Origin of the sequence: Pseudomonas migulae (assembly GCF_043225285.1) — a bacterium.
Classification (GTDB): Bacteria; Pseudomonadota; Gammaproteobacteria; order Pseudomonadales; family Pseudomonadaceae; genus Aquipseudomonas; species Aquipseudomonas migulae_C.
Genome location: NZ_CP171224.1, coordinates 1,078,277 through 1,535,986 on the forward strand (window position 1 = coordinate 1,078,277; position 457,710 = coordinate 1,535,986).

At 59.8% G+C, this 457,710-nt stretch carries 403 protein-coding genes, 6 tRNA genes, 8 pseudogenes and 1 riboswitch (2 of these 418 only partly in view); of the genes and pseudogenes, 187 read left to right on the forward strand and 230 right to left on the reverse strand.

Going from position 1 to position 457,710, the window contains the following annotated elements; genetic code table 11:
• Window positions 1-68, reverse strand: the 5' portion of a protein-coding gene (locus tag ACF6ZU_RS04995) for a DUF4389 domain-containing protein (protein ID WP_392890787.1). 280 nt of this gene lie to the left of the window's left edge; 68 of the gene's 348 nt are visible here — the first part of the coding sequence; it begins with the start codon at window positions 66-68; its stop codon lies beyond the left edge, outside the window.
• Between the two features lie 20 nt (window positions 69-88).
• The gene (locus ACF6ZU_RS05000; protein ID WP_392890788.1) at window positions 89-1,114 is read right to left on the reverse strand and encodes an NAD(P)H-dependent glycerol-3-phosphate dehydrogenase; all 1,026 of its coding nucleotides are present in this window, start codon (window positions 1,112-1,114) and stop codon (window positions 89-91) included.
• 196 nt (window positions 1,115-1,310) lie between these two features.
• On the opposite strand from ACF6ZU_RS05000, the gene ACF6ZU_RS05005 reads away from it, so the two are divergent.
• From ACF6ZU_RS05005 to ACF6ZU_RS05030, 6 genes are all read left to right on the forward strand, one after another.
• Entirely contained in the window at window positions 1,311-3,434 is a 2,124-nt protein-coding gene (locus ACF6ZU_RS05005) for a TonB-dependent receptor plug domain-containing protein (protein WP_392890789.1), read from the forward strand.
• On the forward strand, window positions 3,435-4,367 hold the full coding sequence (locus ACF6ZU_RS05010) for an ABC transporter substrate-binding protein (RefSeq protein ID WP_392890790.1): 933 nt from the start codon (window positions 3,435-3,437) through the stop codon (window positions 4,365-4,367). It abuts the gene before it with no gap.
• The gene (locus tag ACF6ZU_RS05015; RefSeq protein ID WP_392890791.1) at window positions 4,364-6,265 is read left to right on the forward strand and encodes an ATP-binding protein; all 1,902 of its coding nucleotides are present in this window, start codon (window positions 4,364-4,366) and stop codon (window positions 6,263-6,265) included. The genes ACF6ZU_RS05010 and ACF6ZU_RS05015 overlap by 4 nt, the downstream gene beginning before the upstream one ends.
• A 247-nt stretch (window positions 6,266-6,512) precedes the next feature.
• Entirely contained in the window at window positions 6,513-7,028 is a 516-nt protein-coding gene (gene fabA / locus ACF6ZU_RS05020; protein ID WP_392890792.1) for a 3-hydroxyacyl-[acyl-carrier-protein] dehydratase FabA, read from the forward strand.
• An 11-nt stretch (window positions 7,029-7,039) separates the two neighbouring features.
• Window positions 7,040-8,260 (forward strand): beta-ketoacyl-ACP synthase I, encoded by a 1,221-nt coding sequence (fabB, locus tag ACF6ZU_RS05025; RefSeq protein WP_392890793.1) that lies wholly within the window; start codon window positions 7,040-7,042, stop codon window positions 8,258-8,260.
• A gap of 401 nt (window positions 8,261-8,661) precedes the next feature.
• The gene (locus ACF6ZU_RS05030; RefSeq protein WP_392890794.1) at window positions 8,662-8,850 is read left to right on the forward strand and encodes a hypothetical protein; all 189 of its coding nucleotides are present in this window, start codon (window positions 8,662-8,664) and stop codon (window positions 8,848-8,850) included.
• A 67-nt stretch (window positions 8,851-8,917) separates the two neighbouring features.
• Here ACF6ZU_RS05030 and ACF6ZU_RS05035 read toward each other — a convergent pair whose 3' ends face one another.
• The 8 genes from ACF6ZU_RS05035 to ACF6ZU_RS05070 form a co-directional block, all read right to left on the reverse strand.
• A complete protein-coding gene (locus ACF6ZU_RS05035; RefSeq protein ID WP_392890795.1) occupies window positions 8,918-9,865 on the reverse strand; it encodes a hypothetical protein in 948 nt (315 codons plus the stop codon).
• A gap of 208 nt (window positions 9,866-10,073) precedes the next feature.
• Window positions 10,074-10,616: a DUF2058 domain-containing protein gene (locus ACF6ZU_RS05040; protein ID WP_262163732.1), complete on the reverse strand. Its 543-nt coding sequence runs from the start codon at window positions 10,614-10,616 to the stop codon at window positions 10,074-10,076.
• Between the two features lie 28 nt (window positions 10,617-10,644).
• Window positions 10,645-11,478, reverse strand: coding sequence for a nucleoside triphosphate pyrophosphohydrolase (gene mazG / locus ACF6ZU_RS05045; protein ID WP_392890796.1), 834 nt, complete (start codon window positions 11,476-11,478; stop codon window positions 10,645-10,647).
• A 127-nt stretch (window positions 11,479-11,605) separates the two neighbouring features.
• Complete coding sequence (relA, locus tag ACF6ZU_RS05050) at window positions 11,606-13,849, reverse strand: GTP diphosphokinase (RefSeq protein WP_392890797.1); 2,244 nt, start codon at window positions 13,847-13,849, stop codon at window positions 11,606-11,608.
• Between the two features lie 122 nt (window positions 13,850-13,971).
• Window positions 13,972-15,324 (reverse strand): 23S rRNA (uracil(1939)-C(5))-methyltransferase RlmD, encoded by a 1,353-nt coding sequence (gene rlmD / locus ACF6ZU_RS05055; protein ID WP_392890798.1) that lies wholly within the window; start codon window positions 15,322-15,324, stop codon window positions 13,972-13,974.
• Window positions 15,324-16,226: a cysteine synthase CysM gene (gene cysM / locus ACF6ZU_RS05060; RefSeq protein WP_392890799.1), complete on the reverse strand. Its 903-nt coding sequence runs from the start codon at window positions 16,224-16,226 to the stop codon at window positions 15,324-15,326. The genes rlmD and cysM overlap by 1 nt, the downstream gene beginning before the upstream one ends.
• 459 nt (window positions 16,227-16,685) lie before the next feature.
• Complete coding sequence (locus ACF6ZU_RS05065; protein WP_392890800.1) at window positions 16,686-18,110, reverse strand: histidine kinase sensor domain-containing protein; 1,425 nt, start codon at window positions 18,108-18,110, stop codon at window positions 16,686-16,688.
• Entirely contained in the window at window positions 18,097-18,819 is a 723-nt protein-coding gene (locus ACF6ZU_RS05070) for a response regulator transcription factor (protein ID WP_392890801.1), read from the reverse strand. Before ACF6ZU_RS05070 ends, ACF6ZU_RS05065 begins: the two co-directional genes overlap by 14 nt.
• Before the next feature lie 214 nt (window positions 18,820-19,033).
• Between ACF6ZU_RS05070 and ACF6ZU_RS05075 the strand changes: the two genes are divergently transcribed.
• From ACF6ZU_RS05075 to ACF6ZU_RS05090, 4 genes are all read left to right on the forward strand, one after another.
• Complete coding sequence (locus ACF6ZU_RS05075) at window positions 19,034-21,787, forward strand: response regulator (RefSeq protein WP_392890802.1); 2,754 nt, start codon at window positions 19,034-19,036, stop codon at window positions 21,785-21,787.
• Window positions 21,788-21,987: 200 nt separating this feature from the next.
• The gene (locus ACF6ZU_RS05080; protein ID WP_392890803.1) at window positions 21,988-22,980 is read left to right on the forward strand and encodes a 2-hydroxyacid dehydrogenase; all 993 of its coding nucleotides are present in this window, start codon (window positions 21,988-21,990) and stop codon (window positions 22,978-22,980) included.
• 77 nt (window positions 22,981-23,057) lie between these two features.
• The gene (locus ACF6ZU_RS05085) at window positions 23,058-23,492 is read left to right on the forward strand and encodes a hypothetical protein (RefSeq protein ID WP_392890804.1); all 435 of its coding nucleotides are present in this window, start codon (window positions 23,058-23,060) and stop codon (window positions 23,490-23,492) included.
• Complete coding sequence (locus ACF6ZU_RS05090; protein ID WP_392890805.1) at window positions 23,492-23,896, forward strand: META domain-containing protein; 405 nt, start codon at window positions 23,492-23,494, stop codon at window positions 23,894-23,896. The genes ACF6ZU_RS05085 and ACF6ZU_RS05090 overlap by 1 nt, the downstream gene beginning before the upstream one ends.
• A 143-nt stretch (window positions 23,897-24,039) precedes the next feature.
• On the opposite strand, the gene ACF6ZU_RS05095 is transcribed toward ACF6ZU_RS05090, so the two are convergent.
• A complete protein-coding gene (locus ACF6ZU_RS05095; RefSeq protein ID WP_392890806.1) occupies window positions 24,040-24,507 on the reverse strand; it encodes a TlpA disulfide reductase family protein in 468 nt (155 codons plus the stop codon).
• 114 nt (window positions 24,508-24,621) lie between these two features.
• Between ACF6ZU_RS05095 and arsC the strand changes: the two genes are divergently transcribed.
• The 3 genes from arsC to ACF6ZU_RS05110 are packed head-to-tail and all read left to right on the forward strand — an operon-like array spanning window position 24,622 to window position 25,995.
• On the forward strand, window positions 24,622-24,975 hold the full coding sequence (gene arsC / locus ACF6ZU_RS05100) for an arsenate reductase (glutaredoxin) (RefSeq protein ID WP_392890807.1): 354 nt from the start codon (window positions 24,622-24,624) through the stop codon (window positions 24,973-24,975).
• Window positions 24,972-25,568, forward strand: coding sequence for an NAD(P)H:quinone oxidoreductase (gene wrbA / locus ACF6ZU_RS05105; protein ID WP_150634163.1), 597 nt, complete (start codon window positions 24,972-24,974; stop codon window positions 25,566-25,568). Before arsC ends, wrbA begins: the two co-directional genes overlap by 4 nt.
• Before the next feature lies 1 nt (window position 25,569).
• Window positions 25,570-25,995: a DUF2069 domain-containing protein gene (locus ACF6ZU_RS05110; RefSeq protein WP_392890808.1), complete on the forward strand. Its 426-nt coding sequence runs from the start codon at window positions 25,570-25,572 to the stop codon at window positions 25,993-25,995.
• A gap of 97 nt (window positions 25,996-26,092) precedes the next feature.
• Here ACF6ZU_RS05110 and ACF6ZU_RS05115 read toward each other — a convergent pair whose 3' ends face one another.
• Together ACF6ZU_RS05115 and ttcA are read right to left on the reverse strand one after the other, a co-directional pair.
• Window positions 26,093-26,767: a DNA-3-methyladenine glycosylase I gene (locus ACF6ZU_RS05115; RefSeq protein WP_392890809.1), complete on the reverse strand. Its 675-nt coding sequence runs from the start codon at window positions 26,765-26,767 to the stop codon at window positions 26,093-26,095.
• A gap of 131 nt (window positions 26,768-26,898) precedes the next feature.
• On the reverse strand, window positions 26,899-27,723 hold the full coding sequence (ttcA, locus tag ACF6ZU_RS05120) for a tRNA 2-thiocytidine(32) synthetase TtcA (protein ID WP_392890810.1): 825 nt from the start codon (window positions 27,721-27,723) through the stop codon (window positions 26,899-26,901).
• A gap of 279 nt (window positions 27,724-28,002) precedes the next feature.
• Here ttcA and ACF6ZU_RS05125 point away from each other — a divergent pair, with 279 nt between their 5' ends.
• Both ACF6ZU_RS05125 and ACF6ZU_RS05130 read left to right on the forward strand, forming a co-directional pair.
• On the forward strand, window positions 28,003-28,605 hold the full coding sequence (locus tag ACF6ZU_RS05125) for a Yip1 family protein (protein WP_007899096.1): 603 nt from the start codon (window positions 28,003-28,005) through the stop codon (window positions 28,603-28,605).
• 143 nt (window positions 28,606-28,748) lie between these two features.
• Window positions 28,749-29,243, forward strand: a complete 495-nt coding sequence (locus tag ACF6ZU_RS05130) for a SprT family zinc-dependent metalloprotease (protein WP_392890811.1) — start codon at window positions 28,749-28,751, stop codon at window positions 29,241-29,243.
• Window positions 29,244-29,364: 121 nt separating this feature from the next.
• Here the strand turns inward: ACF6ZU_RS05130 and ACF6ZU_RS05135 are convergent, their stop codons facing one another.
• Both ACF6ZU_RS05135 and ACF6ZU_RS05140 read right to left on the reverse strand, forming a co-directional pair.
• Window positions 29,365-30,546, reverse strand: a complete 1,182-nt coding sequence (locus ACF6ZU_RS05135; RefSeq protein ID WP_392890812.1) for a CaiB/BaiF CoA transferase family protein — start codon at window positions 30,544-30,546, stop codon at window positions 29,365-29,367.
• A gap of 144 nt (window positions 30,547-30,690) precedes the next feature.
• Window positions 30,691-32,025 (reverse strand): dicarboxylate/amino acid:cation symporter, encoded by a 1,335-nt coding sequence (locus tag ACF6ZU_RS05140; protein ID WP_392890813.1) that lies wholly within the window; start codon window positions 32,023-32,025, stop codon window positions 30,691-30,693.
• A gap of 337 nt (window positions 32,026-32,362) precedes the next feature.
• Between ACF6ZU_RS05140 and ACF6ZU_RS05145 the strand changes: the two genes are divergently transcribed.
• The gene (locus ACF6ZU_RS05145; protein WP_392890814.1) at window positions 32,363-33,361 is read left to right on the forward strand and encodes an AraC family transcriptional regulator; all 999 of its coding nucleotides are present in this window, start codon (window positions 32,363-32,365) and stop codon (window positions 33,359-33,361) included.
• Between the two features lie 103 nt (window positions 33,362-33,464).
• On the opposite strand, the gene ACF6ZU_RS05150 is transcribed toward ACF6ZU_RS05145, so the two are convergent.
• From ACF6ZU_RS05150 to ACF6ZU_RS05160, 3 genes are read right to left on the reverse strand one after another with little or no spacing between them, the layout of a single operon-like run.
• Window positions 33,465-34,811, reverse strand: a complete 1,347-nt coding sequence (locus ACF6ZU_RS05150) for an ATP-binding protein (protein ID WP_392890815.1) — start codon at window positions 34,809-34,811, stop codon at window positions 33,465-33,467.
• Window positions 34,808-35,485, reverse strand: coding sequence for a response regulator (locus ACF6ZU_RS05155; RefSeq protein WP_054054836.1), 678 nt, complete (start codon window positions 35,483-35,485; stop codon window positions 34,808-34,810). Before ACF6ZU_RS05155 ends, ACF6ZU_RS05150 begins: the two co-directional genes overlap by 4 nt.
• Before the next feature lie 51 nt (window positions 35,486-35,536).
• A complete protein-coding gene (locus tag ACF6ZU_RS05160; RefSeq protein ID WP_392890816.1) occupies window positions 35,537-35,839 on the reverse strand; it encodes a hypothetical protein in 303 nt (100 codons plus the stop codon).
• 142 nt (window positions 35,840-35,981) lie between these two features.
• Here ACF6ZU_RS05160 and ACF6ZU_RS05165 point away from each other — a divergent pair, with 142 nt between their 5' ends.
• Both ACF6ZU_RS05165 and ACF6ZU_RS05170 read left to right on the forward strand, forming a co-directional pair.
• The gene (locus ACF6ZU_RS05165; protein ID WP_392890817.1) at window positions 35,982-36,773 is read left to right on the forward strand and encodes a dienelactone hydrolase family protein; all 792 of its coding nucleotides are present in this window, start codon (window positions 35,982-35,984) and stop codon (window positions 36,771-36,773) included.
• Window positions 36,774-36,926: 153 nt separating this feature from the next.
• On the forward strand, window positions 36,927-37,652 hold the full coding sequence (locus ACF6ZU_RS05170) for a 4'-phosphopantetheinyl transferase (RefSeq protein ID WP_392890818.1): 726 nt from the start codon (window positions 36,927-36,929) through the stop codon (window positions 37,650-37,652).
• Window positions 37,653-37,779: 127 nt separating this feature from the next.
• Here the strand turns inward: ACF6ZU_RS05170 and ACF6ZU_RS05175 are convergent, their stop codons facing one another.
• Entirely contained in the window at window positions 37,780-39,390 is a 1,611-nt protein-coding gene (locus tag ACF6ZU_RS05175) for an ATP-binding protein (RefSeq protein ID WP_392890819.1), read from the reverse strand.
• Entirely contained in the window at window positions 39,387-40,109 is a 723-nt protein-coding gene (locus ACF6ZU_RS05180; RefSeq protein ID WP_392890820.1) for a response regulator, read from the reverse strand. The genes ACF6ZU_RS05175 and ACF6ZU_RS05180 overlap by 4 nt, the downstream gene beginning before the upstream one ends.
• A gap of 733 nt (window positions 40,110-40,842) precedes the next feature.
• On the opposite strand from ACF6ZU_RS05180, the gene ACF6ZU_RS05185 reads away from it, so the two are divergent.
• Window positions 40,843-43,737: a ribonucleoside-diphosphate reductase subunit alpha gene (locus tag ACF6ZU_RS05185; protein WP_392890821.1), complete on the forward strand. Its 2,895-nt coding sequence runs from the start codon at window positions 40,843-40,845 to the stop codon at window positions 43,735-43,737.
• 276 nt (window positions 43,738-44,013) lie between these two features.
• Here the strand turns inward: ACF6ZU_RS05185 and flgE are convergent, their stop codons facing one another.
• Genes flgE through flgB form a run of 4 tightly spaced genes read right to left on the reverse strand, consistent with a single transcriptional unit; the run spans window position 44,014 to window position 46,978 of the window.
• Window positions 44,014-45,354: a flagellar hook protein FlgE gene (flgE, locus tag ACF6ZU_RS05190; protein WP_392890822.1), complete on the reverse strand. Its 1,341-nt coding sequence runs from the start codon at window positions 45,352-45,354 to the stop codon at window positions 44,014-44,016.
• 31 nt (window positions 45,355-45,385) lie between these two features.
• Complete coding sequence (gene flgD / locus ACF6ZU_RS05195; RefSeq protein ID WP_392890823.1) at window positions 45,386-46,108, reverse strand: flagellar hook assembly protein FlgD; 723 nt, start codon at window positions 46,106-46,108, stop codon at window positions 45,386-45,388.
• 15 nt (window positions 46,109-46,123) lie between these two features.
• Window positions 46,124-46,567, reverse strand: coding sequence for a flagellar basal body rod protein FlgC (gene flgC, locus ACF6ZU_RS05200; RefSeq protein ID WP_262163700.1), 444 nt, complete (start codon window positions 46,565-46,567; stop codon window positions 46,124-46,126).
• Between the two features lie 3 nt (window positions 46,568-46,570).
• Window positions 46,571-46,978 (reverse strand): flagellar basal body rod protein FlgB, encoded by a 408-nt coding sequence (gene flgB / locus ACF6ZU_RS05205; protein ID WP_392890824.1) that lies wholly within the window; start codon window positions 46,976-46,978, stop codon window positions 46,571-46,573.
• 890 nt (window positions 46,979-47,868) lie between these two features.
• Between flgB and ACF6ZU_RS05210 the strand changes: the two genes are divergently transcribed.
• The gene (locus ACF6ZU_RS05210) at window positions 47,869-48,081 is read left to right on the forward strand and encodes a hypothetical protein (RefSeq protein ID WP_392890825.1); all 213 of its coding nucleotides are present in this window, start codon (window positions 47,869-47,871) and stop codon (window positions 48,079-48,081) included.
• Window positions 48,082-48,469: 388 nt separating this feature from the next.
• Here the strand turns inward: ACF6ZU_RS05210 and cheR are convergent, their stop codons facing one another.
• Both cheR and ACF6ZU_RS05220 read right to left on the reverse strand, forming a co-directional pair.
• Window positions 48,470-49,297, reverse strand: a complete 828-nt coding sequence (cheR, locus tag ACF6ZU_RS05215; RefSeq protein WP_392890826.1) for a protein-glutamate O-methyltransferase CheR — start codon at window positions 49,295-49,297, stop codon at window positions 48,470-48,472.
• A gap of 46 nt (window positions 49,298-49,343) precedes the next feature.
• Complete coding sequence (locus ACF6ZU_RS05220) at window positions 49,344-50,276, reverse strand: chemotaxis protein CheV (protein WP_038979445.1); 933 nt, start codon at window positions 50,274-50,276, stop codon at window positions 49,344-49,346.
• An 81-nt stretch (window positions 50,277-50,357) separates the two neighbouring features.
• Between ACF6ZU_RS05220 and flgA the strand changes: the two genes are divergently transcribed.
• The 4 genes from flgA (at window position 50,358) to ACF6ZU_RS05240 (ending at window position 52,966) form a co-directional block, all read left to right on the forward strand.
• Window positions 50,358-51,119, forward strand: coding sequence for a flagellar basal body P-ring formation chaperone FlgA (gene flgA / locus ACF6ZU_RS05225; RefSeq protein WP_392890827.1), 762 nt, complete (start codon window positions 50,358-50,360; stop codon window positions 51,117-51,119).
• A 165-nt stretch (window positions 51,120-51,284) separates the two neighbouring features.
• A complete protein-coding gene (gene flgM / locus ACF6ZU_RS05230; RefSeq protein WP_392890828.1) occupies window positions 51,285-51,611 on the forward strand; it encodes a flagellar biosynthesis anti-sigma factor FlgM in 327 nt (108 codons plus the stop codon).
• 48 nt (window positions 51,612-51,659) lie between these two features.
• Complete coding sequence (locus ACF6ZU_RS05235) at window positions 51,660-52,127, forward strand: flagella synthesis protein FlgN (protein ID WP_392890829.1); 468 nt, start codon at window positions 51,660-51,662, stop codon at window positions 52,125-52,127.
• A gap of 92 nt (window positions 52,128-52,219) precedes the next feature.
• Window positions 52,220-52,966: a flagellar brake protein gene (locus tag ACF6ZU_RS05240; RefSeq protein WP_392890830.1), complete on the forward strand. Its 747-nt coding sequence runs from the start codon at window positions 52,220-52,222 to the stop codon at window positions 52,964-52,966.
• A gap of 205 nt (window positions 52,967-53,171) precedes the next feature.
• On the opposite strand, the gene ACF6ZU_RS05245 is transcribed toward ACF6ZU_RS05240, so the two are convergent.
• The 4 genes from ACF6ZU_RS05245 to ACF6ZU_RS05260 form a co-directional block, all read right to left on the reverse strand.
• Window positions 53,172-54,542 carry an MFS transporter gene (locus ACF6ZU_RS05245; protein WP_392890831.1) on the reverse strand — a complete coding sequence of 457 codons (1,371 nt, stop codon included), beginning with the start codon at window positions 54,540-54,542 and terminating at the stop codon, window positions 53,172-53,174.
• A gap of 70 nt (window positions 54,543-54,612) precedes the next feature.
• Window positions 54,613-55,854, reverse strand: coding sequence for a glutamine synthetase family protein (locus tag ACF6ZU_RS05250; protein WP_392893704.1), 1,242 nt, complete (start codon window positions 55,852-55,854; stop codon window positions 54,613-54,615).
• Between the two features lie 311 nt (window positions 55,855-56,165).
• Window positions 56,166-56,858 carry a sensor histidine kinase gene (locus tag ACF6ZU_RS05255; protein ID WP_392890832.1) on the reverse strand — a complete coding sequence of 231 codons (693 nt, stop codon included), beginning with the start codon at window positions 56,856-56,858 and terminating at the stop codon, window positions 56,166-56,168.
• On the reverse strand, window positions 56,855-58,459 hold the full coding sequence (locus ACF6ZU_RS05260; protein ID WP_392890833.1) for a response regulator: 1,605 nt from the start codon (window positions 58,457-58,459) through the stop codon (window positions 56,855-56,857). Before ACF6ZU_RS05260 ends, ACF6ZU_RS05255 begins: the two co-directional genes overlap by 4 nt.
• A 241-nt stretch (window positions 58,460-58,700) precedes the next feature.
• Here ACF6ZU_RS05260 and ACF6ZU_RS05265 point away from each other — a divergent pair, with 241 nt between their 5' ends.
• Window positions 58,701-62,837: a CheR family methyltransferase gene (locus ACF6ZU_RS05265; RefSeq protein WP_392890834.1), complete on the forward strand. Its 4,137-nt coding sequence runs from the start codon at window positions 58,701-58,703 to the stop codon at window positions 62,835-62,837.
• A gap of 8 nt (window positions 62,838-62,845) precedes the next feature.
• On the opposite strand, the gene ACF6ZU_RS05270 is transcribed toward ACF6ZU_RS05265, so the two are convergent.
• Together ACF6ZU_RS05270 and ACF6ZU_RS05275 are read right to left on the reverse strand one after the other, a co-directional pair.
• A complete protein-coding gene (locus tag ACF6ZU_RS05270) occupies window positions 62,846-63,385 on the reverse strand; it encodes a hypothetical protein (protein WP_392890835.1) in 540 nt (179 codons plus the stop codon).
• Between the two features lie 149 nt (window positions 63,386-63,534).
• A tRNA-Ser gene (locus ACF6ZU_RS05275) sits at window positions 63,535-63,606 on the reverse strand.
• A gap of 97 nt (window positions 63,607-63,703) precedes the next feature.
• On the opposite strand from ACF6ZU_RS05275, the pseudogene ACF6ZU_RS05280 reads away from it, so the two are divergent.
• Window positions 63,704-64,917, forward strand: a pseudogene (locus ACF6ZU_RS05280) (tyrosine-type recombinase/integrase).
• A 105-nt stretch (window positions 64,918-65,022) separates the two neighbouring features.
• On the opposite strand, the gene ACF6ZU_RS05285 reads toward ACF6ZU_RS05280, so the two are convergent.
• The 3 genes from ACF6ZU_RS05285 to ACF6ZU_RS05295 form a co-directional block, all read right to left on the reverse strand.
• Entirely contained in the window at window positions 65,023-65,937 is a 915-nt protein-coding gene (locus ACF6ZU_RS05285) for an SMEK domain-containing protein (RefSeq protein ID WP_392890836.1), read from the reverse strand.
• Window positions 65,938-66,056: 119 nt separating this feature from the next.
• A complete protein-coding gene (locus ACF6ZU_RS05290) occupies window positions 66,057-66,599 on the reverse strand; it encodes a hypothetical protein (RefSeq protein ID WP_392890837.1) in 543 nt (180 codons plus the stop codon).
• 594 nt (window positions 66,600-67,193) lie between these two features.
• Entirely contained in the window at window positions 67,194-67,841 is a 648-nt protein-coding gene (locus tag ACF6ZU_RS05295) for a recombinase family protein (RefSeq protein ID WP_392890838.1), read from the reverse strand.
• Between the two features lie 408 nt (window positions 67,842-68,249).
• Between ACF6ZU_RS05295 and ACF6ZU_RS05300 the strand changes: the two genes are divergently transcribed.
• The gene (locus ACF6ZU_RS05300; RefSeq protein ID WP_392890839.1) at window positions 68,250-69,512 is read left to right on the forward strand and encodes an ATP-binding protein; all 1,263 of its coding nucleotides are present in this window, start codon (window positions 68,250-68,252) and stop codon (window positions 69,510-69,512) included.
• Between the two features lie 466 nt (window positions 69,513-69,978).
• On the opposite strand, the gene ACF6ZU_RS05305 is transcribed toward ACF6ZU_RS05300, so the two are convergent.
• The 3 genes from ACF6ZU_RS05305 to ACF6ZU_RS05315 form a co-directional block, all read right to left on the reverse strand.
• Entirely contained in the window at window positions 69,979-71,031 is a 1,053-nt protein-coding gene (locus ACF6ZU_RS05305) for a hypothetical protein (RefSeq protein ID WP_392890840.1), read from the reverse strand.
• A 295-nt stretch (window positions 71,032-71,326) separates the two neighbouring features.
• Window positions 71,327-74,050: an N-6 DNA methylase gene (locus tag ACF6ZU_RS05310; RefSeq protein ID WP_392890841.1), complete on the reverse strand. Its 2,724-nt coding sequence runs from the start codon at window positions 74,048-74,050 to the stop codon at window positions 71,327-71,329.
• 659 nt (window positions 74,051-74,709) lie between these two features.
• Window positions 74,710-74,786 (reverse strand) — tRNA-Arg (locus tag ACF6ZU_RS05315).
• 292 nt (window positions 74,787-75,078) lie between these two features.
• On the opposite strand from ACF6ZU_RS05315, the gene ACF6ZU_RS05320 reads away from it, so the two are divergent.
• Window positions 75,079-75,312: a hypothetical protein gene (locus ACF6ZU_RS05320; RefSeq protein WP_392890842.1), complete on the forward strand. Its 234-nt coding sequence runs from the start codon at window positions 75,079-75,081 to the stop codon at window positions 75,310-75,312.
• A 22-nt stretch (window positions 75,313-75,334) separates the two neighbouring features.
• Window positions 75,335-75,514 carry a PA3371 family protein gene (locus ACF6ZU_RS05325; protein WP_392890843.1) on the forward strand — a complete coding sequence of 60 codons (180 nt, stop codon included), beginning with the start codon at window positions 75,335-75,337 and terminating at the stop codon, window positions 75,512-75,514.
• Here ACF6ZU_RS05325 and phnN read toward each other — a convergent pair.
• Window positions 75,489-76,061: a phosphonate metabolism protein/1,5-bisphosphokinase (PRPP-forming) PhnN gene (gene phnN, locus ACF6ZU_RS05330; protein WP_392893706.1), complete on the reverse strand. Its 573-nt coding sequence runs from the start codon at window positions 76,059-76,061 to the stop codon at window positions 75,489-75,491. The two genes, ACF6ZU_RS05325 and phnN, sit on opposite strands and share 26 nt — an antisense overlap.
• A gap of 123 nt (window positions 76,062-76,184) precedes the next feature.
• Window positions 76,185-76,340 (reverse strand): hypothetical protein, encoded by a 156-nt coding sequence (locus tag ACF6ZU_RS05335; protein ID WP_392890844.1) that lies wholly within the window; start codon window positions 76,338-76,340, stop codon window positions 76,185-76,187.
• Between the two features lie 110 nt (window positions 76,341-76,450).
• Here ACF6ZU_RS05335 and ACF6ZU_RS05340 point away from each other — a divergent pair, with 110 nt between their 5' ends.
• The gene (locus ACF6ZU_RS05340) at window positions 76,451-76,777 is read left to right on the forward strand and encodes an Arc family DNA-binding protein (protein ID WP_003178899.1); all 327 of its coding nucleotides are present in this window, start codon (window positions 76,451-76,453) and stop codon (window positions 76,775-76,777) included.
• A 113-nt stretch (window positions 76,778-76,890) separates the two neighbouring features.
• Here ACF6ZU_RS05340 and mgtE read toward each other — a convergent pair whose 3' ends face one another.
• Complete coding sequence (mgtE, locus tag ACF6ZU_RS05345) at window positions 76,891-78,333, reverse strand: magnesium transporter (RefSeq protein WP_392890845.1); 1,443 nt, start codon at window positions 78,331-78,333, stop codon at window positions 76,891-76,893.
• Window positions 78,334-78,653: 320 nt separating this feature from the next.
• Between mgtE and ACF6ZU_RS05350 the strand changes: the two genes are divergently transcribed.
• Window positions 78,654-79,139: a cell envelope protein SmpA gene (locus tag ACF6ZU_RS05350; RefSeq protein WP_392890846.1), complete on the forward strand. Its 486-nt coding sequence runs from the start codon at window positions 78,654-78,656 to the stop codon at window positions 79,137-79,139.
• Window positions 79,140-79,191: 52 nt separating this feature from the next.
• Here ACF6ZU_RS05350 and ACF6ZU_RS05355 read toward each other — a convergent pair.
• From ACF6ZU_RS05355 to ltaE, 7 genes are all read right to left on the reverse strand, one after another.
• Window positions 79,192-79,268 (reverse strand) — tRNA-Arg (locus ACF6ZU_RS05355).
• A 72-nt stretch (window positions 79,269-79,340) separates the two neighbouring features.
• Window positions 79,341-79,417 (reverse strand) — tRNA-Arg (locus tag ACF6ZU_RS05360).
• A gap of 108 nt (window positions 79,418-79,525) precedes the next feature.
• Window positions 79,526-79,616, reverse strand: a tRNA-Ser gene (locus ACF6ZU_RS05365).
• Window positions 79,617-79,678: 62 nt separating this feature from the next.
• On the reverse strand, window positions 79,679-79,867 hold the full coding sequence (gene csrA, locus ACF6ZU_RS05370; RefSeq protein ID WP_002554426.1) for a carbon storage regulator CsrA: 189 nt from the start codon (window positions 79,865-79,867) through the stop codon (window positions 79,679-79,681).
• A gap of 187 nt (window positions 79,868-80,054) precedes the next feature.
• Complete coding sequence (locus ACF6ZU_RS05375; RefSeq protein ID WP_031319071.1) at window positions 80,055-81,296, reverse strand: aspartate kinase; 1,242 nt, start codon at window positions 81,294-81,296, stop codon at window positions 80,055-80,057.
• Window positions 81,297-81,387: 91 nt separating this feature from the next.
• Entirely contained in the window at window positions 81,388-84,006 is a 2,619-nt protein-coding gene (gene alaS, locus ACF6ZU_RS05380) for an alanine--tRNA ligase (RefSeq protein ID WP_392890847.1), read from the reverse strand.
• A 146-nt stretch (window positions 84,007-84,152) separates the two neighbouring features.
• Window positions 84,153-85,157 carry a low-specificity L-threonine aldolase gene (ltaE, locus tag ACF6ZU_RS05385; RefSeq protein ID WP_392890848.1) on the reverse strand — a complete coding sequence of 335 codons (1,005 nt, stop codon included), beginning with the start codon at window positions 85,155-85,157 and terminating at the stop codon, window positions 84,153-84,155.
• Between the two features lie 196 nt (window positions 85,158-85,353).
• A riboswitch (FMN riboswitch) is annotated at window positions 85,354-85,524 on the forward strand.
• Between the two features lie 102 nt (window positions 85,525-85,626).
• Here ltaE and ACF6ZU_RS05390 point away from each other — a divergent pair.
• Window positions 85,627-86,136: a 6,7-dimethyl-8-ribityllumazine synthase gene (locus tag ACF6ZU_RS05390; protein WP_392890849.1), complete on the forward strand. Its 510-nt coding sequence runs from the start codon at window positions 85,627-85,629 to the stop codon at window positions 86,134-86,136.
• A gap of 148 nt (window positions 86,137-86,284) precedes the next feature.
• Here ACF6ZU_RS05390 and astE read toward each other — a convergent pair whose 3' ends face one another.
• From astE to ACF6ZU_RS05425, 7 genes are all read right to left on the reverse strand, one after another.
• On the reverse strand, window positions 86,285-87,295 hold the full coding sequence (gene astE, locus ACF6ZU_RS05395; protein WP_392890850.1) for a succinylglutamate desuccinylase: 1,011 nt from the start codon (window positions 87,293-87,295) through the stop codon (window positions 86,285-86,287).
• Window positions 87,296-87,307: 12 nt separating this feature from the next.
• A complete protein-coding gene (locus ACF6ZU_RS05400) occupies window positions 87,308-87,595 on the reverse strand; it encodes a topoisomerase II (RefSeq protein WP_095171555.1) in 288 nt (95 codons plus the stop codon).
• A gap of 20 nt (window positions 87,596-87,615) precedes the next feature.
• Window positions 87,616-88,962: an N-succinylarginine dihydrolase gene (astB, locus tag ACF6ZU_RS05405; RefSeq protein ID WP_392890851.1), complete on the reverse strand. Its 1,347-nt coding sequence runs from the start codon at window positions 88,960-88,962 to the stop codon at window positions 87,616-87,618.
• Between the two features lie 165 nt (window positions 88,963-89,127).
• The gene (gene astD, locus ACF6ZU_RS05410) at window positions 89,128-90,597 is read right to left on the reverse strand and encodes a succinylglutamate-semialdehyde dehydrogenase (RefSeq protein ID WP_392893707.1); all 1,470 of its coding nucleotides are present in this window, start codon (window positions 90,595-90,597) and stop codon (window positions 89,128-89,130) included.
• Complete coding sequence (gene astA, locus ACF6ZU_RS05415) at window positions 90,594-91,619, reverse strand: arginine N-succinyltransferase (RefSeq protein ID WP_392890852.1); 1,026 nt, start codon at window positions 91,617-91,619, stop codon at window positions 90,594-90,596. Before astA ends, astD begins: the two co-directional genes overlap by 4 nt.
• Before the next feature lie 73 nt (window positions 91,620-91,692).
• Window positions 91,693-92,712 (reverse strand): arginine/ornithine succinyltransferase subunit alpha, encoded by a 1,020-nt coding sequence (gene aruF / locus ACF6ZU_RS05420; RefSeq protein WP_392890853.1) that lies wholly within the window; start codon window positions 92,710-92,712, stop codon window positions 91,693-91,695.
• Window positions 92,713-92,904: 192 nt separating this feature from the next.
• Window positions 92,905-94,125, reverse strand: a complete 1,221-nt coding sequence (locus ACF6ZU_RS05425) for an aspartate aminotransferase family protein (protein ID WP_392890854.1) — start codon at window positions 94,123-94,125, stop codon at window positions 92,905-92,907.
• A 287-nt stretch (window positions 94,126-94,412) separates the two neighbouring features.
• Between ACF6ZU_RS05425 and ACF6ZU_RS05430 the strand changes: the two genes are divergently transcribed.
• Window positions 94,413-99,089 carry a dermonecrotic toxin domain-containing protein gene (locus ACF6ZU_RS05430; RefSeq protein WP_392890855.1) on the forward strand — a complete coding sequence of 1,559 codons (4,677 nt, stop codon included), beginning with the start codon at window positions 94,413-94,415 and terminating at the stop codon, window positions 99,087-99,089.
• Window position 99,090: 1 nt separating this feature from the next.
• On the opposite strand, the gene argR is transcribed toward ACF6ZU_RS05430, so the two are convergent.
• The 7 genes from argR to acs all read right to left on the reverse strand — a co-directional run bounded on the left by argR (window position 99,091) and on the right by acs (window position 107,123).
• On the reverse strand, window positions 99,091-100,071 hold the full coding sequence (gene argR / locus ACF6ZU_RS05435) for a transcriptional regulator ArgR (RefSeq protein WP_392890856.1): 981 nt from the start codon (window positions 100,069-100,071) through the stop codon (window positions 99,091-99,093).
• 242 nt (window positions 100,072-100,313) lie between these two features.
• Window positions 100,314-101,078: an ABC transporter ATP-binding protein gene (locus ACF6ZU_RS05440; protein WP_392890857.1), complete on the reverse strand. Its 765-nt coding sequence runs from the start codon at window positions 101,076-101,078 to the stop codon at window positions 100,314-100,316.
• 27 nt (window positions 101,079-101,105) lie between these two features.
• Window positions 101,106-102,218, reverse strand: coding sequence for a M14 family metallopeptidase (locus tag ACF6ZU_RS05445; RefSeq protein WP_392890858.1), 1,113 nt, complete (start codon window positions 102,216-102,218; stop codon window positions 101,106-101,108).
• 1 nt (window position 102,219) lies between these two features.
• Entirely contained in the window at window positions 102,220-102,918 is a 699-nt protein-coding gene (locus ACF6ZU_RS05450; protein ID WP_392890859.1) for an ABC transporter permease, read from the reverse strand.
• Window positions 102,915-103,604, reverse strand: a complete 690-nt coding sequence (locus tag ACF6ZU_RS05455; protein ID WP_007951063.1) for an ABC transporter permease — start codon at window positions 103,602-103,604, stop codon at window positions 102,915-102,917. Before ACF6ZU_RS05455 ends, ACF6ZU_RS05450 begins: the two co-directional genes overlap by 4 nt.
• Before the next feature lie 91 nt (window positions 103,605-103,695).
• Window positions 103,696-104,469: an ABC transporter substrate-binding protein gene (locus tag ACF6ZU_RS05460; RefSeq protein ID WP_392890860.1), complete on the reverse strand. Its 774-nt coding sequence runs from the start codon at window positions 104,467-104,469 to the stop codon at window positions 103,696-103,698.
• Between the two features lie 698 nt (window positions 104,470-105,167).
• Entirely contained in the window at window positions 105,168-107,123 is a 1,956-nt protein-coding gene (gene acs, locus ACF6ZU_RS05465) for an acetate--CoA ligase (RefSeq protein WP_392890861.1), read from the reverse strand.
• Window positions 107,124-107,610: 487 nt separating this feature from the next.
• On the opposite strand from acs, the gene ACF6ZU_RS05470 reads away from it, so the two are divergent.
• The 5 genes from ACF6ZU_RS05470 to ACF6ZU_RS05490 all read left to right on the forward strand — a co-directional run bounded on the left by ACF6ZU_RS05470 (window position 107,611) and on the right by ACF6ZU_RS05490 (window position 112,008).
• A complete protein-coding gene (locus tag ACF6ZU_RS05470; protein ID WP_150633304.1) occupies window positions 107,611-107,874 on the forward strand; it encodes a DUF2790 domain-containing protein in 264 nt (87 codons plus the stop codon).
• 237 nt (window positions 107,875-108,111) lie between these two features.
• On the forward strand, window positions 108,112-108,465 hold the full coding sequence (locus ACF6ZU_RS05475) for a hypothetical protein (protein ID WP_392890862.1): 354 nt from the start codon (window positions 108,112-108,114) through the stop codon (window positions 108,463-108,465).
• A 517-nt stretch (window positions 108,466-108,982) separates the two neighbouring features.
• Window positions 108,983-110,233, forward strand: coding sequence for a ribonucleotide-diphosphate reductase subunit beta (locus ACF6ZU_RS05480; RefSeq protein ID WP_045057829.1), 1,251 nt, complete (start codon window positions 108,983-108,985; stop codon window positions 110,231-110,233).
• A gap of 417 nt (window positions 110,234-110,650) precedes the next feature.
• Entirely contained in the window at window positions 110,651-111,184 is a 534-nt protein-coding gene (locus ACF6ZU_RS05485; protein ID WP_392890863.1) for a Bro-N domain-containing protein, read from the forward strand.
• Between the two features lie 110 nt (window positions 111,185-111,294).
• Window positions 111,295-112,008, forward strand: a complete 714-nt coding sequence (locus ACF6ZU_RS05490; RefSeq protein ID WP_392890864.1) for an HNH endonuclease — start codon at window positions 111,295-111,297, stop codon at window positions 112,006-112,008.
• A gap of 244 nt (window positions 112,009-112,252) precedes the next feature.
• On the opposite strand, the gene ACF6ZU_RS05495 is transcribed toward ACF6ZU_RS05490, so the two are convergent.
• Together ACF6ZU_RS05495 and ACF6ZU_RS05500 are read right to left on the reverse strand one after the other, a co-directional pair.
• Window positions 112,253-112,669, reverse strand: a complete 417-nt coding sequence (locus tag ACF6ZU_RS05495; protein WP_392890865.1) for a helix-turn-helix transcriptional regulator — start codon at window positions 112,667-112,669, stop codon at window positions 112,253-112,255.
• Window positions 112,666-113,691: pseudogene (locus tag ACF6ZU_RS05500) on the reverse strand (HipA domain-containing protein); the annotation flags it as partial. The pseudogene ACF6ZU_RS05500 and the gene ACF6ZU_RS05495, both read right to left, overlap by 4 nt.
• A 250-nt stretch (window positions 113,692-113,941) precedes the next feature.
• Between ACF6ZU_RS05500 and ACF6ZU_RS05505 the strand changes: the two are divergent.
• Window positions 113,942-114,931: a hypothetical protein gene (locus ACF6ZU_RS05505; RefSeq protein WP_392890866.1), complete on the forward strand. Its 990-nt coding sequence runs from the start codon at window positions 113,942-113,944 to the stop codon at window positions 114,929-114,931.
• Between the two features lie 6 nt (window positions 114,932-114,937).
• Here the strand turns inward: ACF6ZU_RS05505 and ACF6ZU_RS05510 are convergent, their stop codons facing one another.
• Complete coding sequence (locus ACF6ZU_RS05510; RefSeq protein WP_392890867.1) at window positions 114,938-115,753, reverse strand: sulfite exporter TauE/SafE family protein; 816 nt, start codon at window positions 115,751-115,753, stop codon at window positions 114,938-114,940.
• A gap of 112 nt (window positions 115,754-115,865) precedes the next feature.
• Between ACF6ZU_RS05510 and ACF6ZU_RS05515 the strand changes: the two genes are divergently transcribed.
• The 3 genes from ACF6ZU_RS05515 to ACF6ZU_RS05525 all read left to right on the forward strand — a co-directional run bounded on the left by ACF6ZU_RS05515 (window position 115,866) and on the right by ACF6ZU_RS05525 (window position 117,553).
• Window positions 115,866-116,633: an AraC family transcriptional regulator gene (locus ACF6ZU_RS05515; RefSeq protein ID WP_392890868.1), complete on the forward strand. Its 768-nt coding sequence runs from the start codon at window positions 115,866-115,868 to the stop codon at window positions 116,631-116,633.
• Between the two features lie 93 nt (window positions 116,634-116,726).
• Window positions 116,727-117,044 carry a multiprotein-bridging factor 1 family protein gene (locus ACF6ZU_RS05520; protein WP_392890869.1) on the forward strand — a complete coding sequence of 106 codons (318 nt, stop codon included), beginning with the start codon at window positions 116,727-116,729 and terminating at the stop codon, window positions 117,042-117,044.
• Window positions 117,045-117,232: 188 nt separating this feature from the next.
• Window positions 117,233-117,553, forward strand: a complete 321-nt coding sequence (locus tag ACF6ZU_RS05525) for a helix-turn-helix domain-containing protein (RefSeq protein ID WP_150654117.1) — start codon at window positions 117,233-117,235, stop codon at window positions 117,551-117,553.
• A 38-nt stretch (window positions 117,554-117,591) separates the two neighbouring features.
• Here ACF6ZU_RS05525 and ACF6ZU_RS05530 read toward each other — a convergent pair whose 3' ends face one another.
• Together ACF6ZU_RS05530 and ACF6ZU_RS05535 are read right to left on the reverse strand one after the other, a co-directional pair.
• Entirely contained in the window at window positions 117,592-119,034 is a 1,443-nt protein-coding gene (locus ACF6ZU_RS05530) for an amidase family protein (RefSeq protein ID WP_392890870.1), read from the reverse strand.
• A 245-nt stretch (window positions 119,035-119,279) separates the two neighbouring features.
• Entirely contained in the window at window positions 119,280-120,320 is a 1,041-nt protein-coding gene (locus ACF6ZU_RS05535) for an MBL fold metallo-hydrolase (protein ID WP_392890871.1), read from the reverse strand.
• Window positions 120,321-120,533: 213 nt separating this feature from the next.
• On the opposite strand from ACF6ZU_RS05535, the gene ACF6ZU_RS05540 reads away from it, so the two are divergent.
• From ACF6ZU_RS05540 to ACF6ZU_RS05550, 3 genes are all read left to right on the forward strand, one after another.
• Window positions 120,534-121,142: a TetR/AcrR family transcriptional regulator gene (locus ACF6ZU_RS05540; protein WP_392890872.1), complete on the forward strand. Its 609-nt coding sequence runs from the start codon at window positions 120,534-120,536 to the stop codon at window positions 121,140-121,142.
• A gap of 156 nt (window positions 121,143-121,298) precedes the next feature.
• Window positions 121,299-122,357, forward strand: coding sequence for a diguanylate cyclase (locus tag ACF6ZU_RS05545; RefSeq protein ID WP_392893709.1), 1,059 nt, complete (start codon window positions 121,299-121,301; stop codon window positions 122,355-122,357).
• A gap of 205 nt (window positions 122,358-122,562) precedes the next feature.
• Window positions 122,563-123,882 carry a methyl-accepting chemotaxis protein gene (locus ACF6ZU_RS05550; protein ID WP_392893710.1) on the forward strand — a complete coding sequence of 440 codons (1,320 nt, stop codon included), beginning with the start codon at window positions 122,563-122,565 and terminating at the stop codon, window positions 123,880-123,882.
• Between the two features lie 6 nt (window positions 123,883-123,888).
• On the opposite strand, the gene ACF6ZU_RS05555 is transcribed toward ACF6ZU_RS05550, so the two are convergent.
• Window positions 123,889-124,830, reverse strand: coding sequence for a LysR family transcriptional regulator (locus ACF6ZU_RS05555; protein WP_392890873.1), 942 nt, complete (start codon window positions 124,828-124,830; stop codon window positions 123,889-123,891).
• A 15-nt stretch (window positions 124,831-124,845) separates the two neighbouring features.
• Between ACF6ZU_RS05555 and ACF6ZU_RS05560 the strand changes: the two genes are divergently transcribed.
• Complete coding sequence (locus tag ACF6ZU_RS05560) at window positions 124,846-125,553, forward strand: CTP synthase (protein ID WP_392890874.1); 708 nt, start codon at window positions 124,846-124,848, stop codon at window positions 125,551-125,553.
• The gene (locus ACF6ZU_RS05565) at window positions 125,550-125,873 is read left to right on the forward strand and encodes an antibiotic biosynthesis monooxygenase family protein (protein ID WP_392890875.1); all 324 of its coding nucleotides are present in this window, start codon (window positions 125,550-125,552) and stop codon (window positions 125,871-125,873) included. Before ACF6ZU_RS05560 ends, ACF6ZU_RS05565 begins: the two co-directional genes overlap by 4 nt.
• Window positions 125,874-126,000: 127 nt before the next feature.
• On the opposite strand, the gene ACF6ZU_RS05570 is transcribed toward ACF6ZU_RS05565, so the two are convergent.
• Window positions 126,001-126,327: a DUF2025 family protein gene (locus tag ACF6ZU_RS05570; protein WP_392890876.1), complete on the reverse strand. Its 327-nt coding sequence runs from the start codon at window positions 126,325-126,327 to the stop codon at window positions 126,001-126,003.
• 220 nt (window positions 126,328-126,547) lie between these two features.
• Between ACF6ZU_RS05570 and ACF6ZU_RS05575 the strand changes: the two genes are divergently transcribed.
• From ACF6ZU_RS05575 to ACF6ZU_RS05585, 3 genes are all read left to right on the forward strand, one after another.
• Window positions 126,548-127,675, forward strand: a complete 1,128-nt coding sequence (locus ACF6ZU_RS05575) for a glycerophosphodiester phosphodiesterase (protein ID WP_392890877.1) — start codon at window positions 126,548-126,550, stop codon at window positions 127,673-127,675.
• 117 nt (window positions 127,676-127,792) lie between these two features.
• Window positions 127,793-128,101, forward strand: a complete 309-nt coding sequence (locus ACF6ZU_RS05580; protein WP_392890878.1) for a PepSY domain-containing protein — start codon at window positions 127,793-127,795, stop codon at window positions 128,099-128,101.
• Window positions 128,102-128,258: 157 nt separating this feature from the next.
• Window positions 128,259-128,564, forward strand: coding sequence for a PepSY domain-containing protein (locus ACF6ZU_RS05585; protein WP_392890879.1), 306 nt, complete (start codon window positions 128,259-128,261; stop codon window positions 128,562-128,564).
• Window positions 128,565-128,627: 63 nt separating this feature from the next.
• Here the strand turns inward: ACF6ZU_RS05585 and ACF6ZU_RS05590 are convergent, their stop codons facing one another.
• Complete coding sequence (locus ACF6ZU_RS05590; RefSeq protein ID WP_392890880.1) at window positions 128,628-129,062, reverse strand: hypothetical protein; 435 nt, start codon at window positions 129,060-129,062, stop codon at window positions 128,628-128,630.
• Between the two features lie 291 nt (window positions 129,063-129,353).
• Between ACF6ZU_RS05590 and ACF6ZU_RS05595 the strand changes: the two genes are divergently transcribed.
• The 4 genes from ACF6ZU_RS05595 to ACF6ZU_RS05610 all read left to right on the forward strand — a co-directional run bounded on the left by ACF6ZU_RS05595 (window position 129,354) and on the right by ACF6ZU_RS05610 (window position 134,077).
• A complete protein-coding gene (locus ACF6ZU_RS05595) occupies window positions 129,354-130,376 on the forward strand; it encodes a transporter (RefSeq protein ID WP_392890881.1) in 1,023 nt (340 codons plus the stop codon).
• Between the two features lie 240 nt (window positions 130,377-130,616).
• Entirely contained in the window at window positions 130,617-132,230 is a 1,614-nt protein-coding gene (locus tag ACF6ZU_RS05600) for an inorganic phosphate transporter (protein WP_392890882.1), read from the forward strand.
• A 261-nt stretch (window positions 132,231-132,491) separates the two neighbouring features.
• A complete protein-coding gene (locus tag ACF6ZU_RS05605; RefSeq protein WP_392890883.1) occupies window positions 132,492-133,358 on the forward strand; it encodes a hypothetical protein in 867 nt (288 codons plus the stop codon).
• Window positions 133,355-134,077, forward strand: coding sequence for a TylF/MycF/NovP-related O-methyltransferase (locus ACF6ZU_RS05610; RefSeq protein ID WP_046031989.1), 723 nt, complete (start codon window positions 133,355-133,357; stop codon window positions 134,075-134,077). Before ACF6ZU_RS05605 ends, ACF6ZU_RS05610 begins: the two co-directional genes overlap by 4 nt.
• A 134-nt stretch (window positions 134,078-134,211) precedes the next feature.
• On the opposite strand, the gene ACF6ZU_RS05615 is transcribed toward ACF6ZU_RS05610, so the two are convergent.
• On the reverse strand, window positions 134,212-135,108 hold the full coding sequence (locus ACF6ZU_RS05615) for a LysR family transcriptional regulator (protein ID WP_392890884.1): 897 nt from the start codon (window positions 135,106-135,108) through the stop codon (window positions 134,212-134,214).
• 121 nt (window positions 135,109-135,229) lie between these two features.
• Here ACF6ZU_RS05615 and ACF6ZU_RS05620 point away from each other — a divergent pair, with 121 nt between their 5' ends.
• On the forward strand, window positions 135,230-135,988 hold the full coding sequence (locus tag ACF6ZU_RS05620) for an SDR family NAD(P)-dependent oxidoreductase (RefSeq protein ID WP_392890885.1): 759 nt from the start codon (window positions 135,230-135,232) through the stop codon (window positions 135,986-135,988).
• 235 nt (window positions 135,989-136,223) lie between these two features.
• On the opposite strand, the gene ACF6ZU_RS05625 is transcribed toward ACF6ZU_RS05620, so the two are convergent.
• On the reverse strand, window positions 136,224-136,670 hold the full coding sequence (locus tag ACF6ZU_RS05625) for a multidrug/biocide efflux PACE transporter (RefSeq protein WP_392890886.1): 447 nt from the start codon (window positions 136,668-136,670) through the stop codon (window positions 136,224-136,226).
• A gap of 88 nt (window positions 136,671-136,758) precedes the next feature.
• On the opposite strand from ACF6ZU_RS05625, the gene ACF6ZU_RS05630 reads away from it, so the two are divergent.
• Window positions 136,759-137,613, forward strand: coding sequence for a LysR family transcriptional regulator (locus ACF6ZU_RS05630; RefSeq protein ID WP_392890887.1), 855 nt, complete (start codon window positions 136,759-136,761; stop codon window positions 137,611-137,613).
• Window positions 137,614-137,712: 99 nt separating this feature from the next.
• Here the strand turns inward: ACF6ZU_RS05630 and ACF6ZU_RS05635 are convergent, their stop codons facing one another.
• The 3 genes from ACF6ZU_RS05635 to ACF6ZU_RS05645 form a co-directional block, all read right to left on the reverse strand.
• The gene (locus ACF6ZU_RS05635) at window positions 137,713-138,948 is read right to left on the reverse strand and encodes an RNA polymerase sigma factor (RefSeq protein ID WP_392890888.1); all 1,236 of its coding nucleotides are present in this window, start codon (window positions 138,946-138,948) and stop codon (window positions 137,713-137,715) included.
• A gap of 48 nt (window positions 138,949-138,996) precedes the next feature.
• Complete coding sequence (locus ACF6ZU_RS05640) at window positions 138,997-139,341, reverse strand: YciI family protein (protein WP_392890889.1); 345 nt, start codon at window positions 139,339-139,341, stop codon at window positions 138,997-138,999.
• A gap of 67 nt (window positions 139,342-139,408) precedes the next feature.
• Entirely contained in the window at window positions 139,409-139,834 is a 426-nt protein-coding gene (locus ACF6ZU_RS05645; RefSeq protein ID WP_392890890.1) for a YybH family protein, read from the reverse strand.
• 140 nt (window positions 139,835-139,974) lie between these two features.
• Between ACF6ZU_RS05645 and ACF6ZU_RS05650 the strand changes: the two genes are divergently transcribed.
• Window positions 139,975-140,460 carry a GNAT family N-acetyltransferase gene (locus ACF6ZU_RS05650; protein ID WP_392890891.1) on the forward strand — a complete coding sequence of 162 codons (486 nt, stop codon included), beginning with the start codon at window positions 139,975-139,977 and terminating at the stop codon, window positions 140,458-140,460.
• A gap of 113 nt (window positions 140,461-140,573) precedes the next feature.
• Here ACF6ZU_RS05650 and ACF6ZU_RS05655 read toward each other — a convergent pair whose 3' ends face one another.
• The 3 genes from ACF6ZU_RS05655 to ACF6ZU_RS05665 form a co-directional block, all read right to left on the reverse strand.
• Window positions 140,574-141,062 (reverse strand): GNAT family N-acetyltransferase, encoded by a 489-nt coding sequence (locus ACF6ZU_RS05655; protein ID WP_392890892.1) that lies wholly within the window; start codon window positions 141,060-141,062, stop codon window positions 140,574-140,576.
• A gap of 44 nt (window positions 141,063-141,106) precedes the next feature.
• Window positions 141,107-141,592 carry a GyrI-like domain-containing protein gene (locus ACF6ZU_RS05660; protein WP_392890893.1) on the reverse strand — a complete coding sequence of 162 codons (486 nt, stop codon included), beginning with the start codon at window positions 141,590-141,592 and terminating at the stop codon, window positions 141,107-141,109.
• Window positions 141,593-141,659: 67 nt separating this feature from the next.
• Window positions 141,660-142,322, reverse strand: coding sequence for a LysE family translocator (locus tag ACF6ZU_RS05665; RefSeq protein ID WP_392890894.1), 663 nt, complete (start codon window positions 142,320-142,322; stop codon window positions 141,660-141,662).
• Window positions 142,323-142,462: 140 nt separating this feature from the next.
• On the opposite strand from ACF6ZU_RS05665, the gene alaC reads away from it, so the two are divergent.
• Window positions 142,463-143,674, forward strand: a complete 1,212-nt coding sequence (gene alaC / locus ACF6ZU_RS05670; RefSeq protein WP_392890895.1) for an alanine transaminase — start codon at window positions 142,463-142,465, stop codon at window positions 143,672-143,674.
• Window positions 143,675-143,799: 125 nt separating this feature from the next.
• Here alaC and ACF6ZU_RS05675 read toward each other — a convergent pair whose 3' ends face one another.
• Together ACF6ZU_RS05675 and ACF6ZU_RS05680 are read right to left on the reverse strand one after the other, a co-directional pair.
• Complete coding sequence (locus ACF6ZU_RS05675; RefSeq protein ID WP_392890896.1) at window positions 143,800-145,152, reverse strand: GntP family permease; 1,353 nt, start codon at window positions 145,150-145,152, stop codon at window positions 143,800-143,802.
• 82 nt (window positions 145,153-145,234) lie between these two features.
• Window positions 145,235-145,768 (reverse strand): gluconokinase, encoded by a 534-nt coding sequence (locus ACF6ZU_RS05680; RefSeq protein WP_392890897.1) that lies wholly within the window; start codon window positions 145,766-145,768, stop codon window positions 145,235-145,237.
• Between the two features lie 215 nt (window positions 145,769-145,983).
• Here ACF6ZU_RS05680 and ACF6ZU_RS05685 point away from each other — a divergent pair, with 215 nt between their 5' ends.
• The 3 genes from ACF6ZU_RS05685 to ACF6ZU_RS05695 all read left to right on the forward strand — a co-directional run bounded on the left by ACF6ZU_RS05685 (window position 145,984) and on the right by ACF6ZU_RS05695 (window position 148,514).
• Complete coding sequence (locus ACF6ZU_RS05685) at window positions 145,984-147,015, forward strand: LacI family DNA-binding transcriptional regulator (RefSeq protein WP_392890898.1); 1,032 nt, start codon at window positions 145,984-145,986, stop codon at window positions 147,013-147,015.
• Between the two features lie 140 nt (window positions 147,016-147,155).
• On the forward strand, window positions 147,156-147,788 hold the full coding sequence (locus ACF6ZU_RS05690) for a glutathione S-transferase family protein (protein WP_392890899.1): 633 nt from the start codon (window positions 147,156-147,158) through the stop codon (window positions 147,786-147,788).
• Window positions 147,789-147,947: 159 nt separating this feature from the next.
• Window positions 147,948-148,514 carry a hypothetical protein gene (locus ACF6ZU_RS05695; RefSeq protein ID WP_392890900.1) on the forward strand — a complete coding sequence of 189 codons (567 nt, stop codon included), beginning with the start codon at window positions 147,948-147,950 and terminating at the stop codon, window positions 148,512-148,514.
• A 198-nt stretch (window positions 148,515-148,712) separates the two neighbouring features.
• Here ACF6ZU_RS05695 and ACF6ZU_RS05700 read toward each other — a convergent pair whose 3' ends face one another.
• The 6 genes and pseudogenes from ACF6ZU_RS05700 to ACF6ZU_RS05725 all read right to left on the reverse strand — a co-directional run bounded on the left by ACF6ZU_RS05700 (window position 148,713) and on the right by ACF6ZU_RS05725 (window position 154,298).
• Window positions 148,713-149,282 (reverse strand): methyl-accepting chemotaxis protein, encoded by a 570-nt coding sequence (locus ACF6ZU_RS05700; RefSeq protein WP_392893712.1) that lies wholly within the window; start codon window positions 149,280-149,282, stop codon window positions 148,713-148,715.
• Window positions 149,256-150,038, reverse strand: a pseudogene (locus tag ACF6ZU_RS05705) (PAS domain-containing protein); the annotation flags it as partial. The gene ACF6ZU_RS05700 and the pseudogene ACF6ZU_RS05705, both read right to left, overlap by 27 nt.
• A gap of 618 nt (window positions 150,039-150,656) precedes the next feature.
• Entirely contained in the window at window positions 150,657-151,670 is a 1,014-nt protein-coding gene (locus tag ACF6ZU_RS05710; protein ID WP_392890901.1) for an ABC transporter substrate-binding protein, read from the reverse strand.
• Window positions 151,667-152,200: a sigma-70 family RNA polymerase sigma factor gene (locus ACF6ZU_RS05715; RefSeq protein WP_392890902.1), complete on the reverse strand. Its 534-nt coding sequence runs from the start codon at window positions 152,198-152,200 to the stop codon at window positions 151,667-151,669. The genes ACF6ZU_RS05710 and ACF6ZU_RS05715 overlap by 4 nt, the downstream gene beginning before the upstream one ends.
• 231 nt (window positions 152,201-152,431) lie before the next feature.
• Entirely contained in the window at window positions 152,432-153,223 is a 792-nt protein-coding gene (locus ACF6ZU_RS05720) for a phosphate/phosphite/phosphonate ABC transporter substrate-binding protein (RefSeq protein ID WP_392890903.1), read from the reverse strand.
• Between the two features lie 133 nt (window positions 153,224-153,356).
• The gene (locus ACF6ZU_RS05725; protein ID WP_392890904.1) at window positions 153,357-154,298 is read right to left on the reverse strand and encodes a fatty acid desaturase; all 942 of its coding nucleotides are present in this window, start codon (window positions 154,296-154,298) and stop codon (window positions 153,357-153,359) included.
• A 404-nt stretch (window positions 154,299-154,702) separates the two neighbouring features.
• On the opposite strand from ACF6ZU_RS05725, the gene ACF6ZU_RS05730 reads away from it, so the two are divergent.
• Together ACF6ZU_RS05730 and ACF6ZU_RS05735 are read left to right on the forward strand one after the other, a co-directional pair.
• A complete protein-coding gene (locus tag ACF6ZU_RS05730; protein ID WP_392890905.1) occupies window positions 154,703-155,140 on the forward strand; it encodes a GNAT family N-acetyltransferase in 438 nt (145 codons plus the stop codon).
• A gap of 59 nt (window positions 155,141-155,199) precedes the next feature.
• Entirely contained in the window at window positions 155,200-156,018 is an 819-nt protein-coding gene (locus tag ACF6ZU_RS05735; protein ID WP_392890906.1) for a class I SAM-dependent methyltransferase, read from the forward strand.
• A 138-nt stretch (window positions 156,019-156,156) separates the two neighbouring features.
• Here ACF6ZU_RS05735 and def read toward each other — a convergent pair whose 3' ends face one another.
• The 3 genes from def to ACF6ZU_RS05750 form a co-directional block, all read right to left on the reverse strand.
• Window positions 156,157-156,696: a peptide deformylase gene (gene def, locus ACF6ZU_RS05740; RefSeq protein WP_392890907.1), complete on the reverse strand. Its 540-nt coding sequence runs from the start codon at window positions 156,694-156,696 to the stop codon at window positions 156,157-156,159.
• Window positions 156,693-157,655, reverse strand: a complete 963-nt coding sequence (locus ACF6ZU_RS05745) for a YihY/virulence factor BrkB family protein (protein ID WP_392890908.1) — start codon at window positions 157,653-157,655, stop codon at window positions 156,693-156,695. Before ACF6ZU_RS05745 ends, def begins: the two co-directional genes overlap by 4 nt.
• Before the next feature lie 169 nt (window positions 157,656-157,824).
• Complete coding sequence (locus ACF6ZU_RS05750) at window positions 157,825-158,016, reverse strand: CsbD family protein (RefSeq protein WP_392890909.1); 192 nt, start codon at window positions 158,014-158,016, stop codon at window positions 157,825-157,827.
• Window positions 158,017-158,216: 200 nt separating this feature from the next.
• Here ACF6ZU_RS05750 and ACF6ZU_RS05755 point away from each other — a divergent pair, with 200 nt between their 5' ends.
• Window positions 158,217-158,594: a hypothetical protein gene (locus tag ACF6ZU_RS05755; RefSeq protein ID WP_392890910.1), complete on the forward strand. Its 378-nt coding sequence runs from the start codon at window positions 158,217-158,219 to the stop codon at window positions 158,592-158,594.
• 178 nt (window positions 158,595-158,772) lie between these two features.
• On the opposite strand, the gene fadD1 is transcribed toward ACF6ZU_RS05755, so the two are convergent.
• Window positions 158,773-160,473 carry a long-chain-fatty-acid--CoA ligase FadD1 gene (gene fadD1 / locus ACF6ZU_RS05760; RefSeq protein WP_392890911.1) on the reverse strand — a complete coding sequence of 567 codons (1,701 nt, stop codon included), beginning with the start codon at window positions 160,471-160,473 and terminating at the stop codon, window positions 158,773-158,775.
• Window positions 160,474-160,847: 374 nt separating this feature from the next.
• A complete protein-coding gene (fadD2, locus tag ACF6ZU_RS05765; RefSeq protein WP_392890912.1) occupies window positions 160,848-162,536 on the reverse strand; it encodes a long-chain-fatty-acid--CoA ligase FadD2 in 1,689 nt (562 codons plus the stop codon).
• Between the two features lie 215 nt (window positions 162,537-162,751).
• Here fadD2 and ACF6ZU_RS05770 point away from each other — a divergent pair, with 215 nt between their 5' ends.
• Together ACF6ZU_RS05770 and ACF6ZU_RS05775 are read left to right on the forward strand one after the other, a co-directional pair.
• Window positions 162,752-163,696, forward strand: coding sequence for an alpha/beta hydrolase (locus ACF6ZU_RS05770; RefSeq protein WP_392890913.1), 945 nt, complete (start codon window positions 162,752-162,754; stop codon window positions 163,694-163,696).
• A gap of 33 nt (window positions 163,697-163,729) precedes the next feature.
• Window positions 163,730-164,200, forward strand: a complete 471-nt coding sequence (locus ACF6ZU_RS05775) for a MaoC family dehydratase (RefSeq protein WP_008151121.1) — start codon at window positions 163,730-163,732, stop codon at window positions 164,198-164,200.
• A gap of 115 nt (window positions 164,201-164,315) precedes the next feature.
• Here the strand turns inward: ACF6ZU_RS05775 and ACF6ZU_RS05780 are convergent, their stop codons facing one another.
• The 4 genes from ACF6ZU_RS05780 to ACF6ZU_RS05795 form a co-directional block, all read right to left on the reverse strand.
• Window positions 164,316-165,176, reverse strand: coding sequence for an efflux RND transporter periplasmic adaptor subunit (locus ACF6ZU_RS05780; RefSeq protein ID WP_392890914.1), 861 nt, complete (start codon window positions 165,174-165,176; stop codon window positions 164,316-164,318).
• An 11-nt stretch (window positions 165,177-165,187) separates the two neighbouring features.
• Window positions 165,188-165,394: a DUF1656 domain-containing protein gene (locus ACF6ZU_RS05785; protein ID WP_392890915.1), complete on the reverse strand. Its 207-nt coding sequence runs from the start codon at window positions 165,392-165,394 to the stop codon at window positions 165,188-165,190.
• Window positions 165,381-167,369: an FUSC family protein gene (locus ACF6ZU_RS05790; protein WP_392890916.1), complete on the reverse strand. Its 1,989-nt coding sequence runs from the start codon at window positions 167,367-167,369 to the stop codon at window positions 165,381-165,383. The genes ACF6ZU_RS05785 and ACF6ZU_RS05790 overlap by 14 nt, the downstream gene beginning before the upstream one ends.
• 156 nt (window positions 167,370-167,525) lie before the next feature.
• The gene (locus ACF6ZU_RS05795; protein ID WP_392890917.1) at window positions 167,526-167,993 is read right to left on the reverse strand and encodes a PA2169 family four-helix-bundle protein; all 468 of its coding nucleotides are present in this window, start codon (window positions 167,991-167,993) and stop codon (window positions 167,526-167,528) included.
• Window positions 167,994-168,197: 204 nt separating this feature from the next.
• Between ACF6ZU_RS05795 and ACF6ZU_RS05800 the strand changes: the two genes are divergently transcribed.
• Window positions 168,198-168,434 carry a DUF3820 family protein gene (locus tag ACF6ZU_RS05800; protein WP_003213031.1) on the forward strand — a complete coding sequence of 79 codons (237 nt, stop codon included), beginning with the start codon at window positions 168,198-168,200 and terminating at the stop codon, window positions 168,432-168,434.
• Between the two features lie 9 nt (window positions 168,435-168,443).
• Complete coding sequence (locus ACF6ZU_RS05805; protein WP_392890918.1) at window positions 168,444-169,625, forward strand: aminotransferase class V-fold PLP-dependent enzyme; 1,182 nt, start codon at window positions 168,444-168,446, stop codon at window positions 169,623-169,625.
• Between the two features lie 2 nt (window positions 169,626-169,627).
• On the opposite strand, the gene ACF6ZU_RS05810 is transcribed toward ACF6ZU_RS05805, so the two are convergent.
• The 4 genes from ACF6ZU_RS05810 to zwf form a co-directional block, all read right to left on the reverse strand.
• The gene (locus ACF6ZU_RS05810; RefSeq protein WP_392890919.1) at window positions 169,628-170,353 is read right to left on the reverse strand and encodes an intradiol ring-cleavage dioxygenase; all 726 of its coding nucleotides are present in this window, start codon (window positions 170,351-170,353) and stop codon (window positions 169,628-169,630) included.
• 278 nt (window positions 170,354-170,631) lie between these two features.
• A complete protein-coding gene (locus ACF6ZU_RS05815; protein WP_150772393.1) occupies window positions 170,632-171,297 on the reverse strand; it encodes a bifunctional 4-hydroxy-2-oxoglutarate aldolase/2-dehydro-3-deoxy-phosphogluconate aldolase in 666 nt (221 codons plus the stop codon).
• A gap of 17 nt (window positions 171,298-171,314) precedes the next feature.
• The gene (pgl, locus tag ACF6ZU_RS05820; protein ID WP_392890920.1) at window positions 171,315-172,028 is read right to left on the reverse strand and encodes a 6-phosphogluconolactonase; all 714 of its coding nucleotides are present in this window, start codon (window positions 172,026-172,028) and stop codon (window positions 171,315-171,317) included.
• Window positions 172,015-173,484, reverse strand: coding sequence for a glucose-6-phosphate dehydrogenase (zwf, locus tag ACF6ZU_RS05825; RefSeq protein ID WP_392890921.1), 1,470 nt, complete (start codon window positions 173,482-173,484; stop codon window positions 172,015-172,017). The genes pgl and zwf overlap by 14 nt, the downstream gene beginning before the upstream one ends.
• Window positions 173,485-173,711: 227 nt before the next feature.
• Between zwf and ACF6ZU_RS05830 the strand changes: the two genes are divergently transcribed.
• Window positions 173,712-174,572: a MurR/RpiR family transcriptional regulator gene (locus ACF6ZU_RS05830; protein ID WP_392893714.1), complete on the forward strand. Its 861-nt coding sequence runs from the start codon at window positions 173,712-173,714 to the stop codon at window positions 174,570-174,572.
• Window positions 174,573-174,697: 125 nt separating this feature from the next.
• Here ACF6ZU_RS05830 and ACF6ZU_RS05835 read toward each other — a convergent pair whose 3' ends face one another.
• From ACF6ZU_RS05835 to edd, 11 genes are all read right to left on the reverse strand, one after another.
• Entirely contained in the window at window positions 174,698-175,552 is an 855-nt protein-coding gene (locus tag ACF6ZU_RS05835; protein WP_392890922.1) for a D-hexose-6-phosphate mutarotase, read from the reverse strand.
• Window positions 175,553-175,667: 115 nt separating this feature from the next.
• Complete coding sequence (locus ACF6ZU_RS05840; RefSeq protein WP_392890923.1) at window positions 175,668-177,014, reverse strand: carbohydrate porin; 1,347 nt, start codon at window positions 177,012-177,014, stop codon at window positions 175,668-175,670.
• 204 nt (window positions 177,015-177,218) lie between these two features.
• A complete protein-coding gene (locus ACF6ZU_RS05845; protein WP_392890924.1) occupies window positions 177,219-178,379 on the reverse strand; it encodes an ABC transporter ATP-binding protein in 1,161 nt (386 codons plus the stop codon).
• A 2-nt stretch (window positions 178,380-178,381) separates the two neighbouring features.
• Window positions 178,382-179,227: a carbohydrate ABC transporter permease gene (locus ACF6ZU_RS05850; protein WP_392890925.1), complete on the reverse strand. Its 846-nt coding sequence runs from the start codon at window positions 179,225-179,227 to the stop codon at window positions 178,382-178,384.
• On the reverse strand, window positions 179,220-180,128 hold the full coding sequence (locus ACF6ZU_RS05855) for a carbohydrate ABC transporter permease (protein WP_090187348.1): 909 nt from the start codon (window positions 180,126-180,128) through the stop codon (window positions 179,220-179,222). The genes ACF6ZU_RS05850 and ACF6ZU_RS05855 overlap by 8 nt, the downstream gene beginning before the upstream one ends.
• 148 nt (window positions 180,129-180,276) lie before the next feature.
• On the reverse strand, window positions 180,277-181,578 hold the full coding sequence (locus tag ACF6ZU_RS05860) for an ABC transporter substrate-binding protein (RefSeq protein WP_392890926.1): 1,302 nt from the start codon (window positions 181,576-181,578) through the stop codon (window positions 180,277-180,279).
• Between the two features lie 117 nt (window positions 181,579-181,695).
• A complete protein-coding gene (locus tag ACF6ZU_RS05865; protein ID WP_392890927.1) occupies window positions 181,696-182,955 on the reverse strand; it encodes an AGE family epimerase/isomerase in 1,260 nt (419 codons plus the stop codon).
• Window positions 182,956-183,170: 215 nt separating this feature from the next.
• Window positions 183,171-184,640 (reverse strand): ATP-binding protein, encoded by a 1,470-nt coding sequence (locus tag ACF6ZU_RS05870; protein WP_392890928.1) that lies wholly within the window; start codon window positions 184,638-184,640, stop codon window positions 183,171-183,173.
• Window positions 184,630-185,361, reverse strand: coding sequence for a response regulator (locus ACF6ZU_RS05875; RefSeq protein ID WP_008031015.1), 732 nt, complete (start codon window positions 185,359-185,361; stop codon window positions 184,630-184,632). The genes ACF6ZU_RS05870 and ACF6ZU_RS05875 overlap by 11 nt, the downstream gene beginning before the upstream one ends.
• A 179-nt stretch (window positions 185,362-185,540) precedes the next feature.
• Window positions 185,541-186,500 carry a glucokinase gene (locus tag ACF6ZU_RS05880; protein WP_392890929.1) on the reverse strand — a complete coding sequence of 320 codons (960 nt, stop codon included), beginning with the start codon at window positions 186,498-186,500 and terminating at the stop codon, window positions 185,541-185,543.
• Window positions 186,497-188,323 carry a phosphogluconate dehydratase gene (edd, locus tag ACF6ZU_RS05885; RefSeq protein WP_392890930.1) on the reverse strand — a complete coding sequence of 609 codons (1,827 nt, stop codon included), beginning with the start codon at window positions 188,321-188,323 and terminating at the stop codon, window positions 186,497-186,499. Before edd ends, ACF6ZU_RS05880 begins: the two co-directional genes overlap by 4 nt.
• Window positions 188,324-188,543: 220 nt before the next feature.
• Here edd and gap point away from each other — a divergent pair, with 220 nt between their 5' ends.
• The 10 genes and pseudogenes from gap to ACF6ZU_RS05935 all read left to right on the forward strand — a co-directional run bounded on the left by gap (window position 188,544) and on the right by ACF6ZU_RS05935 (window position 199,609).
• Window positions 188,544-189,545, forward strand: a complete 1,002-nt coding sequence (gene gap, locus ACF6ZU_RS05890) for a type I glyceraldehyde-3-phosphate dehydrogenase (protein ID WP_059402992.1) — start codon at window positions 188,544-188,546, stop codon at window positions 189,543-189,545.
• A gap of 228 nt (window positions 189,546-189,773) precedes the next feature.
• Entirely contained in the window at window positions 189,774-190,238 is a 465-nt protein-coding gene (locus ACF6ZU_RS05895) for a methylglyoxal synthase (RefSeq protein WP_392890931.1), read from the forward strand.
• A 77-nt stretch (window positions 190,239-190,315) separates the two neighbouring features.
• The gene (locus ACF6ZU_RS05900) at window positions 190,316-190,834 is read left to right on the forward strand and encodes an RNA polymerase sigma factor (protein ID WP_392890932.1); all 519 of its coding nucleotides are present in this window, start codon (window positions 190,316-190,318) and stop codon (window positions 190,832-190,834) included.
• Between the two features lie 82 nt (window positions 190,835-190,916).
• Window positions 190,917-191,882 (forward strand): FecR family protein, encoded by a 966-nt coding sequence (locus ACF6ZU_RS05905; protein ID WP_392890933.1) that lies wholly within the window; start codon window positions 190,917-190,919, stop codon window positions 191,880-191,882.
• Window positions 191,883-192,004: 122 nt separating this feature from the next.
• Window positions 192,005-194,569, forward strand: a complete 2,565-nt coding sequence (locus ACF6ZU_RS05910) for a TonB-dependent receptor (RefSeq protein WP_392890934.1) — start codon at window positions 192,005-192,007, stop codon at window positions 194,567-194,569.
• 114 nt (window positions 194,570-194,683) lie between these two features.
• Window positions 194,684-195,292: a biliverdin-producing heme oxygenase gene (locus ACF6ZU_RS05915; RefSeq protein WP_392890935.1), complete on the forward strand. Its 609-nt coding sequence runs from the start codon at window positions 194,684-194,686 to the stop codon at window positions 195,290-195,292.
• Window positions 195,293-195,401: 109 nt separating this feature from the next.
• On the forward strand, window positions 195,402-195,794 hold the full coding sequence (locus tag ACF6ZU_RS05920; RefSeq protein WP_392890936.1) for a YbaN family protein: 393 nt from the start codon (window positions 195,402-195,404) through the stop codon (window positions 195,792-195,794).
• A gap of 475 nt (window positions 195,795-196,269) precedes the next feature.
• Window positions 196,270-197,229: pseudogene (locus ACF6ZU_RS05925) on the forward strand (chemotaxis protein); the annotation flags it as partial.
• 378 nt (window positions 197,230-197,607) lie between these two features.
• Window positions 197,608-198,135 (forward strand): annotated as a pseudogene (locus tag ACF6ZU_RS05930) (methyl-accepting chemotaxis protein); the annotation flags it as partial.
• 142 nt (window positions 198,136-198,277) lie between these two features.
• Entirely contained in the window at window positions 198,278-199,609 is a 1,332-nt protein-coding gene (locus ACF6ZU_RS05935) for a CoA transferase (RefSeq protein WP_392890937.1), read from the forward strand.
• 112 nt (window positions 199,610-199,721) lie between these two features.
• On the opposite strand, the gene ACF6ZU_RS05940 is transcribed toward ACF6ZU_RS05935, so the two are convergent.
• Both ACF6ZU_RS05940 and arcD (ACF6ZU_RS05945) read right to left on the reverse strand, forming a co-directional pair.
• Window positions 199,722-200,585 (reverse strand): DNA-3-methyladenine glycosylase family protein, encoded by an 864-nt coding sequence (locus ACF6ZU_RS05940; RefSeq protein WP_392890938.1) that lies wholly within the window; start codon window positions 200,583-200,585, stop codon window positions 199,722-199,724.
• Entirely contained in the window at window positions 200,582-202,009 is a 1,428-nt protein-coding gene (gene arcD / locus ACF6ZU_RS05945) for an arginine-ornithine antiporter (protein ID WP_392890939.1), read from the reverse strand. The genes ACF6ZU_RS05940 and arcD (ACF6ZU_RS05945) overlap by 4 nt, the downstream gene beginning before the upstream one ends.
• Window positions 202,010-202,468: 459 nt before the next feature.
• On the opposite strand from arcD (ACF6ZU_RS05945), the gene arcD (ACF6ZU_RS05950) reads away from it, so the two are divergent.
• From arcD (ACF6ZU_RS05950) to ACF6ZU_RS06005, 12 genes are all read left to right on the forward strand, one after another.
• Complete coding sequence (arcD, locus tag ACF6ZU_RS05950) at window positions 202,469-203,896, forward strand: arginine-ornithine antiporter (protein WP_392890940.1); 1,428 nt, start codon at window positions 202,469-202,471, stop codon at window positions 203,894-203,896.
• A gap of 35 nt (window positions 203,897-203,931) precedes the next feature.
• Window positions 203,932-205,188, forward strand: coding sequence for an arginine deiminase (gene arcA, locus ACF6ZU_RS05955; RefSeq protein ID WP_392890941.1), 1,257 nt, complete (start codon window positions 203,932-203,934; stop codon window positions 205,186-205,188).
• 69 nt (window positions 205,189-205,257) lie between these two features.
• Window positions 205,258-206,268: an ornithine carbamoyltransferase gene (locus ACF6ZU_RS05960; RefSeq protein WP_392890942.1), complete on the forward strand. Its 1,011-nt coding sequence runs from the start codon at window positions 205,258-205,260 to the stop codon at window positions 206,266-206,268.
• Window positions 206,269-206,456: 188 nt separating this feature from the next.
• The gene (gene arcC, locus ACF6ZU_RS05965; protein ID WP_392890943.1) at window positions 206,457-207,386 is read left to right on the forward strand and encodes a carbamate kinase; all 930 of its coding nucleotides are present in this window, start codon (window positions 206,457-206,459) and stop codon (window positions 207,384-207,386) included.
• A 12-nt stretch (window positions 207,387-207,398) separates the two neighbouring features.
• On the forward strand, window positions 207,399-207,761 hold the full coding sequence (locus ACF6ZU_RS05970; RefSeq protein WP_392890944.1) for a DUF5064 family protein: 363 nt from the start codon (window positions 207,399-207,401) through the stop codon (window positions 207,759-207,761).
• Between the two features lie 194 nt (window positions 207,762-207,955).
• The gene (locus ACF6ZU_RS05975) at window positions 207,956-209,464 is read left to right on the forward strand and encodes a sigma-54-dependent transcriptional regulator (RefSeq protein WP_392890945.1); all 1,509 of its coding nucleotides are present in this window, start codon (window positions 207,956-207,958) and stop codon (window positions 209,462-209,464) included.
• A 438-nt stretch (window positions 209,465-209,902) separates the two neighbouring features.
• On the forward strand, window positions 209,903-210,286 hold the full coding sequence (gcvH, locus tag ACF6ZU_RS05980; RefSeq protein ID WP_392890946.1) for a glycine cleavage system protein GcvH: 384 nt from the start codon (window positions 209,903-209,905) through the stop codon (window positions 210,284-210,286).
• An 11-nt stretch (window positions 210,287-210,297) separates the two neighbouring features.
• Window positions 210,298-213,150 carry an aminomethyl-transferring glycine dehydrogenase gene (gene gcvP, locus ACF6ZU_RS05985; RefSeq protein WP_392890947.1) on the forward strand — a complete coding sequence of 951 codons (2,853 nt, stop codon included), beginning with the start codon at window positions 210,298-210,300 and terminating at the stop codon, window positions 213,148-213,150.
• A gap of 201 nt (window positions 213,151-213,351) precedes the next feature.
• Window positions 213,352-214,728, forward strand: a complete 1,377-nt coding sequence (locus ACF6ZU_RS05990; protein WP_392890948.1) for an L-serine ammonia-lyase — start codon at window positions 213,352-213,354, stop codon at window positions 214,726-214,728.
• Window positions 214,729-214,762: 34 nt separating this feature from the next.
• Window positions 214,763-215,887, forward strand: a complete 1,125-nt coding sequence (gene gcvT / locus ACF6ZU_RS05995) for a glycine cleavage system aminomethyltransferase GcvT (RefSeq protein WP_392890949.1) — start codon at window positions 214,763-214,765, stop codon at window positions 215,885-215,887.
• 406 nt (window positions 215,888-216,293) lie between these two features.
• Complete coding sequence (locus ACF6ZU_RS06000) at window positions 216,294-216,506, forward strand: cold-shock protein (RefSeq protein ID WP_007977299.1); 213 nt, start codon at window positions 216,294-216,296, stop codon at window positions 216,504-216,506.
• A gap of 95 nt (window positions 216,507-216,601) precedes the next feature.
• Window positions 216,602-217,090, forward strand: a complete 489-nt coding sequence (locus ACF6ZU_RS06005) for an RDD family protein (protein ID WP_392890950.1) — start codon at window positions 216,602-216,604, stop codon at window positions 217,088-217,090.
• Window positions 217,091-217,222: 132 nt separating this feature from the next.
• On the opposite strand, the gene nadA is transcribed toward ACF6ZU_RS06005, so the two are convergent.
• The 19 genes from nadA to ACF6ZU_RS06100 form a co-directional block, all read right to left on the reverse strand.
• Window positions 217,223-218,281 carry a quinolinate synthase NadA gene (gene nadA / locus ACF6ZU_RS06010; protein WP_008027802.1) on the reverse strand — a complete coding sequence of 353 codons (1,059 nt, stop codon included), beginning with the start codon at window positions 218,279-218,281 and terminating at the stop codon, window positions 217,223-217,225.
• Window positions 218,282-218,554: 273 nt separating this feature from the next.
• Window positions 218,555-218,630, reverse strand: a tRNA-Lys gene (locus ACF6ZU_RS06015).
• Between the two features lie 63 nt (window positions 218,631-218,693).
• Window positions 218,694-219,386 (reverse strand): 7-cyano-7-deazaguanine synthase QueC, encoded by a 693-nt coding sequence (gene queC, locus ACF6ZU_RS06020; protein ID WP_392890951.1) that lies wholly within the window; start codon window positions 219,384-219,386, stop codon window positions 218,694-218,696.
• 1 nt (window position 219,387) lies between these two features.
• A complete protein-coding gene (gene queE, locus ACF6ZU_RS06025) occupies window positions 219,388-220,035 on the reverse strand; it encodes a 7-carboxy-7-deazaguanine synthase QueE (RefSeq protein WP_392890952.1) in 648 nt (215 codons plus the stop codon).
• A 166-nt stretch (window positions 220,036-220,201) separates the two neighbouring features.
• Window positions 220,202-221,041, reverse strand: a complete 840-nt coding sequence (gene ybgF, locus ACF6ZU_RS06030) for a tol-pal system protein YbgF (protein ID WP_392890953.1) — start codon at window positions 221,039-221,041, stop codon at window positions 220,202-220,204.
• 6 nt (window positions 221,042-221,047) lie between these two features.
• Complete coding sequence (gene pal / locus ACF6ZU_RS06035; protein WP_008027793.1) at window positions 221,048-221,545, reverse strand: peptidoglycan-associated lipoprotein Pal; 498 nt, start codon at window positions 221,543-221,545, stop codon at window positions 221,048-221,050.
• A 52-nt stretch (window positions 221,546-221,597) separates the two neighbouring features.
• Entirely contained in the window at window positions 221,598-222,878 is a 1,281-nt protein-coding gene (tolB, locus tag ACF6ZU_RS06040) for a Tol-Pal system beta propeller repeat protein TolB (protein ID WP_392893716.1), read from the reverse strand.
• 17 nt (window positions 222,879-222,895) lie between these two features.
• Window positions 222,896-223,975 carry a cell envelope integrity protein TolA gene (gene tolA / locus ACF6ZU_RS06045; RefSeq protein ID WP_392890954.1) on the reverse strand — a complete coding sequence of 360 codons (1,080 nt, stop codon included), beginning with the start codon at window positions 223,973-223,975 and terminating at the stop codon, window positions 222,896-222,898.
• Window positions 223,975-224,427, reverse strand: coding sequence for a protein TolR (tolR, locus tag ACF6ZU_RS06050; protein WP_162491085.1), 453 nt, complete (start codon window positions 224,425-224,427; stop codon window positions 223,975-223,977). Before tolR ends, tolA begins: the two co-directional genes overlap by 1 nt.
• A 23-nt stretch (window positions 224,428-224,450) precedes the next feature.
• The gene (gene tolQ, locus ACF6ZU_RS06055; RefSeq protein WP_392890955.1) at window positions 224,451-225,146 is read right to left on the reverse strand and encodes a protein TolQ; all 696 of its coding nucleotides are present in this window, start codon (window positions 225,144-225,146) and stop codon (window positions 224,451-224,453) included.
• A complete protein-coding gene (gene ybgC, locus ACF6ZU_RS06060) occupies window positions 225,136-225,603 on the reverse strand; it encodes a tol-pal system-associated acyl-CoA thioesterase (protein WP_392890956.1) in 468 nt (155 codons plus the stop codon). The genes tolQ and ybgC overlap by 11 nt, the downstream gene beginning before the upstream one ends.
• Before the next feature lie 127 nt (window positions 225,604-225,730).
• On the reverse strand, window positions 225,731-226,792 hold the full coding sequence (gene ruvB / locus ACF6ZU_RS06065) for a Holliday junction branch migration DNA helicase RuvB (RefSeq protein ID WP_008027785.1): 1,062 nt from the start codon (window positions 226,790-226,792) through the stop codon (window positions 225,731-225,733).
• A complete protein-coding gene (gene ruvA / locus ACF6ZU_RS06070; RefSeq protein ID WP_008027783.1) occupies window positions 226,793-227,407 on the reverse strand; it encodes a Holliday junction branch migration protein RuvA in 615 nt (204 codons plus the stop codon).
• A 114-nt stretch (window positions 227,408-227,521) separates the two neighbouring features.
• Window positions 227,522-228,046: a crossover junction endodeoxyribonuclease RuvC gene (gene ruvC / locus ACF6ZU_RS06075; protein ID WP_258699405.1), complete on the reverse strand. Its 525-nt coding sequence runs from the start codon at window positions 228,044-228,046 to the stop codon at window positions 227,522-227,524.
• A gap of 155 nt (window positions 228,047-228,201) precedes the next feature.
• Window positions 228,202-228,948 carry a YebC/PmpR family DNA-binding transcriptional regulator gene (locus ACF6ZU_RS06080; protein ID WP_392890957.1) on the reverse strand — a complete coding sequence of 249 codons (747 nt, stop codon included), beginning with the start codon at window positions 228,946-228,948 and terminating at the stop codon, window positions 228,202-228,204.
• Window positions 228,949-229,067: 119 nt separating this feature from the next.
• Window positions 229,068-230,843: an aspartate--tRNA ligase gene (gene aspS, locus ACF6ZU_RS06085; protein WP_392890958.1), complete on the reverse strand. Its 1,776-nt coding sequence runs from the start codon at window positions 230,841-230,843 to the stop codon at window positions 229,068-229,070.
• A 109-nt stretch (window positions 230,844-230,952) separates the two neighbouring features.
• Window positions 230,953-231,174, reverse strand: a complete 222-nt coding sequence (locus ACF6ZU_RS06090; protein WP_010457489.1) for an FmdB family zinc ribbon protein — start codon at window positions 231,172-231,174, stop codon at window positions 230,953-230,955.
• Window positions 231,175-231,310: 136 nt separating this feature from the next.
• Window positions 231,311-231,649 (reverse strand): ribbon-helix-helix domain-containing protein, encoded by a 339-nt coding sequence (locus ACF6ZU_RS06095; protein ID WP_392890959.1) that lies wholly within the window; start codon window positions 231,647-231,649, stop codon window positions 231,311-231,313.
• A gap of 259 nt (window positions 231,650-231,908) precedes the next feature.
• Complete coding sequence (locus ACF6ZU_RS06100; RefSeq protein ID WP_392890960.1) at window positions 231,909-232,376, reverse strand: Dps family protein; 468 nt, start codon at window positions 232,374-232,376, stop codon at window positions 231,909-231,911.
• Between the two features lie 309 nt (window positions 232,377-232,685).
• Here ACF6ZU_RS06100 and ACF6ZU_RS06105 point away from each other — a divergent pair, with 309 nt between their 5' ends.
• Window positions 232,686-233,288, forward strand: a complete 603-nt coding sequence (locus ACF6ZU_RS06105; protein WP_392890961.1) for a cold shock domain-containing protein membrane protein — start codon at window positions 232,686-232,688, stop codon at window positions 233,286-233,288.
• 72 nt (window positions 233,289-233,360) lie between these two features.
• On the opposite strand, the gene ACF6ZU_RS06110 is transcribed toward ACF6ZU_RS06105, so the two are convergent.
• Window positions 233,361-233,567 carry a SlyX family protein gene (locus ACF6ZU_RS06110; protein WP_392890962.1) on the reverse strand — a complete coding sequence of 69 codons (207 nt, stop codon included), beginning with the start codon at window positions 233,565-233,567 and terminating at the stop codon, window positions 233,361-233,363.
• Window positions 233,568-233,570: 3 nt separating this feature from the next.
• Complete coding sequence (locus ACF6ZU_RS06115; protein ID WP_392890963.1) at window positions 233,571-233,996, reverse strand: HIT domain-containing protein; 426 nt, start codon at window positions 233,994-233,996, stop codon at window positions 233,571-233,573.
• 911 nt (window positions 233,997-234,907) lie between these two features.
• Between ACF6ZU_RS06115 and ACF6ZU_RS06120 the strand changes: the two genes are divergently transcribed.
• A complete protein-coding gene (locus ACF6ZU_RS06120; protein ID WP_392890964.1) occupies window positions 234,908-236,254 on the forward strand; it encodes an OprD family porin in 1,347 nt (448 codons plus the stop codon).
• A gap of 77 nt (window positions 236,255-236,331) precedes the next feature.
• Here ACF6ZU_RS06120 and ACF6ZU_RS06125 read toward each other — a convergent pair whose 3' ends face one another.
• On the reverse strand, window positions 236,332-237,174 hold the full coding sequence (locus tag ACF6ZU_RS06125; RefSeq protein WP_392890965.1) for a mechanosensitive ion channel family protein: 843 nt from the start codon (window positions 237,172-237,174) through the stop codon (window positions 236,332-236,334).
• Window positions 237,175-237,312: 138 nt separating this feature from the next.
• Complete coding sequence (locus ACF6ZU_RS06130; protein WP_018926510.1) at window positions 237,313-237,798, reverse strand: YajQ family cyclic di-GMP-binding protein; 486 nt, start codon at window positions 237,796-237,798, stop codon at window positions 237,313-237,315.
• Window positions 237,799-237,938: 140 nt separating this feature from the next.
• Here ACF6ZU_RS06130 and ACF6ZU_RS06135 point away from each other — a divergent pair, with 140 nt between their 5' ends.
• The 3 genes from ACF6ZU_RS06135 to ACF6ZU_RS06145 are packed head-to-tail and all read left to right on the forward strand — an operon-like array spanning window position 237,939 to window position 241,522.
• Complete coding sequence (locus ACF6ZU_RS06135) at window positions 237,939-238,856, forward strand: putative 2-dehydropantoate 2-reductase (protein WP_392890966.1); 918 nt, start codon at window positions 237,939-237,941, stop codon at window positions 238,854-238,856.
• Between the two features lie 45 nt (window positions 238,857-238,901).
• Window positions 238,902-240,938, forward strand: a complete 2,037-nt coding sequence (locus ACF6ZU_RS06140; RefSeq protein WP_392890967.1) for a sensor histidine kinase — start codon at window positions 238,902-238,904, stop codon at window positions 240,936-240,938.
• Between the two features lie 2 nt (window positions 240,939-240,940).
• Entirely contained in the window at window positions 240,941-241,522 is a 582-nt protein-coding gene (locus ACF6ZU_RS06145) for a cob(I)yrinic acid a,c-diamide adenosyltransferase (protein WP_392890968.1), read from the forward strand.
• Window positions 241,523-241,617: 95 nt separating this feature from the next.
• Here ACF6ZU_RS06145 and ACF6ZU_RS06150 read toward each other — a convergent pair whose 3' ends face one another.
• The 4 genes from ACF6ZU_RS06150 to secA all read right to left on the reverse strand — a co-directional run bounded on the left by ACF6ZU_RS06150 (window position 241,618) and on the right by secA (window position 247,412).
• On the reverse strand, window positions 241,618-242,568 hold the full coding sequence (locus tag ACF6ZU_RS06150) for a Nudix family hydrolase (protein ID WP_392890969.1): 951 nt from the start codon (window positions 242,566-242,568) through the stop codon (window positions 241,618-241,620).
• Entirely contained in the window at window positions 242,565-243,197 is a 633-nt protein-coding gene (locus tag ACF6ZU_RS06155; protein ID WP_392890970.1) for a glutathione S-transferase family protein, read from the reverse strand. The genes ACF6ZU_RS06150 and ACF6ZU_RS06155 overlap by 4 nt, the downstream gene beginning before the upstream one ends.
• A gap of 139 nt (window positions 243,198-243,336) precedes the next feature.
• Window positions 243,337-244,554, reverse strand: a complete 1,218-nt coding sequence (gene argJ, locus ACF6ZU_RS06160; protein ID WP_392890971.1) for a bifunctional glutamate N-acetyltransferase/amino-acid acetyltransferase ArgJ — start codon at window positions 244,552-244,554, stop codon at window positions 243,337-243,339.
• A gap of 122 nt (window positions 244,555-244,676) precedes the next feature.
• Window positions 244,677-247,412 carry a preprotein translocase subunit SecA gene (gene secA / locus ACF6ZU_RS06165; protein ID WP_392890972.1) on the reverse strand — a complete coding sequence of 912 codons (2,736 nt, stop codon included), beginning with the start codon at window positions 247,410-247,412 and terminating at the stop codon, window positions 244,677-244,679.
• 307 nt (window positions 247,413-247,719) lie between these two features.
• Here secA and ACF6ZU_RS06170 point away from each other — a divergent pair, with 307 nt between their 5' ends.
• Window positions 247,720-248,175, forward strand: coding sequence for a DUF721 domain-containing protein (locus ACF6ZU_RS06170; protein ID WP_392890973.1), 456 nt, complete (start codon window positions 247,720-247,722; stop codon window positions 248,173-248,175).
• Between the two features lie 121 nt (window positions 248,176-248,296).
• On the opposite strand, the gene ACF6ZU_RS06175 is transcribed toward ACF6ZU_RS06170, so the two are convergent.
• A complete protein-coding gene (locus ACF6ZU_RS06175) occupies window positions 248,297-249,784 on the reverse strand; it encodes a helicase HerA-like domain-containing protein (protein WP_392890974.1) in 1,488 nt (495 codons plus the stop codon).
• Between the two features lie 318 nt (window positions 249,785-250,102).
• Here ACF6ZU_RS06175 and ACF6ZU_RS06180 point away from each other — a divergent pair.
• From ACF6ZU_RS06180 to ACF6ZU_RS06200, 5 genes and pseudogenes are all read left to right on the forward strand, one after another.
• Window positions 250,103-250,942: pseudogene (locus ACF6ZU_RS06180) on the forward strand (cache domain-containing protein); the annotation flags it as partial.
• A gap of 309 nt (window positions 250,943-251,251) precedes the next feature.
• Window positions 251,252-251,848: pseudogene (locus tag ACF6ZU_RS06185) on the forward strand (methyl-accepting chemotaxis protein); the annotation flags it as partial.
• A gap of 188 nt (window positions 251,849-252,036) precedes the next feature.
• On the forward strand, window positions 252,037-253,158 hold the full coding sequence (locus ACF6ZU_RS06190) for a glycosyltransferase family 4 protein (protein ID WP_392893719.1): 1,122 nt from the start codon (window positions 252,037-252,039) through the stop codon (window positions 253,156-253,158).
• On the forward strand, window positions 253,151-253,927 hold the full coding sequence (locus tag ACF6ZU_RS06195; protein WP_392890975.1) for a DUF2334 domain-containing protein: 777 nt from the start codon (window positions 253,151-253,153) through the stop codon (window positions 253,925-253,927). The genes ACF6ZU_RS06190 and ACF6ZU_RS06195 overlap by 8 nt, the downstream gene beginning before the upstream one ends.
• On the forward strand, window positions 253,924-254,919 hold the full coding sequence (locus ACF6ZU_RS06200) for a YbhN family protein (protein ID WP_392890976.1): 996 nt from the start codon (window positions 253,924-253,926) through the stop codon (window positions 254,917-254,919). Before ACF6ZU_RS06195 ends, ACF6ZU_RS06200 begins: the two co-directional genes overlap by 4 nt.
• Window positions 254,920-255,901: 982 nt before the next feature.
• Here ACF6ZU_RS06200 and ACF6ZU_RS06205 read toward each other — a convergent pair.
• Window positions 255,902-256,075 carry a hypothetical protein gene (locus tag ACF6ZU_RS06205; RefSeq protein ID WP_392890977.1) on the reverse strand — a complete coding sequence of 58 codons (174 nt, stop codon included), beginning with the start codon at window positions 256,073-256,075 and terminating at the stop codon, window positions 255,902-255,904.
• 87 nt (window positions 256,076-256,162) lie between these two features.
• A complete protein-coding gene (gene purU / locus ACF6ZU_RS06210; RefSeq protein WP_262172206.1) occupies window positions 256,163-257,011 on the reverse strand; it encodes a formyltetrahydrofolate deformylase in 849 nt (282 codons plus the stop codon).
• 339 nt (window positions 257,012-257,350) lie between these two features.
• Here purU and mvaT point away from each other — a divergent pair, with 339 nt between their 5' ends.
• Window positions 257,351-257,728 carry a histone-like nucleoid-structuring protein MvaT gene (mvaT, locus tag ACF6ZU_RS06215; RefSeq protein WP_007933316.1) on the forward strand — a complete coding sequence of 126 codons (378 nt, stop codon included), beginning with the start codon at window positions 257,351-257,353 and terminating at the stop codon, window positions 257,726-257,728.
• A gap of 87 nt (window positions 257,729-257,815) precedes the next feature.
• On the opposite strand, the gene sbcB is transcribed toward mvaT, so the two are convergent.
• Window positions 257,816-259,246, reverse strand: coding sequence for an exodeoxyribonuclease I (gene sbcB, locus ACF6ZU_RS06220; protein WP_392890978.1), 1,431 nt, complete (start codon window positions 259,244-259,246; stop codon window positions 257,816-257,818).
• Window positions 259,247-259,430: 184 nt separating this feature from the next.
• Here sbcB and ACF6ZU_RS06225 point away from each other — a divergent pair, with 184 nt between their 5' ends.
• The 7 genes from ACF6ZU_RS06225 (at window position 259,431) to ACF6ZU_RS06255 (ending at window position 266,733) form a co-directional block, all read left to right on the forward strand.
• On the forward strand, window positions 259,431-260,156 hold the full coding sequence (locus ACF6ZU_RS06225; protein ID WP_392890979.1) for an RDD family protein: 726 nt from the start codon (window positions 259,431-259,433) through the stop codon (window positions 260,154-260,156).
• Window positions 260,153-261,130: a stage II sporulation protein M gene (locus ACF6ZU_RS06230; protein WP_392890980.1), complete on the forward strand. Its 978-nt coding sequence runs from the start codon at window positions 260,153-260,155 to the stop codon at window positions 261,128-261,130. Before ACF6ZU_RS06225 ends, ACF6ZU_RS06230 begins: the two co-directional genes overlap by 4 nt.
• Window positions 261,117-262,661: a DUF4129 domain-containing protein gene (locus ACF6ZU_RS06235; protein ID WP_392890981.1), complete on the forward strand. Its 1,545-nt coding sequence runs from the start codon at window positions 261,117-261,119 to the stop codon at window positions 262,659-262,661. Before ACF6ZU_RS06230 ends, ACF6ZU_RS06235 begins: the two co-directional genes overlap by 14 nt.
• Complete coding sequence (locus tag ACF6ZU_RS06240) at window positions 262,658-263,821, forward strand: DUF4350 domain-containing protein (protein WP_392890982.1); 1,164 nt, start codon at window positions 262,658-262,660, stop codon at window positions 263,819-263,821. Before ACF6ZU_RS06235 ends, ACF6ZU_RS06240 begins: the two co-directional genes overlap by 4 nt.
• A complete protein-coding gene (locus ACF6ZU_RS06245) occupies window positions 263,818-264,819 on the forward strand; it encodes an AAA family ATPase (RefSeq protein ID WP_392890983.1) in 1,002 nt (333 codons plus the stop codon). The genes ACF6ZU_RS06240 and ACF6ZU_RS06245 overlap by 4 nt, the downstream gene beginning before the upstream one ends.
• Window positions 264,816-266,147 (forward strand): DUF58 domain-containing protein, encoded by a 1,332-nt coding sequence (locus tag ACF6ZU_RS06250; protein WP_392890984.1) that lies wholly within the window; start codon window positions 264,816-264,818, stop codon window positions 266,145-266,147. Before ACF6ZU_RS06245 ends, ACF6ZU_RS06250 begins: the two co-directional genes overlap by 4 nt.
• A 409-nt stretch (window positions 266,148-266,556) precedes the next feature.
• The gene (locus ACF6ZU_RS06255) at window positions 266,557-266,733 is read left to right on the forward strand and encodes a DUF6124 family protein (RefSeq protein WP_392890985.1); all 177 of its coding nucleotides are present in this window, start codon (window positions 266,557-266,559) and stop codon (window positions 266,731-266,733) included.
• A 164-nt stretch (window positions 266,734-266,897) separates the two neighbouring features.
• Here the strand turns inward: ACF6ZU_RS06255 and ACF6ZU_RS06260 are convergent, their stop codons facing one another.
• Together ACF6ZU_RS06260 and ACF6ZU_RS06265 are read right to left on the reverse strand one after the other, a co-directional pair.
• Window positions 266,898-267,257: a PilZ domain-containing protein gene (locus ACF6ZU_RS06260; protein ID WP_392890986.1), complete on the reverse strand. Its 360-nt coding sequence runs from the start codon at window positions 267,255-267,257 to the stop codon at window positions 266,898-266,900.
• 226 nt (window positions 267,258-267,483) lie between these two features.
• Window positions 267,484-267,864, reverse strand: coding sequence for a tol-pal system YbgF family protein (locus ACF6ZU_RS06265; protein WP_392890987.1), 381 nt, complete (start codon window positions 267,862-267,864; stop codon window positions 267,484-267,486).
• Window positions 267,865-268,021: 157 nt separating this feature from the next.
• Between ACF6ZU_RS06265 and pyk the strand changes: the two genes are divergently transcribed.
• Window positions 268,022-269,473: a pyruvate kinase gene (gene pyk, locus ACF6ZU_RS06270; RefSeq protein WP_392890988.1), complete on the forward strand. Its 1,452-nt coding sequence runs from the start codon at window positions 268,022-268,024 to the stop codon at window positions 269,471-269,473.
• A gap of 243 nt (window positions 269,474-269,716) precedes the next feature.
• Complete coding sequence (locus ACF6ZU_RS06275) at window positions 269,717-271,015, forward strand: hypothetical protein (protein WP_392890989.1); 1,299 nt, start codon at window positions 269,717-269,719, stop codon at window positions 271,013-271,015.
• Window positions 271,016-271,191: 176 nt separating this feature from the next.
• Here the strand turns inward: ACF6ZU_RS06275 and ACF6ZU_RS06280 are convergent, their stop codons facing one another.
• The 3 genes from ACF6ZU_RS06280 to ACF6ZU_RS06290 are packed head-to-tail and all read right to left on the reverse strand — an operon-like array spanning window position 271,192 to window position 274,005.
• Window positions 271,192-271,941, reverse strand: coding sequence for an enoyl-CoA hydratase-related protein (locus ACF6ZU_RS06280; protein WP_392890990.1), 750 nt, complete (start codon window positions 271,939-271,941; stop codon window positions 271,192-271,194).
• A 29-nt stretch (window positions 271,942-271,970) separates the two neighbouring features.
• Window positions 271,971-272,906: an iron-sulfur-binding ferredoxin reductase gene (locus ACF6ZU_RS06285; RefSeq protein ID WP_392890991.1), complete on the reverse strand. Its 936-nt coding sequence runs from the start codon at window positions 272,904-272,906 to the stop codon at window positions 271,971-271,973.
• Complete coding sequence (locus ACF6ZU_RS06290; RefSeq protein ID WP_392890992.1) at window positions 272,899-274,005, reverse strand: diguanylate cyclase domain-containing protein; 1,107 nt, start codon at window positions 274,003-274,005, stop codon at window positions 272,899-272,901. The genes ACF6ZU_RS06285 and ACF6ZU_RS06290 overlap by 8 nt, the downstream gene beginning before the upstream one ends.
• Window positions 274,006-274,461: 456 nt before the next feature.
• On the opposite strand from ACF6ZU_RS06290, the gene ACF6ZU_RS06295 reads away from it, so the two are divergent.
• The 6 genes from ACF6ZU_RS06295 (at window position 274,462) to ACF6ZU_RS06320 (ending at window position 288,380) form a co-directional block, all read left to right on the forward strand.
• Complete coding sequence (locus ACF6ZU_RS06295; RefSeq protein ID WP_392890993.1) at window positions 274,462-275,985, forward strand: fumarate hydratase; 1,524 nt, start codon at window positions 274,462-274,464, stop codon at window positions 275,983-275,985.
• A 170-nt stretch (window positions 275,986-276,155) separates the two neighbouring features.
• Entirely contained in the window at window positions 276,156-280,799 is a 4,644-nt protein-coding gene (locus tag ACF6ZU_RS06300) for a SpvB/TcaC N-terminal domain-containing protein (RefSeq protein ID WP_392890994.1), read from the forward strand.
• Window positions 280,796-283,627, forward strand: coding sequence for an RHS repeat-associated core domain-containing protein (locus tag ACF6ZU_RS06305; RefSeq protein ID WP_392890995.1), 2,832 nt, complete (start codon window positions 280,796-280,798; stop codon window positions 283,625-283,627). Before ACF6ZU_RS06300 ends, ACF6ZU_RS06305 begins: the two co-directional genes overlap by 4 nt.
• A gap of 69 nt (window positions 283,628-283,696) precedes the next feature.
• A complete protein-coding gene (locus ACF6ZU_RS06310) occupies window positions 283,697-285,463 on the forward strand; it encodes an ATP-binding protein (protein ID WP_392890996.1) in 1,767 nt (588 codons plus the stop codon).
• The gene (locus ACF6ZU_RS06315) at window positions 285,457-286,791 is read left to right on the forward strand and encodes a sigma-54-dependent transcriptional regulator (RefSeq protein WP_392890997.1); all 1,335 of its coding nucleotides are present in this window, start codon (window positions 285,457-285,459) and stop codon (window positions 286,789-286,791) included. The genes ACF6ZU_RS06310 and ACF6ZU_RS06315 overlap by 7 nt, the downstream gene beginning before the upstream one ends.
• 266 nt (window positions 286,792-287,057) lie before the next feature.
• Complete coding sequence (locus ACF6ZU_RS06320; RefSeq protein ID WP_392890998.1) at window positions 287,058-288,380, forward strand: MFS transporter; 1,323 nt, start codon at window positions 287,058-287,060, stop codon at window positions 288,378-288,380.
• A gap of 115 nt (window positions 288,381-288,495) precedes the next feature.
• Here ACF6ZU_RS06320 and ACF6ZU_RS06325 read toward each other — a convergent pair whose 3' ends face one another.
• Window positions 288,496-289,251 carry a hypothetical protein gene (locus ACF6ZU_RS06325; protein WP_392890999.1) on the reverse strand — a complete coding sequence of 252 codons (756 nt, stop codon included), beginning with the start codon at window positions 289,249-289,251 and terminating at the stop codon, window positions 288,496-288,498.
• 243 nt (window positions 289,252-289,494) lie between these two features.
• On the opposite strand from ACF6ZU_RS06325, the gene ACF6ZU_RS06330 reads away from it, so the two are divergent.
• Entirely contained in the window at window positions 289,495-290,124 is a 630-nt protein-coding gene (locus tag ACF6ZU_RS06330) for a flavin reductase family protein (RefSeq protein WP_392893720.1), read from the forward strand.
• On the opposite strand, the gene ACF6ZU_RS06335 is transcribed toward ACF6ZU_RS06330, so the two are convergent.
• Both ACF6ZU_RS06335 and ACF6ZU_RS06340 read right to left on the reverse strand, forming a co-directional pair.
• Window positions 290,125-290,355: a hypothetical protein gene (locus ACF6ZU_RS06335; RefSeq protein ID WP_392891000.1), complete on the reverse strand. Its 231-nt coding sequence runs from the start codon at window positions 290,353-290,355 to the stop codon at window positions 290,125-290,127.
• 41 nt (window positions 290,356-290,396) lie between these two features.
• Complete coding sequence (locus ACF6ZU_RS06340) at window positions 290,397-290,750, reverse strand: putative quinol monooxygenase (RefSeq protein WP_392891001.1); 354 nt, start codon at window positions 290,748-290,750, stop codon at window positions 290,397-290,399.
• Window positions 290,751-291,084: 334 nt separating this feature from the next.
• Here ACF6ZU_RS06340 and ACF6ZU_RS06345 point away from each other — a divergent pair, with 334 nt between their 5' ends.
• Complete coding sequence (locus tag ACF6ZU_RS06345) at window positions 291,085-292,014, forward strand: AraC family transcriptional regulator N-terminal domain-containing protein (protein ID WP_392891002.1); 930 nt, start codon at window positions 291,085-291,087, stop codon at window positions 292,012-292,014.
• Between the two features lie 132 nt (window positions 292,015-292,146).
• On the opposite strand, the gene ACF6ZU_RS06350 is transcribed toward ACF6ZU_RS06345, so the two are convergent.
• The 6 genes from ACF6ZU_RS06350 to ACF6ZU_RS06375 form a co-directional block, all read right to left on the reverse strand.
• Complete coding sequence (locus ACF6ZU_RS06350) at window positions 292,147-293,202, reverse strand: ABC transporter ATP-binding protein (protein WP_392891003.1); 1,056 nt, start codon at window positions 293,200-293,202, stop codon at window positions 292,147-292,149.
• 16 nt (window positions 293,203-293,218) lie between these two features.
• Complete coding sequence (locus ACF6ZU_RS06355; RefSeq protein WP_008034315.1) at window positions 293,219-294,067, reverse strand: ABC transporter permease; 849 nt, start codon at window positions 294,065-294,067, stop codon at window positions 293,219-293,221.
• Complete coding sequence (locus ACF6ZU_RS06360) at window positions 294,064-294,972, reverse strand: ABC transporter permease (RefSeq protein ID WP_392891004.1); 909 nt, start codon at window positions 294,970-294,972, stop codon at window positions 294,064-294,066. The genes ACF6ZU_RS06355 and ACF6ZU_RS06360 overlap by 4 nt, the downstream gene beginning before the upstream one ends.
• A 194-nt stretch (window positions 294,973-295,166) precedes the next feature.
• A complete protein-coding gene (locus ACF6ZU_RS06365) occupies window positions 295,167-296,270 on the reverse strand; it encodes an ABC transporter substrate-binding protein (RefSeq protein WP_392891005.1) in 1,104 nt (367 codons plus the stop codon).
• Window positions 296,271-296,565: 295 nt separating this feature from the next.
• Window positions 296,566-298,014 (reverse strand): aldehyde dehydrogenase family protein, encoded by a 1,449-nt coding sequence (locus ACF6ZU_RS06370; protein WP_392891006.1) that lies wholly within the window; start codon window positions 298,012-298,014, stop codon window positions 296,566-296,568.
• The gene (locus ACF6ZU_RS06375) at window positions 298,011-299,648 is read right to left on the reverse strand and encodes a 5-guanidino-2-oxopentanoate decarboxylase (protein WP_392891007.1); all 1,638 of its coding nucleotides are present in this window, start codon (window positions 299,646-299,648) and stop codon (window positions 298,011-298,013) included. Before ACF6ZU_RS06375 ends, ACF6ZU_RS06370 begins: the two co-directional genes overlap by 4 nt.
• A 160-nt stretch (window positions 299,649-299,808) precedes the next feature.
• On the opposite strand from ACF6ZU_RS06375, the gene ACF6ZU_RS06380 reads away from it, so the two are divergent.
• The gene (locus ACF6ZU_RS06380) at window positions 299,809-300,693 is read left to right on the forward strand and encodes a LysR substrate-binding domain-containing protein (protein WP_392891008.1); all 885 of its coding nucleotides are present in this window, start codon (window positions 299,809-299,811) and stop codon (window positions 300,691-300,693) included.
• Between the two features lie 15 nt (window positions 300,694-300,708).
• On the opposite strand, the gene ACF6ZU_RS06385 is transcribed toward ACF6ZU_RS06380, so the two are convergent.
• The 4 genes from ACF6ZU_RS06385 to ACF6ZU_RS06400 form a co-directional block, all read right to left on the reverse strand.
• Window positions 300,709-301,731, reverse strand: a complete 1,023-nt coding sequence (locus ACF6ZU_RS06385; RefSeq protein ID WP_392891009.1) for an alpha-xenorhabdolysin family binary toxin subunit B — start codon at window positions 301,729-301,731, stop codon at window positions 300,709-300,711.
• A gap of 34 nt (window positions 301,732-301,765) precedes the next feature.
• Window positions 301,766-303,004, reverse strand: a complete 1,239-nt coding sequence (locus tag ACF6ZU_RS06390) for an alpha-xenorhabdolysin family binary toxin subunit A (protein ID WP_392891010.1) — start codon at window positions 303,002-303,004, stop codon at window positions 301,766-301,768.
• Window positions 303,005-303,318: 314 nt separating this feature from the next.
• On the reverse strand, window positions 303,319-303,933 hold the full coding sequence (locus ACF6ZU_RS06395) for an NAD(P)-dependent oxidoreductase (protein ID WP_392891011.1): 615 nt from the start codon (window positions 303,931-303,933) through the stop codon (window positions 303,319-303,321).
• A gap of 41 nt (window positions 303,934-303,974) precedes the next feature.
• On the reverse strand, window positions 303,975-304,853 hold the full coding sequence (locus tag ACF6ZU_RS06400; protein ID WP_392891012.1) for an MBL fold metallo-hydrolase: 879 nt from the start codon (window positions 304,851-304,853) through the stop codon (window positions 303,975-303,977).
• Between the two features lie 213 nt (window positions 304,854-305,066).
• Here ACF6ZU_RS06400 and ACF6ZU_RS06405 point away from each other — a divergent pair, with 213 nt between their 5' ends.
• Window positions 305,067-305,972 (forward strand): LysR family transcriptional regulator, encoded by a 906-nt coding sequence (locus ACF6ZU_RS06405; RefSeq protein ID WP_392891013.1) that lies wholly within the window; start codon window positions 305,067-305,069, stop codon window positions 305,970-305,972.
• Window positions 305,973-306,071: 99 nt separating this feature from the next.
• Window positions 306,072-306,248: a hypothetical protein gene (locus ACF6ZU_RS06410; protein WP_167362940.1), complete on the forward strand. Its 177-nt coding sequence runs from the start codon at window positions 306,072-306,074 to the stop codon at window positions 306,246-306,248.
• Between the two features lie 9 nt (window positions 306,249-306,257).
• Here the strand turns inward: ACF6ZU_RS06410 and ACF6ZU_RS06415 are convergent, their stop codons facing one another.
• The gene (locus ACF6ZU_RS06415) at window positions 306,258-307,154 is read right to left on the reverse strand and encodes a helix-turn-helix domain-containing protein (protein ID WP_392891014.1); all 897 of its coding nucleotides are present in this window, start codon (window positions 307,152-307,154) and stop codon (window positions 306,258-306,260) included.
• A 188-nt stretch (window positions 307,155-307,342) separates the two neighbouring features.
• On the opposite strand from ACF6ZU_RS06415, the gene pobA reads away from it, so the two are divergent.
• Together pobA and ACF6ZU_RS06425 are read left to right on the forward strand one after the other, a co-directional pair.
• On the forward strand, window positions 307,343-308,527 hold the full coding sequence (gene pobA, locus ACF6ZU_RS06420; protein WP_392893721.1) for a 4-hydroxybenzoate 3-monooxygenase: 1,185 nt from the start codon (window positions 307,343-307,345) through the stop codon (window positions 308,525-308,527).
• A 79-nt stretch (window positions 308,528-308,606) separates the two neighbouring features.
• Window positions 308,607-310,124: an MDR family MFS transporter gene (locus ACF6ZU_RS06425; RefSeq protein ID WP_392891015.1), complete on the forward strand. Its 1,518-nt coding sequence runs from the start codon at window positions 308,607-308,609 to the stop codon at window positions 310,122-310,124.
• A gap of 133 nt (window positions 310,125-310,257) precedes the next feature.
• Here ACF6ZU_RS06425 and ACF6ZU_RS06430 read toward each other — a convergent pair whose 3' ends face one another.
• From ACF6ZU_RS06430 to ACF6ZU_RS06445, 4 genes are all read right to left on the reverse strand, one after another.
• On the reverse strand, window positions 310,258-311,106 hold the full coding sequence (locus ACF6ZU_RS06430) for a cache domain-containing protein (protein ID WP_392891016.1): 849 nt from the start codon (window positions 311,104-311,106) through the stop codon (window positions 310,258-310,260).
• A 119-nt stretch (window positions 311,107-311,225) separates the two neighbouring features.
• Complete coding sequence (locus tag ACF6ZU_RS06435) at window positions 311,226-312,101, reverse strand: ATPase (protein ID WP_392891017.1); 876 nt, start codon at window positions 312,099-312,101, stop codon at window positions 311,226-311,228.
• 107 nt (window positions 312,102-312,208) lie between these two features.
• Window positions 312,209-313,201 carry an NAD-dependent epimerase/dehydratase family protein gene (locus tag ACF6ZU_RS06440; protein WP_392891018.1) on the reverse strand — a complete coding sequence of 331 codons (993 nt, stop codon included), beginning with the start codon at window positions 313,199-313,201 and terminating at the stop codon, window positions 312,209-312,211.
• Window positions 313,202-313,255: 54 nt separating this feature from the next.
• Window positions 313,256-314,149, reverse strand: a complete 894-nt coding sequence (locus ACF6ZU_RS06445; RefSeq protein ID WP_392891019.1) for a LysR family transcriptional regulator ArgP — start codon at window positions 314,147-314,149, stop codon at window positions 313,256-313,258.
• Between the two features lie 95 nt (window positions 314,150-314,244).
• Here ACF6ZU_RS06445 and ACF6ZU_RS06450 point away from each other — a divergent pair, with 95 nt between their 5' ends.
• From ACF6ZU_RS06450 to ACF6ZU_RS06495, 10 genes are all read left to right on the forward strand, one after another.
• Window positions 314,245-314,646 carry an ACT domain-containing protein gene (locus tag ACF6ZU_RS06450; protein WP_392891020.1) on the forward strand — a complete coding sequence of 134 codons (402 nt, stop codon included), beginning with the start codon at window positions 314,245-314,247 and terminating at the stop codon, window positions 314,644-314,646.
• Between the two features lie 6 nt (window positions 314,647-314,652).
• Window positions 314,653-315,255: a LysE/ArgO family amino acid transporter gene (locus tag ACF6ZU_RS06455; protein WP_150631170.1), complete on the forward strand. Its 603-nt coding sequence runs from the start codon at window positions 314,653-314,655 to the stop codon at window positions 315,253-315,255.
• Window positions 315,256-315,431: 176 nt separating this feature from the next.
• Window positions 315,432-316,028, forward strand: coding sequence for a superoxide dismutase (locus ACF6ZU_RS06460; RefSeq protein WP_008034365.1), 597 nt, complete (start codon window positions 315,432-315,434; stop codon window positions 316,026-316,028).
• A gap of 945 nt (window positions 316,029-316,973) precedes the next feature.
• Window positions 316,974-319,025, forward strand: a complete 2,052-nt coding sequence (locus ACF6ZU_RS06465; RefSeq protein WP_392891021.1) for a putative bifunctional diguanylate cyclase/phosphodiesterase — start codon at window positions 316,974-316,976, stop codon at window positions 319,023-319,025.
• Between the two features lie 241 nt (window positions 319,026-319,266).
• Window positions 319,267-320,619: an imelysin family protein gene (locus ACF6ZU_RS06470; RefSeq protein WP_392891022.1), complete on the forward strand. Its 1,353-nt coding sequence runs from the start codon at window positions 319,267-319,269 to the stop codon at window positions 320,617-320,619.
• Window positions 320,620-320,906: 287 nt separating this feature from the next.
• Complete coding sequence (locus ACF6ZU_RS06475; RefSeq protein ID WP_392891023.1) at window positions 320,907-322,334, forward strand: di-heme oxidoredictase family protein; 1,428 nt, start codon at window positions 320,907-320,909, stop codon at window positions 322,332-322,334.
• Between the two features lie 27 nt (window positions 322,335-322,361).
• On the forward strand, window positions 322,362-323,426 hold the full coding sequence (locus tag ACF6ZU_RS06480; protein ID WP_392891024.1) for an imelysin family protein: 1,065 nt from the start codon (window positions 322,362-322,364) through the stop codon (window positions 323,424-323,426).
• A 14-nt stretch (window positions 323,427-323,440) separates the two neighbouring features.
• On the forward strand, window positions 323,441-324,538 hold the full coding sequence (locus tag ACF6ZU_RS06485; protein WP_392891025.1) for a DUF1513 domain-containing protein: 1,098 nt from the start codon (window positions 323,441-323,443) through the stop codon (window positions 324,536-324,538).
• 196 nt (window positions 324,539-324,734) lie between these two features.
• On the forward strand, window positions 324,735-325,883 hold the full coding sequence (locus tag ACF6ZU_RS06490) for an efflux RND transporter periplasmic adaptor subunit (protein WP_392891026.1): 1,149 nt from the start codon (window positions 324,735-324,737) through the stop codon (window positions 325,881-325,883).
• A gap of 13 nt (window positions 325,884-325,896) precedes the next feature.
• Window positions 325,897-328,935, forward strand: a complete 3,039-nt coding sequence (locus ACF6ZU_RS06495) for a multidrug efflux RND transporter permease subunit (protein ID WP_392891027.1) — start codon at window positions 325,897-325,899, stop codon at window positions 328,933-328,935.
• A 153-nt stretch (window positions 328,936-329,088) separates the two neighbouring features.
• Here the strand turns inward: ACF6ZU_RS06495 and ACF6ZU_RS06500 are convergent, their stop codons facing one another.
• The 5 genes from ACF6ZU_RS06500 to colR form a co-directional block, all read right to left on the reverse strand.
• Window positions 329,089-329,316, reverse strand: a complete 228-nt coding sequence (locus ACF6ZU_RS06500; RefSeq protein ID WP_392891028.1) for a hypothetical protein — start codon at window positions 329,314-329,316, stop codon at window positions 329,089-329,091.
• Between the two features lie 2 nt (window positions 329,317-329,318).
• Complete coding sequence (locus ACF6ZU_RS06505; protein WP_392891029.1) at window positions 329,319-330,032, reverse strand: lipopolysaccharide kinase InaA family protein; 714 nt, start codon at window positions 330,030-330,032, stop codon at window positions 329,319-329,321.
• Window positions 330,033-330,036: 4 nt separating this feature from the next.
• Window positions 330,037-330,705, reverse strand: coding sequence for a class I SAM-dependent methyltransferase (locus ACF6ZU_RS06510; protein ID WP_392891030.1), 669 nt, complete (start codon window positions 330,703-330,705; stop codon window positions 330,037-330,039).
• A gap of 162 nt (window positions 330,706-330,867) precedes the next feature.
• A complete protein-coding gene (locus ACF6ZU_RS06515; protein WP_392891031.1) occupies window positions 330,868-332,151 on the reverse strand; it encodes a sensor histidine kinase in 1,284 nt (427 codons plus the stop codon).
• The gene (colR, locus tag ACF6ZU_RS06520) at window positions 332,141-332,824 is read right to left on the reverse strand and encodes a two-component system response regulator ColR (RefSeq protein ID WP_008032118.1); all 684 of its coding nucleotides are present in this window, start codon (window positions 332,822-332,824) and stop codon (window positions 332,141-332,143) included. The genes ACF6ZU_RS06515 and colR overlap by 11 nt, the downstream gene beginning before the upstream one ends.
• Before the next feature lie 219 nt (window positions 332,825-333,043).
• On the opposite strand from colR, the gene ACF6ZU_RS06525 reads away from it, so the two are divergent.
• Complete coding sequence (locus ACF6ZU_RS06525; protein ID WP_392893723.1) at window positions 333,044-333,787, forward strand: phosphatase PAP2 family protein; 744 nt, start codon at window positions 333,044-333,046, stop codon at window positions 333,785-333,787.
• A 575-nt stretch (window positions 333,788-334,362) separates the two neighbouring features.
• Here the strand turns inward: ACF6ZU_RS06525 and groL are convergent.
• From groL to ACF6ZU_RS06545, 4 genes are all read right to left on the reverse strand, one after another.
• Complete coding sequence (gene groL, locus ACF6ZU_RS06530) at window positions 334,363-336,006, reverse strand: chaperonin GroEL (RefSeq protein WP_262172151.1); 1,644 nt, start codon at window positions 336,004-336,006, stop codon at window positions 334,363-334,365.
• Between the two features lie 49 nt (window positions 336,007-336,055).
• Complete coding sequence (locus ACF6ZU_RS06535; protein WP_110964697.1) at window positions 336,056-336,349, reverse strand: co-chaperone GroES; 294 nt, start codon at window positions 336,347-336,349, stop codon at window positions 336,056-336,058.
• Window positions 336,350-336,597: 248 nt separating this feature from the next.
• The gene (locus ACF6ZU_RS06540; protein WP_392891032.1) at window positions 336,598-337,074 is read right to left on the reverse strand and encodes an FxsA family protein; all 477 of its coding nucleotides are present in this window, start codon (window positions 337,072-337,074) and stop codon (window positions 336,598-336,600) included.
• A 66-nt stretch (window positions 337,075-337,140) separates the two neighbouring features.
• The gene (locus ACF6ZU_RS06545) at window positions 337,141-337,872 is read right to left on the reverse strand and encodes a HugZ family protein (RefSeq protein WP_392891033.1); all 732 of its coding nucleotides are present in this window, start codon (window positions 337,870-337,872) and stop codon (window positions 337,141-337,143) included.
• 164 nt (window positions 337,873-338,036) lie between these two features.
• Between ACF6ZU_RS06545 and ACF6ZU_RS06550 the strand changes: the two genes are divergently transcribed.
• A complete protein-coding gene (locus tag ACF6ZU_RS06550) occupies window positions 338,037-338,795 on the forward strand; it encodes an SDR family oxidoreductase (RefSeq protein ID WP_392891034.1) in 759 nt (252 codons plus the stop codon).
• Window positions 338,796-338,888: 93 nt separating this feature from the next.
• Here ACF6ZU_RS06550 and apbC read toward each other — a convergent pair whose 3' ends face one another.
• On the reverse strand, window positions 338,889-339,983 hold the full coding sequence (gene apbC / locus ACF6ZU_RS06555) for an iron-sulfur cluster carrier protein ApbC (protein WP_392891035.1): 1,095 nt from the start codon (window positions 339,981-339,983) through the stop codon (window positions 338,889-338,891).
• A 155-nt stretch (window positions 339,984-340,138) separates the two neighbouring features.
• Here apbC and metG point away from each other — a divergent pair, with 155 nt between their 5' ends.
• The 8 genes and pseudogenes from metG to ACF6ZU_RS06595 all read left to right on the forward strand — a co-directional run bounded on the left by metG (window position 340,139) and on the right by ACF6ZU_RS06595 (window position 346,968).
• Window positions 340,139-342,190 carry a methionine--tRNA ligase gene (metG, locus tag ACF6ZU_RS06560; protein ID WP_392891036.1) on the forward strand — a complete coding sequence of 684 codons (2,052 nt, stop codon included), beginning with the start codon at window positions 340,139-340,141 and terminating at the stop codon, window positions 342,188-342,190.
• 131 nt (window positions 342,191-342,321) lie between these two features.
• Window positions 342,322-342,891 (forward strand): electron transport complex protein RnfA, encoded by a 570-nt coding sequence (locus tag ACF6ZU_RS06565; protein WP_392891037.1) that lies wholly within the window; start codon window positions 342,322-342,324, stop codon window positions 342,889-342,891.
• Between the two features lie 17 nt (window positions 342,892-342,908).
• Window positions 342,909-343,283: pseudogene (gene rsxB / locus ACF6ZU_RS06570) on the forward strand (electron transport complex subunit RsxB); the annotation flags it as partial.
• 640 nt (window positions 343,284-343,923) lie between these two features.
• On the forward strand, window positions 343,924-344,907 hold the full coding sequence (locus tag ACF6ZU_RS06575; protein WP_392891038.1) for an RnfABCDGE type electron transport complex subunit D: 984 nt from the start codon (window positions 343,924-343,926) through the stop codon (window positions 344,905-344,907).
• Window positions 344,904-345,515 carry an RnfABCDGE type electron transport complex subunit G gene (locus ACF6ZU_RS06580; protein WP_392891039.1) on the forward strand — a complete coding sequence of 204 codons (612 nt, stop codon included), beginning with the start codon at window positions 344,904-344,906 and terminating at the stop codon, window positions 345,513-345,515. Before ACF6ZU_RS06575 ends, ACF6ZU_RS06580 begins: the two co-directional genes overlap by 4 nt.
• The gene (locus tag ACF6ZU_RS06585) at window positions 345,508-346,017 is read left to right on the forward strand and encodes an Rnf-Nqr domain containing protein (RefSeq protein ID WP_392891040.1); all 510 of its coding nucleotides are present in this window, start codon (window positions 345,508-345,510) and stop codon (window positions 346,015-346,017) included. The genes ACF6ZU_RS06580 and ACF6ZU_RS06585 overlap by 8 nt, the downstream gene beginning before the upstream one ends.
• 25 nt (window positions 346,018-346,042) lie before the next feature.
• Window positions 346,043-346,681: an endonuclease III gene (gene nth / locus ACF6ZU_RS06590; protein WP_392891041.1), complete on the forward strand. Its 639-nt coding sequence runs from the start codon at window positions 346,043-346,045 to the stop codon at window positions 346,679-346,681.
• Between the two features lie 107 nt (window positions 346,682-346,788).
• A complete protein-coding gene (locus ACF6ZU_RS06595) occupies window positions 346,789-346,968 on the forward strand; it encodes a PA3496 family putative envelope integrity protein (RefSeq protein ID WP_007898493.1) in 180 nt (59 codons plus the stop codon).
• Between the two features lie 85 nt (window positions 346,969-347,053).
• Here the strand turns inward: ACF6ZU_RS06595 and ACF6ZU_RS06600 are convergent, their stop codons facing one another.
• Entirely contained in the window at window positions 347,054-347,680 is a 627-nt protein-coding gene (locus ACF6ZU_RS06600; RefSeq protein WP_084322710.1) for a response regulator transcription factor, read from the reverse strand.
• 489 nt (window positions 347,681-348,169) lie between these two features.
• Between ACF6ZU_RS06600 and ACF6ZU_RS06605 the strand changes: the two genes are divergently transcribed.
• Window positions 348,170-348,805: a hypothetical protein gene (locus ACF6ZU_RS06605; protein ID WP_392891042.1), complete on the forward strand. Its 636-nt coding sequence runs from the start codon at window positions 348,170-348,172 to the stop codon at window positions 348,803-348,805.
• A 143-nt stretch (window positions 348,806-348,948) separates the two neighbouring features.
• Here ACF6ZU_RS06605 and ACF6ZU_RS06610 read toward each other — a convergent pair whose 3' ends face one another.
• Window positions 348,949-350,166: an argininosuccinate synthase gene (locus ACF6ZU_RS06610; protein ID WP_017738284.1), complete on the reverse strand. Its 1,218-nt coding sequence runs from the start codon at window positions 350,164-350,166 to the stop codon at window positions 348,949-348,951.
• A gap of 129 nt (window positions 350,167-350,295) precedes the next feature.
• Window positions 350,296-351,204, reverse strand: a complete 909-nt coding sequence (locus ACF6ZU_RS06615) for an OmpA family protein (RefSeq protein ID WP_392891043.1) — start codon at window positions 351,202-351,204, stop codon at window positions 350,296-350,298.
• Window positions 351,205-351,361: 157 nt separating this feature from the next.
• Here ACF6ZU_RS06615 and pyrC point away from each other — a divergent pair, with 157 nt between their 5' ends.
• Window positions 351,362-352,408, forward strand: a complete 1,047-nt coding sequence (gene pyrC / locus ACF6ZU_RS06620; RefSeq protein ID WP_392891044.1) for a dihydroorotase — start codon at window positions 351,362-351,364, stop codon at window positions 352,406-352,408.
• Window positions 352,405-353,082 (forward strand): ribonuclease T, encoded by a 678-nt coding sequence (gene rnt / locus ACF6ZU_RS06625; RefSeq protein WP_007938919.1) that lies wholly within the window; start codon window positions 352,405-352,407, stop codon window positions 353,080-353,082. Before pyrC ends, rnt begins: the two co-directional genes overlap by 4 nt.
• 187 nt (window positions 353,083-353,269) lie before the next feature.
• On the opposite strand, the gene ACF6ZU_RS06630 is transcribed toward rnt, so the two are convergent.
• Window positions 353,270-353,872, reverse strand: coding sequence for a peroxiredoxin (locus ACF6ZU_RS06630; protein WP_008032158.1), 603 nt, complete (start codon window positions 353,870-353,872; stop codon window positions 353,270-353,272).
• A 314-nt stretch (window positions 353,873-354,186) separates the two neighbouring features.
• On the opposite strand from ACF6ZU_RS06630, the gene ACF6ZU_RS06635 reads away from it, so the two are divergent.
• Both ACF6ZU_RS06635 and bfr read left to right on the forward strand, forming a co-directional pair.
• Window positions 354,187-354,405 (forward strand): bacterioferritin-associated ferredoxin, encoded by a 219-nt coding sequence (locus ACF6ZU_RS06635; protein ID WP_008057530.1) that lies wholly within the window; start codon window positions 354,187-354,189, stop codon window positions 354,403-354,405.
• 199 nt (window positions 354,406-354,604) lie between these two features.
• The gene (gene bfr / locus ACF6ZU_RS06640) at window positions 354,605-355,081 is read left to right on the forward strand and encodes a bacterioferritin (RefSeq protein ID WP_060539557.1); all 477 of its coding nucleotides are present in this window, start codon (window positions 354,605-354,607) and stop codon (window positions 355,079-355,081) included.
• A 175-nt stretch (window positions 355,082-355,256) separates the two neighbouring features.
• On the opposite strand, the gene grxD is transcribed toward bfr, so the two are convergent.
• The 3 genes from grxD to ACF6ZU_RS06655 form a co-directional block, all read right to left on the reverse strand.
• Window positions 355,257-355,598, reverse strand: coding sequence for a Grx4 family monothiol glutaredoxin (grxD, locus tag ACF6ZU_RS06645; RefSeq protein WP_194692629.1), 342 nt, complete (start codon window positions 355,596-355,598; stop codon window positions 355,257-355,259).
• A gap of 97 nt (window positions 355,599-355,695) precedes the next feature.
• Entirely contained in the window at window positions 355,696-357,801 is a 2,106-nt protein-coding gene (locus ACF6ZU_RS06650; protein WP_392891045.1) for a molybdopterin oxidoreductase family protein, read from the reverse strand.
• Between the two features lie 134 nt (window positions 357,802-357,935).
• The gene (locus tag ACF6ZU_RS06655) at window positions 357,936-358,226 is read right to left on the reverse strand and encodes a hypothetical protein (RefSeq protein ID WP_392891046.1); all 291 of its coding nucleotides are present in this window, start codon (window positions 358,224-358,226) and stop codon (window positions 357,936-357,938) included.
• A gap of 407 nt (window positions 358,227-358,633) precedes the next feature.
• On the opposite strand from ACF6ZU_RS06655, the gene argF reads away from it, so the two are divergent.
• Both argF and ACF6ZU_RS06665 read left to right on the forward strand, forming a co-directional pair.
• On the forward strand, window positions 358,634-359,554 hold the full coding sequence (gene argF / locus ACF6ZU_RS06660) for an ornithine carbamoyltransferase (RefSeq protein WP_392891047.1): 921 nt from the start codon (window positions 358,634-358,636) through the stop codon (window positions 359,552-359,554).
• On the forward strand, window positions 359,551-360,660 hold the full coding sequence (locus ACF6ZU_RS06665) for an ABC transporter ATP-binding protein (RefSeq protein ID WP_392891048.1): 1,110 nt from the start codon (window positions 359,551-359,553) through the stop codon (window positions 360,658-360,660). The genes argF and ACF6ZU_RS06665 overlap by 4 nt, the downstream gene beginning before the upstream one ends.
• A gap of 108 nt (window positions 360,661-360,768) precedes the next feature.
• On the opposite strand, the gene ACF6ZU_RS06670 is transcribed toward ACF6ZU_RS06665, so the two are convergent.
• The gene (locus ACF6ZU_RS06670) at window positions 360,769-361,551 is read right to left on the reverse strand and encodes a PhzF family phenazine biosynthesis protein (protein ID WP_392891049.1); all 783 of its coding nucleotides are present in this window, start codon (window positions 361,549-361,551) and stop codon (window positions 360,769-360,771) included.
• A gap of 15 nt (window positions 361,552-361,566) precedes the next feature.
• The gene (gene ybaK / locus ACF6ZU_RS06675; protein ID WP_392891050.1) at window positions 361,567-362,037 is read right to left on the reverse strand and encodes a Cys-tRNA(Pro) deacylase; all 471 of its coding nucleotides are present in this window, start codon (window positions 362,035-362,037) and stop codon (window positions 361,567-361,569) included.
• 370 nt (window positions 362,038-362,407) lie between these two features.
• Between ybaK and ACF6ZU_RS06680 the strand changes: the two genes are divergently transcribed.
• From ACF6ZU_RS06680 to ACF6ZU_RS06730, 11 genes are all read left to right on the forward strand, one after another.
• Entirely contained in the window at window positions 362,408-363,259 is an 852-nt protein-coding gene (locus ACF6ZU_RS06680; protein WP_392891051.1) for an MIP/aquaporin family protein, read from the forward strand.
• 75 nt (window positions 363,260-363,334) lie between these two features.
• On the forward strand, window positions 363,335-364,840 hold the full coding sequence (glpK, locus tag ACF6ZU_RS06685; protein ID WP_392891052.1) for a glycerol kinase GlpK: 1,506 nt from the start codon (window positions 363,335-363,337) through the stop codon (window positions 364,838-364,840).
• A gap of 95 nt (window positions 364,841-364,935) precedes the next feature.
• Window positions 364,936-365,691 (forward strand): DeoR/GlpR family transcriptional regulator, encoded by a 756-nt coding sequence (locus tag ACF6ZU_RS06690; RefSeq protein ID WP_007916700.1) that lies wholly within the window; start codon window positions 364,936-364,938, stop codon window positions 365,689-365,691.
• 275 nt (window positions 365,692-365,966) lie between these two features.
• Complete coding sequence (gene glpD, locus ACF6ZU_RS06695; protein ID WP_392891053.1) at window positions 365,967-367,505, forward strand: glycerol-3-phosphate dehydrogenase; 1,539 nt, start codon at window positions 365,967-365,969, stop codon at window positions 367,503-367,505.
• Between the two features lie 433 nt (window positions 367,506-367,938).
• Window positions 367,939-368,853: a glutamate/aspartate ABC transporter substrate-binding protein gene (locus tag ACF6ZU_RS06700; RefSeq protein WP_392891054.1), complete on the forward strand. Its 915-nt coding sequence runs from the start codon at window positions 367,939-367,941 to the stop codon at window positions 368,851-368,853.
• 193 nt (window positions 368,854-369,046) lie between these two features.
• Window positions 369,047-369,793, forward strand: coding sequence for an amino acid ABC transporter permease (locus tag ACF6ZU_RS06705; protein ID WP_392891055.1), 747 nt, complete (start codon window positions 369,047-369,049; stop codon window positions 369,791-369,793).
• Complete coding sequence (locus ACF6ZU_RS06710; protein WP_392891056.1) at window positions 369,793-370,464, forward strand: amino acid ABC transporter permease; 672 nt, start codon at window positions 369,793-369,795, stop codon at window positions 370,462-370,464. Before ACF6ZU_RS06705 ends, ACF6ZU_RS06710 begins: the two co-directional genes overlap by 1 nt.
• Window positions 370,461-371,195 carry an amino acid ABC transporter ATP-binding protein gene (locus ACF6ZU_RS06715; RefSeq protein WP_008056645.1) on the forward strand — a complete coding sequence of 245 codons (735 nt, stop codon included), beginning with the start codon at window positions 370,461-370,463 and terminating at the stop codon, window positions 371,193-371,195. Before ACF6ZU_RS06710 ends, ACF6ZU_RS06715 begins: the two co-directional genes overlap by 4 nt.
• A gap of 152 nt (window positions 371,196-371,347) precedes the next feature.
• Window positions 371,348-373,249 (forward strand): ATP-binding protein, encoded by a 1,902-nt coding sequence (locus ACF6ZU_RS06720; protein WP_392891057.1) that lies wholly within the window; start codon window positions 371,348-371,350, stop codon window positions 373,247-373,249.
• Window positions 373,250-373,293: 44 nt separating this feature from the next.
• Window positions 373,294-374,574, forward strand: a complete 1,281-nt coding sequence (locus ACF6ZU_RS06725) for a sigma-54-dependent transcriptional regulator (RefSeq protein ID WP_392893725.1) — start codon at window positions 373,294-373,296, stop codon at window positions 374,572-374,574.
• A gap of 8 nt (window positions 374,575-374,582) precedes the next feature.
• Window positions 374,583-374,912, forward strand: coding sequence for a GlpM family protein (locus tag ACF6ZU_RS06730; RefSeq protein ID WP_392893727.1), 330 nt, complete (start codon window positions 374,583-374,585; stop codon window positions 374,910-374,912).
• 130 nt (window positions 374,913-375,042) lie between these two features.
• On the opposite strand, the gene ACF6ZU_RS06735 is transcribed toward ACF6ZU_RS06730, so the two are convergent.
• The 4 genes from ACF6ZU_RS06735 to ACF6ZU_RS06750 form a co-directional block, all read right to left on the reverse strand.
• Window positions 375,043-375,951 carry a hypothetical protein gene (locus ACF6ZU_RS06735; protein ID WP_392891058.1) on the reverse strand — a complete coding sequence of 303 codons (909 nt, stop codon included), beginning with the start codon at window positions 375,949-375,951 and terminating at the stop codon, window positions 375,043-375,045.
• Window positions 375,948-376,643, reverse strand: a complete 696-nt coding sequence (locus tag ACF6ZU_RS06740) for a hypothetical protein (RefSeq protein ID WP_392891059.1) — start codon at window positions 376,641-376,643, stop codon at window positions 375,948-375,950. Before ACF6ZU_RS06740 ends, ACF6ZU_RS06735 begins: the two co-directional genes overlap by 4 nt.
• Before the next feature lie 99 nt (window positions 376,644-376,742).
• A complete protein-coding gene (locus ACF6ZU_RS06745) occupies window positions 376,743-377,408 on the reverse strand; it encodes a DsbA family oxidoreductase (protein ID WP_392891060.1) in 666 nt (221 codons plus the stop codon).
• A 796-nt stretch (window positions 377,409-378,204) separates the two neighbouring features.
• A complete protein-coding gene (locus tag ACF6ZU_RS06750) occupies window positions 378,205-379,236 on the reverse strand; it encodes an alpha/beta fold hydrolase (RefSeq protein ID WP_392891061.1) in 1,032 nt (343 codons plus the stop codon).
• 207 nt (window positions 379,237-379,443) lie between these two features.
• Between ACF6ZU_RS06750 and ACF6ZU_RS06755 the strand changes: the two genes are divergently transcribed.
• Window positions 379,444-384,747 (forward strand): dermonecrotic toxin domain-containing protein, encoded by a 5,304-nt coding sequence (locus tag ACF6ZU_RS06755; protein WP_392891062.1) that lies wholly within the window; start codon window positions 379,444-379,446, stop codon window positions 384,745-384,747.
• Window positions 384,748-384,875: 128 nt separating this feature from the next.
• Here ACF6ZU_RS06755 and metE read toward each other — a convergent pair whose 3' ends face one another.
• Window positions 384,876-387,188: a 5-methyltetrahydropteroyltriglutamate--homocysteine S-methyltransferase gene (gene metE / locus ACF6ZU_RS06760; protein ID WP_392891063.1), complete on the reverse strand. Its 2,313-nt coding sequence runs from the start codon at window positions 387,186-387,188 to the stop codon at window positions 384,876-384,878.
• Window positions 387,189-387,296: 108 nt separating this feature from the next.
• Between metE and metR the strand changes: the two genes are divergently transcribed.
• Window positions 387,297-388,214, forward strand: a complete 918-nt coding sequence (gene metR, locus ACF6ZU_RS06765; RefSeq protein ID WP_392891064.1) for a transcriptional regulator MetR — start codon at window positions 387,297-387,299, stop codon at window positions 388,212-388,214.
• A gap of 121 nt (window positions 388,215-388,335) precedes the next feature.
• Here the strand turns inward: metR and ACF6ZU_RS06770 are convergent, their stop codons facing one another.
• From ACF6ZU_RS06770 to ACF6ZU_RS06780, 3 genes are read right to left on the reverse strand one after another with little or no spacing between them, the layout of a single operon-like run.
• Window positions 388,336-388,833 carry a GNAT family N-acetyltransferase gene (locus ACF6ZU_RS06770; RefSeq protein WP_392891065.1) on the reverse strand — a complete coding sequence of 166 codons (498 nt, stop codon included), beginning with the start codon at window positions 388,831-388,833 and terminating at the stop codon, window positions 388,336-388,338.
• Window position 388,834: 1 nt separating this feature from the next.
• Window positions 388,835-389,473: a LysE family translocator gene (locus ACF6ZU_RS06775; protein ID WP_392891066.1), complete on the reverse strand. Its 639-nt coding sequence runs from the start codon at window positions 389,471-389,473 to the stop codon at window positions 388,835-388,837.
• A gap of 22 nt (window positions 389,474-389,495) precedes the next feature.
• Window positions 389,496-389,930, reverse strand: coding sequence for an NUDIX domain-containing protein (locus tag ACF6ZU_RS06780; protein WP_392891067.1), 435 nt, complete (start codon window positions 389,928-389,930; stop codon window positions 389,496-389,498).
• A gap of 355 nt (window positions 389,931-390,285) precedes the next feature.
• Between ACF6ZU_RS06780 and ACF6ZU_RS06785 the strand changes: the two genes are divergently transcribed.
• From ACF6ZU_RS06785 to ACF6ZU_RS06795, 3 genes are read left to right on the forward strand one after another with little or no spacing between them, the layout of a single operon-like run.
• Window positions 390,286-392,160 carry a putative bifunctional diguanylate cyclase/phosphodiesterase gene (locus ACF6ZU_RS06785; RefSeq protein WP_392891068.1) on the forward strand — a complete coding sequence of 625 codons (1,875 nt, stop codon included), beginning with the start codon at window positions 390,286-390,288 and terminating at the stop codon, window positions 392,158-392,160.
• A gap of 38 nt (window positions 392,161-392,198) precedes the next feature.
• Complete coding sequence (locus tag ACF6ZU_RS06790; RefSeq protein WP_392891069.1) at window positions 392,199-393,158, forward strand: cytochrome-c peroxidase; 960 nt, start codon at window positions 392,199-392,201, stop codon at window positions 393,156-393,158.
• Window positions 393,155-394,966 (forward strand): DAHL domain-containing protein, encoded by a 1,812-nt coding sequence (locus ACF6ZU_RS06795; protein ID WP_392891070.1) that lies wholly within the window; start codon window positions 393,155-393,157, stop codon window positions 394,964-394,966. The genes ACF6ZU_RS06790 and ACF6ZU_RS06795 overlap by 4 nt, the downstream gene beginning before the upstream one ends.
• Before the next feature lie 114 nt (window positions 394,967-395,080).
• Here ACF6ZU_RS06795 and ACF6ZU_RS06800 read toward each other — a convergent pair whose 3' ends face one another.
• Both ACF6ZU_RS06800 and ACF6ZU_RS06805 read right to left on the reverse strand, forming a co-directional pair.
• Window positions 395,081-396,406 carry an APC family permease gene (locus ACF6ZU_RS06800; protein ID WP_392891071.1) on the reverse strand — a complete coding sequence of 442 codons (1,326 nt, stop codon included), beginning with the start codon at window positions 396,404-396,406 and terminating at the stop codon, window positions 395,081-395,083.
• 245 nt (window positions 396,407-396,651) lie between these two features.
• Complete coding sequence (locus ACF6ZU_RS06805) at window positions 396,652-397,473, reverse strand: carbon-nitrogen hydrolase family protein (protein WP_392891072.1); 822 nt, start codon at window positions 397,471-397,473, stop codon at window positions 396,652-396,654.
• Between the two features lie 126 nt (window positions 397,474-397,599).
• On the opposite strand from ACF6ZU_RS06805, the gene ACF6ZU_RS06810 reads away from it, so the two are divergent.
• Entirely contained in the window at window positions 397,600-398,400 is an 801-nt protein-coding gene (locus tag ACF6ZU_RS06810; RefSeq protein WP_392891073.1) for a response regulator transcription factor, read from the forward strand.
• Between the two features lie 169 nt (window positions 398,401-398,569).
• Window positions 398,570-400,189, forward strand: coding sequence for an FMN-binding glutamate synthase family protein (locus tag ACF6ZU_RS06815; RefSeq protein ID WP_392891074.1), 1,620 nt, complete (start codon window positions 398,570-398,572; stop codon window positions 400,187-400,189).
• Between the two features lie 18 nt (window positions 400,190-400,207).
• On the opposite strand, the gene ACF6ZU_RS06820 is transcribed toward ACF6ZU_RS06815, so the two are convergent.
• Window positions 400,208-401,716: a glucosyltransferase domain-containing protein gene (locus ACF6ZU_RS06820; RefSeq protein ID WP_392891075.1), complete on the reverse strand. Its 1,509-nt coding sequence runs from the start codon at window positions 401,714-401,716 to the stop codon at window positions 400,208-400,210.
• A gap of 1 nt (window position 401,717) precedes the next feature.
• On the reverse strand, window positions 401,718-402,659 hold the full coding sequence (locus tag ACF6ZU_RS06825) for a glycosyltransferase family 2 protein (RefSeq protein WP_392891076.1): 942 nt from the start codon (window positions 402,657-402,659) through the stop codon (window positions 401,718-401,720).
• 262 nt (window positions 402,660-402,921) lie between these two features.
• Here ACF6ZU_RS06825 and ACF6ZU_RS06830 point away from each other — a divergent pair, with 262 nt between their 5' ends.
• Window positions 402,922-404,046 (forward strand): OpgC family protein, encoded by a 1,125-nt coding sequence (locus tag ACF6ZU_RS06830; RefSeq protein ID WP_392891077.1) that lies wholly within the window; start codon window positions 402,922-402,924, stop codon window positions 404,044-404,046.
• A gap of 491 nt (window positions 404,047-404,537) precedes the next feature.
• Here the strand turns inward: ACF6ZU_RS06830 and ACF6ZU_RS06835 are convergent, their stop codons facing one another.
• The 4 genes from ACF6ZU_RS06835 to ACF6ZU_RS06850 all read right to left on the reverse strand — a co-directional run bounded on the left by ACF6ZU_RS06835 (window position 404,538) and on the right by ACF6ZU_RS06850 (window position 409,203).
• Window positions 404,538-404,987, reverse strand: a complete 450-nt coding sequence (locus tag ACF6ZU_RS06835; RefSeq protein ID WP_392891078.1) for a hypothetical protein — start codon at window positions 404,985-404,987, stop codon at window positions 404,538-404,540.
• 531 nt (window positions 404,988-405,518) lie between these two features.
• Complete coding sequence (locus tag ACF6ZU_RS06840) at window positions 405,519-406,625, reverse strand: NADH:flavin oxidoreductase/NADH oxidase (protein ID WP_392891079.1); 1,107 nt, start codon at window positions 406,623-406,625, stop codon at window positions 405,519-405,521.
• A 267-nt stretch (window positions 406,626-406,892) separates the two neighbouring features.
• Window positions 406,893-408,602: a single-stranded-DNA-specific exonuclease RecJ gene (recJ, locus tag ACF6ZU_RS06845; protein ID WP_392891080.1), complete on the reverse strand. Its 1,710-nt coding sequence runs from the start codon at window positions 408,600-408,602 to the stop codon at window positions 406,893-406,895.
• A gap of 58 nt (window positions 408,603-408,660) precedes the next feature.
• Complete coding sequence (locus tag ACF6ZU_RS06850) at window positions 408,661-409,203, reverse strand: YaeQ family protein (RefSeq protein WP_392891081.1); 543 nt, start codon at window positions 409,201-409,203, stop codon at window positions 408,661-408,663.
• A 146-nt stretch (window positions 409,204-409,349) separates the two neighbouring features.
• On the opposite strand from ACF6ZU_RS06850, the gene ACF6ZU_RS06855 reads away from it, so the two are divergent.
• Both ACF6ZU_RS06855 and ACF6ZU_RS06860 read left to right on the forward strand, forming a co-directional pair.
• Complete coding sequence (locus ACF6ZU_RS06855) at window positions 409,350-410,549, forward strand: CaiB/BaiF CoA transferase family protein (protein WP_392891082.1); 1,200 nt, start codon at window positions 409,350-409,352, stop codon at window positions 410,547-410,549.
• A complete protein-coding gene (locus ACF6ZU_RS06860) occupies window positions 410,503-411,456 on the forward strand; it encodes a TIGR02285 family protein (RefSeq protein ID WP_392891083.1) in 954 nt (317 codons plus the stop codon). Before ACF6ZU_RS06855 ends, ACF6ZU_RS06860 begins: the two co-directional genes overlap by 47 nt.
• A 173-nt stretch (window positions 411,457-411,629) precedes the next feature.
• Here ACF6ZU_RS06860 and ACF6ZU_RS06865 read toward each other — a convergent pair whose 3' ends face one another.
• From ACF6ZU_RS06865 to xerD, 6 genes are all read right to left on the reverse strand, one after another.
• The gene (locus tag ACF6ZU_RS06865) at window positions 411,630-411,914 is read right to left on the reverse strand and encodes a DUF3509 domain-containing protein (protein ID WP_392891084.1); all 285 of its coding nucleotides are present in this window, start codon (window positions 411,912-411,914) and stop codon (window positions 411,630-411,632) included.
• Window positions 411,915-412,416: 502 nt separating this feature from the next.
• Window positions 412,417-412,629 carry a hypothetical protein gene (locus ACF6ZU_RS06870; RefSeq protein ID WP_392891085.1) on the reverse strand — a complete coding sequence of 71 codons (213 nt, stop codon included), beginning with the start codon at window positions 412,627-412,629 and terminating at the stop codon, window positions 412,417-412,419.
• 745 nt (window positions 412,630-413,374) lie between these two features.
• Entirely contained in the window at window positions 413,375-414,784 is a 1,410-nt protein-coding gene (gene thrC, locus ACF6ZU_RS06875; RefSeq protein ID WP_223481673.1) for a threonine synthase, read from the reverse strand.
• 66 nt (window positions 414,785-414,850) lie between these two features.
• Window positions 414,851-416,155 carry a homoserine dehydrogenase gene (locus ACF6ZU_RS06880; protein ID WP_262171979.1) on the reverse strand — a complete coding sequence of 435 codons (1,305 nt, stop codon included), beginning with the start codon at window positions 416,153-416,155 and terminating at the stop codon, window positions 414,851-414,853.
• Between the two features lie 134 nt (window positions 416,156-416,289).
• Window positions 416,290-417,021: a bifunctional protein-disulfide isomerase/oxidoreductase DsbC gene (dsbC, locus tag ACF6ZU_RS06885; RefSeq protein WP_392891086.1), complete on the reverse strand. Its 732-nt coding sequence runs from the start codon at window positions 417,019-417,021 to the stop codon at window positions 416,290-416,292.
• A gap of 253 nt (window positions 417,022-417,274) precedes the next feature.
• Entirely contained in the window at window positions 417,275-418,171 is an 897-nt protein-coding gene (gene xerD / locus ACF6ZU_RS06890; protein WP_008025604.1) for a site-specific tyrosine recombinase XerD, read from the reverse strand.
• A gap of 107 nt (window positions 418,172-418,278) precedes the next feature.
• Between xerD and ACF6ZU_RS06895 the strand changes: the two genes are divergently transcribed.
• On the forward strand, window positions 418,279-420,090 hold the full coding sequence (locus ACF6ZU_RS06895) for a cation:proton antiporter (RefSeq protein WP_392891087.1): 1,812 nt from the start codon (window positions 418,279-418,281) through the stop codon (window positions 420,088-420,090).
• A 100-nt stretch (window positions 420,091-420,190) separates the two neighbouring features.
• On the opposite strand, the gene ACF6ZU_RS06900 is transcribed toward ACF6ZU_RS06895, so the two are convergent.
• The 6 genes from ACF6ZU_RS06900 to ffh all read right to left on the reverse strand — a co-directional run bounded on the left by ACF6ZU_RS06900 (window position 420,191) and on the right by ffh (window position 424,267).
• Window positions 420,191-420,604: an acyl-CoA thioesterase gene (locus ACF6ZU_RS06900; protein WP_392891088.1), complete on the reverse strand. Its 414-nt coding sequence runs from the start codon at window positions 420,602-420,604 to the stop codon at window positions 420,191-420,193.
• A 91-nt stretch (window positions 420,605-420,695) separates the two neighbouring features.
• Complete coding sequence (gene rplS, locus ACF6ZU_RS06905) at window positions 420,696-421,046, reverse strand: 50S ribosomal protein L19 (RefSeq protein ID WP_003175895.1); 351 nt, start codon at window positions 421,044-421,046, stop codon at window positions 420,696-420,698.
• A gap of 45 nt (window positions 421,047-421,091) precedes the next feature.
• Window positions 421,092-421,865, reverse strand: coding sequence for a tRNA (guanosine(37)-N1)-methyltransferase TrmD (gene trmD, locus ACF6ZU_RS06910; protein WP_154503229.1), 774 nt, complete (start codon window positions 421,863-421,865; stop codon window positions 421,092-421,094).
• Window positions 421,847-422,383 carry a ribosome maturation factor RimM gene (rimM, locus tag ACF6ZU_RS06915; RefSeq protein ID WP_392891089.1) on the reverse strand — a complete coding sequence of 179 codons (537 nt, stop codon included), beginning with the start codon at window positions 422,381-422,383 and terminating at the stop codon, window positions 421,847-421,849. The genes trmD and rimM overlap by 19 nt, the downstream gene beginning before the upstream one ends.
• Before the next feature lie 5 nt (window positions 422,384-422,388).
• Window positions 422,389-422,640, reverse strand: coding sequence for a 30S ribosomal protein S16 (rpsP, locus tag ACF6ZU_RS06920; RefSeq protein ID WP_003198088.1), 252 nt, complete (start codon window positions 422,638-422,640; stop codon window positions 422,389-422,391).
• 250 nt (window positions 422,641-422,890) lie between these two features.
• Window positions 422,891-424,267 carry a signal recognition particle protein gene (gene ffh, locus ACF6ZU_RS06925; RefSeq protein WP_008042378.1) on the reverse strand — a complete coding sequence of 459 codons (1,377 nt, stop codon included), beginning with the start codon at window positions 424,265-424,267 and terminating at the stop codon, window positions 422,891-422,893.
• 195 nt (window positions 424,268-424,462) lie between these two features.
• On the opposite strand from ffh, the gene ACF6ZU_RS06930 reads away from it, so the two are divergent.
• The 3 genes from ACF6ZU_RS06930 (at window position 424,463) to ACF6ZU_RS06940 (ending at window position 428,080) form a co-directional block, all read left to right on the forward strand.
• Complete coding sequence (locus ACF6ZU_RS06930; protein WP_392891090.1) at window positions 424,463-425,275, forward strand: inner membrane protein YpjD; 813 nt, start codon at window positions 424,463-424,465, stop codon at window positions 425,273-425,275.
• A 12-nt stretch (window positions 425,276-425,287) separates the two neighbouring features.
• Window positions 425,288-426,520, forward strand: a complete 1,233-nt coding sequence (locus tag ACF6ZU_RS06935; protein ID WP_392891091.1) for a transporter associated domain-containing protein — start codon at window positions 425,288-425,290, stop codon at window positions 426,518-426,520.
• Between the two features lie 243 nt (window positions 426,521-426,763).
• A complete protein-coding gene (locus ACF6ZU_RS06940; RefSeq protein ID WP_392891092.1) occupies window positions 426,764-428,080 on the forward strand; it encodes an MFS transporter in 1,317 nt (438 codons plus the stop codon).
• 87 nt (window positions 428,081-428,167) lie between these two features.
• On the opposite strand, the gene purT is transcribed toward ACF6ZU_RS06940, so the two are convergent.
• The 5 genes from purT to ACF6ZU_RS06965 all read right to left on the reverse strand — a co-directional run bounded on the left by purT (window position 428,168) and on the right by ACF6ZU_RS06965 (window position 431,431).
• The gene (gene purT, locus ACF6ZU_RS06945; protein WP_392891093.1) at window positions 428,168-429,349 is read right to left on the reverse strand and encodes a formate-dependent phosphoribosylglycinamide formyltransferase; all 1,182 of its coding nucleotides are present in this window, start codon (window positions 429,347-429,349) and stop codon (window positions 428,168-428,170) included.
• A gap of 100 nt (window positions 429,350-429,449) precedes the next feature.
• On the reverse strand, window positions 429,450-429,917 hold the full coding sequence (locus ACF6ZU_RS06950) for a preQ0 transporter (RefSeq protein WP_392891094.1): 468 nt from the start codon (window positions 429,915-429,917) through the stop codon (window positions 429,450-429,452).
• 123 nt (window positions 429,918-430,040) lie between these two features.
• Complete coding sequence (locus ACF6ZU_RS06955; protein ID WP_392891095.1) at window positions 430,041-430,256, reverse strand: DUF1289 domain-containing protein; 216 nt, start codon at window positions 430,254-430,256, stop codon at window positions 430,041-430,043.
• Window positions 430,253-430,777, reverse strand: a complete 525-nt coding sequence (locus ACF6ZU_RS06960) for a gamma carbonic anhydrase family protein (RefSeq protein ID WP_392891096.1) — start codon at window positions 430,775-430,777, stop codon at window positions 430,253-430,255. The genes ACF6ZU_RS06955 and ACF6ZU_RS06960 overlap by 4 nt, the downstream gene beginning before the upstream one ends.
• Window positions 430,778-430,831: 54 nt before the next feature.
• A complete protein-coding gene (locus ACF6ZU_RS06965) occupies window positions 430,832-431,431 on the reverse strand; it encodes a CoA pyrophosphatase (protein WP_392891097.1) in 600 nt (199 codons plus the stop codon).
• Window positions 431,432-431,577: 146 nt separating this feature from the next.
• Here ACF6ZU_RS06965 and ACF6ZU_RS06970 point away from each other — a divergent pair, with 146 nt between their 5' ends.
• Entirely contained in the window at window positions 431,578-432,129 is a 552-nt protein-coding gene (locus tag ACF6ZU_RS06970) for an NUDIX hydrolase (protein WP_392891098.1), read from the forward strand.
• Between the two features lie 51 nt (window positions 432,130-432,180).
• Window positions 432,181-432,684, forward strand: coding sequence for a murein L,D-transpeptidase family protein (locus ACF6ZU_RS06975; protein ID WP_392891099.1), 504 nt, complete (start codon window positions 432,181-432,183; stop codon window positions 432,682-432,684).
• Window positions 432,685-432,872: 188 nt separating this feature from the next.
• Here ACF6ZU_RS06975 and ACF6ZU_RS06980 read toward each other — a convergent pair whose 3' ends face one another.
• Both ACF6ZU_RS06980 and purL read right to left on the reverse strand, forming a co-directional pair.
• Window positions 432,873-433,184 (reverse strand): NGG1p interacting factor NIF3, encoded by a 312-nt coding sequence (locus tag ACF6ZU_RS06980; protein WP_392891100.1) that lies wholly within the window; start codon window positions 433,182-433,184, stop codon window positions 432,873-432,875.
• A gap of 5 nt (window positions 433,185-433,189) precedes the next feature.
• On the reverse strand, window positions 433,190-437,086 hold the full coding sequence (gene purL, locus ACF6ZU_RS06985; RefSeq protein ID WP_392891101.1) for a phosphoribosylformylglycinamidine synthase: 3,897 nt from the start codon (window positions 437,084-437,086) through the stop codon (window positions 433,190-433,192).
• Between the two features lie 274 nt (window positions 437,087-437,360).
• On the opposite strand from purL, the gene mltF reads away from it, so the two are divergent.
• On the forward strand, window positions 437,361-438,821 hold the full coding sequence (gene mltF, locus ACF6ZU_RS06990) for a membrane-bound lytic murein transglycosylase MltF (protein ID WP_392891102.1): 1,461 nt from the start codon (window positions 437,361-437,363) through the stop codon (window positions 438,819-438,821).
• Between the two features lie 123 nt (window positions 438,822-438,944).
• Here the strand turns inward: mltF and pdxJ are convergent, their stop codons facing one another.
• From pdxJ to lptF, 8 genes are all read right to left on the reverse strand, one after another.
• Window positions 438,945-439,688, reverse strand: coding sequence for a pyridoxine 5'-phosphate synthase (gene pdxJ, locus ACF6ZU_RS06995; RefSeq protein WP_392891103.1), 744 nt, complete (start codon window positions 439,686-439,688; stop codon window positions 438,945-438,947).
• A 112-nt stretch (window positions 439,689-439,800) separates the two neighbouring features.
• Complete coding sequence (recO, locus tag ACF6ZU_RS07000; RefSeq protein WP_392891104.1) at window positions 439,801-440,490, reverse strand: DNA repair protein RecO; 690 nt, start codon at window positions 440,488-440,490, stop codon at window positions 439,801-439,803.
• 167 nt (window positions 440,491-440,657) lie between these two features.
• Window positions 440,658-441,560, reverse strand: a complete 903-nt coding sequence (gene era, locus ACF6ZU_RS07005) for a GTPase Era (RefSeq protein ID WP_008026691.1) — start codon at window positions 441,558-441,560, stop codon at window positions 440,658-440,660.
• Window positions 441,553-442,242 carry a ribonuclease III gene (gene rnc / locus ACF6ZU_RS07010; RefSeq protein WP_392891105.1) on the reverse strand — a complete coding sequence of 230 codons (690 nt, stop codon included), beginning with the start codon at window positions 442,240-442,242 and terminating at the stop codon, window positions 441,553-441,555. The genes era and rnc overlap by 8 nt, the downstream gene beginning before the upstream one ends.
• 184 nt (window positions 442,243-442,426) lie before the next feature.
• On the reverse strand, window positions 442,427-443,281 hold the full coding sequence (lepB, locus tag ACF6ZU_RS07015; protein ID WP_392891106.1) for a signal peptidase I: 855 nt from the start codon (window positions 443,279-443,281) through the stop codon (window positions 442,427-442,429).
• A gap of 5 nt (window positions 443,282-443,286) precedes the next feature.
• On the reverse strand, window positions 443,287-445,086 hold the full coding sequence (gene lepA / locus ACF6ZU_RS07020) for a translation elongation factor 4 (RefSeq protein WP_008026688.1): 1,800 nt from the start codon (window positions 445,084-445,086) through the stop codon (window positions 443,287-443,289).
• Between the two features lie 247 nt (window positions 445,087-445,333).
• A complete protein-coding gene (gene lptG / locus ACF6ZU_RS07025) occupies window positions 445,334-446,395 on the reverse strand; it encodes an LPS export ABC transporter permease LptG (RefSeq protein ID WP_392891107.1) in 1,062 nt (353 codons plus the stop codon).
• Complete coding sequence (lptF, locus tag ACF6ZU_RS07030) at window positions 446,388-447,506, reverse strand: LPS export ABC transporter permease LptF (RefSeq protein WP_392891108.1); 1,119 nt, start codon at window positions 447,504-447,506, stop codon at window positions 446,388-446,390. Before lptF ends, lptG begins: the two co-directional genes overlap by 8 nt.
• Before the next feature lie 460 nt (window positions 447,507-447,966).
• On the opposite strand from lptF, the gene ACF6ZU_RS07035 reads away from it, so the two are divergent.
• The 5 genes from ACF6ZU_RS07035 to rlmF all read left to right on the forward strand — a co-directional run bounded on the left by ACF6ZU_RS07035 (window position 447,967) and on the right by rlmF (window position 454,774).
• The gene (locus tag ACF6ZU_RS07035; RefSeq protein ID WP_392891109.1) at window positions 447,967-449,457 is read left to right on the forward strand and encodes a leucyl aminopeptidase; all 1,491 of its coding nucleotides are present in this window, start codon (window positions 447,967-447,969) and stop codon (window positions 449,455-449,457) included.
• A gap of 164 nt (window positions 449,458-449,621) precedes the next feature.
• Window positions 449,622-450,050, forward strand: coding sequence for a DNA polymerase III subunit chi (locus ACF6ZU_RS07040; RefSeq protein ID WP_392891110.1), 429 nt, complete (start codon window positions 449,622-449,624; stop codon window positions 450,048-450,050).
• A gap of 8 nt (window positions 450,051-450,058) precedes the next feature.
• Window positions 450,059-450,448, forward strand: coding sequence for a DNA polymerase III subunit chi (locus tag ACF6ZU_RS07045; RefSeq protein ID WP_392891111.1), 390 nt, complete (start codon window positions 450,059-450,061; stop codon window positions 450,446-450,448).
• Window positions 450,449-450,669: 221 nt separating this feature from the next.
• The gene (locus ACF6ZU_RS07050; protein ID WP_392891112.1) at window positions 450,670-453,516 is read left to right on the forward strand and encodes a valine--tRNA ligase; all 2,847 of its coding nucleotides are present in this window, start codon (window positions 450,670-450,672) and stop codon (window positions 453,514-453,516) included.
• 232 nt (window positions 453,517-453,748) lie between these two features.
• The gene (gene rlmF, locus ACF6ZU_RS07055; protein WP_392891113.1) at window positions 453,749-454,774 is read left to right on the forward strand and encodes a 23S rRNA (adenine(1618)-N(6))-methyltransferase RlmF; all 1,026 of its coding nucleotides are present in this window, start codon (window positions 453,749-453,751) and stop codon (window positions 454,772-454,774) included.
• A gap of 197 nt (window positions 454,775-454,971) precedes the next feature.
• On the opposite strand, the gene ACF6ZU_RS07060 is transcribed toward rlmF, so the two are convergent.
• Window positions 454,972-455,253 (reverse strand): HU family DNA-binding protein, encoded by a 282-nt coding sequence (locus ACF6ZU_RS07060; RefSeq protein ID WP_007905514.1) that lies wholly within the window; start codon window positions 455,251-455,253, stop codon window positions 454,972-454,974.
• A 394-nt stretch (window positions 455,254-455,647) separates the two neighbouring features.
• Between ACF6ZU_RS07060 and yejK the strand changes: the two genes are divergently transcribed.
• On the forward strand, window positions 455,648-456,652 hold the full coding sequence (gene yejK, locus ACF6ZU_RS07065) for a nucleoid-associated protein YejK (protein ID WP_253431611.1): 1,005 nt from the start codon (window positions 455,648-455,650) through the stop codon (window positions 456,650-456,652).
• A complete protein-coding gene (locus ACF6ZU_RS07070; protein WP_392891114.1) occupies window positions 456,652-457,002 on the forward strand; it encodes a glutaredoxin family protein in 351 nt (116 codons plus the stop codon). Before yejK ends, ACF6ZU_RS07070 begins: the two co-directional genes overlap by 1 nt.
• Before the next feature lie 121 nt (window positions 457,003-457,123).
• Here ACF6ZU_RS07070 and ACF6ZU_RS07075 read toward each other — a convergent pair whose 3' ends face one another.
• Window positions 457,124-457,710, reverse strand: the 3' portion of a protein-coding gene (locus tag ACF6ZU_RS07075) for a glutathione S-transferase family protein (protein WP_392891115.1). The gene runs 349 nt beyond the window's last position; 587 of the gene's 936 nt are visible here — the last part of the coding sequence; its start codon lies off the right edge, out of view — the gene reads right to left on this strand; it ends in the stop codon at window positions 457,124-457,126.

The following is a 457,710-nucleotide window of genomic DNA, read 5'->3' on the forward strand; positions in this document are numbered from 1 at the left end:
AAGACGATCATCCACAACACCCGCAGCAGGATGGATTCGTACCTGGCCTCTGTTTTCGGATCGTTCATAGCCCGCTCTCCCTGATCAATCAGTTGAAACCACTGGTGGAAATAAAATCGACATCGGTCTTCGGTTCGCCGCGCATCAGCAATTCAATCACCTGATTCAGCGTGCGCCCTTCGAACAGGATCGCATGCAGCCCGGCGACCAGCGGCATGTAGACGCCAACTTCCTGGGCCTTGGCCTTGAGCACTTTCAGGGTGTTCACGCCTTCGGCGACTTCGCCCAGACGCGTCACCGCGTCCTCCAGGCTCAAGCCCTGGCCGAGGGCGAACCCGACCTGATAGTTGCGGCTTTTCGGCGATGAGCAGGTCACGATCAAATCACCGACACCCGCGAGCCCGAGAAACGTCATCGGGTTGGCGCCCTGATTCACCGCGAAGCGAGTCATTTCCGCCAATGCCCGGGTGATCAGCATGCTCTTGGTGTTTTCGCCCATGCCCAGCGCCACCGCCATGCCGGCGATGATCGCGTAGACATTCTTCAGCGCACCACCCAATTCCACACCGAAGCGGTCGTTGCTGGCGTACACGCGGAAAGTGCGGCCGTGCAGCGCTTCCTGAACCCGCTGGCAGAGCTCTTCGTCTTCGCTGGCAACCACGGTGGCGGTCAGCGCGTGTTCGGCGATTTCCCGCGCCAGGTTCGGCCCGGACAACACGCCGATGCGCGCTTGCGGGGCGATCTCTTCGAGGATCTCGCTCATCAGTTTGAACGTATGGGCTTCGATACCTTTGGTCAGGCTGACCAGCAGTTTGCCGCTCAACCGTTCGGCGTGCGGGACCAGCACCGCGCGCAACGCGCTGGACGGCAGCGCGACGAAGCACAGGTCGCACGCCTCCAGCGTGGCTTGCAGGTCTGTGACCGCTTCCACACCGGGGAGAATCTTGATGCCCTTGAGGTAACGCGGGTTCTCGCGATTGACCCGGATGGCTTCGGCCTGCTCCGGGTCTCGCATCCACTGCCGGACCTGATGACCGTTTTCGGCCAGCAGATTGGCCACGGCGGTACCAAAACTTCCGCCTCCCAGGACCGCAATCGGGCGCTGTTCAGTCATATGCAATCCGTTAATCCATACCAGTGGCGATGCCGGCATTATACGGAGCGGCCCAGTGTCGGCCAGCCCCCGCATCAATTACCGGCACTTGTAGGAAGAAGACCAATAAATCCGAGGAAAATGCCGCCATCGTGACTGGAAAAGTCGACCGGCTCGGTTAACATGCGCGCCAGTTATTTACTATCAAGGATGTGTTGTGTCGTTTGCTGCTGCTTCACCCCGCTCGCCGCTGGTTCTGGCGCTGATCATCAGCCCGCCATTGCTGGCCGACGACTTGTTCCTCGACAGCGACCCGCTGCCGCACGTGCTGACGGCTACGCGCCTGAAACAGTCGCCGGCGGCGGTTCCTGGGAGCATGACGGTGATCGACAGTGAATTGATCGACGCCAGCGGCGCCCGGGACATCAGCGAGTTGCTGCGCCTGGTGCCGGGAATGATGGTCGGCAACATCAACGGCAATCAGGCCGCCGTGAACTACCACGGCACCAATGCCAGCGAGGCGCGGCGCATGCAGGTCCTGATCGATGGGCGCTCGGTGTACCGCGCCGGCCTGGCCACGGTGGACTGGAGCGATATTCCGGTGGCCATGGAAGACATCGAGCGCATCGAAGTCTTTCGCGGGCCGAACACGGTCAGCTACGGCGCCAATGCGTTGATGGCTGTGGTCAACATCATCACGCGCAACCCGGCCGACAGCCACGGCACGCGGATGAAAGTCACCCGTGGCCAACGCGGTATCGACGATTTCTACGCCAGCCAGGGTGTGGGTTGGGACGATGGCGACTTGCGCCTGTCGCTGTCCGGCCAGCAGGACGACGGCTTCGACTCGGACCGCACGGGTGCCGACTACCGCGACAGTCGCCGCTTGAACCGCTTCAACCTCGCCGTCAGCCAGACGCTCGACGAACGGCAAAGTATCGATTGGCAGTTGAATGCCAAGGACGGCGCCAACCAGCGGCCGTACACCTACCGCCCGGTGTTCTCGGGGATTACCGCCGCCGGGAACAATTCCGACGTAATCGCCAAGGACTATGCAGGTTCCTTGCGCTGGAACCTCGACATCAATCCCGATCACAGCCTGTACGTTCAAGGTTCGGCCCAGCATTGGGATCGCCAGCAGACCTGGCGCGCTTGTGACGCCGAGGTCTCGTTCAGCCCCGAGCTGACCCGCCTCTGGCAACTGAACCCGAATTACACCGAACGCCTGGCGCGCAACATCGAACGTTTCCTCGGTCCCGGGGCACCGGCCGGCACGGCGGCGGAACAAGCGCTGGCCAATCAGGTACTGAACCAGTGGCGCAACGGTGCGCGGCAAACCCTGTGCGGCGACATCGACCAAAGCACCCGGGAATCGCGCTACGACCTCGAATTGCAGGACACCCTCAGTCTGTCAGACAGTCTACGACTGGTCAGCGGCTTGAACTATCGTTACGACCGGGCCGATTCCGAGACCTACTTCAACGGCACGCTCGATGACACTACGTGGCGGGCCTTCGGCCAACTCGAGTGGCGGGCGAGCGAACACTGGCTGTTACAGGGCGGTGCGATGTTCGAAGACACGCGATTGACCGGCAGTTCGCTGACCCCGCGTGTGGCGGTCAACTACCTGATTACACCGCGCCACGGTTTGCGCGCGGTGTATTCAGAGGCCATTCGCTCGCCGGACATGTTCGAGAACAACGTCAACTGGAGCTATCGGGTGACCAACCTGCAACCCGCGGCCTACGGCCAGAGCAGCGCCCGCTATTTCGTCAGGACCCGCGGCCCTGGCGACCTTGAGCAGGAACGCATGCGTTCAAGAGAGCTGGGCTACAACGGTCTGTTCGCCGAGTGGGGGCTGGCGGTGGACGTGAAGGTGTTCCACGACGAAATCACCGGCATGATCAGCGAACCGCTGCGCAACAATCAGTACATCGCCAGCAACGCCAACAGCTCGCGCTTCACCGGGGCGGAAACCCAGCTCGACTGGCACTTGAGCAGTGCCGACCGGTTACGCCTGACGTACGCCTACGTCGATGCCCAGGCGAGCAATCCACTGGATGCCCGCCAGACCGCACGCAACAGTGGCTCAGCCGGCTGGCTGCGCAACTGGGGTCAGGGCTGGAACAGCGCCCTCTTCTATTATGGTGACGACGCACTCAACGGATATCGCTTCGAACGGGTCGACACCCGTATCGCCAAGCGTATCAGCCTTGGCAAGGCCAGCCTGGAACTGGCCGGCGTGCTCCAGCAACGACTCGACCACCAGCCCACCACGTTCGTCGACAACAACTATGACCAGCGACGGGTGATGTACTTCAGCGCGGAGCTGGCGTTCTAGATGTCGCCCCGCTCGTCACGGAAGACGCCAACCCTTGGCAGCCTGCTGGCCGGGGTGTGCCTGGTGTTTGCCGGTTGGCTGGGAAGCCTGTCGGCCAGCGCCGCGGACATTCTGTTGACCGGCGCTGAAGACAGTTCCGGTATACAGGCCTTTGCGACGGCCCTTGGCGATCTGCGCCCTGGCGACTCGGTACGCTTTGAGCCTTTGGCGAACTTGCCGGCACCAAGCAAGTTGCCCGCCAGTACCCGGCTGATCCTGCTGGACCTGCCGAGCCTCGACTGGCGCCTGCAAGAAGTCCAGGGCCCGGCGACGCTGGTGCTGCGCATCAGTCGCCTGCAGGCTCGTCAACGCCTGGGGGCGACCCTGCCCGAACATCTGAGCCTGCTCTGGAGCGATCCGCCACCGGACCGGCAATTGCGCCTGGCCCGACTTCTGTTGCCCCAGGCCAAACGGGTCGGTGTGCTGTACGACAATCACAGTGAATTCCTGCTGAGCGAACTGCGCCAGGCGGCCCGCCCGCTGGGCCTTGAGATCGTCACCCAACGCTGGGACAACACCAATGACAGTCGTCCCTTGCAAACGCTGCTGAAAAATAGCGATGTGCTGTTGGGCCTCGACGATCCCGACTTGTACAACCCGAAAACCGCGAAGAACCTGCTGTTGAGCAGCTATTCACGGCAGACCGCGCTGATCGGCCCGAACGCCGGATTCGTCAGGGCCGGGAGCCTGACCAGCAGTTACAGCGATCAGAGCGACTGGCTGGCGATTCTCGACGAATTGCTCGACTTGCCAACGGCCGCCTGGCCGCGCACGCATTACGCCAACCGCTTCAAAGTCTTGAGTAACCCGCAAGTGGCTCGTTCATTAGGTATTGAACAGATTAATGAAGCGCTGGTCGCAACACAGTTGGCCGAAGGAGAAAGCCGCCCATGACCTTCCGTCGCCGTTGGGACATCAATACCCGCACCCAGATCATCAGCCTCGGCCCCGCCCTGCTGCTGACCTTGCTGCTGATCAGCTTCTTTACCTTCGTGCGAATTCAGGATTTGCGTCAGGAGCTCAACCACACTGGCCAACTGATCGCCAACCAACTGGCGCCAGCGGCGGAATACGGGGTGATTTCCGGCAACAACGAAGTGCTGGAAAGCTTGCTCAAGGCCACCCTGGCCACGCCGAATGTGCGTTTTCTGGAGGTCCAGGACAGCGCCAACCGGATCCTGGTGTACGTCGAACACCCGGCGCAAACCCACACACTGTCGCAACAGGTCGAAGTGTTCCAGGCGCCGGTGCGCCTGCAACGGATCGCGCTGCACAATGATTTTTTCCAGGGCAGCAAAGTCGCCACCACCGCCCCCGCAGAGGATTACCTGGGGCGGGTGATCGTCGGGCTGTCGAATGACGCCTTCAGCAAGCGCCAGCAGGAAATCCTGTTCAAGGCCGGCATCCTGGCGCTGTTCGCCCTGCTGTTTACCTTCCTGATTGCCCGGCGCCTGGCCGGCAGCCTGTCGCAACCGATCCGCGACATCGGCAACGCGGTCAAGGCGATCCAGAGCGGCGACTACAAGACGCCGCTGCCGATCGTCGACGACACCGAACTCGGCGCGCTGTCACAACACATCAACAACCTCGCCAGCGGCCTCGAACAGGCCAGCCGCGAACAGCATCAAGCCATGGCGCAGTTGATCCAGACCCGTGAAGAAGCGGAAAAGGCCAACAACGCCAAATCGGATTTCCTGGCGATGATGAGCCACGAACTTCGTACACCCATGAATGGCGTGCTCGGCATGCTGCAACTGCTGGAAACCACCGAGATGACCGAGGAGCAGGTCGAGTACGCGGCGTTGGCCTCGGAGTCCACCGAACACCTGCTCAAGGTCATCAACGACATTCTCGACTTCTCGCGCATCGAGCGCTCGGAGCTGGAACTCGAGCACATTCCGTTCAATCTCGCGGAACTGATCAACAGTTGCGCCCAGTCGTTCCAGCACAGCGCGGCGCAACGCGGCCTCGAACTGGCGCTATTGATTCCCGAAGACATGCAGGCCTTGCAGGTTCAGGGCGACCCGACACGCATCCGGCAAATCCTGGTGAACCTGGTGGGCAATGCGCTGAAGTTCACCGAAGAGGGGCGCGTCTCCATCGAACCGCAATGGCAGTCGCTGGATCACGAACTCCTGTGGTTCACCTGCACCGTGCGCGACAGCGGGATTGGGATTTCGGCCGAAAGCCTGGAGCTGATGTTCAACGCCTTCCAGCAGGCCGACAGTTCCATTTCGAGGCGTTATGGTGGTACCGGGCTGGGTCTGCCGATTGCCCGCACCCTCGCGGAACGCATGGGCGGGACATTGCGCGCCCAGAGCGAGGAAGGTCGCGGCTCGGTGTTCACCCTGGAAATCCCGCTGGCGCTCTATAAACAGACGCTGCCGGTGCGCACGCCACGCGCGTCGACCGGCAGCGGCGACGGCGAAGGTCGCAACGTGCTGCTGGTCGAGGACAACCCGGTCAACCAGACGGTCATTGAGGCGATGTTGCGCAGCCTGGGCTTCACTGTCAGCGTCGCCACCGACGGTGCCCAGGCGGTCCGCAGCGCCGAAAGCCTGATTTTCGAAGCGATTCTGATGGACTGCCGATTGCCGATCATCGACGGCTATGAAGCCACCCGGCAGATCCGCCAACTGCCCGGCTGCACCGATCTGCCGATCATCGCCCTGACGGCGAACGCCTTGCAGGGCGACCGTGAAATCTGTCTGTCCGCGGGCATGAACGATTACCTGGCCAAGCCGTTCAAACGCACTGACTTGCAGCAAATTCTGCAGCGATGGGTGCAGTAGTGCAGGCCTTTCGACCATCTGCGACTGGCGTGAAAGGCGAAAGTGCGGCAGTCTTAGGCACCCGAACAGGCCCGAAAAGGGGCTTGAATAAAAATTTCAGTGCACAAGTGTACTTTCATGTCCTTGGTGCTGTGACTTTCACCACAACGCAATAGTCTATGAGTAGGCTGCTGACTCGAGGCATGAACGCTTCGATCGGCCGGGAAGATTTGCCCCACCTGCCGCATGGGACTATTGAGGAGCTCGCATGACCAAACAAAACGCCTTTACCCGGGAAGACCTGCTGCGCTGCAGTCGCGGTGAGCTGTTCGGCCAGGGTAACGCGCAATTGCCCGCCCCGAACATGCTGATGGTGGATCGCATCACCCATATCAGCGAAGAGGGTGGCAAGTACAGCAAAGGTGAATTGGTCGCCGAGCTGGATATCACTCCGGACCTGTGGTTTTTCGCCTGTCACTTCGAAGGTGACCCGGTGATGCCAGGCTGCCTGGGCCTCGACGCCATGTGGCAACTGGTCGGTTTCTTCCTCGGCTGGCAAGGTCTGCCGGGCCGCGGCCGTGCGCTGGGCTCGGGCGAAGTGAAATTCTTTGGCCAGGTCCTGCCGACCGCGAAGAAAGTCACCTATAACATTCAGATCAAGCGTGTGTTGAAAGGCAAGCTGAACCTGGCGATTGCCGATGGTTCGGTCAGCGTCGACGGCCGCGAGATCTACACCGCCGAAGGCCTTCGGGTCGGCGTTTTCACCTCCACTGACAACTTCTAAGGGTTATTCGCATGCGCCGCGTCGTTATCACTGGTCTGGGCATCGTTTCGTGCCTCGGCAATGACAAAGAGACCGTCTCCGCTAACCTGCGTGCAAGCCGCCCTGGCATCCGGTTCAACCCGGAATATGCTGAAATGGGTCTGCGTAGCCAGGTTTCCGGCTCCATTGACCTCCCACTCGAAGAGCTGATCGATCGCAAGATCTATCGCTTCGTCGGCCACGCGGCGGCTTACGCCTACCTGGCCATGAAAGACGCCATCGCCGACTCCGGCCTGACTGAAGATCAGGTTTCCAACCCGCGTACCGGCCTGATTGCCGGCTCCGGTGGCGCATCGACCCTGAACCAGATGGAAGCGCTGGACATCCTGCGCGAGAAAGGCGTGAAGCGCGTTGGCCCATACCGCGTGACGCGGACCATGAGCAGCACCGTTTCCGCTTGCCTGGCCACCCCGTTCAAGATCAAGGGCCTGAACTACTCCATCGCTTCTGCCTGCGCCACCAGTGCTCACTGCATCGGTACCGCCATGGAACAGATCCAGATGGGCAAGCAGGACATCGTGTTCGCCGGCGGCGGTGAAGAAGAGCATTGGAGCCAGTCGTTCCTGTTCGACGCCATGGGCGCACTGTCCAGCAAGCGCAATGACACCCCGGAACAAGCCTCCCGCGCCTACGACGCCGACCGTGACGGTTTCGTCATCGCTGGTGGCGGCGGCATGGTCGTGGTTGAAGAGCTGGAACACGCTCTGGCCCGTGGCGCGAAGATCTATGCCGAAATCGTTGGCTACGGCGCAACGTCCGACGGCTACGACATGGTTGCCCCAAGTGGCGAAGGCGCTATCCGCTGCATGCAGCAGGCGCTGTCCACCGTCGACACCCCGATCGACTACCTGAACACCCACGGCACTTCGACTCCGGTCGGCGACGTCGCGGAAATGAAAGGTGTACGTGAAGTGTTCGGCGACAAGGCTCCAGCCATCAGCTCCACCAAGAGCCTGTCGGGTCACTCCCTGGGCGCCGCCGGCGTTCACGAAGCGATCTACTGCATGCTGATGATGGAAGGCAACTTCATTGCCGGCTCCGCCAACATCGACGAGCTGGACCCGGAAGTGGCCGACCTGCCGGTGCTGACCAAGACCCGCGAAAACGCCACCATCAACACCGTGATGAGCAACAGCTTCGGTTTCGGTGGCACCAACGCCACGCTGGTACTGAAGCGCTGGCAGGGTAAGTAATACCCCGCCGCTTCGCTGCACACAAAAACGCCCCGACTGGTTCGGGGCGTTTTTTTTATGCTCGAAAAAAACCTGATGGCAAAACACAACACCTGTAGGAGCCGGCTTGCCGGCGATTGCGGCGGGTCAGCCAACACTCACGCGGATGTGCGTAAGTCATCGCCGGAAAGCCGGCTCCTGTAGGTTGTGTGCATGGCGGACCGGCCAGAAAACATGAAGCTTTTGTCATGAAACTCAAAGCCCTGCGACCGAATGTCGCGTATTCCGTGGGCTGCAGCACTTTTGCAAAATCCACAAAGGTCCCTTACCAAACTCAGTCGTTTACTTAGCAAGCTAACCAAACATATAACAGAGTCCTGCACACGCCTTGCTGCAGATATCAAAGAGATTGGAGCTAGCAGATGACTGTAAAAGTAACTGAACGCGACGATTCACATAAATCCCATGAAGGCGTAGCCGCCGGTATCCGGATCTGGGATGTACACCAACAAGACATGCTCGTGGGGATGTTTCATTCCGAGACCGACGCCCACAGCTACAAGGCCGAACTGGAACTGCAGGAACACAAGCGAGAAGCCGCGAACGGCTGAGGCGAACACCAAGGACTGACTGCAGCCTGCTTGCCCCATGCAAGCAGGCTTTCGCCCTTCGAACCGTTCACTCGACAGGAATACACGCCACATAGACGTTGTCGTCGATAACCTCCAAGGGAAAATCATCGACGATCCACCCGTTCTCAAGCTTCACGACCTCGCACTGGCCGCGGCCCATGCCATCGTTCCTGACGGAAAACTGAATCGATAACGGGTGATGCTTGTCATCATCGAATGTCATGCCGCACGCGATCAGAAAATCAATCTTTGCATCCACAAGCTCGAATTCGTCGTCTCGCTCACCGTCTCTTTGCGCGACATAGTCGAGGCACAAATTGATGCTGAACGGACAACCCGGAACAAGACTGTTCACGAACATTTGGCCATAACCACCAAAGTAACTGTGTTCCGACTGCACGCTGCTGAGCTTTTTAACTTTAACCAGCACCTCATCGAACAACTTGAATATCCAATACCCATCCTCGGAAGCAAAGTGCTCTCCAAAATCGATGCCGGACACATAGCGCTTTGGCCACATCGACATGAGTGGGGTGTCAGTTTCATAATCCTTGTTGGTCGTGGTGAGCAAGTAATTGATAACGTCGTAATAGCTACCTTCGCCCTCTCCTACCTTGATCAACGTTGCACAACTTCCTGCGAGCAAGACGATCCTCCCAAATCGTTCAACGGGCAGATCTGCCATCAATGACCTTACGTAAACTGGAACCTTCTCCAGATAAGTGGTTGTCAGCTCGTGCAGCTCCTGTTCACTGTCGACTTCACGCCAGGGAACATTCCAGAAAAACTCGGGCAAGGTGAAAAACAGGCAACTCGAATGCGGGTAACTTTCACGAGCCGCAAGTGCTGCAAGTTCAAGTTTTCGGCGCACATAGGCAGCACGCACATCCAGCTCACTAACCACGTAATCAGTAATTGACTGCCGTGGAGTGCGGACATTTGAGAAATTCATTTCAAACGTGGGGTGACGCAATGAAGCAATAGTTACATACATATCAATATCCCTATTTATTATTTATTTCAAGCTGTCTCCCCATACAAAAAACACTTATCCATTTGATGCGCACTCAAAAATACAGCGCGCACCTTCAATAAGAATTGATTAATTTTCAGCAAAAGAAAACCCGAAAGATCGTATCGATACAATCTTTCGGGTTCAATTTATTAATGACTCAGATACCAACAAACATGTAACAACTCAACTACCACATCAGATCATCAGGAATCTGATAGGCCGCATACGGATCGTCCTCGGCTGCCGCTTCCTCAGTCTGCACGTTCAGTTGAACGATGCGCTGCGGATCGCGCTCCTGGATCTTCAGGGCCGCTTCGCGGGGGATTACTTCATAACCGCCGGCATGGTGCACGATCGCCAGCGAACCGTTGCTGAGCTTGTTGCGCATCAGCGTGTTGACGGAGAGGCGCTTGACCTTCTTGTCATCAACGAAGTTGTAGTAATCCTCGGTGGTCAGCTTCGGCAGGCGCGAGACCTCGATCAGTTGCTTGATCTGCGCGGCACGGGCCTTGGCCTCGGCTTTCTCCTGCTGCTGACGGTTCAGCTCCTGGTCGCGCTTGACCTTTTCGGCCATCGCTTCCTGAGCGGCACGCTGCTGGGAGTCATCGAGTTCGATCTGGCCTTTGTGGGCCAGACGCTGCTGTTTCTGCTTCTCTTTGCCGACCTGTTTGGCCTGCTTTTGGTTGACCAGCCCTGCCTTTAGCAACTGGTCGCGAAGGGAAATGCTCATGGTGCTTATTTCTCACTTAGGCCACTGCTCAACCGCAGCTGGGCAAATTCTTTTCCTGACGTTTGGCTTCGCCCCACAGGGCGTCCAACTCTTCGAGGGTGCAATCTTCTATGGGACGGTGGGTGTCGCGCAATGCCTGTTCGATAAAACGGAAGCGTCTTTCGAATTTGCTGTTGGCGCCGCGCAAGGCGGTTTCCGGGTCGACCTTCAAATGCCGCGCCAGGTTGACCACGGAAAACAGCAAGTCACCGACCTCGTCGGCAATCGCTGCCGAATCGTTGTCGGCCATGGCTTCGAGCACTTCATCGAGTTCTTCGCGGACCTTGTCCAGCACCGGCAAGGCGTCCGGCCAATCGAAACCGACCTGCCCGGCACGCTTCTGCAATTTCGCCGAACGGGACAATGCCGGCAGCGCCGCAGGCACGTCATCGAGCAAGGACAGTTGTTCCGGCGCGGCGGACTTCTCGGCACGCTCCTCAGCCTTGATCGCTTCCCAGCGTTGCTTGACCTGTTCTTCACTCAGGCGCGGCACATCCAGCGGCGCGTACAGATCACCGGTGGGAAACACATGGGGATGACGACGGATCAGCTTGCGGGTAATGCTGTCGATGACGCCGGCGAATTCGAAACGCCCTTCTTCCCGGGCCAGCTGGCTGTAATAAACCACCTGGAACAGCAAGTCGCCCAACTCGCCCTGCAAATGATCGAAGTCGCCGCGCTCGATGGCATCGGCCACTTCGTAGGCTTCCTCAAGGGTGTGCGGGACGATGGTCGCGTAGGTTTGCCTGATGTCCCACGGGCAACCGAACTGCGGGTCGCGCAGGCGGCTCATCAGGTGTAGCAAGTCTTCAAGTTTGTACATCAATCACTCTCTGCCCCGCTCACTGTAGGAGCGAGTTTGCTCGCGAAGAACCCGAGAGCGCTGCGCTCATCCAGAAAGCACGCGTCATCGTTAACGTCCATCGCGAGCAAGCTCGCTCCTACAGGTCTTATGGCGTGCGGTTACGCCGGGTTTCGATGATGTTCGGCAACTGGGATATCCGCCCGAGCAAGCGACCCAACGCATCCAGCCCCGGAATCTCGATGGTCAGGGACATCAGCGCGGTGTTGTCCTCCTTGTTCGAGCGGGTATTGACCGCCAGCACGTTGATCCGCTCGTTGAGCAGCACCTGCGAGACGTCACGCAGCAAACCGGAACGGTCGTAGGCGCGGATGATGATGTCCACCGGGTAGGTGAGCACCGGCACCGGCCCCCAGCTGACCTGGATGATCCGCTCAGGCTCGCGTCCGGCCAGTTGCAGCACCGAGGCGCAGTCCTGACGGTGAATGCTCACGCCACGGCCCTGGGTGATGTAACCGACGATCGCATCGCCCGGCAACGGCTGGCAGCAGCCCGCCATTTGCGTCATCAGGTTGCCGACGCCCTGGATCTGGATGTCGCCGCGCTTGCCCGGTTTGTAGCCGGTGGCCTTGCGCGGAATCAGCTCCAGCTGCTCGTTGCCACGTTCCGGCTCGACCAGTTGCTGCGCCAGGTTCACCAGTTGCGCCAGGCGCAAATCGCCGGCGCCCAGTGCGGCGTACATGTCCTCGGCGGTCTTCATGTTGGCCTTGTCGGCCAGCTTGTCGAAGTCCACCGCGGGCAGGCCCAGGCGACTGAGTTCACGTTCGAGCAAGGTCTTGCCGGCCGCGACGTTCTGATCGCGGGCCTGCAATTTGAACCAGTGGACGATCTTCGCCCGCGCCCGCGACGTGGTGATGTAACCCAGGTTCGGGTTCAGCCAGTCGCGGCTCGGCGTGCCGTGCTTGCTGGTGATGATCTCGACCTGTTCACCGGTTTGCAGGCTGTAGTTCAGCGGGACGATGCGCCCGTTGATCTTCGCGCCACGGCAGTTGTGACCGATCTCGGTGTGCACGCGGTAAGCGAAGTCCAGCGGCGTCGCGCCTTTCGGCAAGTCGATGGCGTGGCCGTCCGGGGTGAAGATGTACACCCGGTCCGGTTCGATATCGACCCGCAGCTGTTCGGCCAGACCGCCAATGTCGCCCAGTTCTTCGTGCCACTCGAGGACCTGACGCAGCCAGGAGATTTTCTCTTCGTAGTGGTTGGAACCGGATTTGACGTCGGTGCCTTTGTAGCGCCAGTGCGCACAGACCCCGAGTTCGGCTTCTTCGTGCATGGAATGGGTGCGGATCTGCACTTCCAGCACCTTGCCTTCAGGTCCGATCACCGCGGTGTGCAGCGAGCGGTAGCCGTTCTCTTTCGGGTTGGCGATGTAGTCGTCGAACTCTTTCGGGATGTGTCGCCACAAGGTGTGGACGATGCCGAGCGCGGTGTAGCAGTCGCGCATTTCCGGCACGAGCACGCGAACGGCACGCACGTCGTAGATCTGGCTGAACTCCAGCCCCTTGCGCTGCATTTTGCGCCAGATCGAATAGATGTGTTTGGCCCGGCCGCTGATGTCGGCCTCGACGCCGGTGGCCTGCAATTCGTTCTTGAGCTGGCCCATCACGTCGGCGATGAAACGCTCGCGATCCAGGCGCCGCTCATGGAGCAACTTGGCGATCTGCTTGTACTGGTCAGGCTCAAGGTAACGGAAGGACAGGTCCTCCAGTTCCCACTTGATGTGACCGATACCGAGACGGTGGGCGAGCGGCGCGTAGATGTCGAAGACTTCCCGGGCGACACGGTTGCGCTTCTCGTCGTCGGCGGTTTTCACCGCACGGATCGCGCAGGTGCGCTCGGCCAGTTTGATCAGCGCGACGCGTACGTCGTCGACCATGGCCACGAGCATTTTGCGCAGGTTTTCCACCTGGCCCTGAGTGCCCAGCACCAGGGATTGACGGGGGCTCAGGCTGGCGCTGATCGCCGCCATGCGCAACACGCCGTCGATAAGTTTGGCGACCACCGGACCGAAGCGCTGGCTCACGGCCGGCAGTTCGATCTGGCCTTCGCGCACGCCGCGGTACAGGACCGCGGCGACCAGCGAATCCTGATCGAGTTTGAGGTCGGCGAGAATCTCGGCGATCTCAAGGCCCGTGCTGAAACTCGAGGTCCCTTCGGACCAGAGGTTTTTCGCCGCATTGGCCTGTTGTTCAGACGTACGAGCGAACTCGCACGCTTCCTTCAAGGCTTCGCGATCCAGTGCCAGATCGACACTGACCGCATGATCGAGCCAGGCCTCGAGGTTGATACTGCCGTCGGTGTTGATCGGCTGGTGTGCTCTCACCTGTACCATCTTGCTTTACCTTCCCTACGACGCAGATTCAATGCGTCAAATCGCTGACCTTCGTTGCCGGTGCACTCGCGGGGCCATGACGAGTGCTGCGCGGGCCGGTCAGTCGGACCAGACGAGCCATCCTAGCTCGCTTCAAATAACGCCATGGCCTCGACATGCGCCGTCTGAGGAAACATATCGAGAATCCCGGCACGTTTTAACCGGTAGCCCTGCTTGATCAATTCAACGGTGTCGCGCGCCAGCGTGGCCGGGTTGCACGACACATACACCAATCGTTCCGCGCCCAGTGACTTGAGCTTGCGCACGACCTCGAAAGCACCGTCACGCGGTGGGTCCAAGAGTACCGCACAAAAGCCTTCGCGCGCCCATTCGGCATCGGTCAAAGGCTGGGACAAATCGGCCTGAAAAAACCGGGTGTTATGCAGATTGTTACTAGCAGCATTCGCAGCCGCCCGCTCGACCATGGTCTGCACACCTTCGACCGCCACCACTTCACGAACGGCTTTGGCCAGCGGCAAGGCGAAGTTACCCAATCCACAGAATAGATCGAGAACGCGGTCATCCGCTTTCGGCTTCAACCAGTCCAGCGCCTGGGCAACCATGGCTTCGTTGACACCGGCATTGACCTGAATGAAATCCCCCGGCCGGTAGGCCAGTTCCAGATCCCACTGCTCCAGTCGATAGCCCAGTGACTGCTCGGCATCGACCGGTTGAGGTTCGCCCTCGCCATGCAACCACAACTGGGCTTCATGGAACGCACAGAAATCCTTGAGGATCGTCAGATCGGCTTCCGACAGCGGCGCCATGTGCCGCAACAGGACGGCCAACGACGAACCGCTGAACAATTCCACGTGCCCCAGCGCCTTCGGGTTGCTCAAGCGTCGCAACATCTCCGGCAAGCGGGTCATGATCGGCTGCAAAGGCTGTACCAGCACCGGGCATTCGTTGATCGCCACGATGTCCTGACTGCCTGCTGCGCGGAATCCGACTTCGAGTTTTTTCGCCTTCATGTCCCAACGTACCGCCACCCGGGCGCGACGGCGGTAACCGAATTCCGGACCGCTCAACGGCGCTGCCCACTCTTCGGGTTCGACACCCGCGACCTTCGACAGTTGCTCGGCGAGCATGCGCTGTTTCAGGGCGAGTTGTTCGACGTGGGGCAGATGCTGAACACTGCAACCACCGCAGCGACCGGCATGGGCGCAGGGTGCCGGGCGACGCAGTTCGCTGGCCTGGAACACACGTTCGGTGCGCGCCTCGACGACTTTGCCGTGGGCACCCAGCACGCGCGCCTCGATTTCTTCACCGGCCAAAGCGCCGATGACGAACCAGGTGCGCCCTTCAAAAAACGCGATACCGCGACCGTCATTGGCCAGGCGCTCGATGGTCAGGCGCTGCTTCTTGCCGGTCGGAATTTGCGGGGCCTTGCTGCCGCCGGTGGGCTGGAAGCGCAGGCCTCTCTCATGCTTGGCCATCAGTTGGGCGCGTCGAAAATGCCGGTCGACAGGTAACGGTCGCCACGGTCGCAGATGATCGCGACGATCACCGCGTTTTCAACTTCTTTGGACAGGCGCAGCATCGCTGCCACGGCACCGCCCGAGGACACGCCACAGAAGATGCCTTCTTCGCGGGCCAGGCGACGGGTCACGTCCTCGGCTTCGCTTTGCGCCATGTCGACGATGCGGTCCACGCGATCGGCCTGGTAAATCTTCGGCAGGTATTCCTGCGGCCAGCGACGGATGCCCGGAATCGCCGAGCCTTCCATCGGTTGCAGGCCGATGATCTGCACGCTGTCGCTCTGCTCTTTCAAGTAGCGCGACACGCCCATGATGGTACCGGTGGTGCCCATCGAGCTGACGAAATGAGTGATGGTGCCCTCGGTCTGGCGCCAGATTTCCGGGCCGGTGGTGGTGTAGTGCGCTTCCGGGTTGTCACCGTTGGCGAACTGGTCCAGCACCTTGCCACGGCCTTCGGCTTCCATTCGCTGAGCGAGGTCGCGCGCGCCTTCCATGCCTTCTTCCTGGGTCACCAGGATCAGTTCGGCGCCATACGCCGTCATCGCGGCTTTGCGCTCGGCGCTGGAGTTGTCCGGCATGATCAGGATCATCTTGTAACCCTTGATCGCGGCAGCCATCGCCAGGGCGATTCCGGTATTGCCGGAGGTCGCTTCGATCAGCGTATCGCCGGCATGGATCTGCCCGCGCAACTCGGCGCGGGTAATCATCGACAGCGCCGGACGGTCCTTGACCGAACCCGCCGGGTTGTTCCCTTCGAGCTTGAGCAAAAGGGTGTTGCTGGTGGCGCCGGGCAGGCGCTGCAAACGGACCAGCGGAGTGTTGCCGACGCAATCGGCGATGGTTGGGTACTGCAAGGTCATGGCGTATTCGCAATCCAGACTGCGGGGGCGCCTATCATACCGGCAAACGTTCGCAGGCCATATCACGCAAAGTGCGGTGCTTATGGCTTATGGGAATAAGGAATCAGTTCAACTCTAATCTGTTAATGCGGAGTAGACAGGGCAATTGCTGAAGCTCTCAGCCTGAACATCTTCCGATGGGCGCAATTTGTGTCAGCGGTGCTGACACTTTCCGGACGTATGTGGATGCCTCCGAATAGCTCAACGTTTAGCGGTTCTTTTATAGGGTGAAAATGATCAGGTTGTGCGCCCAAGAAACTGTCGCACCGGTGGTGCGACTTTTACTTCAGATTGGCAGGTCTTACAGATCGACGTTGCTTAGTTCTGATATTTACCTCACCAGCGGTGAGACTTTCTCGTGATGTTGACCCTGAGGGCCCCATCGCGAGCAGGCTCGCTCCTACAGGGGATCAGATGCGGTCACACACTTTGCGGCCTGCACGCACCCATTGTAGGAGCGAGCCTGCTCGCGATGGCGTCATCACTGATGCCACCGGCATCCGCCAACAACCGCATGTTGAGCCGCAGCCCCGCCCCGGTGTTTTCAGCCCAAAGCTGCCCGCCCTGGCGCTGCACCGCATTTCTCGCAATGCTCAATCCCAACCCGAAGCCACCATTACCGGGACGCGAACCATCCAGCCGGGTGAACGGCGAGAAGATCCGCTCCAGGTCCTCTTCAGCCACCCCGCCGCCCTCATCCTCCAGCCACAGATGCCAGTACCGGCCTTCACGCCTTCCATCCAGACGCACAACGCCGCCCTTCGGCGAATGACGAATGGCATTGCGCAGAATGTTTTCCAGGGCCTGAGCCAGGGTGTTGAGATTGCCGCGCACCCAGCAGGATGAATCCACCAGGCACTGTAATTGATCAGTGGGGCAGCAGCTTTCATAGCAGGCGTTCTCCGTGAGCATTTCCCACAGCGCCTGAATCTGGATCGCTTCGTCGGGCAACGGCGAGCGTTCGGTGTCGAGCCAGGCCAGTTGCAGCGTGTCCTCGACCAGGCGTTGCATGCCGTCGACTTCACGGCCGATGCGTTCGCGCAGTTGCGCCAGGCTTTGCTCGCCCTCGCTGGCTACACGCAAGCGGCTCAACGGCGTGCGCAATTCATGGGACAAGTCGCGCAGCAGCTGTTGTTGCAGGGCCACCGTGCTTTGCAGGCGTTCGGACATGTGATCGAACGCGCGGCCCAGTTCACCCAGTTCATCGGAACGGTTGGTGGTGTGCTGTGACAAACGCACGCCCAATTGATCGGCGCGCCAGGCATTGGCCTGCTCGCGCAGTTGATTGAGCGGAACCACCAGCAAGCGATACAGCCCGACACACAACAGCAAGGTAAACAGCCCCGGGATCACACCGTTGGTGATCACCCGCCAGAACACTCGATAGCGCCCGGGCATGAAGCGCTTGGGCAGTTCGATCACCAGGCTTCCGGCGGATGAGTCGCCGGGAAACGGCACGCGCAGCCAGGGCAGTCGTTTTTTGTGGATGGGCCAGTCCAGGCCGCGCAGAAAGGTCAGGCGCTCGATTTCCTGGTCCGTCAACGGATAGCTGCTCAACGACTGTAAATCGCCGCCAATGACGCCCGCCCAGCCTTTTTCACGCTCGCGCATCGACTGCAGCCAGTCATCGACACCTGCACTCTGCCCCTGTAGCCACGCCTGCTCGGCTTCGGTGGCGTAGCGCGTCAGGGTGCCGCGGGCCTCGTCCGACAGAAACTGGTTGCGTTCCTCCATGTAGCGGCCCCAGGACCAACTGAGCCAGATCATCAGCAGACAGAACGCCACCAGCAGACAGGCGAGTTTCCAGAACAACGAATGCCTGCCCGGCAGGTCAGACCACTTCATGATCGGCACTCAACACGTAGCCCTTGCCCCAGACCGTGCGCACTTCCCGCTCGGTGTAGCCGATGGCCTTGAGCTTGCGACGGATCTGGCTGATGTGCATGTCGAGACTGCGGTCGTGGGCCGCATATCCCCGCTGCAGGACGTGCTGATAAAGGAAGGCCTTGCTCAATACCTCATCGCCGTTGCGGTTGAGCGTGTCGAGCAAACGGTATTCGCTGCGGGTCAGGCCGGCGGCGTGCTCACCGAAGAACACCTCGAACCGCTCCTCGTCGAACTGCAGGCTGTCCGCCGCCGGCTCAACCGGTTCCGGTGCGGGCCGGCGATCCAGCGCCACGCGCCGCAGGATCGCTTCGATGCGCACGCGCAATTCGGCCATGCTGAAGGGCTTGGGCAGGTAATCATCGGCACCGAGGCGGAAACCGCTGATGCGATCCGCTTCGGCCCCCAGCGCCGACATCAGCACCACCGGCGTGGAATGGCTCTGGCGCAATTGGGTCAGTATGTTCAAGCCATCCATACCCGGCAGCAGGATGTCCATCAGCACCACATCGAACGCCTGTTCGCGGGCGATCGCCAGGCCTTCCTGCCCGTTCTGGCACCAGGTCACCTGGAAACCGCTGCGGCCCAGTTGCTCGTGCACATAGGCACCGAGCACCAGATCGTCTTCGATGGAAAGGATTCGGGGATGGCCAACAGAGATGGGAGTCATGAGTATCTGCAAATAATTCTCAGTTGACGATTATTCAAGATTGCCTCGCCGGGGGCAACCCAAGGTTTGCCCGCGAGGCCTGAGCGGCGATCAGCCCGACGAATGACGACATCAATTTTACGAAGAATGCCCGCCTGCAAATCGCTACACTGCCCCAGTGGCGCGTGCCGGACGTACGCGCAGGTTCCTAAATGGCTGGATGCAGGAGAGAGGCGTGCTCAAGAAACTGGGAATTAAAGGCCGCGTGCTGTTGCTGACCTTGCTTCCGACCAGCCTGATGGCTCTGGTGCTGGGCGGCTATTTTACCTGGATGCAGCAATCGGACCTGCAAACCCAACTCATGCAGCGCGGCGAAATGATCGCCGAACAACTCGCCCCCCTCGTCGCCCCGGCCATGGGCCACAGGGACACCGAGCTGCTGGAACGCATCGCCACCCAATCCCTGGAAACCCCCGACGTCCGTGCGGTGACCTTCCTCGCCGCAGACCGTTCGCCCCTCGCCCACGCCGGCCCGACCATGCTCAACCAGGCGCCCTTGGGCAATGGCTCGCAGATGCTGCGACGCAGTGGCAACGATGCGACGCGTTACCTGCTGCCGGTGTTCGGCAAGCACCGCAACCTCGCCGGCGACCTGATTCCCGAAGAAGCCGACCGCCTGCTGGGCTGGGTCGAACTCGAACTGTCCCACAACGGCATGCTGCTGCGCGGCTATCGCAGCCTGTTCGCCAGCCTGCTATTGATCGGCGCGGGCCTGCTCGGCGCGGCGCTGCTGGCCTTGCGCATGGGCCGCACGATCAATCGGCCGCTGAGCCAGATCAAACAAGCGGTGGCGCAACTCAAGGACGGTCACCTGGAAACGCGCCTGCCACCGCTCGGCAGTCAGGAACTGGATGAATTGGCGTCCGGCATCAACCGTATGGCCGGCACCCTGCAGAATGCCCAGGAAGAATTGCAGCACAGCATCGACCAGGCCACCGAAGACGTGCGCCAGAACCTGGAAACCATCGAAATCCAGAACATCGAGCTGGACCTGGCGCGCAAGGAAGCCCTGGAGGCGAGCCGGATCAAATCCGAATTCCTCGCCAACATGAGCCATGAAATCCGCACGCCGCTCAATGGCATTCTCGGCTTCACCCACTTGCTGCAAAAAAGCGAACTGACCCCGCGTCAGCTCGACTACCTGGGCACCATCGAAAAGTCCGCCGACAGCTTGTTGGGGATCATCAACGAGATCCTCGACTTCTCGAAAATCGAGGCCGGCAAACTGGTGCTCGACCATATTCCGTTCAACCTGCGCGACCTGCTGCAGGACACCCTGACCATCCTCGCCCCCGCCGCCCATGCCAAACAGTTGGAACTGGTGAGCCTGGTGTACCGCGACACGCCGCTGTCGCTGGTGGGCGACCCGCTGCGACTGAAGCAGATCCTCACCAACCTGGTGAGCAACGCGATCAAGTTCACCCGCGAAGGCACCATCGTCGCCCGCGCCATGCTCGAAGAAGAACACGAAGACAGCGTGCAACTACGCATCAGCATCCAGGACACCGGCATCGGCCTGTCGACCGAGGATGTGCGCGCGTTGTTCCAGGCTTTCAGCCAGGCCGATAACTCGCTGTCGCGGCAACCCGGCGGCACCGGTCTGGGCCTGGTGATTTCCAAACGCCTGATCGAACAGATGGGCGGCGAGATCGGCGTCGACAGTACGCCGGGGGAAGGCTCGGAATTCTGGATCAGCCTGAGCCTGCCGAAAACCCGTGACGATGCCGAGGACCTGCCCGCTGCGCCGTTGCTCGGGCGTCGGGTCGCGGTACTGGAAAACCACGAACTGGCCCGTCAGGCGTTGCAGCATCAGCTGGAAGACTGTGGCCTGGAAGTCACGCCGTTCAACACCCTGGAAAGCCTGACCAATGGCGTCACCGGCGCACACCAGACCGATGTGGCCATCGACCTCGCGGTGCTCGGCATCACCAGCAACGACATGCCGCCAGAACGTCTCAACCAACACATCTGGGACCTCGAACACCTCGGCTGCAAAGTGTTGGTGCTATGCCCGACCACCGAACAGACGCTGTTCCACCTCTCGGTACCCAACCCGCACAGTCAGCTTCAGGCCAAACCGGCGTGCACCCGCAAGCTGCGCCGAGCGTTGTCCGATCTGGTCAATCCGCGCCAGCAACGCAGCGATCCCGGCGAACCGGTATCGAGCCGTGCGCCGAAGGTGCTGTGTGTCGACGACAATCCGGCCAACCTGCTGCTGGTGCAAACCCTGCTCGAAGACCTCGGCGCCAAAGTGCTTGCGGTGGAAAGTGGGTACGCCGCGGTCAAGGCGGTGCAGAACGAGACCTTCGACCTGGTGTTGATGGACGTGCAGATGCCTGGCATGGACGGACGCCAGAGCACCGAAACCATTCGCCAATGGGAAAGCGAACGGCATAGCACACCGCTGCCGATCGTGGCCCTCACCGCCCACGCCATGGCCAACGAAAAACGCGCGCTGCTGCAGAGCGGCATGGACGATTACCTGACCAAGCCGATCAGCGAACGGCAACTGGCCCAGGTGGTGTTGAAGTGGACCGGCCTTGCGTTGCGCAATCAAGGGCCGGAGCGCTCCGGCGACAGCCATGGCAACGCCCAGGACTTGCAGGTGCTGGACCATGAGGAGGGTTTGCGCCTGGCCGCCGGCAAGGCGGATCTGGCGGCGGACATGCTGGCGATGTTGCTGGCGTCGTTGGAAGCCGACCGAGAGGCGATTCGCGTGGCCCGGGAAACCAACGATCACAACGCGCTGATCGAGCGGGTCCATCGCCTGCACGGCGCGACCCGTTACTGCGGCGTGCCGCAACTGCGCGCGGCCTGCCAGCGCAGTGAAACCCTGCTCAAGCAACAGGACCCGAAAGCCCCTGTCGCCCTGGAAGACCTCGACCGCGCGATCAATCGCCTGGCGGCGCATGCGCGTATAAATGCTTGATGCAACGCAATGGCGTTGATCGCCATCAGCGCTAGTCTCAACGCAATCCCCCTGTAGGAGCTGGCTTGCCAGCGATGACGACCTCGAAGACGATGCAAAATTCGAGGGCCCCATCGCTGGCAAGCCAGCTCCTACAGGGATCGAGGTGAGCCTGAGGTTTTCAGTACGAGGCACACCGCGTGATTTTCCAGGAGGACGCCATGCGCACCATTCTTTTCAGCAGCCAGACCTACGACCGCGACAGTTTTCTCGCCGCCGACCTCCCCGCCGGCATCGAGCTGCACTTCCAGTCGGCACGCTTGAGCCTGGACACTGCAGCACTGGCGGAACACCACGAGGTGGTCTGTGCCTTCATCAACGATGACCTCAGCGCGCCGGTGCTCGAACGCCTGGCGGCGGGCGGCACACGCCTGATCGCCCTGCGTTCGGCCGGTTACAACCATGTCGATCTGGCAGTGGCCAAGCGCCTGGGATTGTCGATCGTGCGGGTCCCGGCCTACTCGCCCCATGCGGTGGCCGAACATGCGGTCGCGCTGATCCTGGCGCTCAACCGCCGCTTGCACCGCGCCTACAACCGAACCCGCGAAGGCGATTTCAGCCTCCACGGGTTGACCGGCTTCGACCTGGTGGGCAAGACGGTCGGGGTGGTCGGCACCGGGCAGATTGGCGCGACCTTCGCGAAAATCATGAACGGTTTCGGCTGCCAGCTCCTGGCCTATGACCCCTACCCCAATCCGCAGGTCGAAGCCCTAGGCGCTCGTTATATGAGCCTCCCGCAACTGCTGGCCGAGTCGCAGATCATCAGCCTGCACTGCCCGCTCAACGAGCAGAGCAAACACCTGATCAACCGCGAGTCGCTGGCGCACATGCAACCCGGTGCCATGTTGATCAATACCGGGCGCGGCGGTCTGGTGGATACGCCGGCGCTGATCGACGCGTTGAAGGACGGCCAGCTGGGGTATCTGGGGCTGGATGTCTATGAAGAAGAGGCACAGCTGTTCTTCGAGGACCGTTCCGACCTGCCACTGCAGGACGACGTGCTGGCGCGCTTGCTGACCTTCCCTAACGTGATCGTCACCGCTCACCAGGCCTTCCTGACCCGTGAAGCCCTGGGCGCCATTGCGGCGACAACGTTGCAGAACATTGCGGCCTGGGCGGCCGGACACCTGCAAAATCAGGTCGACGCTGGCTGAACCGGATCGAAGGTCATCTCCCTGCGCGGTGCGGCGTCGATGTCCGTGCTAGCATGCCGCGCATATTTGGAGGACCCATGGTCGAACACGATTTCCGCTATAGCCTGATGAACCCGCAACACACCCTCACCGAATGCCGCGCCCTCGTGCCGGGGCGTTATCAAGTCACCGGCAACGGCGGCTCGATTCGCAACAATGACGTGCTGGTCGTGACCCTCAAAGGTGCCAAGGACTTGTCCATGCGCCTGACCGTCGAAACGGTTCGCCACCTGATCAACCCGCCCGGCCAATGGGTTGCGGTCGCCAGTGGCCCGGTGTTCGGCGAGCTGGCGATCCACACCTGGAACGTCAACTGCGACAGCTGTGCCAAAGAACTGAGCTTCGAGTTCGCGGTCGACGCCAAGCTGGGCAACAAGGCTGAAAAGCCTGCCGCCAACGCGCGGATTGCCGAGCTGGGCTGGAAGTCCGTCGGCGAAAAACACCTGTGCCCGAAATGCCAGGAGCCCGCGTGATGAAACGCCTCGCTCTGACCGCCATGGTCGGTGCCAGCCTGCTGGGCTGCGCCGCCGAGCCGGTGCAACTGCAACAGAACCGCAGCTACATTCTCGAATGGATCGGCGAGCGTCCGCTGATGGATTACAGCCACCTGACCGTCACCCTCGGTGAGGATGGTCGGGCTTATGGCAATGGCGGCTGCAACCACTGGTTCGCGCCGTATACGCTCGATGGCGACAAACTGAGTTTCGGCAAGGTCGGCAGCACTCGCAAGCTGTGTGCGCCGGCCATCATGGAACAGGAAAAACGCTTCCTCCAGGCCCTGGAAAACGTCCAGCGCTGGGATGTTTCGCCGATCGATCAGATGCGCTTCTGGCCGGCCGAAGGCAAGCCGCTGCGTTGGTGGCTTGAAGAAGGCTGAGACCCTGCCGGCCAGCCAACGATGATTTCGCCTGACACACACCTGTAGGAGCCGGCTTGCCGGCGATGGCGGCGGGTCAATCGACATTGATGTCGTCTGATACACCGCAATCGCCGGCAAGCCGGCTCCTACAGGTCCGTGAGTCAGTTGGTTGCTTTTAGTGCTTCGAGCTTTGCCATCACCCCCGCCGCCGTCTGCTCGCCCATCAACTGTTCACGCACCTTGCCCTTGTTATCGATGATGTAAGTCACCGGCAACGCCTCGCTGCGCGGCAGTTCGAACAGCTCCGCCGGATCCTGCGCCAGCACGGTGAATTTGATGCCCAGCTTCTCGCTGGCGCTTTTCAGTTCTTCACCCTGCACATTGTCGAAGTTGACCCCGAACACGCCGATCTTCTTGTCCTTCAACTGCTCGGCCAGCCCGTTCAGCTCCGGGATTTCGGTCCGGCACGGGCCGCACCATTCGGCCCAGTAATTGAGCACCAGCCATTGTTTGTCCAGACGTTCGGCCGCGACTTTCTGGCCGTTCTGATCGATGCCATAGTCGTTGCCGCAGCCCCCCAGCATCAGCGTCCCGAAGATCGCCAGTGCCGCTGCCAGTCGCCTTGTCATGTCGTGTTCCTTGTTCAAAATTGAATGCGCCTGCGACCCATCGCCTCCCAAGGTTCTGGATTACGCGCTGCACGGTTAGAATAGCCGCCACCTTACGCAAGATGCGACCCGCACATGACCGATCTGACGCTTTATCACAACCCGCGCTGCTCGAAATCCCGCGGTGCGCTCGAACTGCTCGAAGCCCGTGGCCTGACCCCGACCGTGGTCCGCTACCTCGAGACCCCGCTGGACGCCGCGCAATTGCAGAGCCTGCTGAAAAAGCTCGGCCTCAGCGCCCGGCAGCTGCTCCGCACCGGCGAGGACGAATACAAAACCCTCAACCTCGCTGATGCCAGCCTGAGCGAGGCGCAATTGATCGCGGCCATCGCGGCGCATCCGAAACTGATGGAGCGACCGATTCTCGAAGTCGGCGACAAAGCCGTCATCGGCCGTCCGCCGGAGAATGTACTGGAGTTGCTGCCGTGAGTGCGCCGTACATTCTGGTCCTGTATTACAGCCGCAGCGGCTCGACCAATGAAATGGCGCGGCAGATTGCACGTGGTGTCGAGCAGTCCGGGATGGAAGCGCGACTGCGTACCGTGCCGGCGATCTCCACCGAGTGCGAAGCGGTGTCGCCGGATATTCCGGATGAAGGCGCGCTGTACGCCAGCCTCGACGACCTGAAGAACTGCGCGGGCCTGGCACTTGGCAGCCCGACGCGTTTCGGCAACATGGCCGCGCCGCTCAAGTACTTCCTCGACGGCACCAGCAACCTGTGGCTGACGGGCGCGCTGGTGGGCAAACCGGCTGGCGTGTTCACCTCTACCGCCAGCCTGCACGGCGGTCAGGAAACCACGCTGCTGTCGATGATGCTGCCGCTGCTGCACCACGGCATGCTGATCACCGGCCTGCCGTACAGCGAATCCGCATTGCTGGAAACCCGTGGCGGCGGCACCCCGTACGGCGCCAGTCATCACGCCGGCGCCGATGGCAAACTGGGTTTGAATGAACATGAAGTGGCGCTGTGCCGGGCCCTGGGCCTGCGGCTGGCGAAGACCGCGCAAAAACTGGTGAGCTGAGATGGCGAAAAAGCCGAAGATCCTGCCGTCCATCGAATGGCTCGAACCGCGGGTTCGGGCGATGCGTGTCATCAGCCTGTTGTGCTATTTCGGCCTTGTGGGGCTGCTCTGCGCCTACTACCTGGCGGTCGCCGACCTGCATGGCGCGCGGCCGTGGGTGATTCTGCTGATCGAACTGGTGCCGCTGCTGTTGCTGGCGCCAGGGATGATCGTCGGCAGCGCACGCGGGCATTCGTGGATGTGTTTTGTGGTGAACCTGTATTTCATCAAGGGCGCACTGGCGGCGTATGACCCGAACCGGCAGGTGTTCGGTTTGCTGGAAATGGGCGCGAGCCTGGCGGTGTTCTGCTCGGCACTGTTGTATGTGCGGTGGCGGTTTCAGTTGAATCGCAAACTGGCTGGCGAGGGCGAGATTTCCGTCGCCTGACAGATCGCCATCGCGAGCAGGCTCGCTCCTACAGGTTTTGTGGACGACACAATTCCCCTGTGGGAGCGAGCCTGCTCGCGATGGAGTCGACGCGGTCTCAATGATTGGCTGTGTAGGCGAGCATCATCGAAATCTGGCTCATCGGCCGCCCGCCGCTTTCTTCATGCCACTGGTTGAACACGCCCTGCACCGTGGCCAGGTCCCGCAGGCTGGTCGGCACTTTGTCGATGACTTTCTGCGCGTTCAGCGCCGCCACCACGTCATAGCTCGGCACAAAGGTGTCCTTGCCGACCATGCGCAGGAATCGCGGAGCCGACAGCCCACCCAATTGATGGCCGCGCTTTTTCAGGTACGTCCACAACCCGACAATATCGGTCACCGGCCAATCGGCGATCAACGCACCAAAGCTACCCCGTCCATGGGCCTCGTCCAGCACGAACTGCGCATTGCGCGGCACGCTCTTGAGCTTGCCCAGGTGGCGGATGATCCGCGCGTCCTGCATCAGGCGCTCAAGGTGTTCGGCGCTCATCAGCACGACTTTTTCCGGGTCGAACTTGAAGAACACTTCTTCGAAGGCCGGCCACTTGGCATCCACCAGGCTGTGCTTGAGCCCGGCGCGGAACACGCGCAGCGCCATGGTCGAGAGGTAGCGGTCGTCGCTGATCTTGCGCAATTGCGCGGGAGTCTTGGGAACGGGCAGATGGGCTTCCAGTTCGGCTGCGGAACCGAAGCGGTTCAGACAGTATTCGTGCAGCCACTTGTAATCGCGCATGCCCTCTCCTGATGAGTAGGTAAATAGACCACTGTGGGAGCCAGCCCGCTGGCGATGGCGGCGGATCAGTCAACAATGAAGTGTCTGACCCACCGCAATCGCCAGCAGGCTGGCTCCCACAGTGATTGTGTTTAGAGGTTTACAACGTTTACGAACCGCGACATCGCGGTCTCGTCGATACGCAGGCTGGTGAAGTCGAACAGGTTGCGGTCCGCCAATTGCGAGGGGATCACGTTCTGCAAGCTGCGGAAGATGCTTTCGGTACGGCCCGGGGTCTTGCGTTCCCAGTCCAGCAACATCTCCTTGACCACCTGACGCTGCAGGTTTTCCTGCGAACCGCAGAGGTTGCACGGGATGATCGGGAATTGCTTGAGGTCCGAATAGGCCTGAATGTCTTTCTCGTTGCAGTAAGCCAGCGGGCGGATCACCACGTTGCGGCCGTCGTCGGCGCGCAGTTTCGGCGGCATGGCCTTGAGCGAACCGTTGAAGAACATGTTGAGGAAGAACGTCTCGACGATGTCGTCGCGATGGTGACCGAGGGCCATCTTGGTCGCGCCGATTTCATCGGCAAAGGTGTAGAGCGTGCCGCGACGCAGGCGCGAGCACAGCGAGCAGGTGGTCTTGCCTTCCGGGATCAGCTCCTTGACCACCGAGTAAGTGTCTTTCTCGACGATGTGGTACTCGATGCCCAGCTCTTTCAGGTAGGCCGGCAGCACATGCTCCGGGAAGCCCGGCTGCTTCTGGTCCATGTTCACGGCGACGATTTCGAACTTGATCGGCGCGACCTTCTGCAAATGCATCAGCACATCGAGCATGGTGTAGCTGTCCTTGCCGCCGGACAGGCAGACCATGACCCTGTCGCCGTCTTCAATCATGTTGAAATCGGCGACAGCCTCACCGGCCTGTCGGCGAAGGCGCTTTTGCAGTTTGTTCTGGTTGACCGTGAGAGTGCCCATGACGCGGAATCCGTGAGGTGTGACGAAAGGCCGGCATTTTACGCAAAAACGCGCTGTCGGCGAAGTACCCACGATCCCCCTGTGGTTGACAGTGCCAGCAGCGATTAACAGCCCTGTTTACAGCGCGATTTGCTCTAAAGCCCTGCAACCTGCGGGGTTAAGACCTTTCTATACTGCGAATTAAGGTCGCACACATATCCAGACCTTTACTTACGAGGCCACTTTGGCCTGTAGGCGCTCCACTGGGGGGCGACGGTAAAAACAAGAGGAGTGACTGGCATGATCCATCACGTAGTGGGGCTCTTCACCCACCCCGACCAGGAATGGAAAGAAATCCGTGGCGACCAAGAGGAAAGCATCAGCCACATGTACCTGACCCACACGCTGATTCTGGCGGCGATCCCCGCCGTGTCGGCGTTTATCGGCACCACACAGGTCGGCTGGGTCATCGGCAGTCGAGCGCCGGTGATGCTGACGACAGAAAGCGCGCTATGGATGACGATCATGTCGTACCTGGCGATGCTCGGGGGCGTTGCTGTCATGGGCGCGTTTATCCACTGGATGGCTCGCACCTATGACGCGAATCCGAGCCTGGCCCGTTGCGTTGCGTTTGCGACCTATACCGCGACCCCGCTGTTCATTGGCGGCCTCGCGGCGCTGTACCCACATATGTGGCTGGGGATGATCGTCGGGACGGCGGCCATCTGCTACACGGTGTACCTGTTGTACGTAGGCTTGCCTACTTTCATGAACATTCCATCAGACGAGGGATTCCTGTTTTCCAGTTCGGTGCTTGCGGTGGGCCTGGTGGTGCTGGTGGCCATCATGGCGTTTACCGTGATTGTCTGGGGACTCGGCGTGGGGCCGGTCTATACGAATTAGCAACACATCAAAAAAACCAGATCTGCCAATACAGGCCGCCGCAAGGCGGCCTTCTCATGCCCGGCGATGACCATTCGGCACTTCCACGATTCGCAAGGCCCCAGGGTTGCGGCATACTCGACGTCTCTGGAGATCCATCAAGCATGCCCGAGCAACTCAATACCCGCGTCGAAGACTGTTTCCAACAAGCTGAATCCTTTTTCAAACGAACCTTCAAACGCCCCGTGGTGAGCCTCAAGCTGCGCGGGCAAAAAGCCGGGGTCGCGCACCTGCACGAGAACCTGCTGCGCTTCAATCCGCAGCTGTACCGGGAAAACACCGAAGACTTCCTCAAGCAGACCGTGGCCCACGAGGTTGCGCACCTGATCGCTCACCAGTTGTTTGGCGACCGTATCCAGCCCCACGGCGAAGAGTGGCAATTGATCATGCGCGGCGTGTACGAACTGCCGCCCAATCGTTGCCACACCTATGACGTCAAGCGGCGGAGCGTGACCCGCTACATCTACAAGTGCCCGTGCGCGGACAGCGATTTCCCGTTTTCGGCGCAACGCCATAGCCTGGTGCGGCAGGGGCGGCGGTATTTGTGCCGACGGTGCCGGAGCACGCTGGTGTTCAGTGGAGAGATGCGGGTCGAATAGGTCGGATTTGTGGTGTTTGGGCCGGCCTCATCGCCAGCAGGCTGGCTCCCACAGGGGATCATCGATACGCCACAGATCTATTGTGGGAGCCAGCCTGCTGGCGATGGCGGCCTGACAGGCACTAGAGAATCACTTTGGCACGCCTCAGTTCCTCTATCCGCTGCGCACCAAACCCCAACTCCCCCAGCACCTGGTCTGTATGCTCCCCCAGCGCCGCACCGATATGCCTCGGCGCCGGCAACCCCTCGGAAAACTTCAATGGGCAGGCCATCTGCGCCTGGCTCGACCCGTCCCCGCGCGGCACGTCGGTCACCAGTTCCCGTGCCTGCAACTGCGGATGCTGAACGGCCTCGCTCAACCTCAAAACCGGTTCAACACAGGCATCGAGCTCGGCAAACAGCGCGCACAACTCGGCAAAGTCGTGCTTCTCGAACTCGGTCTGCAGCGCGTCCTTGAGCTTCTTCCGCTGGGCCGGTTGAGGCGACAAGCCCAGCGCCGCCAGTTCCTCCAGCCCCAACGCCGTGCACAGTTGCTTCATGAAATCCGGTTCCAGGCTGCCCACCGACAGCCAGCGACCATCCCGCGAACGGTAGTAGTCGTAGAAGCTGCCGCCATTGAGCACCTGGTCTTCCCTGCACGGCTCCTCGCCGCAGGCCAGGTATCCGGCACCGGCCATGGCGTTCAGGCTGAACGCACAGTCGGTCATGCTCACGTCCAGATGCTGGCCCATCCCGGTGTGCTGCCGGGCGATCACCGCCGCCAGCAGGCCGATCACGCCGTGCAACGAGCCGCCGGCGACATCCGCCACTTGCATGCCCAAGGGCAACGGCCCGCTGTCGGCGCGCCCGGTGTAGCTCGCCAGTCCCGCCAGTGCGAGGTAATTGATGTCGTGGCCGGCGCGATCCCTGTAGGGGCCGGTCTGCCCGTAACCGGTGATCGACACGTAGATCAGCTTCGGGTTGATCGCCTTCAGCGCGCCATAACCCAGGCCCAGGCGCTCCATCACGCCGGGGCGGAACTGTTCCAGGACGATGTCGTAGTCCTGCAGCAACTGCTTGATGATTTCCAGCGCCGCAGGCTGCTTGAGGTCCAGCGCAAGGCTGCGCTTGTTGCGGTTGAGGTAGGCGTGACTGGCCGACACGCCCTGGTCGTGGGGCGGCAGTACGCGCAGCAGGTCCAGGCGGGTCGGCGACTCGATGCGCAGCACTTCGGCGCCCATGTCGGCCAGCAACAGCGAGGCAAACGGCCCCGGCAGCAATGTCGAGAAATCCAGAACCTTGAGTGATGCCAGTGGACCGAGCATGAGTGATCTCCAGTGCGATGCCTCAAGCCTAGGCAGCTGATGGCATTGCAGCAATCACCTGATGTGTCAGCAACTGTGACCGTTACGCTCAAATGGCAGGCATGAAAAAACCCGCCGAAGCGGGTTTTTCCTTTACAGCGAGTGTTACTTGACGTTGCTTGGGGTTGCGCCTTCGGCTACGCCCAGGTCGTCTTCAACGCGCTCGTCGGAGATACCGCGACCGCCCGAAGCCAGCTCGGATTGCAGTACGTCGGTGTCCAGTTCCTTGACCCACTTGGCCACAACGATGGTGGCAACAGCGTTACCCACCAGGTTGGTCAGTGCGCGGGCTTCGGACATGAAACGGTCGATGCCGAGAATCAGCGCCAGACCGGCGACCGGCAGGTGGCCCACAGCGGACAGGGTGGCGGCCAGAACGATGAAGCCCGAACCGGTCACGCCAGCGGCGCCTTTGGAAGACAGCAGCAACACCACCAGCAGGGTGATCTGGTGCGTGATGTCCATGTGGGTGTCAGTGGCCTGGGCAATGAACACCGCGGCCATGGTCAGGTAGATCGCGGTACCGTCGAGGTTGAACGAGTAACCGGTCGGGATCACCAGACCCACGACGGATTTCTTCGCGCCCAGACGCTCCATCTTGATCAGCATGCGCGGCAGTACCGATTCCGAAGAGGAAGTACCCAGCACGATCAGCAGCTCTTCACGGATGTAGCGAATCACTTTCAGCACGCTGAAGCCGTGAGCGCGAGCGATACCGCCCAGCACGATCAGGATGAACAGCAGGCAAGTGATGTAGAAGCACGCCATCAACTGACCCAGTTGCACCAGCGAACCGACACCGTAGGCACCGATGGTGAACGCCATGGCACCGAAGGCACCGATTGGCGCGAGCTTCATGATCATGTTGATGATGTTGAACATCACGTGGGCGAAACGATCGATGAAGTCCAGGATCGGACGGCCGTAGGCACCCAGGCGATGCAGGGCAAAACCGAAGATCACCGAGAACATCAGCACTTGCAGGATGTCACCGGTCGCGAACGCACCGAAGATGGTGTTCGGGATCACGTTCAGCAGGAAGCCAACGACGCTTTGATCAGCACCGGCAGCTACATACTGGGCCACTTTGGAGGCATCCAGAGTGGTCACGTCGATGTGCATGCCGTTGCCCGGCTGGACGATGTTGACCACCACCAGGCCGACCAGCAGTGCGATGGTCGAAACGATTTCGAAGTAGAGCAGCGCGTAACCGCCGGTCTTGCCGACCGACTTCATGTTCTGCATGCCGGCGATACCGCTGACGACGGTGCAGAAGATGATCGGGGCGATGATCATTTTGATCAGCTTGATGAACCCGTCACCCAGTGGCTTGAGGGCCACACCGGTCTGCGGATAGAAATGACCGATCAGAATGCCGATGATGATGGCAACGATCACCTGGAAATACAGGGATTTGTACAGTGGCTGACGAGTCGTCATTGCAAAGTTCCTCAAGGGTGCGCGGTGACAACATCCACCTGTTGCCCGCGACACCAGAATTGCGAACCCTCCTGCACTGGAGGGATTTGTTTTTTCGAGCTGCTCGACGGCAGGCATCTGCTCGTTGTATCGCAAGTGGCGTGCCACCTTTGCCAAAAACCCTGCAAGCCTTTTGACATCAGGGGTTACAGGTTCAACGTGCCACGAACGCATGACAAAACCGTGGCGGATTTCCGCCCATCCGCCAAACCTCGTCCTGCAATTTGGCGGATATCCGCCTTGTTCATCATCAGGCAGCGTGACTACCATCCGTCGTTCAATGACGGATCTGCCTGTTATGCGCGAACGCACCATTGCCAGTCACTTTGCCCGTGCCGTCCTCGGTGGCGCGCGCCGCTTGGGTCATGATTGTTCGGACCTGCTGCAACAACTCGGCATCAGCCCCGAGCTGCTGGACGAACCGCGTGCGCGAATTGCGCCGGAACAGTTCACCCGATTGATCCAGGGCCTGTGGCAGGCCCTCGACGATGAATACCTCGGTTTCGGGCCGGTGCCGAGTAAAACCGGCTGTTTCGCCATGATGTGTCACGCGGTGATTCACTGCCGCAACCTCGATAAGGCGCTGCATCGCGGCTTATTGTTTTATAGCCTATTCCCCGGAGGTCCGCGCCTGACCCTGACCCGCGAAGACGACTTGATCCGCCTGAGCCTCGACGACTCGCGGTTCCGCGACCCGGACCATTTCCTCACGGAAAGCCAGCTCATGGTCTGGCATCGGTTGGGCAGCTGGCTGATTGGCCAGCGCATCCGCCTCGAGCAAGCCACGTTCAGCTACCCGAAGCCCGCACACGGGGCGGAATACGAGTTGCTATTCCCCTGCCCGATGGTGTTTTCCGCCGGGCAGAGCAGCCTGCTGTTTCACAGTCGCTACCTGAACATGCCGCTGCTGCAGGATGAGCGGACGCTCAAGCATTTCCTCGAACGCTCGCCCGCCGACCTGCTGTCGCGCCCCGACGACGGCGACAGTCTGAGCAGCCAGCTGCGCCGCTTGCTCAGCCGTGACAGCGCACGCTGGCCAGACCTCGAAGCGGTGGCCGCGCACCTGCACATCAGCCCGCAGACACTGCGCCGGCATTTGCGGGAAGAAGGGGCGAGTTTTCAGGAATTGAAGGATCAGTTGCGCCGGGACATCGCGATTTATCACCTGGGGCGGGCGGATCTGTCGTTGCAACAGATTGCCGAGCAGCTCGGATTTTCCGAGCCGTCGGCGTTTCATCGGGCGTTCAAGAAGTGGACCGGGCTGACACCCGGCGCCTACCGCGCCCAGGAAAATTGAAACGCCACGATCCCCTGTAGGAGCCAGCTTGCTGGCGATGGCGATTTCAAAGACGCCATCGCCGGCAAGCCGGCTCCTACAGGGGGCGTCGGTGTTCCAGCCATCAAACCACCGGAAAATGAATCCGGAACGCCGCGCCACCCATCGGTGAATCACCCAGCGTCAGCTTGGCGTTGTAACTTTCGATGATGTCCTTGACCACCGCCAGCCCGATCCCCTGTCCCGGATGCTGGCGATCCAGCCGTTCGCCACGCTGCAGGATCCGCGCGCGCTGGTCCGGCGGCACACCCGGCCCGTCGTCCTCGACGCACAACTCGATGCCGCTGAGGGTTTCACGCACGCTGATGCGCACTTCGCCGAGGCACAGGCGATAGGCGTTTTCCAGCAGATTGCCCATCATCTCCAGCAAGGCGCCCTGCTCGATCGGCACGTAGCAGTGCTCCGGCAGATCGAAAGCCACCCGCACACGTTTGTCGCGGTAGACCTTGTCCAGCGTGTCGCACAGGCTTTGCAGCACCGGGCGCAGCCGCACCTGATGGCGCACCAGACCGCTTTTGCGCAGGCTGGCGCGCTGCAATTGATAGCTGATCTGCTGGCTCATGCGTTCGATCTGGGTTTGCAGCACCCAGGCCTGATCACGATCTTCCGGGCGCTGCGCCATGTCCTCACTGACCCCTTGCAACACGGTCAGCGGGGTTTTCAGGCTGTGGGCCAGGTCGTCGAGGGAGTCGCGGTAGCGGCTGCGCTGCTCACGCTCGCTGTGCAACAGACGGTTGAGGGAGCCGGTCAGGCGCAGCAGTTCCCGCGGGTGTTGTTCGCTGAGGCTTTCGCGGGTGCCGCTTTCAATTTCGTCGAGTTCCTGGCTGAGCCGCCGCAGCGCCTGTAACCCCCAGGTCAGGCCGATCCACAGCAAGGCGAGCAGCACCAGCAACGCGGCGCCGAACCCCAGGTAGAGATTTTCCCGCAGGCCTTCGAGGGTGACTTCGTATTCGCGCACCGGTTGCAACGTGACAATGCTGAACGCCGCGCTTTTGCCGCCGAGCAGTTTGACCTCGACGTCATAAACAAAATATTCCTGGCCGTCAGCTTCGCTGATCCGCGCGAATTCGTTGCCGCGCCCGTCGTAGCGCGGTTTGTAGTTGATGTTCTCTTCGCGGGTGCCTTTCGAGCGCCACACCAGGTGACCTTCGCGATCATAGATGTAGCCGAGCAGGCGGCTGTCGGTGAGGTTGAAGCGTTCATCGGGCAGTTGCGCCGGCATCTGCAGGCGGTTGCCCTCGACCCGGGCGGCGGAGATCAGCGTGGTGACGTCCGACGCCAGGCGCTGCTCGATGGAATCCTGCAACGCCAGGCTGAACGCGCCCTGCATCGCCGGCAGCAACGCCAGCATGAACAACACCGCCAACAGGGTGGCGGCGAGCATCAAGCGGACACGAAGCGAACGAATCAAGTGCAGCGCTCATTGAACAGGTAGCCGAGGCCACGCACGGTGTCGATCGGCTTGAACCCGGCCGGCCCTTCGAGTTTGCGCCGCAGGCGGCCGACCAGCACTTCGATCACGTTCGGATCGCGCTCGTCGTCGTCCGGGTAGAGCTGCTCCATCAAGCGGTCCTTGGCCACCACTTGCTGGTGATGGCGCATCAGGTATTCGAGGATCCGGTATTCATAGGCGGTCAGCGCCAGCGGCTGATCGTCGAGGGACGCCTGTTTGCGATTGAGGTCGAGCAACAGCGGTCCGGCGACGATGGTCGACTGGGTGAAGCCGCTGGAGCGGCGCAGCAAGGCATTCAGGCGCGCGTCCAGCTCTTCGAACTGGAACGGCTTGACCACGTAATCGTCGGCACCGGCGGCCAGGCCTTCGACCTTGTCCTGCCAGTTGCCGCGCGCGGTGAGGATCAGGATCGGAAAGGTCTTGCCCCGGGAGCGCAACTGGCGGATCAGGTCGAGGCCGCCCATGCCGGGCAGGCCGAGGTCGATCACCGCCAGGTCATGGTTGAACTGCTCGGTCTGGTACAGCGCCTCTTCGGCGTTGGCCACGGATTCGACCACGTGGCCGCTGTCCGTCAGGCGGGTTTGCAGGTGATGGCGCAGCAGCGCTTCATCTTCGACGACCAGCAGTTTCATAACGCTCTCCCAGGCAAATCAACCTCTCCAGAGGTACAGCGACGCGTAGCTTCAGGACAGATCATAGCGGCCCATGAGGTCTTCCTGACGGAGTTTAATGCCATTGTGCGAGACCGACACGTTGGCGTAACCGGCGCGGTAATCGGCCGGCAGGTTCTGTTGGCCCAAAGGCGCACCCCAGGCACTGTCATGACTGACCACGTCGATCGCGCTGAAGCGGTTCAAGAGGTGGGATTTTTTCAGCCTCTCACCGGTCTTCCCGACAAGGCTGTCGAGATTATCGCCGGAAGCGAACGCCGCGGTGCTCGCGCTCAACACAGTGAAGGCCAGAAGCAGGTTTTTAAAGCCAGTCATCAGGGAATGTCCTCATGCGCAGGTGCTTGGGTACGACGCTACATTACGCAACGGCCCCTGAACTCCCCCTGAACACAGTCTGAACCTGAGCTGAATCAAATCGACTAGGCTGTTTTAACGACTTTTTGCAGGAGAACCGATCATGCGCATATTCCTCGCCGCACTGTTGCTGGCCTTGAGCGGGCTCAGCCAGGCCGCCATCAAGACCCAGGAAATTCCTTATCAGAGCCCCGACGGCACCAAGCTGATTGGGTATTACGCTTACGACGACGCCATCAAAGGTCCACGCCCCGGCGTGGTGGTCGTGCATGAATGGTGGGGGCTCAACGAGTACACCAAGCGTCGCGCCCGTGACCTCGCGGGTCTGGGCTACAGCGCCCTGGCCATCGACATGTACGGCGACGGCAAGAACACCGAGCATCCCAAGGACGCCATGTCCTTTATGCAGGCGGCCTTGAAGGACAGCGCCGCCTCCAGTGCTCGCTTCCAGGCCGGCCTCGACCTGTTGAAGAAACAGGCGCAAACCGATCCGGACAAGATCGCCGCCATCGGTTACTGCTTCGGCGGTGGCGTGGTGTTGAATGCGGCGCGCCAGGGCTTACCGCTCGCGGGGGTGGTGAGCTTCCACGGCTCGCTGGCGACCCAGACCCCGGCCACACCGGGTAGCGTGAAGGCGAAGATTCTTGTGGAGCACGGCGCCCTGGACAGTATGGTGACGGCGGAAAATGTCGCGGCATTCAAGAGCGAGATGGACAAAGCCGGGGCGGACTATCAATTCGTCAACCTGGAGGGGGCCAAGCATGGGTTCAGCAATCCGGATGCGGATCGGTTGAGTCATGGTGACCATGGCGGGCCGGACATTGGTTACAGCAAGGCAGCGGATGAGAAGTCCTGGACGGATATGCAGGCGTTCTTCAAGAAGATATTTGGTTGATCGGATAGACCACAGCGCGGCCATCGCGAGCAGGCTCGCTCCCACATTTGAAATGCATTCCAATGTGGGAGCGAGCCTGCTCGCGATTGGCCGCGCCGCGGTTCTGAACCTTTGCACTACCCAGCCCGAGGGCAACCCGGCAAAATGCCCGACATGAATGCCCTCCCCGCCCTGCCCGTCTGCTGCACTCCACTCGATGCCCATTGGCCGCTGCCGTTCGTGCTGCCCGATACGGTGCTGCTGAGCACGCACTTCGACACCTCGCAATTGGCCAGCGATGACTTTCAGCGCAGTGCCATTGAACCGCCGGCGACCATCCAGCGTTCGGTGGCCAAGCGTCAGGCCGAGTTTCTCGCCGGGAGAATTTGCGCCCGGGCGGCGCTGCAGCAACTGGAAGGACTGAATGTCGTCCCGGCCATCGGCGAAGACCGCGCGCCGGTCTGGCCGGCGCACATCAGTGGCTCGATTACCCACAGCACCGGCCGGGCGGCGGCGATCGTCGCGCAGAAACGCCATTGGCGCGGCCTGGGCATGGACCTGGAAAACCTGCTCAACCCTGAGCGGGCGGAACGCCTGGCCGGGGAAATCCTCACGCCACCCGAGTTGCAGCGGATGGCCGCAGGCCGTCGCGATCAACTGGCGCTGCTGGTGACGCTGACCTTTTCGGTGAAGGAAAGCCTGTTCAAGGCGCTGTACCCGATCGTCCGGCAGCGCTTTTATTTTGAACATGCCGAAGTGCTGGAGTGGACCGAGGCTGGGGAGGTGCGGCTGCGGTTGCTGACCGACCTGTCCAGTGAATGGCGCAACGGTACCGAGCTGGATGCGCAGTTCGGGGTGAAAGATGGGCAGTTGTTGAGTCTGGTCAGTATCAAGGCCTGAAGATATGCAGTGTCGAATCGGGCCTCATCGCGAGCAGGCTCGCTCCCACACTGGATCTATGCCGGACCCAAAATCCCCTGTGGGAGCGAGCCTGCTCGCGATGGCGGCAGATCATTCACCCCCCATCTCAACGCTTCTCCTGATTGCGCGGCCAGCTCAAGCTGAAGCAAGCCCCACCCAGGCTCTTGCTCTTGCTGATCAGCGCCCGCCCGTCATGCCAATGAATAATCCGCCGCACGATCGACAACCCCAGCCCGTGCCCGCCCGACGCGCGCGTGCGGCTGTCATCCAGGCGCAGGAACGGGGTGAAAATTTTCTCCCAGGCTGATTCCGGAACGCCTGGCCCGTCATCTTCAATGTCGACCCGGCAACGCTGCTGCCCCACCTGATAACTGACGGTCACCCGCGATTGCGCGTGGCGCATGGCGTTGCTCACCAGGTTCTGAATCGCCCGGTGCAGATAGCGCGGCTCGGCCTCGACCCAGGCATCGTCGCAATCGGCCGCCGACAGGCACAACCCGCGCTGCACCGTGACATCTGCACGCAGGGGCGCGAGTTCTTCGATCACCTGATTGACCAGCGCATCCAGGTCGATGCGCTGGAAATTCAGCGCCGGCGAACCCTGTTCCAGTCGTGCATAGGTGAGCATCTCGTCCACCAGCCGGTCCAGGTCCTCAATGTCGTGGTCCATGCCTTCGCAATATTTTTCCAACGCCTGCGGTGTGGTCGCCGAACCGATCATCTCCAGGCCAAAACGCAGGCGCGCCACCGGCGTGCGCAACTCGTGGGACACCGCGCGCACCAGCTCCCGCTGCACCGCCAGCAACTGCTGCAAGTGCTCCGCCATGCCGTTGAACGCCGACGCCAGGCGCCCGACCGAGTCGGCCCCGCGTGCCGGCACTCGGGTTTCCAGGCTGCCCTTGGCGATGCGCGTGGCGGCGGCTTCGAGGCCACGCAAGCGGCGCTCCAGCTGCCGCACCAGTAAATAGACGATCAAGCCGATCAGGCTCAAACCGAGGGCTGCAATCAGCACCAGCCATTCCGGCGGGTAAGGGTTCATCTGGTACAACGGGCCGATTTCCAGCACCCACGGCGTGCCAACCATGCCGGCAAACACCCGGATCGAATCGCCCTCCTTGCCCAGCGCCATCACCGTGTCGCCTTCCGACACGCGGCGGCTCTGGTCTTCATCCATGTCGGCCTCAGAGACCGTGACCAACCGCAGATCGAAACCGAAGCCCTTCTCCTCCTTGATTTGCGCCAGACGCTTGGGCTGCTCGGCCACCGGCACGCGCACCAGCTCGTCGGCGAGCAGGTAAATCGTCGCCCGGGCCAGTTGTTCGCTGATCTGCTGCACTTCACCGGTGAGCACCAACTGCTCCTGATCGCTGACCAGACGATAAACCTTCGCCGCATGGGGACCGGTCTGCTCGACCAGTGCCTGGCCGCGCAACACGCGGGTGCGCTGGGTCAGGTCGAGGTCGGTCTGGGCGAAGGTCTTCAGCGCCAGCGGAATCCCGAGCAAACGCTCCCACACCAGCAAGGCGCGGTGACGCTGGGTTTCGTTCATCGGTTGCAGGTTGTCGGCCATCAGCGAGAACGTGCCGTGGGCCAGGCGCTCGCGGTACTGCTCGCTGCGCACCTGGTTGAGCATGTGCAACGCCAGCACGCCGAGCACCGCCACCAGAATCAGCGCCGCGCACATGCCGCCATAGATGCGCAGGAAGATCGAATTCACAGCGGCTGATCTACGCAGGCTTCAGGCACGAACAGGTAGCCTTTGCTGCGAATGGTCTTGATCAGTCGCGGGTGGTCCGGGTCGTCGCCGATTTTCGGCCGGATGCGCGAGATGCGCACGTCGATTGAACGGTCCTGGCCGTCATAGCCGATGCCACGCAACGCGGTGAAGATCTCTTCGCGGGAAAGGATGCGTCCGGCATTGGACACCAACAGCCACAGCAGGTCGAACTCGGCGCTGGTCAATTCGATGCCGCTGTCTTGCAGCCAGGCTTCACGCAGGGCGTTGTCGACCACCAGCGGGCCGAATTGCAGGCGTCGCAGTTTTTCCGGGACCGGCTCGGCTGTTTCACTGCGTCGCAGTAGTGCCTGGATGCGCGCCAGCAACAAGCGCGGGCGCACCGGTTTGCACACGTAATCATCGGCGCCCAGGTCGAGGCCGAGGATCTGGTCGGTGTCATCGGTGCGCGCAGTGAGCATCAGGATCGGGCCGTCATATTTGTCGCGGACCTTGCGGCAGATGCTCAGGCCGTCTTCGCCCGGCAGCATGAGGTCGAGGATCACCAGGTCCGGTTTTTCCTTGATGATGCGCGCCGCAGCCAGGGCGCCATTGCCCTCGATCGACACACGCAGGCCATTGGCCTCCAGGTAATCGCGGGTCAGTTCGGCCAGACGCTGGTCGTCTTCCACAATCAATACCTGCCAGGCTTCTTGCTCCACGGTGACCTCTGCTTGCCAACAACACTTATAAGGAAGGATCCGCCCGTCTTTTTGTAATGATTGGGGAGGATAAGAATGCGTCTGTACCGGCCGATTGTATAAACGCCACTCGTCCAGAACACAAGCCGGCAAATGCGTTCGGACAACCCGGTTTTTTGTGATAGGGTTCGCGCCCTTAAAAATCTGGAAGGCTGTTTTCGCTCGTTGAAAATCGTTGAAAATCGCCTCGGTCCAGTAGCGTCGCGGCCTACGCGCCCGTTCCACCTTTCACGCACAATTTACGCACAGGTTTATCCACAGGTAGTACGTTGCAACACCTTCCAAAACGCACTATCTTGTACCCCGGCGCTAAAAAACCCCTACATGTAGGGTTTTCACCAAAAAGCCCAACCACATTTCGGACCCGGAACTCAAGCGCTTTATTGCCTGTTTCCGGTTGAACCAAGCGTCAATTTAAAAGCCCAAACCGCTCATGCGGATGGCACCGTTTTTTCAGGCCGGTACGGCAGGAACGGTACGGGTGTTGCAGTCATTACTGCTACCCGGAATGGAATCCGGCGAAGGGCCCAGGCTCGTCGCCAAAAGACTTCGGCAAGGACGCGGCATCATTAGCCTTTTCCTACTGTCCCGAAGTTGTTATGCCCGACGCCCGTCGGTTGTAGTGCTTCAGGACAGAACGGTGGGCACCATGAAGGTGCTCAAACAAACATAGAGAATGTGGAGACACACCCCCATGCAAACCGACACAACTCGCGAGAACCCGCAGGGCACCTTGCCGCAGGCCGCTGATTCGAATTCGGATCTGTCCGCCACCGCGCCTGGCCAGCTGCGCGTGATCAAGCGTAACGGCACTGTCGTTCCTTACACCGATGACAAGATCACCGTCGCGATCACCAAAGCGTTTCTCGCAGTTGAGGGCGGCACCGCTGCCGCTTCGTCGCGAATTCATGACACCGTTGCCCGCCTGACCGAACAGGTCACCGCGACCTTCAAGCGTCGCATGCCATCGGGCGGCACCATTCACATCGAAGAAATCCAGGACCAGGTCGAACTGGCCCTGATGCGTGCCGGCGAGCAGAAAGTGGCTCGCGACTACGTGATCTACCGTGACGCCCGTTCGAAAGAACGCGCCGTGCGCGCACCGGCTGAAGAAGCCGTCAACGCTCACCCGTCGATCCGCATCACCCGCGCCGACGGCTCCTTTGCTCCTCTGGACATGGGCCGCCTGAACACCATCGTCACCGAAGCGTGCGAAGGCCTGGAAGAAGTCGACGGCGACCTGATCCAGCGCGAAACCCTGAAGAACCTGTACGACGGCGTGGCCCTGACCGACGTCAACACCGCCCTGGTGATGACCGCCCGTACCCTGGTCGAGCGCGAGCCGAACTACTCGTTCGTCACCGCCCGCCTGCTGATGGACACCCTGCGCGCAGAAGGCCTGAGCTTCCTGAACGTGGCCGAAAGCGCGACCCACCACGAGATGGTCGACCTGTACGCCAAGGCGCTGCCGGCCTACATCGCCAAGGGTATCGAATTCGAATTGCTGAACCCGGTCCTGGCCACCTTCGACCTGGAAAAACTCGGCAAGGCGATCAACCACGAGCGCGACCAGCAGTTCACTTACCTGGGCCTGCAAACCCTGTACGACCGTTACTTCATCCACAAGGACGGTATCCGCTTCGAACTGCCACAGATCTTCTTCATGCGCGTGGCCATGGGCCTGGCGATCGAAGAGAAGCAGAAAGAAGACCGTGCGATCGAGTTCTACAACCTGTTGTCGTCCTTCGACTACATGGCGTCGACCCCGACCCTGTTCAACGCCGGCACCCTGCGTCCACAGCTGTCGAGCTGCTACCTGACCACCGTGCCGGATGACCTGTCGGGCATCTACCACGCGATCCACGACAACGCCATGCTGTCGAAATTCGCGGGCGGCCTGGGCAACGACTGGACGCCGGTTCGTGCACTGGGTTCGTACATCAAAGGCACCAACGGCAAATCCCAGGGCGTGGTTCCGTTCCTGAAAGTGGTGAACGACACCGCCGTTGCCGTTAACCAGGGTGGCAAGCGCAAAGGCGCTGTCTGTGCCTACCTGGAAACCTGGCACATGGACATCGAGGAGTTCATCGAACTCCGCAAGAACACCGGTGATGACCGTCGTCGTACCCACGACATGAACACCGCCAACTGGATCCCTGACCTGTTCATGAAGCGTGTCTTCGATGACGGCAAATGGACCCTGTTCTCGCCGTCCGAAGTACCGGACCTGCACGACCTGACCGGCAAGGCCTTCGAAGAGCGCTACGAGTACTACGAAGCCCTGACCGAGTACCCGGGCAAGGTCAAGCTGTTCAAGACCATCCAGGCCAAAGACCTGTGGCGCAAAATGCTGTCCATGCTGTTTGAAACCGGCCACCCATGGCTGACCTTCAAAGACCCGTGCAACCTGCGCAGCCCGCAGCAGCACGTCGGCGTGGTCCACAGCTCGAACCTGTGCACCGAGATCACCTTGAACACCAACAAGGACGAGATCGCCGTTTGCAACCTGGGCTCGATCAACCTGCCGAACCACATCGTCGACGGCAAGCTGGACACCGCCAAGCTCAAGCGCACCATCGATGTAGCCGTTCGCATGCTCGATAACGTGATCGACATCAACTACTACTCGGTACCGCAGGCGAAGAACTCCAACTTCCGCCACCGTCCGGTCGGCCTGGGCATCATGGGCTTCCAGGATGCGCTGTACCTGCAGCACATTCCTTACGGTTCCGATGCCGCCGTGCAGTTCGCCGACGCCTCCATGGAAGCGGTCAGCTACTACGCGATCCAGGCTTCCTGCGACCTGGCCGACGAGCGCGGCGCCTACGAGACGTTCCAGGGTTCGCTGTGGTCCAAAGGCATCCTGCCGCTGGACTCGCAACAGATCCTGATCGAGCAGCGTGGCCAGAAGTACATCGACGTTGACCTGAACGAATCCCTGGACTGGGCACCGGTTCGCGCCCGTGTTCAGAAAGGCATCCGTAACTCCAACATCATGGCCATCGCACCGACCGCGACCATCGCCAACATCACCGGCGTCTCGCAGTCGATCGAACCGACCTACCAGAACCTCTATGTGAAATCGAACCTGTCGGGCGAATTCACCGTGATCAACCCGTACCTGGTTCGCGACCTCAAGGCTCGCGGCCTGTGGGACTCGGTCATGATCAACGACCTGAAGTACTACGACGGTTCGGTGCAGCAGATCGAGCGCATCCCGCAAGAACTCAAAGAGCTCTACGCGACTGCCTTCGAAGTGGACACCAAGTGGATCGTCGACGCGGCAAGCCGTCGCCAGAAGTGGATCGACCAGGCTCAGTCGCTGAACCTGTACATCGCCGGCGCTTCGGGCAAGAAGCTGGACGTGACCTACCGCATGGCCTGGTACCGTGGTCTGAAAACCACTTACTACCTCCGTGCCCTGGCCGCGACCAGCACCGAGAAGTCGACCATCAACACCGGCAAGCTGAACGCTGTTTCCAGCGGCGGCAACCACGGTGACGATTCGGTCCTGGCAGCGCCAGCCGGCCCTGCTCCAGTGCCAAAGGCCTGCGCCATCGACGAGCCGGATTGCGAAGCTTGCCAATAAGCTGAGCCGGTAACACGAAACCCCCGACAGTTCTCTGGATTGTCGGGGGTTTTCTTTTGCCTCAGGGAAATGGGTGACTGTACCAACGCCATCGCGAGCAGGCTCGCTCCTACAGGTGATCGCGTTACACCAGCACCCACGATCAACTGTGGGAGCGAGCCTGCTCGCGATTAGGGCATCACAAACAACTGAAAACGATGGCCCCACGACAAATCCCAGCCACAAAAAAGCCCCTCTTCCGAGGGGCTCCTTGTACTGCGATTCAGCTAGCCAACATCAAGTCATCTGAATGATGGTCTGCATGATGGTGCTCTGGGTCGAGATGGTCTTGGCGTTCGCCTGGTAGTTGCTCTGCGCCTTGATCAGGTCGACCAGTTCGTTGGTCAGGTTGACGTTGGACTCTTCCAGCGAGTTGGACTGGATCGAACCCAGCGAGCCGGTTTCCGGCGCGTCGTAGCCCGGGATACCCGAAGCGTAGGTCTCTTTCCAGCTGGTGCCGCCAACCGCTTGCAGGCCTTGTTCGTTGGTGAAGCTGGCCAACGAAATCTGGCCGATCGGCTTGGTCTGGTTGTTGCTGAAGTTGGCCAGCAACACACCGCTGCCGTCGATGGTCAGGTTGGTGATCTGGCCAGTGGCGTAGCCGTTCTGCGTCGGAATCGAACGCGCAGTGTCGGCGTTGAATTGCGTAGTGTTCGCCATGGACGTGGTGATACCCGCCGGGTTCGCGGCGGCACCGTTGGCTGTCCAGACACCGCCGGTCACGGTACCTGGCGTCCAGTTCGTGATCTTCAGGTCACTGCTGATGGTGAAGGTCGGCGGAACGGTCACAGGAACAACCGGGGTGCTGACCTGCACCAGCTTGCCGTTCGGGTCAAAGGTCATGGTCGAAGGGATCGGGTCAACCGCACCGGTGCCGGTAGGCGGAGTACCGTCAGGGTTGCGACCATCGATCAGGGTGTAGGTCTGCCAAGTGTTCGAGCCCGTCTTGACCATGTATTGATCCATGGTGTGCTGGTTACCCTGACTGTCGAAAATCGGGGTGCTGAACTGCTTGGTGAAGGTTTCCTGCTTAGCCGGGTCGAACTTGTTGGCGGCGACAGTCTGGTCGATTACCAGAGCCGTGGAGTTCAGGTTGATGGTCGACGACACGAGGCTGGTGGATTTCGGTGCCAGGTTCGAGGTGTCGATGCGCAGGTCAGTCAGGATGCCATTGACGATCTTGCCATTGGCATCTACGCCATAGCCCTGCAGGCGTGCGGTGCCGTCGGTGTTGGTGACGAAACCTTCTTTGTCGACCTTGAACGTACCGGCACGGGTGTAGGACAGCGAGCCGTTGTTGTTCAGCACGAAGAAGCCCGAACCGTTGATGCCCATGTCCAGTACGTTGCCGGTGTTGTTGATGTCACCCTGGGTGAACTGCTGGGAAACGTTGGCCAGGCGCACGCCGTTACCGACTACTTTGGAGCCGGAACCCAGCTTGGTGGCCGAGTACACGTCTTCGAATTCCGCACGGGACGATTTGAAACCGGTGGTCGCGACGTTGGCGATGTTGTTGCCGGTCACGTCCAGTTGTTTGTTGGCTGCATAGAGACCGCTAAGGCCGATATTGAAAGACATATTCCACTCCTTTGTGCCGTGTTAGTCGGCTCTACATACCAATGGTTTGTACTTTGGACAGACCGATGCTGCCCAGCCCGGCCAGGTTCAGCATCAACTCACCGCCGGTCTGGCTGATGGTCACGCTGCTGACGGTCGCGGGCAGGTAAGTCACCAGCGAGGTCGCCTTGCCGTCATAAGTCGCGGTGGCAGTGAAGTTGTACGTACCGGCCTTGGCCACTACGCCAGCATCGTCCTTGCCGTCCCAGATGAAACTGGCGCTGCCGGATTTTTGCGAGCCCATGTCGATGGTGCGGATGACCTTGCCGTCGGCATCGGTAATCTTGAGGGTGACCGGGTCTGCCGACGCCGGTACCGAAACGCTGCCGTTGAAGCTCTTGGCGGTATCGACGACAGCCTTGTCGCCCGGCGCGATGACCGAACGGCCGACCAGCGACGAAGCCTGCAATGCCTGCGACGAGTTGTAGTTGCCGGCAATGCCGCTCACGGTGTCGTTGAGCGTGGTGATGCCTTCCAGGCTACTGAACTGCGCCAGCTGGGCAACGAACTCGCCGTTGTCCTGTGGCTCAAGCGGATTCTGGTTCTTCAGTTGCGTCACCAGCAACTGCAGGAACGCGTCTTTGCCCAGGGCTTTTTTGCCGGTGGCGCTGTTCGTCGCGGACGCCAGGCCGTCGGCACTGGTGTTGGTCTTGATCGACGAATTGGCCAGGATGTCGTTGAGGCTAAGGCCGCTGGTGGTATCGGTAACACTCATCTGAGTCGCCCCTTATCACTGACCGAGGGTCAGGACCTTCTGCATCATGGTTTTGGCGGTGTTCATCATTTCGGCGTTGGTCTGGAACGAACGGCTCGCGGAAATCATGTCGGCCATTTCTTCCACCACGTTGACGTTCGGGTAGTAGACGTAGCCCTTGGCGTCGGCCGCCGGATGGTTCGGTTCGTAGCGGGCTTCAAGGTTGCTCTGGTCTTCGACCACGCCCAGCACCTGCACGCCCTGGCCTGCGGCGTCCTGGTTCTGGAACAGCGAATCGCTGCCGCCGCTCTGGCCGCCCTGGAACATGGTGGCGAACACCGGGTGACGAGCGCGATAGGTCTTGTCGATGCTCGACGAAACGGTTTCGGCGTTGGCGATGTTCGAGGCCACGGTGTTCAAGCGTGTGGTCTGGGCACTCATGCCGCTACCGGCAATGTTGAAAACGCTGGACAGAGACATGACTTACTCTCCACGCAGGGCGGAAATCAGCCCTTTGAATTTGCTGTTGAGCAGGGTGAAGCTGGCCTGGAAGTTGACCGCGTTTTCCGCGTAGTTCGACTGTTCCAGTTGGGCGTCCACGGTGTTCTGGTCGATCGACGGTTGCATCGGCGTGCGATACATCAGCGACTCGTCACCATTGCCCAGGCCTTCAGCTTCGATATGACGGCTGTTGGTCATGTTCAAGGCGAAAGTGCCGTTCTTGGTTTTCTCGCTCTGCTCGGCGAGCACTTTCGAGAAATCCAGATCCCGAGCCTTGTAGTTCGGGGTGTCGGCGTTGGCGATGTTGTTGGCCAGGACTTCGGCACGCTGGGCGCGGAAGCCCAGGGCTTGTTCGTGGATACCGAGCGCTTTATCGAAGCTGATGCTCATGTCGGGAAACCTTCGGGTGACCTGATTTTTCGTACGATGGACATAGCAAGTGGCGTGCCAATTTATAAAAGCCCATAAACCGGGGCTTTGCGGGTAGGGGCAAGGCGGCAATGCCAGAAAAGCGGCAACGGGTTTCCGCCGTCTGCCGCTTTTCTGCCGCTTTCGGTTTGGGGGTTTTGGGTTTTGGGTTTTGGGTTTTGGGTTTTGGGTTTTGGGTTTTGGGTTTTGGGTTTTGGGTTTTGGGTTTTGGGTTTTGGGTTTTGGGTTGTGTGTACATATCCGTTGCTGCGGTAACGGCGGCTATTGGTTTCGCTCTTACAGCGAGTCACTTGGAAAAACGGAACGCCGCCCGGCCCTAAGTAACCAAGCGCTCTTGCCCCTTTCGTTCGGTGCCTCGCTAAGGCTCGGCATGCCCTCGCTCCGGTCCTGCTCCGTGGGTCCGCCGCCATCGGCCATCCATGGCCGGGGGCGGCTAACCCGGCATCCATGCCGGGTTGCCCACTGCGCAGAACCTCCACTCGGCCTCTCGAGGGGGCGACCACCGCCACAGCCGCCGAGGCGGCCTGATAGCCGACCTGGCTCATTTTGCGTATGCGTTCCCCTGTGGGAGCGAGCCTGCTCGCGATGGACGTTAACGATGACGCGGCCTGTCTGGATGAACGCAGTGTCTGGGCGTTTTTCGCGAGCAGGCTCGCTCCTACACGGGATCGGGTTCACACGGTCAAAATTGTAGGAGCCGGCTTGCTGGCGATGGACGTCAACGATGACGCGGGCTGTCTGGATGAACGCGGTGTCCGGGCGTTTTTCGCGAGCAGGCTCGCTCCCACACGGGGATTGGGTTCACACGGTCGAAAGTGTAGGAGCCAGCTTGCTGGCGATGGACGTCAACGATGACGCGGGCTGTCTGGATGAACGCGGTGTCCGGGCGTTTTTCGCGAGCAGGCTCGCTCCCACACGGGGATTGGGTTCACACGGTCGAAAGTGTAGGAGCCAGCTTGCTGGCGATGGACGTCAACGATGACGCGGGCTGTCTGGATGAACGCGGCGTCTGGGCGTTTTTCGCCAGCAAGCTGGCTCCTACAGGGAATCGCATACGCTTTTGATCTTCACCACTCATCAGGCCGAGCGTTAGCTCGCCTTGGCTTTTGATCTTGCGGTGCACGCCCCCTCGAGAGGCCGAGTGGAGGTTCTGCGCAGTGGGCACCGCGGCAAGGATGCCGCGGTAGCCGCCCCCGGCCATGGATGGCCGATGGCGGCGGGCCCACGGAGCAGGACCGGAACGAGGGCATGCCGAGCCATAGCGAGGCACCGAACGAAAGGGGCAAGAGCCCTTGGTTACTTAGGGCCGGGCGGCGTTCCGTTTTTCCAAGTGACTCGCCGTAAGGGCGAAACCAATAGCGGCCGTTACCGCAGAAATGGATATGCCCCCCAAAGCAGACAAAAAAAGCGGGAGCCCCAAGGACTCCCGCTTTTCAAACCCTCACCAACCCATCACTTCGCCTGGTAAATGATCCCCGGACTGCACTGAACCATCTGGTAATGATCCGGCAACCCATTCAGCGCCTCAGAGGCTCCCAGGAACAAATAACCACCCGGCTTCAACGTACTGTGGATCCGCAACAGAATGTCTTTCTTCACCTCGGCAGAGAAGTAGATCAACACGTTGCGGCAGAACACGATGTCGAACTTGCCGAGGCTCGCGTAGCTGTCCAGCAGGTTGAACGAGCGAAATTCCACCCGGCTCTTGATCGGCGCCTTGATGGCCCAGCGTCCCGGCCCTTTCGGGTCGAAATAACGCTGCAGGCGCTCGGGCGACAAACCGCGACCGATCGCCAGGCTGTCGTACTCGCCGGTCTTGCAGTTGGTCAGCATGGAACCCGACAGGTCAGTGGCAACGATCTGCACGCCCATCTTCAACTGGCCCATGTTGACCCGCTCGAACTCGTCGATGGACATCGACAGCGAATACGGTTCCTGACCCGACGAACACGCTGCCGACCAGATCCGCAGACGCTGCCCGGGAGCGGCCTTGATCGCCTCCGGCAGCACCTTGTTCTTCAACACTTCAAACGGATAGGTGTCACGAAACCACAAGGTTTCGTTGGTCGTCATGGCATCGACCACCATCTCGCGCAAACCGCTGCGCGGCTGGGTCTGGATGCGCTGGACCAGCTCACCCAGGGACTTGATGCCTTGCTGTTCCATCAGTTTGTTGAGACGGCTCGAAACCAGGTACTGCTTGTTTTCACCCAGCAAAATGCCACAGGCTTTTTCCAGGAAGACCCGGAACTGTTCGAAATCCAAATTACCCGTAGACAATGATGCCGCCTCTTAAATCGTATTAACCGCCAGGGGCAGAAGGCCCCTAGCTGATGTCTGCTGCTTTGATCCGGTCAACCACCCGGGATGCCAGGTCATCAGGGCGAAATTTGGCCAGGAAGTCATCGGCACCGACTTTCTTGACCATCGCCTGATTGAACACACCCGACAACGAAGTATGCAGGATGATATGAAGCTTTTGCATGCGCGGGTCGTTGCGGATCTCGGCCGTCAGGGTGTACCCGTCCATCTCCGGCATCTCGATGTCGGAGATCATCATCAGGAACTCTTCTTCCGGCTTCTTGCCCTCGTCGACCAGCTTGCGCAGGTAATCCAGCGCTTGCTTGCCGTCGTTCAACGCCACCACTTCGACGCCCACCGTCTGCAGGCAACGCGTGACTTGCTTGCGCGCCACCGACGAGTCATCGACCGTCAGCACCCGCAGCGACAGCGCCTTGTGCTGGGTTTCGACGTCAACCACACCGACGGAAATCGCTTCCGGGGTAGGCGCCACTTCCGCCAGCACTTTCTCGACGTCGATGATTTCGACTAACTGATTGTCCACCCGAGTCACAGCTGTCAGGTAATGATCGCGACCGGTGCCCTTGGGCGGCGGATGAATCTCTTCCCAGTTCATGTTGACGATGCGCTCCACCGAGCGCACCAGGAAACCCTGGGTCTTGGTGTTGTACTCCGTGATGATCACGAACGGGTTGCTTTGATCTTTAAGCGCTCCGGAACCGGTCGCCATTGCCAGATCAAGGATCGGAATGGTCGCCCCCCGGATGTTTGCCACACCGCACACGACAGGACTGGACTTGGGCATCAGGGTCAGCTTGGGGCATTGCAGCACCTCGCGAACCTTGAACACGTTGATCCCGTACAGCTGCTGCCCGTCGAGACGGAACAACAACAGCTCCAGGCGATTCTGCCCTACCAGTTGCGTGCGCTGGTTTACCGAATCCATTACACCAGCCATGCCCAGACTCCTACACCAACGCTAAGTGTGTTGCGACGCACATTCATCACTAAACGGCACGGCGCTTGCTTTTTAACTCTTATGAACACAGAACCGACATTTTTCCGACGCCTGACATCCACCTTCCGCAAATTGCTTTGTGCGATGTCGGCCGTCTGCCTGTTCAACGCTGGCAGCCCTGCCCTTGCTGACGCGGTTACCTTGCCTGACATGCTTATCGGCGTCACCCAGGGCTTTCTTGAATTCACCGTAGAAGACTATCTGGCTACCAGTCAAACGGAAGGTCGCTACGAAATACAGGTCAACCAGCTCGATCCGCGACTGCGCATGCCCATGTGCGACAAGGAATTGACAGCCAGCCTGGAGAGTCCGGCCAAGCCGTTGGGCCGGGTCACGGTCAAGGTTCGCTGCGAGGGTTCTTCGCCCTGGACGGTGTTCGTGCCCGCTCAAGTCCGCCTGTTTCGCGACGTTGTGACCACCACTCGCCCCCTGCGCCGCGCCGACATTGTCGAGCCCGGTGATGTCCTCCTGCGCGAACGCGATATCAGCCTGATCAGCCAGGGCTACCTGACGACCCTGGACCAGGCGGTCGGGCAGCGACTTACCCGACCAATGGTCGCCGATCAGGTGATCACCCTGGTTCATCTCGAACAGGCGGAAGTCATTCGCAAGGGCGATCAGGTGGTGATTACCGCCCGCAGTGGTACGCTCAGCGTGCGCATGCCCGGCGAAGCACTGGCCAATGGCGGCATGAGCGAACAGATTCGTGTGAAAAACCTCAACTCCAAACGGGTCATCAAGGCGCAAGTCACTGCGCCGGGCCAGGTGGAAGTGTCTATGTAGGCACTCTGATCCTGAAGAAGTGGCGTTGCCCGAGGCTGTTCCCTAAACTGTGCCGCACGCAGGAGAAGTGCTGGCGCAAGCAGGCTCATTGATAAATGGGTCTAAAGTTTTCACAGGGAGAGCCGAAAACATGGCAAGCGTCCAAATACTCAGAGGTTTTTTACCATGGTCATCGATTTCAGCCGTTTGAACAGTTCTTCGTCACTGACGGGCAGTACACGTACCAGCGTCGCCAAGGAAACCGCCGAAAACGGCAAATCCGCAGCGCTGAATACCCCGGCCGAACAGGCCAGCACCGTCAAAAGCGGGGAATCGGTACACCTCAGCAATGAGGCTCAACAGTTGCAACAGGTCACTGACAAGCTGCGCGATCAGCCTGCCGTCGACAAAGCCCGCGTGGCAGAGTTGAAAGCAGCGATTGCCGATGGCAGCTACAAAGTCGACAGCAACCGTGTAGCCAGCAAACTGCTCAACTTCGAAGCCCAGCGCTAGGCCACGGCCCGCGCCAGGCTTTTGGACGCTTAAACCCCAAGGCCAGCCATGCACGACACTAATTTACTGCAACTGATCACCGACGACTTCGCTCCAGCGCAGCACTTGCTGGAGTTACTGCAAACCGAATCCATCGCCTTGCACGGTCGCGACATGCCTCTGCTCGAAGAGATTCTGGCGCAGAAACAGGCAATGATCATTCTGCTCGAACAGCATGGCCGCAAGCGCAGTGAAATTCTCGCCAGCCTCAATCTGCCAATCAATCGCAATGGACTGGTGGAACTGGCCAGCCATTCGAGCGTTGGCGAAGAGTTGCTGGCGCAGAGCGATGTGCTGACCGACCTTCTGGCTCAATGCCAGGCTGCTAACCTCAATAATGGCCAGTCGATTCTGGTTCAGCAGGCCGCTACGGCCAACCAGCTGAAAATCCTCACCGGCGGCGAACCGCCAGCCCTCTATGATGCTCGCGGATCAACCGCCAAGCTTGCGAAGCCACGCCCGCTCAGTCAGGCTTGAGCCCGCAAATGACCACGCCCTATCAAGACTCGCAACATGCTGGCACTATAGTGGCCAGCCGTAGTCATATTTTGTCTGGAGATTGATAAACCGTGTCCAATGCCTTAAACGCGGAAGATGCCCCGCAGCCACCCAAGGTGCTCGCTACACCGTTGGAAATCTCCGGCAACCTGCGCCAGCTGCAAGACAGCCATGACCCGTTGATCATCACCTTCCATGAGCGCAACCAGCGCTTCCAGACTTATCTGGTGGACGTGAATCGCGAAGAAGGCACGATTGCCTTCGACGAAATGATCCCTCGTGACGGCGAACGCTATCTGATGGCTGGCGAATCCTTCAAGGTCGAAGGTTTCCACGAAGGCGTACGCATTGCCTGGGGCAGCAGCGCCCAATTTACCATCGACGAGTCCGGTGGCAGCCGCTGCTATCGTGGCCCGCTGCCAGATGAAGTGGTTTATCACCAGCGTCGCAATGCCTTTCGCGCAGCCCTGAAGCTGGCCCAACTGGTCGACGTCGACCTGGATGGTGAAAAGCTCAAGGCACCGATCCGCGGCAAACTGCTGGACATCTCCGCCACCGGCTGCAAGTTGCGCTTCGACGGCGACATCACCGACAGGCTGCAACTGGGCCAGGTATACGACCGTTTCGCCGCCGACCTGCCTTTCGGCAAAATGACGGCACCGGTTGAACTGCGTTACCTGCACTTCGAAGAAAAGATCTCCACCACGTTCGCCGGCATCCGCTTCCATAACATGACCGGGCTGGTGCAGCGTCAGGTTGAACGGTTCGTCTATCAGCTTCAGCGTGAAGCACGTCGTTTCGACAAAGACGACCTGTAATCAGCATCGCAATAAAAAACGGGCAGTCCCTTGCGGTGACTGCCCGTTTTTTATTGGGGCAACCCAATACCTGTAGGAGCCAGCTTGCTGGCGATGGACGCAAGCACGCCGCGTTGATCCAGACAGCACGCGTTATCGTTGACGTCCATCGTCGGAACGCCGCCCGCAGCAAGCTGGCTCCTACGGGTGTTGCGCACGCCCGGAATTACGGGCGGGCCTCGGTGAAGCTTTGCTCGCGACCGGTGTCCGGATCTTCCGGTGGGACGTCGGTTGGCGCCTCGGGCTCAGGTTCAGGACTTGGCTCTGGCGTGACCGGATTATGCATCTGCTCTTGCACCACTTGTTCATCCACCCGCGGGTCGAGACAGGCCACCAGCGGCGAACTCGACATGCTGTCCGGCATGGCCACGTGATGCAGCGGCGCATCGTCCACCTGGTGCAGGTTGGTCACCGCTTTCGGGCGGATCCGCCATACCAGCACCACCGCGAAGAAACTGAAGAAGGCATAGAGCATATGACTGCCGAACATCTTCATCAGCACACCGGCGACCAGCGGCCCGATACTGGCGCCAACACCGTAGGTCACCAGCAGCATCGCCGTCAGCGACACCCGCCGATCGGCTTCGACGTGGTCATTGGAGAACGCCACGGCCAGCGGGTACAGGCAGAACTTCACCAGCGAGCAGATGAAGCCGGTGATGAACAACACCTCCAGCGGCACCTGTTTCATGATCGCCAACGGCAACGCAGCCAACGCCAGGACTAACGCAAAACAACGGATCAGCAGCGCCCGGTCATAACGGTCGGACAACCAGCCCAGTGGCCACTGCACCAGCAGACCGGCAAAAATGCAGCTACCCATGAACAGACCGACTTGTTCGGTGGACAACCCTTGCTGCGAGGCATACAGCGGCGCCAGGCCGTAGAAAGAACCGATGATCAGCCCCGCCCCCAGCACCGTACTCAATGATTGCGGTACGCGCTTGATGAAGAACCGAGGTTCCATCGGCGCAGGGCGCAAAGGCGCCGGGTGAATCCGTCGGGTCAGCGCCACCGGCACCAGGCACAAGGCGAAACACAACGCGACCAGCATCAACAGCTCCAGGCCGAGCGCCGGGTGCATGACCAGAATCAGTTGGCCCAACACCAGCCCCAGGTAGGACGCGATCATGTAGCCGCTGAACACCGTCCCGCGTTGCGAGGCTTCGGCCTGCTCATTGAGCCAGCTTTCGATGACCATGTACTGGCACATCATGCCGAGGCCGACGATGACCCGCAGGAAGATCCAGGCCGGCAGGAAGTCCACCAGGCCATGGCCCAGCACCGCCGCACCGACGATCCCGGCGCACGCCGAATAGGCTCGAATATGCCCGACGCGGGCGATCAGCCGGTGGCCGATCTTGCCGCCCAGCACCAGGCCGAAATAGTTGGCGGCCATCAGCGCACCGACCCACAGGCTGTCGACGTGGTCGGCCGCCAGGCGCAAGCCCAGGTAAGTACTCAGCAAGCCAGAGCCGATCAACATCATCAGCGAGGCGAAATACAGCGCTCGAAAGGGTTTCCAGATTTGGCGCATCGGCGTTCCGAGCGGCTCCTTGCGGTGAGAAACGGGCTATCCGCAAAGATAGCCCGAAGACGAAGGTTCGTCAGGCCTGGGCCGCAAGAACACGGCGCTCCCAGGGGGTAATTTCATCAAAGAAGCTGGTCAGCTCCATGGTCTTCGAAGCGACGTAGCCTTCGATGAACTCCTTGCCAAACAGTTCCTTCGCCAATTGGCTACGTTTCAGACGTTCGAGAGCGGCATGCAAGGTACACGGCAACGAAAGATTATCCGGCACCTCGAATTCACCCTGGATCGCCTCGCTCGGCTCCAGCTGGTTTTCAATGCCATGCAAACCCGCGGCGAGGCTCGCGGCAATCGCCAGGTACGGATTCGCATCGGCCCCAGGCAAGCGGTTCTCGACCCGACGAGCGACCGGCGAACTGGCCGGAATGCGCAAACCGGCCGCACGATTGTCGTGGGACCAGCAGGCATTATTGGGGGACGCGAATGGATGGCACAAGCGCTGATAGGAGTTCACGTTCGGTGCAAATAATGCGGTGAAATCAGCCATCCCGGCCTGCTGTCCACCGATGAAGTGACGGAAGGTCGCGGTCGGCTGCCCGGCCTCGTCGCTGAACACGTTACGCCCGCTGCCGATTTCAACGACGCTCTGGTGAATGTGCATCGAACTGCCCGGCGTGTGCGCCAGCGGCTTGGCCATGCAGACCACGGTCAGCCCGTGCTTGAGCGCGACTTCCTTGAGCAGGTGCTTGAACAGGAGCGTCTGGTCGGCCAGCAGCAGCGGATCGCCGTGCAACAGGTTGATCTCGAACTGGCTGACACCCATCTCGTGCATGAACGTATCCCGGGGCAAGCCCAGTGCCGCCATGCATTCGTAGACTTCGCTGAAGAACGGACGCAAACCGTTGTTGGAGCTGACGCTGAAGGCGGAATGCCCTTCTTCGCGGCGACCGTCCAGGCCCACCGGCGGCTGGAAGGGTTGCGACGGGTCGCTATTGGGCGCGAAGACAAAGAATTCCAGCTCGGTGGCGACCACCGGGGCCAGGCCGAGCGCGGCATAACGCGCAATGACCGCCTTGAGCTGGCCACGGGTCGACAGGCTGGAGCTTTCGCCGCTCAGTTCGTCGGCATCGCAAATGGCCAGGGCGCGGGGTTGCTTGCTCCAGGGCAAACGGTGGATCTGCGCAGGATCAGGGACCAGCGCCAGGTCGCCATCATCGCTGCCGTAAAAACGCGCAGGCGGATAACCGCCCATGATGCATTGCAGCAGCACACCCCGCGCCATCTGCAACCGCCGTCCTTCGAGAAACCCCTCAGCCGTCATGACCTTGCCACGGGGCACGCCGTTCAGGTCCGGCGTTACACATTCAATCTCATCAATGCCGGTCAATCGCTGTGCGAGTGAGCCCTGGCCATCGGTTGTCATGACGCAAATCCTTGTTGTTGTGCGAGCCGCGAACGGCGACCCGTACAAAATAGGCTCCGCCTGTTCGGGATATCAAGCACCGCCACACAAATCTCCAACACTCACCACGATCCCTGTAGGAGCCAGCTTGCTGGCGATCCAGACGACGCGGACATTCATACACACCGCGTCATCGTTCATCGCCGGCAAGCCGGCTCCTACAGGGATTTCTAAGGGAGGTAGAGGCGGAACACGCCACCGCCCAACGGCCCACCATTGCTGATTTCAGTGCGCCCGCCAATGCCATTGCGCTGATGCAACGCGGCGATCCGCCCGGCGAAATACAGGCCCAGGCCAGTACTGCCGCTGCTGTGGTTGATCCCCTGCACGTAATCGGCCTGACGCTCGATCATCTCGGCCGGATAACCCTCACCATCATCATTGATCGTCAGCACCAGTTGCCCGGCATCATCGCTGACGCTGATCAACACCGAGTGGCGCGCATAGCGGATGGCGTTGTTGATGCAGTTGGCCAGCACCGAGGCAACCAGTTCGCGATCGAAAAAGCCCAGCGGGCTCAGGGGGTCTACTTCATATGTCGCCATCAGGCCGCGACTGGCGAACACGTCCTGATGACAGGCCAGCTGCGCCTCGATGAAATCATCCAGCTCGTGGTAGGCCGGTTGCAACGGCATCTGGTTGACGCCGAGTTTGTAAAGCCCCAGCAACTGCACAAGCATGTCGTTGAGGTGGGCGAACTCGAACTCGATCACGCCCTGCTCCGGGGAATGCCGATCAGGGTCGGGCAAACGCGCCAGCCAGTGGCTGTGGGCCTGCATCAACATCGCCAGGGAGTTCTTCATGTCATGCACGGTGGAGGCGATCACCGTGGAGAAATCCAGTGCCAAGTTGTCTTGGGTCATGCGCCGAACGCCTTGATTTTCAGTTTCTGATAACGCGCGTATCGCGCATCGGTGTCGGGCATCATGCCGACCATTTTCAGGCAGGCCCGGCACTCTTCCAGTTCCACCGACGTCACCGTGATGTCGGCGCCGTGCAACAGCGACTGCGCCATGTTCAGCGCGATACTGATGTTTTTCGGTTGCAACGCCAGGGCCTTGCGGAATATCTCGCGTGCCTCGGGCAGGTTGCCGGTCTTGTAAATGCGCACGCCCTGGCGGTTGAGGTCTGCCGCCGCGTTGCAGGCATTGAGGATGTTCGGGTCGTCGGTCAGCTTGACGATGTTCTGCATCACCACCGGATCGTCACCGTAGATTTCCATGCAGTTTTTCAGCATCGAGGCGCCGGCATCATGCTGCCCGAGCATTTGCAGTTGCTTGGCCACCAACAGGGCCGCTTCGGCGCTCATGAATTGCTCCATGCCATCGAGGCGCAACATCGCTTGCTCGGTGAGCTTCTCCGCAGTCTCGGCATCGTTGAGCAGCAGGCTGGTGGCTTTCATCAGTCGCGCCCGAATCTGCAGGCCCGGATCGGAAGGGTTTTCCTTGGCCACGGCGCTCAGCGTCGTGTTGATCTCCAGCCGCGTGCGGGTATCCAGGCCTTTCTCACTGCCCTTGCTGATCAAGGCATGGGCCAGGCCGAGGTTGCTTTCCGCGTCCTTGAAACGTGACTGGGCCCCCTGGCTCACCGCCTGCCGGTAGGCTCTGGACGCCGTGTCGTAATCTTCGTTGGCCATCGCCAGCTTGCCCAGCAGCGCCTGCCGGCGCACGGCCAGCGGCGACAAGCGAATCGCCTCCTCCAGCACCTGCTGCGCGCCCTTGGTGTCGCCTTCGGCAACCAGCACGTCCGCCATGCCGTCGTAGATCGCCGGCATCATGGGGAATACTTTCAGGGCTTTTTCGTAAACGCCTTTGGCCAGGCTGATCTGACCGCGCTTGAACATCAACTTGCCCAACCCGGCAAACGCCCACGGCAAAGGCCGGTCGGCGATGATGCTGTCGTACAGACGCTCCAGTGCCTCGTTCTGATTCAGATCGCGCAAGGCATCGGCGCGGTAGCGCAGGCACAACGGCGAATAGCGGATGTCTTTTTTGCACAGCTCGATGCAGGCATTGAGCACTTCAACCGGCTTGCCCCGATCGAGGGCCTGCAGGATCGGCTTGAGCAAGGTCTTGCGCTGCTCCAGACGCTCCAGGCGCTGGGCCAGGCCCGAGCGGTTGAACGGCTTGGTCAGGTACGCATCGGGCTCGTGCTCCAGGGCACTGAGCACCATCGCCTGACTGGTCTCGGCGGTGACCATGACAAACACCGCTTCGTGACTGATCAGCTTCTCGAGCATCAGGTCTTCGAGTACCTGCTGACCATTTTTCTTGCCATCGCCGAGGTGGAAATCCTGCAGGATGAAATCGTAGGGCTTCTGCGAACACATGCGCAGCGCCTGCTCGCCCGAGTCGGCGGTGTCCACGTCCTTGACGCCCAGCTCACGCAGCATGGAGCGAACCGAACTGCGGAAATCCGAGAAATCATCGACGATCAGAAAGCGCTTTTGGTGATACGACAGCATCGAAGATTTCCAGGCAATTTGAAGTAGAAGATCATGACTGTCCGGGTTATCGGCCAGCAGGGCCATTCTCTTGAAGAAATGGGAATGCATTCATCCGGCACGAGTCCAAATTTCAAGGGCTCCTGAAGGTGGTTTAAATATTTGAAGGCGTTATTGAAAAACGGGATTATCCTGATTTATTGCAACGCGTCAGCCCCCTCGTTTCAGATCAAGACGCTCCCTGTTGGCAAAGGCAGAAAGTATGAACACCACACCCAATCGCTCGGCAACATCCAATGAGCGTAAGGCGCTGCGCCCCAGCACCCTGGACTTTCCAGTGGTGGGCATTGGCGCGTCGGCGGGCGGGCTGCAAGCGATCAAACTGTTTTTCGAAAACATGCCGCAGGACAACGGCATGGCGTTCGTGATCATTCTTCACCTCTCTCCCGACCACCAGAGCATCGCCGACAAGATCGTCCAGGAATCGACGCAGATGCCGGTGTTGCAAGTCACCGAAACGGTGTCCATCGAGAAAAATCACGTCTATGTCATCTCACCGGCACAACGCCTGTCGATGAACGATGGTTTTCTTGAAGTCAGTACCAGCGACGCACGGGAAACCCGTCACGCCTCGATCGATCTGTTTTTCCGCGACCTGGCGGACGTGCACCGCGAACGGGCCTTCTGCCTGGTCCTGTCGGGCACCGGCTCCGATGGCGCCGTCGGCCTGTCGCGGATCAAGGAACAGGGCGGCATCACGCTGGCCCAGGCACCGGAAGACGCGGAGTTTGACGGTATGCCCCGGGCCGCCATCGACACGCGCATGGTTGACCTCGTGCTGCCGGTCGTGGAAATGCCACAAAAACTGCTGGAACTATGGCGCAACTCTCAGGAAATCAGCTTGCCCAACGTCAACGACCCCGAATTGCAAACCATCGCTGCCATTTCCGAACGTGAAGCGCTGATCGCCGAACAATTGCTGCACGACATTCTCATCCAGTTGCGCACCGGCACCGGTCACGATTTCAAGCACTACAAACGCGCCACCGTGCTGCGCCGGATCGAACGGCGGATGCAGGTCACGGCCCAGCCCGACCTGAAAGCCTATTTCCTTTATCTGCAAAACAACCCCGAAGAAACCAAGGCGCTGCTCGGCGACATGCTGATCGGCGTGACCAACTTCTTCCGCGATCGCGAAGCCTTCGAAGCGCTGGAGCGCGATGTCGTGCCGCAACTGGTCAGCGCTGCCGTATCGGCGCAGCCGGAAAAAGAAGAAATCCGCGTCTGGTCCGCCGGCTGCTCCACCGGCGAAGAAGCCTACAGCCTGGCCATGCTGGTCAGTGATCAGTTGCAGCTGGACGCCAGCAAGGCGTCGTTGCAACTGTTTGCCACCGACATCGACGAACGCGCGATCAGCGTCGGCCGCGCCGGGCTGTACCCGCAAGCGATCGTGACTGACGTGCCGCCAACGCGCCTGCGGCATTACTTCCTCAAGGAGGACGACCACTACCGGATCCGCAAGGAAATTCGCGAAAAAGTCCTGTTCGCCAAACACAGCCTGCTGTCCGATCCGCCGTTCTCGCAGATCGACCTGATCGTCTGCCGCAACCTGCTCATTTACCTGGATCGCGAAGTGCAGCGCGAGATCCTGCAAATGTTCCATTTCGCCCTGCGCCCGGGCGGTTTCCTGTTTCTCGGCTCTTCCGAAAGTGCCGACGCGTGCCACGAGCTGTTCGCCCCGGTGGACAAACGCAACCGCATCTTCCGCGCCAAGACTGGCACGGCCAACAGCCGCCGCACGCCGACCATGCCCCGCGGCGGCTACGTACGCACCAACGTTTCCCAGCATGTGCCGCCAAACAGCGTGCAGCGCAAGATGTCGGTGGGCGACATTCACCAGCGGGCACTCGAACAGTCCGCGCCGCCGAGCATGATCGTCGACGGCAACGCCGACATCCTGCACATGAGCGAAAGCGCCGGGCGTTTCCTGCGGCATGTCGGCGGCGAGATGTCGCGCAACCTGCTGACGCTGATCCTGCCGGAGCTGCGCCTGGAATTGCGCACCACCCTGTTCCAGGTCCAGCAGAGCAACCAGTCGGTGAAATCCCGCGAGGTATCGATCAAGCGCGATGAGCGGCGTTATCTGATCGATCTGGTCGCTTATCCCTACAAGGAGGAAGGCTCGGACAGCGAGTACACGCTGGTGATTTTCGAAGAGGTCGAAGTCGATCCTTCCGAGCTGGCGGCGACCACCGTGCTGCAAACCGAAAACCAGGTGCTGTCCAACCTCGAGCGTGAATTGCAACGCACCAAGCTGCACCTGCAAGACACCATCGAGCAGTCGGAAGTCTCCAGCGAAGAGCTCAAGGCTTCCAACGAGGAAATGCAGGCGATCAACGAAGAGCTGCGCTCGGCCACGGAAGAACTGGAAACCAGCAAGGAAGAATTGCAGTCGATCAACGAAGAGTTGCTGACGGTCAATTTCGAGCTGAAAACCAAGGTCGAAGAAACCGACAAGATCAACGACTACCTGACCAACCTGATCGCCTCCACCGACATCGCCACGGTGTTCGTTGACCGCAGCATGCGCATCAAGTGGTTCACTCCGCGCGCCACCGACATCTTCAGCATGTTGCCGGTGGATACCGGGCGCTCCCTGCTCGACATCACCCATCGCCTGCATTACGACAACCTGGCCGGTGATGCGGCGCTGGTGTTCGAATCGCTGAACATGATCGAGCGCGAAGTCAGCAGCACCGACAACCGCTGGTACATCGCTCGCCTGTTGCCTTACCGCTCCAGCGAAGACCACATCGACGGCACCGTGCTGACGTTCATCGACATCACCAAGCGACGGGCTGCCGAAGAAGAACTGCGCCTGGGCGAAGAACGCATGCGCTTGGTCGCCGAAAGCACCCGCGACTACGCGATCATCACCCTCGATGAACACGGCGTGATCACCACCTGGAACAAGGGCGCCGAGCTGATTTTCGGCTACAGCAAGGCCGAGGCCGAGGGCGCCTATTACGACTTCATTTTCTCCCCCGAGGACCGTGCGGCGGGCGCGCCTGAAACAGAACTGCAAACCGTGCGCGCCCATGGCCGCAGCGATGATGAGCGCTGGCACCTGCACAAGGATGGCAGCCGGTTCTTTTGCAGCGGCGAAGTGACCCTGCTCAGCGGCGACAACCTTCAGGGCTACGTGAAAATCGCCCGGGACCTGACCGGCCACAAGCGCCAGCACGAGGAACAGACCCAGGAGCTGGCCGAGACCCGCAACACCAACTACCTCAAGGACGAGTTCTTTGCGGTCATGTCCCACGAACTCAAGCATCCGCTGAACCTGATCCAACTCAACGCCGAATTGCTGCGACGCCTGCCGGTGACCAAATCGCTGGCGCCGGCGGCCAAGGCCGTCAGCACCATCTGCGATGCCGTCACCAGTCAGGCGCGGATCATCGACGATCTGCTGGATGTGGCGCGGATTCGTACCGGCAAGCTCAAGCTGCAACCGGTCGCCGTCGACCTCGTCAGCGTGCTGCGCGATGTCTACACCGTCGTGCTCAACGACCAGCATGACGTCACCGTTGAATTGCTGGTGCCGTCCGACGCGCTGATGGTCCAGGCCGACCCGACACGCCTTGAGCAAATCATCTGGAACCTGGTGAACAACGCACTGAAGTTCACGCCGCCCAAGGGCCGTGTGCAATTGATCGCCAGCCAGGCAGGGGAGATGGTGCGCCTCGACATCAAGGACAACGGTGCCGGTATTGCCCCCGAAAATCTCGACCACGTGTTCGATTTGTTCGGTCAGGCAGAGAAACAGCACATCACTCACAACCGCGAAGGGCTGGGGATCGGTTTGTCACTGGTTCGTCAGTTGACCGAAGCGCAGCACGGTTCGGTGGAAGTCAGTTCTGCCGGCATCGGCAGCGGCTGCACATTCACTGTCTACCTGCCACTGGCCAGTACCCACGATGAATCACAGCCTGCCATTCAACCCGAAGAAGCGTCAGGAAGACTGCGCGGCTTGACGATTCTTTTGGTGGACGATTCCGCCGATGTGCTGGAAACCCTGAAAATGCTGCTGGAGATGGAAGACGCACAGGTGATTGCCTTCAATCTCCCGACAGCGGCGCTGGACGCGGCGAAAAGCACTCGGTTCGATCTGATCATTTCCGATCTCGGCATGCCGGTGATGAACGGTCACGAGCTGATGAGTGCCCTGCGCCAATTGCCGCTGGTCAAGGATGTGCCGTCCATCGCCCTGACCGGCTACGGCGCCCACAGCGACATTCAGAAGTCACGGCAATCGGGCTTTGACCAGCACATCGGTAAACCGGTGTCCTACGATGACCTGATCGACACGATCGAGACGCTGCGACGCACCCAGCGCTGAAAGTCGGTTCAACTCAGATAGGCGCGCTGCACGCAGGCGCGCCGGTCGATCGCCTGCCGGAGCCGTTCCTTGTGATCGGCCCAGACCTTGGGATCCACCTTGGTCGAGCGCATCAACACGAGCATGGCTTCCTTGGCGGCCAGGTATTCCGACCAGGCATCCTCGGACTTGAGCTTCAAGCGCTCACGGTCGGTCATCTCCATCCGGCGTAGCGCGACAACCGACTCATCGGTGATCACCGGGCTCAGCGTCAACTGCACGCGGTGCGGTGCAGCAAACGCCTGGGTATCCGCGACAATTTCCCGTGCCCGCTGAGTACCCCACTTCAAGGCTGCACAGTAAAGCTCACCGGCGTTTCGGTTATGGGACTCTTCGCATATCACCCAACCATCAGCGCCATACACACCGATAAAGACCTGAGTCACGCCTTCAACGTTGACCCGTGCATGCACCTCGATCTGCACGCCGTTGCTCAGCACCTCTTCGTGGGTGTGCAGAGGAAGTCGTGTGTTGGTCCATAACCAGAACTGGGCGCCTCTGCGTCGCATCGATTTCGCTCCCTGAGTGATGATTGGAGTAAGGCACAGCAATGGGTGTCTTTCCAATGTCGATCGTCGGGTGATCACCCATAAAAAAGCCCCGCCGGACACGTGGTCCTGACGGGGCTTTTTTGACAGCTGAGAGAGCTGGAAATGGATGGTGTCCCAGGGCAGGTTCGAACTGCCAACCTTCCCCTTAGGAGGGGGATTTTTAACCCAGTAGCCGCGACCAAACCCCAGCAAATATTGGCCTAGCAGTCCAAAAGCGTCCGTCAAAACAGGTCTGTACAATTTTTTCTGCAACCACTATGCACCCATGGAATTTACGTGAAAGAGAAACTGACCGCCAAATTGCTGGCTCGCATACAGGTCACTGGCCGCGAGCATGAGATTCACGACACCGCCATAAATGGTCTATTTGTGCGAGTGACCGCCGCTGGAGCCAAGTCATACGTTGTTACCTGGGCTCGGGGCCGGAAAAAACACTGGGACGGGTCGGCATCCTGACGCTAGACAAAGCTCGTGAGGAGGCTATTCAGTATCTTTCAGAAGCCCGCAAGCACGGGGAACCTGTAGCCGTTTCCCAAGGCAGACAAGGTGCGGCACTCCCTTCTCTTCGCGACTTCATCACCGATACCTATTTGCCATGGTTTAAAGCTCACCACAAGGGCCACGAAAAAACCGAACACACGCTTAACAACTTCTTCGAAACAGTTATGTCTCAGCGAATCGATTCGGTAACTGGGCGGGATCTAGAGCAAATTCGGACAGCCTGGTTACAATCGGGCAACAAGCCATCGACAGTGAATCGTAAGATGGGCAGCATTAGTGGCGTTTTTAGCAGAGCCGTTGAATGGGGGTACATAGAAACAACTCCACTAGCCAAGCTGAAGCAAATGAAGGTTGATAGCAAAGGCTTAGTTCGATATCTCAGCCCCGATGAAACACTGCGACTCCATACGGCATTGGATGCTCGGCAAGATGAGGCACGCAAAGACCGGGATAGTGCCAATGCGTGGAGGATAGAGCGAAAGAAAAGCCCGCTGAAAAGCTTACAATCCGAGACTTTCACCGACCACCTGAAGCCAATGGTTTTAATAACACTGAACACGGGCCTCAGACGAGGAGAACTATTCGATCTCGAATGGCAGAACGTAAATTTCACAACAAAAATATTAACAGTGGTGGGCGACAAGACGAAAACCCTTGAAACTCGCCACATCAAAATGAACAAAACCACATTCGACACATTGACGCTCTGGCAAAACCAAACAAAAAATGAAGTTGGATATGTTTTCCCTGCAAAAAATAATGAACGACTAGAAGACGTAAAAAGTGCTTGGAAAAACTTGCTGATACGCGCAAAAATCGTAGGCTTCCGCTGGCATGATATGCGTCATGATTTTGCATCGCGCCTGGTCATGAAGGGCGCCCCTCTAGTCGCGGTGCGCGAGCTTCTAGGGCATACAGACTTTAAGATGACTTTGCGGTATGCACACCTCGCACCAGATGCCACAGCCGCTGCGATAGATCTGATTTAGCTAAATCTTAGATGCACGCTTGCGAGAATTAAAGCTGATACTAGCGACGCTTGCACTAATACGTGCAAACGTCGTTTCGCTGACACTGCAACGCAATATATCAAATCACACTCTAGTTAGCTTCATTGAAAAACCCAACGAGTACTCTTCAGAAATATTGTTAACAGCACTTACTATATGCTTTTTGAGCTCATCTATTTTATTGCTCTGCTCAAAGTTCAAGTTGCAAAATTCCTTATATGTCGCAGAGTGCACGACTGCATCAATATCAGAAATACAGTCTTGCACCTGACGCAGAAATTTAATAATAGTAGGATTGGAGTACTCAGAGATAGTTTTCGTCACAGAGCGCCCCTTTATAGAGCCCTTACCGATAATCTCTTGAACCTCTGACAAGCCTTGCTTCATGCCCTCAACGCTGCCTTCACACGCCATAGAATGCTTAATCGCACTCCTATTCATCACGCCCAGCACAACATTTAGGCAATTAACATCCGAATATGGCATCAATAACAAAGAGGAGCCCTGATGTTTTCTAATCGCATTGATAGCGATCGACAAAGAGTCCACATCGGCATCAGACACTAGCTTGGCAACTAGGCAATCAGAGTCTAATATTTCGCAATATGCCGGGCAGCTTTTCCAACCCTTCTGCGCAGAGTTAACACCCCATACGTACAACTTCCCATAGCTATCCAATAGCGACTTACCTTGCTCGTTTTTCTTCTCAAAGGCAGCGATAGTTTTACGGAGCTTAACAGAGCCAGCATTTGCAGTGACTTGTACCGCAACCAGGCTCTTATCATCATACAAATCAAATGCTTCTTGATTTACTTTTTTGAGGTGCGCATCTTTAAACTTACCATATCCGGCAGCAGTAAAAAGCTCTCTCGCTAAAATCTCTACAATTCGAGACGCCTCGCCGAATCCAGAGGATTTTTGCATCTCTAAAAAATGTTTGAGCAATGCTATCTCGGTAGATAGTATTTTTGAAAGCCCAGAAATAGTTAAATCAGCCATTTGCCACCCAGCATCCAAGCTAAGAAATTAGAACCTCAGCGACAATTTACTATTCAAACGCCGAGAGTTTTGACGAAACTACGAATTCGCACGAAATAAAAATTTGGACAATCTGCGCCTCAGCCTTCACCTTCAGTCATGGAAAGGAACATCTCATAAGTTGACTTCCAGCTAGGATTTTTTTCTTTAAATATCGAAAAACTATCAAGTGACTCCATTCTTTTATATACCTCCTTCAGGTCCACGTCGGGGATCTCCTCAAAAAAACCAGACTGAATAATTTTCTCTCCCTTTGTAAATATCTTAGTTTTGCCAGCAAAAAACTGAGGATGAGTGAGAATAGTCGTTGTAATCGTTTTATCTCTGACACTAAGCGTATCCCAAGCTATAAAGTGAGCCCTCAACTTAGAAAGGATGGGCTCACTTGGGTGTTGGGCCGCTGTTACCGCGTTCTTTATATTCATCTCACTATTAGGAAAAGCCGAGATGTTAATACAGCTGTGCGCATCAGCGAGTGCAGTTTTCTCTGCCGCCTCCGTAATCAACTCTTCAATTATCTGAGTTGATGTCTTTCCGCTGACATTTGCCAAGCCTTCTAGGAAAGCTTTGGAGATTGGGCTCACCCTAAGGTGAATCGTCTCAGATTTTTTTCGACCGGCCATGATTTCTCCCCACAGATGGTGTTGCCGATTGGAGAATACACACAAGGCAGACGTGGCACAACGGCAAACGTGGCGCACACCAACATGGCACCACAAATGTGTTAACCAGAATGTGGCGCTACAATATTGTGGCACCACTGGATCGGCTGATAGGTTGACGCCTCTAGCTCAGGAAGCAGTCCCATGAATCAGCAGCACGCAGTCCCTCCTCTGTCCGTCGGTGTAGAAGACGGCGCACGAATGATCGGTGTAGCGAGGTCAATGTTCTATGAAATCCTAGCCCGTGGAGAGCTCAGAAGCTTCAAGCTTGGCCGGCGGCGTCTGGTTTTAGTCTAAGACATGGAGGTGTATATCAATCGCCAGGCCAAGGAAAACAGCACATGAGCCTACGTATCATCGATCAGGCTGGAAACGTACTGGGTACGCTTTACCTGTCAGGAACGGTCCTCTTGGCAGATTTGGAGTCACTACGTCGGCTCGGTGCATATCGGGTGGAACTGATCAAACACTGAGCGAATTGATATGTCCTAACGGGAGGCTTTTTTGTTAGCCAAAGGGGACTGCGAACGTCCTACAGAAATCTCAGGTCGGAAGCTACAGTCCGAGCTCTTTTTTGATTCTGTAAACCGTCGCCTCCCCTGCACCAGCCGCTGTAGCAACCTCTCCAATTGTCATATGCGTAACAGACTGCCCCTTCAGCAGTTTCTCAACAGTCGCCCATTTTTCCGTATTTCTCCTTTTCCCAGGCGCCTTCCAACTTGGATCGGCGGCTTTCTTGTTAGCGATGCCTTGCCGTACGCGCTCCACTCGCTTCTCCTGATCTAGCCGGGCCATCGTAGCCATTAGATCGATAAGCATGTTATTGACAACGTAAAGCACCGAACTAGCTATGTCAGTACCACTATGAACCGACTTTTCGAAAAGCTCCCAGCTAGTAGGTAGATCGACCACGACAAGACGCAGGCCCTTCGCACTGATAGCCCGTTTGAGAGCTTCCCAATCTTCTTGGCTCAATCTAGAAAGGCGATCTACCGACTCAACGCAGAGAATGTGTCCAGGCTTCGCAGCGATGAGGAGACGATGTAGCTCCGGTCGATGCAGCTTCGTGCCGCTGAAATTCTCGGTGTAGATATCGACAACCTGATAGCCGCGCTCGCTCGCGAAAGCTACCAAGGATTCACGGGCACGATTTGCATCTTGATCCTTTGTAGATGCTCGCAAGTAGAGATGGGCGGATACCATGATAAACCTATCGTTTAGAAGTACATATCTATAGATCAACGATAATCTATCATTAAGACTTAATCAAGCATCTAAATGATAGAAGCAATCTACTCAGCTGATTTTCTCGTATAGGTAGACTCAAACGAGAGCTGTGCGTAGTCACCACTCCTTCGCGCTGAAGTCGGCAATGGGAAGCCCCACAACTCTACTCCAGAATTTGGATACAGATTTTACGTGCCCGCTTTTTAAACAAGACCCGCCTGCAGTTCAGGTATTGCCAAATTTCGAGAGAAAGCGCTGCATTGCCAACAGGCGCTTAGTGCCTAGCTTCCATCACAAGCATAGGTATTGACAGAATACTCCCTGCTTGCTAGTAGCATTAGTCCATATTGAAGAACGTATGCTCAACAACGAGGTTTGACTGAAATGGAAATCACTGACGAATGGGTCGAGATGTTTTTTTCTGCGGTAGATGAAAATCGTGTTTTGAAAAGGCGGGAGTCAAGTACGGTTGAATTTAAACGAGTATTCGATTGGGTAACTAAAGAGTTTAAATCGAATATAGGAAGAACGGCAGCGGCTTTTGCAAACAGGGATGGAGGGGTTATAGTATTCGGAGTTGCAGATCAACCGCACACTCTGATAGGCATTGACAACTTCGACAGAGTAGATGACGCAGAAATCTCAGCCTTCTTAAACGAGCATTTCGCGCCGTCAATTGAATTCAGCCGCCATACCGTTAAAGTCGATGACGTAACGTTTGGGGTATTGCAAATAGCACCGGCCCGTGTAAAGCCAGTTGTTTGCATAAAAGACTCTGCCAAAACGTTTGATTCCGATATCTACTACCGCTATTCAGGCAGGTCTTCAAAAATAAAATCTTCTGACCTTTTTATTATGATCCAGGAAGGCCGCGAGGCGGCTCAAAGGAAATGGGTTGATCTGATCACAAACGCAGTGAAAATAGGCGTCGAAAACATTGGCTTACTGAACGTAGCTTCAGGTGAATTAAAATCTTCTAATAATAATACTTTCCTGATCGACGAATCCATCTTGGACAAAATAAAGATCTTGGATAGGTTTTCCGAAAGTGATTCCGGCGCTCCCGCAGTGCGGGTGATAGGAGACGTTATTGACGCTGCTAGGGTCGTAGAACGAGCACGTAATATTCACGAAGAGGATGTATATCTTTCATTTCTTACAGAAACACTACACGCACCCGGGTTAGACTATGTCTCCGCTATAATGAGAATGACATCAGAGTACTATCCTATTTATTTCTTTCTGAACAGCGCCAATGTTCCACTTGATCAACGTGCAAATAGGGTAAATGATATAGTAAGTAGGTTCAAAGTGAAATTGAAGATACTGAAGCGCATTGCAGATGATAAACTGCTTGACGGGAAACGCAAATCATATCCAATATCTAATACGCCGCTAGGGATTCAGCGACGTATGGTTCTTGAAGGTTATCGCTCTGGAGTCCCACTCGAGATTGAAACAGAGCAGGAGTGCAAGGTAGCACTGGAAGCCGTTTTCAGCCTAGACACTGGTGATTTTGACCGAGCCTTTGTGAAAGCGGAACTTTATAGCATTTACAATCGCTATTACCCATTTACCGTAGACGCCACGAATTATTTGTTTCGCTGGGCAATCACATATTTGGACAGAGTATTGGATAGACAGTAAGGCTCTAATAACTGAAGTTCTCATTAAAGAATCAATTGGATTTTAACGGATGAAGAGGATTTTCCGACCTGATAGCATAGAGACTTTTCCTTGTGGGTTTCTTGCAAATGCAGATGATGGCGTTTGAAAGATCAGGTAGTTGGCAATCAACATGCTGAATGCTGATTGTTTTCGCGCTTCGCAATAATTAAACAACCTGCATTATATTTTTTTCGGAGCACTGCACCCCTTATTACCAATCAATAGCCTCAAACTAATATAAAGACCCCAATCAGGCGCCCGCTGATCAGATTTACACTAATGCGGACAATAATGAATGCGCGCTTGGCTCTGATGCGCAGATTAATTGAATCTTCTTGAATGGCGAACTTCCAATAGAAATCGTTGCAATAGCATTAATCTCCATTCACGCTAGTGCACGACTTCGCTATCAAAATTTACGCTCGCTAATAACTTTTGCAGATATTCAACAAATCGCGCACGCCCTATCAGGAAACCTCAAATAAGAAAATATCTGCCTCCGAAATTTTTTTGAATCTATTTCGCCCCCATGAAGCACGTTAAATGCGGTTTCATATATGATATCCTTAAATACAGGCCAGCTCTGTGGGTTTTTAAGCATCGCTTGGCAATACTTCAAATTGATGAGAGGCTCGTATTTAACATAGAAAAGTTTATTGTAGGTATTGCTTTGCTTTGTACGCTCCAATGCCATATAACCGACGACCATCGTTTTTCTTATGCTCTTCAAAACTTTCCGAGATTTATTATTATATTCTATAAACCTAGTTAAGCTGTCCATGTACGCTAAATACTTAGACTCTCTGTTAGGGTTTTTAATGTACGGGCGGGTATGAGTTATATTGGCCCATTGCTCGATCAAAAATTTATGGCTGCGCCGGATGAGAGTGTCAAAATCAAGAGAAGCGTCGATACCCAAGATCTTGTTTACCACGGATACTTTTCTATCTATCCGGACGGGTCGGATCTCGAGATACTGCGTGATCACATCGACCAGGTACTCTTCAATCTTGACTAAAACTTCATCGGACTTCATCTCCTCCTGTACTTCCCACTGAGGCAGAAGGTCCTCGTGGCGTATCGACATGCCGCCAGCTATGTATTTCTTTCCCAGTTTGCGATTTTGATATGCACCACCGTAGAACAGATTTCGACAATGGAACAGCCCTATGCGGTTTTTACCTTTTACCGGGGCGATATGGCAAAGTTCTACATCACCTTTTGGCCTATCTTTGAGAAGGTCCATAGTTTCTGTAAACGACGCTAAAGTATGACCTTGGAGAATTTGTACCGTTTTTGCTCGCTTGCATTGAGCGACCAGATAGCGGACCTCAGGGTTTAGTCTTAAGTTTGCTCTCCGCTTCTCCAAGCGCGTCTTAAGACCTTTTTCTTTACGATGATAGTTTTTTCTACAACGTTTACTGCAGAACTTCTGATTGGTTTTCGGCTTAGAGTTGATATCCATACGTATATTGCAGTGCATACAGTGCTTAGTCATGACTACCATTCTTGATTGTGTAGTCATTATTTACAGTTTTATTACAAGGCGTCCCCATATCCGTACTAGCTTCAGCTGAAGCTAGTTGTGAAGCCTCACAATCATCGTGTGCTGTATATTAACCCACGGGCGCTGTATGCCTGTACAAACATCAATTAACGCAGGGTTGCGTTTGTGAACGAATGCGGCGAGCGAGGTGTAAATCATGCAATATCGGATCGCTTAGTAGTGTATTACCTTCTGTAAGCGGTGCTAGGAGCAGCATGGCTGTATGCCACTCCTAGCGAATTACTAGTCAGCCCTCATTCAGTGTGTCTTCATCAGGTTCAATATCCGGGAGCTCCTCACCAAATCTCCCATCTATTGCATCACTAAATAGCATTAGAGCACTTTTGAGACTGGTCGCAGCGCTAGCTTGAGCGCTACGCGCTTCGAAAATCTGCGCTACGAGTTCTCTTTGGACCTCAATATCAGTGGGGAATAGAATCTCTAATGCTTCAAAATCCTCTTTTTGCGTTCTACGTCGATTGCTGTGCCCTGTTGTGATAGCCCGGAATGCACGTTGGTAGTAACGGCTTCGCAGTAAGCACCAGAGAAAACCTGAATCAAGTCTTTCGTCAACGACCCGGTAAATTGGAAACTCTTTAGTAACGAGCGCCCCATCGAAATCATGTGGAACAACTGATATACAACCTTTCCAGAGATCGATAGAGGAGAATACGACGTCTCCCCTCCTAGCCGCATACCATGTGGAAGAGCTGTCAGCGAAATACATACCCAACCATTCAGGAGGATTTCTACCTTTTCCTGCTTCTCTAGCACGAATTTCACCAGTTTGGGCAATGGTCATAACTTTCACCATTACGTCTGGTAGATCTTCAGGTCGAGTTAAATCTTCACGACGGGACATAACATTACGGATTAAAGTCCTGGTCCAACCTGGAGGTGTAACAGACTGCTCCTCACGTTTAAAAAGATGATATTTTGGATCAAGCCGATGGCTTGAATGTGCATTCCACATATCTGCGGCATATATAGCCATGCAATCTGGGTTTGTGCCTCCTCTGTAGGCCTCCTGATCGCCAGAGAATGTTCTGTATTCACCTAAAATTGTGTCCGCCTGATTTTCGTCTAAGAGACCACCAGCAGCACCTTTGTACAAATCGTTTTTTTCAGTAGGGGCACCTGTAGTGCTGTAGCCTACATAATTAGCCTCGGCTAGAAACGTCTTGTAATTTAATTTTAGAAGCCCTGCGTGAATAGATGCATCTACTGAAAGGCCGGACGACTCAGCCGCACTGAACTCTCTTGTAAAGCGAGACAATTCTTGTGCGGAGAACTTTCTGAAAAATAGGATGGAGGTCTTATTTTGAGCGCCAGATCTCCGGAATGCGTAATCCGGCAAGGATACGATTGCTTCGATTTTACCCGTTTGCGCCAGGAGCCTTCGGACTGCCGGACAGTTCGAGATTTCGCCAGCATTGTTGAACATGCCATCAGGTAAAACCAGCCCAAGTCGTCCATTAGGTTCGAGTAAATCGATGCAACGCTCTAAAATTACTTGCTCAGATTGGACTCTATCGCGGCCCGTCGCTAGCACGAATGCTTCCAGATGGTTCTCGCCAAGAAGATCCTCATCCCCTTCTTTAACCTCATCACCAAATGGCGGATTCCCAACAATGTGAGTGAATCTTCCTCGTGGCGGATTCAATCTTGGCCGAGAATACACAGCATCTAGACAGCTCTTGTCTCCTTCAATGTTTGTATGCCCGTCATGATGAAGTAGCAGGTTGATTTTACAGATTCTTGCTAATACATCGTGTATTTCTATTCCGTAAACATGACTTAAGGCAAAGTCGTTTCGAAGGCGTTCGCGACGAGCTGCTGGGTAGTTACGGTCAATAGAGTGCCAAACTTGCAGTAAAACTTCTAACAGAAATCCGCCACTACCTGCCGTTGGATCCAGTACGTAGTCACCCTGCTTGATATCTAGCATCGCAACGGTGAAACGGGCGATCTGCCGCATTGTGAAGTACTGTCCGAGCTCCCCTCTGAAAACAGATCCAAAAAAGTTTTCGAATGCAGCACCAATGTTGTCAACATCTGTGTCCACAAAAGAAATGGCCTGCAAAGCACGCACGACTTCGGCTATCTTTTTATCTGGTAGCATAATTCTATCGCTATCATCAAAAATCGCAGCGTCTTGTTCCTTTGCTGCTTCGAATAACCCATGGACTCTATTTGCCACGGCAGCGCTTGTTTCGCCGGTGCCGACTTGAAACTTACGTATCGCTCCGACTTGGGTCCATCGCTCGTCTTGGACCTTAGCAAAAAGAAGTTTGCTCCACTCATCGAACGCACGGAGCGGATCCCGCTTTCCCCCAGACCAAATACGGGAATGGGCAAACCGAATCTTCGCTTCAATTACGGCTTTTCGCTCAGGTGCGATGTCACCAGGAGCGCCAACTACATGAGCATATTGGGGTTGAACGCCATATTGAGATACTAAACGTTCCCTTGGGCCGAGTTGGTTAACACTCCTTTCCATCGAGTCAAAACTTGCGACGTCAAATAAAATAGACTCGTCACCACTGTCAAACATGCCCCACGGCGCTCTAAGGGAGTTAGCGTTCCCAAATAGCTGTTCAATTCCGTCCCTGCGTTCTGTCTGGCTGAGACGGGCACGTTTAGTTTCAACTACTAAGTAGGGAGCTCTACAGGTGTCATCAGAGTAAACGACAATATCTGCTAGGTCGCTCGGAGTTCGTCGAGGTACGGTTACTTCGGTTTTTATACGATTTGGTGGGTAGTCTTTTTCTAGTACTAGAAAAGCCACCATATGAGCACGAATCCACTCTTCTGGATCAGAGAAGCTTTCTGATCGTTTGTTACCCAGCAAGTAGGTAACACGATTATTCTTTATCTCTATAAACCCACGATTTATTGCTTCTTGAATTAATGAGTCCGCTTCAGCCTCAGCTTGTGAGGCGTAAAATGTTGTAGATTGCCGGAAATTCAATTTTGCTGCCTTTTAGGGTGGCGTACTCTCAAATTATATTTAGGCCTTAGCAGCTGTACAAACCTTTTTTGGTGTAAGTATTGCTTTGATGGACTCTTGTGCACAAATAGGGCCCTTAGGGCTCCAATACCCAGAACAATCCGCGCTTTTGCACCTTGGCGCTCTTCTGCCTATCACCATCATCAGGCTTGATTCCCCACCGATCACGGGCACTGACGTATAGGGAGAATGGCCGTTGCAGCTGGTATGGTGAAATCAACGGTGGTTGCCAGGAATAGGTCAGTACTGGATGAAATATCAGGCGTGGCCAGGGAGTGGGGGCTGAGCGGTTGGTTTCGCTCCGTACGTGTGCGGAAGCGGTTTCAAAAGTTATCCAGTAGGTCAGATTGCAGCATTCATTAAAAAGCCCGGCGAGAAATCCTCGCCGGGCTTTTTAATGAATGCTGCCACCCTGCTGTCACAGGAAGCTGGTGACCAGCTCTTACTAGACGAAAAGCCTTGAGTTTGTTGGGTGCACCACGCGAGATTCGAACCACGACTCCTGCCGACTGGGGCTGACCATAGTGAAATTTATTGATTTGAAATTATCGCTTGCACCCGCCATGCACCCATGAGCTTTTTGCTTTTTGCGCGAGAACTGCTGTAAGCCTTGAAAAATATGGTGTCCCAGGGCAGGTTCGAACTGCCAACCTTCCCCTTAGGAGGGGGATGCTCTATCCAATTGAGCTACTGAGACACAAGTCGCGGGCGAAAAATCGCGGTGCGATGGACGGCGAGCATGTTAACGGGCAGGCCTGCGTTTGTCATGTCGTCCTTGGGCTTTTTAAGTGTAGGCAGGCGCCCCTGGGCAGCGCGGGATTTGTTCACCGTGCAAATTGCATCACCGCAAAAAGCCATCATTGCAAATTGCAATGAAGGGGTTTCTTGTGATTATCCTAATTTACTGTTTTTAAAGGATTTAATAGGCGTTAGACTCTTGGCACGTCGGCTGCTTCAGCTGTTCTCAAAGAACAACGGAGGCCAGCCTCATGAACAGTGCCCTTTTACTCTCGAACGCAATCGCTCTGGCGGTCCTGCTGGGTTTTCATTTTGCCCCCGAGAGCGGCGCGGAGCCGGTCGCCCAGCGCATGCCGCATTACCTCCAGGTACAAAGAGCGCCGCAACTGGCAGTGTTGAGCGATCGACACGGCTTTGCCGGCCAGGAAGTCAGCCAGGACAACATTCCGCTGCCGACTCCGTCTTCGGAACGCCTGGTATTTTGAACAATTCCTTCAGGAGCACAGCATGTCCAAATCAGCTGCAGGATTTTTCGTCCTTGCCCTACTGAGCGGCATTCTTCACTTGTCGCTGGTCGAGGACGAGATGGTCACCCTGCCATTGATTGCATGCGGTGTGTTCAGCGCCTTTTTCGTGCTGGCGTTGATTGCCGGTCGAAAATTCAAGTTTGACCCGGTGTTGCGCTGACTCGCAGCAGACTCAACAAATGGGCGACCGTAATGGCGAGGTCGCCCGAGTTGTCGAGACGGTGAATCCTGGTCTCACCGACAGAGTCATCCACCAGGAATAACTGATTTCTGCGTAATCTCGCCTCTATCTCTGCAAGGCTTTCCCGACCGCGTCGCAGCAAACGCTCGCGCAGCACGTCTTCTTCGACCGTCAACAGAATCGGCAGCAGCGTTGGATAGCGATCCAGCGCCTGGGCCAGGTGGCCGCGAGAGCCGTTGACCAGAACGTCGTATCCCTCCTTGAGCCATTGATCGATCGAAACCGGAATTCCATAATCCAGACCGTTGGCTTTCCAGCACAGCGCGAAGTCGCCTTCTGCCTTGCGGCGCGCGAATTCCTCCCGGGTCACCCCGATGGCGTCCTCTCCCACGGATTCGGCTGACCGGGTAATGACCCGGCGCACCACTTCACAGCGTTGCGCCTGCAATGGCTTGCGAGCCGCCTCGATGAGACTGTCCTTGCCGGACCCGGAGGGCCCCATCAAGTAAATCAGCCTGCCATCCATCCTGAAATAAGCCCCCATGTCGTAGTTGCCACTAGTAAATCGGCCATTTGCCACTATCCTGTACAAGGTAAGGAATCGTGATAAACCCGCAGAGCATGATGCACCTTCAGGAGTCCTCGGACATCACTTGTCGGGCAGCATGACGCGGCCAGCAATGCGGACCACGGCAGATTTTTCAGACCAGTCCGCATTTCTGATAATTGGTGCTGGCATAACGCCGTCATCCAGTTCAATATTTGTCACAGAATTGACGCCAATGAACTGGCTAATTTGAGGCATGATGCGAGCCTCTATCAATTCAGGTTGAACATTTGGCCAGAGTCCTTGTCCTATCTGACATCGCGCGGCCAATCCCGAGAACCGCTCCCCTGAACTAACCGGTTAAATATATGCGCCCATTGAAACAGGCAATTTATTCCAGCCGTACGGCTGACAAGTTCGTCGTACGTCTGCCAGACGGAATGCGTGAACGCATTGCCGAGGTGGCTCGCAATCATCATCGCAGCATGAACTCCGAGATCATTGCGCGCCTTGAGCAGAGTCTTATTCAGGAAGGCGCACTGGGCGAAGAGTTGAGCATGCGTCTCGACAGCCCGGAGCTGTCACTGCACGAACGTGAACTGCTGCAACGCTTCCGCCAGCTGTCCCATCGTCAGCAAAACGCCCTGGTTTCGCTGATCGCCCACGACGCCGAAATGGCCGCAGACGCATCCTGATTCATCCGAAAGCTCGAGCCAGCATTATCGCTGGCTTTTTTTTGCCTGAAATTCGGGCATAAAAAAACCCGCCACCCAATGCAATCGAGTGGCGGGTTTGTTTTGACTGGGGATCAGAGCAGGAAGATGGTCGCCAGGCCAAGGAAGATGAAGAAGCCACCACTGTCCGTCATGGCCGTGATCATCACGCTGGCCCCCATCGCCGGATCGCGCCCCATCTTCGCCAGGGTCATGGGGATCAACACCCCCATCAACGCTGCCAGCAACAGGTTAAGCGTCATGGCGGCGGTCATCACCACCCCCAGCGACCAACTGCCATACAACAGGTAGGCAACGACACCGATCACACCGCCCCACACAAGACCGTTAATCAGGCCGACGGCCAATTCCTTGCGCATCAGGCGCGACGTGTTACCGGTGCTCACCTGGTCCAGGGCCATGGCCCGAACGATCATGGTGATGGTCTGGTTACCCGAGTTGCCGCCAATACCCGCCACGATCGGCATCAAGGCCGCCAGCGCCACCAGCTTCTCGATCGAGCCTTCGAACAATCCGATCACGCGGGAGGCAATGAATGCAGTGATCAGGTTGATTGCCAGCCAGGCCCAGCGGTTGCGCAGGGATTTCCACACCGAGGCGAAAATGTCTTCTTCTTCGCGCAGACCCGCCATGTTGAGAACTTCGTTTTCGCTCTCTTCACGAATCAGGTCGACCATTTCATCGATGGTCAGACGGCCGATCAGCTTGCCGTTCTTGTCGACCACCGGGGCCGAGATCAAGTCGTAACGTTCGAACGCCTGGGCGGCATCGTAGGCGTCTTCGTCCGGGTGAAAACTTACCGGATCGCTGGCCATGACTTCCGACACTTGTTTGTCAGGGTCGTTGACCAGCAGACGTTTGATCGGCAACACGCCCTTGAGCACACCGTCGTAATCGACCACGAACAGTTTGTCGGTGTGGCCCGGCAGCTCCTTGAGACGACGCAGGTAGCGCAAAACCACTTCGAGACTGACATCCTCACGGATCGTCACCATCTCGAAGTCCATCAGCGCACCGACCTGCTCCTCGTCGTAGGACAACGCGGAGCGGACGCGCTCACGCTGCTGGCCATCGAGGGTTTCCATCAGCTCGTGGACGACGTCTCGCGGCAGCTCGGAGGCCAGGTCAGCGAGTTCGTCGGCATCCATGTCCTTGGCCGCAGCCAGGAGCTCGTGATCGTCCATGTCGGCGATCAGGGTTTCACGAACCGAGTCGGATACTTCAAGCAGGATGTCGCCGTCGCGATCGGCCTTGACCAATTGCCAGAGCGTCAGACGATCGTCCAGCGGCAAGGCTTCGAGGATGTAGGCAACGTCGGCGGAGTGCAGGTCATCGAGCTTGCGTTGCAGCTCGACGAGGTTCTGCCGGTGAACCAGGTTCTCGACCCGGTCATTGTGCGGGCCTTCCTGGCGGTGAGTCAGGTCTTCAATCACCCGCTGCCGCTGCAACAGCTCAACGACTTGAGCGAGGCGGTCCTGCAGGCTTTCTTGCGTTTTCTTTACTTCAACTTCGGACATAGGCGAACTCCACTCCCAGCAGCGGGGCACGCCGGAAGGATCAATCAGTCAATTCATGATTGGAAAAACGGTTTACTGAATTTCTACTGGGTAAGTCCATGGAGGTATTCCACAAGCCCCGGCGGGGCTGACGGGCGCAATGATACACCGCCCGACGTTTTTAAACGTTAAAAAATCTCGGCTGAAACAAGCGCTTGCGAGACAAACCTGAGCGCCGTCCTGATCCATGAAAATGCGACGACTCATTCTGAAAAGAAAACACACCGGCACAGGAAAATGCACCGGCTACCCTTGAGTCAGACCGTCATGGAGGACGTTTGATGCTATTGAATGCACATTGTTTTTTGCTGATCGCCCTGCTCTGCCTGCCCCTCGACGCATGGGCCACGACCGTTCACCGCTGCGAGTCAGCCAATGGCCGCATTACCTTCACCACCTTGAGCTGTGAGACCGGAGACAGCCTTTCGCTACAGGAGGTGCGCACCTTCACACCCGGCACCACGATCGCGCTCATGCCTGAGGCAGACCTACGCGAAACATCCAGTATGAAAAACACAAGGAAAGCGCCGACAGTCGTCGGCCAGAGCGAGGACAAGTGCGGCAACCTGATCAACGCCAGGGAACGCCGCGAAGCAATCATCAATCAGCGAGTGGTCGCAGGAATGAGCCAGGAGGATGTAGAAAGCGCGCTCGGCAAGCCCGACAAGATCACGGTTCGGAATTCGTCATCGAGCTATCGCTACGACCTCAAACACGGTCGTAGCGCACTGGTCGATTTTGATGAGAAAGGATGCACGAAGGGATAAGCCAAATCCCAGACGGCAAAAAGCCCGCGTAAAACGCGGGCTTTTTGGTGTTTGGTGCACTCGACAGGATTCGAACCTGTGACCGCTCGGTTCGTAGCCGAGTACTCTATCCAGCTGAGCTACGAGTGCAATTTGTGTTTTTAGACCAGATCACAACTGGTTGAAGCAGAGTAGCTCACATTACTGCAAACAACTCTTAAATGGTGCACTCGACAGGATTCGAACCTGTGACCGCTCGGTTCGTAGCCGAGTACTCTATCCAGCTGAGCTACGAGTGCATTTGTTGCCGCGCATTATAGGCCGTCGAATCTTTTTGTAAAGCGCTTTTTTCTAGTAATTTCAACAACTTACCGAAGAAGCCAGATTACAACGTACTACGCAAATAATGGCGGAGAACGGGGGATTCGAACCCCCGACACCCTTTTGAGGTGTACTCCCTTAGCAGGGGAGCGCCTTCGGCCACTCGGCCAGCTCTCCGCAACACGGGGCGTATATTAACCAGCTTCTTCCCCGTTTGCAAACATAAAAAACGATAAAAATTAATGGCTTGGTTCTTCGTCCTTCTCTTTCTTTATACGCAGGTAAATTTCCTCACGGTGGACCGCAACCTCTTTCGGGGCGTTGACACCGATACGCACTTGATTTCCTTTGACGCCGAGCACGGTCACGGTGATTTCGCCATCACCAATAATCAGGCTTTCTGCGCACCGACGAGTCAGAATCAGCATACCTTTCTCCTCACGCATTTCATTTCAGGGACAACAGTCTGCAAAAAAAAGGCACTCGACCTACAACCTGAACGGTCGTAGCCCTACATGCCTGAGTATTGACTAGCGCGGGCAAAAGAACAGCTTCGGGCCACACCATTCAAAAAAACAAAAGGGCGCGGTCAGACCGCGCCCTTCGGTTAACGCATCACTCGCCCTGTCGGGCCGGTGCGTCGAGTTCGAAAGCCGTGTGCAGAGCGCGCACAGCCAGTTCCAGGTACTTCTCTTCGATCACCACGGAAACCTTGATTTCCGAGGTCGAGATCATCTGGATGTTGATGCTTTCTTTCGCCAGTGATTCGAACATGCGGCTGGCCACGCCTGCGTGGGAGCGCATGCCGACACCGACGATCGAGACCTTGGCGATCTTGATGTCGCCAACGACTTCACGGGCACCGATCTCGCGAGCGGTGTTTTCCAGCACGGTCTGTGCGGCCTGGAAGTCATTGCGGTGCACGGTGAAGGTGAAGTCGGTGGTGTTATCGTGCGCAACGTTCTGCACGATCATGTCGACTTCGATGTTCGCGGCGCTGATCGGGCCGAGAATCTTAAATGCAACGCCCGGGGTGTCTGGCACGCCACGGATGGTCAGCTTGGCTTCATCGCGGTTGAAAGCGATGCCGGAAATGATCGGCTGTTCCATGGTTTCCTCTTCATCAATAGTAATGAGGGTGCCCGGACCCTCCTTGAAGCTGTGCAGTACGCGCAGCGGAACGTTGTACTTGCCGGCGAACTCGACCGCACGGATCTGCAACACCTTGGAACCGAGGCTGGCCATTTCCAGCATCTCTTCGAAGGTGATCTTGTCCAGGCGCTGAGCCACGGACACCACACGCGGGTCGGTGGTGTAGACGCCGTCGACATCGGTGTAGATCTGGCATTCGTCAGCCTTCAAGGCTGCCGCCAGCGCCACGCCGGTGGTGTCGGAACCGCCACGACCGAGGGTGGTGATGTTGCCGTGCTCGTCGACGCCCTGGAAACCGGCGACAACCACCACGCGACCTGCTTTCAGATCACCGCGAATCTTCTGGTCATCAATCTGCAAGATACGCGCTTTATTGTGTGCGCTGTCCGTCAGGATCCGCACCTGGTTGCCGGTGTAGGACACCGCTGGCACGCCGCGCTTGATCAGCGCCATGGCCAACAGTGCAATCGTCACCTGCTCACCGGTGGAAACGATCACGTCCAGCTCACGTGGAACCGGCTGGCCGTCGCCACTGATTTGCTTGGCCAGATCGATCAGACGGTTGGTTTCGCCGCTCATTGCAGACAGCACAACCACCAGGTCATCGCCGGCATCGCGGAATTTCTTAACCTTGTCGGCGACCTGCTCGATTCTCTCGACAGTGCCGACCGAGGTGCCTCCAAATTTCTGTACGATCAAAGCCATTTCAAAGCCGCCTCTGCCCATGAAGGGCGCCCAAATAATCACTCAAACAGCGTTCCGGCCCGCCACTAGACTGCGGGCCGGACACACTGCCTTATAAACCCTGCTCTACAAATGGAACAGTCAGAGCCAATGCCGCATCCAGTGCGCCAGCGTCAGTACCACCGCCCTGCGCCATGTCTGGACGACCACCGCCCTTCCCGCCCACTGCCGCAGCGGCTTGCTTCATCAAATCACCGGCTTTGAGTTGGCCAGTCAGGTCTTTGGTCACGCCTGCAACCAGAACGACCTTATCCTCATGGACACTGCCGAGCAGGATCACTGCGCGGCCGAGTTTGTTTTTCAGTTGATCGACCAGCGCCAGCAGCGCTTTGCCGTCCTGACCGTCCAGACGCACGGCCAGCACTTTCACGCCTTTGACGTCCAGAGCGGAAGCCGACAGATCGTCGCCCGCCGCACTGGCCGCCTTGGCCTGCAACTGCTCGAGTTGCTTCTCCAGCAGACGGTTGCGCTCCAGCACAGCCGACAGCTTGTCGATCAGGTTGTCGCGGCTGCCCTTGACCAGGCTGGCCGCTTCCTTGAGTTGTTCTTCCGCTGCGTTCAAGTAGGCCAGTGCCGCGGCACCGGTGACTGCCTCGATACGACGCACACCCGAAGCCACACCGCCTTCGCTGATGATTTTCAGCAGACCGATGTCGCCGGTACGGTTAGCGTGGATGCCGCCGCACAGCTCGACGGAGAAATCGCCGCCCATGCTCAGCACGCGCACGTTGTCGCCGTACTTCTCGCCAAACAGCGCCATGGCGCCTTTTTGCTTGGCGGTTTCGATGTCGGTTTCTTCGGTTTCAACGGCGGTGTTCTTGCGAATCTCGGCGTTGACGATGTCTTCCAGCGCTTTCAGCTGTTCAGGCTTGATGGCTTCGAAGTGGCTGAAGTCGAAGCGCAGGCGCTGACTGTCGACCAACGAACCTTTCTGCTGAACGTGATCGCCCAGCACCTGGCGCAATGCAGCGTGCAGCAAGTGGGTGGCCGAGTGGTTCAGCGAGGTCGCGTGACGCACGTCGGCTTCGACGTGAGTCTCGACCGGCGAACCAATGGTCAGACTGCCCAAGGCCTGCACGCCGTGATGCAGGAACGCGCCACCGGTCTTGGTGGTGTCGCGCACGTCGAAACGGCCGTTATTCGATTGCAGGTAACCGCAATCGCCAATCTGACCCCCGGATTCAGCGTAGAACGGGGTCTGATCGAGAACGATCACGCCCTCTTCGCCTTCACTCAAGACGTCGACCGACTTGCCATCTTTATAGATAGCGACAATTTTCGCCGAACCACTGGTGGCGTTGTAGCCGGTGAATTCGGTGGCCACGTCAACCTTGACCAGGGTGTTGTAGTCCAGGCCGAACGAACTGGCGGAACGGGCACGGACGCGCTGGGCTTCCATTTCGCGTTCGAAGCCGGCTTCGTCGACGGTCAGGTTGCGCTCGCGGGCGATGTCCGCGGTCAGGTCCATCGGGAAACCGTAGGTGTCGTAGAGTTTGAACACCACGTCGCCCGGCACCACGGTGCCTTTGAGCTCCAGCAGATCCTGCTCGAGAATCTTCAGGCCGTGCTCCAGGGTCTTGGAGAACTGCTCTTCTTCAGCCTTGAGCACGCGCTCGATGTTGGCTTGCTGCTTCTGCAGTTCCGGGAAGGCTTCGCCCATCTCGGCCACCAGCGCGGCAACGATCTTGTAGAAGAAGCTGCCGGTCGCGCCCAGCTTGTTGCCGTGACGGCACGCACGACGGATGATCCGGCGCAGGACGTAACCGCGACCTTCGTTGGACGGGATCACGCCGTCGGCGATCAGGAAACCGCACGAACGAATGTGGTCGGAAACCACCTTCAACGAAGACTGGTCGCCATTTTCGCAGCCGATTGCTTCAGCCGAAGCTTTCAGCAGGTTCTTGAACAGGTCGATGTCATAGTTGGAATTGACGTGTTGCATCACCGCACTGATCCGCTCCAGGCCCATGCCGGTATCCACCGACGGCGCTGGCAACGGATGCAACACGCCATCGGCGGTGCGGTTGAACTGCATGAATACGTTGTTCCAGATCTCGATGTAACGGTCACCGTCTTCTTCTGGCGAACCCGGTGGGCCGCCCCAGATGTGGTCGCCGTGATCGTAGAAAATCTCGGTGCAAGGACCGCACGGGCCGGTATCGCCCATGGTCCAGAAGTTGTCGGACGCGTATGGCGCGCCTTTGTTGTCGCCGATGCGGATCATGCGCTCGACCGGTACACCGATCTCTTTGGTCCAGATGTCATACGCTTCGTCGTCGGAGGCGTAGACGGTGACCCAGAGTTTTTCCTTCGGCAGTTTCAGAACGCCGGTCAGGAAGGTCCAGGCGAAGGTGATCGCGTCGTGCTTGAAATAGTCACCGAAGCTGAAGTTACCCAGCATTTCGAAGAAAGTGTGGTGACGAGCGGTATAACCGACGTTTTCCAGGTCGCTGTTCTTGCCACCGGCACGCACGCATTTCTGGCTGCTGGTCGCACGGGTGTACGCACGTTTTTCCTGGCCCAGGAAGCAGTCCTTGAACTGGTTCATCCCCGCGTTAGTGAACAGCAGGGTTGGGTCGTTGCCCGGAATCAAAGAGCTGGAGGCTACACGGGTGTGGCCTTGTTCTTCGAAGAAGCGAAGGAAGGCTTCACGGATTTCTGCGCTTTTCATTAGGTTCTTCCACGGAGGCTGCGGCCAAAGGCCTGTGCGAAACGTCAACAGACGAAGCGACGGCAAAGGGCCGCATTATATCGGCCCTGCGCGCGGGGTACAGCGTGTTTATACGATAGAAACGGTCAATTGGACGGCTAACGCTGTCAGTTGCGCGAAAACTCGACGAATGTCGCGATGACTTGCTCGATTTGCGCGCGGCTGACGTCCATGTGCGTGACCATTCTAAGACGACCGGCGGCACTGAGCTTGATGCCACGCTCAGCGGCAAACGCCTTGATCGCTTCAGCCTTGTCGCCGATCTGCACGTAGACCATGTTGGTCTGTACCGGCTCGACCTCATACCCGGCGTCTCGCAGTCCGTCAGCCAGGAACTGCGCGTTGGCATGGTCGTCGGCCAGACGCTCGACGTTGTGATCCAGCGCATACAGCCCCGCCGCCGCGAGCAGGCCGGCCTGGCGCATGCCGCCACCGACCATCTTGCGCAGGCGCCGCGCCTTGCCGATCAGCTCGACCGAGCCACACAACACCGAACCAATCGGCGCGCCCAGACCTTTGGACAGGCAGACCGACACCGAATCGAAATGCTGGGTGATCTCCCGCGCATCGACGCCCAGTTTGACCGCTGCGTTATACAGGCGAGCGCCGTCAAGGTGCAGTTGCAAGCCGTGTTCCCGCGTGAAGCGCCGAGCCCGGGCCAGATACTCCAGCGGCAGGACTTTGCCCTGCATAGTGTTTTCCAGTGCCAGCAAGCGGGTGCGGGCGAAATGGAAGTCGTCCGGTTTGATCGCCGACGCCACCTGAGACAGGTCCAGCGAGCCATCGGCCTGCACTTCCAGCGGTTGCGGCTGGATCGAACCGAGCACCGCCGCACCGCCGCCTTCGTATTTGTACGTGTGGGCCTGCTGGCCAACGATGTATTCGTCACCGCGCTCACAGTGCGCCATCAACCCCAGCAGATTGCTCATGGTGCCGGTCGGCACGAACAACGCCGCCGCGAAACCCAAGCGTTTCGCCAATTCCGCTTCCAGACGGTTGACCGTCGGGTCTTCGCCGTAGACGTCGTCACCGGTGGCCGCGTTGGCCATCGCGTCGAGCATCCCGGGGGTCGGTTGGGTGACGGTGTCGCTGCGAAGATCGATAACGCTCATGAATCTGGCCTCGGTAAGCAGGGGAAATCCCTTTCAGGAAGGAATTACTGCGGTCATGACGATGAATAATCAACCCTAGGCCGAGGAAAAGGCTCGATTATCCAGTCAAAAAATCGATGGCAATCATCTGAAAGCATGAATGCACCTGCGGGAAATATGTGTTAAAAACGCTGCGCCGCCAGACAATCTGTCGGCAAAACGTTCTCAGGGCGGGGTGCAACTCCCCACCGGCGGTAATTGCGCGCAATGCGCATAGCCCGCGAGCGCTTGGCGACAGCACGGCTTCGGCGGTGACTGGCGACAAGGTCAGCAGACCCGGTGTGATCCCGGGGCCGACGGTCATAGTCCGGATGAAGAGAGAACGGGATTGGCGCCAAAGGGCCGTCCGCAGGCATTCGTGCGAGCGTGCGTACCCTTAAATCCCATTCGATTCATATGCCCTGTTTTATACATAAACAGGAGTCAGAACATGCAACCCACCGCAATCGACAGCAAAAGCAAAAACCATCAGGGCGAGCGCGTTGCGTTCATCCAGGCCTGCTGGCACAAGGAAATCGTCGACCAGAGCCGTAAGGGCTTCGTCGCAGAAATGATTGCCCAGGGTTATCAGGAATCCGACATCGATTTCTTCGAAGTCGGCGGCGCCTTTGAAATGCCATTGCACGCCAAGTTGCTGGCCAAGACCGGCCGTTATGCCGGTATTGTCGCGGCAGCCCTGGTGGTGGACGGCGGGATCTACCGTCACGAATTCGTCGCCCAGTCGGTGGTCAGTGGCCTGATGCAGGTTCAGCTGGAAACCGAAGTGCCGGTGTTCTCGGTGTCCCTGACCCCGCACCACTTCCACTCCGGTGAAGAGCACCAGAAGTTCTTCTTCGAGCATTTCGTGCACAAGGGCCAGGAAGCGGCGAAGACCTGCGCGGATACGCTGCAAAAGATTCGGGCGTTGCGTCGCAGCGAGCCGCGTGCGGTAGCGGTCTAAGACAGGTATTGGCTTCAATCAAACCCAACTGTAGGAGCGAGCTTGCTCGCGATGGTCGTTAACGATAACGCGGGAAGCCTGGCTCCCCGCGGCGTTCTCGGGTTCATCGCGAGCAGGCTCGCTCCTACAGGGTGGATTTGTGTCGCGGTCAGGCCAGGTTTTCGTCGGTGGCCGGGACGATCAGGATGCCGGCGCGCAGGCCGTTCTTGACCTTGGGGTTCGGGAAGATGATCCGGGCGCCCTCTTCCTCGATGATCCAGCGGGTCTGGGCGATGTCTTCGGCCAGCAGATAACCCACTTCCAGTTCCGAAAAATTCTCGATGTCCGCTGGCAGGTTCAAGCGGAAGCTGTCGCTGTGCTTGATGATTTCCCGTGCCACGCTGAACAGCTGCAAACCGTCCAGCGACGCTTCTTCCAGCTCAGGCTCGTTGCCTTCGATGATCTGCTTCAGACGGGTTTCCAGCAGGCCGACGTTGACCCCGTCGTTCTGTCCGAACGGCCGCGCCTTGCCCAACTCGAGCGTGAAAGACTCGGCCCCCAGCTTGTCGTAGGTGTAGGAACTGAACACGATCGACGGCTTGTTCTGCAGCAGCACCGCTTCCATGCCGGCAGCCCGCAGGCGCGCCAGTTCCAGACGTGAATGCTGGCGATCTTCCTTCCACGGGTACAACGCGAACTGCTCGATCTTCGAGCCACGAATGGCAGTGTGCAGGTCGTAATGCAGGCGCCCGCGATCAGGCAGGCTGAAGAAACTGGCAGCCAGCCGCTCCAGCTCGCAGGCGCGCAGGGCTTCGGAGCCACTGGTTTGTTCGTGACGGCCGTTGAACAGCCGATTGACGTCCTGCTCGACGAAACGCTCGCCCTTGCGAATCGCTTCCGGGTTGCCGAACAGGAACAGAATACGCGCGCGCGGCTTCAAGTCGCCGCGGGCGATGTCGTGCAACAGGCGATCGAGCAACTCGATCGGCGCTGTTTCGTTGCCGTGGATCCCTGCTGAAAGCAGCAGGTCCAGGCCATTGTCGCGGGCTTCAGGTGGCCGGACTTCCAGCGCACCTTCGCTCAACCAGCGCATCCGCACGCCTTCGACAGTCAGTTGAGTCTTCTCCGCCGGTTCACGGCCGGCGAGGGTCAGTTCAAGCAGTTTGCCGAGGGCGAGCATAGAGCGGATTCCTTAGTGGTCGTGGTTGCAATCCGGGCCGTGCACGTGGTCTTCGTCACCGACTTCAGCCGGTTCCATTTCCAGTTGCAGACTTACCAGATTAGTCGCCAATGGGCGCAGCAGCAGGTTGGCGTATTCAGCGTCACCTTCTTCGACGTCCACGCCGATCAGCAGTTGGCCGCGGCCGTCATGCTGAATCCACAGCTCTTTGCCTTGCCAAATGACCGCGACGCGGGTGCAGGAAGTTTCCAGTTGCGTGCCGTCGGTGTCTTCAAGGATCAGCTGCAGGGTATCGCTCATGTGTTTTACGCTCTCGACGTTCAATTGATCTGGAATGGATAAACCGCGCCCAGTTTAAGGATTTGCGTCAGTTCATCCAGTGCCGTCCGGCACTCAAGCAGCAATTGCGGGTCTGCAAGGTCGGTTTCGGCCATGCGGTCGCGGTAGTGCTTTTCGACCCATGCGGTCAGCGTGCCGTACAACGGTGCCGTCATGATAACCCCTGGGTTGACCGCCGCCAGTTCGGTTTCATTGAGCGCCACGCGCAAGCGCAGGCACGCCGGGCCACCGCCGTTCTGCATGCTTTGCTTGAGATCGAAGACTTTGACTTCGCGGATCAGGCCGCCAGAGCTGGTCAGGCCTTGCAGGTATTGCCAGACACGCTCGTTGCCACGGCATTCTTCCGGCACGATCAACAGCATCGAACCGTCCGGACGCGACAGCAGCTGGCTGTTGAACAGGTAGGAACGCACGGCGTCTTCCACCGTGACCGCTGAACGCGGTACGCAGACCGACTGGAAGTTCCCGCCGACCTTGGCGAGCTTGCCTTGCAGCTCGGCCAGCATCGAGTCGGTGTCGAGGAACGCGTCCTCGTGATAGAACAGCACCTCGCCGTTACCCACCGCGATCACGTCGTTGTGGAACACGCCCTGATCGATCACCAACGGGTTTTGCTGGGCGTAGACCACGCCGTCGTCGCTCAGGCCATGCAGACGGGCAACCGCTTGCGAGGCTTCGAGGGTCTGACGTGCCGGGTATTTCTGCGGGGCCGGGTAGCGGGTGTCGAACGCGCTGCGACCGAACACGAAGAACTCGACGCCGGCTTCGCCATATTCACGGCAGAAACGCGTGTGGTTGGCCGCGCCTTCGTCACCGAACTGCGCCACCGCCGGCAAGGCGGCGTGGTGAGCGAAGTGCTTCTGGTCAGCGAACATCGCGCCCAGCACGCGGCTGGTGGTCGGGTGTTCGATGCTGCGGTGGTATTTGCAATTGAGGTTGGCGGCGGTGAAATGCACGCGACCGTCGGCAGTGTCGGCACTCGGGCTGACCGTGGCGGCGTTGGCCACCCACATGCTCGACGCCGAGCAACTGGCAACCAGCAGCGGCATCGCGTCCTTGGCGGCGCGCTCGATCACTTGCGCGTCGGTGCCGCTGAAACCCAGGCGGCGCAAGGCGGCCACGTCCGGACGTTCCTGTGGCGCCAGCACGCCTTGCTGGAAGCCCATTTCCATCAGCGCTTTCATTTTCGCCAGGCCTTGCAGCGCGGCTTCCTTCGGGTTCGAGGATTGCTGGCTGTTGCTCTGGGACGCGACGTTGCCGTAGGACAGGCCGCCGTAGTTATGGGTCGGCCCCACTAGACCGTCAAAATTGACTTCATAGGATTTCATCAGCGAGGCTCCACGAGAATCTGTTGTTATAGGCTTCAGTAACTATTCTTTGAGACCGCGTCGCGGCTATCGCGAGCAGGCTCACTCCTACAGGGTCGGTGGTGTTCATACATTTTTATGTAAGACACAAATCACTGTAGGAGCGAGCCTGCTCGCGATTGGGCGCTACGCCATTTTCACGCCAGGCGTGAGAGTGGCAGGCAACACCAGGCTCGGTGTTTCCAGCGAGGCCACCGGGTACGCGCAGTAGTCCGCCGCGTAGTAGGCGCTGGCGCGGTGGTTGCCCGAGGCGCCGACGCCGCCGAACGGTGCGCTGCTCGCGGCGCCGGTCAATTGCTTGTTCCAGTTGACGATACCGGCACGGCTTTCCAGCCAGAACTGCTGGTAACGCGCCTCGGAATCCGACAGCAGACCGGCCGCCAGGCCATAGTCGGTGTCGTTGGCTTCGGCGATGGCCGCTTCAAAATCAGCGTAGCGGATCACTTGCAACAGCGGGCCGAACAGCTCTTCGTCAGGACGATCGGCCACAGCGGTCACGTCCAGAATGCCTGGTGTCAGCAACGCGGCCTGCGCCTGCGGCTGAGTCATTTCCAGCAACGCCACCGCGCCGTTGGCCAGCAGGTGTTCCTGCGCGTCCATCAAGGCTTTCGCCGCGCCGAGGGAAATCACCGAGCCCATGAACGGCGCCGGTTGCTGATCGAATGCGCCGACTTCAATCGTCGCGCTGACCGCCACCAGCCGCGCCAGCAGCGTGTCGCCCCAGGCGCCCTGCGGCACCAGCAAGCGGCGAGCACAGGTGCAGCGCTGGCCGGCGGAAATGAATGCGGACTGAATGATGGTGTAGACGGCAGCATCCAGGTCAGCGACCTGATCGACCACCAGCGGGTTGTTACCGCCCATCTCCAGCGCGAGGATCTTGTCCGGACGACCGGCAAATTGCTGGTGCAGATGATTGCCGGTGCGGCTCGAACCGGTGAAGAACAGACCGTCGATGCCTGGATTGGCCGCCAGGGCGATACCGGTTTCACGAGCGCCCTGCAGCAGGTTCAACACACCCGCCGGCAGGCCGGCTTCGATCCAGCACTTGACCGTCAGCTCGGCGACTTTCGGGGTCAGCTCGCTCGGCTTGAACAGCACGCTGTTACCGGCCAGCAGCGCCGGCACGATGTGGCCGTTCGGCAAGTGCCCAGGAAAATTGTAAGGACCGAACACCGCAACCACGCCATGTGGCTTGTGGCGCAACACGGCGGTGGCGTCGCCCAACGGGCCGCTCTTCTCGCCGGTGCGCTCGCGGTAGCTCTGCACCGAAATCGCCACCTTGTTGACCATGCTGGTCACTTCAGTCGCGGCTTCCCACAGGGGCTTACCGGTTTCTTCGCCGATGCAGCGCGCCAGTTCGTCCGCGTTGTTTTTCAGCGCAGCGGCAAAGGCTTCCAGCACGCTGATGCGCTCGTCCAGCGTGCGGCGGGCCCAGCCCGGGAACGCCTGACGCGCGGCTTGCACGGCGGACTCAACCTGAGCGGCGGTGGCGCCCTCGCCGGCCCACAGCACTTGCTGGGTCACCGGGTTCAGCGACTGGAAGGCTTCGCCCTGACCGGCCAGCCATTCACCTGCGATGTATAACGAATTCATTATTTCGACTCCCGGGCAGCAGACAACGGAACGGCGCGCACCTGATCGCCGGCGTTGAGTTGAAGACGTTTGGCGGTCAGCGGATCGACCACCAAAGTACCGGCGGCGAAGCGGGCTGGCGCGGCAGTGATCCGGCAGTCTTCGCGCTTGCGGTTGTGAATCAGGAACGGCGTGGCGTCGTCACCCGGTGTGCCGATGGCCAGCACCAGTGCCTGGCTGTCGCGCACCGCGCGGATCTTGCCGGTTTCGCATTCCACCGCCGGGCCGGCGTCGAAGATGTCGACGTAACCCTGGTAGCTGAAACCTTCGCTCTTGAGCATCGACAGCGCCGGCTCGGTGTCGGGGTGAACCTGGCCGATCACGTTGCGCGCATCCGGCGACAGGAAGCAGGTGTACAGCGGGAATTTCGGCATCAGTTCGGCGATGAACGCCTTGTTGCCCACGCCCGTCAGGTAATCCGCCTGGCTGAATTCCATCTTGAAGAAGTGCCGGCCGAGGCTTTCCCAGAACGGCGAGCGCCCGGCTTCATCGGACACACCGCGCATCTCGGCGATGATCTTGTTGCCGAACAGCTGCGGGAATTCGGCGATGAACAGCATCCGCGCCTTGGCCAGCATGCGACCGTTGAGGCCCGTGCGGAAATCGGCGTGCAGGAACAGCGAGCACAATTCCGAGTTGCCGGTCAGGTCGTTGGCGAGGAACAGCGTCGGGATTTCGCGGTAGATGTTCAGCTCTTGCGAAGCGCTGACCGTCAGGCCCACCCGGAAGTTGTACCAAGGCTCGCGCAGACCGACCGCGCCGGCGATGGCGGAAATGCCCACCACACGGCCGTTGTCGTCTTCGAGCACGAACAGATAGTCCGCGTCGCCGCGCCCGGCTTCGCCGCGAAAGGTCTTCTCGGCCCAGCCGACCCGATGGGCCAGCCGCTCTTCGTTGGCCGGCAAGGTAGTCAGGCCGGTGCCAGTGCTGCGGGCCAGGTCGATCAGAGCGGGTAAATCGCTGCTGCGTACGGGACGAACGATCATGCTATCTCCTCAAACGGGCCGCTTGCGCCACCCGTGAAACTCGCTGCTTTTCAGGCATTTTTTGACGCAGGCGTTAAACCGCCACCAGGCGCACGCTGGCACCTTCACCGACGCCCAGGGCTTCGGCCGCTTCCAGATCCAGGGTCACGGGTTTGCCCGGCGCGTAATCGAGCTCGAGCAATACGGCGCGGTAATCCTGCAACTGGGCGTTGGCCACCAGGTACTGACGGCCGACGCCTTTGACCGTCTCGCCGATTTTCACCGGCACCACGCGGCTCTGGGCGATCGAACGGATCCCCGAAACGCGAGCGTGCAAGGTCGGGCCGCCGTCGAAGATGTCGATGTAGTGATCGGTTTCGAAGCCTTCGCGCATCAGGATGTCGAAGGTGATCTGCGCCCGAGGGTGCACCTGGCCCATCGCTTCTTGCGCGGAATCCGGCAGCAATGGCACGTAGATCGGGTAATGCGGCATCAGCTCGGCGAGGAACGTACGGCTCTTGAGACCGCACAGACGCTCGGCTTCAGCGTAGTTGAGGTCGAAGAAGTTGCGACCGATGGCGTCCCAGAACGGCGAGTCGCCGTTTTCATCGCTGTAGCCGACGATCTCGGTCACCACGGAATCGGCAAAACGCTCCGGGTGGCTGGCGACGAACAGCAGACGACCACGGGAGTTGAGCTCAGCCCACGGCGAACCCACCAGCTCGCGCTGCACGTAGAAGCTGGTCAGCAAGCTGTTGCCGGTCAGGTCGTGGCACTGGGAGAGCACGTGAATCTTGTTATGAATCTTCAGCTCGCGGGAAGCGTGCACGAAGGTTTCATTGCGGAAGCTGTAGAACGGCTCGGAATAACCGGCCGAAGCGACGATGGCCGAGCAACCGGCGAGTTTGCCGGTGGCGGTGTCTTCGAGGACGAAGAAATAGCTCTCTTCGCCGTTGAAGCTGACTTCAGCGGCAAACGAGGCTTCGCTCGCGGCGATCTTGTCGCTCAGGCGTTCAACGTCATCCGGCAAGGAAGTGACACCAATCGGGCTGTCCGCAGCCAGACGCTGTACCTCGCCCAGATCAGCCATTTGCGCGGGGCGCATCACCAGCATGGTGTCACTCCTTTCTCATACTCTTGAGGAAAATAAGCCGACCCCTTGTAGGAGCGAGCCTGCTCGCGATGGTGGGTCAGCCACATTGGTGTCGACTGACACTCCATCGCGAGCAGGCTCACTCCCACAGAAAAGCGGGGCCGGCATCAAAATTTGGATCGACGCCTGAATTGTCAGGCGTCGAAGGGTCTATCAGGCTTGCGTCAGTTTTGCCGCAGCGCGCTCGAAACGATCCAGGCCGGCATCGATATCGGCGTCTTCCACCACCAGGCTTGGCGCGAAACGCACCACATCCGGGCCGGCTTGCAGCACCATCAGGCCTTCACGCTCGGCAGCGTTGAAGACGTCCTTGGCCTTGCCTTTCCAGGCATCGCTCAGCACGCAACCGATCAACAGGCCCATGCCGCGGACTTTGGTGAACAGGCCGTATTTCTCGCCGATCTGTTCCAGGCGCGCCTTGAACTTGTCGTGCTTGGCGTTGACGCCGGCCAGCACTTCCGGGGTGTTGATCACGTCAATCACCGCTTCGGCAACGGCGCACGCCAGCGGGTTGCCGCCGTAGGTGGTGCCGTGGGTGCCGACGACCAGGTGCTTGGCCAGCTCTTCGGTGGTCAGCATCGCTGCGATCGGGAAACCGCCGCCCAGGCTCTTCGCGCTGGTCAGGATGTCCGGGATCACGCCGTAATGCTGGTAGGCAAACAGATGGCCGGTACGGCCCATGCCGGTCTGCACTTCGTCGAAAATCAGCAGCGCGTTGTGCGCGTTGCACAGGTCACGGGCGCCTTGCAGGTATTCGAGTTCAGCCGGGATCACACCGCTTTCGCCCTGAATCGGCTCCAGGATGACCGCACAGGTCTTGTCGGAAATGGCCGCTTTCAGCGCCGCCAGATCGTTGTACGGCACGTGGGTGATGCCGGTGATTTTCGGACCGAAACCGTCGGAATACTTCGGCTGGCCACCGACGTTCACGGTGAACAGGGTGCGGCCGTGGAAGCTGTTGACCGTGGCGATGATTTCGTACTTCTCGGTGCCGGCACGGTCGAAACCGACGCGACGGGCCAGCTTGAGGGCAGCCTCGTTGGCTTCGGCGCCGGAGTTGCAGAAGAACGCACGCTCGGCAAAGGTCGCGTTGATCAGCTTATGGGCCAGGCGCAAGGCCGGCTCATTGGTGAACACGTTGGACACGTGCCACAGCTTGTTCGCCTGTTCAGTCAAGGCACCGACCAGCGCCGGGTGCGCATGGCCCAATACGTTGACGGCAATCCCGCCGGCGAAGTCGATCAGCTCGCGGCCAGACTGGTCCCAGACGCGGGAACCGGCGCCACGCACTGGAATGAAGGCGGCAGGCGCATAGTTGGGAACCATTACCTGGTCGAAATCGGCGCGTTCTACCGCAGCGTGCTCAACGGACATCGGAGTCTCCTGAAGAGGAACACCCGCCTGAAACTGGCGAGCGATGGGGGGATTGTAAGGACAGTTTTCAGCCCGGCCTTGCCGCCAAGCGACAACTTCTTATAGCGCAAACCCCGGTTTTAACCGGGTTTACGGCAATGCGACATATAGGGTCGCAAAGGCGCAGTTTAAACCGGCCGCGCAGTTTACAGGCGGGGTTGTCGAGCGGTGCGGTAAATATGTACCGCACGCTCTGTCTGAACCTTTGTTTTGCTGGGGTCCTTTCCGATCGCTAAGGGACTAGCGCAATGCATCAGCAAGAATCCGAGCTCAACGCTCTGCCGGACGCGCACTTTCATCACGCGCTCAACAACTTGCCCAACTGGGTACTGAATGCCTCGCCCGCTACACGCGCCGCGCTGAAAGGCGCACGGTTGCATGTTCCTGATGGGCACGCCAACGCCACTCGTCAGCAACGGCAGTCGGTAAAAAGGACCAGCGAAGCGTACTGGACCGCACGCCATCAGCTGGAAACTCGCCTGTCGAAAATGCTAAATGCCCGGGACTTTGCCGAGTCACGCCTCACGGCAGCATTGAAAACCCGATTCGGCCTCGAACTGGACGTCAAGAGCACGTTCCTGCGCCTATACATCCCTCAGAGTATTCCGTGGTTTCCTATTAAGTCCGGCGCTGCGCGCACCTGGACGGTATCGCTGCTCGATGCCGCGCTGCACAACTTTCAGGACGCGGAAACCCAGGCGAACGCCTATGAGCCCGACTCGACCTTCATCACGCGGCCCTCACCCAGCGGACAGTTCGACACCCTCCCCGCGATCAAGCGCCGACTGTCTATTCAGGATTTCACCCGTCTGTGTAGGGAACTGGACATCGGCGGTCAGTACGAGACGTACCTGAAAGAGTTTCTCGGGTTTACCCAACCGGTGACTGCGGCCGTGCTGGAGTCCAGCGTCATTGATACGCACAAGGCAGCTCTCAGGGCAGCGGTGGAGCTGGCCGTCATGCGCGGCGACCTGCCGAGCGACAGCCATCAGCCGGGGATGGATTTTCAGGGTCTTCGTGGTCATGACCTGACGATAATGTCCTCATCGCTGACCGGCATCGTGGTGTTCAGGCCCGAACCTGGAAGCGCAACGCAATCAATGCCGATCATTGCCTACATCCCCGACGATCCGGAGCACCCGCTCAAGCAGTACCCGGACTCGCTGGCGTTCATCAAAGACCTGACCCGCAAGCTGCGCTCACCGGCTTATCAGGTGTTCTTCAGCCGATTTGTCGATCACCAGGAACGCGGGCATTTTTTTGCAGACCTGTCCCGGCGCCTGAGCAGCGTGACCTGGCATGAACACCAGCACGGCGATCCGCTGCCCAGTTGGCGCGACACACCCGTCGACAAACCCAGGCTGGAGTACGCGGTAACCCCGATCAAAACGGATCTCTGGACTCACCTCTACCAACGGCAAGTGAACAAGATCCTCAATGACGCCCGCACCCTCGCCGTATCCACCGCCAGCGCCGACCGAGCCGCGCGCTGGGCCCGATGGGATGCCTTCAGTAAGGTCGCGACCTCGATTCTGGAAATCGCAGCATTCGTCGCCCTGCCCTTCGTGCCGTTCCTCGGAGAACTGATGCTGGCCTACATGGCCTACCAGGTACTCGACGAAACCTTCGAAGGCATTGTCGACTGGGCCGAAGGCCTGAAGACCGAAGCCTTCGGCCACCTCATGAGCCTGGTTGAGTCGGTGGTGCAACTCGGCACGTTTGCCGTGGGCGGCGCACTGGCTGCCGATGCGTTCCGGCGCTTGATGTCCAGCGAAGCGGTGGCGCTGTTCTCGACGCTCAAACCGGTCGAAACCAGCGGCGGCAAAACCCGTTACTGGCAACCGGATCTCGCGCCTTACGAACAGTCGGTCGATTTGCCGCCATCCGCCAAACCCGATCCGCGCGGCATTTATCAGCACGCGGGCAAAACCCTGGTGCGCCTGGAAGACAGGCTGTATGCGGTGAAACCCGACGCCACGTCCGGGCGCTTTCAGATTGAGCACCCGCAGCGAGCCGAGGCGTATCGACCGTCGCTGCGGCACAACCAGCATGGCGCCTGGCAAACCACACTGGACCAACCTCTGACGTGGGATCGGGAAACCGTGATGCGTCGTCTCGGGCACAGTGTCGAGTCCCTCAGCAGTGCCGAGCGCGAGCAGATCCTGCGCATCAGCGGCTTTCACGACAACGTGTTGCGCGAGGCGCACGTCGAGAACCTGCGCCCACCTTCATTGCTCACCGACACGATCAAACGCTACACAATCGATCGCGATATTCAGACGCTGACCAAACAGCCCGACCACCCGGATCACTACCAGGCTCTGAACCAACGCCTTTCACTGTTCGAGTCTCGCTACCGTGAACTTGAAAAAACTGCTGACCGTCAGGTACTGCTGTTGCAGGGTGAAGTCCGGGGATTGCCCACCGACATCGCACAAGAACTGGTGGACAACGGCTCCGGCACCGAACTGATGCAACTGCACAACGGGCGCGTGCCTCAACGCCTGAAAGACGTGGCCGTGAAAGCCATGGAGGCCGTGCGTGTCGCCAGGGCTTACGAAGGCTTTTTTCTCCACGGCATGGACTCGGTGGACACTCACCGACTGGCGTTGCACAGCCTCGAATCGCTGCCCGGCTGGCCGGCCCGCTTGCGTATCGAAATCCGGGAATTTTCCGCGACGGGATCCGTGCGCGACAGCATTGGACCGGACGGCGCGCCACTGCTCAAGACTCTGATCCAGGCCGATGACGGTAGCTATCAGCTCCAGGGCGACAACGAGTCCGTCGGCGATTTCTATCACGCCTTGCTTCAGGCGCTACCGGACACGGAGCGCACAGCGCTGAGGGTTTCTGGCAAAGACGCCGAGGCGTTCAAACGACGCCTCGCCGAGCAGGCGATCAATCAACCGCAATTGCGCACGCTGTTCGCGAAAAACCCGCTGCGAAAACCCTTTTATGATCCGACTACCATGCGCTTGCCCGGCGGCACGGAAGGTTACCCACGTAGTCACGGTGAGACGCCAACCCTCAATGACCGGGTTCGCGAGGTGTATCCCGACCTATCCACCGAGGAGCTGAGCGCCGTCGTATCCGACCTGCGGCGCCAGCCCGGTGGCGTGCGAAATGAGCTGACACGACTGGCTCGCGAGCTCGAACAATTACATGAGGACCTCGAACACTGGGTTCTGGATGCACCTACTGCCCATCACGAAACGGGGGTTGCACTCGGCGATATTGAGTTGCAGGCCGTACGGAACAATCGCCGCTTGCTGGCTCAGGAAATCCAGCGTTGCTGGCGACGCCAGTCTGACCGTGACTTCGATGCGCCCGAAGGCGCCGAGCGTTATGTTCTGCGCTTCACGGATCCCGTTCCGGGAGATCTGCCGAACCTGACGGCGAACTTCAATCACGTCTCGCTGCTGGCACTTGAAGGTCATCATGGGACGCAAGGCGTGCCTGGCTTTCTGTCGCGATTCACCGGGCTTCATCGATTGGAGTTACGCCGTTTCTCGCTGAACTCGCTGCCCGAGGCCATTGGGCAAATGGCCGATCTTGAGGCTCTGGTCCTGAGCGAGTGCGCCACTAGAATCGATGCCGTCGCCTGGTCAAAGCTGTCATCGATAAAGAAACTGAGGGTGCTCGATCTCTACAAGAACTCAATCGAAGGCCTACCCCGGATCGATTCCATGCCGGCGCTCGCTCATCTGGACCTGAGCGAAACCGGACTGGCCGGCATCCCCGGCGGCGCCCTGCAAAGCACCCGCCTCAACACGCTCTTGTTGATGAACAACAACCTCACCGAGTTGCCTGCCGAACTGTTCGAGAGCCCGGTGTATGAAAAGCGCGGGGTGCATCTGGCTGACAACCCGCTCAGTGAACAGGCACGAAACCTGATCAAGCAGTATTACTTCGAGACTTCGTACGATATGGATGTCATGGCGCCCGAAGCGGACATCCATCGCGTCAATGCACTGTATCCACAACTGGGATACGACCAGGCCAGCGACTTCGTCTATGAGTTGCCCGGCACATTGGCAGGGGGACGCGTAGAACTAGCGAAGCTGGAAGCAGAACTCACGCAGTTGAGCCAGGACCTCTCTGCCTGGACGGCTGACGTGCCGGCCCGGCACCCGCTGACAAGCCAACCGTTCACGGCCGAGCAATTGGCGATCGAGCACGCCAACCGCGACGGATTCAAGCAAGCGCTGGAGCGCTGCTGGCGGCATGAGTCTGAACTGGATGATTTCAATGACTCGCTTGAGCCCACGTATGAGCTGTTGATCGTCGATCTGATCAATGGGGAATTACCGGCCCTCAGCGCCGACTTCGGCCACGTGTCCGCACTGGAGTTGCAAAGCATCAATGGCACAACCCGTATCGGGCGTTTCCTGGAGTCGTTCCCCAACCTGCAAACCTTGCGTTTGCGCGAATGCCATCTCGGTGACATTCCCGAGGCCGTGTTCAAGATGGGTCGATTGCGCTCACTGTCACTGCCTCAATGCCGCATCGGTTTGTCCACGGTTTCAGTCAACGCGCTGGCCGGTCTGGAACAACTCGATTATGTCGACCTGAGCTTCAACCCGCTCGGGCATACGCCTGATCTGAGGCAGATGCCAGAACTCTCGACCGTCCTCCTCAACAACACCGGCATCACCGACATACCACCCGGCCTGTTTCAATTGAAAGAACTGGACTGGGCCGACCTGAGCATGAATGCGATTACGGAAGTCTCCGGCGAACTGCTGGAACTGCCCGTGGAAACGGCGGAGAACATCACGTTGCGTGGCAATCGGTTTTCCGCGGAAAGCCTGGGGCGGTTGATCGGTTACTTCGAACGCACCCGCGTGGATTTTGGAGTGGAAGAGGTAATCAACCTGGGGGAAATGGACGTTTCGACGTCTGAAGGGTCCGAGATCGAAGTTTGAATCAGCCGCGCTCGGACGGTACCGACGACAACTCGAACGGGCTGCTGCTGCGTCGCTGGTTGCGATCTTCCCGCGGCGTGGCGCCGAAGAAGTTGCGGTAGGCGCTGGAAAAATGCGGCCCCGAAGAGAAGCCACACGACAGGCCGATCTGGATGATCGACTTGCTGGTTTGCATCAACATCTGCCGGGCCTTGTTCAGGCGCAGTTCCAGGTAATACTGGCTCGGCACGCGGTTGAGGTATTGCTTGAAGATCCGCTCCAGCTGCCGGCGGGACACGCACACATGCTGGGCGATTTCGTCGGTGGTCAGCGGCTCTTCGATGTTGGCTTCCATCAGCAACACGGCTTGAGTGAGCTTCGGATGGCTGGAGCCGAGGCGGTTCTGCAGCGGAATGCGCTGGCGTTCGCCGCCTTCGCGGATGCGCTCGACCACCAGTTCTTCCGACACGGCACCCGCCAGTTCGGCGCCGTGATCACGGGCCAGCACCGCCAGCAACAGATCGAGAACCGACAGGCCACCGCACGCCGTCAGGCGATCGCGATCCCAGTCGAACAGATGACTGGTGGCGATGACTTTCGGGAAACGCTCGGCGAAATCGTCCTGCCAGCGCCAGTGCACGGCCGCGCGATAACCGTCGAGCAAACCGAGTTGTGCCAACGGATAAACGCCGGCGGACAAACCACCGATCACGCAACCGGATCGCACCAGTTGTTTCAGCGCGCTGCTGAGCGCCGGCGCGAGGGTGGTCGGCGGCTCATCGGCGAGCAGGAACAGTTTCTGGAAATTTTCGAGCTTGCCGGCCCAGGGCTCACCCGGCAATTGCCAGGCGCTTTCGGTCGACGGTTCGGCCTGCAAGAACGACAGTTCGTAGACCACGTCCGGATGCACACGCTGGGCAACACGCAAGGCCTCCTCAGCCAGCGCAAGCGTCAGTGCTTTAGTGCTGGGCCAAATCAGGAAACCAATTCGATGGGCAGTCATGGGCGGGCAATCCGAAACGAAACAGTGATGAAGGCATGGGCCAATGCTAGCCCGTAAATGAACGCAAATCTCAAAACCGGTAACGATCTCCTGTAGGAGCCGGCTTGCCGGCGATAGCGGTGTAACTGTGCCAGAGATGCAAACTGACACTCCGCCATCGCCGGCAAGCCGGCTCCTACAGATCGGGGCCGGCCTCTAAATTGCGAAGCATGCACTATCCCGGTGCACAACGGCAGTCCTGATTATTTCAGGCTGCCCGAGAGGAATTGCTGCAGACGTTCGGACTGTGGATTGACCAGCACCTCACGCGGGTTGCCGCTTTCTTCGACGACGCCTTTGTGCAGGAACACCAGCTGGTTCGACACTTCACGGGCGAAGCCCATTTCGTGAGTCACCACCACCATGGTCCGGCCTTCCTGGGCCAGGGCCTGCATCACCTTCAGCACGTCGCCAACCAGTTCCGGGTCGAGGGCCGAGGTCGGTTCGTCGAACAGCATCACTTCCGGTTCCATCGCCAGGGCACGGGCAATCGCCACGCGCTGCTGCTCGCCGCCGGACATGTGGCCCGGGTAAGCGTCCTTGCGATGCGCCACACCGACCTTGTTCAGGTAGTGCTCGGCTTTCTCGCGGGCTTCGGCCTTGGACATGCCAAGCACGTGGACCGGCGCTTCCATGATGTTTTCCAGCGCGGTCATGTGCGACCACAGGTTGAAATGCTGGAACACCATCGACAGGCGCGAACGCATGCGTTGCAGCTGCTTCGGGTCGGCAGCCTTCATCGCGCCGTCCTTGTTCGCCACCAACTTCAGCTCTTCGTTGTTGAGCAGGATCTTGCCCGCGTGCGGCTGCTCCAGCAGGTTGATGCAGCGCAGGAAGGTACTTTTGCCGGAGCCACTGGAGCCGATGATGCTGATCACATCGCCAGCCGCCGCTTTCAGGGACACGCCCTTGAGCACTTCGTGACTGCCATAGCGTTTATGCAGGTCTTGGACTTCAAGTTTGTACATGCGGTCGGTTCTCACAAAAACAGTCAGTCAGTCGTTGAGCAAGCGCCCGTGACGCAGCGCTTCGCGCCCCGCCACCTTGGCCAGCCAGAAACCGGGTTGGGCATAACGCAGCCGTTCAATGGCAAACAGCACCCCGGACGTACCAGCACACACCGTGCTGACGCGATCCGATAACGGATCGATCACTTCGAAAATCTCGTCGCCGGCTTCGATCCACTCACCGGGTTTACGCAGAAAACTGATCACGCCCGGATGCGGCGCGAACAGCAATTCGGTGCCTTCGAACGGCATGCCTTCGCAGGCGTCCTGCGCCGGTGCAGGCCATTCACCGCTGATCAGGCCTTGCTCGGCGAGGAACGCAAGAATGCCTTCGGCATACGCCTCGGCGTCGGCGCGAGCGGTGTCGGCCTGACCACCTAATTCAATGGTAGTCGCCAGACAGGCCAGTGGAATCTGCGCGTCCGGGAACTGACGCGACAGGCGCAGCCACGGTAGCGAGCAAGCCTCATCGAACGAGCTGCCACCGGAATCTTCCGCCAACAGACCGACCTTCACATTCAGGTGCGCGGCGAGCGAACGCCACTGCGGCCAGTGTTGCGGCAAGGCGTACATGTGCAGCGCGGCTTCGGCGTCGCAGTGCAAATCCAGCACGACATCGGCGGTGCAGGCATGGCTGAGCAAGATGCGCTGCATGCCTTGCAACTGGCTGCTCGCTTCCGGCAATGCCGCCAGGTGATCGCTCATGGCCTGGCGGATCAAGCGGATGTTGGCGTGCGGATCGTCACCCAGATGGCCTTCGAGTTGGGCGGCCACCGGCGCGCTCAGCTCGACGAAATCACGGTTGAAATTCTTGCCGCTGCCCGCTTCGAAACGGCCTTGATGATTGCCTTGCAGCAACTGGCCGAGGCCCAGCGGATTGGCCACCGGCACCAGCTCGATCACACCGTTGAGCTGGCCTTGGGCTTCGAGTTCGGCCAGACGCTTTTTCAGCTCCCAGGCCGTGCGCATGCCCGGCAACTCATCGGCGTGCAGGCTGGCCTGGATGTAGGCCTTGCGCTCGCCAGAGCCGAAGCGAAACACCGAAATCTGGCGCTCGCTGCCGAGGTGGCTCCACGGCAATGCATGATCGATGCGTTCCATATCAGTGCTTCCGCGGGGCCAGGTAGCCCAGCCAGCGGCGCTCGGCCAGTTTGAACAGTTTCACCAGAATGAAGGTCAGGCACAGGTAGAACACGCCGGCGGTGATGTACGCCTCGAACGGCAGGTAGAACTGGGCGTTGACCGTGCGCGCGGCACCGGTGATGTCGATCAGGGTCACGATGGACGCCAGACTGGTGGTCTGCAGCATCATGATCACTTCGTTGCTGTACTGCGGCAGCGCCCGGCGCAAGGCCGACGGCAGCAGGATGCGCTTGTACATCTTGAAGCGCGACATGCCCATGGCCTTGGCCGCTTCGATCTCACCGTTCGGCGTGGCCCGCAGGCTGCCGGCGATGATTTCGGCGGTGTAGGCGCTGGTGTTGATCGCGAAGGCCAGGCACGCACAGAACGTCGCGCTGGACAGCCACGGCCACAGGAAGCTTTCGCGCACCGCTTCGAATTGCGCCAGGCCGTAGTAGATCAGGAACAGCTGCACCAGCATCGGCGTGCCGCGGATCACGTAGGTGTAGAGCCAGGCCGTCATGTTGACCGCGGCGTTTTTCGACACGCGCATCAGGCCCAGCGGCAACGCACACAGCAGGCCGAAGAACAGCGACAGCGCGAGCAATTTGAGGGTGGTCACCAGGCCGCCGAAGTACAGCGGCAGGGCCTCCCAAATGACGTTGTAGTCGAAGATCATAGATCAGCCGCCCTTACGCCTACCGAGTAGCGCTTCTCAAGGTGACGCAATGCCAGCAACGAGACGCTGGTGATCACCAGGTACATCGCCGCCACTGCGAGGAAGAAGGTGAAAGGCTCGCGGGTGGCATCTGCCGCCTGCTTGGCCTTGAACATCATGTCTTGCAGACCCACCACCGAAATCAGCGCGGTGGCCTTGGTCAATACCAGCCAGTTGTTGGTGAAGCCCGGAATCGCCAGGCGAATCATCTGCGGCACCAGCACCCGGAAGAACACCTGGAAACTGCTCATGCCGTAGGCCATGCCGGCTTCGGCCTGACCTTTGGGAATCGCCATGAACGCGCCACGGAAGGTTTCCGACAGGTACGCACCGAAGATGAAGCCCAGGGTGCCGATACCGGCGGCCAGCGGGTTCAGGTCGATGTAGTCGTCATAGCCGAGCATCGGTGCGACGCGGTTGAGCAGGTCCTGACCACCGTAGAAAATCAGCAGGATCAGCACCAGGTCGGGAATCCCGCGGATCACCGTGGAATACAGATCGCCCAACCACGCCAGCCAGCGCACCGGCGACAGACGCAGCGCAACGCCGATCAGCCCCAGGACGATGGCCAGGGCCATGGACGACAAGGCGAGCTGAAGCGTCAGCCATGCGCCATCGAGGATGACAGCCCCGTAGCCTTTCAACATGATTCAGGTCCTCGAAAGTTGGGATGAAAAAATGGCGCAAACCTCAGAGATCCTGTTGCTTGCGCCATTTCGGACTTGTCGCTCGGACGTGTTACTTGCCGTAGATATCGAAGGCGAAGTACTTGTCCTGGATTTGCTTGTATTTGCCGTTCTCACGAATGGCGGCGATCGCGGTGTTGATCTTGTCTTTCAGCGCGTCACCCTTGCGAACCGCGATACCTACGCCGTCGCCGAAGTATTTGACGTCGGTGAAGGCCGGGCCCACGAAAGCAAAACCTTTGCCGGCGTCGGTTTTCAGGAAACCGTCATCCAGCAGCGTAGCGTCTGCCACGGTGCCGTCGAGGCGACCGGCGGCCACGTCGAGGTAAATTTCGTTCTGCGAGCCGTACGGCTTGATCTCGGCACCCAGCGGGGCCAGGACTTCGCGGGCGAAACGCTCGTGGATCGAACCACGTTGCACGCCGATGTTCTTGCCCTTCAGCTCGGTCAGGCCTTCGCTGACCTGAGTGCCGGCCTTCATGACCAGGCGAGCCGGGGTGTTGTAGTACTTGTTGCTGAAGTCCACGGACTTCTTGCGATCTTCAGTGATCGACATGGACGACAGGATCGCGTCGATCTTGCGCACTTTGAGAGCAGGGATCAGGCCGTCGAATTCTTGCTCGACCCACACGCACTTGACCTTCATCTCTTCGCACAGGGCGTTGCCGATGTCGTAGTCGAAACCAACGATGCTGCCGTCCGGCGCTTTCGACGCGAACGGAGGGTAAGCCGCTTCGATGCCGATTTTCAGAGGCTTTTCATCGGCGAAGGTTGGCAGGGACAGCACGGACAGTGCCAGGGCGCCAAGCAGCACGAGTTTCTTCATCTTGGGACTCCATCGGTAAAGGGCTAAAACGGCAGAGTGAGCGACAGCCCAATATGCGAATGAGTGGAACCGGAAAGCGATGCTGCGTCCTACAAACCTGTGCGAATTTTCCACACGGGCAACGACGAGCGAGTGATCGGCATTCTAACGACAGGCCCGAAGCCGATATTTCTTCAATGCGACAACAAATTACAGAAGCACCGAGAATGCCGCTTAGGCACGTTGACAGCCTTGCAATTTCATGCAAGAGCAAAAGACAGTGAACCGATCTATGCTGCAAATTGCGGGCCTATTATTGGCAAAGCCTTCTAATCCGGCAAGCTTGGCGTGGGTTCTTATTTTTTTGAGCGGGCGGAATGCACCATTGCGGGGTTATGGCGTTTCGCAATGCCCCGACTCGGCGCGGGCGGTTACATATTCAGTTACTTGAAGGGTGGAAGGTAACAGTGGGAATTGCCCTACAGGTGAAGCCGATAATTATTGGCTGGTGTTTCTGGGGTGTTTGAGCGGGCCTCATCGCGAGCAGGCTCGCTCCCACAGGGATTTTCAGTGAACGCAGAATTTGCGTACGACAAAGATCCACTGTGGGAGCGAGCCTGCTCGCGATGAGGCCCGAGCCACCAACACAAAACCATCAGACATAAAAAAGCCCCACCAGGCTCAACACCTGGCAGGGCTCCAATAACGCCAAACGCTACTTACGCCACATTCATCGTCTTGTGCGTATCAATCAAATGCTGCACCACACCCGGATCCGCCAGGGTCGAGATATCCCCCAACCCATCATATTCAGCGGTCGCAATCTTGCGCAGAATGCGGCGCATGATCTTGCCCGAACGGGTCTTCGGCAGCCCCGGCGCCCACTGGATAACATCCGGCGAAGCAATCGGGCCGATCTCTTTACGTACCCAGTTTTTCAGCTCGATACGCAGTTGTTCGCTTGGCTCTTCGCCACCGTTCAAGGTGACGTAGACATAAATGCCCTGCCCCTTGATGTCGTGCGGCACGCCGACCACGGCAGCCTCGGCGACTTTCGGGTGCGCCACCATCGCGCTCTCGATCTCGGCGGTGCCCATGCGGTGGCCGGAGACGTTGAGCACGTCGTCCACACGCCCGGTGATCCAGTAATAACCGTCCTCGTCACGACGGGCACCGTCACCGGTGAAGTACATGCCGCGGAAGGTCTTGAAGTAAGTGTCGACGAAACGGTCATGGTCGCCGTACAGCGTGCGCGCCTGGCCTGGCCACGAATCGAGAATCACCAGGTTGCCCTCGGCGACGCCTTCGATAATGTTGCCCAGGTTGTCCACCAGTGCTGGCACCACGCCGAAGAACGGACGTGCCGCCGAGCCCGGCTTCAGCGCGTGAGCGCCTGGCAACGGGCTCATCATGTTGCCGCCGGTTTCGGTCTGCCACCAGGTATCGACGATCGGGCAACGGGATTGGCCGACGTTCTTGTAGTACCAGTCCCACGCTTCCGGGTTGATCGGCTCACCGACCGAACCGAGCAGACGCAGGCTGCTGCCGTCAGCACCTTCAACAGCGGCCTTGCCCGACGCCATCATCGCGCGGATCGCGGTCGGCGCGGTGTAGAGGATGTTGACCTTGTGCTTGTCGACAATCTTCGCCACCCGTGTGATGTCCGGGTAGTTCGGCACGCCTTCAAACAGCACCGTGGTCGCGCCGTTGGCCAGCGGGCCGTAGACGATGTAGCTGTGGCCGGTGACCCAGCCGACGTCGGCGGTGCACCAGTAGATTTCGCCCGGGCGGTAGTCGAACACGCGCTCGTGGGTCATGGCTGCGTACAGCAAGTAGCCGCCGGTGGTGTGCTGCACGCCCTTCGGCTTGCCGGTGGAACCGGAGGTGTAAAGGATGAACAGCGCTTCTTCGGCGCCCATCTCTTTCGGCGCGCAGACACTGCCCGCCACTTTCATCAGGTCTTCAAACCAGATGTCGCGATGCTGGTTCCACTTGATGTCGCCACCGGTGCGCTTGCACACGATGACTTTCTGAATGCTGTTGGTTTCCGGGTTGGTCAGCGCGTCGTCGACGTTGGACTTGAGCGGGATCTTCTTGCCGGCACGAATGCCTTCGTCCGCGGTGATCACTACTTTCGAACGGCAGTCGATGATGCGACCGGCCAGGGCTTCCGGCGAGAAACCACCGAACACCACCGAGTGAATCGCGCCGATCCGGGTGCAGGCCAGCATGGCGACCACGGCTTCGGGGATCATCGGCATATAGATAGTCACCACGTCGCCGCGGTGCACATCCTGGCCGCGCAAGGCGTTGGCGAACTTGCAGACTTGTTCGTGCAACTCGCGGTAGGTGATGTTGCGGCTTTCGGAAGGGTCATCCCCTTCCCAGATGATCGCGATTTGATCGCCGCGCTCGGCCAGATGACGGTCGAGGCAGTTGTAGGAAACGTTCAGGGTGCCGTCGGCGAACCATTTGATGTCGACATGGTGATCGTCGAAGGAAGTCTGTTTCACCGTGGTGAAAGGCTTGATCCAGTCGAGGCGCTTGGCTTGCTCGCGCCAGAAACCGTCAGGGTTGACGACCGACTGCTGGTACATGGCTTTGTAGGTTGCCTCGTCGGTCAGCGTGTTGGCTGCTACCTCGGGACGAACGGGATACAGAGAAGCCGCACTCATCTTTCTTACCTCGGTGGAATAGTTGTTTTTGTATGACCCTGTTGTAGCCCGGGCCGGGCCTATAGAACCATTCGACGATGGTAGTAACAAGCCCCTACAAAACGTCGTGACAAGCCCTTCCAGACACACAAAACCCCTGTAGGAGCCAGCTTGCTGGCGATGGTCGTCAACGATAACGCGCCAATCCTGACACCCCGTGTCGCTCTCGGGTTTATCGCCAGCAAGCTGGCTCCTACAAGGAATGATCGGTTCTCCAACAACGTTATTCGGTGATTGTTACGAAATCTGTCAAAGGTGTTTATCAAAACCCCACCTATATGAATGCCACCCCCACGCCTAAAATCCGCATCGCCAACAAGGCAAACCCTGATTAACCAAGTTGCAGCCCCCACGAAGGCAGTTAATCAAAAACACCGGTAACCAAGTTCCACACGCAACCCCAAAAAGGTTGCGTGCCCCCACTCGACCTCTAAAAGGTAAAACCGAAATGAAAGCTTTATTAGTTCTGGCCCTCTCCAGCCTGTGCGCAACCGCCATGGCAGACGAGGTCCCGACTGATGTCGCACAGCAACAACCGGCCATCGAGGAATACACTTACTCCACTCACCTCGATATCGCCAAAGTTGTCTCCATGAGTGAAATCCCCAATGTGTGCGAAGTTGTCCCCATGAAAATGGAATACGACGACTCCAAAGGCCAACGCCACATTCTGCGCTACAGCGTCATGGGTAACGGCTGCTCCAACGGCTAACCCCCGCACTCCCCCAAAACGGTTCGACCCAACGCCCGATCATCACACCGACCTGTAGGAGCCAGCTTGCTGGCGATAGCAGTCGACGCAATGTTCAAGGCAGTCAAAGCGCCGAACCGTATGGATCGATTTATACGATAGTTTTCAGCATTTATTTGCGCTTTTTAATCGAATCCATCGGCGTAGTATGAATTCCACACCAAGGCATACAACGCCAACAAATCTGGAGCAACGACCATGAAAACCAAACTAATCCTCGCCCTGACCCTGTCTGTACTGGCCGCCAACACCTTCGCCGCCGACGGTTACGACCGCACCGGCTCGGCCACTTTCACCACCGAAGCCTCTGTCGCTTCTGACGGCTACGACCACACCGGCTCGGCCAAAGTCGCTGCCGACGGTGCTGACCATGTTGGCGCAAGCAAACTCGCTGCCGATGGTGCTGACCACGTTGGCGCAAGCAAATTCGCTGCAGATGGTGCTGACCACGTTGGCGCAAGCAAACTCGCTTCCGATGGTGCTGACCACGTCGGTGCAGGCAAACTCGCCGCCGATGGCGCAGACCACGTCGGTGCCGCTCGCCTGAGTTGATCATCGAGCGTGACTGACAGCCCGACTCCGGTCGGGCTTAGTTGTGTCTGAGGCCAGCGAAAACCGATTCAAAACACAAGATGTAGTGAAAAACCGGATTTTCTGGCTGTTTTTTGAACAAAAAAGTAGCACGTCAAAATTTAAGAAAAAAAATCTGCGCCCGCGATCTCCAGCCAAAGCCCTGTAAACCCTCGCTCCGACCGAAAAACCCTCCTTCTCGACCGCTCCATGCGCGGATTCGCCCCACCACGGCCGCAAAAATTTCCCTATAATGCCGCCTTAAACGGGCCTGCAATATTCCCTTACAGGGGATGACAGCCAGTCCGAAGCCCAGGCCGACGTCGTCAACGACTACAGCGCCATCAGCGGCTCTCGGAACCCCGTACAAAATTATGTTTATTTGCCTGCGTGTACCGCTGCAAAAAACGCTATCCAACGCGGCCAGTACGGCCGTGTGAAAAACCAACCAATCAGTTTTCACACGGGCATCTGGCCCTCACGCAGGAGACGACACGTCATGCTGAGCTGGGACGAATTCGATAAGGAAGACAGCGGCGAAACCGTGGTTAAAGGCGCCAACGCCGGCCACGCGACAGAAGCCAACATGGACCGCCTCGACACCGCTGGTGGTGTTGCCGCTCAAGAAGCTCGCGCCGTGACCGCGTCCGACTCCGCCGCCATCGCTCGCGCCAAGGCAGCCCTGGACAACCTCGACGTCGCCGAAGGCCTCGCCGAACTCGAAGGCGCCTCCGCCCGCGTCGCCGTCGACGAAAAGCGCATGATCAACTGCCGCGCCGACCTCAACCAACTCGTACCGTTCAAGTACGACTGGGCCTGGCAGAAGTATCTGGACGGTTGCGCAAACCACTGGATGCCGCAAGAAGTCAACATGACCGCCGACATCGCCCTCTGGAAAGACCCGGAAGGCCTGACCGACGACGAACGCCGCATCGTCATGCGCAACCTCGGCTTCTTCTCCACTGCCGACTCCCTGGTTGCCAACAACCTGGTACTGGCCGTGTACCGTCTGATCACCAACCCGGAATGCCGCCAGTACATCCTGCGCCAGGCGTTCGAAGAGGCGATCCACACCCACGCCTACCAGTACTGCATCGAATCGCTGGCCATGGATGAAGGCGAGATCTTCAACATGTACCACGAGATCCCATCGGTCGCGAAAAAAGCCACCTGGGGCCTGAAATACACCCGTTCGATCTCCGATCCGAAGTTCGAAACCGGCACCGTCGAAACCGACAAAGAACTGCTGCGCAACCTGATCGCCTACTACTGCGTTCTGGAAGGCATCTTCTTCTACTGCGGTTTCACCCAGATCCTCTCCATGGGCCGCCGCAACAAAATGACCGGCGTCGCCGAGCAGTTCCAGTACATCCTGCGCGACGAATCCATGCACCTGAACTTCGGCATCGACGTGATCAACCAGATCAAAATCGAAAACCCGCACTTGTGGGATGCCGAGATGAAGGAAGAGGCTTCGCAGATGATTCTGCAAGGCACTCAGCTCGAGATCGAATATGCGCGGGATACCATGCCTCGTGGGGTGTTGGGCATGAATGCGGCGATGATGGAGGACTATCTGAAGTTCATCGCGAATCGTCGTCTGTCGCAGATTGGGTTGAAGGAAGAGTATCCGGGGACTACGAATCCGTTCCCTTGGATGAGCGAGATTATGGACTTGAAGAAGGAGAAGAATTTCTTTGAGACTCGTGTGATCGAATACCAAACTGGTGGTGCGCTTAGCTGGGATTGATTTCCGAGCTCGCCACGATTTGACGATTGCAATCTGAATCGTCTAATCGAAAAAGCAAAAGCCCCGATCTGATCGGGGCTTTTTTTGTTGGGGGATGAATAACCCTTTTCAATCCCTACGTCGCTACGCCAAAACTCCTACAGATCTTCCAGCCACTTCCGCATTGATGCCCACTCAAAGCACCTCTAAGCTCAATTGCAGGTGCCTAAGAAACGCCCAACGTAGAAGCCACTCCGTCACACAGTAATCGCGCATGTCTCGAAGACATGCGTACGACTTTCTGTTTGAAGAGAACGCTTGTTGGGATTTCTTTAAGTCCTCTACGTCGGGTTTTGGCCCCCTCAAAATTCACACGTAGAGGTAATGGATATGCCGACACAACGCCCCTCCACACTTCCTCCCTCTCGGAGGTTGGTCATGCCTGATCCATTCATTCCAACGCGCTTTACACGCCATAACCTCCATCTACATGCCCTGCTCCTGGAAAATCAACCATGGTTCTGCGCCCGCGATTTGGGTCGCTTAATGGGCTTTCATCTGAATGATCGTGTGGTCAGCAAATTGGACGAGGATCAACGGCATACATTGCTGATCGACTACCACGGCCAACCTGAAAAGCGGCTGATGCTCAGTGAGTCCGGCGCGTATGCGTTGTTGGTCTATCACTACGCACCGGGGAATCGGCTGTTGCGTGAATGGTTGACCCATCAGGTGGTGCCAGCCTTGCGCGATGCGGGACAGTCGAAGAAAGCGGATCGGCCAATGTTGAGTTTGTTGGACTGGCCAGAGATGTCGTTGAGTCTGTTGCATTGGCAGGATGAAGGTTGGATTCGGCTACGAGACATGCCCTTTCTGTTACTCGGTCGCACACGCCGGCGCGTGCCTGCGGTTAAGCCTTGGTGGCGAAAGGTTTTGGAGGCGCTTCAGTCTTCAAAGCATTCTGTTGGTTAGGTTTTGTAGGATCAACTGAAAGAAGCGTCGGCATTTTCTGTAGGAATTTTCGTAGACAGTCGTAATGGCCACTCAGTATCGTCCGAGGGTTATCAGCCCTCGGCGATTCTATGGACACGGAAAAGAGCAACAGCGATTGGAGTGATGCGGAGATTCAGGCTGCGGTCGACGCCTATCTCAGCATGCTGTCACGCGAGCAAAGCGGTCAGAAGGTCAATAAAGCACACGAGAATCGAGTCCTCCGCGAAGGTGCCTTATCAGGCCGTACCAAAGGCTCTATTGAGTTTCGGATGCAGAACATTTCTACGGTGTTGGAAGAGCTGGGGCGAGCGCGCATCGAGGGCTACAAACCCGCCAAGAACGTCGGCGCGAATGTTGCGCGCAGCATTCGTGAAGCGCTGAACGCGCCGAGTACGTTAACGCCGGAAGATTTTTCCCCGACCGCCGATGAGGCAACGCTAGAACAACGTGCTGCCAAACTTGAGAAGCAACTGTTCAAAGGCGAGCCGAAGGGGATTTTGAAACCACAACAAGTGTCGAGCTCGGGCAACGCTTTTGTACGCGATCCAGAGGTTAGAGCCTGGGTGCGGAAAGAGGCCAAGGGTATCTGCGAGGGTTGCGAAAAACCGGCTCCGTTTGAGAAGGACGGCAAGCCGTTTCTTGAAGTTCATCACGTTAAGCATTTGGCGCAGGAAGGTTCGGATCGCCCGAGCAATGCGGTGGCGCTCTGTCCGAATTGTCATCGCCGTTGCCACCATTCGAGTGATCGGGATGAGTTCACTGCTTCGCTGTTTCAGAAGGTGAAGCGGTTGAAGATTGAATGATTAGGCTTGGAAAACCTACGCTCACGAAGGCGCCTAGTTCTAGGGGTTGCGCTGCAATCTCGATATAAAGAGAAAACACTTAGAGTCATTCAGGACCCGTCCTACAGCCACAGTTAGCCACGTTCGTTAACGTCGCGCAGCCCCTTTTCCGGGACTGCCGATGGATGAACGAAAGGATGATCAGTGGCTGGCAACAAGGACATTCCGCGGGTTAAGAATCCACCCTCCGGTGATGGGCATCACGTCACCTATCGCCATCCTTGGTCTTCGTTGTGGCTCGCGACGTAGCCACTCTATTAAGCTGTCCTGCGGACTTGCGTTTAGGATTGGCGCCGCGAACGGGCGCTTTGGAAACCGGCTTTTGCTGCCCAAGCGGCGGCGTGTAAAGGGTTGTGGCAGCCATGGTTAGCCCCAGGCGCAACCCGAATTTTCTCAAGATGGCGTCGATGGTGCTGATGGTCGGATTACCCTTGTCCTTTTCGATCTGGTACAGGGCCTTGGTCGACATGTTGCACATGGCAGCAAAGGTTTCCTGATCCAGACCGGTCACCTCAAGCCGTAGCCGGCGGATAGAGGTTCCCAGGGTTTCGGTCCCTATCCCGTGCTGCGTCACGATGTCGTCAATCAGTTCCCTGCGCCCCTCGTTGGTGTTCTCTTTCATTGCAGCCCCCATTCAACCAGGCGCTTATCCAGATTGTTCATTGGAATAGACTGGGCGCGCCTCACTTCCTCTGGAAGATCGACCAGCAGATCCGGCAAAGCTCTAAATGCCTCAGCGGCTTCGAGCAGACGCTCGAAAAGCATGTCAGGGCTCACCACGTCCTGGAAGTATCCGCAGATCGTTCTCCAGTCAGGACTTCCCATATGCTCGGGCATCCACTTGGTGACTCGAGTAACGCCTTCCGGATCGAGCACCATCGGTGCAAGGTCGTATATTGGCGCCAGCTCGAATTTGTCCCGATACCTGAAAATGGCCATGTTGCGCCCATGGTTATCCGAATTCCCCAGGATACGGTTCAGCAGGTCACGGCGCAGGTACTCAAATACCAGTTCCTCAAGCTCTCCCTCCTGCCCATTCTTACGCCACAGGTGAATCAGGCGGCTGAGCACATCCTCATGATTCATCCTCGAACCAGGCTCGGTGTTCCCACACACTGAATAAATCGACTCGACCGGAATCCTCTCCACCACGCCGTTGGCGACTCGCCTATCAAAGCGCGGCATCCACAGACTTGGCTTATCAGCTTCCTCCAGCACCAGTTCATCTGTGGATATCGTGTTCAAACCGAGCTGGGATATCGCTTTGTAATAGTGGTACTCGGCCCGCAGGATGTTTTTGTCGCGCTCAGTGGCTTGGTTGCGAGCAAACTTCACCAACCAATGGCGACGCGCAAGCTCGTCAGAAAGCATCGCGTCGGCATGAAGCGCTCCATCCTCATCCTCAACCATAATCAGCTTTGGAGCTTCCCCCTGAGCGCCCGTCGCACCGCCTAACGCAGCGCCAGATTCATAGGCGTATTCGAGGAAGTCATTTGTTCTGTCTACGACTTCTTTGCGCGCAAAGGCCTCCCTGCGAGTCTGATCGATATGCTCGAAAGACTCCTTCACGCGCAAGTGCCCAATGGGGGAAGGCGTGCAGCGACTCAGGAGGAAAAAGCTCATGTCCATGCCATCAGGCTTTTCCCTAATCGGAACTATGATGCCGACTACGGCGGCTCAACCCTTCCCTTTCAGCAATATAATTCTGACTATCTAGGGAGCCCACCTAAAAACCGGTATTTTAATGCCGATTATATCGGTCTGGTTGGCTGCGTTGGTTTTGAGAGTCGCGAGCAGGCTCGCGCAGATTTTGCACCAAGTCGAAAACAGTCAGTGCAACCCGCTCCACCTCCCGCTATTAATATCCTTCCCCACTCAAGGACCCGAGCCCCACATGAAATTCGACCTCGCCTACTGCCTCAGCCTCGACGACAAGTTGTCGATCTATGACGTGCGCGATTTGAATTTCGACGAGACGATGGATTTCGATTCCGCCAAGGAACATTTCCAATGCCCCAACGACGCATGCAGGGCGGCCTTCGATGCGGCAAACGTGCTGACGACATTCAACGCCAAAAACGTGAATTACGTTCGCACCCCGCACTTCAAGAACACGCCCAGCACCCGGCATGTGGCGTATTGTCCTTATGTCAGTCTCAAGGCGCCGGTGTCGGGTGTGGATGCGGACGGTGCGGAAACGGATGACAGTCGCGAGGAGCATTTTCCGTCGGAGTTGTTGCTGACTCGACGTCAGTATGTACGTAAGCCGGCGAACCCGGCGGTGGCGGCAGATTTCACGCGGGACGATCCGAAACCTCTTACAACGCCCAACGATACCGAGCACCCGACCCACGAATCAGCACCGGACAAGACCAGCGTCTTCGCCCATCCGGTGGAGTGTTTTGTGTCGAACTTCGAGGACAAGGAGCTGCTCAAGCGCGTGCCGCTGAAGATTGGCGAGCACACGGCGCCTTATGGGTCGTTCTTCAAGAAGATCGAATACCTGACGGACAACAAGGGGCTGATTTACTGGGGCAAGATCAAGGAGATCAAGGATTACACGCAGAGCTTTCGCATCGATTTCGAGCAGAAGGTCTGGTTCAAGCAAGCGGATGAGGCGAAGAAGAAGCCTTATTCGGTCAACGTTTACCTGAGCAAAAAGTTGATCGAGAACTACCGCAAGCGCAAAGCGTTTCTGGAAGAGATCAAGCACGCCATCGAGAGTGACGCGGAGTTGTATTGCTTCTTTTATGGCGTGACGCCGGAGTTGAAGCAGGTGCCGAGTAAGAAAAACCCCGAGCAGACGTTCGGGGTGTTCAGTGCGAATATCGAGAACCTGGATCACTTCATTATTCGTGAGGCGCCGGGGTTGGCGGCGAAGTAACGGTGTTCAATTCAGGCACATGCTGAGCATCACCAACACCAGCAAACCGATGTACACACGCGCATGTATCCGATCCGGAATCCGCCCCATCCACGGCGTAGCCAATCGAATCCCCACCAACGACCCCATCGTCAAAACCGCAAACGCCAGCAGATCCACATAACCGACAAACCACGCCCCCAAATCAAAATCGTTAACCCCCGCCATCGCCATGTAAGTCACCGTCCCGGCCAACGCTACGGGCAGGCTTAGTGGATTAGCCATCGACGTCGCCTGACTCATGCTCAACCCGCATCGCCGCAACAACGGCACGGTCATGACGCTGCCGCCTACGCCGAGAAACGTGGCGATGGCGCCGACTCCTACGCCGCCACCGGACACTTCCGCCCTCCCCAATCGCCGTGGGATTGCGTTATCTGCGTGTGTAAGAAAACCGCGTCTGAACAGGCAATCCACAATGGTCACGCCCAGGTAGGCAATGAACGCATACCGAATCACCTCGCCACTCACCCACATCGCCGCCACGGCACCGACCACCGCGCCCAAACCGATGAACCCGCCCAACGGCCACAGGTAATGGCGAATCAGATGACCGGCGCGGTGATGTTTTCCGGTGGCGACCAGGGCGTTGACGATCATCACGCAGGTCGAGGTGGCGACGGCGATGTGCATCGCCGATTGACCGATGGGGTCGTCGGCACCGTGGCTGGCCATGAGCATGCGGTACAGCAATGGCACGACGACGAAGCCGCCGCCGAAGCCGAACAGCACGGCGGTGATGCCGGTCATGCAGCCGAAGAGTGTCAGCAGGAGGTAGAACATTGCGCGTCGTCCGTTGGTTGGGAGCGGTCGACGATAGAGCGATACGGCTTGGCCTGCTTAAGCAAGTCAGCCAATAATGTTTGTGTTTACGCCAACTGCTGGAAGCCGCTTGATGCGCAATGTTTCGATTGATGTGCTGGATGACACGCCACGGTCGGTGGTGGCGATCGGTACGGATTATTCCTACGGGCATGTGTTGCCAAGTCATACACACCGACGGGCGCAGTTGTTGTACGGCGCCACCGGGGTGATGCAGGTCGGCACGCATGACGGCAATTGGGTGGTGCCGCCGCAGCGGGCAGTATGGATTCCGGCGGGGGTGGCGCATGAGGTGTTGATGCTGGGGGTGAGCACTCGCAGCTTGTACATCAAGCCGGGTGCTGTGGACTTGGGCGGGCGTTGTCAGGTGATCAGTGTTTCGCCGTTGATGCGGCATTTGCTGATGGAGGCGGTGGAGGTTCCGCTGACATACGACGAGGCCGGGCGCGATGGCGCGTTGATCGAATTGCTGCTGCATGAGCTGGCGCGCAGTGCTCACTTGCCGTTGCACATTCCGCTGCCGGTCGATGCGCGGCTGCTTGGGTTGTGCCAGGGCTTTTTGCAGCGGCCCGATGTTCATCAATCGCCGCAGCAATGGGCGGATCAGATGCACGTCAGTCTGCGCACATTTAATCGGCTGTTTCGCCAGCAGACCGACTTGAGTTTCAGCCAGTGGCGGCAGCGCGCCTGCGTGGTGCTGGCCCTGGCGCGATTGGCGGTGGGCGAGCCGGTGACGCGGATTGCGCTGGATTTCGGTTATGACAGCCCGGCAGCCTTTTCGACGATGTTTCGCCGGGTGTTGGGTCAGGCGCCGTCCGTCTGGTTGGCGGGGGCGAAATAGCAGAATTGAAAAAATGAATTTGATCCGGGCGCAAAACAACTGTACAAAAACACAGTACATTTTGAATCAGCACTCTCGAGCCCGGAGAACACCATGGCCTCTTATGCGATGAAAATCACCCTGGAACGTATCGCCCTCTTCCAATTCACCCCCGCTCATTGCGCTCAGGCCCGAGCGATGCTGGGTTGGAGCGTTGACGAGCTGTCTCGGGAGTGTGGCGTTTCGGTTGATGCAATTGAGCGATTCGAGGGCCGGCGCGATGTGCCGGATGCTGATCGGCTGGCGTTGGCGTATCGGTTTGAGTCGGAAGGGTTGGTGTTTTTCCCGGGGTTTGCGCCGGGGCGGGGGATGAGTGTTAGAGGGGCTGCTGTGGATACGGTGGGGCGCGGGGATTTTGCGATGGTTGAATGAAAGAAATCATCGGTTGACGATTATTCCCATATGGGTATATTTCACGATCCTCAGCTAGTGCGTGACTGATCCAAAGACGTAGCGGTTTTTTGTAGGAGACCGGCTTACCAGCGAAGGCGATCTCAGAGACGCCATCGCCAGCAAGATGGCTCCTACAACGGCGCAAGATCACGCAAAAGGATCAGACAATGATTGAAATCGAAGAAAGCAGCGGCAACGTCTACGAAGATCTTTCGACGCCGAACGCTAATGAAATGCGCGTCAAATCCCAACTGGCTGCAAAAATTGGCGAGATCATCAAGGCCCGTCATTTGACCCAGGTTCAAGCGTCCGAAATCCTGGGCCTGTCCCAACCCAAACTGTCTGAAATGCTACGCGGAAAATTTCGCGGCATCAGTGAAGCCAAGATGATGGAGTGTCTTTCCCTGCTTGGACGAGACGTGCAGATCGTGGTCAAGTCCGCCCCTCGTTCGAGAAAAGAGGGGCGAATTGAAGTGGTTTTCACCTGAGGTTGGCCAGTCACCACCAAGCCTACACCGATCATCCTCTACGGCTTAAACGCAGGCACCCGCCGCGCATGGGAAAGCTGTTCATACCCGTAAGTCAATGCCAGCAACCTCGCGTCACTCCACCGCGGTCCATAAAAGAAAATCGATGTCGGTACGCCGTCATCGTCGATTCCGGAAGGCAGCATGATGCCGGGGTATCCCGCCAGCGGTACGACGTTCATGGCAGGTGAGCCGACATCCGATACGAGGGCATCCAGTTGATAGGTTGTCAGCCATTGATCGATGGCGGCAGCGTTCTCGCTTTGGATTTTCTGCCAGAGGTCGTTGTAGGTTTGCTCGTCGAAGACCACCTTGCTGGCCGCGATCAAGGTGGCCTGACCTTCGGTGTTGGCGGCATTCAACCGCAGGAGATCTTCGAATGTGCCGGCGGGGATTCCGGTTCGAGTTGCGAGGTAACGAGGCAGCTCACGCTTGATGCCCATTTGTAACGCCTGCTCTACGACCTTTTCCTCAGTGGGCTCCATCAATTCCACGGGAATCAACGTTGCCCCCGCCGCCTGGATCAATTCCAGCGCTCGGGAGAACTGAGGGTCGATTTCAAGCGCCGATGCGCTGGTATCAAATTTGGCGGGATAGCCGATACGTCGTCCGACCAGGGTGCCCGGACGCAACAATGCAGTGAAATCCACCGCCTCCAGGTTGTGCGGTTTTGGGACCGGGTCAGCGCTATCGCTACCCAGCATCGCGTTCATCAACAGTGCCGCATCGCGAACGGTGCGGGCCATAGGACCGGGTGTATCCAGTTTGCTGGTCACCGGGATGATGCCGCTACGGCTTAACAGGCCCACCGTGGGTTTGATGCCCACCACACCATTGAGAGACGCCGGACAGATGATCGAACCGGCGGTTTCCGTTCCGACGCTCAGGGGGGCAAAACCTGCCGCGACGGCGGCGGCAGAACCGGCGCTGGAGCCGCAGGGATCGTCACTCAACACATGCGGATTTCTGGTTTGCCCGCCGCGCCCGCTCCAGCCGCTGGGCAGCGCGGGGTCGCGGAAATTGGCCCACTCGCTGAGGTTGGTTTTGCCGAGGATGACCGCGCCGGCCTCTCTGAGACGTTGCACGATGAAGGCATCCTTCGCGGCAGGTCTTCCGACCATGGCCGGTGAGCCGGCGGTGGTTTGCATCTGGTCGGAGGTGTCGATGTTGTCCTTGAGCAATACCGGGATGCCATGCAGCGGACCGCGGATGTAACCGGCGTTTCGTTCGCGATCCAGGGACTCGGCGATCGCCACTGCATCGGGGTTGAGTTCGATGATGGCGTTGATCATCGGGCCCTGATTATCCAGCGTGGCAATTCGCTGTAGCAGGTGATGGACGAGGTCGACGACGGTTAGCTGATGGCTGTCCATCCGTTGGGTGAGTTCATCGACGCTTGAATATTCCAGCGGTGACTCAGGTGCTGATGATGTGACTTCCATGTGAAAAAGATCCCTGTTGATGAGTGTTTTGTAGGAGCGAGCTCGCTCGCGAAAAACGATAGGACAACGCGTTCATTCAGGTAGTAAGCGTTATCGTTAACGTCCATCGCGAGCAGGCTCGCTCCTACAGGTGACGGTGGAGTGAAGGAGATCACTCGTTCTCCAGCCTATAGAGGCGGCTGGAAATGTCCGTCATCACTTATCGCTGGATCACGTATGAATCTTCGCGCTCATCTGTAGCCGGTTCAGCCAACACTCTGCTGATACACCTGCTGTTCCACTTCATACCACCACGCACTGCCCCGCTGCGGGTGCATCACATTGAAGGCTTCGCCCATCTGCGGTGTGGTAATCGAAACGCTGCGCTCCCACGCCAGTGCCAGAATCCGGTCAAAGGGTTCGTACCAGGCGTGCATCGACAGGTCGAAGGTGCCGTTGTGAATCGGCAACAACCAGCGGCCTTTCAGGTCGATGTGGGCTTGCAGGGTTTGCTCGGGTTGCATGTGCACGTGCGGCCATTCGACGTTGTAGGCGCCGGTTTCCATCAGGGTTAGGTCAAACGGGCCGTACTGTTCGCCGATGCGTTTGAAGCCGTTGAAGTAGCCACTGTCGCCGCTGAAGAAGATCCGCGTGTCACCGTCGATCATCACCCACGACGCCCACAACGTGCTGTTGCCGTCGAACAGGCCACGGCCGGAAAAGTGCTGGGACGGTGTGGCGATGAACTGGATACCGGCGACTTCGGTGCCTTGCCACCAGTCCAGTTGGCGCACTTTGCTGGCGTCGATGCCCCACTTGATCAGGGTGTCGCCCACGCCTAGCGGGGTGAGGAAGTAGTTGGTCTTGTCCGCCAGTTTGAGCACCGCCTGATAATCGAGGTGGTCGTAGTGGTCGTGGGACAGGATCACCGCTTCAATCGGCGGCAATTCTTCGAGGCTGATGGGCGGCTGGTGAAAACGTTTCGGGCCGGCCCACTGGACCGGCGAGGCACGTTCGGCGAAGACCGGGTCGGTGATCCAGAATTTGTCCTGCAGTTTCAGCAGGACCGTGGAGTGACCGAGGCGGTAGACGCTGTGATTGGGCGCGGCGATCAACGCATCATGGGTCAGGCGTTGCACCGGTACAGCGCCGCTCGGCCGGGTGCTGCGGGGTTTGTGGAAGATCATGTTCCACATGATGCGCAGCATTTTGCGAACGCCTTCACGTTGCACCGGGGCATGGTTACGGAAGAGCCCTTCGGCCTGACGGGACGCTTCAAGCGAAGGAGCATGAGTGGGATTGGCCATGTCGGAATGACTCCAGGAAACCGCCCAATTCGCGGTTTCTGCTTTAAGACGATAAATGGCCAAGGCACGCACGCATCAGCCGGACACTCTAGTTTTGACTGCACAGGATTAACAAAACATTACACTGCACAGTGTAGTTTCTAGGTTGCATCAAACCGGATGACAAGTAAACTGCCGAGTGTAATTCCTGACTTTTTCTGCCGAAGCGTACTTATGACAGCTCCACAGCGCCTGACCGACCGAAAACGCGAAGCGATCATCCAAGCGGCGATTGCCGAATTCCGTGCCAACGGTTTCGACATCACCAGCATGGACAAGATCGCCGCCACTGCTGGCGTGTCCAAGCGCACGGTGTACAACCACTTTCCCAGCAAGGAAGAGTTGTTCGCCGAAATCCTCAATCAATTGTGGACACGGGTGACGGCCGAACAGGAAACGGCCTACCGCCCTGACCTGCCCCTGCGCGACGAAATGCGCCGGATGCTGATGGCGAAATTGCAGTTGATGGGCGATGACAATTTTCTCGACCTCGCGCGAGTGGCCATCGCGGCGACCATCCACTCACCGGAACGGGCGCAGGACATGGTCGCGCGAATGGGCAAGCGTGAAGAAGGCCTGACCGTGTGGATTCGCGCAGCCCAAGCCGATGGACGATTGAAACCGGTCGATCCGGAGTTCGCCGCCCAGCAGGTGCAGGGGATGCTCAAGTCCTTTGCCTTCTGGCCGCAGATTTCCATGGGCCAACCCAGCCTTTCCCCCGAGATGCAGACCACCGTCGTGGAGTCGGCGCTGGACATGTTCCTGGCCTGCTACCAGCTCTAGACCCCCGCGTTATTGCGCATGATTACCGTTAAATGGCTTCGAAGGACACTGATTATTCCTGCTGGAATAAATGACAATGTCCGCCGATTTACCGATGAACGGTAGCTCTGAAGAAACACGGCAATGTGTTTCAGAATGAATCTGGCGCAGGACATTATGGAAAACCGACGCGGCAAGGGCTTGTCATTTGCCAGACGCATTTACTTGCCCCGGGCCCTTGGGCTGGCCGTCGGTTGCCTTGGCGTCGCCGCTGCGCTGGCGCCCTTGAACATGCCGTCTTGGGTCTGGGTGTTGATGCTGGTCAACGCCTTTGTCTGGCCCCATGTGGCGTATCAACTGTCGACCCGCGCGAACTTTCCCTACAAGACCGAGCGCCGCAACCTGCTCTTCGACTCGTTGTGCGGCGGTTTCTGGGCCGCTACGGTTCAGTTCAATCCGCTGACCACGGTGACCATCCTCGCGATGATGGCGATGAACAATGTCGCCACCGGAGGCCTGCGGCTGTTCATGTTCGGCACCCTCGCCCAACTCGCAGGCGTGATGTTTGCCTGGCTGCTGTTTGGCGCCACGTTTACCTCGACGACCACCCCTTTGCAGACTTGGGCGTGCCTGCCGATTCTCACACTCTACCCGTTTGCGGTCGGCATGGTCTGCTATCGACTGGCGATCAAACTGTCCGAGCACAAACGCACCTTGAGTGCCCTGAGCCGCACCGACAGCCTGACCGGGTTGCTCAACCACGGCGCCTGGAAAGACCTGTTGCAGCTGCAGTTCCAGCACTGCCGCGAACTTCGGCAACCCGCCGCGATTGCCTTGATCGACATCGATCACTTCAAGCTGATCAACGACACCTACGGACACATCGTCGGCGACTCGGTGCTGCGCCAGTTGAGCGCCGAGCTCAAACGCAACCTGCGCGAATGCGATCTGGCCGGGCGCTACGGCGGTGACGAGTTTTGCGTGATCCTGCCGGACATGCCGCTGCACCAGGTGCAAGGGGTCATGGAACGCTTACGTGAAGTGCTGCATGAGTACCGCCATCAGGAAGCGCCCGAATTGCGCATCAGCCTGAGCATCGGCCTTGCCACGTACCAGCTACAGTTCAGCGACGCGAACGCTTGGCTCAACGACGCGGATAAAGCGCTCTACATCGCCAAGAAAACCGGCCGAAACAAAATAAGCAGTTCATTGACGCGTTCGATCGCGGTCAGCTAAGAAATTTTATCGCCTGAAAACTTGTACAAATAGTCAGAAAAACCAATTCTTGTACAACTATATGGTTTTTTTGTATAAGTATTTCCTGTCAGTCATGGACCGCTGACATTGAGCAGACAACGCCGAAGGCAACCTCTGTCTTCGGCTCGCAGGCGCAGAATCAGGGACTGACTCCATGGTTTCCACCCTCCAGAGCCTTGCAGCCATGCTATTCAATCGCCATAAATCCGCTATTGATGCCCTCGAACAAAACCTCGACCACAAAAATGCCCTGCTGGAAGCGATCGATCGCTCGATGGCGGTGATTGAATTCGACCTCAATGGCAATGTCCTGCGCGCCAACGACAACTTTCTCAAGACCATGGGTTATCAACGCGACCAGGTGCTGGGGCAATCTCATCGCCAGTTCTGCAAACCCGAGTTCGCGCGCAGCAGCCAATATGAGCAACTGTGGGCACGCCTGAAAAACGGACAATTCGAGTCGGGGACCTTTGAACGGGTGGCCAGCAATGGGCAACCGATCTGGCTGGAGGCCAGTTACAACCCGATCAAGGACGCCTCGGGCAACGTGGTGAAGGTGATCAAATACGCCATGGACGTCACTGCCAAGGTGCAGCAGGAAAGTGAATCCGCCGCCAAGTTGCAGGCCATCGACCGCGCCATGGCGGTCATCGAGTTCAACCCGGACGGCACGGTCATCAGTGCCAACCAGAATTTTCTGACACGCATGGGTTACAGCCTCGCCGAGCTCAAGGGCAAACATCACCGGCTGTTCTGCACGGCCGAAACGGTGAACAGCAGCGCTTATCAGGATTTCTGGCGTCGGCTCAATCAGGGCGAGTTCTTCCACGGCCAGTTCGAGCGTGTGGACAAGCGTGGGCAAACCGTGTGGCTGGAAGCCAACTACAACCCGGTGTACGACGCGGGTGGACGCTTGTGCAAAGTGGTCAAGTTCGCCTCCGACGTGACGGCGCGGGTCGAGCAGCACGAACGCGACGCCCACAGCGCCAGCGAGGCGTATCACATCTCGGTGGAGACCCGCCGAGTCGCCGAACACGGCACTCAGGTGATCCAGCAAGCCGCCAGCGAAATGCATGAAATCGCCGCCAACATCGAGCAGTCTTCGACCTTGATTGCCCATCTGGGCGAGCGCTCGGAGCAGATCACCGCCATCGTCAACACCATCCGCGCCATCGCCGACCAGACCAATCTGCTGGCCCTCAACGCCGCCATCGAAGCCGCCCGCGCCGGCGAACAGGGCCGTGGATTCGCCGTGGTGGCGGACGAAGTGCGCCAACTGGCCGCCCGTACCAGCGGTTCAACGGCAGAGATTTCCACCATGATCGGCTTGATCCAGAGTGAAACCCGGCAAGCGATCAAGAGCATGGACGGTACCCGGGACCGGGCGGCGGAAGGTGTCGAACTGGCCAATCAGGCGGGCACGGTGATCCTGCAGATTCGCGACGGTGCGAGCAATGCGGTGCAGGCGGTGAGCATGTTTGCCAATGAGCGTCAGCCGGGCTGAAACGGCTCAAGGCAATTTCAACGCCCGCCCCAGCTCGTCGAACAGGGTCACCACCGAGCGTAAGGCGCGGCAGTCCGGACGGGTCAGCAACCACAGCGCGGTGTCGTAGCCGTGCAGCGGTTCGCCCAGCGGTTGCAGCCCGTCGCCGATCAGGAAGTCCGGCAACGCCGCGACACCAAGCCCGGCGCGCACCAGCTCGGTGACCGACAACATGCTGTTGCAGCGATACCCCGGCATCACGCCGGGCAACTGCTGACGACGCCAGGCGACCGTGGGGTGATCGGGCAGGAAGTCGTCCGGGGCGATCCAGGTCAGCGACGCCAGGTCTTCGGCATCCACCGATTTCAGATACGCCGCGCTCGCACACACGCGATACGACACCTGGGCCAGGTGCCGGCCAACCAAGTGTTCGGGCGGCGTTCGCGTCAGGCGCAAGGCAATGTCGGCGTCCCGGCGGCTGAGGTTGGCGAAGTCGTTGGACGTGCTCAATTCGATCGTCAACGCCGGATAACCGGGCATGAACTGCGCCAGCGCCGGCAGCAGCAAGCCTTGCAGGACCGAATCGGTACAGGTCAGGCGCACGGTGCCGCTGATCACTTCACCGCCCTGCTCCACGCCAATCCGCGCCGCCTCCAGCGCCTGTTCCGCGCGCTCGGCCTGTTCGGCCAGGGTTTGCGCCAGCGTGGTCGGCAAGTAGCCGGCGCGGCTTTTTTCGAACAGTTGCTGGCCGAGCGCGGCTTCGAGTCGACGCACGGCGCGGAACACGGTCGAGACGTCGACCTTGAGCAGCGCCGAAGCCCGTGCCAGCGAGCCGCCGCGCACCAGGGCGAGAATCAGGGCCAGGTCGGGGTAGTCCAGTCGATAGTGCGCCGCTGCATTGATCACTTGGGAAAACGCCAATATTGAGTGCGTGAACGCCAATCTATAGTGGGCTCCAGGAATCAACAAGCGCCGAGAGCCCTCATGGAAAAACACGCTATCCGCATCGCCCTGATCGGCGATCACGACCCGCAAGTCACCGCCCACCAGGCCATCCCGGTCGCCCTCGGCATGGTCGCCGAACACACGGGCCTGGACGTGCAGTTCCAGTGGCTGGCCACCGAGCAGATCAACGCCGATACGCCGCTGCACGACTTCGACGGTTTCTGGTGCGTACCGGCCAGCCCCTATCGCGACACGGACGGTGCGCTGCGTGCGATCCGCTTTGCCCGCGAACAAGGGCGACCTTTCCTCGGCACCTGTGGTGGTTTTCAGTACGCGGTTCTCGAATACGCCCGCAATGTGTTGGGCTGGGAAGATGCCGAGCATGGTGAGACGTCACCCGATGCGGCGCGCGCGGTGCTCACGCCACTGACGTGCTCGCTTGTCGAAGCTGTCGACAGCATTCATTTGGTTGAAGGTTCGTTGATCGCCAAGGCGTACGAAAAGGCTGAGATTCGCGAAGGTTATCGCTGCCGCTATGGTGTGAATCCCGAGTTCGAGCAGGCCTTGCTGAGCCAACAATTGTGTGCGGTCGGGCACGACTCTTCAGGGGATTTGCGGGCGGTGGAATTAAGGGGGCATCCATTCTTTGTCGCCACGCTGTTTCAACCGGAACGTGCTGCGCTCAAGGGGCTGTTGCCGCCTCTGGTGAGAGCGTTGATCGATGCGTGCGCGAGGCAACAATCATGATTGCCCAGACACCGGTGGCGCCTTGTTACGCGGTGATTTTCACCTCCCTGCGCACAGAGGGTGATCAGGGTTACGCCGAAGCCGCCGAGCGCATGCTTGAACTGGTGCGGGAGCAGCCGGGGTTTCTCGGTGTGGAGTCGGCGCGGGGTGAGGATGGGCTTGGGATTACGGTGTCCTACTGGGCCAGTGAGGCGGCGATCCTCGCTTGGAAACAGCATCCTGAGCACAGTGCGATTCGTGAGCGCGGGCGTTCGACCTGGTATTCGGCGTGCAGTACACGCGTGTGCAGGGTTGAACGCGCTTATGAGTTCAAGACGTAGATGATGCGGTGTTCTTTAGGCCGCCATCGCGAGCAGGCTCGCTCCCACAGGGGGATGTGTGTCGTACACAAAACCACTGTGGGAGCGAGCCTGCTCGCGATGGGGCCATCAAAAACCCTACAAAACTTCAGCCCCGCACCAAACTCCGCACCGCCGAAATCTCCGGCACTTCCCGCCGCTTCATGTACACCCGCAACGGCTCGGTGATGTTGATCCGGTCATCGATGTTCTGATCTAGCAACAACTGAATCAACTCGCGCTTCAGCGTCATCGCCTGCCCGGGCCCCGGCGCCCAGACGAATTCACTGGTGGGAATGATGCCGTCATCCGCCACGTCCATGCCGAAGGAATCTTCGCTGAAACGCACGATGTACCGGCCGGTCTTGCGATTGAGGCCGACGAAGCCGTTGAGTTGGTCGGCGGCCTGGCAGATGAGTTCGGAAGTGATGCGCATATAAACCTCACGGAAGTGATCAATGGTTTACACGCAGGGCAACGGAGTGGCGTTCCCTCTGCCGGGGAAACTGCCGTGGCCAAGCGTACTGCAAAGAGCCGCACAAAAGCGCTGAAAAAATCCGCTTTAAACACGTTTATGTCGGTCTCGCGATAGCGCAAGTGGCGCTCAGTTGTTAAAAGAGACCTCTTTGAAAACACTCTGCGAAAGGATCTCGAGCATGCCAGTCACTTTCACCAATAGCGCCCTGCTGCTGAGCGTGCTGCTCGGCCTCGGTCAGGCCCAGGCCGCCAGCGAACCGAGCCCTGCTTCACTGGCCGCCCGTTCAGGCATCCCGCACCCGGCGGTGATTGCCCACCGGGGCGCGTCTTTCGATGCCCCGGAATCCACCGCCGCCGCCTACAAACTGGCGCGCGACCTCGGTGCCGATTACCTCGAACTCGACCTGCAACGCAGCAAGGACGGCGTGCTGTTTGCCCTGCACGACAACAACCTGCAACGCACCACCGACGTCGCCAGCAAATTCCCGGAGCGCAAGGACAGCCCGGCCAACGCCTTCACCATTGCCGAACTGAAAACCCTCGACGCCGGCAGCTGGTTCAACACTGCGTACCCGGAGCGCGCGCGTCCTTCCTACGCTGGCCTGAAGATCCTGACCCTCGATGAAATCATCGACATCGCCCAGGGCAATCCGCTGCACAAGCCCGGCCTGTACATCGAAACCAAGGAGCCGAAGCAATTCCCCAACATCGAACGCGACCTCAAGGATAAATTGCACGATCGCGGCTGGTTGAGCCCGGTCGGTTCGAAACTGGCGAAGAGCGAATTGGCCGTCGGCCAGGGCAAAGGCAAAGTGGTGCTGCAAACGTTCGAGAAGAGCAGCCTTGAATTGCTGCAGAAGGAAATGCCGCAGGTGCCGAAGATTCTGTTGCTGTGGGTAGGCGAAGGCAGCATCGAACCGAAGTCCAAGGTGGCGTTTGCCGAGTCCGGCGACAAGGACAAAGCCACGTATTACGCCAAACAGGAACCAAAGGACAAAGCCGAGTTCCAGCAGTGGATCGAGTACGCCAAAGCCCAGGGCGCCATCGGCACCGGCCCTTCTGCGGCGCTGACCAACGGCGGTGACCAGAGCTACTCGGACCTGGTGAAACCCTGGATGAATCAGTACACCCACGACCAGGGTTTGTTGGTGCACGTTTACACCGTCGATGATGCGGTGGATTACCAGAAGGTCATGGACGCCGGCGTCGATGGCATTTTCACCAACCGTGCCAGCGAGTTGTTGAAGTTCTACAAGCGTCCGGCGGCGGGGACGGTTGCGCAGTTGTTGCAGAACAATGGGTATTGATCACGGACCGAGGTGACTGCATCGCCAGCAAGCCGGCTCCTACAGGAATTAAGCCTGAATTAAGTTGCCACAGTTAATCTGGCCCCACTTAAACGGCTCACCCAAGGAATGAACCCCATGAAGACTTTGACTGCCCTGTTCACCGCTGCTGCCCTGACCCTCTCCGCTGGCCTGGCCCAGGCGGCTGATGTGCCTGTCGATCAGATCCCTCAGCTTGTCAAGGATAAGAAAATCAAGTCGCTGGAAGAGTTGAACCAGATCGTACTGAAACTGCATCCGGGCGCCACGATCACCGACAGCGACCTCGACCAACACCCGGGCCTCTACGAGTACGAAGTCGAACTGAAAGACGCCAAAGGCGTTGAATGGGACGTGGACCTGAATGCCGCCACCGGCGAAGTCCTGAAGAACAAGCAAGACGACTGACGCTCACAAAAAACAAGCCGCACGATTTTCGGATCGTGCGGATTTTTGCGTCATGGTGTTTGTAAGACTTTGATTCGGCGAGGTAAATTTTAAGGATGAGTTAAGTTGCCGCGATTAGCTTGAGCGCTCGCAATCAACTCATCCAAGGAATGACCCCATGAAAACAAAGACCGCTTTTTTCGTCGCCGCCACCCTGGCCCTCGCTGCCGGTTTGGCTCAAGCGAGCGAAGACGATGTGCTGCTGCACCAGATTCCCCAGCTGCAAAAGGAGGGCAAGATCAAGCCGCTGGAAGAACTGAACCAAATCGCGTTGAAGCTGCACCCGGGGTCGAGGATTACCAAAACCCAGCTGGAACATCGCCTCGACGGCTACATCTATGAAGTCGACCTGATCGACGCGAACAAGGTCGAGAAGAACGTCGACCTACTGGCCGTTACCGGCAAGGTCCTGAGCGTCAAATAGCCTCGCCGACACACCGCGCAAAGCCGCATGAGCTGATACTCGTGCGGCTTTTGCGCATCAGGATCAGGCCGACGTACTGACCATCGTTCCCGACGTGCTGCTGCCTTCTTCCTGCAGCGCCGCCAGCAACGCCGCTGTCGCGGTCTGCAATGAACCCGCCGTCGTCGCGATCTGCGACTGGGCCGCCGCCACATCGGCGGCCTTGGCGTCTGCACTTTCCTGCTTGGCCTGGGCCGCTTGAAGTTGTTGCTGTTGTTCCTGCAATTGCTTTTGCAGCTCGGCGATCTGCTTGCGCAGGGCTTTCACCGAATCCGATTCTTCGCTGCTGCTGGAGCTGCCGCCACTCGCCGCCGGTGCGCCATTGGCAGACACCTTGGTGGTGTCGTCGCTGGACGCCTCGGTGCTGGCGGTGACGGACGTGTCGTCGGTGCTTGCTGCGGCTTTGCTCGACGTGGTGGTGACGGGCTGGGTGATCGAAACAGAGGTGATGCTGATCATGGCGTTTTCCATTGAGGTGACGGGTTTACGCTCATCATCGACATCAGGTCGGCGCACTTGAGATCGACTGTGTACCGACTCGGTAAGCGCGTCGGTACACAGCCGCGCAAAGCTCACCACTGGCGCTGTCCAGAGCCTTGATGCTGGCCTGCAAAGGGTAATGGTTTCGGCCCGGAAATCGACCGTTGCGTTGGCCGAATCCGTCACAAAACTGTCAAGAGACCTTGCGATGATGCGGCTCAAGTGAGCCTGTGAAACCCGCGACCGGCCACCTCCTCGCAGTGAGACCTCATGAACCACAGCATCGACCAAAGCCATCGCGACCCGGACCTGTTTGGTCTGCTGTACGGTTTCAGTTTTCGTCCCGGCGAACGTGGTCGGGAGATCGACTCGGCCATGGCGTTGCGTTGCCTGCAACAGCCGGAGGACAGTGACGAATTTCTCTGGCTGCACCTGAACCTCGCCCACGCCGCGTGCGAGCGCTGGATGAAAAGTCATCTGGAACTGCCTGACGAATTTTTCGAAGCCTTGCATGAAGGCTCGCGTTCGACGCGCATCGAGCACGTCGATTCGGCGTTGCTGGCGGTGGTCAACGATGTGGTGTTCAACCTCAGCAGCATGGTCTCTTCGGATGTCTCGACGCTGTGGGTCTGCGCCCGCAGCCGCCTGATCATCAGCGCGCGCCTGCAACCGCTGCACTCGGTGGACAAATTGCGTTCATCGGTGAAGGCCGGCGAACGCTTTCGCTCGCCGCTGGAATTGCTCGTGCATCTGCTGCGTGACCAGGGCGAAGTGCTGACGCAGATCGTGCGCAAGACCAGCCTCAGCGTCGATCAGATCGAAGATGAATTGCTCTCCTCACGGCTGTCGACCAACCGCGCGGAACTGGGCGCCAATCGACGCGTGCTGGTGCGCCTGCAACGGCTGCTGGCCCTGGAACCGGGCTCGTTGCTGCGCCTGCTCAACCGCCCTCCGCAATGGTTGCAAAAGGAAGACGTGAAGGAGCTGCGCAAGTCCACCGAGGAGTTTGCGCTGATCATTAACGACCTGACGGCACTGGGCGAGCGGATCAAGCTGTTGCAGGAAGAGATCGCCGCCAACCTCAACGAGCAGAGCAACCGCACGCTGTTCACCCTCACGGTGGTGACGGTGCTGGCGCTTCCGATCAACATCATTGCCGGTTTCTTTGGCATGAATGTGGGCGGCGTGCCGCTGTCCCAGGACCCGGAGGGGTTCTGGATTCTCGTGGCCCTGGTGGCGACGTTTACCGTGATCGCGGGGCGCTGGGCGTTCAAAAAACGCGAGGATTACTAAGTAAACATCGTTCCCCTGTAGGAGCGAGCTTGCTCGCGAAAAACCAAAGTGCAACGCGGGGTATCTGGCTTAACGCGTTATCGTTCACGACCTTCGCGAGCAAGCTCGCTCCTACAGTGAACGGGGGTGGGTTCGGATCAATGAATCGGCAAAAAACCCAAACCCTGACCCAACGCAGCTTCCCTGTAACATTTTGCAACGAACATGGCAGACACTCCTCCCTCCTCAGGATTGTCCGTCATGGCTACTCCTTCCTACACCGCCGCCCCGGCGTCGGCCAGCAGCGCCAAGCCGCAGTTCGATAAAAAACCCGGCCTGCTGACCATCGTGATTTTCTTCGCCGTGCTGTCCATCGGCCTGTTGTTCACCGCTTACAGCCTGATGCACGACATGAACGAACTCGGCACGGTGGTCACCACGTGGACGCCGTTCCTGCTGTTGGGCGTGGCGTTGCTGATCGCCCTGGGCTTCGAGTTCGTCAACGGTTTCCACGACACCGCCAACGCGGTGGCCACGGTGATTTACACCAATTCGCTGCCGCCGAACTTTGCGGTGGTGTGGTCCGGGTTCTTCAACTTCCTCGGCGTGCTGCTGTCGAGCGGTGCGGTGGCGTTCGGCATCATCGCCCTGCTGCCGGTGGAGCTGATTCTGCAAGTCGGCTCGTCCGCCGGTTTCGCGATGATTTTCGCCCTGCTGATCGCGGCGATCCTGTGGAACCTCGGCACCTGGTGGCTGGGCCTGCCGGCCTCGTCGTCGCACACGCTGATCGGTTCGATCATCGGCGTCGGCGTCGCCAATGCCCTGATGCACGGGCGTGACGGCACCAGCGGCGTGGATTGGGCGCAAGCGACCAAGGTCGGTTATGCGCTGCTGCTCTCGCCGCTGGTCGGCTTCGGCTGCGCCGCGTTGTTGCTGCTGGCCCTGCGCGCCTTCGTCAAGAACCGCGCGCTGTACAAGGAACCGCAAGGCAACACGCCGCCACCGTGGTGGATTCGCGGCATGTTGATCCTGACCTGCACCGGCGTGTCCTTCGCCCACGGTTCCAACGACGGCCAGAAAGGCATGGGCCTGATCATGCTGATCCTGGTGGGCACCCTGCCAATGGCGTACGCGCTGAACCGCACCATGCCGGCGGACCAGTCGCTGCAATTCGCGGCCGTTGCCGAAGTGACCCAACAGGCGCTGATGAAAACCACCGCGCTGCCAGCACCCGCCGACCCGCGTGCGGTGCTGTCCGATTACGTGCGCACCAAGGAAGCCACGCCGCAGCTGATTCCTGCCCTTGCCACGCTGGCCGGTAATATCGGCAACGAAGTGAAGGGTTACGGTTCGCTGTCGAAAGTCCCGGTGGAAGCCGTGGGCAACGTGCGTAACGACATGTACCTGACCAGCGAAACCATTCGCCTGATGGACAAGAACAAGGTCGGCAATTTCGACGCTGACACCACTGGCAAACTGCAACTGTTCAAGCAGCAGATCGACAACTCGACGCGGTTCATTCCGTTGTGGGTGAAGATCGCGGTGGCGATCGCGCTGGGCCTGGGCACCATGGTCGGCTGGAAACGCATCGTGGTGACGGTCGGTGAAAAGATCGGCAAGACCCACCTGACGTACGCCCAGGGTGCCTCGGCGAAAACCGTGGCCATGCTGACGATCGGTGCGGCGGACATGTTCGGGCTGCCGGTGTCGACCACCCATGTGCTGTCGTCGGGCGTGGCCGGGACCATGGTCGCCAACGGCGGCGGCTTGCAGATGAAGACCATCCGCAACCTGGCGATGGCCTGGGTGCTGACCTTGCCGGCGGCGATCCTGTTGTCGGGCAGCTTGTACTGGCTGTTCACCCAGATCTTCTAGACCTACGCCTTCCCTGTAGGAGCGAGCCTGCTCGCGATGGACTCAAAGGCGCCGCGTTAAGTCAGTAAGCACGCGTCACCGTTAACGACCATCGCGAGCAGGCTCGCTCCTACAGGGGGATTTTTTTTGCTGGGGGCGAATGCTTTTCGTCGCAAATTCAGCGAATCACACTTTTATTGATCTACCGCCCGCCTGATTGCACTTCAGTTTGCTAACGTGTGGCCGACTCTTAAGAGACTCGATGCATTCAGGAGTGGAATCGTGAATCTGTACATCAATCAGCTTCAACAGAAAGCTGACTTCAAAGAAGCCATCTACGCCGGCGACATTTTCCTGAACACTCAGCTGCGCGCTGCCAAAGAGCTGTGTGCGTTCGCCCAGGAAAGCATCACCGCTGCCTTCGACGGCGAGACCAATCACCAGGCGCTGCACACGCTGATGCCGGTGGAAGAATTCGTGGTCCTGGTGACGCGCCTCAAGGGCCAGTTCACCAACAGCCAGCGCGCCAAGGACCTGATCCTGTCGTTCATCGACGAAATCGGCGTCGACCCGCGTGAATACATTTTCGACGTGCCGCGCATTCGCGTCGTACCGAACTATGAGTACCTGCACGCCGGTGTCAGCTATGCCTACAAACCGCATCGCGACACCTGGTACGGCAGCGTCGATTGCCAGATCAACACCTGGATGCCGGTGCACACCATCCGCCCCGACCAGACCATGATGATCAACGCCGGCTACTTCGATGTGCCGGTGAAGAACACCTCCAGCGAATGGAGCCTCAACGACTGGATCAACAACCAGCGGCACAAGGCCAAGGACAACCTCAAGGAGGAAGTCCGGGTGCACCCGGTGCCACTGGAAGAGATCAACACCGCGTCTGAAGTGCGCATTGCCGGCAACACCGGCGAGATGCTGATTTTCTCCGGCTCGCACTTGCATGGCACGGTTGCCAACCACACCGAACAAACCCGCTTCAGCGTGGATTTCCGCCTGATGCACCTCGACGACCTCAAGCACAAACGTGGCGCGATCAACGTCGACAGCGCCTGCCCTGACGTTGGCGCAGGCTTCAAAGACTATTTCCACGCCCACGACTTCTCGAATTTCCAAGGAATCCAGCAATGACCAAGCGTCGCATCACGCCTGCCGAGGCCCAGTACAACGAAACCCGTGCCAACGTTCTGAAACGGGTCGATGCCGAGTACGTGGCCGACGCCCCGTTCGTCTTCGCCAACCGCATCGGCGTGACCGCTGCGCTGTCGCGCATGGAGCTGTTCAAGAAAGTCGCGGAAGTACCGGGCGCGATCATTGAGTGCGGCGTGTACAAAGGCAATTCGCTGATGCTGTACATGCACTTGTCGATGATTCTCGAGCCGTACGCGATCAACCGTTCGATCGTTGGCTTCGACACCTTCGAAGGCTTCCAGAGCATCGACAAGAAAGAAGACCCGGCCGACGTCAACGAGACCATGTTCTCCGACACCGACCAGTCGCTGATCCAGGACATGATCGACGCCAACGACCTGCTGCGTCCGGTCAACCGCATCCCCCGTTGCGAACTGGTCAAGGGCGACATCGTCAAGACCGTGCCGGAGTGGGTCAAGACCCGTCCTGACCTGGTCGTGGCCATGCTGATCCTCGACACCGACCTGTACGAATCGACCAAAGTCGCGCTGGAAACCTTCCTGCCGTACATGCCGAAAGGCGCGATCGTTGTGCTGGACGAAGTCGCCTACCGCAACTTCCCGGGCGAAACCAAGGCCCTGCGCGAAGTGCTCGACCTGAACAAGATCGAGCTCAAGCGTCTGCCGTTCGACAGCTGCGTGGGCTATTTCCACGTCTGACCCAAAGCGCTGAACCTGGAATACAACCACTGTGGGAGCGAGCCTGCTCGCGATCAGGACGCTCATTCAACATCAATGTTGACTGAACCACCGCTTTCGCGAGCAGGCTCGCTCCCACAGGTTATGTCAGGGTTTCAGGTAGTGGATTGGATGGTGATTGCCAGCCAGTCCATGAACGCTCTGACCCGCAACGGCAAATGCCGTTGCCGGGCATAGAGCAGCGACACCTCCATCGACGGCGCATTGAACTGCGGCAACACCGCCACCATCTCACCGCTCAGCAGGTGCGCCTGCATGCCATTGAGCGGCGCCTGAATCAATCCGAAGCCCCCCAGGCACGCCCCTTCATACGCGTCGGTGCTGTTCACCGTGACGCTGCCCGCCATCGGCAATCGCTTCTCCACACCGTCCACCTCGTACAAAAAACCGTCCGAACGCGAACCCAATACGCCGACGTAATGCACCATTCGATGCTGTACCAGGTCCTCCAGCGTTTCCGGCACGCCATAACGCTGCAAGTAAGCCGGACTGGCGCAATTGACCATCGCAAAATCGCACACGTGGCGGGCGACCACCGATTGATCCGGCTGCACGCCGACCCGCACCACGCAATCAAAACCTTCGCGCTGCAAATCGACCCGACGATCACTGGTGCTGATTTCCAGCTCCAGGTTGGGGTGCAGCGCCATGAATTCCGGCAAGCGCGGCAACACCATCTGGCGCGCCAGAAAGTGCGGCATGTCGAAGCGAATCCGCCCTGTAAGCGAAGCGGCGTCCTGCCGAAACAACCCTTCGATTTCATCCATGTTGGCCAGCAAGTCCTTGCTGCGCTCGTACAGCACCAGGCCGTCCTGCGTCGCCTGGACCCGGCGCGTTGTGCGTTGCAGCAGACGCGTCCCCACCAAGGTTTCCAGCGCCTGAACGTGCTCTGAAACGGTGGAACGCGGCAAGCCGAGGCTTTCGCCGGCCAGGGTGAAACTCGACAGTTCGCTGACACGGGCGAAGGTTCGCAGCAGTTCCAGTTTGTTCATGGGCCGACCTTGTATTGTTCGGATTGTCCGACCAGTGATTCCAGTTTCAGCCTGTTTATCACTCCTGGACGGATAAATAAACTTCCTCCACACCGTTACTCAACACCCATGAGGAAGCCCCATGACTCGTAAAATCGCACTGATCACCGGCGCCAGCCGCGGCCTCGGCAAAAACGCAGCCCTGCATCTGGCCACCCAAGGCATTGATGTGATCGGCACCTACAACAGCCGCGCCGATGAAGCCCAGGCACTGGTTGCAGAAATCGAAAGCCTTGGTGGTCGCGCAGTGATGCTGCAACTGGATGTCGGCCAGAGTGAAGGTTTCGCGGACTTCACCACACAAGTCGAGCAGGTGCTGCGCAATCGTTTCGACCGCCAGCATTTCGACTTCCTGCTGAACAACGCCGGCATTGGTGTGTACGCGAACTTCGTCGACACCAGCGTCGAGCAGTTCGATCTGCTGATGAACATCCACCTGAAAGGCCCGTTTTTCCTCACTCAGAAATTGCTGCCACTGATCGCCGATGGCGGGCGCATCCTCAATGTCTCCAGCGGCCTGACCCGCTTCAGCCTGCCGGGTTACGGCACCTACGCCGCGATGAAAGGCGCGATGGAAGTGCTGACGCGTTACCAGGCCAAGGAACTCGGTGCGCGGGGCATTTCGGTGAACACGCTGGCGCCGGGCGCCATCGAAACCGATTTCGGTGGCGGCACCGTGCGCGACAATGCGGCGGTGAACAAAATGGTCGCCGACAATACCGCGCTGGGTCGCGTCGGTTTGCCGGACGATATCGGCGCCGCGATTGCGCTGCTGCTGGCACCGGGCAGCCAGTGGATCAACGGCCAGCGTGTCGAAGCGTCGGGCGGGATGTGTCTGTAATCCGCACGATTCACCGGTAAACGTAGAACCTGTAGGAGCCAGCTTGCTGGCGATGGTGGTTAACGATGACGCGGGACACCAGGATGAACGCGGCGCCCTTGAGCTCATCGCCAGCAAGCTGGCTCCTACAATGGACCGTGTAAACGTTGAGGTCGAAGAAGGTCGCAAAAAAACGGGCTGATCATCAGCCCGTTTTTTTGCGCTTATACCCGTGAAAGCAGGTTTCTGGCGTTTGTCAGTGAGCTCTGTACGGCTTGACCCGACTCATCACCACCCGCTCGCGCACCACGTCATACACCCAGTGGTAAACGTAGGTGTACGGCAGGAAAAACAGCAGCACCCCGGCATCCAGCAAGAACGCCTGCCACAGGCTGATGTTCAGCCACCAGGCAATCAGCGGAACGCCGACCGCCACCAGGCCGCCTTCGAACATCAAGGCATGGGCGACTCGTGTCCAGGCGTTGTGCGCGATCTCGAAACACTGCAGCACATGGTCGAACGCCCTGTTGAACACCACGTTCCAGGCCAGGGCCAGTGCGGCGATCACTACGGTGACGACGCCCATGTCGAGCATCGGTTTGTCCATGATCCACGCCAACAACGGGGTGCAGATCAGGATGGCCAGCAGTTCGAAGCCGATGGCCTGAAAAAGACGTTCAGTGATGGATTTCTGGATGTTCATGAGCGGAGCTCCTGAGTGACTGTGTTGCCATGATCCAGCCTCGCGCCGATACTTCATAACCAATAACCATCGATCAAGGCGATAGTTCATGGCCTCTCAGGAAGTGTTGCAAGCGTTCGTGCAAGCGGCGACCCAAGGCTCGTTTTCCGCGGCAGCACGTAAATTGGGGCGCAGTCAGTCGACGGTCAGTGCGGCGGTGGCGAGCCTGGAAATCGATCTGGACCTGATCCTGTTCGACCGCAGCAGCCGCAAGCCGACCCTGACGCCCGCCGGGCACGTGATGTTGCAACGGGCCGAGGACATCCTCGCGGCCACCAGCCGCCTGGAAATGACCGCCAGCCAGCTGTCCCAGGGAACCGAGCCGAAACTGACCGTGGCGATTTCCGACACCTATCAGTCCGACCGTTTCGAAGCGACACTCGGCGCGTTCGAGCAGCGTTATCCGGACCTGGAACTCGAATGCCTGATCGCCGAATGCGACGACCTGATTGCGCTGGTGCAAAGCGGTCGTGCGCACGTGGCGTTCGCCGAGCAGCAGGACAGTTACCCGCCGGACCTGGTCAGTTCGACGGTACAGGAGCGCACGGAAATCGCCTTGTTCGTGTCCCGCAAGCACCCGTTGGCGGCGTTGTCGGGCATCGATCAGGACGTGTTGCAGCAACACCGGGAGTTGCGCCTGGCGACGATCGTCAATCCGTATGAAACCCGCGCGAAGGGACGTGTCTGGTCGGCGCCGAGTTATTTGATGCTGCTGGAAATGGCCCAGGGCGGGTTTGGCTGGGCGCCGTTGCCGAGATGGCTGGTGGCGCGGTTTGATACCGGCACGTTGCAGGAGCTGGACGTGCGCGGATGGCCGAAGCCGTTGTTCGTCGATGCGCTGTGGTCGCGGCTGAATCCGCCGGGGCCGGCGGGGAGCTGGCTGTTGGGGAAGATGTTGGAATGAAGGTCCTGCGGACCTTATCGCCAGCAAGCTGGCTCCTACAAAGGGTGGCGCTGAACCTGTAGGAGCCGGCTTGCTGGCGATGGCGTCCGCCGTATCACCTCATTTCAATGCCATGATCCGAGCCTCGATAAACCGCCGCTCCGGCACCTGTTGCGTCAACCCCAACGCCCGTTCATACGCCGCCCGCGCTTCCTCCACCCTGCCCAACTGCCGACAAAACTCCGCCCGCGCCGAATGCGCCAGGTGGTAATCCGACAATTCCCCGCGATCCAGAATGCCTTCAACCAACGCCAACCCCGCCAACGGCCCGTCCCGTTTAGAGATCGCCACGGCACGGTTCAACTCGATCACTGGCGAAGGCACGGCCGCCAACAGCACGTCATACAGCCCCACGATCTGCATCCAGTCAGTCTGCGCCGCCGTCGGTGCTTCGGCATGCACCGCCGAGATGGCGGCTTGCAGGCAGTAAGGTCCGAATCGCCGCGTGCCCAGTGCGCGCTCGATCAGTGCGCAACCTTCGGCAATCATTCCGGCATCCCACAGCGAGCGGTCCTGATCGTCGAGCAGGATCAGCTCCCCGCTCGACGAGGTTCGTGCCGGGCGTCGTGACTCATGCAACAGCATCAGCGCCAGCAGGCCCATCACTTCGGGTTCGGGCAACAACTCCATCAACAGGCGTCCGAGGCGGATCGCTTCGCGGGTCAGGTCTTCGCGGGTCAGCTCGGTGCCGATGGACGCCGAGTAACCTTCGTTGAACACCAGGTAAATCACCCGCAATACGCTGTCGAGTCGTTCGGGCAACTCGGCCAGGGTCGGCACTTGATAGGGGATCTTCGCGTCGCGGATTTTCGCTTTGGCCCGCACGATGCGCTGGGCGATGGTCGCCGGTGCGGACAGGAACGCCCGGGCGATTTCCTCGGTGGTCAGGTCGCAGACTTCGCGCAAGGTCAGCGGCACCTGGGCGTCCGCCGCCAGTGCCGGGTGACAGCAGGTGAAGATCAGGCGCAGGCGATCGTCTTCCACGGCTTCGTCACTCCAGTCGGCCTGCTCCAGCGCCTCCAGTTGCGCGATCAACAGCGGTCGGGACGCGGCAAACCGCGCGCGCCGACGCAATACATCGATGGCCTTGAAGCGCCCGGTGGACACCAGCCAGGCCCGCGGATTGTCCGGCACGCCGTCACGCTGCCAGCGCTCGACCGCGATAAAAAAAGCTTCGTGCAGGGCTTCTTCGGCGAGGTCGAAATCGCCGAGCAGGCGGATCAGGGTCGCGAGGATCCGCCGCGACTCCTCACGGTAGACCTGCTCGACCCGAGCCTTGACCGACGCGTCGGCCATCAGCCCTGATTGCCTTCAATCACCCACATCACCACGCAAACCTCCTTTTCAGGGATTCAACTGCCGAACCGGTCGCACCTCGACACAGCCGACCCGGGCCGCCGGAATGTTGCCGGCGACCTGGAGCGCTTCATTGAGGTCCTTGGCGTCGATCAGGTAGAAGCCGGCCAATTGCTCCTTGGTTTCGGCGAACGGGCCATCGGTGATCGACACCTTGCCGTTGCGCATGCGCACGGTGGTGGCGGTCTGCACCGACTCCAGCGCCTCGGCGGCGACCATCCGCCCGCTGCCCTGGATCGACTCGGCGTAGGCCATGCACTCCTCGTCCTTCGGGCTCTCGGGCAGCGAATGCAGCAGGCGTTCGTCGCTGTAGACCAGACATAAATATTTCATCGCGCTCTCCTGACCGGACGGATCAACTATGGCTGCAGTTGGGTCTGTGGGTGGTACTTCCCGACGATCAGGGCTGCAGGCCGAACAATGCGGTGCCGCTCGTCATGTCGAACGGCGCCGACCAGTGTTCGTGGACGATGCGCCACTGCCCGCCGTCGCGCCGATAGCAGGCGGTCACGCGCATCCAGCAGGCCTGGGTTTCACCCTGCTCGTTGGTGCCGCCGCAGTGGGCCAGCCAGTGGGCGAAAGCGATGTGTTCGTCCGCCACGACGTTCATGTGGTCGAAGTCGAATTTATGCGGCCCGGGGCACATTTCCATGCATTCCTGCCAATGCGCGCGGTAGGCGGGTTTGCCGCGGAATTGCAGGGCCTTGACGGCGTCGTAGGAGACGATGTCGTCGGCGTACAGGGCCATGATTTTCTCGACGTCCTTGCCGATCACAGCCTGGCGATACGTGTCGATCAGGGCCTCGATTTCGTGGGTAGCGCTCATGATGGTTCTCCGTGGTTTTTGTTGTGAAGACACCCTTAGTCGTCTGGCGCGATGCCAAATCGACCGTCACATAAAAATAATCCATGAACGCAAACCCGTTAGAATCCGAGGCTCATTTATCGTGGAAAAAGGACACTCCAGTGACGACCCGACTCGTGCCTTACGACAGCCTGAACGCGCACCAGCGCCAGCAGGTCGAGGCCATCGAAGTGCACAAGGAACAGATCAAGTTCTCCGGCGACATTCACGGTGCGTTGCACACCTTGCTGTCGAAACCGGGGCCCGGCGTCAAAGGCTTTGCCCTGCTGGCCGATGAGATTCCCGTGGCGTTCCTGCTGCTCAAACGCCCGCCGGTGTTACCCGCCTGGGCTAACGAGCACAGCGCCACCTTGCATGCGCTGCAAGTCGACCAGCGCCAGCAGGGAAAAGGGTTTGGCAAGGCGTGTCTGGTTGCCCTGCCCGACGTCGCGCGCGAGGCGTTTCCGGAAATACGGGGGCTGGAATTGTCGGTGGACGCGGACAATGAAGCGGCAATCGCGTTGTATGCCAGGTTTGGCTGGATCGATAGCGGCGAGGCCTACAAGGGCCGGATCGGTTACGAACGGCGGATGGGACTGCTTTTTTAAAATCAACACACATCACTGTAGGAGCCGGCTTGCCGGCGATTGCGGTGTGTCAGCCAGCACTTATGTTGACTGACACACCGCGATCGCCAGCAAGCTGGCTCCTACGGGGGATCTTACAAACTCAACACCATTTCATGCCAAGCCATCCCGCCATGGTCCGACGCGGACGGTTTGACGTAGGCAAACCCGAACCCGGCGTACAGCGGAACATGGTGTTCCTTGCACATCAGGTCGATGCTGGTCTTGCCCAGCCCGCGCATGCGCTCGATGAATTCGCCCATCAAGCGTTTCGCCAGGCCCTGGCCCTGATAATCCGGATGCACCACCACCGACATAATCACCACGTGCGGGCCGGCCGGGTCGTGGCCGATCAGCTCCTTGAACGCTTCGTCCGACATCTCCACCTGAAACGTCGCACCGGAATTGATGAAACCGGCCACAACGCCTTCCACTTCGGCGACGATGAAACCTTCCGGCCAGGTGGCGATGCGGGTGGCGATTTTCTCGCGAGTGGCGGCCTCGTCGCCTTCGTAGGCAACGGTTTCGATGGCGTAGCAGCGGTCGAGGTCAGCGGGTACAACGTGACGGATAACGGTGGTCATGGCGGCTCGAATTCAGCGTTGAACAGGCCGCCAATCATAGGGCATCAGGCCTTGAGCGGCAGCCATATTTCCAGCACACCGGTGTTGAGCTTCGGGTTGAAGTCTTCGCTGTAGCGTTCGAATTCCGGCGCGTCCGCCGCTTCTTTGCCGGACTGCGGCAGCCAGGTTTTCCAGATGTACTGAAACACCGCAGGCAAATCGTCGAGCGGGCCTTTGTGTTCGAACACCGCGTAATGCTGGGGCTGAACCTCGACCCAACGGTATGTCTCAGGAAGATCGTCGAGCTTGTCGATCTCGACCCCGGCGATGTATTCGAAGCCGCCCTTGCCATCCGGATTGCAGCAGATGCCGTAGGTCACTTCGCTTTTTTGACCCGGGATCTTTCCGATATGCGGGATGAATTTTTCCCAGAGCTCGGGGATGCCCTGGGTAGTCGCCTGGGTAAAGCGGCCACCCAGCCCTGCGATCAGCAGGAAGTGCCCGTGTTCGAAACGTGGCTCGGCCAGTTTCACGCCTGATTGCTCGTCCATGACTCGACTCCTGGATCAAAAAAGTGGGTTCGGCTGGGAGTATAGAAGCCAAACCCGATTAGCCCAGTCACAGGCTGTGCAACGCCTCGACGGCAGCGCTGCCAACGAACTCGTTGTAACCGGATAGGATCACGTACACCGCGAAATAGCAGAAGATCGCCGCCGATGCCATGTAGGAATAGCGCAGCAACTTGTCGCCCAACAACTTACCGCCATGGCTCGCCGCGAAGCACAGGCCGGCGGACCACAACAGGCCGGCGCAGAGAAAACCACCAAGGAACAACGCCGAACTGAGCGCCCCGCCACCGCCGGACCGTGCGATCAGCGTGCCGCCCACTGCGGCGAACCAGAGAATGGCGCTGGGGGACGACATGGCCAGGAAGATCCCGCGAAAGAACTCCTTGCGGTGCGAGTTGTGGCCCACCTCGGCGGTTTCGGCCAACAGCGCTTCATGGTGGATCGCCGAGTAAATCATCTTCGCCGCGAAATAGATCAACAGCGCCGAACCGCCGATCCACAGCACCCAGCGCACGGTTTCGTACTGCAGCAAAACGGTCATGCCGGCCAGGGCCAGCACGGCGTAGATCAGGTCACCGACACAGGTCCCCAACCCCAGCGCAAAGCCTTGGAAATAGCCGCGTTGCATGGCCAGCGTGATCATCGCGATGTTGGCTACGCCGATGTCCAGGCACAGAGAAAGGCTCAGCAAAAAGCCGCTGCTAAATTCCATCGACCGATTTCCTTCGGAAAAAATTTGTTTACGTGGAGGCTGGACAGTCTGCCACAGCTGCCCGTACATTCCGCCACAGGTCACCGCAGTGACCAGCGTCGCTCGGACGGTTCCGGGCGCTTACGTTATCCGAGGCAACAATGGCCGAACAAGGTTCGCCGCGCCGCTTTGCGCGCATAGATCGACTCCCCCCTTACGTTTTCAACATCACCGCCGAGCTGAAGATGGCCGCCCGTCGTCGTGGCGAAGACATCATCGACTTGAGCATGGGCAACCCCGACGGCCCGACGCCGCCGCACATTGTCGAAAAACTCGTCACCGTTGCCCAGCGCGAAGACACCCACGGCTACTCCACGTCCAAGGGCATTCCGCGCCTGCGCCGGGCGATTTCCAACTGGTACAAGGATCGCTACGAAGTCGATATCGACCCGGAAAGCGAAGCCATCGTCACCATCGGTTCCAAGGAAGGCCTGGCGCACTTGATGCTGGCCACCCTGGACCAGGGCGACACCGTGCTGGTGCCGAACCCGAGCTACCCGATTCACATCTACGGTGCCGTGATTGCCGGCGCCCAGGTGCGTTCGGTGCCGCTGATTCCGGGCGTGGATTTCTTCGACGAACTGGAACGGGCGATTCGCGGCTCGATCCCGAAACCGAAGATGATGATCCTCGGCTTCCCGTCCAACCCGACCGCGCAGTGCGTGGAGCTGGACTTCTTCGAACGCGTCATCGCCCTCGCCAAGCAGTACGACGTGCTGGTGGTGCACGACCTGGCCTACGCCGACATCGTCTACGACGGCTGGAAAGCCCCGTCGATCATGCAAGTGCCGGGCGCCAAGGACATCGCGGTGGAGTTTTTCACCCTGTCCAAGAGCTACAACATGGCGGGCTGGCGCATCGGTTTCATGGTCGGCAACCCGGAACTGGTCAACGCCCTGGCGCGGATCAAGAGTTACCACGACTACGGCACCTTCACTCCGCTGCAAGTCGCGGCGATTGCGGCGCTGGAAGGTGATCAGCAGTGTGTGAAAGACATCGCCGAGCAATACCGCCAGCGCCGTAACGTGCTGGTCAAAGGCCTGCATGAACTGGGCTGGATGGTCGAGAATCCGAAAGCCTCGATGTATGTCTGGGCGAAGATTCCCGAGGCGTATGCACACCTGGGTTCGCTGGAGTTCGCCAAGAAACTGCTGGCCGAGGCCAAGGTCTGCGTCTCGCCGGGTGTCGGATTCGGGGAATATGGGGATGATCATGTGCGCTTTGCGCTGATCGAGAACCAGGACCGGATTCGTCAGGCCGTGCGCGGGATTCGCGGGATGTTCAGGGCGGATGGGCTAGTCAGCAAATCTTGACACCTGACACATAACACTGTGGGAGCGAGCCTGCTCGCGATAGCGGACTTACATTCAACATCTTCGTTGAATGTTAAGTCCCCATCGCGAGCAGGCTCGCTCCCACATTGGGTTCTGCGGTGTGCTTAGACGAACAACGACAACAGCAGAATGAAGCCCAGGCCAACCACCGACAGGATGGTTTCCATCGCCGTCCAAGTCTTGAAGGTTTCTGCCACGGTCATGTTGAAGTACTGCTTCACCAGCCAGAAACCCGCGTCGTTGACGTGAGACAGGATCAACGAACCGGCACCGGTGGCCAGCACCAGCAGCTCACGGTTCACACCCGGAATCATCCCCACCACCGGCACCACGATGCCAGCGCCAGTAATGGTCGCCACGGTCGCCGAACCAGTCGCAATGCGGATCACCGCCGCCACCAGCCATGCCAGCAGGATCGGCGAAATCTGCGCGGCCACCGCCATGTTGCCGATGACGTTACCGACACCGCTGGTCACCAGCATCTGCTTGAAGCCACCACCGGCACCGATGATCAGAATGATCGCGGCGGTTGGCGCGAGGCTCGCATCCAGCCATTTGAGCATCTGGTTCGAACCAATGCCCTGCTTGTAACCGAAGGTGTACAGCGACAGCAGCAAGGCCAGCAACAGGGCCGAGATCGGGTGACCGACCAGGTCCATGAAGGTGCGGAAGAAATTGCCTTCCGGCAACGCCACATCGGCAAAGGTCTTCAGCAGCATCAGGAACACCGGCGACAGCACGGTGACCAGGGTGATGGCGAAGCTTGGCAGATCGGCGGAATCGGTCTCGCGGGCCAGTTGATCCACCAGCTCCTGATTCGGATGGCCGGGAATGTACTTGGCAATGAAGGTGCCGTAGATCGGGCCGGCGATGATGGCAGTCGGCAGCGCGACGATCAGGCCGTACAGAATGGTTTTACCGATGTCGGCACCGAACACGCCGATGGCCAGCAGCGGACCCGGGTGCGGTGGCACCAGGCCGTGCACGGCGGACAGACCGGCCAGCAGCGGGATACCGATCTTGATGATCGACACGCCGGTACGTCGGGCGACGATGAACACCAACGGGATCAGCAACACGAAACCGATTTCGAAGAACAGCGGAATGCCGACCAGGAACGCGGCGAACATCATCGCCCACTGCACTTTTTCCTTGCCGAACGCGCGAATCAGCGTCTGGGCAATCTGATCCGCCCCGCCCGACTCGGCCATCATTTTGCCGAGCATGGTGCCCAGCGCGAGGATGATGCCGACGAAGCCGAGCACGCCACCGAAGCCGTCCTGGAACGCCTTGATGATGGTGCCGATCGGCATGCCGGAGGTCAGCCCGAGAAAGGCTGCGGCAATGATCAGGGCAATGAACGGGTGAAATTTGAACTTGGTGATCAGGACGATAAGCCCGATCACCGTGACCACTGCATCGAGCAGCAGGAACGTCTCGTGGGACATGCCAAACATTAGGGGTGTCTCCTGGTTGTTGTTGTTATTAAAGCGGGTAATTCGAAAGCCATAAGGACAGCGCTATCTCTGCAAGCAAAATTTAACCGGCGCGTTTCAGGCCGTGTTCCAGCCACCAGACGTGGGCTTGCTTCGCCAACTGGTCGACGCTGTGGGTCGAAGCATCAAGGGCCAGGGTCAGCGGCTCGCCAACGGGGGATTCAAGGGTGGCGAACTGGCTGTCGATCAGGGTCGACGGCATGAAATGGCCCGGCCGGTGGGACACACGATCGGCGGCCACTTCAGGCGTGAGCTCAAGGAACACGAAGCCCAGGCCCGGCAAGGCGCTGCGCAGGACTTCGCGGTAACTGTGTTTGAGGGCCGAGCAGGTCAACACCGGGCGCTGGCCCGTGGCATCGACGCGGCGCAGTTCATCGCACAGGCTGTCGAGCCAGCCGGCGCGGTCGTCATCGTTCAGGGGAATGCCCGCGCTCATCTTTTCGATATTGGCGGCGGGGTGAAAAGTATCGCCTTCAATGGCAGTGGCGCTGCTGAGCTCGCACAGGGCATCGCAGACGCTTGTCTTGCCGCAACCGGCAACGCCCATGATGACCAGGGCGGTGATGGGATGATTCATGTAACACCTCAGCGCGCAGACAGCGCTACCTTTGCCAGTTATGACACTAGTTCAAAAGTAGAAGTTGCCGACGCCTTCTTGTCATTTTTGTGGGTTGCAGCATGTTCGTTCCCAACGCCGAAAAGCGAGGTTCAGGCAAAACTCGCTTACGCATTTGCAGCTGCTTCGGGACAGCGCTACCTTAGTGCCTTGTATTTTGTTTGGCAAGCCGCCCGATGACCTCCCCTAAAAACGATAAAAATACGCGAACCACTGGCCGTCCGACCCTCAATGAAGTCGCCCGACTCGCCGGCGTCAGCCCGATTACCGCCTCCCGCGCCTTGCGCGGCGTCAGCACCGTGGCCACCGAACTGGTGGAAAAAGTGCAGAAAGCGGCGCTTGAACTCAACTACGTGGTCAACCCCGCCGCCCGCGCGTTAGCCTCGGCCCAGAGCCATTCCGTGGTGGTTTTGGTGCCCTCGCTGTCCAACCTGCTGTTCATTGATACGCTGGAAGCCATTCATCAGGTTTTGCGACCAAAGGGCTTCGAAGTGCTGATCGGCAACTTCCATTACTCCCGCGACGAAGAAGAAAACCTGCTGCGCAATTACATGGCCTATCAGCCGCGCGGTTTGCTGCTGACCGGATTCGATCGCACGGAAAGTTCGCGGCGGATGATCGAGGCGAGCAACATTCCCTGCGTGTACATGATGGAACTCGACAGCGCCGCCGGGCTGAATTGCGTGGGTTTCTCGCAACTGGCGGCTGGCGAAACGGCAGCGGAGCATCTGCTGTCACGCGGCCGCAAGCGCCTGGCCTACATCGGCGCGCAACTGGATCAGCGCACCTTGCTGCGCGGCGAAGGGTTTCGCAAAGCCCTGAAAAAAGCCGGGCTGTATGACCCGGACCTGGAAGTGCTGACCCCGCGCGCGTCTTCCGTCGGCCTGGGCGGCGAACTGTTCCTGCAACTGATCGCCAGTCATCCGGATGTCGATGCGATCTTCTTCGGCAACGACGACCTGGCGCAGGGCGCGCTGCTGGAAGCGATGCGCTGCGGGATCAGGATTCCGCAGCAAGTGGCGATCCTCGGCTTCAACGATCTGCCGGCCTCGGCGCACATGGTCCCGCGCTTGAGCAGCATCAACACCCCGCGCGAAGCGATCGGCCGGCGTGCGGCGGAACAGATGCTGACGTTGATGGCGGGCAACACGGTGGCGAAACCGGTGCAGGACATGGGGTTCGAATTGAAGGTGCGCGAGAGCACGTAATTCCTGTAGGAGCCGGCTTGCCGGCGATCGCATCACCTCGGTTCATCAGATAAAACGCGGTGATGCCATCGCCAGCAAGCTGGCTCCTACAGGGGTATTCTGAGCGTTCAGAAGCATCGAGTGGCCAGAGGAGTAGCTCCATGGAACATGCACTGAAGATTCTCGGCAAAGCGTCGTCCATCAACGTCAGAAAAGTTCTGTGGACTTGCGAAGAGCTGGGCCTTTCCTACGAGCGCGAGGACTGGGGCAGCGGCTATGCGTCGACCCACAGTCCCGAGTTTGTAAGGCTCAACCCCAACGCGCAGGTCCCGGTGATCATCGACGAGGCCGGTGTGTTGTGGGAATCCAACACCATCTGCCGCTATCTGGCCGGCAAACACCAAAACACCGACCTGCTGCCCCACGAACCGGCGGCCCGCGCCCGGGTGGAACAGTGGATGGATTGGCAGGCCACCGACCTCAATTCGTCCTGGAGCTACGCGTTCACCGCGCTGGTGCGCAAGGACCCGGAATTCCAGGACGCGCACCGGATCGCCGTCGGCCTGCGCGGCTGGAATCAAAAAATGGCGCTGCTTGAACATCAGCTCGCGGCCACTAAAGCCTACGTTGCCGGCCCCCGGTTCACCCTGGCCGACATCGTCATCGGGCTGTCCGTCAACCGCTGGCTGATGACCCCGATGGATCGACCCGACTTCCCCGCCATCGACGAGTACTTCCAGCGACTCGCACAACGCCCCGGCTTTCTCAAACACGGCTGTAACGGCCTGCCATGATCGGTCGACCTCTGCCGCCCGGCGGCAAGGGTTGACCGTAACAACCCGGATACAGGGTTGCTAAAAAATCATAAGTAATTGAAACGTATGAACTTAAACGTTTAGGCACAGTAATTGCTCCCGTCGCGGCACCACAAACACCTACAAGGTCTACTCATCATGTTGGTCAGTGCCAAACAGAATTTGACGATGCCGCTTCCCAAGAAGCCGGGTGACGACCCAACTGCGGAAGCTGCCGCCGGTCTTCAGGGCGTGTTGATGCAGAACCTGCAGAACACGATGCAGGTTCAGATGAAAAAGTACGAAGGGCCGATTCTGTCCACCGTTTCCAAACTCGCCACGGAACAGGTCAACGCCGCCAGCAAAATCGCCGATAACGTCGATGAAGCGTTCGCGAAAACCCGCGTGGCGTTGCAGGCGACCGATGCGAAACTTCCGGCAGACACCCAGACCAAATTCGGTGGCGGTACAGCCACGGATCAGTTCAAGGACTACATGAGCAAGACGCCGGAACAGCGTTTGCGCGACAGTATCCTGGACGAAATGGGCATTACCGAAGAAGACCTGAAAGCCATGCCGCCAGAGAAGCAACTGGCGATCGGCAAAGAAATTGCCGATCGTCTGCAGGACAAGATGAAACTGGCGCAGACCGACAAAGCCGACGCTAGCAACAGCACCGAGAAAGGCAGCGCCCAGGTGGTCGACAAGTTCCTCGCCTCGCTGTAACCACGGAGATACCTCCGTAGGAGCCAGCTTGCTGGCGATAGCGATCTCACAGACGCCATCGCCGGCAAGCCGGCTCCTACAGGGATCGGGGTGGATTCGAGGTTGAGGGCTCACCCAAAAACCGTAGGAGCCAGCTTGCTGGCGATAGCGATCTCACAGACGCAATCGCCGGCAAGCCGGCTCCTACAGTTTTGGGTTTCAGTTCAGCTGCAGCGTTGAGTTGAACTGGCTGATTGCATCCACCACGTGCCGTGACCCCTGCTGAATCTCCAGGATCACCTCCCCCGCCTCGTTCGCCAGTTCGACCCCAAGGCCGGTCCGGCTCAGGCTCGACTGCATGCTCGACACCGCACTCAATGACAGATCATGGTTCTTGCGCACCACGTCGACGATCTCCAGCGTCGCCTGGCTCGTGCGGGCGGCGAGGCTGCGAACTTCGTCGGCGACCACCGCAAACCCGCGCCCGTGCTCCCCGGCCCGCGCCGCTTCGATCGCCGCGTTGAGCGCCAGCAGGTTGGTCTGATCGGCAATGCCGCGAATGGTCTGGACGATGGTGCCGATGATGTCGGACTGCTTGCTGACCGCATCGATGCTCAGCGCCGCCTCGTTCAAGTCCCGGGAAATGTCCTGAATGATCTGCACCGTTTGCTGCACCACCTGAGAGCCCTTCTGCGCGCAGGCATCGTTTTGTACAGAGGTGCTGTGGGCCGATTCGGCAGCGGTTTGCAGGGTGGTCACCTGGTTGGTGATGTCGCTGGCGAACTTCACCACTTTGTACAACCGGCCCTTGGTGTCAAACAACGGGTTGTAGGACGCTTCAAGGAAAATGGTATGGCCGTATTTGTCCCGGCGTTCGAAACGGTGCGAGTGATACTCGCCGCGATTCAGCGAAGCCCAGAACGCCTTGTAGTTTTGTGAATCGGCTTCCGCGCGGTGGCAGAACAGGCTGTGATGCTGACCGACGATTTCGTTGAGCGAATAATGCGTGGTCTTCAGAAAGTTATCGTTGGCGGTGATGACGTGACCTTCGGGAGTGAACTCGATCACCGCCATGGAACGACCGATCGCCGAGAGCATGCTTTCGTTTTCGTGCTCTCTGTTGACCCGCTCCGAGATGTCTGTGGCCACTTTAATCACACTGGTAACTTGCCGATCGCGGCCGAACACCGGCATGTAACTGGCTTCCAGCCAGATCTCCTTGCCGCGCTTGTTCAAACGGGAAAAGGTGCCGCTGACCGGCTCGCCACGGGCCAGGTCGCGCCACAACTTGGCGTAGGCGTCGCTGCGGTAATACGCCTCTTCGCAAAAGATCCGGTGATGCTTGCCGCGCACTTCTTCGGCGCTGTAGCCCATGGCGGCGCAGAAGTTTTCGTTGGCATCGAGGACGATGCCTTCAGGGGTGAACTCAATCATCGCCATCGAGCGGCTGACGGCGGCCAATTTGGCGTTGGCCTCGGTCAGTGCGCAGCTGTAGCGTTCGATTTCCAGCAGGTCAGCCTTGTGATGTAGGTTAAACATGTTCATTTCACCCTAAGCGCGGTCTTTTGATTGATGAAAGTTCTTCGGTCTTTCAACGTATCCACCACAACGTTCCATGGAACAGGCACACGCATTCCTCCAAGGGAGGAATTGTCAGGTGATCAATGATGTTGAATCGGAGAGTCCATGTGGCAACGCTCTTATCAAGACATCCGTCTCTTGATAGCCCGGGACCGGGCCAGCCCTAACGTTATTTCCATAAGTAACTCCCTTTACCGCAACACTCCCTGAGGCTCGGAACCGGTGCCTTTGATTGCACACTCTGGAGCCCGCATGACGGTCATCGCATGACGACCGACATAGTTAGTTATGAGTGAGCATAGACAGCCGCAATGGGCTTGCAAGGCCACTAGTCGGCCAGTATCTGGGACAAAAACGGTTCAGCTCGCACTTACGCGGCTGTTTGCGATTGATTGAAATCGGTGGCCGGCGTCGGTGGGATTCGGCAGAGGGTGGATTTGCATCCGGCAGTGCAGGCGGCGTTGGCCGTGGAGTTGATGCAGGTCTCAAAATCATCGCGAGCAGGCTCGCTCCTACAGGTCTAGCGCGGAACCTGTAGGAGCGAGCCTGCTCGCGAAGGCGATGTAACAGGCGCCTGAGAAATTACAGGCTCGAACTCACTTTGCTCGCCACCTCCCCCGGCACCCAGCCCTTCCACACCTGCGGCTGATCACGCAAAAACGCCTCAGCGACCTGGCGCGGTGGCTGGCGTTTTTCGCTCATCTGCGCCAGCGTTTGGTTCAGCAGATCAATCGGCAGATCGACCTTCTCGAAGAACGCCACCAGATCCGGGTACTGCGCCTTGAACGGTGCGGACACGCCAATGGCCAGGCTCGCCGGCATCGAGCGCGTGCCCTTGGGGTTCGGGTTGTTGGCATCGGCCAGGGTTTTCCAGGCTTCGGCGTCGAATGGCGGCTCGTCGAGCTTCACCAGTTTGAAACGCCCCAGCAACGGCGTTGGCGACCAGTAGTAGAACAGCACCGGTTTGCCACGACGGATCGATGAAGCCACTTCGGCATCCAGCGCCGCGCCGGAGCCGGTGCGGAAGTTGACGAAGCTGGCGGTCAGGTCATAGGCCTTGAGTTTCTGGCTGTTGACGATCTCCGAGGTCCAGCCGGTCGGGCTGTTGAGGAAGCGTCCGCGGCTCGGGTCTTCCGGGTCGCGGAACACGTCTTTGTAGCGCGCCAGGTCGGCGACGGATTTCAGCTCAGGGGCCAGCGGTTTGATCCCGCGTTCCGGGTCGCCCTTGATCACGTACTCCGGCACCCACCATCCTTCGGTGGCGCCTTTGACCGTGTCGCCCAGGCCGAACACTTTGCCTTCCGACGCCGCCTTGACCCAGGCCGGGCTGCGTCCTGCCCACTCTTCGCCGATCACTTGGATGTCGTTCTTGGCCAAGGCCGCTTCAAGGCTGACGGTGCTGCCCGGCAAGGTGTCGGTCGGGTAGCCGTAACCCTTTTCGACGATCAGCCGCAGGATCTCGGTGATCAGGCTGCCGCTTTCCCAGGTGATGTCGCCAAAGTGGATCGGCGCGGTTTTCTCGGCGGCGGGCGCGTGGCCAGCCACGAGGCTGAGCGCCAGCAGCGAACCGCCAAGCAGGTTTTTTATTGATTTCATGCAGACCTCTGGTGCAAGGGTTCATTGGCGCTGTGCTGGGCGCACAACGCTTGGGAGCGGGTCATGTAGACGCTGACCGAGCGCTGGGAAATGCCCAGTTCGGCAGCAATTTGCGGGTAAGTCAGGCCGTCGATGCGCGACAACAGGAACGTTGCGCGGACCTTGCCCGGCAGGCGATCCAGCGTTCGGTCGAGACCGTGCAGCGCCTGGGTCAGTTGCAACAGTTCCTCGGGCGAGGTCGCTTGCGGCCGGTCGGCGTTTTGCAGTTGATCGAGGTGCTGACGTTCCAGGTCACGGCGGCGCCAGAGCTGATAGATCAGCCGCTGGGCGATGGTGGTGAGCAGCGCGCGAGGCTCGCGAATCGGGGTCAGGCCCGGGGATTCGAGCAGTTGCGCGAAGGTTTCGGCGGCGATGTCTTCGACGCTGGAACTCGCCCCCAACTGTCGTCGCAGGTGGGCGCACAGCCAGGCGTAATGGGCGCGGAACAATCCGCCCACGTCGTTGCGATGGGAAAGGTCGGTGCCGGACATAGAGGCTCCAAGGGTTAGGGTCGCTGAATGTCCGGAGGTCCGGTGACGCGAATCCTAGCAAGGAGCCTTATTCTTTAATAATACTTAAAATGCATTTTTATATTCCATTTGGAGATTACTAAGTGACCGATAATCGCTTTCGCGAGCAGGCTCGCTCCTACAGGATTTCGGTGAACCTTGTGGGAGCGAGCCTGCTCGCGAAAATCGGTCTGTCGACACGGTCTTCAACAATCACTGCAACCGCCCAAACCCCAACCCCTCGGCTTCTCGCTGATAGTCGAGAATGACCTGATAGTCGCTCTCGGTAGCGGGCAACACTTCCTGCAAACCAAGGATCTCCACGACATCGGGTAATTCACCCAACGTCTGGTTCATCACCTGCCGCAATGTCTCCACTTGTTCATCAGTCGCCGTCGCCACGGTGATGTAAGGCAAGGTCGGGCTCAACGCACTGCGCTCCACCACTCGCAGGCCGGCCACTTCCTCTTCCGCGTACCGCGCGAGGTAGGCGAAGGTCACGCTGTCGATGGCGGCAAGATCAGCCTGGTCTTCACGCAGCCAACGCAAGCTTTCGCGGTGGCTGCCGCTTATGCCGATACTGCCGAAGAATTGCCCGTCGCGGTGCAACGGCGCCAGGCGCTGGCGCAGCAGGTTCATGCCGCTGTTGGAGTCTTCGCCGTTGATCACGCCACGGCTGCCAAAAAACTCGGGCAAGCTCCGGCGTGGATTATCGGCGCGACTCAGCAGCAGGCTGCAATGGTTGCCGCCGATGCTGTCCGGCCATTCATAGCGAGGCCGACCGACCACCCGCACCTGGCCGCGCAACGCGGTCATCAGCGGATAGCCGCAGGTTTGGGTCAGGAGTAAATGCGGGGACAGCCACAGGTCCATCAACGACAAAGCGTCGGCGTTACGGCGGACGATGCTGAGCCGTTCGAGGATGCGCGTGAGCCAGCGCTCGTTGGCCTCACGGACCGGTTCGGGGGCGACATACATCAATAACTCAGCGATGTCATGACTCATCAAAATCTCCCAAACAACACCTATCTACTGTAGGAGCCGGCTTGCCGGCGATAGCGGAGTATCAAATTGCATGGACGGTGCTGATACACCGCTATCGCCGGCAAGCCGGCTCCTACAAGGACCGGGTTTGCAGTCAGTGGAAGGGATGCTGCGGGCTATCGATCGCCCTCAGCCCATTCTCCCGCCACAGCTGGCCATATCCCTGCACCAGAAACCCTCCGCTACGCGCCAGCCATTGTTCGCGACGCGCGTGATAGGCACGGGGCAAGTCGTACCAGGCAAGGCCCGGCAAGTCGTGATGCACCAGATGAAAATTCAGGTTGAGGAACAACCAGCGCCACGGCCACCCGGCTTCATTCAGCACCGTGCGTTGCTCGGGCTGCGCATGGGGACGGTGTTCATAGTAAGAGCGGACCATCGCGATCGACAGCGCCGGCACGCTGATCAGGAACACGTAATGCCACACCGGCAACACGCTGTAGCGGGCGATGAACAGCAGCATCAGCAGGGTCAGCGCGCCGTGGGTCAGCCACATCAACCAGGCCTGCCGTTCACCCGACACCAGGCGTTGCAGTTCTTCCCGCGCCAGTGAAAGCAAGGCCAGCGGCGCGCCGATCGCGAAGCGCCCGAGCACGGTCTTGTTCAGCCAGTGCAAGCTCTGCTCGAACAGCGAACGGCGCTGCCACTGCTCGACGCTCAGGTAACGGCTTTCCGGATCGATGCCGGGCAAGGTCAGGTCTTCATCGCGGTGATGCAGCAAGTGGCTGTCGCGGTACAACGTGTAGGGATACCAGATGGCGAACGGCGCGTAGCCGAGGATTTTGTTCAGCGCGGCCCAGCGCGTCGGATGCCCGTGCAGCAATTCGTGCTGTACCGACAACCAGAGCACCACCAGGGGAATCAGCAACAACGTGCTCCACCACAGGCCCAACCGCGCACTGCCCAGCACCAGGCTGAACCAGCCGGCATACACGCCGATCAGCAACAACCAGGTCGGCCACTCGGTGCGAGCGGTCAGACGTTGGCGCAGGGTTTCGATTTCTTCTCGGTGGGCGTTATCGAAGTAGTGGGGCATGGCGTTGCTCAGATCGGGGACCAGTCCCCTTCTGTGCAATGACGCTGGGAAATCTTGCAGATTATTTTTTTGCTATCTGTAGGAGCCGGCTTGCTGGCGATTCAGGCAACGCGGTCTGGCTGACACACCGAGTCGTCTGAATCGCCAGCAAGCCGGCTCCTACAGGGGACTTGCGTTTCATGCTTGCTGCTTAATGACCGAACACACCCACCTTCTTGGCTTTCTTGTCCGCGCGTTTTTCATCGGCGGTTTTCGCCGGTTTCTTCTTTGCCGCTTTTTTTGAATCCATGCCTTTGGCCATGACCAATACTCCACTCATACGGGATGTGAGATCAGGTATACACCTATCCCCCGCCGCGCGTTCTTTTATAATCCCCCGCTTTGCGCACACACAGACCCGCCCCATGCCCGACACCCAGTACACCTTGCTCGCCGAGCCGTTATGGCCGCTGATGAACAAGTTTTATCGCGCTCATCAATCGTCGATGAAAGCAGTGCGCGACGCGCAACTCTGGGTCGCACGGCGCGACGAGATCATTGGTGCGCTGTGTCTGCGGCCGGTCTCGGGCGGGCATTGGCTGACCGGTTTGTTCGTCGACCCGGCGTGCCGCGAGCAAGGCATTGCCGCCGCATTGATCGCCGAAGCCGTGAAAGGTCTCGACGAACCGGTGTGGTTGTTCTGCCACCCGGATTTGCGCGGTTTCTATGAACGCCGCGGCTTCAGCTTCGATCCATCCATGCCCTACGCCATGGTCGAACGCCTGACCCGTTACGCGCGCAGCAAACCGATGATCGCCATGGGCTTAGAACCGTTGGTGAGGTCGACCGTCGATAATGTGTGATCGGGCCGGGATTGCCCCGTGCTAGCCTCGGGGTCGACTTCGACCTCTCTGGGACGCCCATGAAACCCGCCCTTCTCGCCTTGACGCTTGCCCTGCTTGTTCCCTCGATCAGCCACGCCGCCGAACCGCCAACGATTTCCGCCGAGCACTATGCCGAGGTGTTGAAAGGCCCTTGGCGGACACCGGAAAACGTCGCCCGCGATGGCTATCGTCATCCGCAGCAGACGTTGCAGTTTTTCGGCCTGGGACCGAAACAGACGGTGATTGAAATCACCCCCGGCAACGGTTGGTACAGCGAATTGCTCGCGCCGTTGCTCAAGGAGCATGGGGATTATGTCGCGGCCGTCCAGGCGCCGACGGTGAGCGATTACGCGCGCAAGAACGAGGAAAAGCTTAAGGCCAAGTTCGCTGCCGCCCCGGCGCAATACGCCAAGGCGCAGGTGCTGGAGTTTGATCCGAAAAATCCCGAGTTCGGCAAACCCGCTTCCGCCGACACCGTGTTGACCTTCCGCAACGTGCACAACTGGGTGCTGGCCGATACCGGGCCACAGACGTTCGCGGCGTTTTTCAAAGTGTTGAAACCGGGCGGCGTTCTGGGCGTGGTCGATCACCGCGCAAAAGACGGCGCATCGCTGGACGACATCAAGCACAGCGGTTATCTGCCGACCGCCTACGTGGTGAAACTGGCGACGGATGCCGGGTTCAAGCTTGAGGGACAGAGCGAGATCAACGCCAATCCGAAGGACACCAAGGATTACCCGGAAGGGGTGTGGACGTTGCCGCCGGCGTTGACGCTGGGGGAGAAGGACAAGGCAAAGTACCTGGCGATCGGGGAGTCTGATCGCATGACGTTGCGGTTCGTCAAACCCGCAAAATAAAGCACTGCCTGCTTTTGCACATCCCCTGTGGGAGCGAGCCTGCTCGCGATAGCGTTCTGTCCGTCAACACAGATGTTGTCTGATACTCCGCCATCGCGAGCAGGCTCGCTCCCACATTGGCTTTGGGGGGTATCCGGATCAGTCGTCGGCGTTGGGATCGAGGTCGGGGAACATGACTTCGGTGAAGCCGAATTTGCTGAAATCGGTAATCCGCGACGGGTACAACCGGCCGATCAGGTGATCGCATTCGTGCTGCACCACGCGGGCATGAAACCCTGAAGCAACGCGCACGATCGGCTGTCCTTTCGGATCGAAACCTTCATAACGAATCTGCTGGTAACGCTCCACCGCGCCCCGCAGGCCTGGCACCGACAGGCAGCCTTCAAAGCCCTCTTCCATCACCGGGCTCAACGGCGTGATCAACGGATTGATCAGGATTGTCTGCGGCACCGCTTCGGCATCCGGGTAACGCTCGCTGTGCTCGAAACCGAAGATCACCAGTTGCAGGTCGATGCCAATCTGCGGCGCGGCCAGGCCGACCCCGCCGACGCTTTCCATGGTCTGGAACATGTCGTCGATCAGTTGCCACAGCTCGGGGCTGTCGAACATTTCGGCCGGGACCGGTGGCGCGATGCGCAGCAGGCGCTCGTCGCCCATTTTGAGGATTTCACGGATCATTTGATGACTTCGTCAGTGGGTGGTTTCACCGAGTGATCCCGGCCCAGTCCGGAAACGTGCTGTTTCTCTTCGTGGACGGGACCCTGCTCGCCGGGGACCTTTTCGCCAGGGTCCTTGCCTTCGCTCGACATGTGTTCGATCACCGCATTCATCTCCGCGCCGAGCAACAGCACTGCCGCAGAAATGTAGAAGTACAGCAACAGCACGATGATCGCGCCGATACTGCCATACATGGCGTTGTAGTTGGCGAACGTCTTGACGTAAAACGCGAAGCCCAACGAAGCGATGATCCACACCACCACTGCCAGCACCGAGCCGGGGGTGATGAAACGAAACTCCTGTTTGACGTCGGGCATGACGTAGTAGATCAACGCCACCGCAATCATCATCAGAATCACGATCACCGGCCAGCGCGCGATGGTCCAGACCGTGACGATGAAGTCTTCGAGGCCGACCTGCGCGGCGATCCAGCCCATTACCTGCGGCCCGAGGACCATCAATGCCGCGGCGATCAGCAGCATCCCGGCAATGCCGATGGTGTAGAACACCGACAACGGAAAACGCTTCCACAGCGGACGGCCTTCGACCACGTCGTACGCGGCGTTCATCGCGCTCATCATCAACCGCACGCCGGCCGAGGCCGTATACAGCGCGATGACGATACCGACCGAGAGCAGGCCACCCTTGGATTGCTGGAGCTGGTCGATCACCGGATTGACCTGCTCCAGCGCCTGGGGCGGCAGGACCAGTTCCGACTGCAGGCGCAGCCAGGAGAAGAAGTCCGGCAGGTGCAGGAAACCGATCAGGGCGATCAGGAACAGAATGAAGGGGAACAGCGAAAACAGCATCTGATAGGCCAGCGCCGAGGCATAGGTCGACATCTCGTCGTCGACGAATTCGGTGACCGTGCGCACCATCACGCGATGGATGGGCAAACCTTTCATGTCCGGGAAAATCATGAGCGTCTCCTTTCGCCGCTGGGGGTTGAAGTCGGGGCGACTCAGGGGCCGTTTTCTACATCAAAGTAGCCTACTTGGCGACTTTGAAACAAATTCCGCGTGCAAGTTCAGGCTGACACAAAAACGGCCATCCGTGGATGGCCGTTCTTGTGTCTCAACAATGGCCGGATCAAGCCTTGTCGACACCTTTCTTGATTGCGTCCTTGGCTTTGCCCACAGCTTGCTGAGCCTCGCCTTTCTTTTCCTGCAGTTTGCCTTCGGCTTGCAGCTTGGTGTTGTCAGTTGCCTTGCCGACGCCCTGCTTGATGTTACCAACGGCTTCGTTGGCCAGACCTTTTGCTTTATCGCCAGTGCTGCTCATGGTGTTTCTCCTGTGAACAATTGAACGAGAAAAGTCGTTACACAAGGATGGACCGGGGGCGTTTGTGCGGAGTTTCATTTATTTTCAGTGCTACATTTCATCGTACTGTGCAGGTTGGGCTTTATGTTTGCCGACCAACCCCCGAGAATGCGCAACGTATTCAGGCCATGGCGCTGAAGATCCAATCCCGTAGGAATGTTATGAAACTCGATAAAAAGCAGGCCATTGCCCGCAGAAACCAGGAACTCGGCGGTGCTGTGCTTGGCGTCAACAACTGCCATTTCGCCGAATTGAACCGCAACCGCAACATCTGGTGGTTCGATCTCCCGGTGGCGCGCCTGGCCATTGGTCAGTACGAATGGATTCACCTGCTGATGCACACGCCGGACACCGACGAGCTGCTGCACCTGAAAGTGCCGACGGTGTTCCTGCGCGAGAAGCTCGAAGGGCTGGTGGTGCGCAACGAAGGCAAGCGCAAGGCGGCATTGAGCCTGGAACTGAGTGCGGACAAGGATTCGTACCTGCAGGACATGCGCCCAGCGGGCACCAACGTCAATTTCGCGCCATTCCGCCAGTAACCACGAATGCCTTATCTGTGGGAGCGAGCCTGCTCGCGATAAACGTTTGGACAACGCGTTCATTCAGGGAGCCCGCGTAATCGTTGGCGACCATCGCCAGCAAGCCGGCTCCTACAGTGGTTGATCTGTGCCAGACAGGCAAAAAAAAGCCCCGCATCTGCGGGGCTTTTTTGTTGGGTTACGCGGTGGTTTTCTTCGCGTTGAGCTTCTTCAGCTCTTCATCACGCAATTCCCGACGCAGGATCTTGCCAACGTTGGTCGTCGGCAGCGCATCGCGGAACTCGACCGAACGCGGCACCTTGTAGCCCGTGACGTTGGCACGCATGTGCTCCATCACCTGTTCCTTGGTCAGGGTCACGCCCGGCTTGGCAACGATGAAGATCTTGATCGCCTCACCCGACTTCTCGTCCGGCACGCCGATGGCAGCGCATTGCAGCACGCCCGGCAGGGTCGCGAGCACGTCTTCCAACTCGTTCGGGTACACGTTGAAGCCCGAGACCAGGATCATGTCTTTCTTGCGATCGACAATGCGCATGTAGCCGTCCGGCTGGATCAATGCAATGTCACCGGTCTTCAACCAGCCTTCGCTGTCGAGGATCTCATCGGTGGCTTCCTGGCGCTGCCAGTAACCCTTCATCACCTGCGGGCCTTTCACGCACAGCTCGCCGATTTCGCCCAACGGCTGCTCAACACCGGCATCGTCGATGACTTTGCACAGGGTCGATGGCACCGGAATGCCGATGGTGCCGATCTGGATGTGCTGGATCGGGTTCACGGTGGCCACCGGGCTGGTTTCGGTCATGCCGTAACCTTCGCAGATGGCACAACCGGTGACCGCTTTCCAGCGCTCGGCGGCAGCCAGTTGCAGGGCCATGCCGCCGGACAGGGTGACTTTCAGCGCCGAGAAATCCAGCTTGCGGAAACCTTCGTTGTTGCACAGGGCCACGAACAGGGTGTTCAGGCCGACGAAGCCGCTGAACTTCCACTTCGACAGTTCCTTGACCATCGCCGGCAGATCCCGCGGGTTGCTGATCAAGATGTTGTGGTTGCCGATCAGCATCATCGCCATGCAATGAAAGGTGAACGCATAGATGTGGTACAGCGGCAGCGGCGTGATCAGGATCTCGCAACCTTCATTCAGGTTCGACCCCATCAGCGCCTTGCACTGCAGCATGTTCGCCACGAGGTTGCGATGGGTCAGCATCGCGCCCTTGGCCACGCCGGTGGTGCCGCCGGTGTATTGCAGCACCGCCACGTCGCCGCTGGCCGGGTTGGCTTCCGCTACCGGCTGGCCGTGGCCCTTGCTCAGCACGTCGTTGAACTTGATGGCCTTGGGCAAGTGATATGCCGGGACCATCTTCTTCACGTACTTGATGACGCTGTTGATCAGCAGGCGCTTGAGCGGCGGCAGCAGGTCGGCCACTTCGGTGACGATCACGTGCTTGACGCCGGTTTTCGGCACGACGGTCTCGGCCAGGTGCGCCATGTTGGCCAGGCACACCAGGGCTTTGGCGCCGGAGTCGTTGAACTGGTGTTCCATTTCCCGCGCGGTGTACAGCGGGTTGGTGTTGACCACAATCAGCCCGGCGCGAATGGCGCCGAATACCGCGACCGGGTACTGCAGGACGTTGGGCAGCTGCACGGCGATTCGATCGCCCGGCTGCAAGTCGGTATGCTGTTGCAGGTAAGCGGCAAATGCACCGGACAATTCGTACAGTTCACCGTAGGTGATTGTCTTGCCCAGGTTGCTGAATGCCGGCTTGTCGGCGAAGCGTTGGCAGGACTGCTTCAACACTGCCTGAATATTCGGATACTCGTCCGGATTGATGTCGGCAGCAATCCCGGCAGGGTACTTATCCTTCCAGAAGTCTTCGATCATGGAAGCCACTCCTCAGCAACGCGAATTCAAATACCGCATTTGATGCGATTATTATTGGTGTTTGATGATTGGTGAGTCTGGCTTTTTACAGAGGCCGAGAGGTCACAAAGCGCGCCGAGAGTAGCAGCTTTGCCAAGGGCCGACTAGAGCCAAAAGCGGCCTCTACAGTCACATTAGTGACTCAAGAACTGCAAGCGGTCATTTTAGAGCAAAGAACCTATATGTCGCTGAAAGCCCCTGAATCCGGGGCTTTCAAACTGTAGGAGCGAGCCTGCTCGCGAAAAACGCCCAGGCAACGCGCTCATTCAGACAGAGCGCGTTATCGTTGACGTCCATCGCGAGCAGGCTCGCTCCTACAAGGAACTGCGCAACGCCTACGCGATATCCCGCAACTCCCGCCGCAGAATCTTGCCCACCGGCGTCATCGGCAGCGACTCGCGCAACACGATGTGCTTGGGCACTTTGTACGCCGTGAAGTTTTCCTTGCAGTACGCCTTCAGCTCTTCAAGGCTGACCCCCGACTCACGGGCCACCACAAACAGCTTCACCGCCTCTCCGGAACGCTCGTCCGGCACGCCGATGACCGCGCAGTTGGCGACTTTCGGGTGGGCCATGACCACGTCTTCGATCTCGTTCGGGTACACGTTGAAGCCCGAGACAATGATCATGTCCTTCTTGCGATCGACGATCCGCACAAAACCGTCCGGGTCGATCACCGCGATGTCGCCGGACTTGAACCAGCCCTCGGCATCCAGCACTTCAGCGGTGGCATCAGGTTTCTGCCAGTAGCCCTTCATGATCTGCGGGCCCTTGATGCACAGTTCGCCGCGCTCGCCCATCGGCTGCTCGACGCCTTCATCGTTGATCACTTTCAGCGTGGTGCCCGGCACCGGCAGGCCGACCGTGCCGATCCGCGACTTGTCGCCGTACGGGTTGGTGCACGCCACCGGCGAGGTTTCGGTCAGGCCGTAGCCTTCGGTGATGCGGCAGCCGGTCAGTTGCTCCCAGCGTTCGGCCGTGGCCTTGACCAGTGCGGTGCCGCCGGAGTTGGTCAGCTTGAGGCTGGAGAAATCCAGGGTCTTGAAATCGGGGTGGTCCATCAGCGCGACGAACAGCGTGTTGAGCCCCAGCAACGCCGAGAACCGCCAGTTCTTCAGCTCCTTGATGAAGCCGCCGATGTCCCGTGGATTGGTGATCAGTACGTTGTGGTTGCCGGTCACCATCATGCACATGCAATTCGCTGTGAAGGCATAGATGTGGTACAGCGGCAGCGGCGCGATCATCACTTCCTGGCCTTCGCGCAGCAGCGGCTGGCCATCGTTGCCGAACTGCCCGAGGCAGGCCCGCGCCTGCTGCATGTTCGCCACCAGGTTGCCGTGGGTCAGCATCGCGCCCTTGGCCAGGCCGGTGGTGCCGCCGGTGTATTGCAACACGGCGATGTCCTTGAGGCCGGCGTTCAGCGGCTTGATGCCCAGGCCCTTGCCCAGACGCAGCGCACTCTTGAAGGAGATGGCTTGCGGCAAGGCATAGTCCGGGACCATTTTCTTGACCTTGCTCACCATGGTATTCACCAGCCAGCCCTTGGCGGCGGGCATCATGTCGCCCATCTTCGCTTCGATCAGGTACTGGATGTCGGTGTCGGCCAGCACTTCCTGGACCTTCTGCCCGAACATGTTCAGGTAGACCAGCGCCCGGGCACCGGAATCCTTGAACTGGTGACGCATCTCCCGCGCGGTGTACAGCGGGTTGGTGTTGACCACGATCAGCCCGGCGCGCAAGGCGCCGAACACGGCAATCGGGTATTGCAGCACGTTGGGCATCTGCACCGCGATGCGATCCCCGGGCTCCAGGTCGGTGTGGGCTTGCAGGTAACCGGCGAACGCGGCGCTGTAGCGTTCCAGTTCGGCGTAGGTCAGGGTTACGCCCATGTTGCTGAAGGCCGGGCGGTCAGCAAATTTCTTGCAGGAACGCTCGAACACCTCGATCACCGACTTGTAGGCCCCTTGATCGATGTCCAGGGGTACGCCGGCCGGGCGTTTGTCATTCCAGAAATCAGGTTGCATTGTTCTTGTCCTCTTTACCTGAGCCTATCCGGGGCCGCTTTTCCGTCACCTTTGAAAAAGCGGAGCTTCACGGACACTAGCAGCTATGGCGAATCAGGCAAATATGCCAACGGCCGTCATTGACCGCGTGAATCTTGGTGCCGTGGCGTGGCCTGATCAGACGGCAAGCGAAGGATGCGCTATACAATGCACCGAGCCCATGCAAAGGAATCGCCATGATCCACGACACCTTCTGGTTGACCGCGAGTGACCGCAGCCGCCTCTTCGTCAATCAGTGGCTGCCTGCCGCACCTTTGAAAGCAGTCATTTTGCTGGCCCACGGCATGGCCGAGCACAGCGGTCGCTACGCGCGTCTGGCGGAAAAGTTCTGCGATCAAGGCTACGGCGTCTACGCGCCGGACCTGCGTGGACATGGCAAAACTGCCGAAACCGGGACGCTCGGTCATTTCGCCGATGACGACGGCTGGTGCAAGGTGGTCGGCGACCTCGCCAGCCTCAATCAGCACATCGGCCAGCAGCATCCCGGCGTGCCGATTGTGCTGCTCGGCCACAGCATGGGCAGCTACATCGCCCAGGCCTATTTGCTGCACCACAGCGCCAGCCTGCATGGGGCAGTGCTCAGCGGCTCGAACTTCCAGCCCGTGGCGCTTTATCGCGCGGCGCGGCAAATCGCCCGCCTCGAACGTTTACGCCAGGGACCCAAGGGGCGCAGCGCGCTGATCGAATGGCTGTCCTTCGGTTCGTTCAACAAAGCCTTCAAACCCGCCCGGACGAAATTCGACTGGCTCAGCCGCGACCCGGCGGAAGTCGACCTGTACGCCAACGACCCGCTCTGCGGCTTTCGCTGCACCAATCAGCTGTGGATCGATTTGCTCGGCGGGTTGCAGCAAATCAGCAAAGCGTCCAATCTCGCGCAGATCGATCCGGGCCTGCCGCTGCTGGTGATTGGCGGTGAATGTGATCCGGTGAGCGAAGGCAAGCGTCTGAAAGATCTGGCCGATGCGCTACGCGCCGCCGGCAGCCAGAGCCTGCAACTGACGATCTATCCGCAGGCGCGGCACGAACTGTTCAACGAGAGTAATCGCGATGAGGTGACGGCCGATGTGCTGGGCTGGATAGCACAAGCCCTGAGTCACCGCCGCCCGCCCCGATCCGAATAGTGGTTTTTTTATTTGTCACAGGAATTGAAACCGATGACCCAGGTTACCAACACCCCTTACGAAGCCCTTGAAGTCGGGCAGACCGCCAGCTACAGCAAGACGGTCGAAGAGCGCGACATTCAACTGTTCGCCGCGATGTCCGGTGACCACAACCCGGTGCACCTGGACGCCGAGTTCGCCGCCGGCACCATGTTCAAGGAGCGCATCGCGCACGGCATGTTCAGCGGCGCCCTGATCAGCGCAGCCGTTGCCTGCGAGCTGCCTGGGCCGGGCACTATCTATATCGGCCAGCAGATGAGCTTTCAGAAGCCGGTGAAAATTGGCGACACCCTGACCGTGCGCCTGGAAATTCTCGAGAAGCTGCCGAAGTTTCGCGTGCGCATTGCCACCCGGGTGTTCAACCAGCGCGATGAGTTGGTAGTGGATGGCGAGGCGGAGATTCTGGCGCCACGCAAGCAGCAGACCGTGACGCTGCCGACATTGCCGGCGATCAGCATCGGCTGATCCCTGCGCACACCTGTAGGAGCGAGCTTGCTCGCGAAGAACTTGAGAGCAACGCGTTTATTCAGGATGAACGCGTTATCGTTAACGTCCTTCGCGAGCAAGCTCGCTCCTACAGTTATTTCTGTTCCTGCACCTGCACACTCGCCGTCATCCCCGAACTCAAGTTGATCCCCTCGGGCACCTGGTCCAGTTTGATCCGCACCGGAATCCGCTGCGCCAGCCTCACCCAGTTGAACGTCGGCTCCACCTCCGCCAGCAACTGCCCGTCCGGCGTGGTGTTGCGATCGGTAATCCCGCGACTGACGCTTTCCACATGCCCGTGCAACGCCTCGCCCGCGCTCATCAACCAGACCTTCACCGGATCGCCGACGCGAATTCGCGGCAGCTTGGTTTCTTCGAAATACGCCTGCACGTAGAACGTCGAGTCATCGATCAATGCCATCACCGCCTGCCCGGCATTCACGTAGTTGCCTTCAGCCAGTCGCAAGTTAGTGATGTGGCCACCACGTGGCGCATGCACCTGACTGCGCGCAAGGTTGAGTTCGGCGACCTTGGCTTCCGCTTGAGCTTCACGCAGTTCGCCCCGGGCGATGCCGGCGTTGATTTGCGCATTTTCACGCAGCTCGGCGCTGATCGCTTGCGGGCCGAGCGCGGCGCGGCGGCTGGCTTCGCGCTCGCGCAGATTGAGTTGCTGCTGGCGGGTCTGCACCACCGCTTGCGCCTTCTCCAGCGCGGCTTCGAAGCGGTCGCGGTCGATGCTCAGCAACAGATCGCCTGCCTTCACCGGCTGGTTGTCGAACGCCTTGAGCTCCCGCACCCAGCCCGACACATCCGGGGCGATCACCACCACATCGGCACGAATCCGCGCATCCCGCGTCCACGGTGTGAGCATGTAGTACTGCCACAAATGGAAACCGGCAAAGATCGCCACCGCCACCAGGCACAGGGTTACCGCGACACGTACGGGTGTACGCATGTTTCAACTCCTTATAAAGGTCCGAGGACGACGGTGATCAGGGTCAATACACAGACGTACAAGGCGCAATCGAATAGCGCTTCGTGCCAGATCCAGCGTCCGGCCGGGGTCAGGCGCAACAGCAGTCGCAGGCCGCCAGTGACGAGCAGCGCCAGCAGCACATAAATCAGAAACGGACTGAGCAGCACGCCGCCCACCGACCATTCACGCAAGCCCATGGCTGTGCTCCTGTTGACGGCACCAGGCGCGCCAGCTGTTCTGCAATTGCAGTACGGCGCCCTGGGCCAGTTTCACGGCGTCGCTGGGCGGCAACGCATACAAGGTGTGCAAGAACGCTTCGCTGGGTTGTTCAAGGGCATCGGCACACGCACTGCTCGGGCCTTGTTCGAGCACCTTTTCCAGGGCGTCGAGATAGCGCCGTTGCGGCGCACTCACCGGCACCTGCGCCACCGCCAGGCTCAGGCGCAGATGCAGCAGCTCGTCGCCGATGTCGAGGCCGAGCAAACCGTCGTCCCAGCGACTGCGCGCCGGTTCCGGCAGTTCCGGGTAGTGTCGCGCCAGTTGCAGCAAGCGGTCGGCCATGCGCCCGCCGAACCAGCTTTCGGCACCGCGCAGATTGCGCCGGGTCAGGCGCACCAGATCATCAAGGGTCGCCGCGAGCAAACGCCGGCCGTGCCAGGCCGGATTGCGCAGGATCAGCAAGTGGAACGCCAGCACCGCCGCGCCGACACCCACCACCATCGCTTGAGCGCTGTTGAAGAACGTCGCGACGTCGAACTTCATCTCATTGAGCGGCGCCACCAGCACGATGAAATGCAGGCAAAACGAGGTGGCCGTGGCGCCGATCTGCGGCTTGGCCATGCCCAGCGCACCGAAAAACAGCGGCACGCCCATGCCCATGCACAGCAAGGCAAAACCGCTCCATTGCGGCAGCAGAATCTGCCCGACGATGAACGCCGAGGGAATCGCCAGGAAAATCCCGCGCATGAAACTCATGCCGATCTGCGCGCCGTTCTCGCGACTGGCGAACAGGCTGCACACCACACAGGTCAGCACCAGCGCGCCGGCGGCTGCGGGCCAGGCCGTCGCCAGCCAGAAACACGAGACCACCAGAAACGCCAGGGCACTGCGCGCGCCGAAGACCAGCGCCAATGACAGGTCGCGGTGCGGTGTCAGGGTGCGCGGTGGGTCGACGGTTTCCCTGCCCTCCTCCACCGCTTTCAAGGCAGCGCTCGCCGCCAGGGCGGTGTCCATCAGCAAGGTGAAACGCACCAGGCAATAGCTTTGCGCGGAGCTGATCTGCGGGTCGTGGCTGGCGTCGAGCAAGCGCGGTCGCAAGGCTTGCAGCGTCGCGGTGTCCGGGCTGGCGAGTGCGGCCTGCACCTCGGTCATCCAGGGCAAAAGCTGCTCGGCCTCTTGGGCTTCCAGTTGCTTCCATTGCCGCCGCACCGAGCGAGCAATGCGCAACAGCATCAACAGTTTCTGGCTCAGCCCGCTGATGGCCCGCGCACGCTGCCGACCCAACCCGCCTTCAAACCAGGCGTGCTCACGCTGGGCATCCACCGCGACGATGCGACCGAGAATTTCCAGCAGCCCTTTGCGCGCCTGACCGTCGCCGGCCAAGGTTGCACGCGCGGCAGTCATCCCGCTCTGCCATGCGGCGCGCGCCTGATCCGCCAGTTGCCGTTCGACCCGCATCGGCCACAGCAGCGCACTGGCGGCGGTGGCGCAGAGAATACCCAGGCAGATTTCCGTGCAGCGCGCGACGGCTTGATCGAATACCGTCAGCGGATGAGAGATGGCCGGCAACGCGATGATCGCCACGGTGTAGCCGGCCAGCACAAATGAATAGGACCAGGCACTGCGCAGCAAGGTTGAACTCGCCGTACACAGCCCGAGCCACAACGCCAATGCCAGCAGAAACAGCCACGGCGTCTGGGCGAACAGCCCCATGAACACCACCGACATGATCGTCCCGACCAATGTCCCCAACAGTCGCGCCAAACCTTTCTGCACCACCATTCCCGACAGCGGCTGGGCGACGATGAACGCCGTCATCAGCGCCCAGGCCGGTTGCTCCAGGCCCCAGCGCAGTGCGAGCCACAGCGCCAGGCCACCGCCGATCAGGGTCTTGATCGCGAACTGGAGGGCGCGGCGGTCAGGCGCGAATAAAGCCTGCAAAGTGATGGGCACGAAAAACACTCTTGGAAGGACGATTTAACGATAGTCGGGTTCGTCGAAGTCACTGAAAATCAAATTATTAGCTGGCTATCTATCAGGCGTCCAGCGCTAAAAACCAGGCACAAAAAAACGCCAGACTGGCTGGCGTTTTTGACAGGCTTTACGCGTTTACGAGCGAGCGCGAGCCTGGTTACGGAGGGCTTTCACCTGGTCGTGATTGCGTTGCACGCCGTGATACTGGCGTTCAACCAGGTCACGAATACCCACCAGGTTGTGCTTGTTGATTTTCTCAATGGCTTCTCGGTAAGCCTTCAGCGCATGGTCTTCACCACGCTCGGCTTCGTTCAGCACGGCCTCTTCATCCTTGCCGGTGAACATCGATTTCACGTCCACCCAGCGGCGGTGCAGGTCACCGCTGACGCTGGTGGAAGTTTCCGGATCGCCACCCAGCGAACGCACGGCAGCCTGCAGTTCCGACGCGGCAGTGGCGCAGTCGGCGGAGCGGGTGATGAACAGGGTTTTCAGCTCTGGGTGCTTGATGTCTTCAGCGCAAGTCTTGAACCCTGCCTGACCGTCTTTGCTGGTTTCAATCAGGTCGTTGAGTACAGAGATCGCTTCTTTATTGATGTCGGTCATTTTTCAATTCCTTGCGGGTTGATGAAAGATGCAATAGGTATTGCAGCCTGCATGCCAGCTTTGAATTGATAATTTACTCGTTATTTTTCAATGACTTGTCTATAGACCGAAAATCTGTATCCGCTTTTTTTGCATGATCTGTCAATTGGCCTGCATGCAGAATGCCTGTATTTTCCAAGGCTGTTGAATCAAGACGACCGATTGATGAATCCTGAAAAGCTCGAACTGCTGATTACCCGCGAAATGCCCTTCGGCAAATACAAGGGGCGCATCATTGCCGACCTGCCCGGCCCCTACCTGAACTGGTTCGCCCGGGAAGGTTTTCCTCATGGAGAGTTGGGCGGCTTGCTGGCCCTGATGCAGGAAATCGATCACAACGGTTTGTCGGAGCTGCTTGAACCGCTGCGCGCCAAACACGGCAAACCCGCCCCTCGCCACTGAGCCCTGCCCATGCCTGATAACACCCGCCGCGCCCGTGATGAAATGTTCTGGCAGACCTTTGCCGATCGCTACGCCGTCGAACCCGGCCCGGTGAACCTGGAAAACGGTTACTTCGGGCGCATGTCGCGCACGGTGGTCGAGGAATACCAGCGCAACATCGAGCTGATCAACCGCAGCAACTCGGTGCATGTGCGCCAGCGCTTCGAGCAGGGCCAAAACCAGGCGATCGTCGCGCAGCTCGCCGGCCTGATCGGCGTGACAGCCGAGTCCGTTGCCTTCACCCGTAACGCCTCGGACGGCTTGCAGTCGTTGATCCGCAATTACAACCGCCTGCAACCAGGTGACCAGGTGCTGATCTGCGATCTGGAATACGACACGGTCAAAGGCGCGATGCGCTGGCTGGCCCGCCATCGCGGCGTGGAAGTGATCGAGATCGACCACGCGCACCCCGCCAGTTTCGACAGTTTGCTGGCGACTTATCGCGAGGCCTTCGCGCGTTATCCAAAGCTCAAGCTGATGGCGCTGACCCACGTCACCCACCGCACCGGGCTGGTGATGCCGGTGAAAGCGATTGTCGCCGCCGCGAAGGAACACGGGATCGACGTGATCCTCGACGGCGCCCATGCCCTTGGTCAGCTTGAATTCGATCTGGCTGATCTCGGCGTGGCGTTCGCCGGTTACAACCTGCACAAATGGATCGGCGCGCCACTGACCCTGGGCTTCATCTACATCGACCCGCAGCGTCTGGCCGACATCGATCCGGACATGGGCGAGATGCATTTCCCGGTCACCGACATTCGCGGTCGCACGCCCTACAGCACGCCTAACATCCCGGCGCTGCTGACCCTGCCGCTGGTGTTCGAAGAACACCGGGCCATGGGCGGTGCCGCCGCCAAGGGGACACGGCTCAACTACCTGCGTAACCGGTGGGTCAAGGCGGTACGCGAGCTTGAGGGCATCGAGGTCATGACCCCGGATGATCCGCGACTGTACTGCGGCATCACGGCGATGCGCTTCACCCGGCACGCCGACCAGCACGCCATGGCCGAGCGGCTGCTCAAGGACTACAACCTGTTCACCGTGACCCGCAGCGGCGCGGCGAGTGGCCCGTGCATCCGCATCACGCCGGGGCTCACCACCACCGCTGCGCATATGGATGCGCTGGCAAAGGCGTTGAACGAGCTGCGCTGACGTCACACGGTGTACTTGTCGAAGTCTTCCGGTTTGATCTGCGAGGACGCCGCGAACGTGTCGATGCCGATGGTCAGGTGCCCGAAAAAGCCGTCCTCCTTCGAGTCCCGACTGAGGGTGTGGACGGTGAGGGTCGAGGCTTCGCCGCCCATGGTTTCATAGAGTTCATCCTGATCGTTGGTCAGCGGGGCAACGGCTCGGCCGCTGTATTCCCGGGTGTTGAGCACCGAACGGGAAGCCACTTCGGGAAAATACAACTGGCCGACCCAGGCGACGTGACGTTCTTCCAAATAATTGTTGCCGGCCGTTACGCGCACGGCGACGTGGATGTGCAGCGCGCGGCCGGCATAAAAACCCGGGTAGATCGTGGTGAAACGCACGATGCCCTTCTGGTCGGTGAACTGCCCGCCACGCAGGTAGGTGTCGTCGTCGGTGCGCGGAATCGCGCCGATTGCGTCGACATCCACTTCCTGATCCGGGTTGATCTTGCTCCGGCCCGAATAAGCGCCGCGCGCGTTGCAATGCCAGATATCGACGATGGCGCCGGTGACGGGCTCACCAGTCATTGCATCGACGATGGTCAGCCTGAGCACCAGGGGAATGCCGTCCAGCCCTTCGCTGATGTTGCGACGGATCAGTTTGGGGTTGCGGAAATACGCGCCGGCGATCTGTTCGGGTGACAGCAGGTAGGCCGGTGGAGCGGAGGTAACTGCGGTGTGATCGTCCATGACGTTCTCTCTTCCATAAGATGAACGCAGGTTAACGCTGGAGGCGCGGCGGGAGGCGGTAACTATGTATCGCGAGATGTCACCCTGTAGGAGCGAGCTTGCTCGCGAAAAACGTCAGGAGAACGCGTTCATTCAGACAGCCCGCGTTATCGTTAATGCCTATCGCGAGCAAGCTAGCTCCTACAGGATCAGGTTATTCGCGGGCAAAAAAAAACGGTGCACCGACCAAGCGCACCGTAAAGCCGTAGAACACACAACGAAGTGTCGGGTGAAGCCAATCAGTCCAGCAGCGCCAGAGCCTCGGCGGTGCACTCCTGAATGCGGGCCCAGTCGCCGTTCTTGATCCACTCCGGATCAAGCATCCAGCTACCGCCCACGCACATCACGTTTTTCAACGCCATGTAGCTCTTGATATTGGCCGGGCCAACGCCGCCAGTCGGGCAGAATTTCACTTCGCCGAATGGGCCGCCCAGGGCTTTGATGGCCGCGACGCCGCCGCTGACTTCCGCCGGGAACAGCTTGAAGCGGCGATAGCCCAGGCCGTAGCCTTCCATGATGCCCGAGGCGTTGCTGATGCCCGGCAGCAGTGGAATCGGGCTGTCGACGCTGGCTTCGAGCAGGTCACGGGTGATGCCCGGCGTCACGATGAATTGCGAACCAGCCGCTTCAGCGGCCGCCAGCATCTGGCGATCGAGCACGGTGCCGGCACCGGTCACCAGTTCCGGACGCTGCTCGCGCAGGATCTGGATGGCCTTGAGGCCGAACTGCGAACGCAGGGTCACTTCCAGGGCGGTCAGGCCACCGGCGGCAAGGGCGTCGGCCAGCGGCAGGACGTCCTGTTCGCGAGCGATGGTAATCACCGGCAGGATCCGCGCCTTGGCGCAGAGGCTGTCGATCAGGGCAACTTTGTCCGCCATGGAAACGGTCGGGGATGGGTTTGTCATAGCGGCTGATCCTTGGCTCATGGGCACCAGTAAATCTCTAACGTAGGTTGCAGAAACGCGCGAATCGGCATGGCGGCGACATCGTCACCGGCCAATGCGGCACTCAGGGTGGTCAGCTTGGACTGACCGGAAATCGATAGAACAGTGTGTTTGGCCGAAGCCAGCAACGCGCGACTCATGGTCAGGCGCTGATGCGGTACGGTCGGCGCCAGCATCGGCCAGCAACGACGTGTGCCGTCGACCTTCAAGGCCTCGGCGAGGTTCGGGCTGTTGGGGAACAGCGAGGCGGTGTGGCCATCGTCGCCCATGCCGAGAATCAGCACGTCGATTACTGGCAATTCCGCGAGCAAGCGATCAGCCTGCTCCGCCGCCTGTTCCAGGTTGGCGCTGGCGCTGTAAAGGCTCAGGAACTGCGCCTTGGCCGCCGGGCCCTGCAACAGGTAACGCTTGAGCAGGCCGGCATTGCTGTCGGCGTGTTCCACCGGCACCCAGCGCTCGTCGGCCAGGGTCACGATGACCTTGGACCAGTCGAGCGTCTGCTTGGCCAGATGCTGGAAAAACGCCACCGGGCTGCGACCGCCGGAGACCACCAGCGTCGCCGTACCCGACGCATCAATCGCTTCGCCGAGCTGTTTTGCCACGTTCAGCGCCAGGCCTTCGGCCAGCAGCACCGGGCTCTTGAACGCATGGGCGCTGACGCCCTGGGGCAGTTTCAAATCAGATATCGCCATACCACGACCTCCCGTCCCGCGTGATCAGAGCAATGGAGCTCATCGGTCCCCAGGACCCGGCCGCGTACGGCTTGGGCGCATCACCGGATTTTTTCCACCCGGCGATCAACTGGTCACACCACTTCCACGCGGCTTCGATTTCATCTTTACGGACAAACAGGTTCTGATTGCCACGCATTACTTCCAGCAACAACCGCTCGTAGGCATCGGGAATCCGTGCGCTGCGCCAGGTGTCGGAAAAATTCAGCTGCAACGGACCGCTGCGCAGCTGCATGCCCTTGTCCAGGCCTTGTTCTTTGGTCATCACGCGCAAGGAAATGCCTTCGTCCGGTTGCAGGCGGATAATCAGCTTGTTGCTGATTTGCAGGCGCTGCTCGGGGGCGAAGATGTAGTGCGACGGTTCCTTGAAGTGGATGACGATCTGCGACAGTTTTTGCGGCATGCGCTTGCCGGTCCGCAAGTAGAACGGCACGCCGGCCCAGCGCCAGTTGCGGATGTCGGCACGCAGGGCGACGAAGGTTTCGGTGTCGCTCTGGGTGTTGGAATTCGGCTCTTCGAGGTAGCCCGGCACCGGCTTGCCTTCGCTGTACCCGGCGATGTACTGGCCGCGCACCACTTGGGTGGTCAGGCCTTCCGGGCTGATCGGCGCCAGTGCCTTGAGCACTTTGACTTTCTCGTCGCGGATACTGTCGGCGGACAGGTCGGCCGGCGGGTCCATGGCGATCAGGCAGAGCAGTTGCAGCAGGTGATTTTGGATCATGTCCCGCAGCTGGCCGGCCTTGTCGAAGTAGCCCCAGCGGCCTTCGATCCCGACCTTCTCGGCCACGGTGATTTCCACGTGGGAGATGTAGTTCTGGTTCCACTGGGTTTCGAACAGGCTGTTGGCGAAACGCAGGGCGATCAGGTTCTGGACGGTCTCTTTGCCCAGGTAGTGGTCGATGCGGTAGGTGCGGTTCTCCGGGAAGAACTGCGCCACGGCGTCGTTGACCTTGCGCGACGACTCCAGATCGGAACCGATGGGCTTTTCCAGCACCACGCGGGTGTTTTCGGCCAGACCGACCTTCGCCAGGTTCTCGCAGATCGCGCCATAGACGGCAGCGGGCGTGGCGAAGTAGGCAATCACGCGTTGGGCGCTGCCGGCCAGTTCGGCCAGGGCCACATAGTCTTCGGACTTGAGGAAATCGACGTGCAGATAACTCAGACGGGCCAGGAAGCGTTCGACCACCGCCTCGTCCAGCTCTTTGGCACCCACATAGCGGCGCAACTCGGAAGTGATGAACGCCAGGTGCTCCTGCTCGCTGCCGGGCTCACGGGCCAGCGCGATGATGCGCGTGTCCTCGTGCAGCAGGCCTGCACCGTCGAGCTGATAAAGGGCAGGAAACAGTTTGCGCAAAGCCAGGTCGCCGAGGGCGCCGAACAAGGCAAAGGTGCACGGTTCAACCGTAATCGAAGGCATGATGTTTGTTCTTTTATCAAGTTAAGCTACAAATACCTTTTTTCAAGGCATCGCTCAAGAGAAAATGTAGTAATAACCACAACATTTTCGCAAAATACAGATTCCGAGTGGTGGTCGGTTGGAGCCATCAGTAGGATAGGCCACCGCTTGGGGCCCTATCAAAGGCCCAATTTGCATAGCCGAGCCCTTATTGGCATGGCTATAACCTAGGAAATCATATGGACCGCGTGCGAAATCTACTGGAACAGATCCAGAATCGCCTTGAAGACCTGAACAAGGCAGAACGCAAAGTCGCCGAGGTGATCCTGCTCAACCCACAGCAGGCCACCCGGTTCAGCATCGCCGCACTCGCCCAGGCCTCCAAGGTCAGCGAGCCGACGGTCAACCGTTTCTGCCGTTCATTCGGCGTCAGCGGCTACCCGGAACTCAAGCTTCAGCTGGCCCAGAGCCTGGCCAGTGGCGCGGCGTATGTCAGTCGCGCGGTCGAGGCCGACGACAATCCGGAAGCCTATACCAAGAAGATTTTCGGCAGCGCCATCGCGTCGCTGGACAGCGCCTTGCAGGCCCTGGACCCAAGCCTGATCAGCCGCGCCGTCGACCTGTTGATCCAGGCCCGACAGATCCACTTCTTCGGCCTCGGCGCCTCGGCGCCCGTCGCCCTGGATGCGCAGCACAAATTCTTCCGCTTCAACCTCGCCGTCACCGCCCACGCCGACGTGCTGATGCAGCGCATGATTGCTTCGGTGGCCCACACCGGCGAGCTGTTCGTGATCATTTCCTACACCGGTCGCACCCGCGAACTGGTGGAAGTGGCGCGCATCGCCCGGGAAAACGGCGCTTCGGTGCTGGGCCTGACCGCCGAGAACTCGCCGCTGGCCAAGGCCAGTACGCTGAGCCTGAACATTCCGCTGCCGGAAGACACTGACATCTACATGCCGATGACTTCGCGGATCATTCAGCTGACGGTGCTGGACGTACTGGCGACCGGCATGACCTTGCGTCGTGGCGTGGATTTCCAGCCGCATTTGCGCAAGATCAAAGAGAGCTTGAATGCGAGCCGGTATCCGGTGGGTGATGAGTTCAACTAGGCCCGCATCTCCTTTGCCTGAGCGGGCCCTATCGCGAGCAGGCTCGCTCCCACAGTTGGAATGCGTTTCCTCTGTAGGAGCGAGCCTGCTCGCGAAGAGCCAGTCGCAACACCGCGAATATTGAGTTAAACCCCCACCCGCGCCTGCAAACTCAGATGAGCCTTCTGCCCCGGCGCCAGGCTCAGGCTGTCGGTCCCGCCGCTCGCCGCTTCCACACAGACAAACTCGGAAATCTCGTTCCAGCTCACGCCCAATAGCGGACGCGCGCCGGGGTGCCAGACCACCGTATCCGCATCCTCGCCGGTATCGATGCACAACTCGCGCTGCCAGGCGTGGTCCTTGAGCTGCAATTCGCCGTCGTGCTGGAATACCCGCTGACAGCCGCCATCCACCCGCAACTCGCCTTCCTGCTGGCAAACCTGGCGATTCAGCTGGTCATAACCTTGCGCCCCGTCGAGCCCAGACAGCGCTACCTCACCAACATCACCAATACGCCAATAGGCATGCAAAGCCTGACTCAACTGGCACGGCAGGCTGTCCTGATGCTCGGTGCTCAGGCGCAAATCCAGGCGTTCGCCCAGGTGCGCATGCAGGTCCACTTGCCAGTCGCACAACTGCAATTGCCAGTGCAGGCGCACGCCGTCTTCGTCATGGCTGCTGTCGAGCAGTTTCCAGTCCAGCAAACGTGCCCAGCCATGGGACGGCCAGGCGTTTTCGCTCGGATGGCGGCCATACCACGGCCAGCAAACGGGCACGCCACCGCGAATGGCACCGACATGCGGCCACTTCGCCGCGCACCAGAGCCAGGGTTTCTGGCCTTTTGGCTGGAAGTGCAGCAACTGCGCGCCCTGCCGACTGAACACCGCCTGACACAGCGGATGATCGATCACCAGCACATCGCGCATCTGATAGCGCTCCCACGCAAACACCGGACGTTCGCGCAAGGATTTGAAGAAGCGTTGTAGCGGATGCTCATGCATGTGCCACGGTCCTGAAAATCATCTTTACCGGGGTGCGCCGCCCCTCCAAAAAAAAGCGGACAGCCAAGGCTGTCCGCAAAAATGCGCACATAGAGAGGAGCTTATCGCAACAGCGTTAGAACACCGACTGAATTTTCACACCGGCGACCAGCGCGTTGTCGACTTCATCCACACCGCCCGGATGGGTGATGTATTGCAGGTTAGGACGCACGGTCAGCCAGTTGGTAACGTGGAAGCCGTAGTTGATTTCGTAGTTGTATTCAGTGTCACGCAGTGGCGAGAACGTCGGATCTTCGTAGTCAGTGACATTGTTGGAAGCGTTGACCAACTCAGCGTTTTTCCTCACGTCATCGTTGACGTGAATGCGCGCGGCACCGATACCGACGTCATCTTTCGGACGCGCATCGAACGGACCTTTGTACACCAGCATCAGCGACTGGTAGTTGTCGACAACGTTGGTGTCTTTATCGTGGAACGTGGCGTTAGCCGAAAGAGTCAGACCACGGCTCTTGTCACCGTTGTGGTCGGTCAGCTGTTGCTGCGCCACGAACCAGTAGCCGGACTTGCTGCTGTGGCTGCGATAGGCGTTGCCGCTGGTGGCCGCATCGTCACCGTTGTCGTCTTCACGGACGTCATCGGCCTTGGCGGTGCTCTTGTAGTAACCGACGCGGTATTCGCCCGGCAGGTTGTTCGGGTTCGGCAACCAGACCAGTTCGACCGGCAACACGGTGCCTTTGGTACCACTGCCGCTCAGCTTGAAGCCGTTGCCGTGCTCCAGTTGCGACGGGTTCTGGTTGTACGCACCGATCTGCGCATAGAACTCAGGCGAGATGTTGTACTTCACGCGTACAGCTGCCTGGCTGACAGGCCAGTTGTACCAGATGTTGGTTGCCCAGTTACCCACCTGGGAACCGCAGAACGCCAGGTTCTGGAACTCGCAAGGGAAGGTGTTGAAGTCTTCGCCTTCGCCGAAGTAACCGGCCTTGACGTCCAGTTTGCCGTCGAAGAACTGGTGCTTGATCCACAACTGGGTCAGACGAACCATGTGACCACGGCCGTAGACTTCCTGCGAGGAACTCAAGGTGCCGGCACGCGGATCGCCAACACGGTCGTTGGAGATATTTTCGCCGTTACGGTTGGTCAGTTGGATCTTCGCCTGGGTGTTATCCCAACCCAACAGCTTTTGCAGATCCAGCGCTGCGCCCAGGCCGAACTGGTCGGAGTAACGCGCCGTCTTGTCGTTGTTGTAGCCACCGTGCAGGTTGCCGCCTACTTCACCGACATAGTCCATCTTGATGTCGATACCCTGCTCGATCAGCTTGGTCCGCTCGCCACCCCAATCCCCGGTCATCCACTCAGAATCGGCGCTGAACGCGTCGGCCGCGTGCACACTGCCGGCCAGCATCATTGCCGCCACTGCCGACAACTGGCAGATAAGCTGAGTGTTGTTCTTCTTCTTCATCCCTACATCCTCGTTTTATTGTTATTAACTGTTTTTATCTAACGCGGTTACATCAGTTGCGGCGGATGACAGGCCATCCACCGCATATCCCCCTGTAGGAGCGAGCCTGCTCGCGAAAAACCTGTGGACAACGCGTTAATCCAGACAGCCCGCGTCATCGTTCTCGTCCATCGCGAGCAGGCTCGCTCCTACAGTTTTTGAGCTTCAGCGGCCTTTGAACTGGGTGACGTTGGCGCTGTGGTTTTCTGTCTGTGGCAGACCGGCCACCCCCAGGCGCTCCCCGGTCTTGGCGTCGAACAGCAGCACTTTCGACGGATCGAATTGCAGCGTCAGGGTCTCGCCCACGGCCGGTGCAACGTCCGGCGCCAGGCGGCAGCAGACTTTGGTTTCATTGAGGTTGACGAACACCAGCGTGTCCGGACCGGTCGGTTCGGTGACCTGGACTTCAGCGCGAATGGTCGGCAAACCATTGGCTTCGCTGCCCGCCAGCACGATCTGTTCCGGGCGCAGGCCGAGGATCACTTCGCGGTCTTCGAGGCCGGCGTCCTGCATGCCCAGCGGCAATTCACAACGCGCCTGACCACTGTCGAGCAGCGCCAGCAGACGACCGTCCTTGCGCTGCAGGCGCAGGGGAATGAAGTTCATCGGCGGCGAACCGATGAAGCTCGCCACGAACAGGTTGGCCGGGTTGTTGTAGATGTCTTTCGGCGTACCGAACTGCTGGATGATCCCGTCCTTCATCACCGCCACTTTGTCGCCCAGGGTCATCGCTTCGATCTGGTCGTGGGTCACGTAGACCGTGGTGGTTTTCAGGCGCTGGTGCATCAGTTTCATTTCGGTGCGCATCTCGACGCGCAGCTTGGCGTCGAGGTTGGACAGCGGTTCGTCGAACAGATAAATCTTCGGCCGCCGCGCCAGGGCACGACCCATCGCCACACGCTGTTGCTGACCACCGGAGAGCTGGCCGGGTTTGCGGTTGAGCAGGTGTTCGATCTGCAGCAGCTTGGCGACACGCGCCACTTCCGCGTCGATGTCGGCCGCGGGCATTTTGCGGATCTTCAAGCCGAAGGCGATGTTCTCGCGCACGCTCATGGTCGGGTACAGCGCGTAGGACTGGAACACCATCGCGATGTCGCGATCTTTCGGGCTCATGCCGCTGACGTCCTGGTCGCCGATCATGATCGCGCCGCCGGTGATGGTCTCGAGGCCGGCGATGCAATTCATCAGGGTCGACTTGCCGCAACCCGAAGGGCCGACGAGGATCAGGAACTCACCGTCCTTGATCGACAGTTCGATGTTCTTGAGGGTGTCCGGCAGGCCCGGGCCATAGGTCTTGTTTACGTTGCGAAGTTCGAGCGTTGCCATGATTACCCCTTGACTGCGCCGGCCGTCAGCCCGCGCACGAAATACTTGCCTGCGACCACATAGACCAGCAGGGTCGGCAGCCCGGCGATCATCGCCGCCGCCATATCCACGTTGTATTCCTTGGCCCCGGTACTGGTGTTGACCAGGTTGTTCAGCGCCACGGTGATGGGTTGCGAATCGCCGCTGGAGAACACCACGCCGAACAGGAAGTCGTTCCAGATCTGGGTGAACTGCCAGATCAGGCAGACCATGATGATCGGGGTGGACATCGGCAGGATGATCAGCCGGAAGATGGTGAAGAAACCCGCGCCATCGAGCCGCGCCGCCTTCACCAGCGCATCGGGAACACTGACGTAGTAGTTGCGGAAGAACAGCGTGGTGAACGCCAGGCCGTACACCACGTGCACGAACACCAGGCCCGTGGTGGTGCTGGCCAGGCCCATTTTGCCGAGGGTGAACGAGGCCGGCAGCAGCACGGTCTGGAACGGCAGGAAGCAACCGAACAGCAGCAGACCGAAGAACAGTTGCGAGCCACGGAAGCGCCACATCGACAGCACGTAGCCGTTCAACGCACCGATGGCGGTGGAGATCAGGACCGCCGGAACGGTGATCTTGATCGAGTTCCAGAAGTACCCGTCAACCGTGCCCCAGGCCTTGATCCAGCCAATGCCGCTGACCACGGTCGGCCAGCTCAGCAGGTTGCCGGTGTTGATGTCTTCCGGCGTCTTGAAACTGGTCAGCAGCATGACCACCAGCGGGATCAGGTACAGCATGACCGCGAGGATCAGCACGCCATAGATCGCGATGCGACTCAGGCTGATGGTAGGTTTGGCGGAGAAACTAGTCATGGCGCTTGGTCCTCAGCTCGGAGTACAGGTAAGGCACGATGATCGCGAGAATCGCACCGAGCATCAGAATTGCACTGGCCGAACCCATGCCCATCTGGCCGCGACTGAAGGTGAAGGAATACATGAACATCGCAGGCAGGTCGGAGGAGTAACCCGGACCGCCGGCAGTCATTGCCGCCACCAGGTCGAAACTCTTGATCGCGATGTGCGCCAGGATCATCACCGCACTGAAGAACACCGGACGCAGGCTCGGCAACACCACTTTCAGGTAGATACGCGGCATGCTCGCGCCATCGATCTGGGCGGCACGGATGATCGATTGATCAACGCCACGCAGGCCGGCGAGGAACATCGCCATGATGAAGCCCGAGGCTTGCCATACCGCCGCGATCACCAGGCAATACACCACGCGATCGGGGTCGATCAGCCAGTCCAGGCGGAAGCCTTCCCAGCCCCAGTCACGCAACAATTTGTCCAGGCCCATGCCCGGGTTGAGCAGCCATTTCCAGGCCGTACCGGTGACGATCATCGAGAGCGCCATCGGGTACAGGTAAATGGTGCGAATGAAGCCTTCGCGACGGATGCGCTGATCGAGAAACACCGCCAGCAGCACGCCGATCACCAGGGTGATGCCGATGAACATGCCGCCGAACAGCGCCAGGTTCTTGCTCGCGACCCACCAACGGTCGTTGTCGAAAAGCCGTTGGTACTGCGCCAGGCCCGCCCACTTGTAGGTCGGCAGGAAGGTCGACGTGGTGAACGACAGGACGAACGTCCACAGGATATAGCCATAGAAGCCCACCAGAACGATGAACATGCTCGGCGCCAGCACCAGTTTTGGGAGCCAGCGTTGCAATGCATCGAACGGCGAGGCCTTGCTGAACACAGCAACAGAACTCATGGGGAAATCCAGTACGAGAGAAAAAGTTACGTTGGAAATGCGTCCCTTGTAGGAGTGAGCCTGCTTGCGATAGCTGAGTGTCAAACTCTGGATGTATCAACTGATACACCGCAATCGCGAGCAGGCTCGCTCCTACAGGGGCCAAGCATTACTTGGCAGCTTTGATCGCGGTGCCCAGCTGCTTGGCGGCAGTCGCAGGATCGGCTTTCGGGTCGTTGATGAAGTTGGTCACGACATCAAAGAACGCGCCTTGCACGGCCAGCGTGGTCGCCATGTTGTGCGCCATGCTCGGCTGCAGGCCGCCGGACTTGGCGTCCGCCAGGAAGTCCTTGGCCGCGGTCTGGGCGCACGAGTCGAACCCGTACTTGCCCATGTCGGCGAGCATGTCGTTGCGCACCGGGATCGAGCCTTTGTTGATGCTGAAGACTTTCTGGAAGTTTTCACCCAGCACGATCTTGGCAATGTCCTGCTGAGCGGCCGCGGTGCCCGCGTCTTTCTGCTTGAACACGGCCAGGGAGTCGATGTTGTAGGTGAAGGCCTTGTCGGTGCCCGGGAACGCTACGCACTCGTAGTCCTTGCCGGCGACTTTCTTGGCCGCTGTCCATTCGCTCTTGGCCCAGTCACCCATGATCTGCATGCCGGCCTTGCCGTTGATGACCTTGGCCGCTTCCAGGTTCCAGTCCTGGCCTTTGCCGTCGACGTCCATGTAGGTCGCGACTTTCTTCAGCTCGGTCAGCGCCTTGACCATCTCAGGGCCGGTCAGTGCAGCGTTGTCCAGGTCGACCAGGGCTTTCTTGTAGCCATCGACACCCATGACCGAAAGCACTACCGCTTCGAACACGGTGCTGTCCTGCCAAGGCTGGCCGCCGTGGGCCAGGGCGATGAAGCCCGCAGCCTTGAGCTTGTCACCGGCCGCGTAGAATTCCTGAAGGGTGGTCGGGGCTTTTTCGATGCCGGCTTTCTTGAAGACTTCCGGGTTGATCCACAGCCAGTTGACGCGGTGAATGTTCACCGGCACGGCCACGTAGTCACCTTCGTACTTCACGGTATCGGAGACTTTCTTGTCGAGCAGGCTGTCCCATTTCTCGGATTTGGCCGCGTCTTTCAGGACGTCGGTGTCGAGCAGACCGGTGGACGCCCATTCCTGGATGTCCGGGCCCTTGATCTGTGCAACGCCCGGTGGGTTGCCGGCGACGGCGCGGCTTTTCAGCACGGTCATGGCCGTGGCACCGCCACCGCCGGCGACTGCGCCGTCTTTCCAGGTGAAGCCGTCTTTTTCGACTTGGGCCTTGAGCACATCAACGGCCGCTTTTTCGCCACCGGACGTCCACCAGTGAACGACTTCTACCGAACCTTTGGAATCGGCGGCAAGCGCACTGACAGGGAATGCAGAGATAGGAAGCAATGAGGCAAGAGAAATGACAGTAGCGAGGCGAGAAATCGCATTCATCTAGAATTACCTTTCTTGTTGTTATGCATGCAAGTCTGGTGCTTGCGCTGCATTGGATTTTAAACAGGAGTCATCCCCTCGCAGGTAACGAAGGGACGCGTGAATGTCACCGCATGGTTACATAGAACCGCTCTGGGACACCCTCGCCAAGGCACTCGCCATGCTCGGTGCCAGCGGCAGGCGTGGAATCAGCACGGCTTGCCAGGCGTGGTAGAGATCGGGTTTTCCGCCCCAGATGTCAGCGCTCGGCCGGTTCTGCGGATCGAGTTCATGGTGCCAACTGCCGTCGCAACGATCGATGAAATGACTGTCACAAAATTCCCAGAACAGTCGGTACCAGGTTTCGTATTGCGCATCGCCGGTGCGTTTCAGCAGGGCGCTGGCGGCGGCGCTGGCTTCGCAATGGGTCCAGTGCAAACGATGGCGAACCACCGCACGATTGTCCCAATCGAGGGTGTAGACAATCCCGGGCAGCCCGTCGATATCCCAGCCGTGGCGGCAGTTGTTTTCGAAGAGTTTTTGCGCGTCGGTGACGAGCCAGCCCGGTGTCAGCATCCCAGCCTGGCACCGCGCGGCTTCGAGGTGCAGCACCAGCCGCGCCCATTCGAAACCGTGGCCCGGCGTGGTGCCGTAAGGGCGGAAACCATCGGCCGGATTGTCGTGGTTGTAATCGCGCAGCGGCTGCCAGTCGCGGTCGAAATGCTCAACCACGAGGTAGTCATTGGCGGCGGCGTGACCGTGGATGACCCGTTCGACAATGCGCTGCGCGCGGCACAACCAGCGGTTGTCTTCCGTAACATCGGCCAGCGCGAGGAAGGCTTCGGTGGCGTGCATGTTGCTGTTGGCACCGCGATAGCGCTCCTCTTCACTCCAGTCGCGGTTGAAGGATTCGCGCATCGCGCCCTCCTCTTCGCTCCAGAAATGCGTGTCGATGATGTTGATCGCGTCATCGAGCAAGGCTCGCGCGCCGGGACGTTGCGCGACCACGGCGGAACTGGCAGCCAGAGCCACGAAGGCGTGCAGGTAAGCGGCCTTGCCGGTGTTGTCATCGAGGTGATGCGCGGTGGCGAACCAGCCACCGTGTTCGGCATCACGCAACGGGCCGCTGAGGGCCTTGATGCCGTGGTCGACCAGCTCGGCGAAACCCGGCAGACCCTGGATGTGCGCCATGGCGAAGCTGTGGGTCATGCGCGCGGTGTTCATGGTTTCGGCGCGGGCGGTGGGCGGCAGGCAGCCCTTTTCATCGAGATTGCCGAAGCCGTCGGCAAGCTTTGAGGCCTTGGCGAACGCCAGCAGGCGCAGGCCTTCGGCGGCGAGCCATTGCTGGTGGGCCGGTGCATTCAGCCAACTGCTGAAGGCGGGTTGGAAGGTGTCCATGGGATGCCTTTTTTGTTGTTATGACTGCGGGCAGTCTAAACAACGGGCAGCGACGGGCTTGTAACGAAGGGGGCGAGTTATGTCACCAGCCTGTGACATTAGCCGTGAATCAGTGTTGATTGATCTGACGCCATCGCGAGCAGGCTCGCTCCCACAGGGATCGCACCGCATCTGTGGGAGCGAGCCTGCTCGCGATGAACGATAACGCGGTCTGACTAATCAACACTACGCGGCAACTGCAGCGTCACCCGCAACCCGCCTTCACGCAGGTTCTGCAGGCTGACTTCACCGCCATGGCTATGGGCAATGTTGCGCGCAATGCCCAACCCCAATCCATAGCCCTGCTGCTGCCCACTCAAACGGAAGTGCGGCTCGAACACTTGCTCCAGCCGCTGCTCCGGCACACCCGGGCCTTCGTCATCGACGTGCAGGACAAAGGCGTTCTCGTCGTCATCGATGTGCAGGTGCGCGTTCTGCCCGTACTTCAAGGCGTTGTCGATCAGGTTGCCGATGCAGCGCTTGAGCGCCAGGGGCTTGCCCGGATACGCCGCCAGCGCCCGGCCCTGTTGAGTCACGCGACCATTGCCGTTGGGCGCCAGGTACGGTTCCACCAGGCAATCGAGCACATGATTGAGGTCCACCGGTTCGATGTTTTCGTGGATGTCGGTGTCTTTCACGCACTGCAGCGCGCCTTTGACCAGCAGTTCCAGTTCATCCAGATCCCTGCCGAACTTGGTCTGCAGCTTTTCATCCTCGAGCAACTCCACCCGCAGCCGCAGCCGGGTGATGGGTGTGCGCAGGTCATGGGAAATCGCGCTGAACAACTGGCTGCGCTCCGTCAGGTAACGGCTGATTCGCTCGCGCATCGCGTTGAAGGCGCGGCCCACTTCCACCACTTCGCTGCCGCCGCCCTCCGCCACCGGTTCGACTTCCGCGCCGAGGGACATGTCCCGCGCCGCCCGCGCAAGGCGCTTGAGCGGTCGACTCTGCCAATGCACCAGAAGACCGATGAACAACAGCAAAAAGCTGCTGGTGAGGATGATAAACCAGACTTGCTGCGCCGGCAGGCCTTGCTCTTCGAGGCTGGTGTAGGGTTCAGGCAATAGCGAGGCGATGTACAGCCACTCGCCCGGCGCCATCTGGATTTGCGTGACCAGCACCGGCGGATTCACCGGTTCCAGCGTGAGCGCGTAGTGCGCCCAGGAGCGCGGCAATTCGTCAAGTTTCAGCCCGCTGTTGAAGATCCGCAGGTCTTCGGGGCTGACGAAGGTCACCGAGATATCGGTGTCGTGGCCCAGGGCATCGCGCAACACCTGGTCCACCGCCTTGAGCACCGCTTCCTTGCGCGGGGTGATCGGCAACACTTCCATGCCCAGCGGCTTGTCGTTGAGGGTCACCACGAAACGGGTGCCGCCCATGCTGCGCAGCTGGTCGAGTACCAGCGGCCGGAACGCCACCGGCAACGAGCGAAAATAACTGACGCTGGCGGTCATCGAATGCGCAAGGCTGCGGGCGCTGGTAACCAGGCCTTCAAGCTGGGTGGCGCGCAGTTGCGAGACCCAGATCACGCTCGACAACGCCTGGGCGAACAGCACCGCCAGCAACGTCAGCAACAACATCCGCCCGAGCAGCGAACGCGGGACCGGCACCTTCGCGCCGAGCTTGCGGAAAAACTCAGTGACCATTGCTGGCAACCACATTGGCTGCCAACTGGTAACCGCTGCCACGCACGGTGCGAATCAGCCGCGGCGGCTTTTCGGTGTCACGCAGGCGCTGGCGCAAACGGCTGACGGCCATGTCGACGATCCGGTCCAGCGGCATCAGGTCACGGCCACGGGTGGCGTTGCCGATGGTGTCGCGGTCGAGAATTTCCTGAGGGTGATCGAGGAACAATTTCAGCAGGGCGAAATCGGCGCCGGAGAGAATCACTTCCTCGCCGTCGATGTGAAACAGCCGGTGACTGACCATGTCCAGGCGCCAGTCATCGAAGGCCAGCACTTCACTGCCGGAGCGCTCCTGACCGAACTGCGCGCGACGCAACAAGGCCTTGATGCGCGCCTGCAATTCACGGGGGCTGAAGGGTTTGCCAAGGTAATCGTCGGCGCCCAACTCCAGGCCGATGACCCGGTCGGCCTCGTCGGAACTGGCGGTAAGCATGATGATCGGCACCTGGGCCTGACGCGGGTGCTGGCGAATCCAGCGGCAGAGGCTGAAGCCGTCCTCGTCGGGCAGCATCACGTCGAGGATCACCAGATCGCTCGGCGCGTCGTTCAGGGCCTGGCGGAAACCGGCACCGTCGGGCGTGGTACGTACCTGGAAACCCGCGCGGGTCAGGTAGGTGTCCAGCAACTCGCGTATCTCTTGATCGTCATCGACCAACAAAATCGACTTGTTGACTGAGCTCACGGGGCGGCGTCCTTGTTGTTTGAATTGGGGCGGATTATGCCTGATGCACCATTTTTACAAACACCACAAAAACCACTGTAGGAGTGAGCCTGCTCGCGATTGCGGTTTCACATTCAACAGTTCTGTTGATTGACACACCGTCATCGCGAGCAGGCTCACTCCTACATTTTGATCGCATTTCAAGCAGGGATTGATTGATCCAGAGCCACACCCGCGCCCACCAGCCCGGAATACGGCGCCGTCACCAGCCACACCGGAATGCCCTTGAAGTAATCACTCATGCACCCCTTGTCGGCGAAGCACCGCGCAAACCCGCTTTCGAGGAAGAAATCGGCAAACCTTGGAATCACCCCGCCGACGATGAACACGCCACCGCGCCCACCGGTGGTCAGCACGTTGTTGCCCGCCACCCGACCGAGCCAGCAGCAGAACTGCTCCAGCACTTCCAGAGCGATCGGATCACCCGCCAGGCCGGCCGCGGTTATCGCTTCCGGGGTGTCCAGCACCGGCTCATGCCCATCCACCGCGCAGATCGCCCGGTAAACCCTGGGCAATCCGCCGCCGCTCAACGCAGTCTCGGCGCTGACATGGCCGATCTCGTTGAAGATGTGCTGCCACAGTTGGGTTTCGCGCGGGCTGCTCAACGGCAAATCGACGTGACCGCCCTCGCCCGGCAATGCAGCAAAACGGCCTTCGCCGAGATCGAGCAACGTACCGACGCCCAATCCCGTGCCCGGACCGATCACCACCGCCGGCCGCAACGGCTCCGGCGTGCCTTCGCAGACCACACGGAATTCGCCGGGCTGCAAACGGGTCATGCCCAGCGCCATCGCCGAGAAGTCGTTGACCAGCAGCAGTTGTTCCACTTGCAGGGTTTGGCAGAAGGCCTTGCGGCTAAGGCGCCAGTGATTGTTGGTGAACTTGAATTCATCACCGCTCACCGGGCCGGCCACCGACAGGCACACCGAACCGATCGAACCCAACGCCAGACCGAGCCCGCTCAGGTAGAGCGCAATCGCCTCTTCCGGGCTGGCGTGGTCGGCCGTCGCCAGCACCTGGACCGATTCCAGCTGCTGGTTTTTCCACAACGCGAAACGTGCGTTGGTCCCACCGATGTCACCGACCAAAGCCAGTTTCAATTAAGCGTCTCCAGGGCAGAAGTAAAGGCGCTGGCGCCCTGCTCTGCGGAGCTGAAGGCCATGCGCATGAAACCGAACAGCTCGCGACCGGTGCCAATGTTATTGCCCAGGAGGCCCTTGGCCGGTGTGCGCGCTGCGAATTCTTCGGCGTCCACCTTAAGCTCCAGGGTGCCTTTGACGCCATCGACGCGGATGATATCGCCCTCTTGCACCCGCGCCAAAGCGCCGCCCACAAAAGCTTCGGGACTGACGTGAATCGCCGCCGGGATTTTCCCCGAGGCGCCGGACATGCGTCCGTCGGTGACCAGCGCGACCTTGAAGCCGCGATCCTGCAGCACGCCGAGGAACGGCGTCATCTTGTGCAGTTCCGGCATGCCGTTGGAGCGCGGGCCCTGGAAGCGCATGACCGCGACGAAATCCTTCTCCAGCAAACCGGCCTTGAACGCGTCGGCCAGATCCTGCTGATCCTGGAACACCATGGCCGGTGCTTCGACGATCTGGTTTTCCAGCGCGACCGCCGAGACTTTCATCACGCCGCGACCGAGGTTGCCTTCCATCACGCGCAGGCCGCCTTCGGGCGAGAACGCACGGGCGACCGGGCGCAGGATGGTTTCATCGAGGCTGTCGGTGACGCCTTCGCGCCAAACCAGTTCGCCGTTATCGAGAAACGGTTCCTGGGTGTAGCGGCTCAGGCCGTGACCCAAAACCGTGTTGACGTTTTCGTGCAGCAAGCCGGCTTCCAGCAGTTCGCGGATCAGGAACGACATGCCGCCCGCCGCCTGGAAGTGGTTGATGTCGGCCTTGCCGTTCGGGTAGACGTGGCTCAGGGTCGGCACGACTTCGGAGAGGTCGGCCATGTCCTGCCAGGTCAGTTGAATGCCCGCCGCCATGGCGATCGCTGGCATGTGCAGGGTGTGGTTGGTCGAGCCACCGGTGGCGTTGAGCGCGACGATGGAATTGACGATCGAACGCTCGTCGACGATTTCGCCGATCGGCATGAAGTGGCCGTTCTGCTTGGTCAGGCGTGTGACCTGATGCGCCGCTTCACGGGTCAGGGCTTCGCGCAACGGGGTGTTCGGGTTGACGAAAGAGGCGCCCGGCAAGTGCAGGCCCATGACTTCCATCAGCAGCTGGTTGGTGTTGGCGGTGCCGTAGAAAGTGCAGGTGCCGGGGCTGTGGTAGGAATTCATTTCCGATTCCAGCAGCTCTTCGCGGGTGGCCTTGCCTTCGGCATAACGCTGGCGCACGTCGGCTTTCTGCTTGTTGGAAATACCCGAAACCATCGGGCCGCCCGGTACGAAGATCATCGGCAGGTGACCGAAGCGCAACGCACCCATCATCAGGCCCGGCACGATCTTGTCGCAGATGCCGAGCATCAGCGCGCCATCGAACATGTTGTGGGACAGGGCCACCGCCGTGGACAGCGCAATCACCTCGCGGCTCGGCAGGCTCAATTCCATGCCCGGCTCGCCCTGGGTCACGCCATCGCACATCGCCGGAGTGCCGCCGGCGAACTGGCCGACCGAACCGATTTCGCGCAGGGCTTTCTTGATCTGTTCAGGGAAGACTTCGTACGGCTGATGCGCCGAGAGCATGTCGTTATATGACGAAACAATCGCGATGTTCGCGGAGTTCATCATCCGCAGGCTCTGCTTGTCCTCGGTGCCGCAACCGGCCACGCCGTGGGCGAAGTTGGCGCATTGCAGCTTGCCGCGCATCGGACCGTCGCTGGCGGCACCGCGAATGAGCGCAAGGTAAGCCTCGCGGGTTGCGCGGCTGCGGGCGATAAGCCGTTCGGTGACCTCAAGGACGCGGGGATGCATGTGTAGAACTCCAGGCTAACGGATGTGGCGACCTGATTGTCTATGCTGAACAAGTACCGTTGTGACTGGGATGACAGACGGTTTTCTTGATCATTCGGACCAGTTGATTCAGGTCACTCGTTGTAGATTGAACAAAATATTGCCATTAAAAAGGCTTGTTTTCTATTTTTATGCGAATAATCTTGTAATTCCAACAACAAAACGACGGCGGCCCTGTTAAATGACTCTTCGAATCGCAATCAATGGTTTTGGCCGCATCGGCCGTAATGTCCTCCGCGCACTGTATACCCAGGGCTACCGTCAGGATCTGCAGATCGTCGCCATCAATGACCTCGGCGACAGCTCGATCAACGCTCATCTCCTCAAGTACGACACCGTTCACGGCACGTTCGACGCCGATGTCCAGCACGATCAGGAAAGCCTGACCGTCAACGGCGACCGGATTTCGGTGAGCGCCATTCGTAACCCGGCCGACCTGCCATGGGCTGCAGAAAAGATTGATGTGGTGTTCGAATGCACCGGTCTGTTCACCGACCGGGCCAAAGCCGCCGCGCATATTACGGCCGGCGCGCGCAAAGTGATCATCTCGGCCCCGGCCAAAGGCGCCGACGCCACCGTGGTTTATGGGGTCAACCACGACATTCTGCGCCAATCGCACCAGATTATTTCCAACGCCTCGTGCACCACCAACTGCCTGGCCCCGGTGGCGCAGGTGCTGCACCGTGAATTGGGCATCGAAAGCGGTTTGATGACCACCATCCACGCCTACACCAACGACCAGAACCTGACCGACGTTTACCACACCGATCCGTACCGCGCGCGCTCGGCCACGCAGAACATGATCCCGAGCAAGACCGGCGCCGCTGAAGCGGTGGGCCTGGTGCTGCCGGAGCTGGCAGGCAAGCTGACCGGCATGGCGGTGCGTGTTCCGGTGATCAATGTGTCGCTGGTTGACCTGACCGTGCAGTTGAAGCGCGAAGCGTCGGCCGATGAAGTGAATGCGCTGCTCAAGGAAGCCAGCCAGCATTCGAAGATTCTCGGTTACAACACGCTGCCGCTGGTTTCCAGTGACTTCAATCACAACCCGCTGTCGTCGATCTTCGACGCCAACCACACCAAGTCCAGCGGCAAGTTGCTCAAGGTGCTGGCCTGGTACGACAACGAATGGGGGTTCTCCAACCGCATGCTCGATAACTGCCTGGCGCTGTGCAACGCCGAGTAGGTCTGTGTCTGTGAGGCCGCTATCGCCGGCAAGCCGGCTCCTACAAGGGTTGCGTCGTACCCGATTCTGTAGGAGCCAGCTTGCTGGCGATGGCGGCCTCGAGATCGCCATCGCCGGCAAGCCGGCTCCTACCAGGTTGCGGTGTACCCGATCCCCTGTAGGAGCCGGCTTGCTGGCGATGGCGGCCTGAAGAACACCATCACCGGTAACCTGCTTACGGAACGCCCCATGATCGGTATCACCTTCACGCAAAAAACCGTCGCCGCGCGCAAGCGCATTGCCCTCGTCGCCCACGACCACTGCAAAGTGTTCCTGCTCGATTGGGCCGAACGCCATAAAGACAAACTCGCGCATCACGAACTGGTCGCCACCGGCACCACCGGTTTGTTATTGCAACAACGCCTCGACCTGCCCGTGGAAAGCATGATCAGCGGCCCCTTGGGCGGCGACCAGCAGCTTGGAGCACGCATCGCCGAGCAGCGCGTCGACATGCTGGTGTTTTTCTGGGACCCGTTCGAACCGCAACCCCATGACCCGGACATCAAGGCATTACTACGTGTCGCAGCGGTCTGGAACATTCCCGTCGCCTGTAACGAATGCAGCGCCGACTACCTGCTCAGCAGCCCGCTGATGGATCAGGCGCATTCCCAGCGCATCCCCGATTACGCGACTTATCTGCAAGGTCGTGCGTAAACCTTCACAAATCAGTGCTTGACCATTGCAGCGGATGATAAGCATTATCATTCGCTCGAAATGGATCAGGTCCTCCCGTGAGTCAATCCCGCTTCAACCACGTCTTCATCGCCCAGCGGGTTTCATTGCTGCGCACGTTGGAGCGGATGGTCAACAATCACAGCACAGCCGAAGACCTCCTGCAGGAAACCTACCTGCGCGTGACCCGTGCGCTCAGCGAGCGGGCCATTGATCACCTCGAGCCCTTCGTGTTCCAGACCGCCCGCAACCTGGCGCTGGACCATTTGCGCGCGCGGCGCATCCAGTCCCGCACGATGGTCGACGACGTACCGCCGGAGGTGGTGGAAAGCATCGCCGCGCCGGCCAGCAGTGCCGAAGACGCCGCCCATGCCGAACAATTGCTGGAGCGTTTGAACGTGAGCCTCAGTGAACTCAGTGCCCGCCAGCAACAGATCTTCATCCTCAGTCGCCTGCACGGGCACAGTTACCTGGAGATTTCCGAACAGCTCGGCGTGTCCTTGAGCACCGTGCAAAAGGAGCTGAAGCTGATCATGGCCATCTGCATCGGCGTCGCCGAGCGGTTAAACGGCGACTGAGCGCGCAAGGCTTTGCTACCCTTGCCCACTTTCAAGCACCACTAAAAAAACAGCCGTGCACAGACACTGCCGAGGAAACACCGTGACGGACACCCACCGCTCCCCTCCGCCCTCCCCGGCGCAGGACGCCGCAAGCGCAATGGACCAGGCCCTGGACTGGTTGATTGTCATGGGCAGTCCGAGCGAGGAACAGACTCGACAGTTCCACCAATGGCTGGACGCCGCGCCCTCGCACGCCGAGGCCTTTGCCAAGGCTCAGGCGATCTGGGACGGCCCGCAGGTGGTGCAATGCGCGCAAAATCTGGCCGCCCTGCCGCCCAAAGTGACCGTGCTGTCGCGCCTGCGCCCGCACTGGAAACCGCTGGCCACAGCGGCTGTGCTGATCCTCGGTCTGTTCAGCTTCAGCAATTTGCCGATGCGCCTCCAGGCCGATCATCTGACGGTGGTCGGCGAGCGCCAGCGCCTGCAACTGGAGGACGGCTCGAAAGTCCTGCTCAACACCAATTCGGCGTTTTCCAGCACCATCAACGACCAAAAACGGGTCGCCCGCCTGTATCAGGGCGAGGCGTTTTTCGAAGTGCCGGCCCATCGCGGCCAGCCGCTGGAAATCGACGCCGGCCCGGTCAAGGCCAGCGTGCACGACACCGCATTCGCCGTGCGTTACCTCGATGGCGTGGCGCAGGTTCGGGTGCAGCGCGGCGATGTCGATTTGCGCGCCACCCGCGACGACGCACGGATTCGCTTGTCCGCCGGTGAGAGCATCCGCATCGGCCCCAACGGTTTCGACCGCCCGGCCAAGCTCGATGCCGCCACCGACCTGGCCTGGGTCCAGGGCCGGCTGGTGTTCGAGAATTGCCCGATGAGCCAGGTGCTGGCGGAGCTGCGTCGCTACTACCCCGGCTGGATCATCAACACCAACGAGCAGTTGGCCGATGTCGCCGTGACCGGTAATTACCGCCTCGACCAGCCGCTGGACGTGGTCCGTTCGCTGGCGCACATCACCTCGGCGCGGCTCCAGGAATACCCCGCGCTGGTCATCCTGAACTAAATGAGAATTATTTTTACTCGATAGCCGAAGCTCGTACGTCTCGTTATAGCCAATGCAATTGATTCGCATCCACAGATGCCGATCAGCACCTATAAAGATTCGTGCGACACGGAGCGCTATCGATGTCCTCTCGCCTTACCCGCCACTCTTCTTCACCGTCCCGCGTGCTCTCGCTGCTGACCGCCGCCATCCTGATGGCCGGCAGCGCATCGCTGATGGCCGCCACTGCCGCCGAGCAGCCAGCGCGCAGCATGGGCGATTACGCGTTCGCCATCCCGCAGCAGTCGCTGGTCTCGGCGCTCAATGCCTTTACCGCCGTCACGGGCTGGCAGGTCGGTTTGCCGGCCGAACTGGGACAAAACGTTGCCTCGCCGGGCGTACGCGGGTCCCTGTCGCCAGAGAAAGCCCTGGATCGCCTGTTGGTGGGGACCAACCTGAGCTATCGCAAACTGGGCAACAACAACATCGTGCTGGAGAAGCGCCAGACCGGGGGTGCCCTCAACCTGGACCAGGTGACCATCAGCGCCACCCGACAGGAACAAAGCATCGAGAGCGTGCCGGGCACCGTGACCGTCCACACCCGCGAAGAGCTGGACCGCAACAACGTCAACACCATCAAGGACCTGGTGCGTTATGAACCGGGAGTTTCGGTGGGCGGTGCCGGTCAGCGGGCCGGGATCACCGGTTACAACATTCGCGGCATCGACGGCAACCGTGTCCTGACCCAGGTGGACGGTGTGCAAATCCCGGACAGCTTCTTCAACGGCCCTTACGCCCAGACCAACCGCAACTACGTCGATCCGGAAATCGTCAAACGCGTCGAAATCCTGCGCGGGCCGGCTTCCGTGCTTTACGGCAGCAACGCCATCGGCGGCGCGGTCAGCTACTACACGCTGGACCCGGACGACATCATCAAACCGGGCAAGGACGTCGGCGCACGCCTGAAGACCGGCTACAGCTCGGCGGATGACAGTTGGCTGACGTCGGGCACCGTCGCCGGGCGCACCGGTGATTTCGACGGCTTGCTGCACCTGAGCCAACGCAACGGCCATGAAACCGAATCCTATGGTGAAACCGGCGGCACCGGTTTGAACCGCACCGAAGCCAACCCGGAAGACGTGCGCACTACCAACGTGCTGGCCAAACTGGGCTGGAACTATGCCGACGACGCGCGCTTCGGTCTGACCTACGAGCACTACAAGGATGATCGAGACACTAATCAGTTGAGCGCTGTGGGCGGACCGTTCAACGCAGGACGCGGTTTCAATTTCTATAAATCCCGTACTGGCAATGACACCGTTTCCCGCGAGCGTTTCGGCCTGGAGCACCGCTTTGGCCTGGACAGCGTTCTGGCCGACAACATCAAGTGGTCGCTGAATTATCAGATCGCCAAGACCGACCAGAGCACCGAGGAAATCTACGCACCGTCGCGCACCGTGTTGCGCGAGCGCGATACCACGTACAAGGATCGCCAATGGGTGTTCGACGCCCAGGCTGACAAGGCCTTCGCCATCGCCGATACCGACCACGTCGTCACCTATGGCACCACCATCAAACAGGACAAAGTCACCGGGCTGCGCACCGGCAGCGGCACCTGTCTGACCGTGTTCGGCGCCTGCCGGGTAATCGGCGCCCCTAGCGCGACCGACACGCTGAAACCCGCCAGTGACTTCCCCGACCCGACCGTCAACAGCTACAGCCTGTTTGCCCAGGATCAGATCAGCTGGGGCAACTGGACGTTCCTGCCCGGTGCTCGCTACGACTACACCGAGCTCAAGCCACACATCACCGACGAGTTCCTGGCCACTGCCGACCAGAGCGGCAACGGCGCCGTGAGCGACGAGACCAAGACCTGGCATCGTCTCTCACCGAAGTTCGGAACCACTTACCGTTTCAATGACAACTACACCTGGTACGGTCAGTACGCCGAAGGCTTCCGCACACCCACCGCCAAGGCTTTGTATGGTCGCTTCGAAAACACCGCAGGCGGGTACCGTGTCGAGCCGAATCCGGACCTGGAACCGGAGAAAAGCAAGAGCTACGAAACCGGTCTGCGCGGTCAGTTCGAGGCGGGCACGTTCGACGTGGCGGTGTTCTACAACAAGTACCGCGACTTCATCGACGAGAACGCCATCACGCCCGGTTACACCGAGACCACGTTCCAGAGCAATAACATCGCGCACGCCACCATCAAGGGTCTGGAGCTCAAGGGCCGCTTGAACCTCGACACCTTCGGCGCTCCGAATGGCCTCTACACCCAGGGCTCGGTGGCCTACCTGTATGGCCGCAACGATGACAACGGCCAGCCGTTGAACAGTGTCAACCCGCTGACCGGCGTGTTTGGCCTGGGTTACGACCAGGACGACTACGGTGCGCTGCTGAGCTGGACGCTGGTCAAACGCAAGACTCGCGTCGACAGCAGCGCCTTCAAGACCCCGGACGGCACCAGCACCCAATTCAAGACACCGGGTTATGGCGTGCTCGACCTGGCCGGTTTCTACAAGGTCACCGACGACGTCACGATCAATGCCGGCCTGTACAACCTGACGGACAAGAAATACTGGCAGTGGGATGACGTCCGCGGCTACGACAGCGTCGGCGAAGCCTCGGTGACGCAACCGGCCAACCTCGATCGCCTGACCCAGCCGGGTCGCAACTTCGCGGTCAACCTGGTCTGGGACATCTGATCCCCTGCGCCTCGCTACGCACTTTTTATCGAAGCGCGTAGTGAGGTTTTTTTACGGTCAGGCGCCTGCTTGTTCGTCTCGTTACCAAGTGCTTCCATTTCTCCAGGATTTCTCATGACTACTCAGGACACGACTCAACGCCCCGCTTTGCGTTCGCAACGCTTGAATCAGGTCACCAACGAGCCTCATACCAAACTCGATGCACTGGTCAAAGCCCACGCCCCGTTCGAAACCCAGGCCAACTTCGCCCGTTTCGTGGTGGCGCAGTACCTGTTCCAGTCGGAACTGGTGGCGCTCTACAACGATGCCGAACTGATCGCCATCGTTCCCGACCTGCCGGCGCGCTGCCGGGCCGAAGCGGCCAAGGCTGACCTGGCCGATCTGGACACCGAAGTGCCGACACCTGTTGCCGGGGGAGTGAGCAACCCGAGCAAAGCCGCAGCGCTGGGCTGGCTGTTTGTGTCCGAAGGTTCGAAGCTTGGCGCGGCTTTCCTGATCAAGCGGGCTGTCGGTCTGGGCTTGAGCGAAACCTTCGGCGCCCGTCACCTCGGTGAGCCGGCCAGTGGCCGCGCTGAAGGCTGGAAACGCTTCGTCAAAACCCTGGATGGCTTGCAGTTCACCGAGCAGGAAGAAGCGGAGCTGGATCAAGGCGCCATCGCCGCGTTCAACCGCTTCACCGTTCTGCTGGAACAGGCCTACGCCACCACCACCGAAATCGCCTGACAACACCGTCCTTGTAGGAGCCGGCTTGCTGCGGGCGGCGCTCCGACGATGGCGATTTCAAAAACGCCATCGCCGGCAAGCCGGCTCCTACAGGGTAAGCGTCTACTTTATGACTCGCTCCTCCTCAAAACTCGCCCGCATCCTGTTCGGCCTCCTGGCCTATATCAGCCTCGCCATCGGCCTGATCGCCATCGTCGTGCCCGGCCTGCCGACCACCGAGTTCATCCTGCTGGCCGCCTGGGCGGCGACCAGGAGTTCGCCGCGCCTGAGTGCCTGGCTGGAAAACCATCGCCTGTTCGGGCCGATCCTCCATAACTGGAGCAACGGCAAGATCGTCGCGCGGCGGGCCAAGGTCAGCGCCACCGTCAGCATGGTGCTGTGCGCGGGGTTGATGCTGGTCATGCTCGATCATGGCTGGGCGGTCTACCTGGCCATCGCCGGCATGAGCCTGGGCAATCTGTGGATCTGGTCGCGACCGGAATCACTGCCGCAAACCACCTGACACACTCCGCGACTTATCCCCGTTTTAAAGCGCTTTTCGGCACTTTTTCCCGCGCAAACGTTCAACCATGACCGTTCGTCGGGGCCACCATCATGCATCCTCGACCCTCGCCGATGTGCAATTAATGGCGCTGAATGGATTTGGCGAACCGCGGTCGGCGTCGACCCACAGCCAACACATCATCCCTTCGCGAGCTCGTCCTATGTTCGACTCTCTGTCCATCCGCCTGAAAATCGTTCTGCTCTCCGGCCTCTGCCTGCTGGGCGTGGTCGTCCTGATCGTCAGCATGAACTTCTACCAGACCAACCAGAACGACGAACTGGTCAGTGCCTCCAGCAGCAAGATGCTCACCGCCAGCGTGCAGAACCTGCTGCAAGCCAAGGCCGCCGAGCAAGCTGTGCGGGTACAGAAGACGTTCGGCGAAAGCCTGCTGGTGGTGACCGCCCTGGCGGACCAGATCAAGGACATGCGCACCATGGCCGCCAAGCGCTCCCTCGAGGCCGGCGCCGTGCGCGAAGAGTTGAACCAGAGCCTGAAAACCGCGTTCGAGCGCAACAGCAAGGTGCTCGGCATCTGGCTGGCGTTCGAGCCCAACGGCCTCGACGGCAAGGACAGCGAGTTCGCCAATGATGCCGCTCGCCAGTCCAACGAAGCCGGGCGTTTCGCCAGTTACTGGAGCCGTGCCGGCGGTACCGGGCTCAACACGATCATGGTCGAAGACGACATGACCAAAACCACCCAGAGCATCAACGGAACCCCGTACAACAGCTGGTACACCTGCCCTCGCGACAACAAGCGCACCTGCCTGCTGGACCCGTACGCCGACACCGTCGCCGGCAAGGAAATGCTGATGACCACCATTTCCGTACCGCTGCTGGTGGACGGCAAAGCCATCGGCGTAGTCGGCGTGGACATCGCCCTCGATGCGCTGCAAGCGGCGTCTGTCGACTCGCAACGTGATCTGTTCAACAGCGCCGGGCACATGCTGATCGTCTCCGGCAGCGGCGTGCTTGCCGCCTACAGCATCGACGCGAGCAAGGTCGGCAAAAGCATCAGCGAAACCCTGGGCGCGGAAGGCAAGGACGTTCTGCAATTACTCAGCGGTGGCACACCGAAGATCCTCGAACAAGGCGACCTGATCCGTGCGGTGTACCCGGTCAGCCCGATCAGCGATTCCAAAGCCTGGGGTGTGGTGATCGACCTGCCCAAGCAGGTGCTGCTGGCCGATTCGGTGAAGCTGCAAGCGGTGCTCGATGATGCCCAGCAAAGCGGCACGATCCAGGCGGTGCTGGTGGCGGTCGCTGCCGGTCTCGTTGGCCTGTTGCTGATCTGGCTTACTGCTTCTGGCGTGACCCGGCCGATCAACAGCGTTGCCGAGATGCTCAAGGCGATTGCCAGCGGCGACGGCGACCTGACCCAACGCCTGCACTACAGCAAGAAAGATGAACTGGGCGAACTGGTGAGCTGGTTCAACCGCTTCCTCGACAAGCTGCAACCGACCGTCGCCCAGATCAAGCAGAGCATCACCGATGCCCGTGGCACCGCCGACCAGTCTTCGGAAATCGCCCGCCAGACCAGCGAAGGCATGCAGGTGCAGTTCCGCGAAATCGACCAGGTTGCCACCGCCTCCAACGAAATGAGCGCCACCGCCCACGACGTCGCCAACAGCGCTTCCAACGCCGCCAATGCAGCCAAAGGTGCGGATCAATCGGCCCGCGATGGCATGTCGATCATCGAGCGCAGTACTCGCGACATCAATCAACTGGCCGACGAAGTCAGCAAAGCGGTGACCGAAGTCGAAGCGCTGGCGGTCAACAGCGAGCAGATCGGTTCGGTGCTGGAAGTGATCCGCAGCATCGCCGAGCAGACCAACCTGCTGGCGCTCAACGCCGCGATCGAAGCCGCCCGCGCCGGCGAAAGCGGTCGCGGCTTTGCGGTGGTGGCCGACGAGGTGCGAAACCTGGCCAAACGCACGCAGGATTCGGTGGAAGAAATTCGCGTGGTCATCGAACGCATCCAGACCGGCACCCGTGGCGTGGTCGCCACCATGCATTCGAGTCAGACCCAGGCCCACAGCAACGCCGGGCAGATCCAGCAAGCGGTGCAGGCCCTGAGCAAAATCAGCGATGCGGTCACGGTAATCAGCGACATGAACCTGCAGATCGCCAGCGCCGCCGAGCAGCAAAGCGCCGTGGCCGAAGAGGTCAACCGCAACGTCTCGGCAATCCGCACCGTGACCGAAACCCTGACCGGCCAGGCCACCGAATCGGCGCAGATCAGCAGCCAGCTCAACTCGCTGACCACCCACCAGATGAAATTGATGGATCAGTTCCGCGTATAAAGCCACACCGCAAATCCCCTGTAGGAGCGAGCTTGCTCGCGATGGACGACAACGATAACGTGGGTCGCCTGAAGAAACGCGTTGTCCAAACGTTTTTCGCGAGCAAGCTCGCTCCTACAGGGGAATATCCGGAGGGCCTTCGATGACTGGTTTACTCACGTCCATTCAAGCCGCACTCGGCTTGCCCCACACCCCGATCGCATTCACTTCGAACGGCGCCCTGCCCTCGGCGTTCGCCGTCACCGACCTGGCCTGCGCCAGCATTGCCGCCGCCGGCCAGGCCGTCAGCGAGCTGCTGCATCGGCAGACCGGGCGCTTGCCCAACCTTGAAGTCGACCGGCGCCTCGCCTCGTTCTGGTTCGCCACGTCGATCCGCCCACAGGGCTGGAGCGTTCCGCCGCTGTGGGACCCGGTCGCCGGTGACTACGCGACCCGGGACGGCTGGATTCGCCTGCACACCAACGCCCCTCATCACCGCGCCGCCGCCGAGAAAGTGCTCGGTGCCTGCGCCGATCGTGCCGCTGTGGCAGCCAGGGTTGCGCAATGGGCGACAACCGATCTGGAAACCGCCGTGGTCGAAGCCGGTGGCTGTGCCGCCGAAATGCGCAGCTGGACGCAATGGCAGGCGCACCCCCAAGGCCAAGCCGTCAACGCCGAGCCGCTGATTCAGTTCAGCGCCGGCCCCCCTGAATCGCCGTCATCGTGGCAAGGATCCGTGGCGCGGCCGTTGGCCGGAATCAAGGTGCTTGACCTGACTCGCGTGCTTGCCGGCCCGGTCGCCAGTCGCTTTCTCGCCGGCCTCGGCGCAGACGTTTTGCGCATCGACCCACCGACCTGGAACGAGCCCGGCGTGGTGCCGGAAGTCACGCTGGGCAAACGCTGCGCACGCCTGGACCTGCACGATCAGACCGATCGCGCCGTCTTTGAAAACCTGCTCAAGGACGCCGACATTCTGCTCCACGGTTACCGCGCCGATGCGCTGGAACACCTGGGTTACGGGGTCGCTGAAAGAGAGGCGCTCGCGCCCGGCCTGATCGATGTCTGCCTGAACGCCTACGGCTGGAGCGGGCCCTGGCAGAACCGTCGCGGCTTCGACAGCCTGGTGCAGATGAGCAGCGGGATTGCCGAGGCCGGCAGACAGTGGAAGAAAGCGGACAAACCGACGCCGTTGCCGGTGCAGGCGCTGGATCATGCGACGGGGTATTTGATGGCGGCTGCGGCGATCATGTTGCTGGGACGGGGTGGATCGGCGCGGCTGTCCCTGGCGCGCACGGCGAAGCTGCTGATTGAACAGGGTCCGGGGACGGATGAGCTGTTGCGGGCGGAGGATAAAAACGATCAGGGCCTGTTGGTGGAGCAGACGCCCTGGGGGCCGGCGCATCGGCTGCATGTGCCGCTGAAAATCACCGGGACGCCGTTGCAGTGGGCGCTTCCGGCCTCCGAATTGGGTTCCCACCGCGCGCAGTGGTGGTGACCCTATCGCGAGCAGGCTCGCTCCCACAGGTTTTGTGATCGACACAGGTCCAATGTGGGAGCGAGCCTGCTCGCGATAGCGTCAGATCAATCACTAAAAATCCCGGACCCGCTCAGTCAGCCCGACTCAACGAAGTCCAAAGCACCTGCGCCGCATACCCTCGACAAGGCCGCCAGCCTTCCGCCCGCGCCAACAACTCCCGGGCCGTCACCCGCTCCCCTTCAAGCGCCGACAACGCATTGATCAACCCCACATCCCCACTCGGAAACGCATCCATCTCCCGCAACTGTCGCAACGCGATGTACTGCGCCGTCCAGTCGCCAATCCCGTGCAATGCCAGCAACCGCGCCACACTGCCCTCGCGGCCCGGCTCGAACAACTGCGGATCATCGAGCAACGCCTGCGCCACGCCCGACAATGTCCGGCCCCGACTTTTCGGCATGCCCAACGTCGCCAGATCCGCCGCCGCCAATACATCCGCCTCAGGAAACACATAAACAACACCGGGAAAAACCGACGCCAGCGGTGACCCATACTGCGCCACCAGTTTCCCCGCCAACCTGATCGCCGCCCCCACCGTGATCTGCTGACCCAACACCGCACGAATCGCCAGTTCCAGACCGTCCCACGCCCCCGGAATCCGCAAGCCCGGTCGCTCGGCAATCAACCGCGTCATCAGTGGATCAGCCTTCAGCTGCCGATGGATCGCCGGCAGATCCGCATCCAGATCAAACATCCGCCGCAGCCGCGCCACGATCTGCGGCACCGCCGCTGGGTCAGGGAAATCCAGCGTCACCTCCAGCGCATCACCCGCCCCGGGCCTGATCGAAAACGCGCCGTGAATACCGTCCAGACCGATGCTGCGCGAATACACGCCATCGACCACGGTTTCCATCCCGGCCACTGCCCGGGCCGACAAAAAACCCATCATCGCCGGCCAGTCATAGGGCGGCTGGTACGCCAGCGACAACCTCACAGCGACAGCAAGCCGCTGTACAACCCGTAGGCCGCCAGGCCCGCGCCGATCATGACGCCGGTAAAAATCCCCTTTTCGATGGTCGTGAACAAGGGTTCGCCCTGTTCGTGCTTGGCCTTGGCGAACAGAATCACCCCCGGCGCATACAGCAGCGCCGACAGCAGCAAATACTTGACCCCGCCGGCGTACAACAACCACACCGCATAACCCAGGGCAATGCCGCCAATCATCAAGTCCTTGGTCCGCTCCGCCGAGGCGTGTTCATAGGTTTCACCGCGCCCGCTCAGCAGCACCGCATAAGCCGCCGACCACAGGTAAGGCACCAGAATCATCGAGGACGCGAGGTAGATCAGGCTGGTGTAAGTCCCCTCCGAAAACAGCGTGATCAGCAGGAAAAGTTGAATCATCACGTTGGTCAGCCACAGCGCGTTGACCGGCACATGGTTGGCGTTTTCCTTTTTCAGGAAGGCCGGCATGGTCTTGTCCTTGGCCGTGGCGAAGAGGATTTCGGCGCAGAGCAGCGCCCAGGACAACAGCGCGCCAAGCAGTGAAATCGCCAGACCGACGCTGATCAACAAGGCGCCCCACGGCCCGACGATGTGTTCCAGCACCGCCGCCAGCGACGGGTTCTGCAGGTTGGCCAGTTCCGGCTGACTCATGATCCCCAGCGACAACACGTTCACCAGCACCAACAGCGCCAGCACCCCGAGGAAACCGATGACCGTCGCCCGCCCGACATCCGAGCGTTTCTCCGCCCGCGCCGAATAGACACTGGCACCTTCGATGCCGATAAAAACAAACACCGTCACCAGCATCATGTTGCGCACCTGATCCATCACACCGCCGAAATTCGGGTTGCTGCGGCCCCAGATATCACGGGTAAAAATGTCTGCCTTGAACGCCACGGCGGCGATGACGATGAACATGATCAGCGGCACGATCTTGGCCACGGTGGTCACCTGGTTGATGAACGCCGCCTCCTTGATCCCGCGCATCACCAGGAAATGCACGGCCCACAGCAACACCGACGCGCAGCCGATGGCAATCGGCGTGTTGCCCTGGCCAAACACCGGGAAGAAATAACCGAGGGTGCTGAACAGCAGAACGAAATAACCGACGTTGCCCAGCCAGGCGCTGATCCAGTAGCCCCAGGCCGAAGAGAAGCCCATGTAGTCGCCGAACCCGGCCTTGGCGTAGGCGTACACCCCGGAATCCAGCTCGGGTTTGCGATTGGCCAGGGTCTGGAACACGAAGGCCAGGGTCAGCATGCCGACGGCGGTGATCGCCCAACCGATCAATATCGCGCCGGCATCGGCCCGGGCTGCCATGTTCTGCGGCAAGGAGAAAATCCCCCCGCCAATCATCGATCCCACCACCAGCGCGATCAATGCACTCAGGCGAAGCTTTTGCGTCGGTTGCGACATTCGCGCGTCTCCATTGATGAAACCGATTCGGCCAAGGCGACCACGGTCGTTAAACCGTCACAAGGTAACTTTTAACTAAATAGATACAGCGTAATAACGTTTGTTGAATAACGCCAAGCAGCGCCGTTTATTTATAACCGATGATTCTATAAGCGTAAGGGCAAAGAGCAAATTTGTGGGTCAATCCTAATTAATCGATTCCACAATGGAAACAGGAGTCAAAAATTTGCGGAACGCAGAAAACGAACTAGCGTAAAAGTTCCAAGCAATTGGAGTTATTCCTTTTGTATGAGTCGAGGCCTCTGGATCGGGCTTTTGCGGCGAACGCTTCATGCCCGGGAAAGATTCATAAGTCTTTCATTAACAATGGAATGTGCCCATGCACTGATCTATGTCAGCTGACTGAATTGCTAACAGAACTAATCTGTTGTCTCTCTTCTCCTGCATTGGAGTCATGCAATGTCTGAATCCCCCGGAAAACTGAAACTCGGTGCACTTGTCGCGTTGGTTGTCGGCTCGATGATTGGTGGCGGGATCTTCTCTTTGCCCCAGAACATGGCCGCCAGTGCCGACGTCGGCGCGGTGCTGATCGGTTGGGCCATCACTGCCGTAGGCATGCTGACACTCGCCTTCGTGTTCCAGACCCTCGCCAATCGCAAACCTGACCTGGACGGCGGTGTTTACGCCTACGCCAAGGCCGGATTCGGCGACTACATGGGTTTCTCCTCCGCGTGGGGTTACTGGATCAGTGCCTGGCTCGGTAACGTCGGTTACTTCGTCCTGCTGTTCAGCACCCTCGGCTACTTCTTTCCGATCTTCGGCGAAGGCAATACCGTTGCCGCGATAATCGGCGCATCGGTGCTGCTCTGGGGCGTGCACTTCCTCGTCCTGCGCGGGATCAAGGAAGCGGCGTTCATCAACCTGGTGACCACCGTCGCCAAGGTCGTGCCGCTGCTGCTGTTTGTGCTGATCGCGATTTTCGCCTTCAAGCTCGACATCTTCACCGCTGACATCTGGGGCGTGAAAAACCCCGACCTGGGCAGCGTGATGAACCAGGTGCGCAAAATGATGCTGGTCACCGTCTGGGTGTTCATCGGCATCGAAGGCGCGAGCATTTTCTCGGCCCGGGCGGAAAAACGCAGCGACGTCGGTAAAGCCACCGTGATCGGCTTCATCACCGTGCTGTTGTTCCTGGTGCTGGTGAACGTACTGTCTCTGGGCATCATGACCCAACCGGAACTGGCGAAACTGCAGAACCCGTCGATGGCTGCGGTGCTGGAGCATGTGGTCGGTCATTGGGGCGCAGTGCTGATCAGCGTCGGCCTGATCATTTCCCTGCTTGGCGCGTTGCTGTCATGGGTGCTGCTGTGTGCGGAGATCATGTTCGCCGCCGCCAAGGACCACACCATGCCGGAATTCCTGCGCCGGGAGAACGCCAACCATGTGCCGGTCAATGCCTTGTGGCTGACCAACGCGATGGTGCAGCTGTTCCTGATCATCACGTTGTTTTCCGCCAGTACTTACCTGTCGCTGATCTACCTCGCCACCTCAATGATTCTGGTGCCGTATCTGTGGTCCGCGGCGTATGCACTGCTGCTGGCGGTGCGCGGCGAGAGCTATGAAAACGACCCGGGAGAACGCTCGAAGGATTTGCTCATCGGTGCCATTGCGGTGATCTACGCGGTCTGGCTCGTCTACGCAGGGGGCACCAAATATTTGCTGTTGTCTGCCCTGCTCTATGCGCCCGGAGTCGTCCTGTTCGCCAAGGCCAAGCGAGAACTCGGCAAACCGATTTTCACCAACGTCGAGAAGCTGATTTTTGCAGCCGTGATCGTGGGCGCCCTCGTGGCGGCTTACGGGCTGTATGACGGCTTCCTGACTCTGTAATACCCGATTGTTTTGTCATCTGGAGGAACACTGTAATGACCACGGAAAAAGTTAAGTACGGCGTGCATTCCGAAGCCGGCAAACTGCGCAAAGTCATGGTTTGCTCCCCCGGCCTGGCCCACCAGCGGCTGACCCCGAACAACTGCGACGAACTGCTTTTCGATGATGTGCTGTGGGTCGCCCAGGCGAAGCGTGACCATTTCGACTTCGTCACCAAAATGCGTGAACGTGGGATAGACGTGCTGGAAATGCACAACCTGCTGACCGACATCGTCGCGATCCCTGAAGCCCTCGACTGGATTCTCGAGCGCAAAGTCACCGCCGATTCAGTCGGCTTGGGGTTGATCAACGAAACGAAGTCATGGCTGCGCAGCCTGGAGCCGCGCAAGATCGCTGAGTTCCTGATCGGCGGTGTCTCGGCCGATGACCTGCCGGACAGTTTTGGTGGCAAGACCATCCAGATGTTCCGCGACTTCCTCGGCCACTCCAGCTTCATCCTGCCACCACTTCCGAATACCCAGTTCACCCGCGACACCACCTGCTGGATCTACGGTGGCGTGACGCTGAACCCGATGTACTGGCCGGCACGTCGCCAGGAAACCCTGCTGACCACGGCGATCTACAAATTCCATCCGCAATTCACCAACGCCGACTTCGAGATCTGGTACGGCGACCCGGACAAGGACCATGGCAGCTCCACCCTCGAAGGCGGCGACGTGATGCCGATCGGCAACGGCGTGGTCCTGATCGGCATGGGTGAACGCTCGTCCCGCCAGGCCATCGGCCAACTGGCGCTGAACCTGTTCAAGAACAAGGCTGTGGAAAAAGTCGTCGTCGCCGGCCTGCCGAAATCCCGCGCAGCGATGCACCTGGACACGGTGTTCAGTTTCTGCGACCGCGACCTGGTAACGATCTTCCCGGAAGTGGTGAACCAGATCGTCGCCTTCACCCTGCAGCCTGACGAAAGCAAACAAGGTGGCATCGACATCCGTCGCGAAGAAGCCAGTTTCCTCGACGTCGTGGCCAAGGCCCTCAACCTCAAGGCGTTGCGCGTGGTGGAAACCGGCGGCAACAGCTTCGCCGCCGAACGCGAGCAGTGGGACGACGGCAACAACGTGGTGGCCGTGGAGCCTGGCGTGGTGATCGGTTATGACCGCAACACCTACACCAACACCCTGTTGCGCAAGGCGGGCGTGGAAGTCATCACCATCAGCGCCGGCGAACTCGGACGCGGCCGTGGCGGCGGCCACTGCATGACCTGCCCGATCGTCCGCGACCCTATCGACTACTAAACGACCATCCCCCCGGCCGCACTGACCCGGTAGCGGCCGGGACGATTACCGAACTCAAGGAGAATCATCATGGCGTTCAACATCCACAACCGTAACCTGCTCAGCCTGGAGCACCACACGCCCCGCGAGCTGCGTTACCTGCTCGACCTGTCCCGCGACCTCAAGCGCGCCAAGTACACCGGCACCGAGCAGCAACACCTCAAAGGCAACAACATCGCGCTGATCTTCGAAAAGACTTCGACCCGTACCCGTTGCGCCTTCGAAGTCGCGGCCTATGACCAGGGCGCCAACGTCACTTACATCGACCCGAATTCCTCGCAGATCGGCCACAAGGAAAGCATGAAGGACACTGCCCGAGTGCTCGGGCGCATGTACGACGCCATCGAATACCGTGGCTTCAAGCAGGAAATTGTCGAAGAGCTGGCCAAGTTCGCCGGCGTGCCCGTGTTCAACGGCCTGACCGACGAATACCACCCGACGCAAATGATCGCCGACGTGCTGACCATGCGTGAACACGCGGACAAGCCAATCCACGAGATCAGCTACGCCTACCTCGGCGACGCGCGCAACAACATGGGCAACTCGCTGCTGCTGATCGGCGCCAAGCTGGGCATGGACGTGCGCATCTGCGCGCCGAAAGCGCTGTGGCCCCTTGATGACCTGGTCGCGCGCTGCAAGAAATACGGCGAAGAAAGCGGCGCCCGCATCACCCTGACCGAAGACCCGAAAGCGGCGGTCAAGGGCGTGGACTTCATCCACACCGACGTCTGGGTGTCGATGGGCGAACCGGTCGAAGCCTGGGCCGAACGCATCCAGCAACTGCTGCCTTATCAGGTCAACGCGGAACTGATGAAAGCCACCGGCAACCCGCGCACCAAGTTCATGCACTGCCTGCCGGCGTTCCATAACAGCGACACCAAGGTCGGCAAGCAGATTGCCGAGCAGTATCCGCACCTGTCCAACGGCATCGAGGTCACCGACGACGTGTTCGAGTCGCCTGCCTGCATCGCCTTCGAGCAAGCGGAAAACCGCATGCACACGATCAAGGCGATCCTGGTATCGACCCTGGCTGACCTCTAACGGCTGACCCGGCTCCTTCTGCAGGCACACCACCCCTGTGGGAGCGAGCCTGCTCGCGATAGCGGAGTAACAGCCAACTTCATTGTTGAATGTGAAATGGTAATCGCGAGCAGGCTCGCTCCCACATTGACCGGGTTTCGACAAAGGAACCGAGTCGCTCGTAATCTCTTTAATGGAAGGACTGAATCATGCGTATCGTCGTTGCTCTGGGCGGTAACGCCCTGCTCCGCCGTGGTGAACCCATGACCGCGGACAATCAACGCGCCAACATCCGGATCGCCACGGAACAAATCGCCAAGATCCATGCCGGCAACGAACTGGTGATCGCCCACGGCAACGGTCCGCAGGTCGGCCTGCTGTCGTTGCAGGCGGCGGCCTACACCTCGGTGTCGCCTTATCCGCTGGACGTGCTCGGCGCCGAAACCGAAGGCATGATCGGCTACATCATCGAACAGGAACTGGGCAACCTGCTGGACTTCGAGGTGCCCTTCGCCACGCTCCTGACCCAGGTCGAAGTCGACGCCAACGACCCCGCATTCCAGAACCCGACCAAACCCATCGGCCCGGTGTACGCCAAGGCGGAAGCGGAAAAACTCGCCGCTGAAAAAGGCTGGGCGATTGCCCCGGACGGCGACAAGTTCCGTCGCGTGGTGGCCAGCCCGAGACCGAAACGCATCTTCGAAATCCGCCCGATCAAGTGGCTGCTGGAAAAAGGCAGCATCGTGATCTGCGCCGGCGGTGGCGGCATCCCAACGATGTACGGCGCCCACGGCAAGTTGCAAGGCGTGGAAGCGGTGATCGACAAGGACCTGTGCTCGGCGCTGCTGGCCGAACAACTCGACAGCGATCTGCTGGTGATCGCCACCGACGTCAACGCCGCCTTCATCGATTACGGCAAACCCACGCAGAAAGCCATCGGCGAGGCGCACCCGGACGAAATGGAAAAACTCGGTTTCGCCGCCGGCTCCATGGGGCCGAAGGTTCAGGCAGCCTGCGAGTTCGCGCGCCATACTGGAAAAGTCGCGGTGATCGGTTCACTCTCAGACATCGAGGCCATCGTCCAGGGCACGGCCGGCACCCGTATCAGCACGGCTAAACCTGGCATCACTTATTTATAAGGAGAACCGTCAATGGCACAGTTCGAGCCCGGTCACCTGCACATCGAGCGCCACGCACTGACACCGGACGATGTCAGCTACAACGTGCACCTCGACTATGAAGTTAGCAAGAACGACAAAGGGGAAAAAGGCATCCAGTTCACCCTGCATGGCAGCATTCAGGGCAAGGACATGTCAGAGCCCTTCTTCCTGCCCAAGGAGGAGGCCTACAACTTCGCCAGGGATGTGACAAGAATTGCCGAGAAGTACGGAATTCCGAAAGCACACAGCCAGATCGGCTCAGTCCACAAGCATTACGACCTGATGTTCGAAGACATCCGCAAGCAGCTGGACATGAAGTCCGGCGACCCGGTGAACCTCGAACACTTCGAATAACCCTGCACACCACAAAACCTGTAGGAGCCGGCTTGCTGGCGATGGCATCACCTCGGTGAATCAGACAAACCGAGGCGATGCGATCGCCAGCAAGCCGGCTCCTACAGGTAGCGGTCCCATCAGCGGATTTCACCTGAACCCCTCCTCCAAGGCATACTTGCCACCCTCCGCATTCCAGAACCAAAAACCGCCCCATGCGTATCCACGTCAGCTTCATCGACCGCGTCGGCATTACCCAGGAAGTCCTGGCCCTGCTCGGTGGGCGCAATCTCAATCTGGATGCGGTGGAAATGGTTCCGCCCAACGTCTACATCGATGCGCCGACACTCAGCCCGGACGTGCTCGAAGAGCTGCGCGACGCCCTGCTCAGCGTGCGCGGCGTGCAGGCCATGACGGTGGTCGACATCCTTCCCGGTCAGCGCCGGCACCTGCAGCTCGATGCGTTGCTCGCGGCGATGACCGATCCGGTGCTGGCCCTGGACAGCGCCGGCAAGGTGCTCCTGGCCAACCCGGCATTGATCGCGTTGTACGGTCGCGAACCGGCCGGTGAAAGTGTCGCGGAGCTGTTCGCCGATCCGGCGCTGCTCGACGCCCTGCTGGAACACGGCTTCCGTTTGCCCCTGCGCGAGATTACCGTCAACGGTCAGACCCTGTTGCTCGACGCCACGCCGATCACCGACGCCGGCGCCTTGCTGACCCTCTATCAGCCAAACCGCATCGGCGAACGCCTGTCGGCGCTGCACCACGACCACGCCGAAGGGTTCGATGCGCTGCTCGGTGAATCGCCAGTTATCCGCACGCTCAAGGCCCGCGCCCAGCGGGTGGCCGCGCTCGATGCGCCGCTGTTGATCCAGGGCGAAACCGGCACCGGCAAAGAACTCGTCGCCCGCGCCTGCCACGCCATCAGCGCGCGGCACAGCTCGCCGTTCCTGGCGTTGAACTGCGCGGCATTGCCGGAGAACCTCGCCGAAAGCGAGCTGTTCGGCTACGCCCCCGGCGCGTTCACCGGTGCGCAACGCGGTGGCAAACCGGGGCTGATGGAACTGGCCAACCAGGGCACGGTGTTTCTCGATGAGATCGGCGAAATGTCGCCGTACTTGCAGGCGAAGTTGCTGCGCTTCCTCAACGACGGCAGCTTCCGCCGGGTCGGTGGCGACCGCGAGGTCAAGGTCAACGTACGGATCCTCAGCGCCACCCACCGCAACCTGGAAAAAATGGTCAGCGAAGGCACGTTCCGCGAAGACCTGTTCTATCGCCTCAATGTGCTGAACGTCGAAGTCCCGCCGCTGCGCGAACGTGGCCAGGACATTCTGCTGCTGGCGCGCTACTTCATGCAGCAGGCCTGCGCGCAGATTCAGCGACCGGTGTGTCGCCTGGCACCCGGCACTTACCCGGCGCTTTTGGGCAACCGTTGGCCCGGCAACGTGCGGCAACTGCAGAACGTGATCTTCCGCGCGGCGGCGATTTGCGAAAGCAGCCTGGTGGACATCGGCGACCTCGACATCGCCGGCACCTCCGTGGCGCGCCAGAGCGACACCGACGTCGACAGCCTGGAACAGGCGATGGAAGAGTTCGAGAAAACCCTGCTGGAAAAACTCTACGTCAGCTACCCCTCCACCCGGCAACTGGCCAGCCGCCTGCAAACTTCCCACACCGCGATTGCCCATCGGCTGCGCAAGTACGGCATCCCCAACAAGCCGTAATCGCTGTTGGTTCGAACGTATTCTTTCGATGAACCTCGACCTGTAGGAGCCGGCTTGCTGGCGATGGCATCTCCTCGGTTTGTCAGTTGCACCGCGGTGATGCCATCGCCGGCAAGCCGGCTCCTACAGACCGTGGAGCATCTGAAAACGACCTCCACCTGTACTGAAAGCGCTACAGCGGAACGATATCGCTACACCTTCGCGAGATCACCGCAGCACAAGGCTTTGATCCACCTATACTTTTTTGTCCGCACTCGACTGTAGCGATTTCGCTACACCCCTCAAAAACGCACTGTCAAAACAAACTCCTAACCAATTGATTTAAAACAATAAAATCAAATTGGCCGCGATTTTGCTAAGTAACCCCGCATAAATCAGGGCTTATGCCCAAGCATTCAATCGCGTCCACCAGACGAGTCTGGCCCCTTAGGAGTTTCCATGAGCGAGTTGCGTTTTACTGAAGATCACGAATGGCTGCGTACCGAAGCTGATGGCAGCGTCACCGTCGGCATCACCGCATTCGCGCAGAACGCCTTGGGCGACGTGGTTTTCGTACAACTGCCTGAGCTGCAGTCCTACGAAAAAGGCGCAGAAGCCGCCACCGTGGAATCGGTAAAAGCCGCCAGCGGCGTGTACATGCCACTCGACGGCCAAGTGCTGGAAGTGAACCCGGCGCTGGACAGCAGCCCGGAACTGGTCAACGAAGATCCGCTGGGCGAAGGCTGGTTCTTCCGCTTCCAGCCAACCGACGCCTCGGCTGTCGCCAAACTGCTGGATCAGGACGCGTACGACCGTCTGATCAAAGCCAACGCCGAAGCCTGAGGAGCACGAACATGACTCAAGTTAATCTGACCACCGCCAACGAATTCATCGCGCGCCACATCGGCCCGCGTTCCGGCGATGAGCAAGCGATGCTCAACAGCCTCGGTTTCGACTCCCTGGAAGCCCTGAGCGCCAGCGTCATTCCGGACAGCATCAAAGGCACCAGCGTCCTCGGCCTCGAAGACGGCCTGAGCGAAGCCGACGCCCTGACGTTGATCAAAGGCATCGCCGCCAAGAACCAGCTGTTCAAGACCTACATCGGCCAGGGCTACTACGGCACCCACACGCCGTCGCCGATCCTGCGCAACCTGCTGGAAAACCCGGCCTGGTACACCGCCTACACCCCGTACCAGCCAGAAATTTCCCAGGGCCGTCTCGAAGCGCTGTTGAACTTCCAGACCCTGATCAGCGACCTGACCGGCCTGCCGATCGCCAACGCCTCGCTGCTGGACGAAGCCACCGCCGCTGCCGAAGCCATGACCTTCTGCAAACGCCTGAGCAAGAACAAGGGCAGCCACGCATTCTTCGCCTCGGTTCATTGCCACCCGCAAACCCTCGACGTATTGCGCACCCGTGCCGAGCCTTTGGGCATCGACGTAGTGGTCGGCGACGAGCTGGAACTGACCGACGTGACGCCGTTCTTCGGCGCCTTGCTGCAATACCCGGCAAGCAACGGTGACGTCTTCGACTACCGCGAGCTGACCGAACGCTTCCACGCGGCCAACGCTCTGGTTGCCGTGGCTGCCGACCTGCTGGCCCTGACCGTGCTGACCCCGCCGGGCGAGTTCGGCGCCGACGTGGCCATCGGCAGCGCACAGCGCTTCGGCGTGCCGCTGGGCTTCGGTGGCCCGCACGCGGCTTACTTCTCCACCAAGGATGCGTTTAAGCGTGACATGCCGGGCCGTCTGGTCGGTGTCTCCGTGGACCGCTTCGGCAAGCCGGCCCTGCGCCTGGCCATGCAGACCCGCGAGCAACACATCCGCCGCGAGAAGGCCACCAGCAACATCTGCACCGCGCAGGTTCTGCTGGCCAACATCGCCAGCATGTACGCCGTGTACCACGGCCCGAAAGGCCTGACCCAGATTGCCAACCGCATTCATCACCTGACCGCGATCCTCGCCAAAGGCCTGAGCGCACTGGGCCTGACCGTCGAGCAAGCCAGCTTCTTCGACACCCTGACCCTGAACACCGGCGCCAACACCGCCAAGCTGCATGACAAGGCGCGTGCACAGCAGATCAACCTGCGGGTGATCGATGGCGAACGCCTGGGCCTGTCCCTCGACGAGACCACCGCGCAAGCTGACATCGAAACCCTGTGGGCCCTGTTCGCCGACGGTAAGGCGCTGCCAGACTTCGCCGCCCTCGCCGCTTCCGTGCAAAGCACCCTGCCGGCCGCGCTGGTTCGTCAATCGCCGATCCTCAGCCACCCAGTGTTCAACCGTTATCACTCGGAAACCGAGCTGATGCGCTACCTGCGCAAGCTCGCCGACAAGGACCTGGCCCTGGACCGCACCATGATCCCGCTGGGTTCGTGCACCATGAAGCTCAACGCCGCCAGCGAAATGATCCCGGTGACCTGGGCTGAATTCGGTGCCCTGCACCCGTTCGCTCCGGCCGAGCAAAGCGCCGGCTACCAGCAACTGACCGACGAACTGGAAGCGATGCTCTGCGCCGCCACCGGTTACGACTCGATCTCGCTGCAACCGAACGCCGGTTCCCAAGGTGAATACGCCGGCCTGCTGGCGATTCGTGCTTATCACCAGAGCCGTGGCGAAGACCGTCGCGACATCTGCCTTATCCCGTCGTCCGCCCACGGCACCAACCCGGCAACCGCCAATATGGCCGGCATGCGTGTGGTCGTGACCGCCTGCGACGCCCGTGGCAACGTCGACATCGAAGACCTGCGCGCCAAGGCCATCGAGCACCGCGAACACCTCGCCGCGCTGATGATCACTTACCCGTCGACCCACGGCGTGTTCGAAGAAGGCATCCGCGAAATCTGCGGCATCATTCATGACAACGGCGGCCAGGTGTACATCGACGGCGCCAACATGAACGCGATGGTCGGCCTGTGCGCACCGGGCAAGTTCGGCGGCGACGTGTCCCACCTGAACCTGCACAAAACCTTCTGCATCCCCCACGGCGGTGGCGGCCCGGGCGTCGGCCCGATCGGCGTGAAATCGCACCTGACCCCGTTCCTGCCGGGCCACGCCCAGATGGAACGCAAGGAAGGCGCGGTCTGCGCGGCACCGTTCGGCAGCGCGAGCATTCTGCCGATCACCTGGATGTACATTCGCATGATGGGTGGCGCGGGCCTCAAGCGCGCTTCGCAACTGGCGATCCTCAATGCCAACTACATTTCCCGTCGCCTCGAAGAGCACTATCCAGTGCTCTACACCGGCAGCAACGGCCTGGTGGCGCACGAATGCATCCTCGACCTGCGTCCGTTGAAAGACAGCAGCGGCATCAGCGTCGATGACGTTGCCAAGCGCCTGATCGACTTCGGTTTCCACGCCCCGACCATGTCGTTCCCGGTGGCCGGCACGTTGATGATCGAGCCGACCGAAAGCGAATCCAAGGAAGAGCTGGACCGCTTCTGCGACGCCATGATCCGCATCCGCGAAGAAATCCGCGCGGTGGAAAACGGCACGCTGGACAAGGAAGACAACCCGCTGAAAAACGCCCCGCATACCGCGGCGGAACTGGTCGGCGAGTGGAGTCATCCGTACAGCCGCGAGCAAGCGGTGTACCCGGTTGCGTCGCTGATCGAAGGCAAATACTGGCCGCCGGTCGGTCGCGTCGACAACGTCTTCGGTGATCGCAACCTGGTCTGCGCCTGCCCGTCGATCGAAAGCTACGCTTGATCTATAGGGGGCGGTTGATTCGCCCCCATTTTCAAGAACGCTACAAAACCCTGTAGGAGCTGGCTTGCCAGCGATGAGGGCCTGACCGTCACCACTGAGGTGACTGACGGATCGTCATCGCCGGCAAGCCAGCTCCTACAGGGGACCGTGTATAGCCTCGGATTTCCGCCAATTCCTATAACAAGAAACCGGAGAACAACCATGTCGCTAAGCGTGTTCGACCTGTTCAAGATTGGCATCGGCCCCTCCAGCTCCCACACCGTCGGCCCGATGCGCGCCGCTGCACGTTTCGTCGAAGGCTTGCGCCGTGAAGGGCTGCTGGCGGCAACCACCTGCGTCAAAGTCGAGCTCTACGGCTCGCTCGGCGCCACCGGCAAAGGACACGGCAGCGACAAGGCCGTACTGCTCGGTCTCGAAGGCGAACACCCGGACACCGTAAACACCGAAACCGTCGCCGCCCGTCTGCAAGACATTCGTGGCAACGGTCGCTTGAACCTGCTCGGCGAACACAGCATTGCGTTCAACGAGAAAGAACACCTGGCGATGATTCGCAAACCGTTGGCCTATCACCCCAACGGCATGATCTTTCGCGCATTCGACGCGGCGGGCCTGCAGATCCGCAGCCGCGAGTACTACTCGGTCGGCGGCGGTTTCGTCGTCGATGAGGACGCCGCCGGCGCCGACCGCATCGTCGAAGATGCGACACCACTGACCTTCCCGTTCAAAAGCGCCAAGGACCTGCTCGGTCATTGCGCCACCTATGGTCTGTCGATCAGCCAGGTGATGCTGACCAACGAAAGCGCCTGGCGCCCGGAAGCGGAAACCCGCGCCGGCCTGCTGAAAATCTGGCAAGTGATGCAGGACTGCGTCGACGCTGGTTGCCGCAACGAAGGCATCCTGCCCGGTGGGCTGAAGGTCAAGCGGCGCGCGGCAGCGCTGCATCGGCAACTGTGCAAGAACCCGGAATCGTCCCTGCGCGATCCGCTGTCGGTGCTGGACTGGGTCAACCTGTATGCCCTCGCGGTCAACGAGGAAAACGCCAACGGCGGGCGTGTGGTCACGGCGCCTACCAACGGCGCAGCGGGCATCATCCCGGCCGTTTTGCACTACTACATGCGCTTCATTCCCGGCGCCAACGAAGACGGCGTCGTGCGTTTTCTGCTGACCGCCGCCGCCATCGGCATTCTCTACAAGGAGAACGCCTCGATCTCCGGTGCCGAAGTCGGCTGCCAGGGTGAAGTCGGCGTGGCGTGCTCCATGGCGGCCGGTGCCTTGTGCGAAGTGCTGGGCGGCACCGCGCAGCAAGTGGAAAACGCCGCCGAAATCGGCATGGAACACAACCTTGGCCTGACCTGCGACCCGATCGGCGGGCTGGTGCAAGTGCCTTGCATCGAGCGCAACGCCATGGGTTCGGTGAAAGCCATCAATGCGGTACGCATGGCCCTGCGCGGCGACGGTCAACACTTCGTCTCGCTCGACAAGGTCATCCGCACCATGCGCCAGACCGGCGCCGACATGAAAAGCAAATACAAGGAAACCGCCCGTGGCGGTTTGGCGGTCAACATTATCGAGTGCTGATGCGCGCATCAGCCTACTTTTTCAGGAGCTGTATATGTCCACCGAACAACTGTTGAAAACCCCGTTGCACGCATTGCACATCGAACTCGGCGCCCGCATGGTGCCGTTCGCCGGCTACGACATGCCGGTGCAATACCCGCTGGGCGTGATGAAAGAGCACCAGCACACCCGTGATCAGGCCGGGCTGTTCGATGTCTCGCACATGGGCCAGATCCGCCTGACCGGCGCCAACGCCGCCAAGGCCCTGGAAACCCTGGTGCCGGTGGACATCATCGACCTGCCAGTCGGCATGCAGCGCTACGCGATGTTCACCAACGAAACCGGCGGCATCCTCGATGACCTGATGGTCGCCAACCTGGGGAATGACGAGCTGTTCCTGGTGGTCAACGCGGCCTGCAAGGATCAGGACCTGGCGCACCTGCAAAAGCACATCGGCGATCAGTGCAGCATCGAGCCGCTGTTCGAAGAGCGCGCCCTTCTGGCGTTGCAAGGCCCGGCGGCCGTCACCGTGCTCGCGCGCCTGGCGCCGGAAGTGGCAAAGATGACCTTCATGCAGTTCGCCCGCGTGAAACTGCAGGGCGTGGACTGTTTCGTCAGCCGCTCGGGTTACACCGGTGAAGACGGTTTCGAAATCTCCGTACCGGCCGCCAATGCCGAAGCCCTCGCCCGCGCCCTGTTGGCGGAACCGGAAGTGGAAGCCATCGGCCTTGGCGCGCGTGACTCCCTGCGCCTGGAAGCCGGCCTGTGCCTGTATGGCCACGACATGAACACCGAGACCTCCCCGATCGAAGCCAGCCTGTTGTGGGCCATCTCCAAGCCTCGTCGTGCCGATGGCGCGCGTGCCGGCGGCTTCCCGGGCGCTGAAACCGTGTTCGCCCAGCAGCAAGGCGGTGTCAGCCGCAAACGCGTAGGCCTGCTGCCACAGGAACGCACGCCTGTGCGCGAAGGCGCAGAGATCGTCAACGAAGCAGGCGACATCATTGGCACCGTTTGCAGCGGCGGGTTCGGCCCGACTCTGGCGGCTCCACTGGCCATGGGTTACCTCGACAGCGCTTACATCGCCATCGACACGCCGGTATGGGCCATCGTCCGAGGGAAAAAGGTGCCTTTGCTTGTAAGCAAAATGCCATTTGTTCCACAACGCTACTATCGTGGCTGATTGACTGTTTCTATAAGTAACGCGGTTGCGTTAACAGTGCACTAATGTGTAACGCAACCGCCATAAAACAGTGCATCTCTTTGGCTCTAAGCTTCGTTTATGAACGTTGCTTATAACGATCGAAAACAATTGAACCCAGCAAGTGAATAAGACCGCTCTAGTGGACCGACTAGTGCCATCAACCCGAGCAAATCCGGGCCTCCCACAGGGGGTTGTTTTTTCTGCCGTAGTTGGCGTAGAGTTTGTTCACTGTGTTTGCATGGGTCGCTTGGAATCGTGACCTGGGCAGTAGCCTACAAGTTAGCTACATCCCGTTCGACGTCTTCTTACTCTCCTGCAACCAGCCCCAGTACTCTTTCATGAGAAAGAGACTGTCATTAATTTTTTGCGTCAAAGGAAATAAGAAATGTCCCAACGTCAGAGCGGTACCGTCAAGTGGTTTAACGACGAGAAAGGTTTTGGTTTTATCACTCCAGAAAGCGGTCCGGATCTGTTCGTGCATTTCCGCGCTATTCAGGGCAACGGCTTCAAGAGCCTGAAAGAAGGCCAGAAAGTGACCTTCATCGCTGTGCAAGGCCAGAAAGGCATGCAGGCTGACGAAGTTCAAGCAGAAGCCTAACCTTCTGTTACGAAAAAGCCCCTGATGCTGACATCAGGGGCTTTTTTGTGCGCGTAAATCCGTAAAATGGCTTCTTTTTCGCCGAGAGCCCTGCCATGTCGAAACACCTGCTCAAACCACAGGGCGACTTTCCCGCCGCGACCCTGGGTCGTCGCCTGGCAGCGATGTTTTATGACTTCCTGTTGTGCACCGCCCTGCTGATCGTCACCAGCGGCCTCTACAAGATGATCCAGATGGCGATCATCGGCGAAGACAGGATGCGCACCCTGACCGAATCCGGCGCGCTGGACGGCGATCCGTTGCTGTCGACGGTGCTGTTGTTCGTGCTGTTCGGTTTCTTTGCCAAGTTCTGGACCTGGTCGGGGCAGACCCTGGGCATGCAGGTCTGGTGCATTCGCGTGCAGAACGCCGACGGTTCGTCGATCAGCCTGTGGCAAGCGCTGCTGCGTTTTGTCGTGTCCATCGCCTCGCTGCTGTTTGTAGGCCTCGGCTTCATCTGGTCGCTGTTCGATAAACAGAAACGCAGCTGGCATGACATCTATTCGGGCACCCAGCTGGTGCGAATTCCGAAAAAAACCAAATAACCATATGGCGTAAAACGACTGTGGGAGCGAGCCTGCTCGCGAAAGCGGTGTGTCAGCAAACACTATGTCGGCTGACACTCCCTCTTCGCGAGCAGGCTCGCTCCCACAGGTTTTTCAGTTGCCTGACAGCTATCAGGCGTTCCCGGCCAGCTTCATCCGCGCCGCCTGGGTAAAGTCGAGCATGCGCTTGAGCGGGCGAATCGCCTGAGGGATCAACGCCGGATCAACAAAGATCTCGTTCGCTCCCTCCTTCAAGGCCTTCAGCGTGCGCTCAAGCGTATTCATCGCCATCCACGGGCAGTGTGCGCAACTGCGGCACGCCGCGCCGTTACCGGCGGTTGGCGCCTCGATGAACACCTTGTCCGGGCACAACTGCTGCATCTTGTAGAAGATGCCGCGGTCGGTGGCGACGATCAGTGTCTTGTTCGGCAGGCTTTGTGCCGCCGCGATCAACTGGCTGGTGGAACCCACGGCATCCGCCAGCTCGATCACCGACGTCGGGGATTCCGGGTGCACCAGAATCGCCGCGTCCGGGTACAGCGCCTTCATGTCTTCGAGCTGCTTGGACTTGAACTCTTCGTGAACGATGCAGGCACCGTCCCAGAGCAACATGTCCGCTCCGGTCTGGCGCTGGATATAAGTGCCCAGGTGCTTGTCCGGCCCCCAGATGATCGTTTCGCCGTTATCCATCAGGCTTTCGACGATCTCCAGTGCGCAACTTGAAGTCACCACCCAATCCGCACGGGCTTTGACGGCGGCCGATGTATTGGCATACACCACGACCGTACGTTCCGGGTGCTGGTCGCAAAACGCGGAGAACTCATCTACCGGGCAACCCAGGTCCAGCGAGCAGGTCGCCTCCAGCGTCGGCATCAGCACGCGTTTTTCAGGGTTGAGGATTTTGGCGGTTTCGCCCATGAACTTCACACCGGCGACCACCACGGTCTTGGCCGGATGGGCATTGCCGAAGCGGGCCATCTCCAGAGAATCGGAGACACAGCCACCGGTCTCTTCAGCCAGGGCCTGAATGACCGGGTCACAATAAAAGTGAGCCACCAGCACCGCGTCCTGAGCCTTGAGCTCCGCGGCGATGGCAGCACGATAATAGGCCTCCTCCTCGACCGTCAGCGGCTTGGGCTGCTTGGCATCGAGGTGAGCTTGAACCAGAAGGCGTTCGGAAATCTGCGTCATGTTCGCAAGACCTGCAGGCGCATTTGCGCGAAAGTCGAGTATACACCCGGCTCCGGACCACTTGAGGGTACCGCCGGGAGAGTGAGTATCATCAGGCACGGACAGCGTTGAAGCTGCGCAAGGCTACAGAATATCGTGTGGATGCAAAAGATGATTCTGACCTGCGTCACGGGGAGCAACCCTGAACTGGGCTGACCTTAAATCGAAGGCAAAAAAAAATCCGGAAATCCTCACTTGCGTGGGCCTTCCAGACTTTTAAAACTGCTACAAAAATGGTGGGTCGTGTGGGATTCGAACCTACGACCAATTGGTTAAAAGCCAACTGCTCTACCAACTGAGCTAACGACCCGCTGTGTGGTGGCGCGTATAATACTGATTTTTAAGGACTATTCAACACCTAATTTGAAATAAATCAAAAATAAGGTGTTGGATCGCTGATTCCGGCCGCCGCAAAGCCTTCAGCGCGCAGTCTGCAGCTGTCGCACTTGCCGCATGCACGACCGTTATCGTCGGCCTGATAGCAGGAAACGGTCAGGCCGTAATCGACCCCCAGCTTCACACCCGCCTCGACGATTTGTGCCTTGCTCAGGTTTTGCAGGGGCGCCCGGATACGAAAGCCGTTGCCTTCCACGCCGGCCTTGGTGGCCAGGTTCGCCATGCGTTCGAAGGACTCGATGAACTCGGGGCGGCAATCCGGATAACCGGAATAATCCACCGCGTTCACCCCAATGAAGATGTCACGCGCACCGAGCACTTCGGCCCAGCCGAGGGCGAGAGAAAGGAACACCGTGTTGCGCGCCGGCACATAAGTCACCGGAATGCCTTCGCCCGCCTCTTCCGGCACATCGATGCTGCTGTCGGTCAGTGCCGAACCACCGATGCCGTTCAGGTTCAGGCCGATCACCTTGTGTTCGACCACACCCAGATCCCGGGCAACACGCGCGGCGGCGTGCAATTCGGCGTGGGACCGCTGGCCGTAATCGAAACTCATGGTGTAGCAGCTGTAGCCTTCAGCCCGAGCCATGGCCACGACCGTCGCCGAATCCAGGCCGCCGGACAGCAGGATGACCGCACGTTTTTCAGCAGTGTTGGTGTGTTCAGTCATATCAGCGCCCCGGCTCGTCATTCCAAAGATATTTATGCAGCTGCAATTGCAAACGTACGGGCAGGTTGTCCGCTACCACCCAATCGGCCAGATCCCGAGCATTCAGGTCATGGTGACTTGGCGAAAACAGGACTTCACCGGCACGCTGGTCCAGACCGTACTGAATCAGCTTGGAGACCGCCCAGTCGTAGTCTTCCCGCGAACAGATGACAAACTTCACCTGATCGTTGGGCGTGAGCAATTCAATGTTTTCGTAGCGGTTGCGATGAGCTTCTTTCGAACCAGGCGTTTTCAGGTCGACGACGCGACTGACGCGTGGATCTACCGCCGAGATATCCAGTGCACCACTGGTTTCCAATGACACTTCGTAACCGGCGTCGCACAACTGCTTGAGCAATGGGATGGCGTTGGGTTGTGCCAGCGGCTCGCCGCCGGTGACACAGACATAACGCGGGCGGAAACCGGCCACTTGCTCGAGGATATCGTCGAGCGGGCGAATGGTGCCGCCAGTGAACGCGTAGGCGCTGTCGCAGTACTGACAACGCAATGGGCAACCGGTAAGGCGCACAAAAACAGTGGGCAGCCCGGCAGTCCGCGTTTCACCCTGCAACGAGTAAAAAACTTCGGTGATTCTCAATGTGTCTTGCATAGTCGCCACGGGCGTAACAGCTAAACAGGCTGTCCGCCTCCGTCAGGCACTTCAAGGAACCCCGCCAATGCGCAGATCCCAAAAAGCGTGTTTCATAAAAAGGGCGTGAATTCTAACGAAAAAACCCGCGGCAAGCGCGGGTTTCTTCAAAACGGGTCAAACAGGCTTACATGCGCTGCAGATCGCGTTGGGCCAACTGAGCGGCGGAAGTGCCCGGATATTGGGACACAACCTGCTGCAGAATGCCTTTGACCTTGTCGGGATGACCAAGGCGGCGCTCTACATCAGCCAGCTTGTACAGCGAGTCAGGCACTTTGTTGTGCTTCGGGTACAGCTGCGAAACCTTGGCAAATGCCTGACCTGCACCTTGCAGATCGCCTTTGGCCAGGTTCACTTCGCCCAACCAGTATTGAGCATTGCCCGCGTACTGGCTGTTCGGGTATTTGCGCAGGAAAGCGGCAAAAGCCTGGCTGGCCTTGTCGAAATCCTTGGCCTTGATCAGGTCGAAGGCTGCATCGTAGTACAGTTTTTCTTTCGCCGGATCAGCCGGTTCGCTACCCGCGGCTGGGGCTTGAGCGGCGGCCGCTCCTGCACCTGCGCCAGCGGCTGCACCGGGGGCGTTCAAATCGCCACCGGTTGAAGAATTATCAGGAGTCGCGGCTGGTGCAACGCCGGATCCTATGCGCCGATCAAGATCCTGATATCGCTCCAGGTTTTCCTGCTTCATGCGCGCTACATCATTTTGCAGTTCTTCGATCACACCCTGTTGGCGCGAGATCTGATCCTGCATTTGTTGCAATTGGTTGAACAGCTGGCCCTGTGCCGAGACAGGAGTCGAAACCCCTCCCCCGGCATAGGCGCCGTTCGTACCGTAACCCGCAGGCGGATAACTGCTCCCGCTATTGTTATAGCCGGAGTCATTATCGACCACAGGAACCGCAGCCCACACCGCAAGCGGTGCGAGACTGAGAGCCAAAACAGTTACAGCACGACGGCACGTTCGCATGACGAATTACTTACGCAGTTCGACGCGACGGTTTTGAGCCCAGGACTGCTCGTCGTTGCCGGTAGCAACTGGACGCTCTTCGCCGTAGGAAACCAGTTCCAGCTGAGCTGGGGAAACACCTTGCAGTACCAGGTAGCGTTGAACGGCTTTCGCACGACGCTCGCCCAGTGCCAGGTTGTACTCGCGAGTACCACGTTCGTCGGTGTTGCCTTCCAGAACAACGCGAGCGCCGTTAGCTTTCAGGTCTTTGGCGTGAACGTCCAGAGCGCGCATGGCTTCTGGCTTCAGGTCCGAGCTGTCGTATTCGAAGTAGAAGGTGGTGATTGCGCGCAGAGCAGCTTCTTCGCTCAGGGAGCCATCAACGGCACCAGTGTTAGCGCCGTAACCAGCGTTTGGATCAACAGCGCCTTCACCGGCGTTGTCGCCGCCTTTGGACGAGCAACCTACAGCTACAGCCATGGCCAGAGCCAGCGCAGCAAATTTACCAAACTTCAGCATTTCCATCGTGAAACTCCTAATGAACCCCAGTGTGTTAAGTAAAACGTAAAGCGCCGCGTCAGTTCAGGTAAGGGGACCAGGAAGGTTCTCTGACTTCGCCTTGTGCGGTAGGAAGCGGGAGCCTTACGCGTCCATTAATGGACACGAGCATCAAGACTCCCCGGCCCTGCTGGCGGGTGGCGTAGATTACCATGGTGCCGTTGGGCGCAACAGTAGGCGACTCGTCCAGAGTGCTATCAGTGAGGATTTTTACGCTTCCGCGCTGCAAATCCTGGGCCGCCACCTTGAAATTAGTGAAGCCGTCCTGGCGGTGAATCATCACCAGGGTCTTTTCATCAGCCGAAAGCTTCGGATTGGCGTTGTAGTTGCCGACGAAAGTCACACGCTCCGCACCGCCGCCGCTCGCACTGGTTTTGTAGATTTGCGGCTTGCCGCCACGGTCGGAGGTGAAATACAGGGTGTTGCCATCCTTGCCCCAGAACGGTTCGGTGTTGATGCCAGGACCGTTGGTGACACGGCTCAGCTGACGCGAACCCAGGTTCATCACATAGATATCCGGGTTACCGTCTTTCGACAGGACCAACGCCAGGCGTTGACCATCCGGCGACCAGGCTGGCGCGCCATTGAGGCCTTCGAAGTTGGTCAGTTGTTCACGGCGGCCGGTGTCGATGTTCTGCATGAAGATGCGCGGACGCTTCTGCTCGAAAGAAACATAAGCGATGCGCTTGCCATCCGGTGCGAAACGCGGCGACAGGATCGGCTCGCGCGATTGCAGCAGAGTCACGGCGCGGGCACCGTCATAGTCCGAACGCTGCAGGGTGTAGCGCGTGTTCTTCTCGGAGAAACGCTCGGCCGTCACGTACAGCAGGCGTGTCGAGAATGCACCTTTGATACCGGTGAGTTTCTCGAACGACTGGTCCGCGATGTAGTGCGACATGTCGCGCAGTTGATCAACGCTGCCCGAGACGCTGCCGGTCAGCACTTGCTGCTCGGTCGCGACGTTGAACAAAGCGTATTGAACCTGCAGGCGACCGCCCGCCGGAGCGATGCTGCCGACCATGACGTACTGGGCACCCAGTGCCTTGAAGTCACGGAAGATGATTTCGCTGGCCTGGCTCGGCTGGCTGATCATGTTCTGCTTTGGAATCGGCGAGTAGTAACCCGAATTGCGCAGGTCGTTACCGATGATTTCGGCCATGTCGTCCGGCAGTACGCTGCCGCCCTGGTTGCCGAACGGTACAACGGCGATCGGGGTTGCCCGATCGCTGCCGCTGGTGACCAGAATGTTTTTTTCATCTGCCATCGCGATCCCTGCCATGCAGCAGATCACGACGAGCATTCCTCGAAGGAGGTTTCTCACGGGGCTAGATCCTCAGGTGTGAATGTCATCTTGAATGAACGATACGGAGCAAAATCGCTCGGCTTCATTCCCTGCATTTCTGTCAAACGTCCAATATTCTTCACTGCCGCTACAGCCGAAGCGTCAAACGGACCGTCGCCACTGGACTTGTTCACACTGACCGAAGTCACCGTACCGTCCGGCAACATGCCGATTTGCAACTGGACCGTCATACCTTTACGGGCCGAAGGTGGGCGGGCCCAGCCTTCCGCTGCACGCACTCGAATCAGATCATCGAAACTGCCGGCGACTTCGTCACCCTGCTCATCCGCCAAGGCCTGCTGACGCTGAGGCGTGTCGGAAAGCAAATCTGCCAGGGCCTGGGCCTTTTTCTCTTCGGCGGATTTACGTGCCGCTTCCTGCGTTTTCTTCTTCGCAGCATCGGCAGCAGCTTTCTTCTTCGCGTCTTCGGCGACTTTCTTCTTCGCCTCTTCAGCTTCAGATTTCTTCTTGGCGTCTTCCGCGGCTTTCTTCTTCGCGTCTTCGACGATCTTTTTCTTCGCTTCTTCAGCGGCCGCTTTCTTGGCCTCTTCTTCAGCAGCCTTCTTGGCTTCCTCTTCAGATTTCTTCTTGGCTATATCAGCCAATTGTTTCTCTTCGGCCTTCTTGGCTTCGGCGGTCTTCTTCGCTTCATCGGCCTTTTTGGCTTCATCAGCCTTTTTAGCCTCTTCCGCTTTCTTGGTCTCGTCGGCTTTCTTGGATTCTTCGGCTTTTTGAGCCGCATCTTCCTTCTTTTGTTCCGCAGCCTTGATCGCTTCCTGCTCGATCAACTTCTGTTCCAGCTGTTCGACTTCGGTCTGGCGCGCAGCGGATTTCTTCGCTTCACCCGCAATCTTCTGATTGGTCTGGGTGGTGGCCTGACTTTTCGACTTCAGCTGGTACAGGGTCGCCTGGACAATCGGCTTGGCCGGCGGCAGCTCCGGTGTGAAGGCAAAACTGACGAACAGCATGCCGAAAACCAGCACGTGCAGGAAAATCGCCCAGACACTAGGCCAGAAGTAGCTTTCCGAGGCGGTTGGCTCTCGCAATTGCTGCATCAGGGCGCCTCGGTAATCAGGCCAACGTTACCGACTCCGGCTTTCTGCAACCCGCCCATGGCACCCATGACCGAACCGTAATCGACGGTCTTGTCGCCGCGGATGAACACCTGGGTGCGTTTGCCGCCTTCGGTACCGGCGCGAATGATCTTGGTCACGGCGTCAGTCATCTGCGGCAAGGTCATTGCCTTGTCCTGCTGCTTTTGCGTGTCGACTTCGCTGCCAAGGTTCCAGTAGTAGGTCTTGTCAGCCTTGATCGAAATGGTCAGGACCTGGGTGTTGTTGTCCTGCGGCAAGGCTTCGCTGGAAACCTTGGGCAGATCAACTTTCACGCCCTGATTGAGCATCGGCGCGGTCACCATGAAGATGACCAGCAGCACCAACATCACGTCGATGTAAGGCACCACGTTCATCTCGGCGACCGGCTTGCGCTTTTTGCGAGCTCGAGCGATTAAAGCCATTGGAAATTACCTGCTTATTCTTCGCTGGTGTGCACTTTGCGGTGCAGGATCGCCTGGAACTCGTCGGCGAAGGTGTAGTAACGGCCGATCAGCGTTTCGCTGCGAGCGGCAAAACGGTTGTAGGCGATAACAGCCGGGATGGCGGCGAACAGACCGATCGCGGTGGCGATCAGTGCTTCGGCGATACCAGGGGCCACGGTGGCCAGGGTCGCTTGCTGGGCAGAGGCCAGGCCACGGAAGGAGTTCATGATGCCCCAGACCGTACCGAACAGACCGATGTACGGGCTGACGGAACCGACGGTGGCGAGGAACGGCAGGCTCTGCTCGAGCTTTTCTTCTTCGCGGGAGATCGCTACGCGCATGGCACGGGCCACGCCTTCCATGACCGCTTCCGGGTCAACGCCTGGCTGCTGGCGCAGACGGGAGAATTCCTTGAAACCGGCACGGAAGATTTGCTCGACGCCCGAATCCGGATCAGGGTTGCTGCCGGCCTGACGGTAGAGTTTGGACAGGTCGATACCCGACCAGAAGCGCTCTTCAAAGCTCTCCAGGGCACGTCGACCGGCGCGCAGCAAGTTGCTGCGCTGAAAGATCATGATCCATGAGGTCACCGATGCGGCTACCAGGGTCAGCATTACCAGTTGCACCACGATACTGGCATTGCTGACCAGGCTCCACATGGAGGAATGGTCGACGACGTTAGCTTCCACGCTTTATCTCCTGCTTTGAGTGTGTACCCGCGCCGCTCACGTCGGCAAAGGCCGCACGTAGAGCTTCGGGAATGGCCCGGGGTTTCAAACTTTCAGTGCGCACACAGGCCACCAGAAACTGCCCTTCGCAGAGCAGCACATTATCCGTGGCTCGCCTGACCTGCTGTTTGAAGCGCAGGCTGACACGGTTCAATTCGATTACTTCAGCGCTTACCAGCAGTTCGTCGTCCAGTCGCGCCGGCGCGTGGTAACGCGCTTCGCTGGAATGCACGACAAACAACAGGTCCTCCCCTGCCAGCTGGGATTGGGCAAAGCCCAGCTCCCGGAGCCGCTCGGTTCGAGCCCGTTCCATAAACTTGAGGTAATTAACGTAATACACGATGCCGCCCGCATCGGTGTCCTCGTAATAAACGCGACAACGATGTGCGAACGGCTCAAGCCCGTTTTGCGCGCGCATACTCTAGTGCTTACTCCTCAGGTTGCCAATCCGGCCAGGCAACTGTTTTTCATTGATTCGCGGCTTTCTGGCAAAACTACGGTCCTAGGACAGCACAATGCCCGAAAAATCAGCGCGCAAAAGTTAATTAATCGTCCACGGCATCAAGGAACTCGTCTACGACGGGCATCTCGCCCAATCGTGACGGAATGTTTAACCCGAAGTGCAGGTAGGCGTGCCGGGTCACAACCCGCCCCCGCGGGGTACGCATGATGTAGCCCTGCTGGATCAGGTACGGCTCCAGCACGTCTTCAATGGTGTGGCGTTCTTCGCTGATCGCGGCAGCCAGGCTGTCGACGCCGACCGGCCCACCGTCGAACTTCTCGATCATGGTCAGCAGCAGACGCCGGTCCTGATGATCGAAGCCACGCTCGTCGACATCCAGCAAATTCAATGCGAGATCAGCGATCGGCTTGGTGATATGGCCCTTGGCCCGGACTTCGGCGAAATCACGCACCCGCCGCAGCAGGCGGTTGGCGATCCGTGGCGTGCCACGGGCACGGCGAGCGATTTCGAAGGCGCCCTCCGGGTCCAGGGGCAAGCCGAGGATATTGGCGGAGCGGCTGACAATCGTCGCCAGATCAGCCGTGCTGTAAAACTCGAGGCGCTGAACGATGCCGAAGCGATCACGCAACGGGTTGGTCAGCATGCCGGCGCGCGTCGTCGCCCCCACCAGCGTGAACGGCGGCAGATCCAGCTTGATCGACCGGGCCGCCGGGCCTTCGCCGATCATGATGTCGAGCTGGAAGTCTTCCATGGCCGGGTACAGCACTTCTTCGACGATCGGCGACAACCGATGGATTTCGTCGATAAACAGTACGTCGTGCGGTTCGAGGTTGGTCAACAGCGCGGCCAGGTCACCCGGGCGCTCGAGCACCGGGCCCGAGGTGCTTTTGATCGACACGCCCATTTCCTGGGCAATGATGTTGGCCAGGGTGGTCTTGCCCAGGCCCGGCGGGCCGAAAATCAGCGTGTGGTCCAGGGATTCGTTACGCCCGCGGGCAGCCTGGATGAACAACTCCATTTGCTCGCGAACGGTCGGCTGGCCAATGTATTCAGCCAGGCTGACAGGACGAATTGCCCGGTCCTGGACTTCTTCGCGGTCGCGAGGGCCCGGCGTGGCGGCGATCAGACGATCAGCTTCAATCACTTAGATCATCCCCTTCAGGGCACGACGAATCATGTCTTCACTGCTCAAGCCTTTCTCCTTGATCGCGGAAATCGCCTTGCTGGCCTCCTGCGGTTTATAGCCCAGGGAGATCAGCGCGCTGACCGCGTCATTTTCCGCCGTGGCGACCGGCGCAATATCAGGCCCGCCAGGCTGGTTCGGCACCAGAGCGAACATCGCCGGCACGGTTTCCCACGCCTTGAAGCGGTCCTTGAGTTCAACCAACAGACGCTCGGCCGTCTTCTTCCCGACACCGGGCACCTTGGTCAGCGCCGAAGTGTCCTGGGACTGCACGCAACGTACCAGCTCATCGACTTCCAGGCTCGACATCAAGGCCAGCGCCAGTTTCGGCCCTACACCATTGAGACGGATCAACTCGCGAAAAAAGTCTCGCTCACGCTTGCTGGCGAAACCATAGAGTAACTGCGCGTCTTCGCGTACGACCAAATGGGTGTGCAGCGTCAGCGGTTCACCGACCGACGGCAGGCGATACAGCGTGGTCATGGGCACTTCCAGCTCATACCCCAGACCGTTTACATCCAGAATCAGGTGCGGCGGCTGCTTCTCAGCCAGAGTGCCGCGCAAGCGTCCAATCACGTTTCAGATCCTTGAGCGTTGGCCAGACCGGTGCTGGCGACTGACAGAACAAGGGTTTTGCGCCGACGACACAGGCGCAAAACCCTCATTCCGTAAAAATGACTGCTGATGCTATCAGAGACGCAGGCGTCCGCCACGACTGCGTGCCGTGCCCAAGCCATGAGGCAGCAGGCTGGAGCGGGTGTGAGCGTGGCAAATGGCAATCGCCAGGGCGTCCGAGGCATCGATTTGCGGTTTGCTCGTCAGTTTCAGCATGTGCATGACCATCATCTGGACTTGCTCTTTGTTGGCTGAACCGGTCCCGGTGACGGCCTGCTTGACCTGAGTGGCGGTGTACTCGGCGATTTCCAGGCTCTCTTCCGCACCGGCAACGATTGCCGCGCCACGGGCCTGCCCGAGTTTCAATGCCGAATCGGCGTTGCGGGCCATGAACACCTTTTCGATACCCATGGTGACCGGGCCGTAAGTCTGGATGACTTCACGCACGCCGCGATAAACGATCTGCAGACGCTCATGCAACTCACCGGAACCGGTGCGAATACAGCCCGACGCCACGTAGACGCAGCCACGCCCGGTATCGCGCACCACGCCATAACCGGTGATTCGCGAACCGGGGTCGATGCCAAGAATTAAAGTCATAACGCCTGCGGGTTGTAATGAATTTGCGTGGCGAACCCACAACACTGTAGGAGCGAGCCTGCTCGCGATGGACGTTAACGATAACGCGCTGCAGCTGAATTAGCGCGGCGCTCTCACGTTTTTCGCGAGCAGGCTCGCTCCTACAGGGGACACCCTTAACCGAGCTGTGCGGCCACGGCTTCGGGGATATCCGCATTGGAGTAGACGTTCTGCACATCATCCAGATCTTCAAGCATGTCGATCAGCTTGAGGACTTTCTCGGCGCCTTCCAGGTCCAGTTCGGCACTGGTGGTCGGCAGCATGACGATTTCCGCGTCATCGCCCTTGAAACCAGCGGCTTCCAGAGCGTTACGCACGGAGTAGAAACCGGCGAACGAGGTGAACACATCAATGGAGCCGTCTTCGTTGGTGACCACGTCATCGGCGTCGGCTTCCATCGCCGCTTCCATCAGCGCGTCTTCATCAACGCCCGGCGCGAAGGAAATCTGCCCCTTGCGTTCGAACAGATAGGCCACGGAGCCGTCAGTCCCGAGGTTGCCACCGCACTTGCTGAATGCATGGCGAACAGCCGCTGCGGTGCGGTTACGGTTGTCGGTCATGCACTCGACCATCACCGCCACGCCGCCAGGGCCGTAGCCTTCGTAGGTCAGCTCGACCATGTCATCGGTGTCGGCAGCACCGGCACCGCGAGCCACCGCGCGATCAATGATGTCGCGGCTCATGTTCGCACCCAGCGCCTTGTCCAGGGCCAGGCGCAAACGCGGGTTGGAGCCCGGATCAGCGCCGCCCTGACGGGCAGCAACAGTCAGTTCACGAATCCACTTGGTGAAAATCTTGCCCTTCTTGGCATCCTGACGTTCTTTGCGGTGCTTGATGTTCGCCCACTTCGAATGACCCGCCATAACTCGCTCCGAATTCTCTTTGAAACATTGCCCGCTGCGCACGCTGCGACAGCCAGCAATAAAAAATCTCGACCTGAAGAAAAGGCGCACCCCTAAGGGATGCGCCTTTACGGTCAGCCTTACTCAGCCTTTGGCGTTTCGCGCAGACGAATGTGCAATTCGCGCAATGCCTTGGCATCCACCACACCCGGTGCTTGCGTCATCACGTCGGCAGCACTCTGGGTTTTCGGGAAGGCAATCACTTCACGGATCGACTGGGCGCCGGTCATCAGCATTACCAGGCGGTCCAGACCGAAAGCCAGGCCACCGTGCGGCGGTGCGCCGTACTTCAGGGCGTCGAGCAGGAAGCCGAATTTCTCTTCCTGTTCGGCTTCATTGATGCCCAGCAGGCGGAACACGGTCTGCTGCATTTCCTTGCGGTGGATACGGATCGAACCGCCACCCAGCTCGGTGCCGTTCAACACCATGTCGTAGGCACGGGACAGTGCGGTCGCCGGGTTGGCTTCCAGCTCTTCCGGGGTGCACTTCGGCGCAGTGAACGGGTGGTGCAAGGCGCTGAAGCTGCCGTCGTCGTTTTCTTCGAACATCGGGAAGTCGACGACCCACATTGGAGCCCACTTGCAGGTCAGCAGGTCCAGGTCGTTACCGACCTTGATCCGCAGCGCGCCCAGGGCTTCGCTGACGATCTTGGCCTTGTCTGCGCCGAAGAACACGATGTCGCCATCGACCGCGCCAACGCGATCGAGGATCACGTTGAGGTTGGCTTCAGGGATGTTCTTGACGATTGGCGACTGCAGGCCTTCAACGCCTTTGGCGCGCTCGTTGACCTTGATGTACGCCAGGCCTTTAGCGCCGTAGATGCCGACGAACTTGGTGTAATCGTCGATCTGCTTGCGCGGCATGCTACCGGCACCCGGTACACGCAGGGCGGCGACACGGCATTTCGGATCGTTGGCCGGGCCGCTGAAGACCTTGAAGTCGACGTCTTTCAGCTGGTCGGCAACGTCTACCAGTTCCAGCGGGTTACGCAGGTCTGGCTTGTCGGAACCGTAACGGCGCATGGCTTCTTCGAAGGTCATGTGCGGGAACTCGCCGAACTCCAGATCCAGCACTTCCTTGAACAGGTTGCGGATCATGCCTTCGGTCAGGCCCATGATGTCTTTCTCATCGAGGAAGCTGGTCTCGATGTCGATCTGGGTGAATTCAGGCTGGCGGTCGGCGCGCAGGTCTTCGTCGCGGAAGCACTTGGCGATCTGGTAGTAACGGTCGAAGCCGGCCACCATCAACAGTTGCTTGAACAGCTGCGGCGATTGCGGCAGGGCGAAGAACGAACCGGCGTGAGTACGGCTCGGCACCAGGTAGTCGCGGGCACCTTCAGGGGTGGCGCGGGTCAGAATCGGCGTCTCGACGTCGAGGAAGCCGTTCTCGTCCAGGTAGCGGCGGATGCTGGTGGTCATGCGTGAACGCAGACGCAGCTTCTCGGCCATTTCCGGACGACGCAGGTCGAGGAAGCGATAGCGCAGGCGGGTTTCTTCGCCGACATCGGAGAACTCGTTCAGCGGGAACGGCGGGGTTTCCGCTTCGTTCAGCACTTCCAGTTCGTAGCCGAGGACTTCGATCATGCCCGACGCCATGTTGGCGTTGGTGGCACCGGCCGGACGCAGGCGTACCTTGCCGGTGATCTTCACAACGTACTCGCTGCGCACGCGATCAGCGGCGGCGAAGGATTCAGCACGATCCGGATCGAACACGACCTGGGCCAGACCGTCACGATCACGGATATCGAGGAAAATCACCCCACCGTGGTCACGGCGACGGTGAACCCATCCGCAAAGGGTAATTTCCTGGCCTTCCAGGCTTTCGTTCAGTTGGCCGCAATAATGGCTGCGCATCATGGTCGTGGTTTCACTTCTCGTAATTCGAAATTCGGTTGGAGGCCTTGCGCACATCAAACACTGATTGATGCAAGAGCTCGCACGTGTCGTTCAACTCAGGTTCCAGACCCTAGTCGGCTTTGTCGCCGCCGGCCAGATTCTTCTTGGAACCGGTCTTGAAATCGGTTTCGTACCAGCCGGTGCCGCTGAGGCGGAAACCTGGCATGGACAGCATCTTCTTGAGCTCTGGCGCCTGGCAGGCAGGGCAGTCGACCAGCGGTGCTGCGCTGATCTTTTGAATGGCTTCCAACTGATGACCACAGGAAGCACATTGATAATCGTACATCGGCATGGGGGTTGTCTCGGCGATCAGATTGCTACCGCACACGCTGGGTCTTGCGGCAAAGAGCGGGATTATATCCATTAAATGCAGCCTGTGCAGCCGTAAGACTGCACAGACCGACACTCGACGTGTTCTGCCGCGATGACTAGGTCATCACCCCGCAACGCTCCTCCTTCAGGCTGTGCACGACGCAGACGACCCGCACCAGCCCGCTGAAGTTCTTCACCCCGCCGTAGCGCAAATGCACTTCGCGATCAACATGAGACAGCAAGGCGCTGATCGAGCAGCAATTGATCCGCGCCATTTCCGCCAAAATATCCCAATAAACCTGTTCAAGCCGCAAACAGGTGGCAAAACCATTCAAACGTACCGATCGGGACAATGGCTGAGCCAGGCCCATATCGAACTCGCTGACAAACGGATTGATCCTTACATCCTTTAACGGACCCACCCTCCCCTCGTTCAACCTGCCTTCATAAACCATTCCGTTGACACTCCTTTGCCATCCCGGGTTTCCATAACAGCCATGTTGCGGGCTTTATAAAAGCGCAGGCGCAAAGTTATATCCAGACGACTTTATGACCATCAACGTAGGATAAGCCAACAACTCGAGGCGGATCATGGAGACCGTCCTAGTCAGGACAATGTCCTACAGCATCGAGAGCAAGATCACTCAAGGCAAAGGTTGCGAAGGACAGCGCGCGAACAACGCCTGACAGCGTCATACGCGCACTGAAAACACATCAGTCCAGCAACGAACGCAGCATCCACGCGGTTTTCTCGTGAACCTGCATACGCTGGGTCAGCAGGTCGGCCGTAGGTTCGTCACTGACTTTGTCGAGCAGAGGGAAGATCCCCCGCGCAGTCCGCGTGACAGCTTCCTGACCTTCGACAAGTTGCTTGATCATCTCGTCTGCCGAGGGCACGCCCTCTTCTTCCTTGATGGAAGAAAGGCGTGCATAGATCGAATAGGCGCCAGGTGCCGGGAAGCCGAGCGCACGAATTCGCTCGGCGATCGAATCGACCGCCAGGGCCAACTCGTTATATTGCTCCTCGAACATCAGGTGCAGGGTCCGGAACATGGGACCGGTGACATTCCAGTGGAAGTTATGGGTTTTCAAATAAAGTACATAAGTGTCCGACAGCAGACGCGAAAGTCCGTCGACGATGGACTTGCGGTCCTCTTCACTGATACCGATATCGATTGCCATGCTTTTCCCCTAAAGGTGATGAATTTTCATCCAACAGGTGCAGGACCACTCTAGCAAGCCTGCCTGCGAACCGCAGCCCGGATTCCCCCCGCGACCTGCGACAAATCGCCCCCGAAGCACCGCTGGACTCCCTGATTTGAGTAGCTGCAAGCTTTGCTGTTAAATAGGCAGTGTGTCGCTAACGCCCATTTTTCGGGGCGTTGCGCATAGGCTGATACCGGATGCGTGCCCAACGCCTCTTATTGTTCCGAAGCGAACCGTGCCCGATCAGCTCTTCCTTGCGATCCGTCTTAACGTGAGTTAATCAAAATGTTGAAAATCGTCCACCTGCTCATTGGTGCAGCGGCCTTGCTGCTGTCCTTCATCCCTAGCCTGGGATCCGAAGCTGTTCCTTACCTGCAACAACACGACGCTCTGTACCTGGCCTTTTTCGGCCTGCTCAACCTCACCCTCGCTCCGGTCATCCCGTACTGGAACAAAGGTCCGCGTCATCAACTGCAAAATCTGGTCAGCGCCCTGCTGGTACTGACTGTTGTTCTGCAAACCCTGACGCTGCTCGCGCCGATGCCTGTCATCGCCGGTCAACCTGCCGTTCTGTTCAGCCTGATCGCCGCCCTGATCGCCGTACTTCTGCACCTGGCCATCAGTTTCTACAAATCCTCACCAGCCACCGCTTCGCCAAGCTACGACATGAGCAACCGCGATACCGGTACTGTGAAGTGGTTCAACACGTCCAAAGGTTTCGGGTTTATTTCCCGCGACTCCGGCGATGATATTTTCGTGCATTTCCGGGCCATTCGTGGCGAAGGCCATCGCGTCCTGGTCGAAGGCCAGCGCGTGGAATTCTCGGTCATGAACCGTGACAAGGGCCTGCAAGCCGAAGACGTGATCGCCGCACTGCCGCGACGCTGATTCAGGCTAAAAAAAACCGCGAACAGCCTGGCTGTTCGCGGTTTTTTATTGCCTTGTCTTTGTACCGACAGCCTAGTAATGCGGCGGTGGCGCTTCTTCTTCAAAGGTTTCGAACTGCCCGGCCATTTCTTCCTGCCGCTTGAGCAAGGCGGCCATTTGCAACTGCAAACGCTCCACCGCGCGCTGCTGCGTCGCCAGCACATCGCTCAACGCCTGGATGGTGTCATCCTGAAACGCCAGTTGACTCTCGAGATCGATAACGCGCTCTTCCAGGCTCATGACTCAACCCTCCAGAAACGTGAAATCATCGGTCAGCACCAGGCGCAACCGTTCGCGAATCGCCGCGATCTGCTCCGCCGTGTAGGGCCTGGCCGGGTGTTTACCCCATACCGGCGCTGGCCACGCTGCGTCCTCACGTTTGCGCACGATCACATGCATGTGCAACTGACTGACGACGTTGCCCAAAGCCGCGACATTCAACTTGTCCGCGTCGAACGAGTCCTTGAGCAACTCCGCCAGCGCGGTCGTTTCCTGCCACAGCTGCTGCTGATCGGCGACATCCAACTGAAATATCTCGCTGATATCGTCGCGGCGCGGCACCAGGATGAACCAGGGGTAATTCGAATCATTGGACAACAGCAACCGGCTGAGCGGGAAATCCCCGATCGGTAGCGTGTCTTGTTGAAGTCGTGGATCTAAAGCGAACACAGCGCGCACTCCCGGCTACTCATCAATTTCAGCTTAGCGCCCCATCCGAGAGACGGCGCACCAAGCGACAGGACGGCAGCATACCTGCGAACGTGGCCGGCTTCACGACGAACCGATCTCAAGGCGCGCCTTCACTGACAATTCACAATGCAGGCGCTCCGACATGAGACATTTTTCGCGAGAGCGCACCATTACAGAACCGCAGACTGTGTAAAAAATACTGGAGTGACCGATAAACCGGACTCCGTTCACGCTCCGCGACAGCGGTTACTGTATGAATTCAGTACAGCGAATAAGATTTTTTGCACCAAAACCGCACAGTGCGTCTACGCTGAGTGCGTCGGGCATCCGCCAATTACTCACTGACGGGGTGAACCGGTAACGTTTTTGGTTGTCACGCAGTCGGCCAGGGAGGTGCAACACGATGCAAACCATGGCGTCAAGCCCCTTCAAAAGGTGCTTGTAACCCCCGGTTTTATGAGGTTTTTACGGTAACAAGCAGGCGTTCAGAAAAAAAAACAGCGAATTGCTGATTTGTGCACGCTTGTTGCATTCACACTCACATCGCCTTCAGATCATCCGCGGGAAGCGGAAGCCTCAAGGCAATAAAAACAGTGGCAGGATTGCCCGATGGAGATTCAAACGCTGCGCCAAGGACTCTTTTTACCGATGCTCAAGCCCTGGAAAACAGCACTGTAGTGGTGATTCCGATTGCATTGGGGCTCTAAATTTGCGACATCTACCAAGCCATTTGCGACAGGGTCGTAAAGAAGCTGAAAGGTTAGGTACGCAAGTATCGCCAACATGGTCGGCGTGATATAAGTTTGCGCCGACACAAAAAGAAAGAGCCGCCCAGATAATAAAACAGGTGGGACGGCAGTACTCTTCTAAAACCAAAGGAGCAAATCACGATGCGCGTGATGAAGTGGAGCATGATCGCACTGGCAGTTGCAGCAGCAGCCAGTACCCAAGTGGCAACAGCCGCACCTTTCGTAAGTGACCAGTCTGAAGCCAAAGGTTTCGTTGACGACGCCAGTTTGAACTTGCTGGTTCGTAACTACTACTTCAACCGTGACAACAAAGATGGCGGCCGTGACGTCAAAGACTGGACCCAAGGTATCTGGGGCAACTTCAGCTCCGGTTACACCCAGGGTACTGTTGGGGTAGGCGTTGATGCATTCGGCTACCTGGCCATCAAACTGGATGGCGGCGATGGCACCTCCGGTTCGGGCAACATGAGCCGTAGCGACACCGTAAACGCCAATGGCGGCCGCGACGTAAACGATAGCCAGGGTAAAGCCGGCGCTGCTGTTAAATTCCGCGTCTCCAAAACCGAGCTGAAAGTCGGCGACATGTCCCCAAGCACTGCTCCAGTGTTTGCTGTTGGCGGTTCCCGTATCCTTCCTCAAGTTGCCAGCGGTTTCCAACTGCAGAGCAGCGAAGTCAAAGACCTTGACCTCGAAGCCGGTCACTTCTACTCGGGTTCCAGCCAGGACAAAAACGCTCGTGACGGCGGCCTGTATGCAACCTACGCTGGCGTTGAAGCCAACACCATCGACTACTTCGGTGGCAAGTACGGCATCACCGACAACCTGAGCGCATCGCTCTACGGCGCCAAGCTGGAAGATATCTGGAACCAGTACTACGCGAACGTGAACCTCACTACCCCGTTTGGTGGTGACACTTCGTTGAACACTGACTTCAACATCTACCGCACCACCGATACCGGTGACGCGAAAGCCGGTGACATCAGCAACACCGCGTTCTCGCTGGCCACTGCTCTCTCGTTCCTGAAAGCGCACACCATCACCCTGGCCTTCCAGAAGGTTAATGGCGATACCCCGTTCGACTACATCGGTATCGGCAAGAACAACCGTGGCGGCGACTCGATCTTCCTCGCCAACTCCATCCAGTACTCTGACTTCAACGCCCCTGGCGAGAAGTCGGCCCAGATCCGTTACGATCTGAAAATGGCTGAGTACGGCGTTCCTGGTCTGAGCTTCATGACCCGTTACGTGAAAGGTTGGGACATCGACGGTACCCATACCCCAGCTGGCAGCGCTTACACCGGTCTGTACGGTGAAGATGGCAAACACAACGAAACCAACTTCGAGGCCAAGTACGTTGTTCAGTCTGGCCCGGCAAAAGATCTGTCCTTCCGTATTCGTCAGGCTTGGCACTTCGCTAACTCCGACGAAGGCGAAGGCGACGTGAAAGAGTTCCGCCTGATCGTCGACTACCCGCTGTCCGTTTTGTAATCGCATCCAGTTAGTTTGCGGTAACAAACAAAAAGGCCCATCTTCGGATGGGCCTTTTTTTGTTTCCGGTTTGTTACTTACTGCACCGCAGATTCCTGCACCACTCGAATTACCCGCTGTGGAAACGGAATATCGATGCCCGCTGTTTTCAAGCGATCGCGGGACTGTTCGTTGAACATGAACATTACATCCCAGTAATCCGCCGTCTTGACCCACACTCGCAAGGAAACAGTGATCGAACTGTCGCCCAGCGTAGAAATGACAGCCTGCGGAGCCGGTTCAGCCAGGATACGTTCGTCCTTGGCCAGTTCCAGCAACACTTCACGGGCCTTCTGCAAGTCCGCTTCGTAATCCACGCCTACATCAAATACGACCTTGCGGGTTGGCTGGCGATTAGTGTTGGTGATGATGCCGTTCGACAAGTTGCCGTTAGGCACGATGATGGTTTTGTTGTCGCCGGTACGCAGTACGGTATGGAAGATCTGAATGCTGTCGACAGTGCCGGCAACCCCTTGGGCTTCGATCCAGTCACCGATACGGAACGGACGGAACAGCAAAATCAGCACGCCACCGGCGAAGTTCGCCAGGCTGCCCTGCAACGCCAGGCCAATGGCCAGACCCGCCGCACCAATCGCCGCAACGAAGGAGGTGGTTTCCACGCCGATCATCGACGCCACGCTGACAATCAGCAGCACCTTGAGAATGATGTTCGCCAGGCTGCTGATGAACCCTTGCAGGGCAAGGTCAGCATTACGCAGTGCGATCAACCCACCCAGCTTCTGCGTCACTTTATTGATCAGCCACCAGCCGATGGCCAGCGTGATGATAGCCAGCAGCACACGGCTGCCGTACTCCATGATCATCGGAATCCAGGCTTGGGACGCCTTGACCAGGTTGTCCACTTCAGCATTCAAGTCCATCTACGTTCTCCTGATTTCCGGCCACACGGCACGCGAAAAAATAAGCGGCAGAAAGGCTGCTCCCGCTCGGGGGCAGCCTTTCTGCCGCTGCTTGGGCCTCGGACGCCGAAAACGCCGAGAGGTTCCCGCCTGAAAAAATCAGTCGCGGAAGTTGTTGAACTGCAACGGCATGTCGAATGTCTTCGCGCGCAGGGCCGCGATGGCTTCCTGCAAATCGTCACGCTTCTTGCCGGTAATGCGCACTTGCTCGCCCTGAATGGCGGCCTGGACCTTGAGCTTGGCATCCTTGACGTGAGCGACGATTTTCTTCGCCAGCTCCTTGTCGATGCCTTCCTTGAGGACGGCTTCCTGCTTCATCAGCTTGCCCGACGCATAGGCGTCCTTGACCTCAAGGCACTGCACGTCGATCTTGCGCTTGACCAGCGCCAGCTTGAGGATCTCAATCATCGCTTCGAGCTGGAAATCGGCCTCGGCGGTCAGGTTGACGGTCAGGTCCTTTTCCTTGAACTCGAAGCTGCCTTTGCCTTTCAGGTCATAACGACGATCGAGTTCCTTGACGGCGTTCTCGACCGCGTTGGTGACTTCGTGTTTGTCCAGTTCGGATACCACGTCGAACGACGGCATGTAATCTCTCCAATAAAGGGCGCGCTCGATCAAGATGGAGCACGCCTGGCTTGCGGTTAAAATCCGCGCTGATTATAACGGGTCTTTCCCATCATTCACTGCGAGCCTCCGATGCGCGCCTCAAACAGAGCAAAAAGCTGATGTCCACCACCTGGCATGTGCTGGGCGCCGGTAGCCTCGGCACCCTTTGGGCGACGCGTCTGGCGCGGGCCGGGGTGCCGGTCCGGCTGATTGTGCGGGATGCGACGCGCCTGCAGGCCTATCAGGCCGCAGGCGGTCTGACATTGGTTGAGCACGGAGCAGCGACCACCTGGAACATTCCCGGCGAAACCGTCGACAGCGCAGAGCCGATCAACCGCCTGCTGGTGGCTTGCAAAGCCTACGATGCCGAGCAGGCCGTGGCCCGTCTGGCGCCGCGCCTGGCACCCGGCGCCGAATTGATCCTGTTGCAGAACGGCCTTGGCAGTCAGGACGCGGTCGCGACCCAGGTACCGCAGGCGCGCTGTATTTGCGCGTCGAGCACCGAAGGCGCGTTTCGCGAAGGTGACTGGCGGGTGGTGTTTGCCGGTCATGGTTACACCTGGCTGGGAGATGCCGGGCATCCTGTGGCGCCGATCTGGCTGGATGACCTCGACGCCGCCGGGATTCCCCACGAGTGGAGCACCGACATCCTGACCCGACTGTGGCGAAAACTGGCGCTCAACTGTGCGATCAATCCGCTGACGGTGCTACACGATTGCCGCAACGGCGGCTTGCAGGACCACCATTGCGAAGTTGCCACCCTCTGCGGCGAACTGACCGAGCTGCTGGAACGCTGCGGCCAGCCGGCCGCCGCCGAAAACCTTCAGCCGGAAGTGGAACGGGTGATCCACGCCACCGCCGCCAATTACTCCTCGATGTACCAGGACGTCATGAATCAGCGCCGCACCGAAATCAGTTACCTGCTGGGCTATGCCTGCAAAGTGGCCGCGCGGCATCAAGTGAACCTGCCGCACCTCAATCAGTTGCAACAGCGCCTGATCAGCCATCTGCACAGCCTTGGATTGCCCAGCGACTGAGCAGCGGCTACGCTGGCCACTTGTTCCTTTTCAGCGATGAAACTGATGCCATTGCGCCAGCGCCTTGAAAACCTTCCGGTCGGCCAGAAACTGCTGGCCGCCCTGCTGGTGCTGTTGACCACCGTTCTGCTGGTCGCCAACCTCACCTTCATCAGCGCGGCTTATTACATTTCCCAGGAAAGCATGGCGCCCCAGGCCCTGCAGACCATCGGCCGGCTGGTGTCCAACCCGAGCCTGGTGGCCGAAGCCTTGCAGTCGCCGCAAAGCGCCGAACGCCTGCTCAATGAACTCAACAGTTACTCACCGCTGCGTGCCGCCGCCCTGTATGACGGCAAGGGCGAACGTCTGGCGCAGCTGCAACGCGGCGATCACTTGAACCTTCCGGAGCGCTTCCGGCACATCGAATCCTGGCAAGCTACCGAGTTTCGCAGCAATCAGTTGATCACCCTGCCCCGCCCCGGCACCGCGCCCGGTCATTTGTTGCTGGTCGCCAGCAGCGAATTGCCGATGGCCTTTTATACGGGCACGTTGACCGCCAGCCTCGGGATCCTGATCTTCAGTGTGCTGTTGTGGCTGGTGATCGCCCGGCAGATCAAACGCCTGATCACCCGGCCGATCCATCAGCTGGAAGAGCTGTCCCGCCAGGTAACGCGGGAAGAAAACTACGCCCTGCGCGCCTCCCGCGGCAATCACGACGAAATCGGCAGCCTCGCCGAGGCCTTCAACACCATGCTCTCGCGTATCGAGGCACGGGAGCAGCAACTCAAACGCGCGCGGGACGACTCCCAGGCCGCGTACGACCAGGCCCAGGGCCTGGCTGAAGAAACCCGGCACACCAACCGCAAACTGGAACTCGAAGTCCAGGTGCGCAGCAAGATCGAGAAGAAACTCACCGGGTTCCAGAATTACCTCAACAGCATCATCGACTCCATGCCGTCGGCGCTGATCGCCCTCGACGAGCAGCTCTACGTGACCCAATGGAACCAGGAAGCCAGCGCCCTCTCCGGCACGCGCCTGGACGAAGCGCTGAACCAGCCGATCTTCCTTGCCTTCGAACCGCTCAAGCCATTTCTGCCGCAACTCAAGCAAACCGTCGAACAGCACACGGTGGCGAAGATAGAGCGCGTGACCTGGCTGAAGGACGACGAGCCCAAGCATTACGCCCTGACCTTTTACCCGCTGATGGGCGGTGCCGGGCGCGGTGTGGTGATCCGGATCGACGACATCACCCAGCGCCTGTCGCTTGAAGAAATGATGGTGCAGTCCGAAAAAATGCTCTCGGTCGGTGGTCTCGCCGCCGGCATGGCCCACGAGATCAACAACCCGCTGGGCGCGATCCTGCACAACGTGCAGAACATTCGCCGACGCCTGTCCCCGGAGCTGCCGAAGAACCTCGAACAAGCCGAACAGATCGGCATCGAGCTGGACACGGTCAACGAGTACCTGAAAGTACGTGAAGTGCCGCAGTTGCTCGATGGCATTCAGCAGGCCGGCGCCCGGGCGGCGAAGATCGTCACGCACATGCTCAGTTTCAGTCGCCGCAGCACCCGGCAAATGGCCCCGTGCGATCTGCCGGCACTGATCGATCAGGCCGTGGAAATCGCCGGCAACGATTTCGATTTGGCGATCGGTTTCGACTTCAAGGGTCAGGCGATCATTCGCCAGTTCGACCCGGCGCTGGGCCCTGTTCCCGGCACCGCCAACGAGCTTGAGCAAGTGCTGCTCAACCTGCTGAAAAACGCCGCGCAAGCCATTCACCAGCGTGAAGACGACCGCGAGCCGGGGCGCATCATCCTGCGCACGAAGCTGAATCCGCCGTGGGCGGAAATCCAGGTCGAGGACAACGGCATCGGCATGAGCGAAAACGTCCGCAAACGCACCTTCGAGCCCTTCTTCACCACCAAGGAAATCGGCCAGGGCACCGGGCTTGGCCTGTCGGTTTCCTATTTCATCATCACCAACAACCACAAGGGTCAGATGGAAGTGCAATCGACGCTGGGCCAAGGCACCTGTTTCACCCTGCGTCTGCCGCTGGCGAGCACCCCGCTTGTCTCTCAAGAATTCAATCAGTTATCGAGGTAACCATGGGCTTTCGCTTGTCGAAGATCTACACCCGCACCGGCGACAAGGGCGAAACCGGACTGGGCGACGGCCGCCGTGTGCCCAAGGATCACCCGCGAATCGAGGCCATTGGCGAGGTCGATACGCTGAACAGCCAGGTGGGCGTGCTGTTGGCCGGGCTGGAAGCGGAGCGTGAGCAGTTTCCAGGGCTGAACGAAGTCATCGAGGTGCTGGCGCCCTGTCAGCATCGGTTGTTCGATCTAGGTGGCGAACTGGCGATGCCGGAGTATCAGGCGCTGAATGCGGCCGAGATCGAGCGCCTGGAAGCGGCGATCGATGTGTGGAATGAAGAGTTGGGACCGCTGGAGAATTTCATTCTGCCGGGCGGGTCCGCGCTGATTGCCCAGGCCCATGTGTGCCGGAGCCTGGCGCGCAGTGCCGAGCGGCGATGCCAGCATTTGAATGCGCTTGAGCCACTGGCCGGGGTTGGCCTGGCGTACATCAATCGATTGTCGGATCTGTTGTTTGTGGTGGCGCGGTTGATTGCCAAGCGGCAGGGGATTGCGGAGATTTTGTGGCAGCCGGCGGCGAAACCTGGGGTTTAATTGGCGCCCTTCAGGACGCCATCGCCGGCAAGCCGGCTCCTACAGGAGTTCGCGTAACCCTGTAGGAGCCGGCTTGCCGGCGATGAGGCCGGTAGCTACACCAGAGAATCCGGCCAGAACGCGCGAATCCCCGCCACACCCTGGGCACCCGCCGCCCAAGCTTTCTGCTGTTCTGTCGGCCCGACACCGCCAAGCAGGAACACCGGTTTGGTGAAACCCTCGATCAACGCCGAAGCCTGCTCCCACCCCAGCGCCTCAGCCCCCGGGTGCGTCAAGGTCGGCTGCACCGGCGACAGGGTCACAAAGTCCACGCCCATCTGTTCCGCCAGCGCCAGCTCCTCGGCGTTATGGCAGGACGCCGCCAACCAGCGCGACGCCGGCAAAGGGCGGCCGGCCGCCGCGTATTTGCGCAGTTGGGCCGATGTGATGTGCCAGCCTGCCGAAGGGAAATCGCCGAGCCACTCGAACGGCCCCTTGATCATCAACTGCGCCTTGCCGGCACACAGCCCCGCTGCATCCACCGCCAGGTCGCGGTACTTTGGGTCGTAGCCGTTGGGCGCGCGCAGCTGGATCAGCTTGATCCCGCCGGCAATGGCCTTCTGGATACCGCGCAGCAAGGCCGGGGTTTCCAGGTCTTCCGGGGTGATCAGATACTGCGCGGGCAAACGCGCGGCGGCCACGATTGGCTGATTGGCCGCCGGAAACTCGTAGGCCAACAGATCACGCGGCGCGACCCACTCCAAAGGCTGCCCTTCGGCGCCATGGGGTTCGCCGGTGAAGGCAGAGACTTCCCAGACATCCAGCAAAACCTGCTTGTCCGGGTAGTCATGACGAACCTTGATCAGCGGTCGTGCCGCGCCGACCACAATCCCCAGCTCCTCGTGAAGTTCACGGGCCAGCGCGGTTTCGACCGACTCGTCAGCCTCGACCTTGCCACCGGGAAATTCCCACAGGCCGCCCTGATGCTGAGTGTCGGCACGGCGGGCAATCAGGATTTTGCCGCTGTTATCGCGGATCACCGCAGCGGCTACGTGTACTCGTTTCACTGCCCGATCTCCTCCAGACCTGCCTTTTGCCAGGCCTTGAAGGCCGGCCATTGGTAGATCGTTTCGATGTAGGCCTCGTCCACCGCCGGCAATTTCACCTGATAGGTGCGCAGGCGCACGGCAATCGGGGCGAAGAAGGCGTCGGCCAGAGTCGCGCGGCCAAACAGGTACGGCCCGGCTTCGTTCGAAGCGGCTCGGCATTCGGCCCACAAGGCCTGCATGCGTTCGATGTCTGCCTGCACGTCAGCCGGGACCGGCGACAACGGTGCGTCGCGGCTCAGGTCAAACGGCATGTTGCCGCGCATCGCGAAGAAGCCGGCGTGCATCTGCGCGCACGCCGAACGTGCCTGTGCGCGGGCGGCGACATCCTTGGGCCAGAGACCCGCTTCGGGGAACTGTTCGGCCAGGTACTCGGCAATTGCCAACGAGTCGGCGATGGTGCCGTGTGCGGTTTTCAGCAACGGAACTTTGCCGGTCGGCGAATGCTTGAGCAGGCGTTCACGGGTGTCCGGCTGGTTGAGCTTGATGAGTTCTTCGGTGTACGGGGCGGCGGCCAGGTCGAGTGCCAGTGCGCCGCGCAGGGACCAGGAGGAAAGCAGTTTGTCGCCGATGATCAGGTGGAGGCTCATGTTCGGACGCCTTTTGGTAAGTGGAACAGGCCAGAAGCTTTAGTGTCTGGTCGGCCGCCTTCGCGAGCAGGCTCGCTCCCACAGATAAGATGCAATCCCCTGTGGGAGCGAGCCTGCTCGCGATTGGGTCAACTCGGTCTTACGTACGGTACTCGGCGTTGATCTTCACGTATTCGTGGGACAGGTCGGTGGTCCAGATGGTTTCGCTGCAATCGCCGCGACCCAGTTCGATACGGATGGTGATTTCTTCCTGCTGCATCACCGCCGCGCCCTGGGCTTCAGTGTAAGTCGATGCGCGCGCGCCTTTGCTGGCGATGCACACTTCGCCGAGGAACACGTCGATCTTGCTCACATCCAGGTTTGGCACGCCGGCGCGGCCGACGGCGGCGAGGATGCGGCCCCAGTTCGGGTCGGACGCGAACAGTGCGGTCTTGATCAGCGGCGAGTGAGCCACGGTGTAGCCGACGTCCAGGCATTCCTGGTGATTGCCGCCGCCGTTGACTTCCACGGTGACAAACTTGGTCGCGCCTTCGCCGTCGCGAACGATGGCCTGGGCGACGTCCATGCACACTTCGAATACGGCCTGCTTCAGCTTGGCGAACAATTCTCCGCTCGCCGAGGTGATTTCCGGCAGCGCAGCCTGACCGGTGGCGATCAGCATGCAGCAGTCGTTGGTCGAGGTGTCGCCGTCGATGGTGATGCGGTTGAACGACTTGTTGGCGCCGTCCAGCAGCAGGTTTTGCAGGACGTCGCGGGCAACTTTGGCGTCGGTGGCGATGTAGCCGAGCATGGTCGCCATGTTCGGACGGATCATGCCCGCGCCCTTGCTGATGCCGGTGACGGTAATGGTCACGCCGTCGTGCTGGAACTGGCGGCTGGCGCCTTTTGGCAGCGTATCGGTGGTCATGATGCCGGTGGCGGCAGCTTCCCAGTTGTTCACCGACAGGTCGTCAAGGGCGGCTTGCAACGCGCCTTCGATCTTCTCGACCGGCAGCGGTTCGCCGATAACACCCGTGGAGTAAGGCAGCACCAGGCTGGCATCGACGCCGGTCAGTTCAGCCAGTTTGGCGCAGGTGCGCTCGGCGGCAGCCAGGCCTGGTTCGCCGGTGCCGGCGTTGGCATTGCCGGTGTTGGTCAGCAGGTAGCGCACTGGCCCCTGCACGCGCTGTTTGGCCAGGATCACCGGCGCGGCGCAAAAAGCGTTAAGGGTAAACACGCCGGCAACGGTGGAGCCTTCGGCACAGCGCATGACCACGACATCCTTGCGCCCCGGGCGCTTGATGCCGGCCGAGGCGATACCGAGTTCAAAACCGGCAACCGGGTGCAACGTTGGCAAAGGACCAAGACCAACAGCCATGAATGCGCTCCTTAATAAATGATGTCAGCACCGCTTTCAGGAAGAACGGTGGTGTAAATGGCAAAACGCCGCGACGGCTGATGCCGGTCGCGGCGCGGGTATTTCAGCGTATGAAACGGGTTTTACTGGATCTGCCCGTGGCAATGCTTGAATTTCTTGCCCGAACCGCAGTAGCACAGTTCGTTACGGCCCAGCTTCTGCTCATTGCGAACCGGTGCGGTAGCGAGGGCTACATCAACCTCTTCACCGAGCAGTTCCGGTTCTTCGAGACCAGGCGCTTCAGCGTGCTCGAACTGCATGCGCGCCGCCAGTGCCTCGGCTTCCTGACGCAGACGCTGCTCTTCTTCGATCGGATCTTCGCGGCGAACCTGAACGTGCGACAGCACACGGATCGAGTCGCGCTTGATCGAATCCAGCAGCTCGGAGAACAGCGTGAACGACTCGCGCTTGTACTCTTGCTTCGGGTTCTTCTGGGCGTAGCCACGCAAGTGGATGCCGTGACGCAGGTGGTCCATGGTCGACAGGTGGTCTTTCCACAGGTCGTCCAGCACGCGCAGAACGATTTGTTTCTCGAAGGTGCGCAGCGCCTCGGCGCCCGCCTGGTCTTCTTTCTCGTTGTACGCTGCGATGAGCTCCTGCATCAGCTTCTCGCGCAGGGTCTCTTCGTACAGGTGATCGTCTTCGTCGAGCCATTGCTGGATCGGCAGCGACACACCGAAGTCGCTCTGCAACGCCGCTTCCAGACCGGCCACGTCCCACTGCTCAGGCAGCGATTGTGGTGGAATGTGAGCGCTGACAGTCGCGTTGAGTACGTCCTGACGGAAATCGGCGATGGTTTCACCGATGTTGTCGGCGGCCAGCAACGTGTTACGCATGTGATAGATCACTTTACGCTGTTCGTTGTTGACGTCGTCGAACTCGAGCAGTTGCTTACGAATGTCAAAGTTGCGGCCTTCAACCTTGCGCTGAGCCTTCTCGATGGCGTTGGTCACCATGCGGTGCTCGATCGCTTCACCGGACTGCATGCCCAAGGCTTTCATGAAGTTCTTCACCCGATCAGAGGCGAAGATGCGCATCAGGCTGTCTTCCAGCGACAGGTAGAAACGGCTGGAACCGGCGTCACCCTGACGACCGGCACGACCACGCAGCTGGTTGTCGATACGGCGCGATTCATGACGCTCGGATGCAATCACCTGCAAACCGCCCGACTCGAGCACTTGCTGGTGACGCTTCTGCCAGTCGGCCTTGATCTGGGCGATCTGCTCCGGCGTAGGGTCTTCCAGGGACGCGACTTCCACTTCCCAGTTACCGCCCAACAGGATGTCGGTACCACGACCGGCCATGTTGGTGGCGATGGTCAATGCACCCGGACGACCGGCCTGGGCAATGATCTCGGCTTCCTTTTCGTGGAACTTGGCGTTGAGGACCTTGTGCTCGATACCTTCCTTCTGCAGCAGCGCAGACATGTGCTCGGAGGTTTCGATGGTGGCAGTACCCACCAGCACCGGACGGCCCTGGGTCATGCATTCCTTGATGTCGTTGATGATCGCCGCGTATTTCTCGTCGGCGGTCAGGAACACCAGGTCGTTGTAGTCTTTACGCGCCAAAGGCTTGTTCGGCGGGATCACCATGACCTGCAGGCCATAGATCTGATGGAACTCGAACGCTTCGGTGTCTGCGGTACCGGTCATGCCGGACAGCTTGTTGTACAGACGGAAGTAGTTCTGGAACGTGGTCGAGGCCAGGGTCTGGCTTTCGGCCTGGATGTTCAGGTTTTCCTTGGCTTCGATGGCCTGGTGCAGACCTTCGGACAAACGACGGCCCGGCATGGTGCGGCCGGTGTGTTCGTCGACCAGGACAACCTGACCGTCCTGCACGATGTACTCGACGTTGCGGTTGAACAGCTTGTGCGCACGCAGACCGGCGTAAACGTGGGTCAGCAGGCCCAGGTTGTGCGCCGAGTACAGGCTCTCGCCTTCGCCCAGCAGGCCGACGCGGGTCAGCATGTCTTCGATGAACTGGTGACCGGCTTCGTTGAGTTCGACCTGGCGGGTCTTCTCGTCAACGGTGTAGTGGCCGGCCTTGGTGACTTCGCCTTCGACTTCTTCGACGTGCAACTGCAACTGCGGGATCAGTTTGTTGATCTCGATGTACAGCTTGGAGCTGTCCTCGGCCTGACCGGAAATGATCAGCGGCGTACGGGCTTCGTCGATGAGGATGGAGTCGACTTCGTCGATCACGGCAAAATTGAGTTCGCGCTGGAATTTTTCTTCCATGCTGAACGCCATGTTGTCGCGCAGGTAGTCGAAACCGAATTCGTTGTTGGTGCCGTAGGTAATGTCGGCGGCGTAAGCCAGGCGTTTCTCTTCCGGCGGCTGGAACGGCGTGACCACGCCGACCGTCAGGCCGAGGAATTCATAGAGCGGACGCATCCAGTTGGCGTCGCGGCGAGCCAGGTAGTCGTTCACGGTAACAACGTGCACGCCCTTGCCGGACAGCGCGTTCAGGTAAACGCCCAGTGTGGCCACCAGGGTCTTGCCTTCACCGGTACGCATTTCCGCGATCATGCCTTCATGCAAGGTCATGCCGCCGATCAGCTGGACATCGAAGTGGCGCATACCCATGACGCGCTTGCCGGCTTCGCGGGCGACCGCAAAGGCTTCTGGCAACAGCTTGTCGAGGGATTCCCCTTTGGCGATGCGGGCCTTGAACTCATCCGTCTTGGCACGCAATTGATCGTCCGAAAGGGCCACCATTTGCTCTTCGAAGGCATTGACGAGTTGCACCGTCTTGAGCATGCGTTTGACTTCACGCTCATTCTTGCTTCCAAAAAGTTTCTTTAACAAAGGCGCAAACATATCGGCAGGATCTTCCACACTAAAGGGATGGAGGGCGGCCCCGTGAGTCGCCCGTGCAGCCCTCATGGCCGCATGCGAACGAGCATTCTACCCGGAAACGATGGTGAGGAAAGTGGCGTTATTCCACGATGCATGCACTGCGCTGTAACGGGGCTCACTTAAAATAAGGGCTTTTTGCTGAACTTCAAGCCGCTTACGGCAGAAGTTACTTGTTGATTTAATGGGTAAAGCGCGCGCAAAGCAATGGGTCGGGTGCAACCAGTGCTTTCTGCTACCATGGCGGCTCTGTTACTTCAGGTGTCTGATCATGGCATTTCGCCCTCTTACGGCCAGAGCACCCGCCGTTCTGCTTCGCGAAGCCAAACCGCTGAAAGCCATTTTTGGCCATGCTCAACGCCTGGGTCATTTACAACGTCTGCTCGAAAGCCAATTGCAACCCGCCGCCCGCGAGCATTGCCATGTGGCGTCGTGGCGCGAAGGCAGTCTGTTGCTGATTGTCACCGACGGTCACTGGGCTACGCGCCTGCGTTATCAGCAGAAGCGCTTGCAACGGCAGTTGCAGATGTTTGACGAGTTCGCCAGCCTGACGCGGATTCTGTTCAAGGTGCAGCCGCCGACCGTTCAGCAAGGCGCGGCAGGGCACACCATCAGTCTGTCGACAGATGCGGGCGCGACCATCAAGGCCACGGCTGACGGGATCAGCGATCCGAATCTGCGGGCCGCGCTGGAACGGCTGGCGGCCCACGCCAAACCCAAGGACTGACACAGAACGAATGTGGGAGCGAGCCTGCTCGCGATGGCGGCGTATCAGTCACCATTTTTATTGGCTGACACTACGCCATCGCGAGCAGGCTCGCTCCCACAGTTTTGACCGTGGTGAGAAGTTATCGGCGTTTACTGCCGCCCAGCAGCGACCCCATCAACCCGCGCACCAACTGCCGACCCAACTGATTGGCCGCCTGTCGCATCGCCGATTTCAGTGCCTGCCCTGCCGCCGTGCCGAGGAACTCCCCGGCCTTGTCGGTAAAACTCGGCTCCTCGGGCGCAGGTTTGCCCGGCGCGGCTTCGGCGTCTGGCGCCAGGCCTTTGCGTCCCATCAACACTTCGTAGGCCGACTCGCGATCCACCGGTTTGTCATACCGGCCCTTGAACGGCGAACCGGCGATCAGCAGCGTGCGCTCGGCCTCACTCAGCGGCCCGATCCGCGATTGCGGCGGCGCGATCAGGACACGCTGGACCATCCCCGGCGTACCTTTGTCCTGCAACGTGCCGACCAGCGCTTCGCCAATCCCCAGCTCAGTCAACACCGACAAGGCATCGAACGCTGGATTCGGTCGAAAACCTTCAGCCACTGCTCGCAGGGATTTCTGTTCCTTGGCAGTGAACGCGCGCAAGCCGTGCTGGATACGCAGGCCCAGCTGCGCCAGCACGTCATCCGGCAAGTCGCCCGGTGACTGGGTGACGAAATACACGCCCACGCCTTTCGAGCGGATCAGCCGCACGACTTGTTCCAGACGCTCCTGCAACGCCTTGGGCGTATCGGCGAACAACAAATGGGCTTCGTCGAAAAACAGCGCCAGCAGCGGTTTTTCGGCATCGCCGCGCTCCGGCAGTTGCTCGAACAGTTCGGCCAGCAGCCACAACAGGAACGTGGCGTAGACCTTCGGCGCTTCGTGCACCAGGCGACTGGCGTCCAGCAAGTGAATGCGCCCACGCCCGTCGGCCGTCGGTTGCAGAATGTCTTCGAGTTGCAGCGCCGGCTCACCGAACAGCGCTTCGGCGCCCTGCTGCTCCAGGGTCGCCAGGCGTCGCAACAGCGCCTGACTCGAGCCCGTGGTCATCAGCGCCGCATCGTCACCGAGCAATTCAGGGTGGTCGCGCAAGTGATTGAGCAACGCCTTGAGGTCTTTCAAATCCAGCAGCAACAGCCCTTCGCGGTCCGCGACCTTGAATGCGGCGTACAGCGCTGATTGCTGGCTGTCGGTCAGCTCCAGCAGAGCACCGATCAGCAACGGGCCCATTTCGCTCAAAGTGGTGCGCAACGGATGACCGGACTGACCGTGAATGTCCCACAAGGTGACGGGATACGCCTGCGGCTTGTGATTCAGCCAGGGCATCCCGGCGATGCGCTCGGCGATCTTGCCCTGAGGGTCGCCGGCGGCGCCGAGACCGCACAGGTCACCTTTGATATCCGCGGCAAACACCGCCACGCCCGCATCGCTGAACGCTTCGGCGAGTCGCTGCAAGGTGACGGTCTTGCCGGTCCCGGTAGCGCCCGCGACAAGACCGTGACGGTTCGCAAGGCGCATGGCCTGGGCGATCGGTTGCCCAGCTAGATCGGCACCGATAACGAGTTGCGATGAATCGTGCATGTTGTCACCCATGATTAAACCTTGATCGAACAGCGCCAATAATACACATTGTACTGCGCTGATAATCCGCTAGGGCGAGGACGGAATGATCAGCCTGACCTCAACCCTGCCCTTGCTGTCTGCCTTTATAAAAGCACGCCTTGGGCATTAAGACCTTATCGGAACCCCCAAGCCATGAATAAAAATATGCGCTTCAGCCATAAGATCCTGCTTGCCGCCGCCCTCATCGTCACCGCCGCCTTCGCTGCATTTACGTTGTACAACGACTACAAGCAACGCAATGCGATACGCCATGACCTGGACAACTCCCTGCAGGAAATGGGCAGGGTGACGGCCAACAATATCCAGACTTGGCTCAACGGCCGCAGCCTGCTGATTGAAAACCTCTCACAAAACATCGCGCTGGACGCGGACATCAGCAACATCACCCGACTGCTTGAGCAGAAGGCAATGGCGGCGGCGTTCATGGGCGTTTTTCTGGGCAGCAGCGATGGCACCTTTATCATCCGCCCCGACGCCAAAATGCCCGAGGGCTTTGATCCCCGCATTCGCGATTGGTACAAGAGCGCCCAAGGCAGCAGCGGCTCGGTGCTGACCGAACCCTACACCGACATGGCCACCGGCCAACAGGTCATTTCCATCGTCCACCGCGTATTCCATGACGGCCAGAACATCGGCGCAATCGGCGGTGACCTGAGCATGCAGATGATCATCGACAGCCTCAACGCGCTGGACTTTGGCGGCATGGGCTACGCCTTTCTGGTCAGCGCCGACGGCAAGATCCTGGTGCACCCGGACAAGGCACTGGTGATGAAATCCCTGGCCGAGGCCTATCCGAACAGCACGGCGCGCATCAGCAGCGATTTCAGTGAAGTGGACGTCGATGGCAAGACCCGCATCGTCACTTTCACGCCAATCAAAGGCCTGTCCTCCATCAACTGGTACATCGGTTTGTCGGTGGATAAAGACCAGGCCTTCGCGATGCTCAGCGAATTCCGCACCTCGGCGGCAGTGGCGACCGTCATCGCGGTAGCGATCATCATCGCCCTGCTCGGCCTGTTGATTCGCCTGCTGATCCAGCCGCTGCACGCCATGACCCGCGCCATGGTCGAGATCGCAGACGGTGAAGGCGACCTGACCAAACGCCTGAGCATCCGGAACAACGACGAATTCGGCCTGCTCGGCACCGCGTTCAACCGCTTCGTGGAGCGTATCCACGGGTCGATCCGCGAAGCGTCCTCGGCCACCGGCCAGGTCAACGAAGTGGCCCTGCGGGTGGTCGCGGCGTCGACCTCGTCAATGGACAACGCCGACCAGCAAGCCTCGCGCACCCGCAGCGTCGCCGCGGCGATCAATCAGCTCGGCGCGGCGGCTCAGGAAATCGCCCACCACGCCGCCCTGGCGTCCAGTCAGGCCAGCGACGCCCGCGGCCTCGCCGAAGACGGCCAGCACGTGGTGGATCGCAGCATTGTCGCGATGAACCAACTGTCGAGCGTGCTCAATGCTTCGAGTATCCACATCGAATCACTGAGCAGCCATACCGCGAACATCGGGCAGATCCTCGACGTGATCACCAGCATTTCCCAGCAAACCAACCTGCTGGCGCTGAACGCGGCGATCGAAGCGGCTCGCGCCGGTGAAGCCGGGCGCGGCTTTGCCGTGGTGGCCGATGAAGTGCGCAACCTGGCGCACCGCACCCAGGAATCGGCGCAGCAGGTACAGAGCATGATCGAGGAGTTGCAAGTCGGCGCCCGCGAATCCGTCAGCACCATGAACGACAGCCAGCGCCACAGCCAGGACAGCGTGGACATCGCCAATCTGGCGGGCGAGCGCCTGCACAGCGTGACCCTGCGGATTGGCGAGATCGACGGGATGAACCAGTCGATGGCGACGGCGACCGAAGAACAGACGGCGGTGGTCGAGGCGATCAATGTCGACATCACCGAAATCAATACACTGAACCGGGAAGGGGTGGAAAACCTGCAATTGACCTTGCAGGCGTGTTCGGACCTGGAGCGGCAGGCGGCGCGTCTCAAGCAATTGGTGGGAAGTTTCCAGATTTAGTGTCGGAACCACCCTCATCGCGAGCAGGCTCGCTCCCACAGGTTTAGCGCAAGACCTTGTGGGAGCGAGCCTGCTCGCGAAAGCGATGGCCCAAACACCCGACAACTCCCTGACACCCCGCCACACAACCCCAACCGAACATCTATCCTTCTTATAGGTCAACCAAGGGAGCACAACGGACCGGAGGACTGTTCATCGTGCATATCGCCGATATCACCATGTTCTACGCGCCTGCCAGCGGTGGCGTGCGCACTTATCTGGATGCAAAACACCGTCGCCTGGGGATCAAGCCAGGCATTCGCCACAGCCTGCTGATCCCCGGTTCGCACCTGAGTGAACTGGATGGCGTCTACACCGTTCCGGCTCCCGCCCTGCCCTTCGGCAAAGGTTATCGCTTCCCTCTACGTCTCGCGCCATGGCGCAATGTCCTGCAGGATTTGCAGCCCGATCTGATTGAAGTCGGCGATCCGTACCTCACTGCCTGGGCGGCGCTCGATGCCCGCCGTCAACTCGATGTGCCGGTGATCGGTTTCTATCATTCGGACTTGCCGCTGTTGGTCAGCAATCGCATGGGTAGTTGGGTCACGCCCAATGTCGAGGCGTATGTCAGCAAGCTCTATGGCAACTTCGACCGGGTGCTCGCTCCGAGCCAGATCATGGCCGACAAACTGATCGGCCTGGGCGTGAAGAACGTGTTCGTCCAGCCGCTGGGAGTCGACCTGCAGACCTTCCATCCCGATGCCCGAGACCCGGGCCTGCGCGCCAGGCTGGGCATCGATGAAAATAAGCACCTGCTGATTTTCGCCGGGCGCGGTTCCAAGGAAAAAAACCTGCCGGTGCTGCTCGACTGCATGAAACAGCTGGGCCGGCGCTATCACCTGCTACTGGTGGGCTCGTCGATGCCGGCGGTGGTGCCGGACAACGTGACGGTGATCGATGAGTTCTGCCCTGCGACGCAAGTGGCGAAACTGATGGCCAGTGCCGACGCGCTGATGCATGCCGGCGACCAGGAAACCTTCGGCCTGGTGATCCTAGAAGCCATGGCCTGCGGCATTCCGGTGGTGGCCGTGGCGGCCGGGGCCTTTCAGGAAATCATCACCCCTGATTGCGGCGTGCTTTGCGCACCGAACAGCGCCACGGCGATGGCCAGCGCGGTACGGGAGTTGTTCGGTTCGGGCAGTGCGGTGTTGGGCCAACGGGCTCGCCGCCATGTCGAACGGCATTACTCCTGGGACACCGTGGTCAACAGCCTGTTGGGTCATTATTACGCGGTGCTCGGCAGCCAATGGCCGCTGATCGCCAATGGTTGAACCCATGAACCCGACCAGCCTGCTATTGGTGCTGCACGATGTCGCGCCGCCCACCTGGGCCGATTACCAACCCTTTGTCGAAGCCGTCGACGCGCTGGGTAACGTGCCGATGACCTGGCTGGTGGTGCCGGATTTCCACAAGCACAACGACCTCGGCGATCACCCGGCGTTTCGACGTTTGCTCACCAGCCGCGCCGCCCGAGGTGACGAACTGGCTTTGCACGGCTACTTTCATTGCGATGAAAGCCCGCCGCCCAGCACCCCAAGAGACTGGTTCATGCGCCGCATCTACACCCACGAAGGCGAGTTCTACGAACTGTCCAGGGACGCCGCCCTCACCCGCCTGCGCGCAGGTATCGACGTATTTCAGCGCTACCACTGGCCGCTGCAAGGTTTTGTCGCCCCGGCCTGGTTGATGAGCGAAGGCACGCGTCAGGCGTTGCGCGAGTTGCCGTTGAGTTACACCAGCGATCCCCAGCATTTGTATCGACTGCCGGATTTCACCCCGGTCGATGCGCCGGGATTGGTCTGGAGTGCGCGCAGTGCCTGGCGACGCGGTGTGTCGAAGCTGGTCAGCGATCAACGCGAGCAACGCTGGCGCCAGGCGCCGGTGATTCGCCTCGGGTTGCATCCGGTGGACATGCGTCACGAATTCTCACGCAATTATTGGTTCCACACGCTCAAGCGTTTACTCGCCGAGGGTCGCGTTCCGATGACCAAGGCGCAATGGCTGGCGCAGCACTGCAACCGCATAGGCCACGCCGCATGAGCCGCGGAATTCTGTTGTTGGTCGCGCTGCTCGCCGCGGTGCTCATTCCTCTGTTGCTGGGTGGTAACCAGACCTGGGCGCGGTTGCAGAGTTTTCCATTGAGCTGGCTGCTGATCATGTTCGGCATGATCCTGCTGTGCTGGGGCGTAAACACCATGCGCCTGCGCCTGTTGTTGGGCGATCAGCGTGACAAAGTCAGCCCGGTCAAAAGCCTTGGCGTGGTGATGGCCGCCGAATTCGCCTACTGCGCCACACCGGGTGGCAGCGGCGGGCCGTTGACGATCATGGCGCTGCTGGCGCGCAACGGCGTGCGGCCGGCCCGGGGCAGCGCGGTTTTCGCCATGGATCAGCTGAGCGATCTGTTGTTCTTTCTCTGCGCGTTGAGCGGGATTCTGATTTATGCGCTGTTCCAGCACCTCAGCGAGCGTATGGAGTGGCTGCTGATGGTCAGCGCCGTGTCGATGTTCGGCGGGTTGCTCAGTTGCGTGGTGCTTGCGCGCTACCATCGGCTGCTGATCCGTTTGAGCGGGCGGCTGCTCGCCCGCCTTAATGTCAAAGGCTCGACGCGGATGCGCTGGGCGCGAAAACTTCTGCACTTTCTGGCGGCCTTCACTGAAACGCTGAAGTTGCCCCTTCAGACATTGATCAAGGTGTTTGCCCTGACTTGCGTGCATTGGGTACTGCGCTACAGCGTGTTGTATCTGGCGTTGCGCGGGCTGGGGGCGGATTTGCAGTGGGCCTGGAGTTTTCTGATTCAGATGCTTTCGTTGAGTGCCGGCCAGTTCAGTCTGCTGCCTGGGGGAGCCGGTGCGGCGGAGTTGACCTCGGCAGCGCTGCTGGCGCCGATGGTGGGCAAATCCACGGCAGCGGCGGCGATTCTGATCTGGCGGGCGGTGACTTATTACTTTTATCTGGTGGTGGGGGGGCCGGTGTTTTTGCTGATGCTGGGGCGGCCGCTTTTGAAGAGGTTGGTTCGGGTTAAGCAGGTTTAGGTTTTTTTGTTTGTGTACATATCCGTTGGTGGGGTAACGGCGCCTATTGGTTTCGCCCTTACGGCGAGTCACTTGGAAGAGCCCCAAGTAACCAAGGGCTCTTGCCCCTTTCGTTCGGTGCCTCGCTATGGCTCGGCATGCCCTCGCTCCGGTCCTGCTCCGTGGGCCTCTCGAGGGGGCGTGCACCGCAAGATCAAAAGCAAAGGCGAGCTAACGCTCGGCCTGATGAGTGGTGAAGATCAAAAGCGAACGCGGTTCCCTGTAGGAGCCAGCTTGCTGGCGAAAAACGCCCAGACATCGCGTTCATCCAGGCATCCCGCGTCATCGTTAACGTCCATCGCCAGCAAGCTGGCTCCTACAGTTTTGACCGTGTGAACCCGATCCCCGTGTGGGAGCGAGCCTGCTCGCGAAAAACGCCCGGACACCGCGTTCATCCAGACAGCCCGCGTCATCGTTGACGGCCATCGCAAGCAAGCTGGCTCCTACCATTTCGACCGTATGAACCCGATCCCTTGTAGGAGCGAGCCTGCTCGCGAAAAACGCCGGGACACCGCGTTCATCCAGACAGCCCGCGTCATCGTTAACGTCCATCGCCAGCAAGCCGGCTCCTACACGGGATTGGTGTACAGGTCCGGAATGAGGGAACGCGTACGCCAAAGAGCCAGGTCGGCTTTAAGGCCGCCTCGGCGGCTGTGGCGGTGGTCGCCCCCTCGAGAGGCCGAGCGCAGGTTCTGCGCAGTGGGCAACCCGGCATGGATGCCGGGTTAGCCGCCCCCGGCCATGGATGGCCGATGGCGGCGGGCCCATGGAGCAGGACCGGAGCGAGGCACCGAACGAAAGGGGCAAAAGCGCTTGGTTACTTGGCGCTTTTCCAAGTGACTCGCCGTAAGGGCGAAACCATTAGCAGCCGTTACCGCAGCAATGGATATGTACTCCGAAAAAAAAGTCGCCGGATAGACCGCTATCGGCGGCAACCCGTCTCCTACAAGTCAGGGTCCGCATCAGGCTCAGGATTCAACTCCTCCCACAACTCCGCCGCCCCCGGAAACTCAGTGCCGTCATCCGGGCTCAGGTCATCCGGATCGTATCGGCTCAAACACCCCTCACCCAACGTCGCGGGAGCCTTGGAAGTGGCTTTGTCGAGCGGATCGGCCATGGTCAAAATCCTCAATGCAGAAACGGCGAAGGGCCTGCAGCGATTGAACGCCCAGGCCCTCCGAATTTCAACTGTGTCGTGCGGGAATCAGAACACCACGGTCTTGTTACCGTGCACCAGCACCCGGTCTTCCAGGTGATAACGCAGCCCACGGGCCAGCACCATTTTCTCGACGTCACGGCCAAAACGCACCATGTCTTCGATGCTGTCGCTGTGGCTGACACGCACCACGTCCTGCTCGATGATCGGGCCGGCGTCCAGCTCTTCAGTCACGTAGTGGCAGGTCGCACCGATCAGCTTCACGCCGCGCAGCGAGGCCTGGTGATACGGCTTGGCGCCAACGAACGACGGCAGGAAGCTGTGGTGAATGTTGATGACCTTGTGCGCATATTCGCTGCACAACTCCGGTGGCAGGATTTGCATGTAACGGGCAAGTACCACCACCTCGGCATCATGCTGTTTGACCAGGCGCGAGACCTCGGCGAACGCCGGCTCCTTGTCCTGCGGATTGACCGGCACGTGGTAGTACGGAATACCGTGCCATTCCACCATGCTGCGCAAATCGTCATGGTTGGAAATCACGCAGGAGATTTCACAGTCCAGTTCATCGCTGTGCCAGCGGTGCAGCAAGTCGGCCAGGCAATGGGACTCGCGGCTGGCCATCAACACCACGCGTTTTTTCTGCGCGGTATCGGTGATGCGCCAGTTCATCGAGAACTCTTCGGCAATCGGCGCGAAGGCTTCGCGGAAAGCTTCAATACCGAAAGGCAGCGAATCGGCACGTATTTCGTGACGCATGAAGAACCAGCCACTGAGGTTGTCCGAGTGGTGGCTCGCTTCAGTGATCCAGCCGTTATGTGACGCCAGAAAGTTACTGACTTTAGCAACGATACCGACGCGGTCCGGGCAAGCAATCACCAGCCGAAAAGTGCGCATGAGGGGGAAACTCCAGAACTTCGCAAAGGCCGCCATTCTAGCGATAACGCAGAAAAACTGCAGTATTGATGACGCCCTGCGTGGCGCGCGGGTCTCTGATTCAGGCGTTGAAGGCGCCCTCTACCGGCGCAGCGCTGATCTTGTCGGTACTCTTCAAGCACTCATTTGTGAATATCTGTGATACCTGCGTCACACTATTTAACTGCACATCCAGTTGCCGCCCTATTCTTCACAACTAAATTAAATAAACCCCGGTTTAATGTTTACTTGATGAAACACCCTGACTATTATTGCCGCACTGTCCCCTGCCATCCTGCGTCCTGACATAAGGTAGTCTCCATGTCCTTGATCAACGAATACCGTGCCACCGAAGAAGCTATCAAAGAGCTGCAAGCCCGTTTGAAGAACCTGTCGCAAGACGACAAACTGCAAACCGAGCTGGAATTCGAAGGCAAACTGCGCACCCTGATGGGCGAATACTCCAAGTCGCTGCGCGACATCATCGCGCTGCTGGATCCAGAATCCAAAACCAAGGCTCCACGTGGCGGCGCAGTAAAAACTACTGGCACCAAGCGCGCTCGCAAAGTTAAACAATACAAAAACCCGCACAACGGCGAAGTCATCGAAACCAAAGGTGGCAACCATAAAACTCTGAAAGAGTGGAAAGCCAAGTGGGGCGGTGACGTGGTAGAAGGCTGGGCAACCCTGCTGGGCTAAGCCGCACGCTTTTATCGCGACACAAAAAACGCCAGCAATTGCTGGCGTTTTTTTATGCCCGCTATTTTGTGCCGGGTATCTTCATTTTCAAAGACTCAAACGTTTGCGCAATGCCTGGACATAATTGTCCCACTCACCAAGCACCTCTTTCTGAAACGGCGTCGCAGTAACATTCAGTTGGGCCGCGGCCTCTAGAAAAGTTTCCACGGTATTCGGCGCCCCCCACTCCGGGGCTGTCAAACGTTGCTGACAGAATATTCGCCAACGTTCCTGCTCTTCGAAATTCAACGTATCGGGAAAGTTACGCGCTCGATATCGAAACAATAATTCGGGTAAACGTTCATCATCGAACGGCCATTGTTCCTGTGCCAATTGTGCCGGGTCAGCCGACCTGACTTGCTCACAAAGACGTCGATCCCGATCACCGATAAAACCATCGTATAACTGCTGCTCGGGATCCTGGCTCTGAGTGAAATCTTCGCTGGCATAAACGGCTTTAACTTTATCCAGCCAAACTTGCTGTGCGTCACTTAGCCGCAGCGCGCGCTCCTGATACAACGCCATGTCCAGCCCCAGGCGTTGCTGATCCTGGGGACGCAGGACCGACAAGGGGGCCACCACCGGACACTTGTTGATGTGGATAAGCTTGAGCGGCACCGGCAACTCGCCCTCGGCCAGGTCATCGCGGCGAGTATAAAGACGCTGGCGCAAGCTCTCGGCGTCCAGATCGAGCAGGCCCTGCGGGTCCAGGTGCAGGTCACAGACAATCAATGCGTTCTTGTTGCGCGGGTGCCAGGCCAGTGGCAGGACCACGCCGACATAGCTGCGTGCCGCCGAAAAACGCCCGGAAATGTGCACCATCGGCTGCAACAGCCGAATCTGGTCCATCACTTTCTGTTTGCCGCGCAGTTGAAACAGCCAGTCGTACAACTTCGGCTGTTTTTCCCGAATCAGGCGAGCCAGCGCGATGGTCGCGCGCACGTCCGACAGCGCTTCGTGAGCATTGCCGTGATCGATGCCATTGGCGGCGGTCAGGCGTTCGAGCTTGAGCGTCACCCGGCCCTCGTCATCCGTCGGCCAGACGAGGCCATCCGGGCGCAAGGCATACGCCGCGCGCACCACATCGATCAGGTCCCAACGGCTGTTTCCGCCCTGCCATTCGCGGGCATAGGGGTCGAAGAAGTTTCGATAGAGGCTGTAACGGGTCATCTCGTCGTCGAAACGCAAGGTGTTGTAACCCGCGCCACAGGTGCCCGGTGCCGCCAGTTGCGCGTGCACCCGGGTCATGAAATCGGCTTCACTCAATCCGTGTTCGGCCAATTGGCCGGGCGTGATGCCGGTGATCGCGCAGGCTGCCGGGTGCGGCAGGATGTCTTCGCTGGGCTGGCAGTACAGATTGACCGGTTCGTCTATGACATTGAGATCGAAATCGGTGCGAAGCCCCGCCACTTGCAGCGGGCGATCGCAACGCGGGTTGATGCCAGTGGTTTCATAGTCGTACCAGAAGATGGAGGTCACGGGCTGTTCCTGAACTGAAGATCCGCGAAGTCTAGGCGTTTGCACCGCGCCCCGACCAGTCATCTTGTATTCAAACATCTCCGGACACGCACCGTGCAATACATAGTTATGTCGTTTTCCCCCAAGAGGCTGCTAGCATCGGGCGCACAGAGAATCCCGATCAGGCCTCATCATCAGGTTGCCCATGCTCGAGACCACAGCACTGCCAAGGAAAGCGACGCTGTCCCCGCCACTGGATACGCGGCATCAGGTTGAAACGCCGGAAGGTATCGACTTGCCACTGCGCCCGGCCGGGTTGATGGTCCGTGCGCTGGCGTTCGCCATCGACCTCGGGCTGCGCGGGTTGATCCTGGGGCTGCTGTTCATTGTCCTCGCGTTTCTCGGAAAGCTCGGTGCCGGGCTGGGCTCGATCCTGCTGTTCGGCGTGAGCTGGTGGTACATGGTGCTGTTCGAAGTGCTCAATCAGGGCCGCTCGCCGGGCAAGCACTGGATGGGCCTGCGGGTGGTGCAGGACGACGGCACGCCGATCGGCTGGTCCGCTTCGCTGTTGCGCAACCTGCTGCGCTTCGTCGACCTGCTGCCGTTCGGCTACTTCCTCGGCGCCATCAGTTGCCTGCAACATCCCAACTTCAAGCGCCTCGGCGACCTGGCCGCCGGCACGCTGGTCATCTACCGCGAACAGCCGCTCCGCCGCCCGCAAGTGCCCGACGCCGAACCGCGACGCCCGGCCTTCCCCCTGACGCTGACTGAACAACGCGCGATCCTCGGGTTCGCCGAACGCCAGGGTGAACTCTCCGACGCACGGGTCACCGAGCTCGCCACAATCCTCGCGCAACCGTTGAACGTCCCCGCACCACGCGCCGTGGCGGAACTCAACGGCATCGCCCGCGGCTTGTTGGGCCCCACATGAAGCAAAGTCTTTTCGAGAATCGCCACAAGGCTGAATGGGCGCAGTTTGCCCTCCTGCTCGACCGGCTGGAACAGAACAAGGACGCCTCACGGGCCGCCAGTTTCCCGAAAGACTATCGAAGGCTTTGCCAGCAACTGGCCCTGGCCCGGGAACGCGGCTACAGCAGTTTCCTGATCGACTCGTTGCAGCAACAGGTACTGCGCGGACACCAACAGCTCTATCGCCATCGCAGCCGTTTGGGCGCCAATGCGCTGGGGTTCATCCTCGCGGATTTCCCGCGTCTGGTGCGCGAGCAATGGCGCTTCGTGCTCGCCGCCAGCCTGATGTTTTTCGGCAGCCTGATCGGCATCGCGCTGCTGGTGTACCTGTTCCCGGACCTGGTCTACAACCTGATCCCGGCCGAACAGGTCAGCGACATGCAAAGCATGTACGACCCCAACGCCGGCCACCTGGGGCGCTCGGCGGAACGGGCCGCGAGTGAAGACTGGGTGATGTTCGGTTTCTACATCATGCACAACATCGGCATCGCCTTTCAGACCTTTGCCAGCGGTTTGCTGTTTGGCGTGGGCAGCGCGTTTTTCCTGTTCTTCAACGGCCTGACGATTGGCGCAGTGGCCGGGCACCTGACGCAAATCGGCTACGGGCAAACCTTCTGGTCGTTCGTGATCGGTCACGGCGCCTTCGAACTCAGTGCCATTGCCCTGGCGGGTGCCGCCGGGCTGCAACTGGGCTGGGCCCTGATCGCACCGGGGCGACTGCCGCGCGGCGAGGCCTTGCGAATCGCCGCACGCAAGAGCGTGTTGCTGATCTGCGGGGTCATGCTGTTTCTGCTGATCGCGGCGTTTATCGAAGCCTACTGGTCGTCGATGACCGGCCCCACACCGCTGACCAAATACCTGGTGGGTGCCGCGCTCTGGATGCTGGTGCTGAGTTATCTGCTGTTTGCCGGACGGACTCGCCATGCGCCTGAGTGACGCGACCGTGGTGATCCGCCCGCGAACCACCTGGGAAGCCATGGACCTCGGCGTGCTGCTGAGCCAGCGACATCGACGCCTGCTGATGACCAGTTGGGCGCTGGTGACGCTGCCATTTTTCGTTGTGCTCAGCGCGCTGCTGTGGGATTCCCCTTCCCTCGCTGTGTTCATCTTCTGGTGGCTGAAACCGGCGTTCGAACGCCTGCCGCTGTACATCCTGTCCAAAGCCATGTTCGGCGAAACGCCCACGCTGAAGCAGGCGTTGCGCCAATGGCCACGCCTGCTCAAGCCCCAATTACTGGCCAGCCTGACCTGGCGCCGCTTGAGCCTGAGCCGCAGTTTCCTGATGCCGGTGGTGCAACTCGAAGGCTTGAGTGGCCTGGAACGGCAGCAGCGTTTGCAGGTGCTGTTGCAACGCGACGGTGGAGCTGCGCGCTGGCTGACGATCATTGGCGTGCATCTGGAAAGTGCGCTGTGGATCGGCTTGATGGTGCTGTTCTACCTGCTCCTGCCGCCACAGGTCGAACTCGACTGGAGCTGGCAGACCTTGCTGTCCGCCGCCACCCAGGACTGGCGCTGGCTGGAGCACCTGACCAACGCGTTTTACGTGCTGGTGCTGGTGGTGTGGGAACCGATTTACGTGGCCTGCGGTTTCAGCCTTTACCTGAACCGGCGCACGGTGCTGGAAGCCTGGGACATCGAACTGGTGTTCCGCCGCCTGCGTCAGCGCGTGAGCAGCGTCGCCGTTACGTTGCTGCTGGCCACTTTCCTGCTGATGCCAACGGCGCAATCCGTGTGGGCCGCCGAGCCCGACCTTGCTCCTGACAGTCCACGCCTGCTGGACCAGCCACTGACCAGCCAGGCGTCCCGGGACAGCATCAAGGCGATCCTCGAACAGCCACCGTTCAAGAACAAGGACAGCGTCACCCGCTATCGTTTTGGTGAGGACAAACCCGCCGACGAGAAAGCAGGCGACGGCAAAGCACCCGAATGGCTGAAGGCGCTGTTCAAATTGCTGGATAACCAGCGCTTCGGCGCACTGGCGACCCTGATTGAAATTCTGCTGTGGGGGGCCGTGATCAGCGCCATTGGTTTGCTGATCTGGCGCTACCGCGACTGGTTGCAGGCCTTTGTCAGTCGCCGCCCGGCGCCAAGACAAAAGGTTTCCCGCCCACTGCCGCAACAGGCGTTCGGCCTGGACCTCAACCGCGAAACCCTGCCCGCCGACATCGCCACCAGTGCCGAAAACCTCTGGCAATCCAACCCGAGAGAAGCGCTCGGTTTACTCTATCGCGCCTTGCTCAGCCATTTGCTGCACGACTACAACATGGCGCTGAAACCCGCCGACACCGAAGGTCAGGTGCTGGAACGCGTCGCGCACCTGCAACAACCCGAGCTGCTCGCTTTCAGCAAGAACCTGACCGGCCACTGGCAGAACATGGCCTACGGGCATCGCCTGCCACCCGCGCATCTGCAACAGGAATTGTGTGACGGCTGGCGAACCTTGTTCGGCCCGGGAGCGGCGCGTTGAACCGGCGGCTATGGCTCGCGGCTGGCGTGTGCATCGCCCTGCTGTTGGCTGCACTGAGTGTTTTCCTGTACACCAAGGCCACGCCCTATCAGGCAGAAATCGATCACGGTCCCTCACCCGAAGCCCTGGCCAATCCTTATCTGGCTGCCGAACATTTCCTGGGCAAACAGGGCCTGACCGTCAACCACGCCAACAGCCTCGACGTGCTGCCAACGCTGGAACCCCGCCAGCACAGCCTGTTGCTGCTCGGCGACCGTTCACGCATGACCCCGCGCCAGATCGACCAGGTGATGAACTGGACTCGCGCCGGCGGGCGCCTGCTGTTCGTCGCCGAATCCCTGTGGGATGAAAAGCTTGGCCAGAGCAATGACCTGCTGCTCGACCGGGTGCAGGTCCACCAGTCATTGAGCAAAGACCTGAAAGACCCTCCGCCCGATGCCGACAAGGATCCGTACCCCAAACTGACCAAACTCTATCTCGAGGATGAAGACGCCCCGGCCTACGCCACGTTCGATACCGCCTTCCATCTCGAGGACCCGAAAAATCTCGCGCAAGCCTGGGCCAACAGCGCCAAGGCCACGCACATGATGCAGCTCAACCACGGCCTCGGTTCGATCATTGTGGTCACCGACGCCGACCTGTGGAAAACCCCGGCCATCGACCAGTACGACAACGCCTGGCTGCTCTGGTATCTGACTGCGGACACGAACGTGACGCTGTTGTTCAACACCGATCACGACAGCCTGCTGACTTTGCTGCTGCGCTATTTCCCCCAAGCGTTGGTTGCGCTCGCCGCGCTGATCGGACTGGGTCTGTGGCATGTCGGCGTGCGTCAGGGCCCGCTGATAGAACCGGCGCCGAGCGGCCGTCGGCAACTCCAGGAACACCTGCGCGCCAGCGCCGATTTCATGTGGCGCCGCGGCGGCCAGGCGAACCTGTTGCAAGCCTTGCAGCAAGACATCCTGCGCCGGGTCCGGCGACGGCATCCCGGCTTTGAACAACTCGGCGTCGCCGAACAATGGCTGGTGCTCGCGCGCCTGACCGGCCAACCCACACGCGCCATCAGCCAGGCCATGAGCCCGAGACCGAAGCAACGGCTGTCCAGCGTTGAATTCAGCCGTCAGGTCGCCCACCTGCAAACCTTGAGGAATGCCTTATGAGTGAACACGTCGAGCCCGACGCCCCGAGCCACGCAGAGCAGCAGCGCCAGCGCGCCAGTCACCTGGCCCAGGCGGTTCGGGCGGAATTGCAGAAAGCCGTGATCGGCCAGGACAGGGTGATCGATGATGTGCTCACCGCGTTGATTGCCGGTGGTCACGTGTTGCTCGAAGGCGTGCCGGGATTAGGCAAGACGTTGCTGGTGCGCGCCCTCGCCCGCTGCTTCGGCGGTGAATTCGCGCGCATCCAGTTCACCCCGGACCTGATGCCCAGCGATGTCACCGGGCACGCCGTGTACGACTTGCAGACCGAGCAATTCAAACTGCGCAAAGGGCCGTTGTTCACCAATCTGCTGCTTGCCGACGAAATCAACCGTGCCCCGGCAAAAACCCAGGCCGCGCTGCTCGAAGCCATGCAGGAACGCCAGGTCACGCTCGAAGGCCGCGCCCTGCCCATCGTGCAGCCGTTCATGGTGCTCGCCACGCAAAACCCGATCGAACAGGAAGGCACCTATCCCCTGCCGGAAGCCGAGCTCGATCGCTTCATGCTCAAGGTGCGCATGGAATATCCGCAGGCCGAACAAGAGCTCGACATGGTGCGTCAGGTCAGCCGCTCGACCCGCGCCGACATGCTCGACGTGCAGCCGCTGCGCACCGTGCTGCAAGCCAAGGATGTGATGGCCCTGCAACGCATCGCCAGTGATTTGCCACTGGACGATCAGGTCCTCGATTACGCCGTGCGCCTGGCCCGCAGCACCCGCTCCTGGCCGGGCCTGACCCTCGGCGCAGGGCCTCGGGCGTCCATCGCGCTGGTGCGTTGTGCGCGGGCGCGCGCCTTGTTGCGTGGCGGCGAGTTCGTGATTCCGGATGACATCAAGGGCTGTGCGCTGGCGGTGTTGCGCCATCGAGTGCGCATCGCGCCGGAGTTGGATATCGAAGGCATGGAGGTTGATAACGTCCTGCAGCAACTGCTCGACCAAGTGCCGGCGCCGCGCCTGTGAAACCCTCGCGCCTGCTGCTGGGCTGGCTGGCCATTTTACTGGCCATCGGCATTGTGCTGGGCGCATTGCGGGCGCTGGGGTTCGCCGTTCCACCCACACTGCTGTCGATCAACTGGGGATTGTTGCTGGCGCTGCTGGCCTTGGCCCTGCTCGACGCCGCGCGCCTCAAACGCCTGCCCGCGCCGCGGATCAAGCGGCACATGCCCGGCAGCCTGGCGCTGGGTCGCTGGAGCGAAGTGCGGCTCGACGTCGAGCATGATTTGCCCGAGCCGCTGACTATCCAGCTCTACGACCATGTACCCGACGGCCTGAGCTTCGAAAACCTGCCGTTGTCAGTCGAGCTGCAACCCGGCCAGCACAGCCAGATCGGCTATCGCGTGCGCCCACTCAAACGTGGCCACTTCAGCTTTGAGTATTGTGAAACAAACCTGCCGAGCCCCTTGGGTCTGTGGTCCGATAAACGTTTGCTGAACGTGCCCGACCAGACCCGCGTCTACCCCGACTTCGCCCGCCTCTACGGCGGCCAATTACTGGCGGTGGATAACTGGCTCAGCCAGCTCGGCGTGCGCCAGCGGCAACGACGTGGCCTGGGCCTGGAGTTTCATCAGCTGCGGGAATTCCGCGAAGGCGACAGCCTGCGCCAGATCGACTGGAAAGCCACCGCCCGTCAGCGTACGCCCATTGCCCGGGAGTATCAGGATGAGCGTGATCAGCAGATCATTTTCATGCTCGATTGCGGCCGACGCATGCGCAGTCAGGATGGGGAGCTGGCGCATTTCGATCACGCGTTGAATGCCTGTCTGTTGTTGAGCTATATCGCCTTGCGACAAGGCGATGCGGTCGGCCTCAGCACCTTTGCCACCGATAGTCCCCGCCATCTCGCCCCCGTCAAGGGTGCCGGGCAACTCAGCGTGTTGCTCAACACCGTTTACGACCTGAACAGCACTCAACGCAGCGCCGACTATCAAGCCGCGGCGACCCAATTGCTGGCCCGGCAAAAACGCCGCTCACTGGTGGTACTGGTGACCAACCTTCGGGACGAGGACGATGAGGAACTGCTCACGGCCGTCAAACGCCTGAGCAAGCAGCATCGGGTGCTGATCGCGAGCCTGCGTGAAGACATCCTCGACAGTTTGCGTCAGACAACGGTGCAAACGCTGTCAGACGCATTGGCTTATTGTGGGACGGTGGATTACTTGAATGCACGGGCCGAACTGCATGAACGACTGAAGGCCCATGACGTGCCGGTGCTGGATACAAGTGCCCATGAAGTGGGGCCTGCACTCGTCACGCGCTATCTGGAATGGAAAAAATCCGGTGCGTTTTGACGCCACCAAACCCTGTAGGAGCGAGCTTGCTCGCGATGATCGAAAGAGTCGCGGGGTATCAGGCTGTCAGCGTTTTCGTTGACGTCCATCGCGAGCAAGCTCGCTCCTACAAAGGTTGCGTCTTTGCCTACAGATCAACCAGAATCCGCCGGCTTGTGCGCCTTGGGCTCGCCACGTAACTTGATCCGCGTCGCTGATTTCCAGCGATCGGGTTTAGTCGCCCGAGGGTTTAACGGATGTGCACAAGTGTCGTGAAGTCAGGTGATCCCCATCCCTGACCTTCATGGTGGCTGTGCGCAGGGCACCTTCGGGTGCGCCGGGTTTCCGTTTCCTCGGTCGACTAACCTGCGTTCAGCCGCCACCCTTGTTTAGTCGCGAGTCGGTGACAGCTACATTGGAGTGAAACGGAATGTCCAAACAAATACCGAATCCCCACATAAACGGCATGTCGACCTTCATCGTCGACCCGCGATCCATCACCATCCAAGCCTTCGAAACCTTTTGCTCCGTCAACGACCTGCTGCTCGACCTGGCCGACAGCCTCGACGACAAGGCGCGGCACATGGCCGTGGCGATTATCAGTTGAGTGAGTTGGGATTGATGCTGGTAGAAAAATCACTGAATAACCCACAAACCACCAGACCGGCCTAAACCCTGTAGGAGCCAGCTTGCTGGCGATGGCGATTTCACGGACGCCATCGCCAGCAAGCTGGCTCCTACAGGTCATCATTCAGCGCACGATTCGTGTGTTCAGGCTGAAGCCGGCAACGGCTGAAAACTGAAGTACATCTTCAGCGCCTCCACCAGTTGCTCATACTCCGGCGGTGCCCGTTGCAGGCTGAACCCGGCGTCGTAATGGTGGGGGGTCGCGTCTTCGTGACACCACAGGCAACACGCCCGGAGATCGATCACCTGCTGGCAACCGTCGGCCATGGGAATCTTCAGGCGCAGATCGAAATCGGCGCCGATCAACATCGGCAACTGGCTGATGAGCATCAGTCCGTCTTCGGAGACGTTGCCCAGGTACCCCATCGGTTTGTCGGTGACACTGTTGAACACTTTCAGAAAATACGGCAGTTGATGCCGCTCGATACGGCGGTCAGTGAACATGCGATATTCGCCCAGCAAGGCCCTTAAGCAGGGCCGCACTAATGCTTCGGAACGGGCCGCAATGGGCGCGCTCTCCCCGATCCCGGTGCGACAGTCCATGCAACCGCTGCCGCTGACTCCTGCCGATCACAGGTGTTGCCTCGGTCCAGAGGCAAGGCTCTGGAACCGGTTTATTCGACTATAGCTCACCCTCGCGAGTGAGCCAGTTATGGAATGACGACCACAATCAGAAGCGTGTCGGACGCACCGCCGCCGGCGCCGAACTGCGCAACGGGAAGTGACCCAGCGACTGCAAGGTGTCCAGGCGCGCCTGGGCGCGGTAGGCGTATTCGCTTTGCGGGTACGAAGCGATGATGAACTGGTAGGTCTGCCCGGCATCGACGAACAGTTTCTGCCGTTCCAGGCACAAACCGCGCAACATCGAGACTTCCGGCCACACGTAAGGCCGCGCGCGGCTGTCACGTTCGACTTTCGACAGTTCGAGGGTCACTTGCTCGCAATTGCCACGATCGTACGCCTTGTAGGCGTTGTTCAAATGATGGTTCATGGCAAAACGGGTGCAGCCCACAACACTGAGGGCAAGGACGGCTATGAGCGCAAATCGCATGAGGGTTCTCCTGTCTTGAGCTCTGTATCGACCCGTTGGCGGAAATCTTCAGGAATGTTCGTTTAAAGAAAGAAACGAATAAGTAGTGCACATGAACAATGACTACACCCCAAGAGCATAGTAGCCTCACTCAGCGCTTGAACTCAGGAGTCTTTGCATGTCCGTCCGTCGTACCAAAATCGTCGCTACCCTTGGCCCGGCCAGTAACTCGCCGGAAGTTCTCGAACAGCTGATTCTGGCTGGCCTGGACGTCGCCCGCCTGAACTTCTCCCACGGCACCCCCGACGAGCACAAGGCTCGCGCGAAGCTGGTGCGTGACCTCGCTGCCAAGCACGGCCGCTTCGTTGCCCTGCTGGGTGACCTGCAAGGCCCGAAAATCCGTATCGCCAAATTCGCCAACAAGAAGATCGAGCTGAAGATCGGTGATCAATTCACCTTCTCCACCAGCCATCCTCTGACCGAAGGCAACCAGCAAGTAGTCGGCATCGACTACCCGGACCTGGTCAAAGATTGCGGCGTGGGCGACGAGCTGCTGCTCGACGACGGTCGCGTGGTCATGCGCGTCGATACCGCCACCGCCACCGAACTGAACTGCACCGTGACCATCGGCGGCCCGCTGTCCGACCATAAAGGCATCAACCGTCGCGGTGGCGGCCTGACCGCACCGGCCCTGACCGAGAAAGACAAGGCCGACATCAAGCTCGCTGCGGAGATGGAAGTCGACTACCTCGCGGTGTCCTTCCCGCGTGACGCCGCCGACATGAACTACGCCCGTCAACTGCGCGACGAAGCCGGCGGCACCGCCTGGCTGGTGGCGAAGATCGAACGCGCCGAAGCCGTGGCCGACGACGAAACCCTCGATGGCCTGATTCAGGCTTCCGACGCGGTGATGGTTGCCCGTGGCGACCTGGGCGTGGAAATCGGCGACGCCGAGCTGGTAGGCATTCAGAAGAAGATCATTCTGCACGCACGCCGTCACAACAAGGCGGTGATCGTCGCGACCCAGATGATGGAGTCGATGATCCAGAACCCGATGCCGACCCGCGCCGAAGTGTCCGACGTAGCCAACGCCGTGCTGGACTACACCGACGCCGTGATGCTGTCCGCCGAATCCGCTGCCGGTCTGTATCCACTGGAAGCCGTGCAGGCGATGGCGCGTATCTGCGTCGGCGCTGAAAAGCACCCGACCGGCAAGACGTCCAGCCACCGCATCGGCAAGGAATTCACCCGCTGCGACGAAAGCATTGCGCTGGCGACCATGTACACCGCCAACCACTTCCCGGGTGTGAAGGCGATCATCGCGTTGACCGAAAGCGGCTACACCCCGCTGATCATGTCGCGTATCCGTTCTTCGGTGCCGATCTACGCGTACTCGCCGCACCGCGAAACCCAGGCGCGCGCCGCGATGTTCCGTGGCGTGTACACCATTCCGTTCGACCCGGCCTCGCTGGAGCCGCACGAAGTGAGCCAGAAGGCGATCGACGAGCTGGTCAAGCGCGGCGTCGTGGAAAAAGGTGACTGGGTCATCCTGACCAAGGGCGACAGCTACCACACCACCGGCGGCACCAACGGGATGAAGATCCTGCACGTTGGCGATCCGCAGGTCTGAGTGAGCAGTTGTTGAAAAAAGAAAGCCCCGCCATGTGAATGGCGGGGCTTTTTTTCGCCTGTAGATCAGCCAATTAGGTCATCACCTGTCAAATCTGACAGTAGACAGCCTTCTGTGCCCTTCGCTTAATACGGTTGGCTTCTCGCCAAACATCACTCTTCAAGGCGCGTCGTCTTTCACTGGAGCAGTCGTTCATCCACCGCGCCTGGGGGCTCAACCGTTGTTTGATTGAAGGAATATAAAATGACCACATCACCAACGCTTGCGCCGGGCGAACTCGATCCAGCTTTCGCGAATGCCGGGAGACTGGTACTTAGTTTTCCCGATTTTCCAATCACCCACGGCCAATGTGTAACAGAAGGCCCCGATGGAAAAATCTACATGCTAGGCGGCAGCTGGGAGCGAAACACCCAGACTGCCGAACATGTCAGCGTTACTCGCCTCTTGCAGGATGGAACACTCGATTTCAGCTTCGGAACATTCGGTACTGCGCACGTAAAGTTGCCCGATGAAAACCTGTCCACTTCACCCATCCAGCTTTTTTTTGTGAGCGTCCTGGGGGAAGACCTGACTCTTGTTTCAGTGGGTTACAACCCCGGCGGGGCAGGAGCGGTAACGGAAGCCCAGGTGTTGATTCGGCTGACCGATAACGGCGCGCTGGACAGGCGTTTCGGCGTCGGTGGATTTATGGTTTTGAAATCCCCGTTCAGTGCCGACGCCCAGCCACCGATATCGGCTGGTTTCGTACAATTCGCGACGTCTCCAAACAACAGAGTCTGTTTGATGGGCGACATGATCTACCTCATTTCCACCGGTATTGATCCGACGCTTGGTTTTGTCGTGGGTGCGGTATCGCGTTTCAAAAAGGACGGAACCGTAGACACGACATTTGGCAAAAATGGGCATGCAACCCTTTCCGGTGTGCTCGGCGTCCGCAACTCGTTCAATGGTATCGCCGTGGAGAATGGGACAATTACCGTCTGTGGTTGGGCGGGCGGCGCTGCACTGATCGCGCGCTTTCTTCTGGATGGGAGTGTCGACCGGGTTTTTGCCGGCACCGGATTCATACTACTGGTCGGGCCGAGTTTTCAATTCCTGTCTGTTGCAGTACTGCCCGATGGCCGGACTGTGGCTGCCGGCTTCGGATTTGCTCAGCGTCGAGGTTTGCTGGCGGTTTATACATCCAGTGGCCTGATTGATCGGACCTTCAATAACGGCTCCCATCTCGAAGAAGGGTTAAATCCTCCTCAGCAAGTTATGTTTTCAAGCGTCGAGGCAGACGACGACAAGATCATCGCCTCAGGAAGATACTTCGTCGGTTCAACCCCGAAATTCGTGACTGCGAAATACCTGAGCGATGCGCAGCGCGATACAACCTTTGGCAGAGGGTTGGGCTATGTCATTACCGATATACCGGGGCATACCGCCCTCGCGAACGGGATGGGTTTGCAGGCCGATAAAAAAATCCTGCTGGTCGCTAACGATTTGGGCTCTGTCTACAGCAAGGCTGCGATCGTCGTCCGCCTTTTGAATGGTGTCTAGGTGTCGGAAAACAATGCCCCGTCCTGTGAATGGCGGAATTTTGCGTTTCTGATCCAGAACATGTGTTGCCTGAACCGCCCACTTCGCGAGCAGGCTCGCTCCCACAGGTGAAATGCATTCCAATGTGGGAGCGAGACCGGCTTGCCGGCGATGAGGCCCGCCTGGCCGCCGCCAAATCAATGCCGGTTGATAAACCCCGACAACGCAGCAATGGCCTCCGGCGAACGCAGCCGCTGGGTGAACAACGCACCCTCCTCTTCGATCACCTTGCGCAGTTGCTCGCGGTCCGGGGCTTTCATCAATTGCTTGCTGATGCGCACCGCCTCCGGTGGCAGTGATTCGAAACGCAGCGCCATCTCCCGCGCCTTGGACAACGCCGCTTCGCCACTGCCCAGGGCTTCAGTCGCGATCCCCCATTCGGCCGCCTGCTCACCACTGAAACCTTCGCCCAGGAGCAACAGTTCCGAGGCTTTGGCGTGTCCAAGCAAACGAGGCAACAACAGGCTGGAACCAAACTCGGGGCACAACCCGAGATTGACGAACGGCATGCGCAAGCGCGCATCACGAGCGATGTACACCAGGTCGCAATGCAACAGCAGCGTCGTGCCAATCCCCACCGCCGCGCCGGCCACGGCGGCAACCACCGGTTTGCGGCATTCCAGCAGCGTGAGCATGAACTGGAACACCGGGCTGTCGAGGCCACTTGGTGGTTCCTGCAGAAAGTCGGCGATGTCGTTGCCGGCGGTGAAGCATTCACTCGACCCGGTGATCAGTACGGCGTTGATGTCCGGGTCGGCATCGGCCAGCTTCAGCGCTTCGGCCAGATGGCTGTACATGGCGCGGGTCAGGGCGTTTTTCTTGTCGGGGCGGTTGAGGCGCAGGGTCAGCAGGCCGCGTTCGCGTTCAATCTGGATGGCATCGGTCATGGAAGGTCTCGCGTCTGAAAAGTCAGCGCTCAACCGCGGGGCAGGAAGACGTCGGCCAGCAGTTGATTGCGCGGCAGTCCCGCCAGGTACAGGCGCCGGGCAAAGGCGCCGACGCTGTCGGGAGATCCGCAGAGTAAGGCCAGGGTTTGCCGGGAAACAAGCCGTAGTTGCGCCAAAGCCGCGGGCAACTCGGTCGGTGTCCATAGCTCGATGCTGAGGTTGGGTCGGCTGGCGGCCATGGCCTGCAAGGGTTTGGCCAGGTAATGCTCATCGGCGTCATGGGCTACGTGAATCACGCGGATGGCGCCCTGGTGATCCTGGCGCAGGGCTTCGCGCAGAACGCCAAACAACGGGCCCAATCCCGTCCCGGCCGCCATCAACCACAGTGGCCGGGTGTGCCAGTCGGCGTCGTAGTGCAAGGCGCCGCCGCGCAGCTCGCCGAGACGCAGCGAATCGCCGATCTGCAACCGGCGCGCGGCGTCACTGAATTCGCCGGGCTGACGGCAGTCGAGGTGGAATTCCAGAAAACGGTCTTCACCCGGCAGGCTGGCCAGGGAATACGGCCGCGCGACGTTGCCGGCCCACAACACCAGATGCTGACCGGCGCTGTAGCGCAACGGCTGCTGAGGGGTCAGGCGCAGGCGCAACACGCTGGCGCTCAACCAATCGACTGCGGCGACCTGCGCCGGACGACCATCCTGCAGCGGGTCGAAGGTGTGAACCTGCAAATCCTCGATCACCTGACACTGGCAGGCCAGGCGCCAGCCTTGCTGGCGTTGCTCCGCGCTCAAGGCATCGGGGCGGCTGTCACTCGGCAGCCCTTGCGTGCATTGCACCAGGCACGCGTGGCAACTGCCGGCGCGACAGCTGTAGGGAACGGACACGCCGTTCTGGTTCAACGCGTCGAGCAAGTTGCTGCCAACGGCCACTGACCATTGACGATCGCCCACCCGCAACTCAGGCATCGACGTTCTCCCACGCCGCCGCGCACCGGTTGCGACCGTCGCGCTTGGCGCGATAGAGCGCCTGATCGGCCCGGTGCAAGGCGTCGTCGAGATCATCACCGAGCTCCAGCAACGTCATGCCCGCCGACAGACTGAGATTGCCGACCTTAAGGCCGATCAACTCGACATCGGTGAAGGCGATCCGCAGACGCTCGCAACAGGAGGTCAGGCGCTCGGCGCTGCAATCGGGCAGCAGCACCACGAATTCTTCGCCGCCATAACGGGCCAGCACATCACCTTCGCGCAGGCAGGCGCTGGCCACACCGGCGAAGGCTTGCAGCACTTGATCGCCGGCGGCATGGCCGTGCACATCATTGATGCGTTTGAAATGGTCGAGGTCGATCAGCGCCAGGCCATGCACCACGCCAGGGTCCATGGCGTTGAGCTCGCGCGAGGCCAGGCGCAGGAAATGGCGGCGGTTGAACAGCCCGGTCAATTCGTCGGTGGCCACCAGGTCTTCGAGCTGGCGCATCATCCCGCGCAGGGTGTCCTGATGCGCCTGCAGGGCGAAGCGCCGTTGACGCATCCGTTGCCGCGAGGCCTGGACGTAGCGGGCGTAAAGCTCCAGCCAGACCAGCACGATAAACAGCACGCACACCTGCAACGCCGCCAGCGCCGGGTCGGCCAGCTGGAAGTGGTAACCCTCCCACAGCGTGATCGCGCTGAAACTGAAAAACACCAACAGCGCGCACCGTAAAAAGGCGCGGCGCGACAGGTGAAACAGGCCGAACAGCAGGATCAGCACGTAGAACACCAGGAAGGCGCCCCGGGCCTCGTCCAGATTGGCGATCAGCCAGGTTTGCCAGCCGAGCCCCATCAGCACCTGCGCTTCGGTCAGGCTGGGATCGGAAAACCGCAGGTTCCGACCGCTGTAGAACACCGCGAACAACGCGGCCTGGCTGATGACCACCAGCGCGCTGCCGACGGCCACGTTCGTCAGGGGCTCATCATAATGACCGGTGAAAAACGCCAGCCACAGCAGCAGTAAAGCCAGGGCGTAGGTGCCGGCTGCGAGGGCAAAGCGTTTGAGCAAAAGGCGTTGGATGGCGTTATGGGTCAATCGTTGACTCACCGTGCGAATGGAGGCTGATTGAGTGTCCTACTCTACAGGCCGGCTGCCACTTTAGTGGCGGGCCGGACAAATGACCATTCAATTTTCAGGCCGGAAAACTGGCGTCAAGGGCATGACTTTAGACCCTCCCCGAATTTATGCACAAACACCACCAACCTGTAGGAGCCGGCTTGCCGGCGATAGCGGTTTGACATTCAACATTAATGTCGACCATTACACCGCCATCGCCAGCAAGCTGGCTCCTACAAGGAGTGCGCGTGATCTGTACGACCAACGATTGACTGCCGGCGCGTGTGCCCGCCTGCGAGGCGCGGTATACTGCCGCGCCTTTTTAGCGTCGCGCCAGCATGCCCGGCGTGCCTTGAAAGGTGCTTGCAACCGACCGATGCACCCAAGCTGCAAGCACCTTATTGAATGTTCCCGTCTTTTAGAGGAGCGCGACTCATGACCGTGATCAAGCAAGACGACCTGATTCAGAGCGTTGCCGACGCCCTGCAGTTCATTTCGTATTACCACCCCGTTGACTTCATCCAGGCAATGCACGAAGCCTACCTGCGCGAAGAATCGCCAGCGGCCCGTGATTCCATGGCGCAAATCCTGATCAACTCGCGCATGTGCGCCACCGGCCACCGTCCGATCTGCCAGGACACCGGCATCGTGACCGTGTTTGTCCGTGTGGGCATGGACGTGCGTTGGGATGGCGCCACCATGGGCCTGGACGACATGATCAACGAAGGCGTGCGCCGGGCTTACAACCTGCCGGAAAACGTCCTGCGTGCCTCGATCCTCGCCGACCCGGCGGGCGCTCGTAAAAACACCAAGGACAACACCCCGGCCGTTATCCACTACTCCATCGTTCCGGGTAACACCGTGGAAGTGGACGTGGCGGCCAAGGGCGGCGGCTCCGAGAACAAGTCGAAAATGGCCATGCTCAACCCGTCCGACTCGATCGTCGACTGGGTTCTGAAGACCGTTCCGACCATGGGCGCCGGCTGGTGCCCGCCGGGCATGCTCGGCATCGGCATCGGCGGCACCGCCGAGAAAGCCGCGGTGATGGCCAAGGAAGTGTTGATGGAATCCATCGACATCCACGAGCTGAAAAAACGCGGCCCGTCCAACCGTATCGAAGAGATGCGCCTGGAGCTGTTCGAGAAGGTCAACCAACTGGGCATCGGCGCCCAGGGCCTCGGTGGCCTGACCACCGTGCTCGACGTGAAGATCATGGATTACCCGACCCACGCCGCTTCGCTGCCGGTGTGCATGATCCCGAACTGCGCCGCCACCCGTCACGCACACTTCGTGCTCGACGGTTCCGGCCCGGCCTCGCTGGAAGCGCCACCGCTGGACGCCTACCCGGAAATCGTCTGGGAAGCCGGCCCGTCGGCTCGCCGCGTCAACCTCGACACCCTGACCCCGGAAGACGTGCAGAGCTGGAAGCCGGGCGAAACCGTCCTGCTCAACGGCAAGATGCTCACCGGTCGCGACGCTGCGCACAAACGCATGGTCGAGATGCTGAACAAGGGTGAAACCCTGCCGGTGGACCTGAAAGGTCGTTTCATCTACTACGTCGGCCCGGTTGATCCGGTACGCGAAGAAGTCGTCGGTCCTGCCGGTCCGACCACCGCGACGCGGATGGACAAGTTCACCCGTCAGATCCTCGATCAAACCGGCCTGCTGGGCATGATCGGCAAATCCGAGCGCGGCCCGACCGCGATCGAAGCGATCAAGGACCATAAAGCCGTTTACCTGATGGCGGTTGGCGGCGCGGCTTACCTGGTGGCGCAAGCAATCAAGAAGTCCCGCGTGGTGGCTTTCGCCGAACTGGGCATGGAAGCGATCTACGAGTTCGAGGTCAAGGACATGCCGGTCACCGTTGCCGTTGATAGCAAGGGTGAGTCGGTGCACATCACCGGTCCTGCGATCTGGCAGCAGAAGATCAGTGAGAGCCTGGCGGTGGAAGTGCAGTAAGCACGCTCCGCTGTCGTAAAAAACCGGCCTGCTGGCAACAGCAGGCCGGTTTTTTTATACCTCGGTTTTTTCAGACCCATTGGGCAGACCTGTCAGATGTGACAGGTCACAACCGTTTCGTCCGCTGATAGGTTATTTGCACGTGTGCACCCTTGTCAGGCGGAAACAACATGGCGACGGAAGAACAGAAAGGCACGATCAATATCGCAGCGCCCACCCAGCCAAAGATCGGTGGCGCCATCGCCAGTTTTGGCGGTTGGGGCCCAGTGGGCACCACAGGTGCCGCCTCGATGTCCTTGCCGCTGCCGATGTCCAAGGCGCCCAACCGAGACCTGGTGCCCGCCCTTTCACTCGGCTACAGCAGCCATGTGGGCAACAGTATTTTCGGCATGGGCTGGCACCTGACCGTCAACGCCATCACCTTGCGCACCAGCAAAGGTGTGCCGCTGTATGAAAAGAACAAAGACCTGGTCGTCGGCCCTGAGAGCGAGACCTGGATGCCAGAGCTGGATGCCGATGGCGAGATCGTTACCAGGCCCGTCACCCTCGGAACAACAACCTATCAGTCCCTTCTTTATCAGTCGCGGATCGAAGGCGGTTTTTCTAAAAACCTGCGACTGTTCAGTGACGACGACCCGGCAGGTTTCTGGCTGATACACGCCGCCGATGGCAGCCTGCAGGTCTATGGCAAGACGCTGGCCTCGCGCCGAGCCGAACCCAGGTACGACAGCAACCCCACGGAGCCCGAGCGCATCGGTGTCTGGCTGCTCGATGAAACCGTCACACCCCGTGGTGAACACATCGTCTATGAATACAAAGCCGAGACGGAGGCACCGCTCGCGCCGAACTTTCTCGACTACCGCGCCCAGCGCTTTCTGCATCGAGTGCTCTATGGCAATGCGGTGGCCGAATCAGCCTTGTATTCGTTGAAGGACGGTGGCTGGGAAGGCGTACATTTCCTGTTTCATCTGCTGTTCGACTACGGCGAACGCAGCCACGATCTGACACAAACACCCGCCTACGGCCCGCCTTACTCACAACCCGGCGATCAGTACGGCGAGTGGCTGTCACGCGACGATGTTTTCTGGAATCAGGACTACGGATTCACTTTGGGGACTCGGCGCTTGTGCCAGCAAGTCTTGATGTTCCATCACTTCCCCGGCGAATTGGGCGACGCACCGCAGCTGGTTCAGCGCCTGCTCCTTGATTACCAGCAAACTCCGCTGGGATACCACCAGCTGACCGCCGCTCACTTGCAAGCGTATGACCGCCAAGGCCAGGTCGAGAGCCGGCCGCCCATGGAATTCAACTACGCACCGTTCGACTTTGACAAAGGTCGTCAGCCTGGCTGGAAAGCGTTTCCACAAATGCCTGGGCTCAATGACGGCCAACGCTACCAGTTGGTGGATTTGTACGGCAAAGGCCTGCCTGGCATTTTGTGCCGTTACGACAAGGCCTGGTATTACCGCGATGTTCACCGGGCCGACAGCGGCGGCGATGATCTTCGTTATGGTGAGCTGAAAGCGCTGCCGTACATTCCGGTCGCCAACAGCAGTGCTTCGATCCGCCAGACGCTCAGTGATCTCAATGGTGACGGCAAGCTGGAATGGGGCCTGCACGCACCCGCCATGAATGGCTTTTTCACGATGAACCCCGATCAACAGTGGTCAACGTTCGTCCCCTACAAAGCCTTCCCGCTGGAATACTTCCACCCGCAATCGCAAATGGCCGACCTGGTGGGCGACGGTCGTACGCACATCGCAATGATCGGCAGCAACAGCGTGCGCCTATACACCAACCTGGGTGACGAAAAAGGTTTCAGCGCCGGCCGTGATGTTGCGCATGACCAGAATGATGCCCTGCCCCTGATCAGCAGCTCGGAAACGGAAGTCGTGGGTTTCGGCGATTTCAGGGGCAGTGGCAAGCAGGACCTGTTTCGTCTGCGGTGCGACAGCCTGGAGCTTTGGCCCAACCTTGGGCATGGGCGATTTGGCAAAAAAATCATGCTCGACTCACCGACGTTCAAGTATGGCGAGTTCCATAGCGCACGGGTGTTGTTGGCGGACACGGACGGTTCAGGCGCAGTTGACCTGATCTATCTGGAATCGGACCACATGCGGGTGTTCATGAACCGCTGCGGCAGGGGGTTCGCCTCCCAATCCGTCGATGTACCCTGGCCCGAGGGCGTGCGTTACGACCGGCTTTGTCAGGTCACCACGGCGGACCTGCGAGGATTGAACTGCACCAGTGTGGTTATGACCAAACCGCACATGTCCCCGCAGCACTGGCGCTATGACTTCGTCCACACCAAGCCGTACCTGATCAACCGCAGCAATAACAACATGGGCGCGCTCAGCCTCATCGACTATCGCAGCTCGGCGCAGGAGTTTCTGGACGAGGAACACGAACAGCACAAGATCGACAAGGACAAGGTCGTCGAATCGGGTCTGCCGTTCGCCATGCACCTGGTCAAGCGCCAAACCCAGATCGATGAAATCACCAGAAACAAACTGACCCAGCTGATGTGCTATCGCAAAGGTAATTACGACACTATCGAACGGGAGTTCCGTGGTTTCGGCCTGTTACTGCAGCGCGACACCGAAGCCACCGATGCAGAACGCGCGAGCGTGGGATTCACCGCGCCGAGCCTGACTAAAACCTGGTTCCACGTTGGCAAGCAGATCGATCAACCGAGAATCGGCTACTACCAGGACGCCGAGGCCGAGGCGCTGAAGCCAACCCGACTGGAGCGCTTTCACCTACGGGACAATGCCGCAGAACCGCTCGAACCTGACGAAGCCACCGCCCGCGAAATCGCCCGTGCGCTCAGCGGCTCGACCCTTCGCACTGAAGTGTTCGCGGATGATGATCCGGTGGTGCCTTACGCGGTGACCGAACATCGCGCCCAGGTACGCCTGCTGCGCTCAAAAGGCGAGCATTACCCCTACTCGGTGCTGCAAGTCATGGGGCTCGAATCCATCAGTTATCAATACGAGCCCGCGCTGGCCGATGATCCACGTTGCGAGCATTCGGTGAGCGTGGAATGGGACAAATACGGCGCCGTGCTTCACGGGTTTACCGTCTACTACGCACGACGCCGGACCGATGAGGCACCGCCCTTCGAGGACGAGCATGAAAACCGCTACTGGACGGACGCCCACGACCCCGCGCAACAGTGTTGGTACCTGACACAATCGAGGGCCGAATTCATCCATGTCGACGAGGACGCTTCGTGGAAGCCGGGGATGCCCTATCGGCTGGGACTGCCTTATCGGGAGCGCAGCAATGCGCTGGTACTGGAAAAGACCCAGCTGAGTGCCGAAGACATCTGCCACGAAAAGTTTCTCGAGTGGAGCGCGGACGAGGGTGAGTGGGCGAAACAAGCCGTACTGGCCGGAATGTCCCAGCAGCTTTACGTCGACCCGGCAACCGGTCAAACACTGGCTAAAGGGGAGGCGACAGTTCATGCACTGCCGGGGCATGTAGAAATTGCCGAGTTGGATGCCAACGCCCTGAGAGCCTACGACAAACTCATGGACGAACAGGGCAACATGCCCTTCAACCTCAAGGAAAAACTCGAATCACCCGAAGTGGGTTATCACAGGATGGACTGGTTTTTACCGCCTGAAAGTACTCCGCCTGACCCGCTGGACCCGGACGCGAAGAAATTCCTGTGGTCCGTACACCGAGGCTTCCCGCACTACCTGAGTCTCGACGGTTTCTACAACGTCGACTCCTTCCAGCAAACCAAAAGCCACGGCATCACCAAAGTCACACATGACGACCACTGGTGCCTGCACACCTCCATCGAACTGCCAGACGGTTGCACCACTACCATCAAGGATGTCGATTACTGCACGTTCCTGGCCGCCGCCATCGAAGACCCGAATCGCAATACCCAGGAAGCGCGCTACAACGCCTTCGGCGAAGTGGTGGTCAGCAGTTTTTATGGCACCGAGCTGGGCCTGCCCGTCGGCTTCCACTCCCTGAAGGATTATGTTCGCCCCGAGGATCGTAGCCCCGCTGCCGCCATCGAAGCGCCCGCTGAAGCGCTCGGCAATTACGCCATGGCGATGTTCAGCGATGCGTTCAGCTGGATGGGACGTATTCCGGTGACGGCATCGCCGGGCGCAGCATGGCTGGCCTGGGCCCGCGCGGCAGGCTACATACTGCCCAGCGGCCATCTCTGCGACCGCGCTCGCCAGCACTTGCTCGAACTGGAGAACCCGGACGTGAATGAACAGTTACTGCAGCAATACGTCAACGGCGCCCATCGGGAGCCGGTTCACATCGCTACGTTGCAGGCAGATCGTTACCCCGGCGACGTGGAAGTTCAGTTTCGCGTCGCCATTGTCCATCAGGACGGTTTCAGTCGAATCTTGCAGACCAAGCAGGAAGTCGAACCCGGAAAAGCCTGGGTCGTGATGGAAGACGGCTCGCTGAAACTCAAGGAGGACGGCACGCCGGAAGAAGCCGAAGCCGCGAGACGCTGGCGAGTCAGTGAGCCCGTCGAATACAACAATAAAGGAGAGAAAGTACTGATCTATCGGCCTTACTTTGCGGACGGCTATCATCGTATCAACGATGAATCGTTGCGCGCAGTAGCCTTTCACGATACACAGCTCTACGACGCCGCAGGCCGGCCGACCGAAACCATCCTCGCAAAAAAAATGGAGCAAGGACCGGACTCGGAACTACTGCCGTTGCGCCAGGAATATCGCTACCGGTGCTGGTACACCGCGTTCTTCGATGCAAACGATCTGTTTGACCCGCCACCGGTCAAAAAGAAAAAAGGCTACAGGACGCTCCATTGAACACGGATATTCACGCACATACCCCACGGCTGTCAGTTATCGACAGCCGTGGCCTGGCAGTACGTGACGTGGCGTATTGGCGCCGCAACGCTGACTCGCACCCCCTTCAAACACTGGTCACCGCCCGCCAGTACGACATCATCGGGCACTCCGTGGCTCAACGCGACCCGCGTTTCCTGGCACCCACCTCGCGACCGAACCTGAGCGAGGTGCATAGCCTGTCCGCCAGGGTATTGCTCAGCGACAGTCTTGATGCCGGTTGGAGCCTGGGCTTGCAGGATGAAACCGGCCAGCAGCATGAGCGCTGGGATGGTCGCGGCAATCACTGGCAGCACGAGTACGACGAACTGCGACGCCCCGTCGCGACTCATGAGCAAACGCCTGACTCTAACCGGCGAACCGTCGAGCGCCTGACCTACGCCGATAGCTCCGCCGAATTTGCCGAGCGCAATCAGTGCGGGCAGATGATTCGTCAGGATGATCGGGCGGGTTGCCTCTGGCTCGATCAACAGGCGTTGAGCGGCGGGTTGATGCAACAGACCCGACGCTTTTTACCTGAGCAGGTTGAAGTGCTGGCGGACTGGCCCGCTGACGAAACGGATCGCGACTTTTTACTCAAACCCGGCGAGGGTTATGCCAGCCAAGGCCACTACGGACCATTGGGCGAAGTGCTCGTGCAGACCGACGCTGCGGGTCATCGACAACAGTTCATTGTCGATCGCGCCGGACAATTGCAACGCATCGACCTGACCCTCAAGTCTCTATCGCCGCAACCTCTTTTAAAGGCCGCGCACTACAACGCCGAAGGTCAGTTGCTGACACAGATAACCGGTAACAATGTCACCAGCAGTGCCACTTACGAGGCATCGACCGGTCGGTTGAAGCGCTTGACGGCAACAACGTCTGAAGGTGTTCGCCTGCAGGACCTGCGTCATGATTACGACCCGGTGGGCAACATACTGCGACTGCAGGACCACGCTCAACCGATCACATTTTTCGCCAACCAGCGTGTCGCAGCAGAGAACACCTACGCCTACGACAGCCTGTACCAACTCGTCTGTGCCACGGGACGTGAAACCGTCGATGCCGGGCAGCATCCAGGGTTGCCGGAGCTGATCATCCCCAGCCCCATCGACCCTGGCCGATTACTCAACTACACCGAGTATTACCAGTATGACGAGGGTGGAAACCGCACCGAACTGCGTCATGCCAGCGATAACAACCCGTTCCGGCAGCTGATGCGTGCCGACCCGCACAGCAACCGTGCCTTGGCCTGGAACGAGGGGGACGACGAGCCGGACTTCCCGCGATGCTTCGACGCAAACGGCAACCTGAAACGGTTGGTTCCCGGCGCACAGCCCATGGAATGGGATGCGCTGAATCAGTTGCACAGCGTGATCACTGTTCGCCGCTCGCCGGGGGCCGATGACAGTGAAGGGTATCGCTACAGCGCGGCCGGTGAACGGGTGGTCAAGTTCAGCAGCCAACAAGCTCATGCGATCACTCACCAACGCGTCGTCCATTACTTGCCCGGTCTCGAAGTGCGCACCGTAGATAACGACGAAGAGTTTCAGGTCATCTGCGTTCCACTGCCCCGTGGCAGTGTGCGGTGCCTTCATTGGGTCAAGGGCAAGCCCGGTGATATCGAGAACGCTCAACTGCGTTACAGCGTTGATGATCATTTGGGGTCTTGCAGTCTTGAACTGGATAAACGCGCCGCCGTTATCAGCCACGAAGGGTACTACCCGTTTGGCGGTACGGCGTGGTGGGCTGCCCGGTCGAAGGTCGATGCCGATTACAAGACTGTTCGGTATTCGGGTAAGGAACGGGATGCCTGTGGGCTTTACTATTACGGGTTTCGGTATTACGCGCCGTGGTTGGGGCGCTGGGTTAATCCGGATCCGGCGGGGGATATCGATGGGCTCAATCGATATCTGATGGTTGGCAATAACGCCATCACCTATAAAGATTTCCTCGGACAAAATAAAACACCCATCAATAAGGATATTTACTTGGTATGGGCAGGCGAGAACCCGGACAAACTAAAGGCTCATACACAGAATATAAACAACACCGTCACGCAGGCCGACGGATACAAAGTGCATCTTTACCTGGATACCTACAATCCGGACGCATTCTCTGAAACCCTCAAGGACCTCAAAATACACGATGTGATTTACTGGCAAGGCAGCGACCTATCCAGTCGGTTTTCGAGCACACCCGCCGCCAGAATTTATGATGACTTCCGAAACTACCACGAAAAAAATCTGGCATTTGCGGTGGACGTAACTCGCGTTTACATAGTGAACGCGCTCGGCGGAATGTACTCAGATGTAGATGACATCTATCACAGTGAAGATACTTCAGAACATGTGAGACTGCGCGGTACGCTGCTGGAAGCCGAGCCTGATCAAGTGTTGACGCTGCACCCCACAATGCCGTCGTGGACAACCTCTTTGCAGATCAACAATAGTTCTTTTGCCGCCCATGCCAATAACGCCCTGTTAACAGCCGCATTGGATGAAATGGTGGTTCGATTTGACCGGACAGTTAAATCCATTGGGCGGCTGGACCCCATGGGATTGGGAGCCACTACTCTTTTCCAGCCAAATCTCAATCGAGACTTGCTGTTGACCTCCATCGTAGGACCAGGCGTTTTAACAGATGTCATTACGCAAAATGACAGCGTTATGAACGTACTCGTATCCCATTTTAACGACTTCCAAACAGGCAAGGTTACGACGACCTCACCTGAACTTATTGAACTGATAAATGAACGAATGCCACTCTCCCGGCATATAGAAATCGGATCATTGAATTCCTGGTAAAAACCGAAGAGCAGCCCACATTACGCGTGATATGGTGCCTGCCCCCTAGAACTGTGCTTTGTTCCTAGAATGATCCCGACTTCACGCAATCTGCGCCTGGCGCTCTACACCGCCCTTATCATCGCCGGCGCCGCCCTCGCCGCCGCCTTGGCCATGCGTCACGCCGAACGCCAGTCTCTGGTGGAAGACGCCGCCCGCGCGAATCTGCAGCTGGGTTTGTACGCCACTTCCCTGCACACCCTGATCGAACGCTACCGCGCCCTGCCCGCCGTGCTGGCGCTGGACCCCGAACTGCGTTCGGCGCTCAAGGGTCCGGTAAGCCCCGAGCAACAGGACGTGCTGAACCGAAAACTGGAAAAAATCAACGGCGCCGCCCAATCCTCGACTCTGGAACTGCTCGATCACACCGGCCTCGCCATCGCGGCGAGCAACTGGCGTTTGCCCAGCAGTTACGTCGGCCACAACTACGGTTTCCGCCCCTACTTCAGCCAGACCCGTACCCAGGGCACCGGGCGTTTTTATGCGGTGGGCGTGACCAGCGGGATTCCCGGTTACTTCCTGTCCAGCGCCGTGACCGATGACGATGGCGGCTTTCTCGGCGCAATGGTGGTGAAACTCGAATTTCCCGAACTGGAACGCGAATGGCGCCAGGGCAGCGACACCCTGCTGGTCAGCGACGCACGCGGGATCATCTTCATCGCCAATCAGCCGGGCTGGCGCTATCGCCTGTTGAAACCGCTGGACGACAGCGATCACACCGAGCTCAAGGCCACCCGCCAATACGACAAACAGCCGCTGACGCTGCTGGACCATCAATCGCTGCGACGCTTCGATGACAACAGCGAACTGGCACGGGTCGACGGCCCGGACGGCAAGGCCGATTACCTGTGGGAATCCCTGCCGCTGACCACCGAAGGCTGGACCCTGCATTTGCTGCGCCGCCCGCAAGTCGCATTCGAAGACAGTCGCAACGCCGCGCTTGCTGCTGCCGGTCTGTGGCTGACGCTGGTGTTTCTGCTGCTGTTCCTCAACCAGCGCTGGCGCCTGGCGAAGATGCGTCAGCGCAGTCGCGAGGAGCTTGAGCAATTGGTGGAAGAACGCACCCGCGACCTGCGCACCGCTCAGGACGGTCTGGTGCAGTCCGCCAAGCTTGCCGCCCTTGGGCAGATGTCCGCTGCGCTGGCCCATGAAATCAATCAACCCCTGACCGCCCAGCGCATGCAACTGGCGACCCTGCGCCTGCTGCTCGATCACGGCCGCGTCGACGACGCCTACAAGGCGTTGAAACCGGTGGATGACATGCTCACGCGCATGGCCGCCCTTACCGGTCACCTGAAAACCTTCGCCCGCAAAAGCCCCAGCGGCCTGCGCGAACGCCTGGACCTGGCAGCAGTGGTGGACCAATCGCTGGAACTGCTCGACACGCGCCTGCGCGATGAACAGGTCAGCACTGTGCTGCATCTGACCCGTCCGGCGTGGGTGCGCGGCGATGCGATCCGTCTGGAACAGGTGCTGATCAATCTGCTGCGCAACGCCCTGGACGCGATGCAGGACAAACCCTGCAAGCGCCTGGAAATCCGCCTTGAAGCCGACGAACAGCTGTGGCGCCTGAGCGTCATCGACAACGGCAGCGGCATCGCCGAAGAAAACCTGGCGAAGGTCTTCGATCCGTTTTTCACCACCAAACCGGTGGGTGATGGCCTGGGCATCGGTCTGGCCGTATCCTTCGCCATCGTTCACGAATCGGGCGGACGCCTGAGCGCCGACAATCACGCCAACGGCGCGGTGTTCAGCCTGACCCTGCCCATCGATCCGGAGGCCCCTGGCCCATGCTGAATTCAGTGATGGTGGTCGACGATGAAAGCAGCATCCGCAGCGCCGTCGAACAATGGCTGAGCCTGTCGGGTTTCGAGGTGCAGCTGTTCAGCCGCGCCGACGAATGCCTGGCGCAACTGCCGGCGCATTACCCCGGCGTGATCCTCAGCGACGTGCGCATGCCCGGCATGACCGGCCTGGAGCTGCTGGCCGAAGTGCAGCGCCGCGACGCCGATTTGCCGGTGATCCTGCTGACCGGCCACGGCGACGTGCCGATGGCCGTCGACGCGATGCGCGACGGCGCCTACGACTTCCTCGAAAAACCCTTCAGCCCGGAAACCCTGCTCGGCAGCCTGCGCCGTGCGCTGGACAAGCGCCGTCTGGTCCTGGAAAACCGTGCCCTGCACGAGCAGGCGGACAACCGCGCGAAACTCGATGCGACGTTGCTCGGGGTGTCCCGTGGTTTGCAGACGTTGCGCCGACAAGTGCTGGACCTCGCGGCATTGCCGGTCAACGTGTTGATCCGGGGTGAAACCGGCAGCGGCAAAGAGCTGGTCGCCCGCTGCCTGCACGACTTCGGGCCGCGTGCCGACAAACCGTTTGTCGCACTGAACTGTGCGGCGATTCCCGAGCAGTTGTTCGAGGCCGAGCTGTTCGGTCACGAGAGCGGCGCGTTTACCGGCGCCCAGGGTAAACGTATCGGCAAGCTCGAATACGCCGATGGCGGCACGCTGTTTCTCGATGAAATCGAGAGCATGCCGTTGGCCCAGCAGGTGAAATTATTGCGGGTGTTGCAGGAACAGAAGCTGGAGCGCCTGGGCTCCAACCAAAGTATTCACGTAGACCTGCGGATCATTGCGGCGACCAAGCCGGACTTGCTGGACGAGGCGCGGGCCGGGCGTTTTCGCGAAGACCTGGCTTACCGGCTGAACGTCGCCGAGTTGCGCTTGCCGCCGCTGCGCGATCGCCGTGAGGACATTCCGCTGTTGTTCGAATCCTTTGCGCAAAAGGCTGCCGAGCGCCTGGGCCGCACTTTCCCACCGCTCAGCGGGCCGCAGTTGAGCCATCTGCTGAGCCACGACTGGCCGGGCAATGTGCGCGAACTGGCGAACGTGGCCGAGCGGCAAGTGCTGGGCCTGGGCGAGCCGGAGCCGGTGGGCATCGATCCGGGGCAATCGCTGGCGGCGCAGCAGGAAGCCTTTGAAGCACAGTGCCTGCGCGCGGCGTTGACCCGGCACAAGGGCGATGTGAAAGCGGTGCTTGAAGAGCTGCAACTGCCGCGTCGGACCTTCAATGAAAAGATGCAGCGGCATGGCCTGACCCGGGAAATGTTCACACCGAACCTGTAGGAGCCAGCTTGCTGGCGATGGCGGTGGATCAGCCAACATTTATGGCGCCTGATACTCCGCAATCGCCAGCAAGCCGGCTCCTACAGGGTTGTGTGCATGGGCGGAAATCCGCTTGCGAACCTGGATTCCATAAGCGGATTTCCGCTCATTAAAGCCTCTACACCCCTCTAAACCGGCCCTCCTCCCCTTGGCACAGCTCCTGCTATAGCCCATGCAGGCTGCGTTTCAACGCGCTCCACAAAAACAATTAAACGAAGGATCCTTCAATGGATAACTCCAACGCCCTGCCCCTTGGGTCGGCTGCCGTGCCCGCCAAAGAAAGAACCACCGCCAGTCGCATCAAGTCGATCTTCAGCGGCTCCGTCGGCAACATGGTCGAGTGGTACGACTGGTACGTCTACGCCGCCTTCTCGCTGTACTTCGCCAAGGCCTTTTTCCCGAAAGGCGACACCACCGCCCAACTGCTCAACACTGCTGCGATCTTCGCCGTAGGCTTCCTGATGCGCCCGATCGGTGGCTGGCTGATGGGCCTCTACGCCGACAAAGCCGGGCGCAAGAAAGCGCTGATGGCGTCGGTGTACCTGATGTGCTTCGGCTCGCTGATCATTGCCCTGAGCCCTGGTTATGAAACCATCGGCATCGGCGCACCGATCCTGCTGATCTTCGCGCGTCTGCTGCAAGGCCTGTCGGTCGGCGGCGAGTACGGCACCTCGGCCACCTACCTCAGCGAGATGGCGACCAAGGACCGTCGCGGTTTCTTCTCCAGCTTCCAGTACGTGACCTTGATCTCCGGCCAGCTCATCGCGCTGGGCGTGCTGATCGTGCTGCAAAACTTCCTGACCACCGAAGAGCTGTACGCCTGGGGCTGGCGCATCCCGTTCGCCATCGGCGCGCTGTGTGCCGTGGTCGCGCTCTACCTGCGTCGCGGCATGGAAGAGACCGAGTCGTTCACCAAGGTCGAGAAAGCGAAAAAAGAAAGCGCCATGCGCACCTTGCTGCGCCATCCTAAGGAACTGATGACCGTGGTCGGCCTGACCATGGGCGGCACCCTGGCGTTCTACACCTACACCACCTACATGCAGAAATACCTGGTGAACACCGTCGGCATGAGCATCTCCGACTCCACCACCATTTCCGCTGCCACGCTGTTCCTGTTCATGTGCCTGCAACCGATCATCGGCGGGCTGTCGGACAAAGTCGGTCGTCGTCCGATCCTGATCGCCTTCGGCATCCTCGGCACGCTGTTCACCGTGCCAATCCTGACCACCCTGCACACCATCCAGTCGTGGTGGGGCGCGTTCTTCCTGATCATGGCGGCGCTGATCATCGTCAGTGGCTACACCTCGATCAACGCCGTGGTGAAAGCCGAACTGTTCCCGACCGAAATCCGCGCACTGGGCGTCGGCCTGCCGTACGCGCTGACCGTGTCGATCTTCGGCGGCACCGCTGAATACATCGCGCTGTGGTTCAAGAGCATCGGCATGGAAACCGGTTACTACTGGTATGTCACCGCGTGCATTGCCGTGTCGTTGCTGGTGTACATCACCATGAAAGACACCCGCAAACATTCGCGGATCGAGACGGACTGACCGTTGCGTCACTTCAAATAAACCGAGGTGAATTCATCGCCGGCAAGCCGGCTCCTACAGGTATACGACTTCAATCTGTAGGAGCCGGCTTGCCGGCGATGGCCGCACCTCGGTATCAGGTCAACTCGGCAGCTGCCTGCTTCCCGTACTTGCGCTGCGCGTAAGACGCGCCCGCAATCATCACCACCAAAATCCCCGCCAGCACCAACGACGAACCAATGGTGCCGAAATCCAGACCACCCTTTTCATGGGGCTTGGTCAGGAAGTCGCCCAGTGTCGCGCCGAATGGCCGGGTCAGCACAAACGCCACCCAGAACAACAGCACCGAAGAAATTTTGGTGAAGTACTTCAACAGCACCACGACCGCAATGGTCGAGCCAATCAGCAGCGCACCACCAGCAAAACCCAGGCCCGAGTCGTCGGCCAGGTAATCGCCCAGCGCTGTGCCCAAGGTGTTGGAAAACAGAATCGCCATCCAGTAGAACATCTCGCCGCGAAAGGTCTGGACCTTGGTGACGTTCAGCGAATCGCCGCTCAAACGCCAGGCGGCAAAAATCCCGATCAGGATCGCAATCAGAATCATCGAACCGGTGGCATAGCCCAATTCAAGGGTACGGTCCATGAAGTCCGACATGGTGGTGCCGGCCGTACTGGTCGACAGAATCACGATCCAGTACAGCACGGGCTTGTAGGTCTTGGACATCAGTTGCGCGACCAGTGTCAGCACGAACACGCTGATCAAAATCAGCGAGCTGAGGGCGTAACCGACGTTGAGGGTCATCGACAGCAAGTCGCCCGCGGTTTCCCCCAGGGTCGTCGCGCAGATTTTCATCACCCAGAAGGCCAGGGTGATCTGTGGAAGTTTGTTCATCGAGGGTTCCGCTCCAATGGTCATGATGGCCCGTGTGCAAGGGGTGTGGCCGGTGCCGCGCAGACTGGAGGTGAAGCGGTGAAAATTAGGTCGGGGCTTTATGAAAAATCTGTCACACCCGCCGTTTCTTCTGTAGGAGCGAGCTTGCTCGCGATGGACGACAACGATAACGTGGGCCGCCTGACGGAACGCGTTGTTCAACCGTTTTTCGCGAGCAAGCTCGCTCCTACAGGACATACCGCCATGGCTGACGACATCCACTACTACGAACCCGCCAACGGCCACGGCCTGCCGCATGACCCGTTCAACGCGATCGTCGGCCCGCGCCCCATCGGCTGGATTTCTTCACAGGATGCCGAAGGCCGCCTGAACCTGGCGCCCTACAGCTTCTTCAACGCGTTCAACTACATTCCGCCGATCATCGGGTTCTCCAGCGTCGGGCGCAAAGACAGCCTGAACAACATCGAGCAGACCGGCGAATTCGCCTGGAACCTGGCGACCCGTCCATTGGCCGAGCAGATGAACCAGAGCTGCGCGATGGTCGGGCCGGAGGTCAACGAATTCGAGTTGTCCGGGTTGACGCCCGTTGCATCGAAAATCATTCAGGTGCCGCGCGTTGCCGAAAGCCCGGTGTCCTTCGAGTGCAAGGTCACGCAGATCATCCAGTTGCAGCGCGCTGACGGCAACGTGGTGCCGAGCTGGCTGATTCTCGGCGAAGTGGTCGCCGTGCACATTGCCAAGTGGCTGTTGAAGGACGGCGTCTACGACACCGCCGCCGCAGAACCGATTTTGCGCGGCGGCGGGCCAGCGGATTATTTCCAGCTGGGGCCTGAGGCATTGTTCAAGATGTTCCGCCCGGGAGCGGTCAGGTAATTACCAGAGCAGATCAGCGTCTTCTTTGACGTCTTTGAGGCGGGTCAGCTCTTTGGCCGCCGCCAGATCGGCTTCGTTGGCGGTCTTGAAGATTTGCCCTTCAAGCACTTTATGAAAGCGTGGTGCCCCTGAACCACCCAGGGCTTTGACGGCGATCGCGGCGTGGTAACCGCCCTCGCCCGGTACTACAGCGGAAACAGCTTCGAAGTGTTCAAAGGCTTTACGTGCCATGTCGCGGATCCTGGCTGGTTGAGAGTGGAGCCATTAAACCCTCAACCTGCCATTTTGTGTACCCAGGACTGGGACTGCCCCGTCGCCTGGGCCGCCGACACGTCCTTGAAGGTATGAAAATCCAGGCTGTTGACCACCAGCTCCTGCACCAGCTCGGCGAACACCTGCATCGCCGGCGTGCCGAAGTAGGCGTTCATGGCCTGCTGATGGGTCCAGAAACCGGACACCAGCCACAACTCCGGATCGCATTGCGAATGCTGCAGGGAAAAGCTCAGGCAGCCAGGCGCGGTGCGCGATGGCTCGATCAAGGCGCTGAGGCGCGCACCGAGTTCCGCCGAACGCCCGGCGCGGGCGCGAACGAAGGCCATATGACTGACGGGGATTTGCGTAGACATGTTCAACCCTCCCAGGTACTCGAGTGGCAGCCGTGGGACGGGCTGCGACAGGATCCAAGGTTAAGCGCCCGCTCGCCGCGCCGTTAGTCGATTCCTGCCGGCTTGTTGCACAATCCTGCGAGGCTGCATTTTCCACCTGTAACAATGTGTAAAACCTGTCACCGGGCTGAAACACGAGGTTCAAGCAAGTTTCCCCTGTGCCGAACTGCCATAGCAGCACCCGCCTTCAACCCCATGCAGAATCAGGCAAGCTTTTCGCAGGATGTGTCTACCACCCTGGCTTGCACAAACTTAAGCTCTGCCCATTCCCACCGTTTCGCCGAGGATGCCCTGCATGTCGTCACTCGATCACTTTCAAGCCCCGCTGGACGCCGACATGGAGAAACAGCGCGCGGAACTGGCGGCCATCATCCGCCGCAACACGCAGGAGGATGGCAATTACGCGACAGCCGTCGACTCGCTGTTCATGTCGCGCCACAGCAAGTCCCATGACTTCGCTCCGGTACTCGCGCAACCGGCGCTGTGCATCATGGCCCAGGGGCGTAAAGAGGTTCGGCTGGCCGACGAGTACTTCAATTACGACCCGCTGAATTACCTGGTGGTCTCGGTCTCGATGCCGTTGAGCGGGCGCGTGGTGAATGTGACCTCCGACGAACCGATCCTTGCGGTACGGCTGGACATCGATCCGGCGGAAATCACTGCGCTGATTGCCGACGCCGGGCCCCTCGGCGTACCGACCCGCCCGACCGGTCGCGGCTTGTATGTCGAGCGGATCGACACGGCGATGCTCGACGCGGTGCTGCGCCTGGCGCGCTTGCTGGACACGCCGAAAGACATCGCCATGCTCGCGCCGCTGATTCGCCGGGAGATTCTCTATCGGTTGCTGCGCAGCCAGCAGGGTCATCGGCTGTACGAGATCGCTATCGCCAACAGCCAGAGCCACCGCATCAGCCAGGCGATCAAATGGCTCAACGGCAACTATGAGCAGCCATTGCGCATCGATGATCTGGCGAAGGAAGTGAACCTGAGCGTGTCGACCCTGCATCACCGGTTCAAGGCGATGACGGCGATGAGTCCGTTGCAGTATCAGAAGCAGCTGAGGTTGCAGGAAGCGCGGCGCTTGATGCTGGCCGAAGGGCTGGAAGCCTCGGCGGCGGGGTATCGCGTCGGGTATGAAAGCCCGTCGCAGTTCAGCCGCGAGTACAGCCGGTTGTTCGGCGCGCCGCCGTTAAGGGATTTGGCGCGGTTGCGGTTGACGGTCTGATCCGATTTTTGCGGAGCAAGTACCGGCCTCATCGCGAGCAGGCTCGCTCCCACATTGGATTGGTGTACACCAACCCCCTGTGGGAGCGAGCCTGCTCGCGATTGGGCCAGCAAAATCCCCATCAAATCCGGATCAGGCGCCGAGCACCCGGCAAGCCTCAGCCGGAAGGGTCACCGACACCGGATTACCGATGCTCAACCCAAACCCCTGGCACGGCGTGCTCAGCGCGGTGAACGACACCCCGGAACACTCCACAGTCGTCTCGATCGTCGCGCCGATGTCCCGCACGAACGTCACCTTGCCCAGCAAGCGGTTCCCCGCCGTCGCCTGCGGATGCGAGAGTTGCAGGTCCTCGGGACGGATCAGCATTTTCACTTTCTCGCCGACCACGATGCTGCTGCAGATCGGCACTTCCAGCGCGTCGCCACCGGGCAAGCCAACCTTGCCGTTGCCCAGCGCGGTGGCCGGGAAGATGTTGCCCGAACCGATGAAGTCGGCGACGAACTCGTTGGCCGGATGGCGGTAAATCTCGATCGGCGTGCCCACTTGCTGCACGCGATGTTCGCCCAGTACCACGACGATATCGGCCATGGTCATGGCTTCACGCTGATCGTGGGTCACCATGATGGTGGTGATGTTCAGGCGTTGTTGCAGCTGACGGATTTCCACCTGCATCGACTCGCGCAGCTTGGCGTCCAGCGCCGACAGCGGCTCGTCCAGCAGGAGGATTTTCGGGTGGTTGGCGATCGCCCGGGCAATCGCCACGCGCTGGCGTTGACCGCCCGAGAGTTTGGCCACCGGACGATCGATCATTTCACTGAGCTGAATCAGTTCCAGCAACTCCACGACCCGCGCCTGCTGATCGGCTTTGCTGACCCCACGCAGTTTCAGTGGATAGGCGATGTTCTCCCCCACCGTCATGTGCGGGAACAGCGCCAGGGATTGAAACACCATGCCGAAATTACGCAGATGCGCCGGGGTGTGGCCGATGTCTTCACCGTCCAGGCGAATCTCGCCGCCGGTCAGGGTTTCGAGCCCGGCGATCATCCGCAGCAAGGTGGTTTTACCGCAGCCGGACGGGCCGAGAAAACACACCAGCTTGCCTTCCGGCAAATGCAGGTTCACATCCTTTACCGCGCAGGCCGAGCCGTAATGTTTCTCGACGTTTTCCAGAATCAGACCAGACATAAATCACCTCAAGAAATCAGAACGAAACGCCGCCTTCGCCAACCAACTTTTCCAGCGCCCAAATGAGCACGAAGTCGATCAGCACGATCAGCACGGCAAACGAGAAAACGGTAGGGTCGAGGGACGACACGGTGCGGCTGTACATCCAGATCGGCACGGTCATCACATCGATGGTGTAGAGGAAATAGGTCACGGTGAATTCGTTGAACGAGACGATGAACGCCAGCAGCATCCCCGCCAGAATCCCCGACTTCATCAGCGGCACCACCACATCGATGATCGCCCGCGTTGGCGAAGCACCGAGCATCTGCGCGGCCTCTTCAACTTCGCTGCCGATCGACAACATCGCCGCGGTGCAGTTTTTCACCACGAACGGCAACGCCAGGATCACGTGGGCAATCACCAGGCGCGAGGTGGTCATCTGGAACGGCAGGCTGTCGAACACCAGCAGCAACGCCAGGCCCAATACCACCATCGGGAACACCAACGGCAGCGACATCAGTTGCAGCGCCACGGCCTTGCCGCGGAACTCGCAACGGGTCAGCGCATAAGCCGCCGGTACCGCGATGATCGTGGCGAACACCATGGTCAGGCATGACACCATCAGGCTGGTGGTCATGGCTTTGCCGAGGCTCAACACATCGCTCGCATCCGGCGAGACGAAGGTGTGCCAGGCGGCCTTGTACCATTGCAGGCTGTAGCTGCTCGGCGGGAAGTCGAGGTTCGACGCACCGCTGAACGACATGACGATCATGGTCAGGATCGGCAGCACCGCCAGCAACAGAATGAAGCCCGAGAGGATGCCGGCAAACTTGCCGGTTTCGCCTGGCAGCAGCGAATAACGCTTCTTGATCACAGAGCTCATTGCGAAGCCTCCAGCATGCGCCGACGACGGCCAGTGATGTATTCGGACAAGGTCATGATCGCGAGCGTGGTAACAATCAGCACCACACCGGCGGCGGACGCGGCGGGCCAGTTCATCAGCGGGGCGATCTGGTCATGGACCATCACCGCGAGCATTGGCACACGGCGGCCACCGAGCAGCAAGGGCACCACGAAGCTGCTGGCGTTGTAGGCGAACACCAGCGTCGCGCCGGTAATGATCCCCGGAAAACTCATCGGCAGAACCACCTGGCGGAACACCTGAAAGCGACTGGCGCCCAGCGTGGCGGCGGCCTCTTCGTAAGTGCGGGCGACGCCGCGCATGGCGCTGGCAATCGGCAGCACGGCCAACGGGAACGCGGTTTGCACCAGGCCCATCAACACGCCGTTCTGGTTGTACAGCAGCATGATCGGACGCTTGATCAGGCCCAGGCCCATCAGCGCCTGATTGAGCATCCCGCCCGGGCCGAGAATCACCAGCCAGCCATAGCTTTGCAGCAGCAGGTTGACCAGCAACGGCAACAGCACCGCCGCGAGGAAGATCCGTCGTACGAACGGTGAAGTCAGGCGCGACATGGTGTAAGCCACCGGGATCGCCAGTACCACGGCGATCACTGCGCTGATCAGGGCCAGGCGCAGGGTCAGCAGCAAGGATTTGAGGTAATAGGGTTCGAGCAATTGGGCGTAGCTGGCCAGGCTGAACCCGGTCCATTCCGCGCCTTTGGTGCCCACGCTCATGCGCAGCACCAGCAGGCTGGCGGCAATCAGCACACCCAGAAACAGCATCGACGGCGTGAGGAAAAACCAGGCACGGGCCGTCGGCGAAACACCCCGACTCGGGCGCGATTCAACGGCGCTGACCGAATGGGTCAAAGGTTGGTGTTCCATAGCAAAGGTCTCGTCAATGGAAAGCAGCTGGCGTACACAGTGATCTCAGGCCACCCCGGTCCCTTGTAGGAGTGAGCCTGCTCGCGATAGCGGTGTATCAGTCGACATTAACGGTGAATGTCAGTCAGCTATCGCGAGCAGGCTCGCTCCCACAGGGGATCTTCAGTAATGAAGACCCTGTGTTCGCCACTCGATCAGGAAGAAAAGATTTCCGTGTAGCGACGAATCCATTGGTCATGCACGGAGGCCAGGAAGGCGTTGTCGTGCATGATCGCCTTCTCGGCAATCTGCTCCGGCGTGAGGATGTACGGGCTCTTGCGCGCTTCGGCGGAGATGATCGCCTTGGCGTTGACCGGGCCGTTGTAGATGTCTTCAGCCATCTTGCCCTGCACCAGCGGGTCGAGGGAGTGGTTGATGAAGGCGTAGGCCAGGTCGGTATCGCCCGGACGATTCTTCGGCATCACCGACAGCATCAGGTCGGTGTAGAACCCTTCCTTCATGCCGAACGTGGCGCCCAGGCCATAGGCCGGATCGCGGATCTGTTTCGGGAAGAAGGCCGGCGCGTACAGGCCGCCCATGTCCAGGGAACCGGTGCGGAACAGCTCGGCGATCTGGTTCGGGTTTTCACCCAGGGTCACCACGCGATCTTTCAGCTCGGCGAGTTTCTTGAAGCCCGGTTCGATGTTGTGCTCGTCACCACCGGCCAGTTTGGCGGCGATGATGATCAGGTCCATGGCCTCGGTCCAGTTCGGCGGCGGCAGGAAGATGTTCGGCGACAGCTCGGCATCCCACAGGGCGGCGTAGCTGTCCGGTGCTTCCTTGATGGTGCGGGTGCTGTAGACCAGGCTGTTGCACCAGAGCAGGTAACCGATGCCGTGGCCATTGGCGCCGGTGCGGTATTTCTCCGGGACATCCACCAGGTTGGGAATGCGGTTGAGGTCGGGTTTTTCCAGGAGGTTGGCGGCGGCCAGACCTTCGGCGCCGACGCCGGCCAGGGTGATGATGTCGTACTGCGGACGATCACCGCCGGCCTTCAGTTTGGCGACCATTTCCGAGGTACTGCCGGTGCGGTCGGCGATGACCTTGCAGCCGTACTTGTCTTCAAAGGTTGCCGCGATGTTGCGCAGTGCCGCCAGGCCGGTGTCGTCGGACCAGGTCAGCAGGCGCAGGGTCTTGCCTTGAAAGCGGGTATCGCTGGCGTTGGCTTTGATGAACGGCATGCTCATGGCTGCCGCGGCAACCGAGGCCACGCCCACGGTCTTGATGAATTGACGTCTGTTCAGATCATGCTCGCCCATTACGGACTCCCTTTGTTTTTGTAGGTATAAGGCAGGTCGAAACTGTTGCATCCGCGTACCCGGACCAGCGTTATCCCTCGTATTTTCGGGGGTTTGGCTGAGCCAGTGAGTTCATCCTGAGGTTGCGTAAAACACCTGACTATCGATAAAAACTCATCGAAGCCATGACATCCGTGCATGCCTCATGTAGGAGCGAGCCTGCTCGCGAAAAGTGCATGAACGACGCGGGCTGTCTGACTCCCCGCGTTATCGTTGAAGTCCATCGCGAGCAGGCTCGCTCCTACAGTAATACGCGTCAGACGGCCCGAATCACGTGTTTGATTTCCTGAAAAGCCTGCAAGCCCCACGGCCCCAATTCGCGGCCGATGCTGCTCTGCTTGTAACCACCCCAAGCGGTCTGCGGGAAGATCACTTGCGGCGCGTTGATCCACACAAGCCCCGCCTGCAAAGCGTTGGCGACCCGATCGGCGGCCTCGGCGTCACGCGTGACGACGCTGGCGACCAGACCGAACTGGCTGTCGTTGGCCAGGGCAATCGCTTCGGCTTCCGAGGCGAAACTGCGTACGCAGATCACCGGGCCGAAAATCTCTTCACACCACAGCGCACTGTCGAGGGGCACTTCGGTGAAAATTGTCGGCTGCAAAAAATACCCGCGCGGCAAATCCGCCGGGCGATTGCCGCCGCACATCAGCTTGGCGCCGGCACTCAGACCGCGATCGATGTGACCGAGCACGCGCTGGTATTGCGCCTGATTGACCAGCGCGCCCATTTCCACATTCGGGTCGAACGGGTCGGCCACGCGGATGGCTTCGGCGCGCGCCTTCAGGCGCAGGAGGAATTCGTCAGCCAGTTCATCGGCGATCAGCACGCGACTGGTGGCGGAACACATTTGCCCGGCGTTGAAAAAACCGCCGCCACAGGCCACTTCCACGGCCAGTTCGATGTCGGCATCGGCCAGCACCAGCAGCGAGGATTTGCCGCCCAGCTCCAGGCTCACGCCCTTCACGGTTTCTGCCGCGCGTTGCATTACTTGCACACCGACTGCGTTGCTGCCGGTGAAGGAAATCTTGGCGATGCGCGGGTCCGCCGACATCGGCGCGCCAACGGCGAGGCCGGTGCCGCAGACCACGTTGAACACGCCGTTGGGCAGGCCAGCGTCGGCGATGATCGCGGCCAGTTCCAGCTCCGGCAGTGGCGTCACTTCGGACGGCTTGAGCACCACGCAGCAACCGGCGGCCAGGGCCGGGGCGAGTTTCCACGCGGTGGTGACCATCGGAAAATTCCACGGCACGATCAGGCCGACCACACCGCATGGCTCACGGCGCACACGGGCGCTGAAGTCGTCGGTGGGCAGCTCGACGTTGCTGTCTTGTTTAGCATCGAGGCCCTCAGCCAGACCGGCGTAGTACTCGAAGGTGGCGATCACGTCATCGACGTCGATGGCCGCTTCGAACAGCGGCTTGCCGTTGTTGCTCGACTGCAAGTGCATCAACTGATCGCGACCCGCCTGCACGCCCGCAGCAATCTTGCGCAGGATCGCGCCACGCTCGGCGCCGGTGGTTTGCGACCAGGCCTTGAAGGCTTCGGTCGCTGCGTTCACCGCTTGGTCGACGGCGTGTGCATCGCCGCCGTTCACGGTGGTCAGCAGCGCTTCGGTGGCCGGGTTGATCACGCGCAGGTGTTCGCTGCCCGCCGACCATTTGCCGTCGATGAACAGACCGTCAAGGGTGGTAGGGAACGTCATTTCGACACCGCCTTCATCCACTGGGTCTGATCGATTTCAATCAGGGTCGGGCCCTGGCGATCGGCCGCGGAGCGCAATGCGCCGCGCAGTTGCTCGACCCCCGCGACCGCTTCGGCCGCACAGCCCAGCGCCTTGGCGACACCGATGAAGTCCGGGGTGTAGATGTCCACGCCCACCGGCTCGATGGCGCGGTTGACCATGTACTTCTTGATCTCTTCGTAACCCTGGTTATTCCACAGCAGGACGATCACCGGTGTGCGCGCTTCCACGGCGCTGGCCAGTTCCGGCAGGGTGAATTGCAGGCCGCCGTCGCCGATCAGGCACACCACCGGAGGGCGCGTGCCCTTTTCAACGTTGCCGCCAAGCCAGGCGCCAATCGCCGCCGGCAAGGCGTAACCGAGGGTGCCGTAACCGGTGGACGAGTTGAACCAGCGACGCGGACGTTCCGGGTTGAAGGTCAGGTTGCCGGTGTACACCGGTTGGGTCGAATCGCCGACGAACACCGCTTCTGGCAACTCGTGCAGGACGGTCTCGAGGAAGCGGGTCTGGGCCAGGGTCGGCGCGTCCCAGGTGGCGGCGAGGTCTTCGCGCAAACGGGCGGCACGGACCTGGCCCCAATCGTTGCGGCGCTCGGCCAGCGATTTATGCGACAGCGCGCTCAGCAAGGCTTGCGCGGCGTTGCGCGAGTCGGCGACCAGTGCCACGTGCGGCGGGTAATTGCGTACGGTTTGATCCGGGTCGATATCAATGCGCAGCAGTTTGCCGGGAATCTCGAAACCGCCGGCGAACGTGACGTCGTAATCGGTCTCGGCCAGCTCGGTGCCGATGGCCAGCACCACATCAGCCTCGGCCACCAGGGCGCGGGTGGCGACCAGGCTTTGGGTCGAACCGATCAGCAGCGGATGGTTGGATTCGAGCATGCCTTTGGCGTTGATGGTCAGCGCGACCGGCGCGTCCAACAGTTCAGCCAGTTCAGTCAATTCAGCAGCGGCATCGATGGCACCGCCGCCAGCGAGAATCAGCGGGCGCTTGGCGCCGGCGAGCAGTTCGGTCATGCGGCTGATCGCGCTTGGCGAAGCACCGGCGCGGTCGATGTTGACCGGCAGGCTGCTGAGCAGGTCATCGGCTTCTTCGACCAGAACGTCCAGTGGAATTTCGATGTGAACAGGACGCGGGCGACCGGCCTGGAACAACGCGAAAGCACGAGCCAATACACCCGGCAATTCCGACGCCGACATCAAGGTGTGGGAGAACGCCGCCACGCCGCCGACCAGGGCGCTCTGGTTCGGCAGCTCGTGGAGCTTGCCGCGACCGCCGCCCAACTGGTTGCGCGTCTGTACGCTGGAGATCACCAGCATCGGGATCGAGTCGGCGTAAGCCTGGCCCATGGCGGTGGTGATGTTGGTCATGCCCGGGCCAGTGATAATGAAGCACACACCCGGCTTGCCGCTGGTGCGCGCATAACCGTCAGCCATGAAACCGGCGCCCTGTTCGTGACGCGGGGTGACGTGGTTGATGCTCGAACGGGCCAGCCCGCGATACAGCTCCACGGTGTGAACCCCGGGGATGCCGAACACCTGCTCGACGCCATAATCTTCGAGTAACTTGACCAATACTTCGCCGCACGTCGCCATGTCTTTTGCCCTTTTTGTTCGATTGAGACGCCGGGCCTGCGCAGTGTTTATGATGAGTGGGCAGGTCCAGGGATGGCCTCATTGGAACGGGCGACACATAGCCGCAACAATGGATAAAAAGTCATACTAGCCATGTCCTCACGTCATACCTTGGATCCCAATGAAACGATTGCCTCCCCTGCCGGCGCTGCACACTTTTCTGATTACCGCGCAGTGCTGCAACTTCACCCGCGCGGCCGAACAGCTGTTCATCACCCAGGGCGCGGTGAGTCGACAGATCGCCGGGCTGGAAGAACATCTGGGTTATGAGCTGTTCATTCGCCAGGCACGCGGCCTGGATTTGACGGCGGAAGGTCGGGAATGGCTGCCTCGGGTGCAGCAGATTTTCGGCTTGATCGACGAGGCCGTGGAGCAGATCGGCGAGAAGCGCGAAACCCTGCAACTCAAGGCGCCGACCTGTGTGATGCGCTGGCTGTTACCGCGCCTGCTGCAGTGGCAACGGGAGCGTCCGGACGTGCCGGTGGAGTTGACCACCACGGTCAAGCACGGTGTGGATTTCCATCGCGAGCAATTCGATGCGGCGGTGATGTACGGCGCGCCGCCGGACAGTGCACTGGTCAGCCACCATCTGTTTGACGAGCAACTGACGCCGGTCTGCTCCCGGCCGTTGCTCGAAGGTACGGTACCCCTGCGGACACCGGACGATCTGGAGCGTCATCTGCTGCTGCACCCGACCCGGGATGAACGGGACTGGAAGGCCTGGCTCGCCAGTGCGGATGTTCACCTAAGCAATGTCGGCAAGGGCCAGCACTTCGAGACGCTCGACCTGGCCATGTCGATGGCGTCCCAGGGCACCGGCGTCGCCATCGGTGACTGGTCACTGATCGGTGACGACTTGAGCGCCGGCCGACTGGTGATGCCCTTTGAACTGAAAGTGCGCACGGGGCTGGCGTATTACATCGTTCATCCCCAGAAGCCAGCGCCGAGTGGCCCCCTAAGTGAGTTGCTGGAATGGTTGCAGGGCCAGGCCCGCGCACCGTCATGACAAATCAGAACGGCTTTAACGCCAGGTGATTTGCTTCAGGTAGTTGAGCATCGATTCATGGTAACCGGCGATGACCTGAATGCTCTGGACGTCGCGAATCAACTGGGGCTGAGCCGTTTTTGAAAAATGTTCATAGGCTGTCAGCACCTTTTGAGCTTCCCTTAACCAATTTTCAGTCACCTGGTCCAGAGCCCCGACGGCCTCAAGCTTTTGCAGTTTCAGGGACTGATCACGGATTTGCGCCTCGACATCGGCCAACTCTGACTTCACGCCATCAAGTCGATTGCGAACGCCATCCCTCGCTTGCGCAAGGTTTGCATAACGTCGTCCTTCTTCGATGCCTTCCAGATTGCCATTCAGGCGATTGAGCGCTAACTCAAGAAACTCGCGATCCGGTTTCTTGGTCGTCACGAGTTTGAGGATCGCTTCTATTTCGGCGGCACCGGGGATTTGCTTCTTGAAAATATCCAGCCAGTGCGGCGCATTGAACTGCGCGAGTTGCTGATCAATGTTTTGTTTCTCGAACAAAAGTTTTTCATGATCGCTTGTGAGCCCGGCGGCAGTTTGACGAAGGCGAGCCAGCCGTGCTGAGTCGATTCGGACGAGGTCCACTCCCTCCTCGGCAAAACTGATTTCTCCCAGATTCTGTAGCACCTGGTGTAAGTGGTCAGCCGCACTCTTCAAAGGTTTTTGGGCACTGGCAACCCTTCCAGAGCAGTACTTCACAAGCTCTTCTATTTTCTCTGAGCAAACACTGGGCGGAACGTTCGTGATGCTTTTTATCTCTTCAATACGCGTCAGAACGGAGACGAAATTGACGTTACCAAGAGAAACAACTACCCGCTTGATATCCTCGCCTATCTTCTGATCGTCGGCATTGAGTTGGTCGCGTGCGTACAGTGTTTTCTCCTGTATCGCAGGCAGAAACGAAAAGGTGTCATCAGCCACCGCCGCATTGAAGTGTTTCTGACTGGCTCTCATTACTTTTCGATCGGGAAAATCAAACTCGTTAGCGTTATTAACCGTATAGTTTTTCATTAGCACTTCATCCTTGAACTATTTATATAAACAATTAAGCCACTACATCATTGAACACTTTGGTCAATGCACTCGCATGTCCCCTGATGACTTTCCATGGCCCAATGACCGCCTGTAAATCCAGAATCAACCTGTTTAAATCCAACACATTATCGATCTCCGACGCACGATCTGCAGACTCTCCTATATTTACCCAAATGATCGCCCATACATCTTCCAGATTCTTCGCACCTCTTTCAGCGTCAACCATCAGCGTTTGCAGATTAACCAGTCGTCCTCCCAAATCATTCAGGAGTTTAGTAAGGTTGGCGTTGTGCATATCTGCCAGCAGCCCGCTCCGACGATCCAGCAAATCATTTTTCTCGGCCCTGACCTGTTCGGCCTTAGACCCGAAAATACCACCGGTGATTACAACACCGAGCGGTCCGAATACTAATCCTGAAAAGGCATATCCTACCAATCGACTGTATTCATCTTGCTTCTGGGCAATGTGTTCGTCCAGGACTTGCAATTGAGCGGTAATTTCCTGGTTTCTGGCGTCCAGTTCACCTCCGGATCTTTCAACGTAATCTAATTTGCTGTGAACAGCAGGCAATAGCTCTTCTGTTATTTTTCGGGAAAATTCAATTGCTAATTTTTTCACATCCCGGATTTTTTTATAAAAACTCTCGATATCGCTTTTCATGACGTCGAAATACACAGACAGACGGCCAATCCTCGTCGTATCGGAGCGGTTGAGCGGAATGTCAGCGAATCTGGCCATTTCCTCCTCAGTCAATGTATTAACAGTCCCTATTAGGGTTTTGTAGCCCTCTGTATTTTTGAGATGACCGACAAGATCTGTACCGGTTTCTAAAAATCTGTCAGAAAAATTATCAAGTTGGCTACCCAGGGTTTTAGTGTCCTTTTCCAATGTCGCCCAGGAAAGTGCGTGTGCATGAATATTTTGGTGGAGCTTTTGTATGTCTGCGGGCTCCAGCCCCGCAACATGAGCGGTCCTGTAACCGAGGAATCGCTCCACGTCGCTCAAATGAACCGGTAAGCGAAGGCTCGAATTGACGTAGCGTTTGATGGCAACGATGTTGCTTTTTTTTACTATAAATGTCCCATCCTGATAATCAGGGGCATCTTCACCGGCCATCACACCAAAATACTGTACCGGCACATATTTTGCGGCATCTCCAACGGTGTCTATCCCCTCTAAGGTTTCAACAGCCCTCAGCGCAACATCCTCAAATTCGGGATCTAAATCCAGTTCCCTATGCATGTCCATATAAATTCCATTTAAATAAATCACAACCCTATTAACAAACCATCAACATTCAAGATTCTTGAAAGAGACGATTAATGCAACGCAACACTAACCGGGCGGATTTCCACATTCAATCGGAACAGTCAAGTAATGACGTAGGAAATAAAACCACATGACCCTGGATTTTTAACATCCAGAAAAAACACTAAAAAGCATGACGCTTAACGATGACTTAAGTTCATCATCAAAATCCACTGCCAACTTATTTCTTGATGCTTTTAGAATAAAAAACACACGCCTCGTTGCAAGACGTGTGCTTTATGTTCCCCGGCTATTTAGTAGCCGACGGTAAACCGTTGACGTTGATGTGCAGGTTTTTCAGTTTCATCAATCAGTGCAATCGCATAATCAGCGAACGTAATCCAGCTTCGCCCTGCACTGCTGACCAACAAATCATCTTGGCCAGTTCGAAACGCGCCGGTCCGCTCGCCTTCGACAAACTCCGCCGACGGCGACAGAAAGGTCCAGTCCAGTTCCTTTTCCTGACGCAGGTTCTCCAGAAACTGCGCACCGGCGCTGGCCTCGGTTTTGTACTCTTCAGGAAATCCCTTGCTGTCGATGACACGGGTGCCGTCCGGCAACAACAGCGAGCCGGCACCACCTACCACCAGCAAGCGTTTCACCCCGGCATTTTTCACCGGACCGATAACTGCACTGGCTGGCAGGGTGGTGAAATGTGCGGCGCTGATCACCACATCATGCCCCGCCACCGCCGCTTGCAATGCGGACGCATCGAGGGCGTCGACGTTCTTGCAGGTCACACCGGCGCGCTGGCCGATTTTCGAGGTATCGCGGGCGATGGCCGTGACGCTATGACCGCGACGCAGGGCTTCTTCCAACAATTGGCTGCCGGCACGGCCGGTGGCACCGATGATTGCGATGTTGCTCATGGCGTTCTCCAGTGTGGATCAGTGTGAATGAGTCGATCGGGTTACCAGTTCATCTCGCCCTTGGCGACTTTGGCGCTCAGCTCCAGCGAGCTTTCTTCGCCGAGTGTCGGGAAGCGTTTTTTCATCGCGGCAATCAAGGCCGCCGAGTCTTTGGCCTTGGCGGTTTCTTCGTCGAACGCCTTGATGTAGGCCGCGGTGAACTGCACGGCGGCCAGGGAACGGGCGCTCTTGCCGAGGTAGTGACCCGGCACGAGGGTGTTCGGTTTCAGGGTTTCGATGGAGTGCAGCGTAGCCAACCAGTCGGCGTGGGACTGCGGGGTCTGGGTATCGGCCATCCACACGTGGATGTTTTCGGCGACGACTACGCCCCCGACAACGGCCTTGATCGACGGGATCCACACAAAGGTGCGGTCCGGTTGTTTGCCCTCAAGGCCGACGACCTGCAGTTTCTGCCCTTCGAGGATCAGGCTGTCGCCCTTGAGCACGTCCGGCACGATGGTTTTGGCCGGGACGTCGGCGCCCATTTTCGGGCCCCAGAAGGCCAGCTTGCCGTCGACGGTGTGCTTGATGTGATCCACCGTCGGTTGCGAGGCGAGCACTTTGGCGTTGGGGAACGCCGTGGTCAGGGTGTCGAGGCCGAAGTAGTAATCCGGGTCACCGTGGCTGATGTAGATGGTGGTCAGTTGCTTGCCGCTGGCGCGGATTTTTTCCACCACCTGCTCGGCCTGGGATTTGCCGAACTGCGCGTCCACCAGGATCGCTTCTTTCTCGCCGCTGACCAGCACCGAGGTCACCGGGAAGATCGCTTTGTCACCCGGGTTGTAGACATCCAGCGTCAGCGTCGATGCCGCCGCGTGGGCCGCGAAGCCGAGGGTGGCCGTGGCCAGCAGGATGCGCTTGAGGGAAGTGAAACCGGTCATCTGTTGCTCCATGATTGAATACACGCTTTTTGTAGGAGCCGGCTTGCTGGCGATGGATTTGGAGACGCCGCGTTTATCCAGGAATTACGCGTCACCGTTAACAACCATCGCCAGCAAGCTGGCTCCTACAGAAGATGGATGGAGCTTAGTTGCCTTATTCGTTACAAAAAATGCGATGCTTTGACATAGTTTGTTTCTGAAATCGGGCAAATAATGGATCGTCTACAAGCAATGCGGGTGTTCGTCACGGTGGTCGACCTCGGCAGCCAGTCAGCCGCCGCCGATCACCTGGACCTGTCACGGCCAGTGGTCTCGCGGTATCTGGCGGAGCTGGAAGACTGGGTCGGCGCACGACTGATGCACCGCACCACGCGCAAACTGAGCCTGACCGCCGCCGGGATCGAAATCCTGCCGCGGTGCCGGCAGATGCTTGAGCTGTCATCGGACATGCAGGCCGTCGTCAGCGAACCCGACGACGCGCCGCGCGGACTGCTGCGGATCAGCGTCAGCACCTCGTTCGGCCAGGCACAATTGGCGGATGCGGTGGCGGCCTACGTCAAGCGTTACCCCGGCGTCAGCATCGAGCTGCAGATGCTCGACCGCACAGTGAATCTGGTGGATGAGCGCATCGACCTGGCGATCCGTACCAGCAGTGACCTGGACCCGAACCTCATCGCGCGGCGGCTGACGGTCTGCCGTTCGGTGGTCTGCGCAGCTCCCGCGTACCTGCACCAGCATCCGGCACCGCAACGGGTCGAAGACCTGAGCCAGCACAATTGCCTGACCCATTCCTACTTCGGCAAAAGCCTGTGGCATTTCGAGCAGGACGGCGAACCCGTCTCGATTCCAGTACAGGGCAATATCAGCGCCAATGAAGCCAGCACGCTGCTGCGCGCGACGATCGCCGGTGCCGGGGTGGCGATGCTGCCGACTTATCAGGCCGGGGTGCACATCCACAGCGGCGAACTGATCCGACTCTTGCCCGAAGCGGAACCGCGGCAAATGAACATCTACGCGGTCTACGCCTCACGCAAGCACATGCCGGCAGCGCTGCGCAGCCTGCTGGATTTCCTGGTGGAGAGATTTCCGGAAGAACCGGCGTGGGATGTGGGCCTGTAGGAACATCAGCGTTCTGAATACCGGGCCACACTGGCAACTCACTGACGCTGACCTATGCTGAAAACAGTACCCAAGGGTATTCGTTCAGAGGTCAACGCCATGAACATCAAAACAAGAAGATACCTCGCGATTTTCATCACCTGCGCCGCCACGCTTGCGCTGTATGGCACCGCGGCATGGCGCGTCGAGCAGTTGCGGCAACTGCCCCGTGATTACGCGAGCTGCAACTTCGAGCGCTGCATCCCCCACAACGCGACCCTCAACGCTCTGCGGTAGCGAAGCGGATCAGGCCTCGTTGTCCTGATCGGCCTTCAAGCGGTCGCGAAAAGCCTTGGGCGAGATCCCCACCCGGCGTCGGAACAGGCGCGTAAAGTTGGTCGGATCGGAAAACCCCAACACGTCGGACATTTCGTAAATGGTCATGCTGGTGTAGGTCAGCAAACGCTTGGCCTCCAGCAATTGCCGTTCGTGCATGATCTGCAACGCCGGTTGTCCGGCCAATTCACGGCAGGTGCCGTTGAGGTGCGACACCGAGATCCCCAACCGATGCGCCAGGTCCTCGACCTTGACGTGCTGGCGATACGTCTCCTCCACCAGTTGAATAAATCCGTTGAGGTACTCCCGCGCGCGCTGCGGACGCTGACTGGCGGAACGACGCTGCAGCGCCTGGCGGCTGACCCACACCATGATCACGCTGACCAGCGAATGCATGAGCATTTCCCGCGCAGGCTGATGGCCGGTGTATTCGTTCTGCAACGCGGAAAACAGACTGTTGAGGTACTCGCCGTCGCTGCCGGCCGGATAACTGTCGGCCTGGGCCAGGGCATTCACCGAGTTGCCCAGCTGCGCCTGGAGATGGGCGACAAGGGGCGCCGCCAAGGTCACGACGAACCCTTCGACATCCTCGGAAAAACGATAACCGTGCACCGACAGCGGCGGTAACACCAGCATCGTCGATTCACTCAACTCGGTACGTTTGCCTTCGATTTCAAGCTCTGCCTGACCTTTGAACACGAAGAGCAATTGGCATAAATCGGCGTGGCGGTGGGGTTTGATTTCCCACTGATGTTCGCGGCTGCGTTTGGAAATGGTTTCGCAGTGCAGCAAGTCCGGGGTCGGCCAGTCCAGGCTTTCACCGTACAACTTGAACACCGGTATCGAAGGCAGGGCAGGCTTGTTCATAACTTCAATCCAGGCCTCGGGAAGTGGCGGGCGATAATCGCACCGATTGGCAGAATGTACAGCTATCGGCTCAGTTTTCACCTTCAATTGACAGACCCGCAAGTGAAAAATGCAAGCACTCGATCCATAAAAACTATTCACCGGCCGTGGTCGCGTGGAGCTTGCGAGTCATAAGAACAATGAAAACGCTGAAAACCCAAATCGCCATCATCGGCGCCGGTCCTTCCGGTTTATTGCTCGGCCAACTGCTGCATATCGCTGGCATCGACACCCTCATCCTCGAACGCCAGACCCCGGATTATGTGCTTGGTCGTATCCGCGCCGGCGTCCTTGAACAAGGCATGGTAGAGCTGCTGCGCCAGGCCGGCGTGGGCCAGCGCATGGACGCCGAAGGATTGGTCCATGGCGGCTTCGAACTGGCCCTCGACGGACGCCGGGTGCACATTGATCTGCAGGCGTTGACCGGCGGAAAAACCGTGATGATCTACGGCCAGACCGAGGTCACCCGCGACCTCATGGCCGCTCGTCGGGAGGCCGGCGCACCGACGATTTATGAAGCCAGCAACGTCGTGCCCCACGGCATGAAAACCGATGAAGCGTTCGTGACGTTCGAGAAGGACGGCGAAACCTGGCGGCTCGACTGTGACTACATTGCCGGCTGCGACGGCTTCCATGGCGTCGCCCGGCAATCGATTCCCGCCGAGTGCCTGAAGGTGTTCGAGCGGGTCTACCCCTTCGGCTGGCTGGGGATTCTTGCCGACACCCCGCCGGTTCACGACGAACTGGTCTATGCCCGTCACGAGCGGGGTTTTGCTCTGTGCAGCATGCGCTCGGCGACCCGCACCCGCTATTACCTGCAAGTGCCCGCCTCGGATCAGGTCGAGAATTGGTCCGATCAGCGCTTCTGGGATGAACTCAAGTCCCGATTACCCGCTGCGCTGGCCGACTCGCTGGTGACCGGGCCGTCCATCGAAAAAAGCATCGCGCCGTTGCGCAGCTTCGTGGTCGAGCCGATGCAGTTCGGGCGAATGTTCCTGGTCGGCGACGCCGCGCACATCGTGCCGCCCACCGGCGCCAAGGGCCTGAACCTCGCGGCGAGTGACGTCAGTACGCTGTTCAACATTTTGCTGAAGGTCTACCGCGAAGGCCGGGTCGATTTGCTCGAGAAGTACTCGGAGATCTGCCTGCGCCGGGTCTGGAAAGCCGAGCGATTCTCCTGGTGGATGACGTCGATGTTGCACCGCTTTGACGATCAGGACGCGTTCAGCCAGCGCATCAGCGAGTCGGAGCTCGATTACTTCGTCGACTCCGAGGCGGGTCGGAAAACCATTGCAGAAAATTACGTCGGGCTTCCTTATGAGGCTATCGAATAGCTTCCTACCGACTTACACTGGCGAGCATCCCCGCTCGCCTTTGGCTTCAGCGGGACCCTCACTGCCCGCAGGTTTGCCCGTGACCAATCTCAACCAGCCTGAAACGCCCAAACCGGCCATCCGGAGCGTGCTGATCGCCCTGATGCTGGCGATCTTTCTCGGGGCGCTGGATCAGACCATCGTCGCTGTATCGATGCCCGCCATCTCCGCGCAATTCAAGGATGTCAGCCTGCTGGCCTGGGTGATTTCCGGCTACATGGTGGCGATGACCGTGGCCGTGCCGATCTACGGCAAGCTGGGTGACCTCTACGGTCGGCGCAAGTTGATGCTGTTCGGCATGGGCCTGTTCACCCTCGCTTCGTTTTTCTGCGGCATGGCGCAAAGCATGGAACAGCTGGTGTTGGCGCGGATCATCCAGGGGATTGGTGCCGGCGGGATGATTTCGGTCAGCCAGGCGATCATCGGCGACATCGTGCCGCCCCGCGAGCGCGGTCGTTACCAGGGTTATTTCAGCAGCATGTACGCGGTGGCCAGTGTGGCCGGCCCGGTATTGGGCGGTTACATGACCGAATACCTGTCGTGGCGCTGGGTGTTCCTGATCAACTTGCCGCTGGGCCTCGGCGCGTGGCTGGTGGCCAATCGCACGCTGGTGGGCTTGCCGGTGCCACAGCGCAAACCGGTCATCGACTACCTTGGCACGCTGCTGATGATCATCGGGCTGACGGCCCTGCTGCTGGGCATTACCCAGGTCGGTCAGGGGCATTCGTGGCGTAGCGCCGAGGTCCTGGGTTTGCTGGGTTGTGCGGTGGTCGTCCTGGCGCTGTTCGTCCAGCATGAGCGCCGTGCGCGTGAGCCGTTGTTGCCAATGCACCTGTTCGCCAACCGCAACGCGATCCTGTGCTGGTGCACGATTTTCTTCACCAGCTTCCAGGCGATCTCGCTGATCGTGCTGATGCCGTTGCGCTTCCAGAGCGTCACCGGCGCCGGGGCGGACAGTGCTGCGTTACACCTGTTGCCACTGGCAATGGGCTTGCCGATCGGGGCCTATTTCGCCGGACGCCGGACTTCAGTAACCGGCCGCTACAAGCCGATGATCCTGGCCGGCGCCATACTCATGCCGATCTCGATTCTCGGCATGGCGTTCAGCCCGCCCCAGGCCGTGGTGCTCAGCAGTCTGTTCATGGTGCTGAGCGGGATCGCTTCCGGCATGCAGTTCCCGACGTCGCTGGTCGGGACGCAGAATTCGGTGGACCAGCGCGACATCGGCGTCGCCACCAGCACCACCAACCTGTTCCGTTCCTTGGGCGGCGCGGTGGGCGTGGCGTTGATGTCGGCGTTGCTGCTCGCATTGCTGCAGGACTCGAGTTTCGCCCACCTGGCCGGCTCGACGCTGATTGCCGAGGGCCATTCGGGGAATGTCTTGCTCGATGGCCTGAACGCCGCGCCGGGGGATGCGCAGAACGCGTTGCGTGCTGAACTGTTGCTGACCTTCCGGCATTTGCTGATGGTCAGTGCGGCGGTGTCGTTGCTGGGGTTGGCAGCGGCGATTGTGATGCCGAACCGAGTGTTGCGTGGGCGGGAAGACAAGGTTCAGTAGTTGAACCGAGTCGCGGCCATTCGCGAGCAGGCTCGCTCCCACAGTTGACGCCAGTGATCACAAACTTTGTGTACGCCGGCGATCCTGTGTGGGAGCGAGCCTGCTCGCGAAAGGGGTTGTCAGACACCACGACTCAAGGGCTGTAATACCCGACCGCCACCAGAAAATGCCCGACCTTCTTCAGGTACGCATGCTTGTCCTCGACCTTCCCGGTCACCGGGTTTTTCCACCGATATTCATACTCGCCATAATCCTGCCCGGCCATCAACGCGAGGATCGGCTCGCCAACCGGTTTGCCTTCAGGGTCCTTGATCTTGCCGAAATCGGTATTGATCAACCGCAGGTTGGTGCCGTGAGCAACATAGCGCTGAGTGTCCAGGTCGACGACGAACACGTACAGGTCATCCTGCAAGTAACCGCCCTTGAGGGAGTTGATCGCGGTGAGCGTGCCCTTCTCGTCCTTGGCCAGATCGGCTGCCGCCTTGTTCAGCAATGCCATGGCCTGTTCCGCCGACGCCCGTGGCAGGTAATAACCCACCGCCAGAATCCGCTGGCCGACGCGCTGATAGAACACATGCTTGCGCTCGACCTTGCCGTCGGACCAGTTCTGCCAGCGGTATTCCGCCTGCTGAATGCCGTTGCCCTCAGGCACCTTTAGCGCATCCTTGAAGGCTTTCTGCAAGTCCGGCCCGAGCACGTCAGACACATCACGCCCGATCAGCGCCGATGACGGCCCGCCGCTGGCGAGCATCACGCCCTTGGTGTCGAGCACGAACACGTAGCGATCCTTGTCGACAAATTCGCCCTGACGGCTGAACGCCGCGAACGCCTTGTCGCCGTTGTCGTGGTAATAGGCCAGGGCTTTTTCCAGCAAGGCAATGGCGGCCTGGCTGTCGTCCTTCTCGGTGCCGGCGGCCTGGACTTGCGCGACACACAACAACAGCATTGCCCCCAGCAGGGCCAACCTATGCAAAAACCCCATTGCCCATCCCTCGCTCTTGTCGGTGTTTCAAGAGCGTAGACGGCAATGGGGCATGTATGGATATTCAGCGAACCGCAGTGTGCAAAAGGATATTGCAGCGCACTACCGCGACGTCGAACTCAGGGCCTGGCCCGCAATTGCTGCTGCAAGTTCTGAATCTGCGCCTGCAGGGTGTTGATGTTGCGCGTGACCTGGCTACGGAAGGCGTCGAACTCGGCGGTGCTGGAGGCGCCTGGCGCAGGGGCCGGGCGGTTGTCCTGTTCACTTTTGAGCACAATCATGTCCTGTTCCAGACGCTCGATCGCCGCGCTTGGGTTGCCTTGTTTTTTCAGCGCGGTGATGTCGGCGCCGAGGCTTTTCAGCTGTGCGTCGATTTTATCGGTGTCCGCTGGAGCGCTTTTCAGCGCGGCCAGTTCGCTGCCCAAGGTTTTGACCTGGGCCTGCAATTGCGTATTGGCGTTCTGCTGTTCGGTGCTCTGGGCGGTGGCTTGTGCCAGGCGTTTATCCAGTTCAGCGGTTTGCGCGGTCATTTGCGCCAGACGCTTGTCCAGGTCCGAAGTCTGGCCAACCACGCCCTGCTGTTGCTTGCTCTGGTCCTGGAGTTTGCTTTCCAGCTGCTTGATCTGCAGTTTCAGCGCTTCGCTGTCGCTGGTGACGTTGGTCTGGCTGGCCACGACCTTGCCGGAAATGTCCTGCAAGCGCCCCGCCGCTTCCTCACTGATCCGAGCGAAACTTTCCTGGGTCGCCACCAGCTGCTGCTCCATCAGCGAGATCTGTTGAAAACTCCACCATGCCAGGCCTGCGAATGCGAAGAACAAGGCGCCGACCAGCGCCCACAACGGGCCGGTGCTCGCCGCCCTGACCTTGACCACTGGCGGTGTGCGCGAATGCACGGCGGTGCGGGTGGAGGGCACAAAATCATCGTCGTCGAGGCTGTCGGCACGCAGGCTCGGTACATCGTCGAAGTCGTCGTTGGCATCGTTACGCATGGACATTGAGTCAACCTTTGTGGAACGCGGTGATGGCTTGATGCGGCGAGTATAAACCCGTCAGCCGCATCGATTGACCCTGAACCCCACTCACCGTTCAGTAACGGGATTTGTCAGTGAATGTCCTGGGCCTTCCACCAGCCGCAGAATTCATCGAGGGCGGTCCAGAGGCTGACTTTCGGATCGTAGTCCAGATAATGCCGCGCGCGACTGATGTCGAGGGTGAAATTTTTGTTCATGACCTGCATGCCCAGCCGCGACAGGGTCGGTTCTGGGCGACCCGGCCACAGTTTGCACACACCCTCGTTGAACGCCGCCACGCTGTAAGCCAGGCCGTAGGAACGGTAACGGGTCACCTGTGGGACGTCCATTTTGCGCATGACGTAATTGACCACGTCCCACAATGGAATCGGCGTTCCGTTGCTGATGTTGTAGGCCTTGCCCAACGCCGAACCGCTGGCCAGCAAGCTGCTGAGCAACGCTTCGTTGAGGTTTTGCACGCTGGTGAAATCGGCCATGTTCAAACCGTTGCCAATGATTGCCAGGCGACCCTTGCGTTGCATTTTCAGCAGACGCGGGAAGATGCTCATGTCGCCGGCACCTGTCACGAAACGTGGGCGCAGGGCCAGGGTTTCGAGACCGAACTCCTGTGCGCCGAAGACCTTCTGCTCAGCCAGGTATTTGGTCGCGGCGTAGGGATGCTTGAAGCGCTTGGGCACCTGTTCTTCGGTCAACCCGAGGTGATCACGGCCATCGAAATAGATCGACGGCGACGACAAATGCACCAGGCGCCGGACACGCTGCTTCAGGCAGGCTTCGACCACGTTTTCGGTGACCTGCACGTTGCCCTGGTGAAAGTCCTGATATCGCCCCCAAACCCCAACGGCCCCGGCGCAATGCACCACGGCTTCGACGTCGGAACACAGGTCGCGCGCCAGTTGCGGGTCGCTCAAGTCGCCCTGAATGAACTCGGCGCCACGGCGCACCAGGTGCTCGACGCTTTCGGCCCGGCGACCGTTGACCCGTACATCCAGGCCCTGCTCCAGGGCAAAACGCGCAAAGCGGCCGCCGATGAAGCCGCTTGCGCCGGTGACCAGAATCTTCATGTAGTGCTCCGAATATTTCGTTTTGCGTAGTGCGTGAGGTCTTGACGCTGCCGGTCAGGCCAAGGGCACCAGCCATTGCCTGGACGAGCGCACCAATTGATCGGTCAGCAACCCCAGCAACTGACCGCCATTGCGCCAATGATGCCAGTACAGCGGCACATCGATGGGCTTATCTGGCAAAAGCTCGCGCAACACTCCGCGTTCCAGTTGGTCGCGCACCTGCAATTCAGGCACCAGCCCCCAGCCAAGACCGGCCTCGGTCAAGCGAATGAAGCCTTCGGATGACGGGCATAAATGGTGCTCGAAACCGCCGTCTACGCCGAGGGACGCGAGGTAGCGATGCTGTAAGAAATCATCCGGCCCGAACACCAGTGCTGGCGTTTTCGCCAACTGATCGGCGCGAACGCCGTCGGGAAAATGCCGCGCTATAAACGCCGGGCTGGCCAGCGCGCGATAACGCATGGCCCCCAGCAAGACGCTGCGCGCGCCGGCCACCGGGCGTTCGCTGGCACAGACACAGGCCGCCACCTCGCCCGCACGCATGCGTTTGAGGCCGACGGTCTGGTCCTCGACCACCAGATCGAGCAGCAGATGTTGTTCGGCGCAGAAATCACCCACCGCTTCAGCCCACCAGGTGGCAAGGCTGTCGGCATTCAGAGCGATGCGCAGACGCTCGGGCAAGCCCTCTTCGTCCAGCGCAGGAACCAGCGTCTGCAGATCGCGCTCCAGCAGGCGCACTTGCTGCACATGGTTGAGCAGACGCCGACCGATCTCCGTCGGTGCCGGCGGCGTGATTCGCACCAGCACCGGCTGGCCGACCCGCGCTTCCAGCAGTTTGATGCGCTGGGAGATCGCCGACTGCGACAGGCCGAGCACCTGTGCGGCGCGCTCGAAACCGGCCTGTTCGACCACGGCGGCCAGCGCGGAAAGCAATTTATAGTCGAACATCAGTTTTCCTAATGAGCGATCAGCATGATTGGTTTTTCTTATACAGGTTAGCAGCGGAGAATGCCCGCAAGAACTCTTGAACAAGGATCACCGACATGGCTGGCGAAACCTCACTGGCAACGCTTCTGAAAAGCATGAGCCCGCACCTGAATGCCGGCGAGTACGTGTTCTGCACGCTGCGCGACGGCCGGTTGCCATCGGGTCTGGAGATTGTCGGCAGCTTTCGCGAGCAGGAAGGTCTGACGGTGATTCTTGAACGTTCCCACGCCGAACAGGCAGGTTTCAGCTTCGACTACGTCGCCGCGTGGATCACCCTGAACGTGCACTCGGCGCTGGAAGCCGTAGGCCTGACGGCCGCATTCGCCACTGCTCTGGGCAAGGCCGGCATCAGTTGCAACGTGATTGCCGGTTACTACCACGACCATCTGTTCGTCGGCCAGGCCGACGCCGACCGCGCCCTGCAAGTGCTGCGGGATCTGGCAGCGAACGCGGAGTAAAAACCCATGTGGCAAAGTTATGTGAACGGCCTGCTGGTGGCCGCTGGATTGATCATGGCGATCGGCACCCAGAACGCGTTTGTGCTGGCCCAGAGCCTGCGGCGCGAACATCACCTGCCGGTGGCGGCGCTCTGCGTCACCTGCGATGCGTTGCTGGTGGCGGCCGGTGTCTTCGGCCTGGCGACGGTGCTGGCGCAAAACCCGACATTGCTGGCCATCGCGCGCTGGGGCGGCGCGGCGTTTCTGCTGTGGTACGGCAGCCTTGCGCTACGGCGGGCCTGCTCCAAGCAAAGTCTGCAACAGGGTGAAAACCAGACGGTTCGGTCGTTGCGGGCAGTCATGCTCAGTGCCTTGGCGGTGACCTTGCTCAACCCGCACGTTTATCTGGATACGGTTCTGCTGATCGGCTCCCTCGGCGCACAACAAACCGAGCCAGGCGCTTATGTGGTCGGCGCAGCCAGTGCATCATTGCTGTGGTTTTTTACCTTGGCGCTCGGCGCGGCATGGCTGGCACCGTGGCTGGCACGCCCCAGTACCTGGCGGATTCTGGATCTGCTGGTGGCGGTCATGATGTTCACAGTAGCCGGTCAATTGATCATCGCCTCCTGATTATTCCAAAAGGCTCTGGAACCTCTATTCCACACAGTTGTTGCGTGGTTATGCCGCCCCCCCGGTGCTATGATCCGGTTCGATGCGCCGCAAAGAGTACAAACTCCCCGGCGCTTGTCTGGCCGCCCGTGATCGGCCTTGCGACCACCGCAACTGACCTGATTAGGAGAATCATCATGGCTTTCGAATTGCCGCCGCTGCCTTACGCACACGATGCCCTGCAGCCGCACATTTCCAAGGAAACCTTGGAGTATCACCACGACAAGCACCACAACACCTACGTCGTGAACCTGAACAACCTGGTGCCAGGCACCGAGTTCGAAGGCAAGACCCTGGAAGAGATCGTCAAATCTTCCTCGGGCGGTATCTTCAACAACGCCGCTCAGGTCTGGAACCACACTTTCTACTGGAACTGCCTGGCGCCAAACGCCGGCGGTCAACCAACCGGCGCACTGGCTGAAGCGATCAATGCTTCCTTCGGTTCGTTCGACAAGTTCAAAGAAGAATTCAGCAAAACTTCCATCGGCACCTTCGGTTCCGGTTGGGGCTGGCTGGTGAAAAAGGCTGACGGTTCCCTGGCCCTGGCCAGCACCATCGGCGCCGGCAACCCGCTGACCAACGGCGACACCCCGCTGCTGACCTGCGACGTCTGGGAACACGCTTACTACATCGACTACCGCAACGTTCGTCCGAAGTATGTCGAAGCGTTCTGGAACCTGGTCAACTGGAAATTCGTGGCTGAGCAGTTCGAAGGCAAAACCTTCACCGCTTAAGATCGACGCCAGTCAAAAAACCCGGCTTATGCCGGGTTTTTTTATGGGATTGATGAAAGTTTCGCCGCGTGTACATCCCAGGGAAAAAGTTGGCTGCCGGGAAGTCATCGCCGGCAAGCCGGCTCCTACAAAGGCGTCGTACATCCGCGAGAGCAGGTTGGCTGGCAGGCCGTCATCGCCGGCTCCTACAAAAGCAGATCGGCGCACACCCGCTTTTCACCACTCATCAGGTCGAGCGTTAGCTCGCCTGCAGCTCTTGATCTTGATCCACCCGCCCCTTCGGGAGGCCGAGTGGAGGTTCTGCGCAGTGGGCAACCCGGCATGGATGCCGGGTTAGCCGCCCCCGGCCATGGATGGCCGATGGCGGCGGGCACACGGAGCAGGACCGGAGCGAGGGAACGCCGAGCCTTGGCGAGGGGCCGGACGCTGGGGCAAGACTTTTTGGTTCCTTTTGTGGCGTTTGACAAAAGGGACTCGCCGTAAGGGCGAAACCATAGGTGGCCGTTACCGCAGGAATGGATATGTACACCCGATAGAAAATGGTCGGCCATAAGGCCGCCATCGCGAGCAGGCTCGCTCCCACAGGGTTATGGGGACATTCGCGAGAAGTGGTTGGCTGTCAGACCGCCATCGCCGGCAACAGGCAACAAGAGACAGACATGTTGCACAGAGCTGATTTCCGACAATGAAACAAGCGTTAACCCCCTTGCCCCAGCGCCACAGACGTCTACCATCAACCATAAGGAAAATATGTCCACATCCCCCTCAAGTTGAAGGACCCGACTACCGACACAGTACTAATAGGGCAAATACTCCAGGCAACAGCATTTCGGCCAACCCCACAGGCAAATCCCCCTGTGATTGATTGTCCCTTTGACTGCCATCACCGGATTGCCAATACTCATGGCAACTTGATGCTACCTGCACGGAACAAGGAATGACTCTTTGAAGCTGGAACTCAAGAACAGCTTGTCGGTGAAGTTGCTCCGGGTCGTGCTCCTGTCGGCATTGATCGTCGGCGTAGTCTTGAGCTGCGCGCAGATCGTTTTCGATGCCTATAAAACACGCCAGGCCGTGGCCAGCGATGCCCAGCGCATCCTCGACATGTTCCGCGACCCCTCGACCCAGGCCGTCTATAGCCTGGATCGCGAGATGGGCATGCAGGTTATCGAAGGCCTGTTCCAGGACGACGCCGTGCGCCAGGCCTCCATCGGCCATCCCAACGAAGCCATGCTCGCGCAGAAATCCCGCGACCTGCAGCTGTCCAGCAGTCGCTGGCTGACCGACCTGATCCTGGGCAAGGAACGCACGTTCACCACCCAATTGGTTGGCCGCGGTCCCTACAGCGAATATTACGGCGACCTGAGCATCACCCTCGACACCGCCACCTACGGGCAGGGGTTCATCGTCAGTTCGGTGATCATCTTCATTTCCGGCGTGCTGCGCGCCCTGGCCATGGGCCTGGTGCTGTACCTGGTCTATCACTGGCTGCTGACCAAACCGCTGTCGCGGATCATCGAGCACCTGACCGAAATCAACCCGGACCGCCCCAGCGAGCACAAGATCCCGCAGCTCAGAGGCCACGAAAAAAACGAACTGGGGATCTGGATCAACACCGCCAACCAGTTGCTCGAATCCATCGAGCGCAACACCCACTTGCGCCACGAAGCGGAAAACAGCCTGCTGCGAATGGCCCAGTACGATTTCCTCACCGGCCTGCCGAACCGCCAGCAATTGCAGCAGCAACTGGACAAGATCCTGGTCGACGCCGGCAAGTTGCAGCGCCGGGTCGCCGTGTTGTGTGTCGGCCTCGATGACTTCAAAGGCATCAACGAACAATTCAGCTATCAGACCGGCGACCAACTGCTGCTGGCCCTGGCCGATCGCCTGCGCGCCCACAGCGGTCGCCTCGGCGCCCTCGCCCGTCTCGGCGGCGACCAGTTCGCGCTGGTTCAGGCCGACATCGAACAACCCTATGAAGCGGCCGAACTAGCACAAAGCATCCTCGACGACCTGGAAGCGGCGTTCGCCCTCGATCACCAGGAAATCCGCCTGCGCGCCACCATCGGCATCACCCTGTTCCCCGAGGACGGTGACAGCACCGAGAAGTTGCTGCAGAAAGCCGAGCAGACCATGACCCTGGCCAAGACCCGCTCGCGCAACCGCTATCAGTTCTATATCGCCAGCGTCGACACCGAAATGCGCCGTCGTCGCGAGCTGGAAAAAGACCTGCGCGATGCCCTCGCCCGCGACCAGTTCTACCTCGTCTACCAGCCACAGATAAGCTACCGCGATCATCGGGTGGTGGGCGTCGAAGCATTGATTCGCTGGCAGCACCCCGAGCACGGCCTGGTACCGCCGGACCTGTTCATCCCGCTGGCCGAGCAGAACGGCACCATCATCGCCATCGGCGAATGGGTGCTGGACCAGGCCTGCAAACAATTACGCGACTGGCATGACCAGGGTTTCACCGACCTGCGCATGGCCGTGAACCTGTCCACCGTGCAGTTGCACCACGCCGAGCTGCCGCGGGTGGTCAACAACCTGCTGCAGATGTACCGCCTGCCACCGCGCAGCCTGGAACTGGAAGTCACCGAAACCGGCCTGATGGAGGACATCAGCACCGCTGCCCAGCACCTGCTGAGCCTGCGTCGCTCCGGCGCGCTGATCGCCATCGACGACTTCGGCACCGGCTATTCGTCCCTGAGCTATCTGAAAAGCCTGCCGCTGGACAAGATCAAGATCGACAAAAGCTTCGTCCAGGACCTGCTCGATGACGACGACGATGCGACCATCGTTCGAGCGATCATTCAGCTGGGCAAGAGCCTGGGCATGCAGGTCATTGCCGAAGGCGTGGAAACCTCCGAGCAAGAGGCCTACATCATTTCCGAGGGCTGCCATGAAGGTCAGGGCTACTTCTACAGCAAGCCACTGCCGGCCCGGGAATTGGGCGCTTACCTGAAACAGGCCCAGCGCAGCAACGCCGCCATTCTGTAGGAGCGAGCCTGCTCGCGATGGACTTGATGACGACGCGTTTATCCAGATATGGACGCGTTATCGTTGACGTTCATCGCGAGCAGGCTCGCTCCCACAGGTGGAAACACGCGGCGATCCCGCTTCTGAATAAGAAATATTTCCAAGAACAACTCTTTACACATAATGCGAAAGATTTGCATTATGTCGCAGTTTTGCGCGTGTGCCGCGCCATTCCACCCCCTCTCGAAGCAGGATGTTCGCCATGATTCGTATGCCTCTGGCTACCGCCAGTCTGTTGGCCATCGCTATTTCCCTCGCCGGTTGTGGCGAAGGCAAAGACAAAGCTGCCGCGCCAGCGCCTACTCCAGCCGCCACCACCACGGCACCGGCTGCTGCGCCGGCACCTGCCGCCGCTGATGGCAAAGTCGATGAAGCCGCTGCCAAAGCCGTTGTCGCGCATTACGCCGACATCGTCTTCGCCGTATACAGCGATGCCGAATCCACCGCGAAGACCCTGCAAACCGCCGTCGACGCTTTCCTCGCCAAGCCGAACGCCGACACCCTGAAAGCCGCCAAGGCTGCCTGGGTCGCTGCTCGCGTTCCTTACCTGCAGAGCGAAGTGTTCCGCTTCGGCAACACCATCATCGACGACTGGGAAGGTCAGGTGAACGCCTGGCCACTGGATGAAGGCCTGATCGACTACGTCGACAAATCCTACGAACACGCACTGGGTAACCCGGGCGCCACAGCCAACATCATCGCCAACACCGAAGTCCAGGTCGGCGAAGACAAGGTCGACGTGAAAGACCTCACCCCGGAAAAACTCGCCAGCCTGAACGAGCTGGGCGGTGCCGAGGCTAACGTGGCCACCGGTTACCACGCCATCGAATTCCTGCTCTGGGGCCAGGACCTGAACGGCACCGGTCCGGGCGCAGGCAACCGTCCGGCTTCCGACTACCTGGAAGGCGCCGGCGCTACTGGCGGCCACAACGATCGCCGTCGCGCTTACCTGAAATCCGTAACCCAGCTGTTGGTCAGCGACCTGGAAGAAATGGTCGGTAACTGGAAGCCGAACGTGGCCGACAACTACCGCGCCACCCTGGAAGCCGAACCGGCTGAATCCGGCCTGCGCAAAATGCTGTTCGGCATGGGCAGCCTGTCCCTGGGCGAACTGGCGGGCGAGCGCATGAAGGTTTCCCTGGAAGCCAACTCCCCGGAAGACGAACACGACTGCTTCAGCGACAACACCCACAACTCGCAGTTCTACGATGCCAAAGGCGTTCGTAACGTGTACCTGGGCGAATACACCCGCGTCGACGGCACCAAAATGACCGGCGCCAGCCTGTCGTCCCTGGTGGCCAAGGCCGACCCGGCTGCCGGCACCGCGCTGAAAGCCGACCTGGCTGCGACCGAAGCCAAGATGCAGGTCATCGTCGATCACGCCAACAAGGGTGAGCACTACGACCAGCTGATCGCTGCCGGCAACACCGCCGGCAACCAGATCGTCCGCGACGCCATCGCTTCCCTGGTCAAGCAGACCGGTTCGATCGAAGCGGCTGCTGGCAAACTGGGCATCAGCGACCTGAACCCGGACAACGCTGATCACGAGTTCTGATCAACGCTGGCTGAATAAAAAGGCGACCTTCGGGTCGCTTTTTTTTGGCCCTGACGCCGATCAAAATGTGGGAGCGAGCCTGCTCGCGATGGACGTTAACGATAACGCTTACTTTCTGAATGAACGCGCTGTTCTTGAGACCATCGCGAGCAGGCTCGCTCCCACAGAGGATCGCGGCATACGGGAAAACCCTGCGCTGTATCAACCAAACGATAATTCCTCTTATTCAAACTCCCTCGCCCTGTTAGACTTTGCGCCCTTGTTTTGCTCGTCTTGCAGGATGTCTGATGCCTTCGCTGCTTCTTCGCTTGTCCGCACTGTTGCTGGCCCTGGGCCTGAGTGCCTGCGATGACGCCCCGCGTTTTACCAAGGCCGAACCCGGTGAAGCCCGGTCCGGCGGCAGCGCGACCGTGCGCAAGACCGATCAGAACGCCTTCTCCCTGCCGTCCGCCAACCTGCCGCCCTCCCGGCGCGTGGATTTCAGCGTCGGCAATAGTTTCTTCCGCAACCCCTGGGTGATCGCTCCGTCGACCACCACCGCGCGGGATGGCCTCGGCCCGCTGTTCAACACCAACGCCTGCCAGAACTGCCACATCAAAGACGGTCGCGGCCACCCGCCTGCGCCTGATGACGTAAATGCTGTGTCGATGCTGGTGCGCCTGTCGATCCCCGATGCACCGGCCTACGCAAAAGTGATCGAACAGCTGGGCGTGGTTCCGGAGCCGGTCTACGGCGGGCAATTCCAGGACATGGCCATCCCCGGTGTCGTTCCGGAAGGCAAGGTGCGCGTCGAATACACGCCCGTGCCGGTGCGCTTCAAGGACGGCACCGAGATCGAGTTGCGCCAGCCCAGCCTGAATATCACCCAGCTGGGCTACGGCCCGATGCACCCGGATACCCGTTTCTCGGCCCGCGTCGCGCCACCGATGATTGGTCTCGGCTTGCTCGAAGCCATCCCCGATGAGGCGATCCTGGCCAACGCCGAAGCTCAGGCAAAAGAAAACAACGGCATCGCCGGGCGCCCGAACCGGGTCTGGGATGACGCCCAACAGAAAACCGTCCTCGGACGATTTGGCTGGAAGGCCGGGCAACCGAACCTCAATCAACAGAATGTTCACGCGTTCTCGGGTGATATGGGCCTCACCACCAGCCTGCGACCGTTCGATGACTGCACCGATGCGCAAACCGCTTGCAAGCAGGCCCCCAACGGCAACGGCCCGGAAGGCGAGCCGGAAGTCAGCGACAACATTCTGCGCCTGGTGCTGTTCTACAGCCGTAACCTCGCCGTACCGGCGCGCCGCGATGTCGGTGGGCCGCAAGTGCTGGCCGGCAAGAATCTGTTTTACCAGGCGGGCTGCCAGTCCTGTCACACACCGAAATACACCACCGCCGCCAACGCGGCAGAACCTGAACTGGCCAATCAAGTGATTCGCCCTTACAGCGATCTGCTGCTGCACGACATGGGCGATGGCCTGGCCGACAACCGCAGCGAATTCCAGGCCAGCGGCCGCGACTGGCGCACCCCGCCGTTGTGGGGCATCGGCCTGACGCAGGCGGTCAGTGGCCACACCCAGTTTCTGCATGACGGCCGCGCCCGCAACCTGCTCGAAGCCGTGCTCTGGCATGGCGGCGAGGCGAAAGCGGCGCAGCAACAGGTTTTGTCTTTCAATGCCGAGCAGCGCGCTGCGCTGCTGGCGTTTTTGAATTCCCTTTAATACGCGTTAACTCAGCGGGAGCCCTACATGTTCCGTCCCAAGTTGTTGTTCACCAGCCTTGCCGCACTCGCCCTCGGCGCCTGCTCACCGCAGGATCCGCAGGCCGTGACCTCGGCGGCCATCGCCAAGTCGGTGATCCTGCCGACCTACACGCGCTGGGTTGAAGCCGACCGCCAGTTGGCCGTCAGCGCGCTGGCCTATTGCGAAGGCAAGGAAAACCTCGACACCGCCCGTGCCGATTTCCTGCACGCACAGAAAGCCTGGGCCGAGCTGCAACCGTTGCTGATCGGGCCGCTGGCCGAAGGCAATCGCGCGTGGCAGGTGCAGTTCTGGCCGGACAAGAAAAACCTCGTCGGCCGTCAGGTCGAGCAACTGGTCACCGCCCAGCCGCAGATCGATGCCGAGGCGCTGGCCAAGTCGAGCGTGGTGGTGCAAGGCCTGTCCGCCTACGAATACATCCTGTTCGACAGCAAGCCGGACGTCGCCAACGACGCGCAGAAAGCCAAATACTGCCCGCTGCTGAAAGCCATCGGTGAGCGCCAGAAACTGTTGGCCGAAGACATTCTGAAAAGCTGGAACAACACCGACGGCATGCTCGCGCAGATGAGCAAGTTTCCCAACCAGCGCTACGCCGATTCCCACGAAGCGATCGCCGATCTGCTGCGTGTGCAAGTCACCGCCCTCGATAGCCTGAAGAAAAAACTCGGTACGCCGATGGGCCGTCAGAGCAAAGGCGTGCCGCAACCGTTCCAGGCCGATGCATGGCGCAGCCAGTCGTCCCTGGCCGGTCTCGAAGCCAGCCTCGCCGCCGCCAAAACCGTGTGGGAAGGCGTCGACAACAAAGGCCTGCGCGGTCTGTTGCCGAGCGAGCAGAAGCCCCTGGCCGACAAGATCGATGCCGCTTACGCCGCGTCGCTGAAACTGTTCGCCAGCAACCAGCGTTCGCTTACCGAAATGCTCAACGACGACGCCGGCCGCCAGCAACTCAACGACCTCTACGACAGCCTCAACGTCGTCCACCGCCTGCACGAAGGCGAGCTGGCCAAGGCGCTGGGCATCCAACTGGGCTTCAACGCCAACGACGGTGACTGATGAGGGCGAGTGCCATGCTGCGAAGACAGGCTCTGACGTTAGGTAGTTTGCTGCTGGGAGCAGTAACACTGGGCGGCTGGACGCTGTTCAAGCAAAAGGACAAAAGCCCGCTGTTGCTCTCGGCGCGGGACGATGGCGACGGCAAGCATTACGCCGTCGGTTATCGGCTGGACGGCACCCGGGTGTTCGCCACCCAGGTCGGCCAGCGCTGCCATGACATCATCAACCACCCGACGCTGCCGATCGCTCTGTTCGTCGCCCGGCGCCCGGGCACCGAAAGCTACCTGATTGATCTGCGCGACGGCACGCTCCTGCAAACCGTGGTCTCGAAGCCGAATCGGCATTTCTACGGCCACGCGGTGATTCACAAGAGCGGCGACTGGTTGTACGCCACCGAGAACGACACCTCCGATCCGGGTCGTGGCTTGCTCGGTGTGTACAAGTTCGAAGGCGAACGGCTGGTGCACAGCGGCGAGATTTCCACCCACGGCATCGGTCCGCATCAGGTGTCGTGGATGCCTGACGGCGAAACCCTGGTGGTGGCCAACGGCGGCATTCGTACCGAGGCTGAAAGCCGGGTCGAGATGAACCTAAATGCCATGGAACCGAGCCTGGTGCTGATGCAACGCGACGGCACGCTGCTGAGCAAGGAAACCCTCGCGCAGCAGATGAATAGCGTGCGGCACATGGGCATTGCCAGCGACGGCACCATCGTCGCCGGCCAGCAATTCATGGGGCCGTCCCACGAGTCCTCGGAGCTGCTGGCGATCAAGCGGCCCGGCCAGCCATTCGTGGCGTTCCCGGTGCCGGAGCACCAGTTGCAGGCCATGGGGCATTACACCGCCAGCGTCGCGGTGCACAGTGACTTGCGTCTGGTCGCATTGACCGCACCTCGGGGCAACCGCTTTTTCATCTGGGACCTGGACAGTGGCGAAGTGCGCCTCGATGCCCCGCTTCCCGATTGCGCCGGGGTCGGTGCGGTGGCCGACGGTTTTGTCGTGACCTCGGGTCAGGGTCGATGCCGGTACTACGATTGCCGTCAGACAAACCTTGTTGCAAAACCACTCGAGCTGCCGGCGGGGCTTTGGGATAACCACCTGCATCTCGTCTGATGACCGGACCTTGTAGGAGCGAGCCTGCTCGCGATGGTGTGTCAGTCGAAATCAAGGTGACTGACACACCATCGCGAGCAGGCTCGCTCCTACAAGGTTTTGCGTTGGCCTGTAAAAAGTGGCAGTTGGAATAGCCACCAAACTCGCGGTAATGTGCCCGACTGTCTCACCTGATTTTCTCCAAGGAAGTGGAAATATGCTGCGTCGCCGCATGCTGATCATGTTGGGTGTCGTTCTGTTGATCGTGCTGGTCCTGGCCGGTTACAAAGCCTTCTCCATCTACACGATGATTCAGGGCTTCGCCGCGCCGAAACCGCCGATCAGCGTCGCCGTGGCCACGGCGACCGAAAAACCGTGGCAGGCGCGCCTGCCGACCGTCGGCACGCTCAAGGCGCTGCAAGGCGTCGACCTGAGCCTGGAAACCGATGGCACGGTCATCGATTTGCAGTTTGAATCAGGGCAGAAGGTCAAGACCGGTCAACCCCTTCTGCGACTCGACAGCGCCGTGGAAAGCGCCTTGCTCGAAACGGCGCAGGCTGATCTCGGGCTGGCCCAGCTCGATTACGGTCGCGGCAGTCAACTGGTCGGCAGCCAGGCGATCTCCAAAGGCGAGTTTGACCGCCTGTCGGCAGTGCTGAAAAAGAGCAAGGCCACGGTCAATCAGCTCAAGGCGGCCCTCGGCAAAAAAAGTATCGCGGCACCGTTCAGCGGCACCATCGGCATCCGCCAGGTGGACATCGGCGACTACCTGGCCAGCGGCACCGTCATTGCCACCCTGCAAGACCTCAGCAGTCTTTACGTTGATTTTTTCGTGCCTGAACAGTCCGTGCCGAAAATCGCCCTTGGCCAGCCCGTCGAAATCATCGTCGCGGCTTATCCAGCCATGACCTTTCCCGGCAAGATCAGCGCGATCAACCCGAAGATCGAGAACAGCACGCGCAACATGCAGGTCCGCGCAACCCTGGCCAACCCCGACGGCAAACTGCTGCCAGGCATGTTTGCCAGCCTCCAGGTAATGTTGCCCGACCCGCGGCCACGCATCGTCGTGCCGGAAAGCGCTATCACCTACACGCTGTATGGCAACTCGCTGTACGTCGTTGCGCAGAAGAAAACCGAAGACGGCACGCTGGAAAAAGACGACAAGGGCGAACCGATCCTGATCGCCGAACGCCGTTTCATCGAAACCGGCGAACGCCGCGACGGTGTGGTGATGATTACCAAAGGCGTGCAGAACGGCGAAAAAGTGGTCACGGCCGGCCAGATCAAACTGGACAACGGAGCGCACATTGCCATCACCGACGACAAGACTTTAGCCGAGAAGAACAGCCCGCCACGCGCGGACTGATCAAGGAATCCCCATGGCTTTTACCGACCCGTTCATCCGCCGCCCGGTGCTCGCCACCGTGGTCAGCCTGTTGATTGTGCTGCTGGGTTTCCAGGCCTGGAGCAAGCTGCCGCTGCGCCAGTATCCGCAAATGGAAAACGCCCTGATCACGGTGACCACCGCGTACCCCGGGGCCAACGCCGAAACCATCCAGGGCTACATCACCCAGCCGATGCAACAGAGCCTGGCGAGTGCCGAGGGCATCGACTACATGACCTCGGTCAGTCGTCAGAACTTTTCGGTGATCTCGATCTACGCGCGCATCGGTTCCAACAGCGACCGTCTGTTCACCGAGTTGCTGGCCAAGGCCAACGAGGTAAAGAACCAGCTGCCGCAAGACGCCGAAGACCCGGTACTGAGCAAGGAAGCTGCGGACGCCTCGGCGCTGATGTACATCAGTTTCTTCAGCAAGGACCTGAGCAACCCGCAAATTACCGACTACCTGTCGCGGGTGATCCAGCCAAAACTGGCGACCCTGCCGGGCATGGCCGAAGCCGAGATTCTCGGCAACCAGGTGTTCGCGATGCGCCTGTGGCTGGACCCGGTGAAGCTCGCCGGTTTCGGTCTGGCCGCCAGCGACGTGACCGATGCCGTGCGTAAATACAACTTCCTTTCCGCTGCCGGCGAAGTGAAAGGCGAGTACGTGGTCACCAGCATCAACGCCAACACGGAGCTCAAATCCGCCGAAGCCTTTGCTGCGATCCCGCTCAAGGTCGATGGCGACAGCCGTGTGCTGCTGCGTGACGTCGCGCGGGTCGAGATGGGTGCGGAGAACTACGACTCCATCAGCTCCTTCGGCGGTACGCCCTCGGTGTACATCGGCATCAAGGCCACGCCCGCCGCGAACCCGCTGGACGTGATCAAGGAAGTGCGCAAGATCATGCCCGACCTTGAGGCCCAGTTGCCGCCAAACCTCAAGGGTGAAATCGCCTATGACGCGACGCTGTTCATCCAGGCCTCGATCGACGAAGTGGTGAAAACCCTGTTCGAAGCGGTGCTGATCGTGATCGTCGTGGTGTTCCTGTTTCTCGGGGCACTGCGTTCCGTGGTGATTCCGGTGGTGACGATTCCGCTGTCGATGATCGGCGTGATGTTCTTCATGCAGATGATGGGTTACTCGATCAACCTGCTGACCTTGCTGGCGATGGTGCTGGCCATCGGGCTGGTGGTGGATGACGCCATCGTGGTGGTGGAAAACATCCACCGCCACATCGAGGAAGGCAAGACCCCGCTCGACGCGGCCATCGAGGGTGCCCGGGAAATCGCCATGCCGGTGGTCTCGATGACCATCACCCTGGCGGCGGTCTACGCGCCCATCGGCTTCCTGACGGGGCTCACCGGCGCGCTGTTCAAGGAATTCGCCCTGACCCTGGCCGGCGCGGTGGTGATCTCCGGCATTGTCGCCCTGACCCTGTCGCCGATGATGTGCGCCTTTCTGCTGCGCCACGACGAAAACCCCAGCGGCCTGGCCCATCGGCTCGACCTGATTTTCGAAGGCCTCAAGCGCCGCTACCAACGCATGTTGCACGGCACGCTCAACACCCGCCCGGTGGTGCTGGTGTTTGCGGTGATCGTGCTGTGCCTGATCCCGGTGCTGCTCAAATTCACCAAGTCGGAACTGGCGCCGGACGAGGACCAAGGCATCATTTTCATGCTGGCCAACGCCCCGCAGCCGACCAACCTCGATTACCTGAACACTTACACCGACGAGTTCATCTCCATCTTCAAAGCCTTCCCCGAGTACTACTCGTCGTTCCAGATCAACGGCTTCAACGGCGTGCAATCGGGGATCGGTGGCTTCCTGCTGAAACCGTGGAACGAGCGCGAACGCACACAAATGGCGATCCTGCCCGAGGTCCAGAGCAAACTGGAAAGCATTCCGGGCCTGCAGATTTTCGGCTTCAACCTGCCTTCCCTGCCCGGTACCGGCGAGGGCCTGCCGTTTCAATTCGTGGTCAATACCGCCAACGATTACGAGGCGTTGCTGCAAGTGATGGACCGGGTGAAAAAGCGCGCGATGGAGTCCGGCAAGTTCGCCTTCGTCGATGTCGACCTGGCGTTCGACAAGCCCGAAGTCGTGGTCGATATCGACCGTGCCAAGGCCGCGCAGATGGGCGTGTCGATGCAGGATCTGGGCGGTACGCTGGCAACGCTGCTGGGCGAAGCGGAGATCAACCGTTTCACCATTGAGGGCCGCAGCTACAAAGTCATCGCGCAGGTCGAACGGCCGTTCCGCGACAACCCCGACTGGCTGAACAATTACTACGTGAAAAACACCCAGGGCGAACTGCTGGCCCTGTCGACCCTGATCACGGTCACCGACCGCGCGCGACCGCGACAGTTGAACCAGTTCCAGCAGCTCAACTCGGCGATCCTGTCCGGGGTGCCGCTGGTGAGCATGGGTGAGGCCATCGACGCCGTGCGCGAGATTACCCGGGAAGAAGCACCGGCAGGTTTCGCCATCGACTACGCCGGGGCCTCGCGGCAGTACGTCCAGGAAGGCAGCGCGCTGTGGGTGACCTTTGCCCTGGCGCTGGCGATCATTTTCCTGGTGCTGGCGGCGCAGTTCGAAAGCTTCCGCGACCCGCTGGTGATCCTGGTAACTGTGCCGTTGTCGATCTGCGGCGCCTTGATCCCGTTGTTCCTCGGCTGGTCGAGCATGAATATCTACACCCAGGTGGGGCTGGTGACGCTGATCGGGTTGATCAGCAAGCACGGGATCCTGATCGTCGAGTTCGCTAACCAGCTGCGCAAGGACAAGGGGCTGACGCCGCGCGAGGCGGTGGAGGAAGCGGCTGCCATTCGCTTGCGTCCGGTGTTGATGACCACCGCGGCGATGGTGTTCGGCATGGTGCCGTTGATCATTGCCACGGGGGCGGGAGCTGTCAGCCGGTTCGACATTGGTACGGTGATCGCCACGGGGATGTCGATCGGCACGTTGTTTACGTTGTTTGTGCTGCCGTGCGTGTACACCCTGCTGGCGAAACCCGACAAACCCGAACCACACGCATAACTCTTGTAGGAGCCGGTTTGCCGGCGATGGTGTGTCAGTCGACATCAATGTGGCTGACACACCATCGCCAGCAAGCTGGCTCCTACAGGGATTTGCAGGCGGAATGAAAAAGGCCTCGCATTTGCGAGGCCTTTTATTTGGGCTTCAATCTGGTCAACTCTGCGGCCTCAGTCCTTGAGAAAGTCCGAACATGAACAGCAATAAATCATGATCAGGCTGGGTTGCAACGGATTCCTTAGCGACCCGCGGCATTGGACAACGCGCGTCCCCGTTCACCGAACTGAGGACTTGCGTGCGGGGCTGCTCCCAAGCCGCCACCGCCAGCGAAGCAACTGCCAAGGCTCCTATTAAAAACAAACCTCGTGCAATTTCGAGTTTCATTGCTATAAACCTTTGATAGCGCTGCCAAACGCCGTCTCATAAAAATAGACGAGTTTCTTCCAGTCCGCCGTGCTGAACGACGAATGGCGACGCAGTTGCTTGAGGTCATGGGAGGCAGCGCTGTAGGCGGTTAAACGCTGGCGGCACTTCTCCAGATCGATCAACGCTACCTCGACTTTAGCCGACTCGCCCTCGCCGGTAACCCGGACAAAAACGTGCTTGATGTAGAGGCAACTGTGCTGCCAGCGGCCCTTGTGCATGCGCACCAGGTTATCCGCCAACTCCTTCAATACGCGATCATGCACCGCCTCGCCATGACGCTCGCGACCGCCACCGTCGTACCAGTGCTGAATTTCCTCGAAACCGTCCAGAGCCTTGGTCACCAACAAGGCACGCCACTTGTGCACAGGATCGCGCTGCGCACCGCAGAAAACCATTTCCGGAACGCGCACGCCGATCCGGCTCACACCAATAAGCGCATCCTGTTCTCGCAGCACCGTCGGTCGACCGAACGGGTGCAACCAGCTGCGGTAGATATGTCCGGTTTGACGCTTGGCATAGAGCAGTTGCCCATCGGCCCCCATCACTCGTTGCACGCCACTTTCACCGCCACGACGGACGTTGGGCTCTTCAACCCATTCACCGCGCTGATTCCAGTAAAAGTCGAAGCGATCCTGGGAAACGACGTCCGCTCCTGCTGCACATTGCACTGCCATCCTGTTACCTCTTGCGTAATACGTAAACCCGCCACATGGCATAGAGCGGTATAAAGTCCAGTTGTTCCTGGATGCGGAAACCTGCCTGCTCGAACTCTTTCTCGACCGTAGCAGCAGGTAACACAAATCGATTTTGGTAACCTTCCTGCCCACGCCGCTTCTCGGAGCGCTTGCGTTTCCAGGCTTTGAAATTGCCGTCGACCCACAACGACAGAATCACACTGTCGCGGCTGACGCGTTCGAATTCACGCAGGATGGCCAGTCGATGCTCGGCTTCACCAATGTGGTGCAGCAAGCGCATGCAAAAAATGCTGTCGACGGCGTTATCAGGCAAGGCGATGTCGAATGCAGAAGTGTGCAAGGGTTGTACCCGTTTCACGACATCGGCGGGTTGCGCCTGCATCGCAATCTTGATCATGGACTCGGAGTTGTCCGCACCAATGATCACGCGGTTGGGCTTCTCCGCCAGCAATGGCCAGAAACGCCCGGCTCCACACGGCAAATCAAGGACCAGGCCGGGTTCGCCGACCAGCGTCAAGGCCTTGCGCGCCAGTTGCTCGTCACGCCAGTGCGACAACCGGCGACCTACGCCATCCTGATGCTTGCGCAGGTATTTCTGAGCGTGTTGATCGTCATACTTTTCGGAAAAATCCAGTTTGATCGGGCCGGCCATTACCAAAGACTCCTGAACATTTGATGACGACCACGATAAGTAGCGCCATGTCAGCGTCAGGTAATGTCTTTGTGAAAAAAATGTCATGTAAAACCCTGAAGTATTTCAGGGTTTTACAGGGTGCCGATGCTGGCTGAGGGCCATAACTCTAAGGGGACTGGATCAGCTCGGGCTCGATGAGCCGAGCACCACCTCAAAACGACAGCCATTGGGGTCCATGTTGGTCAGACTGACGCTCCAGCCCTGGTTCTCGCAGATCCGTTGCACCAGCGACAGCCCCAGTCCCAGGCCTTCGCCGCGTTTTTCGTTACCGCGCACGAACGGCTCGAACATCGCTTCGCGTTTTTCTTCGGGTATGCCGACGCCACTGTCTTCGACCCTGAAGCCAGAGGCCGTCAGGGTCAAGCGGATGAAACCGCGTTCGGTGTAATGCAGTGCGTTGCGCAACAGGTTGCCCATGACCGCGTGCAAAAGAGTGGCGTTGTAGCGCGTGCTAGCCGGATTGCCCGGTTCGAACACCAGCGACAGGCCCTTGGCCTCAATCGGTTCACGCCACAGGTTCAACAGTCCGTCGGCGACCTGGGGCAGCGATTGTTGCGGCGCTACGCCTGCATCTTCCCGCTGAGCCCGGGCCAGCATCAGGAAGGTCTGCACCAGCTCGCGCATCTCTTCGCAGGCGCGGGCGATCCGCTGGACCTGTGCCCGGCCGCGCTGGTCGATGCCCGGGTTTTCCAGCAGCAGCTCACAGGAACTGGCCAGCACCATCAATGGCGTGCGCAATTCGTGACTGACGTCACTGGTGAACAGGCGTTCCCGGGTCAACGCCTGACGCAAGCGACCGAGCGTGGCGTCAAAGGCCACGGCCAGCTCGCCCACCTCATCGGCGGCATAGTCCGGCGCCAGCGGTGGCGCCAGCCCCAGCAACTGATCGCGGTGACGTACCTGGCGAGCCAGTCGCACCACCGGCGCCATTACTTTGCGCGCGAGGATCCAGCCGAGAAATACCGCCAGCGCCAGACTCAGGACGAAGCCCACCAGCACCACGGCGAACAACACGCGCTCGCGCTCTTCGAAATCGCTCTGGTCCTGCAGCAGCACATATCGCCGGCCGTCGACGACCTCGACCATCGCGTGATACGACAGCTGCTCGCGAAATACTTCATGAAAGCCCGGTTCGAGGTGGCGCAAATCCTTGGGCAACTCGAAGTCACCCGGCCCACCGCTGAAATAGAACAATTGGTCCGGTTCGGGGCGATGGCTCCAGTCCGAGACACTGTCCATCAGCAACAGGCGCTGCAAGTCCCCGCCCAGGCCTGCCGAAATCAGTTTTTCTTCCACCAGGTGCACGGTCGCGACAATGCCCATCGCAAAGGCACCGGCGACCAGCGCGCTCATCAACGCAAAAGCGATGATGATCCGTTGAGCAAGGCTCTGTTTAAACTCCATCACGGCCCTCGGCCAAGCGATAGCCCACACCGTGCACGGTCTGCAGCAAAGGCTTGGCGAACGGTTTGTCGATCACCTGACGCAACTGGTGGACATGGCTGCGCAGGCTGTCGCTGTCCGGGCAATCATCGCCCCACAGTGCTTCTTCGAGGATTTCCCGGCGCAGGACGTGCGGGCTTTTCTGCATCAGCACGGCCAGGAGCTTCAGGCCCACCGGGTTGAGTTTCAGCAGACGACCTTCGCGGGTAACCTCCAGGGTATCGAGGTCATAACTCAGGTCGCCGACCTGCAAGGTGCGACGACCGCCGCCCTGAGCCCGGCGCATCACCGCTTCGATCCGCGCCGCCAGTTCAGACAGGGCGAAGGGTTTGATCAGGTAGTCATCAGCACCGGACTTGAAGCCCTGCAGCCGGTCGTCCAGTTGATCGCGAGCGGTGAGCATGATCACCGGCGTGTCGCGACGGGCGTCTTCGCGCAGGCGTTTGCACAGGGTGTAGCCGTCGATGCCGGGCAACATGATGTCGAGCACGATCAGGTCGTAATGCTCGGTGGCTGCCAGGTGCAGGCCCGACAAACCGTCCTGAGCGCAATCCACGGTGTAGCCTTTGAGCCCCAGATAATCGGCCAGGTTGGCCAGGATATCGCGGTTGTCTTCAACCAATAGAATTCGCATGGGCATCTCCTCCGTACACAGTAACGGCCGTCTTGGCCCGCGCAGCTTAAGGCCAAGTGTGGCTCAGAGCTAGGGCCGCGTGCAGTGTTCAAGCCCGCCGATAAATCTGTTGCGGCCCTAACGATTTTTTCACTATCGGTTCACATGCAGGCGACACAATCCGGCTCACACTCCGCGCGGCTGCGCTCTCAAGAACACTTAACCGACCAAGGAACCGCCATGGTGTCGACCACTGCCCGACCCGCCTCCCGCCCCCTGAATCTGTGGGTGTGCCTGGGTGTTCCCGCCATTGCGGCGATCATTCTGCTGCTGCTCGAACTGACGTCCCTTGACATGGACATTGCCCGGTATTTTTATGACCCGGCGGCTGGCGACTTTATCGGGCGTCACAGTTATTTCCTCGAAGACATCCTGCATGACCGTGCCAAGCAGGTGGTCATCGCCTTCTCGGTGTTCGCCATCCTGGGGTTCATCGGTGCTTTTTTCATCGACCGGCTCAAGCCGTTCAAGCGGGAGTTGGGGTGTCTGGTGCTGTCGCTGGGTCTGGCGACGTCCTTTGTCACGCCGATGAAGGCGGTGACGGCGGTTCAATGCCCATGGAGCCTGGAGCAGTTCGGCGGCCATGAAACCTACAGCGAGTTGCTCAGCCCTCGCCCGCCCACCGACAAGCCGGGGCGTTGCTGGCCTGGAGGCCATGCGGCTACCGGGTTTACGCTGTTTGCGCTGTTCTTTGTGCTGCGGGATCGGCGTCCGCGTCTGGCGCGCAGTGCCTTCATCTTCGCCTTCGCGCTGGGCTCGGTGTTTTCTGTGGGCCGGATGATGCAGGGGGCGCACTTTTTCTCGCACAACGTGTGGACGGCGATTTTTTGTTGGCTGATTTGTTTGGGGTCGTATTACTACATTCTTTATCGGCCGGCTTCGAAGGCTGAGCGCGTTGGTAAGGCGGAACCGGTCAGGGTCTGAGAAATAGATCCAAATGCAGGAGAGTTTGGGGTTTGGAATGTTTACATATCCGTTTCTGCGGTTATGGCTTCCATTGGTTTCGCCCTTACGGCGAGTTACTTGGAAAAGCGCCAAGTAACCAAGCGCTCTTGCCCCTTTCGTTCGGTGCCTCGCCATGGCTCGGCATTCCCTCGCTCCGGTCCTGCTCCGTGGGCCCGCCGCCATCGGCCATCCATGGCCGGGGGCGGCTAACCCGGCATCCATGCCGGGTTGCCCACTGCGCAGAACCTCCACTCGGCCTCTCGAGGGGGCGACCACCGCGACAGCCGCCGAGGCGGCCTTAAAGCCGACCTGACTCATTGGTGTTCGCGTTCACCCATTCCGGATATGTGCACAGTTCCCCTGTAGGAGCCGGCTTGCCGGCGATGGACGTCAACGATAACGCGGGCTGTCTGGATGACCGCGGTGTCCGGGTGTCTTTCGCCGGCAAGCCGGTCTCGCTCCCACACTGATTTGCTGGGGCCTGCAAAATCGAGGCAATAAAAAACCCCGCCTGCTTTCGCAGGCGGGGTTTTTTCGTACGGGGTGAGGCTGGCTTACATCATGCCGCCCATGCCGCCCATACCGCCCATGTCTGGCATGCCGCCGCCAGCTGGTGCGTCTTCCTTGATCTCGGCGATCATGGCTTCGGTGGTGATCATCAGGCTGGCAATCGACGAAGCCGCTTGCAGGGCCGAACGAGTCACTTTGGCCGGGTCCAGGATGCCCATTTCGATCATGTCGCCGTATTCGCCGGTAGCAGCGTTGTAACCGTAGTTACCCGAACCCTGCTTGACCTTGTCCACAACTACGCTTGGCTCGTCGCCGGAGTTGGCAACGATCTGGCGCAGTGGCGCTTCAACAGCGCGACGCAGCAACTGGATGCCAACGTTCTGGTCATCGTTGTCGCCTTTCAGCTCGGAGATTGCCTGCAGAGCGCGAACCAGTGCCACGCCGCCGCCAGGTACCACGCCTTCTTCAACGGCTGCACGGGTAGCGTGCAGGGCGTCTTCAACGCGGGCTTTCTTCTCTTTCATTTCAACTTCGGAACCAGCGCCAACCTTGATCACTGCAACGCCGCCGGACAGCTTGGCCAGACGCTCTTGCAGTTTTTCACGGTCGTAGTCGGACGAAGTGTCGGCCACTTGCTGACGGATCTGCAGAACGCGAGCCTGGATGTCAGCCTCAACGCCGGCACCGTCGATCACGGTGGTGTTTTCTTTCGACAGGATTACGCGCTTGGCATTACCCAGGTGTTCCAGGGTAGTGCTTTCCAGGCTCAGGCCGATCTCTTCGGAGATAACGGTACCGCCAGTCAGAACAGCGATGTCCTGCAGCATGGCCTTGCGACGGTCGCCGAAGCCTGGAGCCTTGACGGCTGCGACTTTGACGATGCCACGCATGTTGTTCACAACCAGAGTCGCCAGGGCTTCGCCTTCAACGTCTTCGGCCACGATCAGCAGTGGACGGCCGGCTTTGGCAACGGCTTCCAGCACTGGCAGCATTTCGCGGATGTTCGAGATCTTTTTGTCGACCAGCAGGATCAGCGGACCGTCCAGCTCGGCAGTCATGGTCTCGGGCTTGTTGACGAAGTACGGGGACAGGTAGCCACGGTCGAACTGCATGCCTTCAACAACCGACAGTTCGTTTTCCAGGCCCGAGCCTTCTTCAACGGTGATCACGCCTTCTTTACCGACTTTTTCCATGGCTTCGGCAATGATGTCGCCGATGGAGCTGTCGGAGTTGGCCGAGATGGTGCCGACCTGAGCGATTGCACGGGTGTCAGCGCAAGGCTTGGACAGTGCTTTCAGCTCTTTGACGATCGCGATGGTCGCCTTGTCGATACCGCGCTTCAGGTCCATCGGGTTCATGCCGGCAGCGACGGCTTTCAGGCCTTCGTTGACGATCGACTGAGCCAGAACGGTAGCGGTGGTGGTGCCGTCGCCTGCGTCATCGTTGGCACGGGAGGCAACGTCTTTGACCAGCTGCGCGCCCATGTTTTCGAAGCGGTCTTTCAGCTCGATTTCTTTGGCAACGGACACGCCGTCCTTGGTGATGGTCGGAGCGCCGAAGCTCTTCTCGATGATCACGTTACGGCCTTTAGGGCCCAGCGTCGCTTTTACCGCGTCAGCCAGGACGTTTACACCGGCGAGCATTTTCTTGCGGGCGGAATCGCCGAATTTAACTTCTTTAGCAGCCATGATCGATATTCCTTAAATACTTTGTAGTAGCGGGAAAATGAGCGGGGAATCAGCCTTCGATAACAGCGAGAATCTCGTTCTCAGCCATTACCAGCAGGTCTTCGCCGTCAACTTTCACGGTGTTGCTGCCGGAGTACGGACCGAACACAACCTTGTCGCCCACTTTGACGGACAGTGCACGCACTTCACCGTTTTCCAGCACGCGGCCGGTACCTACAGCGAGGATTTCGCCGCTGTTGGCTTTTTCGGCAGCCGAACCTGGCAGGACGATACCGCCAGCGGTTTTCTTTTCTTCTTCGCTGCGACGGATGACGACGCGGTCATGCAGAGGACGAAGCTTCATTGTCGATCTCTCCTAATTGTGGTTTTCATCGGCCGGTGTAGTCCCGGCGGGTTTAACAAATTCCGGCGGTGCCGGGTGCGGTTCGTCAAGCGAACCGCGGAAGTCTGTCTGGCGTGATTGCCAGAAACCTTGCGGTGACCGTTACATAAGGGCGCATAAGCTTATTACAAGGGCGAGGATCGAAATTTTTTACAGCGATGCCCCTTAAACGAACACGGCACCCGAAGGTGCCGTGCAGCTGAAACGGTTTACTTGGTGTCGCGGTGTTCGAACTCGCCTTCGATCACATTCGGCTCACGGCCCAGCGGTTCACGCGGGGCAGGACCGCCACGTGGCTGCAGATCATCGGCGAACGCACGCTGACGGATCGCCGCCTCTTCGGCACGCTGGCGCATTTTATTGGCCAGCAGTCGACGGGAGATCGGCAGCAGCATGATCAGGCCCAGCACGTCGGTGACGAAACCCGGCAGGATCAACAGACCGCCGGCCAGGGCCAGCATCAAACCTTCAAGCATGGTCTGGGCCGGCAACTCGCCGCGGTTCAGGCTTTCACGCGCACGCAGCGCGGTTGCCAGGCCGGCGACGCGCAGCACGAACACGCCGAGCATCGAGCCGAGAATGACCAGCAGCAGCGCCGGGAAAAACCCGATGGCTCCGCTGACCTTGACGAATACGAACAGCTCCAACACTGGAAACAGTACAAAGAGCAATAAAAAAGGGCGCATCAAATGGTTCCTCAACGCAAGAATGCCTTGCCAGTCTTCCCTAGATGACGTCGCCCTTTCGTGAATTCAAGCACCAGCCACTTCATTTTTCGGCCAATGCTCGGCGTGGGCCAGGAAAACCAAGGCTTCACGGACTTGTGTCGGCGTATTACATGGCGCTTGAAACGGTAACCAGTAGAGACCCTGACCGATGCGCAGGTGCATGCCCTCGGTGTCGATCCCGGCCAATTGCGCCGGTTCGGTTTTCGGCAGGCCCGCGAGTTCGACGTAGTGGGCGATGGCCTTGGCGTGATCGGCGTTCATGTGCTCGACCATGCTTGCCTCGGCTTTGCCCGCGAATGGGTTGGCCAGGGTCAGCTGGTCGACCCAGTGAATCGCGCCGAAGCCACCGATGTAACGGTGACGCACGGGCTTGAGCACCCAGAAATCGAAATCGTGGGCCTTGTGGTAATTCTGCGAATCCGGGAAGTAGCGGTAGTAGCGCTCGGCGGCCGCTTCAATCGCCGACGCGTCCTCGATTTTTTCGGCTTCGGCGAGGTACGTCAGGCGCCCAACGGCCTGAACGTCTTCGGCACCGCGCTCGCCCACGAACAGTGAGCATTTCGGATCTTTCTGCAAATTGTGGGTGTGCTGGGCGATGCGGCTGATCAGAATCAGCGGCCGGCCCTGCTCGTCCAGACAGTAAGGAACCACGGAGCCAAACGGGAAACCGGGCATCGCCTTGGAATGCGTCGAGAGCACTCCACGGTATTCCTTGAGAAGCAATTCTCGGGCATTCTTGGCCGCTTCAACGCTCAATTTATGACTCCTTATATAGAATCCGTCGAAAAAACGGACAGGCGCCTGGTGAAAGTTCCAGTACGCCATCGGGGCAGTTCTCATGTGCAACCAGGCCACATCCGGTGCAGATCGAGAGGCTCTCTTGAAGGAAGACCACTCCCACCTGTAACCGGGGCATGCGAATGCAACTCACTGACAAAGTAATCATTATCACTGGCGGTTGCCAGGGTTTAGGCCGCTCCATGGCCGAGTATTTCGCCGGCAAAGGCGCAAAACTGGCGCTGGTCGACCTGAACCAGGAAAAGCTCGACGCCGCCGTTGCCGCGTGCAAGGCCAAGGGTGTCGAGGCCCGCGCTTACCTGTGCAACGTCGCCTATGAAGAACAAGTGACGCACATGGTTGCCCAGGTGGCCGGCGATTTCGGTGCGATCCACGGTTTGATCAACAACGCCGGCATCCTGCGCGATGGCCTGCTGCTCAAGGTCAAGGACGGCGAAATGACCAAGATGAGCCTGGCGCAATGGCAAGCGGTCATCGACGTCAACCTGACCGGCGTGTTCCTGTGTACCCGCGAGGTCGCGGCGAAAATGGTCGAGTTGAACAACAGCGGCGCGATCATCAATATCTCGTCGATCTCCCGCGCCGGCAACGTTGGCCAGACCAACTACTCGGCGGCCAAGGCCGGTGTCGCTGCGGCGACCGTCACCTGGGCCAAGGAACTGGCGCGCTACGGCATTCGCGTAGCCGGCATTGCACCGGGTTTTATCGAAACCGAAATGACGCTGGGGATGAAGCCGGAAGCGCTGGAGAAAATGACGTCCGGAATTCCGCTCAAGCGCATGGGCAAGCCGGAAGAGATCGCGCATTCGGCGGCGTACATTTTCGAGAACGACTACTACACCGGCCGGATCCTCGAGATGGATGGCGGGTTGCGGATCTAAAGTACAACGAAGGCCCTGTAGGAGCCGGCTTGCCGGCGATGGCGTATTCAAATCCGCCATCGCCGGCAAGCCGGGCTCCTACAAAAGCGCAACTCAATCGTCGCTGATGGTGATGTTCGGCATCGCCGGCGAAGCCGCTTCCTGCAACACGATCCGCGCGCCGACGTGGCGGGCGAGTTCCTGATACACCAGCGCAATCGGGCTGTCCGGCTCGGCAATGACCGTAGGCTTGCCGCCATCGGCCTGTTCGCGGATGGCCATCGCCAGCGGCAACGACGCCAAGAGTTCGACGCCATACTGACTGGCCAGCTTCACCCCACCACCCTCACCGAACAGATGCTCGGCATGCCCGCAATTCGAGCAGATGTGCACGGCCATGTTTTCCACCACACCGAGCACCGGGATGTTGACCTTGCGGAACATCTCGACGCCCTTGCGCGCATCCAGCAGCGCCAGGTCTTGCGGGGTGGTGACGATGACGGCACCGGCCACCGGGACTTTCTGCGCCAGGGTCAGCTGGATGTCACCGGTGCCTGGCGGCATGTCGATGACCAGGTAATCCAGGTCGCCCCAGGCGGTCTGCGTCACCAGTTGCAGCAGCGCGCCGGACACCATCGGCCCGCGCCAGACCATCGGCGTGTTGTCGTCGGTCAGGAAGGCCATGGACATCACTTCGACGCCATGGGACTCGATCGGCACGAACCACTTCTGATCCTTGACCTTCGGTCGGGTGCCTTCGGGAATCCCGAACATGATGCCCTGGCTCGGACCGTAGATGTCCGCATCCAGAATCCCCACCTTCGCGCCTTCGCGGGCCAGGGCCAGCGCCAGGTTGGCAGCGGTGGTGGATTTGCCCACGCCGCCCTTGCCGGACGCCACGGCCACCACGTTCTTGACGTTGGCCAGCCCCGGGATCTGTGCCTGAGCCTTGTGCGCGGCGATCACGCTGGTGATATCGACGCGGGCGCTGGCGACGCCGTCCAGACTTCCAATGGCCATTTGCAGCATCTGCGCCCAGCCACTTTTGAACAGGCCGGCGGCGTAACCCAGCTCCAGCTGGACGCTGACGCGATCGCCCTGGATCTCGATGTTGCGCACGCACCCGGCGCTGACCGGATCCTGGTTCAGGTAAGGGTCGGTGTATTGACGAAGGACGGCTTCCACCGCTGCGCGATTGACGGCGCTCATGGGCAACTCCGATAGCAAGACTGGAAAATCAGGCGGGTATCGTACCCGTTGCATGAATCCACGTCAGTCATCCAATGAAACAGGCGCACGGGGTGAAAAATATGCGCCGGCGCTTTATAGTGGCCGACCTCCGTTTCATCAAGTAGCCGAGCCCCATGTCCGAGCCACGCAAGATCCTCGTCACCAGCGCCCTGCCCTATGCCAATGGTTCGATCCATCTTGGCCACATGCTGGAATACATCCAGACCGATATGTGGGTGCGCTTCCAGAAGCACCGCGGCAACCAATGCATTTATGTCTGCGCCGACGACGCCCACGGTTCGGCGATCATGCTGCGCGCGGAAAAGGAAGGCATCACCCCGGAACAACTGATCGCCAACGTCCAGGCTGAACACAGCGCCGACTTTGCCGAGTTCCTGGTGGACTTCGATAACTTCCACTCCACTCACGCCGAAGAAAACCGTGAGCTGTCGAGCCAGATCTACCTGAAACTGCGCGACGCCGGGCACATCGCCACGCGCTCGATCACGCAATACTTCGACCCGGAAAAGAAAATGTTCCTGGCCGACCGCTTCATCAAGGGCACCTGCCCGAAATGCGGCACCGAAGACCAGTACGGCGACAACTGCGAGAAATGCGGCGCGACCTACGCACCGACCGACCTGAAAGATCCGAAGTCGGCCATTTCCGGCGCCACGCCGGTGCTCAAGGACTCCCAGCATTTCTTCTTCAAGTTGCCGGACTTCCAGGAAATGCTGCAAACCTGGACCCGCAGCGGCACCCTGCAAGACGCCGTGGCGAACAAGATCGCCGAGTGGCTGGATGCCGGCCTGCAACAGTGGGACATCTCCCGCGATGCGCCGTACTTCGGTTTCGAGATCCCCGACGAGCCGGGCAAATATTTCTACGTCTGGCTGGACGCGCCGATCGGCTACATGGCCAGCTTCAAGAACCTGTGCAACCGTACGCCGGAGCTGGATTTCGACGCGTTCTGGGGCAAGGATTCCACGGCCGAGCTGTATCACTTCATCGGCAAGGACATCGTCAACTTCCACGCGCTGTTCTGGCCAGCCATGCTCGAAGGCGCCGGCTTCCGCAAGCCGACCGGCATCAACGTGCACGGCTACCTGACCGTCAACGGCCAGAAAATGTCCAAGTCCCGCGGCACCTTCATCAAGGCCCGGACCTACCTGGATCACCTGTCGCCGGAATACCTGCGCTACTACTACGCGGCCAAGCTGGGACGCGGCGTCGATGACCTCGACCTGAACCTCGAAGACTTCGTGCAGAAGGTCAACTCCGACCTCGTCGGCAAAGTCGTCAACATCGCCAGCCGCTGCGCCGGTTTCATCCACAAGGGCAACGCCGGTGTGCTGGTGGCGGGTAACGCCGCGCCGGAGCTGACCGATGCGTTCCTCGCCGCAGCGCCGAGCATTGCCGAAGCCTACGAGGCTCGCGACTTCGCCCGCGCCATGCGTGAAATCATGGGCCTGGCCGACCGCGCCAACGCCTGGATCGCCGACAAGGCTCCGTGGTCGCTGAACAAACAGGAAGGCAAGCACGACGAAGTCCAGGCCATCTGCGCCTTGGGCGTCAACCTGTTCCGCCAGTTGGTGATCTTCCTCAAGCCGGTATTGCCACTGCTGGCCGCCGATGCCGAGGCGTTCCTCAACGTCGCGCCGCTGACCTGGAACGATCACGCGACCTTGCTCAGCAATCATCAGCTGAACGAGTTCAAGCCGCTGATGACCCGCATCGACCCGGTGAAAGTGCAGGCCATGACCGACGCTTCGAAAGAAGACCTGACCGCCAGCCAGACCGACACCGGCGAAACTGCACCGGCCGGCAACGGCGAACTGGCCAAGGATCCGCTGTCGCCGGAAATCGACTTCGACACCTTTGCCGCCGTCGACCTGCGCGTCGCGCTGATCATCAAGGCCGAAGCCGTGGAAGGCGCTGACAAGCTGCTGCGCCTGACCCTCGACATCGGTGACGAGCAACGCAACGTGTTCTCCGGCATCAAGAGCGCTTACCCGGATCCGTCCAAGCTCGATGGTCGCCTGACCATGATGATCGCCAACCTCAAGCCGCGGAAAATGAAGTTCGGTATCTCCGAAGGCATGGTGATGGCGGCCGGTCCTGGCGGTGAAGAAATCTACCTGCTCAGCCCCGACAGCGGCGCCAAGCCAGGTCAGCGCATCAAGTAAGTTACTGCGCGAACCCGATCCCACAGTCGTGCCTGGCGCGCCTGTGGGATTTTCATATCTGGCCCGCCCTCCGTCCTTGCCGGATAATGCCTAATCTCCTTTGAGAGAGCCCTGTTCCAGCCGGCACGATCATGACCGAACTGCTTCTTGCGCTTATCAGCACCGCCCTGATCAACAACCTCGTGTTGCACACGCCGCTGGGCGTCGATCCGCTGCTGGGCGCCGAGCGCCATCAGGTGCATGCGTTGGGCATCGCGACGACGTGCCTGATGCTGATCGTCGGCATGCTCGGCTACGCGCTCTATCACTGGCTGTTGGTGCCTTTGGCGCTGACTTCGCTGCACCTGTTCGTGTTTCTGCCGTTGAGCGTGCTGTTGATCACGCCATTGCTCAAGCTGTTGCCGAAAGCGTTCGCGGCGCTGTCGTTCGACGGTCTCTGGCCACTGCTGCTGGGCAATGCCGGCGTGCTCGGGCTGGCGTTGATCAACGTCCGCGAGGACAAGGGTTTTCTCCACGCCACGGCCCTGAGTATCGGTGCCGGGCTGGGCTTCTGGCTGGTGTTGAGTCTGTTCAGCGACTTGCGCCAGCGCACACTCGATAACGATGTTCCCCTGCCCTTTCGCGGCCTGCCGATCGACCTGATCGGCGCCGGACTGATCGCAGTGGCTTTTCTCGGATTCAGCGGACTGATCAAAACATGAGTCTGATTCAACGCATCGATGCCCTGTTGCCGCAGACCCAGTGCGGCAAGTGCGGCCACCCCGGATGCAAACCGTACGCCGAAGGCATTGCCAACGGTGAGCCGATCAACAAGTGCCCGCCCGGCGGCAGCGAAACCATCTCGGCGCTGGCCGATTTGCTGAAAGTGCCGGTATTGGAACTGGACGTGAGTCGCGGCTCGGCCCCGGCGCAAATCGCCTACATCCGCGAGGCCGAGTGCATCGGCTGCACCAAGTGCATCCAGGCGTGCCCGGTGGACGCCATCGTCGGCGCAGCGAAGTTGATGCACACGGTGATCATCGACGAATGCACCGGCTGCGACCTCTGTGTGGCGCCTTGCCCGGTGGACTGCATCGAGATGCGGCCGCTACCGCTGGCCACGTTGCCGATTGTGGGAGGGCTGGCCTTCAGCCTCGAGGAACAACAGGAACGCGCCGCCAAGCGCAATCACGCACGACTCCGCTTTGAACAGCGTAATGCGCGCCTGCATCGTGAAGAAGAACTGAAACTCGCCGAGCGCCAGGCCCGTGCGCATCGCGCGGTGCAACAGCCTGAAGTGGCGACGCTCGACCCGGTTCAGGCCGCGCTGGAAAGGGTTCGCGCGCAGAAAGCGGCGAATGCCGATGCGGCACTGAAGAAAGCCAAAATCGATGTGGCCATGAGCCGCGCGCAACTGAACAAATCGCTCAAGGCGTTCGGGCATCCGCCGACGTTCGAACAGCAATCGCAACTGATCGTCCTGCAACAGCAATTCGAAGCCGCCGAGCAAGTCCTGACGCAGCTGGAAGAAAATGCGCCTCCAGCGCCAGCGCCCATTGCACCCGTTGCCCCCGCCAAGGATGCCGACGTTAAACGGGCGAAAATCCAGTTGGCCATGCGCCGCGCCGAACTCAAGAAAGCCCAGGCCCGCGAAGCACCCGCCGAGCAGATCGAAGCCCTGGAACGCGCGCTCGCCGACGCCGAAAAAAACCTGCACGCAGCGCAAGTCGCCAGCGAGCAGCAGGTGAACACCCATGTCACCCCTTGAGCCGGTCGACGAGCGCCTGCAGCAAGCCATGAAGCTGGTGTTGCTGGCCACGGTGCCGGGCATGCTGGTGTTGTTCTGGCTGTATGGCTGGGGCGTGTTGATCAACCTGATTCTGGCGGGTGTGACCGCGCTGGCCGTTGAAGCCGTGGTGTTGAAACTGCGTCAACGTGAGCTTCGACCGACCTTGAGCGACGGCAGCGCGCTGGTCAGTGCCACGCTGCTGGCCCTGGCCTTGCCGCCGTATTGTCCTTGGTGGTTGACGGTGTGTGCCTCGGCGTTCGCACTGTTCGGCAAGCAGCTGTATGGCGGCGTCGGGAAAAATCCGTTCAACCCGGCGATGCTCGGTTTCGCCCTGGTGCTGGTGGCGTTTCCCCAGCCGATGACCCATTGGCCGTCGTCCCACGGCATGGACCTGCTCGGCGGCTTGCAGCAAGTGTTCGATTTCGGCCAGACGCCGGATGCCTGGGTCCAGGCAACGGCGCTGGACAGCCTGCGCATCAATAAGAGCCTGACCATGGATGAACTCTTCGCCGGCAACCCGGCATTCGGCCACTTCGGTGCGCGCGGCGTGGAATGGGTCAACCTGGCGTTTCTGGCGGGCGGCGTGTTTCTGCTGCAACGGCGGGTGTTCAGCTGGCATGCGCCGGTCGGCATGCTGGCCAGTTTGTTTGTCATCAGCCTGCTGTGCTGGAACGGCTCGGGCTCCGACTCTCACGGTTCGCCGCTGTTTCACCTGCTCACCGGCGCCAGCATGCTGGGTGCATTTTTTATCGTCACGGAACCGGTGTCCGGTGCCAAAAATCCGGGCGCCCGACTGTTGTTCGGCGCAGGCGTGGGGTTGCTGACTTACCTGATCCGCACGTGGGGTGGTTACCCGGACGGTGTGGCATTTGCAGTGTTGTTGATGAACCTGTGCGTGCCGGCGCTGGACCGGTTTGCCGCGTCGAGGCAGGAGCGTGTTAAGCCATGAACCGAGCGACGAGCGTGGTGATCGTCCTGTTGCTGGCAGCGCTGGGAATTGGCGCGACTTACCTTGCGCAACGAAGCAGCGCACCACGCATTGCCGCCGAACAGCGGGCAATCGACAGCCGTCGCCTGCTGGACCTGCTGCCCGCTGACAGCTATGACAATCAACCGCTGGAACAGCCGCTACGACTCGACACTGCCGTGTTGGCCAACAGCACATTGCAAGGCGGCTACCTGGCGACCAAAGCCGGCCAGCCCACTATCGTTTTACTGCGCAGCCAGTCGATGGGTTATGCGGGCAGCATCGACTTGCTGATTGCCATCGCCGTGAACGGCAAATTGGTTGCCGTCAAAACCCTCAGGCAATCCGAGACGCCAGGGCTGGGCGCGCGCATCGCAGACTGGCCGAATGCCTGGCTCAATGACTTTGCCGGCAGGTCGCGAAACGAACCGGCCGACAATCGCTGGGCGTTAAAAAAGGATCAGGGCGAGTTCGACCAGATTGCCGGGGCGACCATCACGTCAAGAACCGTGATCAACGCCATCCACGACGCCTTGCGCTACTTCGATGAACATCGGCAACAGCTGATCGGGGACACTTCCCATGAGTAAGTCATCGACATTGCAGAACTCGCTGATGCTTGCGCCGCTGATTGGCGCCACCGACTCGTGGATGACGGCGCTGGGCCTGTGGTTGATGTTTATCGTGGTCATCAGTGCTTATGGTGTCGGCATGCATGCGTTGCGGCCAAGGCTTGTGCCGACCGCCCGGTTGATCGCGGGAATCCTGCTCGCTGCCACGCTAACCAGTTGCGCGGAAATCGCCGCACAAGCCTGGTTACTCCAATGGCACCATCAGGCGGGAATCTATGCCGGGCTGATCGCCTTGCAATGCGTTGTCCTGGACCACACCGGCTTTTTCCAGAGCGCCTGGCGTGATCGTCTGCGCCTGTGTGGCATGTTCGGCGCATTGATGGTGGGTTTGGGCCTGTTGCGCGAACTCATCGGCAGTGAAGGCCTGCATCTGGCTACGTTGGCGCCCGGTGGTTTCATTCTGTTGGGGCTGTTGATCGCAGCCTGGCAGGCCTGGCCTCGCCCGAATCCCTCACACTGACTGCTTTCGAGGAAACGCACTGCCCATGAATGCCGCAAAACGTCTGGAAATTTTCCGCAGGCTGCATGAAGACAACCCGGAACCGAAAACCGAACTGGCCTACTCCACGCCGTTCGAGTTGCTGATCTCGGTGATTCTCTCCGCGCAATCGACCGATGTCGGCGTGAACAAGGCCACGGCCAGGCTCTATCCGGAGGCTAACACTCCGGCGGCCATCCATGCCTTGGGTGTCGAAGGCTTGTCGGAATACATCAAGACCATCGGCCTGTTCAACAGCAAGGCGAAAAACGTGATCGAGACCTGTCGCTTGCTGGTGGAGCGCCACGGAGGCGAAGTCCCACAGACTCGCGAAGAGCTCGAAGCGCTGCCTGGCGTAGGCCGCAAGACCGCCAACGTGGTGCTCAATACGGCCTTTCGCCAACTGACCATGGCAGTGGACACCCACATTTTTCGCGTCAGCAACCGTACCGGGATCGCACCGGGGAAAAATGTGGTCGAGGTCGAGAAAAAACTGATGAAGTTCGTGCCGAAGGAGTACCTGCTCGATTCCCATCACTGGCTGATTCTTCACGGGCGCTACGTCTGCCTGGCCCGCAAGCCCCGGTGCGGCAGCTGCCGGATCGAAGACCTGTGCGAATACAAGCACAAGACTTCGGACGATTGAGGCGCTATTAGGATTATTGATTTATCGATTGAAAAAATCTTTTTTACCCGCAGAGAGATTGTCGATATAAGGAGCGCCAAAGGCAGTCTTAGCCTGGAGTTAACCTTATGAGCACTGGCAAAGAGCAATTGGACGTAGAAGACGACTTCACACCCGTTGAGGCCGATGACGCGGAACCGGTGGTTGAAGTAGCGAAAACCAACCTGAGCAAACGCCGCACAATCGACAACCTGCTGGAGGAGCGCCGACTGCAAAAGCAATTGGCCGATTACGATTTTGATCTATGACACCTGAAAGCCTCCCTGAACGGAGGCTTTTTTTTGAGTACCAAACCTGGCAAAAGCCCTCGCCCCCCTTGGCGCTCAGGCACCGTCACACCAACCCATTGCGTTGAGCCAGTTCGATCAAGTCCACCAGGGATCGCGCGTTGAGCTTCAATAACAGGCGAGTTTTGTAAGTACTCACTGTCTTGTTACTGAGGAACATCCCATCGGCAATTTCCTTGTTGGTCTTGCCTCGGGCCAACTGCTGCAAAACCATCATTTCCCGTCCGGACAAACGATCCACCATATCGGCTTCACTGGCATTTCCCAGACTTGAACGCACTGTATGCAGAGCCTGATTGGGGAAATAACTGTAGCCTGACAATACAGCCTTTATTGCACTGAGCAATTCAGTAAGGTCCTGCTGTTTGCAAACATACCCGGCGGCACCGGACTGCATGCAACGCATCGAAAAATGTCCGGGCGCCTGGGAAGTCAATATCAGGACTTTCATTGGCATGGCTGCCGACACCAGGCGTGCAATGACTTCCAGTCCATCCAGCTTCGGTATACCTATATCCAGGATGACAATATCCGGCATATGTTCACGAGCCAGTTGCAATGCATCCACGCCATTGTCTGTTTCTGCAATGACTTCGTAGCCATGACGTTCCATCAGCATACGTACCGCAAGACGAATGACGGGGTGATCATCCACGATCAGCACTTTATTCATGGGCAAGTCCAATTTCGCTGTTCGAATTTTTAGAGCCCGCACAATAGCCTAGTCGTTTCACCCATGGCATGCCGCCCCCCCCCAACCACCTGCACCGAGAGACATTCCCTACAAATAACGCGGAATACTCCTACAAAAAAGCTTCGACACTTGCGTGTCGGATATCTTATTTGCGCTATGCCATTCCCGGCTTCAACATTTTTTTGTATAAATTTACAAAATGTCGAATACAAACAACAAATCGAGAACGTTGATCCGGCGCGCTTTTAACAGGTGAGCTAACCTTTCACGTCAATCGACACTTCAGCACTTTAATTTGAGCCTGAACACCACTTACACAAAGACTTACAACAAAAAACAATCGATAACTACCACCCAATAAAAACATATATACGATCATTATAAGTTCGCCGCTATCATAAAGACCGCATCGGTGAATAATAACCAACTAACCCAATGAGAAAAGATAAATTCATATGAGTACAAAACATGGAAAAACTAAAACAAAGGATCACCAACCCCATGACAGTCATCGCCATATTCGCAACACTGTCTGAAACTTCCGCAGCTGTCTCCTTGCCCTTTCTGGACAACAAGGAACGAGAAATCTATATCTGGTTTTTGATCAGCTTTCCTTTTTATCTGCTTCTTCTATTCTTCGTCACACTCAACTTCAACTATCGATCGCTCTACGCCCCGTCCGACTTCGAGAAGGGCAAACACTTCATAAAAGCCATGGACAATGCCGAGCGCCCGGATAACACGCGAAGCCCTCCCGGCGAGAACGGTGTACGGGAAAACCACTCATTCCAGCAGCACGTCGATTGGCCCGAGCGACTGAAGGACCTGCACATCATCGATGCGCGATGCATGAACAGAAAAATCGAGTTTCGCGAGCTTCTGGAAGATATTCCCCCGCCCACAGGAGCCACGATGCAACTTGTCGTGTTTCTTATCAGTGCTGAATCGGAAGGTTTGCTGAAGGAAAGCGCGCTCAAATTTTTCAGGCATGCCAAAAAACGCAGCGGCGTACCGTTTTGCGTTGCTTACAACTTGAACTCGCATGAGGTGATGGTCATTGATCAATCTCGCCATGTTGACGCAGAACGGTCAGTGGCTTTTTAGGATCAATGGGAGAGACGCAGGCGGGAATGGCACTTACAGAACAATAAGAAAGATGAATCGCAATGTCAGAAATAAAACCCCTATTTCAAATTTGTGGCCTTGCCGAAAACAAGGCCACAAATCCCATTACCGAATCAAAAGCTTCAGAACAGCTTCCGACCCTTGTTCGCCGCGATACGCATGCGCAAGGCATTGAGCTTGATGAAGCCTGCTGCGTCAGCCTGGTTGTAGGCGCCGCCATCTTCTTCAAAGGTCGCGATGTTGGCGTCGAACAGCGACTCGTCGGACTTGCGGCCAGTGACGATCACGTTGCCCTTGTACAGCTTCAGGCGCACAACGCCGTTCACGTGTGCCTGGGACGCATCGATCATCTGTTGCAGCATCAGACGCTCAGGGCTCCACCAGTAACCGGTGTAGATCAGGCTGGCGTATTTCGGCATCAGCTCGTCTTTGAGGTGAGCCACTTCGCGGTCCAGGGTGATCGATTCGATCGCACGGTGAGCGCGCAGCATGATGGTGCCGCCTGGGGTTTCGTAGCAGCCGCGGGACTTCATGCCCACGTAGCGGTTCTCGACGATGTCGAGACGGCCGATGCCGTGTTCGCCACCGATACGGTTCAGGGTCGCCAGCACGGTGGCCGGGGTCATTTCGACGCCGTCCAGTGCAACGATGTCGCCGTTACGGTAGGTCAGTTCGAGGTATTGCGGCTTGTCAGGAGCGTTCTCCGGGGAGACGGTCCATTTCCACATGTCTTCTTCGTGCTCGGTCCAGGTGTCTTCCAGCACGCCGCCTTCATAGGAGATGTGCAGCAGGTTGGCATCCATCGAGTACGGGGATTTTTTCTTGCCGTGACGCTCGATCGGGATTGCGTGCTTTTCAGCGTAATCCATCAGCTTTTCACGGGAGAGCAGGTCCCATTCGCGCCACGGTGCGATCACTTTCACACCTGGTTTGAGAGCGTAGGCGCCCAGTTCGAAACGAACCTGGTCGTTGCCCTTGCCGGTGGCGCCATGGGAAATGGCGTCAGCGCCGGTTTCGTTGGCGATTTCGATCAGGCGCTTGGCGATCAACGGACGGGCGATGGAAGTACCCAGCAGGTACTCGCCTTCGTAAACGGTGTTGGCGCGGAACATCGGGAACACGAAATCACGCACGAACTCTTCGCGCAGATCGTCGATGTAGATTTCTTTCACGCCCATGGCCTGAGCCTTGGCGCGAGCCGGTTCGACCTCTTCGCCCTGACCCAGGTCAGCGGTAAAGGTCACCACTTCACAGTTATAAGTATCCTGCAGCCACTTGAGGATCACCGAAGTGTCCAGGCCGCCGGAATACGCCAGAACGACCTTGTTTACGTCCGCCATGCCATCACTCCACGGGGTTCTACGGAAAGCCGTCAAGTCTACCGGTCATGCAGAATAATTTACAGTGGCGCGACAGCTTATGACGACGAAGCGACAGATTATGTCGAGCGCGCGACGATCACAGCCGGCTCATGAGGTCTTGGCTGCGCTCGCCGACGCCGTCGTTTGAGGCGCTGGCGCTTCGGTCGGCGCGACCCGCGCGAGGTGCACGTTGACCCGACGGTTCTTCGCCCGGTTGGCGGCATTGGTGTTGGGCACCAACGGGTAGCGTTCGCCATGGAAGCGCACGGTGATCTGCGATTCCTGAACACCGTTGGCCTTGAAAAACTCCATGACCGCCAAGGCTCGGCGGCGTGACAGCTCGCGGTTGGCCAGGCGATTGCCGCTGTTGTCGGAGTGGCCATCAAGCTCAATGTGATTGACCGTAGGATCGGCCTTCATGAATTCCAGCATCACCTGCAACTGAGCCTTGGCCTGCGCGTCGAGATCCAGGCCTTCGCCGGAGAAGCCAATCTGTGACTGTTTGACCTGCTCGAAATTCTTCGGCAGCAGTTTCGCCACACAGCCCTGGTAATCGTTAAATGCCTTGCTGAATTTGACCGGCAACAGGCGCACTTCCGACACCCGGCCATCGCCCGAAGAATGCCGAACGACCGGACTGCGCCCATCCATCAAGCCGCTGATCAGACGCCCGGCCTGAACCTGCGAACTGTTGAACAGGACGTTGCCGCTGCCGATGCGCACGGAGCCAAGGTTGATGTCACCACGCCCTGGCTGCCACGGCGCAGCGGCTGCAAGCAGGGTCGCCGAGCCGCCGCCGACCATCGAATTGTAGGCCTTCAGACGAAATGTCGCCTGCTCGCCGGCACGGCGCACGAATTCGCCCGACCCGAAATCGGTGATCGGCTGGATCAGGCGACACTCGAACTTGTCCCCTTCGACCGTCCACTCGATGCTCTCCAGACGGGTCTGGAAAGTGAGCGCCATCGCGGGAAGGCTGGCAAACACACTGAGCAAGGCTAAATAACGCTGGCGCACGGGAGGCTCCACTGGCTTCTACAACAAAATGACCGACACACATGTTTACGGCATACCTGTTGGATATCGGAAGCTTCCGGCAAAACTTGATAGCGAGTGCCTGAGAGAGTCTTTTCCGGTAGCATTCCCCTCAGTTTGACCCGCCTGGAATCCCCTCATGTCCGACCGCCTGACCCTGCTGCGTCCCGACGACTGGCACATTCATCTTCGCGATGGTGCCGTGTTGACCAATACCGTTGCGGATGTCGCGCGTACCTTTGGTCGCGCCATCATCATGCCCAACCTGGTACCTCCGGTGCGCAACGCCGCTGAAGCCGACGGCTATCGCCAGCGGATTCTCGCTGCACGTCCGGCCGGCAGCCGTTTCGAACCGTTGATGGTCCTTTACCTCACCGACCGCACCCAGCCCGAAGAAATTCGCGAGGCCAAGGCCAGCGGTTTCGTGCACGCCGCCAAGCTGTACCCGGCCGGCGCGACCACCAACTCGGATTCTGGCGTCACCAGCATCGACAAGATTTTCCCCGCGATCGAGGCCATGGCCGAGGTCGGGATGCCCTTGTTGATTCACGGTGAAGTCACCCGTGGCGATGTCGACGTGTTCGACCGCGAAAAAATCTTCATCGATGAGCACATGCGCCGTGTGGTCGAGCGTTTCCCGACACTCAAAGTGGTGTTCGAACACATCACCACCGCGGACGCCGTGCAGTTCGTCAACTCGGCCCCGGCCAACGTTGGCGCGACCATCACCGCGCATCACTTGCTCTACAACCGCAACCACATGCTGGTCGGCGGGATTCGCCCGCACTTCTACTGCCTGCCGATCCTCAAGCGCAATACGCACCAGGAAGCCCTGCTCGACGCCGCCACCAGCGGCAGCGAAAAGTTTTTCCTCGGCACCGACTCGGCGCCCCATGCCCAGCATGCCAAGGAAGCCGCTTGCGGTTGCGCCGGTTGCTACACCGCTTATGCGGCGATCGAGATGTACGCCGAAGCGTTCGAACAGCGCAATGCGCTGGACAAGCTCGAAGCCTTTGCCAGCCTCAACGGCCCGCGCTTCTATGGCCTGCCGGTGAACACCGATCGCATCACCCTGGTCCGCGACGAGTGGACCGCCCCCACCAGCCTGCCATTTGGCGAGCTGACCGTTATCCCGCTGCGCGCCGGTGAAAAACTGCGCTGGCGCCTGCTGGAGGAACACGCGTGAGTGAAGACCATTTCGACGACGAACAGGACGGTCAAGGCGGCGGAGGTGGTCCACGCCACCCGATGGCAGCTCGATTCCGCGGATACCTGCCAGTCGTTGTCGACGTTGAAACCGGTGGTTTCAACTCTGCCACTGACGCCTTGCTGGAAATCGCCGCGACCACCATCGCCATGGATGAAAAAGGCTTTGTGTATCCCGATCACACCTATTTCTTCCGTGTAGAGCCTTTTGAAGGCGCGAACATCGAAGCGGCCGCGCTGGAATTCACCGGGATCAAACTCGATCATCCGCTGCGCATGGCGGTGAGCGAAGAAGCGGCCTTGACCGATATCTTCCGTGGCATCCGCAAGGCGTTGAAAGCCAACGGCTGCAAGCGGGCGATTCTGGTCGGGCACAACAGCAGCTTTGACTTGGGCTTCCTCAATGCGGCAGTTGCGCGACTGGACATGAAACGCAACCCGTTTCACCCGTTCTCCAGTTTCGACACCGCCACCCTGGCTGGGTTGGCTTACGGTCAAACCGTGCTGGCGAAGGCCTGTCAGGCCGCGGACATCGACTTCGACGGCCGTGAGGCCCACTCGGCCCGCTACGACACCGAGAAGACGGCCGAGCTGTTCTGCGGCATCGTCAATCGCTGGAAGCAAATGGGCGGCTGGGAAGACTACAACGACTGATTGCGGTCCTGCTCTTTGTAGGAGCGAGCCTGCTCGCGATGGACTCAAGAACACCGCTGAGTATCAGGCTTCAAGCGTTATCGTTCACGACCATCGCGAGCAGGCTCGCTCCTACAGAATCCTGCGTTTATCCCGCCCATAAAAAAACCGGCCTCAACGGCCGGTTTTTTTATGCCTCGAACGCGCCTTACAGGGCAGCAGCGTTCTCGGTCAGGTAAGCCGCGACGCCTTCGGTCGAAGCGGTCATGCCCTTGTCGCCTTTCTTCCAGTTGGCAGGGCAAACTTCGCCGTGCTCTTCGTGGAATTGCAGAGCGTCAACCAGGCGGACCAGCTCTTCGATGTTACGGCCCAACGGCAGGTCGTTGATGATCTGCGAGCGGACAACGCCTTTGTCGTCGATCAGGAATGCGCCACGGAAAGCCACGCCGCCTTCGGATTCAACGTCGTAAGCCTTGGCGATTTCGTGTTTCAGGTCGGCAGCCATGGTGTAGCGAACTTCGCCGATGCCACCATTGTTCACCGGGGTGTTGCGCCAGGCATTGTGAGTGAAGTGCGAGTCGATCGAAACGGCGATCACTTCAACGTTGCGTGCCTTGAAGTCAGACATGCGGTTGTCCAGAGCGATCAGCTCGGATGGGCAAACGAAGGTGAAGTCCAGTGGGTAGAAGAACACCAGGCCGTATTTGCCTTTGATGGCCGACGACAGGGTGAAGCTGTCGACGATTTCGCCATTGCCGAGTACGGCCGGTACGGTGAAGTCAGGGGCTTGCTTGCCTACGAGTACGCTCATTGAATATCTCCTGGTGTAAAAACGTGAAGTTCCGGGTTTGCGCCAGCCTGCCACCCTCAGGCGACAGCCCTGTGACACCCACCCGCTTCATAAGGACCGGCCATCATACACTGCGTTTTTCACCTGTCCTCAACGGTTTTTCACGTACAGGACAATTTGCCTTCTCTGCAGTTACTGGCAGATTGCCCAGAAGAAAACCGTTCGTCAGTCACGCTGTCTTATAACGCAAAGCTTTCAGAAACCACTTTGACAATCATTCTCGTTAACATTAAGATCCATCGCAATTGAGTCACAACCAGCGACGGTTTTCACTTATGTATGTCTGCCTCTGCACTGGCGTCACCGACGGTCAAATCCGCGATGCAATCTATGAAGGATGCTGCAGTTACAAGGAAGTCCGTCAGGCTACCGGCGTAGCCAGCCAATGCGGTAAATGCGCCTGCCTTGCCAAGGAAGTGGTGCGTGAAACCCTGACCAAATTGCAAACAGCCCAGGCGGCGATTCCTTTCCCTGTAGAATTTACTGCCGCGTAAATACCCCGTTTCAAAGAACCGGACTTCAAGTCCGGTTTTTTTATGCCTGAAAATCAATTGCTTACGCCCTAGACGCGGAACACAAACATTCTTATTCCGATTAATTTTCATTTAAGTTTCAATAACTTAGGTTTGACACTCTTAATTGTGCGGCTCAAACTCTGGTTTATAGACAGCTAATACAGGGCAGGACCCCATCATGAAAGGCGACGTTACAGTCATCCAGCATCTCAACAAGATCCTTGCCAATGAGCTGGTCGCGATCAATCAGTATTTTCTGCATGCGCGCATGTATGAAGATTGGGGTCTGAACAAGCTCGGCAAGCACGAATACCACGAGTCCATCGATGAGATGAAACACGCGGACAAGCTGATCAAGCGCATCCTGTTCCTGGAAGGCCTGCCAAACGTGCAGGACCTGGGCAAGCTGCACATCGGCGAGCACACCAAGGAAATGCTTGAGTGCGACCTGCGTATCGAACGTACCGGGCATGCTGACCTGAAAGTTGCGATCGCTCATTGCGAGACGGTTGGCGACTTTGGCAGCCGTGAACTGCTCGAAGACATTCTCGAGTCCGAGGAAGAACATATCGACTGGCTGGAAACCCAACTGGGCCTGATCGACAAGATTGGTCTTGAGAACTATCTGCAATCGCAGATGGGCGACGACGAGTAAGTTAGCGTTCGTTAAATTCAAGACAATAAAAAGCCCCGCCCTCTTTTAAGAGGCGGGGCTTTTTTGTGCCTGCGATTATTGTAGGAGCCAGCTTGCTGGCGATGCAGGCAACTCGGTCTTTCTGTTGCACCGATTTGTCCGCATCGCCAGCAAGCCGGCTCCTACAGGGACCGGGTCAGGCTTCGGTCTTGTTCGCAGCAGCAGCTTCGACAGCCGCCTTGATGGTGCTTTGCAGCGAACCGTCTGCAGCCATCTCGGTCATGATGTCGCTACCGCCGACCAGCTCACCACCGACCCACAGTTGCGGGAAAGTTGGCCAGTTGGCGTATTTCGGCAGGTTGGCGCGGATTTCCGGGTTCTGCAGGATATCCACGTACGCAAACTTTTCGCCACATGCCATCACGGCCTGTGCAGCTTTCGCGGAGAAGCCACACTGCGGGGCATTCGGCGAACCTTTCATGTAAAGCAGAATGGTGTTGTTGGCAATCTGCTCTTTAATCGTTTCGATGATATCCATGAAGCACCTCGGCTGAACTTTCCGACTCAAGGGTCGGCACGGTGGCGCATTGTAACGGAAACCCGAGCGCCATGCTCGGTCTCCCCGACAGACTCGATCAAGCCGTCGCCACCGTCACCGGCACACCGTTCAATGCCGCATTCCCGGACAACTCGTCGACCTGGCATTCGTCAGTCAGGTCATTGGCGCTGGAACCCGGCTGGCCGCTGGCAATCGTCATCTGCACCCCAGGCCGTGCATGGCCCCAACCGTGAGGCAGGCTGACCACGCCTTTCATCATGTCCAGGCTGCCCAGCACTTCCACTTCGATCATGCCGACCCGGGAACTCACCTTCACCCGCTGCCCATCACTGAGCCCGCGACTGGCCAGGTCGTCCGGATGCATCAGCAATTGATGGCGCGGCTTGCCTTTCACCAGTCGGTGGTAGTTGTGCATCCATGAGTTGTTGCTGCGCACATGGCGGCGGCCAATCATCAGCAGCTCATCGGCAGCCGGCGCTTGCAGCGCGGCGAAACGGGCCAGGTCGGCAAGAATCGCCGCAGGTGCCGCCTGTATGCGCTGATCAGCGGTTTTAAGACGCGATGCCAGGTTCGGCTTGAGCGCGCCCAGGTCCACCCCATGCGGATGATCGAACAAGGTCGCCAGCGACAGCTTGTGCTCCGAGGCATCGCCATACAGCCCCATCCGCAAACCACGGTCGATCATCTGCGCCGGTGGAATCGTCGGCTTCAGCTCCTTGCCGGTCTTTGCGGCAAAGGCCTTAGCCAGACCGACGAAAATCTCCCAGTCGTGCAAGGCGCCGTCCGGCTTGGCCAGGATCGCGCGGTTGAAGCGGGTGACGTTACGCACCGCAAACATGTTGAAGGTGGTGTCGTAGTGATCGTTTTCCAGGGCCGAGGTCGATGGCAGGATCAGGTCGGCGTAGCGCGTGGTTTCGTTGATGTACAGGTCGACACTGACCATGAACTCCAACCCGTCCAGCGCCTGCTCCAGTTGCCGGCCATTGGGTGTCGACATCACCGGGTTGCCGGCCACGGTTATCAGCGCGCGGACCTGCCCTTCCCCTTCGGTCAGCATTTCTTCGGCCAACGCCGACACCGGCAACTCGCCGCCATACTCCGGACGTCCAGACACGCGGCTCTGCCACAGGTTGAAATGCCCGCCGGAAGTCGACGCCACCAGATCAACCGCCGGTTCGGTGCACAACGCGCCGCCCTCACGGTCGAGGTTGCCGGTGACCAGATTGATCAGTTGCACCAGCCAATGGCACAAGGTGCCGAACGCCTGGGTCGAAACACCCATGCGCCCGTAGCAGACCGCCGTCGGTGCTGCCGCGAAGTCCCGCGCCAGCTGGCGGATCTGCTCGGCAGGCACGGCACACAACGGGCTCATGGCTTCTGCGGTGAAATTCGCGACGGCTTCGCGCACCTCATCCAGACCGTCCACCGGCAAATGACTTTCCCGCGCCAGGCCTTCCGCGAACAGGGTGTTGAGCAACCCGAACAGCAGCGCCGCATCGCCCCCCGGGCGCACGAACACATGCTGATCGGCGATCGCCGCGGTCTCGCTGCGACGCGGATCGACCACCACCACTTTGCCGCCCCGGGCCTGAATCGCCTTCAGGCGCTTTTCCACGTCCGGCACGGTCATGATGCTGCCGTTGGAGGCCAGCGGATTGCCGCCGAGGATCAACATGAAATCGGTGTGATCGATGTCCGGGATCGGCAGCAACAGGCCGTGGCCGTACATCAGATGACTGGTCAGGTGATGCGGCAGCTGGTCGACCGATGTCGCGGAAAACCGGTTACGGGTTTTCAGCAGGCCGAGAAAATAGTTGCTGTGGGTCATCAGCCCATAGTTGTGCACGCTGGGATTGCCCTGATAAACCGCTACCGCGTTCTGCCCGTGTCGGGCCTGAATCCCGGCCAGGCGTGCGGCGACAAGGCTGAAGGCGTCTTCCCACGCGATGGGCTGCCATTCGCTGCCGACCCGCAACATCGGCTGGCGCAAGCGGTCCGGATCGTTCTGAATGTCTTGCAGGGCAACAGCCTTGGGGCAGATATGCCCGCGACTGAAGGTATCCTGGGCGTCGCCCTTGATCGAGGTGATCTGCACGGCGCCATCGGTCTCGGTGGTCTCGATGGTCAGGCCGCAGATGGCTTCACACAGGTGGCAGGCACGGTGATGGAGAGTCTTGGTCATGGCCAGTCTCTGTCTTGTTCTGGGCGGGCAATAACGGCCGCGGGAGCAAAACTATGGCCCGTGCCCTGCCGCTGCGCCAGCGACGTTCATCGTGTGAATCGCCACCCATCAGGCCAGCCGATGGCCGCGAGGGATCAGTTCGACGGCAGCCTTGGCGGTGCCTGCAACTGGATCTCCTGAATGGTTTCGATCTGCTCGTGGGCGACATGTACCCCGGTGAGTTCGCCGATGATGCGCCAATGCTCGTCGAGACCTGCGCTGATGGTGGCCATGCGGTCAATCATGCGCCGACCCGCAGCCCGGGTGACCTCGTCCTGGCTTCGCAGAAGCTCGAAAGACATCGAGGTCATGGAAGCCGTGAGGTGCGTCAGTGAGCGGGCCGTGAGCCCGAGCAATTCCATGAGTTGCTGTTCTTTCGATTCCATTCCAAATGGCTTCCTGCGTCGTTCGTGACTTAGTTATAACCCAGCACTTTGCATTAGCAAGTGTTTCCGACGAGGCACATTGCCATCGTTGATCTCGAATAGCCCGCCGAAAACCGACAACCACCGCGCCATCCCCGCCCCGCTTGATTGCAAAGCCCCGCAAGCCCGGTGTACAAATGACGGGCTGCTGTCAGGAAACCGACTTCAAACGCGCTATTGCGGTAACCCCCCTAGCCCCTCTGAAATCCCCTAAACACCGTAGCCTATTGGAAAAACGCGACATTTAATGTCAAGATCGCGCCTTCCCTATTTCGTCGCCCCGTGCGGCTTACGCCGCAGGTCTCGCCCGTTGTTCCGTTAAACAAGGCTTTGAGTATCTGCGGTCTGTTGCAAAAAGGTAGTCAATGATGAGCGCAAGGCACTTTCTCTCCCTGATGGATTGCACGCCCGAAGAGCTGGTCAGCGTGATCCGTCGAGGCGTTGAGCTCAAAGACCTGCGTAACCGCGGCGTACTGTTCGAGCCTCTGAAAAACCGCGTGCTCGGGATGATCTTCGAGAAGTCCTCGACCCGTACCCGGATCTCGTTCGAGGCTGGCATGATCCAGCTCGGCGGCCAGGCCATCTTCCTGTCGCCCCGCGACACGCAACTGGGCCGTGGCGAACCGATCGGTGATGCCGCCATCGTCATGTCGAGCATGCTCGATGCCGTGATGATTCGTACCTTTTCCCACAGCACCCTGACCGAATTCGCCGCCAATTCACGCGTTCCGCTGATCAACGGCCTGTCCGATGACCTGCACCCGTGCCAGTTGCTGGCCGACATGCAAACCTTCCTCGAACACCGCGGTTCGATCCAGGGCAAGACCGTGGCCTGGATCGGCGACGGCAACAACATGTGCAACAGCTATATAGAAGCGGCGATCCAGTTCGACTTCCAGCTGCGCATCGCCTGCCCTGAAGGTTATGAACCCAACCCTGAATTCGTGGCCAAGGCTGGCGAGCGGGTCACCATCGTTCGCGACCCGAAGGACGCCGTACGCGGCGCGCACCTGGTGAGCACCGACGTCTGGACCTCCATGGGCCAGGAAGAGGAAACCGCCAAGCGCCTGAAGCTGTTCGCGCCGTTCCAGGTCAACCGCGCGCTGCTGGACCTGGCCGCCGAAGACGTGCTGTTCATGCACTGCCTGCCCGCCCACCGTGGCGAGGAAATCAGCCTCGACCTGCTCGATGACCCGCGCTCCGTCGCCTGGGATCAAGCGGAAAACCGTCTTCACGCACAGAAGGCCTTGCTCGAGTTTCTCGTCCCGCCTTCGTACCATCACGCATGAGCCAGCCATTACTGCTTAACCTGCGCAACCTCGCCTGCGGCTATCAAGACCAGCGCGTCGTGCAGAACCTCAACCTGCATCTGAATGCCGGCGACATCGGTTGCCTGCTCGGCTCTTCGGGCTGCGGCAAAACCACGACGCTGCGAGCGATTGCCGGTTTTGAACCGGTACACGAAGGTGAAATCACCCTGGCCGGCGAAACCCTGTCCAGCGCCGGTTTCACCCTTGCGCCGGAGAAGCGCCGGATCGGCATGGTGTTCCAGGATTACGCACTGTTTCCGCACTTGAGCGTCGCCGAAAACATCGCCTTCGGTATTCGCAAGCATCCGCAAAAGGATCGTGTCACCGAAGAGTTGCTGGAACTGGTCAACCTGAAGAACCTCGGCAAACGCTTCCCGCACGAGCTTTCCGGCGGTCAGCAACAGCGCGTCGCATTGGCCCGCGCCCTGGCGCCGGAACCGCAACTGCTGCTGCTCGACGAACCCTTTTCCAACCTCGACGGCGAACTGCGGCGCAAGCTCAGCCATGAAGTGCGTGACATCCTGAAAGCCCGTGGCACCAGCGCGATTCTGGTAACCCACGATCAGGAAGAAGCCTTCGCAGTCAGCGACCATGTCGGGGTTTTCAAGGAAGGCCGCCTCGAACAGTGGGACACGCCCTACAACCTGTATCACGAGCCACTGACACCCTATGTCGCCAGTTTCATCGGCCAGGGTTACTTCATTCGCGGTCAGCTGAGCAGCCCGGAATCGGTACAAACCGAACTGGGTGAACTGCGCGGCAATCGGGCCTACACCTGGCCGATTGGTGGCGCCGTGGATGTTTTGCTGCGGCCGGACGATATCGTTTACGCACCGGACAGCGCCTTGAAGGCACGGATTGTCGGCAAGTCGTTCCAGGGTGCGTCGACGCTGTATCGGTTGCAGTTGCCGACGGGCGCGCAACTGGAGTCGATCTTCCCGAGCCATGTCGATCATCAGGTCGGCGCGCAAGTGGGTATTCGGGTTGCGGCTGAGCACCTCGTGTTGTTTCAGGCGTCCGGCAGCATCGCAGCGCAAATTCCGGCAGTCGAGTCCGGTGTTCGCCGCTACAGCACCGCCAGCTGATACACAAAATCTGTAGGAGCCGGCTTGCTGGCGATGCAAGCAACTCGGTGCAACAGGAAGACCGAGTTGCCTGCATCGCCAGCAAGCCGGCTCCTACAGGGATTGGGGTCAACCGAGGATCAGCGTTCCGCTCGCAACGAGCGTCGCATTGCCACCGATCTTCACCCGGTCCCCTTCCAGCCGGCAGAACAACGCACCACCGCGTTTCGAACACTGATACGCCGTCAAACCCGTCTTGCCCAACCGTTTCGACCAGTACGGAATCAGGCTGCAATGAGTCGAGCCCGTCACCGGGTCTTCATTGATACCGATGGCCGGCGCGAAGTATCGCGACACAAAATCATGCTTGCTGCCCCGCGCCGTGACGATGGCGCCCAGCCAGGGCAGTTTCGCCAGAGCGGTCATGTCCGGCTGACAATCCAGCACGGCCTGCTCGGACTCCAGCACCACCAGCAATTCATTCGAGCCCAGCACATCGACCGCTTCGACGCCCAGTGCGCGCTCGACGTCCAAAGTGACACCCAGTTCCGAAGGCTCGATCGCCGGGAAATCCAGCCATAGCCGATCGCCTTCGCGACTCACGCTCAGCGGGCCGGATTTGCAGGTGAAATCCAGGCGTTCCGCGGGCTCTTTATAGATTTCGAACAGGACATAAGCTGAGGCCAGCGTGGCATGCCCGCACAGCGGCACTTCGGTGGTCGGGGTAAACCAGCGAATGTGCCAGCCCTGCCCCTCGCGCACCACAAAGGCGGTTTCGGCGAGGTTGTGCTCGGCGGCGATCTTCTGCATCAACTCGTCGGCGAGCCAGGCATCCAGCCGATAGACCATCGCCGGGTTGCCACTGAACGGGCGATCACTGAACGCGTCGACCTGATGAAACTCAAGCTGCATAACCTTCTCCCTGATTCAGGCGCGGCCGATATCGGCGAACGTCGCCTGGGTGTGTTCGGCCAGCACCGCCGGAGCCAGTTCAACTTCTAGACCGCGCCGACCGGCACTGACAAAAATGCTCGCAAAGGGCTGGGCTGAATTATCGATAAAGGTGCGCAGGCGTTTCTTCTGCCCCAACGGACTGATGCCGCCCAACAGATAACCGGTGGACCGCTGCGCAGCGGCCGGATCGGCCATTTCGACTTTTTTCACGCCCGCCGCGTGCGCGAGGCCCTTCAGATCTAGAGTTCCGACGACCGGCACCACCGCCACCAACAACTCCCCTTTTTCGCTGGCCGCCAACAATGTCTTGAACACCTGCGCCGGGTCCAGGCCCAGTTTCTCCGCCGCCTCCAGCCCATAGGATGCGGCCTTCGGATCATGTTCGTAACTGTGCACGTGATGTTCGGCACGAACTTTTTTCAACAAATCCAATGCGGGGGTCATGACAGCTCCAGACTGGGCGACAGAGAAAAAATACTGCGCTGAATTCTAGGTCATCGCTCCCTAAAAGGCTCTATCGCGCCAACGTTTCCAACGTCTGAGGCGCTGCTTTACCGTTCGTCAGCCTCCAGACCGCCCGTAAAACAAAACGATCATTCATGTGACTAATAGTTGGAATGTGACTGATGGTTCACTTTCGACCTTTGACAGCAGTGTTTCTTGTCTATATTTTTTCGAATCTGAATACCGTACAACGTCACCCCGCAACACCCAGCCGTAAACCGGGAGACAGGATGGGGATCCTGCCCCGGCGAAAAACGCGCTTTGGCCATGACGAAAAAAGCGCCAGACAACAAAAACAAAGAGGCTTCAAATGACAACTGCTTTACAACAACCGTCGCTCTCCAGCCAATGCATGGCCGAGTTTCTCGGCACTGCGCTGCTGATCTTTTTTGGTACCGGTTGTGTTGCCGCGCTCAAGGTCGCGGGTGCCAGCTTTGGTTTGTGGGAAATCAGCATTATCTGGGGCGTTGGCGTCAGCATGGCGATCTACTTGACCGCCGGGATTTCCGGGGCTCACCTCAATCCTGCCGTCAGCATCGCGCTGAGCATTTTTGCCGATTTCGAAAAGCGCAAACTGCCGTTCTACATTCTTGCGCAGGTGGCGGGCGCCTTCTGCGGCGCGCTGTTGGTCTACACGCTGTATAGCAACCTGTTCTTCGATTACGAACAAACTCACCACATGGTTCGTGGCACTCAAGCGAGCCTCGAACTGGCGTCCGTGTTTTCGACATTCCCCAATCCGGTCCTGTCGACCGCCCAGGCTTTCCTGGTTGAGGTGATCATCACGGCGATCCTGATGGGCGTGATCATGTCCCTGACCGACGACAACAACGGTTTGCCGAACGGCCCCATGGCGCCATTGCTGATCGGCCTGCTGATCGCCGTGATTGGCAGTTCGATGGGCCCGCTGACCGGCTTCGCGATGAACCCGGCGCGCGACTTCGGTCCCAAACTGATGACTTTCTTTGCAGGCTGGGGTGAAATTTCCCTCACCGGCGGACGCAACATCCCCTATTTCCTGATTCCGATTTTTGCACCGATTGTCGGTGCCTGCCTCGGGGCTGCAGCGTATCGCGGGTTGATTGCCCGTCATCTGCCCGGCACCGAACCTGCTACAAAGGACGCATCACCGGCCATTGACGGCAAACCAAGAACTTCTTGATACCGTAGGCGCGAGATCCTGCCCGTTTGGTCCCGCGCCTGACCTCACCCCCTTATTTCGTCCAAGGCAATCGACATGACCGACATTCAGAATAAGAACTACATCATTGCCCTCGATCAGGGTACGACCAGTTCACGCGCGATCATTTTCGACCGCGACGCGAACGTGGTCTGCACCGCACAACGCGAATTCGCTCAGCATTACCCGCAAGCCGGTTGGGTCGAACATGACCCGATGGAAATCTTCGCCACCCAAAGCGCCGTGATGGTCGAGGCCCTGGCACAAGCCGGCCTGCATCATGACCAAGTGGCCGCCATCGGCATCACCAACCAGCGCGAAACCACTGTAGTCTGGGACAAGACCACCGGCCGCCCGATCTACAACGCGATCGTCTGGCAGTGCCGCCGCAGCACCGAGATCTGCCAGCAGCTCAAACGCGATGGCCACGAGCAATACATCAGCGACACCACCGGCCTGGTCACCGACCCGTATTTCTCCGGCACCAAGCTCAAGTGGATCCTCGACAACGTCGAAGGCAGCCGCGAGCGTGCGCGCAATGGCGAACTGTTGTTCGGCACCGTCGACAGCTGGCTGATCTGGAAATTTACCGGCGGCAAGGTGCACGTCACCGACTACACCAACGCCTCGCGCACCCTGCTCTTCAACATCCACACCTTGCAGTGGGACGCGAAGATGCTGGAGTTGCTGGATATTCCGCGCGAGATGCTGCCGGAAGTTAAATCGTCGTCGGAAATCTACGGCCACACCAAAAGCGGCATCGCCATCGGCGGTATCGCCGGTGACCAGCAGGCCGCCCTGTTCGGCCAGATGTGCGTCGAGCCTGGCCAGGCCAAAAACACCTACGGCACCGGCTGCTTCCTGCTGATGAACACCGGCGACAAAGCGGTGAAATCCAAGCACGGCATGCTGACCACCATTGCCTGCGGCCCGCGCGGCGAAGTGGCTTACGCGCTGGAAGGCGCAGTATTCAACGGTGGCTCCACCGTTCAATGGCTGCGTGACGAACTGAAAATCATCAACGACGCCCACGACACCGAATACTTCGCCAACAAGGTCAAGGACAGCAACGGCGTGTACCTGGTGCCTGCCTTTACTGGCCTGGGCGCGCCCTACTGGGACCCGTATGCCCGTGGCGCGCTGTTCGGCCTGACTCGCGGCGTACGCGTGGATCACATCATTCGCGCAGCGCTGGAGTCGATTGCCTACCAGACCCGCGACGTGCTCGACGCCATGCAACAGGATTCCGGCGAACGCCTCAAAGCCTTGCGCGTGGACGGCGGCGCGGTGGCGAACAACTTCCTGATGCAATTCCAGGCCGACATCCTCGGCACTCAGGTCGAGCGCCCGAAAATGCGTGAAACCACGGCGCTGGGTGCGGCTTACCTCGCCGGTCTCGCGTGCGGCTTCTGGGGCAGCCTGGAAGAACTGCGCGGCAAGGCGGTGATCGAGCGGGAATTCGAACCGACCCTGGACGAAACCGCGAAGGAAAAACTCTACGCCGGCTGGAAAAAAGCCGTCAGCCGCACCCGCGATTGGGAACCGCACGAAGGCGCTGAATAAGCCACGGACCGGACTCGTATCCGGTTGTAACTGGTCGGGAGCGGATTCCTGCGGCATCATGGGCAAATTTTGCACGGCAGCCCAAAGGAAGCCCCATGAATCTGCCTCCCCGTCAGCAGCAAATCCTCGAACTGGTTCGCGAACGCGGCTATGTCAGCATCGAGGAAATGGCCACGCTGTTCGTCGTTACACCGCAGACCATCCGCCGCGACATCAACCAGCTCGCGGAAGCCAATTTGTTGCGTCGCTATCATGGCGGCGCAGCCTACGATTCCAGTGTCGAGAACACCGCCTACGCCATGCGCGCCGATCAGATGCGCGATGAAAAGCAGCGTATCGGCGAAGCCATTGCCGCACAGATTCCCGATCACGCCTCGCTGTTCATCAACATCGGTACGACCACCGAATCGATTGCCCGGGCGCTGCTCAATCACAATCACCTGAAGATCATCACCAACAACCTGCACGTGGCTTCGATGCTCAGTGCCAAGGACGATTTCGACGTGCTGCTGACCGGCGGCAACGTGCGTCGTGATGGCGGCGTGGTCGGTCAGGCGAGCGTGGATTTCATCAACCAGTTCAAGGTCGATTTTGCCTTGGTCGGCATCAGCGGCATCGATGAAGACGGCAGCCTGCTGGACTTCGATTATCAGGAAGTGCGGGTGTCCCAGGCGATCATCGCCAATGCCCGGCAGGTGATTCTGGCTGCGGACTCGAGCAAATTCGGGCGCAACGCCATGATTCGCCTCGGGCCGATCAGCCTGATCGATTGCCTGGTGACGGATCAGCAGCCTGTGCCGGCGCTGGCGCAGTTGTTGAGTCAGCACAAGATTCGGCTTGAGGTTGTTTAACCCCTCTGATCGCTAACACCCCTCTTTGTAGGAGCCAGCTTGCTGGCGATGGCGCACTCAAAGACGCCATCGCCAGCAAGCTGGCTCCTACAGTTAATCTCCGCAATTCCCTCTCCCGCCCCGCCAATGTTCGAAAATTTTCCTTTCACGCCCCTTCGATGAGTTTTTTCAATCGAAGCTGACTGGCCGTGCGCGCCTTTATGGGCTACCATTTTCGCAAATGAACATTAATGTTCGAAATCAAATACTGAAATCATAAAAACCGAGGCCAGCCGATGCCCACTTCCACCTTGCCTACGCCCCCTCTCGCTGAGGTCTACGACATTGCCGTCATCGGTGGCGGGATCAATGGCGTGGGGATCGCAGCGGATGCCGCCGGCCGCGGTCTTTCGGTATTCCTTTGCGAAAAGGATGATCTGGCCAGCCACACGTCTTCCGCCAGCAGCAAGCTGATCCACGGCGGCCTGCGCTACCTCGAACATTACGAATTCCGTCTGGTGCGCGAAGCCCTCGCCGAACGCGAAGTGCTGCTGGCCAAGGCCCCGCACATCGTCAAGCAGATGCGTTTCGTGCTGCCGCATCGCCCGCACCTGCGCCCGGCGTGGATGATTCGCGCCGGCCTGTTCCTTTATGACAACCTCGGCAAACGGGAAAAACTCGAAGGTTCGAAAAGCCTCAAGTTCGGCCCGGACAGCCCGCTGAAAAGCGAAATCACCAAAGGCTTCGAATACTCCGACTGCTGGGTCGACGATGCGCGCCTGGTGGTCCTGAACGCCATGGCGGCTCGCGAAAATGGCGCTCACGTCCACACGCAAACCCGTTGCGTCAGCGCCCGCCGCACCAAGGGCCTGTGGCACCTGCATCTGGAACGCGCCGACGGCAGCCTGTTTTCGATACGCGCCAAGGCGCTGGTGAATGCGGCCGGCCCGTGGGTCGCCAAGTTCATTCGTGACGACCTGAAGATGGAATCGCCGTACGGCATTCGTCTGATCCAGGGCAGCCACCTGATCGTGCCGAAACTGTACGAAGGCGATCACGCGCACATTCTGCAAAACGAAGATCAGCGCATCGTCTTCACCATTCCGTACCTGAACCACTTCACCCTGATCGGCACCACCGACCGCGAATACACCGGCGACCCAGCGAAAGTGGCGATCACCGAAGGCGAAACCGATTACCTGTTGAAAGTGGTCAACGCCCACTTCAAGAAACAGATCAGCCGCGACGACATCCTGCACAGCTATTCCGGCGTTCGTCCGTTGTGCAACGACGAATCCGACAACCCGTCGGCGGTCACCCGCGACTACACCCTCGCTCTGTCGGGCACGGGCGAAGAAGCGCCGCTGTTGTCGGTGTTCGGCGGCAAGCTGACCACCTACCGCAAACTGGCCGAGTCGGCGCTGGCGCAACTGGCACCGTACTTCTCGCACATCAAGTCGAGCTGGACGGCCACCGCAACTTTGCCGGGCGGCGAAGACATGACCACCCCGCAAGCCCTGAGCTCGCGGATTCGCGACCAGTTCGACTGGGTGCCGACCGAAATCGCTCGCCGCTGGGCCACCACCTACGGCAGCCGCACCTGGCGCATGCTGGAAGGCGTGCAAAACCTCAGCGACTTGGGCGAGCATATCGGTGGCGGTCTCTACACCCGCGAAGTCGATTACCTGTGCAGCGAAGAATGGGCGACCACCGCCCATGACATCCTGTGGCGCCGCAGCAAGCTGGGCCTGTTCACCACCCCGGCCGAGCAGCAAGCGCTGGCGGATTACCTGAGCAAGGTCGAGCAGAACCGCAGCAAGATCGAAGCGGCCTGATTTCAGCCTCGCTCAAACGAAAGCCCCTGAATCGCGAGATTCAGGGGCTTTTTTGCATCCTGGAAACACCATCAATCCCTGTAGGAGCTGGCTTGCCAGCGATGGCGTCCCTGAGCCTGGCGCAATAGCCAAGGACCTCATCGCCGGCAAGCCGGCTCCTACAGGGTTAGCGTACATCTTGTATTCGGTTTTCCGAACGCGACCTGTCGGTCGATTCGGTTAACCGGATTATCCGGCGCTGAAAAAGGCCTCAATAAAACTTAATACCCTTATAAATCAATACTTTGATCCTTATCACCAGGCCTGGCACGACTCATGCTCTACACTTTGAACGAATGCTTGCTGCGCGGACCTTCACAGGCCAGTCGGCATTCGAAGCACAAAAGGGCCGATGAACTGGCTCCATAAAAAAAACAATGTCGAGGAAAATTTGATGCGCATCGTTCCCCATATCCTGGGCGCAGCCATTGCTGCCGCTCTGATTACCACTCCAGTTTTCGCTGCCGAACTGACCGGCACACTGAAGAAGATCAAAGAGTCCGGTGTCATCACTCTCGGGCATCGTGACGCTTCCATTCCGTTTTCCTACATCGCGGACGCTACCGGCAAACCGGTCGGCTACTCCCACGACTTGCAGCTGAAAATCGTTGAAGCGATCAAGAAAGACCTGGACATGCCGAACCTCCAGGTCAAGTACAACCTGGTGACCTCGCAAACCCGTATCCCGCTGGTACAGAACGGTACCGTAGACGTCGAGTGCGGCTCCACCACCAACAACGTCGAGCGTCAGCAGCAAGTTGACTTCTCCGTCGGCATCTTCGAAATCGGTACGCGCCTGCTGTCCAAGAAAGGCTCGGCGTACAAGGACTTTGAAGACCTGAAAGGCAAGAACGTCGTGACCACCGCAGGCACCACGTCCGAGCGTCTGCTCAAGTCGATGAACGCCGACAAGCAAATGGGCATGAACGTCATCTCCGCCAAAGACCACGGCGAGTCCTTCCAGATGCTGGAATCGGGCCGTGCCGTTGCGTTCATGATGGATGACGCCCTGCTGGCCGGTGAAGCAGCCAAGGCCAAGAAGGCTGATGACTGGGCCGTGACCGGTACTCCACAGTCCTACGAAATCTACGGCTGCATGGTTCGCAAGGGCGACGAGCCGTTCAAGAAGGCTGTGGATGACGCGATCGTCGCCACCTACAAGTCGGGCGAGATCAACAAGATCTACGAAAAATGGTTCATGCAGCCAATCCCGCCTAAAGGCCTGAACCTGAACTTCCCGATGAGCGACGAGCTCAAGGCCCTGATCGCCAATCCGACCGATAAAGCGGCTGACGACAAGAAATCCTGATTTCTGACTAACCTTATCTCCTGAGAGGGCCCCTGCCCTTTCAGGAGTTGTCACTCCCTGCTGGCATTTTTGGAAACACTCGAACCGGTGGCTGTCGAGCCGCTCGTGTGTGCCTGACCGTCAAGGTTGGGGCGGGAACGGAGCTTCCCCCAGGCGGGCATTTGTACATGATCGAATCCGAGGGGAGACCCTAATGAATTACAACTGGGACTGGGGCGTGTTCTTCAAGTCCACCGGCGTGGGCAGCGAAATTTATTTCGACTGGTACCTCACCGGTCTGGGCTGGACCATTGCCATCGCCATCGTGGCCTGGATCATTGCCCTGACGCTGGGCTCGATTCTGGGTGTCATGCGCACCGTACCGAATCGCATCGTGTCGGGCATCGCGACCTGCTACGTCGAACTCTTCCGTAACGTACCGCTGCTGGTTCAGCTGTTCATCTGGTACTTCCTGGTGCCCGACCTGCTGCCGCAAAACCTGCAGGACTGGTACAAGCAGGACCTGAACCCGACCACTTCGGCGTTCCTCAGCGTGGTGGTCTGCCTCGGCCTGTTCACCACCGCCCGGGTTTGCGAACAGGTGCGCACCGGTATCCAGGCGCTGCCCAAAGGCCAGGAATCCGCCGCCCGCGCCATGGGCTTCAAGCTGCCGCAGATCTACTGGAACGTGCTGCTGCCCCAGGCCTACCGGATCATCATTCCGCCGCTTACCTCGGAATTTTTGAACGTGTTCAAGAACACCTCGGTCGCCTCGTTGATCGGCCTGATGGAGTTGCTTGCGCAAACCAAGCAGACCGCCGAGTTCTCCGCGAACCTGTTCGAAGCGTTCACCCTGGCCACGCTGATCTACTTCACCCTGAACATGAGCCTGATGCTGCTGATGCGCCTGGTCGAGAAGAAAGTCGCCGTACCGGGCCTGATTTCCGTAGGGGGTAAATGATGGAATTCGACTTCTCGGGCATCATCCCGTCCCTGCCGGGCTTGTGGAACGGCATGGTCATGACCCTGCAACTGATGGCGCTGGGCGTGATCGGCGGGATCATCCTCGGCACCATCCTCGCGCTGATGCGCCTGTCCCACAGCAAATTGCTGTCGAACATCGCCGGCGCCTACGTCAACTACTTCCGTTCGATTCCGCTGCTGCTGGTCATCACCTGGTTCTACCTGGCGGTGCCGTTCGTGCTGCGCTGGATCACCGGCGAAGACACGCCGATCGGCGCGTTCGCTTCCTGCATCGTGGCGTTCATGATGTTTGAAGCGGCGTACTTCTGCGAAATCGTCCGCGCCGGCGTGCAGTCGATTCCCAAAGGCCAGATGGGTGCTGCCCAGGCCCTGGGCATGACGTATGGCCAGATGATGCGTTTGATCATCCTGCCGCAAGCGTTCCGCAAGATGACCCCGTTGCTGCTGCAACAGAGCATCATCCTGTTTCAGGACACCTCGCTGGTCTACGCCGTCGGCCTGGTGGATTTCCTCAACGCTTCGCGTGCCAGTGGCGACATCATCGGCCGCTCCAATGAGTTCCTGATTTTCGCGGGTCTCGTGTACTTCATCATCAGCTTTGCCGCCTCGCAGCTGGTCAAGCGTCTGCAAAAAAGGTTCGCCGTATGATCTCTATCAAAAACATCAACAAGTGGTATGGGGACTTCCAGGTGCTGACTGATTGCAGCACCGAGGTCAAAAAAGGCGAAGTGATCGTGGTGTGCGGGCCGTCCGGTTCCGGCAAATCGACCCTGATCAAATGCGTCAACGCACTGGAGCCATTCCAGAAAGGCGACATCGTGGTCGACGGCACGTCCATCGCCGACCCGAAGACCAACCTGCCGAAACTGCGTTCGCGCGTGGGCATGGTGTTCCAGCATTTCGAGCTGTTCCCGCACCTGACCATCACCGAAAACCTGACCATCGCGCAGATCAAGGTGTTGGGCCGCAGCAAGGAAGAAGCCACCAAGAAAGGCCTGCAACTGCTGGAGCGCGTCGGTCTCTCGGCGCACGCCCACAAGCATCCGGGCCAGCTTTCCGGTGGTCAGCAACAGCGTGTGGCGATTGCCCGTGCGCTGGCGATGGACCCGATCGTCATGCTGTTCGACGAACCGACCTCGGCGCTCGATCCGGAAATGGTCAACGAAGTGCTCGACGTGATGGTGCAACTGGCCCACGAAGGCATGACCATGATGTGCGTGACCCACGAAATGGGCTTCGCCCGTAAAGTGGCGGACCGGGTGATCTTCATGGACGCGGGCAAGATCATCGAAGACTGCAAGAAAGAGGAGTTCTTCGGCGACATCAGCCACCGCGCCGAGCGTACGCAGCACTTCCTCAACAAGATTCTGCAGCACTAAGAAACACACCGTTCCACTGTAGGAGCCAGCTTGCTGGCGATGGAGTGTCAGTCGACATCAATGTGGCTGACCCACCATCGCCAGCAAGCTGGCTCCTACGGGGGGCGGTGGTGGTTTGAGATTTGTGTTGTGGTTGACCCAAGGCATCTGTGATGAAATGCGACCCCACTCTCCATCGCGCAGCGCCGCCATCACTCGCCGTGAAACCCCGTCTGATCCGCCATTTGTTCCTGCCGCCGCTGATCATCGCCCTGATGATCGGATTGGGTTACGTCGGCTTCTGGCTCAGTGAGCACTACGGGATCCGCAGCCTCAGCGAGAACGGCCAGCGTCAGCTCGAACTGCACGCCCGCGCCGTCGAGAGCGAGATCAGCAAATACACCTACCTGCCCAGCCTGCTGGAACTCGAAACCAGTGTTTCAGCCCTGCTGGCCGACCCGTCGCCGGAACATCGGCAGACCGTCAACGATTACCTCGAAGGCCTGAACCGGCGCAGCCGCAGTCGGGCCATCTACGTGATGGACACCACCGGCCGCGTCATGGCCACCAGCAACTGGCGCGACGTCGACAGTTACCTCGGTGAAGACCTGTCCTTCCGCGCCTATTTCCAGAACGCCGTGCGCGGCCAGCCGGGGCGCTTCTATGGCATCGGCAGCACCAACGGCGAACCCGGTTATTACCTGGCCCATGGCCTGGAAGAACACGGCAAGATCATCGGCGTCGCGGTGGTCAAGGTCCGCCTCGAAGCCATGGAAGAACGCTGGCAGCGGGCGCGCCTGGAAGCCTTCGTCAGCGACGAAAACGGCATCATCATTCTTTCCAGCGATCCGGCGCGACGGCTCAAATCAGTCATTCCATTGAGTGACGAAACCAAGGAAAAACTCGCCCGCAGCCTTCAGTACTACTGGTTCCCGCTAAACGAATTGCAGCCGCTGGCCCGGGAGAAACTGGCCGAAGGCGAAGAGAAGCTGACCTTCCCGGCGAACAGCGAAGTAGAGTCCGACAAAGAGGACATCAGCTACCTCTCGCAAACCCGCAACTTGAGCGACACCCCGTGGAATTTCACCCTGCTCACACCCCTTCAGGATTTGCGTCGCGAAGCGATCAATCAGGGGATTCTGGTGGCGGTCGCGTTTGCCCTGGTGGCCTTCCTGCTGATCGCCTGGAACGAACGGCGCAAGGTGATCGCCACCCGCCTCGCCGCCCGGGAAGCCTTGCAGGAAGCCAACAATCAGCTGGAGCGTCGGATTACCGAACGCACCACCGACCTGCGCGCCAGCAACGAACGGCTCAAGAGCCAGATCCGCGAACGCCGCCAGGCTGAAGAAACGTTGCGCCGGGCCCAGGATGAATTGGTCCAGGCCGGAAAACTCGCGGCCATCGGCCAGATGTCCACCAGCATCGCCCACGAATTGAACCAGCCGCTGGCGGCGCTGCGGACCTTGTCCGGCAACACCGTGCGTTTTCTCGAGCGCGGCCAGCTGGACGTGGCCAGCACCAACCTCAAGACCATCAACGAACTGATCGACCGCATGGGCCGTATCACCGCCAGCCTGCGCTCCTTCGCCCGACGCGGCGACGACAAGGGTCAGGCCTGCCTGGGCAAAGCGGTGGACGCCGCGCTGCAACTGCTCGGCGGCCGCGTCGAAAGCGTTCCTCTGCAATTGCATCGTGAATTCGCCGACGTCCAGGTGCAGATCGACCAGACCCGCCTGGAGCAGATTCTGGTCAACCTGATCGGCAACGCCCTCGACGCCATGCAGGCCCAACCGCTGCCGGAGCTGTGGCTGGAAGGCGAAGCCTTCGATGGTAAATATCGCCTGCGCGTGCGCGACAATGGCCATGGCATCGATGCCGAAGCGCGCAAACATTTGTTCGAACCCTTCTTCACCACCAAACCCGGCGAACAAGGCCTGGGCCTCGGCCTGACCCTCTCCGCGAGCCTGGCCGCCGCCACCGGCGGACACCTGGGTGTCGAACACCCGGCCAGCGGTGGTACCACCTTCGTACTCAGTTTACCGTTGGTAAGCCCTACCCTTGCCGAGCCGATATGAACAACGACCTTAGTGTGCTGATCGTCGAAGACGACCCCCATGTGCTGCTCGGCTGCCAACAGGCGCTGACCCTGGAAGACATTCCCTGCATCGGCGTGGGCAGTGCCGAAGAAGCGCTGGAGCGGGTCGGCGACAATTTTGCCGGCATCGTCATCAGCGACATCCGCCTGCCGGGCATCGATGGCCTCGAACTGCTGAACCGGCTCAAAGCGCGTGACCGCAGCCTGCCGGTGGTGTTGATCACCGGCCACGGCGATATTTCAATGGCCGTCGGCGCAATGCAGAAAGGCGCCTATGACTTCATGGAGAAACCCTTCTCCCCGGAACGCCTGGTGGATGTCGCGCGTCGCGCCCTGGAGCAACGCAGCCTGGCGCGGGAAGTCTCTTCGCTGCGCCGGCAACTGGCGGAACGTGATTCGCTGGAAGGCCGGATCATCGGCCGTTCGCCGGCGATGCAGAACCTTCGCGAGCTGATCGCCAACGTTGCCGACACCTCGGCCAACGTGCTGATCGAAGGCGAAACCGGCACCGGTAAAGAACTGGTTGCGCGCTGCCTGCATGATTTCAGCCGGCGCCACACCAAGCAGTTCGTCGCGCTGAACTGCGGCGGTCTGCCGGAAAACCTGTTCGAAAGTGAAATCTTCGGCCACGAGGCGAATGCCTTTACCGGTGCCGGCAAGCGGCGGATCGGCAAGATCGAACACGCCGACGGTGGCACGCTGTTCCTCGACGAAGTGGAAAGCATGCCGCTGCCGTTGCAAATCAAACTGCTGCGGGTATTGCAGGAGCGCACCCTGGAGCGCCTCGGCTCGAACCAGAGCGTGGCGGTGGATTGCCGGGTGATCGCCGCAACCAAGTCCGACCTCGACGAATCGAGCAAGGCCGGCGAATTCCGCAGCGACCTGTACTACCGCCTCAACGTCGTGACCCTGGAACTGCCGCCGCTGCGTGAGCGCCGCGAAGACATCCTGCAACTGTTCGAGCACTTCCTGCAGCAATCATCCCTGCGCTTCGACCGCGCCGCGCCGGAACTGGACAACCAGACCCTGTCGCACCTGATGAGCCACGAATGGCCGGGCAACGTGCGTGAACTGCGCAACGTCGCCGAGCGCTTCGCCCTCGGTCTGCCGGCCTTCAAGAAACCCGGTGCCAGTGGCAGCACGCAGGGCCTGGCCTTCGCCGAAGCGGTGGAAGCCTTCGAGCGCAACCTGCTTGGCGACGCCTTGCAACGCAGCGGCGGCAACCTGACCCAGGCCAGCCTGGAACTGGGCATGGCCAAGACCACGCTGTTCGACAAAGTGAAGAAGTACGGACTGAGCCACTGATGGACCTGATTCTCAAAGCCACCCTGGGTGCGGCGGTGGTGCTGATCCTCGCGGCGCTGGCCAAGACCCGAAATTATTACATCGCCGGCCTGGTGCCGCTGTTTCCGACCTTTGCGCTGATTGCGCACTACATCGTCGGCAAGGGGCGCTCGGTGGAGGATCTGAAAACCACCATCGTGTTCGGGATGTGGTCGATCATTCCGTACTTCATCTACCTGGCGACGCTGTACGTGATGGTGGACCGGATGCGGCTGGAAGCGTCACTCGCCGTGGCGGCGGTGGCGTGGTTGATGGCGGCGACGGTTCTCGTCAGCGTGTGGCTGCGCGTCCACGTCTGACCACTTCCCCATGTAAACCCGATCCCCCTGTAGGAGCCGGCTTGCCGGCGATGGCGTCCGTCCAGTCAGTAAATAAGTTGACTGATACACCGCTATCGCCGGCAAGCCGGCTCCTACAGGGGATTGCGTTTCAGTGGGCGTAGACTTTCTGCAACTGTGCTTGCGTCAACGCATCCTCGAACGGCACCGGCACGGACTTCACCGCGCCGTAGAGATTGCGATAACGCCAGTAGGTGCCGTTGTTGGCCAACTGATAACCGCGCTCGACCACACGCTGGCCATCCAGCACATAACGCAAGGTTTCCTGGGCCGCTTCCGGCGGTGCCGGCAGCATCAGGTCAGTGGCCAGGACGCGCATGGACTCGTCGATGCACTCGTCGAGCACCGCCGTGACCTTCGCCAGATCCAGGCCACCGTCGTCGATGCATTGCTTGCCGCAACGACGGATCGGCTGACTGGCCACCTCGATGCGCATGCGATACAGCGCGGAACCGGCGATGTCCTGAACCTGCACCTGATTGACCAGTACAAAACTGCCGCGATCGGGGGTGAGCATCAGTTTCGGTTCGATCACCAGACGTGCGGTAACCTGCCCTTCGCCTTGCTTGAGCCCGGCCACTTGTGAGGCTTGCTGATAACGCTGTTGCAGGCGTTCCTGCAATGGTACGCCGGCGAGCAGGTCGGCCATCGGACGTGAGTCCTTGAGCGCAACCTTTTCCGCGTCGCGCTGCAAACTGCCGCTGCCCATCTGCGTGTTGATCAGGCTCGCCACCAGCAGGCCGGCCAACCCGGCCGTATTGCCGGAACTCGCCACCAGGTTATGGCTCGACTCCGCCGCGTCCTGCGCGGCCTTGGCGTCAATCACCGTGCTCGCGCCGACAAACGCCTGCGGCAACTGCATGTCCACTTTCAGCCCGTGGGCCTGGACATACGACGCGGCACTTTGCGACCTGAAACCGGCTTCGGGCGCCGGTTTCTGCGCACAGCCTGCGAGCATCAACAGGGCCAGCGCACTGGCCCCCATGATCGAGCGCTTCATTGTTCGAACGGCGTGATCATTTGCTGACGGCTGTTGTCCATGGCCTGGTAGAAGGCGTTGGACAGGTTGGTGTAGGTCGGCTCATCCCATTCGCCCTGAGCCGCTTGCACGGCAGCAAAGGGTTTGAACCACAGCAGTTTGTTGTCGGCCAGGTCGACCACCATGCCCTGCCCGCTCACCTGCGCCATCGGCACGCTGGTCGGGACGATGCTGTAGTAGCTGCGGGTGGCGCCGGTGGTGAAGACATTCACCAGCAGCAGACGATCAACACCGTAGGTGGCCTTGATCGGGGTCAAGTCGCGGACCGTGTAGCCTTCGCGGAAACTGTTTTCCTTGTAGACCTTGAGATCGACCGGTTCATTGATGCGCTTAACCTTGTAGCCCTTGGCTTGCAGCTTGGCCACGATGGCGTCGGGCAAGGTATCCAGGTCGCGCACCTGCCATTTTTCGACGTTGTCGCTGAGCTTGCTGTTCACGCCTCGGTTGATCGCGTAATCGAGAATCCCCTGATTACCGGTCAGCGCCAGCACCGGTGGCGGCACCACGGTAATGGCCACGCCGATGGTCGGCTCTTTGGCATCCCAGAATTGTTTGTCCAGCGGAACAGGCGGTTGAATGTGGGCGCAGCCGGTGAGGGTCAGGCAAGCGAGCAGAGTGAGCGCTGCCCACGTGCGAAAAGCGTGAAGTGTCATGGATCAAGTCCCTATGATTAAAAACGTCGCTGCCTGTATCGGCAGCGACGGCAAAAACCATAGTGGCACATTGATATATTTACTTTCAACCGACAGACATCAGCTGACCGTACCGCCTTTCGCTTCGCTCATGATCTGCCGGATCGCTGCGACAAAGGTCTCCACCGGCTGCCCGCCGCTGACCGCGTACTGCCCGTTGAACACCACCGTCGGCACGGAACTCACCCCGCGGGACAGCCAAAGCTGTTCTTCCTCGCGGACCTCTTTGGCGAACTCGTCCGAGGCCAGGATCGCCTCGGCCCGCTGACGATCCAGGCCAACACTTTGCGCAATCTGCACCAGTTGAGCGTGGTCGGAAGGGTTGCCGCCGTCGGTGAAATACGCCTTGAACAGCGCCTCCTTCAGATTGAACTGCAACCCTTCCAGCCCGGCCCAGTACAACAGACGATGAGCATCGAACGTGTTGTAGATACGGCTGTTGCCATCCGTACGAAAAGCAAACCCGACCTCGGCGCCGCGCTCCCGAATCATTTCGCGGTTCTTCCGGGATTGTTCCGGGGTCGAACCGTATTTCTCGGTGATGTGCTCGGTGATGTTCTGCCCTTCAGGCCCCATCTTCGGGTTCAGCTCGAACGGCTGGAAACGGATCTCGGCCTGGACCTCATCACCCAGCAGATCCAGCGCCTGGGTCAGACCGTACAGACCGACGACGCACCAGGGGCAGGACACGTCGCTGACGAAATCGATTTTCAGGGGGGCAGTCATTACACACCTCGCAGACTGGATACGGGCCACAAAGGTCAGACGATACACCTGAATATGCGGGAGACAAGTCGGCTGGCAGGCTCACTCCTACAAATTTAACCCTGTGAACCCGATCTCCTGTAGGAGCCGGCTTGCTGGCGAAAAATTCTGGATTTTGCGGTGCTTCTACGGACGCCATCGTCGGAACGCCGCCCGCAGCAAGCCGGCTCCTACAAAGGCATGGTACATCCGCAAAAGCAGGTCGGCTGACAGGCCGCTATCGCCGGCAAGCCGGCTCCTACAAAGGCGGGGTACATCCGCGAGAGCAGGTCGGCTGGCAGGCCGCTATCGCCGGCAAGCCGGCTCCTACAAAAGCAGATCGGCGTACACCCGCTTTTCACCACTCATCAGGTCGAGCGTTAGCTCGCCTGCAGCTCTTGATCTTGATCTGCCTGCCCCTTCGGGAGGCCGAGTGGAGGTTCTGCGCAGTGGGCAACCCGGCATGGATGCCGGGTTAGCCGCCCCCGGCCATGGATGGCCGATGGCGGCGGGCCCACGGAGCAGGACCGGAGCGAGGGAACGCCGAGCCTAGGCGAGGGGCCGGACGCTGGGGCAAGACCTTTGGTTCCTTTGGGGCGTTTGCCAAAGGGACTCGCCGTAAGGGCGAAACCATAGGTGGCCGTTACCGCAGGAATGGATATGTACACCTGAAAGAACATGGTCCACTCACAGGCCGCCATCGCCGGCAAGCCGGCTCCTACAATTTGCATCGCGTGAACCCGTTGCACCGCGTGAACCCGATCCACCGCGGGAGCGATTACAGAAGATTATGCTCGACCACCGGATCAATCTGCGCCCAGTGCGAAGTGTCCTCACGATGAGCCTGCAAATACGGCAACACCGCCGCCAGCAACGGCGCCTTGAACGCCTCCTGAAACCGATGCGCCAACCCCGGAATCAGCTTCAACTGACTACCCTGGATATGCGCCGCCAAATGCACCCCATGCATCACCGGCAACAACGGATCGGCCGTCCCATGCACCACCAGCGTCGGCACCCGCAGCTGATTCAACAACGTCACCCGGCTCGGCTCGGCAAGGATCGCCATGATCTGACGCTTCACCCCCTCGGGATTGAACGCACGGTCATAGGACAGCGCCGCCTGGTGCAACAATGCCTGCCGATCATCACTCACCGTCGGACTGCCCAACGCCGCCAGCAAATCAGCCTGCTGCTCCAGCGCCACCTCACGATTCGGTGCGCCACGACGCGACAACAACTGCACCAGCGCCGCGCTCGGTGCCGGCAAACCTTCAGCACCGGAAGTGGTCATGATCAACGTCAGGCTCTCGACCCGCTGCGGCGCCATGGCCGCCATGCGCTGGGCTATCATCCCGCCCATGCTCGCGCCCAGCACATGAAACTGCTCGACGTGCAACGCATCCATCAGGCCCAGCCCATCATCGGCCATGTCCGTCAGCGAGTACGGCGACGACACCGGCAAACCCAGTTTGTAGCGCAGCACTTCGAACGTTAGGTTGGCCTCGGCAGGCGCCTGCCGCCAAGTGGACAGGCCGACATCGCGGTTGTCATAACGAATCACCCGGAACCCTTGCTGACACAGCGCAACAACCACCTCGTCCGGCCAGTGAATCAACTGCCCGCCCAGCCCCATCACCAGCAACAAGGCCGGATCCGAAGCACGACCGATGCTCTGGTACGCCAGGCTCACCTGTGCCAGATCGACATGTTCGGTCGGAACATTCACATCACAACGAGAGGCCGCCAGGGACGGCAGGCTGAACAAGGCGCCCAGAAAAATGGCCGCTGAAAAAAACAAAGCACGCATGAAAAAACACCAAAACGCAGAACCCCAGTAGAGCGCGAGTCTGATGAAATTTGTTCAAGCGCGCTGCCACAGTTGCGTGACAGTTTGATGAATATCGCCGAGTGGTCGGTGCGGTAACTATGTAGTGCCACAGCTCAACCGGAGTTTCCTTAAATGGCTCGTTCAAGGAGTGGAATGTCCGCTCCGTCACACCGAGCCCTGCGCGCAATGACCGATAACCTTTTCGCCGATCTCCCCCCTCCCGTCCCCATCATCCTGCCACCCTCATCGCCCCTGCCGAACAGCTACGACGAGAGCCTGCGCCACAGCGCCTCGGCCCGCTGGCGCGAAAGCGCCGAGCGTTTGCGCGAGCTGTTCGCCGGTGTGCCGTCCGTTCGGACGTCACTTGAGCGCTTGCTGAAACAACAGCTGGACCTGGATGCTCACGCCGTCGGCCTGCAATTCTCCGCCACCGCTGAACACGGCGAACGGTTCGTTTTGATCACGGAGGCCTTGGCGTTTGTCTTCCAGCATCCTGAACTGGACAGCACGCTGGACACGCAGTGCCGGGTCGTCGGCCTGGCCTCGTCCCACGCCCTCTTCGCCCTGACACCGATGCAGTTGCTCACACGGCTTAAGGCATTGAACGTCGAGCCGTTCATCAAGGAGCGCTGGAACGCCTATTGGGACGCCCGCGCCCCCGGCACGCCGGTGTCGCGCCGTGAACGGGCCAGTCAGTTGTACCGCATCCATTTCGAGGCGACGGTTCAAAGGGCCTTCGCCGAACGCACTCTGACGGTCGAACAATTGAAGCCGCATTTGTTGCTGATGGAGACACCCGCAGCAGGCATGACCGAGCTGCTGGCCGATCAGCAAACGGCCCAGCTCGCCGCCTTGCGCAACGGTTCCGCTGGAAAGCCCGGACTGGCCGATCAAGGCGCCCGAGCCATGGTCGATGTGGACCTCATCGATCACCAGCGCAGCATCAGCCAAGTACTTGCGGCACCACCGAGTCTTGAGCCGCTCCCCGTAGCAACGACGGCAGGCGACCATGAAGAACAATCCTTGTTCGGCAGCCTGTACGCCGACATTCCCTGGTCACAACGCCAAGCGGCCTCATACGCGCAACGCGACCGGCTTGAAGCCTTGCGAAAAAAAGCGGGAGACCTCAACGCGATCAAGGCACTGCAACAGTCACTGGAAAACGCCGAACAAGCCGCCGACAAGGCCGCATCCACCCTGCTCCAGCGGGAACTGGCGCTTGAAGACATCGCCTCGAACAAGGACTTCATCGCCCTGCACCAGGCTCACAAGGACGCGCTGCATGCCGAGGCCGGGATTCAGCGGTTGCTTGAGCAACTGACCGAAGAGGAGTTCTCCCTGATCAATGCGCTGCTCGATACACCTGACGAACCGGGTGCCGACAGCGCGGCGGCAAGCCTGGCCCTGAGGTACAGCGAACAGGACGGCGCGCCACCCAAGGTCAACACCCAGGAACTCAGCGGACCGCTTGTGATGACCCACGCCGACGCACTGCCGGACGCCGCTTCCACTCACAGCCTGTTGCTTTACTGGCCCGGCACCGGCGGCGGCCTGCAACGATTCGCCAGTCGGCGGGAGCTGGAGCGTCAGTTGTTGAAGATCGACGACAACGCGAGTCACCTGGCACTGCAACTGAAAACCATCAGCGGCGATCCGCTGAATTACGCGCTGAATCAGCTCAACAGCGATTTCGACATCCAGGCAGCCGGCATACGCCAGCGCACTGCCAGGCCTGACCAAAAGGCACTGCAAACCGAACAACTCGACGCCTTGCGCAAGCGGACACTTGCCGCGCTGCAAGTGCCGGTAAATGCTGCCCGAAGCCTGGCTTTCGCGCATGAACTGGAGCAAGACCGCAGCGCGACCTTGGCCGCCCGCCTTCCGGACTTGCTCGCCAAACTGTCAGCGAACGATCGCAGCAAACTCAAGGGGCTGATCCAGGCGTACATCGTGGCCATGCATCGCAGCCACGAATTGATGACGGTCCTGCTTGAACCGCGCCACGACTTCACCCGGCGACACCTGCAAGCCCGACTGCGAAAAGACTTCAACATCAAGGGCGATTTCGATGTGCATCTGCACCTGCCCGATTCCGTCGCGTGGGAAAAGCGCTACTCCACGACACCGGCCGGGAAGGTCGAAACGTCGGTCATGGTAGCAGGTGCCAGGTACAGCAAAATGTCGCTGGAGGACCTGGCCCAACTCAACATCGACAATGTCCATTCGGTACAGCAGGACGCTTTTTCGCAGCGACTGGTCTTCATGCGACTGGAGGTCACGGCAACCGTGCCGCAGGAACAAATCACACTGTTCAACGGCATCAAGCTGACTTATTTACGAAAGACCCTGCCGGATCTGGACCTGCCCAAGGCCTATGAAAAGCAGATTCAGCATGCGTTCAGCGGCTCGGTGGACGAGACGGTATTCGTCAACGAACACCGCCGTGAATGCCTGATCGAACCCTGGCGCCTGACGCTCAGGTTGCAGGGCGAATTGGCGCACCTGCAGAAGCAGATCAGCCCCGATGATCTGCGCATCCTCAACATCGCCATCGATGCCCATACACCCGCCGCCTGGCGCACCGGCGGCAAACGCGTGGTGATGCTGCCGGCTCACCTTAGCGTGGGCGGCAAGGACACACCGAACGAAGGAGGCGTCACCCTTTCCGGTGTGACCTTCATCCAGGAACAGGTCAGCGGTGTGACCCTGCTGTACACGCCGGACAGCCCTGACAACCGTTTTCTGCGTCGATACGACAACCTGGAAGCCGCGCGCAAGGCGCTGTTCAATCTGTGCGCTCAGGACTCGATGATCAGGTATTTGGCCGGCCGGGCTTTGCAAGGCGATTTCCACGCCCATGTCAGCCGGATCAATCAGGCGCAAGACAAATACTTCGATGCGATGATCGGTGTGGGAGCAGCCTGGCCGGTCACCACTTCCCTGGCGGCCCATTTACTCAACGCCCATATGGGCCGCCTGATTGAAGCCCATCGCGGCTCGTCCCGTTCCAACGATGCGTTGTACCTTGAGCGTTACGCCCTGCAAGGTCCGCGCGCCTTCGCCTACATCAAAATGGCCATCGGCTTACTGCCCTTCATCGGTACGGCCGTCGCCCTCTACGATGCCTGGACCGCTGCAAACCAGGCGGTCGCGGCCTTTTTGCGTGGAGACGTGGGGGACGGGGTGACAGAACTGGGATCGGTGTTGTTGTCATTGATCGATGCGGCGATGGACCTGCTGCCGGGAGAGGCCATTACCTCCGCCCTTGGCTCGGGCGCTCGCACCTTGACGCGTACCCGCCAGCTCCGTGCGTTGAGTGCCAGCGCAGCCGCGTTGCAAGTGCCGTCCATGCACCAGGCCCGGCATGTCGTCGCACGCTTCGCCGGGTACGAATATGAAAAACCGCTGTCGTTGGCCGGGCTGCAACCGACGACCCACGGTGCCTACCGCCAAATCTACCGGCATGCAGACGGTGACTTCATCGTCCGTCAGGGCCGCGTGTTCCAGGTCGAGTGGAGCAGCGACTCGCGCAACTGGCGCCTGACCGGCAACAGCCGCAAAACCTACAAGCAACCCATTGCTTTGGGCGAAGACGGCCAATGGGACACCTGGTTCGGTGTTTACGGGACGACCTTCGAAGGTGGCGGCCTCGGCGGCGGAAACCTGCTCGGGCACATGGCCGACGCGCTGGATCCGCTGTGGCCGGCCACGATCCGGGAGCGGCTGCCACGTTGGTGGGTCGATCAGGCTCATCGCCGTCATCAGGCCCTGACCGACGCTGCCGATAACCTCGCCCTGCAAATCGATACCCGGATAAAGCGAACAGACATTGCCCTCAACGCCTACAACACTGCGTCGCCAGATCAGCGTTCGAGTCTGGCCAAAGCGGCGGATTCAGCCTGCATTGGCGATATCGAACTGGCTACCCGCCATGCGCAAACCCTGTCCGACCTGCTTCCACTCACCCACGGCAACAAGCGGCGCGTGCTCATGGAATTCCAGAGCAGCGGTGCCTTGTTGATGGCAGACCGGTACAAGCAGCGGCTGTTCATCGTCAATCATCGGGTCGAGCCGTTGATGAACCGCATCGATGCACTGACGGACAATCTCGATGAGATACCTGCGACCGCCCTCACCGAACGGCTAAGCACGCTTGAAGACATCCGCAAACTGCGACTGGAAATGCTGACAGAGTTCGACACCATTGAGTCGCTGATGCGTGACCTCAACCACTGGTATCAACGCATCAGCGTCCGCCTGGAAAAAGCGCAGCTGACCCCGGAAGTCACGATGCTGAACGGACGCCTCAACGAGGCAAACATTCTCTACCTGAGAACGGGCAACCTGCTGGAGACGGTCACTCGCTATGACACCACCCGCGAGGTGTCCTGGTTCATTCTTCAGGGCCAGACGCGCGCCAAAAGGACCGAGGTCGACCGGGCACTGTTCACCCAGTTCAGCCTGCACGAAGTGACGGCCACACGGGGACAGCGCAACCAGATTCTTCAAGACTGCATCGACCAGTACGATCAATTCCGGCGAGCCATGAATGCCTGGACCGCCAGTTATCCACAGCACTTCCATCTGGATGCCGTGCCGCCGTTGCTGGACGGCATTGAGAAAATGAGCGAACGGGCACGCAAGGCACTCGACATCGCGCCACCGCCAGCCCCGGTTGGCACCATCAGCAAAAAAGTGTTCACCACCGAAAATGACGATCTGCTGATCGGGGTAGAACATTGGGAGCCGGCGACTCGACAGCGCCAATACACCCTGACGGGTCGAGACGGCTATAAGGAGGTCTGGGAGCCAGCAACGAACGGTCGGTTTCGCCTGAAAAATCCGCGGCAACAGTCGGCCCCTTCAACGCGAAGAAGCCTTGAATCATTGGTGACGGAGGCACGTCAGAAATTGGCCTCCCAACAGGTCTATCAGACAAAGGTTCAGTCCTATGCGGCCCAGGGCATGCTCCCCGTCGATCTGGAAGACATGATGCTCAAGGAGGCTAATGAGCTCAGCCATCGCGCCAGCAACATCGAAGCGCTTTCACCGCAAGACACCCTCATTGCACAGCTGCGCGACAAGGCCAGCGAGCTGATCGCCACCGGGCGTGCCCTGCGAACCCGCCAGGCATTGCAGACCCGGAAACCTACCGACGGAATGTTGGACGACCTTGTCAAGCAAGGGGTGGTCGAGGTCCGCAAGACGAGTCCGATGAAAAAACTCGGCACACGCGGGGGGCGCAAAAACGACTATTTGCAGGAGTATGAAATCTGGGACCTGACGAAAACGCCTCACGAAGTGCTGTGGTACGCCCACTTTCACTATTCCAAGGCTGCGCCACGCTTCAACGAGTTCGAGAAAGCGCATTTGAAATTGCCGGAACACCTTTCACTGACCCACGCTGACAACCCCGACCTGCCTTACGCCGATATCGGCAAAAAGTCGGCGGTGCTACCACATTTCGAAAACCTCAGAACGCCACTGTGACGCTCGCTATCTGAACATCACCCCGACCTGTAGGAGCCGGCTTGCTGGCGATAGCGGTGGTCCAGTCGAACTATCTATTGACTGGACGGACGCCATCGCCAGCAAGCTGGCTCCTACAAGGATTTGTGTCAGGCCAGTTGGCTGCGCAGCTGGCGGGCGGCGGCGACCATGTTGACCAATGCCGCTTCGGTCTCCGGCCAGGCCCGGGTCTTCAGGCCGCAATCGGGGTTGACCCACAGGCGCTCGGCGGGAATCCGTTTCACCGCCTTGCTCATCAACTTGACCATTTCCGCCGTGTCCGGCACCCGTGGCGAGTGGATGTCGTAGACGCCCGGACCGATGTCGTTCGGGTAGTCGAAGGCTTCGAAAGCCTCCAGCAATTCCATGTCCGAACGCGAGGTTTCAATGGTGATGACGTCCGCGTCCATCGCCGCGATGGCTTCGATCACGTCGTTGAATTCGCTGTAGCACATGTGCGTGTGAATCTGCGTTTCATCGCGCACACCGCTGGCACTCAAACGGAACGCTTCCACCGCCCACTCGAGGTATTCCTGCCATTGCGCCCGGCGCAGCGGCAAGCCTTCGCGGAACGCCGCTTCGTCGATCTGCACGATCTTGATCCCGGCGGCTTCCAGGTCGACCACTTCGTCACGCAAGGCCAGCGCCAGTTGCTGCGCCTGGATCTTGCGCGAGATGTCTTCACGGGGGAACGACCACATCAGCATCGTCACGGGACCGGTGAGCATGCCTTTCATGACCTTGTCGGTCTGGTTCTGCGCATAGCGGATCCAGTCGACCGTCATGGCTTTCGGGCGGCTCAGGTCGCCGTAGATCACCGCCGGTTTTACGCAGCGTGAACCATAGCTCTGGACCCAGCCGAACCGGGTGAACAAGTAGCCATCGAGCTGCTCGGCGAAGTACTCGACCATGTCGTTGCGTTCGGCTTCGCCGTGCACCAGCACGTCCAGCCCCAGGCGTTCCTGGACCTGCACGGCGTGACGGATTTCGTGGTGCATGGCGTCGGTGTAATCGTTCGCCGACAGCTTGCCCTGCTTGAACGCCTGGCGTGCCAGACGGATCGAAGCGGTCTGCGGGAACGAACCGATGGTGGTGGTCGGGAACGCTGGCAATTTCAGGCGCGCACGCTGTTGCTCGATGCGTTTGGCGAATGCTGACTGGCGTTGGCTGTCGGTCGCGTCGATGGCTTTGATCCGTGCCTGCACCTCGGTTTTATGAATGCGCGGAGATTGCGCACGGCTGGCAACGATAGCGCGACTTTCGGCCAGGGCCGCCTGCACTTTCGGTGCTTGCGGGTCGTTGAGGGCATCGCGCAGCACGGCGATCTCGCCACACTTCTGCACGGCAAACGCCAGCCAGCTTTTCAGTTCCGGGTCGAGTTTGTCTTCGCGTTCAAGGTCCACCGGGCTGTGCAGCAGCGAGCAGGAGCTGCTGACCCACAGGTTGTCGCCAAAGCGTTCCTGGGCAAACTGCAGTTGCTCCAACACCGGCTCCAGTTCGCAGCGCCAGACGTTGCGGCCGTTGACCAGGCCCACCGAAAGAATCTTGTAGGTCGGCAGGCGATCCAATACGTGAAGCAGCTGGTCAGGGGCGCGCACCGCATCGATGTGCAAGCCTTGCACCGGCAAGCCGACGGCCAGGCCGAGGTTGTCCTGCAGGCCGCTGAAGTAGGTCGCCACCAGTTTTTTCAGCGGCGAATACTGGAGGATGTGGTAGGCGCGCTCGAAGGCGTTTTTCCATTCCTGCGGCAGGTCGAGGGTCAGGATCGGCTCATCGATCTGCACCCACTCCACGCCTTGGGCCGCGAGGCGACCGAGGATTTCGCCGTAGATCGGCAACAGGCGTTCCAGCAGGTCGAGTTTGTCGAAGTCGTTGCCTTTGGCCTTGCCCAGCCACAGATAGGTCAGCGGGCCGATGATCACCGGCTTGACGTTGTGGCCGAGGGCCTTGGCTTCGGCGGCTTCGTCGAACAGCTGTTCCCAGCTCAGCTTGAACTGTTGGTCGGCGCTGAATTCCGGGACCAGATAGTGGTAGTTGGTGTCGAACCACTTGGTCAGTTCCTGGGCGTATTGCGCTTCAGTGTGTTCACCGCCGCAGCAGGTCGTCGTGGCGCCACGGGCCATGGCGAACAGCGTGTCGAGGGTCGGCAGGCCACGCTCGTCCCGGGTGCTGTCGAAACGCTCCGGGATCACACCGAACGTCAGGGAATGGGTCAGCACCTGGTCGTACCAGGCAAAGTCGCCGACCGGCAGCAAGTCGATGCCGGCGTCTTTCTGCAATTGCCAGTGGGTGGCGCGCAGTTGGCGGCCGACGCTGTTCAGCGCGTCCTGATCGAGATCGCCCTTCCAGTAGGATTCGAGGGCTTTTTTCAGTTCGCGGTCCGCGCCAATGCGTGGAAAACCAAGTGTGTGGGCCAGCGCCATGGTGAATTTCTCCTTGTAAAAGATGGCGCCATTGTCGACAGCCAGGCCAACATGAGACAAACTCAACCTTTTCGTGTTGATCACAAGTTTTCCTCATGGAGCCCTCCGGTGCTTGAAATCCGTCACCTCAAGACCCTGCACGCCTTGCGCGAAGCCGACAGCCTGGTGGATGCGGCCGACCGCTTGCATCTGACGCAGTCGGCGTTGTCCCACCAGTTCAAGGAGCTGGAGGAGCGCATGGGCATGCCCTTGTTCGTGCGCAAGACCAAACCGGTGCGGTTCACCAGCGCCGGTTTGCGCCTGCTGCAACTGGCCGACGCCACCCTGCCGCTGCTGCGCGGCGCCGAGCGCGACATCGCGCGGCTGGCCGGTGGCACCGCAGGGCGTTTGCACATGGCGATCGAGTGCCACAGCTGCTTCCAGTGGCTGATGCCGACCATCGACCAGTTCCGCGATGCCTGGCCGGAAGTCGAACTGGACCTGGCCTCGGGCTTCTCTTTCGCGCCGCTTCCCGCCCTGGCCCGTGGCGACCTGGACCTGGTGGTGACTTCCGATCCGCTGGACATCGCCGGCATCACCTACGTGCCGCTGTTCACCTATGAAGCGATGCTGGCGGTGGCCAACCAGCATCGGTTGGCGAGCAAGCCATACATCGTCCCCGAAGACCTGATCACGGAAACCCTGATCACCTACCCGGTGGAACGGGATCGGCTGGACATCTTCACCCGTTTCCTCGAGCCGGCCGACATCGAACCGGCGCAGGTCCGCACCTCGGAACTGACGGTGATGATGATGCAGCTGGTGGCCAGCGGCCGTGGTGTGTGCGGCATGCCGCACTGGGCGCTGCATGAGTACAGCTCACGGGGCTACGTGAAGGGCAAGCGGCTGGGTGAGAAAGGCTTGTTCGCGACCTTGTATGCGGGGATTCGCGCGGACATGCTGGATGCGCCGTATATGCGTGACTTTCTGCTGACGGCCAAGGACACGTCGTTCTCGACATTGGATGGTGTCAGCGCCGTCAAATAGGACGACACGCCCCCTGTGGGAGCGAGCCTGCTCGCGAATACGGAGTGTCAGGCAGCAGAGATGTTGAATGTCGTACCGCAATCGCGAGCAGGCTCGCTCCCACAGGGCTCTCGGTCGTGCCTCAGAGCTCGCGCCACATGTGGATCTTGTCGAAGTAGTCCTCGCCCACCCGCACCGCCATCGGTTCCAGGCCGAACTGGATGAAGCCGCAGCGCTGGTACAGGTTGAAAGCCGCGTCGTTGCCGGCGGTGACGGTCAGCTGGAGCAGCTTCAGGCCCGGTCGGGTTTGCGCTTCGGCCAGTGCCGCCTGCACCAATTGATAACCGAGCCCGCGCTGGCGAACCTCGCCGGTCACGTACATGCCAAACAGCGTCGCCTTGTGCCGGGCCTTCTCCCGAGGCTCGAATGCCAGCCCGACGATGCCCGCCAGCTTCCCTTCCTCGAACGCGCCGAACACCACGTCCAGCTTGCCGGTCAGGCGCGACTCCCACCAGCTCAGCGGCATCGTGGCGCGCTCGCGCACCGTGGAAGTAAAAGCCTGGGGATGCCGGTCGTAGGCTTCGAGCATCAGCGCCCGATAATCCAGCGCGTGACTTGCGTCCAGCCGTTCAATCCACATGTCACGCCGCCTTCCGTTGCTCAAGCATCAGCCGTACCGCCAGCGCCGACAGCACAAACCCCATGAAATAACGCTGTACCGCCAGCCAGGTCGGGTTGTGGACGAACCACGAGGCAATGCCTGCGGCGAACAGCGCGATCAACAGGTTGACGCAGAAACTGACGCTGATCTGGGTCAACCCCAGGACGAGGCTTTGGGTAAACACCGAACCGTGCTCTGGGGTGATGAATTGGGGAAACACCGACAGGTAAAACACGGCGATTTTCGGGTTCAGGGCACTGGTCAGGAAACCCATGGTGATCAGTTTGCGCGACGAGTCCGGTGGCAATTGCTGCGCCTCGAACGGCGAGCGAGCGCCCGGTTTCACCGCTTGCCAGGCCAGCCATACGAGGTACAGCGCGCCGGCCCACTTCAACACTTCATAGGCCAGCGGCACTGCCAGGAACACCGCCGTCAAACCCGCCGCCGCCGCGAACAGGTGCACGAAAAACCCCGCAACCACACCGAGCAACGACGTCACCCCGGCCTTGCGTCCCTGACAGATCGAACGAGAGATCAGGTAGATCATGTTCGGCCCCGGCGTCAGCACCATCAGCAACGCGGCAGCGGCGAAGATCAGCAAGTCTTGAAGCGGGATCATGGCGGGTCCTTGGCGTGAATGATCAGGTGTTCGCTGTCAGCGAAGCTCGATAAAACGGCAGGATCAGGTCTCGTGTCAATGGCGCCAGCGTGAGATCACCGTCGGTGGCCGGGTCGATCCAGCGCACCTCTTCGATCTCGGCCGCCGGGGTTACTTTTGAATCGATCGTCAGCTGAAAGAGTTCGGCGTGCACGACAAATCCCGGCTCGTTGGCCGCCGGCGCCGAGAATGGCCCCAGGTAAGTGGCGTGCGCGGGATCGATGGTCAAGCCCAGCTCTTCTTCCAGCTCACGGGCCAGGGCGTGGACCGGTTGTTCATGGGCTTCGATCTTCCCGCCCGGCTGCATGAACGCCTCGGTACCGCGCTTGCGAACCAGCAGGGTGCGACCGTCGGGCCCGATCAACAGGGCGGCGGCGATGCGGATGAGACGGGGTGAAGCGGCGGATGAAGAGGTCATGGATCAACAGCGTCCCTAAAAGCAAAGGCATCAAGGATCCCATGGGCATGAATAACCGGCAACGCCAATCCCTGTAGGAGCCGGCTTGCCGGCGATAGCGGTGGGTCGGCCAATATTTATGGTGCCTGAAACACCGCGATCGCCGGCAAGCCGGCTCCTACAGAGGAGGGTTCAGCGCAAAGTCTCATTAGGGCGACTATGCTCATTTCGCTGGACAGGCCCGACACGGGCAATTATCAATTTCCCTCGATAATCAAGGGATCGTATTCATCGCCGCCGGTGTCGAAACCCAGGAGCAGCGCGGTCACTAGCCGCTGAGCGCTGACAACCCGCTACGGTCCACGGAGGACAAGGGATGAAGACACCTTTCGTGCGGACCAACCGGCGCATCCTGATCGTCGACGACACGCCTTCCATCCACGATGACTTTCGCAAGATCCTCGGCCCGGAATCCGAGGGTGAGCTGACCCTCGCCAGCACGGAAGAGGCGCTGTTCGGCACACCGCCCGTCGACCGCCTGACCTTCCAGCTCGACTCGGCCTATCAGGGCCGCGAAGCCCTCGAACTGGTCAACCGCGCACTCGCCGAGGGCCGCCCCTATGCCCTCGTCTTCACTGACATGCGCATGCCCCCCGGCTGGGACGGCATCGAGACCATCGAACAGCTGTGGAAAGCCGACCCGCACCTGCAAATCGCCCTGTGCACCGCGTATTCGGATTACACCTGGGAAGCCATGGCCGAACGCCTGGAGTTCGGCGATCAGATGCTGGTGCTGAAAAAGCCCTTCGACAGTCTGGAAATCCGCCAGATGGCCAGCGCCCTGACGTGGAAATGGCAGATGGCGCAGGACGCCGCGATGAAGGTGCTGAGCCTGGAGCAAACCATCGAAGCCCGGGTCCACGAGCTGCTCAAGGTCTCTCACCTGTTGCAATACGACGTGCTGACCGAGTTGCCCAACAGCACGCTGCTCGGCGACCGCTTGAACCAGTCGCTGGCCCTGTCCCGGCGCCATGACAAACAACTGGCGGTGATGTTTCTCGGGCTGGACCGCTTCAAGCGCATCAACAACGCCCTGGGCCATCCGGCCGGTGACGAGATGCTCAAACAGGTCAGCCGAAACCTGGTGGCCACGGTGCGCGAGTCCGATTCGGTGTTCCGCTACGGCTCCGACGAATTCGTGGTGATCCTCGCCGACATCCGCCATCCCCAGCAGACCCGGGGCATTGCCGAAAAAATCCTCACCGCTATCCGCGCGCCCTTGCACATCGCCGGCCATGACCTGAGCGTGACCGCCAGCCTGGGCATCAGCATTTACCCCGATGACGGTTTCGACGCCATCGAGCTGATCAAAAAAGCCGAAACCGCGATGCGCAACATCAAGGAAATCAGCCACAACGATTTCAGTTTCTTCATCGACGAAATGAACCAGCGCGCCCGGGATCAGCAAAGCATCGAGACCGGCATCCGCCTGGGGCTGGAGCGCAGGGAGTTTGTCCTGCATTACCAGCCCAAACTGGACCTGGGCAGCGGCCAGGTGGTCGGCGCCGAGGCGTTGATCCGCTGGCAGAAACCAGGACACGGCCTGGTCTATCCCTCGGAGTTCATCAGCGTCGCCGAAGACAGCGGCCTGATCGTGCCATTGAGCAAATGGGTGCTGGCGGAGGCTTGCCGACAAGCGTGCGCCTGGCAGGCCGCCGGGCTGCCGAAGATCTGCATGTCGGTGAACATGTCCGCCATCGATTTTCGCCAGCGCGGTTTTGTCGACGGCATCGAACAGATCCTCGAACAAACCGGCCTTGAGCCGCATCTGCTGGAGCTGGAAATCACTGAAGGCGTACTGATGCAAAACATCGAGACGACCGTCACCGCCCTCACCCGCCTCAAGACCATGGGCATCCGGCTGGCCATCGATGACTTCGGCACCGGTTATTCCAGCCTCAGTTACCTGCGGCGCTTTCCCATCGACGTGCTGAAAATCGACCAGTCGTTCATTCGCGGGTTGAGCAACGACAGCAACGACGCGGCGTTGGTCAGCGCCATCATCAGCCTCGGCCGCAGCCTCAACCTGACCATCATCGCCGAAGGGGTGGAAACCCTCGAACAACTGGATTTCCTCAAGGCCCATCAATGCGAAGAAGGCCAGGGCTACTACTTCAGCAAACCGGTCGAGCCGGACGCCTTCGCCCGCTACCTTGAATCGGTGAAACCTGCCCCCTTCAACGCCACGTGAACGATGGGCAACGACACACTCCGCCAGGGAACCCGCCGATGTCGTCATCCCTTCACGGTTTGCTGCTGGCCTCGCTGCTCGGGCTCTGCCTGAGTGCCGGTGCCGCGCCGCTGGATGAACCGATTGAACCGCTGCCCCCGGTGCCGCGACAAGACCCTTTGCAGGTCGAGCTCGGACGCCAGCTGTTCAATGAACCGCGCCTGTCGATCAACAACACGCTGTCCTGTGCCAGCTGTCATCACCTGCAAAATGGCGGTGCCGATAGCCGGGCGTTTTCCATCGGTTTCAACGGTCAGCCCGTGCCGATCAACACCCCCAGCGTGTTCAACGCCAGCCTGAATTTCCGCCAGTTCTGGAACGGTCGCGCCGACACCCTGGAATCCCAGGTCCATGAAGTGGTGAAGAGCCCCAGTGAAATGGGCAGCAACTGGGAACATGTGGTCGAGGTGCTGTCCGCCGACCCGACATACCGCCGCGCCTTCAGCGACGCCTACCCCGACGGCGTGACCCTGAGCACGGCGCAAAACGCCCTGGCCAGCTACGAACGGATCTTGCTCAGCCGCAACTCGCGGTTTGACCAGTACCTGCTGGGCGACACCGACATCCTCACCACCGAGGAAAAATACGGTTATCAGCGCTTCAAGGACTACGGCTGCATCGCCTGCCATCAAGGCGTGAACATCGGCGGCAACATGTTCCAGAAACTCGGAGTGATGAGCGATTACTTCAAGGATCGCGGCAACCCTGTCGAGGCTGACCTGGGCCGTTATCTGGTGACCCGGGATGAAGAGGACCGCAACGTGTTCAAGGTCCCGAGCCTGCGCAATGTCGCGGTGACTGCGCCGTACTTTCATGACGGTTCGGCCAGCACCCTCGAAGAGGCGGTGGACGTGATGTTCAAGTACCAGCTCGGGCGCATTCCTTCCGCCGAGGACAAGACCCTGATCATCCAGTTTCTCAAGACCCTTACCGGCGAATGGGAGGGGAAACCCTTATGAAAATGTCTCGCCGTCGCAGCCTCGCGCTGCTGGGTGCCGTCGCTTTGTTGCTGGCCTCGACGCTGCTGTTTCTCTACCTGAAGTCGAATTCGAACCAGACGTCGACCTATGCCGAATCCCGGGATCTGATCGGCCGGATCAAGCAGCTGAACGCGCAATGGGAAACCGAGATCCTCAAGGCCAGGATCACCACCAACCGCAACTACGATCCGCTGGTCGCACCGTTGAACGAGATGACCCAGCTATGGGAGCGCTTCGATAGCCTGGAGTCCAGCCATGGACGCAAGGATTCGCCAGCCTGGCGCGCCAGCCATGATGCGTACTTGAACGCAGTCCAGGAAAAGACCCGGCTGGTGGAGCAGTTCAAATCCCACAACGCCGTGCTGCGCAACTCGCTGGCGTTCCTGCCCACCGCCGAGGACGATATTCAGGAGCAACTGGCCCGGCTGGTCGACGGCGACAAATTGCAGCTGCAGAACATCGCCACCGACACCTACGACCTGCTGCTCAGCAGCCTGGAGTTTTCCCAGGTCACCTCCGACGAAAAAGCCGCCGACATTCTGCTGGGGTTGAACAAACTGGCGGTGAACAAGCTGCGCCTGCCCGAGCCGTTTCACAGCCCGATCGATATTCTGAGCAGTCACATCTCGCTGATCCTGCGCGAACAACCGGTGGTCAATCGCCTGCTGGACACCATCGAGGCGATACCCGTGGCCGAGCGCCTGGACGATATCACTCGCCTGTTGAACACCGACCAGCAACAGGCCGATGCGGTCGACCAGCGTTATCACTTCTATTTGCTGGTGCTGTCAGTGTTGTTGGTTCTGCTGCTGGTGTTCCTGGCCATTCATCTGATGCGCAGTTTCACCATCATCAATCGCGTCAACAAAGCCTTGAAATCCGCGAATGACGACCTGGAATTGCGGGTGGAAGAACGCACCCGCGAACTCCAGGACACCCAGAGCGAACTGCTCGACACCGCGCGCCAGGCCGGCATGGCCGAGATCGCGACCAATGTGCTGCACAACGTCGGCAACGTGCTCAACAGCGTCAACACCTCGGCTGACCTGGTCAGCCGCAAGCTGCGCGCGAGCAAGGCTCAGGGACTGGGCAAGGCGATGCAACTGATCAACGAACACCCCGGTGACCTTGGCGTGTTCCTGACCCAGGACGAGAAAGGCAAGCTGCTGCCGGGCTACCTCAATCAACTAGTGGAAGCCATCGCGATTGAACAGCAAGGCATGACCGACGAACTCGCGCAGTTGAGCAAGAGCGTCGACCACATCAAGGACATCGTCGCCACCCAGCAATCCTATGCGGGCGCCAACAGCCTGATGGAGCCGCTGTACATCAGCGAGTTGCTGGAGGACGCGCTGCGCATGAACGCCGGTGCGCTGACCCGGCATCACGTCACGGTGGTCAAGGAGTACGGAGAAGTGCCGCCGGTGATGGGCGATAAACATCGGTTGCTGCTGATCCTGATCAACCTGATCAGCAATGCCAAATACGCGATGTCCGATCTCAGCACCCGCCCGCGGCAACTGACCCTCGGGGTGAAGATCATCGACAACGCGATGCTGCAGGTCAGCGTCAAGGATGACGGCGAAGGCATCGCCCCGGAGAACATGACGCGCATCTTTGCCCACGGCTTCACCACGCGCAAAGAAGGTCACGGCTTCGGCCTGCACAGCTGCGCCTTGGCCGCCATCGAAATGAACGGCCATCTCACCGCCCATAGCGACGGCCCGGGAAAGGGCGCGCAATTCACACTGCAGATCCCGCTGCATCGCCTCCCCGAAGAAGCCTGAACAAACGACGTTCATTGTAGGAGCCGGCTTGCCGGCGATGGCAATCTCAAAAACGCCGCACGCTTCGAGGCCGCTATCGCCGGCAAGCCGGCTCCTACAGAGGTTCGTCGTAGCTTAGGTGGCTTCCTGAAAATCCATCTCCGGCGGCTGGCGGCGGAATCCGCCGGTCAGCACCGCGAGGTACACCACGCCAATCGCCAGCCAGCTCAGGCCCAGATAGATCGCCAGGTGATCGAGACTGACCATCAGCCACAAGTCCGCCGCCAGGCCGATGAACGGGAACAGCAGGAACAACACGAACTCGCGCAGTCCCTTCTTCTCGCCACCGATCCAGTAGTGAAAGATCACCGACAGGTTCACCAGGCTGAACGCGAGGAACGCGCCGAAGTTGATGAACGAGGTCGAGGTGGTCACGTCCAGTTTCAGCGCCAGCAATGCGACGACAGCGCACAACAGGATGCTGTTGATCGGCGTGCCGAAGCGTTCGTGCAAAGTGCCGAAGAACGATTTCGGTAACACACCGTCGCGGCCCATCGCATACAGCAACCGCGAACCGCTGGCCTGGGCCGACAGGCCCGAAGCGAACTGGCCGACGATCAGGCCGATCAGGAAGATCGACACGAACAGGTCGCCGCCAATGTTGCGGGCAATTTCATAGGCCGCCGAATCGACGCTGTCGAACTGGAACGATGGGTGCGCGATCTGCACGAAGTACGACACGCCGACGAAGATCAGCCCGCCGATCAGGGTAATCAGCATGATCGCCCGTGGAATGGTGCGGCGCGGGTCGCGGGTTTCTTCGGTCAGGGTGCTGACCGCGTCGAAACCGAGGAACGAGTAACAGGCAATCGCCGCACCGCTCATGATCAGGGGCATCTGCATGTCGCCATTGAAGAACGGCTTCACCGACCACAACGGCGTGCTTGCATCACCGCCGACGTAATGCACGCACAACGCCACGAAGGCGATCAGCACGAGGAACTGCACGAGCATCAGCAAAGCGTTGATGCCGTTGGCCAGTTTCAGGCCGACGATGTTGATCGCGCTGGTGATGCCGATGAACGCCAGCACCCAGATCCACTGCGGCACCGCGGGGAACGCGGAGTTGAGGTACGCCGCGCCGATCAGCCAGATCGCCATCGGCAGGAACAGGTAATCGAGCAGCACCGCCCACCCGGCGATGAAACCGAGCTTCGGGCTGATCGCCTTGCGCACATAGCTGTAGGCCGAGCCGGCCACGGGGAATGCCGAGGCCATGCGGCCGTAACTCATGGCGGTGAAGAACATCGCCACCAGTGCCGCGAGGTACGCGGCCGGCACCATGCCGGCGGTGGATTGAGCGAGGATGCCGAAAGTGCCGAGCACAATGATCGGCGTCATGTAGGCGATGCCAAACAGCACCACCGACCCTAATGACAGGGTGCGTTGCAAACGAGCCATGAGCGACTACTCCGAATTTTATTGGATTTATGGCAGAGCCGAGTTCGGCGCAAATTACGGGTGTTGCGGTTGTTGTTCTTGGGTCAAGCATCAAACAGGTGTGTCGCCTGGGTGGGCCTCATCGCGAGCAGGCTCGCTCCTACAAGTGATCTTCAGCGGTCACAAACTCTGCGAACAAAAGAAATCAAATGTAGGAGCGAGCCCTGCTCGCGATGGCGTCAGCCCAGCCAACAAGAAAAACCGGATCAGCCTCGAGGAATCAGCAGCTCCCGCAATCCAGAAGCATGCTCAACCAGCTCCCCCGGCAACTTCAGCCGCTGATCATCCAGGTAGCGATAATCCTGGCGCGCCGCTTCCAGCTGGCTGAAATCCAGCTCCACCGCAAACTGCCCCTCTTCACGCCCGGCTTCGAACAGCAGCGTGCCCAGCGGATTCACCAGCGCGCTGCCACCGGCGAACAACAACCCGCCATCGCCCGCTTCCACCCGGTTGACCATCAGCGCAAACGCCTGGTTTTCCTGGGCTCGAGCCATGATCGCGGTGCGGTGCGTCGGGCCGTAGGGGTCCATGTTGCCGTTGGTGACGATCAGCAGTTCGGCGCCCAGTTGCGCCAGGGCGCGGGCGGTCTCCGGAAATTCAATGTCGTAGCAGATCAGCAACCCGACCCGCACGCCGTTCCACACGCAAGTGGCGTAGCGGTCGCCCGCCTCGTAGACGCCGCGATCCGAGGCCCACAGGTGCGTCTTGCGGTATTTCAGCGCGATGCCTTCCGGGGTGATCAGCAGCGTGGTGTTGAAGAAACGACCGTTGTCGTTTTCCGCCGTACCGATCACCACGGCGATGTTGTGCTCACGGGCAGCGGCGACGATCGCACTGACGGTCGGACCGTTCAGCGGTTCGGCGACACTGGCCACGGTTTCGGCCGACGGGAAGCCCATCAGGTGGCTTTCGGGAAACATGACCAGCTGCGTGTCGGCCGCGCAGGCAGCAATCGCCGCCAGCGCACGTTCGAGGTTGTAAGCCGTGTCGTTGTCACGGCCCGCCAGTTGGGCGAGTTCGACCTTCATGGGTATTCCTTGTTCTGGTGGCCGGGCGCCAGAAAGATTGCCCGGTCGGTGTCTGTGCGCCAGTATGCGCAGCAAGCAACCGGCCAGGGAATTACGCGGCTGGGGTAACCCGATAGGGGTAGATGCATGACACTCTCGTTAGACGACATCGCCTGGCACCGTTCGGTCGGGCAACTGATCGACGCGCTCGACAAGCCGAATTTCTGGACGCAGCTGGTACGTTTGCTGGATCAGTACGTCACCTTCGACAGTTGGGTGGCGTTGCTTTTCAGCGCTGACCAGCACCCGCTGGTGTTCGCCGAATGCCCGGGCGAGGACGGCAGCCCCGATGAGTTGTTCCAGGACTATTTGCGCGGCCTGTACCTGCTCGACCCGTTCTACATCGCCTGCCGCGAGCAGTCGCGCACCGGGCTGTATCGCCTGTCGGAAGTGGCGCCGGAGCACTTCGAGCTGACCGAGTATTACCAGCGCTACTTTCGTCTGAATGTGGTGGCCGACGAAATCCAGTTCAATTGCCTGCTCGAAGGCGACCGTACGCTGTGCCTGTCACTGGGCAGCAAGCAGCGTTTCAGTGGCCAGCAGATCGCCTTGCTGTCGCTGATCCAGCCGTGGGTGCTCGGCCTGTTGCGCCAGCGCCTGCCGTACGAAATCAACGAAGTGGTGGCCCTCGCGCCAGCGCCGGTCCAGGGCGACTGGCGGGTGCAGCTGGAGGCTTCGGTGCAGCAACTCAAAGGCGCGCAACTGACCGCCCGGGAGCTGGACGTCGGGCGTTTGATGCTCAGCGGTTGCTCCAGTAAAGAAATCGCCCGTAAGCTGGAAATCTCTGTTGAAACCGTGAAAGTCCATAAGAAACACATGTACAGCAAGCTGGGGATCAAGTCCCAGTCCGAGCTGTTTTCGATTTTCCTCCAGGCGCAAAATGCCTGACGCACCGCTGCAATGCTTTTCTGTAGGAGCGAGCTTGCTCGCGAAAAACGCCAAGACGACGCGGTCACTCAGGTTGTACGCGTTATCGTTGAAGACCATCGCGAGCAGGCTCGCTCCCACAGTGATTTGTGTTTAGCCATTACATCGAGTCCGAACCCAAGGAAACCGTATGAGCCTGTCACTCCTGAGCCGCTACGCCTTCTTTGCCGCTTGCGTGATCTTCACCCTCGCCAGCCTGCCTTTCCTGGAACATGACTGGCTCTGGCCGATCACCGCCGTCACCGGCGTGCTCAGCCTGATCGGCCTGTTCGACCTACTGCAGAGCCCCCACGCCGTGCGTCGCAACTATCCGATCCTCGGCAACATCCGCTACCTGGTGGAAGGCATTCGCCCGGAAATCCGCCAGTACCTGCTGGAGTCCGACAGCGACGCCCTGCCCTTTTCCCGGGCCCAGCGTTCGCTGGTCTATTCCCGCGCCAAGAACGAAAGCGCCGACAAACCCTTCGGCACCTTGATCGACGTCTACCAGTCCGGTTTCGAATTCATCGGCCACTCCATGCGCCCGGCGCCGTTGAGCGATCCGAGCAGTTTCCGCACCCTCGTCGGCGGCCCGCAGTGCACCCAGCCGTACTCGGCATCGGTGTTCAACATCTCGGCCATGAGTTTCGGCTCGCTCAGTGCCAACGCCATTCGTGCGTTGAACCAGGGCGCCAAGCTCGGCAATTTCGCCCACGACACCGGCGAAGGCAGCATCAGCGCCTATCACCGGGAAAACGGCGGCGACCTGACCTGGGAACTCGGCAGCGGCTACTTCGGTTGCCGCACCGCCGACGGTCGTTTCGACCCGGAACGCTTCGCCGCCCAGGCGCAGACACCGCAGGTGCGGATGATCGAAATCAAGATGAGCCAGGGTGCCAAACCCGGCCACGGCGGGATTCTGCCCAAGCACAAGGTCACCAAGGAAATCGCCGAAACCCGCGGCATCATGATGGGTGAAGATTGCATCTCGCCGTCGCGGCACAGTGCGTTTTCCACGCCGATCGAACTGATGCACTTCATCCAGCAGCTGCGTGAACTGTCCGGCGGCAAACCGGTGGGCTTCAAGTTTTGCCTCGGCCATCCGTGGGAGTTCATGGGCATCGCCAAGGCCATGCTGGAAACCGGCATCCTCCCGGACTTCATCGTTGTCGATGGCAAGGAAGGCGGCACGGGGGCGGCGCCGGTGGAGTTCACCGATCACATCGGCGTGCCGATGCGCGAAGGCCTGCTGTTCGTGCACAACACCCTGGTGGGCCTGAACCTGCGGGACAAGATCAAGCTCGGCGCCAGCGGCAAGATCGTCAGTGCATTCGACATCGCCAGCGTCCTGGCCATCGGCGCCGACTGGGCCAACTCGGCGCGCGGCTTCATGTTCGCCATCGGCTGCATCCAGTCGCAGTCCTGCCACACCAACAAATGCCCGACCGGCGTCGCCACCCAGGACACTCTGCGCCAGCGCGCGCTGGTGGTTCCGGACAAGGCCCAGCGCGTGTTCAATTTCCACCGCAACACCCTCAAGGCCCTCGCCGAAATGCTCGCTGCCGCCGGGCTCGATCATCCGTCGCAGTTGTCGGCCAAGCATTTGGTGCGGCGCATGTCGGCGACCGAGATCAAGCTGTTCTCGCAGTTGCACGTGTTCCTGAAACCGGGGGAATTGCTCACCGGTGAAGTGAACGGCGAGTTCTATTCGCGCATGTGGCAAATGGCGCGGGCCGACAGTTTCGAGCCGAACGAGCCGGCCGCTGCCTGAATCCCGTCAGCAGGCGCTTCACCAGCGAAGCGCCTTGATCGGGGCCGGTTCCGTCATGACGATAAAGCCGTAGTCGCCCAGCAGATAAATCCGGTAGTACGGCCGCTCCACCAGCGCCGGATAACCCTGATAACCCACCCGCGTCGCATTACGGCGCTCCTTCTCCGCCACCACGTTGGTGATGCCGACTTTCGGCAGGTTTTCGGCGAGCATGTAAAAGTCGATATTGAGCAGATAGTGCAACACCGGCATCTGCTTGAACGAGCCGGCGGCGCCCAGCAGCCAGTGATCGGAATAGGTCACCGACAGGTAAATCCGCTTGGCCTCGCGCAATGGCCGATGGCTTGAAATGTCGTACTGGAGACTCATCAGCGCGCTGGTCGCGAAGGTCTTCTGCACCGTCAGCACCCGGCCATAGGCAAACGACAACGACAGCATCGCCAACAACGGCACCACCAGCAGCAGCGGCAGTCGTTCATGGATTTGCGCCAGTGCGAGGTGGCTCAGGTAGAACAACAGCACCAGCAACACGGCGAATCCCATCAGCGTGCGCGCCCCTTCGTTGAAGTCGCGGAAAAACAGCGCGACGCCCGAGACCAGCAACACAACGAGCGGCAATGTCAGCAGACACAGCAAGCCGATCAACGCTTTGTTCGGCAGACTCTCCCGACGTTCGAGAATCTTCAATCCCAACTGAACGCCACCCGCGATGGCGCACACCAGCAACGCGGCAAACACCCAGGTGAAACCGCCGTGAAACAGCAGCACGACTTTTTCCAGCACCCGGCCGATGTTGATCTGTAGTTGCAGCAGCGGTGCGGCGCTCCAGTTCAACAACAGCGTGCGGTCCTGCGCCATGAACGCGACCGCGCTGACGCAATACATCAACCAGCCCACGGTGACTTGCGCCAGTTTCCAGCCGATCAACCCGCGCAGCTGCGGCCAGGCCCATCGCTCATTCACGCCTCGGAGCAGTTCCAGGCAACACAAGCCGAGGAACACATTCAGGCTGATCTGATAAAGCCCCAGCGCCAGCGCAATCAACAGTGACGGCACCAGCCATTGCCGACTGCGCGAGGGGTGACGAAAGGTGATCGCGTAGATCACCGCCACCAGGCTCAGGGCCATGGCGGGGCCGTCATATTGATAGGACAGGTTCTGCAGGAAAAACGGGTTGTACCAGAGCGGCAACGGCACCAGACAGCAGGCCAGCGTCGGCTGCGGAAAATAGTGCAAGGTCAGCCGGGTCAATGCCGAAGCCATGGCCAGCGTGGCGATCAACAAGGGCAGCGGATAGATGTTCGGTGCCGCCCCGCTGAACGTGAGCAGGTTGTAGAACAGCTGGGTAAACAGGCGGCCCTGCTCCGACCAGGCCATGCCGGCCGACAGCGACCGCCAGTTGTCATCGATGTACGAATAATCCGCGAGGATCAGCGGCACGACGTACAGCAAGGTTGCCAGCAGGAAAAACAGCCAGACCTGACGAGCCCCGAGTTCCTTGCCGAGAAAATCGCTGAATCGGCCCATGCTAGAGCCCGAGCCGGTCTTTGCCGCCGACGATGTCTTTCACCACGTAACGCGGCCGGTGCTTGGCCTCGATGTAGATGCGCCCGACGTATTCGCCGAGGATGCCGATACCGATCAGCTGCACCCCACCGAGAAACAGAATGGCCGTCATCAACGACGGGTAACCGGGGACGCTGTTGCCGAAGAAAATCTTGTCCAGAACCATGTACACCGCGTACAGCACGGCAAAGATCGAAATGCCGCCGCCGATGTACGTCCACAACCGCAACGGTACAGTGCTGAACGAGGTCACACCTTCCAGCGCCAGGTTCCACAGTTTCCAACCGTTGAACTTGCTGCTCCCGGCCACCCGCTCGGCGCGCTCGTATTCGACCACCGCCGTGGTGAACCCGGCCCAGGACAGCACGCCTTTCATGAACAACTGGTGTTCGGGCAGTGCGCGAATCACGTTGACTACCTTGCGGTCCATCAGGCGGAAATCGCCGACGTTTTCTTCGATGCGGGTGTAAGCGATGCGGTTCAGCACGTGATAGAACAACGCCGCGCTGTGGCGTTTGAGGTAACCGTCGGTGGAACGGTTGCGGCGTTTGGCGAGCACCACGTCCGCGCCCTTTTGCCATTCATCGATCAACAACGGAATGACGCTGATCGGGTCCTGCAGATCGACATCCATGGGAATCACCGCATCGCCGCTCGCATACTCCAGGCCGGCGAACAGCGCCGGCTCCTTGCCGAAGTTGCGCGAAAAGTTGATCAGCAGCACCTGTTCGTCCACCGCCGCCAGCGCCTTGACCTCTTCGGCCGTACGGTCGGAGCTGCCGTCGTTGATGAACACGATCTCGACTTCACTGCCAGCAAGCTTCAACTCGCGCCGCACCGCCCGGTAAAACAGGACGACGGCCTGCTCTTCGTTGAAGACCGGAACGATCAGCGAAACCTTCACGTTTCACGCTCTCGAGAAATACCGTGTAAATCTTCGACAGGCACCGCCAGCCGTCGTTCTTGTGCAGCATCGGCCTCCCAGACCGGTGGACAGACTCCTACTATCAGCTTAGGCCGAGGCAGGCATTTGAGACATTCAGTAATATCGGGGTTTTGCAATTGCCGGCGAATCACGCCACCCTGCGCGCCGCCGATGTGCGGCGCGCAACCTTTGGCGCCTTTGCCCACTCCTTACTTCAACACCCGTTCACGAGCCCGCTGTCATGACGTTTGAACGCGATCACCGAATCGACTTTTTTCGAGGCCTGGCGCTGATCTTCATTTTCTGGGATCACATACCCCACAACCCCCTCGGTCAAATCACCCCGCGCAACTTCGGTTTCAGCGATGCCGCGGAAATCTTCGTGTTCCTGGCCGGTTATGCCGCCGTCCTGGCCTACGGGAAAATCTTCCAGCGCGACGGTTACCTGATTGCCTGCGTGAAAATCCTGCGTCGTGCCTGGGTGCTCTACGTGGTGCATATTTTCCTGCTGGCGATGCTGATGGGCATCGTGTTCTTCGCCAACAGCCATGTGGAAACCCGCGACCTGGTGGAGGAAATGGGCATGCACCATTTCATCACCAACCCTCAGCAGGCGCTGGTGGATGAATTGCTGCTGCGTTTCAAACCCAACCTCATGGACCCGCTGCCGTTGTACATCGTGCTGCTGGCCGGTTTGCCGCTGGCACTGCCGATGCTGGTGCGCCAGCCGTGGGCGGTGGTGATGGTGTCGTTGACGGTGTATCTGTTGGCGCCGTGGTTCGGCTGGAACCTGGCGGCGATCAAGGACGGCGTGTGGTATTTCAACCCGGTCGTCTGGCAGTTGCTGTTTGTGCTCGGGGGTGCGGCGGCGACTTATGGGCAGCGGCCACGCTTGGCTTCGACACGCCCGCTGGTGCGTCAGCCGTTGTTTGTCAGTGCTTTGGTGTATGTGGTCGTGACGGGCGTGATTACGCTTTCCTGGCGTTGGCCGGAAATACATGACGCGGTGATGCCGGGCTGGTTGAGCAATCTGTTGTATCCGATCAGCAAGACTGATTTGTCGCCGGTGCGGTTGCTGCATTTCCTGGCGTTGGCGTATGTGACGGCGAAGCTGTTGCCCGATACCGGGTGGACGCAGAACTGGCTGGCGCAGCAGAGTTGTCGGATGGGGCGGTATTCGCTGGAGATTTTCTGCCTTGGGGTGTTGTTGGCGCCGTTGGCGGATATGGTGAATGCGATGACGGATGATGCCTTTGCGATGCAGATTTTTACGGCGTTGGTGGGGGCGGGGTTGATGGCGTTGCTCGGGGCCTGGCTGGATTTCAACAAGAGTTTGAATCGGCCGCGGCAGGTTGTGGCTGTTTAGGGTTTGGGATTGGGATCGGGTGAATATCCGTTTCTTCGGTAACGGCGGCTATCGGTTCCGCTCTTACAGCGGGTTACTTGGAAAAGCGCCAAGTAACCAAGCGCTCTTGCCCCTTTCGTTCGGTGCCTCGCCCAGGCTCGGCATGCCCTCGCTCCGGTCCTGCTCCGTGGGCCCGCCGCCATCGGCCATCCATGGCCGGGGGCGGCTAACCCGGCATCCATGCCGGGTTGCCCACTGCGCAGAACCTCCACTCGGCCTCTCGAGGGGGCGACCACCGCCACAGCCGCCGAGGCGGCCTTAAAGCCGACCTGGCTCTCTGGTCGATCGCGTTGTCCTTTTTTCTGCGCTCACCCATTCCGAATCCGTACACCAATCCCATGTAGGAGCCGGCTTGCTGGCGATGGACATCAACGATGACGCGGGCTGACTGGATAAACGCGGTGTCTGGGCGTTTTTCGCGAGCAGGGCTCGCTCCTACAGAGGGATTGGGTTCACACGGTCAAACTGTAGGAGCCAGCTTGCTGGCGATGGACGTTAACGATGACGCGGGCTGCCTGAATCAACGCGGTGCCTGGGCGTTTTTCGCGAGCAGGCTCGCTCCTACAGGGGATTGGGTTCATACGGTCAAAACTGTAGGAGCCAGCTTGCTGGCGATGGACGTCAACGATGACGCGGGCTGCCTGAATCAACGCGGTGCCTGGACGTTTTTCGCGAGCAGGCTCGCTCCCACAGGGGATCGGGTTCACACAGTCAAAATGGTAGGAGCCGGCTTGCTGGCGATGGACGTTAACGATGACGCGGGCTGCCTGAATCAACGCGGTGCCTGGGCGTTTTTCGCGAGCAGGCTCGCTCCCACAGGGGATCGGGTTCACACAGTCAAAATGGTAGGAGCCGGCTTGCTGGCGATAGACGTCAACGATGACGCGGGCCGCCTGAATCAACGCGGTGTCTGGGCGTTTTTCGCGAGCAGGGCTCGCTCCTACAGAGGGATTGGGTTCACACGGTCAAACTGTAGGAGCCAGCTTGCTGGCGATGGACGTTAACGATGACGCGGGCTGTCTGGATGAACGCGGTGTCTGGACGTTTTTCGCCAGCAAGCTGGCTCCTACAGGGAATCGCGCACGCTTTTGATCTTCACCACTCATCAGGTCGAGCGTTAGCTCGCCTTTCGCTTTTGATCTGGCGGTGCACGCCCCCTCGAGAGGCCGAGTGGAGGTTCTGCGCAGTGGGCACCGCGGCAAGGATGCCGCGGTAGCCGCCCCCGGCCATGGATGGCCGATGGCGGCGGGCCCACGGAGCAGGACCGGAAGGAGGGCATGCCGAGCCTAGGCGAGGCACCGAACGAAAGGGGCAAAAGCGCTTTGGTTACTTTCCGCCGGGCCGCGCAGGCTTTTCAAAGTGACTCGCCGTAAGGGCGAAACCAATAGCCGCCGTTACCGCAGCAACGGATATGCCGCCCAAACCAAAAAAACTCAATCCCGCAAATCCGACTCGTGAATCGGCTGATCCCGGTGTGTCGCCCGCTGATACTGCGCCGGCCACACAGCCTTGCGCCCCCCCAGGTCATCATCCGCATGCAACGCCCAATACGGATCACGCAACAACTCACGAGCAAGAAAGATAATGTCCGCCTGACAGGTGCGCAGAATGTGCTCCGCCTGGGCCGGTTCGGTAATCATCCCCACCGTGCCGGTCGCAATACCCGACTCCTTGCGCACACGCTCGGCAAAACGAGTCTGATACCCAGGCCCCGTAGGAATCTCGGCATTGACCGCCGTACCACCCGACGAAACGTCAATCAGATCCACACCAAGGTCCTTCAGGCGTCGCGCCAGCTCAACGGTTTCATCCGGGTTCCAGCCGTCCTCCACCCAATCGGTGGCTGACACCCGCACAAACACCGGCAGCTCTTCCGGCCATACAGCGCGCACCGCCTCGGTGACTTGCAGCACCAGACGAATCCGGTTTTCGAACGAACCACCATATTGATCACGGCGCTGATTGCTCAACGGCGACAGAAACTGATGCAACAGATAACCATGGGCCGCGTGCACCTCGACGACTTTGAAACCGGCGGTCAACGCACGTTTCGCCGAATCCACGAACGCCTGAATGACCTTGGCGATCTCCGCGTCATCGAGCTGCTTCGGTTGGGTGTGTTGCGGGTCGAACGCGATCGGCGAGGGGCCGACCGGGAGCCAGCCGCCGTCTTCAGGCTTGACGCTGCCATGCTTGCCAATCCACGGCCGATGAGTGCTGGCCTTGCGTCCGGCGTGGGCCAGTTGGATGCCGGCGACGGCCCCTTGGGCGGCGATGAAACGGGTGATGCGTTGCAGGGCTTCGATCTGTTCGTCATTCCACAGCCCGAGGTCTTGCGCGGTGATGCGTCCATCCGCCGTGACGGCGGTGGCTTCGGTAAAAATCAGGCCGGCCCCGCCTACGGCACGACTGCCGAGGTGGACCAGGTGCCAGTCATTGGCCAGGCCATCGACGGCCGAGTACTGGCACATCGGTGATACCGCAATGCGGTTGAGCAGGGTCAATTGGCGAAGGGTATAGGGTTCAAGCAGCAGACTCATGGGGCACCTCTCGAATCAGTGGGCAGGCTCCAGGGTTCTGTTTGAATAGTCGACGAGTGACAGGAAAAAGGTGCAGCACCCGCCCCCGCGGGCAAAAAATTCGACAAGACGTCACAAGGCCAATCAAGCAGTGCTTAGAGCCTAGTCGACATTGGGGGATGGTGGAGGGTTCAGATGGATTAGGTGCCAGTTAGATCGCCATCGCCAGCAAGCCGGCTCCTACAGAATTTGCGCGCCCCTGTAGGAGCCAGCTTGCTGGCGATCGCGTCAACGCGGTTCGATATGGGCAATCATCAACTGCACCGTCTCATTCCCGCGAAACTCGTTGAGGTCGAGTTTGTAGGCCAGTTCCACCCATTTGATGGTCGGATTCGGCCAGATATCCCGGTCAATGCCAAACGCGATGCCATCGAGTTTCACCGAGCCGCATTCACTTTTCAGCACCACCTTGAGGTGGCGCTCACCGACCACGCGTTGCTCCACCAGCTGGAACACGCCATGGAACAAAGGCTCGGGAAAGTGCTGGCCCCACGGGCCGGCATGCCGCAGCGCACGGGCCAGTTCGAGGTGAAATTCCTCGACCGCCAGCGTCCCGTCCGACAGCAAACGCCCGGTCAGGTCTTCTTCGCGCAATTGCCTACGCACTTCAGCGTCAAAGGCTTCGGCGAACAGCGGAAAATTCGCTTCCGGCAGGGTCAAACCGGCCGCCATCGCATGGCCACCGTACTTGCTGATCAACTCGGGATGCTGCGCCGCGACCACGCTCAAGGCGTCGCGAATGTGAAAACCTTGCACCGACCGTCCCGAACCCTTGAGCATGCCGTCACCAGCATCGGCAAACGCAATAGTCGGCCGGAAATAGCGCTCTTTCATCCGCGAGGCGAGGATGCCGATGACGCCCTGATGCCACTCGGGATCGAACAGGCACAAGCCGAACGGCATCGATTCCACCGGCAAGTCCTTGAGCTGGGCCAGCGCTTCGCGCTGCATGCCCTGTTCGATGGATTTGCGGTCCTGGTTCATGCCATCCAGTTGCAGGGCCATTTCCCGCGCAAGCCCGGCATCTGCCGTGAGCAGGCATTCGATGCCCAGGCTCATGTCATCCAGCCGCCCCGCCGCGTTCAGGCGCGGACCGACGATAAATCCAAGGTCGGTGGAGGTGATGCGCGAGGGATCGCGTTTCGCCACCTCGAGGATCGCCTTGATCCCCGGCCGCGCGCGTCCGGCGCGAATCCGTTCCAGGCCCTGGTGCACCAGAATCCGGTTGTTGGCGTCCAGCGGCACCACGTCGGCGACGCTGCCCAGCGCCACCAGATCGAGCAGTTCGCCAATGTTCGGTTGCGGTTTGCTCTCGTACCAGCCGAGGCTGCGCAAACGCGCACGCAAGGCCATCAGCACATAGAAGATCACCCCGACACCGGCCAGCGCCTTGCTCGGAAACCCGCAACCGGGCTGGTTCGGATTGACGATGGCATCGGCCAAGGGCAGTTCATCGCCCGGCAAGTGGTGGTCGGTGACCAGCACCTGAAGCCCGGCCTTTTTCGCCGCCGCCACGCCTTCGACGCTGGAAATGCCGTTGTCCACGGTGATCAGCAGCTGTGGCTGGCGCTCCAGCGCCACCTCGACGATTTCCGGTGTCAGGCCGTAGCCGTAGTCGAACCGGTTGGGCACCAGATAATCAACGTGCGCCGCGCCCAGCAGGCGCAGGCCCAATGTCCCGACGGTACTGGCGGTCGCACCGTCAGCGTCGAAGTCGCCGACGATCAGAATCCGCTGTCGCTGCTCCAGCGCCGTCACCAGCAAATCCACCGCGGCATCGATGCCCTTGAGCTGCTGGAACGGAATCAACCGCGCCAGGCTTTTATCCAGTTCCGCTTCGGACTGTACGCCCCGCGCCGCGTACAGGCGGGTCAGCAACGGCGGCAGATCACCGAGGAATGGCAGGGTGTCGGGCAACTGGCGAGGTTCGATGCGCATGGGGTGACAGGTACTTCTCTTGAATACGTAGGATAAAACCGGATGAAGCGGCGAAAAATCAGCCGCGTTCGCCGCTGAGCCACTGCAACTGGACTTCGTGTTGACCACGGTCGTCGGTGACGAAAATCGTCCCTTCGCTGATCATCACGTCCCACTTGATAACGCGCGGCATGTCTTTGGCCAGGGTTTCCAGGACATCCTGGGGCACCGCAGCGATGTGCACGTTTTTCAGGTTCTTGATCGCCGGGATCACTTTGGTTTCCCAGACGCGCAGGCTGCCGTAGGCCAGCAGGCTGGTGCGCTCGGTACGGCGCGAGCACCACGTCAGGCGATCGGCATCCGGCTGACCGACTTCGATCCAGTGCAGGACACGGTCATCCAGGCTCTTTTCCCACAGGGCCGGTTCATCCACGTCCGACAGACCACGGCCAAACGACAGCTGCTCGTTGTACCAGAAGGCGTAGGCCAGCAGACGCACGGTCATGCGCTCTTCGGTTTCCGACGGGTGACGGGCGATGGTCTGCTTCACCGTCTCGTAAATGCTGCGGTCGAGGTCGGTAAGGTTCAGTTCAAACTTGTAGGTCGTGGACGGCTGGGCCATGAACGGGCTTCTTGATACGTGGAAAGGCGGCAAGTCTAACCGATGCGGCAGGCAATCAACGAATCCGCGACCATCAACCGCAAGCGACCGACAGCGGGCTGTGCTAAAACGCTCTATCAGCCAAGCCTTGTCCTACAGGATCCAGCATGCCGTTCACCGCCAAACCCCTCTCCGGTCTGAAAGTCATTGAATTGGGTACGTTGATCGCCGGGCCCTTCGCCTCGCGCATCTGCGGCGAGTTCGGTGCCGATGTCATCAAGATCGAGTCCCCCGACGGCGGCGATCCGCTGCGTAAATGGCGCAAGCTGTATGAAGGCACGTCGCTGTGGTGGTTCGTCCAGGCGCGGAACAAGAAGTCCCTGACCTTGAACCTGAAACACCCGGACGGCCTGGCGATCCTGAAAAAGCTGCTCGGTGAAGCCGACATCCTGATCGAGAATTTTCGCCCCGGCGTCCTGGAAAAGCTCGGCCTGGGCTGGGACGTGTTGCACGCCTTGAACCCGAAACTGGTGATGGTGCGTCTCTCGGGTTTCGGCCAGACCGGGCCGATGAAGGATCAGCCGGGGTTTGGTGCCGTCGGTGAATCCATGGGCGGCCTGCGCTACATCACCGGGTTCGAGGATCGGCCGCCGGTGCGCACAGGGATTTCCATCGGCGACTCGATTGCCGCGCTCTGGGGCGTTATCGGCGCGCTGATGGCCTTGCGTCATCGCGAGGTCAACGGTGGCCAGGGCCAAGTGGTGGATGTGGCGCTGTACGAAGCGATCTTCGCCATGATGGAAAGCATGGTCCCGGAGTTCGACGTGTTCGGCTTCATTCGCGAGCGCACCGGCAACATCATGCCGGGCATCACGCCCTCCTCGATCCACACCAGCGCCGACGGGAAACACGTGCAGATCGGCGCCAATGGCGATGCGATTTTCAAGCGTTTCATGCTGATCATCGGCCGTGAAGACCTTGCCAACGACCCGGCACTGGCCAGCAACGACGGGCGTGACAGCCGGCGCGACGAGATCTACGGGGTGATTGATCGCTGGGTCAACTCGCTGCCGCTGGACACCGTCATCGAACGGCTGAACCAGGCCGACGTTCCCGCCAGCCGGATCTTCAGCGCCGAAGACATGTTCAGCGATCCGCAGTACCTCGCGCGGGAAATGTTCCTGAAGGCGAAGCTGCCAGACGGCAAAGATTTCAAGATGCCGGGAATCGTGCCGAAACTCTCAGAGACACCCGGCACTTCGGAATGGGTCGGGCCGCAGTTGGGCGAACACAATGCGCAGGTACTCAACGATCTTGGCTATGACAAGGAACAGATCGCAAAGCTGCGTGAAGACGGGGCCATCTAGGCTGAAGCGTCTGCTTTCGCTGCTCATCACCCGGCACCGCGCGAGGGCGGTATACGCGCTCGCGACCCTGTTCCTGCTCATCGCTCCGCCAGCGATGGCACAGCCCAAGGAAACCATGGTCTGGCTGTTGCGGGACCTGCCTCCGCTGACGATTTTCGAAGGACCGAAAAAGGGCCAGGGCGTCATCGATCAATTGTTGCCGCTGCTGATCGCCGGCATGCCGCAATACGAACACACCCTGATGCGGGTCAATCGAGCCCGCGCCTTGCAAATGCTTCACGAACCTTCCCTTACCTGCGATGCGGCGTTGAACCGGAGCAAGGAACGCGAGCGCTGGATTGCGTTTTCCACGCCGGTGTTTCGGGCCATGAGCAACGGCGTGGCCGTGCGCCGCATTGACCGTGAAACGCTTGCCCCCTTCATCCAGGACGGTGAATTGGACCTGGCGGCCTTCCTGGCGAACGGCGGCGAGAAGCTGGGCATCATTGCCGAGCGCAACTACGGCGAGTACCTCGACGCGCTGCTCAAACAGGCACCGGCCGACTCGCTCACCCCGCATTACGGCAACGACGCGTTGGGCAGCCTTTTGCAGATGCAACGCCTGGGGCGCTTGCGCTTGCTGCTGGGTTACCGCCCGGAAATCCGTTACCAGGCCCAACTGCACGGGATCGCCGAGGATGAGTTGCAGTTCTACCCGATTCGCGGCGCGGAGAAATTCCTGTCCGGCTACATCGGCTGTACCGACACGCCCAAGGGTCGGCAGGCGATCGTCGAGATCAACCAGCTGTTGCGCAAACTGCCCCACGAGCGTTTGAGCGAGGCGTACGCCGCGTGGCTCGACCCGGAAAGTCGTGAAACCTATCTTGAGGAATCCAGGGCGTATTTCGAGAAACAGGCGCAGGAATGACAAATCGCAGGCAAAAAGAAACCCCGAGCAGTGGGGAGACAACTCGGGGTTAAACGTGGCCTACATAAAGACCAGTAGCAGCACGACACAAGCACCGGAGCACAATGCTTGATCCTGCTGTTACAACCTCTGACTGACCTTGGGCCAGGAAGGTTCCATGAAAATTAATTCAGTTACGTGCGACCCAGGACCTTTTCCTGTGCCGCGTTGCGCAATGCCGCGATAACGCAGGGTTCCAGCCGTCCTTCGGCAATCATCAGATCGCGATGCAAACCGTCTACCACATCCGTGAGCAGGCGTTTGTCGGTTAACTGGGCCTGATTGAACTCCCGTTCGACCACGATGGCGCCGGTCGAACTTTTCAATGTCACCAGGCATTCGCCATGGGCGCCCGACGGGGACAGCGTCACCTGATACGGGCTCAGGGCTTCACTGAGCAATAGGCTGATACTTTCCATCTCGATCACCACTCAATAGTCCGAAAACAAAGTGCCTGGGGCGTGTTCACATTAAGTGACCATTGGCCCGAGAAGAAAGTTCTGGATTCCAGGTGCTGACGCGTCGGCGTCTCTGGTGGGTAGAGCATGCACGGGGTAGATGACAGGTTTGTGTATGGCCTGGGTTTTGGTGGGGGATTGGGATTGGGATTGGGTGAATATCCGTTTCTTCGGTAACGGCGGCTAGTGGTTCCGCTCTTACAGCGGGTTACTTGGAAAAGCGCCAAGTAACCAAGCGCTTTTGCCCCTTTCGTTCGGTGCCTCGCCCAGGCTCGGCATGCCCTCGCTCCGGTCCTGCTCCGTGGGCCCGCCGCGATCGGCCATCCATGGCCGTGCGCGGCTAACCCGGCATCCATGCCGGGTTGCCCACTGCGCAGAACCTCCACTCGGCCTCTCGAGGGGGCGTGCACCGCAAGATCAAAAGCCAAGGCGAGCTAACTCTCGGCCTGATGAGTGGTGGAGATCAAAAGCGTATGCGGTTCCCTGTAGGAGCCAGCTTGCTGGCGAAAAACGTCCAGGCACCGCGTTCATCCAGACTGCCCGCGTCATCGTTGACGTCCATCGCCAGCAAGCTGGCTCCTACCATTTCGATCGTGTGAACCCAATCCCTTGTAGGAGCGAGCCCTGCTCGCGAAAAACGCCCGGACACCGCGTTCATCCAGACAGCCCGCGTCATCGTTGACGTCCATCGCCAGCAAGCTGGCTCCTACAATTTTGACTGTGTGAGCCCAATCCCGTGTAGGAGCGAGCCTGCTCGCGAAAAACGCCCGGACACCGCGTTCATCCAGACAGCCCGCGTCATCGTTGACGTCCATCGCCAGCAAGCTGGCTCCTACAATTTTGACCGTGTGAACCCCATCGGCGCTCGCGGTGTACCAACGACACCTGTATCGCCTGAAACGATGCCATCGCCAGCAAGGGAAATGCGTATGTATTCGAGATGCACACGATCAACTGTAGGAGCCGGCTTGCTGGCGATAGCGGTGGGTCAGTCGACGCATTTATTGACTGGACGGACGCTATCGCCAGCAAGCCGGCTCCTACAGGGGATTGGTGTACAGATTCGGAATGGGCGAGCGCAGCAGAGAAGGACAACGCGGTCGAACAGAGAGCCAGGTCGGCTATCAGGCCGCCTCGGCGGCTGTGGCGGTGGTCGCCTCCTCGAGAGGCCGAGTGGAGGTTCTGCGCAGTGGGCACCGCGGCAAGGATGCCGCGGTAGCCGCACCCGGCCATGGATGGCCGATGGTGGCGGGCCCACGGAGCAGGACCGGAACGAGGGCATGCCGAGCATTAGCGAGGCACGAACGACAGGGGCAAAAGCGCCTGGTTACTTGCCGCTTCTGCAAGTGACTCGCCGTAAGGGCGAAACCATAAGCCGCCGTTACCTAAATAACGGATATGCCCCCAATCAATCTAAGCGATTACAACGGCTTCCCACGATTCCCATGCTGGCTGACAAACGCCTGAACAGCCTTCAGATCATTCGGCAATACCGTGCAACGCTCATCCCGCTCAAACAGATCGGCCAGGTGAACAGGCAACTCCAGCGCTTTACCCACGCCTGCCTTCTCAACCGCATCCGGGAACTTGACCGGGTGCGCAGTCCCAAGAATAACCATCGGAATATCCAGACTACGACGGCACTCACGCGCCGCTTTCACGCCGATTGCCGTGTGCGGATCCAGCAACTCACCCGTCTGCTCGTAAACCTCAGCAATCGTTTCGCAAGTTTGCGCATCATCCACCGCCAGCGAATCAAACAGCTTGCGCGCTTCAGTCCAGCGCTCCTGTTCAACGCTGAAACCGCCGCCCTGCTTGAACGAATCCATCAACCCGGCAATCGCCGCACCGTTGCGACCGTGCAGGTCGAACAGCAGGCGTTCGAAGTTCGACGACACCATGATGTCCATCGACGGCGACAGCGTCGCGTGCAGGGTTTCCTTGACGTACTGGTTGCCGCTCATGAAGCGGTGCAGGATGTCGTTGCGGTTGGTGGCGACGATCAGCTGGTTGATCGGCAGGCCCATGTTGCGCGCCAGGTAACCGGCGAAGATGTCGCCGAAGTTGCCAGTCGGCACCGAGAACGACACCGAACGAGCCGGGCCGCCCAGCTGCAGGGATGCGTGGAAGTAGTAAACGATCTGGGCCATGATCCGCGCCCAGTTGATCGAGTTCACCGCCACCAGGCGCGTACCCTTGAGGAAGCTCTGGTCGGCGAAGCTCGCCTTGACCATTTCCTGGCAGTCATCGAAGTTGCCTTCGATGGCGATGTTGTGGATGTTCTCGCCGAAGATGGTGGTCATCTGCCGACGCTGCACTTCCGAGACACGGTTGTGCGGGTGCAGGATGAAGATGTCGACGTTTTCGCAGTGCTTGCAGCCTTCGATGGCGGCCGAACCGGTATCGCCGGACGTCGCGCCCACGATCACCACGCGCTCACCGCGTTTTTCCAGCACGTAATCCAGCAAACGGCCGAGCAGTTGCAGAGCGAAGTCCTTGAACGCCAGGGTCGGGCCGTGGAACAGCTCCAGCACCCACTCGTTGCCGTTCAGTTGACGCAACGGCGCCACGGCGTTGTGCGAGAACACACCGTAGGTTTCTTCAAGAATCTTTTTGAAATCGGCGTCGGGAATGCTGCCGGTGACAAACGGGCGCATCACCCGGAAGGCCAGCTCGTGATACGGCAGGCCAGCCCAGGAGGCGATTTCTTCCTGGGTGAAACGTGGCAGGTTTTCCGGGACGTACAAACCGCCGTCGGTGGCCAGACCGGCCAGCAGGACGTCTTCGAAATTCAGGGCCGGTGCCTGGCCGCGGGTACTGATATAACGCATGACTGACTCCAATGGACAGTGTTCGCAAACCCGGGCCCGCACGCAGGCCCGGTGAACGATAACGGCTTAGTTCAGGTGCTCGACGCGGATCCGCACGACCGGACCGACCACGCCCGCCAGGGCTTCCAAAGCGGCGATCGCGTCGTTGATGTGCTGCTCCAGCACACGGTGGGTCAGCAGGATCATCGGCACCAGGCCGTCATGCTCTTCGACTTCTTTCTGCATGATCGATTCGATGTTGATGCCGCGCTCCGACAGGATGCTCGCAACCTGAGCCAGCACGCCCGGATGGTCCTTGGCCTGAATGCGCAGGTAGTAGGCGCTTTCGCAGGCTTCGATCGGCAGGATCGGATGGGCCGACAGCGAATCCGGCTGGAAGGCCAGGTGCGGCACACGGTTTTCCGGGTCGGAGGTCATGGCGCGAACCACGTCCACCAGGTCGGCGATCACCGACGAAGCGGTCGGCTCCATGCCGGCGCCAGCGCCGTAGAACAGGGTCGAACCGGCGGCGTCGCCGTTGACCATCACCGCGTTCATCACGCCGTTGACGTTGGCGATCAGGCGATCGGCCGGGATCAGCGTCGGGTGTACGCGCAGTTCGATACCGGCAGCGGTGCTGCGAGCAACGCCCAGGTGCTTGATGCGGTAGCCCAGCGCTTCGGCGTAGTTCACGTCAGCGGTGGTCAGCTTGGTGATGCCTTCGGTGTAGGCCTTGTCGAATTGCAGCGGAATGCCGAACGCGATGGAGGCCAGGATCGTCAGCTTGTGGGCGGCGTCGATGCCTTCAACGTCGAAGGTCGGATCGGCTTCGGCGTAACCCAGGGCTTGCGCCTCGGCGAGGACGTCTTCGAAGGTGCGACCCTTCTCGCGCATCTCGGTGAGGATGAAGTTGCCGGTGCCGTTGATGATGCCCGCGACCCAATTGATACGGTTGGCCGACAGGCCTTCACGGATCGCCTTGATCACCGGGATACCACCGGCCACAGCCGCTTCGAACGCCACGATCACGCCTTTCTCGCGTGCCTTGGCGAAGATTTCATTACCGTGAACGGCAATCAGTGCCTTGTTCGCGGTGACCACATGCTTGCCATTCTCGATGGCCTTGAGTACCAGCTCGCGGGCAACGGTGTAGCCGCCCACCAGCTCTATAACGATGTCGATCTCAGGGTTCGTGGCCACTTCGAAGACATCGTTGGTAATCGCAATACCGGTCGTCTGGAACTGAGGCTTTGGCGTGCGCGTGGCAATTTGTGCCACTTCGATTCCACGCCCGGCACGACGAGCAATTTCCTCGGCGTTGCGCTGAAGTACGTTGAAGGTACCGCCACCGACGGTCCCTAACCCACAGATGCCTACTTTGACCGGTTTCACTGTGAACTCCCCATAAAACGGCCGACTCAAGGCCGGCCGTGAAAACAACCGCATGTTCGCGGTTCTCTATTGATGGCCCGGCAAATAGTGCCGCCGGACCATGATCGTCAAAGGCTGGCCGTGACGATGCGAATTTACTTCGCGCCCAGCGCCAGTTTGGCGACTTGTGGCGCAGGCTGGTAGCCCGGAATGACCTGACCGTCAGCCAAAACGATGGCCGGTGTGCCGTTCACGCCAATCGACTGGCCGAGGGCGAACTGCTTGGAAACCGGGTTATCGCACTTGGCGGCCTTGATTTCCTTGCCATCGACCATCTTGTCCATGGCGGCTTTCTTGTCCTTCGAGCACCAGACCGCTTGCAGCTGTTCGTCACCCGGCGAGCCCAGGCCCTGGCGCGGGAACGCAACGTAACGTACTTCGATGCCGCGCTTGTTCAGCTCGGGCACTTCGGCGTGCAGCTTGTGGCAGTACGGGCAGGTGGTGTCGGTAAAGACGGTGATGTGCGATTTGGTTTCACCAATGGCCGGGTAGACCACGGTTTCCGCGACCGGAATGGCGTTGACCAGCTTGGAAACGCCCAGGCGTTCGGTTTTTTCGGTCAGGTTGACCGGCTTGCCGTCCTTGAGCTGGAACATGTAGCCCTGAACCACATATTGGCCGTCGGCGCTGGCATACAGCACGCGGCTGCCCTGCAATCTGACTTCATACAGGCCCGGCAGCGGACTGGCGGAAATGCTTTCTACCGGCACTTCGAGCTGGAGGTTTTCCAGGCTTTTACGAATGGCTTTGTCGGCCGCGTCATCGGCGACGGCAAAGGTGCTGACCAACGCAATGGCTGCGGCGGCGAAAATCTGGGTCAGACGCATGAGAACTCCTGAAGGCGGACAAATGGGACGATCAGAACGCCCGTGCCGAAACACCGGGTCATAACCGCCCATCGTGCAAACCGGCAAAGCCTACCACATAAGGCCGGCGGGGCCGAATGCCGGTGATACAAGGCATTGGCGAATGCTTTTCTGTAGGAGCGAGCCTGCTCGCGATGGCGGTGTGTCAGGCGCCATTAATGCAAGTTGTGCCGGCTTCATCGCGAGCAGGCTCGCTCCTACAGGGGGATCGTGGTCAACCGCGTGGGTGGTGTTTGGCGTGCAGGTCCTGCAGGCGTGCGCGGGCGACATGGGTGTAGATCTGGGTGGTCGACAGGTCGCTGTGGCCGAGCAGCATCTGCACCACTCGCAAGTCGGCGCCATGGTTGAGCAGGTGCGTGGCGAACGCGTGACGCAGCGTGTGCGGCGACAATGACTTGCCGATCCCGGCGACCTTGGCCTGATGCTTGATGCGGTGCCAGAACGTCTGGCGGGTCATCTGTTCGCCGCGCTGACTGGGGAACAGCACGTCGCTCGGCCGCCCGCCGAGCAGCTCGCCACGGGCGTCGCGCATGTAACGTTCAACCCAGACAATCGCCTCCTCGCCCATCGGCACCAGTCGCTCCTTGCTGCCCTTGCCCATCACCCGCAGCACGCCCTGGCGCAGGTTGACCTGCTCCAGTGTCAGGCTGATCAGCTCGGTGACCCGCAAGCCGCAGGCGTAAAGCACTTCGAGCATGGCGCGATCGCGCTGGCCGATGGCTTCGCTCAGGTCCGGCGCTTTCAACAGCGCTTCCACATCGGCTTCCGACAAGGATTTGGGCAACGGCCTGCCGAGCTGGGGCATGTCGACGCGCAAGGTCGGATCGACGGCGATCAATTTTTCCCGCAGCAAATAGCGATAAAAGCCACGCACACCCGAGAGGAACCGCGCGGTGGAACGGGGTTTGTAGTTCTGCTCCAGACGCCAGGCCAAGTGATCGAGGATCAACTCGCGCCCGGCGTTGATCAGTTCCAGCCCTTTCTCCTGCAACCAGCCGTTGAACAGTGCGAGGTCGCTGCGATAGGCGTCCCGGGTGTTGTCGGAGAGCCCCTTCTCCAACCACAGGGCGTCGAGAAACTGGTCTATCAGTGGATGATCAATGGCAGGCATGGGCACTCGAAACACGCGGACTCAAGACAGCGCGCAAATAAAAGGTGAACAGTAAAAACCAGCGCTAGTCTTTCATAGCCCGCTATTTCAAGGAACAGGGAGCTGCAATGAACGAGCAACAGATTCTGTTGGTGTTTGGCGGCATTGGCGCGGCGGCGCTGGGGTGTCAGTGGCTGGCGTGGCGACTGAAACTGCCGGCGATCCTGTTTCTGTTGTTAACCGGCATTCTCGCGGGGCCGGTGCTGGGCTGGCTCGACCCGCAGGAGATGTTCGGTCCCTTGCTGATGCCATTGGTGTCGCTGGCGGTGGCGCTGATCCTGTTCGAAGGCAGCCTGACCTTGCACTTGTCGGAATGGCGCGAAATCGGCAGCGTCGTACACCGGCTGGTGACCATCGGCGCCCTCTCGACCTGGGCGGTGATTGCGCTCGCCACGCATTGGTTGCTGGGGTTCGACTGGCTGCTGGCGATACTTTTCGGCAGCCTGACATTGGTCACCGGACCCACCGTGATCGTGCCAATGCTGCGCGTGGTTCGCCCGAAGGCCTCGATCGCCAACATCCTGCGCTGGGAAGGCATCGTGATCGACCCGATCGGCGCCCTCCTCGCCGTGGTGGTCTACAGCTTTATCATCGCCCGCGCATCGGGTGACCAGTTGAGCCAAAGCCTGCTGACCTTCGGCGGGGTCATTCTGTGCGGCACGCTATTCGGGATCGCCGGGGGCTGGGTGCTCGGCACAATCATCCGGCGCCAGTGGCTGCCGGAATACCTGCACAACCTGGCGGCCCTCGCAGCGGTGCTGGGGATTTTCATCGCCTCCAATGAAGTCATGAACGAATCCGGCTTGCTGGCCGTGACCCTGATGGGCATCTGGCTGGCGAACATGAAAGACGTGGACGTGCGGGACATCCTGCACTTCAAGGAGAACCTCAGCGTGTTGCTGATCTCCGGATTGTTCATTTTGCTGGCCGCCCGCCTCGACCTGACGGCCATGGTCGGGCTGGGCCCGCTGGTGCTGATCCTGTTGCTGGTCATCCAGTTCATCGCCCGCCCCTTGAACATCGCGCTCTCGACTGCGGGCTCCAGCCTGAGCTGGCGTGAACGAGCATTGCTGGCCTGGATCGCGCCGCGAGGGATTGTCGCGGCGGCGGTCTCAGCGATTTTCGCCGTGCGCCTGGATGAAGCCGGGCACGAAGGCGCCTTGCTGCTGGTGCCGCTGACGTTTGCGGTGATCATCGGCACGGTGGTGTTGCAAAGCGCCACGGCCCGACCGCTGGCGCGCCTGCTGAAAGTCGCGGAACCGGCGCCCAGCGGTTTTCTTATCGTCGGCGCCAACACCCCGGCACGCACCCTGGGCAAGGCCCTACAACATCTGGGCTCGCGGGTGCTGTTGACGGATTCGAGCTGGGAAAATATCCGGTCGGCGCGCATGGACGGCTTGCCGACGTACTTCGGAAACCCGGCGTCGCAACACGCCGACGCGCATCTGGATCTGGTTGGCCTGGGGCATTTGCTCACGCTGTCGCCGTCCGGTGAACTGAATGCGCTGGCGTCGATGCGCTTTCGTCATGACTTTGGTCATCAACGTCTGTTCGGCCTCGCCAGCGGTCAGGAAAGCCGTCGCACCGACAAGCACCGCGCCAGCCATCAACATCGCGGGCGCTTGCTGGGCAACGAGGAACTGACCTACAACAAACTGGCGAATCTGCTTCACCAGGGAGCCGAGCTGTACAGCACGAATCTGACGGAGGGGTTTGGCTGGGAGGATTATCAGGCATTGCACGGAGAGCGTGCGACGTTGCTGTTTGCCCGGGATGACAGCGGCTGGGTGCACGTGGCGACGCCGGACAGTGTGATCAAGCCTTCGCGGGGGTGGACGGTGGTGGCGTTGATTCAGCCGCAGGTCGGCGGCACCTCGTAAATCCTATCGCGAGCAGGCTCGCTCCCACAGGGATCTATGCAACGCCGAAGACCCCCTGTGGGAGCGAGCCTGCTCGCGATAGGCGCACCTCGGTATCAGGTCAGGCCGCAAACCCAGGCAACACCGGCACCGGCCGCTTGTCCGCATCGATCGCCACAAAGCTGAACTGCCCGTGAATCGCCTTCTCGCGACCATCACAACTCATGCTTTCCACAAACACTTCCACCTCGACCTTGAGGCTGGTGTTGCCGACCTTGATCACCCGCCCGACCAGCTCGACGATGGAGCCGGCAGGAATCGCATGATTGAAGTCGATGCGGTCCGTCGAGACCGTCACCAATGGCAGGCGGCAAAACCGGGTGGCGGTGATGAACGACACTTCGTCCATCCAGGCCAGCGCGGTGCCGCCGAACAGCGTGTTGTGATGGTTGGTGGTCGGCGGGAACACCGCCTTGGTCACGCGGGTCACCGAGAGCTCGGTGCGACGTTCGATTTCTTGCTCGCGAGGGGTCATGGGTCTACAGCCTGCAACAAAATTCGGGGATAAACGACGGGCAACAAAAAAGCAGCCCGTAGGCTGCTTTTTTCTGCATCGGAAGCTGGACTTAAGCCAGTTTTTCCTTGATGCGAGCTGCTTTACCGGACAGGTCACGCAGGTAGTACAGCTTGGCTTTACGTACGTCACCGCGACGTTTAACGGCCATGCTGTCGATTTGCGGGCTGTAGGTCTGGAAAGTACGCTCTACGCCAACACCGTTGGAGATTTTACGAACGGTGAAAGCACTGTTTACGCCGCGGTTACGCTTGGCGATAACAACACCTTCGAACGCTTGCAGACGCGAACGGTCGCCTTCCTTCACTTTCACCTGAACGACAATGGTGTCGCCCGGGGCAAAGGTAGGGATCTCTTTGGTCATCTGCTCTGCTTCGAGTGCAAGGATGATTTTGTTAGTCATGCTGTGCTCCTAAGGTAAATCAACGGACTTACCATCGATACGTTGTTAACTATCGTCCCGCTCGCGGATGTATTCCTCGAGCAGCTTCTTCTCTTCTCCAGAAAGCGAGCGGCTTTCCAGAAGATCGGCGCGTCGTTCAAAGGTCCTACCAAGGGACTGCTGTAAACGCCAACGCCGGATATGCGCGTGATTGCCACTCAGCAACACGTCGGGAACACGCTGATCCGCATACACCTCCGGTCGGGTGTAGTGCGGGCAATCCAGCAGACCGTCCGTAAAGGAATCTTCCTCGGCGGAGTCCGCATGCCCTAAAGCTCCAGGCAGCAGTCGTGTAACCGCATCGATCAGGACCATCGCCGGCAGCTCGCCGCCAGACAGTACATAGTCGCCAATCGACCACTCTTCATCGACATGAGCTTCAATAAATCGCTCGTCAATGCCTTCATAGCGGCCGGCAATCAGGATCAATGCATCCAGATTCGCCAACTCGCGTACCGCCGACTGAGTCAGTTGACGGCCTTGGGGGGACAGGTAAATCACCTTCGCCGCCTCCCCGGCTGCTGCCTTGGCCTGAACCAGAGCATCTTCCAGGGGCTTGATCTTCATCACCATGCCCGGACCACCGCCAAATGGGCGATCATCCACAGTGTGATGTCGATCCGTCGTGTAGTCTCGCGGGTTCCAACAGGTGAGCTGCAAGAGCCCCTGTTTCACCGCCCGACTGGTGATGCCGTACTCGCTGATGGCGGAGAACATCTCGGGAAACAAACTGATCACTTCTACGCGCAAGTTAGCCACGCTTAGAAGTCCGCATCCCATTCCACCTTCATCTCGCCTGCGGCCAGGTCGACGGCCAACACGCATTGCTCCGTATAGGGCAACAGGCGTTCGCGATCATCCAGGCTGCCAGCGCAAGGCTTGACCACCATTACATCATTGGCGCCGGTTTCCAGAAGATGATCGACTTTCCCGAGCAGCTGCCCGAGTTGATCAATGACCTTCAGACCTTCCAGCTGGTACCAGTAGTACTCGCCGTCGGTCAATTCAGGGAACAGGTTGCGCGGCACGCAGATCTCGTAACCGGCCAGAAGACGAGCTTCTTCACGATCATCAAGACCCTTGAGCTTCGCGACCAGGAACTTATCGCTCCCACGTCCGCTGACCAGCTCTACCTGCTTCACACTACCTTCGCGCTTGAGCGTCCAGGTTTTGTACTGCAACAGGTTTTCAGTCGGATCAGTAAAGGAATACACCTTCACTTCGCCGCGAACGCCATGAACAGAATAAATTTTGCCGATAACGATCAAATCATCAGCAACAACTGGCGTCGCGTTCATATTGCTCAGGCCGCAGCCTTAGCAGATTCCTTCAACAACTGAGCAACGCGCTCAGAAGGTTGTGCACCAACGCTCAGCCAGTAGGCTACGCGCTCTTGGTTCACGGACAGACGGACTTCTTGACCACGAGCAACAGGGTTGAAGAAACCAACCTGTTCCTTGTGCGAACCGTCGCGCGGGTTGCGGCTGTCGGTTACGGTCAAGTGGTAAAACGGGCGCTTTTTGGAGCCGCCAAGGGCAAGACGGATTGTTAGCATGTGAACATCGTTCCTGTAGTCGGTGCTGCAAATCTAAAGGCACAGCGGGCATAGGTGCCCGAAAGGCCGCATATTCTAAGGAATATCCGGACTTTTGCAAATGACTTTTTCCGGCGGCCTATCGGACGCCATCCAGATTTGCTATAGAGCCGTCGTTGAAAACGGCCAGTCAGCTCCCGCCAAGTGCGGGTTTGCTGGAGATCCCACTTCCGTGTGGGGTTGCGCAAGGGCATGCCCTTGCGCGAAATCTTTACATCTTGGGCATGCCGCCGCCGGGCAACATACCGCCCATGCCGCGCATCATTTTGGCCATTCCGCCTTTCGCGGAGAATTTCTTCATCATCTTCTGCATCTGCTTGTGCTGCTTGATCAAGCGACCGATGTCCTGCACCTGAGTGCCGGAACCCATGGCGATCCGGCGCTTGCGCGAACCGCTGATCAGCTCAGGGTCGCGGCGCTCGGCCGGGGTCATGGAATTGATGATGGCTTCCATCTGCTTGAACTGTTTCTCTGCCGCGCCCTGGGCATTGCCCATCTGCGCCAGGTTCACGCCGCCGATGTTCGGCAGCTTGTCCATGAGGCCGCCGAGGCCGCCCATGTTCTTCATCTGTTGCAGCTGATCGCGGAAGTCTTCGAGGTCGAAGCCCTTGCCCTTCTTCAGCTTCTTGGCCAGCTTGTCGGCCTTGTCCTTGTCGAGGGTCGCTTCGGCCTGTTCGATCAGGCTGAGCACGTCGCCCATGCCGAGGATGCGCGAGGCGATACGCTCAGGGTGGAACGGTTCGAGCGCTTCGGTCTTCTCGCCCATACCGATGAACTTGATCGGCTTGCCGGTGATGGCACGCACCGACAGCGCGGCACCGCCACGGGCGTCGCCGTCGACCTTGGTCAGGATCACACCGGTCAGCGGCAGCGCATCGCCAAAGGCCTTGGCCGTGTTGGCGGCGTCCTGGCCGGTCATGGCGTCGACCACGAACAGGGTTTCCACCGGGTTGATCGCGGCGTGCAGGGCCTTGATCTCGCCCATCATCTCTTCGTCGATGTGCAGGCGACCGGCGGTATCGACGATGACCACGTCGATGAACTTGAGTTTTGCTTCCTTTATAGCCGCCTGGGCGATGTCGACCGGCTTCTGGCTCAGGTCGGAAGGGAAGAAGGTCACGCCGATGTCGTTGGCGAGGGTTTCCAGCTGCTTGATCGCCGCCGGACGGTAGACGTCCGCGGACACGACCATGACCGACTTCTTCTTGCGCTCTTTAAGGAAGCGCGCCAGTTTGCCGGCGGTGGTGGTTTTACCCGCGCCCTGCAAACCGGCCATCAATACGACGGCAGGTGGAACGGCGCTCAGGTTCAGGTCTTCGTTGGCCGCACCCATCAGGCTTTCGAGTTCGGCCTGGACGATCTTCACGAAGGCCTGGCCCGGCGTCAGGCTGCGCGACACTTCTGTGCCGACGGCGCGTTCCTTGACCGAATTGACGAAGTCTTTGACGACCGGCAAGGCGACGTCGGCTTCGAGCAACGCCATGCGCACTTCGCGCAGGGTGTCTTTGATGTTGTCCTCGGTCAGCTTGGCCTTGCCGGTGACATGGCGCAGCGTCTGCGAGAGACGGTCGGTTAAGTTTTCAAACATTGCGCGATCCTTTCAGGCCCTGTGTAGACCGGGATAATGGCGGCCCAGACCGGAATCAACATGTGCTCGGCGAGCCTGCGGCGTGGGCAGGTCGCGGATTATAGCGAAGACTGCGACTGGCGGACACCTCGCACTTTCGTGCCGTGTGGGTTCTATGCCAAACTCAGCGCCTTTCGGGCTTGCCTAACAGGATTTATGCTCCCCTTGTCACCCAGTTTGCTGACCACCCTCGCCGCCGCCTGCTTATATGCCGCTGCGACCCTTTATCAAGGCACTCGTCTGGCCTCCGGCGCCAAGGCGAACAAGCGCCTGCTGGTCACGCTCGGCGTATTGGCCGTGCTGGCCCACAGCGCCAGCCTGTTCACCCACCTGCTGACGCCGATCGGCCTGGGCCTGGACTTCTTCAGTGCCGCCAGCCTGATCGCCGCTGCGGTGATTGCCCTGACGCTGCTGGCCTGCTCGCGGATTCCGGTGGAGAACCTGCTCATCCTGCTGTTCCCGCTGGGTGCCGCCACCGTGTTACTGGCGCAATTCGCCCCGGCCGGCACGGTGCAGGTCATCGACGAAGAGCCGGGCATCCTCGCGCACATCCTGCTGTCGATCCTCGCGTACGGCATGTTCACCATCGCGGTGTTCCAGGCTTTGCTGCTGCTGGTCCAGGACCATCAGCTCAAGCACAAGCACCCGTCCGGGCTGATCAAGAACTTCCCGCCGCTGCAAACCATGGAAAGCCTGCTGTTCGGTTTCCTGTGGGCCGGCTGGACTTTGCTGTCGCTGTCGCTGATCTCTGGCTGGCTGTTCGTCGACAACCTGTTCGCCCAGCACCTGGTACACAAGACCTTGCTGGCGTGCCTGGCCTGGATCGTCTTCAGCGTGCTGCTCTGGGGCCGCAACCGCCTCGGCTGGCGCGGACACAAGGCCATTCGCTGGACCCTCGCCGGTTTCTGCCTGCTGATGCTGGCGTACTTCGGCAGCAAGCTGGTCCGTGAATACATCCTGCACATCTGACGGGCGGCATAAATGGACGACTTGCCCATAGGGCCGATGCTCGCCGTAGTGGCCCTGCTGATCTTATGGTCGGGGCTGTTCACCGCCATCGAAGCGGCGCAGCAACATTTGCTGGCCCAGCGCACCGCGTCGCGTTCCAGCGACAAACCGGTGGCGAAACTGAGCTTTCCGCTCAGCAGCCTGATTTTCTGCAACACCCTGTGCCGCGCCCTGGCGGTGGTCATCAGCACCTTGCTGGCGATTTTCACCTGGGCCGAAAACGGTCCATGGGTCGCGTGCCTGGGGGCCGGCGCGATACTGCTGGTGTTCGCCGACTACCTGCCACGCACCCTCGCCGCCCGTTATCCCGACGCGATCCTGACCCTGGGCAACACCTTGCTCGGCGTGCCGCTGAAAATCATTTACCCCGCCGCCTGGTTGCTCAACGGCCTCAGCCAGTTGCTGACGCGACCGTTTGCCCGCAAGGCCAAAGTGGTACAGCAGAGCGAAGACGAGGCGCCGAAGGATCGCCACGACGATCAGGAAGCGGTTTGCCGTCCGCATCCGCTATCCGGCATCCACGCGCTGGACAACATCACGGTCAACGACATCCTGGTGCCGCGCAGTGATGTCGACGGGATCAACCTCGACGACTCGATCGAAGAAATCCTCGAACAGCTGCGTGCCAACCGCCGCACGCTCCTGCCGGTTTTCCACAGTGACATCAATCAGGTCGAGGCCGTGCTCAACACCCGGCAGATCCGCCACCTGCTGCCCGATGGCCTGCTGACGCGCGAAGCGCTGCTGGCCGCGTGTCACGACCCGTACTTCGTGCCGGAAAGCACCCCGCTGCAACTGCAACTGCTGAACTTCCACAAACAGCAGCGGCGCCTGGGCATGGTGGTCGACGAGTACGGCGAGGTGCTGGGCATCGTCACGCTGGAAGATATCCTCGAAGAAATCGTCGGCGAATTCGAAAGCCAGCAGAGCCTGGACAACCCGCACATCCATCCACAGGCCGATGGGCGCCTGGTAATCGATGGCGCCGCATCGATTCGCGACCTGAACAAAAGCCTCGGCTGGCACCTGCCCAGCGACGGCCCGAAAACCCTCAACGGGTTGGTGACCGAGGCGCTGGAAACCATTCCGGACAGCGCGGTGTGCCTGAAGATCGGGCGTTATAGGCTGGAGATCCTCGAGACCGAAGACAACCGCGTGACTCGCGTGTTGATCTGGCACACCGCTGCAACCCCCGTAACCGCCTGACACCACGCTCTTGTAGGAGCCGGCTTGCTGCGGGCGGCGTTCCGACGATGGCGCCCTTGAAATCGCCATCGCCGGCAAGCCGGCTCCTACAAAAAACCGCATTTACCGTGGCATAATCGTTTCCGCTTACCCAAGCCCCGCCCCACCCCGTGCTACCCGCACCCCCGCAGCAAACCCACATCCCTGGGTGTTCGACCATAATAATTCGCTCCACTGGGGCACATGACTGTCAGGGATAACCGCATGACGACCAGCACCACCTATTCCGAAACCACGCCTGCGCAACCGACGAACTCCGCCACCCGCGTGGCGACCGCGAGTTTCATCGGCACCGCCATCGAGTTCTACGACTTCTACGTCTACGCCACTGCCGCCGCGCTGGTGATCGGTCCGGTGTTCTTCCCGCAGACCTCCGGCACCGCACAGATGCTCTCGGCGTTTCTCACGTTCGGCATCGCGTTCCTGGCTCGACCGCTGGGTTCGGCCCTGTTCGGCCACTTCGGTGACCGCATCGGGCGCAAATCGACCCTGGTCGCCTCGCTGTTGTTGATGGGCGTGTGCACCACGCTGATCGGCGTGCTGCCGGGTTACGACAGCATCGGGGCCTGGGCGCCGATCCTGCTTTGCGTATTGCGCTTCGGCCAAGGCCTGGGGCTGGGCGGCGAATGGGGCGGCGCGGCGTTGCTGGCCACCGAGAATGCGCCCAAGGGCAAACGCGCCTGGTTCGGCATGTTTCCGCAGCTTGGCCCGTCGATCGGCTTTCTCGCCGCCAACGGCCTGTTCCTGACGCTGGCGATGACACTGGATGACGAACAGTTCCGCTCCTGGGGCTGGCGAATTCCGTTCCTGCTCAGTGCCGCACTGGTGATGGTGGGGCTGTATGTTCGACTGAAACTGCACGAAACCCCGGTGTTCGCCAATGCCGTGGCGCGCCAGGAGCGGGTGAAGATTCCGCTGGTCGAGCTGTTCAGCCAATACTGGGCGCCGATGCTGCTGGGCGCCGGCTCGATGGTGGTGTGCTACGCGCTGTTCTACATCTCGACGGTGTTTTCCCTGAGCTACGGCGTGTCGACGCTGGGCTACACCCGCGAAACCTTCCTCGCGCTGCTGTGCTTCGCCGTGCTGTTCATGGCCGCTGCGACGCCGTTGTCGGCCTGGGCCAGTGACCGTTACGGGCGCAAACCGGTACTGATCATCGGTGGCGTGCTGGCGATTCTGTCGGGGTTCCTGATGGAGCCGCTGCTGACCCAGGGTTCGACCTGGGGCGTGGCGTTGTTCCTGTGCATCGAGCTGTTTCTGATGGGCGTAACGTTCGCGCCGATGGGGGCGTTGCTGCCGGAGCTGTTTCCGACACACGTGCGTTATACCGGTGCGTCGGCGGCCTACAACCTGGGCGGCATTGTCGGAGCCTCGGCGGCGCCGTTCTTTGCGCAGAAGCTGGTGGCGATGGGGGGTTTGAGTTACGTCGGCGGGTATGTATCGGGGGCGGCGGTGCTGAGTTTGATTGCGGTGCTGTGCCTGAAGGAGACACGGCATAACGATTTGAATCGGGTTGCCTGACAGAAAAAGCATCGCGAGCAGGCTCGCTCCCACAGGGATCACACTGAACCTGTGGGAGCGAGCCTACTCGCGATAGTCGCGCCGCGGTTACAGCTCTACAACAACAGCCTGAGAAGCGCGGGTCGCTTTGGCCCGGGCAGCCTCGATCGACTCGTCCCGCGCCAACGCCACACCCATCCGGCGCTGGCCATTCACTTCCGGCTTGCCGAACAGACGCAACGCCGTATCCGGCTCGCTCAACGCAGCGCCGAGGTTGGCGAACGCGGTCTGGGTCGACTGCCCTTCCACCAGAATCACCGCCGACGCCGAAGGCCCGAACTGACGGATCAATGGAATCGGCAGGCCGAGAATGGCTCGCGCGTGCAAGGCGAACTGCGACAGATCTTGAGAGATCAGGGTTACCAGGCCCGTGTCATGCGGTCGCGGCGAGACTTCGCTGAACCACACCTGATCACCTTTGATGAACAGCTCGACACCAAACAGGCCACGACCGCCCAGGGCTTCGGTGACGGCTTTGGCGACGCGCTCGGACTCAGCCAGGGCAATCGGGCTCATGGCTTGCGGCTGCCAGGATTCCTGATAGTCGCCCTTCTCCTGACGGTGACCGACCGGCGCACAGAACGTGGTGCCGCCGACGTGACGCACGGTCAGCAGGGTGATTTCGTAGTCGAAATCGATGAAGCCTTCGACGATCACGCGGCCTTTACCGGCGCGACCACCTTCCTGCGCGTAATCCCAGGCGGTTTTCACGTCATCGACGCTGCGCAGCAGGCTCTGGCCTTTGCCCGAGGAACTCATGACCGGCTTGACCACGCACGGGAAACCCAGGTCTTCGACGGCCTTGCTGTAGTCCTCGAAGGTGTCGGCGAAGTGGTACGGCGAGGTCGGCAGGTCCAGCTCTTCAGCGGCCAGGCGACGGATGCCTTCACGGTTCATGGTCAACTGCGTGGCACGCGCGGTCGGGATCACGGTGAAGCCTTCGGCTTCCAGCTCAACCAGGGTCGCGGTGGCGATGGCTTCGATTTCCGGCACGATGAAGTGCGGCTTCTCGGCTTCGATCACGGCACGCAGGGCGGCGCCGTCGAGCATGTTGATCACGTGACTGCGATGCGCCACCTGCATGGCCGGCGCGTTGGCATAGCGATCCACGGCAATCACTTCAACGCCCAGGCGTTGCAGCTCGATCACCACTTCCTTGCCCAACTCACCACAGCCACACAGCAATACGCGGGTCGCGGTTGGCGACAATGGAGTTCCGATACGGGTCATCTCAGGTCCTCAAAGGAGCGGATCATCGAGGGTCGCTGTGCCTGGCACGCTTCCCACGGGAAGAAAGCGCGGCATTTTACATGAACCTGAGGGTTTGGCTTCAGCTGGCGACTGCCTGTTTGCGCAAGCGCCACGCCATGATCAGCCACACCGCCGTCACGCCGGCGAACTTCGAGGCCATGGCGGTGAGGATCACGGCCGGGGTGAAGGCGTCGATCATGCCGAAGAAGATGAAGGTATCGAGGGGAATGCTCAGGGCCGAACTTATCCACAGGCGGTCGTGCAGCGGACGCTTGGTGATGCTGAACACCAGCCAGTCGATGCACTCGGAGACCGCGAACGCCGTGGCGCTGGCCAGGGCGATCGACGGATCCGAGGTGACGTACGACAGCACCAGCGCCGCAAGCATCGCCACTATAGCGCCGTGGCCGAAGCGGATTTGCACCATGTCGCGCAGGATGAATACCAGACCACCCCAGGCGGACCAGATGATGTCCAGGTGTGGCGCGGTGGAAAAGGCGTAGTTGATCAGCACGACGCTGCCCATGTAGGCGATCAGGAAAAGCATGGAGTCATTCACTGTAGGAGCGAGCTTGCTCGCGAAAAACGTTAACGATAACGCGTAAATTCTGGTGCCACGCGGCGCCCTCTGGTTTTTCGCGAGCAAGCTCGCTCCTACAGGGGAACGGGTTCAGTTATTGGATTTGTTGCCAATCATCCAGATCAACCCGCTGGACTTCGCCCGTTCGTGACACAGCCCCAGCACCGTCCGGCGTTCATCATTACTCATCCGACTCCAGCGGGTGATTTCTTCCACGGTGCGCTGGCAGCCGGTGCAGATGTCATCCTCGTCCAGCGCGCAGATGCTCACGCAGGGCGATGCCACCGGGCGTTCGGGGGTGGTCATTCTTCCTGCTCGGCCAGATCGCGGGCATAACGCTGGGCGTTATGCACATAGTGGGCGGCGCTGGCTTCCAGCATCTTTTTCTGCTGCTCGGTCAGCTCACGCACGACCTTGCCCGGCGAACCCATGACCAGCGAACCGTCCGGAATTTCCTTGCCCTCGCCGATCAGCGAGTTAGCGCCGATGATGCAGTGCTTGCCGATTTTCGCGCCGTTGAGAATCACCGCGTTGATGCCAATCAGACTGTAATCGTCGACGGTGCAGCCGTGCAGCATGGCGTTGTGGCCGATGGTCACGCCGGTGCCGATGGTCAGCGGGTAGCCCATGTCCGTGTGCATCACGGTGCCGTCCTGAACGTTGCTGTTCTTGCCGATCAGGATCAGTTCGTTGTCGCCACGCAACACCGCGTTGAACCAGACGCTGGCACCCCCTTCCAGTTTGACCCTGCCCACCAGCACGGCGTTGGGGGCAACCCAGCTTTGCGGATGGGTGTCGACGCGGGCGTCGCCCAGGCGGTATTTCATCTTGTCGTCCTCGTGGCTCAGGCAGCCGGGATTCGTGCCATGCGAGCGATGGCTTCAGGTGTTGATAAAACTCTTGGGCGGTTGATGCAGGCTGATTTTGGCGTCATAGAGCAAGTTGATCAACTCGACGATCATGATCGCCGTCAGGCCCCAGATCTTGTATTCACCATACCGATAACTCGGCACGTACCAGCTGCGCCCCTGGTAATCGATGCGATGCGTATGTTCACGCGGGTCTTTGCGAAAGAACTCCAGGGGCACGCTGAACACAGCGGCGATCTCGGCATCGTTGGCCCGATACTCGACAAAATCCGGAATCACGCCGACATACGGCGTGACCTTGATTCCATGCAGGGAGATTAACGGGCTCAGCGGGCCGATCACTTCGACCAGCCCCGGCGGCAGACCGATCTCTTCTTCGGCTTCACGCAGCGCAGTGAAAACCAGGTCAGGGTCTTCCGGGTCCCGTCGACCGCCTGGGAAGGCCACTTCGCCGCCATGGGTCGAGAGCCCGCTGGCGCGCAGGGTCAGGACCAGTTCCGGTTCATCACTGCGGGTGATGGGCACCAGGACCGCGGCCTCAGGGAAGCGCTTGTCGGTTTCCAGTGTGCGGGGCGTGTGGTTGCTTACTCGATGCAGTAGCTCGTCCAGCATGAGTCTTCTCGATTTATTCTCTACCCCGCATCATGCACCAATCACACGGACCGCCCAACCCCCGAACTGCCGCTTGTCGCGAAACGACAACTTGCCGACAGACACCGCCGCACGCCAAGATAGGCGCAGCATTCAGGAACCCAAGCATGAAATTTTGCAGTCAGTGCGGCAACCCGGTGACCCAACGCATTCCCGAAGGCGATTCGCGCCTGCGTTTTGTCTGTGACAGCTGTCACGCCATTCACTATCAGAACCCCAATATCGTCGCCGGCTGTGTGGCGACCTGGGGCTCGAAAGTGTTGCTGTGCCGGCGCGCCATCGAGCCACGACTCGGTTACTGGACCCTGCCCGCCGGTTTCATGGAGAACGGTGAAACCATCGAGCAGGCGGCCGTTCGCGAAACGGCCGAGGAAGCCTGCGCGCGGGTGCGCAACCTCAGCATCTATACCTTGATCGACGTGCCGCACATCAGTCAGGTGCACGTGTTCTTCCGCGCCGAACTGGCAGACCTGGATTTTTCCGCTGGCCCCGAGAGCCTGGAAGTGGCGCTTTTCGACGAAGCCGACATCCCGTGGTCCGACCTGGCTTTCCGCACGGTGGGCCGTACCTTAGAATGCTTCTTCGCTGACCGGCGGACCGAGGTCTACCCCGTGCGGTCCGAATCGATCCCGCCGCTGGCTCAGCCTGCCCTCACCTGAAAACCATCTATAACTAAAAATAGTCGCGACACCTCTAGGGATATCGTTTCAATGCGCTGGTTGCTTGCCCTGTTCTGCTTGTCGTTCGTCACGATTTCCCAGGCCTCCACTGTGGAAACGCTGGACGGCAAAGTCATCGAAAAAATCCTTGTCCTCAAGTCCGCCCATCAATTGCAGCTGATCAACGACGGCAAGCCGCTCAAGACCTATCGCATTTCCCTGGGCAAACGTCCCAAGGGACCGAAGCTGATGGAAGGTGACAAGCGCACGCCGGAAGGTTTCTACTGGATCGACTGGCGCAAGGTCAGTGATCGCTTCAACCTGGCGATGCACATTTCCTACCCGAACATCAGCGATTCCGCCCGTGCTCGCCGTGAAGGCGTCTCGCCTGGCAGCATGATCATGATTCATGGCACCCCGGATACCGAAGACACCCCGGAAGACCTGTTCCACACACTGGACTGGACCGATGGCTGCATTGCCATGCGCAACATGGACATGCGCGAGATCTGGGGATTGGTGCCGGACGGGACGATGATCGAGATTCGCCCGTAAGCACAGAGAATTGGCGCCTGTCAGACCGCTATCGCCGGCAAGCCGGCTCCTACAGGGTTCGGGCGTGACCACGATTTTGTGTACGACGCGCACATTGTAGGAGCCAGCTTGCTGGCGATGGGGCCCTCCCGGACATAAAAAAACCCGCTGACGAATCAGCGGGTTTTTCATTTCAGCAGCCGGGAAGATCAGAAATCCTCCAACCGCCACACTTCATAAGCCGGCGTCTCGTACGGATGGCTGAGTTTTAGCGCAGCCACCACGGCCACCATCAATTCATCCGCCACCACCAGCTCCACCTTCCATTCCTCGACCTGCTCGACCTGCCCCGCTTCGCCAATGAACGGCTGACTGCCGTCCAGTGGACGAAACTGGCCAAGGCCCAACACCTGCCATGAACAGTGGTCATAAGCGCCGATCCGCCCGCCACCGGCGGCGAATACGGCGTTCTTGACCACTTCGACATGGCTGGCCGGAACAAAAAAGCAAAGCTTGTACACGGTGCTTAGTTCACCCACACGCGAGCGTTACGGAACATACGCATCCAAGGTGCGTCTTCGTTCCAGTCTTCCGAACGCCACGAGTTCTGCACGGCGCGGAACACACGCTCCGGGTGCGGCATCATGATCGTTACGCGACCGTCGCGGCTGGTCAAACCGGTGATCCCGCGCGGCGAACCGTTCGGGTTGGCCGGGTAGTTTTCGGTGACCTTGCCGTGGTTGTCGACGAAACGCATCGCCACGCAACCCGACAGATCGGCTTCCAGCAAAGCTTCCTCGCTTTCGAACTCGGCATGACCTTCGCCGTGGGCGATGGCGATCGGCATGCGCGAACCGGCCATGCCTTGCAGGAAGATCGAGTTCGACTCCTGGATCTGCACCATGGCCACACGGGCTTCGAACTGTTCGGAACGGTTGCGCACGAAGTGCGGCCAGAACTCGCTGCCCGGGATCAGCTCGTGCAGGTTGGACATCATCTGGCAACCGTTGCACACGCCAAGGGTGAAGCTATCGGTACGTTCGAAGAAGCCCTGGAACGCATCGCGAGCACGGCTGTTGAACAGCGCGGACTTGGCCCAGCCTTCGCCGGCACCCAGTACGTCGCCGTAGGAGAAACCGCCGCAAGCGACCATGCCTTTGAAGTCGTTCAGGTCAACACGGCCGGCCAGAATGTCGCTCATGTGCACGTCGATCGCGTTGAAACCGGCGCGGTCGAACGCGGCCGCCATTTCCACCTGACCGTTGACGCCCTGCTCACGCAGCACGGCAACCTGTGGGCGGATACCTTTCTTGATGTAAGGCGCGGCGACGTCCTGGTTGACGTCGTAGCTCAGTTTGACGCTCAGGCCCGGGTTGTCTTCTTCCAGCAGCACGTCGAACTCTTGCTCGGCGCAGTCGGCGTTGTCACGCAGACGCTGGATCTGGTAGCTGGTTTCAGCCCACTGACGTTGCAGCAGACGGCGCTGGCCTTCGAACACGGTTTCGCCGTTGAAGGTGATGTTAATCTGGCCGTTGTTGATCGGCTGACCGATCACCGACACGCACTCGCCCAGACCGGCGGCGCTGAACTGCGCGAGGATGTCCGGGGTGGCGTCCTGGCGAACCTGGATCACGGCGCCCAGTTCTTCGTTGAACAGGATCGCGGCGATGTCGGCCGAGGTTTCCGCCAGACCGTCGAGGTTCAGGCTCAGGCCACAGTGACCGGCAAAAGCCATTTCCACGGCGCTGGTCAGCAGACCACCGTCGGAACGGTCGTGGTACGCCAGCAGGTGACCGTCAGCGTTGAGGCCCTGGATCACGGCGAAGAAGGCTTTCAGGTCTTCGGCATCATCGACGTCCGGCGCTTGCGAGCCGAGCTTGCCGTGAACCTGGGCGAGGATCGAAGCACCCATGCGGTTCTGGCCACGACCCAGGTCGATCAGGATCAGGTCGGTGGTGCCCTTGTCCATGCGCAGTTCCGGGGTCAGGGTCTGACGGATGTCAGCCACTGGCGCGAAACCGGTCACGATCAGGGACATTGGCGAAGTGACGGTCTTGTCTTCGCCGTTGTCGTTCCAGCGCGTGGCCATGGACATGGAGTCCTTGCCCACCGGAATGGTGATGCCCAACTCAGGGCACAATTCCATGCCGACCGCTTTCACGGTGTCGTACAGACGCGCGTCTTCACCCGGGTGACCGGCAGCGGACATCCAGTTCGCCGACAGCTTGATGTCGGAGATCTTGTTGATGCGCGAGGCAGCGATGTTGGTCAGGGTTTCGCCGATGGCCATGCGGCCCGACGCCGGAGCGTCCAGCAGGGCCAGCGGAGTGCGCTCGCCCATGGCCATGGCTTCACCGGTGTAGACGTCGAAGCTGGTGGCGGTGACGGCAACGTCGGCCACCGGAACCTGCCACGGGCCGACCATCTGGTCACGGGCCACGAGGCCGGTGATGGTGCGGTCGCCGATGGTGATCAGGAAGCTTTTGCTCGCCACGGCCGGGTGATGCAGAACGCGTTCGACGCAGTCTGCGATCTCCAGGGTCGACGGATCGAAGTCGTCGCCCAGCTCGTTTTCACGAACGGCCGAACGGTGCATGCGCGGGGCTTTGCCCAGCAGCACTTCCAGCGGCATGTCCACCGGGCTGTTGCCGAAGTGGCTGTCGGTGACCGTCAGTTGCGGCTCGGCAGTGGCTTCGCCAACCACGGCGAACGGGCAACGCTCGCGTTCGCAGATCGCCTGGAAGCGTTCGAAGTCCGCCGGGCCGACCGCCAGAACGTAGCGTTCCTGGGATTCGTTGCTCCAGATTTCGTGCGGGGCCATGCCCGGCTCGTCGTTTGGAATGTTGCGCAGTTCGAAACGGCCACCACGGTTGCCGTCGTTGACCAGCTCCGGGAAGGCGTTGGACAGACCGCCCGCGCCGACGTCGTGGATGAAGCTGATCGGGTTCTTGTTACCCAGTTGCCAGCAACGGTCGATGACTTCCTGGCAGCGACGTTCCATTTCCGGGTTTTCGCGCTGAACCGAAGCGAAGTCCAGGTCCGCCGAGCTGGTGCCGGTGGCCATGGAGGAAGCTGCGCCGCCGCCCAGACCAATCAGCATCGCCGGGCCGCCGAGCACGATCAGCTTGGAGCCGACGGTGATCTCGCCTTTCTGGACGTGTTCGGCACGGATGTTACCCATGCCGCCGGCCAGCATGATCGGCTTGTGGTAACCGCGAACCTCGTCGCCACGCGGGGTGGTGATCGACTGTTCGAAGGTACGGAAATAACCGGTCAGGGCCGGACGACCGAATTCGTTGTTGAACGCGGCGCCACCCAGTGGGCCTTCGATCATGATGTCCAGCGCGGTGACGATGCGCTCAGGCTTGCCGTACGGCACTTCCCACGGCTGTTCGAAGCCAGGGATCTGCAGGTTCGATACGGTGAAACCGGTCAGGCCGGCCTTTGGCTTGGCGCCACGACCGGTAGCACCTTCGTCGCGAATCTCGCCGCCACTGCCGGTGGACGCGCCCGGGAACGGGGCAATCGCAGTCGGGTGGTTGTGGGTTTCGACCTTCATCAGGATGTGCACCGGCTCCTGCACCGCGCCGTACTGGCGGGTTTCAGGGTCCGGGAAGAAACGGCCGGCGACGTTACCGACGATCACCGAAGCGTTGTCCTTATAAGCGGACAGCACGCCTTCGCTGTGCATCTGGTAAGTGTTCTTGATCATGCCGAACAGGCTTTTTTCCTGGCTCTGACCGTCGATGTCCCAACTGGCGTTGAAGATCTTGTGACGGCAGTGCTCGGAGTTCGCCTGGGCGAACATCATCAGTTCGATGTCGTGCGGGTTGCGCTTCAAGCCGAGGAAGGCGTTGACCAGATAGTCGATCTCGTCTTCGGCCAGGGCCAGGCCCAGCTCGGTGTTGGCTTTTTCCAGCGCGGCACGGCCGCCACCCAACACGTCGATCGCGGTCAGGGGCTTCGGTTCGGCGTGGCTGAACAGACCGGCGGCCTGTTCGAGGTTAGCGAGGACGATCTGGGTCATGCGGTCGTGCAGGACGTCGGAGATCAGCTGCGCTTCGGCGTCGCTGAACTGGCCGGCCACGTAGAACGCAATACCGCGCTCCAGGCGCTGGATCTTGCTCAGGCCGCAGTTGCGAGCGATGTCGCTGGCCTTGCTGGACCACGGCGAGATGGTGCCGAAACGCGGCAACACCAGGAACAGGCGACCGGTTGGCTCTTGTACCGGAACGCTTGGACCGTACTTCAGAAGGCGCGCGAGCACCTGCTGTTCGTCGCCGGTCAGGACGCCGGTAACTTCGGCGAAGTGAGCGAATTCAGCATACAAGCCGCTGACAGCCGAAACCTTCTGGCTCAGTTGCTCAAGGAGTTTGCTGTGGCGAAAGGCAGAAAGGGCAGGAGCGCCGCGCAGGATCAACATCTTCGGGACAGCCTCGGGAAGGGGTGTGCTTTGAGGCCGTGCATTCTAGCCTAAACCGCCCGCGACATCACCCGAAACGGTACGGGCGGCAGCACTCGGGTGCCGGGGCGGAAATTTCCACCGGAAACGGCGACGCGGCGAGGGTTATTTTTACTGTCACAAAATGCCGTTCGGGCCCATTCCTGCGGGCTCCAGAGCGGTTTTCGATTTCCTAGCAGACAAGGCCTTCGCTGTCGAGATATGGCGCTCGTGGTCCTTTGCGTATACTGCGCAGATGTTTTCCCCAACGGCTTTGCGTCCGCGGCACGCCAAATGGCTGATCGCAACCGGACTCTTCCTGATGCTCAGTGGCTGTGTTGATAAACCCAACACGCTGGAGCGCGTAAAGGAGGATGGCGTGCTGCGGGTGGTTACCCGAAACAGCCCCGCCACCTACTTTCAGGATCGCAACGGTGAAACCGGCTTCGAATACGAGCTGGTGAAGCGCTTCGCCGACGATCTGGGGGTGGAACTCAAGATCGAGACCGCCGACAACCTCGACGACCTGTTCAGCCAGGTGGGCAAGCCCAACGGCCCGGTGATCGCTGCGGCCGGCCTGGTCAGCAGCGAAGAGCGCAAGAAGCAGGTGCGTTTCTCCCACGCCTACCTCGAAGTCACCCCGCAGGTCATCTATCGCAACGGCCAGTCACGGCCGACCGATCCGAAAGACCTGGTGGGCAAGAAGATCATGGTGCTCAAGGGCAGCACTCACGCCGGGCAACTGGCTGAGTTGAAGCAGAAGTTTCCCGGCATCGAATACGAAGAGTCCGACGCAGTTGAAGTCGTCGACCTGCTGCGCATGGTGGATGAAGGTCAGATCGACCTGACCCTGGTCGACTCCAACGAAGTGGCGATGAACCAGGTCTACTTCACCAACATCCGGGTTGCCTTCGACCTCGGTGACGCCAGCAACCAGAGCTGGGCGGTGGCGGCCGGCGAAGACAACAGCCTGCTCAACGAGATCAACAGCTACCTCGACAAGGTCAAGAAGAATGGCACCCTGCAACGGCTGAAAGACCGTTACTACGGGCACGTCGATGTACTTGGCTACATGGGCGCCACCACCTTCGCCCAGCATTTGCAGCAACGGCTGCCCAAGTACGAGCAGCACTTCAAGGCCTATGCCAAGAAAGAACAGGTGGACTGGCGCCTGCTCGCGGCGATCGGTTATCAGGAATCCCTGTGGCAACCGGCGGTCACCTCGAAGACCGGCGTACGCGGCCTGATGATGCTGACCCAGAACACCGCACAGGCGATGGGCGTGTCCAACCGCCTCGATCCGAAGCAAAGCATCATGGGTGGCGCCAAGTACCTGGCGTACATGAAGGATCAGCTGGACGAGTCGATCCAGGAACCGGATCGCACCTGGTTTGCACTGGCGGCCTACAACGTCGGCAGCGGTCACCTGGATGACGCGCGCAAACTGGCGGCCAAGGAAGGGTTGAACCCGGACAAGTGGCTGGACGTGAAGAAGATCCTGCCGCGCCTGTCGCAGAAACAGTGGTACAGCAAGACCCGTTACGGCTACGCCCGCGGCGGCGAGCCGGTGCATTTCGTGGCGAACATCCGTCGCTACTACGACATCCTGACGTGGGTGACGCAGCCGCAGCTTGAAGGCAATCAGGTCGCCGAGGGCAACCTGCATGTGCCGGGGGTCGACAAGACCAAGCCGAATCAGGAAACCCCACCGCTCTAACGGCCACCCCAATCAAATGTGGGAGCGAGCCTGCTCGCGAGGCGGTGAGTCAGTCGACACTTACTTTGACTGGCACTCCGCATCGCGAGCAGGCTCGCTCCCACATTGGGTTTTGCGTTCGGCTTAGGCTTTTGCGGCGGCCAGGATCAAGGCTTTCATTTCCGATACCGCCGAATTGAACCCGACAAACAACGCATGCGCCACCAGCGCATGGCCGATGTTCAGCTCGTTAATGCCCTTGATCGCCGCGACCGCTTCGACGTTGTGATAGTGCAAACCGTGACCGGCGTTGACGATCAGGCCCTGGGCCAGACCGAACGCCACACCATCGGCCACGCGCTTGAGCTCTTCAGCCACGTCAGTCGGGGTTTCGGCATCCGCATAACGGCCGGTGTGCAATTCGATCGCCGGGGCGCCGACGCGGCGGGACGCTTCGATCTGCCGCTCGTCCGCGTCAATGAACAGCGACACCTCGCAACCGATCTTCGCCAGGCGGTCCACCGCAGCCTTGATCCGTGCTTCCTGTCCCGCCACGTCCAGACCGCCTTCGGTGGTCAGCTCCTGACGGGTTTCCGGAACCAGGCAAATGTGCGCCGGACGGATGCGCTCGGCGAACAGCATCATTTCTTCGGTGACGCCCATTTCGAAGTTCATGCGGGTTTGCAGCACATCCTTGAGCACCAGCACGTCACGCTCCTGAATGTGCCGACGGTCTTCGCGCAAGTGCACGGTGATGCCGTCAGCGCCCGCCTCTTCCGCGTCCAGTGCTGCCTTGACCGGGTCCGGATAGCGCGTGCCCCGGGCCTGGCGCAGGGTGGCAACGTGGTCGATGTTCACGCCGAGAAGAATGCGATTGCTGGTGGTCACGGAAGCGCTCCTGAATTTAAAGATTCGGCGCACAGCATACACGGGGAGATAGGGTCTGTTGACGTTTGGTGGTGGTCGTGACGGGATGACCACCACCAAGCGTCAACAGACCCTACGGCTTGCGAAACAGCTCGCGACTGACCAACGGACGACCACCCAGGTGAACGGCCAGCGCCTGACGCATCAAACGCTTGGCGGCGGACAATGCACCGGGGGCCGACCAGTCCGCTTCGGCCATGGCCAGCAGTTCAGTGCCGTTGAACAGCCCGGGTTGCAGCAGGTAGACCTGCTCCAGGCCTGCATCCACTTGCAGACGGTACAGACCGTCCGGCGCAATGGGTTCGCCGTGGATATCGGTGTTCAGCGCGAAGCCGTAACCGAGGTCGTCGAGCAAGCGCCATTCGAAGGAACGCAGCAGCGGCTCCAGCGGTCGGCCTTCGGCGAGGGCCGACAAGGTCGCGGCGTAATGATCGAACACGCCGGGATGAGGGTCTTCGGCGGGCAACAGGCGAATCAACAGTTCATTGAGGTAGAGCCCGCTGAACAGCGCCTCACCGATCAGCCATGTCGACGTACCGGCACTTTCCATGCGCCCGACATTCTTCAACTCGCCCCGCCCCCGGAATTCGACCTCCAGCGGCACGAACGGCCGGGCCAGCGTCCCCGCCTTGCCCCGCGCACTGCGCAACACCGCCCGCAGCCGACCTTGCGGCGTGAGGAAATCCACCAACGCGCTGTTTTCGCGGTAGGCGCGGGAGTGGAGGACGTAGGCGGGTTGGCCGATGGGCTGGGGTTGGGACATGGATGTCGCAGTTCTCAATATGCAAACACGGTTTTACTGACCACTACAAACCAATGTGGGAGCGAGCCTGCTCGCGATGGCGCCACCACATTCAACATTGGTGTTGAATGTCAGACCGCTATCGCGAGCAGGCTCGCTCCCACAGGGGATGCATCCGGGATCAAGTGTTACAGATCACCGTAACCCAGCGAACGCAGTGCGCGCTCATCGTCAGACCAGCCGCCTTTCACCTTGACCCAGAGGTTGAGCATGATCTTGGAGTCGAACAGCAGCTCCATGTCCTTGCGCGCCTCGGTACCGATGCGCTTGATGCGCTCGCCTTTGTCGCCAATGATGATTTTCTTCTGGCCGTCACGTTCGACGAGGATCAAGGCATGGATGTGCAGGGTTTTGCCCTGCTGCTTGAACTCTTCGATTTCCACGGTGATCTGGTACGGCAGCTCGGCACCCAGCTGACGCATGATTTTCTCACGCACCAGTTCGGCAGCGAGGAAGCGGCTGCTGCGGTCGGTGATCTGGTCTTCCGGGAAGAAGTGATCGTTTTCCGGCAGGTGCTCGGCGATTACGCGCTCCAGGGTGTCGAGGTTGTGGCCATGCTGGGCCGAGATCGGCATGATCTGCGCGTTCGGCAGCTGCTCCTGCAACCAGGTCAGGTGCGGCATCAGCTCGGCTTTGTCTTCGATGCGGTCGGTCTTGTTCAGCGCCACGATCAGCGGGCCGGTCACATACTGCACGCGCTCGAGGACCATCTGGTCTTCGTCGGTCCACTTGGTGCGGTCCACCACGAAGATCACCACGTCGACGTCTTTCAACGCCGCCGAAGCGGTCTTGTTCATGTAGCGGTTCAAGGCTTTTTCGCCGCCCTTGTGCATGCCCGGGGTATCGACGTAGATCGCCTGGACGGCGCCTTCGGTCTTGATGCCCAGCATGTTGTGGCGGGTGGTCTGAGGCTTGCGCGAAGTGATCGCGAGCTTCTGGCCGAGGATGTGATTCAGCAGCGTGGACTTGCCCACGTTGGGACGGCCGACGATGGCAACATAGCCACAGCGTGTTGCGGTTGAATCAGTCATTGCCATTCTCCACACCCAGGGCAATCAGTGCTGCGGCGGCCGCTACCTGTTCGGCAATACGACGACTCACACCCTGACCTCGGCTTTTTTCTGTCAGTAAGGTGATTTCACATTCGACGAAGAACGTCCGGCAATGCGGCTCACCCTGAATATCCACCACTTCGTAACGCGGCAGCTCGCAACCACGGGACTGCAGATGTTCCTGCAGGCGGGTTTTCGGATCCTTGTTGGTATCGACCAGCGTCAGGCCTTCGAACTCACCGGCCAGCCAGGCCAGCACGCGCTCGCGCGCCACGTCCATGCCGGCGTCCAGGTAGATCGCACCGATCAGCGCTTCCAGGGCATCGGCCAGAATCGACTCGCGACGGAAACCGCCGCTTTTCAACTCGCCGGAACCCAGACGCAGGTAATCGCCCAGATCGAAACCGCGGGCCAGTACGGCCAGGGTCTCACCTTTCACCAGGCGTGCGCGCAATCGCGACAACTGGCCTTCACGGGCCAGCGGGAAGCGATCGAACAGCGCCTCGCCAGCGACGAAGTTGAGGATGGCATCACCGAGGAATTCCAGGCGTTCGTTGTTGCGCCCGGCAAAGCTGCGGTGGGTCAGGGCCAGGACCATCAGTTCCTGATCCTTGAAGGTGTAGCCGAGCTGACGCTCTAGACGGCTTAAGGAGACGCTCACGGTTTACCCACGCTGAGTTCGTGGCTGGATTCCACCGCCATCGCCGTGGTGCGGCGCAGGCTTGGGACAATTAACGCTGTGTTCAAAAATTACGTCCTGAATATCATTGTTTTCATGCGTCCGGTGCCGATTGTGCCGGTTCCAGAAATGCATTCGGCGCTGTGTTCAACAGCGCCGTGTGTGATTACTTGATCAGGCCAACCCGCGAGAAATTCGGCAGGTGACTGAGTTTGGGTTCCGGCCAGCTCATCCAGACCGCGAAGGCCTTGCCGACGATATTCTTGTCGGGAACCATGCCCAGCAGATCCTTGGGAATGCTCGGATCATCCCAGTAGCGACTGTCGTTCGAGTTGTCGCGGTTGTCGCCCATCATGAAGTAATGCCCGGCAGGCACCGTCCACGTATGGTCCGGCGAGGCGCGATAGCGACTCATTTCCTTGCGGATCAGGTGCTCGGCGGCGCCGAGTTTTTCCTTGTAGAGCTCGGCGCTGCCCAGCGTGCCCGGCTCGGAGCCGACCAGTTGCTCGGCAATCGACTCGCCGTTGACGAACAGACGCTTGTCAGCGGTGTAACGAATCTGGTCACCCGGCAGGCCCACGACACGCTTGATGTAGTTGACGTTCGGATCGCTTGGATAGCGGAACACCATCACATCGCCGCGCTGCGGATCACCGACCTCGATGACTTTCTTGTCGATCACCGGCAGGCGGATCCCGTAAGAAAACTTGTTCACCAGGATGAAGTCGCCAACGTCCAGGGTCGGTTTCATCGAACCGGAAGGAATCTGGAACGGTTCCACCAGGAACGAACGCAGCACCAGCACGATGAACAACACCGGAAAAAACGACTTGCCGTATTCGACCAGCAACGGCTCTTTGTTCAGCTTCTCGACCACCACCACATCTGGCTGGCTGACGCTGCCCTGATAGGAGGCAATGGCGGCACGCCGACGCGGCGCCAGGAAAACCAGATCGAGCAACGCCAAGAGGCCGCAGACGAACACGGCGATGACCAGCAACAGCGGGAAATTTAGTGACATAGGACCTAACTATCCAACCTGAGCACTGCAAGGAAGGCTTCTTGTGGAATTTCCACGTTGCCGACTTGCTTCATGCGTTTTTTACCGGCCTTTTGCTTTTCAAGCAGTTTCTTCTTACGGCTAACGTCACCGCCGTAGCATTTGGCCAATACGTTCTTTCTGAGTGCCTTGACGGTTGTCCGCGCCACAATCTGACCACCAATGGCGGCCTGGATTGCCACGTCGAACATCTGCCGCGGAATCAGTTCTTTCATCTTCTCGGTCAACTGGCGACCTTTGTAGTTCGCGTTATCGCGATGCACGATCAGCGCCAGGGCGTCGACCTTGTCACCGTTGATCAGCACATCCAGTTTCACCAGATTAGCCGATTGATAACGATCGAAATGGTAATCCAGCGAAGCATAGCCACGGCTGGTGGATTTCAGACGGTCGAAGAAGTCCAGGACCACTTCGTTCATCGGCAGATCGTAGGTCACCTGGACCTGCGTACCGAGGAACAGCATGTCGTGCTGCACGCCACGCTTCTCGATGCACAGGGTAATGACGTTGCCCAGGTGCTCTTGCGGCACAAGAATGTTGGCCCGCACGATCGGTTCACGCATGTCTTCGATCGTGGACAGGTCCGGTAGCTTCGACGGGTTATCGACGTAAATCGTTTCACCGGTTTTCAGCAACAGCTCGAAAATTACCGTCGGCGCAGTGGTGATCAGGTCCAGGTCGTACTCGCGCTCCAGGCGCTCCTGGATGATTTCCATGTGCAGCATGCCGAGGAACCCGCAACGGAAGCCGAAGCCCAGGGCGTCGGAGCTTTCCGGGGTGTATTGCAGCGACGAGTCGTTGAGCGTGAGCTTTTGCAGGGCTTCACGGAAATCTTCGAAGTCGTCGGAGCTGACCGGGAACAGACCGGCGTACACCTGCGGCTGAATGCGTTTGAAACCTGGCAGCACGTCGACGTCCGGCGTCGAGCTCAAGGTCAGCGTGTCACCAACCGGCGCCCCGTGAATGTCCTTGATGCTGGCGATGATGAAGCCCACTTCACCGGCCTTCAGGTCGGCGGTCGGGGTGTGTTTCGGGTTGAATACACCGACGCTGTCCACCAGGTGGATCTTGCCGGTGGACTTGACCAGGATCTTGTCGCCCTTCTTCACGCGGCCGTGGCGCACGCGCACCAGGGACACAACGCCCAGGTAGTTGTCGAACCAGGAGTCGATGATCAACGCTTGCAGCGGATCGTCGTAGTTGCCGGTCGGCGCCGGAATGGTGGTGACCAGGCGCTCCAGCACTTCATCGACGCCCAGACCGGTCTTGGCACTGCAAGTGACCGCGTCGGTGGCATCGATGCCGATGATTTTCTCGATTTCTTCCTTAACGCGGTCCGGATCGGCCTGTGGCAGGTCGATCTTGTTCAGGACCGGCATGACTTCCAGGCCCTGTTCGATCGCCGTGTAGCAGTTGGCTACCGATTGCGCTTCAACGCCCTGACCTGCATCGACCACCAGCAACGCACCTTCACAGGCCGCCAGCGACCGGCTGACTTCGTAGGTGAAGTCAACGTGGCCCGGGGTGTCAATGAAGTTCAGCTGGTACTTGATGCCGTCGCGAGCGGTGTAATAAAGGGTGACGCTGTGGGCCTTGATGGTGATCCCGCGTTCACGTTCCAGGTCCATGGAGTCCAGCACCTGGGCTTCCATTTCGCGCTCGGCAAGGCCGCCGCACATCTGAATGAAGCGGTCGGCCAGCGTCGACTTGCCATGGTCAATGTGGGCGATGATGGAGAAATTGCGGATATGACTCAAATCACTCACGGATCAACACTCAAAAAGGCTGCAGGCATAGCCCGCCGAAAAATAGCCGGGAATTGTACCTGATCCTCGGCGCAAGCGTCACGTTCGCAGGTCAGACGGCACCTACAAAAACGCCCCGGTCTTGCGACAGGGGCGTTTTGAAGGCTTTTGCGGGGGCTGGCTTGCTGGCGATCCGGGCGCTGCGGCGGGTCTGGAAGACCGCAGCGATGCTATCGCCGGCAAGCCGGCTCCTACAGTTCGCGTACGATCAACCGGCTCGACGCAGGAGGTAGACCCCGGCCAAAGCGCATACGCCCGCCGGCACCAGCACCGCAAACAGGGGCGAGAAGCCGAACACCAGGCTCGATGGCCCCAGCAGATCCTGAACGATACGGAAGGTGAAACCCACCAGAACGCCGGTGAACACCCGCTGACCGAGGGTCACCGAGCGCAGCGGACCGAAGATGAAGGAGATCGCCATCAGCACCAGAGCGGCAGTGACCAGCGGCTGCAACACTTTGACCCAAAATGCCAGCCAGTAACGGCCGTTGTTCAGCCCCTGATCCGCGAGGTAATGGATATATCCCCACAGTCCGGTGATCGACAGCGAATCCGGTGACATCACCACGGTGCTGAGCAATTGCGGGCTCAGCGCCACGTTCCAACGCTCGTCCGCCGCCGTGACCACTTCGGTGCTCTTCTCATGGAACAGCGTGGTCGTAACGTCGCTCAACTGCCAGTGATCCTTGTCGAACTCCGCGCGTTTGGCGAAGCTCGAGGACAACATGTGCCGCTGGTCGTCGAAACGATAACGGGTCACGCCGTACAGCAGACCGTTGGGTTGAACGGAGTTGACGTGGATGAACTCGTCGCCCTGGCGGTGCCACAGGCCATGCTTGGCGCTTTGCGCATCGCCACTGCCTTGTGCCAGCGAGCGGTTGGCCTGCGCAGTGCTTTCGGTCGCCGGCGCGACGTACTCGCCGATCAGCACCCCGACCACCATCAGCACCAGCATCGGCTTCATGACGGCCCAGACGATCCGACCGATCGACACGCCTGCGGCGCGCATGATCGTCAATTCGCTGTGGCTGGCCAGGCTGCCGAGACCGATCAGGCAACCGATCAGCGCCGCCATCGGCAACATGTCATAGAGACGACGCGGCGCGGTCAGCAGGACATAACTCAGCACATCAACCAAGGTGTAGGTGTCGGTCACTTCACCCATTTCGTCGATGAAAGCAAACAGGGTTGCCAGACCGAGAATGATCCCCAGTACCGCAAGGATCGCGATGAAAACGCTGCTACCGATGTAGCGATCGAGCTTAACCACGGGCCACCTCCAGCGCAGCGCGGCGACTTGCCCGCTTCAACTGCAAGGGTTCCCAGTAAAGCAGACCCAGGCCGATGGCCAGGAAGATCGCATGGACCCACCACAGGCCCAGCGCAGGCGGAATCTTGCCCTTTTCGAGGGCGCCACGGGCGGCAATCAGGATGCTCAGGTAAGCCATATAAAGAAGAATCGCCGGCAGCAGCTTGAGGAAACGGCCCTGGCGCGGATTGACCCGCGACAGCGGCACCGCCATCAGGGTCACGATGAAGACCAGCAACGGCAACGACAGACGCCATTGCAGTTCGGTACGAGAACGGATGTCATCACTGCCGAGCAAGGAACTGGTGGTCATTGCATCACGGTCGGTGACTTCGTCGCTGACGTCCGGCTTGGGCAGCAACACGCCGTACTCTTCGTACTTGATGGCGCGGTAATCGGCCTGGCCCGGATTGCCGTCGTAGCGATAGCCGTTGTCGAGAATCAGGTAACGGTTGCCGTCAGGGCGGATTTCCTGGCGCCCCTTCTCGGCCACCAGCACGGAAATCCCGCGATCCTTGTTGGCAGAGGAGACGTTCTTCTGCGAAATAAACACGCCGCCGAGGTGGATGCGATCATCCGTCAGGGTTTCGGTGTAGGTCACGCGGGTGCCGTCACGCAAGGCCTGGAAGCGGCCCGGCTCGAGGGTGTCGAATTCGGTCAGGGCATCCTGCTTGTTCAGCAGCAATTGGAACTGGTTGGCGCCTTGCGGCGCGAGGCTCAGGCTCAGCCATGCCACCACCAATGCCACCAGGGTCGCCGGAAACAGCGTCCAGGCGAACAACCGCTGCTGGCTCATGCCCGTGGCGGAAAGCACGGTCATTTCGCTTTCAAGGTACAGGCGACCGTAGGCCAGCAGGATCCCGAGAAACAGGCCCAGCGGCAGGATCAGCTGCAGGAAGCCCGGCAGGCGAAAGCCCATGATCAGGAACAGCGAGCCCGGGTCGAGAAGACCGGCAGCCGCCTGAGCGAGGTATTTGATGAAGCGTCCGCTCATGATGATGACCAGCAGCACGGCGCTGACGGCGCTCAAGGTCAACAGGACTTCACGGGACAGATAACGGAAGACAATCAAACCAGACACTCCAGGGTTGTCAGGCTAAGGCGGCCAAACAAGCAAACGTATCAGGCAGCCCGCAAGACAGAGCTGCCGAAAAAAGTTGGCGCATTATCCTGTGATTGAGTGCGCCTGTCACTGCGCAATGCGCCGCGACGGCACAGCCCTCAACGATAGCGCGTAATGGCCGGATCACCTCGGCAGCCATTGTAGGAGCGAGCCTGCTCGCGATGGTCGCCAACGATAACGCGGGAAACCTGACACCCCGCGGTGGTCTCGGGTTTTTCGCGAGCAGGCTCGCTCCCACAGTGATCGCGTAAACAATGAAGATCGTACAACCGAGGGTTGTCAGGCTCGGGGCCCGAGGTTCAAACTGCGGCCTTTGTCGCAAGCCGTGCCTTGCGCCTCTCTTTATAAGCAGGCTCGACCGATTGCCGTCGAGCCCTTGCGTGTTGACCATCAATTCAGGGACCCGGACATGGAACTGGTTGTAAAAAGCGTTAACCCAGAAACGTTGAAGACCGCCACCCTGGTCGTCGCCGTCGGCGAAGGCCGCAAGCTCGGTGCCGCCGCCAAACAACTCGACGAACTGAGCGGCGGCGCCATCAGCTCTGTGCTCAAGCGCGGCGACCTGGCCGGCAAGGTCGGTCAGAGCCTGTTGCTGCACAGCCTGCCGAACCTGAAAGCCGAACGCGTGCTGCTCGTGGGCGTCGGCAAGGATGAAGAACTGGGCGACCGTCCGTTCCGCAAAATCATCGCCGGCATCCTCAACACCCTTAAAGGCCTGGGCGGCAGCGATGCCGTGCTGGCGCTGGACGAAGTCGTGGTCAAAGGTCGCGACAGCTACGGCAAGACCCGCCTGCTGGCCGAAACCCTGGTTGACGGCGAATACACCTTCGATGAGTTCAAGAGCCAGAAAGCCGAGCCCCGTGCCCTGAAGAAAGTCACCCTGGTGACCATCAAGGCCGCCCAGGCTGAAGTCGAGCGCGCCGTGGCCCACGCCAGCGCGATCGCTAACGGCATGAAGTTCACCCGTAACCTGGGTAATCTGCCGCCGAACATCTGCCACCCGACGTTCCTCGGCGAGCAAGCCAAGAACCTCGGTAAAGAATTCAAAACCCTGAAAGTCGAAGTCCTTGATGAGAAGAAGATCAAGGAACTGGGCATGGGTTCGTTCTACGCCGTCGGCCAGGGCAGCGCCCAGCCGCCGCGCCTGATCGTCATGCAATACAACGGCGGCAAGAAAGCCGAGAAGCCGTACGCACTGGTGGGCAAGGGCATCACCTTTGACACCGGCGGCATCAGCCTGAAGCCAGGCCTGGGCATGGACGAAATGAAGTACGACATGGGCGGCGCCGCCAGCGTCTTCGGTACCCTGCGCGCCGTGCTCGAACTGAAACTGCCGATCAACCTGGTGTGCATCCTGGCCTGCGCCGAGAACATGCCGAGCGGCAACGCTTCGCGTCCGGGCGACATCGTCACCACCATGAGCGGCCAGACCGTGGAAATCCTCAACACCGACGCCGAAGGCCGTCTGGTGCTGTGCGACGCCCTGACCTACTCCGAGCGCTTCAAGCCGCAAGCCGTGATCGACATCGCGACCCTGACCGGCGCCTGCGTCGTTGCACTGGGCGCTCACACTTCCGGTCTGCTGGGCAACAACGATGAACTGATCGGCCAACTGCTGAGCGCCGGCAAGGCTGCCGACGACCGCGCCTGGCAACTGCCGCTGTTCGATGAGTATCAAGAGCAGCTGGACAGCCCGTTCGCCGACATCGCCAACATCGGCGGCCCGAAAGCCGGCACCATCACTGCTGCCTGCTTCCTGTCGCGCTTCACCAAGAACCTGAACTGGGCGCACCTGGACATCGCCGGCACTGCCTGGACCAGCGGCGGCAAGGACAAGGGCGCCACTGGCCGTCCGGTTCCTTTGCTGACCCAATACCTGCTGGACCGCGCCAAAGCCTGAGCATCGGCCCACTGACCACTGTAGGAGCAGCCGGTCGACGCTCGATTGCTCGCGAAAAACTCAAGATCGCCGCGATTAACCTGGTTTCTCGCGTCATCGTTGACGACCTTCGCGAGCACGCTCGCTCCTACAGATTCTGCGGAAGTTGATTCCAGGAACCTGCAATGACCAAAGTCGACTTCTATATCCTGCCCAGCGCCGATCCTTCGGCGCGGCTGGATTTCGCCTGCAAGCTCACCGAAAAAGCCTGGCGCATGGGCCATCGCATCTACCTGCATTGCAGCGATGCGGCCCAGCGCGACGATCTCGATGCGCGCCTGTGGGCATTCAAGGGCGAAAGCTTCGTGCCTCACGGCCCCGCCGAAAACGAGCCGGACAGCCTGATTGTGCTGGGTCTTGGCAATGACTGCGGTCAACACCAGGACCTGCTGGTCAATCTCGACCTGAAAGTCCCGACCTTTGCCAACAAGTTCGCCCGCGTGGCGGAAGTGGTGGTGGAAGATCCGGCGATTCGCGCGGCGGCGCGGGACAGTTTCCGTTTCTACCGCGAACAGGGCTATCCTCTGCAAGATCACCGTTTACAGCGACTCTGAGCCTTCCGATGGACACTCCAAAACCGCTGCAAAAGCCCGCGCACCTGCTGGACGATCTTGAATCGATCCGCCAATTGCTCGGCGATGACAACCTGCAACCACCGCTGCTGACCGACACGGTCCTTGACGGTGACCAGGAACAGATTCCGATGCTGTTCGACACGGTCAGCGCGAGCCAGCCAACCGTCGAACCGACACCGCCCGCCCCTGCCGCCCGACCGGCAGCGGCCACCAGCAAGAGTCCCGACGACCTGCTGCACCTGGACAGCGAACTGCGCGCCGCTGCGCAATTGATCATGCAAGACGTGATCGACGACTTCGCCCCGCACATCGAAACCGAAATCAAACGCCGCCTCAGTGCGCGCCTTGAGCGGTTGTTGAGCCAGTACAACGACTGAACCCAACGGAGATCCCCCTGTGGGAGCGAGCCTGCTCGCGAAGCGGTGTGTCAGTCAATTCAATAGTGACTGACACACCGCTTCGCGAGCAGGCTCGCTCCCACAGGGGATTTGCGGTGTTTTTGGTACTGCGCCCGGTCTGCGCCTGCTCGCCCTATCCATGATGCCCCGCTATACTCGTCGGCTTTTCCTGAATTAATGCCAATAGGGTCCCGCCGCGCATGGATAAGACCTACCAGCCGCACGCCATTGAAACTTCCTGGTACAACACCTGGGAGTCTGAGAATTACTTCGCCCCGCAAGGCGCGGGCGAGTCCTACACCATCATGATCCCGCCGCCGAACGTCACCGGCAGCCTGCACATGGGTCACGGTTTCAACAACGCGATCATGGACGCCCTGATCCGTTTCCGCCGCATGCAGGGTCGCAACACCCTGTGGCAGCCGGGCACCGACCACGCCGGTATCGCCACGCAAATGCTGGTGGAACGCCAACTCGAAGCCCAGGGCCAGAATCGCCACGACCTGGGTCGTGAGAAATTCCTCGAGAAAGTCTGGGAGTGGAAGGATCAGTCCGGCGGCAACATCAGCCGTCAGATCCGCCGCCTCGGCTCGTCCGTGGACTGGGGCCGCGAGCGCTTCACCATGGACGACGGCCTGTCGGAAGCGGTCAAGGAAGCCTTCGTGCGCCTGCACGAAGACGGCCTGATCTACCGCGGCAAGCGTCTGGTCAACTGGGACACCAAGCTGCACACAGCGATTTCCGACCTCGAAGTGGAAAACCACGACGAGAAAGGTTTCCTGTGGAACCTGAAGTACCCGCTGGCCGACGGTGTCAAAACCGCTGAAGGCAACGACTACCTGATCGTCGCGACCACTCGCCCGGAAACCATGCTCGGCGACTCCGCCGTAGCCGTGAACCCGAACGACGAACGCTACAAAGCCCTGATCGGCAAATTTGTCGAGCTGCCGCTGGTCGGCCGCCGCATCCCGATCATCGCCGACGATTACTGCGACCCTGAATTCGGCACCGGCTGCGTGAAAATCACCCCGGCCCACGATTTCAACGACTACGAAGTCGGCAAGCGCCACAACCTGCCGCTGCTGAACATCTTCGACAAGAACGCCGCCGTGCTGCCGGCCTGTCAGGTGTTCAACCTCGACGGCACGCTCAACGAAAGCATCGACGGCAAGATCCCGGCTGAATACGCCGGCCTCGATCGCTTCGAAGCGCGTAAACAGATCGTCGCCGCGTTCGACGCCGCCGGCCTGTTGGTCAGCGTCAACGATCACGCGCTGAAAGTGCCGAAAGGCGACCGCTCCGGCACCATCATCGAGCCGTGGCTGACCGACCAGTGGTACGTGTCGACCAAGCCGCTGGCCGAGCCTGCGATTGCCGCCGTTGAAGACGGTCGCATCCAGTTCGTGCCGAAACAGTACGAAAACATGTACTTCTCGTGGATGCGCGACATCCAGGACTGGTGCATCAGCCGTCAGCTGTGGTGGGGCCACCGGATTCCGGCCTGGTACGACGAGTCGGGCAAAGTCTACGTCGGTCGCGACGAAGCCGAAGTGCGTGCCAAGCACAACATCGGTCCGGACGTTGCGCTGCAACAGGACAACGACGTTCTCGACACTTGGTTCAGTTCGGGCCTGTGGACCTTCTCGACGCTCGGCTGGCCTGAGCAGACCGAATTCCTGAAGAAATTCCACTCCACCGACGTGCTGGTGACTGGCTTCGACATCATTTTCTTCTGGGTCGCCCGGATGATCATGCTCACCATGCACCTGGTGAAAAACGAAGACGGCACACCGCAGGTTCCGTTCAAGACCGTCTACGTTCACGGTCTGGTCCGCGATGGCCAGGGCCAGAAGATGTCCAAGTCCAAGGGCAACGTCCTGGACCCGCTGGACATCATCGACGGAATCGAGCTGGAAGACCTGGTGCAGAAACGCACCTCCGGCATGATGCAGCCGAAACTGGCGAAGAAGATCGAGAAGCAGACCCGCGACGAGTTCGCCGACGGTATCGCCAGCTATGGCACCGACGCCCTGCGCTTCACCTTCTGCTCGCTGGCGTCCACCGGTCGCGACATCAAGTTCGACATGGGCCGCGTCGAAGGCTATCGCAACTTCTGCAACAAGATCTGGAACGCGGCGCGCTACGTGCTGGACAAGGGCGAAGACTGCGGCCAGAACGGCGAAGCCTACGAGCTGTCCCTGGCGGATCGCTGGATCATCTCGCAGCTGCAACGCACCGAAGCCGAAGTGACCCGTCAACTCGACCAGTTCCGCTTCGACCTCGCGGCGCAAGCCTTGTACGAGTTCATCTGGAACCAGTATTGCGACTGGTACCTGGAACTGTCCAAGCCGGTGCTATGGGACGAAAACGCACCGGTCGAGCGCCAGCGCGGCACCCGTCGCACGCTGGTTCGCGTACTGGAAGTCGCCTTGCGTCTGGCGCATCCGTTCATGCCGTTCATTACCGAAGAAATCTGGCAGCGCATCGCGCCGCTGGCCGGTATCGAAGGCAAGACGATCATGCTGCAGCCTTGGCCAGTGGCCAATGAAGAGCGCATCGATCCGGCCGCCGAGAACGACATCGAGTGGCTCAAGGAACTGATGCTCGGCACGCGCAACATCCGTGGCGAAATGAACATCGGCCCGGGCAAGCCGCTGAACATTTTCCTGAAGAACGTCAGCGCCGAAGACCAGCGTCGTCTCAGCGAGAACGAAGCGCTGCTGAAGAAGCTGGCACGCCTCGAATCGATCACCGTGTTGGCTGCCGGCGAAGAAGCACCGCTGTCCGCTACCGCGCTGGTGGGTGAGATGGAAGTGCTGGTACCGATGGCCGGCCTGATCGACAAGGACGCCGAACTGGCGCGCCTGGACAAGGAAATCCTGCGTCTGCAGGGCGAAGTCCAGCGCGTGGGCGGCAAGCTGTCCAACGCCGGTTTCGTTGACAAGGCCCCGGCTGAAGTCATCGACAAGGAACGTGCCAAACTGGCCGAAGCCGAACAGGCTTTGGGCAAGCTGGCCGAGCAGCATGCGCGGATTGCCAGCCTGTAACGGCACATCGCAATGAAAAAGGGAGGCCCGAGTGGCCTCCCTTTTTCATTTCAAATCCTCACAAACCCCTTGTAGGAGCGAGCCTGCTCGCGATGGCGGTATGTCAGTCGCCATCATTGTTGCCTGAACCACCGCCATCGCGAGCAGGCTCACTCCTACAATTGATCGGTGTTGCCTCATAGATGTGGGACAATACCCGCCACTTTCAGCCATACCCGAATCGACAACGCCCATGACTGCCCCCCGCACACCCCGCCCTGCGCGCAAGAAGCCTGACTCCGCCACCCCGGCCAAAGCCGTGGAACCGCGTGAAAAGGCCAGCCTGCACCCGCGCAATCGCCATCAGGGTCGTTACGACTTCCCGGCGCTGATCAAAACCACGCCGGAACTGGCGAAGTTTGTGATCATCAACCCGTACGGCAAGGAAAGCATCGACTTCGCCAGTCCGGACGCGGTGCGGGTGTTCAACCGGGCGCTGCTGAAGGCGTTCTATGGCATCGCCCATTGGGACATCCCGGCGGATTACCTCTGCCCGCCAGTGCCGGGGCGTGCCGATTACGTGCACTTCCTGGCTGACTTGCTGGCCAGCGTCAACGACGGCGAAATCCCGCGGGGTGCGCCGGTCAAGGTGCTCGACATCGGCATGGGCGCCAACTGCGTCTATCCGCTGATCGGCTACAGCGACTACCGCTGGCACTTCCTCGGTTCGGAAATCGACCCGACGGCCGTCGCCGCCGCCAAGGCCATCGTGCAGTCGAACGGCCTGAACAAAGCCATCCAGTTGCGCCAGCAGACCAATCCGAAGCATATCCTGCTCGGTTTGCTCGAACCGGGCGAACGCTTTGACCTGACCATGTGCAACCCGCCGTTCCACGCCTCGATGGACGAAGCGACCAAAGGCAGCGAGCGCAAATGGCGCGCACTGGGCCGCGCCGACCCGAAACGCAAACTGCCGGTGCTGAACTTTGGCGGTCAGTCGGCGGAATTGTGGTGTGAAGGCGGCGAAGCCCGTTTTGTGACGCAGTTGATTGCCGAGAGCGCGCACTTTCAGCACAAAGTGCTGTGGTTCAGCACCCTGGTGTCCAAAGCCTCCAATCTGCCGGCGATCCAGACCGCACTGAAAAAGGCCGGCGTGCTGGAAAGCCAGGTCGTGGAAATGTCTCAGGGCCAGAAGCAGAGCCGCTTCGTCGCCTGGACCTTCCAGACCAAATCCGAGCAGCAGGTTTGGCGGCGCGAGCGTTGGGCCCGCAACAGCTGATTCACTGACCAACACAGATTTACTGTAGGAGCGAGCCTGCTCGCGAAGGGGCCGTGCCAGGCGACATCAATGCCGGATGTCAGACCGCAATCGCGAGCAGGCTCACTCCTACAGTTATTCTGCGGTGCTCATGCCTAATCACAGGCACAAAAAAGCCGTGCCCGGATCACTCCGGAGCACGGCTTTTTTACTGCGTCTTACTTGTTAACAGCGTCGGTCAGGCCTTTGGCCACAACCAGCTTGATAACTTTCTTGGCAGCGATTTCGATGGCAGCGCCAGTCGAAGGGTTGCGGCCGGTACGGGCAGGACGCTCAGTCACTTTCAGCTTGCCGATACCTGGCAGAGTGATTTCGCCGCCGTTTTCCAGCTGATCGGCAACGATTTGGCCCAGTTGGTCCAGAGCGTTACGCGCGGTGGTTTTTGGCGCGTCGATAGCTTCAGCGATGTCGGCGATCAGTTGGTCTTTAGTAAGAGCCATGTAGTGTTCCTTCCCTATCAAATTCATATGGATTGCAGAGTGCAGTGTCAGCCATCGAGCCCGATCTTCTGGATCTGGCACCCTCGGCCAATAACCACGGGATCGGGGTTATAGATACCGAAATCAGGGTTTGGTTCGACCTGACAAATGCTGAATGCACGCTTATCGCGGTGACTTCGCGTAAGACCGGGCAAAACTAGCACAGAGACGGGGAAATATCCGCCTCTAGCTACCCATTTGGTCAGCTTTATTGCTCTAAAACAGGAAAAAACCGCATAAGGGCCGTCGGTCGGCTACGAATTGCCCTTCGCACCGCGCCAAAACCAGTGGTTGCGGTACACTTGGCACTTTTTCGGGGGAGCACGCCCTCCTCTCTCAATCAGCCGAGAAGCCCATGCCGATCCGTCATTGCATCGTCCACCTGATCGACAAAAAACCCGACGGCACACCTGCAGTTCTTCACGCCCGCGACTCGGAACTGGCCGAGTCGAGCGCCATCGAGAACATGCTGGCCGACCTCAACGAAAGCTACAACGCCAAACAAGGCAAGGCCTGGGGTTTCTTCCATGCCGAGTCCGGCGCGCATCCGTTCAGCGGCTGGCTGAAGGAGTACCTCGAGGGTGGCAAGGATTTCACGGCGTTCAGCCGCGTGGCGGTGGAACATCTGCAGAAGCTGATGGAAGAGTCGAACCTCTCGGTGGGCGGCCACGTGCTGTTCGCGCATTACCAACAGGGCATGACCGATTACCTGGCGATCGCGCTGCTGCACCACAGTGAAGGCGTTGCCGTGACCGATCAGCTGGACGTGACTCCGTCCCGTCACCTCGACCTCGGCCAGTTGCACCTCGCAGCGCGGATCAACGTTTCCGAGTGGCAGAACAACAAACAGTCCAAGCAGTACATTTCGTTCATCAAAGGCAAGAACGGCAAAAAGGTTTCGGAGTATTTCCGCGACTTCATCGGCTGCCAGGAAGGAGTCGACGGCCCCGGCGAAACCCGCACGCTGCTGAAGGCGTTCAGTGACTTCGTCGAAAGCGAAGACCTGCCGGAAGAGTCCGCCCGCGAGAAAACCAAGACCCTGGTGGATTACGCCAGCAGCCAGGCAAAAATGGGCGAGCCCATGGGCCTGGAAGAACTCTCGGAGCTGATCGACGAAGAGCGCCCGAAAGCTTTCTACGATCACATCCGCAACAAGGACTACGGCCTGTCGCCGGAGATTCCTGCGGACAAACGCACCCTGAACCAGTTCCGCCGTTTCACCGGCCGCGCCGAGGGGCTGTCGATCAGCTTTGAAGCGCACCTGCTGGGCTCGAAGATCGAATACGACGAAGAAGCCGGCACCTTGATCATCAAGGGCCTGCCGACTCAGCTGACTGATCAGCTCAAGCGACGCAACTGATGCTGGGCAGCGTGCTGAAAAAATTCCTGCTGATCCTGCTGGTGGTCGTGGTCTATCAGAACTGGGGAAAGATCGAGCGGGTGTTCAACCCCTCGCAGGTGGTGTCGGAGCAGACCCAGGCCAAGGCCAACGTCGTGCTCTACGCCACTGAGTGGTGCGGCTACTGCAAGCTGACCCGACGGTTTCTCGATCAGAAAGGGATTCCGTACAAGGAATTCGACATTGAGAAAGATGCCGAGGCGCGCAAGGCCTACGAGGCGCTGGGCGGCGGCGGGATTCCGATCATCGATGTGAACGGCACGCTAATTCGCGGGTACGACCCGGATGCGATTCTCGCGGCCTTGAAATAACCCGATCCCCTGTAGGAGCCGGCTTGCCGGCGATAGCGGTGGGACAGTCGACAACGTGTTGTCAGACACTCCGCTATCGCCAGCAAGCTGGCTCCTACAGGTCCGCGTATGTGGTGAGTGGTTACTGTTTTTCGATCCGAAACCCGAACCGCGGAAAGTGCACATGCACCACGCCGCCACGCTCATCCTCACGACGCACGATCAATTCTTCAAGCCCCGTAAACAACAACTCCCCAGCCACCGGATCAACCCCGTAATCCGTCGCGGCGATGACCACCTGCTGCCCCACCTCAAACCCATTCGGTTCATCAAACTGCTCATCCGGCAATGCGGCCGGCGCTGAAGTACGCGCCACTTCAAGTGCTTCCTCGGACGTCATTTCGCTGGACGCACCATGTCCAAAACCCAGGACTCGCGCATGCCACGCAGCAACCGCCGGGTAAGCATCGACCAGCGGTGCCGTCACCGGCGTCGCCTTGAGAAACCACAGGGAATGAGCGAGGGCAAAATCGGCAATCGACGGTTCGCCAAACAGGAAGTCGCCCTGCTCGCGCTCAAGCTGTTGCTCCAGACGCGACATGATCGTCGGCCATTGATGCCGCGCCTGCTCGGACGACAGCTTCGTGGCACTGCCGCCACTGAACAATTTGGCGCGATCAGCCAGAAAGGCCTTGATCGCCTCGGGCGGCAAATGGCCGAAACGCACTG

What these genes read in the sequence shown, in the direction of transcription:
- ACF6ZU_RS05000 (WP_392890788.1), bottom strand. Translation starts at nt 1,114, where the DNA reads ATGACTGAACAGCGCCCGATTGCGGTCCTGGGAGGCGGAAGTTTTGGT.
- ACF6ZU_RS05010 (WP_392890790.1), top strand. Translation starts at nt 3,435, where the DNA reads ATGTCGCCCCGCTCGTCACGGAAGACGCCAACCCTTGGCAGCCTGCTG.
- ACF6ZU_RS05015 (WP_392890791.1), top strand. Translation starts at nt 4,364, where the DNA reads ATGACCTTCCGTCGCCGTTGGGACATCAATACCCGCACCCAGATCATC.
- fabA (WP_392890792.1), top strand. Translation starts at nt 6,513, where the DNA reads ATGACCAAACAAAACGCCTTTACCCGGGAAGACCTGCTGCGCTGCAGT.
- fabB (WP_392890793.1), top strand. Translation starts at nt 7,040, where the DNA reads ATGCGCCGCGTCGTTATCACTGGTCTGGGCATCGTTTCGTGCCTCGGC.
- ACF6ZU_RS05030 (WP_392890794.1), top strand. Translation starts at nt 8,662, where the DNA reads ATGACTGTAAAAGTAACTGAACGCGACGATTCACATAAATCCCATGAA.
- ACF6ZU_RS05035 (WP_392890795.1), bottom strand. Translation starts at nt 9,865, where the DNA reads ATGTATGTAACTATTGCTTCATTGCGTCACCCCACGTTTGAAATGAAT.
- ACF6ZU_RS05040 (WP_262163732.1), bottom strand. Translation starts at nt 10,616, where the DNA reads ATGAGCATTTCCCTTCGCGACCAGTTGCTAAAGGCAGGGCTGGTCAAC.
- mazG (WP_392890796.1), bottom strand. Translation starts at nt 11,478, where the DNA reads ATGTACAAACTTGAAGACTTGCTACACCTGATGAGCCGCCTGCGCGAC.
- relA (WP_392890797.1), bottom strand. Translation starts at nt 13,849, where the DNA reads ATGGTACAGGTGAGAGCACACCAGCCGATCAACACCGACGGCAGTATC.
- rlmD (WP_392890798.1), bottom strand. Translation starts at nt 15,324, where the DNA reads ATGGCCAAGCATGAGAGAGGCCTGCGCTTCCAGCCCACCGGCGGCAGC.
- cysM (WP_392890799.1), bottom strand. Translation starts at nt 16,226, where the DNA reads ATGACCTTGCAGTACCCAACCATCGCCGATTGCGTCGGCAACACTCCG.
- ACF6ZU_RS05065 (WP_392890800.1), bottom strand. Translation starts at nt 18,110, where the DNA reads ATGAAGTGGTCTGACCTGCCGGGCAGGCATTCGTTGTTCTGGAAACTC.
- ACF6ZU_RS05070 (WP_392890801.1), bottom strand. Translation starts at nt 18,819, where the DNA reads ATGACTCCCATCTCTGTTGGCCATCCCCGAATCCTTTCCATCGAAGAC.
- ACF6ZU_RS05080 (WP_392890803.1), top strand. Translation starts at nt 21,988, where the DNA reads ATGCGCACCATTCTTTTCAGCAGCCAGACCTACGACCGCGACAGTTTT.
- ACF6ZU_RS05085 (WP_392890804.1), top strand. Translation starts at nt 23,058, where the DNA reads ATGGTCGAACACGATTTCCGCTATAGCCTGATGAACCCGCAACACACC.
- ACF6ZU_RS05090 (WP_392890805.1), top strand. Translation starts at nt 23,492, where the DNA reads ATGAAACGCCTCGCTCTGACCGCCATGGTCGGTGCCAGCCTGCTGGGC.
- ACF6ZU_RS05095 (WP_392890806.1), bottom strand. Translation starts at nt 24,507, where the DNA reads ATGACAAGGCGACTGGCAGCGGCACTGGCGATCTTCGGGACGCTGATG.
- arsC (WP_392890807.1), top strand. Translation starts at nt 24,622, where the DNA reads ATGACCGATCTGACGCTTTATCACAACCCGCGCTGCTCGAAATCCCGC.
- ACF6ZU_RS05110 (WP_392890808.1), top strand. Translation starts at nt 25,570, where the DNA reads ATGGCGAAAAAGCCGAAGATCCTGCCGTCCATCGAATGGCTCGAACCG.
- ACF6ZU_RS05115 (WP_392890809.1), bottom strand. Translation starts at nt 26,767, where the DNA reads ATGCGCGATTACAAGTGGCTGCACGAATACTGTCTGAACCGCTTCGGT.
- ttcA (WP_392890810.1), bottom strand. Translation starts at nt 27,723, where the DNA reads ATGGGCACTCTCACGGTCAACCAGAACAAACTGCAAAAGCGCCTTCGC.
- ACF6ZU_RS05125 (WP_007899096.1), top strand. Translation starts at nt 28,003, where the DNA reads ATGATCCATCACGTAGTGGGGCTCTTCACCCACCCCGACCAGGAATGG.
- ACF6ZU_RS05130 (WP_392890811.1), top strand. Translation starts at nt 28,749, where the DNA reads ATGCCCGAGCAACTCAATACCCGCGTCGAAGACTGTTTCCAACAAGCT.
- ACF6ZU_RS05135 (WP_392890812.1), bottom strand. Translation starts at nt 30,546, where the DNA reads ATGCTCGGTCCACTGGCATCACTCAAGGTTCTGGATTTCTCGACATTG.
- ACF6ZU_RS05140 (WP_392890813.1), bottom strand. Translation starts at nt 32,025, where the DNA reads ATGACGACTCGTCAGCCACTGTACAAATCCCTGTATTTCCAGGTGATC.
- ACF6ZU_RS05145 (WP_392890814.1), top strand. Translation starts at nt 32,363, where the DNA reads ATGCGCGAACGCACCATTGCCAGTCACTTTGCCCGTGCCGTCCTCGGT.
- ACF6ZU_RS05155 (WP_054054836.1), bottom strand. Translation starts at nt 35,485, where the DNA reads ATGAAACTGCTGGTCGTCGAAGATGAAGCGCTGCTGCGCCATCACCTG.
- ACF6ZU_RS05160 (WP_392890816.1), bottom strand. Translation starts at nt 35,839, where the DNA reads ATGACTGGCTTTAAAAACCTGCTTCTGGCCTTCACTGTGTTGAGCGCG.
- ACF6ZU_RS05165 (WP_392890817.1), top strand. Translation starts at nt 35,982, where the DNA reads ATGCGCATATTCCTCGCCGCACTGTTGCTGGCCTTGAGCGGGCTCAGC.
- ACF6ZU_RS05170 (WP_392890818.1), top strand. Translation starts at nt 36,927, where the DNA reads ATGAATGCCCTCCCCGCCCTGCCCGTCTGCTGCACTCCACTCGATGCC.
- ACF6ZU_RS05185 (WP_392890821.1), top strand. Translation starts at nt 40,843, where the DNA reads ATGCAAACCGACACAACTCGCGAGAACCCGCAGGGCACCTTGCCGCAG.
- flgE (WP_392890822.1), bottom strand. Translation starts at nt 45,354, where the DNA reads ATGTCTTTCAATATCGGCCTTAGCGGTCTCTATGCAGCCAACAAACAA.
- flgD (WP_392890823.1), bottom strand. Translation starts at nt 46,108, where the DNA reads ATGAGTGTTACCGATACCACCAGCGGCCTTAGCCTCAACGACATCCTG.
- flgC (WP_262163700.1), bottom strand. Translation starts at nt 46,567, where the DNA reads ATGTCTCTGTCCAGCGTTTTCAACATTGCCGGTAGCGGCATGAGTGCC.
- flgB (WP_392890824.1), bottom strand. Translation starts at nt 46,978, where the DNA reads ATGAGCATCAGCTTCGATAAAGCGCTCGGTATCCACGAACAAGCCCTG.
- ACF6ZU_RS05210 (WP_392890825.1), top strand. Translation starts at nt 47,869, where the DNA reads ATGACGCGGGCTGTCTGGATGAACGCGGTGTCCGGGCGTTTTTCGCGA.
- ACF6ZU_RS05220 (WP_038979445.1), bottom strand. Translation starts at nt 50,276, where the DNA reads ATGGCTGGTGTAATGGATTCGGTAAACCAGCGCACGCAACTGGTAGGG.
- flgA (WP_392890827.1), top strand. Translation starts at nt 50,358, where the DNA reads ATGAACACAGAACCGACATTTTTCCGACGCCTGACATCCACCTTCCGC.
- flgM (WP_392890828.1), top strand. Translation starts at nt 51,285, where the DNA reads ATGGTCATCGATTTCAGCCGTTTGAACAGTTCTTCGTCACTGACGGGC.
- ACF6ZU_RS05235 (WP_392890829.1), top strand. Translation starts at nt 51,660, where the DNA reads ATGCACGACACTAATTTACTGCAACTGATCACCGACGACTTCGCTCCA.
- ACF6ZU_RS05245 (WP_392890831.1), bottom strand. Translation starts at nt 54,542, where the DNA reads ATGCGCCAAATCTGGAAACCCTTTCGAGCGCTGTATTTCGCCTCGCTG.
- ACF6ZU_RS05250 (WP_392893704.1), bottom strand. Translation starts at nt 55,854, where the DNA reads ATGACGGCTGAGGGGTTTCTCGAAGGACGGCGGTTGCAGATGGCGCGG.
- ACF6ZU_RS05255 (WP_392890832.1), bottom strand. Translation starts at nt 56,858, where the DNA reads ATGACCCAAGACAACTTGGCACTGGATTTCTCCACGGTGATCGCCTCC.
- ACF6ZU_RS05260 (WP_392890833.1), bottom strand. Translation starts at nt 58,459, where the DNA reads ATGCTGTCGTATCACCAAAAGCGCTTTCTGATCGTCGATGATTTCTCG.
- ACF6ZU_RS05265 (WP_392890834.1), top strand. Translation starts at nt 58,701, where the DNA reads ATGAACACCACACCCAATCGCTCGGCAACATCCAATGAGCGTAAGGCG.
- ACF6ZU_RS05270 (WP_392890835.1), bottom strand. Translation starts at nt 63,385, where the DNA reads ATGCGACGCAGAGGCGCCCAGTTCTGGTTATGGACCAACACACGACTT.
- ACF6ZU_RS05285 (WP_392890836.1), bottom strand. Translation starts at nt 65,937, where the DNA reads ATGGCTGATTTAACTATTTCTGGGCTTTCAAAAATACTATCTACCGAG.
- ACF6ZU_RS05290 (WP_392890837.1), bottom strand. Translation starts at nt 66,599, where the DNA reads ATGGCCGGTCGAAAAAAATCTGAGACGATTCACCTTAGGGTGAGCCCA.
- ACF6ZU_RS05295 (WP_392890838.1), bottom strand. Translation starts at nt 67,841, where the DNA reads ATGGTATCCGCCCATCTCTACTTGCGAGCATCTACAAAGGATCAAGAT.
- ACF6ZU_RS05300 (WP_392890839.1), top strand. Translation starts at nt 68,250, where the DNA reads ATGGAAATCACTGACGAATGGGTCGAGATGTTTTTTTCTGCGGTAGAT.
- ACF6ZU_RS05305 (WP_392890840.1), bottom strand. Translation starts at nt 71,031, where the DNA reads ATGACTAAGCACTGTATGCACTGCAATATACGTATGGATATCAACTCT.
- ACF6ZU_RS05320 (WP_392890842.1), top strand. Translation starts at nt 75,079, where the DNA reads ATGAACAGTGCCCTTTTACTCTCGAACGCAATCGCTCTGGCGGTCCTG.
- ACF6ZU_RS05325 (WP_392890843.1), top strand. Translation starts at nt 75,335, where the DNA reads ATGTCCAAATCAGCTGCAGGATTTTTCGTCCTTGCCCTACTGAGCGGC.
- phnN (WP_392893706.1), bottom strand. Translation starts at nt 76,061, where the DNA reads ATGGATGGCAGGCTGATTTACTTGATGGGGCCCTCCGGGTCCGGCAAG.
- ACF6ZU_RS05335 (WP_392890844.1), bottom strand. Translation starts at nt 76,340, where the DNA reads ATGCCTCAAATTAGCCAGTTCATTGGCGTCAATTCTGTGACAAATATT.
- ACF6ZU_RS05340 (WP_003178899.1), top strand. Translation starts at nt 76,451, where the DNA reads ATGCGCCCATTGAAACAGGCAATTTATTCCAGCCGTACGGCTGACAAG.
- mgtE (WP_392890845.1), bottom strand. Translation starts at nt 78,333, where the DNA reads ATGTCCGAAGTTGAAGTAAAGAAAACGCAAGAAAGCCTGCAGGACCGC.
- ACF6ZU_RS05350 (WP_392890846.1), top strand. Translation starts at nt 78,654, where the DNA reads ATGCTATTGAATGCACATTGTTTTTTGCTGATCGCCCTGCTCTGCCTG.
- csrA (WP_002554426.1), bottom strand. Translation starts at nt 79,867, where the DNA reads ATGCTGATTCTGACTCGTCGGTGCGCAGAAAGCCTGATTATTGGTGAT.
- ACF6ZU_RS05375 (WP_031319071.1), bottom strand. Translation starts at nt 81,296, where the DNA reads ATGGCTTTGATCGTACAGAAATTTGGAGGCACCTCGGTCGGCACTGTC.
- alaS (WP_392890847.1), bottom strand. Translation starts at nt 84,006, where the DNA reads ATGAAAAGCGCAGAAATCCGTGAAGCCTTCCTTCGCTTCTTCGAAGAA.
- ltaE (WP_392890848.1), bottom strand. Translation starts at nt 85,157, where the DNA reads ATGAGCGTTATCGATCTTCGCAGCGACACCGTCACCCAACCGACCCCC.
- ACF6ZU_RS05390 (WP_392890849.1), top strand. Translation starts at nt 85,627, where the DNA reads ATGCAACCCACCGCAATCGACAGCAAAAGCAAAAACCATCAGGGCGAG.
- astE (WP_392890850.1), bottom strand. Translation starts at nt 87,295, where the DNA reads ATGCTCGCCCTCGGCAAACTGCTTGAACTGACCCTCGCCGGCCGTGAA.
- ACF6ZU_RS05400 (WP_095171555.1), bottom strand. Translation starts at nt 87,595, where the DNA reads ATGAGCGATACCCTGCAGCTGATCCTTGAAGACACCGACGGCACGCAA.
- astB (WP_392890851.1), bottom strand. Translation starts at nt 88,962, where the DNA reads ATGAAATCCTATGAAGTCAATTTTGACGGTCTAGTGGGGCCGACCCAT.
- astA (WP_392890852.1), bottom strand. Translation starts at nt 91,619, where the DNA reads ATGATCGTTCGTCCCGTACGCAGCAGCGATTTACCCGCTCTGATCGAC.
- aruF (WP_392890853.1), bottom strand. Translation starts at nt 92,712, where the DNA reads ATGCTGGTGATGCGCCCCGCGCAAATGGCTGATCTGGGCGAGGTACAG.
- ACF6ZU_RS05425 (WP_392890854.1), bottom strand. Translation starts at nt 94,125, where the DNA reads ATGTCCGTTGAGCACGCTGCGGTAGAACGCGCCGATTTCGACCAGGTA.
- ACF6ZU_RS05430 (WP_392890855.1), top strand. Translation starts at nt 94,413, where the DNA reads ATGCATCAGCAAGAATCCGAGCTCAACGCTCTGCCGGACGCGCACTTT.
- argR (WP_392890856.1), bottom strand. Translation starts at nt 100,071, where the DNA reads ATGACTGCCCATCGAATTGGTTTCCTGATTTGGCCCAGCACTAAAGCA.
- ACF6ZU_RS05440 (WP_392890857.1), bottom strand. Translation starts at nt 101,078, where the DNA reads ATGTACAAACTTGAAGTCCAAGACCTGCATAAACGCTATGGCAGTCAC.
- ACF6ZU_RS05445 (WP_392890858.1), bottom strand. Translation starts at nt 102,218, where the DNA reads ATGGAACGCATCGATCATGCATTGCCGTGGAGCCACCTCGGCAGCGAG.
- ACF6ZU_RS05450 (WP_392890859.1), bottom strand. Translation starts at nt 102,918, where the DNA reads ATGATCTTCGACTACAACGTCATTTGGGAGGCCCTGCCGCTGTACTTC.
- ACF6ZU_RS05455 (WP_007951063.1), bottom strand. Translation starts at nt 103,604, where the DNA reads ATGTTGAAAGGCTACGGGGCTGTCATCCTCGATGGCGCATGGCTGACG.
- ACF6ZU_RS05460 (WP_392890860.1), bottom strand. Translation starts at nt 104,469, where the DNA reads ATGAAGAAACTCGTGCTGCTTGGCGCCCTGGCACTGTCCGTGCTGTCC.
- acs (WP_392890861.1), bottom strand. Translation starts at nt 107,123, where the DNA reads ATGAGTGCGGCTTCTCTGTATCCCGTTCGTCCCGAGGTAGCAGCCAAC.
- ACF6ZU_RS05470 (WP_150633304.1), top strand. Translation starts at nt 107,611, where the DNA reads ATGAAAGCTTTATTAGTTCTGGCCCTCTCCAGCCTGTGCGCAACCGCC.
- ACF6ZU_RS05475 (WP_392890862.1), top strand. Translation starts at nt 108,112, where the DNA reads ATGAAAACCAAACTAATCCTCGCCCTGACCCTGTCTGTACTGGCCGCC.
- ACF6ZU_RS05480 (WP_045057829.1), top strand. Translation starts at nt 108,983, where the DNA reads ATGCTGAGCTGGGACGAATTCGATAAGGAAGACAGCGGCGAAACCGTG.
- ACF6ZU_RS05485 (WP_392890863.1), top strand. Translation starts at nt 110,651, where the DNA reads ATGCCTGATCCATTCATTCCAACGCGCTTTACACGCCATAACCTCCAT.
- ACF6ZU_RS05490 (WP_392890864.1), top strand. Translation starts at nt 111,295, where the DNA reads ATGGACACGGAAAAGAGCAACAGCGATTGGAGTGATGCGGAGATTCAG.
- ACF6ZU_RS05495 (WP_392890865.1), bottom strand. Translation starts at nt 112,669, where the DNA reads ATGAAAGAGAACACCAACGAGGGGCGCAGGGAACTGATTGACGACATC.
- ACF6ZU_RS05505 (WP_392890866.1), top strand. Translation starts at nt 113,942, where the DNA reads ATGAAATTCGACCTCGCCTACTGCCTCAGCCTCGACGACAAGTTGTCG.
- ACF6ZU_RS05510 (WP_392890867.1), bottom strand. Translation starts at nt 115,753, where the DNA reads ATGTTCTACCTCCTGCTGACACTCTTCGGCTGCATGACCGGCATCACC.
- ACF6ZU_RS05515 (WP_392890868.1), top strand. Translation starts at nt 115,866, where the DNA reads ATGCGCAATGTTTCGATTGATGTGCTGGATGACACGCCACGGTCGGTG.
- ACF6ZU_RS05520 (WP_392890869.1), top strand. Translation starts at nt 116,727, where the DNA reads ATGGCCTCTTATGCGATGAAAATCACCCTGGAACGTATCGCCCTCTTC.
- ACF6ZU_RS05525 (WP_150654117.1), top strand. Translation starts at nt 117,233, where the DNA reads ATGATTGAAATCGAAGAAAGCAGCGGCAACGTCTACGAAGATCTTTCG.
- ACF6ZU_RS05530 (WP_392890870.1), bottom strand. Translation starts at nt 119,034, where the DNA reads ATGGAAGTCACATCATCAGCACCTGAGTCACCGCTGGAATATTCAAGC.
- ACF6ZU_RS05535 (WP_392890871.1), bottom strand. Translation starts at nt 120,320, where the DNA reads ATGGCCAATCCCACTCATGCTCCTTCGCTTGAAGCGTCCCGTCAGGCC.
- ACF6ZU_RS05540 (WP_392890872.1), top strand. Translation starts at nt 120,534, where the DNA reads ATGACAGCTCCACAGCGCCTGACCGACCGAAAACGCGAAGCGATCATC.
- ACF6ZU_RS05545 (WP_392893709.1), top strand. Translation starts at nt 121,299, where the DNA reads ATGGAAAACCGACGCGGCAAGGGCTTGTCATTTGCCAGACGCATTTAC.
- ACF6ZU_RS05550 (WP_392893710.1), top strand. Translation starts at nt 122,563, where the DNA reads ATGCTATTCAATCGCCATAAATCCGCTATTGATGCCCTCGAACAAAAC.
- ACF6ZU_RS05560 (WP_392890874.1), top strand. Translation starts at nt 124,846, where the DNA reads ATGGAAAAACACGCTATCCGCATCGCCCTGATCGGCGATCACGACCCG.
- ACF6ZU_RS05565 (WP_392890875.1), top strand. Translation starts at nt 125,550, where the DNA reads ATGATTGCCCAGACACCGGTGGCGCCTTGTTACGCGGTGATTTTCACC.
- ACF6ZU_RS05570 (WP_392890876.1), bottom strand. Translation starts at nt 126,327, where the DNA reads ATGCGCATCACTTCCGAACTCATCTGCCAGGCCGCCGACCAACTCAAC.
- ACF6ZU_RS05575 (WP_392890877.1), top strand. Translation starts at nt 126,548, where the DNA reads ATGCCAGTCACTTTCACCAATAGCGCCCTGCTGCTGAGCGTGCTGCTC.
- ACF6ZU_RS05580 (WP_392890878.1), top strand. Translation starts at nt 127,793, where the DNA reads ATGAAGACTTTGACTGCCCTGTTCACCGCTGCTGCCCTGACCCTCTCC.
- ACF6ZU_RS05585 (WP_392890879.1), top strand. Translation starts at nt 128,259, where the DNA reads ATGAAAACAAAGACCGCTTTTTTCGTCGCCGCCACCCTGGCCCTCGCT.
- ACF6ZU_RS05590 (WP_392890880.1), bottom strand. Translation starts at nt 129,062, where the DNA reads ATGATCAGCATCACCTCTGTTTCGATCACCCAGCCCGTCACCACCACG.
- ACF6ZU_RS05595 (WP_392890881.1), top strand. Translation starts at nt 129,354, where the DNA reads ATGAACCACAGCATCGACCAAAGCCATCGCGACCCGGACCTGTTTGGT.
- ACF6ZU_RS05600 (WP_392890882.1), top strand. Translation starts at nt 130,617, where the DNA reads ATGGCTACTCCTTCCTACACCGCCGCCCCGGCGTCGGCCAGCAGCGCC.
- ACF6ZU_RS05610 (WP_046031989.1), top strand. Translation starts at nt 133,355, where the DNA reads ATGACCAAGCGTCGCATCACGCCTGCCGAGGCCCAGTACAACGAAACC.
- ACF6ZU_RS05615 (WP_392890884.1), bottom strand. Translation starts at nt 135,108, where the DNA reads ATGAACAAACTGGAACTGCTGCGAACCTTCGCCCGTGTCAGCGAACTG.
- ACF6ZU_RS05620 (WP_392890885.1), top strand. Translation starts at nt 135,230, where the DNA reads ATGACTCGTAAAATCGCACTGATCACCGGCGCCAGCCGCGGCCTCGGC.
- ACF6ZU_RS05625 (WP_392890886.1), bottom strand. Translation starts at nt 136,670, where the DNA reads ATGAACATCCAGAAATCCATCACTGAACGTCTTTTTCAGGCCATCGGC.
- ACF6ZU_RS05630 (WP_392890887.1), top strand. Translation starts at nt 136,759, where the DNA reads ATGGCCTCTCAGGAAGTGTTGCAAGCGTTCGTGCAAGCGGCGACCCAA.
- ACF6ZU_RS05635 (WP_392890888.1), bottom strand. Translation starts at nt 138,948, where the DNA reads ATGGCCGACGCGTCGGTCAAGGCTCGGGTCGAGCAGGTCTACCGTGAG.
- ACF6ZU_RS05640 (WP_392890889.1), bottom strand. Translation starts at nt 139,341, where the DNA reads ATGAAATATTTATGTCTGGTCTACAGCGACGAACGCCTGCTGCATTCG.
- ACF6ZU_RS05645 (WP_392890890.1), bottom strand. Translation starts at nt 139,834, where the DNA reads ATGAGCGCTACCCACGAAATCGAGGCCCTGATCGACACGTATCGCCAG.
- ACF6ZU_RS05655 (WP_392890892.1), bottom strand. Translation starts at nt 141,062, where the DNA reads ATGACCACCGTTATCCGTCACGTTGTACCCGCTGACCTCGACCGCTGC.
- ACF6ZU_RS05660 (WP_392890893.1), bottom strand. Translation starts at nt 141,592, where the DNA reads ATGGACGAGCAATCAGGCGTGAAACTGGCCGAGCCACGTTTCGAACAC.
- ACF6ZU_RS05665 (WP_392890894.1), bottom strand. Translation starts at nt 142,322, where the DNA reads ATGGAATTTAGCAGCGGCTTTTTGCTGAGCCTTTCTCTGTGCCTGGAC.
- alaC (WP_392890895.1), top strand. Translation starts at nt 142,463, where the DNA reads ATGGCCGAACAAGGTTCGCCGCGCCGCTTTGCGCGCATAGATCGACTC.
- ACF6ZU_RS05675 (WP_392890896.1), bottom strand. Translation starts at nt 145,152, where the DNA reads ATGTTTGGCATGTCCCACGAGACGTTCCTGCTGCTCGATGCAGTGGTC.
- ACF6ZU_RS05680 (WP_392890897.1), bottom strand. Translation starts at nt 145,768, where the DNA reads ATGAATCATCCCATCACCGCCCTGGTCATCATGGGCGTTGCCGGTTGC.
- ACF6ZU_RS05685 (WP_392890898.1), top strand. Translation starts at nt 145,984, where the DNA reads ATGACCTCCCCTAAAAACGATAAAAATACGCGAACCACTGGCCGTCCG.
- ACF6ZU_RS05690 (WP_392890899.1), top strand. Translation starts at nt 147,156, where the DNA reads ATGGAACATGCACTGAAGATTCTCGGCAAAGCGTCGTCCATCAACGTC.
- ACF6ZU_RS05695 (WP_392890900.1), top strand. Translation starts at nt 147,948, where the DNA reads ATGTTGGTCAGTGCCAAACAGAATTTGACGATGCCGCTTCCCAAGAAG.
- ACF6ZU_RS05710 (WP_392890901.1), bottom strand. Translation starts at nt 151,670, where the DNA reads ATGAAATCAATAAAAAACCTGCTTGGCGGTTCGCTGCTGGCGCTCAGC.
- ACF6ZU_RS05715 (WP_392890902.1), bottom strand. Translation starts at nt 152,200, where the DNA reads ATGTCCGGCACCGACCTTTCCCATCGCAACGACGTGGGCGGATTGTTC.
- ACF6ZU_RS05720 (WP_392890903.1), bottom strand. Translation starts at nt 153,223, where the DNA reads ATGAGTCATGACATCGCTGAGTTATTGATGTATGTCGCCCCCGAACCG.
- ACF6ZU_RS05725 (WP_392890904.1), bottom strand. Translation starts at nt 154,298, where the DNA reads ATGCCCCACTACTTCGATAACGCCCACCGAGAAGAAATCGAAACCCTG.
- ACF6ZU_RS05730 (WP_392890905.1), top strand. Translation starts at nt 154,703, where the DNA reads ATGCCCGACACCCAGTACACCTTGCTCGCCGAGCCGTTATGGCCGCTG.
- ACF6ZU_RS05735 (WP_392890906.1), top strand. Translation starts at nt 155,200, where the DNA reads ATGAAACCCGCCCTTCTCGCCTTGACGCTTGCCCTGCTTGTTCCCTCG.
- def (WP_392890907.1), bottom strand. Translation starts at nt 156,696, where the DNA reads ATGATCCGTGAAATCCTCAAAATGGGCGACGAGCGCCTGCTGCGCATC.
- ACF6ZU_RS05745 (WP_392890908.1), bottom strand. Translation starts at nt 157,655, where the DNA reads ATGATTTTCCCGGACATGAAAGGTTTGCCCATCCATCGCGTGATGGTG.
- ACF6ZU_RS05750 (WP_392890909.1), bottom strand. Translation starts at nt 158,016, where the DNA reads ATGAGCAGCACTGGCGATAAAGCAAAAGGTCTGGCCAACGAAGCCGTT.
- ACF6ZU_RS05755 (WP_392890910.1), top strand. Translation starts at nt 158,217, where the DNA reads ATGAAACTCGATAAAAAGCAGGCCATTGCCCGCAGAAACCAGGAACTC.
- fadD1 (WP_392890911.1), bottom strand. Translation starts at nt 160,473, where the DNA reads ATGATCGAAGACTTCTGGAAGGATAAGTACCCTGCCGGGATTGCTGCC.
- fadD2 (WP_392890912.1), bottom strand. Translation starts at nt 162,536, where the DNA reads ATGCAACCTGATTTCTGGAATGACAAACGCCCGGCCGGCGTACCCCTG.
- ACF6ZU_RS05770 (WP_392890913.1), top strand. Translation starts at nt 162,752, where the DNA reads ATGATCCACGACACCTTCTGGTTGACCGCGAGTGACCGCAGCCGCCTC.
- ACF6ZU_RS05775 (WP_008151121.1), top strand. Translation starts at nt 163,730, where the DNA reads ATGACCCAGGTTACCAACACCCCTTACGAAGCCCTTGAAGTCGGGCAG.
- ACF6ZU_RS05780 (WP_392890914.1), bottom strand. Translation starts at nt 165,176, where the DNA reads ATGCGTACACCCGTACGTGTCGCGGTAACCCTGTGCCTGGTGGCGGTG.
- ACF6ZU_RS05785 (WP_392890915.1), bottom strand. Translation starts at nt 165,394, where the DNA reads ATGGGCTTGCGTGAATGGTCGGTGGGCGGCGTGCTGCTCAGTCCGTTT.
- ACF6ZU_RS05795 (WP_392890917.1), bottom strand. Translation starts at nt 167,993, where the DNA reads ATGACCGACATCAATAAAGAAGCGATCTCTGTACTCAACGACCTGATT.
- ACF6ZU_RS05800 (WP_003213031.1), top strand. Translation starts at nt 168,198, where the DNA reads ATGAATCCTGAAAAGCTCGAACTGCTGATTACCCGCGAAATGCCCTTC.
- ACF6ZU_RS05805 (WP_392890918.1), top strand. Translation starts at nt 168,444, where the DNA reads ATGCCTGATAACACCCGCCGCGCCCGTGATGAAATGTTCTGGCAGACC.
- ACF6ZU_RS05810 (WP_392890919.1), bottom strand. Translation starts at nt 170,353, where the DNA reads ATGGACGATCACACCGCAGTTACCTCCGCTCCACCGGCCTACCTGCTG.
- ACF6ZU_RS05815 (WP_150772393.1), bottom strand. Translation starts at nt 171,297, where the DNA reads ATGACAAACCCATCCCCGACCGTTTCCATGGCGGACAAAGTTGCCCTG.
- pgl (WP_392890920.1), bottom strand. Translation starts at nt 172,028, where the DNA reads ATGGCGATATCTGATTTGAAACTGCCCCAGGGCGTCAGCGCCCATGCG.
- zwf (WP_392890921.1), bottom strand. Translation starts at nt 173,484, where the DNA reads ATGCCTTCGATTACGGTTGAACCGTGCACCTTTGCCTTGTTCGGCGCC.
- ACF6ZU_RS05835 (WP_392890922.1), bottom strand. Translation starts at nt 175,552, where the DNA reads ATGCATGAGCATCCGCTACAACGCTTCTTCAAATCCTTGCGCGAACGT.
- ACF6ZU_RS05840 (WP_392890923.1), bottom strand. Translation starts at nt 177,014, where the DNA reads ATGAAGAAGAAGAACAACACTCAGCTTATCTGCCAGTTGTCGGCAGTG.
- ACF6ZU_RS05845 (WP_392890924.1), bottom strand. Translation starts at nt 178,379, where the DNA reads ATGGCAACGCTCGAACTTCGCAACGTAAACAAGACCTATGGCCCGGGC.
- ACF6ZU_RS05850 (WP_392890925.1), bottom strand. Translation starts at nt 179,227, where the DNA reads ATGACTAGTTTCTCCGCCAAACCTACCATCAGCCTGAGTCGCATCGCG.
- ACF6ZU_RS05855 (WP_090187348.1), bottom strand. Translation starts at nt 180,128, where the DNA reads ATGAGTTCTGTTGCTGTGTTCAGCAAGGCCTCGCCGTTCGATGCATTG.
- ACF6ZU_RS05860 (WP_392890926.1), bottom strand. Translation starts at nt 181,578, where the DNA reads ATGAATGCGATTTCTCGCCTCGCTACTGTCATTTCTCTTGCCTCATTG.
- ACF6ZU_RS05865 (WP_392890927.1), bottom strand. Translation starts at nt 182,955, where the DNA reads ATGGACACCTTCCAACCCGCCTTCAGCAGTTGGCTGAATGCACCGGCC.
- ACF6ZU_RS05870 (WP_392890928.1), bottom strand. Translation starts at nt 184,640, where the DNA reads ATGGTCACTGAGTTTTTCCGCAAGCTCGGCGCGAAGGTGCCGGTCCCG.
- edd (WP_392890930.1), bottom strand. Translation starts at nt 188,323, where the DNA reads ATGCATCCCCGCGTCCTTGAGGTCACCGAACGGCTTATCGCCCGCAGC.
- gap (WP_059402992.1), top strand. Translation starts at nt 188,544, where the DNA reads ATGACTCTTCGAATCGCAATCAATGGTTTTGGCCGCATCGGCCGTAAT.
- ACF6ZU_RS05895 (WP_392890931.1), top strand. Translation starts at nt 189,774, where the DNA reads ATGATCGGTATCACCTTCACGCAAAAAACCGTCGCCGCGCGCAAGCGC.
- ACF6ZU_RS05910 (WP_392890934.1), top strand. Translation starts at nt 192,005, where the DNA reads ATGTCCTCTCGCCTTACCCGCCACTCTTCTTCACCGTCCCGCGTGCTC.
- ACF6ZU_RS05915 (WP_392890935.1), top strand. Translation starts at nt 194,684, where the DNA reads ATGACTACTCAGGACACGACTCAACGCCCCGCTTTGCGTTCGCAACGC.
- ACF6ZU_RS05920 (WP_392890936.1), top strand. Translation starts at nt 195,402, where the DNA reads ATGACTCGCTCCTCCTCAAAACTCGCCCGCATCCTGTTCGGCCTCCTG.
- ACF6ZU_RS05935 (WP_392890937.1), top strand. Translation starts at nt 198,278, where the DNA reads ATGACTGGTTTACTCACGTCCATTCAAGCCGCACTCGGCTTGCCCCAC.
- arcD (WP_392890939.1), bottom strand. Translation starts at nt 202,009, where the DNA reads ATGTCGCAACCGACGCAAAAGCTTCGCCTGAGTGCATTGATCGCGCTG.
- arcD (WP_392890940.1), top strand. Translation starts at nt 202,469, where the DNA reads ATGTCTGAATCCCCCGGAAAACTGAAACTCGGTGCACTTGTCGCGTTG.
- arcA (WP_392890941.1), top strand. Translation starts at nt 203,932, where the DNA reads ATGACCACGGAAAAAGTTAAGTACGGCGTGCATTCCGAAGCCGGCAAA.
- ACF6ZU_RS05960 (WP_392890942.1), top strand. Translation starts at nt 205,258, where the DNA reads ATGGCGTTCAACATCCACAACCGTAACCTGCTCAGCCTGGAGCACCAC.
- arcC (WP_392890943.1), top strand. Translation starts at nt 206,457, where the DNA reads ATGCGTATCGTCGTTGCTCTGGGCGGTAACGCCCTGCTCCGCCGTGGT.
- ACF6ZU_RS05970 (WP_392890944.1), top strand. Translation starts at nt 207,399, where the DNA reads ATGGCACAGTTCGAGCCCGGTCACCTGCACATCGAGCGCCACGCACTG.
- ACF6ZU_RS05975 (WP_392890945.1), top strand. Translation starts at nt 207,956, where the DNA reads ATGCGTATCCACGTCAGCTTCATCGACCGCGTCGGCATTACCCAGGAA.
- gcvH (WP_392890946.1), top strand. Translation starts at nt 209,903, where the DNA reads ATGAGCGAGTTGCGTTTTACTGAAGATCACGAATGGCTGCGTACCGAA.
- gcvP (WP_392890947.1), top strand. Translation starts at nt 210,298, where the DNA reads ATGACTCAAGTTAATCTGACCACCGCCAACGAATTCATCGCGCGCCAC.
- ACF6ZU_RS05990 (WP_392890948.1), top strand. Translation starts at nt 213,352, where the DNA reads ATGTCGCTAAGCGTGTTCGACCTGTTCAAGATTGGCATCGGCCCCTCC.
- gcvT (WP_392890949.1), top strand. Translation starts at nt 214,763, where the DNA reads ATGTCCACCGAACAACTGTTGAAAACCCCGTTGCACGCATTGCACATC.
- ACF6ZU_RS06000 (WP_007977299.1), top strand. Translation starts at nt 216,294, where the DNA reads ATGTCCCAACGTCAGAGCGGTACCGTCAAGTGGTTTAACGACGAGAAA.
- ACF6ZU_RS06005 (WP_392890950.1), top strand. Translation starts at nt 216,602, where the DNA reads ATGTCGAAACACCTGCTCAAACCACAGGGCGACTTTCCCGCCGCGACC.
- nadA (WP_008027802.1), bottom strand. Translation starts at nt 218,281, where the DNA reads ATGACGCAGATTTCCGAACGCCTTCTGGTTCAAGCTCACCTCGATGCC.
- queC (WP_392890951.1), bottom strand. Translation starts at nt 219,386, where the DNA reads ATGACTGAACACACCAACACTGCTGAAAAACGTGCGGTCATCCTGCTG.
- queE (WP_392890952.1), bottom strand. Translation starts at nt 220,035, where the DNA reads ATGCAAGACACATTGAGAATCACCGAAGTTTTTTACTCGTTGCAGGGT.
- ybgF (WP_392890953.1), bottom strand. Translation starts at nt 221,041, where the DNA reads ATGCGAACGTGCCGTCGTGCTGTAACTGTTTTGGCTCTCAGTCTCGCA.
- pal (WP_008027793.1), bottom strand. Translation starts at nt 221,545, where the DNA reads ATGGAAATGCTGAAGTTTGGTAAATTTGCTGCGCTGGCTCTGGCCATG.
- tolB (WP_392893716.1), bottom strand. Translation starts at nt 222,878, where the DNA reads ATGCTCGTCGTGATCTGCTGCATGGCAGGGATCGCGATGGCAGATGAA.
- tolA (WP_392890954.1), bottom strand. Translation starts at nt 223,975, where the DNA reads ATGCAGCAATTGCGAGAGCCAACCGCCTCGGAAAGCTACTTCTGGCCT.
- ybgC (WP_392890956.1), bottom strand. Translation starts at nt 225,603, where the DNA reads ATGCGCGCGCAAAACGGGCTTGAGCCGTTCGCACATCGTTGTCGCGTT.
- ruvC (WP_258699405.1), bottom strand. Translation starts at nt 228,046, where the DNA reads ATGACTTTAATTCTTGGCATCGACCCCGGTTCGCGAATCACCGGTTAT.
- ACF6ZU_RS06080 (WP_392890957.1), bottom strand. Translation starts at nt 228,948, where the DNA reads ATGGCGGGTCATTCGAAGTGGGCGAACATCAAGCACCGCAAAGAACGT.
- aspS (WP_392890958.1), bottom strand. Translation starts at nt 230,843, where the DNA reads ATGATGCGCAGCCATTATTGCGGCCAACTGAACGAAAGCCTGGAAGGC.
- ACF6ZU_RS06090 (WP_010457489.1), bottom strand. Translation starts at nt 231,174, where the DNA reads ATGCCGATGTACGATTATCAATGTGCTTCCTGTGGTCATCAGTTGGAA.
- ACF6ZU_RS06095 (WP_392890959.1), bottom strand. Translation starts at nt 231,649, where the DNA reads ATGGTTTATGAAGGCAGGTTGAACGAGGGGAGGGTGGGTCCGTTAAAG.
- ACF6ZU_RS06100 (WP_392890960.1), bottom strand. Translation starts at nt 232,376, where the DNA reads ATGGCAATCGATATCGGTATCAGTGAAGAGGACCGCAAGTCCATCGTC.
- ACF6ZU_RS06105 (WP_392890961.1), top strand. Translation starts at nt 232,686, where the DNA reads ATGTTGAAAATCGTCCACCTGCTCATTGGTGCAGCGGCCTTGCTGCTG.
- ACF6ZU_RS06110 (WP_392890962.1), bottom strand. Translation starts at nt 233,567, where the DNA reads ATGAGCCTGGAAGAGCGCGTTATCGATCTCGAGAGTCAACTGGCGTTT.
- ACF6ZU_RS06120 (WP_392890964.1), top strand. Translation starts at nt 234,908, where the DNA reads ATGCGCGTGATGAAGTGGAGCATGATCGCACTGGCAGTTGCAGCAGCA.
- ACF6ZU_RS06125 (WP_392890965.1), bottom strand. Translation starts at nt 237,174, where the DNA reads ATGGACTTGAATGCTGAAGTGGACAACCTGGTCAAGGCGTCCCAAGCC.
- ACF6ZU_RS06130 (WP_018926510.1), bottom strand. Translation starts at nt 237,798, where the DNA reads ATGCCGTCGTTCGACGTGGTATCCGAACTGGACAAACACGAAGTCACC.
- ACF6ZU_RS06135 (WP_392890966.1), top strand. Translation starts at nt 237,939, where the DNA reads ATGTCCACCACCTGGCATGTGCTGGGCGCCGGTAGCCTCGGCACCCTT.
- ACF6ZU_RS06140 (WP_392890967.1), top strand. Translation starts at nt 238,902, where the DNA reads ATGCCATTGCGCCAGCGCCTTGAAAACCTTCCGGTCGGCCAGAAACTG.
- ACF6ZU_RS06145 (WP_392890968.1), top strand. Translation starts at nt 240,941, where the DNA reads ATGGGCTTTCGCTTGTCGAAGATCTACACCCGCACCGGCGACAAGGGC.
- ACF6ZU_RS06155 (WP_392890970.1), bottom strand. Translation starts at nt 243,197, where the DNA reads ATGAGCCTCCACCTGATCATCGGCGACAAACTGCTTTCCTCCTGGTCC.
- argJ (WP_392890971.1), bottom strand. Translation starts at nt 244,554, where the DNA reads ATGGCTGTTGGTCTTGGTCCTTTGCCAACGTTGCACCCGGTTGCCGGT.
- secA (WP_392890972.1), bottom strand. Translation starts at nt 247,412, where the DNA reads ATGTTTGCGCCTTTGTTAAAGAAACTTTTTGGAAGCAAGAATGAGCGT.
- ACF6ZU_RS06170 (WP_392890973.1), top strand. Translation starts at nt 247,720, where the DNA reads ATGGCATTTCGCCCTCTTACGGCCAGAGCACCCGCCGTTCTGCTTCGC.
- ACF6ZU_RS06175 (WP_392890974.1), bottom strand. Translation starts at nt 249,784, where the DNA reads ATGCACGATTCATCGCAACTCGTTATCGGTGCCGATCTAGCTGGGCAA.
- ACF6ZU_RS06195 (WP_392890975.1), top strand. Translation starts at nt 253,151, where the DNA reads ATGGTTGAACCCATGAACCCGACCAGCCTGCTATTGGTGCTGCACGAT.
- ACF6ZU_RS06200 (WP_392890976.1), top strand. Translation starts at nt 253,924, where the DNA reads ATGAGCCGCGGAATTCTGTTGTTGGTCGCGCTGCTCGCCGCGGTGCTC.
- ACF6ZU_RS06205 (WP_392890977.1), bottom strand. Translation starts at nt 256,075, where the DNA reads ATGGCCGATCCGCTCGACAAAGCCACTTCCAAGGCTCCCGCGACGTTG.
- purU (WP_262172206.1), bottom strand. Translation starts at nt 257,011, where the DNA reads ATGCGCACTTTTCGGCTGGTGATTGCTTGCCCGGACCGCGTCGGTATC.
- mvaT (WP_007933316.1), top strand. Translation starts at nt 257,351, where the DNA reads ATGTCCTTGATCAACGAATACCGTGCCACCGAAGAAGCTATCAAAGAG.
- ACF6ZU_RS06225 (WP_392890979.1), top strand. Translation starts at nt 259,431, where the DNA reads ATGCTCGAGACCACAGCACTGCCAAGGAAAGCGACGCTGTCCCCGCCA.
- ACF6ZU_RS06230 (WP_392890980.1), top strand. Translation starts at nt 260,153, where the DNA reads ATGAAGCAAAGTCTTTTCGAGAATCGCCACAAGGCTGAATGGGCGCAG.
- ACF6ZU_RS06235 (WP_392890981.1), top strand. Translation starts at nt 261,117, where the DNA reads ATGCGCCTGAGTGACGCGACCGTGGTGATCCGCCCGCGAACCACCTGG.
- ACF6ZU_RS06245 (WP_392890983.1), top strand. Translation starts at nt 263,818, where the DNA reads ATGAGTGAACACGTCGAGCCCGACGCCCCGAGCCACGCAGAGCAGCAG.
- ACF6ZU_RS06255 (WP_392890985.1), top strand. Translation starts at nt 266,557, where the DNA reads ATGTCCAAACAAATACCGAATCCCCACATAAACGGCATGTCGACCTTC.
- ACF6ZU_RS06260 (WP_392890986.1), bottom strand. Translation starts at nt 267,257, where the DNA reads ATGTTCACTGACCGCCGTATCGAGCGGCATCAACTGCCGTATTTTCTG.
- ACF6ZU_RS06265 (WP_392890987.1), bottom strand. Translation starts at nt 267,864, where the DNA reads ATGCGATTTGCGCTCATAGCCGTCCTTGCCCTCAGTGTTGTGGGCTGC.
- pyk (WP_392890988.1), top strand. Translation starts at nt 268,022, where the DNA reads ATGTCCGTCCGTCGTACCAAAATCGTCGCTACCCTTGGCCCGGCCAGT.
- ACF6ZU_RS06275 (WP_392890989.1), top strand. Translation starts at nt 269,717, where the DNA reads ATGACCACATCACCAACGCTTGCGCCGGGCGAACTCGATCCAGCTTTC.
- ACF6ZU_RS06280 (WP_392890990.1), bottom strand. Translation starts at nt 271,941, where the DNA reads ATGACCGATGCCATCCAGATTGAACGCGAACGCGGCCTGCTGACCCTG.
- ACF6ZU_RS06285 (WP_392890991.1), bottom strand. Translation starts at nt 272,906, where the DNA reads ATGCCTGAGTTGCGGGTGGGCGATCGTCAATGGTCAGTGGCCGTTGGC.
- ACF6ZU_RS06295 (WP_392890993.1), top strand. Translation starts at nt 274,462, where the DNA reads ATGACCGTGATCAAGCAAGACGACCTGATTCAGAGCGTTGCCGACGCC.
- ACF6ZU_RS06300 (WP_392890994.1), top strand. Translation starts at nt 276,156, where the DNA reads ATGGCGACGGAAGAACAGAAAGGCACGATCAATATCGCAGCGCCCACC.
- ACF6ZU_RS06310 (WP_392890996.1), top strand. Translation starts at nt 283,697, where the DNA reads ATGATCCCGACTTCACGCAATCTGCGCCTGGCGCTCTACACCGCCCTT.
- ACF6ZU_RS06315 (WP_392890997.1), top strand. Translation starts at nt 285,457, where the DNA reads ATGCTGAATTCAGTGATGGTGGTCGACGATGAAAGCAGCATCCGCAGC.
- ACF6ZU_RS06320 (WP_392890998.1), top strand. Translation starts at nt 287,058, where the DNA reads ATGGATAACTCCAACGCCCTGCCCCTTGGGTCGGCTGCCGTGCCCGCC.
- ACF6ZU_RS06325 (WP_392890999.1), bottom strand. Translation starts at nt 289,251, where the DNA reads ATGAACAAACTTCCACAGATCACCCTGGCCTTCTGGGTGATGAAAATC.
- ACF6ZU_RS06330 (WP_392893720.1), top strand. Translation starts at nt 289,495, where the DNA reads ATGGCTGACGACATCCACTACTACGAACCCGCCAACGGCCACGGCCTG.
- ACF6ZU_RS06335 (WP_392891000.1), bottom strand. Translation starts at nt 290,355, where the DNA reads ATGGCACGTAAAGCCTTTGAACACTTCGAAGCTGTTTCCGCTGTAGTA.
- ACF6ZU_RS06340 (WP_392891001.1), bottom strand. Translation starts at nt 290,750, where the DNA reads ATGTCTACGCAAATCCCCGTCAGTCATATGGCCTTCGTTCGCGCCCGC.
- ACF6ZU_RS06345 (WP_392891002.1), top strand. Translation starts at nt 291,085, where the DNA reads ATGTCGTCACTCGATCACTTTCAAGCCCCGCTGGACGCCGACATGGAG.
- ACF6ZU_RS06350 (WP_392891003.1), bottom strand. Translation starts at nt 293,202, where the DNA reads ATGTCTGGTCTGATTCTGGAAAACGTCGAGAAACATTACGGCTCGGCC.
- ACF6ZU_RS06355 (WP_008034315.1), bottom strand. Translation starts at nt 294,067, where the DNA reads ATGAGCTCTGTGATCAAGAAGCGTTATTCGCTGCTGCCAGGCGAAACC.
- ACF6ZU_RS06360 (WP_392891004.1), bottom strand. Translation starts at nt 294,972, where the DNA reads ATGGAACACCAACCTTTGACCCATTCGGTCAGCGCCGTTGAATCGCGC.
- ACF6ZU_RS06365 (WP_392891005.1), bottom strand. Translation starts at nt 296,270, where the DNA reads ATGGGCGAGCATGATCTGAACAGACGTCAATTCATCAAGACCGTGGGC.
- ACF6ZU_RS06370 (WP_392891006.1), bottom strand. Translation starts at nt 298,014, where the DNA reads ATGACGTTCCCTACCACCCTTGACGGTCTGTTCATCGACGGCAAATGG.
- ACF6ZU_RS06375 (WP_392891007.1), bottom strand. Translation starts at nt 299,648, where the DNA reads ATGGCGACGTGCGGCGAAGTATTGGTCAAGTTACTCGAAGATTATGGC.
- ACF6ZU_RS06380 (WP_392891008.1), top strand. Translation starts at nt 299,809, where the DNA reads ATGAAACGATTGCCTCCCCTGCCGGCGCTGCACACTTTTCTGATTACC.
- ACF6ZU_RS06385 (WP_392891009.1), bottom strand. Translation starts at nt 301,731, where the DNA reads ATGAAAAACTATACGGTTAATAACGCTAACGAGTTTGATTTTCCCGAT.
- ACF6ZU_RS06390 (WP_392891010.1), bottom strand. Translation starts at nt 303,004, where the DNA reads ATGGACATGCATAGGGAACTGGATTTAGATCCCGAATTTGAGGATGTT.
- ACF6ZU_RS06395 (WP_392891011.1), bottom strand. Translation starts at nt 303,933, where the DNA reads ATGAGCAACATCGCAATCATCGGTGCCACCGGCCGTGCCGGCAGCCAA.
- ACF6ZU_RS06400 (WP_392891012.1), bottom strand. Translation starts at nt 304,853, where the DNA reads ATGACCGGTTTCACTTCCCTCAAGCGCATCCTGCTGGCCACGGCCACC.
- ACF6ZU_RS06405 (WP_392891013.1), top strand. Translation starts at nt 305,067, where the DNA reads ATGGATCGTCTACAAGCAATGCGGGTGTTCGTCACGGTGGTCGACCTC.
- ACF6ZU_RS06410 (WP_167362940.1), top strand. Translation starts at nt 306,072, where the DNA reads ATGAACATCAAAACAAGAAGATACCTCGCGATTTTCATCACCTGCGCC.
- ACF6ZU_RS06415 (WP_392891014.1), bottom strand. Translation starts at nt 307,154, where the DNA reads ATGAACAAGCCTGCCCTGCCTTCGATACCGGTGTTCAAGTTGTACGGT.
- ACF6ZU_RS06430 (WP_392891016.1), bottom strand. Translation starts at nt 311,106, where the DNA reads ATGGGGTTTTTGCATAGGTTGGCCCTGCTGGGGGCAATGCTGTTGTTG.
- ACF6ZU_RS06435 (WP_392891017.1), bottom strand. Translation starts at nt 312,101, where the DNA reads ATGTCCATGCGTAACGATGCCAACGACGACTTCGACGATGTACCGAGC.
- ACF6ZU_RS06440 (WP_392891018.1), bottom strand. Translation starts at nt 313,201, where the DNA reads ATGAAGATTCTGGTCACCGGCGCAAGCGGCTTCATCGGCGGCCGCTTT.
- ACF6ZU_RS06445 (WP_392891019.1), bottom strand. Translation starts at nt 314,149, where the DNA reads ATGTTCGACTATAAATTGCTTTCCGCGCTGGCCGCCGTGGTCGAACAG.
- ACF6ZU_RS06450 (WP_392891020.1), top strand. Translation starts at nt 314,245, where the DNA reads ATGGCTGGCGAAACCTCACTGGCAACGCTTCTGAAAAGCATGAGCCCG.
- ACF6ZU_RS06455 (WP_150631170.1), top strand. Translation starts at nt 314,653, where the DNA reads ATGTGGCAAAGTTATGTGAACGGCCTGCTGGTGGCCGCTGGATTGATC.
- ACF6ZU_RS06460 (WP_008034365.1), top strand. Translation starts at nt 315,432, where the DNA reads ATGGCTTTCGAATTGCCGCCGCTGCCTTACGCACACGATGCCCTGCAG.
- ACF6ZU_RS06470 (WP_392891022.1), top strand. Translation starts at nt 319,267, where the DNA reads ATGATTCGTATGCCTCTGGCTACCGCCAGTCTGTTGGCCATCGCTATT.
- ACF6ZU_RS06475 (WP_392891023.1), top strand. Translation starts at nt 320,907, where the DNA reads ATGCCTTCGCTGCTTCTTCGCTTGTCCGCACTGTTGCTGGCCCTGGGC.
- ACF6ZU_RS06480 (WP_392891024.1), top strand. Translation starts at nt 322,362, where the DNA reads ATGTTCCGTCCCAAGTTGTTGTTCACCAGCCTTGCCGCACTCGCCCTC.
- ACF6ZU_RS06485 (WP_392891025.1), top strand. Translation starts at nt 323,441, where the DNA reads ATGCTGCGAAGACAGGCTCTGACGTTAGGTAGTTTGCTGCTGGGAGCA.
- ACF6ZU_RS06490 (WP_392891026.1), top strand. Translation starts at nt 324,735, where the DNA reads ATGCTGCGTCGCCGCATGCTGATCATGTTGGGTGTCGTTCTGTTGATC.
- ACF6ZU_RS06495 (WP_392891027.1), top strand. Translation starts at nt 325,897, where the DNA reads ATGGCTTTTACCGACCCGTTCATCCGCCGCCCGGTGCTCGCCACCGTG.
- ACF6ZU_RS06500 (WP_392891028.1), bottom strand. Translation starts at nt 329,316, where the DNA reads ATGAAACTCGAAATTGCACGAGGTTTGTTTTTAATAGGAGCCTTGGCA.
- ACF6ZU_RS06505 (WP_392891029.1), bottom strand. Translation starts at nt 330,032, where the DNA reads ATGGCAGTGCAATGTGCAGCAGGAGCGGACGTCGTTTCCCAGGATCGC.
- ACF6ZU_RS06510 (WP_392891030.1), bottom strand. Translation starts at nt 330,705, where the DNA reads ATGGCCGGCCCGATCAAACTGGATTTTTCCGAAAAGTATGACGATCAA.
- ACF6ZU_RS06515 (WP_392891031.1), bottom strand. Translation starts at nt 332,151, where the DNA reads ATGGAGTTTAAACAGAGCCTTGCTCAACGGATCATCATCGCTTTTGCG.
- colR (WP_008032118.1), bottom strand. Translation starts at nt 332,824, where the DNA reads ATGCGAATTCTATTGGTTGAAGACAACCGCGATATCCTGGCCAACCTG.
- ACF6ZU_RS06525 (WP_392893723.1), top strand. Translation starts at nt 333,044, where the DNA reads ATGGTGTCGACCACTGCCCGACCCGCCTCCCGCCCCCTGAATCTGTGG.
- groL (WP_262172151.1), bottom strand. Translation starts at nt 336,006, where the DNA reads ATGGCTGCTAAAGAAGTTAAATTCGGCGATTCCGCCCGCAAGAAAATG.
- ACF6ZU_RS06535 (WP_110964697.1), bottom strand. Translation starts at nt 336,349, where the DNA reads ATGAAGCTTCGTCCTCTGCATGACCGCGTCGTCATCCGTCGCAGCGAA.
- ACF6ZU_RS06540 (WP_392891032.1), bottom strand. Translation starts at nt 337,074, where the DNA reads ATGCGCCCTTTTTTATTGCTCTTTGTACTGTTTCCAGTGTTGGAGCTG.
- ACF6ZU_RS06550 (WP_392891034.1), top strand. Translation starts at nt 338,037, where the DNA reads ATGCAACTCACTGACAAAGTAATCATTATCACTGGCGGTTGCCAGGGT.
- apbC (WP_392891035.1), bottom strand. Translation starts at nt 339,983, where the DNA reads ATGAGCGCCGTCAATCGCGCAGCGGTGGAAGCCGTCCTTCGTCAATAC.
- metG (WP_392891036.1), top strand. Translation starts at nt 340,139, where the DNA reads ATGTCCGAGCCACGCAAGATCCTCGTCACCAGCGCCCTGCCCTATGCC.
- ACF6ZU_RS06565 (WP_392891037.1), top strand. Translation starts at nt 342,322, where the DNA reads ATGACCGAACTGCTTCTTGCGCTTATCAGCACCGCCCTGATCAACAAC.
- ACF6ZU_RS06575 (WP_392891038.1), top strand. Translation starts at nt 343,924, where the DNA reads ATGTCACCCCTTGAGCCGGTCGACGAGCGCCTGCAGCAAGCCATGAAG.
- ACF6ZU_RS06580 (WP_392891039.1), top strand. Translation starts at nt 344,904, where the DNA reads ATGAACCGAGCGACGAGCGTGGTGATCGTCCTGTTGCTGGCAGCGCTG.
- ACF6ZU_RS06585 (WP_392891040.1), top strand. Translation starts at nt 345,508, where the DNA reads ATGAGTAAGTCATCGACATTGCAGAACTCGCTGATGCTTGCGCCGCTG.
- nth (WP_392891041.1), top strand. Translation starts at nt 346,043, where the DNA reads ATGAATGCCGCAAAACGTCTGGAAATTTTCCGCAGGCTGCATGAAGAC.
- ACF6ZU_RS06595 (WP_007898493.1), top strand. Translation starts at nt 346,789, where the DNA reads ATGAGCACTGGCAAAGAGCAATTGGACGTAGAAGACGACTTCACACCC.
- ACF6ZU_RS06600 (WP_084322710.1), bottom strand. Translation starts at nt 347,680, where the DNA reads ATGAATAAAGTGCTGATCGTGGATGATCACCCCGTCATTCGTCTTGCG.
- ACF6ZU_RS06605 (WP_392891042.1), top strand. Translation starts at nt 348,170, where the DNA reads ATGGAAAAACTAAAACAAAGGATCACCAACCCCATGACAGTCATCGCC.
- ACF6ZU_RS06610 (WP_017738284.1), bottom strand. Translation starts at nt 350,166, where the DNA reads ATGGCGGACGTAAACAAGGTCGTTCTGGCGTATTCCGGCGGCCTGGAC.
- pyrC (WP_392891044.1), top strand. Translation starts at nt 351,362, where the DNA reads ATGTCCGACCGCCTGACCCTGCTGCGTCCCGACGACTGGCACATTCAT.
- ACF6ZU_RS06630 (WP_008032158.1), bottom strand. Translation starts at nt 353,872, where the DNA reads ATGAGCGTACTCGTAGGCAAGCAAGCCCCTGACTTCACCGTACCGGCC.
- ACF6ZU_RS06635 (WP_008057530.1), top strand. Translation starts at nt 354,187, where the DNA reads ATGTATGTCTGCCTCTGCACTGGCGTCACCGACGGTCAAATCCGCGAT.
- bfr (WP_060539557.1), top strand. Translation starts at nt 354,605, where the DNA reads ATGAAAGGCGACGTTACAGTCATCCAGCATCTCAACAAGATCCTTGCC.
- grxD (WP_194692629.1), bottom strand. Translation starts at nt 355,598, where the DNA reads ATGGATATCATCGAAACGATTAAAGAGCAGATTGCCAACAACACCATT.
- ACF6ZU_RS06650 (WP_392891045.1), bottom strand. Translation starts at nt 357,801, where the DNA reads ATGACCAAGACTCTCCATCACCGTGCCTGCCACCTGTGTGAAGCCATC.
- ACF6ZU_RS06655 (WP_392891046.1), bottom strand. Translation starts at nt 358,226, where the DNA reads ATGGAATCGAAAGAACAGCAACTCATGGAATTGCTCGGGCTCACGGCC.
- argF (WP_392891047.1), top strand. Translation starts at nt 358,634, where the DNA reads ATGAGCGCAAGGCACTTTCTCTCCCTGATGGATTGCACGCCCGAAGAG.
- ACF6ZU_RS06665 (WP_392891048.1), top strand. Translation starts at nt 359,551, where the DNA reads ATGAGCCAGCCATTACTGCTTAACCTGCGCAACCTCGCCTGCGGCTAT.
- ACF6ZU_RS06670 (WP_392891049.1), bottom strand. Translation starts at nt 361,551, where the DNA reads ATGCAGCTTGAGTTTCATCAGGTCGACGCGTTCAGTGATCGCCCGTTC.
- ybaK (WP_392891050.1), bottom strand. Translation starts at nt 362,037, where the DNA reads ATGACCCCCGCATTGGATTTGTTGAAAAAAGTTCGTGCCGAACATCAC.
- ACF6ZU_RS06680 (WP_392891051.1), top strand. Translation starts at nt 362,408, where the DNA reads ATGACAACTGCTTTACAACAACCGTCGCTCTCCAGCCAATGCATGGCC.
- glpK (WP_392891052.1), top strand. Translation starts at nt 363,335, where the DNA reads ATGACCGACATTCAGAATAAGAACTACATCATTGCCCTCGATCAGGGT.
- ACF6ZU_RS06690 (WP_007916700.1), top strand. Translation starts at nt 364,936, where the DNA reads ATGAATCTGCCTCCCCGTCAGCAGCAAATCCTCGAACTGGTTCGCGAA.
- glpD (WP_392891053.1), top strand. Translation starts at nt 365,967, where the DNA reads ATGCCCACTTCCACCTTGCCTACGCCCCCTCTCGCTGAGGTCTACGAC.
- ACF6ZU_RS06700 (WP_392891054.1), top strand. Translation starts at nt 367,939, where the DNA reads ATGCGCATCGTTCCCCATATCCTGGGCGCAGCCATTGCTGCCGCTCTG.
- ACF6ZU_RS06705 (WP_392891055.1), top strand. Translation starts at nt 369,047, where the DNA reads ATGAATTACAACTGGGACTGGGGCGTGTTCTTCAAGTCCACCGGCGTG.
- ACF6ZU_RS06710 (WP_392891056.1), top strand. Translation starts at nt 369,793, where the DNA reads ATGGAATTCGACTTCTCGGGCATCATCCCGTCCCTGCCGGGCTTGTGG.
- ACF6ZU_RS06715 (WP_008056645.1), top strand. Translation starts at nt 370,461, where the DNA reads ATGATCTCTATCAAAAACATCAACAAGTGGTATGGGGACTTCCAGGTG.
- ACF6ZU_RS06720 (WP_392891057.1), top strand. Translation starts at nt 371,348, where the DNA reads ATGAAATGCGACCCCACTCTCCATCGCGCAGCGCCGCCATCACTCGCC.
- ACF6ZU_RS06735 (WP_392891058.1), bottom strand. Translation starts at nt 375,951, where the DNA reads ATGAAGCGCTCGATCATGGGGGCCAGTGCGCTGGCCCTGTTGATGCTC.
- ACF6ZU_RS06740 (WP_392891059.1), bottom strand. Translation starts at nt 376,643, where the DNA reads ATGACACTTCACGCTTTTCGCACGTGGGCAGCGCTCACTCTGCTCGCT.
- ACF6ZU_RS06745 (WP_392891060.1), bottom strand. Translation starts at nt 377,408, where the DNA reads ATGACTGCCCCCCTGAAAATCGATTTCGTCAGCGACGTGTCCTGCCCC.
- ACF6ZU_RS06750 (WP_392891061.1), bottom strand. Translation starts at nt 379,236, where the DNA reads ATGCGTGCTTTGTTTTTTTCAGCGGCCATTTTTCTGGGCGCCTTGTTC.
- ACF6ZU_RS06755 (WP_392891062.1), top strand. Translation starts at nt 379,444, where the DNA reads ATGACCGATAACCTTTTCGCCGATCTCCCCCCTCCCGTCCCCATCATC.
- metE (WP_392891063.1), bottom strand. Translation starts at nt 387,188, where the DNA reads ATGGCGCTGGCCCACACACTTGGTTTTCCACGCATTGGCGCGGACCGC.
- ACF6ZU_RS06770 (WP_392891065.1), bottom strand. Translation starts at nt 388,833, where the DNA reads ATGTGGATTGAACGGCTGGACGCAAGTCACGCGCTGGATTATCGGGCG.
- ACF6ZU_RS06775 (WP_392891066.1), bottom strand. Translation starts at nt 389,473, where the DNA reads ATGATCCCGCTTCAAGACTTGCTGATCTTCGCCGCTGCCGCGTTGCTG.
- ACF6ZU_RS06780 (WP_392891067.1), bottom strand. Translation starts at nt 389,930, where the DNA reads ATGACCTCTTCATCCGCCGCTTCACCCCGTCTCATCCGCATCGCCGCC.
- ACF6ZU_RS06785 (WP_392891068.1), top strand. Translation starts at nt 390,286, where the DNA reads ATGAAGACACCTTTCGTGCGGACCAACCGGCGCATCCTGATCGTCGAC.
- ACF6ZU_RS06790 (WP_392891069.1), top strand. Translation starts at nt 392,199, where the DNA reads ATGTCGTCATCCCTTCACGGTTTGCTGCTGGCCTCGCTGCTCGGGCTC.
- ACF6ZU_RS06795 (WP_392891070.1), top strand. Translation starts at nt 393,155, where the DNA reads ATGAAAATGTCTCGCCGTCGCAGCCTCGCGCTGCTGGGTGCCGTCGCT.
- ACF6ZU_RS06800 (WP_392891071.1), bottom strand. Translation starts at nt 396,406, where the DNA reads ATGGCTCGTTTGCAACGCACCCTGTCATTAGGGTCGGTGGTGCTGTTT.
- ACF6ZU_RS06805 (WP_392891072.1), bottom strand. Translation starts at nt 397,473, where the DNA reads ATGAAGGTCGAACTCGCCCAACTGGCGGGCCGTGACAACGACACGGCT.
- ACF6ZU_RS06810 (WP_392891073.1), top strand. Translation starts at nt 397,600, where the DNA reads ATGACACTCTCGTTAGACGACATCGCCTGGCACCGTTCGGTCGGGCAA.
- ACF6ZU_RS06815 (WP_392891074.1), top strand. Translation starts at nt 398,570, where the DNA reads ATGAGCCTGTCACTCCTGAGCCGCTACGCCTTCTTTGCCGCTTGCGTG.
- ACF6ZU_RS06820 (WP_392891075.1), bottom strand. Translation starts at nt 401,716, where the DNA reads ATGGGCCGATTCAGCGATTTTCTCGGCAAGGAACTCGGGGCTCGTCAG.
- ACF6ZU_RS06830 (WP_392891077.1), top strand. Translation starts at nt 402,922, where the DNA reads ATGACGTTTGAACGCGATCACCGAATCGACTTTTTTCGAGGCCTGGCG.
- ACF6ZU_RS06840 (WP_392891079.1), bottom strand. Translation starts at nt 406,625, where the DNA reads ATGAGTCTGCTGCTTGAACCCTATACCCTTCGCCAATTGACCCTGCTC.
- recJ (WP_392891080.1), bottom strand. Translation starts at nt 408,602, where the DNA reads ATGCGCATCGAACCTCGCCAGTTGCCCGACACCCTGCCATTCCTCGGT.
- ACF6ZU_RS06850 (WP_392891081.1), bottom strand. Translation starts at nt 409,203, where the DNA reads ATGGCCCAGCCGTCCACGACCTACAAGTTTGAACTGAACCTTACCGAC.
- ACF6ZU_RS06855 (WP_392891082.1), top strand. Translation starts at nt 409,350, where the DNA reads ATGCCGTTCACCGCCAAACCCCTCTCCGGTCTGAAAGTCATTGAATTG.
- ACF6ZU_RS06860 (WP_392891083.1), top strand. Translation starts at nt 410,503, where the DNA reads ATGACAAGGAACAGATCGCAAAGCTGCGTGAAGACGGGGCCATCTAGG.
- ACF6ZU_RS06865 (WP_392891084.1), bottom strand. Translation starts at nt 411,914, where the DNA reads ATGGAAAGTATCAGCCTATTGCTCAGTGAAGCCCTGAGCCCGTATCAG.
- ACF6ZU_RS06870 (WP_392891085.1), bottom strand. Translation starts at nt 412,629, where the DNA reads ATGACGCGGGCTGTCTGGATGAACGCGGTGTCCGGGCGTTTTTCGCGA.
- thrC (WP_223481673.1), bottom strand. Translation starts at nt 414,784, where the DNA reads ATGCGTTATATCAGTACCCGCGGCCAGGCACCGGCCCTGAATTTCGAA.
- dsbC (WP_392891086.1), bottom strand. Translation starts at nt 417,021, where the DNA reads ATGCGTCTGACCCAGATTTTCGCCGCCGCAGCCATTGCGTTGGTCAGC.
- xerD (WP_008025604.1), bottom strand. Translation starts at nt 418,171, where the DNA reads ATGCCTGCCATTGATCATCCACTGATAGACCAGTTTCTCGACGCCCTG.
- ACF6ZU_RS06895 (WP_392891087.1), top strand. Translation starts at nt 418,279, where the DNA reads ATGAACGAGCAACAGATTCTGTTGGTGTTTGGCGGCATTGGCGCGGCG.
- ACF6ZU_RS06900 (WP_392891088.1), bottom strand. Translation starts at nt 420,604, where the DNA reads ATGACCCCTCGCGAGCAAGAAATCGAACGTCGCACCGAGCTCTCGGTG.
- rplS (WP_003175895.1), bottom strand. Translation starts at nt 421,046, where the DNA reads ATGACTAACAAAATCATCCTTGCACTCGAAGCAGAGCAGATGACCAAA.
- trmD (WP_154503229.1), bottom strand. Translation starts at nt 421,865, where the DNA reads ATGGGATGCGGACTTCTAAGCGTGGCTAACTTGCGCGTAGAAGTGATC.
- rimM (WP_392891089.1), bottom strand. Translation starts at nt 422,383, where the DNA reads ATGAACGCGACGCCAGTTGTTGCTGATGATTTGATCGTTATCGGCAAA.
- rpsP (WP_003198088.1), bottom strand. Translation starts at nt 422,640, where the DNA reads ATGCTAACAATCCGTCTTGCCCTTGGCGGCTCCAAAAAGCGCCCGTTT.
- ffh (WP_008042378.1), bottom strand. Translation starts at nt 424,267, where the DNA reads ATGTTTGAAAACTTAACCGACCGTCTCTCGCAGACGCTGCGCCATGTC.
- ACF6ZU_RS06930 (WP_392891090.1), top strand. Translation starts at nt 424,463, where the DNA reads ATGCTCCCCTTGTCACCCAGTTTGCTGACCACCCTCGCCGCCGCCTGC.
- ACF6ZU_RS06935 (WP_392891091.1), top strand. Translation starts at nt 425,288, where the DNA reads ATGGACGACTTGCCCATAGGGCCGATGCTCGCCGTAGTGGCCCTGCTG.
- ACF6ZU_RS06940 (WP_392891092.1), top strand. Translation starts at nt 426,764, where the DNA reads ATGACGACCAGCACCACCTATTCCGAAACCACGCCTGCGCAACCGACG.
- purT (WP_392891093.1), bottom strand. Translation starts at nt 429,349, where the DNA reads ATGACCCGTATCGGAACTCCATTGTCGCCAACCGCGACCCGCGTATTG.
- ACF6ZU_RS06950 (WP_392891094.1), bottom strand. Translation starts at nt 429,917, where the DNA reads ATGCTTTTCCTGATCGCCTACATGGGCAGCGTCGTGCTGATCAACTAC.
- ACF6ZU_RS06955 (WP_392891095.1), bottom strand. Translation starts at nt 430,256, where the DNA reads ATGACCACCCCCGAACGCCCGGTGGCATCGCCCTGCGTGAGCATCTGC.
- ACF6ZU_RS06960 (WP_392891096.1), bottom strand. Translation starts at nt 430,777, where the DNA reads ATGAAATACCGCCTGGGCGACGCCCGCGTCGACACCCATCCGCAAAGC.
- ACF6ZU_RS06965 (WP_392891097.1), bottom strand. Translation starts at nt 431,431, where the DNA reads ATGCTGGACGAGCTACTGCATCGAGTAAGCAACCACACGCCCCGCACA.
- ACF6ZU_RS06970 (WP_392891098.1), top strand. Translation starts at nt 431,578, where the DNA reads ATGAAATTTTGCAGTCAGTGCGGCAACCCGGTGACCCAACGCATTCCC.
- ACF6ZU_RS06975 (WP_392891099.1), top strand. Translation starts at nt 432,181, where the DNA reads ATGCGCTGGTTGCTTGCCCTGTTCTGCTTGTCGTTCGTCACGATTTCC.
- purL (WP_392891101.1), bottom strand. Translation starts at nt 437,086, where the DNA reads ATGTTGATCCTGCGCGGCGCTCCTGCCCTTTCTGCCTTTCGCCACAGC.
- mltF (WP_392891102.1), top strand. Translation starts at nt 437,361, where the DNA reads ATGTTTTCCCCAACGGCTTTGCGTCCGCGGCACGCCAAATGGCTGATC.
- recO (WP_392891104.1), bottom strand. Translation starts at nt 440,490, where the DNA reads ATGTCCCAACCCCAGCCCATCGGCCAACCCGCCTACGTCCTCCACTCC.
- era (WP_008026691.1), bottom strand. Translation starts at nt 441,560, where the DNA reads ATGACTGATTCAACCGCAACACGCTGTGGCTATGTTGCCATCGTCGGC.
- lepB (WP_392891106.1), bottom strand. Translation starts at nt 443,281, where the DNA reads ATGTCACTAAATTTCCCGCTGTTGCTGGTCATCGCCGTGTTCGTCTGC.
- ACF6ZU_RS07035 (WP_392891109.1), top strand. Translation starts at nt 447,967, where the DNA reads ATGGAACTGGTTGTAAAAAGCGTTAACCCAGAAACGTTGAAGACCGCC.
- ACF6ZU_RS07040 (WP_392891110.1), top strand. Translation starts at nt 449,622, where the DNA reads ATGACCAAAGTCGACTTCTATATCCTGCCCAGCGCCGATCCTTCGGCG.
- ACF6ZU_RS07045 (WP_392891111.1), top strand. Translation starts at nt 450,059, where the DNA reads ATGGACACTCCAAAACCGCTGCAAAAGCCCGCGCACCTGCTGGACGAT.
- ACF6ZU_RS07050 (WP_392891112.1), top strand. Translation starts at nt 450,670, where the DNA reads ATGGATAAGACCTACCAGCCGCACGCCATTGAAACTTCCTGGTACAAC.
- rlmF (WP_392891113.1), top strand. Translation starts at nt 453,749, where the DNA reads ATGACTGCCCCCCGCACACCCCGCCCTGCGCGCAAGAAGCCTGACTCC.
- ACF6ZU_RS07060 (WP_007905514.1), bottom strand. Translation starts at nt 455,253, where the DNA reads ATGGCTCTTACTAAAGACCAACTGATCGCCGACATCGCTGAAGCTATC.
- yejK (WP_253431611.1), top strand. Translation starts at nt 455,648, where the DNA reads ATGCCGATCCGTCATTGCATCGTCCACCTGATCGACAAAAAACCCGAC.
- ACF6ZU_RS07070 (WP_392891114.1), top strand. Translation starts at nt 456,652, where the DNA reads ATGCTGGGCAGCGTGCTGAAAAAATTCCTGCTGATCCTGCTGGTGGTC.